The organism is Aeromicrobium sp. HA (assembly GCF_027171405.1).
GTDB lineage: Bacteria > Actinomycetota > Actinomycetes > Propionibacteriales > Nocardioidaceae > Aeromicrobium > Aeromicrobium tamlense.
The window spans coordinates 224,142-675,257 of record NZ_CP114372.1; the positions used below are offsets into that span (position 1 = coordinate 224,142).

Annotated in this window: 438 protein-coding genes, 2 tRNA genes, 1 pseudogene and 4 riboswitches (1 of these 445 cut by a window edge); of the genes and pseudogenes, 296 read left to right on the forward strand and 145 right to left on the reverse strand. The window is 71.2% G+C overall.

Annotation, left to right across the window (positions count from 1 at the left end):
• Positions 1-28: 28 nt before the first annotated feature.
• From O3S82_RS01100 to O3S82_RS01220, 25 genes are all read left to right on the forward strand, one after another.
• Positions 29-238 (forward strand): hypothetical protein, encoded by a 210-nt coding sequence (locus O3S82_RS01100; protein ID WP_269304881.1) that lies wholly within the window; start codon positions 29-31, stop codon positions 236-238.
• Complete coding sequence (locus O3S82_RS01105; RefSeq protein WP_269304886.1) at positions 235-819, forward strand: helix-turn-helix domain-containing protein; 585 nt, start codon at positions 235-237, stop codon at positions 817-819. Before O3S82_RS01100 ends, O3S82_RS01105 begins: the two co-directional genes overlap by 4 nt.
• A 2-nt stretch (positions 820-821) precedes the next feature.
• Positions 822-1,043 carry a hypothetical protein gene (locus O3S82_RS01110; RefSeq protein ID WP_269304888.1) on the forward strand — a complete coding sequence of 74 codons (222 nt, stop codon included), beginning with the start codon at positions 822-824 and terminating at the stop codon, positions 1,041-1,043.
• Between the two features lie 124 nt (positions 1,044-1,167).
• Positions 1,168-1,587, forward strand: coding sequence for an ead/Ea22-like family protein (locus O3S82_RS01115; RefSeq protein ID WP_269304889.1), 420 nt, complete (start codon positions 1,168-1,170; stop codon positions 1,585-1,587).
• A complete protein-coding gene (locus O3S82_RS01120; RefSeq protein WP_269304892.1) occupies positions 1,580-1,837 on the forward strand; it encodes a hypothetical protein in 258 nt (85 codons plus the stop codon). Before O3S82_RS01115 ends, O3S82_RS01120 begins: the two co-directional genes overlap by 8 nt.
• On the forward strand, positions 1,834-2,028 hold the full coding sequence (locus O3S82_RS01125) for a hypothetical protein (RefSeq protein ID WP_269304894.1): 195 nt from the start codon (positions 1,834-1,836) through the stop codon (positions 2,026-2,028). The genes O3S82_RS01120 and O3S82_RS01125 overlap by 4 nt, the downstream gene beginning before the upstream one ends.
• Positions 2,025-2,204, forward strand: a complete 180-nt coding sequence (locus O3S82_RS01130) for a hypothetical protein (protein ID WP_269304896.1) — start codon at positions 2,025-2,027, stop codon at positions 2,202-2,204. The genes O3S82_RS01125 and O3S82_RS01130 overlap by 4 nt, the downstream gene beginning before the upstream one ends.
• A 223-nt stretch (positions 2,205-2,427) precedes the next feature.
• Positions 2,428-3,354: a hypothetical protein gene (locus tag O3S82_RS01135; protein WP_269304897.1), complete on the forward strand. Its 927-nt coding sequence runs from the start codon at positions 2,428-2,430 to the stop codon at positions 3,352-3,354.
• A complete protein-coding gene (locus O3S82_RS01140; RefSeq protein WP_269304898.1) occupies positions 3,351-3,572 on the forward strand; it encodes a hypothetical protein in 222 nt (73 codons plus the stop codon). Before O3S82_RS01135 ends, O3S82_RS01140 begins: the two co-directional genes overlap by 4 nt.
• Before the next feature lie 524 nt (positions 3,573-4,096).
• Positions 4,097-4,237, forward strand: coding sequence for a hypothetical protein (locus O3S82_RS01145; protein ID WP_269304900.1), 141 nt, complete (start codon positions 4,097-4,099; stop codon positions 4,235-4,237).
• A gap of 93 nt (positions 4,238-4,330) precedes the next feature.
• On the forward strand, positions 4,331-4,636 hold the full coding sequence (locus O3S82_RS01150) for a hypothetical protein (RefSeq protein ID WP_269304902.1): 306 nt from the start codon (positions 4,331-4,333) through the stop codon (positions 4,634-4,636).
• 168 nt (positions 4,637-4,804) lie between these two features.
• Positions 4,805-5,116, forward strand: a complete 312-nt coding sequence (locus O3S82_RS01155) for a hypothetical protein (RefSeq protein WP_269304904.1) — start codon at positions 4,805-4,807, stop codon at positions 5,114-5,116.
• Positions 5,088-6,599, forward strand: coding sequence for a hypothetical protein (locus tag O3S82_RS01160; RefSeq protein ID WP_269304907.1), 1,512 nt, complete (start codon positions 5,088-5,090; stop codon positions 6,597-6,599). Before O3S82_RS01155 ends, O3S82_RS01160 begins: the two co-directional genes overlap by 29 nt.
• A complete protein-coding gene (locus tag O3S82_RS01165; protein WP_269304909.1) occupies positions 6,596-8,035 on the forward strand; it encodes a phage portal protein in 1,440 nt (479 codons plus the stop codon). Before O3S82_RS01160 ends, O3S82_RS01165 begins: the two co-directional genes overlap by 4 nt.
• Positions 8,019-8,702, forward strand: coding sequence for a VG15 protein (locus tag O3S82_RS01170; protein WP_269304910.1), 684 nt, complete (start codon positions 8,019-8,021; stop codon positions 8,700-8,702). Before O3S82_RS01165 ends, O3S82_RS01170 begins: the two co-directional genes overlap by 17 nt.
• A 75-nt stretch (positions 8,703-8,777) precedes the next feature.
• Positions 8,778-9,296, forward strand: a complete 519-nt coding sequence (locus O3S82_RS01175) for a capsid assembly scaffolding protein Gp46 family protein (RefSeq protein WP_269304912.1) — start codon at positions 8,778-8,780, stop codon at positions 9,294-9,296.
• Positions 9,297-9,319: 23 nt separating this feature from the next.
• A complete protein-coding gene (locus O3S82_RS01180; RefSeq protein ID WP_269304914.1) occupies positions 9,320-10,216 on the forward strand; it encodes a phage major capsid family protein in 897 nt (298 codons plus the stop codon).
• Positions 10,217-10,218: 2 nt separating this feature from the next.
• Complete coding sequence (locus tag O3S82_RS01185; protein WP_269304916.1) at positions 10,219-10,362, forward strand: hypothetical protein; 144 nt, start codon at positions 10,219-10,221, stop codon at positions 10,360-10,362.
• A gap of 16 nt (positions 10,363-10,378) precedes the next feature.
• Positions 10,379-10,843: a hypothetical protein gene (locus O3S82_RS01190; RefSeq protein WP_269304919.1), complete on the forward strand. Its 465-nt coding sequence runs from the start codon at positions 10,379-10,381 to the stop codon at positions 10,841-10,843.
• Positions 10,844-10,884: 41 nt separating this feature from the next.
• Positions 10,885-11,199 carry a hypothetical protein gene (locus tag O3S82_RS01195; RefSeq protein WP_269304921.1) on the forward strand — a complete coding sequence of 105 codons (315 nt, stop codon included), beginning with the start codon at positions 10,885-10,887 and terminating at the stop codon, positions 11,197-11,199.
• Between the two features lies 1 nt (position 11,200).
• A complete protein-coding gene (locus tag O3S82_RS01200; protein ID WP_269304923.1) occupies positions 11,201-11,482 on the forward strand; it encodes an HK97 gp10 family phage protein in 282 nt (93 codons plus the stop codon).
• Positions 11,482-11,886, forward strand: a complete 405-nt coding sequence (locus O3S82_RS01205) for a hypothetical protein (protein WP_269304924.1) — start codon at positions 11,482-11,484, stop codon at positions 11,884-11,886. The genes O3S82_RS01200 and O3S82_RS01205 overlap by 1 nt, the downstream gene beginning before the upstream one ends.
• 84 nt (positions 11,887-11,970) lie before the next feature.
• A complete protein-coding gene (locus O3S82_RS01210) occupies positions 11,971-12,540 on the forward strand; it encodes a phage tail tube protein (protein ID WP_269304926.1) in 570 nt (189 codons plus the stop codon).
• A 92-nt stretch (positions 12,541-12,632) separates the two neighbouring features.
• Complete coding sequence (locus O3S82_RS01215) at positions 12,633-12,938, forward strand: hypothetical protein (RefSeq protein WP_269304927.1); 306 nt, start codon at positions 12,633-12,635, stop codon at positions 12,936-12,938.
• A gap of 101 nt (positions 12,939-13,039) precedes the next feature.
• Positions 13,040-13,309 carry a hypothetical protein gene (locus O3S82_RS01220; protein ID WP_269304930.1) on the forward strand — a complete coding sequence of 90 codons (270 nt, stop codon included), beginning with the start codon at positions 13,040-13,042 and terminating at the stop codon, positions 13,307-13,309.
• On the opposite strand, the gene O3S82_RS01225 is transcribed toward O3S82_RS01220, so the two are convergent.
• A complete protein-coding gene (locus tag O3S82_RS01225) occupies positions 13,290-13,763 on the reverse strand; it encodes a hypothetical protein (protein WP_269304932.1) in 474 nt (157 codons plus the stop codon). The genes O3S82_RS01220 and O3S82_RS01225 overlap by 20 nt on opposite strands.
• A 196-nt stretch (positions 13,764-13,959) precedes the next feature.
• Between O3S82_RS01225 and O3S82_RS01230 the strand changes: the two genes are divergently transcribed.
• The 14 genes from O3S82_RS01230 (at position 13,960) to O3S82_RS01295 (ending at position 24,305) form a co-directional block, all read left to right on the forward strand.
• Positions 13,960-15,846, forward strand: a complete 1,887-nt coding sequence (locus O3S82_RS01230; protein WP_269304933.1) for a tape measure protein — start codon at positions 13,960-13,962, stop codon at positions 15,844-15,846.
• A 1-nt stretch (position 15,847) separates the two neighbouring features.
• Entirely contained in the window at positions 15,848-17,197 is a 1,350-nt protein-coding gene (locus O3S82_RS01235; protein ID WP_269304935.1) for a hypothetical protein, read from the forward strand.
• Entirely contained in the window at positions 17,197-18,849 is a 1,653-nt protein-coding gene (locus O3S82_RS01240) for a hypothetical protein (RefSeq protein WP_269304937.1), read from the forward strand. The genes O3S82_RS01235 and O3S82_RS01240 overlap by 1 nt, the downstream gene beginning before the upstream one ends.
• 25 nt (positions 18,850-18,874) lie before the next feature.
• Complete coding sequence (locus O3S82_RS01245) at positions 18,875-19,123, forward strand: hypothetical protein (RefSeq protein WP_269304939.1); 249 nt, start codon at positions 18,875-18,877, stop codon at positions 19,121-19,123.
• Positions 19,120-19,305 (forward strand): hypothetical protein, encoded by a 186-nt coding sequence (locus O3S82_RS01250; protein ID WP_269304941.1) that lies wholly within the window; start codon positions 19,120-19,122, stop codon positions 19,303-19,305. The genes O3S82_RS01245 and O3S82_RS01250 overlap by 4 nt, the downstream gene beginning before the upstream one ends.
• On the forward strand, positions 19,302-19,607 hold the full coding sequence (locus O3S82_RS01255; RefSeq protein ID WP_269304943.1) for a putative phage holin: 306 nt from the start codon (positions 19,302-19,304) through the stop codon (positions 19,605-19,607). The genes O3S82_RS01250 and O3S82_RS01255 overlap by 4 nt, the downstream gene beginning before the upstream one ends.
• 61 nt (positions 19,608-19,668) lie before the next feature.
• Positions 19,669-20,841, forward strand: coding sequence for an endonuclease/exonuclease/phosphatase family protein (locus O3S82_RS01260; RefSeq protein WP_269304945.1), 1,173 nt, complete (start codon positions 19,669-19,671; stop codon positions 20,839-20,841).
• A gap of 3 nt (positions 20,842-20,844) precedes the next feature.
• Positions 20,845-21,066, forward strand: a complete 222-nt coding sequence (locus tag O3S82_RS01265; RefSeq protein ID WP_269304947.1) for a hypothetical protein — start codon at positions 20,845-20,847, stop codon at positions 21,064-21,066.
• Between the two features lie 3 nt (positions 21,067-21,069).
• The gene (locus O3S82_RS01270) at positions 21,070-21,264 is read left to right on the forward strand and encodes a hypothetical protein (RefSeq protein WP_269304949.1); all 195 of its coding nucleotides are present in this window, start codon (positions 21,070-21,072) and stop codon (positions 21,262-21,264) included.
• Between the two features lie 13 nt (positions 21,265-21,277).
• On the forward strand, positions 21,278-21,649 hold the full coding sequence (locus tag O3S82_RS01275) for a phage tail fiber protein (RefSeq protein ID WP_269304950.1): 372 nt from the start codon (positions 21,278-21,280) through the stop codon (positions 21,647-21,649).
• Positions 21,650-21,662: 13 nt separating this feature from the next.
• Positions 21,663-23,462, forward strand: a complete 1,800-nt coding sequence (locus tag O3S82_RS01280; RefSeq protein WP_269304951.1) for an SGNH/GDSL hydrolase family protein — start codon at positions 21,663-21,665, stop codon at positions 23,460-23,462.
• Positions 23,459-23,758, forward strand: a complete 300-nt coding sequence (locus tag O3S82_RS01285) for a hypothetical protein (RefSeq protein WP_269304953.1) — start codon at positions 23,459-23,461, stop codon at positions 23,756-23,758. Before O3S82_RS01280 ends, O3S82_RS01285 begins: the two co-directional genes overlap by 4 nt.
• 9 nt (positions 23,759-23,767) lie before the next feature.
• The gene (locus tag O3S82_RS01290) at positions 23,768-23,938 is read left to right on the forward strand and encodes a hypothetical protein (protein WP_269304955.1); all 171 of its coding nucleotides are present in this window, start codon (positions 23,768-23,770) and stop codon (positions 23,936-23,938) included.
• Positions 23,939-24,017: 79 nt separating this feature from the next.
• Entirely contained in the window at positions 24,018-24,305 is a 288-nt protein-coding gene (locus O3S82_RS01295; protein ID WP_269304957.1) for a hypothetical protein, read from the forward strand.
• Between the two features lie 130 nt (positions 24,306-24,435).
• On the opposite strand, the gene O3S82_RS01300 is transcribed toward O3S82_RS01295, so the two are convergent.
• Positions 24,436-24,660 carry a DUF3263 domain-containing protein gene (locus O3S82_RS01300; RefSeq protein WP_269304959.1) on the reverse strand — a complete coding sequence of 75 codons (225 nt, stop codon included), beginning with the start codon at positions 24,658-24,660 and terminating at the stop codon, positions 24,436-24,438.
• A 193-nt stretch (positions 24,661-24,853) separates the two neighbouring features.
• Positions 24,854-25,273 (reverse strand): universal stress protein, encoded by a 420-nt coding sequence (locus O3S82_RS01305; RefSeq protein WP_179426903.1) that lies wholly within the window; start codon positions 25,271-25,273, stop codon positions 24,854-24,856.
• A 105-nt stretch (positions 25,274-25,378) separates the two neighbouring features.
• Here O3S82_RS01305 and dcd point away from each other — a divergent pair, with 105 nt between their 5' ends.
• The 4 genes from dcd to O3S82_RS01325 all read left to right on the forward strand — a co-directional run bounded on the left by dcd (position 25,379) and on the right by O3S82_RS01325 (position 29,507).
• On the forward strand, positions 25,379-25,957 hold the full coding sequence (dcd, locus tag O3S82_RS01310; protein WP_269304961.1) for a dCTP deaminase: 579 nt from the start codon (positions 25,379-25,381) through the stop codon (positions 25,955-25,957).
• Positions 25,958-25,961: 4 nt separating this feature from the next.
• The gene (locus tag O3S82_RS01315; protein WP_269304962.1) at positions 25,962-26,771 is read left to right on the forward strand and encodes an HAD family hydrolase; all 810 of its coding nucleotides are present in this window, start codon (positions 25,962-25,964) and stop codon (positions 26,769-26,771) included.
• A 137-nt stretch (positions 26,772-26,908) separates the two neighbouring features.
• Positions 26,909-29,005, forward strand: a complete 2,097-nt coding sequence (locus O3S82_RS01320; RefSeq protein WP_269304963.1) for an Ig-like domain repeat protein — start codon at positions 26,909-26,911, stop codon at positions 29,003-29,005.
• A gap of 13 nt (positions 29,006-29,018) precedes the next feature.
• Positions 29,019-29,507: a hypothetical protein gene (locus tag O3S82_RS01325; protein WP_179426895.1), complete on the forward strand. Its 489-nt coding sequence runs from the start codon at positions 29,019-29,021 to the stop codon at positions 29,505-29,507.
• A gap of 91 nt (positions 29,508-29,598) precedes the next feature.
• Here O3S82_RS01325 and O3S82_RS01330 read toward each other — a convergent pair whose 3' ends face one another.
• Positions 29,599-30,786, reverse strand: coding sequence for a GAF domain-containing protein (locus O3S82_RS01330; protein WP_269304965.1), 1,188 nt, complete (start codon positions 30,784-30,786; stop codon positions 29,599-29,601).
• Positions 30,787-30,931: 145 nt separating this feature from the next.
• Between O3S82_RS01330 and O3S82_RS01335 the strand changes: the two genes are divergently transcribed.
• From O3S82_RS01335 to O3S82_RS01415, 17 genes are all read left to right on the forward strand, one after another.
• Entirely contained in the window at positions 30,932-32,770 is a 1,839-nt protein-coding gene (locus O3S82_RS01335) for a flavin-containing monooxygenase (protein WP_269304966.1), read from the forward strand.
• Positions 32,771-32,864: 94 nt separating this feature from the next.
• Positions 32,865-34,064 (forward strand): dipeptidase, encoded by a 1,200-nt coding sequence (locus tag O3S82_RS01340; RefSeq protein WP_269304967.1) that lies wholly within the window; start codon positions 32,865-32,867, stop codon positions 34,062-34,064.
• A gap of 9 nt (positions 34,065-34,073) precedes the next feature.
• A complete protein-coding gene (locus O3S82_RS01345) occupies positions 34,074-34,979 on the forward strand; it encodes a pseudouridine-5'-phosphate glycosidase (protein ID WP_269304969.1) in 906 nt (301 codons plus the stop codon).
• The gene (locus O3S82_RS01350) at positions 34,976-35,251 is read left to right on the forward strand and encodes a PfkB family carbohydrate kinase (RefSeq protein WP_269304971.1); all 276 of its coding nucleotides are present in this window, start codon (positions 34,976-34,978) and stop codon (positions 35,249-35,251) included. The genes O3S82_RS01345 and O3S82_RS01350 overlap by 4 nt, the downstream gene beginning before the upstream one ends.
• Positions 35,227-35,844 (forward strand): carbohydrate kinase family protein, encoded by a 618-nt coding sequence (locus O3S82_RS01355; protein ID WP_269307084.1) that lies wholly within the window; start codon positions 35,227-35,229, stop codon positions 35,842-35,844. The genes O3S82_RS01350 and O3S82_RS01355 overlap by 25 nt, the downstream gene beginning before the upstream one ends.
• Positions 35,845-35,975: 131 nt before the next feature.
• Positions 35,976-37,346, forward strand: coding sequence for an FAD-dependent oxidoreductase (locus tag O3S82_RS01360; protein WP_269304972.1), 1,371 nt, complete (start codon positions 35,976-35,978; stop codon positions 37,344-37,346).
• 50 nt (positions 37,347-37,396) lie between these two features.
• Positions 37,397-37,780 (forward strand): hypothetical protein, encoded by a 384-nt coding sequence (locus O3S82_RS01365; RefSeq protein WP_269304974.1) that lies wholly within the window; start codon positions 37,397-37,399, stop codon positions 37,778-37,780.
• A 100-nt stretch (positions 37,781-37,880) separates the two neighbouring features.
• Positions 37,881-38,741: a branched-chain amino acid ABC transporter permease gene (locus O3S82_RS01370; RefSeq protein WP_269304976.1), complete on the forward strand. Its 861-nt coding sequence runs from the start codon at positions 37,881-37,883 to the stop codon at positions 38,739-38,741.
• 76 nt (positions 38,742-38,817) lie between these two features.
• The gene (locus O3S82_RS01375) at positions 38,818-40,527 is read left to right on the forward strand and encodes a branched-chain amino acid ABC transporter ATP-binding protein/permease (protein WP_269304978.1); all 1,710 of its coding nucleotides are present in this window, start codon (positions 38,818-38,820) and stop codon (positions 40,525-40,527) included.
• Entirely contained in the window at positions 40,524-41,285 is a 762-nt protein-coding gene (locus O3S82_RS01380) for an ABC transporter ATP-binding protein (RefSeq protein WP_269304980.1), read from the forward strand. Before O3S82_RS01375 ends, O3S82_RS01380 begins: the two co-directional genes overlap by 4 nt.
• A 4-nt stretch (positions 41,286-41,289) precedes the next feature.
• A complete protein-coding gene (locus O3S82_RS01385; RefSeq protein WP_269304982.1) occupies positions 41,290-42,459 on the forward strand; it encodes an ABC transporter substrate-binding protein in 1,170 nt (389 codons plus the stop codon).
• A 171-nt stretch (positions 42,460-42,630) separates the two neighbouring features.
• Complete coding sequence (locus tag O3S82_RS01390) at positions 42,631-43,722, forward strand: thiolase C-terminal domain-containing protein (RefSeq protein WP_269304984.1); 1,092 nt, start codon at positions 42,631-42,633, stop codon at positions 43,720-43,722.
• The gene (locus tag O3S82_RS01395) at positions 43,719-44,138 is read left to right on the forward strand and encodes a Zn-ribbon domain-containing OB-fold protein (protein ID WP_269304986.1); all 420 of its coding nucleotides are present in this window, start codon (positions 43,719-43,721) and stop codon (positions 44,136-44,138) included. The genes O3S82_RS01390 and O3S82_RS01395 overlap by 4 nt, the downstream gene beginning before the upstream one ends.
• Positions 44,131-45,750 (forward strand): AMP-binding protein, encoded by a 1,620-nt coding sequence (locus O3S82_RS01400; protein ID WP_269304988.1) that lies wholly within the window; start codon positions 44,131-44,133, stop codon positions 45,748-45,750. Before O3S82_RS01395 ends, O3S82_RS01400 begins: the two co-directional genes overlap by 8 nt.
• Positions 45,747-47,213 carry an enoyl-CoA hydratase-related protein gene (locus tag O3S82_RS01405; RefSeq protein WP_269304990.1) on the forward strand — a complete coding sequence of 489 codons (1,467 nt, stop codon included), beginning with the start codon at positions 45,747-45,749 and terminating at the stop codon, positions 47,211-47,213. The genes O3S82_RS01400 and O3S82_RS01405 overlap by 4 nt, the downstream gene beginning before the upstream one ends.
• Entirely contained in the window at positions 47,206-47,928 is a 723-nt protein-coding gene (locus tag O3S82_RS01410; RefSeq protein WP_269304992.1) for an SDR family NAD(P)-dependent oxidoreductase, read from the forward strand. Before O3S82_RS01405 ends, O3S82_RS01410 begins: the two co-directional genes overlap by 8 nt.
• A 31-nt stretch (positions 47,929-47,959) precedes the next feature.
• The gene (locus O3S82_RS01415; protein WP_269304993.1) at positions 47,960-48,697 is read left to right on the forward strand and encodes an SDR family NAD(P)-dependent oxidoreductase; all 738 of its coding nucleotides are present in this window, start codon (positions 47,960-47,962) and stop codon (positions 48,695-48,697) included.
• A 133-nt stretch (positions 48,698-48,830) separates the two neighbouring features.
• Here the strand turns inward: O3S82_RS01415 and O3S82_RS01420 are convergent, their stop codons facing one another.
• The 3 genes from O3S82_RS01420 to O3S82_RS01430 all read right to left on the reverse strand — a co-directional run bounded on the left by O3S82_RS01420 (position 48,831) and on the right by O3S82_RS01430 (position 53,896).
• Entirely contained in the window at positions 48,831-52,076 is a 3,246-nt protein-coding gene (locus tag O3S82_RS01420; protein ID WP_269304995.1) for a heterodisulfide reductase-related iron-sulfur binding cluster, read from the reverse strand.
• A gap of 94 nt (positions 52,077-52,170) precedes the next feature.
• Positions 52,171-53,337, reverse strand: coding sequence for an MFS transporter (locus O3S82_RS01425; RefSeq protein ID WP_269304997.1), 1,167 nt, complete (start codon positions 53,335-53,337; stop codon positions 52,171-52,173).
• A 13-nt stretch (positions 53,338-53,350) separates the two neighbouring features.
• Positions 53,351-53,896, reverse strand: a complete 546-nt coding sequence (locus tag O3S82_RS01430; protein ID WP_269304999.1) for a DUF4916 domain-containing protein — start codon at positions 53,894-53,896, stop codon at positions 53,351-53,353.
• Between the two features lie 145 nt (positions 53,897-54,041).
• Here O3S82_RS01430 and O3S82_RS01435 point away from each other — a divergent pair, with 145 nt between their 5' ends.
• The 16 genes from O3S82_RS01435 (at position 54,042) to O3S82_RS01510 (ending at position 70,439) form a co-directional block, all read left to right on the forward strand.
• A complete protein-coding gene (locus O3S82_RS01435) occupies positions 54,042-55,904 on the forward strand; it encodes a DUF6801 domain-containing protein (protein ID WP_269305001.1) in 1,863 nt (620 codons plus the stop codon).
• Positions 55,905-55,978: 74 nt separating this feature from the next.
• Positions 55,979-56,088: riboswitch (TPP riboswitch) on the forward strand.
• On the forward strand, positions 56,078-56,677 hold the full coding sequence (locus O3S82_RS01440; RefSeq protein WP_179426870.1) for an ECF transporter S component: 600 nt from the start codon (positions 56,078-56,080) through the stop codon (positions 56,675-56,677). Its footprint overlaps the riboswitch before it by 11 nt.
• A gap of 3 nt (positions 56,678-56,680) precedes the next feature.
• Positions 56,681-58,030, forward strand: coding sequence for an ABC transporter ATP-binding protein (locus O3S82_RS01445; RefSeq protein ID WP_269305003.1), 1,350 nt, complete (start codon positions 56,681-56,683; stop codon positions 58,028-58,030).
• The gene (locus tag O3S82_RS01450) at positions 58,027-58,701 is read left to right on the forward strand and encodes an energy-coupling factor transporter transmembrane component T family protein (RefSeq protein ID WP_269305006.1); all 675 of its coding nucleotides are present in this window, start codon (positions 58,027-58,029) and stop codon (positions 58,699-58,701) included. The genes O3S82_RS01445 and O3S82_RS01450 overlap by 4 nt, the downstream gene beginning before the upstream one ends.
• Positions 58,702-58,818: 117 nt before the next feature.
• A complete protein-coding gene (locus O3S82_RS01455) occupies positions 58,819-59,808 on the forward strand; it encodes a DUF6801 domain-containing protein (RefSeq protein ID WP_269305008.1) in 990 nt (329 codons plus the stop codon).
• Between the two features lie 58 nt (positions 59,809-59,866).
• Positions 59,867-60,847, forward strand: coding sequence for an ABC transporter ATP-binding protein (locus O3S82_RS01460; protein ID WP_179426856.1), 981 nt, complete (start codon positions 59,867-59,869; stop codon positions 60,845-60,847).
• Complete coding sequence (locus tag O3S82_RS01465; protein WP_179426854.1) at positions 60,844-61,623, forward strand: MlaE family ABC transporter permease; 780 nt, start codon at positions 60,844-60,846, stop codon at positions 61,621-61,623. Before O3S82_RS01460 ends, O3S82_RS01465 begins: the two co-directional genes overlap by 4 nt.
• A 1-nt stretch (position 61,624) precedes the next feature.
• Positions 61,625-62,452, forward strand: coding sequence for an MlaE family ABC transporter permease (locus tag O3S82_RS01470; protein ID WP_179426852.1), 828 nt, complete (start codon positions 61,625-61,627; stop codon positions 62,450-62,452).
• The gene (locus O3S82_RS01475; RefSeq protein ID WP_269305011.1) at positions 62,452-63,762 is read left to right on the forward strand and encodes an MCE family protein; all 1,311 of its coding nucleotides are present in this window, start codon (positions 62,452-62,454) and stop codon (positions 63,760-63,762) included. The genes O3S82_RS01470 and O3S82_RS01475 overlap by 1 nt, the downstream gene beginning before the upstream one ends.
• On the forward strand, positions 63,762-64,847 hold the full coding sequence (locus O3S82_RS01480) for an MCE family protein (RefSeq protein ID WP_179426848.1): 1,086 nt from the start codon (positions 63,762-63,764) through the stop codon (positions 64,845-64,847). The genes O3S82_RS01475 and O3S82_RS01480 overlap by 1 nt, the downstream gene beginning before the upstream one ends.
• The gene (locus O3S82_RS01485) at positions 64,838-65,827 is read left to right on the forward strand and encodes an MCE family protein (protein WP_269305014.1); all 990 of its coding nucleotides are present in this window, start codon (positions 64,838-64,840) and stop codon (positions 65,825-65,827) included. The genes O3S82_RS01480 and O3S82_RS01485 overlap by 10 nt, the downstream gene beginning before the upstream one ends.
• Before the next feature lie 2 nt (positions 65,828-65,829).
• Positions 65,830-67,038, forward strand: coding sequence for an MCE family protein (locus tag O3S82_RS01490; protein ID WP_269305016.1), 1,209 nt, complete (start codon positions 65,830-65,832; stop codon positions 67,036-67,038).
• A complete protein-coding gene (locus O3S82_RS01495) occupies positions 67,038-68,144 on the forward strand; it encodes an MCE family protein (protein WP_179426842.1) in 1,107 nt (368 codons plus the stop codon). The genes O3S82_RS01490 and O3S82_RS01495 overlap by 1 nt, the downstream gene beginning before the upstream one ends.
• Positions 68,141-69,415: an MCE family protein gene (locus O3S82_RS01500; RefSeq protein ID WP_179426840.1), complete on the forward strand. Its 1,275-nt coding sequence runs from the start codon at positions 68,141-68,143 to the stop codon at positions 69,413-69,415. Before O3S82_RS01495 ends, O3S82_RS01500 begins: the two co-directional genes overlap by 4 nt.
• Positions 69,412-69,945 (forward strand): hypothetical protein, encoded by a 534-nt coding sequence (locus O3S82_RS01505; RefSeq protein ID WP_179426838.1) that lies wholly within the window; start codon positions 69,412-69,414, stop codon positions 69,943-69,945. Before O3S82_RS01500 ends, O3S82_RS01505 begins: the two co-directional genes overlap by 4 nt.
• The gene (locus tag O3S82_RS01510; protein WP_269305020.1) at positions 69,942-70,439 is read left to right on the forward strand and encodes a hypothetical protein; all 498 of its coding nucleotides are present in this window, start codon (positions 69,942-69,944) and stop codon (positions 70,437-70,439) included. The genes O3S82_RS01505 and O3S82_RS01510 overlap by 4 nt, the downstream gene beginning before the upstream one ends.
• 86 nt (positions 70,440-70,525) lie before the next feature.
• Here the strand turns inward: O3S82_RS01510 and O3S82_RS01515 are convergent, their stop codons facing one another.
• Positions 70,526-71,239 carry a class E sortase gene (locus tag O3S82_RS01515; protein ID WP_269305022.1) on the reverse strand — a complete coding sequence of 238 codons (714 nt, stop codon included), beginning with the start codon at positions 71,237-71,239 and terminating at the stop codon, positions 70,526-70,528.
• A gap of 145 nt (positions 71,240-71,384) precedes the next feature.
• On the opposite strand from O3S82_RS01515, the gene O3S82_RS01520 reads away from it, so the two are divergent.
• The 5 genes from O3S82_RS01520 (at position 71,385) to map (ending at position 76,578) form a co-directional block, all read left to right on the forward strand.
• A complete protein-coding gene (locus O3S82_RS01520; protein ID WP_269305024.1) occupies positions 71,385-71,843 on the forward strand; it encodes a MaoC family dehydratase in 459 nt (152 codons plus the stop codon).
• 3 nt (positions 71,844-71,846) lie between these two features.
• Positions 71,847-73,067 carry an acyl-CoA dehydrogenase family protein gene (locus O3S82_RS01525; RefSeq protein WP_269305027.1) on the forward strand — a complete coding sequence of 407 codons (1,221 nt, stop codon included), beginning with the start codon at positions 71,847-71,849 and terminating at the stop codon, positions 73,065-73,067.
• Positions 73,064-73,852: an SDR family oxidoreductase gene (locus tag O3S82_RS01530; protein ID WP_269305029.1), complete on the forward strand. Its 789-nt coding sequence runs from the start codon at positions 73,064-73,066 to the stop codon at positions 73,850-73,852. Before O3S82_RS01525 ends, O3S82_RS01530 begins: the two co-directional genes overlap by 4 nt.
• A 76-nt stretch (positions 73,853-73,928) precedes the next feature.
• Entirely contained in the window at positions 73,929-75,785 is a 1,857-nt protein-coding gene (locus O3S82_RS01535) for a hypothetical protein (protein ID WP_269305030.1), read from the forward strand.
• A 22-nt stretch (positions 75,786-75,807) separates the two neighbouring features.
• Positions 75,808-76,578 (forward strand): type I methionyl aminopeptidase, encoded by a 771-nt coding sequence (gene map, locus O3S82_RS01540; protein ID WP_269305031.1) that lies wholly within the window; start codon positions 75,808-75,810, stop codon positions 76,576-76,578.
• A gap of 28 nt (positions 76,579-76,606) precedes the next feature.
• On the opposite strand, the gene O3S82_RS01545 is transcribed toward map, so the two are convergent.
• Entirely contained in the window at positions 76,607-77,989 is a 1,383-nt protein-coding gene (locus O3S82_RS01545) for an amidase (protein ID WP_269305032.1), read from the reverse strand.
• Positions 77,990-78,099: 110 nt separating this feature from the next.
• Between O3S82_RS01545 and O3S82_RS01550 the strand changes: the two genes are divergently transcribed.
• Together O3S82_RS01550 and O3S82_RS01555 are read left to right on the forward strand one after the other, a co-directional pair.
• Entirely contained in the window at positions 78,100-78,669 is a 570-nt protein-coding gene (locus O3S82_RS01550; RefSeq protein WP_179426820.1) for a TIGR03086 family metal-binding protein, read from the forward strand.
• The gene (locus O3S82_RS01555; RefSeq protein ID WP_179426818.1) at positions 78,666-79,271 is read left to right on the forward strand and encodes a DinB family protein; all 606 of its coding nucleotides are present in this window, start codon (positions 78,666-78,668) and stop codon (positions 79,269-79,271) included. The genes O3S82_RS01550 and O3S82_RS01555 overlap by 4 nt, the downstream gene beginning before the upstream one ends.
• Positions 79,272-79,274: 3 nt before the next feature.
• Here O3S82_RS01555 and O3S82_RS01560 read toward each other — a convergent pair whose 3' ends face one another.
• Positions 79,275-80,222 carry an FKBP-type peptidyl-prolyl cis-trans isomerase gene (locus O3S82_RS01560; protein ID WP_179426816.1) on the reverse strand — a complete coding sequence of 316 codons (948 nt, stop codon included), beginning with the start codon at positions 80,220-80,222 and terminating at the stop codon, positions 79,275-79,277.
• A 122-nt stretch (positions 80,223-80,344) separates the two neighbouring features.
• Here O3S82_RS01560 and O3S82_RS01565 point away from each other — a divergent pair, with 122 nt between their 5' ends.
• Entirely contained in the window at positions 80,345-81,784 is a 1,440-nt protein-coding gene (locus O3S82_RS01565) for an NCS2 family permease (protein ID WP_179426814.1), read from the forward strand.
• Between the two features lie 77 nt (positions 81,785-81,861).
• On the opposite strand, the gene O3S82_RS01570 is transcribed toward O3S82_RS01565, so the two are convergent.
• The 7 genes from O3S82_RS01570 to O3S82_RS01600 form a co-directional block, all read right to left on the reverse strand.
• A complete protein-coding gene (locus O3S82_RS01570; protein ID WP_179426812.1) occupies positions 81,862-82,308 on the reverse strand; it encodes a DUF3817 domain-containing protein in 447 nt (148 codons plus the stop codon).
• Between the two features lie 51 nt (positions 82,309-82,359).
• Complete coding sequence (locus O3S82_RS01575) at positions 82,360-83,775, reverse strand: flavin-containing monooxygenase (protein ID WP_179426810.1); 1,416 nt, start codon at positions 83,773-83,775, stop codon at positions 82,360-82,362.
• Positions 83,772-84,350, reverse strand: coding sequence for a TetR/AcrR family transcriptional regulator (locus tag O3S82_RS01580; RefSeq protein WP_179426808.1), 579 nt, complete (start codon positions 84,348-84,350; stop codon positions 83,772-83,774). The genes O3S82_RS01575 and O3S82_RS01580 overlap by 4 nt, the downstream gene beginning before the upstream one ends.
• Positions 84,351-84,484: 134 nt before the next feature.
• Positions 84,485-86,908 carry an ABC transporter permease gene (locus O3S82_RS01585; protein ID WP_269305037.1) on the reverse strand — a complete coding sequence of 808 codons (2,424 nt, stop codon included), beginning with the start codon at positions 86,906-86,908 and terminating at the stop codon, positions 84,485-84,487.
• A complete protein-coding gene (locus O3S82_RS01590) occupies positions 86,905-87,681 on the reverse strand; it encodes an ABC transporter ATP-binding protein (RefSeq protein WP_269305039.1) in 777 nt (258 codons plus the stop codon). The genes O3S82_RS01585 and O3S82_RS01590 overlap by 4 nt, the downstream gene beginning before the upstream one ends.
• Positions 87,682-87,774: 93 nt before the next feature.
• Positions 87,775-88,443 (reverse strand): response regulator, encoded by a 669-nt coding sequence (locus tag O3S82_RS01595; protein ID WP_269305041.1) that lies wholly within the window; start codon positions 88,441-88,443, stop codon positions 87,775-87,777.
• Positions 88,440-89,636 carry a sensor histidine kinase gene (locus O3S82_RS01600; protein WP_269305044.1) on the reverse strand — a complete coding sequence of 399 codons (1,197 nt, stop codon included), beginning with the start codon at positions 89,634-89,636 and terminating at the stop codon, positions 88,440-88,442. The genes O3S82_RS01595 and O3S82_RS01600 overlap by 4 nt, the downstream gene beginning before the upstream one ends.
• A 178-nt stretch (positions 89,637-89,814) precedes the next feature.
• Here O3S82_RS01600 and dnaK point away from each other — a divergent pair, with 178 nt between their 5' ends.
• From dnaK to O3S82_RS01625, 5 genes are all read left to right on the forward strand, one after another.
• Positions 89,815-91,653, forward strand: a complete 1,839-nt coding sequence (gene dnaK, locus O3S82_RS01605; protein ID WP_269305046.1) for a molecular chaperone DnaK — start codon at positions 89,815-89,817, stop codon at positions 91,651-91,653.
• On the forward strand, positions 91,650-92,222 hold the full coding sequence (locus O3S82_RS01610; RefSeq protein WP_269305048.1) for a nucleotide exchange factor GrpE: 573 nt from the start codon (positions 91,650-91,652) through the stop codon (positions 92,220-92,222). Before dnaK ends, O3S82_RS01610 begins: the two co-directional genes overlap by 4 nt.
• A 29-nt stretch (positions 92,223-92,251) precedes the next feature.
• Positions 92,252-93,361: a molecular chaperone DnaJ gene (gene dnaJ, locus O3S82_RS01615; protein ID WP_269305051.1), complete on the forward strand. Its 1,110-nt coding sequence runs from the start codon at positions 92,252-92,254 to the stop codon at positions 93,359-93,361.
• Positions 93,358-93,732, forward strand: coding sequence for a heat shock protein transcriptional repressor HspR (locus O3S82_RS01620; RefSeq protein WP_179426785.1), 375 nt, complete (start codon positions 93,358-93,360; stop codon positions 93,730-93,732). The genes dnaJ and O3S82_RS01620 overlap by 4 nt, the downstream gene beginning before the upstream one ends.
• 93 nt (positions 93,733-93,825) lie before the next feature.
• Positions 93,826-94,656, forward strand: a complete 831-nt coding sequence (locus O3S82_RS01625; protein WP_269305052.1) for a hypothetical protein — start codon at positions 93,826-93,828, stop codon at positions 94,654-94,656.
• A gap of 6 nt (positions 94,657-94,662) precedes the next feature.
• Here the strand turns inward: O3S82_RS01625 and O3S82_RS01630 are convergent, their stop codons facing one another.
• Positions 94,663-95,319 (reverse strand): hypothetical protein, encoded by a 657-nt coding sequence (locus O3S82_RS01630; protein ID WP_269305054.1) that lies wholly within the window; start codon positions 95,317-95,319, stop codon positions 94,663-94,665.
• A 134-nt stretch (positions 95,320-95,453) separates the two neighbouring features.
• Here O3S82_RS01630 and O3S82_RS01635 point away from each other — a divergent pair, with 134 nt between their 5' ends.
• The 3 genes from O3S82_RS01635 (at position 95,454) to ppc (ending at position 99,610) form a co-directional block, all read left to right on the forward strand.
• On the forward strand, positions 95,454-96,497 hold the full coding sequence (locus O3S82_RS01635) for a M4 family metallopeptidase (protein WP_269305056.1): 1,044 nt from the start codon (positions 95,454-95,456) through the stop codon (positions 96,495-96,497).
• Positions 96,458-96,742, forward strand: a complete 285-nt coding sequence (locus O3S82_RS01640) for a protealysin inhibitor emfourin (RefSeq protein WP_269305058.1) — start codon at positions 96,458-96,460, stop codon at positions 96,740-96,742. Before O3S82_RS01635 ends, O3S82_RS01640 begins: the two co-directional genes overlap by 40 nt.
• Positions 96,743-96,823: 81 nt before the next feature.
• Positions 96,824-99,610 (forward strand): phosphoenolpyruvate carboxylase, encoded by a 2,787-nt coding sequence (ppc, locus tag O3S82_RS01645; protein WP_269305060.1) that lies wholly within the window; start codon positions 96,824-96,826, stop codon positions 99,608-99,610.
• Between the two features lie 19 nt (positions 99,611-99,629).
• Here the strand turns inward: ppc and O3S82_RS01650 are convergent, their stop codons facing one another.
• A complete protein-coding gene (locus tag O3S82_RS01650; protein ID WP_269305062.1) occupies positions 99,630-101,153 on the reverse strand; it encodes an AMP-binding protein in 1,524 nt (507 codons plus the stop codon).
• A gap of 138 nt (positions 101,154-101,291) precedes the next feature.
• On the opposite strand from O3S82_RS01650, the gene mmuM reads away from it, so the two are divergent.
• Positions 101,292-102,113, forward strand: a complete 822-nt coding sequence (gene mmuM / locus O3S82_RS01655; protein WP_269305063.1) for a homocysteine S-methyltransferase — start codon at positions 101,292-101,294, stop codon at positions 102,111-102,113.
• A gap of 30 nt (positions 102,114-102,143) precedes the next feature.
• Positions 102,144-102,764: a PaaI family thioesterase gene (locus tag O3S82_RS01660; RefSeq protein WP_269305065.1), complete on the forward strand. Its 621-nt coding sequence runs from the start codon at positions 102,144-102,146 to the stop codon at positions 102,762-102,764.
• A 7-nt stretch (positions 102,765-102,771) separates the two neighbouring features.
• Here O3S82_RS01660 and O3S82_RS01665 read toward each other — a convergent pair whose 3' ends face one another.
• Entirely contained in the window at positions 102,772-103,623 is an 852-nt protein-coding gene (locus tag O3S82_RS01665) for a 3-hydroxybutyryl-CoA dehydrogenase (protein WP_269307016.1), read from the reverse strand.
• Positions 103,624-103,728: 105 nt separating this feature from the next.
• Here O3S82_RS01665 and O3S82_RS01670 point away from each other — a divergent pair, with 105 nt between their 5' ends.
• The 3 genes from O3S82_RS01670 (at position 103,729) to O3S82_RS01680 (ending at position 110,476) form a co-directional block, all read left to right on the forward strand.
• Entirely contained in the window at positions 103,729-104,118 is a 390-nt protein-coding gene (locus O3S82_RS01670; RefSeq protein ID WP_179426769.1) for a hypothetical protein, read from the forward strand.
• Between the two features lie 123 nt (positions 104,119-104,241).
• Positions 104,242-107,082, forward strand: a complete 2,841-nt coding sequence (locus O3S82_RS01675) for a bifunctional metallophosphatase/5'-nucleotidase (protein WP_269305067.1) — start codon at positions 104,242-104,244, stop codon at positions 107,080-107,082.
• Positions 107,083-107,158: 76 nt separating this feature from the next.
• Positions 107,159-110,476, forward strand: a complete 3,318-nt coding sequence (locus O3S82_RS01680) for an ExeM/NucH family extracellular endonuclease (RefSeq protein WP_269305069.1) — start codon at positions 107,159-107,161, stop codon at positions 110,474-110,476.
• A 75-nt stretch (positions 110,477-110,551) separates the two neighbouring features.
• Here O3S82_RS01680 and O3S82_RS01685 read toward each other — a convergent pair whose 3' ends face one another.
• Positions 110,552-111,394, reverse strand: coding sequence for a class I SAM-dependent methyltransferase (locus O3S82_RS01685; RefSeq protein WP_269305071.1), 843 nt, complete (start codon positions 111,392-111,394; stop codon positions 110,552-110,554).
• Positions 111,395-111,539: 145 nt separating this feature from the next.
• Between O3S82_RS01685 and O3S82_RS01690 the strand changes: the two genes are divergently transcribed.
• Positions 111,540-112,220 (forward strand): winged helix-turn-helix transcriptional regulator, encoded by a 681-nt coding sequence (locus O3S82_RS01690; RefSeq protein WP_179426749.1) that lies wholly within the window; start codon positions 111,540-111,542, stop codon positions 112,218-112,220.
• On the opposite strand, the gene O3S82_RS01695 is transcribed toward O3S82_RS01690, so the two are convergent.
• The 3 genes from O3S82_RS01695 to O3S82_RS01705 form a co-directional block, all read right to left on the reverse strand.
• Complete coding sequence (locus tag O3S82_RS01695) at positions 112,207-112,698, reverse strand: SixA phosphatase family protein (RefSeq protein WP_179426747.1); 492 nt, start codon at positions 112,696-112,698, stop codon at positions 112,207-112,209. The two genes, O3S82_RS01690 and O3S82_RS01695, sit on opposite strands and share 14 nt — an antisense overlap.
• Before the next feature lie 132 nt (positions 112,699-112,830).
• Positions 112,831-114,198: an FAD-dependent oxidoreductase gene (locus O3S82_RS01700; protein ID WP_179426745.1), complete on the reverse strand. Its 1,368-nt coding sequence runs from the start codon at positions 114,196-114,198 to the stop codon at positions 112,831-112,833.
• Between the two features lie 9 nt (positions 114,199-114,207).
• Positions 114,208-114,546, reverse strand: a complete 339-nt coding sequence (locus O3S82_RS01705) for a DUF952 domain-containing protein (protein WP_269305076.1) — start codon at positions 114,544-114,546, stop codon at positions 114,208-114,210.
• A gap of 67 nt (positions 114,547-114,613) precedes the next feature.
• Here O3S82_RS01705 and O3S82_RS01710 point away from each other — a divergent pair, with 67 nt between their 5' ends.
• The 9 genes from O3S82_RS01710 (at position 114,614) to O3S82_RS01750 (ending at position 121,960) form a co-directional block, all read left to right on the forward strand.
• Positions 114,614-115,075 carry a VOC family protein gene (locus O3S82_RS01710; RefSeq protein ID WP_269305078.1) on the forward strand — a complete coding sequence of 154 codons (462 nt, stop codon included), beginning with the start codon at positions 114,614-114,616 and terminating at the stop codon, positions 115,073-115,075.
• Positions 115,076-115,216: 141 nt separating this feature from the next.
• Positions 115,217-115,696, forward strand: a complete 480-nt coding sequence (locus O3S82_RS01715; protein WP_179426738.1) for an FMN-binding protein — start codon at positions 115,217-115,219, stop codon at positions 115,694-115,696.
• 3 nt (positions 115,697-115,699) lie between these two features.
• The gene (locus O3S82_RS01720; protein ID WP_269305081.1) at positions 115,700-116,533 is read left to right on the forward strand and encodes an FAD:protein FMN transferase; all 834 of its coding nucleotides are present in this window, start codon (positions 115,700-115,702) and stop codon (positions 116,531-116,533) included.
• Positions 116,530-118,011 (forward strand): FAD-dependent oxidoreductase, encoded by a 1,482-nt coding sequence (locus tag O3S82_RS01725; RefSeq protein ID WP_269305083.1) that lies wholly within the window; start codon positions 116,530-116,532, stop codon positions 118,009-118,011. Before O3S82_RS01720 ends, O3S82_RS01725 begins: the two co-directional genes overlap by 4 nt.
• A 44-nt stretch (positions 118,012-118,055) precedes the next feature.
• Positions 118,056-118,472, forward strand: a complete 417-nt coding sequence (locus O3S82_RS01730; protein WP_269305085.1) for an OsmC family protein — start codon at positions 118,056-118,058, stop codon at positions 118,470-118,472.
• Between the two features lie 57 nt (positions 118,473-118,529).
• Positions 118,530-119,777 carry a glycosyltransferase family 4 protein gene (locus O3S82_RS01735; protein WP_269305088.1) on the forward strand — a complete coding sequence of 416 codons (1,248 nt, stop codon included), beginning with the start codon at positions 118,530-118,532 and terminating at the stop codon, positions 119,775-119,777.
• Entirely contained in the window at positions 119,764-120,477 is a 714-nt protein-coding gene (locus O3S82_RS01740; RefSeq protein WP_179426727.1) for a class I SAM-dependent methyltransferase, read from the forward strand. The genes O3S82_RS01735 and O3S82_RS01740 overlap by 14 nt, the downstream gene beginning before the upstream one ends.
• Positions 120,478-120,580: 103 nt before the next feature.
• Positions 120,581-121,561, forward strand: coding sequence for a prenyltransferase (locus tag O3S82_RS01745; protein WP_269305091.1), 981 nt, complete (start codon positions 120,581-120,583; stop codon positions 121,559-121,561).
• A gap of 108 nt (positions 121,562-121,669) precedes the next feature.
• The gene (locus tag O3S82_RS01750; RefSeq protein WP_269305092.1) at positions 121,670-121,960 is read left to right on the forward strand and encodes a hypothetical protein; all 291 of its coding nucleotides are present in this window, start codon (positions 121,670-121,672) and stop codon (positions 121,958-121,960) included.
• Positions 121,961-121,988: 28 nt separating this feature from the next.
• Here O3S82_RS01750 and O3S82_RS01755 read toward each other — a convergent pair whose 3' ends face one another.
• From O3S82_RS01755 to O3S82_RS01765, 3 genes are all read right to left on the reverse strand, one after another.
• Positions 121,989-123,137 (reverse strand): zinc-binding dehydrogenase, encoded by a 1,149-nt coding sequence (locus tag O3S82_RS01755; RefSeq protein ID WP_269305094.1) that lies wholly within the window; start codon positions 123,135-123,137, stop codon positions 121,989-121,991.
• On the reverse strand, positions 123,134-124,606 hold the full coding sequence (locus tag O3S82_RS01760; RefSeq protein ID WP_269305096.1) for a flavin-containing monooxygenase: 1,473 nt from the start codon (positions 124,604-124,606) through the stop codon (positions 123,134-123,136). The genes O3S82_RS01755 and O3S82_RS01760 overlap by 4 nt, the downstream gene beginning before the upstream one ends.
• 171 nt (positions 124,607-124,777) lie before the next feature.
• Entirely contained in the window at positions 124,778-126,418 is a 1,641-nt protein-coding gene (locus O3S82_RS01765; RefSeq protein ID WP_269305098.1) for a GDSL-type esterase/lipase family protein, read from the reverse strand.
• A 79-nt stretch (positions 126,419-126,497) separates the two neighbouring features.
• On the opposite strand from O3S82_RS01765, the gene O3S82_RS01770 reads away from it, so the two are divergent.
• The 7 genes from O3S82_RS01770 (at position 126,498) to O3S82_RS01800 (ending at position 134,820) form a co-directional block, all read left to right on the forward strand.
• Positions 126,498-127,127, forward strand: a complete 630-nt coding sequence (locus O3S82_RS01770) for a class I SAM-dependent methyltransferase (RefSeq protein ID WP_269305100.1) — start codon at positions 126,498-126,500, stop codon at positions 127,125-127,127.
• Between the two features lie 120 nt (positions 127,128-127,247).
• The gene (locus O3S82_RS01775; RefSeq protein ID WP_179426713.1) at positions 127,248-127,700 is read left to right on the forward strand and encodes a PTS sugar transporter subunit IIA; all 453 of its coding nucleotides are present in this window, start codon (positions 127,248-127,250) and stop codon (positions 127,698-127,700) included.
• Between the two features lie 16 nt (positions 127,701-127,716).
• Entirely contained in the window at positions 127,717-127,992 is a 276-nt protein-coding gene (locus tag O3S82_RS01780) for a PTS sugar transporter subunit IIB (protein ID WP_179426711.1), read from the forward strand.
• A gap of 34 nt (positions 127,993-128,026) precedes the next feature.
• The gene (locus O3S82_RS01785) at positions 128,027-129,520 is read left to right on the forward strand and encodes a PTS ascorbate transporter subunit IIC (RefSeq protein ID WP_179426709.1); all 1,494 of its coding nucleotides are present in this window, start codon (positions 128,027-128,029) and stop codon (positions 129,518-129,520) included.
• Between the two features lie 125 nt (positions 129,521-129,645).
• Complete coding sequence (gene clpB / locus O3S82_RS01790; RefSeq protein WP_179426707.1) at positions 129,646-132,234, forward strand: ATP-dependent chaperone ClpB; 2,589 nt, start codon at positions 129,646-129,648, stop codon at positions 132,232-132,234.
• A gap of 98 nt (positions 132,235-132,332) precedes the next feature.
• A complete protein-coding gene (locus tag O3S82_RS01795; RefSeq protein WP_269305104.1) occupies positions 132,333-133,337 on the forward strand; it encodes a hypothetical protein in 1,005 nt (334 codons plus the stop codon).
• Between the two features lie 61 nt (positions 133,338-133,398).
• Complete coding sequence (locus O3S82_RS01800) at positions 133,399-134,820, forward strand: NAD(P)/FAD-dependent oxidoreductase (RefSeq protein ID WP_179426703.1); 1,422 nt, start codon at positions 133,399-133,401, stop codon at positions 134,818-134,820.
• Here the strand turns inward: O3S82_RS01800 and O3S82_RS01805 are convergent, their stop codons facing one another.
• Complete coding sequence (locus O3S82_RS01805; RefSeq protein ID WP_269305106.1) at positions 134,821-135,570, reverse strand: helical backbone metal receptor; 750 nt, start codon at positions 135,568-135,570, stop codon at positions 134,821-134,823.
• 25 nt (positions 135,571-135,595) lie between these two features.
• Between O3S82_RS01805 and menB the strand changes: the two genes are divergently transcribed.
• A complete protein-coding gene (gene menB / locus O3S82_RS01810; RefSeq protein ID WP_269305108.1) occupies positions 135,596-136,417 on the forward strand; it encodes a 1,4-dihydroxy-2-naphthoyl-CoA synthase in 822 nt (273 codons plus the stop codon).
• A 175-nt stretch (positions 136,418-136,592) separates the two neighbouring features.
• Positions 136,593-139,820: a M14 family metallopeptidase gene (locus tag O3S82_RS01815; RefSeq protein ID WP_269305110.1), complete on the forward strand. Its 3,228-nt coding sequence runs from the start codon at positions 136,593-136,595 to the stop codon at positions 139,818-139,820.
• 107 nt (positions 139,821-139,927) lie between these two features.
• On the opposite strand, the gene O3S82_RS01820 is transcribed toward O3S82_RS01815, so the two are convergent.
• From O3S82_RS01820 to O3S82_RS01835, 4 genes are read right to left on the reverse strand one after another with little or no spacing between them, the layout of a single operon-like run.
• The gene (locus tag O3S82_RS01820; RefSeq protein ID WP_269305112.1) at positions 139,928-140,725 is read right to left on the reverse strand and encodes an ABC transporter ATP-binding protein; all 798 of its coding nucleotides are present in this window, start codon (positions 140,723-140,725) and stop codon (positions 139,928-139,930) included.
• Positions 140,722-141,759 carry a FecCD family ABC transporter permease gene (locus O3S82_RS01825; RefSeq protein WP_269305115.1) on the reverse strand — a complete coding sequence of 346 codons (1,038 nt, stop codon included), beginning with the start codon at positions 141,757-141,759 and terminating at the stop codon, positions 140,722-140,724. The genes O3S82_RS01820 and O3S82_RS01825 overlap by 4 nt, the downstream gene beginning before the upstream one ends.
• Positions 141,756-142,790: a FecCD family ABC transporter permease gene (locus O3S82_RS01830; protein ID WP_269305117.1), complete on the reverse strand. Its 1,035-nt coding sequence runs from the start codon at positions 142,788-142,790 to the stop codon at positions 141,756-141,758. The genes O3S82_RS01825 and O3S82_RS01830 overlap by 4 nt, the downstream gene beginning before the upstream one ends.
• A complete protein-coding gene (locus O3S82_RS01835; protein WP_218845931.1) occupies positions 142,787-143,803 on the reverse strand; it encodes an iron-siderophore ABC transporter substrate-binding protein in 1,017 nt (338 codons plus the stop codon). Before O3S82_RS01835 ends, O3S82_RS01830 begins: the two co-directional genes overlap by 4 nt.
• A 113-nt stretch (positions 143,804-143,916) precedes the next feature.
• On the opposite strand from O3S82_RS01835, the gene O3S82_RS01840 reads away from it, so the two are divergent.
• Positions 143,917-144,405 carry a MarR family winged helix-turn-helix transcriptional regulator gene (locus O3S82_RS01840; RefSeq protein WP_179426687.1) on the forward strand — a complete coding sequence of 163 codons (489 nt, stop codon included), beginning with the start codon at positions 143,917-143,919 and terminating at the stop codon, positions 144,403-144,405.
• A 68-nt stretch (positions 144,406-144,473) separates the two neighbouring features.
• On the opposite strand, the gene O3S82_RS01845 is transcribed toward O3S82_RS01840, so the two are convergent.
• Together O3S82_RS01845 and O3S82_RS01850 are read right to left on the reverse strand one after the other, a co-directional pair.
• Complete coding sequence (locus O3S82_RS01845) at positions 144,474-145,235, reverse strand: hypothetical protein (protein WP_179426685.1); 762 nt, start codon at positions 145,233-145,235, stop codon at positions 144,474-144,476.
• 142 nt (positions 145,236-145,377) lie between these two features.
• The gene (locus O3S82_RS01850; protein WP_269305120.1) at positions 145,378-147,270 is read right to left on the reverse strand and encodes an acyl-CoA dehydrogenase family protein; all 1,893 of its coding nucleotides are present in this window, start codon (positions 147,268-147,270) and stop codon (positions 145,378-145,380) included.
• Between the two features lie 61 nt (positions 147,271-147,331).
• Here O3S82_RS01850 and O3S82_RS01855 point away from each other — a divergent pair, with 61 nt between their 5' ends.
• From O3S82_RS01855 to O3S82_RS01885, 7 genes are all read left to right on the forward strand, one after another.
• Positions 147,332-148,105: an endo alpha-1,4 polygalactosaminidase gene (locus O3S82_RS01855; protein WP_269305123.1), complete on the forward strand. Its 774-nt coding sequence runs from the start codon at positions 147,332-147,334 to the stop codon at positions 148,103-148,105.
• 166 nt (positions 148,106-148,271) lie between these two features.
• A riboswitch (cobalamin riboswitch) is annotated at positions 148,272-148,315 on the forward strand.
• Positions 148,316-148,453: 138 nt separating this feature from the next.
• The gene (locus O3S82_RS01860; protein ID WP_269305125.1) at positions 148,454-149,986 is read left to right on the forward strand and encodes a hypothetical protein; all 1,533 of its coding nucleotides are present in this window, start codon (positions 148,454-148,456) and stop codon (positions 149,984-149,986) included.
• A complete protein-coding gene (locus O3S82_RS01865; protein ID WP_269305126.1) occupies positions 149,983-150,840 on the forward strand; it encodes a hypothetical protein in 858 nt (285 codons plus the stop codon). The genes O3S82_RS01860 and O3S82_RS01865 overlap by 4 nt, the downstream gene beginning before the upstream one ends.
• Before the next feature lie 7 nt (positions 150,841-150,847).
• Positions 150,848-150,983, forward strand: a riboswitch (cobalamin riboswitch).
• 75 nt (positions 150,984-151,058) lie between these two features.
• Positions 151,059-152,204: an energy-coupling factor transporter transmembrane component T gene (locus O3S82_RS01870; protein ID WP_179426670.1), complete on the forward strand. Its 1,146-nt coding sequence runs from the start codon at positions 151,059-151,061 to the stop codon at positions 152,202-152,204.
• Positions 152,201-153,802 (forward strand): ABC transporter ATP-binding protein, encoded by a 1,602-nt coding sequence (locus tag O3S82_RS01875; protein WP_269305129.1) that lies wholly within the window; start codon positions 152,201-152,203, stop codon positions 153,800-153,802. The genes O3S82_RS01870 and O3S82_RS01875 overlap by 4 nt, the downstream gene beginning before the upstream one ends.
• On the forward strand, positions 153,799-154,611 hold the full coding sequence (locus O3S82_RS01880) for an ECF transporter S component (protein ID WP_269305130.1): 813 nt from the start codon (positions 153,799-153,801) through the stop codon (positions 154,609-154,611). The genes O3S82_RS01875 and O3S82_RS01880 overlap by 4 nt, the downstream gene beginning before the upstream one ends.
• Positions 154,608-155,258, forward strand: coding sequence for a hypothetical protein (locus tag O3S82_RS01885; protein WP_269305132.1), 651 nt, complete (start codon positions 154,608-154,610; stop codon positions 155,256-155,258). Before O3S82_RS01880 ends, O3S82_RS01885 begins: the two co-directional genes overlap by 4 nt.
• 90 nt (positions 155,259-155,348) lie before the next feature.
• Here O3S82_RS01885 and O3S82_RS01890 read toward each other — a convergent pair whose 3' ends face one another.
• Positions 155,349-156,515: an ROK family transcriptional regulator gene (locus tag O3S82_RS01890; RefSeq protein WP_269305134.1), complete on the reverse strand. Its 1,167-nt coding sequence runs from the start codon at positions 156,513-156,515 to the stop codon at positions 155,349-155,351.
• Between the two features lie 93 nt (positions 156,516-156,608).
• Between O3S82_RS01890 and O3S82_RS01895 the strand changes: the two genes are divergently transcribed.
• The 8 genes from O3S82_RS01895 (at position 156,609) to O3S82_RS01930 (ending at position 165,024) form a co-directional block, all read left to right on the forward strand.
• Positions 156,609-158,129 (forward strand): sugar ABC transporter ATP-binding protein, encoded by a 1,521-nt coding sequence (locus O3S82_RS01895; RefSeq protein WP_269305136.1) that lies wholly within the window; start codon positions 156,609-156,611, stop codon positions 158,127-158,129.
• The gene (locus O3S82_RS01900; protein WP_179426655.1) at positions 158,126-159,136 is read left to right on the forward strand and encodes an ABC transporter permease; all 1,011 of its coding nucleotides are present in this window, start codon (positions 158,126-158,128) and stop codon (positions 159,134-159,136) included. Before O3S82_RS01895 ends, O3S82_RS01900 begins: the two co-directional genes overlap by 4 nt.
• On the forward strand, positions 159,133-160,203 hold the full coding sequence (locus O3S82_RS01905) for an ABC transporter permease (protein ID WP_269305139.1): 1,071 nt from the start codon (positions 159,133-159,135) through the stop codon (positions 160,201-160,203). Before O3S82_RS01900 ends, O3S82_RS01905 begins: the two co-directional genes overlap by 4 nt.
• An 11-nt stretch (positions 160,204-160,214) precedes the next feature.
• On the forward strand, positions 160,215-161,387 hold the full coding sequence (locus O3S82_RS01910; protein WP_218845927.1) for a substrate-binding domain-containing protein: 1,173 nt from the start codon (positions 160,215-160,217) through the stop codon (positions 161,385-161,387).
• Positions 161,388-161,452: 65 nt separating this feature from the next.
• On the forward strand, positions 161,453-162,316 hold the full coding sequence (locus O3S82_RS01915; protein WP_269305140.1) for a sugar phosphate isomerase/epimerase family protein: 864 nt from the start codon (positions 161,453-161,455) through the stop codon (positions 162,314-162,316).
• Positions 162,316-163,440 (forward strand): Gfo/Idh/MocA family protein, encoded by a 1,125-nt coding sequence (locus O3S82_RS01920; protein WP_269305142.1) that lies wholly within the window; start codon positions 162,316-162,318, stop codon positions 163,438-163,440. Before O3S82_RS01915 ends, O3S82_RS01920 begins: the two co-directional genes overlap by 1 nt.
• Before the next feature lie 17 nt (positions 163,441-163,457).
• Entirely contained in the window at positions 163,458-164,459 is a 1,002-nt protein-coding gene (locus O3S82_RS01925) for a sugar phosphate isomerase/epimerase family protein (RefSeq protein WP_269305144.1), read from the forward strand.
• Positions 164,460-164,493: 34 nt separating this feature from the next.
• On the forward strand, positions 164,494-165,024 hold the full coding sequence (locus O3S82_RS01930) for a bifunctional adenosylcobinamide kinase/adenosylcobinamide-phosphate guanylyltransferase (protein ID WP_179426643.1): 531 nt from the start codon (positions 164,494-164,496) through the stop codon (positions 165,022-165,024).
• Between the two features lie 31 nt (positions 165,025-165,055).
• Here the strand turns inward: O3S82_RS01930 and O3S82_RS01935 are convergent, their stop codons facing one another.
• From O3S82_RS01935 to O3S82_RS01950, 4 genes are read right to left on the reverse strand one after another with little or no spacing between them, the layout of a single operon-like run.
• Complete coding sequence (locus O3S82_RS01935; protein WP_269305147.1) at positions 165,056-165,658, reverse strand: DNA-3-methyladenine glycosylase I; 603 nt, start codon at positions 165,656-165,658, stop codon at positions 165,056-165,058.
• Positions 165,655-166,434, reverse strand: coding sequence for an adenosylcobinamide-GDP ribazoletransferase (locus tag O3S82_RS01940; protein ID WP_269305149.1), 780 nt, complete (start codon positions 166,432-166,434; stop codon positions 165,655-165,657). The genes O3S82_RS01935 and O3S82_RS01940 overlap by 4 nt, the downstream gene beginning before the upstream one ends.
• Positions 166,431-167,450, reverse strand: a complete 1,020-nt coding sequence (gene cobT, locus O3S82_RS01945) for a nicotinate-nucleotide--dimethylbenzimidazole phosphoribosyltransferase (RefSeq protein ID WP_269305151.1) — start codon at positions 167,448-167,450, stop codon at positions 166,431-166,433. The genes O3S82_RS01940 and cobT overlap by 4 nt, the downstream gene beginning before the upstream one ends.
• Positions 167,407-168,231, reverse strand: a complete 825-nt coding sequence (locus O3S82_RS01950; protein ID WP_269305153.1) for an SCO6745 family protein — start codon at positions 168,229-168,231, stop codon at positions 167,407-167,409. The genes cobT and O3S82_RS01950 overlap by 44 nt, the downstream gene beginning before the upstream one ends.
• 95 nt (positions 168,232-168,326) lie before the next feature.
• Here O3S82_RS01950 and O3S82_RS01955 point away from each other — a divergent pair, with 95 nt between their 5' ends.
• Positions 168,327-168,941: a TetR/AcrR family transcriptional regulator gene (locus O3S82_RS01955; RefSeq protein WP_269305154.1), complete on the forward strand. Its 615-nt coding sequence runs from the start codon at positions 168,327-168,329 to the stop codon at positions 168,939-168,941.
• Here O3S82_RS01955 and O3S82_RS01960 read toward each other — a convergent pair.
• Complete coding sequence (locus O3S82_RS01960) at positions 168,935-169,429, reverse strand: inorganic diphosphatase (RefSeq protein ID WP_179426633.1); 495 nt, start codon at positions 169,427-169,429, stop codon at positions 168,935-168,937. The two genes, O3S82_RS01955 and O3S82_RS01960, sit on opposite strands and share 7 nt — an antisense overlap.
• Before the next feature lie 79 nt (positions 169,430-169,508).
• Between O3S82_RS01960 and dacB the strand changes: the two genes are divergently transcribed.
• The 12 genes from dacB to O3S82_RS02020 all read left to right on the forward strand — a co-directional run bounded on the left by dacB (position 169,509) and on the right by O3S82_RS02020 (position 181,525).
• Positions 169,509-170,867: a D-alanyl-D-alanine carboxypeptidase/D-alanyl-D-alanine endopeptidase gene (gene dacB, locus O3S82_RS01965; RefSeq protein ID WP_269305157.1), complete on the forward strand. Its 1,359-nt coding sequence runs from the start codon at positions 169,509-169,511 to the stop codon at positions 170,865-170,867.
• Positions 170,867-173,392, forward strand: coding sequence for a DEAD/DEAH box helicase (locus tag O3S82_RS01970; RefSeq protein WP_179426629.1), 2,526 nt, complete (start codon positions 170,867-170,869; stop codon positions 173,390-173,392). The genes dacB and O3S82_RS01970 overlap by 1 nt, the downstream gene beginning before the upstream one ends.
• Before the next feature lie 125 nt (positions 173,393-173,517).
• Positions 173,518-174,558: a zinc-dependent metalloprotease gene (locus O3S82_RS01975; RefSeq protein WP_179426627.1), complete on the forward strand. Its 1,041-nt coding sequence runs from the start codon at positions 173,518-173,520 to the stop codon at positions 174,556-174,558.
• A 12-nt stretch (positions 174,559-174,570) separates the two neighbouring features.
• Positions 174,571-175,542, forward strand: a complete 972-nt coding sequence (gene tilS / locus O3S82_RS01980) for a tRNA lysidine(34) synthetase TilS (RefSeq protein ID WP_269305159.1) — start codon at positions 174,571-174,573, stop codon at positions 175,540-175,542.
• 93 nt (positions 175,543-175,635) lie between these two features.
• The gene (hpt, locus tag O3S82_RS01985) at positions 175,636-176,190 is read left to right on the forward strand and encodes a hypoxanthine phosphoribosyltransferase (RefSeq protein ID WP_269305161.1); all 555 of its coding nucleotides are present in this window, start codon (positions 175,636-175,638) and stop codon (positions 176,188-176,190) included.
• Between the two features lie 54 nt (positions 176,191-176,244).
• Complete coding sequence (gene ftsH, locus O3S82_RS01990; RefSeq protein ID WP_179426623.1) at positions 176,245-178,266, forward strand: ATP-dependent zinc metalloprotease FtsH; 2,022 nt, start codon at positions 176,245-176,247, stop codon at positions 178,264-178,266.
• Positions 178,267-178,275: 9 nt separating this feature from the next.
• The gene (gene folE / locus O3S82_RS01995) at positions 178,276-178,839 is read left to right on the forward strand and encodes a GTP cyclohydrolase I FolE (RefSeq protein ID WP_269305164.1); all 564 of its coding nucleotides are present in this window, start codon (positions 178,276-178,278) and stop codon (positions 178,837-178,839) included.
• A 7-nt stretch (positions 178,840-178,846) separates the two neighbouring features.
• On the forward strand, positions 178,847-179,698 hold the full coding sequence (gene folP / locus O3S82_RS02000; RefSeq protein ID WP_269305166.1) for a dihydropteroate synthase: 852 nt from the start codon (positions 178,847-178,849) through the stop codon (positions 179,696-179,698).
• Positions 179,691-180,098 (forward strand): nuclear transport factor 2 family protein, encoded by a 408-nt coding sequence (locus O3S82_RS02005; protein WP_179426619.1) that lies wholly within the window; start codon positions 179,691-179,693, stop codon positions 180,096-180,098. The genes folP and O3S82_RS02005 overlap by 8 nt, the downstream gene beginning before the upstream one ends.
• On the forward strand, positions 180,095-180,469 hold the full coding sequence (folB, locus tag O3S82_RS02010; RefSeq protein WP_179426617.1) for a dihydroneopterin aldolase: 375 nt from the start codon (positions 180,095-180,097) through the stop codon (positions 180,467-180,469). The genes O3S82_RS02005 and folB overlap by 4 nt, the downstream gene beginning before the upstream one ends.
• Positions 180,466-181,029 carry a 2-amino-4-hydroxy-6-hydroxymethyldihydropteridine diphosphokinase gene (gene folK, locus O3S82_RS02015; protein ID WP_179426615.1) on the forward strand — a complete coding sequence of 188 codons (564 nt, stop codon included), beginning with the start codon at positions 180,466-180,468 and terminating at the stop codon, positions 181,027-181,029. The genes folB and folK overlap by 4 nt, the downstream gene beginning before the upstream one ends.
• 7 nt (positions 181,030-181,036) lie before the next feature.
• Positions 181,037-181,525 carry a DUF3180 domain-containing protein gene (locus O3S82_RS02020; protein ID WP_269305169.1) on the forward strand — a complete coding sequence of 163 codons (489 nt, stop codon included), beginning with the start codon at positions 181,037-181,039 and terminating at the stop codon, positions 181,523-181,525.
• 95 nt (positions 181,526-181,620) lie between these two features.
• Here the strand turns inward: O3S82_RS02020 and O3S82_RS02025 are convergent, their stop codons facing one another.
• Positions 181,621-183,327, reverse strand: coding sequence for a glycosyltransferase (locus tag O3S82_RS02025; RefSeq protein ID WP_269305171.1), 1,707 nt, complete (start codon positions 183,325-183,327; stop codon positions 181,621-181,623).
• Positions 183,328-183,383: 56 nt separating this feature from the next.
• Here O3S82_RS02025 and O3S82_RS02030 point away from each other — a divergent pair, with 56 nt between their 5' ends.
• The 4 genes from O3S82_RS02030 to O3S82_RS02045 all read left to right on the forward strand — a co-directional run bounded on the left by O3S82_RS02030 (position 183,384) and on the right by O3S82_RS02045 (position 190,910).
• Positions 183,384-185,615 carry a CDP-glycerol glycerophosphotransferase family protein gene (locus tag O3S82_RS02030; RefSeq protein ID WP_269305173.1) on the forward strand — a complete coding sequence of 744 codons (2,232 nt, stop codon included), beginning with the start codon at positions 183,384-183,386 and terminating at the stop codon, positions 185,613-185,615.
• On the forward strand, positions 185,612-187,384 hold the full coding sequence (locus O3S82_RS02035; RefSeq protein WP_269305174.1) for a glycosyltransferase family A protein: 1,773 nt from the start codon (positions 185,612-185,614) through the stop codon (positions 187,382-187,384). Before O3S82_RS02030 ends, O3S82_RS02035 begins: the two co-directional genes overlap by 4 nt.
• Positions 187,385-187,458: 74 nt before the next feature.
• Positions 187,459-188,715 (forward strand): HNH endonuclease signature motif containing protein, encoded by a 1,257-nt coding sequence (locus O3S82_RS02040; protein ID WP_269305176.1) that lies wholly within the window; start codon positions 187,459-187,461, stop codon positions 188,713-188,715.
• Between the two features lie 35 nt (positions 188,716-188,750).
• On the forward strand, positions 188,751-190,910 hold the full coding sequence (locus O3S82_RS02045; protein ID WP_269305178.1) for a CDP-glycerol glycerophosphotransferase family protein: 2,160 nt from the start codon (positions 188,751-188,753) through the stop codon (positions 190,908-190,910).
• Here O3S82_RS02045 and rfbA read toward each other — a convergent pair.
• Complete coding sequence (gene rfbA / locus O3S82_RS02050) at positions 190,883-191,746, reverse strand: glucose-1-phosphate thymidylyltransferase RfbA (RefSeq protein WP_179426599.1); 864 nt, start codon at positions 191,744-191,746, stop codon at positions 190,883-190,885. The two genes, O3S82_RS02045 and rfbA, sit on opposite strands and share 28 nt — an antisense overlap.
• A gap of 64 nt (positions 191,747-191,810) precedes the next feature.
• On the opposite strand from rfbA, the gene rfbB reads away from it, so the two are divergent.
• The 4 genes from rfbB (at position 191,811) to O3S82_RS02070 (ending at position 195,206) form a co-directional block, all read left to right on the forward strand.
• A complete protein-coding gene (gene rfbB, locus O3S82_RS02055) occupies positions 191,811-192,809 on the forward strand; it encodes a dTDP-glucose 4,6-dehydratase (RefSeq protein WP_269305179.1) in 999 nt (332 codons plus the stop codon).
• A gap of 9 nt (positions 192,810-192,818) precedes the next feature.
• Positions 192,819-194,120, forward strand: coding sequence for a bifunctional dTDP-4-dehydrorhamnose 3,5-epimerase family protein/NAD(P)-dependent oxidoreductase (locus O3S82_RS02060; RefSeq protein WP_269305180.1), 1,302 nt, complete (start codon positions 192,819-192,821; stop codon positions 194,118-194,120).
• A 100-nt stretch (positions 194,121-194,220) separates the two neighbouring features.
• Positions 194,221-194,571, forward strand: a complete 351-nt coding sequence (locus O3S82_RS02065; protein ID WP_269305181.1) for a sterol carrier family protein — start codon at positions 194,221-194,223, stop codon at positions 194,569-194,571.
• A 23-nt stretch (positions 194,572-194,594) separates the two neighbouring features.
• Positions 194,595-195,206: a peptidylprolyl isomerase gene (locus O3S82_RS02070; protein ID WP_269305182.1), complete on the forward strand. Its 612-nt coding sequence runs from the start codon at positions 194,595-194,597 to the stop codon at positions 195,204-195,206.
• 1 nt (position 195,207) lies between these two features.
• Here the strand turns inward: O3S82_RS02070 and O3S82_RS02075 are convergent, their stop codons facing one another.
• Positions 195,208-196,758, reverse strand: coding sequence for a long-chain-fatty-acid--CoA ligase (locus O3S82_RS02075; RefSeq protein ID WP_269305183.1), 1,551 nt, complete (start codon positions 196,756-196,758; stop codon positions 195,208-195,210).
• 152 nt (positions 196,759-196,910) lie between these two features.
• Here O3S82_RS02075 and purF point away from each other — a divergent pair, with 152 nt between their 5' ends.
• The 3 genes from purF (at position 196,911) to O3S82_RS02090 (ending at position 199,748) form a co-directional block, all read left to right on the forward strand.
• A complete protein-coding gene (gene purF, locus O3S82_RS02080) occupies positions 196,911-198,407 on the forward strand; it encodes an amidophosphoribosyltransferase (protein WP_269305184.1) in 1,497 nt (498 codons plus the stop codon).
• On the forward strand, positions 198,404-199,447 hold the full coding sequence (purM, locus tag O3S82_RS02085) for a phosphoribosylformylglycinamidine cyclo-ligase (protein ID WP_269305185.1): 1,044 nt from the start codon (positions 198,404-198,406) through the stop codon (positions 199,445-199,447). The genes purF and purM overlap by 4 nt, the downstream gene beginning before the upstream one ends.
• Positions 199,448-199,571: 124 nt before the next feature.
• The gene (locus O3S82_RS02090; protein WP_179426583.1) at positions 199,572-199,748 is read left to right on the forward strand and encodes a DUF3073 domain-containing protein; all 177 of its coding nucleotides are present in this window, start codon (positions 199,572-199,574) and stop codon (positions 199,746-199,748) included.
• A gap of 97 nt (positions 199,749-199,845) precedes the next feature.
• Here O3S82_RS02090 and O3S82_RS02095 read toward each other — a convergent pair whose 3' ends face one another.
• The 3 genes from O3S82_RS02095 to O3S82_RS02105 form a co-directional block, all read right to left on the reverse strand.
• Positions 199,846-201,897 carry an MMPL family transporter gene (locus O3S82_RS02095; RefSeq protein ID WP_269305186.1) on the reverse strand — a complete coding sequence of 684 codons (2,052 nt, stop codon included), beginning with the start codon at positions 201,895-201,897 and terminating at the stop codon, positions 199,846-199,848.
• A 63-nt stretch (positions 201,898-201,960) separates the two neighbouring features.
• Positions 201,961-203,037: a Glu/Leu/Phe/Val dehydrogenase dimerization domain-containing protein gene (locus O3S82_RS02100; protein WP_179426581.1), complete on the reverse strand. Its 1,077-nt coding sequence runs from the start codon at positions 203,035-203,037 to the stop codon at positions 201,961-201,963.
• A gap of 87 nt (positions 203,038-203,124) precedes the next feature.
• Entirely contained in the window at positions 203,125-203,946 is an 822-nt protein-coding gene (locus O3S82_RS02105; protein ID WP_269305187.1) for an SDR family NAD(P)-dependent oxidoreductase, read from the reverse strand.
• Between the two features lie 42 nt (positions 203,947-203,988).
• Here O3S82_RS02105 and O3S82_RS02110 point away from each other — a divergent pair, with 42 nt between their 5' ends.
• Together O3S82_RS02110 and O3S82_RS02115 are read left to right on the forward strand one after the other, a co-directional pair.
• Complete coding sequence (locus tag O3S82_RS02110) at positions 203,989-204,882, forward strand: sterol desaturase family protein (RefSeq protein WP_269305188.1); 894 nt, start codon at positions 203,989-203,991, stop codon at positions 204,880-204,882.
• 71 nt (positions 204,883-204,953) lie between these two features.
• On the forward strand, positions 204,954-205,748 hold the full coding sequence (locus tag O3S82_RS02115) for a hypothetical protein (RefSeq protein WP_269305189.1): 795 nt from the start codon (positions 204,954-204,956) through the stop codon (positions 205,746-205,748).
• Positions 205,749-205,767: 19 nt separating this feature from the next.
• Here O3S82_RS02115 and O3S82_RS02120 read toward each other — a convergent pair whose 3' ends face one another.
• On the reverse strand, positions 205,768-206,508 hold the full coding sequence (locus tag O3S82_RS02120; RefSeq protein ID WP_269305190.1) for an SDR family NAD(P)-dependent oxidoreductase: 741 nt from the start codon (positions 206,506-206,508) through the stop codon (positions 205,768-205,770).
• A gap of 26 nt (positions 206,509-206,534) precedes the next feature.
• Between O3S82_RS02120 and mshA the strand changes: the two genes are divergently transcribed.
• The 4 genes from mshA to O3S82_RS02140 are packed head-to-tail and all read left to right on the forward strand — an operon-like array spanning position 206,535 to position 209,626.
• Positions 206,535-207,761: a D-inositol-3-phosphate glycosyltransferase gene (gene mshA, locus O3S82_RS02125; protein WP_179426575.1), complete on the forward strand. Its 1,227-nt coding sequence runs from the start codon at positions 206,535-206,537 to the stop codon at positions 207,759-207,761.
• Positions 207,758-208,243, forward strand: a complete 486-nt coding sequence (locus O3S82_RS02130) for a YbjN domain-containing protein (protein ID WP_179426573.1) — start codon at positions 207,758-207,760, stop codon at positions 208,241-208,243. Before mshA ends, O3S82_RS02130 begins: the two co-directional genes overlap by 4 nt.
• A gap of 32 nt (positions 208,244-208,275) precedes the next feature.
• Complete coding sequence (locus tag O3S82_RS02135; protein ID WP_179426571.1) at positions 208,276-208,848, forward strand: DsbA family oxidoreductase; 573 nt, start codon at positions 208,276-208,278, stop codon at positions 208,846-208,848.
• A gap of 34 nt (positions 208,849-208,882) precedes the next feature.
• Entirely contained in the window at positions 208,883-209,626 is a 744-nt protein-coding gene (locus O3S82_RS02140; RefSeq protein WP_269305191.1) for a phosphoglyceromutase, read from the forward strand.
• A gap of 78 nt (positions 209,627-209,704) precedes the next feature.
• Here the strand turns inward: O3S82_RS02140 and O3S82_RS02145 are convergent, their stop codons facing one another.
• Both O3S82_RS02145 and O3S82_RS02150 read right to left on the reverse strand, forming a co-directional pair.
• Positions 209,705-210,382 (reverse strand): response regulator transcription factor, encoded by a 678-nt coding sequence (locus O3S82_RS02145; RefSeq protein ID WP_179426560.1) that lies wholly within the window; start codon positions 210,380-210,382, stop codon positions 209,705-209,707.
• A complete protein-coding gene (locus O3S82_RS02150; RefSeq protein WP_269305192.1) occupies positions 210,379-211,512 on the reverse strand; it encodes a sensor histidine kinase in 1,134 nt (377 codons plus the stop codon). Before O3S82_RS02150 ends, O3S82_RS02145 begins: the two co-directional genes overlap by 4 nt.
• A gap of 133 nt (positions 211,513-211,645) precedes the next feature.
• Between O3S82_RS02150 and phoU the strand changes: the two genes are divergently transcribed.
• Positions 211,646-212,293, forward strand: a complete 648-nt coding sequence (gene phoU, locus O3S82_RS02155; RefSeq protein ID WP_179426556.1) for a phosphate signaling complex protein PhoU — start codon at positions 211,646-211,648, stop codon at positions 212,291-212,293.
• Positions 212,294-212,356: 63 nt separating this feature from the next.
• Here the strand turns inward: phoU and O3S82_RS02160 are convergent, their stop codons facing one another.
• Positions 212,357-212,929: a hypothetical protein gene (locus tag O3S82_RS02160; protein ID WP_179426554.1), complete on the reverse strand. Its 573-nt coding sequence runs from the start codon at positions 212,927-212,929 to the stop codon at positions 212,357-212,359.
• Positions 212,930-213,022: 93 nt separating this feature from the next.
• Between O3S82_RS02160 and O3S82_RS02165 the strand changes: the two genes are divergently transcribed.
• Positions 213,023-213,508: a CarD family transcriptional regulator gene (locus O3S82_RS02165; RefSeq protein WP_179426552.1), complete on the forward strand. Its 486-nt coding sequence runs from the start codon at positions 213,023-213,025 to the stop codon at positions 213,506-213,508.
• A gap of 58 nt (positions 213,509-213,566) precedes the next feature.
• Here the strand turns inward: O3S82_RS02165 and O3S82_RS02170 are convergent, their stop codons facing one another.
• Positions 213,567-214,163, reverse strand: a complete 597-nt coding sequence (locus tag O3S82_RS02170; RefSeq protein WP_269305193.1) for a TetR/AcrR family transcriptional regulator — start codon at positions 214,161-214,163, stop codon at positions 213,567-213,569.
• Positions 214,164-214,207: 44 nt separating this feature from the next.
• On the opposite strand from O3S82_RS02170, the gene O3S82_RS02175 reads away from it, so the two are divergent.
• Positions 214,208-215,392 carry an oxygenase MpaB family protein gene (locus tag O3S82_RS02175; protein WP_179426550.1) on the forward strand — a complete coding sequence of 395 codons (1,185 nt, stop codon included), beginning with the start codon at positions 214,208-214,210 and terminating at the stop codon, positions 215,390-215,392.
• A 111-nt stretch (positions 215,393-215,503) separates the two neighbouring features.
• On the opposite strand, the gene ispF is transcribed toward O3S82_RS02175, so the two are convergent.
• Together ispF and O3S82_RS02185 are read right to left on the reverse strand one after the other, a co-directional pair.
• Positions 215,504-215,974: a 2-C-methyl-D-erythritol 2,4-cyclodiphosphate synthase gene (ispF, locus tag O3S82_RS02180; RefSeq protein WP_269305194.1), complete on the reverse strand. Its 471-nt coding sequence runs from the start codon at positions 215,972-215,974 to the stop codon at positions 215,504-215,506.
• 19 nt (positions 215,975-215,993) lie between these two features.
• Positions 215,994-217,142 carry a peptidase C39 family protein gene (locus tag O3S82_RS02185; RefSeq protein ID WP_269305195.1) on the reverse strand — a complete coding sequence of 383 codons (1,149 nt, stop codon included), beginning with the start codon at positions 217,140-217,142 and terminating at the stop codon, positions 215,994-215,996.
• 103 nt (positions 217,143-217,245) lie between these two features.
• Here O3S82_RS02185 and cysS point away from each other — a divergent pair, with 103 nt between their 5' ends.
• Together cysS and rlmB are read left to right on the forward strand one after the other, a co-directional pair.
• Positions 217,246-218,652 carry a cysteine--tRNA ligase gene (gene cysS, locus O3S82_RS02190; RefSeq protein WP_269305196.1) on the forward strand — a complete coding sequence of 469 codons (1,407 nt, stop codon included), beginning with the start codon at positions 217,246-217,248 and terminating at the stop codon, positions 218,650-218,652.
• Entirely contained in the window at positions 218,652-219,596 is a 945-nt protein-coding gene (gene rlmB / locus O3S82_RS02195) for a 23S rRNA (guanosine(2251)-2'-O)-methyltransferase RlmB (RefSeq protein WP_269305197.1), read from the forward strand. Before cysS ends, rlmB begins: the two co-directional genes overlap by 1 nt.
• A gap of 1 nt (position 219,597) precedes the next feature.
• Here the strand turns inward: rlmB and O3S82_RS02200 are convergent, their stop codons facing one another.
• Both O3S82_RS02200 and O3S82_RS02205 read right to left on the reverse strand, forming a co-directional pair.
• Positions 219,598-220,881, reverse strand: coding sequence for a D-arabinono-1,4-lactone oxidase (locus O3S82_RS02200; RefSeq protein WP_269305198.1), 1,284 nt, complete (start codon positions 220,879-220,881; stop codon positions 219,598-219,600).
• A complete protein-coding gene (locus O3S82_RS02205) occupies positions 220,878-222,056 on the reverse strand; it encodes an amino acid deaminase/aldolase (RefSeq protein ID WP_269305199.1) in 1,179 nt (392 codons plus the stop codon). Before O3S82_RS02205 ends, O3S82_RS02200 begins: the two co-directional genes overlap by 4 nt.
• Positions 222,057-222,080: 24 nt before the next feature.
• Here O3S82_RS02205 and O3S82_RS02210 point away from each other — a divergent pair, with 24 nt between their 5' ends.
• Both O3S82_RS02210 and O3S82_RS02215 read left to right on the forward strand, forming a co-directional pair.
• The gene (locus O3S82_RS02210) at positions 222,081-222,860 is read left to right on the forward strand and encodes a hypothetical protein (protein WP_179426536.1); all 780 of its coding nucleotides are present in this window, start codon (positions 222,081-222,083) and stop codon (positions 222,858-222,860) included.
• 34 nt (positions 222,861-222,894) lie between these two features.
• A tRNA-Thr gene (locus O3S82_RS02215) sits at positions 222,895-222,967 on the forward strand.
• Positions 222,968-222,975: 8 nt separating this feature from the next.
• Here the strand turns inward: O3S82_RS02215 and O3S82_RS02220 are convergent.
• Positions 222,976-223,908, reverse strand: a complete 933-nt coding sequence (locus tag O3S82_RS02220; protein ID WP_269305200.1) for an MBL fold metallo-hydrolase — start codon at positions 223,906-223,908, stop codon at positions 222,976-222,978.
• Between the two features lie 60 nt (positions 223,909-223,968).
• Between O3S82_RS02220 and O3S82_RS02225 the strand changes: the two genes are divergently transcribed.
• The 4 genes from O3S82_RS02225 to purU are packed head-to-tail and all read left to right on the forward strand — an operon-like array spanning position 223,969 to position 226,487.
• Complete coding sequence (locus tag O3S82_RS02225; protein ID WP_269305201.1) at positions 223,969-224,307, forward strand: cupin domain-containing protein; 339 nt, start codon at positions 223,969-223,971, stop codon at positions 224,305-224,307.
• Positions 224,304-224,663, forward strand: coding sequence for a DUF488 domain-containing protein (locus O3S82_RS02230; protein ID WP_179426530.1), 360 nt, complete (start codon positions 224,304-224,306; stop codon positions 224,661-224,663). Before O3S82_RS02225 ends, O3S82_RS02230 begins: the two co-directional genes overlap by 4 nt.
• Before the next feature lie 8 nt (positions 224,664-224,671).
• On the forward strand, positions 224,672-225,607 hold the full coding sequence (locus O3S82_RS02235; RefSeq protein ID WP_269305203.1) for a sodium:calcium antiporter: 936 nt from the start codon (positions 224,672-224,674) through the stop codon (positions 225,605-225,607).
• Between the two features lie 13 nt (positions 225,608-225,620).
• A complete protein-coding gene (purU, locus tag O3S82_RS02240; protein ID WP_179426528.1) occupies positions 225,621-226,487 on the forward strand; it encodes a formyltetrahydrofolate deformylase in 867 nt (288 codons plus the stop codon).
• Positions 226,488-226,514: 27 nt separating this feature from the next.
• Here the strand turns inward: purU and O3S82_RS02245 are convergent, their stop codons facing one another.
• From O3S82_RS02245 to O3S82_RS02255, 3 genes are read right to left on the reverse strand one after another with little or no spacing between them, the layout of a single operon-like run.
• Positions 226,515-227,690, reverse strand: coding sequence for an AI-2E family transporter (locus tag O3S82_RS02245; RefSeq protein ID WP_179426526.1), 1,176 nt, complete (start codon positions 227,688-227,690; stop codon positions 226,515-226,517).
• Positions 227,691-227,699: 9 nt separating this feature from the next.
• A complete protein-coding gene (locus O3S82_RS02250; RefSeq protein ID WP_269305206.1) occupies positions 227,700-228,371 on the reverse strand; it encodes a uracil-DNA glycosylase in 672 nt (223 codons plus the stop codon).
• A complete protein-coding gene (locus tag O3S82_RS02255) occupies positions 228,368-229,513 on the reverse strand; it encodes an MFS transporter (RefSeq protein ID WP_269305208.1) in 1,146 nt (381 codons plus the stop codon). Before O3S82_RS02255 ends, O3S82_RS02250 begins: the two co-directional genes overlap by 4 nt.
• Positions 229,514-229,567: 54 nt before the next feature.
• Here O3S82_RS02255 and O3S82_RS02260 point away from each other — a divergent pair, with 54 nt between their 5' ends.
• Positions 229,568-230,818, forward strand: coding sequence for an MFS transporter (locus tag O3S82_RS02260; RefSeq protein ID WP_179426522.1), 1,251 nt, complete (start codon positions 229,568-229,570; stop codon positions 230,816-230,818).
• 58 nt (positions 230,819-230,876) lie between these two features.
• Here the strand turns inward: O3S82_RS02260 and O3S82_RS02265 are convergent, their stop codons facing one another.
• The 4 genes from O3S82_RS02265 to O3S82_RS02280 are packed head-to-tail and all read right to left on the reverse strand — an operon-like array spanning position 230,877 to position 235,604.
• Positions 230,877-231,473 (reverse strand): GNAT family N-acetyltransferase, encoded by a 597-nt coding sequence (locus O3S82_RS02265; RefSeq protein WP_269305210.1) that lies wholly within the window; start codon positions 231,471-231,473, stop codon positions 230,877-230,879.
• A 4-nt stretch (positions 231,474-231,477) separates the two neighbouring features.
• Complete coding sequence (locus O3S82_RS02270; protein ID WP_269305212.1) at positions 231,478-232,887, reverse strand: pyridoxal phosphate-dependent decarboxylase family protein; 1,410 nt, start codon at positions 232,885-232,887, stop codon at positions 231,478-231,480.
• A complete protein-coding gene (locus O3S82_RS02275; protein ID WP_269305215.1) occupies positions 232,877-234,190 on the reverse strand; it encodes an MFS transporter in 1,314 nt (437 codons plus the stop codon). Before O3S82_RS02275 ends, O3S82_RS02270 begins: the two co-directional genes overlap by 11 nt.
• A complete protein-coding gene (locus O3S82_RS02280) occupies positions 234,180-235,604 on the reverse strand; it encodes an alpha,alpha-trehalose-phosphate synthase (UDP-forming) (RefSeq protein WP_179426514.1) in 1,425 nt (474 codons plus the stop codon). The genes O3S82_RS02275 and O3S82_RS02280 overlap by 11 nt, the downstream gene beginning before the upstream one ends.
• Before the next feature lie 112 nt (positions 235,605-235,716).
• Here O3S82_RS02280 and O3S82_RS02285 point away from each other — a divergent pair, with 112 nt between their 5' ends.
• The 9 genes from O3S82_RS02285 to O3S82_RS02325 all read left to right on the forward strand — a co-directional run bounded on the left by O3S82_RS02285 (position 235,717) and on the right by O3S82_RS02325 (position 243,875).
• Entirely contained in the window at positions 235,717-236,007 is a 291-nt protein-coding gene (locus tag O3S82_RS02285; protein WP_179426512.1) for a DUF3263 domain-containing protein, read from the forward strand.
• Position 236,008: 1 nt separating this feature from the next.
• On the forward strand, positions 236,009-236,569 hold the full coding sequence (locus O3S82_RS02290) for a LytR C-terminal domain-containing protein (protein ID WP_269305218.1): 561 nt from the start codon (positions 236,009-236,011) through the stop codon (positions 236,567-236,569).
• Between the two features lie 30 nt (positions 236,570-236,599).
• Positions 236,600-237,373 carry a trehalose-phosphatase gene (otsB, locus tag O3S82_RS02295; protein ID WP_179426508.1) on the forward strand — a complete coding sequence of 258 codons (774 nt, stop codon included), beginning with the start codon at positions 236,600-236,602 and terminating at the stop codon, positions 237,371-237,373.
• 73 nt (positions 237,374-237,446) lie between these two features.
• A riboswitch (SAM riboswitch) is annotated at positions 237,447-237,559 on the forward strand.
• 8 nt (positions 237,560-237,567) lie between these two features.
• The gene (gene thrC, locus O3S82_RS02300; protein WP_269305220.1) at positions 237,568-238,833 is read left to right on the forward strand and encodes a threonine synthase; all 1,266 of its coding nucleotides are present in this window, start codon (positions 237,568-237,570) and stop codon (positions 238,831-238,833) included.
• A 32-nt stretch (positions 238,834-238,865) separates the two neighbouring features.
• Entirely contained in the window at positions 238,866-239,144 is a 279-nt protein-coding gene (locus O3S82_RS02305) for a MoaD/ThiS family protein (RefSeq protein WP_179426497.1), read from the forward strand.
• A gap of 99 nt (positions 239,145-239,243) precedes the next feature.
• Complete coding sequence (locus tag O3S82_RS02310) at positions 239,244-239,447, forward strand: cold-shock protein (RefSeq protein WP_179426495.1); 204 nt, start codon at positions 239,244-239,246, stop codon at positions 239,445-239,447.
• A 117-nt stretch (positions 239,448-239,564) separates the two neighbouring features.
• On the forward strand, positions 239,565-241,202 hold the full coding sequence (gene groL / locus O3S82_RS02315) for a chaperonin GroEL (protein WP_179426493.1): 1,638 nt from the start codon (positions 239,565-239,567) through the stop codon (positions 241,200-241,202).
• A gap of 68 nt (positions 241,203-241,270) precedes the next feature.
• Positions 241,271-242,020, forward strand: a complete 750-nt coding sequence (locus tag O3S82_RS02320) for an acyltransferase (protein ID WP_269305223.1) — start codon at positions 241,271-241,273, stop codon at positions 242,018-242,020.
• 406 nt (positions 242,021-242,426) lie between these two features.
• The gene (locus O3S82_RS02325) at positions 242,427-243,875 is read left to right on the forward strand and encodes a sugar transferase (RefSeq protein ID WP_179426489.1); all 1,449 of its coding nucleotides are present in this window, start codon (positions 242,427-242,429) and stop codon (positions 243,873-243,875) included.
• A gap of 78 nt (positions 243,876-243,953) precedes the next feature.
• On the opposite strand, the gene O3S82_RS02330 is transcribed toward O3S82_RS02325, so the two are convergent.
• Together O3S82_RS02330 and cysD are read right to left on the reverse strand one after the other, a co-directional pair.
• Positions 243,954-245,198 carry a sulfate adenylyltransferase subunit 1 gene (locus O3S82_RS02330; RefSeq protein ID WP_179426487.1) on the reverse strand — a complete coding sequence of 415 codons (1,245 nt, stop codon included), beginning with the start codon at positions 245,196-245,198 and terminating at the stop codon, positions 243,954-243,956.
• The gene (cysD, locus tag O3S82_RS02335; RefSeq protein WP_179426485.1) at positions 245,198-246,118 is read right to left on the reverse strand and encodes a sulfate adenylyltransferase subunit CysD; all 921 of its coding nucleotides are present in this window, start codon (positions 246,116-246,118) and stop codon (positions 245,198-245,200) included. Before cysD ends, O3S82_RS02330 begins: the two co-directional genes overlap by 1 nt.
• Positions 246,119-246,294: 176 nt before the next feature.
• Here cysD and cysC point away from each other — a divergent pair, with 176 nt between their 5' ends.
• From cysC to O3S82_RS02385, 10 genes are all read left to right on the forward strand, one after another.
• Positions 246,295-247,485: an adenylyl-sulfate kinase gene (gene cysC / locus O3S82_RS02340; RefSeq protein ID WP_269305227.1), complete on the forward strand. Its 1,191-nt coding sequence runs from the start codon at positions 246,295-246,297 to the stop codon at positions 247,483-247,485.
• Between the two features lie 59 nt (positions 247,486-247,544).
• Positions 247,545-248,840, forward strand: coding sequence for a GAF domain-containing protein (locus O3S82_RS02345; RefSeq protein ID WP_269305229.1), 1,296 nt, complete (start codon positions 247,545-247,547; stop codon positions 248,838-248,840).
• 94 nt (positions 248,841-248,934) lie between these two features.
• Positions 248,935-250,458 carry an acetaldehyde dehydrogenase ExaC gene (gene exaC / locus O3S82_RS02350; protein ID WP_179426479.1) on the forward strand — a complete coding sequence of 508 codons (1,524 nt, stop codon included), beginning with the start codon at positions 248,935-248,937 and terminating at the stop codon, positions 250,456-250,458.
• A 17-nt stretch (positions 250,459-250,475) separates the two neighbouring features.
• Positions 250,476-250,904 carry a DUF779 domain-containing protein gene (locus O3S82_RS02355; RefSeq protein ID WP_179426477.1) on the forward strand — a complete coding sequence of 143 codons (429 nt, stop codon included), beginning with the start codon at positions 250,476-250,478 and terminating at the stop codon, positions 250,902-250,904.
• A 151-nt stretch (positions 250,905-251,055) separates the two neighbouring features.
• Positions 251,056-252,660 carry an AMP-binding protein gene (locus O3S82_RS02360; protein WP_269305233.1) on the forward strand — a complete coding sequence of 535 codons (1,605 nt, stop codon included), beginning with the start codon at positions 251,056-251,058 and terminating at the stop codon, positions 252,658-252,660.
• A 4-nt stretch (positions 252,661-252,664) separates the two neighbouring features.
• A complete protein-coding gene (locus O3S82_RS02365; protein WP_269305235.1) occupies positions 252,665-253,171 on the forward strand; it encodes a type II toxin-antitoxin system PemK/MazF family toxin in 507 nt (168 codons plus the stop codon).
• Positions 253,168-254,142 (forward strand): YihY/virulence factor BrkB family protein, encoded by a 975-nt coding sequence (locus O3S82_RS02370; protein ID WP_269305237.1) that lies wholly within the window; start codon positions 253,168-253,170, stop codon positions 254,140-254,142. The genes O3S82_RS02365 and O3S82_RS02370 overlap by 4 nt, the downstream gene beginning before the upstream one ends.
• 75 nt (positions 254,143-254,217) lie before the next feature.
• On the forward strand, positions 254,218-254,613 hold the full coding sequence (locus O3S82_RS02375) for a cold-shock protein (protein WP_179426469.1): 396 nt from the start codon (positions 254,218-254,220) through the stop codon (positions 254,611-254,613).
• Between the two features lie 3 nt (positions 254,614-254,616).
• Positions 254,617-255,534 (forward strand): AEC family transporter, encoded by a 918-nt coding sequence (locus O3S82_RS02380; protein WP_269305239.1) that lies wholly within the window; start codon positions 254,617-254,619, stop codon positions 255,532-255,534.
• A 65-nt stretch (positions 255,535-255,599) separates the two neighbouring features.
• Positions 255,600-256,322 carry a DUF3027 domain-containing protein gene (locus O3S82_RS02385; protein ID WP_269305240.1) on the forward strand — a complete coding sequence of 241 codons (723 nt, stop codon included), beginning with the start codon at positions 255,600-255,602 and terminating at the stop codon, positions 256,320-256,322.
• Between the two features lie 37 nt (positions 256,323-256,359).
• Here the strand turns inward: O3S82_RS02385 and O3S82_RS02390 are convergent, their stop codons facing one another.
• Positions 256,360-256,821, reverse strand: coding sequence for a hypothetical protein (locus O3S82_RS02390; RefSeq protein WP_269305242.1), 462 nt, complete (start codon positions 256,819-256,821; stop codon positions 256,360-256,362).
• A gap of 41 nt (positions 256,822-256,862) precedes the next feature.
• On the opposite strand from O3S82_RS02390, the gene O3S82_RS02395 reads away from it, so the two are divergent.
• Positions 256,863-257,894, forward strand: coding sequence for a hypothetical protein (locus O3S82_RS02395; protein WP_269305244.1), 1,032 nt, complete (start codon positions 256,863-256,865; stop codon positions 257,892-257,894).
• A 22-nt stretch (positions 257,895-257,916) separates the two neighbouring features.
• Positions 257,917-258,435: a gamma carbonic anhydrase family protein gene (locus O3S82_RS02400; protein ID WP_269305246.1), complete on the forward strand. Its 519-nt coding sequence runs from the start codon at positions 257,917-257,919 to the stop codon at positions 258,433-258,435.
• A 6-nt stretch (positions 258,436-258,441) separates the two neighbouring features.
• On the opposite strand, the gene serC is transcribed toward O3S82_RS02400, so the two are convergent.
• Positions 258,442-259,551 carry a phosphoserine transaminase gene (serC, locus tag O3S82_RS02405; protein ID WP_269305248.1) on the reverse strand — a complete coding sequence of 370 codons (1,110 nt, stop codon included), beginning with the start codon at positions 259,549-259,551 and terminating at the stop codon, positions 258,442-258,444.
• Between the two features lie 74 nt (positions 259,552-259,625).
• Here serC and O3S82_RS02410 point away from each other — a divergent pair, with 74 nt between their 5' ends.
• Genes O3S82_RS02410 through O3S82_RS02430 form a run of 5 tightly spaced genes read left to right on the forward strand, consistent with a single transcriptional unit; the run spans position 259,626 to position 266,747 of the window.
• Positions 259,626-261,410: a methylmalonyl-CoA mutase family protein gene (locus O3S82_RS02410; protein ID WP_269305250.1), complete on the forward strand. Its 1,785-nt coding sequence runs from the start codon at positions 259,626-259,628 to the stop codon at positions 261,408-261,410.
• Positions 261,407-263,518, forward strand: coding sequence for a methylmalonyl-CoA mutase (scpA, locus tag O3S82_RS02415; RefSeq protein ID WP_179426455.1), 2,112 nt, complete (start codon positions 261,407-261,409; stop codon positions 263,516-263,518). Before O3S82_RS02410 ends, scpA begins: the two co-directional genes overlap by 4 nt.
• Before the next feature lie 32 nt (positions 263,519-263,550).
• Positions 263,551-264,897 (forward strand): hypothetical protein, encoded by a 1,347-nt coding sequence (locus tag O3S82_RS02420; RefSeq protein WP_269305252.1) that lies wholly within the window; start codon positions 263,551-263,553, stop codon positions 264,895-264,897.
• Positions 264,898-264,925: 28 nt separating this feature from the next.
• Positions 264,926-265,909 (forward strand): methylmalonyl Co-A mutase-associated GTPase MeaB, encoded by a 984-nt coding sequence (meaB, locus tag O3S82_RS02425; protein ID WP_179426451.1) that lies wholly within the window; start codon positions 264,926-264,928, stop codon positions 265,907-265,909.
• A gap of 43 nt (positions 265,910-265,952) precedes the next feature.
• Positions 265,953-266,747, forward strand: a complete 795-nt coding sequence (locus O3S82_RS02430; RefSeq protein ID WP_179426449.1) for a transglutaminase-like domain-containing protein — start codon at positions 265,953-265,955, stop codon at positions 266,745-266,747.
• A gap of 170 nt (positions 266,748-266,917) precedes the next feature.
• On the opposite strand, the gene O3S82_RS02435 is transcribed toward O3S82_RS02430, so the two are convergent.
• A complete protein-coding gene (locus O3S82_RS02435) occupies positions 266,918-268,987 on the reverse strand; it encodes an acyltransferase family protein (RefSeq protein WP_269305255.1) in 2,070 nt (689 codons plus the stop codon).
• Positions 268,988-269,135: 148 nt separating this feature from the next.
• Between O3S82_RS02435 and O3S82_RS02440 the strand changes: the two genes are divergently transcribed.
• Entirely contained in the window at positions 269,136-272,465 is a 3,330-nt protein-coding gene (locus O3S82_RS02440) for a CDP-glycerol glycerophosphotransferase family protein (RefSeq protein WP_269305257.1), read from the forward strand.
• 2 nt (positions 272,466-272,467) lie between these two features.
• Here the strand turns inward: O3S82_RS02440 and O3S82_RS02445 are convergent, their stop codons facing one another.
• The 3 genes from O3S82_RS02445 to O3S82_RS02455 all read right to left on the reverse strand — a co-directional run bounded on the left by O3S82_RS02445 (position 272,468) and on the right by O3S82_RS02455 (position 276,119).
• Positions 272,468-273,724, reverse strand: a complete 1,257-nt coding sequence (locus tag O3S82_RS02445) for an HNH endonuclease signature motif containing protein (protein WP_269305259.1) — start codon at positions 273,722-273,724, stop codon at positions 272,468-272,470.
• A 174-nt stretch (positions 273,725-273,898) separates the two neighbouring features.
• Positions 273,899-274,885 carry a D-glucuronyl C5-epimerase family protein gene (locus O3S82_RS02450; protein WP_269307018.1) on the reverse strand — a complete coding sequence of 329 codons (987 nt, stop codon included), beginning with the start codon at positions 274,883-274,885 and terminating at the stop codon, positions 273,899-273,901.
• Between the two features lie 118 nt (positions 274,886-275,003).
• Positions 275,004-276,119, reverse strand: a complete 1,116-nt coding sequence (locus O3S82_RS02455; protein ID WP_179426439.1) for a citrate synthase 2 — start codon at positions 276,117-276,119, stop codon at positions 275,004-275,006.
• Between the two features lie 201 nt (positions 276,120-276,320).
• On the opposite strand from O3S82_RS02455, the gene pdxH reads away from it, so the two are divergent.
• Positions 276,321-276,956 carry a pyridoxamine 5'-phosphate oxidase gene (gene pdxH / locus O3S82_RS02460; RefSeq protein ID WP_179426437.1) on the forward strand — a complete coding sequence of 212 codons (636 nt, stop codon included), beginning with the start codon at positions 276,321-276,323 and terminating at the stop codon, positions 276,954-276,956.
• 1 nt (position 276,957) lies between these two features.
• On the opposite strand, the gene O3S82_RS02465 is transcribed toward pdxH, so the two are convergent.
• Together O3S82_RS02465 and O3S82_RS02470 are read right to left on the reverse strand one after the other, a co-directional pair.
• On the reverse strand, positions 276,958-279,603 hold the full coding sequence (locus O3S82_RS02465) for a glycosyltransferase (RefSeq protein ID WP_269305262.1): 2,646 nt from the start codon (positions 279,601-279,603) through the stop codon (positions 276,958-276,960).
• A gap of 116 nt (positions 279,604-279,719) precedes the next feature.
• Positions 279,720-280,802, reverse strand: coding sequence for an acyltransferase (locus O3S82_RS02470; protein ID WP_269305264.1), 1,083 nt, complete (start codon positions 280,800-280,802; stop codon positions 279,720-279,722).
• A 78-nt stretch (positions 280,803-280,880) separates the two neighbouring features.
• Here O3S82_RS02470 and O3S82_RS02475 point away from each other — a divergent pair, with 78 nt between their 5' ends.
• The 8 genes from O3S82_RS02475 to wecB are packed head-to-tail and all read left to right on the forward strand — an operon-like array spanning position 280,881 to position 290,543.
• On the forward strand, positions 280,881-282,131 hold the full coding sequence (locus O3S82_RS02475; protein WP_269305266.1) for a hypothetical protein: 1,251 nt from the start codon (positions 280,881-280,883) through the stop codon (positions 282,129-282,131).
• Positions 282,128-283,759 carry a hypothetical protein gene (locus O3S82_RS02480; protein ID WP_269305268.1) on the forward strand — a complete coding sequence of 544 codons (1,632 nt, stop codon included), beginning with the start codon at positions 282,128-282,130 and terminating at the stop codon, positions 283,757-283,759. The genes O3S82_RS02475 and O3S82_RS02480 overlap by 4 nt, the downstream gene beginning before the upstream one ends.
• Positions 283,760-283,769: 10 nt before the next feature.
• A complete protein-coding gene (locus O3S82_RS02485; RefSeq protein ID WP_269305270.1) occupies positions 283,770-284,873 on the forward strand; it encodes a DegT/DnrJ/EryC1/StrS family aminotransferase in 1,104 nt (367 codons plus the stop codon).
• The gene (locus tag O3S82_RS02490) at positions 284,870-285,859 is read left to right on the forward strand and encodes a Gfo/Idh/MocA family protein (protein WP_269305271.1); all 990 of its coding nucleotides are present in this window, start codon (positions 284,870-284,872) and stop codon (positions 285,857-285,859) included. The genes O3S82_RS02485 and O3S82_RS02490 overlap by 4 nt, the downstream gene beginning before the upstream one ends.
• A complete protein-coding gene (locus tag O3S82_RS02495) occupies positions 285,856-287,370 on the forward strand; it encodes a glycosyltransferase family 4 protein (protein ID WP_269305272.1) in 1,515 nt (504 codons plus the stop codon). The genes O3S82_RS02490 and O3S82_RS02495 overlap by 4 nt, the downstream gene beginning before the upstream one ends.
• On the forward strand, positions 287,367-288,206 hold the full coding sequence (locus tag O3S82_RS02500) for a hypothetical protein (protein WP_269305273.1): 840 nt from the start codon (positions 287,367-287,369) through the stop codon (positions 288,204-288,206). The genes O3S82_RS02495 and O3S82_RS02500 overlap by 4 nt, the downstream gene beginning before the upstream one ends.
• Positions 288,203-289,486, forward strand: coding sequence for a nucleotide sugar dehydrogenase (locus O3S82_RS02505; protein WP_269305275.1), 1,284 nt, complete (start codon positions 288,203-288,205; stop codon positions 289,484-289,486). The genes O3S82_RS02500 and O3S82_RS02505 overlap by 4 nt, the downstream gene beginning before the upstream one ends.
• Before the next feature lies 1 nt (position 289,487).
• A complete protein-coding gene (wecB, locus tag O3S82_RS02510; protein ID WP_179426413.1) occupies positions 289,488-290,543 on the forward strand; it encodes a non-hydrolyzing UDP-N-acetylglucosamine 2-epimerase in 1,056 nt (351 codons plus the stop codon).
• A 13-nt stretch (positions 290,544-290,556) separates the two neighbouring features.
• On the opposite strand, the gene O3S82_RS02515 is transcribed toward wecB, so the two are convergent.
• Positions 290,557-291,147, reverse strand: coding sequence for an acyltransferase (locus O3S82_RS02515; protein WP_179426411.1), 591 nt, complete (start codon positions 291,145-291,147; stop codon positions 290,557-290,559).
• 99 nt (positions 291,148-291,246) lie between these two features.
• Between O3S82_RS02515 and O3S82_RS02520 the strand changes: the two genes are divergently transcribed.
• Entirely contained in the window at positions 291,247-294,504 is a 3,258-nt protein-coding gene (locus O3S82_RS02520) for a CDP-glycerol glycerophosphotransferase family protein (protein ID WP_269305279.1), read from the forward strand.
• On the opposite strand, the gene O3S82_RS02525 is transcribed toward O3S82_RS02520, so the two are convergent.
• Complete coding sequence (locus O3S82_RS02525) at positions 294,501-296,402, reverse strand: acyltransferase family protein (protein ID WP_269305281.1); 1,902 nt, start codon at positions 296,400-296,402, stop codon at positions 294,501-294,503. The two genes, O3S82_RS02520 and O3S82_RS02525, sit on opposite strands and share 4 nt — an antisense overlap.
• Positions 296,403-296,559: 157 nt before the next feature.
• On the opposite strand from O3S82_RS02525, the gene O3S82_RS02530 reads away from it, so the two are divergent.
• On the forward strand, positions 296,560-297,825 hold the full coding sequence (locus O3S82_RS02530; RefSeq protein ID WP_218845896.1) for an MFS transporter: 1,266 nt from the start codon (positions 296,560-296,562) through the stop codon (positions 297,823-297,825).
• Positions 297,826-297,959: 134 nt separating this feature from the next.
• Here the strand turns inward: O3S82_RS02530 and O3S82_RS02535 are convergent, their stop codons facing one another.
• Positions 297,960-298,679, reverse strand: a complete 720-nt coding sequence (locus O3S82_RS02535; RefSeq protein WP_269305283.1) for a hypothetical protein — start codon at positions 298,677-298,679, stop codon at positions 297,960-297,962.
• A gap of 9 nt (positions 298,680-298,688) precedes the next feature.
• Entirely contained in the window at positions 298,689-300,032 is a 1,344-nt protein-coding gene (locus O3S82_RS02540) for a cryptochrome/photolyase family protein (RefSeq protein ID WP_269305285.1), read from the reverse strand.
• A 119-nt stretch (positions 300,033-300,151) separates the two neighbouring features.
• Here O3S82_RS02540 and O3S82_RS02545 point away from each other — a divergent pair, with 119 nt between their 5' ends.
• The 4 genes from O3S82_RS02545 to O3S82_RS02560 all read left to right on the forward strand — a co-directional run bounded on the left by O3S82_RS02545 (position 300,152) and on the right by O3S82_RS02560 (position 304,094).
• Positions 300,152-300,838: a metal-dependent transcriptional regulator gene (locus tag O3S82_RS02545; RefSeq protein WP_179426403.1), complete on the forward strand. Its 687-nt coding sequence runs from the start codon at positions 300,152-300,154 to the stop codon at positions 300,836-300,838.
• A gap of 69 nt (positions 300,839-300,907) precedes the next feature.
• The gene (locus tag O3S82_RS02550) at positions 300,908-301,351 is read left to right on the forward strand and encodes a PGPGW domain-containing protein (protein WP_179426402.1); all 444 of its coding nucleotides are present in this window, start codon (positions 300,908-300,910) and stop codon (positions 301,349-301,351) included.
• An 18-nt stretch (positions 301,352-301,369) separates the two neighbouring features.
• Positions 301,370-302,416: an LLM class flavin-dependent oxidoreductase gene (locus O3S82_RS02555; RefSeq protein WP_269305287.1), complete on the forward strand. Its 1,047-nt coding sequence runs from the start codon at positions 301,370-301,372 to the stop codon at positions 302,414-302,416.
• 28 nt (positions 302,417-302,444) lie between these two features.
• Positions 302,445-304,094: a cation:proton antiporter gene (locus O3S82_RS02560; RefSeq protein ID WP_269305290.1), complete on the forward strand. Its 1,650-nt coding sequence runs from the start codon at positions 302,445-302,447 to the stop codon at positions 304,092-304,094.
• 1 nt (position 304,095) lies between these two features.
• Here O3S82_RS02560 and O3S82_RS02565 read toward each other — a convergent pair whose 3' ends face one another.
• The 9 genes from O3S82_RS02565 to O3S82_RS02605 form a co-directional block, all read right to left on the reverse strand.
• The gene (locus O3S82_RS02565) at positions 304,096-304,473 is read right to left on the reverse strand and encodes an SHOCT domain-containing protein (RefSeq protein WP_179426396.1); all 378 of its coding nucleotides are present in this window, start codon (positions 304,471-304,473) and stop codon (positions 304,096-304,098) included.
• A gap of 359 nt (positions 304,474-304,832) precedes the next feature.
• Complete coding sequence (locus tag O3S82_RS02570; RefSeq protein ID WP_269305292.1) at positions 304,833-305,489, reverse strand: response regulator; 657 nt, start codon at positions 305,487-305,489, stop codon at positions 304,833-304,835.
• A complete protein-coding gene (locus tag O3S82_RS02575) occupies positions 305,486-307,531 on the reverse strand; it encodes a histidine kinase (protein WP_269305294.1) in 2,046 nt (681 codons plus the stop codon). The genes O3S82_RS02570 and O3S82_RS02575 overlap by 4 nt, the downstream gene beginning before the upstream one ends.
• A 68-nt stretch (positions 307,532-307,599) precedes the next feature.
• Complete coding sequence (locus O3S82_RS02580) at positions 307,600-308,301, reverse strand: hypothetical protein (RefSeq protein WP_269305296.1); 702 nt, start codon at positions 308,299-308,301, stop codon at positions 307,600-307,602.
• 91 nt (positions 308,302-308,392) lie between these two features.
• Positions 308,393-309,163 carry a 23S ribosomal RNA methyltransferase Erm gene (erm, locus tag O3S82_RS02585; RefSeq protein WP_269305298.1) on the reverse strand — a complete coding sequence of 257 codons (771 nt, stop codon included), beginning with the start codon at positions 309,161-309,163 and terminating at the stop codon, positions 308,393-308,395.
• Positions 309,164-309,754: 591 nt separating this feature from the next.
• Positions 309,755-310,111, reverse strand: a complete 357-nt coding sequence (locus tag O3S82_RS02590) for a hypothetical protein (protein ID WP_269305300.1) — start codon at positions 310,109-310,111, stop codon at positions 309,755-309,757.
• Between the two features lie 84 nt (positions 310,112-310,195).
• Positions 310,196-310,711 carry a hypothetical protein gene (locus O3S82_RS02595; protein WP_269305302.1) on the reverse strand — a complete coding sequence of 172 codons (516 nt, stop codon included), beginning with the start codon at positions 310,709-310,711 and terminating at the stop codon, positions 310,196-310,198.
• On the reverse strand, positions 310,711-310,881 hold the full coding sequence (locus O3S82_RS02600) for a hypothetical protein (protein WP_269305304.1): 171 nt from the start codon (positions 310,879-310,881) through the stop codon (positions 310,711-310,713). Before O3S82_RS02600 ends, O3S82_RS02595 begins: the two co-directional genes overlap by 1 nt.
• Positions 310,878-311,102, reverse strand: a complete 225-nt coding sequence (locus O3S82_RS02605; protein ID WP_269305306.1) for a hypothetical protein — start codon at positions 311,100-311,102, stop codon at positions 310,878-310,880. The genes O3S82_RS02600 and O3S82_RS02605 overlap by 4 nt, the downstream gene beginning before the upstream one ends.
• 574 nt (positions 311,103-311,676) lie before the next feature.
• On the opposite strand from O3S82_RS02605, the gene O3S82_RS02610 reads away from it, so the two are divergent.
• Positions 311,677-312,051, forward strand: a complete 375-nt coding sequence (locus O3S82_RS02610) for a hypothetical protein (protein WP_269305308.1) — start codon at positions 311,677-311,679, stop codon at positions 312,049-312,051.
• A 32-nt stretch (positions 312,052-312,083) separates the two neighbouring features.
• Here the strand turns inward: O3S82_RS02610 and O3S82_RS17320 are convergent, their stop codons facing one another.
• Both O3S82_RS17320 and O3S82_RS02615 read right to left on the reverse strand, forming a co-directional pair.
• Positions 312,084-312,467, reverse strand: coding sequence for a FlgT C-terminal domain-containing protein (locus O3S82_RS17320; RefSeq protein ID WP_442864682.1), 384 nt, complete (start codon positions 312,465-312,467; stop codon positions 312,084-312,086).
• Complete coding sequence (locus O3S82_RS02615; RefSeq protein WP_269305309.1) at positions 312,460-312,993, reverse strand: hypothetical protein; 534 nt, start codon at positions 312,991-312,993, stop codon at positions 312,460-312,462. The genes O3S82_RS17320 and O3S82_RS02615 overlap by 8 nt, the downstream gene beginning before the upstream one ends.
• Before the next feature lie 512 nt (positions 312,994-313,505).
• Between O3S82_RS02615 and O3S82_RS02620 the strand changes: the two genes are divergently transcribed.
• The gene (locus O3S82_RS02620; protein WP_269305311.1) at positions 313,506-313,736 is read left to right on the forward strand and encodes a hypothetical protein; all 231 of its coding nucleotides are present in this window, start codon (positions 313,506-313,508) and stop codon (positions 313,734-313,736) included.
• Positions 313,737-313,750: 14 nt separating this feature from the next.
• Here O3S82_RS02620 and O3S82_RS02625 read toward each other — a convergent pair whose 3' ends face one another.
• The 6 genes from O3S82_RS02625 to O3S82_RS02650 all read right to left on the reverse strand — a co-directional run bounded on the left by O3S82_RS02625 (position 313,751) and on the right by O3S82_RS02650 (position 319,463).
• Positions 313,751-314,302, reverse strand: coding sequence for a Panacea domain-containing protein (locus tag O3S82_RS02625; protein ID WP_269305313.1), 552 nt, complete (start codon positions 314,300-314,302; stop codon positions 313,751-313,753).
• Positions 314,303-314,492: 190 nt separating this feature from the next.
• A complete protein-coding gene (locus O3S82_RS02630) occupies positions 314,493-315,725 on the reverse strand; it encodes a tyrosine-type recombinase/integrase (RefSeq protein WP_269305315.1) in 1,233 nt (410 codons plus the stop codon).
• A gap of 261 nt (positions 315,726-315,986) precedes the next feature.
• Positions 315,987-316,502, reverse strand: coding sequence for a hypothetical protein (locus O3S82_RS02635; protein WP_269305317.1), 516 nt, complete (start codon positions 316,500-316,502; stop codon positions 315,987-315,989).
• Between the two features lie 240 nt (positions 316,503-316,742).
• On the reverse strand, positions 316,743-318,800 hold the full coding sequence (locus O3S82_RS02640) for an AAA family ATPase (protein WP_269305319.1): 2,058 nt from the start codon (positions 318,798-318,800) through the stop codon (positions 316,743-316,745).
• Positions 318,801-318,896: 96 nt separating this feature from the next.
• Complete coding sequence (locus O3S82_RS02645; protein WP_269305321.1) at positions 318,897-319,082, reverse strand: helix-turn-helix domain-containing protein; 186 nt, start codon at positions 319,080-319,082, stop codon at positions 318,897-318,899.
• A gap of 308 nt (positions 319,083-319,390) precedes the next feature.
• Positions 319,391-319,463 (reverse strand) — tRNA-Arg (locus tag O3S82_RS02650).
• 123 nt (positions 319,464-319,586) lie between these two features.
• On the opposite strand from O3S82_RS02650, the gene O3S82_RS02655 reads away from it, so the two are divergent.
• Entirely contained in the window at positions 319,587-320,480 is an 894-nt protein-coding gene (locus tag O3S82_RS02655; protein ID WP_269305323.1) for an NAD-dependent epimerase/dehydratase family protein, read from the forward strand.
• Positions 320,470-320,664, forward strand: a complete 195-nt coding sequence (locus tag O3S82_RS02660; RefSeq protein WP_269305325.1) for a hypothetical protein — start codon at positions 320,470-320,472, stop codon at positions 320,662-320,664. The genes O3S82_RS02655 and O3S82_RS02660 overlap by 11 nt, the downstream gene beginning before the upstream one ends.
• Before the next feature lie 3 nt (positions 320,665-320,667).
• Here O3S82_RS02660 and mscL read toward each other — a convergent pair whose 3' ends face one another.
• From mscL to O3S82_RS02675, 3 genes are all read right to left on the reverse strand, one after another.
• Positions 320,668-321,105, reverse strand: a complete 438-nt coding sequence (gene mscL / locus O3S82_RS02665; RefSeq protein WP_269305327.1) for a large conductance mechanosensitive channel protein MscL — start codon at positions 321,103-321,105, stop codon at positions 320,668-320,670.
• Between the two features lie 51 nt (positions 321,106-321,156).
• Complete coding sequence (locus O3S82_RS02670) at positions 321,157-321,744, reverse strand: SAF domain-containing protein (protein ID WP_269305329.1); 588 nt, start codon at positions 321,742-321,744, stop codon at positions 321,157-321,159.
• 67 nt (positions 321,745-321,811) lie between these two features.
• Positions 321,812-322,072 carry an FmdB family zinc ribbon protein gene (locus O3S82_RS02675; RefSeq protein ID WP_269305331.1) on the reverse strand — a complete coding sequence of 87 codons (261 nt, stop codon included), beginning with the start codon at positions 322,070-322,072 and terminating at the stop codon, positions 321,812-321,814.
• A gap of 74 nt (positions 322,073-322,146) precedes the next feature.
• Here O3S82_RS02675 and O3S82_RS02680 point away from each other — a divergent pair, with 74 nt between their 5' ends.
• The 8 genes from O3S82_RS02680 (at position 322,147) to O3S82_RS02715 (ending at position 330,190) form a co-directional block, all read left to right on the forward strand.
• Positions 322,147-323,508 (forward strand): hemolysin family protein, encoded by a 1,362-nt coding sequence (locus O3S82_RS02680; RefSeq protein WP_269305333.1) that lies wholly within the window; start codon positions 322,147-322,149, stop codon positions 323,506-323,508.
• A gap of 79 nt (positions 323,509-323,587) precedes the next feature.
• The gene (locus O3S82_RS02685) at positions 323,588-324,619 is read left to right on the forward strand and encodes a hemolysin family protein (protein ID WP_269305335.1); all 1,032 of its coding nucleotides are present in this window, start codon (positions 323,588-323,590) and stop codon (positions 324,617-324,619) included.
• A 51-nt stretch (positions 324,620-324,670) separates the two neighbouring features.
• On the forward strand, positions 324,671-326,257 hold the full coding sequence (gene guaA / locus O3S82_RS02690; protein ID WP_269305337.1) for a glutamine-hydrolyzing GMP synthase: 1,587 nt from the start codon (positions 324,671-324,673) through the stop codon (positions 326,255-326,257).
• Between the two features lie 123 nt (positions 326,258-326,380).
• Positions 326,381-326,788, forward strand: a complete 408-nt coding sequence (locus O3S82_RS02695; protein ID WP_269305339.1) for a DoxX family protein — start codon at positions 326,381-326,383, stop codon at positions 326,786-326,788.
• Positions 326,789-326,844: 56 nt separating this feature from the next.
• Positions 326,845-327,210: a YciI family protein gene (locus O3S82_RS02700; RefSeq protein ID WP_269305340.1), complete on the forward strand. Its 366-nt coding sequence runs from the start codon at positions 326,845-326,847 to the stop codon at positions 327,208-327,210.
• Between the two features lie 2 nt (positions 327,211-327,212).
• Positions 327,213-328,466 carry an RNA polymerase sigma factor gene (locus O3S82_RS02705; RefSeq protein WP_269305342.1) on the forward strand — a complete coding sequence of 418 codons (1,254 nt, stop codon included), beginning with the start codon at positions 327,213-327,215 and terminating at the stop codon, positions 328,464-328,466.
• A 9-nt stretch (positions 328,467-328,475) separates the two neighbouring features.
• On the forward strand, positions 328,476-329,123 hold the full coding sequence (locus O3S82_RS02710) for a hypothetical protein (RefSeq protein ID WP_179426364.1): 648 nt from the start codon (positions 328,476-328,478) through the stop codon (positions 329,121-329,123).
• Positions 329,124-329,200: 77 nt separating this feature from the next.
• Complete coding sequence (locus tag O3S82_RS02715) at positions 329,201-330,190, forward strand: malate dehydrogenase (RefSeq protein WP_269305345.1); 990 nt, start codon at positions 329,201-329,203, stop codon at positions 330,188-330,190.
• 66 nt (positions 330,191-330,256) lie between these two features.
• Here the strand turns inward: O3S82_RS02715 and O3S82_RS02720 are convergent, their stop codons facing one another.
• Positions 330,257-330,523, reverse strand: a complete 267-nt coding sequence (locus tag O3S82_RS02720) for a DUF3017 domain-containing protein (RefSeq protein ID WP_179426360.1) — start codon at positions 330,521-330,523, stop codon at positions 330,257-330,259.
• Positions 330,520-331,383 carry a bifunctional methylenetetrahydrofolate dehydrogenase/methenyltetrahydrofolate cyclohydrolase gene (locus O3S82_RS02725; RefSeq protein WP_269305348.1) on the reverse strand — a complete coding sequence of 288 codons (864 nt, stop codon included), beginning with the start codon at positions 331,381-331,383 and terminating at the stop codon, positions 330,520-330,522. Before O3S82_RS02725 ends, O3S82_RS02720 begins: the two co-directional genes overlap by 4 nt.
• 102 nt (positions 331,384-331,485) lie before the next feature.
• Here O3S82_RS02725 and O3S82_RS02730 point away from each other — a divergent pair, with 102 nt between their 5' ends.
• Both O3S82_RS02730 and O3S82_RS02735 read left to right on the forward strand, forming a co-directional pair.
• On the forward strand, positions 331,486-332,103 hold the full coding sequence (locus O3S82_RS02730) for a hypothetical protein (RefSeq protein WP_269305350.1): 618 nt from the start codon (positions 331,486-331,488) through the stop codon (positions 332,101-332,103).
• Between the two features lie 48 nt (positions 332,104-332,151).
• Complete coding sequence (locus O3S82_RS02735) at positions 332,152-332,832, forward strand: TetR/AcrR family transcriptional regulator (protein WP_269305351.1); 681 nt, start codon at positions 332,152-332,154, stop codon at positions 332,830-332,832.
• Here the strand turns inward: O3S82_RS02735 and purH are convergent.
• Genes purH through O3S82_RS02750 form a run of 3 tightly spaced genes read right to left on the reverse strand, consistent with a single transcriptional unit; the run spans position 332,804 to position 336,100 of the window.
• Positions 332,804-334,360: a bifunctional phosphoribosylaminoimidazolecarboxamide formyltransferase/IMP cyclohydrolase gene (gene purH, locus O3S82_RS02740; RefSeq protein WP_179426352.1), complete on the reverse strand. Its 1,557-nt coding sequence runs from the start codon at positions 334,358-334,360 to the stop codon at positions 332,804-332,806. The two genes, O3S82_RS02735 and purH, sit on opposite strands and share 29 nt — an antisense overlap.
• Positions 334,357-335,001: a phosphoribosylglycinamide formyltransferase gene (purN, locus tag O3S82_RS02745; protein WP_395487242.1), complete on the reverse strand. Its 645-nt coding sequence runs from the start codon at positions 334,999-335,001 to the stop codon at positions 334,357-334,359. The genes purH and purN overlap by 4 nt, the downstream gene beginning before the upstream one ends.
• Complete coding sequence (locus O3S82_RS02750; RefSeq protein WP_269305355.1) at positions 334,976-336,100, reverse strand: cell division protein PerM; 1,125 nt, start codon at positions 336,098-336,100, stop codon at positions 334,976-334,978. Before O3S82_RS02750 ends, purN begins: the two co-directional genes overlap by 26 nt.
• Before the next feature lie 73 nt (positions 336,101-336,173).
• Here O3S82_RS02750 and O3S82_RS02755 point away from each other — a divergent pair, with 73 nt between their 5' ends.
• Positions 336,174-337,988 carry a hypothetical protein gene (locus O3S82_RS02755; protein WP_269305357.1) on the forward strand — a complete coding sequence of 605 codons (1,815 nt, stop codon included), beginning with the start codon at positions 336,174-336,176 and terminating at the stop codon, positions 337,986-337,988.
• Between the two features lie 225 nt (positions 337,989-338,213).
• Here the strand turns inward: O3S82_RS02755 and sucD are convergent, their stop codons facing one another.
• Together sucD and sucC are read right to left on the reverse strand one after the other, a co-directional pair.
• Entirely contained in the window at positions 338,214-339,110 is an 897-nt protein-coding gene (gene sucD, locus O3S82_RS02760; protein ID WP_179426344.1) for a succinate--CoA ligase subunit alpha, read from the reverse strand.
• A 9-nt stretch (positions 339,111-339,119) separates the two neighbouring features.
• Entirely contained in the window at positions 339,120-340,283 is a 1,164-nt protein-coding gene (gene sucC, locus O3S82_RS02765; RefSeq protein WP_179426342.1) for an ADP-forming succinate--CoA ligase subunit beta, read from the reverse strand.
• 280 nt (positions 340,284-340,563) lie between these two features.
• Here sucC and O3S82_RS02770 point away from each other — a divergent pair, with 280 nt between their 5' ends.
• A complete protein-coding gene (locus tag O3S82_RS02770; protein WP_269305361.1) occupies positions 340,564-341,622 on the forward strand; it encodes a M23 family metallopeptidase in 1,059 nt (352 codons plus the stop codon).
• Positions 341,623-341,695: 73 nt separating this feature from the next.
• On the opposite strand, the gene pcrA is transcribed toward O3S82_RS02770, so the two are convergent.
• A complete protein-coding gene (gene pcrA / locus O3S82_RS02775; RefSeq protein WP_269305362.1) occupies positions 341,696-344,029 on the reverse strand; it encodes a DNA helicase PcrA in 2,334 nt (777 codons plus the stop codon).
• Between the two features lie 97 nt (positions 344,030-344,126).
• Between pcrA and O3S82_RS02780 the strand changes: the two genes are divergently transcribed.
• Positions 344,127-346,262 carry a DUF4185 domain-containing protein gene (locus O3S82_RS02780; protein ID WP_269305364.1) on the forward strand — a complete coding sequence of 712 codons (2,136 nt, stop codon included), beginning with the start codon at positions 344,127-344,129 and terminating at the stop codon, positions 346,260-346,262.
• Between the two features lie 6 nt (positions 346,263-346,268).
• Here O3S82_RS02780 and O3S82_RS02785 read toward each other — a convergent pair whose 3' ends face one another.
• The 3 genes from O3S82_RS02785 to O3S82_RS02795 form a co-directional block, all read right to left on the reverse strand.
• Positions 346,269-346,520 (reverse strand): excalibur calcium-binding domain-containing protein, encoded by a 252-nt coding sequence (locus O3S82_RS02785; protein WP_269305366.1) that lies wholly within the window; start codon positions 346,518-346,520, stop codon positions 346,269-346,271.
• Positions 346,521-346,697: 177 nt separating this feature from the next.
• On the reverse strand, positions 346,698-347,342 hold the full coding sequence (locus tag O3S82_RS02790; protein ID WP_179426336.1) for a LuxR C-terminal-related transcriptional regulator: 645 nt from the start codon (positions 347,340-347,342) through the stop codon (positions 346,698-346,700).
• Entirely contained in the window at positions 347,339-348,619 is a 1,281-nt protein-coding gene (locus O3S82_RS02795; protein WP_179426334.1) for an ATP-binding protein, read from the reverse strand. Before O3S82_RS02795 ends, O3S82_RS02790 begins: the two co-directional genes overlap by 4 nt.
• 132 nt (positions 348,620-348,751) lie before the next feature.
• Between O3S82_RS02795 and O3S82_RS02800 the strand changes: the two genes are divergently transcribed.
• Genes O3S82_RS02800 through O3S82_RS02810 form a run of 3 tightly spaced genes read left to right on the forward strand, consistent with a single transcriptional unit; the run spans position 348,752 to position 350,465 of the window.
• Positions 348,752-350,020 carry a PspC domain-containing protein gene (locus O3S82_RS02800; protein WP_179426332.1) on the forward strand — a complete coding sequence of 423 codons (1,269 nt, stop codon included), beginning with the start codon at positions 348,752-348,754 and terminating at the stop codon, positions 350,018-350,020.
• The gene (locus tag O3S82_RS02805; RefSeq protein WP_179426330.1) at positions 350,017-350,202 is read left to right on the forward strand and encodes a hypothetical protein; all 186 of its coding nucleotides are present in this window, start codon (positions 350,017-350,019) and stop codon (positions 350,200-350,202) included. Before O3S82_RS02800 ends, O3S82_RS02805 begins: the two co-directional genes overlap by 4 nt.
• Positions 350,199-350,465, forward strand: a complete 267-nt coding sequence (locus tag O3S82_RS02810; RefSeq protein ID WP_179426328.1) for a PspC domain-containing protein — start codon at positions 350,199-350,201, stop codon at positions 350,463-350,465. Before O3S82_RS02805 ends, O3S82_RS02810 begins: the two co-directional genes overlap by 4 nt.
• Here O3S82_RS02810 and O3S82_RS02815 read toward each other — a convergent pair.
• The 3 genes from O3S82_RS02815 to O3S82_RS02825 all read right to left on the reverse strand — a co-directional run bounded on the left by O3S82_RS02815 (position 350,383) and on the right by O3S82_RS02825 (position 353,635).
• Positions 350,383-351,450 (reverse strand): glycerophosphodiester phosphodiesterase, encoded by a 1,068-nt coding sequence (locus O3S82_RS02815; protein ID WP_179426326.1) that lies wholly within the window; start codon positions 351,448-351,450, stop codon positions 350,383-350,385. The two genes, O3S82_RS02810 and O3S82_RS02815, sit on opposite strands and share 83 nt — an antisense overlap.
• 26 nt (positions 351,451-351,476) lie before the next feature.
• The gene (locus O3S82_RS02820; protein ID WP_269305370.1) at positions 351,477-352,943 is read right to left on the reverse strand and encodes a gamma-glutamyltransferase; all 1,467 of its coding nucleotides are present in this window, start codon (positions 352,941-352,943) and stop codon (positions 351,477-351,479) included.
• 116 nt (positions 352,944-353,059) lie between these two features.
• A complete protein-coding gene (locus O3S82_RS02825) occupies positions 353,060-353,635 on the reverse strand; it encodes a dihydrofolate reductase family protein (RefSeq protein ID WP_269305372.1) in 576 nt (191 codons plus the stop codon).
• Positions 353,636-353,733: 98 nt separating this feature from the next.
• Between O3S82_RS02825 and O3S82_RS02830 the strand changes: the two genes are divergently transcribed.
• Positions 353,734-354,933 carry an MFS transporter gene (locus O3S82_RS02830; RefSeq protein ID WP_269305374.1) on the forward strand — a complete coding sequence of 400 codons (1,200 nt, stop codon included), beginning with the start codon at positions 353,734-353,736 and terminating at the stop codon, positions 354,931-354,933.
• Positions 354,934-355,008: 75 nt separating this feature from the next.
• Here the strand turns inward: O3S82_RS02830 and O3S82_RS02835 are convergent, their stop codons facing one another.
• Genes O3S82_RS02835 through O3S82_RS02850 form a run of 4 tightly spaced genes read right to left on the reverse strand, consistent with a single transcriptional unit; the run spans position 355,009 to position 358,799 of the window.
• Positions 355,009-356,043 (reverse strand): sulfate/molybdate ABC transporter ATP-binding protein, encoded by a 1,035-nt coding sequence (locus O3S82_RS02835; RefSeq protein WP_269305376.1) that lies wholly within the window; start codon positions 356,041-356,043, stop codon positions 355,009-355,011.
• Positions 356,044-356,057: 14 nt separating this feature from the next.
• Entirely contained in the window at positions 356,058-356,888 is an 831-nt protein-coding gene (locus O3S82_RS02840) for a sulfate ABC transporter permease (protein ID WP_269305378.1), read from the reverse strand.
• Positions 356,881-357,726, reverse strand: coding sequence for a sulfate ABC transporter permease subunit CysT (gene cysT / locus O3S82_RS02845; RefSeq protein WP_179426316.1), 846 nt, complete (start codon positions 357,724-357,726; stop codon positions 356,881-356,883). Before cysT ends, O3S82_RS02840 begins: the two co-directional genes overlap by 8 nt.
• Positions 357,723-358,799, reverse strand: a complete 1,077-nt coding sequence (locus O3S82_RS02850) for a sulfate ABC transporter substrate-binding protein (protein WP_179426314.1) — start codon at positions 358,797-358,799, stop codon at positions 357,723-357,725. Before O3S82_RS02850 ends, cysT begins: the two co-directional genes overlap by 4 nt.
• A 176-nt stretch (positions 358,800-358,975) precedes the next feature.
• Between O3S82_RS02850 and O3S82_RS02855 the strand changes: the two genes are divergently transcribed.
• Positions 358,976-361,192, forward strand: coding sequence for an NADP-dependent isocitrate dehydrogenase (locus O3S82_RS02855; RefSeq protein ID WP_269305381.1), 2,217 nt, complete (start codon positions 358,976-358,978; stop codon positions 361,190-361,192).
• A 54-nt stretch (positions 361,193-361,246) separates the two neighbouring features.
• Here O3S82_RS02855 and O3S82_RS02860 read toward each other — a convergent pair whose 3' ends face one another.
• From O3S82_RS02860 to galK, 6 genes are all read right to left on the reverse strand, one after another.
• Positions 361,247-362,719: a DHA2 family efflux MFS transporter permease subunit gene (locus O3S82_RS02860; protein ID WP_269305382.1), complete on the reverse strand. Its 1,473-nt coding sequence runs from the start codon at positions 362,717-362,719 to the stop codon at positions 361,247-361,249.
• Positions 362,720-362,745: 26 nt separating this feature from the next.
• Positions 362,746-363,855: a GNAT family N-acetyltransferase gene (locus O3S82_RS02865; protein ID WP_269305384.1), complete on the reverse strand. Its 1,110-nt coding sequence runs from the start codon at positions 363,853-363,855 to the stop codon at positions 362,746-362,748.
• Complete coding sequence (locus O3S82_RS02870; RefSeq protein ID WP_269307020.1) at positions 363,852-364,682, reverse strand: prephenate dehydratase; 831 nt, start codon at positions 364,680-364,682, stop codon at positions 363,852-363,854. Before O3S82_RS02870 ends, O3S82_RS02865 begins: the two co-directional genes overlap by 4 nt.
• 125 nt (positions 364,683-364,807) lie before the next feature.
• The gene (locus tag O3S82_RS02875; protein ID WP_269305386.1) at positions 364,808-365,194 is read right to left on the reverse strand and encodes a DUF559 domain-containing protein; all 387 of its coding nucleotides are present in this window, start codon (positions 365,192-365,194) and stop codon (positions 364,808-364,810) included.
• Positions 365,155-365,661, reverse strand: coding sequence for a hypothetical protein (locus O3S82_RS02880; protein WP_269305388.1), 507 nt, complete (start codon positions 365,659-365,661; stop codon positions 365,155-365,157). The genes O3S82_RS02875 and O3S82_RS02880 overlap by 40 nt, the downstream gene beginning before the upstream one ends.
• A gap of 132 nt (positions 365,662-365,793) precedes the next feature.
• On the reverse strand, positions 365,794-366,897 hold the full coding sequence (gene galK, locus O3S82_RS02885) for a galactokinase (protein WP_269305390.1): 1,104 nt from the start codon (positions 366,895-366,897) through the stop codon (positions 365,794-365,796).
• Between the two features lie 42 nt (positions 366,898-366,939).
• Here galK and trpS point away from each other — a divergent pair, with 42 nt between their 5' ends.
• Together trpS and O3S82_RS02895 are read left to right on the forward strand one after the other, a co-directional pair.
• Positions 366,940-367,959, forward strand: a complete 1,020-nt coding sequence (gene trpS / locus O3S82_RS02890; RefSeq protein WP_269305391.1) for a tryptophan--tRNA ligase — start codon at positions 366,940-366,942, stop codon at positions 367,957-367,959.
• On the forward strand, positions 367,956-368,468 hold the full coding sequence (locus tag O3S82_RS02895) for a 2'-5' RNA ligase family protein (protein ID WP_269305393.1): 513 nt from the start codon (positions 367,956-367,958) through the stop codon (positions 368,466-368,468). The genes trpS and O3S82_RS02895 overlap by 4 nt, the downstream gene beginning before the upstream one ends.
• 1 nt (position 368,469) lies before the next feature.
• Here the strand turns inward: O3S82_RS02895 and O3S82_RS02900 are convergent, their stop codons facing one another.
• The gene (locus tag O3S82_RS02900; protein WP_179426300.1) at positions 368,470-369,348 is read right to left on the reverse strand and encodes a LysR family transcriptional regulator; all 879 of its coding nucleotides are present in this window, start codon (positions 369,346-369,348) and stop codon (positions 368,470-368,472) included.
• Between the two features lie 81 nt (positions 369,349-369,429).
• Between O3S82_RS02900 and O3S82_RS02905 the strand changes: the two genes are divergently transcribed.
• The 13 genes from O3S82_RS02905 (at position 369,430) to O3S82_RS02965 (ending at position 384,956) form a co-directional block, all read left to right on the forward strand.
• A complete protein-coding gene (locus tag O3S82_RS02905) occupies positions 369,430-370,146 on the forward strand; it encodes a succinate dehydrogenase cytochrome b subunit (protein WP_269305396.1) in 717 nt (238 codons plus the stop codon).
• A gap of 13 nt (positions 370,147-370,159) precedes the next feature.
• Positions 370,160-372,112: a fumarate reductase/succinate dehydrogenase flavoprotein subunit gene (locus tag O3S82_RS02910; RefSeq protein ID WP_179426298.1), complete on the forward strand. Its 1,953-nt coding sequence runs from the start codon at positions 370,160-370,162 to the stop codon at positions 372,110-372,112.
• Positions 372,109-372,849: a succinate dehydrogenase/fumarate reductase iron-sulfur subunit gene (locus tag O3S82_RS02915; RefSeq protein ID WP_179426296.1), complete on the forward strand. Its 741-nt coding sequence runs from the start codon at positions 372,109-372,111 to the stop codon at positions 372,847-372,849. The genes O3S82_RS02910 and O3S82_RS02915 overlap by 4 nt, the downstream gene beginning before the upstream one ends.
• A 130-nt stretch (positions 372,850-372,979) precedes the next feature.
• Positions 372,980-374,071 (forward strand): hypothetical protein, encoded by a 1,092-nt coding sequence (locus O3S82_RS02920; protein WP_269305398.1) that lies wholly within the window; start codon positions 372,980-372,982, stop codon positions 374,069-374,071.
• A gap of 79 nt (positions 374,072-374,150) precedes the next feature.
• Complete coding sequence (locus tag O3S82_RS02925; protein ID WP_269305400.1) at positions 374,151-375,458, forward strand: hypothetical protein; 1,308 nt, start codon at positions 374,151-374,153, stop codon at positions 375,456-375,458.
• Between the two features lie 16 nt (positions 375,459-375,474).
• Positions 375,475-376,845: a hypothetical protein gene (locus tag O3S82_RS02930; protein WP_269305402.1), complete on the forward strand. Its 1,371-nt coding sequence runs from the start codon at positions 375,475-375,477 to the stop codon at positions 376,843-376,845.
• Between the two features lie 16 nt (positions 376,846-376,861).
• Complete coding sequence (locus O3S82_RS02935) at positions 376,862-378,205, forward strand: hypothetical protein (RefSeq protein ID WP_269305403.1); 1,344 nt, start codon at positions 376,862-376,864, stop codon at positions 378,203-378,205.
• A gap of 72 nt (positions 378,206-378,277) precedes the next feature.
• Positions 378,278-379,357 carry an Ig-like domain repeat protein gene (locus tag O3S82_RS02940; RefSeq protein WP_269305405.1) on the forward strand — a complete coding sequence of 360 codons (1,080 nt, stop codon included), beginning with the start codon at positions 378,278-378,280 and terminating at the stop codon, positions 379,355-379,357.
• A 13-nt stretch (positions 379,358-379,370) separates the two neighbouring features.
• Positions 379,371-380,708, forward strand: a complete 1,338-nt coding sequence (locus O3S82_RS02945; protein WP_269305407.1) for a hypothetical protein — start codon at positions 379,371-379,373, stop codon at positions 380,706-380,708.
• 15 nt (positions 380,709-380,723) lie between these two features.
• Positions 380,724-381,785 carry an Ig-like domain repeat protein gene (locus tag O3S82_RS02950; RefSeq protein WP_269305409.1) on the forward strand — a complete coding sequence of 354 codons (1,062 nt, stop codon included), beginning with the start codon at positions 380,724-380,726 and terminating at the stop codon, positions 381,783-381,785.
• Between the two features lie 18 nt (positions 381,786-381,803).
• On the forward strand, positions 381,804-383,141 hold the full coding sequence (locus O3S82_RS02955; protein WP_269305411.1) for a hypothetical protein: 1,338 nt from the start codon (positions 381,804-381,806) through the stop codon (positions 383,139-383,141).
• Between the two features lie 103 nt (positions 383,142-383,244).
• Positions 383,245-383,661, forward strand: coding sequence for a MarR family transcriptional regulator (locus tag O3S82_RS02960; protein ID WP_179426284.1), 417 nt, complete (start codon positions 383,245-383,247; stop codon positions 383,659-383,661).
• Positions 383,658-384,956, forward strand: coding sequence for an MFS transporter (locus O3S82_RS02965; protein ID WP_179426282.1), 1,299 nt, complete (start codon positions 383,658-383,660; stop codon positions 384,954-384,956). Before O3S82_RS02960 ends, O3S82_RS02965 begins: the two co-directional genes overlap by 4 nt.
• Here the strand turns inward: O3S82_RS02965 and O3S82_RS02970 are convergent.
• Positions 384,888-385,892, reverse strand: coding sequence for an EamA family transporter (locus O3S82_RS02970; protein ID WP_179426280.1), 1,005 nt, complete (start codon positions 385,890-385,892; stop codon positions 384,888-384,890). The genes O3S82_RS02965 and O3S82_RS02970 overlap by 69 nt on opposite strands.
• Positions 385,893-385,930: 38 nt before the next feature.
• Between O3S82_RS02970 and O3S82_RS02975 the strand changes: the two genes are divergently transcribed.
• Both O3S82_RS02975 and O3S82_RS02980 read left to right on the forward strand, forming a co-directional pair.
• Positions 385,931-386,461 carry a CGNR zinc finger domain-containing protein gene (locus O3S82_RS02975; RefSeq protein WP_269305412.1) on the forward strand — a complete coding sequence of 177 codons (531 nt, stop codon included), beginning with the start codon at positions 385,931-385,933 and terminating at the stop codon, positions 386,459-386,461.
• Between the two features lie 145 nt (positions 386,462-386,606).
• Positions 386,607-387,773 (forward strand): amidohydrolase, encoded by a 1,167-nt coding sequence (locus tag O3S82_RS02980; protein WP_179426276.1) that lies wholly within the window; start codon positions 386,607-386,609, stop codon positions 387,771-387,773.
• Between the two features lie 19 nt (positions 387,774-387,792).
• Here O3S82_RS02980 and O3S82_RS02985 read toward each other — a convergent pair whose 3' ends face one another.
• Positions 387,793-388,266 carry a universal stress protein gene (locus O3S82_RS02985; protein ID WP_179426274.1) on the reverse strand — a complete coding sequence of 158 codons (474 nt, stop codon included), beginning with the start codon at positions 388,264-388,266 and terminating at the stop codon, positions 387,793-387,795.
• Positions 388,267-388,427: 161 nt separating this feature from the next.
• Between O3S82_RS02985 and O3S82_RS02990 the strand changes: the two genes are divergently transcribed.
• The 9 genes from O3S82_RS02990 to O3S82_RS03030 all read left to right on the forward strand — a co-directional run bounded on the left by O3S82_RS02990 (position 388,428) and on the right by O3S82_RS03030 (position 397,978).
• The gene (locus tag O3S82_RS02990) at positions 388,428-389,474 is read left to right on the forward strand and encodes a BMP family lipoprotein (protein WP_269305414.1); all 1,047 of its coding nucleotides are present in this window, start codon (positions 388,428-388,430) and stop codon (positions 389,472-389,474) included.
• Positions 389,475-389,572: 98 nt separating this feature from the next.
• The gene (locus O3S82_RS02995) at positions 389,573-391,135 is read left to right on the forward strand and encodes an ABC transporter ATP-binding protein (RefSeq protein ID WP_269305416.1); all 1,563 of its coding nucleotides are present in this window, start codon (positions 389,573-389,575) and stop codon (positions 391,133-391,135) included.
• Positions 391,132-392,232, forward strand: a complete 1,101-nt coding sequence (locus tag O3S82_RS03000) for an ABC transporter permease (protein ID WP_269305418.1) — start codon at positions 391,132-391,134, stop codon at positions 392,230-392,232. The genes O3S82_RS02995 and O3S82_RS03000 overlap by 4 nt, the downstream gene beginning before the upstream one ends.
• On the forward strand, positions 392,229-393,491 hold the full coding sequence (locus tag O3S82_RS03005) for an ABC transporter permease (RefSeq protein WP_179426270.1): 1,263 nt from the start codon (positions 392,229-392,231) through the stop codon (positions 393,489-393,491). Before O3S82_RS03000 ends, O3S82_RS03005 begins: the two co-directional genes overlap by 4 nt.
• Entirely contained in the window at positions 393,488-393,910 is a 423-nt protein-coding gene (locus O3S82_RS03010) for a cytidine deaminase (protein ID WP_179426268.1), read from the forward strand. The genes O3S82_RS03005 and O3S82_RS03010 overlap by 4 nt, the downstream gene beginning before the upstream one ends.
• Positions 393,907-395,085, forward strand: coding sequence for a cytochrome P450 (locus O3S82_RS03015; RefSeq protein ID WP_179426266.1), 1,179 nt, complete (start codon positions 393,907-393,909; stop codon positions 395,083-395,085). The genes O3S82_RS03010 and O3S82_RS03015 overlap by 4 nt, the downstream gene beginning before the upstream one ends.
• Positions 395,082-396,371, forward strand: a complete 1,290-nt coding sequence (locus O3S82_RS03020; protein ID WP_269305422.1) for a thymidine phosphorylase — start codon at positions 395,082-395,084, stop codon at positions 396,369-396,371. Before O3S82_RS03015 ends, O3S82_RS03020 begins: the two co-directional genes overlap by 4 nt.
• Positions 396,372-396,435: 64 nt before the next feature.
• Positions 396,436-396,891, forward strand: coding sequence for a MaoC family dehydratase (locus O3S82_RS03025; RefSeq protein ID WP_179426262.1), 456 nt, complete (start codon positions 396,436-396,438; stop codon positions 396,889-396,891).
• 1 nt (position 396,892) lies between these two features.
• Positions 396,893-397,978, forward strand: coding sequence for an adenosine deaminase (locus O3S82_RS03030; protein ID WP_269305424.1), 1,086 nt, complete (start codon positions 396,893-396,895; stop codon positions 397,976-397,978).
• An 18-nt stretch (positions 397,979-397,996) separates the two neighbouring features.
• On the opposite strand, the gene O3S82_RS03035 is transcribed toward O3S82_RS03030, so the two are convergent.
• From O3S82_RS03035 to O3S82_RS03065, 7 genes are all read right to left on the reverse strand, one after another.
• A complete protein-coding gene (locus O3S82_RS03035; RefSeq protein ID WP_269305426.1) occupies positions 397,997-398,572 on the reverse strand; it encodes a uridine kinase family protein in 576 nt (191 codons plus the stop codon).
• Positions 398,573-398,741: 169 nt separating this feature from the next.
• Positions 398,742-399,596, reverse strand: a complete 855-nt coding sequence (locus tag O3S82_RS03040; protein WP_179426256.1) for an aldehyde dehydrogenase family protein — start codon at positions 399,594-399,596, stop codon at positions 398,742-398,744.
• Positions 399,593-401,032 carry an aldehyde dehydrogenase family protein gene (locus tag O3S82_RS03045; RefSeq protein WP_269305429.1) on the reverse strand — a complete coding sequence of 480 codons (1,440 nt, stop codon included), beginning with the start codon at positions 401,030-401,032 and terminating at the stop codon, positions 399,593-399,595. The genes O3S82_RS03040 and O3S82_RS03045 overlap by 4 nt, the downstream gene beginning before the upstream one ends.
• Positions 401,033-401,038: 6 nt before the next feature.
• On the reverse strand, positions 401,039-401,944 hold the full coding sequence (deoC, locus tag O3S82_RS03050) for a deoxyribose-phosphate aldolase (protein ID WP_179426252.1): 906 nt from the start codon (positions 401,942-401,944) through the stop codon (positions 401,039-401,041).
• Positions 401,941-404,049, reverse strand: a complete 2,109-nt coding sequence (gene tkt, locus O3S82_RS03055; protein ID WP_269305431.1) for a transketolase — start codon at positions 404,047-404,049, stop codon at positions 401,941-401,943. Before tkt ends, deoC begins: the two co-directional genes overlap by 4 nt.
• Positions 404,050-404,117: 68 nt before the next feature.
• Entirely contained in the window at positions 404,118-405,269 is a 1,152-nt protein-coding gene (locus tag O3S82_RS03060) for an ROK family transcriptional regulator (RefSeq protein ID WP_269305433.1), read from the reverse strand.
• 50 nt (positions 405,270-405,319) lie between these two features.
• On the reverse strand, positions 405,320-406,513 hold the full coding sequence (locus O3S82_RS03065; protein WP_179426246.1) for an ROK family transcriptional regulator: 1,194 nt from the start codon (positions 406,511-406,513) through the stop codon (positions 405,320-405,322).
• A 164-nt stretch (positions 406,514-406,677) separates the two neighbouring features.
• On the opposite strand from O3S82_RS03065, the gene O3S82_RS03070 reads away from it, so the two are divergent.
• From O3S82_RS03070 to O3S82_RS03095, 6 genes are read left to right on the forward strand one after another with little or no spacing between them, the layout of a single operon-like run.
• On the forward strand, positions 406,678-407,724 hold the full coding sequence (locus tag O3S82_RS03070) for a substrate-binding domain-containing protein (RefSeq protein ID WP_218845880.1): 1,047 nt from the start codon (positions 406,678-406,680) through the stop codon (positions 407,722-407,724).
• A gap of 60 nt (positions 407,725-407,784) precedes the next feature.
• Entirely contained in the window at positions 407,785-408,762 is a 978-nt protein-coding gene (locus tag O3S82_RS03075) for an ABC transporter permease (RefSeq protein WP_269305437.1), read from the forward strand.
• The gene (locus O3S82_RS03080; protein ID WP_179426242.1) at positions 408,759-409,541 is read left to right on the forward strand and encodes an ATP-binding cassette domain-containing protein; all 783 of its coding nucleotides are present in this window, start codon (positions 408,759-408,761) and stop codon (positions 409,539-409,541) included. The genes O3S82_RS03075 and O3S82_RS03080 overlap by 4 nt, the downstream gene beginning before the upstream one ends.
• Positions 409,538-410,449: a sugar phosphate isomerase/epimerase family protein gene (locus O3S82_RS03085; RefSeq protein ID WP_179426240.1), complete on the forward strand. Its 912-nt coding sequence runs from the start codon at positions 409,538-409,540 to the stop codon at positions 410,447-410,449. The genes O3S82_RS03080 and O3S82_RS03085 overlap by 4 nt, the downstream gene beginning before the upstream one ends.
• A 10-nt stretch (positions 410,450-410,459) precedes the next feature.
• Positions 410,460-411,866: a xylulokinase gene (locus O3S82_RS03090; protein ID WP_269305441.1), complete on the forward strand. Its 1,407-nt coding sequence runs from the start codon at positions 410,460-410,462 to the stop codon at positions 411,864-411,866.
• Positions 411,863-412,927 carry a Gfo/Idh/MocA family protein gene (locus tag O3S82_RS03095; protein WP_269305443.1) on the forward strand — a complete coding sequence of 355 codons (1,065 nt, stop codon included), beginning with the start codon at positions 411,863-411,865 and terminating at the stop codon, positions 412,925-412,927. The genes O3S82_RS03090 and O3S82_RS03095 overlap by 4 nt, the downstream gene beginning before the upstream one ends.
• Positions 412,928-413,102: 175 nt before the next feature.
• Here the strand turns inward: O3S82_RS03095 and O3S82_RS03100 are convergent, their stop codons facing one another.
• The 3 genes from O3S82_RS03100 to O3S82_RS03110 all read right to left on the reverse strand — a co-directional run bounded on the left by O3S82_RS03100 (position 413,103) and on the right by O3S82_RS03110 (position 416,917).
• A complete protein-coding gene (locus O3S82_RS03100; protein WP_396336578.1) occupies positions 413,103-414,758 on the reverse strand; it encodes a phospho-sugar mutase in 1,656 nt (551 codons plus the stop codon).
• Positions 414,755-416,011, reverse strand: a complete 1,257-nt coding sequence (locus O3S82_RS03105; protein WP_269305446.1) for an HNH endonuclease signature motif containing protein — start codon at positions 416,009-416,011, stop codon at positions 414,755-414,757. The genes O3S82_RS03100 and O3S82_RS03105 overlap by 4 nt, the downstream gene beginning before the upstream one ends.
• Positions 416,012-416,116: 105 nt before the next feature.
• Entirely contained in the window at positions 416,117-416,917 is an 801-nt protein-coding gene (locus tag O3S82_RS03110; protein ID WP_442864685.1) for a purine-nucleoside phosphorylase, read from the reverse strand.
• A gap of 121 nt (positions 416,918-417,038) precedes the next feature.
• Between O3S82_RS03110 and O3S82_RS03115 the strand changes: the two genes are divergently transcribed.
• Positions 417,039-417,602: a TetR/AcrR family transcriptional regulator gene (locus O3S82_RS03115; RefSeq protein ID WP_269305450.1), complete on the forward strand. Its 564-nt coding sequence runs from the start codon at positions 417,039-417,041 to the stop codon at positions 417,600-417,602.
• Positions 417,603-417,810: 208 nt separating this feature from the next.
• On the opposite strand, the gene O3S82_RS03120 is transcribed toward O3S82_RS03115, so the two are convergent.
• Positions 417,811-419,499, reverse strand: coding sequence for a hypothetical protein (locus O3S82_RS03120; RefSeq protein ID WP_269305452.1), 1,689 nt, complete (start codon positions 419,497-419,499; stop codon positions 417,811-417,813).
• A gap of 176 nt (positions 419,500-419,675) precedes the next feature.
• Between O3S82_RS03120 and O3S82_RS17325 the strand changes: the two are divergent.
• Positions 419,676-420,188, forward strand: a pseudogene (locus tag O3S82_RS17325) (HtaA domain-containing protein); the annotation flags it as partial.
• Here the strand turns inward: O3S82_RS17325 and O3S82_RS17330 are convergent.
• Complete coding sequence (locus O3S82_RS17330) at positions 420,176-420,388, reverse strand: glycine zipper domain-containing protein (RefSeq protein WP_442864723.1); 213 nt, start codon at positions 420,386-420,388, stop codon at positions 420,176-420,178. The pseudogene O3S82_RS17325 and the gene O3S82_RS17330 sit on opposite strands and share 13 nt — an antisense overlap.
• On the opposite strand from O3S82_RS17330, the gene O3S82_RS03125 reads away from it, so the two are divergent.
• The 8 genes from O3S82_RS03125 to O3S82_RS03160 all read left to right on the forward strand — a co-directional run bounded on the left by O3S82_RS03125 (position 420,351) and on the right by O3S82_RS03160 (position 431,162).
• Entirely contained in the window at positions 420,351-422,507 is a 2,157-nt protein-coding gene (locus tag O3S82_RS03125; RefSeq protein ID WP_442864725.1) for an HtaA domain-containing protein, read from the forward strand. The two genes, O3S82_RS17330 and O3S82_RS03125, sit on opposite strands and share 38 nt — an antisense overlap.
• The gene (locus O3S82_RS03130) at positions 422,504-423,610 is read left to right on the forward strand and encodes a heme/hemin ABC transporter substrate-binding protein (RefSeq protein WP_269305455.1); all 1,107 of its coding nucleotides are present in this window, start codon (positions 422,504-422,506) and stop codon (positions 423,608-423,610) included. Before O3S82_RS03125 ends, O3S82_RS03130 begins: the two co-directional genes overlap by 4 nt.
• Positions 423,611-423,617: 7 nt before the next feature.
• Positions 423,618-424,658 carry a FecCD family ABC transporter permease gene (locus O3S82_RS03135; protein WP_269305457.1) on the forward strand — a complete coding sequence of 347 codons (1,041 nt, stop codon included), beginning with the start codon at positions 423,618-423,620 and terminating at the stop codon, positions 424,656-424,658.
• Entirely contained in the window at positions 424,655-425,446 is a 792-nt protein-coding gene (locus O3S82_RS03140; RefSeq protein ID WP_269305459.1) for a heme ABC transporter ATP-binding protein, read from the forward strand. Before O3S82_RS03135 ends, O3S82_RS03140 begins: the two co-directional genes overlap by 4 nt.
• A gap of 49 nt (positions 425,447-425,495) precedes the next feature.
• On the forward strand, positions 425,496-426,155 hold the full coding sequence (locus O3S82_RS03145; RefSeq protein ID WP_179426217.1) for a biliverdin-producing heme oxygenase: 660 nt from the start codon (positions 425,496-425,498) through the stop codon (positions 426,153-426,155).
• A 46-nt stretch (positions 426,156-426,201) separates the two neighbouring features.
• Positions 426,202-427,572, forward strand: coding sequence for an NAD(P)H-quinone dehydrogenase (locus O3S82_RS03150; protein ID WP_269305460.1), 1,371 nt, complete (start codon positions 426,202-426,204; stop codon positions 427,570-427,572).
• Positions 427,573-427,734: 162 nt separating this feature from the next.
• The gene (locus tag O3S82_RS03155; RefSeq protein WP_269305461.1) at positions 427,735-430,698 is read left to right on the forward strand and encodes a SpoIID/LytB domain-containing protein; all 2,964 of its coding nucleotides are present in this window, start codon (positions 427,735-427,737) and stop codon (positions 430,696-430,698) included.
• Positions 430,699-430,724: 26 nt separating this feature from the next.
• Positions 430,725-431,162 (forward strand): phage holin family protein, encoded by a 438-nt coding sequence (locus O3S82_RS03160; RefSeq protein ID WP_179426211.1) that lies wholly within the window; start codon positions 430,725-430,727, stop codon positions 431,160-431,162.
• A gap of 7 nt (positions 431,163-431,169) precedes the next feature.
• Here O3S82_RS03160 and O3S82_RS03165 read toward each other — a convergent pair whose 3' ends face one another.
• Entirely contained in the window at positions 431,170-431,430 is a 261-nt protein-coding gene (locus O3S82_RS03165) for a metal-sensitive transcriptional regulator (protein WP_179426208.1), read from the reverse strand.
• Positions 431,414-431,836: a DUF302 domain-containing protein gene (locus O3S82_RS03170; protein ID WP_269305464.1), complete on the reverse strand. Its 423-nt coding sequence runs from the start codon at positions 431,834-431,836 to the stop codon at positions 431,414-431,416. The genes O3S82_RS03165 and O3S82_RS03170 overlap by 17 nt, the downstream gene beginning before the upstream one ends.
• Positions 431,837-431,930: 94 nt before the next feature.
• On the opposite strand from O3S82_RS03170, the gene O3S82_RS03175 reads away from it, so the two are divergent.
• On the forward strand, positions 431,931-432,320 hold the full coding sequence (locus O3S82_RS03175; RefSeq protein ID WP_179426204.1) for a carboxymuconolactone decarboxylase family protein: 390 nt from the start codon (positions 431,931-431,933) through the stop codon (positions 432,318-432,320).
• Complete coding sequence (locus O3S82_RS03180) at positions 432,320-432,481, forward strand: hypothetical protein (RefSeq protein ID WP_269305467.1); 162 nt, start codon at positions 432,320-432,322, stop codon at positions 432,479-432,481. The genes O3S82_RS03175 and O3S82_RS03180 overlap by 1 nt, the downstream gene beginning before the upstream one ends.
• 58 nt (positions 432,482-432,539) lie before the next feature.
• Here O3S82_RS03180 and O3S82_RS03185 read toward each other — a convergent pair whose 3' ends face one another.
• Positions 432,540-434,306, reverse strand: coding sequence for an acetyl/propionyl/methylcrotonyl-CoA carboxylase subunit alpha (locus tag O3S82_RS03185; RefSeq protein WP_269305469.1), 1,767 nt, complete (start codon positions 434,304-434,306; stop codon positions 432,540-432,542).
• Between the two features lie 99 nt (positions 434,307-434,405).
• Here O3S82_RS03185 and O3S82_RS03190 point away from each other — a divergent pair, with 99 nt between their 5' ends.
• On the forward strand, positions 434,406-435,572 hold the full coding sequence (locus O3S82_RS03190) for an acyl-CoA dehydrogenase family protein (RefSeq protein ID WP_179426202.1): 1,167 nt from the start codon (positions 434,406-434,408) through the stop codon (positions 435,570-435,572).
• A 6-nt stretch (positions 435,573-435,578) separates the two neighbouring features.
• On the opposite strand, the gene O3S82_RS03195 is transcribed toward O3S82_RS03190, so the two are convergent.
• Positions 435,579-435,800, reverse strand: a complete 222-nt coding sequence (locus O3S82_RS03195; RefSeq protein ID WP_179426200.1) for a hypothetical protein — start codon at positions 435,798-435,800, stop codon at positions 435,579-435,581.
• 129 nt (positions 435,801-435,929) lie between these two features.
• On the opposite strand from O3S82_RS03195, the gene O3S82_RS03200 reads away from it, so the two are divergent.
• Positions 435,930-436,871 (forward strand): SPFH domain-containing protein, encoded by a 942-nt coding sequence (locus tag O3S82_RS03200; RefSeq protein WP_269307022.1) that lies wholly within the window; start codon positions 435,930-435,932, stop codon positions 436,869-436,871.
• Here the strand turns inward: O3S82_RS03200 and O3S82_RS03205 are convergent, their stop codons facing one another.
• The 5 genes from O3S82_RS03205 to O3S82_RS03225 are packed head-to-tail and all read right to left on the reverse strand — an operon-like array spanning position 436,872 to position 441,927.
• Positions 436,872-438,743, reverse strand: a complete 1,872-nt coding sequence (locus O3S82_RS03205; protein WP_269305471.1) for a vWA domain-containing protein — start codon at positions 438,741-438,743, stop codon at positions 436,872-436,874.
• Positions 438,744-438,790: 47 nt separating this feature from the next.
• Entirely contained in the window at positions 438,791-439,369 is a 579-nt protein-coding gene (locus O3S82_RS03210; RefSeq protein WP_179426194.1) for a Maf family protein, read from the reverse strand.
• A complete protein-coding gene (locus O3S82_RS03215; RefSeq protein WP_269305472.1) occupies positions 439,366-440,025 on the reverse strand; it encodes a hypothetical protein in 660 nt (219 codons plus the stop codon). The genes O3S82_RS03210 and O3S82_RS03215 overlap by 4 nt, the downstream gene beginning before the upstream one ends.
• A gap of 52 nt (positions 440,026-440,077) precedes the next feature.
• Positions 440,078-440,326 carry an acyl-CoA carboxylase subunit epsilon gene (locus O3S82_RS03220; protein ID WP_218845867.1) on the reverse strand — a complete coding sequence of 83 codons (249 nt, stop codon included), beginning with the start codon at positions 440,324-440,326 and terminating at the stop codon, positions 440,078-440,080.
• A complete protein-coding gene (locus O3S82_RS03225) occupies positions 440,323-441,927 on the reverse strand; it encodes an acyl-CoA carboxylase subunit beta (protein WP_269305473.1) in 1,605 nt (534 codons plus the stop codon). The genes O3S82_RS03220 and O3S82_RS03225 overlap by 4 nt, the downstream gene beginning before the upstream one ends.
• Positions 441,928-442,004: 77 nt before the next feature.
• On the opposite strand from O3S82_RS03225, the gene O3S82_RS03230 reads away from it, so the two are divergent.
• From O3S82_RS03230 to O3S82_RS03285, 12 genes are all read left to right on the forward strand, one after another.
• Positions 442,005-442,787 (forward strand): biotin--[acetyl-CoA-carboxylase] ligase, encoded by a 783-nt coding sequence (locus O3S82_RS03230; RefSeq protein ID WP_269305476.1) that lies wholly within the window; start codon positions 442,005-442,007, stop codon positions 442,785-442,787.
• 35 nt (positions 442,788-442,822) lie between these two features.
• Positions 442,823-443,335: a PH domain-containing protein gene (locus O3S82_RS03235; protein ID WP_179426188.1), complete on the forward strand. Its 513-nt coding sequence runs from the start codon at positions 442,823-442,825 to the stop codon at positions 443,333-443,335.
• The gene (locus O3S82_RS03240) at positions 443,322-444,308 is read left to right on the forward strand and encodes an adenylate/guanylate cyclase domain-containing protein (protein ID WP_179426186.1); all 987 of its coding nucleotides are present in this window, start codon (positions 443,322-443,324) and stop codon (positions 444,306-444,308) included. The genes O3S82_RS03235 and O3S82_RS03240 overlap by 14 nt, the downstream gene beginning before the upstream one ends.
• A gap of 46 nt (positions 444,309-444,354) precedes the next feature.
• The gene (locus O3S82_RS03245) at positions 444,355-445,491 is read left to right on the forward strand and encodes a 5-(carboxyamino)imidazole ribonucleotide synthase (protein WP_269305478.1); all 1,137 of its coding nucleotides are present in this window, start codon (positions 444,355-444,357) and stop codon (positions 445,489-445,491) included.
• The gene (gene purE / locus O3S82_RS03250; protein WP_269305480.1) at positions 445,488-445,982 is read left to right on the forward strand and encodes a 5-(carboxyamino)imidazole ribonucleotide mutase; all 495 of its coding nucleotides are present in this window, start codon (positions 445,488-445,490) and stop codon (positions 445,980-445,982) included. The genes O3S82_RS03245 and purE overlap by 4 nt, the downstream gene beginning before the upstream one ends.
• A 101-nt stretch (positions 445,983-446,083) precedes the next feature.
• Positions 446,084-446,785, forward strand: coding sequence for an alpha/beta fold hydrolase (locus O3S82_RS03255; protein WP_269305482.1), 702 nt, complete (start codon positions 446,084-446,086; stop codon positions 446,783-446,785).
• 59 nt (positions 446,786-446,844) lie between these two features.
• Entirely contained in the window at positions 446,845-448,050 is a 1,206-nt protein-coding gene (locus O3S82_RS03260) for an acyl-CoA dehydrogenase family protein (RefSeq protein WP_269305484.1), read from the forward strand.
• Positions 448,051-448,127: 77 nt separating this feature from the next.
• Positions 448,128-448,877, forward strand: coding sequence for a phosphatase PAP2 family protein (locus O3S82_RS03265; RefSeq protein WP_269305486.1), 750 nt, complete (start codon positions 448,128-448,130; stop codon positions 448,875-448,877).
• Positions 448,878-448,985: 108 nt separating this feature from the next.
• Entirely contained in the window at positions 448,986-449,885 is a 900-nt protein-coding gene (locus tag O3S82_RS03270; protein ID WP_269305488.1) for a hypothetical protein, read from the forward strand.
• Positions 449,879-450,055: a hypothetical protein gene (locus O3S82_RS03275; protein ID WP_269305490.1), complete on the forward strand. Its 177-nt coding sequence runs from the start codon at positions 449,879-449,881 to the stop codon at positions 450,053-450,055. The genes O3S82_RS03270 and O3S82_RS03275 overlap by 7 nt, the downstream gene beginning before the upstream one ends.
• A gap of 225 nt (positions 450,056-450,280) precedes the next feature.
• On the forward strand, positions 450,281-450,529 hold the full coding sequence (locus tag O3S82_RS03280; protein WP_269305492.1) for a hypothetical protein: 249 nt from the start codon (positions 450,281-450,283) through the stop codon (positions 450,527-450,529).
• Between the two features lie 109 nt (positions 450,530-450,638).
• Positions 450,639-451,116: the 5' end (the start) of a lipase family protein gene (locus O3S82_RS03285; RefSeq protein WP_269305494.1), read on the forward strand. 713 nt of this gene lie beyond the right edge of the window; only the first 478 of its 1,191 coding nucleotides appear in the window; the start codon lies at positions 450,639-450,641; its stop codon lies beyond the right edge, outside the window.

Here is a 451,116-nt window from a genome sequence, read left to right on the forward strand (position 1 = left end):
ACGACACCACGGGGGCGGGTGACGACGAGTGAGTCACTACCACCGCAAGTGCCCGACGCCCGGCTGCCCCGGTGATCCCAATTTCACCCCGCCGTGGGGTCACCACGGGCGCGACTGCCACCGCACGCGCATTCCCGCACGCCTCGTCGACTGGTTGATCGCCGCTCTCCTCGTCGTCACATTCACCACATCGGTCGTACTCGGCCTCTGGAACATCCTGGAAGGAATCGCGTCATGAGCGTCGAAGAACCCGCCTGGAAGCCCGGAGATGAAGCACTCATCCGGGTCCGCGTCGAGTCGGTCCAATCCAGCCGAAGAGTCGGAGGAGGCGTCGTGGGCCCCGAGGAGTGGTCCGCGGCGGTGATTCCTGTCAATGGCCCCGGATACGAGACCTTCGTCCCAGTGGGAGAACTTCTCGTGCCCGGACGCAGCGAAGCCGAGACGCTGCGGGAGTGCATGGCGTCGGCGGTCCGCGAAGGACTCGCTCGCGCTGGCGTCTCGCAGGCCGATGCCGCCGCCTACCTGAACGTCTCGCAGAAGCACCTGAGCCAGATGCTCACGGGCAAGGTCGACGGCTCGCTGTCGATGTGGCAGAGACTCCTCGAGTTCGTCGACGTGGACGCTGGCCTGCTGGTTGACGGCCGGCCGGTCACGGAGGCCACGACCGAGTGGGGCTTGATGACTGAGGTCGGCGCCGTGTCCTGGTTCCGCAAGCGGGAACACGCCTTGGACTGGTTCGAACCCGGATACTCGCTCGTCTGTCGTCGCGTTGGGCCGGTGACCCCCGCCGACACCACCGACACCGAAGGGGGCGAGTGAGCATGGGCGACCTCATCGTGGCCTACCTCGCTGGCCTTGCCACCCTCCCCGTCTTGGTTGTGCTCTACCGGCTGTTCGACGTCGCTTTGGCCACAGGGACACGAGTTGAGTGCCTGCGCTGCGGCCACTCGACCGGAGCCATCGACACCACTCCGCGCATCGTCGTGGAACTCCGCTGGCGGTGGCACGAACTAACTGCTCACCGATCCGAAGGGACGGACTGACCATGGCCGAGCGATGCGAGACGTGCGGCGCGTTCAAGACCGAGGTGCGCGGCTACAGCGGCGAACCCGATCACTTCGAGTACGTCTGCCGCAACCCGAACCACTCCAAGAAGGGCGACTGAACATGGCCGAGCTGAACCTGACCGAACTGCGCGAGGTGGCCGAAGCTGCAACGCCGGGACCGTGGACGTGGCACGAGTACCGCCGCAGTGGAGACCCTCTCCCGTACCTGGTGGGCCGGGGTGGTGATCCCGAGTTCTACGTCTATGACGCCGAGGTCATCGAGCCGGACCATGACGGCGAGTGCGGGTGTCGTTCGGCCTGCCGACTCGAACTCCGTGTCCGCGACGTCGATCAGTCTCACATCGCCACCTTCGACCCGCCGACCGTGCTGGCCCTGCTGGATCGCGTGGCCGAACTCGAGGCCGTGGTGGGGCGAGTGGAGGCGGTCCATCGCATCTGGAACAACGGGTCATGGGGCGGCTACACCGACCAAGTGCTCGCAGACCTCCGTGCCGCGCTGGCTGGTGATGGCGATGAGTGAGCCGACCAGCCCCCGCGACGAACTCGTGACGCTGCTCATCGACTACCTCGACGCACGGGAATGGTACGACGGCACCGGGTCGACCGAGCGGTTCGTGGAGGCGATCCACCTCGCTGAAGTGCTCCTCGCCGCCGGCTGGACCAAGGTGACGTCGACAACCAATCCGGACGACGGCGGGTGCCCCTGCTACCTGTTCCGACGGGAAGGCGAGGACGACTGGCACGGCGAGTTCTGTGAGGCCAAGCCATGACCTCGGACCTGCTGAACGACACGTCCCGACCCGCCTGCGGATGCGACCACTGCACCAAGTACGCCACCGCCTGGGCAGACGGATCCATCCTCGCCCGCATCCGCCAGACCGTCGCCAACACCTACATCGACCGCGGCACCAGGGAACGCGCGCGGCTCTACCAGCAACTCAACCGGAAGGACGCGTCATGAGCGTCATCGGCTGGCCCGAGGACCGGTGGGAGCCGTGCGAGCCACGCGTCGAGCTCAGCGGCGGGCCCGAACGCATCTACGACGACGAGCCCAAGCCGAACACCACGCGACGAGTCGGCTTCGGCATCGAACCCGAACCTGTCGAACCACTTCTCTGGGACGGAGACAACGCATGATCTGGGCGACCTGCACCGACTGCGGCAAGCGGTCCTACCTCAGCAAGCACGCCGCACGACAAGCACGCAAGACGCTCCCCGACCGACGAGGGCTCAGCGTCTACGAATGCGGCAACTCAGGCTTCTGGCACGTCGGCCACCTCCCGTTCGCTGTACGGCGAGGAGACGTGACCAGGGGCGAGATCTACCGAAGCGGACAACGGCACGACGAGAGGGAGACGGCATGAGCGAGACCATCGAGCACGAGCTGAAGTGCTACTGGCGCGGGAGTGACGAGCCACGCGCTCTCAGGAAGCGCCACGACGACGACTGCGTCGACGACGAGTGCCGAGGCTGCCTGCGGTGCCCGAAGTACCACTGCATCGTCTGCGGCATCAAGCACGTGGACCAGCAGACGTGCCCCGAGTGCACCTCGACCGTCCGTGACGACCTGCGCGACATCGTGTCGCTCCACCTCGCGCTGCCCGACCATGCGCTCTCAGGTGGTCACGACGGCCGACTCGAAGCATCGCGCGACCTGCTCGGTGGTGAGGCGATGAACATGCTCGTGCCGGGTGGCCAGCGCGGCGAGATCGGCGACAGCGAGCACCGGCCCACCGAGAACCTGCTCGTCACATGGGAGGACGACTGGCGCAAGGTTCTCGGCAACTACACCAACGACCTCGCCAGCGTCGAAGGCGCTCGCGAGTTCCTGGACGAGCACCTGTCGTGGGCGGCCCAGCATCATCTCGCGTTCGACGACTTCGCCGAGGAACTGCGAGCGCACCGTGCCCACCTCGAGGACGTGCTGCACGCCGGAGAACGCGACACCACGGGCGCGCCGTGCCCCAAGTGCCACAAGCCACTTGTGCTCGACTCCGGCGACACGCATGATGACGACCGCTGGGTCTGCCAGACGCGCCGGTGCGAGCAGGTTCCGATGACGCCGGCCGACTACACCGCGCTCACGGCCCGGGCCAAGCTGCTCGCCGAGTGGCTGGATGCCGAGGACATGCTGCTCGTGTACCGAATCAACCGGGGCACGCTCCAGAGCTGGGCGTCACGGCGGAAGGTGCGCAAGCGGCGAGACTTCGACACGGGGCGGATGACGTACAACGTTGCCGAAGCGTTGGTGCAGCGAGACGGTCGAGACGAGAGGATGGGCGCATGATCCCGATGACCGAACGGGCGAGGCGGGATGCGGTCGAAGCCGAGGATCGAACGATGGCCGCCCTCGTGCGCCTCGACGGTTTCATTGACGAAGCCACCAACGAGGAGGTCCGGCGGCGTCAGGAGTTCTTCAGTGGCCGTGGCGCAAGAATGCCCCGAGTTCTGGCTCTCGAATCCGTGGCTGCCGATGCCGTCGCAGGCAGGCTGAACCTTCGCTAGACGCGCTGCGTCGAGATTCTTGACATCAAGACTCTCGACACTGCAAGATTGGGGCGTGGCCGTCGTCTCTTCGGAGGGGCGGCCTTCGTCATTCCCCCGATGACTGTCGCTGGTCGAGCCGGTGTGGACGTGGTGGTTCTACCGGCTCGACCGTGGCAACGAACTTGCTGGGTGGCTCCAGCGGCCCATCGTTGGCGGGTAAGCCCAACGACGCGCGACCGTGGCGCGGAACAGAACCGGACTTCATTGCCGGGTAACGGGAGGTTGCGAGGCCGACAGTCCTCTCGCCGTAAGCCGGACACGATACGTCCGGTCAGCCCCTGAGTCGGAATAGCCGCCGACGAAAGCGGGGCATCCAGCCGCCAGCCCTGAGTCTTAGGCTCAACAGGTCGGCGCGCGTACATCAACGGCGAGGTGCACCGAGCCGGGACAGAGCGCGAGAGCAGGGACCGGGACGCACGTGCACCCTTTCGGTGCCACCACTGCACCGGCCCTGCTCTCGGCATCTGCACACGGAGGTCAGCATGACCGTCGCAACGTGGAGCATCGAAGCCATCGACAACGCGCTCACCGAAGCGTGCGCCGACCCGTACGAGAACCCGCAGACCCAAGCCGACCGGATCGACTACCTGCTCGACCGGCGGCTCAAGGTGATGCATGGGTGACCCGTGGCGCTGTGCGGTGTGCGGCAAGGGCTGGGTAGTTCCGAGCTTGGCTCGAGAATGCTGCAATCCGAAGCCACCCCCCACCCCGTCGCGATGACCAGCTCCAACCCGAGGCGTGCCAACGGCCACCGTCGCAACCAAGTCCGAGCACAGGTGCTGCGCGAAGAGGACATCTGCTGGCTGTGCGGCGAGCCGGTCGACAAGACACTCCCACCACACCAGGACGGCAGCCCCGAGATCGACGAGGTCGTGCCCATCGCGCTCGGTGGTAGCCCGATCGACCGAGCGAACTGCCGCCTGAGCCACCGCCTCTGCAACGTCCGTCGAGGACAAGAGACGAAGCGACAGGTACGGGCCCGAGCCAAGCTCGAGCCCTTCACCACGTCGAGGTCGTGGTGACCCCAAGCAGGGGGACTCCCCTCGCCGCACACGCCCGCGGCCCTCTCTTGGCATAGGGCTCCGTGTGTGTCACCCACTTTTTGAGCGGACCTGCCGCAAGCGCCTGCGTCGCTCCCGACGCACCTACGCCTACGCCGAGCGGTCAATCGGCGGTTGGGAGGTGGCCTGATGGCCGAGAACACCACGGATCTCGTGTCGGCGATGGTCGCCGGTGACGTGCTCCTCGAGGCCGAGCGCCGCTACGAGATCATCGCGAAGATGCTCGACCCCGGTCGGTCCTTGGGTGAGAACGAGCGTCCGCTGACCGGCACCGAGGTGAAGTCGCTGTCGATCGAGGCTGACCGACTGATGCATAAGATCGTTGCCTTGCGCGCCGAGAAGGCAGCCGACGAGAAGAAGCAGGGCGGCAGCGACGAGGGCGACCCCGATCTTGGCAAGGTGGTTGCGTTCGATGCCGACCGCTTCCGCCGCTCGAGTTAACCCCACCCCGCTCGTCGAGATCGCTCGCCACTGCATCTTCCCGGACGACATCGCCTTCACTCGCTACTACGAGCTGATCGCACCGGAGCTGCCGGGAATGGGCGTCACTCTCGACCGGTGGCAGCAGGACATCTGGGAGCTCGCTCTCGGGCTGCGGGATGACGGGTCTCTCTGCTGTGACGTCATGGGCGTCACGCTGTCGATCGCCCGCCAGGCCGGCAAGACATGGGGCATCATGGCGGGCCTCATCGCGATCTGCCTCGCGCGGCCTGGGACGACGGTCGTCTGGTCTTCGCACCACGACCGCACCTCGAGCGAGACTCTCGGCAAGATCGCGAGCATCGTCGAGAAGCCGGCGATCCGCCCGAAGATGCGGGCGCAGTTCCCAGTGGTCTACACCGATGACAGCCGGGGCGTCCACTTCGCGAACGGCTCCCGGATCCTTTTCGGCGCCCGCGCTGCCGGCTTCGGCCGCGGCTTCTCCGAGGTCGACATTCAGGTCTACGACGAGTGCCAGAACCTCAAGGAGGCGGCGCTCACCGACATGCTCGCGGCGATGAACGTCTCGGACATCGGACTCGCGTTCTTCATGGGCACGCCACCGCGGCCGGTCGAGGCTCGCCAAGGCGTGGACGAGGCGTTCAAGCGACGCAGGAAGCGTGCGGTCGAACTGGACCGGCGCAGGCCATTCAAGGGCGTCTTCGTGGAGTTCTCCGCCGACCGCGACGCGCCGCTCGACCTGGACTCGGACGAGTTCTGGGAGCACCTCGCCAAGGCGAACCCGTCGTATGGGTACCGCGTCGGCAAGTCGGCGATCGAGCGTCTGGTCGAGAACATGTCACCCGAGGACGTCATGCGCGAGGTCATGGGCATCTGGGATGAGACCCAGAAGCTCGAGGCGGTCATCCCAGCCGCCCTGTGGAACGACTTGGTCGACGCGGGACCGGAGGACGGGACGGCGCCCACGGCGATGGCCGTAGATGCTTCGCATGACGGGGTCCTGGTCGCAGCTGGCTGCTGGCGAGTCGAAAGCGCGTCGCACCTCGAGGTGCTGGCGATCGACGACTGGTCTGATGACGACGCCGCAGCAGACTGGATCGCCGAACGAGCTGGCCGGCGCATCGTCGTCTTCATCGACTCTGCTTCTCCGGCTGCACGCCTGATCCCTTTGTTGAAGTCTCGGCGGGTCAAGGTGGCGTCCGGTTCTGCCGGCGACATGTCGCGCGCGTGTGGCGGCTTCTTCTCGGCGACCACGAACGGCTCTGTGACGCACGACGGCCACCCTGTGGTCGGTGACGCCCTCGAAGGCGCGACGAAGCGCAAGATCGGTGACGCAGGCGGCTGGGGATGGGATCGCCGGGACCCCGAGACCAACATCGCGCCCTTGGTGGCGATCACCCTGGCGCACTACGCGGCATCTCTGGACACCAAGCCGACCCGATCGGGTCGCACATCCGAAGGACGAAGGGCGGTGGTGTCGTGACCGTTCTGCCTGACGCCCAGAAGATCCGCATCCCTGGCGTCGACTCGGACGTGAACGCGCAGATCAACGGCCTGCTCGGCGAGATCCACAAGCGCCGTCTGACGAACGTGATCCGGCAGTCGTACTACGACAACAAGCGCGCGATCCACCAGATTGGCACGCTCATCCCGCCGCAGTACTTCCGCCTCGGCTTGGCGCTGGGGTGGTCCGCAAAGGCCGTGGACGCTCTCGCGCGTCGCTGCAACCTGCTCGGCTTCACGTGGGCTGACGGTGACCTCGAGGCGCTGGGCGGAACCGACCTGTGGGACTCGAACCATCTCGGCTCGGAGGTCGACGCCGCGATCGTCGCCGCGCTGATTCATGGGCCCGCCTTCCTGGTGAACACGGTCGGAGAGGAGGGCGAGCCGAGCTCGCTCGTGCACGTCCTGGATGCCACGGAGGCGACCGGCACGTGGAATCGACGCCGCCGCTCGCTCGACGATCTCCTGTCGATCACGGGGCGTGAGGGAGATGGCCGCGTTCAGTCCCTCGCGCTCTACCTCGACGGTCGCACGCTGATCGCCGATCGCACGGACGGCAAGTGGTCGCACGAGTGGCAGGACCATGAGTACGGCGTGCCGGCCGAGGTGCTGGCCTACAAGCCACGCCCGAAGCGACCGTTCGGCACATCGCGCATCACCAAGCCGATCATGGGCTTGCAGGACGCCGCGGTGCGTGGACTGATCCGTCGCGAGGGCCACATGGACGTCTACTCCTATCCCGAGCTGTGGATGCTGGGCGCTGATCAGTCGATCTTCAAGAACGCTGACGGCACCCAGATGGACGCCTGGAGCATTCGCCTTGGGCGGATCAAGGGCATCCCCGATGACAAGGATGCTCCGACCGACGCACTCGCTCGAGCGGACGTGAAGCAGATTCCCGGCTCTGATCCGGCGCCGCACCACAAGGACATCAACACCCTCGCCAAGCTGTTCGCTCGCGAGGCGTCTCTGCCTGACTCGGCGGTCGCTATCTCGGACATGGTCAACCCGACCTCGGCCGAGTCGTACGACGCGTCTCAGTACGAGCTCATCGCAGAGGCCGAGGGCGCCGTGGACGACTTCTCGCCCGCCCTGCGTCGCTCGTTCGTCCGCGGGCTCGCGATCAAGAACGAGATCCCGGTCGACGAGATCCCGGACACCTGGAAGTCCATCCACGACAACTGGCGCAACCCTCGGTATGAGTCCCGCGCGGCGCTCGCCGACGCCGGCACGAAGCAACTGTCCGCCGTGCCTTGGCTGGCCGAGACCGAGGTCGGCCTCGAACTGCTCGGACTCACTCCGGACCAGGTCAAGAATGCCCTCGCGCAGAAGCGGCGCATCGCGGGCACTGACGCGCTGAGGACCATCCTCGACCGCGCAGCGAGCCGAACGGTCGCCGATGGCGACGTGGCGTGACCTCGCACGACAGATCGGTGCGCTGACGAAGCTGGCCGAGCGCGACGTCCGTCTCTTGGTGCTGGAACTCGACGACTTTGCCGAGCGGCGAGTGGCACTGAAGGACGTCATGCCGATGCTGGTCGACACGTACGGCCAGGCCGCCGCGACGGTCGCCGCCGAGTGGTACGACGAGATGGCGCTGGAGCATGCACGCGGTGGGCGCTCGTTCTCCGCGATCGCCGCCGAGCTGCCAGCAAACACAGGTGCCGATGTGCTTGTCGACTGGGCTGCGACCGAGGCCAGGACGCCAGCCTCGATGCTCGAACTGGCTCTCGGCGGCATGCAGCGCCGCATCGCCAACATGTCCCGCGCGACGGTGATCGGGTCTGCTGCGAGCGACCCTCGTTCGGACGGCTGGATGCGAGTCGGCGACGGCGACAACTGCCCGTTCTGCGACATGCTCATCAGCCGCGGCGCCGTCTACGCGAAGGACACGGTCAGGTTCGGCGCTCACGATCACTGCAACTGCCAGGCCGCGCCGTCGTTCGGCTCGCCCGCCGACATCTTCGATGTCGACAAGTACAAGAGGTCGCAGCGCCGCAGGGACGACGAGACCCGCTCGAAGGACAACGAGCGGGCGCGGCAGTGGATCGAGGAGAACCTCTCCGCTGAGCCGACGGCATAGCAACAGACTTCCCGTCCGATGTGGGCGGGTTACGCCAACGCGAGCGGTCAATCGCGGTCAAGAAGGAGCAGTGGAATGCCCGAAGGAACCGAGGCCGGCAACACCAGCGGAGACACGGCCGCCGCTGACGAGTTCACCCCGATCACCTCGCAGGAGGACCTGAACCGCATCGTCGGTGAGCGCGTGAAGCGCGCGACGTCGAAGTTCGCGGACTACAAGGACCTCCAGGCGAAGGCCGAGAAGCTGGCCGAGATCGAGGCTGCCAACCAGACCGAGGCCGAGAAGGCCCAGGCGCGGGTGGCGGAGCTCGAAGCCGAACTGGCGCGCACCCAGGGCGAGTCCCTTCGCCTGCGAGTCGCGGCCGAGCACGGCATCACGGATCCCGACGACATCGACCTGTTCCTCACCGGCACGGACGAGGAGACGTTGACCAAGCAGGCCAAGCGTCTCGTCGACCGGGAAGCCGACCGCAAGAAGACCGGAAACCGCGTGCCCAAGGAGGGCACGTCGACCAACTCCAGCTCCAGCTCCACCGGTGACGACGAGGTTCGCGAGTTCACTCGCGACCTGTTCCAGCGCGCCACCGCGGACTGAACCTCCCTGAAAGGAACGCCATCATGGCATCGTTCGCCACCGGATCCCTCTCGATCCCCAAGCAGAAGCTCGAGCCCTGGCTCGGCAAGATCAAGAGCGGCTCGGCCGTCGCCGAGCTCTCGACCCCCACGCCGATGACCTACGGCGAGGGTGAGACGTGGACCTTCGACATCGGCGAGGCCGAGTACGTCGGAGAGGGCGCACAGAAGGGCGCCTCGACGATCACGCCGACCACGAAGACGATCAAGCCCTTCAAGTTCCACAAGACCCTCCGCTTCAACGAGGAGGTCCTGTGGGCTGACGAGGACCGTCAGCTCGAGGTCGTCGACGAGATCCTGGATCTCATCCAGCCGGCCCTCTCGCGCGCGCTCGACTTCGGCGTGTTCCACGAGATCAACCCGGCCTCGGGCGCCGTCGTGACCGCCATGAACGGCGGCCTCACGGACACGACCAACCTGGTCGAGTACGCCGCGGCCGACAAGCCCTACGTGAGCCTGGACGCGGCCGACGCGCTCGTGCTCGCCGACGGCTACGTCCCTCGCGACATCGCCCTCGATCCCGCGTACGCCGCGAAGTTCTCGGCGCTGCGCGGCACCAACTCCGAGCAGAAGCTCTACCCGAACTTCCGTCTCGGCGTGGAGACCTCCGAGCTGGAGGGTCACCGCGCGTCGGTGTCGAACACCGTTCGCGGCCTCGGCGTCCTCGCGACCGACACGAAGGTGCTCGGCTTCGTCGGCAACTTCGATGCGATCCGCTGGGGCGTCCAGAAGTCGCTCGGCCTCGAGGTCATCAAGTACGGCGACCCGGACGGCGGCGGCGACCTGAAGAGGAACAACCAGATCGCGTTCCGCGCCGAGGTCGTCTACGGCTGGGGCGTCGCGGACCTGAACGCGTTCGCCAAGATCCACGATCTGGTCTGAGCATGGCTCGCCTCCGGAACGTGAACAGCGACGCGATCGTCGAGGTCGCGGACGACAAGGTCGAGCGGATGGGCACCGAGTGGGAGCCCGCCGACGACAAGAAGGCGCCGGCCAAGAAGGCCGCCGCCAAGTCCGACAAGAAGTGAAGGGAGGGGGTGACTCGTGACGATCATCTCGGTGACCGATCTGCCGGCCTCGTTGCAGGCTGCGGAGTTGGTCGAGGCGATGGTGGCCGCGGCGAACGCCAAGGCAGCACGAGTCGCCCCCTGCCTCGCTTCCACGGACCCCACGCCGACAGCCGACCAGTCCGCCGAAGCCCGACTGGTCCTGATCGGGGCGGTGAAGCGTTGGTCCGAGGCGGGATCCGGCGCGTTCACGCAACAGTCGGCCGGCCCGTTCTCGGTGTCGACCGATACGCGCCAGCGCACCGGGTTCAACTTCTGGCCGTCGGAGATCGCCACCTTGCAGGACATCTGCAAGTCCGACGCCGACACGCCTCGGGCCTACTCTGTGGACACGATCGGCGTCGGCTCGACCCACTCCGAGACCTGCTCGCTGCGATTCGGGGCGACGTACTGCTCGTGTGGCGCCGACATCGCGGGCGTCCCGATCTTCGGCGCGAGCTGATGTTCGCGTACGGAGAGACGGCCACCCGGCTGCGTCGACAGATGTGGACTGATCCCTACTCGGGCGAGACCGCCCCCCGCCCATGGGATGACGGTGACCACGAGCCGGACGCGCTGCCCATCGAGGGCGTCGCGTTCAACCCCGGTGGCTCGACCGATCTAGCGACGGACGGGCGCACGATCGTCACCACGAAGCCGACGGCCTACTGCCCAATCGACGCGGACATCCTTGCGGGCGACCGCCTCCAGGTCCGCGGGGTCACGTACGACGTGGAGGGCAACCCCGCCGAGTGGCGCAACCCATTCACCGGCTGGGCTCCCGGCCTCGCCGTGACGCTCGAACTCGTGGAGGGCTGACATGGCGCGCGTGAAGGTCAAGCTCAACTCTCCTGGCATGTCCTCCCTGTTGAAGGACGCGGGGGTCGCTGCCGAGCTGGAGCGTCGCGGGCAGGCCGTCCTGAACACCGCTCGCGCCACCGCCCCGGTCGACACTGGCGAGTACCGCAACAGTCTCTTCATCCTGCCCGCGATGACGGACCGGGCCGTCTGCCGCATCGGAACCCGCGCCCCTCACGGGATGATCGTGGAGTTCAAGTCGGGCAACCTTGCCAAGGCTCTCGACGCGGCCGGCGGTGCGTGATGCAACCCGCGCGGATCTTGTTCCCCGACGTCCCCCTGTGGGCCACGACATACCTGCGCGCTGCCCTGGCTGCCCGCAGCGAGGCGTACACGTCGGGCGTTCACGTCGACACGTCCATGCCGGACAAGCGTCCGAAGCGAGCCGTCATCTGCCGACGCGACGGCGGCCCGCGGCTCGACTCCGCTCGCGAGTCCGCGCGCCTCGCAGTCCAGGTGTGGGCCGGAACCGAGCAGGACGTCAATGACCTCACGTGCCTCGTCCGCGCCCTGATCTGGGCAGCCCCGAACGGCGACCCAGTCGTGAGGGTGGACGACTCTGCTGGACCTTCGACGATCGTCGACGAGTCGAAGCAGCCTGGCCGCTACATGACGTTCGACGTCATCGTTCGCGGCACACCGCTCTAAGCGGCCAACGATCCTCGGTGCGCGCACGCCGGGTCTGCAATCGCGGCACCGCCGCATCAACAACCCCAGAAAGGTGCGCTCATCATGGCGTTTGACGACGGCATCAATGCCGCGAATGCTGCGGTCGCAGTCTCCGGTCAGATCTTCGTGGCCGAAGAGGACGCGGCGATCCCGACCAGCCTGACCTTCAACCCCGAGACCAACGACTACGTCGGCCTCGGCTACCTGTCCGAGGACGGCTTCACGATCACCCCGGAGTCGACCTCGACGGACCTGCGCGGCTGGCAGAACTCGGCCACCCTGCGCTCCCTGATCACAGAGTCGAAGCTGACCGCGACGTTCACGATGGTCGAGACGAAGCCCGAGGTCATCGAGATGTACTGGGGCACCACCGTCAACACGACGACCGGCGCCTACGACGTCGACCCTGGCGCGACCGGCGGCAAGCGCCGCTTCCTGTTCGCCGTGATGGACAACGGCGAGGTGGAACTCGGCTCGTACCTCGGCGAGGTGACGGAGCGGACCGAGATCACGAACCAGTCGGGCGAGATCAAGGGCTACGGCGTCACGGTGACGTTCTACCCGGACGCCGCCTACGGCGGCAAGACCGGGCGCGTGTTCGACTCGCGTCTCGTCGCACCCGTCGGGCCCTGACCCAAGTCGGCCCGTCGTCGCTCTGCGCGGGGCGGCGACGGGCTCTCTCTTCACCGCGCAACCCACCCGCGCAAACCTGAAAGGACACGCGCATGTCCACCACCCCGAAGCAGCCCACGGACCACAAGGGCACAGGCGTCAAGTTCAAGTCCGGCGCCAAGACCTACACCCTCCCGCCCGTCGAGGAGTCGGTCGTCGAGAAGGTGCCCGGCAAGTTCACCTACGACGTGACCATGAACCCCGACTCCGACGAGGCGCAGATCCGTCTCGCGTTCGCGTACCTCGACGTGATGGGGAAGCCGGCGATGCGAGATGCGCTCCTCGAGCTCCCGACCGGCGAGATGATGACCGTGCTCGGCCGCTGGTTCCTGGGGGAATCCGAAGGTTCCTCGGAGTAGTCTCCCGACACCGAGGAGCCATCGAGTTCGACTTCCGCGACCGCTTCGGAATCGCGCTGAGGTCGGTCGGGGTCGAGTTCACGATCACCGAGGCTGCACGCTTGACCGCGCTGCTTCTGGACGACCCGACGTCACAAGTTCATGCCGCGGCAGTCGGCTGGGAGTACCCGCTGTCACGAGAGGCCGCCGCCCTGGCTGACCTGTTCGACGCGTTCGCGAAGGCGAACTACAAGAAGGTCGTGCCGTACCCCCGGCCGTGGAGCACCGGCCCCCGGGGCCGGACGGTCGGCAAGGGCACCGCGATGACTCCGGAGGAGTTCCACGCCGCGTGGGCCAAGCGGGTCGCCGAAGTCAGCAGTCAGCCTCAGTGATGCCATCCTCGGCGCCACCGCCAGGAGCGAAGAACTCCTTGGTCGTCTTGGTCGCCTCTTGGGCCCACGCCCCGTCCTCGTAGACGAACTTCAGGGACTGCTCAAACCCTGCGATACCGACGCGCGCAATTCCGGCGTCGCCGCCTTCGAGGCGAACGCTCGTCACCTCCAGTGGTGCGCCCCCGTACTCGCACACCTCGCCCATCTCGACGTAGCCGTCCCGCGGGACGGCGTCTCGGCTCGCCTTGTCGAACATGGCCCACGTGCCGCCGAAGTCCTGGGACGCGAATCGGGCCGAGATCTCGGTCGCCGCCTCCTTGAGGCCGGCCTCGTCTGCGGCCTGAGTCGGGGTCGACGAAGCCGCAGGCGCCTTCGGCTCATCGGCTTTCTCGTCGCCGCCTCCCGAGCATGCGCTCAAGACGAGGCCGAGCGCGAGTGCCGCCAGAAGTCTCATGCCAGCAGAGTACCGATCCTCGTCGGTCTGATACCGCCCTTCCGGGCAGAAGGGCCGGTGACGCATGTCCGAAGTTGCAACCGCGTGGGTGTCGCTCGTCCCGTCCGCGAAGGGCTTCGGCAAGCGCACCGAGGCGGAGCTGAGCGGCGATCTCACGCGAGTCGGCCAGTCGCAGGGCAAGAAGATGGGCGGCGGCATGGCCGCGACGCTCGGCAAATCGCTCAAGATCGGTGCGGTCGGTGCCGCGGCCGGCGCTGGCGCGCTCGTGGGTGCTGCCTTGTGGAAGGGCATGGGTCGGCTCAAGGCAATCGACGAGGCCCGCGGCAAGCTGACCGGCCTCGGGCACTCGGCGCGCAGCGTCAACAAGATCATGGACAACGCGCTGGCGTCCGTGAAGGGCACGGCGTTCGGTCTCGACGAGGCGTCTTCCGTCGCCGCGTCCGCCGTGGCCGCCGGCATCAAGCCGGGCAAGGACCTGACCCGGAACCTGAAGCTCGTCGCTGATGCCGCGACCATCGCCGGCACCGACATGGGCTCGATGGGTGCGATCTTCAACAAGGTCGCCGCCTCGAACAAGGTCCAGATGGACGTCATCAACCAGCTGCACGACGCTGGCGTCCCGGCGCTGTCCCTGCTCGCGAAGCAGATGGGCGTCACCGCCGAAGAGGCGTCGGAGATGGCGTCCAAGGGCAAGGTCGACTTCGCCACCTTCCAGAAGGCGATGGACAAGGGCCTCGGTGGTGCGGCGCTCGAGTCCGGCAAGACGATGTCGGGCGCTTTCAAGAACATGCAGGCCGCCCTCGGGCGCCTGGGTGCCTCTGTGCTCGCTGGCGTGTTCCCGAAGATCGCGCCGCTGCTGACGAAGATCACCGGCTGGCTGGACCAGGCGGGCCCATACGCCGAGCGTTTCGGCAAGGTGCTCGGTGACGTCTTCTCCCGCGTCGGGAACGCTCTGGGTGGCCTGTTCAGCCTCATGGCTAAGGGAGACTTCACGAGCCAGTTCCGGGAGTCGTTCGGCGTCGCAGAGGACTCGAAGCTCGTCGAGTACCTGCTCAACATCCGTCGTGGTGCGCAGCTCGCCTTCACGTGGCTGTCGGCGAACCTCCCGAAGGCATGGGCCGCAGTCAAGGCTTTCTTCGCGTCGTTCGCCTCCTCGAGCGAGGGCGGCAAGGCTGCTGCGTTGTTCGCCGAGCTCAAGCTGACGATGCAAGCGTGGTGGACGTACGCGCAGGCGATGTTCAACGCAGCGCGGATCACCCTCGCTGCGTTCTGGAAGATGTTCGGCCCGACGGTCCTCGCCTACGTCCGTCCGGCGTTCTCGAACCTCATCACGATCGTCCGCGGCGCACTGCAGATCGTCCGCGGCATCTTCCAGACGGTCGCGGCACTACTGAAGGGCGACTGGAAGGGCGCGTGGAGCGGCATTAAGACGATCGCCTCCGGCGCAATGAAAGTGATCGTCGGCGTGGTCCGACAAGCCGGGAATGTCCTGCGTACGGTCATGTCCGTTCTGGGGATCGCGCTCAAGGCCGCCGCGACGGCGGCTTGGGCCGGCGTGAAGGCAGCGTTCGTGGCGGGCGTCCGCGCCTCTGTCGATGCCGTGCTGGGTATCCGCGGCAAGGTCGTCAGTGCGATGGCTGGCGCGGCGACGTGGCTGTTCGGCGCCGGCAAGGCGATCATCCAGGGTCTGATCAACGGCATCGCGTCGATGATCGGCTCGCTCGTTAGCAAGCTCGCCAGCGTCACCAAGCTGATCCCGAAGAACAAGGGTCCGATCTCGACCGACCGAATCCTGCTGGTGAAGAACGGCCAGGCGGTCATGGACGGCTTCATCCGAGGAGTTGTGTCGCGCGAGCCTGCTGTGCGCAGCACGCTGGGCGCGATCACGGCCGGGATCCCTTCCTCTTCCGCGGGGTCACCAGCTGGTCGCCTCGGTGACCCGCTGTCCGCGTCGCCGACAGGTCCGTCTGTACTGAACCGGCGCCAGCGGATCGCTGACATCCGCGAGGCGATCGACGGCATCGGCGTCATCCTGAAGGACGAGAACGGTCGTCCGCTTCGACGAGCGATCTTGGGGGCCTGACGTGGCTGAAATCTTGCGCGTGGTCTCGGGGCCGACTGCCAGCCGTACGACGGTCATCGACCTCCTGTCCTCCGTAAACGTTCTGTCGAACTTCTCGGCGCCGGCTCCTCGCCTGCGCCGTTCGTCGGTGTCGTCGTTCCAGGCCGACGGTTCGGTGGATGCGGCCACGGCCTGGGACGACCGCGAGCTCGCGATCACGTTCGCGGTGCAGGGTTCGTCGGAGGATCAGGCGGCGTTCGTGTCGCAGATCCTGGGGCGCACGTTTGCTCGCCCGTGCTGGCTCGAGTTTCAGGGTGGCACGAGCAAGCCCGTCTTCTTTCGGACGCGAGCTACGACGCTCGACGCGGTCGAGGACTACGGGCCGAGCAACCCCGGCGTGCGGCTGATCACTGTTGTCGTCCCCGCAGACCCGTTCGCGTACGGGCTGCCCGAGACGGGGACGACGACGGTCTCGAACGACCCCACCGCGACAGACGGAATGCGGTTCACCATCACGGGCGTGAAGGGCGACGTCCCTGCACCAGTGAATCTCTCACTCTCGTTCTCGGCGGGCGCGAACCGGATGCTTGTCGCCTCGTCGACCCATGGGGCACTAGACCACGTGTCGGTCCTCTCGGACAGTACTCAGACTGCCCTCTGGGCAGCGAACGGATACGTCGCGACAACGGTGGCGGGTGATTCGACAGCGATTGGCAGCTCCTTCCGGCGTTTCACCGGCTCGACCGTCAACACGCCCGCGGCGACGGTCAACTTCTCGCTCAGTCAGCAGACGATCCTCCCGGGCGACTACCGGATCTTCCTGCGTGCGAAGTCGGCCACAACCGGTGTGCGTATCGCGATTCGGAACACGGCGACGGGCGCGCTGCTCGATTCCGGACGCGAACTGCCTACGACCGGTTGGCAGTGGATCGACTTCGGGGTCATCCGTGTCCCGACGTCTTCGCGTCGAGCGACCCCGTGGTCCCCTGCGACGACGACCACCGACACCCTGGCCGCCACTGCGCTTATCACGGCGCCGTCGTCCTCCACGGTCATCGACCTCGACCACGTCGTGTTCGTCCCAGCTCCAGGCGGCGACGAGGAGGACGGACGCCTGTTGTTGGGCCGCTGGCAGCGCGATGGAACTCCCACCGTCCCTCAAGCGCAGGTGGACAGCGTCTCGGAGAGCCTGTGGAGTCCCGGCGCCTGGGATCTCAACTGGTCCGCAGCTGGTGGTTTCCCGCTGGTGACGCCGGCAGCGACGAACCTCGTCGTGATCATGCCGTGGATCACGTCATACGACTCCAAGACCGTGAGTACAACGGTCAACTGGTCGTACCATCCGCGCTATCTGACACTGAGGGGCGACTGATGGGCGACGGTCGTTTCACGGTGGCGATCGACACGGTCACGGGCCAGGAGTTCGTGACCTCGCAGGTGTCGAATCTGTCGTTCAAGAACGTCTCGCCCGGCGGCTTCGCGTCGGTGGAGTTCGATCTGCCTCGACGCCTCGATGCGACGCGCCTGCCGGCCAAGGCGCGCGCCTACGTCTACGACGCCATGACGGCCGAGCAGGTTGCAGGCGGGAGGATCGTCGAGCAGGGCATCAATGCGGACGGCACATGGAAGATCCTGTGCCTCGGCGAAGGTCTCGCCGCCCTCCAGGACATCGACGAGCCCTACATGGTCATCGACTCCGACCTCGAGCCGGTCACCCGAGCCGCCGTCATCGGCATGAAGCTCAAGACGGTGGGCGGCAAGCAGTACAAGGTCACCAAGCGCGGCGGGCGCGGCTCGAGGCGCAAAGAGAAGGTCATCACGGGCATCGTGTCTGCGTCGGCTCGGGTCGCCTCACCGCCTGACGGAACCGAGATGGAGGGTCTGCTCTTCCAGATTCCCGAGGGCACCACGACGTCGGCCTCCGCGGTCATCGCTGCCCAGTTTCGCGGACCTCAGTTGTGTGGCCAGCGCCTGGGCGCTTACGTCTACCGATACGTCTGTGGGATCACATCGGCGAGTTATACCCTCCGTGCAGACGCCCTGACCCTTGGTGGCTCCTCGGATACCGTCTCGACGCACACCTTCACCCAGTCGTCTCCGGCCGGCGTCTGGAAGGTTCACGGCACCGACTTCAACTCTGCGCGTGACTACTTCCAGTTGCGCGTGGTCACGGGCGCGGCCTCGACGACCGGCGCGAACGTCTGGGCGCACGTCCGCACACTCGTTCTCCGGGCGCAGCTCTACGCCGCGGACGGCACCGTCCGATCCGGGGCGTCGATCGCATCGCTGAACGCGGGCGTGCACGACGTGTTCACCGACCTCATCGTCCGTCGCTGCCCGACACTCAAGGTCGGCGCGGTCACCAACGGTACGCAACAGTTCACGCAGCTCGCTTGGTACGACGGCACCACCGCGAAGGATGCCCTAGACGAGCTCTGTGAGGCAGACGGCACCGTCACCTATCACGCATGGGATGCGGACGCCGACGGCAAGACTCAAGTCAACCTGGACCCGGTCTCGGCAGCGGTCCGGTACGAGATCAGCGCGAAGTACGAGTACGACGCGCCGTCGCCGACGAACGAGGTCTATGACCGCGTTGTCGTCACGGCCCCTGATGCCTCTGGCTTCCTGCAGCGGGTCACCGTGGATCGGAACACGGACGGGAACCCGCGCTCGCAGACGATCAACCTTGAGGCGACACCGCCAGCTGGCCTCACTAACGTCGCGAACCAGTTCCTCGACAAGTACGCGGCACCGCCGAACGCCGGAACGATCACGGTCGTCGACCGTGTGCTCGACCTGTGGACGGGCCGCTACATGTCACCGGCTGCGATCCGTTCAGGGCACCTCTGTCGAGTACGCGGCGTGCAGCCGACGCCGGACACGCTCAACCCCGAGGCCAAGCAGGACGGGGTGACGATCTTCCGGATCTCGTCGAACACGTACTCCGACGGCATCGCCACGCTCGAGCTCGACCAGCCCGTCCTCAACCAGGACCGCGCCCTCGCGGCGCTGCTCTCGTGACCACCGCTCTCGGAAGGTGCCGCGCATGGACGTGATCCCTTGGCAGGCACTCTCCGCCGCAGGTGGCGGCTGGGCGCTCGCCGGCTTCTGCGTGTTCAGCATGTTCCGCGGCTGGCTGGTCCCGAAGATCCTCGTGGACGACATCCGCGCCGATCGCGACACGTGGCGTTCGACCGCGCTCGAGACGAAGGAAGTCCTGACGAAGGTCGTCGATGGCCAAGAGGTCACGAACCATCTGCTCCGCTCCCTGCCTGGCATGGAGGACAAGCCGTGAAGCTCCGAGACCTGTTCCGACGACGCAAGCCGCGCCCGACCGACGAGGCGCTGAAGGTCCACAAGGAAGTCACCGACGACCTCAAGCCACGCGCGGAGGCAGCCGCTCGCGAGCGCCGCTGGCTGCTCATGGAGAACGGCTGGGGTCCCAAGATCGAAGCCCTGTACCGAGGAGAAGCATGAACGCCGACCAGATCTTCGCCGCGCTCGTGTACGTGGCACTGCCGGCCGCGGTTCTCTACCCCGTCCTGTACGCCACCCGCGTCAAGTGGTGGCGCACGTGGGTCGGTCAGGCGCTCCTCATCAAGGCGACCGGCGTGCTCCTGCTGCTGACCGTCTCGGCGCTCTACCAGTTCTTCGGCCCCGACTACTTCGGCCGCGACGAGGTCCGCATCACCGGCATGGCCCTGCTCGCGATCGGTCTCTGGTACGCGCTCGCCGCGATGCTGCGCGAGTTCAAGCGCCGCCCGCGCGAGACCCGCTGACTCCACTCCCCGCTTCAACCCGGACGACCTCCGGGGATCTTCGCCTGCCCAGGAGGCACCCATGCCCACTCACAACGGCCTGCCCTGCTGCGTGTGCAGCGACCTGTGGCTGCCCGAGTTCGAGCTCACGCTCTCGGAGTACGGGATCCGCGTCCGCTTCACGCAGCTCGACGGCACCGTCAAGGAATCCGCCGGCACCCACGCTGGCGGCGCTTTCGACCTCGTCGTCACCGAGGCCGGGCCGCGAACCCTGGCCGAGGCGTACAAGCTCGTCGTCAAGGTGGCCCGCCAGATGGGCGCCGACGCGACATGGGAGCGCCCGTTCAACTGGAACGGTCGCAACGGCATCCGCCACATCCACGGCCTGCTGTCCGGCTGTCCCCACCTCGCCGGACAGGCGCGGTCCCAGCAGGCTGACGTCCGCGCTGGCCGCAACGGTCTCGCGAACCGCGGCAGGGACACCGGCCCTCGCCCGCTCTCTGGGCGCACGTGGCAGCAGGGCATCGCCTGGGCGAAGAAGCGTCGCAAGCCGCTGCGGATCCTGACGTGGAACGTCGCCCTCATCACGAAGCGACCCAAGCTGGACTACCGGCGCAAGAAGATCCGCGCGTACATCCGCAAGTGGAAGGTCGACGTGCTTGCACTGCAGGAGGCGCCGTCGTCCGGTGATGCCAGGGGGCTGTGGCCGCTGCTCGCCGAGATCGACCTGACTAAGCGGGTCGGCTCACATGCCCGCTACTTCGTGTTCCGATCCGGCACGCAGGTGGATGCGTGGAAGTCGATTCTTGTGGACGGCAAGCGGGCCACGGTCGCTGTCGCCACGATCCCCGGACACCGCAAGCGCGGCTACGTGAACTGCCACCCGATCAGCGGCGCCGGAGAGGCCGACGAGCGCGAGGCGTGGGCCGACAAGGTCATTCCTCAGGCGCTCGCGTTCTGCGCCCGCAACGGCGTCGCCGCGGCCGACGTGATCTGGATGGGCGACTTCAACGGCGCCGAGTTCGCGAACCGCGCCAAGCGTCACGACATCGTCCGTGCTCGCACCTACGCCCGCAGCCGCTCGACGCTCTACCGCTCGTACAACGCCTGGGGCAAGAAGACCAACCAGGCGGGCGGCCACTTCGACTACGTGCTCGTGCACGGGTCGCTGAAGGGCGCGATCACCAAGGCCAAGACGTTCTTCACCCCGAAGGCGTCCGACCACAACCCCGCATTCGTCGAGATCAAGGAGTGACTCATGTCCGACATCGCCAAGGCTGACGCCGCCAACCGGTCCGTCCGCACCCTCATCCAGGGCCTCGCTGTCGACGCCCTGATCGCGGTCGCGGGCGTGCTGCTCGTGTGGCTGCCCGACGCCGACCTGACCAGCCGCGAGGCGTGGACGGTCGTCGCGATCACCGCCGCCAAGTCGGTGCTGACCGCGGTCGCCTCCTATGTCATGCGGATCCGCGAGGGCTGACCCGTGGATCCGGTGTCGCTGCTGGCTGGCATCTGCATCGGCGTCGCGCTCGGCGTCGTCTTCGTGTTCAGCGTCATCGCCTTCGCGGTAGGTGGCGCCGTGGCCTTCTTCCGTGGCGAGGAAGACCCCGACGTCGGCGACGAGATCGGCGACGCGTTCCCCCACCCGCTCACCCCGCCCGCACCGATCACCCCCTGAACAGGAGACACCCATGCCCGGACTGACCAACGCCGAATCTCAGGCGACCCTCGACGCGCGCTTCCCGACCACGGGCGCCACCGATCACATCGCCTACTCGACCAACGGCACCACCGAGTCCGCCTCGGTCATGGCCCGCACCGCGATCGGCGCGACCGGCTGGGCTGCCGCCACGAACGCGGACCCGTCCGTGAAGGCGAACGCGAACGCGCTCACCACTGCGGCGGCCGGCAGCGGCGGCACGATCACCCACTTCGCCGTCTACTCGGCCTCGAGTGCGGGCACCCAGCGCACGGAGTGGACGGCGCTGTCGTCCTCGCGGACCGTCGCGGCCGGCGATCAGCTGACGTGGGCCGTCGGTGCGCTCCAGATCACGCTGACCTGAGCGGGCGCCGGAGATGCTGACCACTGCGCGGAACTCGCTGAACGCAGCCGCCGCGGGCACGGGAGTCTCGCGCTGGCTGTGGGTGGGCGACTCGTTCGTCGAGGGCGAGGGCGCGTCCACGCTAGCGAACACCTTCCGCATGCGGACCGTCGCCAGCACGCGCACGCTCCGCAGCATCTCCGGCGCCGCCCTGGGCCTGATCCCCGGGCGCACCTACTACACGTACCTGTCCGCGTCGGCGTCATGGCGTGCCCCGTCGTCCGGCACTGCGACCGCGACCCCGAACTGGAACATCAGCCAGGGCACCAAGGGCATCCGGTTCACGGCGACCGGCCAGTACCGCGAGTGGTCCGTCACGGGCACCGCGATCGACGTCCTCTACTTGCAGGCCGGTGGCGCGGGTGGCGGCAACCTGACCGTGGCCCGCAACGGCACGACCGTCGCCACGATCAACGCGAACGACTCCGGGCAGCCGTACCAGCCGTCGAAGCCGTACCGCATCACGTTCCCGTCGCGTGGCACGTACACGATCCGTGTGACCTCGGGCTCCACGCAAGGCATCGTCGATGGTCTCGTCGTCTACGACGGCGACGACACGGGCGGCGGCATCATCGCCTATGACTGCTCGAGGACCGGCGCGCAGTCGAACCTCATCGCGGTCGACGACATCATCAACGGCTGGACCGCTATCCAGCCGCACCTCGTCATCGACGACCAGGTCGGCTCGAACGACTTCCTCGACGCCGCCCGCAGCCCCTCCGACGTCGTCGGCTTTCTGAACACGCGCCTCAACGCCTACGCCGCGCTCGCATCCTCCCCGTCGGTCGTGATCCTCGTCCCGTGGCGCCTCGCCGCGACGGCCGGAACGAACGCGCTCGGGTTCACGTACGAGCAGTACGTCACGGCCGTGAAGAACGCCTGTGCCGCCCACTCGTACTCGGGCAGCATCCGCGTCCTCGACTTGCAGGACGTCTACCCGACCGCGTCGTCGCAGGCGTGGCACGACGCTGATGGCCTGCACCCGAACAACACCGGGCACCAGCAGATCGCCAACGCGCTCGTCAGCTTCATCGACACGCTCGGAGTGAACCCTGCCGCTGGTGCCGTCGTCGGCACCACGACCACCTCGGGATCCGTCACCAGCCGCACCGCAGCCTCGGCCGTGGTTGCTGGAACGAGCGGCGCCTCCGGCGGCGTCGCTGCCCGTCGTGCTGCGTTCGCTCTCGCCGCCGCCGTGACCACCGTCGCGGGCACCGCAACGACGCTCCTGCCCTCGACAGGACAGGCGGACGCGACCAGCGGCGTCAGTGGCGAGGTCACTGTCACGCGCGCCACCTCTGGGGCTGTTGCCGCGACCACCAACGTCAGCGGCTCTGCCAGCCCGACCGGTGGATTTGCTGGATCCGTCGCAGGCGCGTCTTCGGCCGTTGGCGCGGTCACCAGCCGATCGGCAGTCACCGGCACCACCGCAGGTTCCACGGCGGTCATCGGCACGGCCGAGCTTGTCGCCGGACCCGAAGACCTCGGCGGGATGGTCGCGGCACAGAGCGCCGCGGTGGGCGCCGTCACGGTCCGACGTGCAGCGTCCGGGACCGTCACCGGATCCTCGGCGATCTCGGGCTCGGCCACCCTTGTCGACGTCCCCGACATCTGGCCGGCTGCTGGCACGGTCATCGGGTCCACGGCCGTGACTGGCTCCGCGACGATCCGCGGCGCCACCTCCATCCGCGTCCTGTCCGTCACCCGCCACGCACGCACGGTCAGCATCGAGCGCCGAGCACGCACCGTCACCATCACCCAGGAGGCCCAGTGAGCACCGTCCCGTTCGAACTCCTGCGACCCGGCGTCGAGAAGTACCTACTGACGATTGTCACCGATCCCGCCGTGCCTGCTGACCGGTGGACGCTCTCGTTCGACAAGGGCACCACGAAGCATCCGTGCACGAGCCCCGACGGCGTCCAGTCGCTCTGGCTCATCGCCAACAGCGGCGCCGTGGACCCCGACCCGACCGCGATCATCCTCGCGCCCGGCACCTACACGCCCCAGATCGAGTGCATCGACGACCCCGAGGTCATCGTCCGCAACGCACCCACCATCGTCATCCGCTGAGGAGTCACCATGGCCAGCCAGACCATCAACGTCGTCCACCGCATCACGGTCGAGGACGTCCTCGACGCCGAGGGAAACCGCAAGACGGTCGTCCGCCCACCCGAGGGAATGCACCTCCACGAGGCGCAGGGCCTGCTCACCCAGGCCATCCTCGAGCTCGACCGGGAGTACCGCGGCTAGACCTGTACCCCGCTGATCGCCCCCGTCGCCTTTCGAGGCGGCGGGGGCTTTCGTCGTTTCAGCGACCTACGCTGGCGAAGTGATCGAGCGCCACTCAGCACCGAACCCAGGCCACAAGCCGCACCAGCGCGTCCTCAACACCTCGTGGCCGCTCCACGACGAGAACGGACCCCACGCTCGAGGCATCGAGGACATGCGCCCCCACGTCCCCGCACGGGCCCGCATCGTGTTCGAGCACGACGGCCAGGCCATCGTCGACTGCACAGCCGTCCGCCAGCACGGCGACCACGTCTGCATCTACCTCCACGACGACCGGCTGCAGGTGCCGTACGTGTGGCTCGCCGCGGCCGACGTCAGGCGTCGTTGACGTTTATCATTGCCCGTCCCATACGCCCTACTCGAAAGCCGCTGGAAACCTACCCGTTGGCAGTAGAATCGAGACCAGCAAGAGACTCGCAGCGAGGCCCCCGATTTGGCGCGGGGGCCTCGTTCTCTTGTCAGGCCACGCGGCGCCGGCGACTGACGATCGACCGCAGCCGGCGCACCGTGAACGCGTCGTACGCCTCAGCCTCAGGATCGCGGACCAACTGCGCGAGCCGCTGGTAGTAGCGCGTCGAGCTCAGACCGAACCGCGCACGGATCTCCGCTTCCTTCGCCCCGGGGTACTTCCACCACGAGTTCTCACGCTCGAAGTCGAGGATGGCTCGGTCGGTGTCGGTCATGGGTCGAGTGTCGCTCCCGCCTCAGACACTTCCCAGCCATGTGTACGCGTACACAAAACTGCGACCTGATGCGCTCCCGCCGGTTCGCGTGGGTGCTTATGGGTCACTGAAACTCGGGGGAGTGCCTGCAATTCCAGCACGATCACACGGCTTCGATTCCCGTCACCGGCTCCACTGAACCGGCGCCCGACTCTCAGACCGTCTTGACGATGTAGACGTCGCAGGGCGCGTGGTGGGCGACGTCGGTGGCGACGCTGCCGAGCAGTCGGCTGATGCCCTGCACGCGGCGGTTGCCCACGACGATGAGGTCGGCGCCGATCTCCTTGGCCACGTGCACGAGCGCGTCGGCGGGCTTGCCGGGAGCCGGACTGGACTCGACCGTTCCCTGGTAGGAGAGACCGTCGGCGACCTGGCGGGCGATCGCCTCGGCGCGCTCGCCGGGGCTCAGCGGGTGCATGCCCGGCGGGAGGTCGGTGGCCGCGGTGGCCTTCTCGTCGACCGCGGTGACGATGTGGAGGGCGGCGCCGGTGGCCGAGGCGAGCTCCGCCGCGACCTCGGCCGCGCGGGATGCCGTGTCGCTGCCGTCGACGCCGACGAGGATGGTCTTGTACACGTGGTGCTCCTCACAGTTGCCTTCTCTGCACCTTGGCACACGAAGGGGCCAAGCGCTCGAGGTCGGGAACCGCAGGGCGAAGAGACGATGCGTTAGGTTCTCCTTGTGCTGCTTTCGGACCGCGACATCCTCGCCGAGATCGACGCCGGGCGGGTCGCGCTCGACCCCTATGACGCCTCGATGATCCAGCCGTCGAGCATCGACGTGCGCCTCGACAAGTTCTTCCGCGTCTTCGACAACCACAAGTACCCCCACATCGACCCCGCACAGGACCAGTCGGACCTGACGCGCGAGGTCGAGGTCGCCGGCGAGGACGCGTTCATCCTGCACCCGGGTGAGTTCGTGCTGGGCTCCACGTACGAGTACGTGACGCTGCCCGACGACGTCGCCGCGCGCCTCGAGGGCAAGTCGTCCCTCGGCCGTCTCGGCCTCATGACGCACTCCACCGCCGGCTTCATCGATCCCGGGTTCCAGGGCCACATCACCCTCGAGCTGGCGAACGTGGCCACGCTGCCGATCAAGCTCTACCCGGGCATGAAGATCGGCCAGCTGTGCTTCTTCCGCCTCACCTCGGCCGCGGAGAACCCGTACGGCTCGGCGAAGTACGGGTCCCGTTATCAGGGCCAGCGCGGTCCCACGGCATCGCGGTCCCACGCGAACTTCCACCGGAGTGTGATCGACTGAGGGCATGACCGCGCCCGACATCAAGCTCGTCGTGGCCGACCTCGACGGCACCCTCCTCGACGAGCGCAAGCAGATGCCCGCCGAGACCTTCGCCCTCATCCGCGACCTGCAGGCCGCCGGCGTCGCCTTCGCCCCCGCCAGTGGCCGCCAGTGGGCGACCATCGAGTCGATGTTCCACGAGGTCGCCGACGAGCTCGTCATCATCGCCGAGAACGGCGCCTACGTGACCCACGCCGGCGTCGAGGTCGCCGCCCACCCGCTGGATCCCGCGTGGGTGTCCGGCGCCGTGCGGATGACGCAGGGCCTGGCCGACCGTGGTGTCGACGTCGGCATCGTCGTGTGCGGCATCGAGTCCGCGTGGATCGACCGCACCGACCAGCCGTTCCTCGACCAGGTCGAGCCGTACTACCGCCGCCTGAAGGTCACCGAGGACCTGACCTCGGTCGACGACACGATCATCAAGCTCGCCGTGCACGACTTCGGCGACCTCGAGGCGGTCACCGCGCCGTTCCTCAAGGAGCACGCCGAGCAGAACCCCGTCGCGATCTCGGGGGCGCATTGGGTCGACGTCATGGCCGAGGGCGTCAACAAGGGGCTCGCCGTCCGCGAGCTGCAGGCCGAGATGGGCATCGACGCCACGCAGACGATGGCGTTCGGCGACTACCTCAACGACTACGAGATGCTCCAGGCCGCCGACTGGTCGTTCGCGATGAGCAACGCCCACCCCGACATCCTCGACGTCGCGAACTACACGGCCCCGCCGAACCACGAGAACGGCGTCATCACCACAGTACGGTCGGTCCTCGGCCTCTGAGGAAAGCCCCAGGGGCACCATGCGACGCATGACGTCACCGGTGTCACGAATTTCCTGGTAAGCGAACGTTTTCGCCGCGCCGCTCTCGCTGTCGATGTGACCCTGAGGATCTTGGGGGTCGTTCGCGGAGGTGTGCGATGGCTCGGTCGGCGTGGTGGGTCCGTGGAGTGGTGATCGGCGCGGTGACGGCGGTGGGGGCCGCCCTCCTCGTGGCACCGGCCGGGGCCGTACCGCCCGAGCCGTACCGCGTCGCGACCGGCCTCGAGGGCGCGGTCAGCGCCGCTCACGTGGCGCTCGGCGACCGCATCTTCTGGGTGTCATACGGCAACAGCGGCACGAGCTCGACCGATAGCGAGCTGTGGACCTCCGACGGCACTGAGGCCGGAACACGCGAGCTGGTCGATCCGAACCCGGGCGGCTTTGCTCGGGTGGACCACCTGCACGCGTTCGGGAACGGTCTCGTCTTCACGGCCGACGACGGCACGCACGGCTCCGAGCTCTGGTTCTCCGACGGGACGACGGGCGGCACCGCGATGGTCGCCGACCTCACCCCGGAGCCCGGCGCGTCCACGTGGCTGCTCGACGCAGGACCGGGCGCGGTGTACCTGGCCGCCGACGACGGCGTCCACGGGCGCGAGCCGTACCGGTGGACGGGCCCGGGGGCGGCCCCGCAGCTGCTGGACGTCAACACGACCTCGCGGACGACCGATGACGAGGAGCTCCAGCCCCAGTGGAGGACTGACTGGACCGACTCGAACCCGGGGGCGCTGGGGATGGTCGGGGACGCGTTGGTGTTCGCGGCGGACCGGACCATCAGGACGGAGGGCGTGGACGAGTGGGGAGATCACTACGTCGCCACGTCCGGGCCGGGGGAAGAGCTGTGGAGGGTCGGCCCCACCGGCCCTCCGCAGCTCGTCAAGGACATCACGCAGACCGACCCGTGGGGTGACCCCGATCCGACCCAGGGCACGGCGTTCTCGCCGCGGACCGGCACCGCGGTGGTGGGCGACACCCTGTACTTCCTCACCGACCACACGGACGACGACGACTCGCGACCGGAGCTCTGGCGCACGAGCGGCACCGAGGCCACGACCGTGCGGGTCGGCGCCCCGCCGCTCGCGTACGTCGAGGACCACTGGGACTTCCAACCGGTGGCGTCGGGCGGGCGTGTCTTCTACCGCGCGTGGGATGGCGCGTGGGACGGAGTCTGGGCGACGAGCGGGTCGGGCGTGGGCCAACGGGTGAGCCCGCCCGGCGATGCCACCGATCCCGTCGCACTGAACGGCGGCGTGGTCTTCGCGATCGCGGGCGATGCCGCCGGACGCGAGCCGTGGTTCTCCGACGGGAGCTCCGCGACCCGACTGGCTGACCTACGTGCCGGCGCACCGGGCTCGAGCGCCTTCCCATTCGCGACCTGGGGAGGTCACGCGTACTTCGGCGCGACCGCGGGCAGCGGACGCGACCTCTATCGGACGGACGGCACGGCCGCAGGGACCGAACGTGTCATGGACCTGCCGAACGAGTCGGGTGCGATCGTGGACGGCCCGATGGTCCTCTACGGGGCGGCGGGCCTGCTGTACTTCCTCAACAGCCCCGATGACGACCGCAACGTCGGCAACGAGCTGTGGGTGTTCGACCCGAACCGCGTCATCGACGCGAAGGCGACCACGACGGTGCTTCGGGGGCCGGCAGCCGTGGCGTACGGAGTCGGCGGAAGCCTCACGATCACGGTCTCCGGCACGGGCGGGCCGCCCGCGGGCACGGTGACGATCCGCGACGGTGCGACGGTGCTGGGCACCGCGACGCTCTCCGGTGGACGCGCCACGTTCGCCCTGCCGAGGAGTCTGGCGCTCGGACGTCACACGCTGACCGCGACCTACGACGGCAGCGCCGCGTTCTCGTCGTCCGTCTCGGCGCCGCTCGTCGTGACGGTCAAGGCCGCGACGAGACTCACCGGCCGCGTCAACGACCTGACGTTCACGGCACGGGACAGCATCCGCGTGACCGCCACGCTCAGGACGACTCCCGCGATCAACGCGACCGGGCGGATGCAGCTGCACGTCGACGGCGGTGTCCGCGTGACGGCGACGCTCGCCGCGCGTCATCGCAACACGCTCACGCTGGTCAGCCGACCCCTTCGGCCGGGCCGCCACCGTCTCCAGGTGGTCTTCTCCGGGTCCCCGAACGCCATGGACGCCCGGACGGGCGTCGTCACGATCACGGTCTACCGATGAGGAAGGGACGAACATGAGGACGACACGGATGACAGTGGTCGCGGCGCTGCTCGCGGCCCTCGTGCTGGCGTTCGCGCCGGCGGCCCAGGCCGGCAGCTGGAAGACCACCACGAAGTGGCGCAATTGCGACAACTTCAAGGCGGCGATAGGTGTCCGGGTGACGTTCACCGACCCCGCCCGGTACTACGGCACCGGCAAGTACATGGTGAAGCGCTGGATCGAGTGGGAGTACTACAAGGGCGGCAAGTGGCGCGAGGCCGACCGCTACTACCGCGAGTCGGACTGGGTGAAGGTGACGAACCTGAACTACGACTGGGTCACCACGCCGGCCGACCGCGTGGCCTGGCAGGGGCTCTACTACAGCCACTGGCGTGCGAAGGTGACCGTGAAGCTCATCAAGAACCGCCCGGGACCGCGGGACAAGAAGGTCGACGAGGTCCAGATCTTCCCGATGAAGGGGTCGTTCCGCGAGATCGGCAGCAACTGCGGCTACGAGTTCTGAGGGGCGTCGCCTCACGCGGCCCCCCGGTATGACCCGCGGCGTCATCACCACCGTCCGGTCGGTCCTCGGCCTCTGACCGGTCGGACCCTCCTCACCGCACGACGACGAGGTCGACCTCGGCGGCGATGCGGTAGGGCGAGGTCGTCAGCAGCGCCCCGACCTGCCGTCGCAGCCGCGAGATCTCGGCGCGCACGGTCACCTCGTGCCCACTGTCGCCGAACAGCGCCCGGCTGAGGGCGGCGGCGGACGTCCCGGCGGGTCCGGCGTCCGCGAGCCGGACCAGGAGCTCGGCATGGCGGGCGCTCAGGGGTCGGCGCAGGGTCGAGTCGGCGGACGTCACCTCGAGCACCGGCTCGCCGCCCGTGAGGTCGAGTCGACCCCGCACGCGCCGGTCGGCGGTCGCAGGACGCACGAGCCAGCCGCCGTCGATGGGCTCGGGCAGGCACAGACCCATCCCCGGGACGGCCAGTGACGTGTCCGGCCGTGGAGCGGCGATCCGGTCACGCACCGCGATGCCGGAGCGCACGGCGACCCAGCCGTCGGGATCGACCACCAGGAGCGGTCCGTTCGAGGACGCGACCACGTGCTCGACCGAGCGACGGAGCCGTTCCAGCTGATGGGTGTGCACCTGCGACAGCCGCGCCTCAGCCAGTCGCACGGCAGTCTCCACGAGGGCGGTGATGGCCGGGTGCAGCGTCAGGGCAGGTCCGCTGACGTCGACCACGCCGAGCAGCTCGCCCGTGCGCGGGTCGTGCAGCGGCGCGGCGGTGCAGTACCACGGGTGCTGCTGCTCCTCGAAGTGCTCGGCGGAGAACAGCTGGACCGGCGCCTGTTCCGCGATGGCGGTGCCGATCGCGTTCGTCCCCACCTGGCCCTCGGTCCACAGAGCGCCCTCGCCGAAGCCGAGGCGGTCGGCCTGCAGTCGCACGGTGCTCGCCCCCTCGCGCCACAGGATGATCCCGTCGGCGTCGGTCACCACGAGCAGGAAGCGGGACGCGTCGGCGACGCTCGTGAGGGCGAGCCGGAGGTCGTCGATCACCCAGCGCAGCGGCGTGGCGCGGCGGCGCCGCTCGACCTCGTCGCGGCCGAGTGGGTCGCGCGCGCCCGCGCCCGTGGGATTGAGGCCGAGCGCCAGCATCCGCTGCCACGATCGCGCGACCACGGGCCGTGGCAGGGCGGGTGCGCGCCCGCCGGAGAGCAGCAGGTCGTGCATCCGGCGCAGGTCCCGGGCGTGACGCGGCAGGTCCGTGCCCGGCGCGACGGCGCTGAAGCTGTTCACCTCGCCACCTCCTGGGTCGTCGCCAGCATAGGCATCCAGTGTGACGTCCGTCACGTGCAACGTCGTGCAACGCTACCCGGCCGACCTGCCCCGGCGGTGTCCTGAGGTCCGTCCCCCACCGGCCTCAGCGATTCGAGGAGCGATCATGACCCAGATTCTGGAACCACCCGTCGACACGGCGGCGAACCCCGATCCCACCGTCGCAGCCGAAGGATGGTTCGCCGACTTCGAGGCCGCCCTGCGCGACCGCGACGTCCACCGCGCCGCCGCGCAGTTCGCCACCCAGAGCTTCTGGCGCGACCTGGTCGCCTTCAGCTGGAACATCACGACGGTCGAGGATCGATCCGGCGTCGAGGGCCTGCTGACCGACACGCTCGAGCGCACCGACCCGAGCCGGTTCGTCCTCGAGGAGCAGGCCACCGAGGAGGGCGGCGTCATCACCGCCTGGTTCGTGTTCGAGACGGCGGTCGGCCGCGGTCGTGGTCTCGTTCGCCTGCGTGAGGAGGAAGGCCGTTGGAGGGCCTGGACGTTCCTCACGACGCTCTACGAGCTGAAGGGGCACGAGGAGCCGCGCGGCTCCCGGCGGCCGATGGGCGCCGAGCACGGTGCGACGAAGGATCGAACGACCTGGACGGAGCGCCGGGAGGCGGAGGACGCGTCACTCGGACGCACCGAGCAGCCCTACGTCCTCGTGGTCGGCGGCGGCCAGGGCGGCATCGCGCTCGGTGCTCGGCTCCGCCAGCTCGGCGTCCCGAGCCTGGTCATCGACAAGTACCCCCGGCCGGGGGACCAGTGGCGCAGCCGCTACAAGTCGCTGTGCCTCCACGACCCGGTCTGGTACGACCACCTGCCCTACCTGAAGTTCCCCGACAACTGGCCCGTGTTCGCGCCGAAGGACAAGGTCGGTGACTGGCTGGAGTCCTACACGAAGGTCATGGAGGTGCCGTACTGGTCCTCGACCGTCGCGACCTCGGCGTCCTTCTCCGAGGAGACCGGACGATGGACCGTCGAGATCGAGCGCGAGGGCGAGGCGCTGACGCTGACCCCGACGCACCTCGTGCTGGCGACCGGCATGTCCGGGAAGCCGAACGTTCCCGTGCTTCCCGGACAGGACGTGTTCCGCGGCGAGCAGCAGCACTCGAGCCAGCACCCCGGCCCCGACGCATATCGCGGCAAGAGGGTCGTGGTGATCGGCTCGAACAACTCGGCGTTCGACATCTGCGGCGCCTTGTGGGAGCACGATGCCGACGTCACGATGGTCCAGCGGTCGTCGACCCACATCGTGAAGTCCGAATCGCTCATGGACATCGGCCTGGGCGACCTCTACTCCGAGCGGGCGCTCGCGGCCGGCATGACCACCGAGAAGGCCGACCTCGTCTTCGCGTCGCTGCCCTACCGGATCATGCACGAGTTCCAGATCCCGCTGTACGAGCAGATGAAGGAGCGGGACGCCGACTTCTACGCACGCATGGAGGCTGCCGGCTTCGACCTCGACTGGGGCGACGACGGCTCGGGCCTGTTCATGAAGTACCTGCGCCGGGGGTCGGGCTACTACATCGACGTCGGGGCGGCCGAGCTGGTCGCGGACGGGGAGGTCAAGCTGGCGAAGGGCCAGGTCTCCCACCTCACCGAGGACTCCGTGGTGCTGGCGGACGGCACCGAGCTGCCGGCCGACCTCGTGGTCTACGCGACCGGGTACGGCTCGATGAACGGCTGGGCCGCGGACCTGATCAGCCAGGACGTCGCCGACCGGGTGGGCAAGGTCTGGGGACTCGGCTCGGACACGACCAAGGACCCGGGACCGTGGGAGGGCGAGCAGCGCAACATGTGGAAGCCGACGCAGCAGCCGCATCTGTGGTTCCACGGGGGCAACCTGCACCAGTCGAGGCACTACTCGCTCTACCTGGCGCTCCAGCTCAAGGCGCGCCACGTCGGGATCCCCACGCCCGTCCGCGGGCTGCAGGAGGTGCACCACCTCTCCTGAGCGTGCGCCCGAGGGCTCCGGCGACGGCCGGAGTCCTCGGCGTGCCGGGGGCCCAGGGCATGACCCACGTCACGCCGGCCGATAGCGTGCGCGCGTGGCGAAGAAGACTCGGACCTGGCTGCGGCGCACCCTGCTCGCCGTTCTCGTGCTCCTGCTGCTCGGCGTGGTCGGGTTCTTCGCGCTCGGCCCGGGCATCGTCGAGAACAGCATGAACCGGATGGCCGACACCGACCTGGCCGAGCCGGACCGCGAGACGGTCGCGCTCCACGACTCCCTGTTCATCGCCGACCTGCACTCCGACACGCTGATGTGGAACCGGGACCTGCTCGACCGCTCCGACCGCGGTCACATGGACCTGCCGCGGCTGCAGGACGGCAACGTCGGCCTGCAGGTGTTCTCGTCGGTGTCGAAGACGCCCAAGAACCAGAACTACGACTCGAACCCGGCGAACACCGACAACATCACCCTGCTGGCGATCCTGCAGCTGCAGCCGCCGCGCACGTGGACCTCGCTGGTGGAGCGGTCGCTCTACCACGCCGAGAAGCTGCAGGACGCGGTCGCCGACTCCGAGGGCGAGCTGCGCTTCATCCGGTCGCGCGACGACCTCGACCGCCTCGTGGCCGACCGCGAGGCCGGCAAGAACGTGACCGGGGCGCTGTTCTCGCTCGAGGGCCTGCAGAGCCTCGAGGGCGACATCGACAACCTCGGTCGACTGTTCGGTGCCGGCGCGCGCATGGCCGGCTTCACCCACTTCTTCGACAACGAGGTCTCCGGGTCGATGCACGGCGAGGGCAAGGGCGGCCTGACCGACCTCGGCCGCGAGGCGTTCGCCGAGATGGAGCGCCGTGGGATGGTCGTCGACATCGCCCATGCCAGTCATCCGGCGATCGCCGAGATGCTCGAGCTCGCCACGAAGCCCGTGGTGGCCAGCCACGGCGGTGTCCAGGCGACGTGCGACGTCAACCGCAACCTCACCGACGACGAGATCCGCGGCGTCGCCGCCACGGGCGGTGTCGTCGGCATCGGCTACTGGGACGCCGCGGTCTGCGAGCTGACGCCCGCCGCCGTCGTCGACGCGATCGAGCACGTCATCGAGGTCGGCGGCCTCGAGACGGCGGCGCTGGGCAGCGACTACGACGGAGCCACGAAGGTCGCCTGGGACACCAGCGACATCGCCGTCGTCACCCAGGAGCTGCGCGACCGTGGGCACTCCGACGAGGACATCGCCGCGATCATGGGCGGCAACACGCTGCGCGTCCTGCGTGCCGTCCTGCCCGTCGGAAGCGACGGTTAGAGTCGCGGGGTGAGAGTCCAGCCGTCCCCCGAAGTCGCCGCAGCACTGGAGCAGGGGCGCCCCGTCGTCGCCCTCGAGTCCACGATCATCAGCCACGGCCTGCCCCGTCCCGACAACCTCGCGGCCGCGCAGGAGTTCGAGGAGATCCTGCGGTCGCAGGGCGTCACGCCCGCGACGGTCGCGGTCCTCGACGGTGAGCTGAAGGCGGGCCTCACCGCCGACGAGCTGTCGCGGATCGCCAACGAGGACGTCCCGAAGCTCACGGTCCGCGACCTCCCCGTCGTGCTCGGCATGGCCGGCAGCGGCGCCACCACGGTGGCCGCCACGTCGTGGATCGCCGACCGCGCGGGCATCCGCGTGTTCGCCACCGGAGGCCTCGGCGGCGTGCACCGCGGCGCGTCCGAGACGTTCGACGAGTCCGCCGACCTCACCGTCCTCGGCCAGGTGCCGATCACGGTGGTCTCGGCCGGCGTGAAGTCGATCCTCGACATCCCTGCGACCTTGGAGCGCCTCGAGACCCTCGGCGTCATCGTGCTGGGCTTCCGCACGAAGGACTTCCCGAGCTTCTGGCTCACCTCGTCGGGCCACCAGCTCGACTGGCGCGCGGAGGACGCGTTCGCCGTCGCCGCGGTGATGCACAGCCGCGACCAGCTCGGACTGAGGTCGGGCATCGTCGTGGCGAACCCGCTGCCGGAGGAGAAACAGCTCGACCCGCAGGTCCACGACGAGGCGCTCGAGCGCGCGCTCGCCGAGGCCGAGGCGAAGGGCCTCTCGGGCAAGGAGGTCACGCCGTTCCTGCTGCAGCGCATCGTCGAGCTCACCGGCGGCGACAGCCTCGCCGTCAACCTCGACATCGCCCGCAACAACATCGAGGTCGCCGCCCGCATCGCGACCGCCGCGGCGGAGTACCCGTGATCCTCGTCGTGGGCGACGTCGTCGACGACATCGGCGTCCTGCCTCTCGAGCCCGTCGCCCCGCGCAGCGACACCCGCGCGCAGATCCGGATGACGCCGGGCGGGTCGGCAGCGAACACGGCTGCGTGGCTGGGCTTCCTCGGCGCGCAGACGCGCTTCCTCGGCAAGGTCGGCAACGACGGCGTCGAGCGCCAGGTGACGCCCTGCGCGAGCACCAGGTCGAGCCGAGGCTGGTCGCCGACCCGCTGCTGCCCACGGCCACGATCGTGCTGACCCTCGACGACGACGCCGACCGCACGATGTACGTCGACCGCGCCGCCAACGGCACGCTCACGCAGGCCGACCTCCCCGACGACCTCTGGGACGGCGTCGACTGGCTGCACCTCACCGGCTACACCTTCTTCGACCCGCAGACCCGCGACGTCGCCATCGACCTCATCGCCGAGGCGAAGCGGCGCGGTACGGGCGTCAGCGTCGACCCCAGCACCACCGCGTTCCTGCGCGAGGTCACGCCCGAGGCGTTCGCCGAGTGGACCCGCGGCGTCGACCTGCTCGTGCCGAACCTCGACGAGGCGCGCCTCATGGTCGGCGCGACCGGCCCGTTCGTCGACTTCGACGCGCTGACGCGGATGTACCCGCAGGTCGTCGTCACGCTCGGCTCGATGGGCGCCGCCTACGTCGCCGGCGGCGACCGCGAGCAGGTGGCCGCTCCGCGCATCCAGGTCGTCGACACCACCGGCGCGGGCGACGCCTTCACCGCCGGCTTCCTGGCCTCGTGGCTGGAGCAGAAGGACCCGCGCGCCGCGCTCACCGGCGGCATCGGCGCCGCCAGCCGCTGCGTCCAGCAGCGCGGCGCCCGCCCCTAGCGAGACGCGCTGCGCCTCCGCTGCTCAGTGGAGGTGCCGAGCTGTGCGCAACCGCCGACGTGCTGCCACTGCTCGGTGAAAAGTGACGACAGTCTTGACGGTGACGACGCATTCATGTTTCCCTCGCGAATGTGAACAGAGTCACAAAGGCTGCGGGTCCACCCGTCGACGTCGCGGTCCTCGGCGGGGGCATGTCTGGCCTCGTGGCGGGCTTGGCCGCGGCCGAATCCGGCGCTGAAGTCCTGGTGCTCGAAGCCAGTTCTGTCGTCGGTGGATCAATGGCGCTGAGCGGAGGTCTCATCTGGGCGCCGCGGGACCTCCACACTGCGCGTCGTTACATTCCGCGAGGGCGTGCCGACCTGCAGCGCCTGTTATGCGACGGCATTGACGAGGCGTGGGCCTGGCTGGAGTCCTTGGGACTTCCATTGGAGCCGGCGATCGACTGTCTCAAGGACGACATGGGGATCGGGCGACTCATGGGACTTGGTGTCGGCGGGGACCGTCATGAGTTCGCCGAAGCGATGGTGCATCAACTGGAACGGCTGGGGGGTCGTGTCATTTGCGAGTCCCCGCCCAGTGCGGTGGACAGGTCGGAGGGGCAGTGGTCGTTGTCGTCCGGCGGATTCAGTGTGACCGCACGCAGCGTCGTCTCGGCGACAGGCGGCTTCCAGAACAACTCTGCGATGCTGCGCGAGTTCGTCACGCCTGAGGCCGAACACGTGCTGGTGAGGTCGAACCGGACGAGCGACGGATTCGGCGTCGATCGATTCCGGCGGCTCGGTGCAGCTCTGTCGAATGCCATGTCGTCGTTCTACGGGCATTCACTCCCTGTCACTCCTCAGCCACTCGATCCATCGATGTTCATCCCGGCGTCTCAGTACTACTCCGACTACACGATCGCCCTCAATCGCCTAGGTCTGCGTTTCACCGATGAGTCGATCGGTGTCCTGGACGAGCACAACGCGCAGATTGGTTCGCGTCAGCCCGACGCAAGTTACTTCCTCGTGTTCGACCAGGCGATCCGCGATGAGTACGTCACGGGGAGAGCTGGTCTGCCCGGCGTCCTGGGCGCGCAGGTCGAGGATCGATTGGACCTGGTCCGAAGCCTGGGTGGCTCGGTCCTGCGGTCGGACACGATCGAAGGAATCGCGGAACTGCTGCAAGAACGAGGTGTTCCGGCCGACAACGTGCTGGACACGATCAACTCGTTCAATCGGGCCGGTGACCCAGTTCTTGATCTCATTCCGCCCCGGACGCGGGGCTATCAGCGATTGGAGAGTCCGCCGTTCTACGCCGTTGAGTGTCGCGCCGCGATCACGTACACGATGGGCGGCCTCCTGGTCGACGACCGATGTCGTGTGCTCGATCGAGAGGGCACGCCCATGAAAGGGCTGTACGCGGCAGGGGCGGACGCAGGCGGAGTATTCCAGGACGTGTACGGCGGAGGTCTCGGATGGGCCGCGGTGAGCGGTCTCCGAGCAGGGCGAAACGCCGCGCTATGACGCGGGGCATCACCACCGATCTTGGGCCCAATCCAACGAAAGAAGCTGACATGACAATCCCTCCTGCGCTGACTAGCTACTTCGAGCATCTGGCAGCAGGTGATTTCGTCCGCGCCGCCGGGTGCTTCACTCCGAAGTGCTTCTACTCGCATCCCCCCTACGAACCGGGGGCGGAGGGCCCCTTGGGTCGGCGGGTGGAGGCCACGTCGCGTGCCGAGCTGCGACGGCTGTTCGAACTGCGCGGGAAGCGTGACTGGCACCACGAGACTCGGGTCTCGGTGGCGGGGCAGAGATTTTTCGTCGAAGGCGCCGTGCGCGACGGGGATGGAACTCTCGTCCTCTCGTACCTGTCGAGCGGATCGGTGGGTGAATCCGGACTCATCGAGCGATATGTCGCCTACGACTCCCGCCCGCCCGTCGGCCAACCACTCTGATCCGCCGGGCTTCTCGCATTCGCTTGACTTTTGTGATCGCAATAATAAAGATGACGTCATTCTCACTTAGTGACTCAGAGCACAGAAGGCAGGTGTTGGCGTGACGCAGTTCCTTGTCACGACGTTCTGCAACGCAGCGGTGTACGCGCTCATCGCGGTGTCCCTCAACGTCATCTATCGCTCGAGCGGCGTTCTGAACTTCGGTGCGGGCCACATCGCCGCCATCGCAGGCATCTTCTACGTCAACCAAATGAGTCCGGGCGTGGTCGGCATTCTGGTCACGCTGGCTGTCGCGGCATGCGCGTCGCTCGTGGGCTATGCGGTGGCGGTCGCCTGGGGACAACGCAGGGGAATCGATCATGTCTCGCTCTCCCTGGCGCTCCTCGGGTATGGGTTGGTGCTGGACTATCTCGCTGGCGAGATCTGGGCGAAGGAGGGCTTCTCCGCCGGACCACTGATCGATGGCAGTGTGACCGTGGGCGGCACGACCTTCTCCTCTGAGCGAATCCTTGTCGTGGTGCTCGCAGCGGCCTTCATCGTGGGAACCCTGCTGTTCATCGATCGGACCATGGCGGGCAACGCGATCGAGGCGACTGCGGCGGATCCCGAACTCGCGACTCTCTACGGAGTCCCGACTGGCGTCGTGGCCCTCGTGACATGGATGTTGGCGGGCGCCGCCCTCGGCCTGGCTGGGGTCTTGCAGGCGTCCATCGCTGCGGTTTCGCTGACGACCGCGCTTCCGCTGGTGATCCTCGGAATCGCAGCCGCGGTCGTCGGTGGGTTGGGCAGCATCTCGAAGGCCGCCGCCGGCGCGTTGGCCGTGGCTGCGGTGCAGACGGCGTTCATTCAGTTCGTCAGTCCGCGGTACTCGGTGAGCATGGTCTTCGTACTGCTCTTCGTGGTGCTGGCACTGCGGCCAGCAGGCTTGTTCGCCAACGCCCGAGTCGCGGAGAGGGTGTGATCTCGGGGTGAGTCGAGCGTTCGAATCGCCGCGCCCGTGGTGGCACTCGTTGGCCGCTCCTGTGGTGGTGATGGTCGTGGGCGCCGTGGTCAGCCAGGACGACTTCTGGGTGTACTTGGCAATCACAGCCGCCGCGGCGTTCATCCTGACCGTCAGCTTCAATCTCATCTACGGCTATGCCGGCATCTTCTCGTTGGCGCACGTCGCCGTGTACGGAATCGGTGCGTACACCACGTGTCTGCTGGAGATGAACTACGGAGTGCCGTTCCTGTGGGCGACCCTTGGGGGGATGGCGTTCTGCGCCGTGGCAAGTCTCGTGCTGTGGTGGCCGACTCGGCACCTCAAGGACTTGTTCCTGGCAATCGCTACTCTCGGCTTTGCCGTGGCGGTCCAGGAGGTTCTCCTGAAGTGGTCGGTGACCGGTGGCGCGGAGGGACTCCTTGGAATTCCGCTGGCCGAGATCGGCGGGCGCGAGATCGTCGCGAACACGATGAGCTACTACTGGCTTGCCGCGGTAGGCGCAGTGCTGGCTTTCGAGATCTCGGCGCGCGTCACCTCCTCCGCGACGGGTCGCAAGTTCGTGGCTCTCAGGGATGCTCCGATCGCCCTGTCCGCCGTGGGGGTCTCCCCGGGACGAGTCCGACTCGTGGCGTTCATCCTCGCTGGCGGTCTCGCGGGACTTGCGGGGAGTCTGTTCGCACACCAGACCCTGTTCATCGCATCCGAGTCGTTCGGTCTCGATCGGCTTATCGTGCTGATCCTCGCTGTCATGATCGGCGGGCCTGGGACTCAGCTTGGTCCGATCATCGGGGTGGTCGCGCTCGTCTTCATCGACGAGGCGGGAGTGGCCAGCGCCGGCTACCACACCCTCATCCTCGGCTTGGCGATCATCGTGCTGCTGGGGTATGCGCCAGGAGGCCTCATGGGTTGGGTGCGACGAATGCGCGGGCGGTTCCGGAGCCGGCCCGAGTCCCGGCAACTCCCTGTCGAGCCCCTGCCGGCACAGTTCGAAGCGCGAGGTCACTTGTCCTCCTTGGTCGTCGAGTCCGCATCGGTGGACTTCGGGGGAGTCCGTGCTCTGGACGATGTGTCGCTCGATGTTCGGTCTGGGGAGGTCTTGGGCCTCATTGGTCCCAACGGCGCCGGAAAGACCACGCTCGTCAACGTGGTGACGGGTCACGTTCGCCCGACCACGGGCGGCGTCCGCCTCGATGGCAAGCGCATCGACGGCGATCGACCGCACGTTGTCGCGCGTCGCGGGGTCGTGCGGACGTTTCAGACCCCCCAGTTGCTGTCCGACGTCAGTGTTGTCGGGAACGTTGCACTGGGATTCGCGGGGGTCTCGAGCGCCACTGATCTTGGTGAGATCGTCGACTCTCGATCGGCCAGGCGCGACACCACCGCTGCCCTCGGCGAAGCGGCCGGCCTGCTCGAGGCGCTCGACGTCCACGCCGGCCTGACGGAACCCGCCGGATCTCAGCCGTACGCCACCCAACGTCTGACGGAGATCGCCAGGGCTCTCGCCACCCGACCGGCGTTCGTGCTTCTCGACGAGCCCGGCGCCGGGCTCAGCGACCACGAGCGCGACACCTTGGCGGTGATCATTCGGCGCGTGGCCGACGCAGGAATCGGCGTGCTGCTGATCGATCACAATGTCTCGTTCGTCGCTGCCGTCTCAGACCGCATTCACGTGCTCGACCGCGGAAGAACTTTGGCATCGGGGCCTGCAGACGAGGTGCTGGAACAACGTGAGGTCGTTGTCGCCTACTTCGGAGGTGAAGCATGAGCGCACTTCTGACCGCCAAGGATCTCCGGTCGGGTTACGGCAGTGCGACTGACGTGCTGATGGGCCTCGACCTGGAGGTTGGGGAAGGTGCCGCAGTCGGCGTCGTGGGCGCGAACGGTTCCGGCAAGAGCACGCTCCTGAAAACCGTCGCAGGACTGGTTCCGCTGCGGTCGGGTGAACTGACGTTCGGTGGTGTGCCACTGACGAGAGAGCGTGCGGACGCGCGTCTGCGCCGCGGCATTGTGCTCCTCCCCGAAGGCCACCGAGTCATGCGAACACTGTCGGTGGAGGAGAACCTCAGGCTCGCGGCGATCTCTCGCTGGCCATCGGGCGTCAAGTCGCGTCTCGACGAGGTGCTGCCGACGGTCTTCGATCTCTTCCCCGTGCTCCACGAGCGCCGCAAGCAGATGGCGGGGCTGCTTTCAGGCGGTGAGCAGCAGATGGTCAGCATCGGTCGAGCGCTGGTGTCGAAGCCACGACTGTTGCTTCTCGATGAGCCGTCCTTGGGGCTTGCGCCGGTGGTCATTGACCGCATCTACGGATCGCTCGACACGCTTCGTCAGACAGGGCTGTCACTGCTGGTGGTGGAACAGAGCCTTAACAGACTGAACGCGCTTTGCGATCAGCTGCACATTCTTCGGCTGGGCGAGGTCACCTTGTCAGCCAAAGGCGGGGAACTCAGCGAGGACGCGATCAAGAACGCGTACTTCGGACAGAGCGGGACGTCACCGACGGTCCCAGCGAAGGAAGAGGAGTAGTGCCATGAAGTTCACCAGGACGTTGGCGGTCGCTGCGGCGGCGGCTCTCACCCTTGGCGCCTGCGGAGGCGGCGATGGCGGGGACGAGAACGACCCGCTCACCGTTGCTGTCGTCATCCCGCTCACCGGTGCTTCGGCGCGGACTGCCGAGCAGATGGAGAACGCAGCGAAGCTGGCAGTGTCGGAGATCAACGCCGACGGTGGTGTCAACGGCCGCGATCTTGAGATCAAGGTGTACGACGACGAGCTGACGCCGGAGCTGGCGACGAAGGAGGCGCAGCGCGCGATCACCCGAGACAAGGCGGTGGCCATCATTGGTGCCCAGTCCAGCGGTGAGGCGTTGGCGATCCGAGAGGTCGCCGAGCGATCCAAGGTTCCCTTCATCACCTCGTCGGCGACGTCCGAGGCAGTCACGGAGGATGCGAAGTTCACCTACCGGATCGCACCACTGCTGACGGACTACGCCAACGGCGTGGTCGACACAGCCACCGCACTGGGTCTGAAGGACCCGGTGTTGATGAACGATTCGGGGCCGGCGGGTCTGCAGCTGAAGGACCTGTTCCTCGCACATGCCCAGGAGGTCGGCCTCGAGTTCGCAGGCTCCCCGGTGGAGTATCCGATCAACGGAACCGACGTGTCCGCGCAGGTCGCCACCGCGAGCAAGCAGAATCCCGACGGCGTCCTTGTCGGCGGTTCTGCCGGCAGCGATCACGGCTTGATCGCGAAGACCATGCTCGAGCAGGGCCTCGACGTCCCGTTGATCGGCTTCAGCCCGATCCTGGTCAACGACGCCATCAAGATCGCAGGGGACGCGTACTCGGAGCTCCCTGGCGTCTATTCGCTGCAGAATCTCGATCAGACCAAGGACGGCACCAAAGAGTTCTTCGCGGCATACGCCGAGGAGTTCGGCGAGGACAAGCTGACCGAGCACCCTGCCCAGACGTACGACGCGTTCCACGTGCTGGCAGACGCACTGAAGGCGAGCGACGGTGAAGGCGGTCAGAAGCTGGCGGATGCGCTGGATTCGATGGAGCCCTTCGAGGGCGTCTCGGGCAAGGCGGGCGCCCAGATCGAGTTCACCGCCGACCGACACGACGGCTATCAGGGCGACTACCTGGTGACCTACAAGATGAACGGCCCTGAGGCCGAACAGGTCGACCTCGCCAAGGAGTGACACCCGGGTGGGGCCGGGAGATTCCCTGCCGGCCCCACCGATCTACGACGAACCACGAGGAGAGACGTGACAAGCACAGGACGGCCCCCGAAGCGCCTAGGGTTCTTGGGGAACACTGCACTGGCCGGCGTTGGGATGACAGCGCTGACAAAGAACTCGGGCCGATCAGTCATGTCGCAAGCCGTCGAGGCATGCCGAGGTGCCGCCGCCGACGCCGGGATCGAGCTGTCCGATGTCGACGGCATCATCAGCTTCAGCTTCAACAACGACTCCGTGTCCTCGCAGGCGGTGGCGACGGCTCTAGGGCTTCCGGCGCCGAGGTACCTGAGCGACGTGAGCCTCGGTGGTCAAGCACCGTCGTTCCTGGTGATGCAGGCAGCTGCGGCCGTCTCGAGTGGGATGGCACGTAACGTGCTGGTGTTCCGAGCTCTCAATGGGCGAAGCGGTCAGCGCGTGGGTAGCACGAGGGCCCCCGGTCTGGCTCCGACCTTCCGCTACCCGTTCGGATTCACGGCATACCCGCAGTTCATCGCGATGTGGGCGCGCCGGTTCCTGATCGAGACTGGGGGATCGGAGCTCGACCTTGGTGCCGTCGCGGTCGCTCAACGGAAGTGGGCCGTCGACAATGAGCGTGCGATCCGACGGGCGCCCTTGACCCTGGAGCAGTACGTCGAGTCCCCAATGATCGCTGATCCGTTCCGCGTGGCCGACTGCACGACCGAGGCTGATGGTGCTTGCGCGGTACTGGTGACGTCGTTCGAGCATGCGCGCGATCTGCGGCACGACCCTGTCGTGATCGAGGGAGCTGCGTATGGCACCGGGAAGCGGTCGGGCCTCGACGCCGGCGACGCCATGCTGTGGCCGGACATGACTCGCAACTACACGCACCACATCGCCACGGACCTGTGGGGCGGCGCGGGCATCGGCCCGGACGAGGTCGACATGGCTCAGCTGTACGACTGCTTCTCCAGCAGTGTGCTGCTTGCGATGGAGGGCCTCGGCCTGGCCGATCGTGGCCAAGCCGCTGAGATGATCCGGTCGGGGGCCACTTCGCCGGGCGGTCGTCTGCCGGTCAACACGAACGGGGGACTCCTCGCGGAGGGCTACCTGCACGGGATGAACACGGTCGCAGAGGCGATCCATCAGCTGCAAGGTCGAGCGGGGACTCGCACTGTCGAAGGCGCGCAGACCTGCGTCGTCACGTCCGGTGCGCTCACCGACGGCTCTGCATTGGTTCTGCGTCGCGAGAGGAGGGCGGCATGAACGCCACGGCCGCATCGTTGGTGACAGGCCTGGACCCGGACAATGACGAATTCTGGCGGGGCGTGGGGGAGGGCCGTATCCCGCTCCGGCGGTGTGAGTCCTGCGGGACCCATTTCGCACTTCCGTTGCCGTCCTGTCCGGACTGTGGTTCGGCCGACCTCGTCGAGGTCAGCGCCGGCGGCGAGGGGAGTCTCTACTCGTGGGTGATCGTCCACTATGCCTGGGATGAGGAGTTGTCTCCGCAAGTTCCCTACGTGATCGGCGCCGTTCAACTGGACGAGGGTGCAAGGATCTTCGGGCGTGTCGAGTTTGTTGACCACGGCGCCCTGGAGCCGGGTCTACGACTTCGAGCGACGTTTCCCATCGAACCGGGACGTCCACCGATCGTCTTCGTCCCGGAGGTGGAGCATGCCTGATGACGTCAGCGTTCACACTCCCGAGCAGCAGGCCCGTTACAGAGCGTCCGGGGCATGGTCTGGCATCACGCTTGGTGCGGCGGTCCGTCGGTGGTCGCAGGAGCGTCCCGACGTGTTGGCCGTCGTCGACGGCGCCGATGGCCGCGAGGCGACTTACCGCGAGCTGTTCGAGGATGCGAGTCGTGTCGCGGGTTGGATGATTGAACAGGGCGTTCGGCCGGGTTCCGGTGTGTCCGTTCAGCTTCCGAGCCGCTACGAGACCGTCGTCGTCGATCTGGCCGCCCTCCTCGTAGGGGCGCGTCTCAATCCGTTGCTGCCGAACTATCGGCACAAGGAGCTTCGGCACTTCCTGGATGTCTCTCGCGCCAAGGTCTACGTCACCCCCGACACGTACCGCGGGTTCGACCACCTTGATCTGGCGCGACGGCTTCGAGACGAGGATGGGTTGTCGTTCACGCATCTCGTGGTGGGCGCGGGTGGCGACGCCGACCTCACGTCCGTCCTGCGTCGCGAGCCGGTCACGGATCTGCGCGATGTTGACGCGGAGGCGATCAGCGAGTTGATCTTCACGTCCGGGACAGAATCCCTCCCGAAGGCCGTCATGCACACGGAGGAGACGGTCAATCACTCCGTCGCAGCCACCGTGGAGCACCTGGGTCTGGGCGATGACGATGTCGTGTGGATGCCGTCCCCCGTCGGGCACTCGACCGGGTTCAACTTCGGGGTCCGTCTTGCACTGATGAACGGCGTGACGGTCGTGCTGCAAGACCGCTGGGACCCGAGCCGGGCCGCGCAACTGATCGAGCAGTACGGCTGCACCTACACGCTCGCGGCGTCGACGTTCCTGTCCGACCTGCTGCGCGTTGCCAAGAAGGAGGGCCGGGACCTCTCGTCCATGCGCTCCTTCGGCTGTGGTGGTGCGCCGGTCCCCGCTGAGCTCGTGCGTGAGGCGGCGGCGCTCGGGGTCACCGTCCTCCGAATCTACGGGTCGACGGAGGGGCTCATCATCGCGTGGAATCAGCAGTCGGCGGCGCAGCAGAAGCGCGAAGAGACCGATGGTCTCCCGCCGCGTGGCACCGAGGTGCAGGTCTGGGACGGTGAAGGCCGCCAGCTCCCTGCCGGTGAGGTTGGAGAGCTGGTGGTGCGCGGTCCGAACGTGTGCGTCGGGTTCTTCGATGACCCGGAGCGGACGAGTGCTACGTTCACCGAGGATGGTTGGCTCCGCAGCGGTGACTTGGGAATCGTGGACGAAGACGGCTACGTGGCAGTGGTGGGTCGAAAGAAGGAAACCATCATCCGCGGAGGCTTGAACATCGCTCCGCGCGAGATCGAGGACCTCTTGGTGGAGATGCCGGGTGTCAAGGAAGTCGCGGTGATCGGATTGGCCGACGACCGATTGGGCGAGATCGTGGCGGCCTGCATAGTCCCCGATGACGGTGCGACGCCTGAGCTCGTTGATGTCGTCGAGTACCTGCGAAGCCGTGAGATGGCGACGTACAAGCTGCCACAGCACGTCGCGCTGGTCCGGGAGTTACCGAAGACGCCGACGGGCAAGGTGCGCAAGACCGAGCTCGTGAGCGAGGTCCACAAGAGACGAGGAGGATCCGCGTGACGACCGATGCGACCCATTTGACCATTCGCGAGGACTGGGAGGTCGACGGAACTCGTGGAGTGCTCATCCGGATCAACCGCCCCGACCTCCGCAACCCGATTGATCACGACACGGTCAAGGCACTGTTGCGACACCTCGATGACGCGGAGGCGGACCCGCAAGTCCGCGGCTTCCTCATCACCGGTGAAGGTTCGGCATTCTCGGCCGGTGGAGACCTTCGCAAGTATCTCGACCTCTACAGAAGTCCTGTGAGGTTCGGTGCGTTCCTGGAGGACTTTCGCAAGCTGTGCGAGCGGTTGGAGCGTGGACCACTCGTGACGTGCGCCGTCGTGAACGGTGCTTGCGTCGCTGGTGGCATCGAGCTTGCACTCGCTTGCGACTTCCTGACGATGGCCGAGTCGGCTCGCATCGGTGACGGCCATCTCGGCTCAGGCCAGCTGCCTGGTGCCGGCGGAAGCCAGCGGCTCGGTCGCGCCATCGGCTGGCAGAAGGCCAAGGAGTGGATGCTCTCGGGGCGCCTCTACTCGGCTCAGGAGGCCTCTCAGGTCGGGTTGACGACCCTGATCGCTCCTCTCGACGAGTTGGAGGCGGAGTCGGTCAATCTCGTGGCGGCTACGGGTCAGCACAGCCCACACGCGTACCGCACGATGAAGCAGCTGATCGACGTCGGCCGCCAGACGCAGTTGGACGAGGGCCTGCGGACGGAGATCACCATCGTCCACGAGTACGCCACGACCTCGCACGACGCGACCGAGGGTATCCACGCCTTCCTTGAACGTCGCCGACCGGCCTATCTCGGCCTCGCTCCAGTTTCAGCGAATGAGGCGGGTCCCGACCTCACGCCGCGGACGACGAAGGGAACACGGACCCGTGCCGTCCTCAAGGGATCTGCACGGACGGTTTTCGGTCGCACGGGTTACAGCAGCGCGCGGATCTCCGACATCACCTCCGAGGCGAAGCTCTCCCAAGGTAGCTTCTACCGGTACTTCCCGGACAAGGAGAAGGTGCGCAACGAGCTGCTTGAGGATCTCCTGCGCGATGTCGCAGCCGTTGCCCGGGCGAGTTGGTCGCCCGAGGAGCCGACCCGGTCCATCTGGGCAACGACCGTCCGTTACCTCGAGTACTACCGCGAGAACGCCGATCTTTACGCCCTGCTCGTGGAGAGCTCGCAGAGCGATCTCGACGTGCGCCAGATGTGGCTGGATACCCGGCAGGTCTTCTACGACCGGATCGCTCACATGATCCGGCGGGCGCAGAAGGAGGGCGTTGCGGACCCCGGGATCGACGCAGCCTTCACGGCGGCGCTACTCGGCGGCATGACTGAGCAGTACGCCTACTCGAACTTCGTCGAAGGCCGCCAAGGCGGTCTCGATTCCGACGCGGCCGCGGACGAGATCACGCGCGTGTGGTCACGCGCGATCTTTCGCAGTGATGTCGCAGCCACGGAGCCTCAACATGACTGACGTCGCCCTTGTGACGGGTGCTTCGCGGGGAATCGGTGCCGCGGTGGTCGCAAGGTTGCGATCGGACGGTTGGATCGTTGTCGGACTCGATCTCGACTCGGCTGGGTCATCGACGATCGCCGATCGTTGGTTGGTCGGCGACGCCACCGATGAAGCAACGTGGGACCAAGCCGTCCGCGAGGCGGCCACCCTGGGCAACCTTCGGGCCGTAGTGAACAACGCTGGTGCCCAAGGGCGGAGCTCATTGCTTACCGAAACGAGTCTGGAGAGCTTCCGTTCAGTGGTCGACGTCAACGTCACCAGCGCCTTTCTCGGGACACGAGCTGGGCTGCGAGCGATGACGGACGGCGGCGCAGTCGTCAACGTGGCCTCGAATGCGGGTTCGCGCGGCGTGCCACGCTACGGCGCTTACGTGGCTGGTAAGCACGCGGTGATCGGATTGACCCGCACCGCCGCTGTCGAAGGGGCACGTCAAGGAATCCGAGTGAACGCGGTGGCGCCCGGACCGACGCAGACCCGCATCATGGATGCGGTCGCGGAGTCGTTCAGCTCAGGGCGCGAGGAGACGATGCGCAAGCTGGTGGCCGCCAACCCCAGCCGTCGTTTCGGCGAACCCGCGGAGATCGCGGACGCTATCGCTTGGCTCGCCGGAACCGACTCCTCCTACGTGACGGGCACGGTGCTGGCCGTCGATGGTGGCCTGACGGCCGTTTAGCGAGAGGACCTCAATGACTCAACTTTTCGACATGACCGGTCGCGTCGTGATCGTGACAGGAGCCTCGTCCGGTTTCGGCGAGCGATTTACACGCGTGCTTCACGAGGCGGGAGCTTCTGTCGTCATGGCAGCAAGGCGTGTCGACCGGCTTCGTGCCCTGGAGGAGGAGCTGAATGGCTCACTCGCGGTCGCATGCGACGTCACGTCTGATGAGCAGTGCCGTGACCTGGTGGAAGCAACGGTCGCGCGGCATGGGCGAGTGGACGTACTCGTCAACAACGCCGGCACGAGCAACATCGCCCCAGTTGCGGAGGAGACGGCTGAGCAATTCCGTCATGTGGTCGACGTGAACCTGATGGGGACGTACTCGACGAGCCGCTACGCCGGATTGCAGATGCTGGAGCAGGGCCACGGAGTCATCGTCAACATCGCGTCGATCGTCGGCATGGTCGGCCTGGGCCGAATGCCGCAGGGCAGTTACGCCGCGAGCAAAGCGGCCGTCGTCAATCTCACCCGCGAGATGGCGGCGCAGTGGGCTCGGAAAGGTGTCCGTGTGAACGCGATAGCGCCTGCTTTCTTTCCAACGGAGCTCACGTCCGAGCTGTTCGACGGTGGTTCTGGTGAGGCTTGGGTCGCCAAGATGACCCCCATGGGTCGAGGCGGCGCAGCCCACGAGCTGGACGGTGCCCTGCTCTACCTCGCGTCTGACGCGAGCAGTTACGTCACCGGGACCGTGCTGCCGGTAGACGGTGGATGGACGGCAGTCTGAACATCCGCGGTCGCTCTTGACACGTAACACGGCCGCACTGAACGTGCCGGGGGCCCGCCACCGGCGAACGCCGGGCTGACGAAACGGCCCGCTCCACCAGGGAGGTGGAGCGGGCCGTCCAGTGGGTCAGGCCTCAGGCCTTCTTGTCGTCCTCGCCCGTGGACTCGTCGGCCGCCGCCTCGGTGGCGGAGCCGGTGAGGTCCTCGCCCGAGGGGTTCGCGTCGCTGAGCGGCGCGGCGTCCTCGGAGACCGGGTCGGGGGCGGGAGCGTCCTCGACCGGCGTGATCGCCGCCAGCTCCTCCTGCTCGGAGGTGGGCTCGGCGTGCTTCTCGGCCGGCAGCTCGGGCTCGGAGTCGTCGTACACGACCGACTCGGCGTCGGGGTTGGTCGTGTCGCCGCTCTCCGGGTGCGGCTCGGGCTTGGGCTCGTCCTCCGAGGCCGTGTGGCCCTTCGGTTCGTCCTCGAGAGCATCGAGCAGCGACGGCTGCTCGTGACCGCCCGCGGACGCCTCGGTGGCACCGCCCTCGGCGGGAGCCTCCTCGGCAGCGGGAGTCTCATCAGCGACCTCGTCCGTGGCCTCGGTCTCGGGCTCGGGCGGCGCCTCCTCGGCGGTCTCGACCTCGGCGGCCTCCGGCTCGGCCGGCGCCTCCTCGGCAGCCTCGACCTCGGCGGTCTCCGGCTCGGCCGGGGCCTCGTCAGCGTCGGCCTTCTCGGCGTCGGGCTGGCCGAGTCCGGGCTGCTGCTCGTGCAGCGCCGGGCTGTCGTCGGACTCCGAGTCGAACTCGGGCTTGGAGACCGCGTCGTCCAGCGCCTCGGGCTCCGGATCGGACTGGGCGGGCTCGTCCTCGGGCTCGGTGGCCACGGAGACGGGCTTGGTGCCCTCCGCGTCCAGCGCGCCCTCGGGGGTCGCGTCGCCCGACTCGAAGATGCCTCCGGCGGTGCCCTTCTCGTCGACCGCGATGTTGTGCTTCGCCGCCATCTCGGCGTCCGCGGCGCGGCTCTCGCCCTCCGGGTCGTCGAGGTCGTCGCCGGCATCGGTCGGCGCGTCGGCCGACGCGTGGGCGTCGGCGGCGGCACCGACGGACTCGGTGTCGGTCAGCGTGCCGGGATCGGCCTGGGCCTCCGGACCGGGCTCGGCGTCCTCGGGCTCGTCACCCGCGGCGTGCGACTCGTCGGCGGCCGCGGCGACCAGGGCCTCGGCCTCGGTCACGACGTCCTCCTCCGAGCGCTTCACGGCCTGCAGCAGCAGCTGCGCGACGTCGAGGACCTCGACGTTGAGCAGCGACTCGTCCTCGGCCTGCTTCGCGGTGAGGCCGTCGGCCAGCATGACGCGGCAGAAGGGGCAGCCCACGGCGATCTGCTCCGCCCCGGTGCCGATGGCCTCCTCGGTGCGGTTGATGTTGATGCGCGAGCCGATCTTCTCCTCCATCCACATGCGGGCGCCGCCGGCGCCGCAGCAGAAGGAGCGCTCCTTGGAGCGGTCCATCTCGACGTAGTCCGCACCCGTGGCGCCGATCAGCTCGCGCGGGGGCGAGTAGACCTGGTTGTGGCGGCCCAGGAAGCAGGGGTCGTGGTAGGTGACCTTGGCGGCCGGCGCGGCGGGCGCGACCGGCTTGAGCTTCTTCTCGCGGACGAGGCGGTTCAGCAGCTGGGTGTGGTGCACGACCTCCAGCTCGATGCCGAACTCCTTGTACTCGTTCTTGAGCGTGTTGAAGCAGTGGGCGCAGGTCGAGACGACCTTCTTGACCTTGGTCTCCTCGAAGACCGCGACGTTCTCCATCGCGAGCTGCTTGAAGACGATCTCGTTGCCGGCGCGACGGGCGGAGTCGCCCGAGCAGGTCTCGCCGTCACCGAGGACGGCGAAGGTGACGCCCGCGATGTCGAGGAGCTCGGCCACGGCCTGCGTGGTCTTCTTGGCGCGGTCCTCGAAGGCGCCGGCGCAGCCGACCCAGAACAGCCACTCGACCTCGTCGAGCGACTCGACGTCGACGCCGACCTGCTTGACCTCGAAGTCGAGGTCCTCGGCCCACTTCATGCGGTCGCGCGGGTTCATGCCCCACGGGTTCCCCTTGCGCTCGAGGCCCTTGAAGATGTTGTTGAGCTCGGCGGGGAAGTTGGACTCGACGAGCACCTGGTAGCGGCGCATGTTGTCGATGTGGTCGACGTGCTCGATGTCGACGGGGCACTGCTGCACGCAGGCGCCGCAGTTCGTGCACGACCACAGGACGTCGGGGTCGATGACGCCGAACAGGTCCTCGGTGCCGATGAGCGGACGCTCGAGCTCGCGCTGCTGGTCCTCGGTGAGGGTCTCGGGGTCGGCGCCGAGCAGCGGCACCTTGGCGTAGGCGTGCTCGCGCAGGCCCATCATGAGGAGCTTGGGGGAGAGGGGCTTCTCGGTGTTCCAGGCGGGGCACTGGCTCTGGCAGCGACCGCACTCGGTGCAGGTCGAGAAGTCGAGGATGGACTTCCAGCTGAAGTCCTCGACCTTGCCGACGCCGAGCTTCTCGAACTCCTCCTCCTCCATGTCCTCCATGGTCTCGAGGTCGAGCGGCTTGCCCGCGACGTAGAGCGGGACGAGCGCGCCCAGCGCGGTGCCGCCGTCGGCCTCGCGCTTGAAGTAGATGTTGAACCAGGCCAGGAAGCGGTGCCAGGCGACGCCCATCGTGAGGTTCTTGCCGATGACCATCAGCCAGACGGTGGCCGAGACGACCTTGACGACCGCGAGCAGTGTGATCGTGACCTCGAGGCCGGTGACCGACAGGCCCGACCAGAGGGTGTCGCCGATCCAGCCGGTCAGCGGGAAGTGGAAGTACGTGCCGTGGCTGTCGCCCTCGAGGCTCATCAGGCGGTACTCGGCGCCGCGGATGAGGATGCCGGCGGCGCACTCGAGCGCGACCATCGCCTCGACGAAGTAGGCCTGGCCGAAGCGCGAGCCGAAGAAGCGGCTCTGGCGGCCCTGGGTGCGCGGGTGGTTGCGCTGGCGGATGACGACGAGCGCCGCGATGCCGATGAGGCCCAGCCAGGCGATGGCCTCGCTGACCCACTCGAAGAGGAAGAAGTGGCCGATGATCGGCAGCACCAGGTGCGGGTTCCAGACCTGCAGGTAGGCGGTGGCGACCGCGGTGCTGAGGATGAGGAAGCTGAAGAAGACGGCCCAGTGCAGGAGGCCGACCCAGTGCCACTGGAGCATGCGCGTGTGGCCGAGGGTCTCGACCAGCATGTTCTTCGTGCGGCTCGCCGGGTTGTCGGTGCGACCGTAGGCCGGCGTTCCGGCGCGGATGACCCCGAGCATCCGCTTGATCCCGGGCGCCAGGTAGTACACCGCCAACGCCGTCGAGACCAGCGTGATCACTCCGGCGATGATGTTGATCGGTTCCATGCCGATTCCTCTCGCGGTTCAAGCAGTTGGTGCTGACCCTAATCTGCGGCGGAAAGCGCTGCTCAGTTAGGCCAGCCAAAGGCGTACGATGATGTTACCTGCGAGTAGCAACGGGTACGCAGGCGATGGCCGCCAGCGGGAAGACCGCGACCGCCGCGAAGGCCCAGCCGTAGCCCGCGAGCTCGACGATCGCGCCGACGACGGGCGGCACCGCCGCCGCGGTCAGGTACTGGCCCGTGTTCTGGATGCCGAACGCGCGCCCCGACCACCGCGGTCCGGCGATCTCGGCCACGGCGGTGAACGCCAGGCCGTTGTCGACGACCGTGATCACCATGGCGGCGACCATCAGGGTGATCGCGACGGGCGATCCCTCGAGCACGGCCAGCGCCAGCATGGAGACGGTGGCCGCCACCGCCACCTGCCGCATGGGGCCGAGGCGATCGCCGACGCGGTCGGACCACCAGCCCGCGGCGATGCGACCGCCCGCGCCGAGCACCTGCGAGACCGCGTAGAGCGCCCCGGCCGCGGCCGGGCTCCAGCCGTGCTGGTCGATGAGCCACAGCAGCATGAAGGTCCACACCGCGTACTGCGGGATGACGAGCAGCGCCGAGGCTCCGTGGATCCGCACGAGGCGCCGGTCACCGCGGTAGGGGTTGGCGCGGGGGTCCGTGCCCTCCGTCGCGAGCCGCGGCGGGTCCACGACGGTGAGCGCGATGAACACGGTGGCGACCGCCGAGACGACGAGGCAGCCCAGCACGATCGGCGCGACGCCCCACGACTGCACGCCCGCGGGGACGACGAGGGCGGCCACGCCGACGCCGAGGGGAAGACCCGTCTGGCGGATGCCCATCGCGAGACCGCGGCGATGCGCGGGGAACCAGCCGACGACGAGCCGGCCGCTGGCGGAGTTGGAGCTGCCCGCGGCCACGCCGCACAGGCCGAAGCCAAGCGCGAGCACGACCACGTCGTCGGCGCGGGCGCCGGACCAGGCCACCGCGCTGCCCACGACGAGCAGGGCGAGGCCGGACGTCAGCGCGATCCGCTCGCCCACGCGATCGACGATCGCGCCCCACGCCACGAGGGTGAGCAGGGTGCCGACGGTCGGGGCGGCGGCGAGCGCGCCGGTGGCGACGAGGGGGACGCCCTCGTCGAGGTGCAGGTGCGGGATCAGCAGCAGCGGCGTGCTGACCACGGCGGTCGCGGTGACCTGCGCGATCATCGCCGCGACCAGCATGAGCCAGGGGCTCGGGCGGCGCGTCACCTCCGCGCGCGGGTCATCCGAGAGCGCCCACGTGCGCCAGCGCCTGCTGCAGCAGCACGCCGCGGCCACCCTCGAGCTCGTCGAGGATCGCGGGGCTGAGCGCTTCCTGCGGAGTCAGCCACGAGAGCTCGAGCGCGTCCTGGCGCGGGTCGCACTCGCCGGTGACCGCCACGACGTAGGCCAGCGCGACGGCGTGCTGGCGCGCGTCGTACAGCGGCGTGACGCCGGGGATCGGGAAGTACTCGGCGACCGTGAAGGGCACGATGTCGGCCGGCAGCTGCGGGAACGCCGTGGGGCCGAGGTCCTTCTCGAGGTTGCGCATCAGGGCGGAGCGGATGGGCTCGCCGTGCAGCACGCGACCGGAGACGAACGAGCGCGCCATCGTGCCGGTGGTGGGGGAGCCGCGCAGCAGCAGGCCGACCTGCTCGACCTGGCCGAGGCTGTCCAGTCGGACCGGGATCGCCTCGACGTAGAGGATCGGGACGCGGGACCGGGTCTCCTCGAGCTGGAAGTCGGAGAGCCAGCCGGGGTTCGGGTCGGGGGTGCGCACGGAGGGCATGCGCCCATTGTGGTGGATCCCTGGCTGTCGGCAGCGGACGCGGACGTGAACACGGGTTGTCACTGGGAGTTACAGCACTTAGGGTGAGCCACATCACAAGGCCCGTCCGGCTCAGGGGACGGGTCTGCCGGAGGAAGGCTCGCCCGTGATCCGCACGTCCCGAACATCCCAGCGCCTCGTCGCCGCAGGCTCGTCGGCGGCCGCCCTGGCCGCCGCGGCCGTGGTCGGAGTCGGGCTCGTCTCGCCCGCCTCGGCCGCCGACGTGGAGCTGGAGAAGTCCTTCGACTACACGTGCCAGGTGACGGCCGGCGGGCTGAATCTCGGCGAGCACGTGATCGGCGTCCTCGCGTCGACCACGGCGCCCGAGTCGGTCTCCCCGGGCGAGGTGATCGCGCCGCGCACGGTGAACATCACGCTCACGATGCCCGAGCTGCTGCGTCAGTCCACGGCCATGCTGCTGCAGGGCCGCGAGGCCGACGGCGAGTCCACCGACTCGGCCGTCACCCTGACGACGGGCGGCGAGACCACGAGCGTCCCGATCCCGAACCTCGGGTCGCCGCGCACGCCCATCCCGCAGACGGCGAACGAGCCGTGGACGATCCCGGCGTCGGGCACGGTCCCCGAGATCACGACCCCGGCCACGGCGACCGGCTCGGTCGTCCTGGGCATGCCGAGCACCTTCTCGATCGCCGCCACCATCTACAAGGCCGACGACTCGACCGTCCCGTCGACCCTGACCTGCGCGGGCCCCGGCGACCTGTCGCTCGGCACGATCGCGGTCACCGCGGGCAGCGAGCCGACCACCGGCCCGACCTCCGAGCCGACGACGGAGCCGACGAGCGAGCCGACGACGGAGCCGACGAGCGAGCCGACGACGGAGCCGACGAGCGAGCCGACGACTACTCCCACCACGACCCCGACCGATCCGCCGGCGGACGACGTCGACCTGTCGAAGCGCTTCGACTACACGTGCCGCGTCACGGCCGGCGGACTCGACCTCGGCTCGCACGTGATCGGCGTCCTGGCCGAGACCACGATCCCGTCGCGGGTCCAGGTCGGCGACGTCATCTCCTCGCGCGGCGTCGACATCACCCTGACCCTGCCCGAGCTGCTGCGGCAGTCCACCGCGATGCTGCTCCAGGGCCGTGAGGCCGAGGGCGGCTCGACGGACTCGTCGATCACCCTGACCACGGGCGGCCAGACCCAGGCCGTCGCGATCCAGGACCTGAAGTCGGCACGCACGCCGATCCCGCAGGTCGCCGACGAGCCCTGGCTGATCCCTGCCACCGGCACGGTCCCCGAGATCACGGTCCCGGAGTACGCCGAGACCTCGGTCCGCCTGGGCATGCCCGAGGCGTTCACGATCCAGGCCACGATCCACAAGGCCGACGGCTCGACCGTCCCGTCGAACCTGACCTGCGCGGGCCCGGACGAGCTCGGCCTGGGCTCGATCCCGGTCGGCGACGCCGAGCCGGAGCCCACCACGGGTCCCACCAGCCAGCCGACGACCGCGCCGACCACGCAGCCGACGACCGAGCCCACGGGTGAGCCGACCACGGCTCCGACGACCGGCCCGGGCGACGACGAGGACCCCGACGCGGTGGAGCTGCTGAGCGACGACGTGCTGTCGCCCGGCGACACCATCACCTTCGCCTTCGGGTCGAACTGGATCGGCAAGGAGCTCGAGTTCGAGCTGCGCTCCGACCCGATCCCGATGGGCACGAAGGTGGTGCCCACCTCGGGCGAGGTGTCGGTGCGCATCCCGACCAACGCGCCCGCCGGCTCGCACGACGTCGTGGTGCTCAGCCGCGGCGAGGTGATCGCCTCGGTCCCGGTCGAGATCCTGCCCGCCGACGCCGCGGCCGACACGACCGACGACGACTGGGTCAGTGACGGCTACCTCGCCGCGACCGGCGGTCCGGCCGTGAGCGCCGCGCTGCTCGGCGGCGTCCTGGTGCTCGCCGGAGGAGCGGCCCTGGTGCTGCGCCGCCGCACGCGTCGCAGCTGACGCAGGAGTGAGCGGGGGCGGATCCTCGGGTCCGCCCCCGCTGCCGTGCCCGGCCCGTGCGGGCTAGGCTGGCAGCACCACGACAGGGGAGCGCCATGCAGAGGGCGCTGAGAGTGCGGAACAGCCGCAGACCCTTGAACCTGCTCCGGTTAGCACCGGCGAAGGGAGTCATCATGAATTCTGCCGTCACCTCCACGACTCGTCCCACCCGCTACCGCACGATCGACCTCGTCACGATCGCGATGCTCGGCGTCGCCTTCGGCGTCGTCTTCTGGGGCTGGGGGAAGTTCTACGACGTCATCGACCTCGGTGCCGCGGTCGGCTTCAAGCCCGCGGCCGCCCTCCTGGGCGGCATGTGGCTCATCGCCGGCGTCGTCGGCGGCCTCATCGTCCGCAAGCCCGGCGCCGCGTTCGCCACCGAGTTCATCGCCGCGCTCGTGTCGATGTTGGTCCTGGGCGGCACGTCCTGGGGCAGCACCGTCCTGATCTCGGGCGTCGTGCAGGGGCTCGGCGCCGAGCTGATCTTCGCGCTGTTCCTCTACCGCCGCTTCGACCTGCTGACCGCGGTCCTGGGCGGCGCCCTGTCGGGCGTGCTCGAGGCGTTCTACGAGTGGAAGTACTACTTCCCCGACTGGGACCTGCAGTGGCGCCTGCTGCACCTGGGCTTCCTCGCCACCTCCGGCGTCGTCATCGCCGGCTTCGGCGGCTGGCTGCTCGTGCGGTCGCTGGCGAAGGCGGGCGCCCTGGACTCCTTTCCCTCCGGGCGGCCGTAGCGCGTGACGATCGCGTTCCGCGACTTCACCTGGACGCCCCTCCACGGGCGGCGGCCCGCCCTCGACCGGCTCGACCTGAGGATCGAGCGGGGCGAGCGGGTGCTGCTCGTCGGCCCCAGCGGCAGCGGCAAGTCCACGGCGCTCCACGCCGTCGCCGGTGCGCTGGGATCGACGCTCGTGGGGGACGCGTCCGGGTCGGTCGAGGTCGACGGGCGGATCGGCATGGTCACGCAGAACCCGTCGGCCTCGATCGTCGCCGAACGCGTCGGGCGCGACGTCGCGTTCGGTCCCGAGAACCTCGGCCTGCCGCGCGACGAGATCTGGCGGCGGGTCGACGCGGCGCTCGACGCCGTGGGGCTGCCGTACGACCGCGACCGCTTCACCAGTGCGCTGTCCGGCGGTGAGCGGCACCGGCTCGCGCTTGCCGGCGCACTGGCCACCGAGCCCGACCTGCTGCTCCTCGACGAGCCGACCTCGATGCTCGACCCCGCGCTGGTCGAGGTCGTCCGCGACGCCGTCCTGGCGGTCGTCGGCGACCGCTCGCTCGTGGTGGTCGAGCACCGCTTCGAGCCGTGGCTCGACCACGTCGACCGCGTGGTCGTGCTGGACGCCGGTCGCCTGGTCTTCGACGGCTCGGTCGCGCAGTTCCGCACCGCGGCCGTGCCGGACGCGCTGTGGATGCCCGGGCGCCCCGCCCCCGTTCCCCTGGAGGTCCCGGGCGAGCTGCTGGCTCCGGTGGAGCCTGCGCACGTGCGCGTCACCGACCTCGTCGTCGACCAGGTGACCCGGGGCCTGCGTGGCTCGGAGCGTACGCGCGCGGTCTCGGGGCTGACGCTCGCGCTCGAGCCGGCCACCCTCACCGCGCTCGTCGGGCCGAGCGGCGCCGGGAAGTCCACGGCCCTGCTGGCCCTGGGCGGTCTCATCGAGCCGGTCTCGGGGGTCGTCGACGCGCCGCGCGGGCTGGGCTGGTGTCCCCAGGACCCCGAGCTCGGCTTCGTCGCCACCACGGTCCGCGACGAGCTGGAGGCCACGCCGCGCGCGCTCGGCCGCGCGGTCGACGTCGAGGCGCTGCTGGAGGCCGTCGGCCTCGCCGGGCGCGGCGACGACCACCCCTACCGGCTCTCAGGCGGCGAGCAGCGCAGGCTGGCACTGGCCGCCTCCGCGGCGCACCGTCCCGGACTGCTGCTCGCCGACGAGCCCACGGTGGGCCAGGACCGCGACGCCTGGGCGCTCGTGGCCGGCTGGCTCGGCTCGGCCGCGCGCCACGGCGTGACGGTCGCGGTCGCCACCCACGACCCCGACCTGCCGCGCGACCGCGAGGTCCTGCTGCGCGCCGGGGAGGTGGTGGCGTGACCGGCCTGCTCACGCGCCTCAACCCGCTGGTCCTGATCGGGATCGGCGTCGCGGCTGCCCTCGGCTCGCCCGCGATCCGCACGCTGCCGATCGCGGTCGTCGCGGTGTCGCTCTGGGTGCTCGCCGCGGTCCTCACGGTGCCGTCGTGGAAGTACCCGGCAGTCTGCCTGCTGCTCGTGCTGATCCCGATGGCGAGCGTCGCGTGGTCCACGTGGCTGCTGGGCGGTCGCGACGCCGAGGTCGCCCTCGTCGCCGGCCTGCGCGCGTTCGTGCTGGCGTGGCCCGGAGCGGTGGCGGTGGGCTACGTCGACGTCGCGCGGCTGGGGGACTACCTGGCCCAGAGCCTCAAGGTGCCGGGGCGCTTCGCCGCCGCCCTGTCGGCGGCGCTCCAGCGGGTCAGCGGCTCGTGGCGCACGTGGCACGACCTGGAGCGGACGCGCCGGGCCCGGGGGCTCAAGGTGCGGCCGTGGTCGATGGCGTTCGCGCTGCTCGTGCACACGATCCGCGAGGCGACGCGCACGTCGATCGCGATGGACGCGCGCGGCTTCGCGACCGCGCACCGTCGCACGTGGGCCGAGGCCGCCACGTGGTCCCGTGCCGATGTCGGCGTCCTCGTCGGAGCCGTGATCCTGGCTCTCGTGCCAGCGGGGATGCGTCTCATGGGCCTCTGACGCACCACCGTTGAAAGGTGTCTTGCGTCACAGTGCAACTTCAGGTTACAGTCGTCGGCACTGCCCGCATAACGGGCGTTTACACCCACGACCGTGGACCTGAAGCGAGGAGAGCCCATGCGCCAGAGCGCCGCAGCTGCACGTCGAGGACTTCGGTTCGCGATCGCGACGGCGCTCGTGGGCGCAGGCGTCACCCAGCTCGCCCCGGCGGCCAGCGCGGCTCCCGCCGGCGTCGAGCGCGTGGGCTACGAGTGCCAGGCCACCAACCCGATCATCAACTCCACGCTCGAGGGTCACTACCAGTTCTACGTGACCGCCGAGACCGACCTTCCGGACAGCGTCCAGGCGGGGGCCACGGTGCCCGCCACCGACACCACGCTGAGCCTGATCCTCTCGCGTGACCTGGTCGACCACCTCTACACGAAGATGGAGGTCCGCCGGGTGCGCGGCACCTCGCGCTCCGACGTCGTCCTGCAGGCCGTGGCCCCGGGCGGCGAGGTCCTCGAGACCCGCAACGAGCCCGTCAGCGGACTCCAGGCCGACTGGGTGCAGATCCGGACGGGCGCCGAGCTCACGATCCCGGCCGCGGGCACGGTCGCCGCGATCGACGTGCCGTCGACGGCCGAGAACGGCCTCATCTACGTCCAGATGCCCAAGACCTTCTTCCTCGACTCGGTCATGGACCCGCCGGTGCTCGGCTCGGTCTCGGAGGCCGAGCTCAAGTGCGTCCGCCAGAGCGACAACGCCGCGGCCCGGGTGATCGGCACGATCCCGATCGGCGCCGGCTGCACCGCGGTCGAGTGCCCGCTCCCGCCCGCCGAGGATGACGGCGGTGGCGGTGGCGGCGGCGGTGGTGGAACCGGCGACGGCGAGGACCCCGAGGTCATCGAGCCCGTCACCCCCGACGAGGAGACCGCCGTCGACGACGACTACGCATTCGACGAGAACGGGTCCGGCGACGATGCCGCGGTCGCCTCCGCCTCGGCCGAGACCACGGCGCTGCCGGCCACCGGCTCCTCGTTCGGTCCGCTCCTGGGCGCCGCGCTCGCCGTACTGGTGGCGCTGCGGATCGGCCTCGCCGTGAGGCTGCGGCGCACCGGCCGCTGACCACCAGTTCCTCCAGGTACCCGCCCCGCGGGTTCCGTCCCCCTGTGAAGGAGCCCAGATGGGTGTCGAAGTTCGCGTCGAAGGGCTGACCAAGGCCTTCGGCAGCCAGACGATCTGGCGCGACGTCTCGCTGACGCTGCCCGCCGGGCAGATCAGCGTGATGCTGGGCCCCTCGGGCACGGGCAAGTCCGTCTTCCTCAAGGCCCTGATCGGCCTCATCAAGCCCGACGAGGGCCATATCCTCATCGAGGGCACCGACCTCGCCACGTGCAGCGAGCGCGACCTCTACGAGATCCGCAAGCTGTTCGGCGTGCTGTTCCAGGACGGCGCGATGTTCGGCTCGATGACCCTGTTCGACAACGTGGCCTTCCCGCTGCGCGAGCACACCCGCAAGAACGAGACCGAGATCCGCGACATCGTCATGGAGAAGATGTCGATGGTCGGCCTGGTCGGCGCCGAGACGAAGCTGCCCGGCGAGATCTCCGGCGGCATGCGCAAGCGCGCCGGTCTCGCCCGCGCGCTCGTGCTCGAGCCCGAGATCATCCTGTTCGACGAGCCCGACTCGGGCCTCGACCCGGTCCGCACCGCCTTCATCAACCAGCTGATGGTCGACCTGAACGCCCAGACCGAGGCCACCTTCCTCATCGTCACGCACGACATCAACACCGCGCGCACCGTGCCCGACAACATCGGCCTGCTCTACCACCGGCACCTGTCGATGTTCGGCCCGCGCGAGATGCTGCTCTCCAGCGAGGAGCCGGCCGTGCGCCAGTTCCTCAACGCCCAGACGGTCGGCCCGATCGGCATGAGCGAGGAGAAGGACGCCGACGAGCTCGCGGCCGAGGACCACAGCACCCTGCCGCCGCTGCCGCCGATCCCGCTGCAGCTGTTCCCGTCCGACGGCCGCCCCCGCGCCACCCAGGCCGAGCCGGGCGCATGGTGCGCGGCCCACGGCGTCGTGCCCCCGCCGGGCTCCTTCCTGAACGACGGCTCGGGCTTCTCAGCGCCGTCGCCCCAGTCGATCGGCGGTGCCCGATGAGCCTCGGCGAGCGCGTCACCGCGCCGTTGGCCACCGCGGGCCGGCTCTTCGCGTTCGGCGCCGACGTGCTGCTCGCCGTCTTCCAGCGTCCGTTCCAGCTGCGCGAGTTCATCCAGCAGGCGTGGTTCATCGCGTCGGTCACGATCATCCCGATCGCGCTCGTGGCGATCCCGTTCGGCGCCGTCGTGGCGCTGCAGACCGGCAGCCTCGTCCAGCAGTTCGGCGCGCAGTCGTTCGTCGGCTCGGCCGCGGTGCTCGCGGTGCTGCGCGAGGCCGCGCCGATCGCGACCGCGCTGCTCGTGGCCGGCGCCGGCGGCTCGGCCATCGCGGCCGACCTCGGCGCGCGCAAGATCCGCGAGGAGCTCGACGCGATGATGGTGCTGGGCATCGACCCGATCCAGCGTCTCGTCGTGCCGCGCGTGCTGGCCTGCATGCTCGTCGCGGTCTTCCTCAACGGGCTGGTCAGCGTGGTCGGCGTGCTGGGCGGCTACATCTTCAACGTGATGATGCAGGGCGGCACCCCCGGCGCCTACCTCGCGTCGTTCACCGCGCTCGCGCAGACGCCCGACCTCTACCAGGGCATGGCGAAGGCGCTCGTCTTCGGCCTCATCGCCGCGATCGTCTCCACCTACATGGGCATGCACGCCGACGGCGGCCCGCAGGGTGTCGGCCAAGCGGTCATGGAGTCGGTCGTCATCACCTTCCTGCTGCTCTTCCTGGCGAACTTCGTGATGAGCGCCCTGTACTTCCAGCTCGTCCCGGCGAAGGCGTTGTGACGTGGCCAGCCTGACGACCGCCGTGCGCCGCCCCCTGGGGATCCTCGACGACCTCGGCCTGCAGCTCGCGTTCTACCTGCGCACGATCGCGTGGATGCCGCGCGTCATCACGCGGTACCCGCGCGAGATCCTGCGGCTGCTGTCCGAGGTCACGTTCGGGCGCGGCTCGCTGGCCGTCATCGGCGGCACCGTCGGCGTCATCTTCACGATGTCGTTCTTCACCGGCGTCGAGGTCGGCATGCAGGGCCACAGCGCTCTCGAGCAGCTGGGCACCAGCGCGTTCGCGGGCTTCTTCTCGGCCTACTTCAACACCCGCGAGATCGCGCCGCTCGTGGCCGGCATCGCGCTGGCCGCCACGGTCGGCTGCGGGTTCACGGCCCAGCTCGGCGCGATGCGGATCTCCGAGGAGGTCGACGCGCTCGAGGTCATGGCGATCCCGTCATTGCCGTACCTGGTCACCACGCGCGTGCTGGCCGGCATGATCGCGATCATCCCGCTCTACATGGTGGGCCTGATGTCGTCCTACCTCGCCACGCGGCTCACGATCACCGCGATCTACGGGCAGAGCAGTGGCACGTACGACCACTACTTCGACCTGTTCCTGCCACCCGAGGACGTCCTCTGGTCGTTCTTCAAGGTGCTCGTGTTCGCCGTGCTGGTGATCCTCATCCACTGCTACTACGGCTACTACGCCAGCGGCGGCCCGGTGGGCGTCGGCGTGGCCGTGGGTCGCGCGGTGCGCACGTCGATCGTCGTCATCAACGTCGCCGACCTCATGATGTCGATGGCCATCTGGGGCACCACGACGACCGTCAGGCTGGCCGGCTGATGGCGCGCGTGTCCACCCTCGACCGCCCCGCCGTCGTCCGCAGCCTGGGCGTCGCCATGGTCGCGCTCATCGTCGGTTCGGTGCTGCTGACGTACGCGGTGTTCACGAAGGCGTTCTCCTCCGACATCCCCGTCCTGATCCGCAGCAACGGCGTCGGCCTGCAGCTCAACCCGAACGCCGACGTGAAGCTGCGCGGCGTGATCGTCGGCCGCGTCGACGAGATCACCTCCGAGGAGGGACAGGCCGTCATCCACCTGCGCCTCGACGCCGACCAGCAGCAGGTCATCCCGTCCGACGTCCAGGCGTTCGTCGTGCCCAAGACCCTGTTCGGCGAGAAGTTCATCGACCTCCAGCCCGTGGCGCAGTCGGCCGGCACCCCGATCCAGGCCGGCGACGAGATCACCCAGGCCGCGCTGCCGTCCGAGGTCGAGACCCTGCTGGCCGACCTCGATCCGCTGCTGACGGCGCTCAACCCCGAGGACCTCTCCTACGTCCTCACGGCGCTGTCCGACGCGCTGTCGGGCCAGGGCGAGAAGGTCGGCCAGACCCTCGAGACGCTGTCGGGCTACCTGCAGAAGATCACGCCGCTGGCGCCGAAGTTCGTCGAGGACGTCACGCTGCTCGGCGACACCGCGAAGACCTACGCCGACGTCATGCCCGAGATCGGCACCACGCTGCGCAACGCGGTGGTCACCGGCAACACGCTCACCGCACGTCGGGCCCAGCTCCAGACCCTCTTCGTCGAGACCGCCGCGTTCGCGACCTCGGCCGAGAAGCTGGCCCAGCGCTCGGGCGACGACTTCATCACGCTCTCGCGCGACTCCCGGCCCACGCTCGAGCTGCTGGCGCAGTACTCGCCCACGCTCGAGTGCGTCCTCAAGGGCATCGACCGTCTCAAGCCCGCGATCGACGGGGCGTTCCGCAACCACCGGGCGCACGCGTCGATCGAGTTCGCCCCGCGCTCCTCGCGTGACTACGACGCCGACGACGCCTACGAGCTGCCCACGGCCGGGAAGTCCGGAGCGCTCGCGCCCAGCTGCGCCACGCTGCCGCGCACCGCCTACACGGCGAAGCGCCCCGCGCCCGGCATGAGCGACACCCTGCTGCAGCAGTTCGGCATCGGCGGCGACCTCGGCAAGCGCTCGCCGCTCGTCGCGCCCTCGGTGGCCAGCCCGGCCGGCACCGACGCCGAGGCCGAGCAGATCGACGCGATCGTCGCCACGGCCCTCGGCGTCGACCCCGCTGACGTTCCCGACGTGGCCCGGCCGCTGTTCGGTCCCGTCCTGCGTGGAGCGGAGGTGACGCTCTGATGGCCCGCACCGGCATGGACCGCCAGACGGCCTCCGCGTTCGCGAAGCTCATGGCCTTCCTGGTCATCACCGGCCTGATGACCGCGCTGCTCGTCGCCGTCATCGGCAACACGTCGTTCGAGCGCACGGTCACCTACAAGGCGGTGTTCAGCGACGTGACGAGCCTCGTGAAGGGCGACGACGTGCGCATCGCCGGCGTGCGCGTCGGCAACGTCTCGGAGGTGAAGGTGCACTCCGGCACCAGCGCCGAGGTCACCTTCAGCGTCGACTCCGACATCGACCTGACGCAGTCCACCCAGGCCACGCTGCGCTACCGCAACATGATCGGTCAGCGCTACATCTCCCTCAGCGAGGGCGCCGACGGGGCGCCCGGGCGACTGAAGGAGGGCGAGACGATCGGGCTCGACCGCACCACGCCGGCGCTCGACCTGACCGACCTGTTCGGCGGCTTCAAGCCCCTGTTCGAGGCGCTGTCGCCGGAGGACACCAACCAGCTCGCCTACGAGCTGATCCAGGTGTTCCAGGGCGAGAGCGGCACCGTCGAGTCGCTGCTGTCGCACACCGCCTCGCTGACCCAGACCCTCGCCGACCGCGACGAGCTCATCGGCTCGGTCATCGAGAACCTCACGGTCGTGCTGACCTCGTTCAACGAGCGCGACACCGAGCTGTCCTCGGCGATCTCCACCCTCCAGCAGCTCATCACCGGCCTGAAGGACGACCGCGACGTGCTCACCGGCTCGCTCGACGACATCTCGGTGCTCACCGGCGAGACGGCCGGCCTGCTCGAGGACACGGGCCCCGCGATCACCGCCGACATCAAGGAGCTGCGCCAGCTCACCTCGAAGATCGGCACGAAGCAGGCGCGGCGCGATCTCGACCGCACGCTGCAGATCCTGCCGATCAAGATCGACCGGATTGGCCGCACGGGCCAGTACGGCTCGTTCTTCAACTTCTTCGTCTGCGACATCGGGGTCAACGGGAAGGTGCCGTCGTTGAACGGTGTCCCGGGATGGGAGCAGGCGCGTCCGTTCAAGACCACGAAGCGCGTCACCGTGACCGGAGCAGGGGTGAGTCGATGCCGCTGAAGGACATGAAGCCGATCCGCGAGCGCAACCCCGTGGTCGTGGGCGCGATCTCGCTGGCCATCATCGCCGCGATGCTGTTCGGCGCCAGCCAGGCCGCGAGCCTGCCCATCGTCGGCGGCGGCGCGAAGTACGCCGCGGAGTTCACCGAGGTCGGCGGCCTCAAGAAGGGCGACGACGTCCGCCTCGCCGGCGTGCGCGTCGGCGAGGTCTCCGACCTGCAGCTGCACGGCGACAAGGTGCGCGTCGTCTTCCGGGTGAAGTCCGACCGCGACCGGCTCGGCACGCAGACCGGCGCCTCGATCCGCATCAAGTCGCTGCTCGGCACGATGTACGTCAGCCTCGAGCCCGACGGCTCCGGCACCCTCGCGAAGGGCGCCGTCATCCCCGCCTCGCGCACGAAGGCTCCCTACGACATCGTCCAGGCGTTCTCGGGCCTCACCGAGACCACGCAGGAGGTCGACCAGGAGCAGCTGGCGCAGGCGCTCGAGACCATCAACGACGTCGCGTCGAAGACGCCCGAGGAGTTCCGCAGCGCCGTCACCGGCGTCACGGCCCTGTCGAACACGCTGGCCAAGCGCGACGAGGAGCTCGAGACGCTGCTGAAGAACGTCGACGGCATCTCGGCGGTGCTGGCCGACCGGAACACGGAGTTCGTCAAGCTCTTCGAGGACGGCTCGGTGCTGTTCGACGCCCTGAGCAGCCGCCGCGACGCGATCCACGCCGTGCTGGTCAACGTGACGCGCATGTCCAACGAGATCGAGACGCTCGTCACCGACACCCGCGGGGATCTCAAGCCCGCGCTCACGCGCCTGGCCGGGGTGGTCGACGTCCTGAGGAAGAACGAGAAGAACATCGACGCCGCGATCGACCAGCTGCCGGCCTACTACGCGATGGTCGCCAACAACGGCTCGAGCGGCCCGTGGCTGGACTCGTACATCTACAACCTGCTGAGCATCCTCGGCGTGCCGGGAGGGCTGTGAGCATGAGCGAGCGTCTCCGGATTCTCTCCCGCCCCGCCGTCGCCATCGGCGCGGCCCTGCTGTGCCTGGTCCTGGTCGGCGCGGCCGCCGTCGCCGCGGTGACGCGATCGGGCACGAACACGGTCACGGTCGACTTCGACCGCACGGTGTCGCTCTACGAAGGCTCGAAGGTGCGCATCCTGGGCGTCGACGTGGGCACGGTCGAGAAGATCACGCCGCGCGGCCAGACCGTGCGGGCGCGGATCTCGTGGGACGCCGCGTACGACGTCCCCGCCGACGCGAAGGCGCTCATCGTGTCGCCGTCGGTGGTCGGCGACCGCTTCGTCCAGCTGGCGCCCGCCTACACCGGCGGCCCCACGCTGCGCGACGGCTCGCACCTCGACCAGTCGCGCACGGGCACGCCCACCGAGCTCGACGAGACGTTCGCCGCGCTGGACGACGTCGCCACCACGCTCGGCCCCGACGGGCTGAACGAGGACGGTGCCGTCAGCGAGCTCGTCTCCAGCACGGCCGACAGTCTCGACGGCAAGGGTGCCGAGATCCGCGAGAGCATCGAGGCGCTGGCGAAGCTGGGCACCACGGTCGACGGCACGAAGGACGAGTTCTTCACCTCGATCGAGCAGATCGAGCGGTTCGTCTCCGCGCTCGAGGCCAACGACTCCAGCGTGCGCCGCTTCAACTCCAGCCTCGAGGACGTCTCGGGCATCCTGGCCGCCGAGGGCGACGACCTCCAGCTCGCCGTGCGCGAGCTGGCCGGGGCCCTTCAGCAGGTCCAGGGCTACGTGGAGGAGAACCGCAGCGTCCTGCGCCGCAACGTCTCCGGGCTCAGCGACGTCACGAAGAACCTCGCCGAGCAGCGCAAGGACCTGGCGAAGATCCTCGACCAGGGCCCGAAGGCGCTGTCGAACCTCGCGATGGCCTACAACCCCACCACGGGCACCCTCGACGCCCGCGGCTCGATCAAGGGCTCCACCTCGCGCGGGATGACCGTCCTCACCGAGAGCTTCTACGTGTCGGCCTACTGCTCCCTGAGCACGCAGGAGGACGCCAAGTACAAGGAGGCCTGCGACGCCGTGGGCCAGCTCGTCGGCTTCCTCGCCGACCAGGCGAAGGCGACCGGCAGCGATGCCGACGCCGCCCCCGCGGCCCAGGCCCCGCCGGCCGGCTCCTCCACCGAGGAGTCCCTCTCCTACCTGATGGGGGTGGCGTGATGCGCACGATCCGGACCCGGGTCGCCCTCGTGGGCGTCGTGGGGTCGCTGGCCCTCGTCTCGGGCTGCGTCTCCAGCGTCGGCGACCTGCCGCTCCCGGGTGGAGCCGACCTCGGCGACGATCCCTACTCGGTCACGATCGAGTTCGCCGACGTGCTCGACCTCGTCCCGCAGAGCGCCGTCAAGGTCAACGACGTGTCCGTCGGCCGCGTCACGAAGGTCGAGCTCGACGGCTGGAAGGCGAAGGTCACGGTCAAGGTCAACGGCGACGTCGTGCTGCCCGACCAGGCCGTCGCGTCGATCCGCCAGACCTCGATCCTCGGCGAGAAGTTCGTGTCCCTCGCGCCCCCGGAGGAGGGTGGCGGCGAGGTCGGACGCCTCGGCGACGGCGACCTGATCCCGCTGGCGCGCACCGGCAACGCGCCCGAGATCGAGGCCGTGCTGGCGTCGGTCTCGCTCGTGCTCAACGGCGGTGCGCTCGGCAAGGCCCAGGTCATCAGCCGCGAGCTGGGCACCGCGTTCAAGGGCCGCGAGTCGGACATGCGCACCTTGGTGCGTCGACTCGACGAGTTCCTCGAGGTCGCCGACGACTCGCGCGAGGACATCGTGGCCGCGATCGAGCAGATCGACCGGCTCGCGAAGAGCACGAACGAGCAGAAGCAGGCGATCGACGCCGCACTCGACGACCTGCCGGCCGCGCTCACCACGGTCAACCAGCAGCGGGCCAACCTCGTCAAGATGCTCGACGCGCTGTCCGAGCTCGGCGCCGTGGGAACGGACGTGATCGTCAAGAGCAAGACCGCGGTCACGGCCGACCTGCGCGCGCTCGCGCCGATCCTGGACAACCTCGGCTCGGCCGGCGACGCGCTCATCACCTCGCTCGAGGTGCTGCCCACCTTCCCGTTCCCGGACTCGCTGCTCGGTGAGACGCCGCAGGAGGCGAAGAAGTACCAGATGGGCGACTTCCTCAACGTGTCGCTGGACTTCAACACCGACTTCTCGACCACGGTCGGGCTGATGACCGACGCCGAGCGGCAGGCGCTGAAGGAAGCCCTGCGCGAGGACGACGTGTCGGGCGTGCTGGCGAAGTCGGTGGTGGCGCCGTGATCACCCGCAAGGTCCGCGTGCAGCTCGCGCTCTTCCTCGCCGGCACCCTCGTGCTGATGACCTACATCGGCGCGAACTACGCGCACGTCGACCGCCTGTTCGGCAGCGGCTACAAGGTCACGGTGCAGATGGCCGAGTCCGGCGGCATCTTCACGACCGCCGACGTCACCTATCGGGGCGTGAGCGTCGGTCGGGTCACCGACATGTGGCTCGACGGCGACGGCGTGAAGGTCGAGGTCCGGATCGACGGCGACGCGCCCGAGATCCCCGCTGACTCCGACGTCGTCGTGGCCAACCGCTCGGCCGTCGGCGAGCAGTTCCTCGACTTCCAGCCGCGCACCGACCGAGGCCCCTTCCTCGAGGCCGACGACGTGATCGCGCGCGAGCGCACGCAGGTGCCGATCGACACCCGCACCCTGCTCACGAACGTCAGCGCGCTGCTGTCCTCGGTGGACGCCGACGACCTCAGCACGGTCATCACCGAGCTCGGCACGGCGTTCGAGGGCTCCTCGCAGGACCTCAGCACGATCATCGACACGTCCAGCTCGTTCATCACCGAGGCCGACCAGAAGTACGAGGTCACCGCGGCGCTGATCCGCAGCTCCAACACCGTGCTGCGCACGCAGGTGGACTCCCAGAGCGACATCCGGGCGTTCGCGCGGAACCTGAGCCGGCTCACCACGGCCGTGCGCAGCTCCGACGCCGACCTGCGCACCGTGATCGACTCCGGCGCACCGGCGGCGAAGTCCCTGCGCGCCCTGATCGACGAGAACGCCGACGACATCGCCGCGCTGCTCGACGACGCCATCACCGTGAACAAGGTCGTGGCCACCCGGCTCGACGGAGTCCGCGGCGTGCTGGTGATCGCGCCGTACGGCATCGAGAGCGCGTACTCGATCATCACGAAGGACTCGCGCACGGGCCAGTACGCGGCCCGGCTGAGCCTGTCGCTGCAGCCCGCGAACGAGCCCTGCCTGCCGGGCTACAAGCCCGACGCCCGCCAGCGCACGCCCTACGACCGCACGGTCGAGAAGTGGAACCGCTCGTGGACGTGCTCGAAGGCCACGCCGCGCGGCGGCAAGTCCGGGGGAGGGGGCGCCACGTCGTCCTCGTCCTCCTCGGAATCCGGCGCCGGCACGGTGCTCGGCACGTACGATGTGGCGACGCGGACGCTCGCGTCGAACGATGAGGCCGCGACGATCCCGCAGGCCCTCGATCTCGGTGAGGAGTCCTGGAAGTGGATGATGCTCGGTCCGGCGGTCGCCCGGTGAGTCGCGGTCGCCTCGTGACGGCGGCCCTCGTGGTGGTGGCTCTCGTCGCCGTGGCGGCGGGTGCCTGGCTGCTGGCGCGGGGTCCGCAGGTCCCGGCGTCGGCCGACACGGCCGCGCGCCAGGACGTCCGCGCCGCCACCGAGCGGTTCGCGACCTCGATCAACACCTACGACGTGGCCGACCTCGACCCCTACGTCGAGAAGGTCACGCCGCTGCTCACCGACGACCTCGCCGAGCAGTTCGAGCTCTCCACGCAGGACCTGCTGTCGCGGTTCGCCGACACGAAGATCGTCTCGAAGGGCAAGGTCGAGCAGGTCGCGATCGACAGCATCGACGGGGACAGCGCCGAGGCGCTGGCCGCCATCACGGTCACCACCGCGCCCGAGAGCGTGCAGTACGGCCAGCCCCGTCTGCGCTGGCGCGTCTCGCTCGTCCGCGAGGGCGACACGTGGCTCGTCGACAACTTCGCCAACGTCGCGGTCGAGACCGCGCCCACTGAGGCGCCCGAGTCGCAGGAGGAGGGCCGATGACCCGCCCGTCCCGTCGCACCGTGCTGGTCGCCCTCGCCGTCGTGGCGGTGGTGTTCGCCCTCGTGTCCGTCCTCGTCGTGCAGCGCGCCGAGGCCTCGGCCCAGGACCAGCAGGACGCCCGCGACGACGCCGCGGCCGCGGCCACCGACGCCATCCCGCGGATGCTCGGCTACCGCCACGCGTCGATCGCCGACGACCTCGACGAGGCCACCGAGGTGATGACCGAGTCGTTCGCCGACCAGTACTCCGAGCTGACGCCGCAACTGGTCTCCACCGCCCAGCAGCGCCAGATCGACGTCACCGCGACGGTCCGCACGATCGCGGCGCTCGAGTGCGGGCAGGAGTGCTCGACCTCGAAGGTGCGCCTGCTCGCGTTCGTCGACCAGAACCGCACGATCGCCGGCAAGCCCGGCTCGCCCGCGGCCCTCTCGGTCGTGATCTCCATGAAGAAGGTCGACGGCGACTGGCTCGTCGACGACCTCACCACCAGCTGACCGCCTGCCCCGAGATTTGCTCCTTCTTCTACGTGTCAGCCCACCTGAGACGTGGAAAATGGAGCACATCTCGGGACGCGCGCGGGTCAGACGTGCTCGGTCCTGACCAGCTCGCCGAAGACCACCGAGCGGTCGTCGGTGTGGAAGATCTCCGAGCACGTCGTGAGGGTCAGCAGTGACTCGGTGGGGCGGGCCCGGGACTTCTGGGTCCTCGACTCCCTGGCCTCCTCGGGCACGGGCTGGACGACCCAGATGTCGGTGAAGTCGACGATCGTGTCCGTGCCGGAGTTGCGCAGCTCGTAGGTGTAGACGTGCGTGCGGGTCTCGACCTCGACCAGGTCGCCGGCGCGCAGGTCGGGGAAGTCCTTGAACGGCTGGCCGTTCGTCACGCGGTGGCCGGCCACGGCGAAGTTGCCCGGCTGGCCGGGCCGCTGCGTGTCGGTGAACCAGCCCACGCCCGAGGTCAGCGCGGTGTCGTCGATGCCGGCGACCACGGGGACCTCGAAGTCCTCGCCCAGGCGCGGCACGCGCAGCACCGCGAACACCTGCCCCATGCGGATCTCGTCGCGGGTGGCGTCGCCCTTGCGGTTGCCCTTCCAGTCGTCGGCCAGTGCCACGGCCATGTCGCCCTGGCGCTGCTTCGCGACGACGTTGGTGCCGATGTAGGTCCAGGCGGCCCAGCCCAGGCCCACGACGAGGACGACCGTCAGCACGCTCGCCACGAGTCGCAGCGGCCGCAGCTGCGGGGTCGGCCGCAGTTCGGGGCGCTCGCGGCGCGGCGGGCCGGCGGGGGCATTCATGCAACTGAGTGTCACACCTGGGCGGCCACCGGACAATCGAGTCGCCGGAACCCGGACGCGCGAGGTCGCCGGTCCCATTGCCCGTGACCGAGGACGCACGATACGGTGCTGACTAAGCAAGCGCTTAGTGATCCAGGAGACCCCGATGACCCGTGAGTTCGAGACCCTCGCCGACTTCAAGGCCGCCGCCGGCCAGGAGCTGGGCACCAGCGAGTGGGTCACCGTGACCCAGGACAAGATCAACCTCTTCGCCGACGCCACCGGCGACCACCAGTGGATCCACGTCGATCCCGACGCCGCCGCGAAGGGCCCGTTCGGCAAGCCGATCGCCCACGGCTACCTCACCCTGAGCCTGCTGCCGGTGTTCACCGAGCAGATCTACTCGGTCAAGAGCGTCGTCATGGGCGTCAACTACGGCGCGAACAAGGTGCGCTTCCCGCACCCCGTGCCGGTCGACTCCAAGGTGCGCGCCACGGCCACGCTCAAGGAGACGCAGGACATCGCGATCGGCACTCAGGCCATCGTCAGCGTCGTCGTCGAGATCGAGGGCGTCGAGAAGCCGGCGTGCATCGCCGAGGTCGTCTACGTGATGGCCGAGGCCTGAGCCATGCACTTCGCCTTCGACGAGAGGACCCAGGACCTCATCGCGCAGATGCAGTCCTTCATGGACGAGGTCGTCCACCCGGCCGAGCCGCTCGCGCACGAGCAGATCGAGGCCAACTACCGGAACGACGACTGGTCGATCCCGCCGGTCGTCGAGGACCTCAAGACGGAGGCGAAGAAGCGGGGCTTGTGGAACCTGTTCCTGCCCGGTGAGGGCGGCGCAGGCCTGACCAACCTGCAGTACGCCCCGCTGGCAGAGATCCAGGGCCGCAGCATCCAGCTGGCCCCGCCGGCGACGAACTGCGCCGCGCCGGACACCGGCAACATGGAGGTGCTGAACGAGTTCGGCACCGCGGAGCAGAAGAAGCAGTGGCTCGAGCCGCTGCTGGCCGGCGAGATCCGCTCGGCGTTCGCGATGACCGAGCCCGACGTGGCCTCGAGTGACGCGACGAACATCGAGACCTCGATCGTGCGCGACGGTGACGAGTACGTCATCAACGGCCGCAAGTGGTGGATCACCGGGGCGATGAACCCGAACGCCAAGGTCTTCATCGTCATGGGCAAGACCGATCCCACGGCGGCACGGCACCGCCAGCAGTCGCAGATCCTCGTGCCGCGGGACACCCCCGGCCTCGAGATCGTCCGCGGCATGCACGTCTTCGGCTACCACGACCGCGACCACGGCGGCCACGCCGAGCTGCGGTTCACCGACGTGCGCGTCCCGGTCTCGAACCTCATCGCGGGCGAGGGCGACGGCTTCGCGATCGCCCAGGCGCGCCTCGGGCCCGGCCGCATCCACCACTGCATGCGGTCGATCGGCATCGCCGAGCGCGCGATCGAGCTCATGTGCCAGCGCGCGCAGGACCGCACCGCGTTCGGCAAGCCGCTGGCCGACCAGGGCGTCATCCGCGACTGGATCGCCGAGTCGCGCGTGCGCCTCGAGCAGCTGCGCCTGCTGGTGCTCAAGACTGCCTGGCTGATGGACACGGTGGGCAACAAGGGCGCCCACACCGAGATCCAGGCGATCAAGATCGCCACGCCCCGCACGGTGCAGTGGATCCTCGACAAGGCGATCCAGACGCACGGTGGCGGCGGTCTGAGCCAGGACTTCCCGCTGGCCGAGATGTACGCCGGCATCCGCACGCTGCGGTTCGCCGACGGTCCGGACGAGGTCCACAAGAACTCGCTCGCCAAGGCCGAGCTCAAGCGTCAGGGTGTCCGATGAGCGCGCGCAGGTGTGTCGTCACCGGTGCTGCGGGCGGCATCGGCCTGGCGATCGCGGAGGCGCTCGTCGAGCGCGGCGACCGCGTGCTCCTGGCCGACCTCGACGAGCAGCGCGTCTCCGAGGCCGGAGAGCGCCTCGGGCAGCCGTGGTTCGCCGGTGACGTCGCCTCCGAGGCGGGCGTCGCGGCCCTCATCGAGCAGGCCGACGCCGAGCTCGGCGGGGTCGACGTCTTCGTCGCCAACGCGGGCATCTTCCGAGGCTTCGGCCTCGACGCCGACGAGTTCGACTGGTCGCTGTCGCTCGACGTCAACGTCATGGCACACGTGCGCGCCGCTCGGGCTCTCGTGCCGCGGTGGAGCGTGGAGTCGCCCGGCGTCTTCGCGGTCACCGCGTCCGCCGCGGGCCTGCTGACCCAGCTGGGCTCGCCGACCTACTCGGTGTCCAAGCGCGCCGCGGTCGGCTTCGCCGAGTGGCTCGCCGCGACCTACGGCGACCGAGGCGTCCAGGTGGCCGCGCTGTGCCCCATGGGGGTCGCGACGCCGATGGCCGAGGCGGGCGAGACCGCCACCGAGCCCGACGCGCGACTGGCCCACGGGTCGGTCGCGGCCGCCGGCGAGACGCTCGCGCCGCAGGAGGCCGCGCGGGTGCTGCTCGAGGCGATCGACGAGGGCCGCTTCCTCGCGCTGCCGCACGAGTCGGTCGGCACGATGTACGCCCGCAAGGCGCAGGACACCGATCACTGGCTGTCGGGCATGCAGCGATTCCGGACGTCGCTCGGAGGCTGATTCTCGTATCACCCCCGGGAGTCGGCTCTCACCCGATACGATCCGGTGACTCATGTCCGACTCTCGGGGGTACTCGATGAACCGTCCCATCCTGCGCTGGCTGTCCGCCGCCGCACTCAGCGGCGTGGCCGCGACCGCGCTGGTCGCCCCCGCCACGCCCGCCGTCGCGGCGCCCGCGGCCTTCTGCTCCGACGGCAGCCAGCCGATGGTCACGCAGGACGAGGCCACCGCGTTCGCCGAGGGCGAGCCGGTGACCGGCCTCACGGTCGTCAAGGGCACGCAGCCCGTCGAGTTCACCGGCGAGTACGTCGGTCACCTCGAGGACGCGCTCGGCCAGGGCGTCGACATGCTGCTGTTCGAGCTCTCGGGCGCCGGCATCGACACCGGCAATCCCGCGGCGGGCATCTGGTCGGGCATGTCGGGCTCGCCCGTCTACGCGCAGGACGGGCGCCTGATCGGCGCCGTCGCGTACGGCCTCAACGCCGACAACCTCCCGATCGCGGGCGTCACCCCCGCCGACTTCATGAAGAAGTCGGGCGTCGACCGCCTCGCCCCGTCGCGCGTGTCCATCACGCGGTCCTCGCTCGCGGGCGCCTCGCGGGCCACCGAGAAGCGCCTCGCCGGAGAGACCCTCCCGCTGCTGAAGACCCGCAAGGTCGTCGCGGGCGGCACCAAGACCAACGCCCTGGCCAACCGCACCCTGGCGCGCGTTCCGGGCTCGTCGGCCGCCGCTCGCTCGGCCCGAGCCGGCGGATTCGCCTCGGTCGCGTCGCCCTCGCGCATCGCCGAGCCGCTCGTGCCCGGCGGCAACATCGCCGTGGGCTACTCCACCGGCGACCTGTTCTCCGGCGGCGTCGGCACCGTGACCGCGATCTGCGGCAACACCGTGTGGGCGTTCGGTCACCCGATGGACTTCGCCGGCGAGACCTCGCTGTCGATCCACAACGCCGACACGGCGCTCATCGTCCCCTCCTCGACCGGCCTGGTCGGCTCGTACAAGCAGGTCTCGCGGGTCGGCCAGCAGATCGGCACGATCACGCACGACGGCTACGCGGCCATCCGCGGCGAGCTCGGCGTCATCAAGGGCTTCCCAGTCACGACCCACGTCTACAACCCCTCCGGCCAGCGCATCGGCACGTACGGCGGCACGGTCGTCAACCCCGACCTCGCGGCCTTCGCCGCCGGCTACGCGCCCGCGTACGCCGCCGTCGACACGCTCGACAACCTCGGGATCGGCACCGCGCGTCACGTGTGGCGCATCGACTACCGCCTGCGCGGCGGCCGCACGGGCAGCGTCGCCAACGTGCAGGTCTACGCCGACCGCGGCGAGCTCGGCGACCAGCTGGCCGGCAGCGTCGGCAGCGACGTCGCGACCCTGCTGGGCACCGACCTCGCCGACGTCACGATCACCCGCATCACCTCGCACCTCACGCTGCGCAGCGCGAAGGCCGTGGACTACCGCTTCGCCGGCGCGCAGCGCTGGGTCGGCGGGAAGTGGGTCAAGGCGCACGGCAGCAGCGTCAAGGCCGGCCGCGGCGTCACCGTGCGCCCCGTCTACCGCGAGTACGTGAACGGCCGCCCCCAGGGCACGCGCACCGGCCCCGCGAAGAAGTTCGTGATCGGCAAGAACGCCAAGGGTCGCGCCAAGATCGCCTACTCCGCGCTCGCGCAGCCGTCGATGGACGACTGCGAGATCGACGAGGACGGCGAGATCTGGTGCCCCGGCTTCGACGACGAGGAGGACGGCCCCTCGAGCTTCTCCGAGCTCGTGGCGCAGCTCGACGCGCTGATCCCGGCCGACCGCGGTGTGGTCACCGCCGGCTGGGCCTGGAAGGTCGGCAAGTCCAAGGGCGCGTCCGAGCGTCGCGGCGGCCTCGTCGGCCCGGGCGTCCTCTCGGGCACGTACACGGCCACCTTGAAGGTCCGCCGCTGACGCGACTCCGTAGGCTGGCCGCATGGCGATCGAGCTCCTGAGCCCCACTCAACTCGACGACATGCGGCCCGCCGGCCGCTTCGTCGCCGAGGTCCTGACGACCCTGGCCGAGACGGCCGACGTCGGCGTCGACCTGATCGAGCTCGACGCCCTCGCGCACCGGATGATCAAGGACCGCGGCGCCGAGTCCTGCTACATCGACTACGCGCCCTCGTTCGGGCGCGGCCCGTTCGGCAAGGTGCTGTGCACGAGCGTCAACGACGCGGTGCTGCACGGCCTGCCGCACAAGTACAGGCTGCGCGACGGCGACCTGGTCAGCTTCGACTTCGCGGTGAGCGTCGACGGCTGGGTGTGCGACTCGGCGCTCAGCGTCGTGGTGGGCACGCCGCGCGACGAGGACCTGCGCCTGATCGAGGCCACCGAGGTCGCCCTCGCCCGCGCCATCGAGGTCGCCCGTCCCGGCAACAAGATCGGTGACATCAGCGCGACCATCGGCGAGACCGCGCGCGAGTACGGCTACTCGGTCAATACCCAGTTCGGCGGGCACGGCGTCGGCCGCACGATGCACGGCGACCCCCACATCTCGAACGACGGCACCGCCGGTCGAGGCTTCCCGCTCAAGCCGGGCCTCGTCATCGCGATCGAGCCGTGGCTGCTGGCGGCCACCGACGAGATCCGCATGGACGACGACGGCTGGACCATCCGCAGCGCCGACGGCTCCCGCGGCGCCCACAGCGAGCACACCATCGCGATCACCGACGGCGACCCGATCGTCATGACCGCCCGCGGCTGACCGCCCTTCGCGAGATCTGCTCCAATTCCTACCTTTCAAGCGGGTTGAAACGTCGATTCTGGAGCAAATCTCGGGACGCGCGGAGGACGAGCGCGTCGGCGCCGACGTGCCCGGCGAGCATCACGCCTACCGGGAGGCCCTCGTGCTCGAAGCCGGGCACGCTCGCGGCGGGCTGGCCGCTCATGTTCATCAGCGCCGTGTAGGGCGTGAAGAGCAGCTCGCGCCGGTGGTCCTCGGCCGGGTCGCCCGACTCGGTGAACCACGCGTGCGGCTGCGGCGGCAGGGCCAGCGTGGGCGTGAGGAACAGGTCGAACGAGGCCAGTGCGGCGTTGACCCGCGCGGTCGTCAGCTCGAGGAAGCCCATCGCGGCGGCCAGCGCGGGCGCTGAGGCCTGGCCGCCCCGCTCGTACCAGTACCGCGTCGTCGGACGCAGGCTGCCGATCGCCTCGGGCGGCAGCGGCACGGACGCCATCCCGGCGGACCAGACCACGTTGAACTGCGGCTCCAGCTCGGCGGGCCAGGGGTTCGCGGTCTCCACGACCTCGTGCCCGAGCGAGGCGAGTGCCTCGCGCGCCGCGGCGACGGCGGCGACCGAGCCGGGGGAGGGCTCGGCGAAGTCGAGGTAGGGGTCGGTCCAGGTCGCGATGCGCAGCCGGCCGGTCTCGCGTCGGACCTCTTCCGCGAACGGCACGGCCGGTGCGGGCCACACCCGGGACGAGCCGGGCATCGGCCGGGCGAGGAGGTCGAGCACGGCGGCCACGTCGCGCACCGAGCGGGCCAGGACGCCGTCGGTGGCCAGCCCGTTCCACGTGGGGGAGTCGGGGCCGGCGCCCACACGGCCGCGCGACGGCTTGAAGCCGAGGATCCCGCAGCACGACGCGGGGATCCGGATCGAGCCGCCGCCGTCGCTGCCGGGCGCGAGCGGGAGCAGCCGCGCACCAACCGCCGCGGCCGCGCCACCGCTCGAGCCGCCCGCGTTCCGCGACGGGTCCGCGGGCGTGCCGGTCGGACCGACGACGTCGTTGTCGGTGTACGAGCTCAGGCCGAACTCCGGGGTGTTCGTCTTGCCCAGGCTGACGAAGCCGGCGTCCTCGACGAGGCCGACGAGGTCGGCGGAGTGGTCGGGCACTTGGTCGGCCATGAGCCGCGACCCCATCGTCGTGCGGACGCCCTCGGTCGCCGTGAGGTCCTTGAAGGCCGTCGGCACGCCCGCGAACGGCGGGCGCTCCTCGAGGGCGTCGAGCGCGGCCGCGCGGGCCAGCGCGCGCTCGGGGGTGAGGGTCACGAAGGCGCCGAGGTGGTCGTCCTGGGCCCGTTCGAGGAAGTGGCGGGTGACCTCGACGCACGAGACCTCGCCCGAGGCGATGGTCGCGGCGAGGTCGTGGGCGTCGAGGTCGTGCAGTGCGGTCACCGTGCCACCGTCTCGTGTTCGCCGGCGATCGACAAGCGGCGCCCACCCTTGACGCCGCCGGGGTCCGGCCGGTCGACTGGAGCCCCGTGCCGCCCACCGCAGGAGGACCCGTGTCCGCACCCTCGCAGCCCCTCGCCGAGCGTCATGCGCGCATCGTCGAGGGCTTCACCGCCGTCGTCGAGCAGGTGGACGACTGGGACGCGCCGACGCCCGTGCCCGAGTGGCGCGCACGCGACGTCGTCGAGCACCTCGTGACGTGGTCGCAGGGCTTCCTCGCCTCCGGCGGCGTCGACCTGAGCCGTCCGGTCGACGGGGACGACCCCGCCGGCACCTGGCGGGCGCACGCGGCCGAGATCCAGCAGCTGCTCGCGTCGGACGCCGCGGAGGCGGACTTCACGCACCCGCACCTGGGCACCGAGCCGCTCGGCGGCGTCGTCGACCGGCTCTACACGACCGACGTGCTCATGCACACGTGGGACCTGGCCGAGTCGGCCGGCGTCCCGTCGGGTCTCGACGCGCAGGAGTGCGAGCACCTGCTGCAGGGGATGAGCCTGCACGAGCAGATCCTGCGCGACTCGGGCCAGTACGGACCGGCGGTTCCCGTGCCGCCCGACAGCGACGGGGTGACGCGACTGATGGGCTTCCTCGGCCGCGATCCCCAGTGGCGGTCGGCCCGGTGACCGCCAACGCGATCAGCCTCGAGTACCTGCGGCGCGGCCACCGTGCGGTGCTGCGGGCCGTGCACGGGGTGGACGAGTACGACGCCCGCCGGCCGCTGACGCCCACGGGCACGAACCTGCTGGGCCTGGTCAAGCACCTGGCGATCGTCGAGCTGGAGTACGTCGCGTCGTGCGCCGGCTTCCCCAGCGACCTCGGCACGCCGTGGGAGACCACGACGGGGGAGGAGGACAACTCCGACCTCTGGCTGACCGCGGACGAGTCGGCGCAGGACGTCATCGACCTCTACGTGGCCGTGGGCGAGCACACCGAGCGGGCCGCGGCCGCGCTCGCGCCCGACGCTCCGGTCACCGTGCCGTGGTGGTCCGAGCCGTCGACGACCTTCGAGCGGCTGCTCGTGCACCTCGTCTCGGAGACCGCACAGCACGCCGGCCACCTCGAGATCCTGCGCGAGGGGATCGACGGGCAGGGCGACACGTGGGACGAGGCCCGCACCGAGCGGGACGAGGCGTGGTGGTCGGCCCTGCTGGAGCGGATCGGCGCCGCGGCGGAGGTCCACCGCGACGCCGGTCGCACGGTCACCGCGCCCGAGGGCACGTTCTGACGGTCAGGAGTCGATCGAGACGATCTCGACGACGAACAGCAGCGTCTTGCCGCCGAGCTCGTTGCCCTCGGAGGCCTCGGTGCCGTAGCCGTACTCGGCCGGGATGGTGATCAGCACGGTGTCGCCGACCTTGCGGCCCACGACGCCGGCCTTGAAGCCCTGGACGACCTGGTCGGTGGACAGCTGCGCGGGCTGGCCGTCCTTGCCGAACGTCTGCTGGAAGATCTTGCCGTCGTCCTCCCAGGTGCGGCCCTGGTAGTTGACGGTGATGGAGTCGCCCGCCTTGACGGTGTCGCCGTCGCCCTTCTCGAGGACCTTGTAGAGCACGTCCTTCGGCGGATCGGTCTTCGGCAGCGTGACGGTGGGCTCGTCGCCCTTCAGGGAGACCTCGGGGACGTCCTTCTCCCACGCCTTGGCCTTGACCTCCTCGCGGACGTCGACGACGTCGGTGACGATGATCAGCGAGTCGGTGGCCTTGATGTCGAGGTCGGCGTAGCCCTCGGCGCCGTAGACGTCGGACGCCAGCACCGACGTGACGACGCGCGAGCCGGTGGGGACGCACTCGATGCCGGCACGGAACGCCTCGAAGGTGTTCTCGTCGCCGACCGTCAGCGTGGCGGCCTCGCTGAGGGCCTGCTTGCCGGTGCGGCCGTTGAAGACGCTGATGATCGCCTCGACCTGGTCGCCCTCGGCGGTGTCGTCGCCCTTGCCGTCGTCGACCACGGTGCGCTGCAGCTCGTCGGCCTTCGCGGTGAGCGGGGCGGTGAACGTCGCCTTCGGGCCCGTCTCGCCGAACTCGCCCGAGACCTTCACGGCGTCGCTCGTGGCGCCGGAGGAGTAGTCGGTGCAGTTCTCCTGGCTCGACTTCTCGTCGTCGTCGCCGGAGCCGCAGGCCGCGAGGGTCACCGCGGACAGCAGCAGGACGGCGGGCAGGGTCTTCAGGTTCCGCATGGTTCTCATTTCGTCGGAGAGGCTCGCCGGGCCAGTCTGCCGAGCGTACCTGTCCGTTTCCTGAGAGCCCGCGAAGAGCCCGCCGTGCCCAGCCCTACGGACGCTTGGCAGAATGGCGGTCCGTGGTGACTTCCATCGACCGCTTCTTCAAGGTCTCTCAGCGTGGCTCATCGATCGGCCAGGAGGTTCGCGGCGGTGTCGTGACCTTCTTGACGATGGCCTACATCATCGTCCTCAACCCCATCATCCTCAGCGGCGTCGCCGACGTGGACGGGAACTTCCTCGGCGGCGGGTCCGAGCCGGGCTCGGGCTTCGCGACCATCGCGGCCTGCACCGCGCTCGTCGCCGGCGTCCTCACGATCCTCATGGGCGTCGTGGCCAACTTCCCGATCGCGCTGGCGACCGGACTGGGCCTCAACGCGTTCGTCGCGTTCTCGGTGGCGTCGCAGATGACGTGGGCCGATGCCATGGGCCTGGTCGTGCTCGAGGGCATCGTGATCCTGGTCCTCGTGCTCACCGGCTTCCGCAAGGCCGTGTTCGACGCCGTCCCGGGCCAGCTCAAGACCGCCATCGCGGTGGGCATCGGCCTGTTCCTGACGCTGATCGGCCTCATCGACGCGGGCTTCGTGCGCGCCACCGGCAACGCCGCGCCGCCCATCGGCATGGGCATCGGCGGCGAGCTCTCGGGCTGGCCCGTGCTGGTGTTCTGCATCGGCCTGCTGCTGATGATCAGCCTGCACACGCGCCGCGTGCCCGGCGCGATCCTCATCGGCATCGCCGCCACCACGGTGCTCGCGATCATCGTGCAGGCCATCACCGACACCCCGGGCTCGAACGGCGACCCGACGTCGAAGGGCTGGAACCTCAACGTCCCGGCCTTCCCGAAGGACATCGTCGAGAAGCCCGACCTGTCGCTGCTCGGCTCGTTCAACCTGCTCGGCTCGTTCGAGCGCGTGGGCGTCGTCGCGGCCGTGCTGCTGGTGTTCACGCTTATGCTCGCCGACTTCTTCGACACGATGGGCACCATGACGGCCGTCGGCGCCGAGGCCGGCCTGAACGACGAGGACGGCGCGCCCGAGGGCTCGCAGCGCATCCTCATCGTCGACTCGGTCGCAGCCGCGGTCGGCGGCGCCGCGGGCATCTCGAGCAACACGTCCTACGTGGAGTCCACGGCCGGCGTGGCCGACGGCGCCCGCACGGGCCTGGCCAGCGTGATCACCGGTCTGTGCTTCCTGCTCGCGACGATCTTCACGCCGATCGTGCAGGTCATCCCGAACGAGGCCGCCGTGGCCGCGCTCGTGCTGGTGGGCTTCCTGATGATGACCCAGGTGACCGAGATCGACTGGAAGGATCCCGAGATCGCGATCCCGGCCTTCCTGACGATCGCGTTCATGCCGTTCACGTACTCGATCACCGCCGGCATCGGCGCGGGCTTCCTGGCCTACGTCGTGCTGAAGGTCGTGATGGGCAAGATCCGCGAGGTCCACGTCCTGCTGTGGATCATCGCCGTGCTGTTCGTCATCTACTTCGCGATCGACCCGATCACGCGCGCGCTCACCTGAGCCGGAACGACGAAGGATCATGCATTCGGGCCCCTCAGCGGGGCCGAATGCATGATCCTTCGTCGTTTCCGGGGACGTCAGCTGGTGGGCGGGCCGACCAGGAGGGCGGCGCCGGTGAGGGCGGCCACGGCGACGACGCCGACGGCCAGACCCTGGAGGGGCTTGCGCACGAGCCACGCGACGAGGCGGTCGAGCGCGCCCGTGGGCTCGGAGGTGGCGAGGCGCCAGCGCTCGGGCAGCGCGCCCTGACGCTCGCTGGCGAGGTCGAACCAGATCGTGAAGAACGGCGGGATCGCGGCCAGCAGGCCCAGCGCCGTGCGCTTCAGGCTCCACTGCGCGTCGATCGCGACGACGACGGCGGTGACCACGTACGCCACGAACACGACGCCGTGCACCATGCCGCCGATCCGCACCCCCAGCTCGGTCGTCTCGGTGACGTACTTGAGGAACATGCCCGTCAGCAGCAGGGCCCAGGTGACGGCCTCGGCGACGGCGACGGTGCGGAACAGGCGACGGGGGGACATGGCCCCATTGTCCCGGGCCGGATCAAGGAGATCTCCGCCGGGTGAGGGCCCTCACGCCCAGGCGAAGTCGTCGTCGCGGACGTGCTCCACGACCCGCTCGTAGGCGTGCGTGCCGCCGGGCCAGTTCGAGGTGATCCGGCCGGTCTCGGGGTGCCGGTACCAGCTCGTGCAGGACGCCCACGCCGAGTGGGCGAGCTCGTGCTGCACGCGGTCGTCCCAGCGCTGCTCGGCCTCGGGCCGCGCCTCCACCCGGCTCGCGCCGCGGTCACGCGCCCGGTCGAGGACCGCGCGGACGTGACGGGCCTGCGCCTCGAGCATCGTGATGATCGAGCCGCCGCCGAGGTTCGTGTTCGGTCCGTAGGCCAGGAAGAGGTTCGGGAAGCCCGGCACGTGGATGCCGAGGTGGGCGCGGGCGCCGCCCGACCAGACCTCGTGCAGGTCGCCGCCCGGGCCGGTGACCTCGATGCCGCGCAGGAACTCCTGCGTGTCGAAGCCGGTGGCGAAGCAGATCGCGTCGACCGCGTGCCACGTGCCGTCGGCGGTGCGGACGGCGTCGGGGCGGACCTCGGTCATCTCGTGCGGGACGAGGCGGACGTGCTCGCGCGTGAGCGCCGGGTAGTAGTCGTTGGAGAACAGGATCCGCTTGCAGCCGACCTGGTGCCGCGGCGTGAGGTCGCGGCGCAGCCCGGGGTCGCGCACCTGCACGCGCCGGTGGGTGGAGGCGATCCGGTCGATCAGCCGCGCCACCGCCGAGGACGGGTCGAGCCCGCGCGAGAACTGCTGGGTGATCCAGTCGATCGGACGACGCTCCCGCGCGGCGAGGTCGCGGTACCAGGCCGGGTACGCGCCGTCGAGCTTCGGCAGCACGTGCTGGGCGGACCTCTGCAGCACGACGAGCTCGCTCGCGACCTCGGCCAGTCGGGGCACCAGCTGGATCGCCGAGGCGCCGGTGCCGACGACGGCGACGCGGCGGCCTGCGAGGTCGACGGAGGCATCCCACGAGCCCGCGTGCAGCACGGGGCCGGCGAACGACTCCCAGCCCGCGACGTCGGGCGCGCTCGGCTCGGACAGCTGACCGACGGCGCTGACGAGGACGTCGACCGACTCGGTCGTGCCGTCGCCGAACGTGACCTCCCATCGGTCGTCGTGCCACCGCGCGGCCACGACGCGGACGCCGAACCGGCACCGCGGCGTGATGCCGTAGCGGCCGGCGACCCGGTGCAGGTACGCCAGGATCTCCGTCTGCGTGGGATAGCGGCGGGTCCAGCGGTCGCTCGGTGCGAAGGAGAAGGAGTAGAGCGGGGCGGGCACGTCGCAGCCCGAGCCGGGGTAGGTGTTGTCGCGCCACACGCCGCCCAGGTCGTCGGCTCGCTCCCACAGCCGCACGTCGTCGTAGCCGTGGGTGAGCAGCTCGACGGCGGTCGCGATGCCGCCGAAGCCGGTGCCGATGATCCCGATCGACGTCATGGAGCGACGACCTTCAGCACCGCGGCGCACACGTCGGCGTGGACGTCCTCGCGGGAGAGGGTGCCGTGCTCGAGCCACTCCCGGCACAGCGCCTTGACGTAGGCGGCGACGGGACGCAGTCGCGCGCGCAGGACCGGGTCGTCGGCCAGTGCGAGGGCGTCGAGGACGAGCCGGGCGGCCCGGTCGTCGGCCTCGTCGACGATCGCCTGGACGTCGGAGGGGCCGTGCAGGTTCGCCGCCCCCGATGCCGCGACCCACGCCTGTCCGTAGGTGCCCGCGGCGTCGAGGATCCAGTCGATCGTGCGGCTCACCCGCTCGGCCAGTGGCAGGTCGGAGAGGTCGGGCAGCGCGGCCTCCGGCATCATCACCGACTCGCGCATGACGGCCAGGAACACGGCGCGCCTGCTGCCGAAGTAGTGGTGCACGAGGCCGCGGGTCACGCCGGCCGAGCGCGCCAGCTCGGTGGTCGAGACCTGGTCGTAGGGACGCTCGGCGTAGAGGATCGCGGCGGCGTCGAGGATCGATCGGCGCCGGGAGTCGGGGGCGAGCCGGGTGCGGGCCGTGGGGGTCGGCATGGGATCAGTGTCCACGCTATTGACGGTCCGTCAATACCCTCCGCCTGACCGCGAGTGGCGCAGGAACGCCCGCCACTCGGCGAGTGGCGGGCCGTTCCGCGCCACTCGCCGAAGGGCGGGAGTGGCGGGCGCGGTCAGTCGAGGGTGAGGCCCTCGGCCGGGGTGACCCGGGCGCCGCGGCGGGCCGGCAGCGTGGAGGCCGCCAGACCGGCCAGCGCCGCCACGACCAGCACGACACCGAGCTGGATCCACGGGATGACGAGGCCGCCCGACCCCAGCACCGGCACCACGATGGTCTCGACCCCGAACCACGCGTAGGTCACGCCCAGCACGGTGCCCAGCAGCGCCGCCACGACCGACAGCAGCATGCCCTCGGCGGCCAGCATCCGGCGCAGGCCGCGGCGGGTGAGGCCGAGCGCGCGCATCAGGGCGTGCTCGCGCGAGCGCTCGAGGATCGACAGGCCCACGGTGTTCGCGATGCCGACGAGCGCGATGAGGATGCCCACGCCGAGCAGGCCCAGCACCGCCCACACCAGCACGTCGAGCTGCTGCGCGACCCATTGCTGGTCCTCCAGGTTGTTGTCGACCTGCACGTCGCCGCCGCGGGTGAGGGCGCCGAGGGTGCCACCGAGCTCCTCGGCGTCGGCGCCGTCGTCCGCCAGGACCCACAGCACGCGAGGCTCCGCGTCCGTCGTCAGCTGCGCCAGGACCGCGGGGGGCACGATCGCGGCGCGACCCCACTTCGACCCGACGAGCCGCGTCGCCAGGGTGACCTCGCCCTCGCGGGTGCGCAGGGCGAGCTCGTCGGGGATGCCCTCGGCGAAGTCCTGCGCCACCACGGTCGGCAGGAGGATCTCGTCGTCGGCCACGCGGGTGGCCTCGCGGTCGCGGGTGACCTCTCGGTCGTCGGCCGAGGGGGCGATGATCGTGAGCCGGCCGGCGCTCGAGGCGACCTCGGCCCCGTCCACGGCACGGACCTCGTCGACGCCGTCGACCTGGCCCACCGAGCGCACCGCGTCGACCGGGAGGGTCCCGCTCAGCGCGATGTCCACCGGGTACTCGCCGTCCATCTCGGCCGTGACCGCCTGGCGGGCGCTCGCCATGCCCGAGAGGATCGCCGTCGCGAGGGTGACGCCGACGAGCAGCGACGCCGTGGTGGCGGCGCTGCGTCGTGGGTTCCGCACGGCGTTCGCCGACGCGACGCGCAGCGGGCCGCCCGTGCGGCCGACCCGGCCGAGCAGGCGCAGCAGCGCGGGCACGATCAGCGGTCCGAGCAGCAGCACGCCGACGAAGGAGGTCATGCCGCCGAGGATGAGCGGCACCATGTTGCCCGACGCGATCGCCAGGGCCAGGGCGGCGCAGCCGGCCGCCACGGCGACGAGGCCCAGCGCGATCCGGACGCGCCCCGCAGCGGTGCGCGCGGTGACCTCATCCGAGGGCCGCAGGGCCGCGAGCGGGCTGACGCGCACGACCGAGCGGGTGGGCCACCACGCGGCGACGACCGTGGCCAGCACGCCGCCGATGAAGGCGGCGCCCAGCCAGACGGGGGAGTGCGAGACCGGACCGAACGCCGCCTCACCGGCCCACGCGCGGATCACCCAGCCCAGCCCGCGGCCCAGGACGACACCGGTCACCACGCCGGCGACACCGCCGGCGAGGGCCAGGACGAAGGCCTCCACCCGCACCGACCGCAGCACCTGCCGGCCGGTCGCGCCGACGCAGCGCAGCAGGGCGAAGTCGCGACTGCGCTGGGCGAACAGGATCGTGAAGGTGTTCGCGATGACGAGCACGGCGACGAAGCCGGCGACCGCCGCGAAGAGCAGCAGCAGGTACGACAGCACGTCGACGCCCTGGTTGAGCATGACGATGCGGGCGGCCACGTACTCGTCGCGGGTCTGCACGGTCGAGTCGACCGCGGCGGTCAGCGCCTCGGTCGCGCCCGCCACGTCGCCGTCGCGCACGTCGTACGCGACCGCATCCGGGATGGCCATGCCGAGACCCGCCATCGCGGGCCACGTGATGTCGACGTCCGCGTCGAGGTAGGAGGAGGCCCGCGTGAGGCCGACGATGGCGACGTCGGTCGCGTCGTTCCCGACACCGACCGTGAGGAGGTCGCCGATCTTCAGGTCGTGCGTCTTCGCGGTGTCCTCGGCGACGAGCGCCTCGCCGTCGCCGGTCGGGGCGCGACCCCGGGCGACGTCCTGCGAGCGCAGGTCGGGCTCGGTGGACACGGTGCCGACCTGGACGTCGTCGCCCAGCGAGCCGTCCGGCCCGGCGACGGTGGTCCAGAGGGAGGCGATCACGGTCGCGCGGTCGCCGCGCCGCTCCGCGACCTCGAGCGCCTTCGCGGGGTCGGCCTCGGCGACGCCGTACTCCTCGCCGACGACGAGGTCGGCCGCCGGGTAGGCGGCCTCGACGCTGGCGGCGACGCCGCTGCGCGCGCCCGAGCCGATCGCGTCGATGACCACGACGAACGCCACCGCGATCGACACGGCCACGAGCGCCGAGACGTAGCGGCGCGTGTGGGTGCGCAGCGAGGCGAGCAGGACGGTCCTCATCGGGCACCGCCCTCGAGGGCGCGCGCGATGGCGTCGCGGGTCGGCGTGACCAGGTGGGCGCGGACGCGTCCGTCGGCCAGCACGACCACGTCGTCGGCGTACGCCGCGGCGTCGAGCTCGTGCGTGACCATGACGACCGTGTGGCCGAGCTCGATCACGCTGCGGCGCAGGTAGGCCAGCACCTCGGACGACGCCGTGCTGTCGAGGTTGCCGGTGGGCTCGTCGGCGAACACGACGTCGGCGTCCGCGGCGAGGGCTCGGGCGATCGCGACGCGCTGCTGCTGGCCTCCGGAGAGCTCTCCGGGACGGTGGTCCAGCCGGTCGCGCAGCCCGAGCACGTCGATGACCTGATCGATGCGCTCGGCCGTGCCGGGCTCGAGGCGGCGGCCGGCCAGCTCGAACGGCAGCATGATGTTCTGCCGCGCGGTCAGCATCGGCAGCAGGTTGAACGCCTGGAACACGAAGCCGAGGTGGTCGCGGCGGAAGTGGGTGAGCCGGTCGTCGTCGAGGGTCGTCAGCTCGGTGCCCGCGATCGAGACGGTGCCCTCGGTGGGGCGGTCGAGGCCGGCGAGGCAGTGCATCAGCGTCGACTTCCCCGAGCCGGACGGGCCCATGATCGCGGTGAAGCGGCCGGGCGGGAGGTCGAGGTCGACCGAGCGCAGCGCGTGCACGGTGGTGTCGCCGTGGCCGTAGGTCTTGGTGAGGCCGCGAATGGAGGCGGCGGGCAGGACGCCGCGCTGCGACGCGGTGCCGGAGAAGGAGGTCGAAGTCATGCCCCGACGCTATTTTTCGCAGGCCCTCCCGGTCGTCGCCTCAGGGGCGGATCTTCGGCGTCCGCCCACGGTATGACGGGAGACCCCGCACGGTCAGTCGACGAGGCCGGCCTCGAAGGCCAGCAGCACGAGGTGCACGCGGTCGCGCGAGCCCGTCTTGGCCAGCAGCCGGCTCACGTGCGTCTTCACGGTGGCCTCCGAGACGACGAGGTCGGCCGCGATCTCGGGGTTGCTGAGGCCGCGCGCGATGAGGCCGAGGACCTCACGCTCGCGCTCGGTGACCGACTCCAGGCGCCGGTCGGCGGCGGCGCCGGACGCACGAGGCGCGGTGGGTGCGGTGAGGAAGTGGTCGAGCAGGCGGCGGGTGGTGGAGGGTGCCACCACGGCGTCGCCGGCGTGCACGGCGCGGATCGCGGCCAGCAGGTCGGGTGGCGCGGCGTCCTTCAGCAGGAACGCCGAGGCGCCCGCCCGGAGCGCCGCGAACGCGTACTCGTCGAGGTCGAACGTGGTGAGCACGATGACGCGCGGACCCTCGTCGCCGGGCGCGAGCCGCCGCGTGGCCTCGACGCCGTCGAGCCGCGGCATGCGCACGTCCATGAGCACGACGTCGGCCTCGACCTCGGCCAGCAGCCGCAGCGCCTCCTCGCCGTCGCCGGCCTCGCCCACGACCATGAGGTCGTCCTGGCTGTCGACCAGCATCCGGAAGCCCGCGCGCACCATCTGCTGGTCGTCCACGAGGGCGACGCGGATCGGGGCGGTCACGTGGGGATCCTCGCACGCACGGCCCATCCGCCACCGGGCGCGGGCCCGACCTCGAGGGTGCCGTCGTGGACCTCCACGCGCTCGCGCATGCCGAGCAGGCCGAGACCGCCGGTGCCGTCGTTCGCCCCGCCGCGGCCGTCGTCGACCACCTCGACGTCGAGGCCGTCCGCGCCGGCCGCGAGCCGCACCGTGGCGCGCGCCTGTGGGCCCGCGTGCTTGCGGACGTTGGTGAGCGACTCCTGCACGAGCCGGTAGGCCGTGAGGGCGACGCCGTCGGGCACCTGCGGCATCGGATCGGGCAGGTGGAGGTCGACCCGGTCGTCGGCGGTGACGAGCGACGGGATGTCCTCCAGGCGCGGCTGCGGGGCGAGCGCGGGGTCCTCGGTGCCGCGCAGCAGGCCGAGCAGGCGACGCATCTCGGTGAGGGCGTCGCGACCCACCGACGCCACCGTGCCCAGCGTCTCCACCGCCACCTGCGGGTCCTTCTGCGCCGCGTACCGCGCACCGTCGGCCTGCACGATCACCACGGAGAGTCCGTGCGCGACGACGTCGTGCATCTCGCGGGCGATCCGCGTGCGCTCCTCGGCGGCGGCCAGCACGGCGCGCTGCTCGGCCTCCGCGGCGAGCTGGCGGCCCTGCGCCACGAGGTTGGCCTCGTACGCCCGGCGGATGCGCGCCTGGCTGCCGAGCGCCCACGCGGCCAGCACGATCGCGGTGATGAGGAAGAAGTACGGCGACAGGTCGCGCAGACCCATGTCGTAGTCGATGTAGTCCAGGCCCGGGGGATAGGCGGCGAACTGGGCGGAGGTCCACACCCACGAGGCCACCGCGGCGCCGCAGAGCCCCACGAGCAGGCCGATGCGTCCCGCCGTCGCCGACCCGAACCGGGCGAGCGAGTACAGCGCGACCGGGAAGGCCACCTGACCCCAGACGGGCAGGTCGTAGGTCCCCGCCTGCAGCACGCTCGCACCGGCGACCGCGACGAACACGGTCACGGGACGGCTGCGCCGCCAGTACAGCGGGACCGTCTGGAGCAGGGACAGACCGAGCGCCCATGCGTTCTGGCCGGTCGCGAGCACGCTCATCGGGAAGGACGCCAGGACGAGCGCCGAGGCCAGCGCGACGTCGAACAGGCGGGTCGCGCGCGGACCCAGGCGCCACGGTCGCCCGGGCGCGGGCGCGATCTCGTCCATGAGGCAGAGCCTAGGCGCGCGGTGTGATCCATTCGTCAGACCAGGGTCTGGTCTTGCGGGCCCCGGGGGGAATGCCGGGGCCTTGAACGAAGTTGATAACGTATGACTCAAGTCTTTTGACCCACAGTCTTCAAGGCAGAGCTCACCAGACAGATCATCTGCGAATCCAGGAGGAACCATGGCCCGTGCAGTCGGCATCGACCTCGGCACGACGAACTCCGTCGTGGCCGTGCTCGAAGGTGGAGAGCCCACCGTCATCGCGAACGCCGAAGGCGCTCGCACCACCCCGTCCGTCGTCGCGTTCGCGAAGGACGGTGAGGTCCTGACCGGCGAGGTCGCCAAGCGTCAGGGCGTCACGAACGTCGACCGCACCATCCGCTCGGTCAAGCGCCACATGGGCACGGACTGGTCGGTGGAGATCGACGGCAAGACGTTCAACCCCCAGCAGATCAGCGCGTTCGTGCTGCAGAAGCTCAAGCGCGACGCCGAGGCCTACCTGGGCGAGCCGGTCACCGACGCGGTCATCACCGTGCCGGCGTACTTCAACGACCACCAGCGCCAGGCCACGAAGGAGGCCGGCGAGATCGCGGGCCTCAACGTCAGCCGCATCATCAACGAGCCCACCGCGGCCGCGCTCGCGTACGGCCTCGACAAGGGCGACGACCAGACGATCCTCGTCTTCGACCTCGGCGGCGGCACGTTCGACGTGTCCCTGCTGGAGATCGGCGACGGCGTCATCGAGGTGAAGGCCACCAGCGGTGACAACCACCTCGGCGGCGACGACTGGGACAACGCGGTCGTCGACTGGCTCGTCAACAAGTTCAAGGCGTCCACCGGCGTCGACCTGACCAAGGACAAGATGGCGATGCCGCGCATCCGCGAGGCCGCCGAGCGCGCGAAGATCGAGCTCTCCAGCTCATCCTCGACGTCGATCAACCTGCCCTACATCACGGTCGTCGACGGCAACCCCGTCTTCCTCGACGAGACGCTGACCCGCGCCGAGTTCGAGAAGATCACCGCCGACCTGCTCGAGCGCACCAAGAAGCCGTTCCAGAACGTGATCAAGGACGCCGGCGTCACGGTGAACGACATCGACCACGTCGTGCTCGTGGGTGGCTCCACCCGCATGCCGGCCGTGTCCGAGCTCGTGAAGACCCTCACCGGTGGCAAGGAGCCCAACAAGGGCGTCAACCCCGACGAGGTCGTCGCGATCGGCGCCAGCCTCCAGGCCGGCGTGCTCAAGGGCGAGGTCAAGGACGTCCTGCTGCTCGACGTGACCCCGCTCTCGCTGGGCATCGAGACCAAGGGCGGCGTGATGACCAAGCTCATCGAGCGCAACACCACGATCCCGACCAAGCGGTCCGAGGTCTTCACCACGGCCGACGACAACCAGCCGTCCGTGGCGATCCAGGTCTACCAGGGCGAGCGCGAGATGGCCGCCGGCAACCAGCTGCTGGCCACGTTCGAGCTCACCGGCCTGCCGCCGGCGCCGCGTGGCGTGCCGCAGATCGAGGTCACCTTCGACATCGACGCCAACGGCATCGTGAACGTCTCGGCGAAGGACCGCGGCACCGGCAAGGAGCAGTCGATGACGATCACCGGCGGCTCCGCGCTGTCGAAGGACGACATCGACAAGATGGTCAAGGACGCCGAGCAGTACGCCGAGGAGGACCGCAAGCGCCGCGAGTCGGTCGAGGTCCGCAACCAGGCCGAGACGCTGGTCCACTCGACCGAGAAGTTCCTGGCAGAGAACGGCGACAAGGTCGGCGACGACGTGAAGACCGAGGTCCAGGCCGACGTCGACGCGCTGAAGTCCGCCCTCGAGGGCGACGACACCGACGCCATCCAGGCCGCCGTCGCGAAGCTGGGCACCTCCAGCTCGAAGATGGGCGAGGCCATGTACGCCGCCGCGGCGGCCGAGGCGGGCGCCGAGGGTGCCCCCGCGGGCGATGCGCCGGCCGACGACGAGGACGTCGTCGAGGCCGAGATCGTCGACGACGAGGGTGAGCAGAAGTGACCGAGCAGCCGTTCGACGAGGCGACCTCCCCTGAAGGGGAGGCGCCCGTCGGCGGCGCCGAGACGGAGCCGGCCGCCGAGACGCAGCCCGCGCCCGACGCCGTCGCCGACCTCGAGGCGAAGGTCGCCGAGCTCACGAACGACCTCCAGCGCAAGCAGGCGGAGTTCATCAACTACAAGCGCCGCGTCGAGGACGACCGCGTCCGCGCGGTCGAGACCGGCAAGCAGAAGGTCCTGGCCGAGCTGCTGACCGTGCTCGACGACCTCGGTCGCGCCGAGGAGCACGGCGAGCTGACGGGCGGCTTCAAGGCCGTCGCCGACCAGCTGCGTGGTGCCCTGGGCAAGTTCGACCTCGAGTCGTTCGGGGCGGTCGGCGAGCCGTTCGACCCGAACCTGCACGAGGCCGTCTTCCACGCGGGCGAGGACCCCGAGGTCGAGGTGCAGAGCATCGCGCAGGTCATGCGCACCGGCTACCGCGTCGGCGACCGCGTCCTGCGGCCCGCCGTGGTGGGGGTCGTCGACCCGGGTGCCGCCGCGGCGGCCACCGAGCAGCCGACCACCGAGGACTGAACGAGAGCACGACGAGGGAGGAGGGGTGAATGAGCGCACCGACTGACTGGGCGTCGAAGGACTTCTACGCGGTCCTGGGCGTCAAGAAGGATGCCTCGGCCGACGAGATCAAGAAGGCGTACCGCAAGCTGGCGCGGGACCACCACCCCGACTCCAACCCCGGCAACGCCCAGGCCGAGGAGCGCTTCAAGGCGATCTCGGAGGCGTACGGGGTCGTCGGGAACGCCGAGAAGCGCAAGCAGTACGACGAGCAGCGCTCGCTGTTCGGGCAGTTCAAGGGTGGCTTCCCGCCGCCCGGGGGCGGCTCGTACGGCGGGGGCGGCGTCGACTTCGACCTCGGCGACATCCTGGGCGGCATCTTCGGGGGCGGCGGGGCTCGCGGCGGACGGCGCCGTCAGGCGCAGCCGCGCCGGGGCGACGACCTCGAGACCGAGGCCACGATCACCTTCCGCCAGGCGGTGGAGGGCGCCACGATCCCGCTGCGGCTCACCAGCGACGAGCCCTGCTCGATGTGCCACGGCACCGGGGCCAAGCCCGGAACCGTGCCGAAGGTGTGCGGCAACTGCCAGGGCAGCGGCATGCAGACCAGCGCCTCGGGTGGCGTGTTCGCGATGACCGAGCCGTGCCGCCAGTGCCGCGGTCGCGGGCTCATCGTGGAGCACCCGTGCGAGGTGTGCGCGGGCTCGGGCCGCGCGCCGTCGAGCCGCACGATCAACGTCAAGGTGCCCGCGGGCGTCAAGGACGGCCAGCGGATCAAGATCCGCGGCAAGGGCGCGAAGGGCGACACCGGCGCACCCGCCGGCGACCTCTTCCTCGTGGTCCACGTCGAGGGTGACGAGCGCTTCGGGCGCAAGGGCGACGACCTCACGGTCACGGTGCCGCTGTCGTTCGACGACGCGGTGCTCGGCGGCGAGGTCAGCGCTCCCACGATCGACGGTCCACCGGTCAAGCTCAAGGTGCCCGCCGGCACCCCCAACGGCCGCACGTTCCGGGTGCGCGGCAAGGGCGGCACCCGCCGCGACGGCACCCGCGGCGACCTGCTCGTCACCGTCGAGGTGCAGGTGCCGCACGAGCCGTCGGCCGACGAGCTGGCCGCGATCGAGGCCTACCGTGCCGCAAGGATCGGGAGTACCTCATGAATGAATTCGTCCCGCCGGGACCGGAGGCCAAGGTCTTCGTCATCAGCATCGCCGCGGAGCTGTCGGGCCTGCACCCGCAGACCCTGCGCACGTACGACCGGATCGGCCTCGTCGAGGCCGGTCGCACGTCCGGCGGCGGCCGTCGCTACTCGCTGCGCGACATCGAGCTGCTGCGGATGGTGGCCCAGCTGACCGCCGAGGGCCTCGGGCTCGAGGGCGTGAAGCGCGTCATCGCGCTGGAGAACCAGGTGACCGCGCTGCAGGCGAAGGTCGCTGAGCTGCAGGCCGAGCTGGCCCAGGCGCGCGCCCCACAGAACCTCCCCGCGCTCTACGGCGACCGCCAGGTCACCGTCTGGCGCCGCCAGCGCTGACCCCGCCACCTCCGCCCTGCCCCGCCGACCCGCGACCCCGATGTGCGCCACTCGCCGAGGCGGGGCCGCCGCGCCGCCCCTAGGCTCGAGCGCATGCGCGCGAAGAGCCCGTGGCGGCGGATCCTGTTCACCCCGGTCCCGTGGCTGCTCGTGGTCGCCGTGGCCGTCGTGCAGTGGATCGTCATCGATGACGTGGCCGCCGACGTCGACGGCGACAGTCCGCTGGGCTACCTGCTGATGTTCGGCTCGGTCATCCCCGTGTCGTGGGCCGTGCTGGAGACGATGTGGGTGCGGTTCGACGGGCCGCGTCCCCTCGTCGCGCTCGGCCGGACGCTCGTCCTGCCGCTCATCATGGGCCCGGTGGTGGGTCTGACCGCCGTCCTCGTCCGGTACCGGTCCGGCGTCGAGGACACGATCGAGGCGGTTCGCCGCCCCGACGGCTGGCACTACTGGTTCGATGCATCGCGCGGTGGTGGCGGCATCTGGTCGGACGCCGCGCTGGTCGTCCTGGCCAACACCTTCATGCCGATGCTGGCGGGCCTCGGACTCGTCGTGTTCGTGGTCCTGCCGTGGTTCGCGTTCTTCCGCCCGGCGGAGTTCGTCGAGGCGAACATGATGGACACGAGCCCCGCGCACGCGGCCGCGAACGCCGCCGGCGCCCGGGTGCTGTCGGTGATCCTCATGCTGACGTTCGCCGTGCCCACCGCGATCGTGTGGCTGTCGAACGAGGGGCGCACCGGCCTGGGCTGGGTGCTCGGCATCACGATGGTCGTGGTGGGCATCGCGCTCACGCGGTTCGTGCTCAGCCGCCAGGTGCCCGACCACGTGCGCCGCGCCGACCTGCCGCAGTGGGCCAAGGGGATCCAGACCGTCCGGCACGAGGCCGAGCAGGAGCGACGGGCCGAGGGCCGCGACCCGTCCTGAGACGCCTCAGTCGTCGGTGCGCTCCTCGCGCTCCTTGCGGTCCTGCTGCTTGCGGTACTCGCCCCACGCGAGGCTGCACGCCACGAGCAGGGAGATGATCACGCCCCACGGCAGGTCGGCCAGCCAGTCGGGCGTGATGCGGCCGAGCCAGAAGAACGGGTTGAGGTACCGCAGCCAGCTCGGGAACGAGAACTCGAAGCCGACCTCGGGCAGGTTCACGTCCGGCGCGTCGGGCAGCCACGACCAATCGATCGCCGGAACGAGGCGGCCGAGCAGGGCCGACACGAGGGCGCCGATGCCGAGCAGTCCGACGACGCTGAACACGACGTGCCGGGCCGCCCAGGCCTTCGGGTGGGCCTCGCGCAGGTCGTGCAGGCGGCGGGCGCGGGTGCCCTCCGGTGGCACGAACGGCACGGTGACGGGCAGGTCCCCGTGGCCGGACTCCACCAGCACGACCTTCGACAGCGTCGCGCCGACCCCTCGCTCGGCCTTGACCTTCTGGTGGCGGCCGGCGATCCGGTCGAGCTCGAACTCGTGGTCGCCGAGCCGTCCGACCGTGGCCTCGTCGACCTCGACGCCGTCGAGCGACAGCACGAGGCCACCGGTCCCGTCGTCGCGCACGGCGAGGTCGCGGCCGCGGTCGCGCAGGGTCCAGGTGGCCATGACGGCACGCTAACCGGGCGACGAAGACGGCCGCCTCGGCCGATCGGCCAGTCCGGGCAGCCGGTCGGCCACGCCGGTCTCACGTGGCAGTCGTCGGCGCGCGCGATGTCGGTGCCGACGTCTACGGTCGGGACATGGACACGATTCGGGGGATCGTCCCGCCCTACCTTCTTCGCCACATCGCCGGCCTCGAGGACGACCGCTACGCCACGGCGGCCCAGGCGGCCCAGGCGGCACTCGCCGAGCGTCCCGAGCACGGCGGGCACGCGCACCCGTCGGCCCGGCCGCCGGCCACGACCGTGCCGCTGCGCCGCACGGTGCACGACGCGCGGAACGGCACCGAGCTGCCGGGCGAGGTCGTGCGCGACGAGGGCGACCCGCCGACGGGCGACGTCGCGGCCGATGAGGCCTACGACGGCTTCGGCGCCACCGACGACCTGCTCCGCGCGGTCTACGCACGGCAGTCGATCGACGACGCCGGACTGCCGCTGCTGGGCACCGTGCACTACGGCAACGCGTACGACAACGCCTTCTGGGACGGCTCGCAGATGGTGTTCGGCGACGGCGACGGCGAGATCTTCGGCCGCTTCACCGCGTCGCTCTCGGTGATCGGCCACGAGCTCGCGCACGGTCTCGTCGAGTACACCGTCGGTCTGGTCTACCGCGACCAGTCCGGCGCTCTCAACGAGTCCGTCGCCGACGTCTTTGGCGCGCTCGTCGAGCAGCGCGCCGCGGGCCAGACCGCCGACGAGGCCTCGTGGCTCATCGGCGAGGGCCTGTTCACCGACGCCGTCGAGGGTCGCGCGCTGCGGTCGATGAGCGCGCCGGGCACGGCCTACGACGACGACGTCCTCGGCAAGGACCCGCAGCCCGCCCACATGGACGACTTCGTCGAGACCCGGCAGGACAACGGCGGCGTCCACCTGAACTCGGGCATCCCCAACAAGGCGTTCCACCTCGTGGCCACCGGGCTCGGCGGCCACGCCTGGGAGGTGGCCGGCCGGATCTGGTACGAGACGCTGCTGGGTGACCTCTCGCCGCGCGCCACGTTCGAGGAGTTCGCGCGTGCCACGGTCGCGGTCGCCGAGAACCACGACGCGGCTGACGTGGTGCGCGGCGCGTGGCAGTCTGTGGGGGTATGGACGGAATCGACCAGCCCCTCCTCGTCGTCCGGGTGACCCGCACCGGCGGCCTCGCCGGCCTGCGCCGGCAGTGGGAGGTCGAGGCCACCAGCGAGGACGAGGCCCAGGTCTGGTGGCCGCTGGTCGAGGCGTGCCCGTGGGACGCCACTCCGGACGACGGCCACCCCGACGGATTCGTCTACGAGGTCCGGGCCAACGATCGCGAGGCGACCCTGCCCGAGCGGCAGGTCGACGGCCCGTGGCGCGACCTCGTCGACGCGGTCGTCCACCACACGCGCTGAGCGCCGCGCACCACCACCGGACTGGCTAGGCTGGACGCGGGCAACGGCGCCCCACGACATCCGTCAGCCGAGGGGAGCCCCGTGACCGACTCCGAGTTCGACGCCATCGCCCGTTCCAAGGACGACTCACTGCGCCACGACGTGCGCCGCGTGGGCGACCTGCTGGGCCAGACCCTGCGCCGCCTCGAGGGCGAGCACCTCTTCGAGCAGGTCGAGCTGGTCCGCGCGCAGGGCAAGATCATCGAGGACTCCGACGACGCCGACGAGCGGCACGAGGCCGCCACCCGGATCCGCGCCCTGCTGTCCGACCTCGACGCCGCCACGGTGGGCAAGCTCGTGCGGGCGTTCAGCGTCTACTTCAATCTCGCCAACGTGGCCGAGCAGGTCGCGCGCGTGCGCGGGATCGAGTCGCGGCCCGACGACGGCGGCTGGCTCGCCCGCGCGATCGAGGACATCGTCGCCGAGCAGGGCGTCGACGCGCTGCGCGAGGGCATCGAGCGGATCGACGTGCGCGCGATCTTCACCGCGCACCCCACCGAGGTCAGCCGCCGCACGGTGCTGACCAAGCTGCGTCGCATCGCCGACATCCTGCTCGACTCCGCCGAGCCGGGCACGCGTCGACGCACCGCGCAGGACCGCGACCTGGCGCAGCTGATCGACCTCATCTGGCAGACCGACGCCGTCCGCCGCACGCGGCCCACGCCCGTGGACGAGGCGCGGCACCTCGTGTTCTTCCTCCAGCAGATCCTCGAGGAGGCGCTGCCCGACATCGGCACCGACCTCGCCGACCGGCTGGCTGAGCACGACATCGTCCTCGATCCCGCGCACCGTCCTCTGTCGTTCGGCACGTGGATCGGTGGCGACCGCGACGGCAACCCCAACGTGACCCCGCAGGTCACGCTCGACATCCTGCGGCTGCAGAACCGCATCGCCACGCGCATCGTCGACACCAACCTCGACCTGCTGATCCGCGAGCTGTCGTCGTCCGACGAGCTCGTCGAGGTCAGCGCCGAGCTGACGAAGTCGCTGCAGGCCGACCTCACGGCCCTGCCCGACCTCGACCCGCGACTGCTGCTCGTGAACGCCCACGAGCCCTACCGGCTCAAGCTGTCGTGCGTGAAGCTCAAGGTCGCGAACTCGGCGGCGCGCGTCGCCGACGGCACGCCCCACGTGCCCGGACGCGACTATGCCAACCGCGACGAGCTGCTGGCCGACCTGCGCGTCGTCGACGCGTCGCTGCGCGCGAACGGCGGCGAGCTCATCGCCGACCGCATGCTGGCGCGCGCGATCCGCGCGATCTCCTCGGTGGGGCTGCACCTGGCCACGATGGACATCCGTGAGCACGCCGAGGCCCACCACCACGCGCTCGGCATCCTGTACGACCGCCTCGACGAGTCGGAGACGCCCTACGCCGAGCTCGACCGCGACGAGCGTTTCGCGCTGCTGTCGCGCGAGCTGGGCCGACTGCGGCCGCTGTCGGCCGATCCGCCCGCCCTCGACGAGTGGGGCGCGCGCACGTACGGGGTCTTCACCGCGGTGCGCGAGCTGAAGGAGACCTTCGGCGAGGACGTCATCGAGTCCTACATCGTGTCGATGACGCTCGGCGGGGATGACCTCCTCGCGCCGGTCGTGCTGGCCCGCCAGGCCGGCCTGGTCGACCTCGTCGGCAGCGACGAGACGCCGCCCTTCGCGCGGCTCGGCTTCGTCCCGCTGCTGGAGACGGTCGACGAGATCCGTCGCGCCGGCGACGTCCTCGACGAGCTGCTGTCCGACGACCACTACCGCTCGCTCGTGCGGTTGCGCGACGACACGCAGGAGGTCATGCTCGGCTACTCGGACTCGAACAAGGCCGGTGGCATCACCACCTCGCAGTGGGAGCTGCACCGCGCCCAGCGCGCGCTGCGCGACGTGGCGCAGAAGCACGGTGTCACGCTGCGGCTGTTCCACGGCCGTGGCGGCACCGTCGGCCGTGGCGGCGGACCCACCTACGACGCGATCCTCGCCCAGCCGTACGGCGTGCTCACCGGCGACATCAAGTTCACCGAGCAGGGCGAGGTCATCAGCGACAAGTACTCGCTGCCGCGCCTCGGCCACGAGAACCTCGAGCTGTCGTTCGCGGCCGTGCTCGAGGCGTCCACCCTGCACCTGCAGGCCCGCACGCCCGCCGAGTCGATGCAGCAGTGGGACGACACGATGACCCAGGTCAGCGACGCGGCCTACGAGTCCTACCGCAAGCTGATCGACGCGCCGGGGCTGTTCGAGTACTTCCTGGCCTCGACCCCGGTCGACCAGCTCGGCGACCTCAACATCGGCTCGCGCCCGTCGCGCCGGCCCGAGACGGGCGGCGGCATCGATGGCCTCCGGGCGATCCCGTGGGTGTTCGGCTGGACCCAGAGCCGCCAGGTCGTGCCGGGCTGGTTCGGCGTCGGCAGCGGCCTGCGCGCCGCGCGGCTCGCCGGCCAGGCCGACGTGCTCGGCGAGATGCTCGAGAAGTGGCACTTCTTCCGCACGTTCATCTCGAACGTGGAGATGACGCTGGCCAAGACCGACCTCGACGTCGCGGGGCACTACGTGGACACCCTCGTCCCGGCGGACCTGCGACCGATCTTCGACCGCATCCGCGCCGAGCACGCGGTCACCGTGGAGGAGGTGCTGCGCGTCACCGGCGAGCGGCACGTGCTCGACGACCAGCCCGCGCTGCGCCGCACGCTGGAGGTGCGCGACGCGTACCTCCAGCCGATCTCGTTCGCCCAGGTCGACCTGCTGGCCCGCTACCGCGAGGACCCCGACGCCGTCGACGAGGACATGCGCGCCGCGCTGCTGCAGACCGTCAACGGCATCGCCAACGGCCTGCGCAACACCGGCTGACCCGGGTGTCGAGATCCGGTCAGTTGACGAGGCGGTCGCGGCCCTCCCAGTACTGGGCGCGAAGCTTGAACTTCTGCAGCTTGCCGGTGGCGGTGCGGGCGAGCTCCTCGCGGAACTCGACGCGCTTGGGCACCTTGTAGCCGGCGAGGCGCTCGCGGGCGTGGGCGCGCAGGTCCTCCTCCGTGACGTCGCCCTCGACCACGACGAGGGCCAGCACGAGCTCGCCCCACTTGTCGTCGGGAACGCCGATGACGGCGACCTCGCGCACGGCCGGGTGCGACGCGAGCACGTCCTCGACCTCGATCGAGGAGACGTTCTCGCCGCCGGACACGATGACGTCCTTCTTGCGGTCGGCGATCGTGACGTAGCCGTCCTCGTAGACGCCGCCGTCGCCGGTGTGGAACCAGCCGTCGGCCAGCGCGTCCTGGGTGGCGTCCGGGTTCTCCCAGTACGACTCGAGCACCGTGTTGCTGCGGGCGAGGATCTCGCCCTTGTCGTCGACCATGATCCGGGTGCCGAGCGTGGGCGCCCCGGCACGGGCGAGCAGGCGCGCCTGCTCCTCGCCCTCGAGGTCGTCCCACTCCTCGCGCATGCGGCTCATCGTCAGCAGCGGCGAGGTCTCGGTGAGCCCGTAGATCTGGATGAACTCCCAGCCCAGCTCCTCGCGGACGCGCTGGATCGTGCGGGTCGGCGGGGGAGCGCCGGCCACGATGCAGCGCACCCGGTCGCGGCCGGTCTCGCCGGTCCAGTCGGGCAGCGCGTCGAGGACCGCGTTCAGCACCGCCGGCGCGCAGGCCAGCACGGTGACGCCGTGCTCCTCGATCCGTCGGAGGATCTCGGTGCCGTCGATCTGGCGGATCACGACCTGCTTCGCGCCCACGCCGGTGGCGGAGTAGAGCAGGCCCCAGCCGTCGCAGTGGAACATCGGCAGCGTGTGCAGGTAGACGTCGCGGTCGGTCAGCGTGGCGTGCCAGCCGAACGTGGTGGCGTTGACCCAGCGCGCGCGGTGCGTCTGCTGCACGCCCTTCGGCCGGGCCGTCGTGCCCGAGGTGTAGTTGATCGTGGCGGTCGCGTTCTCGTCCGGCTCCCACTCGGCCGGCTCGGCCTTCGACGCCCAGATCCGGTCGTCGTCGCGGCCCAGCACGAACACGTGCTTGGCCGACGCGCACGCGTCGGCGAGGTGCTCCAGCTCGGGATCGAGCATGACGACCTCGGCGCCGGAGTGCTCGACGATGTACTGCACCTCGGCCGGTGCGAGCCGGAAGTTCACGGGCACGAAGATGCGACCCCAGTTGGCCACGCCGTAGAAGGAGGCGAGCAGGCGCGCCGCGTTGTGCGACACCATCGCCACGCGCGCGCCCTGCGCGATCCCGAGCTCGTCGAGCGTGGCCGCCTGGCTGCGCGCCTTCGCGTAGAGCTGCGCGTAGGTCAGCTCGCCCCACGAGTCCGCCACCTGGCTCGGCTCGTCGACCACGGCGACGCGGTCGGGGTAGACGGTGTGGGCGCGGTCGAGGAAGTCGCGCAGGGTCAGCGGGACGATCATGAGGCCTCCGGCGGGTCGAACGGTGCGTGTGGGTCACGTCACGCTGCCATTGTGGCGACTCCCGCTCGCCTCGTGCACCTCGGGCCCGGACCGATCGACCAGCGGTCGGGCCCTCCCGGCGAACGGCATACTGGCCGGATGCACGTGCTCGACGGTGGACTGTCCAACGCCCTGGAGGCCCGGGGGAACGACCTGTCCGGGGGCGAGTGGACCGCGCGGGTGCTGCGCACGTCGCCCGACGAGATCGTCGCGGTGCACCGCGCCTACTTCGAGGCCGGGGCCGACGTGGCGACCTCCGCCAGCTACCAGGCGAGCGACCCCGGCCTCATCCGGCTGAGCGTCGAGCTGGCCCGTGAGGCCGCCGGCGACGTCGAGGGCCGCCTGGTCGCCGGTTCGCTGGGTCCGTTCGGGGCGCTGCGCGCCGACGGGTCGGAGTACCGCGGTCGCTACGGACTCACCGCGCGGGAGTTGGAGGAGGTGCACCGGCCGCGCCTCGAGGCCCTCCTGGCCGCCGGACCAGATGTGATCGCCGTCGAGACGATCCCCGACACCGACGAGGCCGAAGTGCTGGCACGGCTGCTCGCGGAGTACGACCACGCGGCGTGGTTCTCCTACTCGATCGTCGGTGATCGCACGTGCGCCGGCCAGCGGCTCGATGCCGCGTTCGCGATCCCGGCAGCCGTGGACAGCGTGGTGGCCGTCGGCGTGAACTGCTGTGCACCCGCCGACGTCGGCCCTGCGCTGCGGGCCGCCGCGGCCACGGGCAAGCCGGGCGTCGTCTACCCCAACGCGGGCGAGGTCTGGGACGCCGAGGCGCAGCAGTGGGTCGGCACCAGCACGTACGACGTCGGTCTGGTGCCCGCGTGGGTCGAGGCCGGAGCCGCGTGGGTCGGCGGCTGCTGCCGGGTGGGTCCCGAGGCGGTCTCGCGCGTCGCCGGGATCATGGGTGCCCTCGGCTGACGCGACGAGCGCTTGGATAGCCTCGCTCGGGTGAGCTGGGAAGAGATGTTCAAGGGCGACTTCGCCGCCGACGACGTGCGGGCCTACGGCGAGCTGGTCGAGCACCTGCACGCCGTCCAGAACGCGCTCGCCGCCATGCCGATGGACCGCGAGGCGATCGACGGTCTCGCCGCCGACCTCGCCGGCTGGCGCGAGCGGCTCGAACCGCTCGCCACCGACGAGCAGCACCAGGTCAACGGGCGCGTCGCCGAGCTGCCCGTGCGCGGGCACGCGATGCTGCCCGAGCTTCTCGTCACCTCGCGCACGCGCGACCGCGTGGAGGGCACGGTGCGGTTCGGCCGCTGGTTCATGGGCGGCGGCATGGCCGTGCACGGCGGTGCCGTGACGCTGCTGTTCGACGAGGTGCTCGGCATCCTCGCGTCGCTGGCCGCCGGTGGCATCACCCGCACGGCCTACCTCAACACCAGCTACCGCGCCCTGACGCCGATCGACACCGAGCTCGAGGCGATCGCGTGGATCGACCGCGTCGAGGGCCGCAAGTGGTTCGTGCGCGGCGAGCTGCGCCACGGCGACGTCGTGTGCGCCGAGGCCGAGGGCCTCTTCCTGCGCCTGCTTCCCGAGCAGGGGCTCGGGAAGCGCACGACGGACTGACCGCGGCTCAGGGGTAGGGGTAGAAGCCCTGGCCCGACTTCTTGCCCAGCAGGCCAGCGTCGACCATGCGGTCGAGCAGCGGCGGCGGCGAGTAGAGGGGCTCCTTGAACTCCTCGTACATCGACTCGCCGATCGCCTTGATGGTGTCCAGTCCGATGAGGTCGCTCAGCGCGAGCGGCCCCATCGGGTGGCCGCAGCCCAGCACCATGCCGTTGTCGATGTCCTTCGCCGAGGCGTACCCGGCCTCGTACATCCGGATCGCCGACAGCAGGTACGGCACGAGCAGCGAGTTCACGATGAAGCCCGCGCGGTCGGTCGCGTCGATCGGCTGCTTGCCGAGCGTCTCGGAGACGTAGCCGCGCATGCGGTCGAGCGTCTTGTCCGAGGTGGTCAGCGACGGGATCAGCTCGACGAGCTTCATGACGGGCGCGGGGTTGAAGAAGTGCACGCCCATGACCCGGTCGGCGCGACCCGAGGCGGCGCCGAGCTTCACGATCGGGATCGACGACGTGTTGGACGCCAGGATCGCGTCCGGGTCCTGCAGGATCTGCCCGATCCGCGTGAACAGGTCGAGCTTGACCGACTCCTTCTCGCTCGCCGCCTCGACCACGAGCTGGCGGTCGGCCAGCGCGTTCAGGTCGGTGGTGACGTTGATGGCGTCGAGCGCGGCGTCACGGGCGGTCTCCGAGAGCTTGCCGCGGTCGACGGCGCGCTGCAGGGACGACTCGATGCGACCGTGCGCGGCGGTGGCCGCGTCCTCGGTCACCTCGACGACGACGACCGACAGGCCGGCGCGGGCGTTGACCTCCGCGATGCCGGACCCCATGAGGCCGCCTCCGACGACTCCGATGCGTTCGATGGACACTCGACCTCCTGAAAGATGATGGATTCCTCAGCTTCGATCGTACCGGCCGCCGGGGTGCGCCTCCGCGGGCGCATGGGGCCCGCGTGATGGGATGGACCCATGCGTGCGTGGGTCTCGGTGGTGCTCGTCCTGGCGGTGGCCGGCTGCGGTGCGAGCGACGGCTCGGCCGCCCCGAAGACCGACGCCACGTCGACCGCTCCGGGTCAGGTGGGGACCGAGGCCCAGGGCACGGTCGACCCGCTCGCGATCACCACGTTCACGTGCCGCCAGAACGCCAAGGGGCGCTGGAAGGTGCAGGGCACGCTCAAGAACACGGGCAAGCAGGTGCGCGACTACCGGGTCACCGCCTTCATCGGTCAGCAGACCGGACCGGCGCGCGTGGTCGAGCTCGACCGGGTCAAGGCCGGCGCCACGGTGCCGTTCGCGATCGACCCGATCGTGGCCGCGCCCGACGGCCCGTGCCGCCTCCAGGCGACGATCGCGCTCTAGCCCGCGCGGCCCCCGACCTTTTGCCGGGTCTTAACCAAAAAGACATGCTTCGGCAGGTCTCTTGGGTGATTCTCAGGGTTACGGTGTGGCGACCCGTGTTCCCTGCGACAAAGGACCAAGATCTTGAAGTCCCGACGTTCCCTCTCGGTCGTCGCGATCGGAGCGCTGCTCAGTGCGCCGATCGTGGTGGCCCCGTCGGCGAGTGCCGCCGACCCGGTCGACATCACCTTCATCGACATCAACGACTTCCACGGCCGCATCGACGCGAACACCGCCAAGTTCGCCACGACCGTGGAGAGCATCCGAGACACGGAGGGCGCCGCCAACACGCTCTTCCTGTCCGTCGGTGACAACATCGGTGCCTCACCGTTCGCCTCGGCCACGCAGCAGGACGCGCCGACGATCGACGTGCTGAACGCGCTCGACCTCGACGTGTCCGCCGTGGGCAACCACGAGTTCGACCGCGGCTTCGCCGATCTCACGGGTCGCGTCACCGACCGGGCCGACTTCCCGTACCTGGGCGCCAACGTCCGGCTCAAGTCCGACGGCTCGGCCGCGCTGCCCGCCTCGGAGACGTTCGAGCGCGCCGGCCTGAAGGTCGCCGTCATCGGCGCTGTCACGCAGGAGACCCCCACGCTGGTGACCCCCTCGGGCATCTCGGACCTCGAGTTCACCGACCCCGTCGCAGCGGTCAACACCGAGGTCGACCGTCTCGAGGCGCTGCCCGAGGCCGATCGTCCCGACGTCATCGTCGCGGCGTACCACGAGGGAGCCGGCGCGGGCACGCCCGACGGCTCGTCGCTGGCCGAGGAGGTCGCCCACGGCGGCGCCTTCGCCGACATCGTGAACGGCACCGACGCCTCGGTGGACGCGATCTTCACCGGCCACACGCACAAGGTCTACGCCTGGGACGCCCCGGTGCCCGGCGCGGCCGGCAAGACGCGCCCGGTCCTGCAGACCGGCAGCTACGGCGACAACGTCGGCAAGGTCACCCTGTCGGTCGATCCCGACACCGGCGACGTCGCCGCGCACACCGTGGAGAACGTCGCGCGGGCCGCGACCGCCAACCTGGCGTCGCCGCGCGTCGCCCAGGTCCAGCAGATCGTCGACAGCGCGCTCGCGTACGCCGCCACGATCGGCAACGAGAAGGTCGCCGACATCTCGGCCGACATCACCACGGCCTACACCGGCGGCAGCTACGTCAACGGCGTCTACACGCCGTCGAACCCGGCCGCCCCGAAGACGGGCCGCGACGACCGCGCCAGCGAGTCGACGATCGGCAACCTGGTCCCCGACGCGATGCTCGAGCAGTCCAAGAGCACGCCGGCGCCCGCCGACCTGGCCCTCAACAACCCCGGTGGCCTGCGCGACGAGCTGTTCTACGCCGGCAACACCACCACCGGCGGCCCGAACAACACCGACGGCTCGGTGACGTTCGCCGAGGCCAACGCGGTCCTGCCGTTCACCAACAACCTCTACACGGTCACCCTCACGGGCGCCTCGCTGAAGAAGGTCTTCGAGCAGCAGTGGCAGCGTGACGCGAACGGCAACGTGCCGAGCCGTCCGTACCAGCAGCTGGGCGTGTCGGACAACGTCCGCTACACGTACGACGCCACCCGCGACGAGGGCGATCGCGTCACCAGCATCTGGATCGACGACCAGCTGATCGACCCGGCGAAGTCCTACAGGGTCATCGTCCCGTCCTTCCTGGGCACCGGTGGCGACAACTTCCGCGCCTTCAAGGAGGGCACGTGGGTCGACACCGGCGTCGTCGACTACGAGGGCTGGATCGACTACCTCGGCGACAACTCCCCGGTCGCGCCCGACTTCGGTCGCCGCTCGGTCGCCGTCACGGGTCTCGCGGACTCCTACGAGGTCGGCGACAGCGCCTCGTTCTCGCTGCCGAAGCTGAACCTCACGTCGCTGGGCAGCCCGGCGAACACCTCGGTCAGCGCGGTCCTCGAGTACGGCGACGACCAGTCGCTCGACCTCGGCACCCAAGCGGTCACGAACGGCGCCTCCGGCACGTTCACGTTCACGGTCCCGGCCGGCGCGATCGAGGGCGGCACGATCCGCGCGACGGCGGCGCCCAGCGGCACCGTCGCCACGATCCCGCTGTCGGTCGAGAAGGCCGCGTCCACGACGACCGCCACGGCCCCGGCCCAGGTCACCAAGGGCGACGTCTTCGACGTCTCGGTCGAGGTCGCCGCGGCGGCCGGTGTCGACGTCGACGGTCCGGTCCGGATCCTCGAGGGCGACCACATCGTCGGTGCCGGCACCGTCACCGACGGCGAGGGCACCGTGGACGTCCACGCCGCCGACCTGCGACTCGGCCAGCGCACGCTGACCGTTTCGTTCGACGGCTCCTCCACCGTGGCCCCGTCCGAGGGCACCGTCTCGGTCGAGGTCATCAAGGGCGAGACGCCGTTCACCGCGAAGGGCTCGACCACGCCGTACGGCACCGGCGCGACCATCACGATGTCGGCCGCCCCCGGCACCACCGGCATCGTCTACGTCGCCAACCAGCTGGGCATGCAGGTCGGCACCGCCTTCCTCTCCGACGGCAAGGGCACGTTCCGCTTCGGCGGCACCGCGCTCAAGCCGGGCTCGCACACCTACGGCCTGTTCTTCAACGGCAGCGCCTCGTACGAGCCGGCCGACGCCACGGTGACGGTCAAGGTGACGAAGGCGAACACCTCGGTGCGCGCCGTCGTCGCGAAGAAGGTCTCGGCCAAGAACGCGGTCCTGAAGGCGCGCGTCTCGGGCCGGGGCTTCACCCCGGCCGGCACGGTCGTGGTCAAGCGCGGCACGAAGGTCGTGGGCAAGGCGCAGGTGAAGAACGGCGTGGCCCGCGTGAAGCTGTCGAAGCTCCCGCGCGGCAAGGCCACGCTGCGGGTCTTCTACAAGGGCAGCTCCGTCGCGAACGCGTCCAAGACCTCCGTGAAGACCATGGTCGTCAAGTAGTGAACCGAGCCGGGGCGGCCTGCGTGCAGGCCGCCCCGGCCCACTCCCACCTGCACCCATCTCGAGGGGAATCCTGATGTCTCGTCCTGTCCTGCGCGGACTCACCGCGCTCGCCGTCGCGGCCGGTGCGGCCGTGGCGGTGCCGTCCGCGGCCACCGCCGCGCCCGACGGCTCCGGCCTCGTGATCAACGAGGTCTACGTCGACGGAGGCTCGGCCGGCGCGCCCTACAAGCTCAAGTTCATCGAGCTGCGCAACCCGACCGCGGCCGCGATCGACGTCTCCGGCTGGTCGGTCCAGTACCGGTCCTCCGGCGGAACGACCGCGTTCACCGGAGTGACGCCGCTGGGCTCTCACGAGGTGCAGCCCGGTGGCTCGTTCCTGGTGGCAGGACAGGGCAACAGTACGGCCGCCGGCGCCGACCTCCCGGCCCCCGACGTCACCGGGTCGATCAACCCCGCGGGCGCGTCGGGCACCATCGCGCTGGTCAGGTCGGAGACCGCCCTGACGGGCCAGCCGAGCGCCGTCCTCGCCGACGCGACCCTGGTGGACCTGGTGGGCTACGGCAGCACCAACACCTTCGAGGGCACGGCCCCGGCACCGCTCGACCCCGCCGTCGGCGAGTCCCTGGCGCGCACGGGCGGGGTCGACACCGATCAGAACGGTGCCGACTTCACGAAGCAGACGCCTCCGAGCCCCGTGGCATGCGGCACGGCGTGCGACGTGGCGCCTCCGCCGGTGCTGGACGCGACCATCGCCGAGATCCAGGGCACCGGCGCGGCCAGCCCTCTGGTCGGCAGGACGGTCCGCACGACCGGAGTCGTCACCGGCCACTACGCCTCGGGCGGCTTCAACGGCGCCTACATCCAGACACCCGGCACCGGCGGCACGGCGGGCCCGGCCTCGCACGGCCTCTTCGTCTTCGGCGCGTCCACCACGTTCGCGCAGTCGGTCGAGCTCGGCGCCACGATCGACGTCACCGGCACCGTCTCGGAGTTCAACGGCCTGACCCAGGTCACCGCGGTGTCGTGGCAGGACGCGACGACGCCCGGCACGGTCACCCCGACCCCGGTCACGTTCCCGATGAGCCCGGCCCAGCGGGAGGCGCTCGAGGGCATGCTCGTCGACGCCACCTCGGGCACCTACACGCTGACGAACAACTACGGCACGAACACGTTCGGCGAGATCGGCCTGGCGGCCGGTGACACCGTGCTGCCGCAGCCGACCAACGAGGTCCGCCCGCGCACCTCGGCGTACGACGCGCTCGTCGCGCAGAACGCCGCGCGCGCGATCAGCATCGACGACGGCAAGAGCATCAACTTCACGTCGGGCGCCAACCGCGCGATCCCGGGTCCGTGGCTCACGCCCGGCAACGAGGTCCGCACGGGCGCGAAGGTGACGATCGACGATCCGATGATCATGGACTGGCGCAACAGCACCTGGAAGCTCCAGCCCACGCAGCCGTTCGCCGCCGGTGACGAGCCGGCCACGATCTCGTCGGAGAGCACGCGCGAGCCGGCGCCGAAGGACGTCGGCGGCGCGGTCAAGCTCGCCTCGTTCAACGTACTGAACTACTTCACCACCACGGGCGAGGACTGGGTGGCCTCGGGCCGCGGCACGTGCACCTGGTACACCGACCGCGACGGCAACCGCATCACGGTCAACGAGTGCACGAACAACGGCCCCCGCGGTGCGGCCAACGACGCCAGCCTGGCGCGTCAGCAGGCCAAGATCGTGAAGGCGATCAACACGCTCGACGCCGACGTGCTGTCGCTCGAGGAGATCGAGGACACCGGCTCGCTCGGTGGCGCCGACCGTGACGAGGCCCTCAAGACCCTCGTCGCCGCGCTCAACGCCGACGCCGGCACCGAGCGCTGGGCACCCGTGCTGTCGCCGGCCGCGATCCCGACCTCGGGCCGCGACGTCATCCGCACCGCGTTCATCTACCAGCGCGACGTGGTCGAGCCGGTCGGTCCGTCGGTCATCCTCGACTCGCCCGCGTTCTCCAACGCCCGCGCCCCGCTGGCGCAGGAGTTCCGTCCGGTCGACGGCGACGCCGGCCAGGACTTCCTGGCGATCGTCAACCACTTCAAGTCCAAGGGCTCGGGCGAGGGCGTGAACGCCGACCAGGGCGACGGCCAGGGCGCGTCCAACCGCGCTCGCGTCGGCCAGGCCGAGGCGCTCGTCGACTTCGTGGCCTCGCTGGAGGCGCAGACCGACACCGACCGCGTCTTCCTGCTCGGCGACTTCAACTCCTACGCCAAGGAGGACCCACTCGCGATCATCGAGGACGCCGGCTTCGTCAACGTCGACCAGCGCCTGACGAACGAGGAGACCTACCAGTTCGAGGGCATGCACGGCTCGCTCGACCACGTGTTCGCGTCCTCGGCCGCGTTCGCGCGGGTCACCGGCGCCGACGTGTGGACGATCAACGCGCCCGAGTCGATCGGCCGTGAGTACAGCCGCTTCAACAACAACGTGACGAGCCTGTTCGACGCTTCGACCCCGTACCGCGCCAGCGACCACGACCCCGTGATCGTCGGCTTCGACCCGGGTGCGGCGGCCGAGGTCGCCACCACGACCTCGGCGGACGTGCCCAAGGTCGTGTGGGCCGACGAGCCGTTCGACGTCGCCGTCACGGTCGGCTCGGCCGTGGGCTCGCCGCGCGGCACGGTCACGGTCTCGCTCGGCGACGAGGTGCTGGGCACGGCCGAGGTCTCCGGTGGTGCCGCCACGGTGACGGTCCCGGCCGACACGCTGCGCGCCGGCCGTCACGTGCTCGACGTCGACTTCGCCGGCGAGGGCCGCTACGCCGACTCGACCGCGAAGGTCGCCGTCGACGTGCGCGCCGTGTCCACGCTGACCGCCAAGGCGGCGCGCGGCACCTACGGCAAGCCGACGGCGATCGCCGTCACGGGCGCCCCGGGTGCCAGCGGCCTGACGTACGCGACGGTCGACGGCCGCATCATCGCCTCGGCGATCATGCGCGACGGCACGGCCACGATCCGCGTGCCCGGCACCGCGCTGCGTCCGGGCACCACGACGGTGCGGGTCTTCTACGGCGGCAGCCGCGACGTCGACCCGAGCGAGACCAGCGTCCGGGTCACGATCGCGAAGGCCAAGGCCACGGTTGCCGCGAAGGTGCTGAACGGCAAGGTCACCGACCGCACGCGCGCGAAGGTGCGCGTCACGGTCAGGACCCCGGGCTTCACCGAGAAGTCGGGCACGGTGCGGATCTACCGCGGCTCGAAGGTGATCGGCTCCGCGAAGGTCAAGGGCGGCAAGGCCACGGTCACGCTGCCGCGTCAGAAGTCCTCGGTGCGCCTGGTGGCGAAGTACGGCGGCTCGTCGCTGACGTCGCCCGCCAGCCGCGCATTCGTGCTGCGGGTGCGCTGAGGCAGGGGGACAGGCCGGACGGCCCCAGGATCGAGGGAGATCCTGGGGCCGTCCTCTGTCCCGGCGCGTCCGGGGTCAGCGCACCCGCCCGGTCACCAGCAGGTACTCCCACTGCATCGTGAAGCCGTCCTCGTCGCGCGTCCCCTCGCGCTCGCCGAGGGCCGCGAGGTCGCGGTCGAGCTCGGCGGTGCGGTCGGGGTCGCCGGCGTGGGCCGCGTAGGCCGCGATCGTCGGACCGTAGTGCTTCGCGAAGTAGTCGCGGAACTGCTCGCCGCCCTCGAAGAGGGTGACGGGGAGCGTCATCCGCCGCAGCTCGAGGTCCTCGACGCGGTCGCCGAGCAGGTCGCGGACGTGATCCTCCTGGCCCCACAGCGGGGGTGGGGAGACGCCCGGGGGCGGCGGCGGGACGTACTGCTTCATCGTCGCGAACAGCTGGCCGATCGTGCCCTCGGGCGTCCAGCAGACGAGGCCGATCCGGCCGCCGGGGCGGGCCGTGCGGACCAGCTCGTCGGCCGCTCGCTGGTGGTGCGGCGCGAACATCACGCCGATGCACGACATGACGACGTCGAACGCGTCGTCCTCGTACGGCAGCGCCTCGGCGTCCGCGACGTCCCACGCGAGGGTGTCGTCGGGGTGGGACTCGCGGCCCACGTCGAGGAGCTCGGGCGTGAGGTCGGACGCGACGGCGTCGGCCCCGCGGCGGGCGGCGCGGACGGCCGCGCTGCCGGTGCCGGCCGCGACGTCGAGGACGCGCTCGCCGCTCTGGACGTCGAGGGCGTCGACGAGGACACCGCCCAGCGGGGAGACGATCTCGCGGCAGACACGGTCGTAGTCGCCGAGTGCCCACATCCTGCGGTGACGAGCCTTCAGCTCGAGGTCCTGCTGTGCTGCGGTGTCGGTGGTCTCAGTGGTGCTCATGGAACTTCCTTCGGTGCTTCGTTGCCTTCCGACAGAGTCCGTCCAGCGGCCGTGGTGATACCAGTTCTGTTTCTGTACCGCCCGATCGGACGGTGGCGCGGCGGCGTGGCGCAGGCGCACGATGGGCGGGACGAAGGGGTGACCCATGGCGACGTCCTACGGCCAGTTCTGTCCACTCGCGAAGGCGATGGAGATCCTCGACGAGCGGTGGACGGTCCTGATCGTCCGCGAGCTCCTGCTCGGCAGCACGCGGTTCAACGAGCTCCGGCGCGGCGTGCCGCGGATGTCGCCGGCGCTGCTGTCCAAGCGGCTCCAGGCCCTCGAGCGGCACGGGATCGTCGACCACGAGGACGGCCACTACCGGCTGACCGAGTGCGGTCGCGACCTGCACACCGCCGTGATGAGCCTGGGCGTCTGGGGACTGCGCTGGATCGAGGACTTCGGCGACGAGGACCTCGACCCGCACCTGCTGATGTGGGACGTGCGGCGCACCGTGCCGACCGCGTCGTGGCCGCCGGGACGCACGTGCGTGGCGGTGGAGTTCACCGACCTGCAGCGGGCGCGCCGGTGGTGGCTCGTGGTCGCGGGCGGCCAAGTCGACGCGTGCGACTACGACCCGGGCTTCGAGGTGACGGCCACGGTGCGCGCCACCTTGCGCACGCTCACGCACGTGTGGCGCGGCGACGTCTCGTGGGAGCGGGCGATGCGCGCACGGCAGGTCGAGATCGAGGCGCCGCGCGACGTGCGCCGGGACGTGCCCGACTGGTTCGGCCGGTCGATGCTGGCCGACGCGCTGGCGGCGCAGGCCGCGGTCAGCGCGGGATGACGACCTCGAGCAGCGTGGCGGTGCCGACGTCCAGCTGGGCCCACGGGCGGGCGACGTCGAGGACGGCGATGGCCGAGGTCGGGAAGCCCGCGCGGACCTCGTTCACGACGGCGGGGTCGGACTCCTCGCTCGCGAGCCGGGCGGCCAGGCCGGGGGTGCCCGGGGCGTGGCCGACGAGCAGCACGGTGTCGGCCGACGCCTCGACCGACTGGACCGCCTCCAGCAGGCTCCCGGTCCAGCCCTCGTAGATCGAGTCGAGGAAGGTCGTCGGCGCCTCGAGGCCCGTGGCGGCGAGGGTCTCGCGCGTGCGGATGGCGGTCGAGCAGATCACGGCGTCGACCGAGCCCACGTGCTCGCGGATCCAGTCACCGGCGAGCGCGGCCTCGCGCCGTCCGCGATCGGCGAGCGGCCGCTCGAAGTCCTCGACCCCGTCCGGGAACGCGGCCTTGCCGTGGCGCATCAGCAGCAGTCGGCTCATGGCTCGAGTCTAGGCAGCCTCGGGCCGTCCGGTCCCGGACGCGAGATGTGTAGCGGTGTCCACCGTTTTTCGGCCGATTCGACCGAGAAAGGGTGGATACCGCTACACATCTGGCGCGCCGGAGGCGCGGAGTCAGGCGCGGGCGATGCCGACCATCTCGTCGCGCGGGACGACCTTCTTGCGCTCGCGCGGGTGGGTGTCGGAGGCGCCGAGGCTCTCCTCGTGGGCGTCCAGCTTCTCCCAGCCCTCCCACGTCGTGTACTCGATGCCGCGGCTGTCGAGGTGACGGTCGAAGGCCTCGCGCTCGGCGAACTCCGGGGCCGGCAGGCTCGGCAGGTCCTCGACGAGCATCTTGATCGTCTGGGCCGCGTCGGACTTGGTGTGGCCGATCAGGCCGACCGGGCCGCGCTTGATCCAGCCGGTGGCGTAGACGCCCTCGATCGGCGAGCCGTCGATGTCGAGCACGTGGCCGCCGTCGTTGGGCAGGACGCCCGCGTTGGCGTCGAACGGCAGGCCCGGCAGGTTGTCGGAGTAGTAGCCGATCGCGCGGTAGACGGCCTGGACGGGCCAGTCCTTGAACTCGCCGGTGCCGCGGACGTTGCCGGTGCCGTCGAGCTCGGTGATCTCGGTGCGCAGGCCCACCACGCGCCCGTCCTCGCCGAGGATCTCGACGGGGTTCTGGCAGAAGTGGATGTGGATCCGGTGGGGCGCGCCCGACGGCTCCTTGGCCAGGTAGTCGCCGAGCACCTTGACGACGAGCTTCTGGCTCTTGGCGGCGGCGAGCGCCTCCATGGAGCCGTGGTCGAACTCGTAGCCCTCGGGGTGCACGATGACGTCGATCGTGGGGGAGTGCGACAGCTCGCGCAGCTCCATCGGGGTGAACTTCACCTGGGCCGGGCCGCGGCGCGCGAACACGTGCACGTCGGTGGTGGCGTTGTTCTTGAGGCCCTCGTAGACGTTGTCGGGGATCTCGGTGACGAGCAGCTCGTCGGCGGTCTTGGCCAGGATGCGGGCGACGTCGAGGCCCACGTTGCCGACGCCGAGGACGGCGACCTCCTTGGCGTGGGGCTGGAAGTCCCACTCGCGGGGCGCGTCGGGGTGGCCGTCGTACCAGTAGACGAAGTCGGCCGCGCCGTACGAGCCGTCGAGGTCGATGCCCGGCAGGTTCAGCTCGCGGTCGCGGCGCGCGCCGGTGGCGAACACGACGGCGTCGTAGAAGCCCTTGAGGTCCTCGAGCTTGATGTCGGTGCCGAAGTTGACGTTGCCGAAGAAGCGGATGTCCTCGTTGGCCATCACGCGCTTGAGCGCCTTGATGATCTCCTTGATCCGCGGGTGATCGGGGGCGACGCCGTAACGGATCAGGCCGAACGGGGTGGGGTCGCGGTCGAGGATGTCGACGGTGACGTCGAGGTCCTCGGTCTTGGTGAGGATGTCGGCCGCGTACACGCCAGCGGGGCCGGCGCCGACGACGGCGACGCGCACCTTCCTGTCCACAGTCATGAGGCAAGCCTAAGACTCGCGCCCCAACGCCTCGGCACCCGACCGCCATCTGGACCGGCGCACGACCCAGGACCTCGGGATCGGCCCGTGATAGTGGGGGAAGTCCTCGGTGCCGCGCGGTCCCTCGGCGGCCTCCCAGCGCAGCAGCGGGTCGCCGGCCGGTACCTCGATCCGCAGCACCAGGAGGTCCTCGACCCCGGCGAAGAACAGCGCCGCGGTCCCGGCGACCTGCTCGGCGGTGGAGAGGTGCACGAAGCCCTCGGTCTTCAGCGAGGCCGGGGCGTACGCGTCACCGACCTCGCGCCACACGGACTCGGACACGAGGTGGAACAGGGGATCGCTCGTCACCCGTCGATTCTCGTCGGTCGGCGGGTGCATGATGGCGGTGCGGTCCCCACGAGAACGGAGCGATCCCATGAGCCTCGACGTCCAGGTCACGTTCGACGCGCACGATCCACCGGCCCTGGCCGACTTCTGGGCGGCCGTCCTCGGCTACGAGGTGCCGGGCCCGCCCGACGCCCAGCTCGGCCCCGGCGACGACCCGTGGGCGGCGTGGGACGACTTCCTCGAGCGGGTCGGCGTGCCGCCCGCGCTGCGCCGCTCCAAGGCCGCGATCGAGGACCCGCAGGGCAGGGGCCCGCGCGTCTTCTTCCAGCAGGTGCCCGAGGACAAGGTGGCCAAGAACCGCGTCCACCTCGACGTCCGCGCCGCACCGGGTCTCGAGGGCGACGAGCGGATGGCCGCGCTCGAGCGGGCCTGCGAGCGGCTCGTCGCGCTCGGGGCCGAGCGCGTGCGGCGGTTCGAGCCGGCGCCGCCGATGGAGTCGGGCTTCATCGTGATGCGCGATCCCGAGGGCAACGAGTTCTGCCTCGACTGAGCTCCGCCTCGCCCACCTGAGAACCTCCTGTGCGTCTGTCCGGGAGGCGGTCCTGAGGTCGATTCTCACGCGGCGTTCGCCTAGGTTGTTGGCACGACGGTTGAACGAGAAACCACATCGTGCCCCGACCCCAGGAGCCTCATGACCCCGACGAAGCGCCGCGCCTACGCCGCCCTCGCCGCCTCGACCGCCCTCCTCACGCTCGCCGCGTGCGGTGACAGCGACGCCGCCGAGAACGACGCGTCCTCCAGCAAGACCCCCTCCGCCACGTCCGCGGCGCCGTCCGAGCCCGCCGCCTCCGACTCCGGCGCCACCGGCGCCTTCACCGCCGGCGAGTACGAGGCCACCGGCAGCTACACCACCCCCGACGGCCAGACCCAGAAGATCGAGGTCGAGGTCGAGCTCGCCGCCGACGGCACGATCACCTCGCTCGACGCCGACGGCCAGGCCGAGGGCGGCAACTCCGAGCAGTTCCAGAAGAAGTTCGAGAGCGGCATCGACGCCCAGGTCGAGGGCCGCAAGATCACCGAGCTCGACGTCGACAAGGTGTCCGGCTCCTCCCTGACCAGCGGCGGCTTCAACGACGCCATCGACCAGATCATCAGCCAGGCCCAGGCCTGACCCATGAGCTCCGACTGGCGTCTCGACGCCATCGGAACCGCGTGGTCGATCGGGACCCCCGACCCGATCGCCCCCGGGCTGCGAACCGCGATCACGGACCGCATCGACTCGTTCGATCGGACGTGGTCGCGGTTCCGCGCCGACTCCGCCGTGAGTGCGCTGCGCACTGAGCGTGAGGTCGACCTCGGGCCCGACGCCCCCGCGATCCTGGCCCTCTACGACCGCCTCTTCGCGCTGACCGACGGTGCCGTGAGCCCGCTCGTCGGCGGCGCCCTCGAGCAGCTGGGCTACGGCCCCGGCTACACCCTGACCCCCTCCGGCGACCCCGTGCGCGTGCCGTCGTGGGCGGACTGCGAGCTGAGCGGCAGCGTGCTGCGCGTGCCCGGCCCGGTGGTCCTCGACATCGGCGCGGTCGGCAAGGGCTGGCTCGCCGGCGAGGTCGCCGCGATGATCGACCAGCCCTGCGTCGTCGACGCCAGCGGCGACCTCGTGAACCGCTCGGGTGACGTCCTGCGCGTCGCGCTCGAGGATCCCGACGACCCCACGCTGGCCGTCGCCGTCGTCGAGGTCCCCGACGGCGAGGCGATCTGCGGCTCGGCCAGCAACCGGCGCCGCTGGTCGACCGACCTGCACCACGTCCTCGACGCGCGCTCGGGGCGCCCGACGCGCGACGTCGTGGCCGCGTGGGCCGGCGGACCCGACGCCGGTTGGGCCGACGGTCTCGCGACCGCGGCGTTCTTCAGCTCGACCCTTCCCGAGACGGGCCATTGGTGGGCATCCTTGGACCGGAATCGGCGGCTGGTGGCCCGTGAGCTGCCCGGAGAGGTGTTCACATGACGTTCCTGGATCGCCAGCTCGGCCGGTTCACGATGTACCGACTCGTCACCCTGGTGCTGCTGGCGCTGGTCGTCGTGGCGGTGGTCCAGTCCGCCCTCGGCGTGCTCGACTCCGACATCTTCCCGGTGGACGCGCTGCTGCTGACGCTCGCCGTGATGGTCGCGACGTCGGTGGTGGTCAACTACGTGGTGGGTCGTGCCATCGGCGCGCGCCCGCACCTCGAGTCCTCGATCGTCACCGCGCTGATCCTGTGGTTCCTCTACTGGCCCACCACGCACGGCGAGCAGCTGGCCTGGCTGGCACTCGTCGCGGCGCTCGCGCAGATCTCCAAGTACCTCATCGCGTGGCGAGGCAGGCACCTCGTCAACCCGGCCGCGGCCGGCGTGGTGCTCTCGGTGCTGATCGGCTGGGTCACCGACTGGCCGATCCCGTTCACGGGCTGGTGGGTCGCGAGCGAGTCGCTGTTCGGGTTCGTCCTCGTCGGCGCGCTGCTGGTGCTGTACCGCACCCGCCGGCTGGCCCTCGGAGCCGTGTTCGCGCTGGTCGCGATCGCCGTCACGGTCTGGTGGCAGCTGGGCGTCGGCGCCGAGCTCACCGAGGCCCTGCGCTTCACCCTCTACTCCACGCCCATCGTGTTCTTCGGCGGCTTCATGCTGAGCGAGCCACTGACCCTGCCCCCGCGGCGGACCCAGATGCTCGGCGTCGCGGCGCTCGCGGGCATCGCCTTCACGTGGCCGCTGCTGACGTCGCGCCTGTTCGGCGATCCGTGGACCACCGAGCCGTTCACCAGCACCTACGAGCTCGCCCTCGTCGTCACCGGACTCGTGGCGTTCGCGCTGCGCCAGGGCTCGCGCACCCTCGTCCTGCGCGAGCAGCGCCGGCTGGGCGACGACGTCGTCGAGTACGTCTTCGACGCCGATCGCCCGCTGACGTTCGTGCCCGGCCAGTACGTCGAGCTCGACGTGCCGCACGCGCGCATCGACACCCGCGGCCGCCGGCGCATGTTCAGCGTCGTCTCGGCGCCCGGCCGCGAGGTCGTTCTCGCGACGCGGCATCCCGAGCCCGGTTCCTCCTACAAGCGCGCCCTCGCCGCGTCCGAGCCCGGCGACCACTTCCGCGTCACGGCCGTCCACGGCGACTTCGTCTGGCCGGCGAAGGGGCCCGTGCTGCTGGTCGGCGCGGGGATCGGCGTCACTCCGTTCCTCAGCCAGCTAGCCGCGCACCGCGGACGCGACGTCGTGGTCGTGGTGGGCGAGCGCGCCGCGCAGCCCTACGCCACCGAGCTCGAGGCGTCGGACGCGAAGGTCCTCCGCCTCCCCGTGGAGGAGGTCGACGGCGACACGATCGCGCGACTCGTCCCCGACCTCGACCAGCGCACGGCGCTCGTCTCGGGCCGCCCGGACTTCGTCGACGAGGTCTCGCGCGGCCTGCGCCGCCGCGTCCGCCGGCTGCGCCGCGACCACTTCCTGGGGTACTGAGTCGGGGGTTGCGATCGCGCCGGAGCCGGGCGCACGATCGAGGGATGAGGATCTCCGCCACCGTGCACCACGAGCCGGGGCGCCACGAGGTGACGGTCCGGACCGACGACCGCACCACGACGCTCGACCTGCCCGCCCGCGAGGACGGGCCCGGCTCGGCCGTCAACGGCGGTGAGCTGCTGGCCGCCGCGCTCGCGACCTGCTTCCTCAACGACCTCCACCGCGAGGCCGTCCGCCGCGGCGTCGACATCGGCGCGGTCCAGGTGGTCGTCGAGTCCGAGTTCGGCGATCGCGGGGAGCCCGCCTCCGACCTCACCTACCGCGTGCACGTGCAGTCCGCCGCCGACGCGGGCCTCGTGGCCGACCTCGTGCGCGAGACCGACCTGCTCGCCGAGGTGCACGGCACGCTCCGCGCCGGTCGCGACGTCGAGCTGAGCAGCGTGCAGATCAGCGCCCCCTGAGCCGACTCGCGTGTGACCCGGCACAATGGGTTACCGACGAGTACCCGAGGAGGCCGCGTGCGGATTGCACTGTTGTCGTACCGCAGCAAGCAGCACAGCGGTGGGCAGGGCGTCTACGTCCGCAACCTCAGCGCCGGACTGGCCGAGCTCGGGCACGAGGTCACGATCTTCTCGGGCCAGCCGTACCCCGAGGACCTGCACCCGGACGTCCGCCTCGAGAAGGTGCCGAGTCTCGACCTCTACCGCGACGACGACCCGTTCCGCACGCCGCGGCTGCGCGAGTTCCGCGACTGGATCGACGTGCTGGAGTACCTGCAGATGGTCACCGCCGCGTTCCCCGAGCCGCTGACGTTCAGCCTCCGCGCGCGCCGCCTCGACCTCTCGGGCTTCGACGTCGTGCACGACAACCAGTCGCTCGGCTACGGGCTGCTCTCGATCAACAAGCGCCAGCCGTTCCTGGCCACGATCCACCACCCGATCAGCCGCGACCGCGCGCTCGACATCGCGGCCGCGCCGCTGCGCAAGCAGGTGACGACGCGGCGCTGGTACGCCTTCGTGCGCATGCAGGCCTTCGTGGCGCGGCGGATCCGCACGATCCTCGGCGTCTCCACGGCCTCGGCGGGCGACACCGTCACCGACTTCCGCCTCGACCCCGACCAGATGACCGTGGTCCCGCTCGGCGTCGACACCGACCTCTTCAGCCCGCCGGAGTCCCGCGTGCCCGGCCGCATCGTCGTGGTCGCCAGCGCCGACTCGCCGCTCAAGGGCCTCGCGCACTTCATGGACGCCGCCGCGAAGCTGGCCACCGATCGTGAGATCGACGTGCAGCTGGTCTCGAACCTCGACCCCGAGGGCGCCGCGCACCAGCGCATCCACCACGGCGACCTCGCCGGCATCGTCACGGTGCACAGCGGCATCTCCGACGAGGGGCTCGCCGCGCTGATCTCGTCCGCCGAGGTCATGGTCGTCCCGTCGCTGTACGAGGGCTTCAGCCTGCCCGCCGTCGAAGCGATGTCGTGCGGCACGCCGCTCGTGGCCAGTGCCGCGGGCGCGCTGCCCGAGGTCGTCGGCGACGCCGGCGTGCTCGTGCCGCCCGGCGACGTCGACGCGCTCGTCACCGAGGTGGGTCGCCTGCTCGACGACCCCGTCGAGCGCGCCCGGCTGTCCGGCGTCGCCCGCAGCCGCGCGATCGAGCGCTTCAGCTGGCTCGCCGTCGCCCGCGCCACCACGCAGGCCTATGAGAAGGTGATCGCCGATCACCGCGCTGCACCCCGGGACGGAAGGAATCCCCATGCTGACCGTTGACTTCGACCGCCTCCGGGTGGGCCGCGGCACGCGCTTCATCGACGTGGGCGCCGGCGCCGGCCGCCACTCCTACGAGGCCCTGCGCCGGGGTGCGCACGTCACCGCGTTCGACCTCGACGAGGTCGAGCTCAAGGGCGTCGAGGACATGTTCGGCGCGATGGCGCTCGAGGGCGAGGTCCCGCCGGGCGGCAGCGGCGAGGTGCAGGTCGGCACGATCCTCGACATGCCCTACGAGGACGGCACGTTCGACGTCGTGCTCGCCTCGGAGATCCTCGAGCACGTGCCCGAGGACGTGCAGGCGATCAGCGAGCTCGAGCGCATCCTCGCGCCCGGCGGCGTCCTGGCCGTCACGGTGCCGCGATGGATGCCCGAGGCGGTCTGCTGGAGGCTCTCGGACGAGTACCACGCGAACGAGGGCGGCCACATCCGTATCTACAAGGCCGACGAGCTGCGCGCGAAGCTGGAGGCCACGGGCCTGCGGTTCACGCACCAGCACCACGCCCACGCGTTGCACTCGCCGTACTGGTGGATCAAGTGCGCCGTCGGCGTCGAGCGCGACCAGCACCCCCTCGTGCGCGGCTACCACCAGCTGCTGGTGTGGGACATGATGAAGGCCCCCCGCACCACCCGCTGGGCCGAGAAGGCCCTCAACCCCGTGCTCGGCAAGAGCGTGGCCCTGTACTTCCAGAAGCCCTTCTGATGCAGCCCGCGTCCTCGCCCCCTCCCCACTTGTGGAACGGGTTGAACGCCTTCGCGCCTCAGAACGGTGCACCCCGTTCCAGAAGTGGAGCGAGGCGCGCGCGGTGACGCCCACCGAGGCCCACCAGACGGGCAAATGGATCGCGTCGGTCCAGCTGAGCACCGGGGCGATCCCGTGGTTCGACGGCGGTCACCTCGACCCGTGGGACCACGTGCAGGCCGCGATGGGCCTGGCCACCGCCGGGTTCGTCGACGAGGCCGTCGCGGCCTACGACTGGCTCCGCCATGCGCAGCGGCCCGACGGCTCGTGGGGCCGCAAGTACTGGCCGGGCGCCGACGACGACGGCGTCGAGGAGCCCGAGACCGACGCCAACTACTGCGCCTACGTCGCCACCGGCCTGTTCCACCTCGAACTGCTGGGCGTCGACGCGAGCCGCTTCCTGCCGATGCTGGAGCGCGCGGTCGACGTCGTGCTCGAGCTCCAGGTGGGGAGCGGTCCCGTCGCGTGGGCCCGCGGCGTCGACGGCAAGGTCGCCGGCGAGTGCCTCGTCACCGGCAACTCGAGCATCGTGTTCAGCCTGCGGTGCGCCGCCCGTCTCGCCGAGACGTGGGGCCACCCGCGCCCGCACTGGCGGCACGCGGCCGACGGGATCGCGGCGGCTCTCGTCGATCGTCCCGAGCTGTTCACGCCCAAGCCTCGGTTCTCGATGGACTGGTACTACCCGGTGATGACGGGCGTGCTCGACGGCGAGGCCGCGGCCGCTCGCCTCGACGAGCGGTGGGACGAGTTCGTCGTCCCCGGCTTCGGCACGCGCTGCGTCACCGTGAACCCGTGGGTCACCGGCGGCGAGACCCTCGAGCTCGTGCTCGCCCTCGTGCGCGCCGGCCGCACCGCCGCGGCCGAGAGTCTCTACGCCGACATCGGCCACCTGCGCGATCCCGACGGCGCCTGGTGGACGGGCCTGGTCTACAACGACGGCAAGCGCTGGCCCGTCGAGCAGTCCACGTGGACCGCCGGCACCGCCCTGCTCGCCCACGACGCCCTGACCGGCGCCACGCCCGCCGCCGGGTTCATGGGCCGCTGACGCCAGTCCGTCGAACGGCCTGACAGCGGACGATCGCGCTGCGATCCTTCGTGGATGGTGGAGATCAGCGCGAGCGTCCGAACGGCCGCGCTTCCGTGGGCTTCCACCGTGGCGCAAGTCGTCCTCTGTGTCGTGGCCATGGTCCTGGCGGCGCGCGGCCATCCCGTGTGGGCCATCGCGGTGATGGCCGTGGTCCTCGGGTCTTGCCTGCTGCCCGGCCCCGACGACGACGCGCTCACTCGGTGGTTCCACGTCGTGAGAGCCGCGGTGGCTCTGGGCGTCGTCAGCGCGGGCTTCCTCGACGCTTCCCGCCTCCTCGAGATCCTGCTGGTCTGCCTGCTCGCGGTGTGCTTCCTCGAGGGGTCGGTGCTGGAGTGGCTACGGCGTCGGCGAGCGTGACAGTTTCCCCAGGCAACCGGGGGAACCGTCAGCGCCGCGGGTCGATGAGGATCTTCGCGTGGTGCTCGGCGCCGGCGAGGTCGTCGAAGGCCTGGGCCACGCCGTCGAGGCCGACGGTGCCGGTGTGCAGGGGACTGGGGTCGACGCGGCCGTCGGCGATCATCTCGAGCGTCTCGTGGAACTCGTGCGGCTGGTAGCAGAACACGAATCGCAGGTCGAGCTCCTTGTTGACCGCCATCGTCGGGCGGAACGTGTCGGGCTCCATGCACACGCCCACGACGATGATCCGCGACCGGATCGGCGCGTGCGTGACGAGGTCCTCGATGATCCCCGGGACGCCGACGCACTCGAACACCACCGGCCCTCGCGGCGTCTGGCCCGCCCGCTCGGCGAGTCGCATGACGCGCTTCCACGGCACCCAGCGCACGCGCCGCAGCATCCGCATCGCGTCGATGCCCTGCCCGAAGTAGTCGGGCGCGGAGGTCAGGTGCGTGGCCGGGCGCTTGTACGCGTCCCACGGCGACCGGACCGCCGGGTCGACCACGACGTCGGCGCCGCACCGCTCGGCGAGCACGCGCCGGCCCGCCGAGTAGTCGCTCGCGACCACCGTGCGCACGCCGGCCGCCTTCAGCATGAGGATCACGGCGAGCCCGATCGGACCGCAGCCCACGACCAGCGCGACCTCCTTGCGACCGATCTCGCTGCGGTTCACCGCGTGGTGCGCCACCGCGAGCGGCTCGGTCATCGCGACGTGGTCGGGGTCGGCGTGCGACGGCACCTCGAACGTCATCGCCTCCTGGGTCAGCACGTACTCGGCGTAGCCGCCGGGCGCGCGCTCGGACAGGCCCGTCATGTCGACCTGCCCCTCGCTCTGCAGGACCGGCAGGGCCACGACAGGCGTCCCCACGGGCCATCGCCTGCGGCACTTCGGCCCGTACGCGGCGACCGTGCCGGTGAACTCGTGCCCCATCACCACGTGGTCGGCGCGTCGCATGAAGCGGTCGTAGTCGACCTCGGCCGCGACGTCGGCGCTCGCGTCGGCGTGCATGCGGGCGTGCAGGTCCGAGCCGCAGATGCCCGAGCGCGTGACCGCGACGAGGACCTGGCCAGGTCCGGGCTCGGGGGTCGGCAGGTCGACGACGGACAGCTCGCCCTCGTGGACGCTGACCGCCTTCACGCCCCGACCTCCGCCCGGTCGGCCGCGGTCGTCCACACGAGGCCGTCGTCGAGGTCGGCCCGGTTCGTCGACCACGAGTCGACGAGGAAGTTCTGCTTGAACGACCACGGGTACGAGGCGGCCGCGCGCGGCATGAGGTGGGCGCCACGCTGCAGGTAGCCGGACTGCATGTCCATGAGCGGCGTGGACGCGCCCGTGCCCGAGAACTCCGGCACGACCGACGTGGACCCGGAGTCGACCAGCCGGCGCAGCACCTTCGCCACGAGTCGCGACGTCATGTCAGAGCGCATCGTCCACGACAGGTTGATGTAGCCGACGCAGAAGGCCAGGTTGGGTAGTCCCGTCAGCATCGCGCCGTAGTAGGCGAAGGAGTCCGAGGGGTCGCGGAGCTCGCCGTCGACCGTGATCCGCGCGCCGCCGAGGATCTTGATCGACAGGCCCGTCGCGGTGACGACGATGTCGGCCGGCAGCACGGTGCCGTCCTCGAGCCGGACGCCCTCGGGCACGAAGCGGTCGATGCGTGCCGTGGCGACCGAGGCCTTGCCGGCCTTGATCGCCGCGAAGATGTCGCCCTGCGGCGTGACGCACAGGCGCTGGTCCCACGGATCGTACGGCGGGTTGAAGTGCTGCTGCGCGATCTCCTCCGAGCCGGTGCCGTGCGCGACGCCCTTGAGCAGCAGCGACCGCATCGCCTTCGGCGCGCGCTGGCAGGCCTGGAAGAGCGCCCACTGGAGCAGCATGTTCTTCGTGCGGACCACGTGGTGGGCCACGGTCGGCGGCGCCACCTTCCGGACGACGTCGGCGATCGGGTCGCCCTTCGGCTGGGCCAGCAGGTAGCTCGGCGTGCGCTGGAGCATCGTCACGTGCTCGGCGGTCTCGGCCATGGCGGGCACGATCGTCACGGCGGTGGCGCCGCTGCCGATCACGACGACCCGCCGGCCGGTGTGGTCGAGGTCCTCGGGCCAGAACTGCGGGTGCACGAGGGTGCCCTCGAAGTCGTCGACGCCGGCGAACCCGGGGTCGTACGGCTGGTCGTAGTCGTAGTAGCCGGTGCACGCGACGAGGAACCGCGCCGACCACTCCTCGGCGCCGTCGGGGCCCTCGGCCTGCACGGTCCAGCGCGCGTCGGCGGACGACCAGTCGGCCGCCTCGACGCGCCGCCCGAACGAGATGTGGCGGTCGATCCCGGCCTCGCGGGCCGTGTCCTCGAGGTACTCCAGGATCTGGTCGCCGTCGACGATCGCGTCCTTGCCGCGCCACGGCCGGAACGGGAACGCGAGGGTGAAGAAGTCCGAGTCGGAGCGCACGCCCGGGTAGCGGAACAGGTCCCACGTGCCGCCGATCCGCTCGCGTCGCTCGACGATCGCGTAGGTCAGGTCGGGACACGCCTGCTGGATCCGGTAGGCCATGTTGATGCCGGAGAGGCCGGCTCCGACGATGAGGACGTCGACGTCGCGTTGCGTGGTCATGGACCGATTGTGGCCTGCGTCACGCCGTTGCGGGAGCACCTCCGGCAGACCCGTCCCCGCGCCCCCTCCGCGAGGGGCGCAGAAACGCCGCCACTCGCCGAGTGGCGGGCGCCATCGCGCCACTCGCGACCCTGGTTGGCGCCGCTCGGCGCGCCAGCCTCGGCGGCGGCGTCAGCGCACGGTGAGGCGGGCGGTGCGCAGCGTGCGGTCGGAGCCGCGGGTGCCGGGGGCGTCGAGCGCCCGCACCTTGACCGTCGCGGTGCCGCGCTTGAGGCCCGGCAGCGAGAAGCGGTGGTAGAAGCCGAGCCTCGTGCGGGTGGCGGTGCGGGTCCAGGAGCGGCTGCCCTGGGTGACGTGCACCCGGATCCGCACGCCCTTGGTCTCCGCGTCGGTGTCCACCGCGCGACCGCGCACGGCCAGCAGGCCCTTCTTCGCGCTCAGGCCGGTGACGAGGCCGCGCGGGCCGCCGTCGGTGCGCGTGAACCGCAGGAACGCGCGCGGGTAGGAGGTGCCGGCGTACCGGACCGAGCGGAACGTGCCCCGGCTCGTCAGCTCGGTGACGACGACCCAGGAGTTGTTGTGCGCGACGCTCTCGACGACGGCGAGGTGCCCCCGCGAGGTGGCTCCGACGCCGGCAGGTGCGCTGAGCCACCACGCGATGTCGCCCCGCTGCGGCTGCGCGACCTGGGCGGCGGCGCGCTCCTTCAGGGCGGCGGTGCGCCACGTGCGCGGCGTGGTCGAGGTCAGCACGGGCGCCGAGCGGACGCCCTGGCTCAGCCGGAACGCGGCGTAGTGCGTGGAGGTGCGGGGGGCCGCGCCCCAGATCCGGCGCGTCACCCTCTCGTGGCCGCGGGTGGACGTCTTCGCGGCGCGGCAGGCGCTGACGCCCGTGCACAGTACCTTCGCGTGCGAGGGGACCGGGGCGTGCTGCGCGGCGCGTGAGCCGATCATCGTGGCGAGGTCGGACGAGCGCACCACCCACGCACCGAGCGTGGTGGCGCCGGCGGCGTTCGGGTGGATCGCGTCGATGGTCTCGCGACGGACGAGCGAGGGCAGCGTGATCCAGGTGAAGCCGCGCGCCTTCGCGAGTGCCTCGTAGAGCGTGGAGGTGGCCACCTTGCCGGCACCGTCGGACGAGCCCCACGGGGTCATAACGTAGACGCGCGAGCGGGCGATGCCCTGCCGGTCGACTGCACGGGCCAGCGCGACGAAGTAGCTCTGGGCCGCGGCGCGGCGCTCCGCGGCGGTGGCCACGACCCGCGCACCCCCGCGGCAGCGGCGGACGTCGTTGCGCCCGACCTCGACGATGACGACGTCGGGTTCGGTGGCGGCCACGTCGCCCAGCCGGTCGCCGAACGTGGTGCCCGAGCACGGCACGAGCGTGGAGCCGAAGCCGCGGGCCAGCAGACCGCTGCCGCCCTCGGCGCTGACCATGACCACGCTCGCGGGGATGCCGGCGGCCTCGGCGACGTGTGCCCACCAGGCCTTCGGCCGACTCTGCGTGCCCTTGACGCTGTAGCGCCGCGTGCTGGAGAAGGAGTCGCCGAACACGAGGACGCGGGCGTGGCGTGCGGAGGGGGCGCCGGGGTTCGGCAGCGTGACCTCGCCGCCGTCGTCGACCGCGCCGCCGTCGCCCTGCGGCACGGTCGGGGTGGTCGTGGGAGCCGTGGTCGGCAGCGTCGGCTCGGGCGCGGGAGCCGTGGTGGCGACGGGGTCGGGGACGGGGGCGTCATCGGCCGTGGCGGGGGACGCTGCGAGCATCGACACCGCGACGGCGACGGCAGCCGTCAGGCTCCAGGGGCGTCGAGTCACCGGATGATGGTACGCGAGATCTGGAGCCCCTCCTGCCACTGTGGCCACACTCCCGCGCGAGGGTCGTAGAGTGCGGCGGGTGAACGCGCTCCCCGAGGAACTGTCCCGCATCGCCGACGAGGTCCGCGGCTTCCTCCCCGAGGTCGAGGCGCAGGCGCTGCGGGACGCGGCGGCACGCTTCGCGACGCCGGGCGGCGTGATCGTCGAGATCGGCACGTACTGCGGCAAGTCCACGGTCCACCTGGGCCACGTCGCGCGCGAGGCCGGCGCCACGCTCGTCACGATCGACCACCACCGCGGCTCCGAGGAGCACCAGGTCGGCTGGGAGTACCACGACGCCTCGCTCGTCGACCCCGAGACGGGCGCCTTCGACACCCTCCCCGTGCTGCGCCGCACGCTCTGGGCGGCGCAGCTCGAGGACGTCGTCGTCCCGATGGTGGGTCGCTCGGCCACGATCTCGGCCTGGTGGCGCACGCCCGCCGACCTCGTCTTCATCGACGGCGGCCATACCGAGGAGGCCGCGCAGGCCGACTACGCGGGCTGGGCGCCGTGGGTCCGTCCCGGCGGCGCGCTGGCCATCCACGACGTCTTCCCGGACCCGGCCGACGGCGGTCAGGCCCCCTTCCACATCTACGAGCGGGCGCTGGCCGACGGCTTCGTCGAGGTGGGCCACACCGACAGCCTGCGCGTGCTGCAACGCCCGGCCTGATCCGCCGTCCGGGGTCGGCCGCGGCGACACTCCGACATATGCCTAGGGTTAGGCAAAACAGACCCGGGGCGCGCTACGCTCCACTCAGCCGTCCCGCCGTGGGACGAAAGGGGCCGCCCCGTGACACTCAACGACGAGCTCACCGAAGACGCGATCGCCGTGCGCGCCGAGGCGTCCGACTGGCGTGACGCCGTCCGCCAGGCCGGCGCACTGCTCACCGCCGTCGGCGTGACCACCGACGAGTACACCGACGAGATGGTCCAGACGGTCGAGAAGCTCGGCCCCTACATCGTGCTCGCGCCCGGCATCGCCCTGGCGCACTCGCGCCCCTCTCCGGCCGTCAACCGCGCGGGCATCGCGTGGCTGCAGCTGGCCGAGCCCGTCGAGTTCGGCCACCAGACGAACGACCCCGTGTGGCTCGTCGTCGCCCTGGCCGCGCTCGACCACGACGGACACCTCGGGTTGATGTCCGCCCTCGCCGCCGTCCTGGGCGACACCGACCTGCTCGCCAGGCTCCGCGAGGCCGATTCGCCGGCCCGCGTCCTGGAGCTGCTCACCCCCACCACCCCCTGAACGAAGGACCATCGTCATGAAGATCGTCGCCGTGTGCGGTATGGGCATCGGAACCTCGGTGCTGCTCAAGATGAACGCCGAGAAGGTCCTGCGGACCCTCGGCAAGGACCAGGACGTCGACGTCGAGGCCGCCGACATCGGCACGGCCAAGGGTGCCGCACGCACCGCCGACATCGTCCTGACGTCGGCCGACCTGGCCGACGAGATCGGTGACGTGCCGGCCAAGGTCGTCATCGTCAACAACTTCACCGACGTCGGCGAGATCGCCGAGAAGCTGACTCCGCTCGTCTGACGAGCCTGAAAGAACGGAACCAAGGGAGAACGACATGGACTGGTTCGTCGACGTACTCGACTTCATCGGACAACAGATCCTCAACGTGCCGGCGTACCTCATCGGCATCATCACGGCGATCGGCCTCATCGCGCTCAAGCGCTCCAGCGGACAGGTGATCGGCGGTGGCCTCAAGGCCGCGCTCGGCTTCCTGATCCTCGGTGCCGGCGCGAACGTGGTCATCGCCTCGCTCGGCCCGCTGGGCGAGATCATCCTCGACGTCACCGGCGCCCAGGGCGTCATCCCGACGAACGAGGTCATCACCGCGATGGCGGCCGAGCAGTACGGCGCGCAGAGCGCGTACGTGCTGACGCTGGGCTTCCTGGTGATGCTGGCGCTCGCGCGGTTCACGCCGCTGAGCTACATCTTCCTCACCGGCCACCACATGGTCTTCATGTCGCTCATGCTGACCGTCGTGCTGTCGGTGGGCCTCGACGACAAGAACGACTGGCTCGTCGTCCTCGTGGGCGCGTTCCTGCTCGGCGTCATCATGGTCGTCATGCCGGCGCTCGCGCAGCCGTGGACCCGCAAGATCACCGGCGACGACTCGCTGGCGATCGGCCACTTCGGCACGCTGGGCTACATCGCGGCCGGCGCCACCGGCCAGGCCGTGGGCAAGCGCAGCCGCTCCACCGAGGAGATCAACTTCCCGCAGGGCCTGAAGTTCCTGCGCGACTCGATGGTCGCCACCGCGCTGTCGATGGTCCTGATCTACGAGGTCTTCGTGGTCTGGGGCCTCATCGCGAGCCCGGACAACACCAAGGAGCTCCTCGGCGCCGCCGATGCGGGCGCCGCCGTGATGGCCGGCTTCGGCCAGGCGCTGCAGTTCGGCGTCGGCGTCGCGATCATCCTCTACGGTGTCCGCACCGTGCTGGGCGAGCTCGTCCCCGCCTTCCAGGGCATCGCCGAGAAGGTCGTCCCCGGTGCCAAGCCGGCGCTCGACATCCCGATCGTGTTCCCGTTCGGCGCCAACGCCGTGCTGATCGGCTTCCTGGCCTCGTTCGCCGGTGGCCTCGCGACGCTGGCGCTGCTGGCCGTGTGGCTGGAGCCGGCGTTCGGCCTGGCGCTGATCCTGCCGGGCATGGTGCCGCACTTCTTCACCGGTGGTGGTGCCGGCGTCTACGGCAACGCCACGGGTGGCCGCAAGGGCGCGGTCGTCGGCGGCTTCGTCAACGGCGTGCTCATCACGATCCTGCCGGCGCTGCTGCTGGAGGTCTTCGGCGAGCTCGGCTTCGCGAACTCCACCTTCGGCGACGCGGACTTCGGCTGGTTCGGCACGCTGCTCGGCTCGAGCCTGCTGGCCGGCCCGGGCATCGGCATCGTCCTGTGCATCCTGATCGGCATCGCGCTGGTCGTCGCGGCCTCGGTCTACCAGGTCAAGGTCGTCGACGCGGGCTGGACGCCGGGCGCGAAGCGCGACGAGATCCTCGCGGAGGAGGACGCCGCGGCGCGTGCCGCCGCGGAGAAGCAGACTCCCGCGAAGGAGTAGCTGCACGCGGTTCCACGACGGCCCGTCCCGGCTCCGGGGCGGGCCGTCGTGCGTCGTGGGACGGGATGTGACGCAGATCCAAGGTTGAGTGGAATGGACTCAACTTTGTTATGGTTGACCTTGACATGGACCTGAACCACCTCACCACGCGTAGTCAGCAGGCCCTCGCTGCCTCGATGCAGCAGGCCGCTGCCGCCGGCAACCCCACCGTGGAGCCGGCGCACCTGCTCCGAGCCCTGCTCACCCAGCAGGGCGGTACCGCGGCACCGCTGCTCACCGCAGCGGGCGCCGACGTCGATGCCGTGCTGACCGAGACCGATGCGGTGATCAGCCGGCTCCCCAGTGCCAGCGGCTCCACCGTGGGCAACCCCCAGCTCGCGCGCGCCACCCACGAGGCGCTGCAGCGCGCGATCGACCTCGCCGGCGAGCTGGGCGACGAGTTCGTCTCCAGCGAGCACCTCGTCGTCGGCATCGCCACGGTCGGCGGTCCGGCGCAGCAGCTGCTGGCCGCCCGCGGCGCCACCCCCGAGACGCTCACCGCGGCGTTCGAGTCGGTGCGCGGCGGCGCCCGCGTCACCAGCCAGGACGCCGAGGACCAGTACCAGTCGCTGGAGAAGTACGGCATCGACCTGACCGCGCTCGCCCGCGAGGGCAAGCTCGACCCCGTGATCGGCCGCGACGCCGAGATCCGGCGCGTCGTCCAGGTGCTCAGCCGCCGCACGAAGAACAACCCCGTGCTGATCGGCGAGCCCGGCGTCGGCAAGACCGCCGTCGTCGAGGGCCTCGCCCAGCGCATCATCGACGGCGACGTGCCCGAGTCGTTGCGCGGCCGCCGCTTGGTCAGCCTCGACCTCGGCGCGATGGTCGCGGGCGCGAAGTACCGCGGCGAGTTCGAGGAGCGCCTCAAGGCCGTGCTCGCCGAGATCAAGGAGAGCAACGGCCAGGTCGTCACCTTCATCGACGAGCTGCACACCGTCGTCGGCGCCGGTGCCACCGGCGACTCGGCGATGGACGCCGGCAACATGCTCAAGCCGATGCTGGCACGCGGCGAGCTGCGGATGATCGGCGCGACCACCCTCGACGAGTACCGCGAGTCGATCGAGAAGGACCCCGCGCTGGAGCGCCGCTTCCAGCAGGTCTACGTCGGCGAGCCCAGCGTCGAGGACACGATCGCGATCCTGCGCGGCCTCAAGGAGAAGTACGAGGCCCACCACAAGGTCGAGATCGCCGACGCCGCCCTCGTGGCCGCGGCCACGCTGTCGCACCGGTACATCCCGGGCCGTCAGCTGCCCGACAAGGCGATCGACCTCATCGACGAGGCGTCCAGCCGGCTGCGCATGGAGATCGACTCCAGCCCCGTCGAGATCGACGAGCTCCGCCGCGGCGTGGACCGCCTCAAGATGGAGGAGCTGCACCTGCAGAACGAGAAGGACGAGGCCAGTCAGGAGCGCCTGGCGAAGCTGCGTCAGGAGCTCGCGGACAAGCAGGAGACGCTGCGCTCGCTCGAGCAGCGGTGGGAGGCCGAGAAGCAGGGCCTCAATGCCGTCGGCGAGATCAAGGAGCGCATCGACGAGGCGCGCATCGCCGCCGAGCGGGCCCAGCGCGAGGGCGACATGGCCACCGCGAGCCGCCTGCTCTACGGCGAGATTCCGCAGATGGAGCAGCAGCTCGCCGACGCACAGGCCGCGGAGGCCTCGGCCGCCGACGACCGCATGGTGCACGAGGAGGTCGGCTCCGACGACATCGCCGAGGTGGTGGCGTCGTGGACCGGCATTCCCACCGGGCGCCTGCTCGAGGGTGAGACCGAGAAGCTGCTGCACATGGAGGACGAGCTCGGCAAGCGGCTCGTCGGCCAGCGCGACGCGGTGCGTGCCGTGTCCGACGCGGTGCGCCGGGCGCGCGCCGGGGTCTCCGATCCCGACCGTCCCACCGGGTCGTTCCTGTTCCTGGGCCCCACGGGCGTGGGCAAGACCGAGCTGGCGAAGTCGCTCGCGGACTTCCTGTTCGACGACGAGCGCGCGATCGTGCGCATCGACATGAGCGAGTACGGCGAGAAGCACTCCGTCGCGCGGCTCGTCGGTGCCCCTCCGGGCTACGTCGGCTACGACGAGGGCGGCCAGCTGACCGAGGCCGTGCGGCGCCGTCCGTACTCGGTGGTGCTGCTCGACGAGGTCGAGAAGGCCCACCCCGAGGTCTTCGACATCCTGCTGCAGGTGCTCGACGATGGTCGGCTCACCGACGGCCAGGGCCGCACGGTGGACTTCCGCAACGTCATCTTGATCCTGACGTCGAACCTCGGCTCCTCGTTCCTCGTCGATCCGGCGCTGGACGACCAGCAGAAGCGCGACCAGGTCATGGACGTCGTCAAGATGGCCTTCAAGCCCGAGTTCCTCAACCGGCTCGACGAGGTCGTCATGTTCGACGCCCTCGGCGTGGAGGACCTGACGCACATCGTCGACCTGCAGCTGGCCTCGCTCGAGCAGCGGCTCGCCGCCCGGCGGATCTCGCTCGACGTGACCGACGCGGCCAAGGAGTGGCTGGCGCTCACCGGCTGGGACCCGGCCTACGGCGCCCGTCCGCTGCGCCGCCTCGTGCAGCAGGCGATCGGCGACCGGCTCGCCCGCGAGCTGCTGGCGGGCGAGGTCCGCGACGGCGACACGGTCCTGGTCGACCGCGTCCCCGACGCCGACGAGCTCGTCGTGCGGCGGGCCTGACACCCGCCGCCACCCACCGGCGCCTCCTCGGAATCTCCCCGGGGAGGCGCCGGACTCGGTGGTGGGGGTGTCAGGCGGGATCTGAAAGGATCGGAGGCATGTCAACCCCCAGGCCCCGGTCGGTGACGCTCGCCTGCGTGTACGGCGGGCTCGGTGGCGTGCTGGCGACCGTCGCGCTCTACGAGACGCTCGCGAACTGGGGATCGATCGAGGTCCAGGAGGCGCTCCGCTCCGGCCTCGAGCCGCTGGGGGCCGACCCGTCGGCGGTCCTGCCGACGCTGCGCTGGATCGTGATGGGCCTGCTCGTGTGCTCGATCGCGGCCACCGTCTTCTCGTTCTACGCCGCGCGCGGCCACCAGCAGTCGCGCATCGGCCTGAGCGTCATCGCGGGCCTCGGCGCGGTCACGTTCCTGGCCACGGGTGCCGCCGGCATCCTGCCCGCCGTCCTGGGCTCCCTCATCGTCTACCTGTTGTGGTCGGCACCGGCTCGCCAGTGGTTCGCCGTCGTGAACGGCCGCACGCCGCTGTCGCTGGGAACCGAGCCGTCCGTCTCGGGCGCCCCGGCCGAGTTCCGTCCCACGCCTCAGTCGTCCGCCGGCCAGCTCGCGGTGCAGCCGCCGCCCTACGACCCGGCGCAGCACGCGGGCCTCCCGCAGCAGCCGGTCGCGCCCGCCGGGCGCCCCCGTCCCGTGGGACTCGCCCTGATCATCGCGGGCCTCGGCTCGCTGTTCGGCGCGCTGGGCTCCGGCCTCGTCCTGCTGGCCCTCGTCGCCATGCGCGACCAGGTGATCGCGCAGTACGACGACAACGACCTGCTCCGCGGCCAGCTCGACACCGCCGGCATCTCGGCCGAGCAGATGGTCACGATCGGCACGTGGCTGTTCGGCAGCTGGCTGGTCGTCTCGGTGCTCGGTCTCGTCGCCACCGCGTGGGCCGCCAGCGGCGGTCCGATGGGCTGGTGGGCGCTCATCGTCGTCAGCGTCCTGACCGCCGGGATCGCCGCGCTGGGGCTGCCGGTGGGCCTGCTCTGGATCCTCGGCGCGATCGTCGTGATCGTGCAGCTCTCGCGTCCTGAGGCGAAGGAATGGTTCCGGAGGGCATGATCGTCCTCACACCGCGCTCCCGGACGTGAACTGATCAAAAAGCCTCGTTAGGCTGGAGGTCATGTCCATGGTCCGCGCGTCCTATCGTCCACACGTCGTCGTCGTGGGAGGTGGGTTCGGAGGACTGGCCCTGGTGCGCAAGCTCGCCCGTGCCGACGTCGACATCACCCTCATCGACCGCCACACCTACAACACGTTCCAGCCGCTGCTCTACCAGGTCGCGACGGCCAGCCTGAATCCCGGCGACATCACGTGGTTCCTGCGCGCCGTCCGCGCGAAGCAGGACAACGTCCGCTTCCTCAAGGGCACCGTCGTGGAGATGGACCACCAGGCGAAGTCCGTCCTGCTCGACGGCAACATCACGGTCACCTACGACTACCTCGTGCTGGCGAACGGCGTCACCGCCAACTACTTCGGCATCCCCGGTGCCGAGGAGTTCGCGATGCCGCTCTACCGCCGCTCGCAGGCCCTCGCGCTGCGCGACCTGCTCTTCGCCAACCTCGAGGACGCGGCCGTCAACGGCCAGGACCGCGACCTGCGCGTCGTCGTGGTCGGCGGTGGCGCCACCGGCGTCGAGACCGCCGGTGCGCTGGCCGAGATGCGCAACCTCGACATGCCCACCACGTACCCCGAGCTGGACTCCAAGCGGATCCACATCTCGCTCGTGGAGATGGGCGAGCACGTCCTCGCGCCCTTCAACCCGAAGCTGCGCGAGTACGCCAAGAAGGAGCTCGTCAAGCGCGGGATCGACCTGCGCCTGCAGACCGCCGTGAAGGAGGTCCGCCGCGACGGCGTGCTCATCGAGCACGACGGCCAGCAGGAGTTCCTCCCCGCCGGCATCGTCGTGTGGGCCTCGGGCGTCGCCGCGCACGGCGTCGTCAAGGACTGGGGCGTCCCGCAAGGCCGCGGCGGCCGCATCGAGGTCGACGAGCACCAGCAGGTGCGCGGCATGCCCGGCGTCTTCGCGATCGGCGACATCTCGGTCAACCCCGACTCCCCGCTGCCGCAGCTGGGCCAGCCCGCGATTCAGGGCGGCAAGCACGTCGCCAAGGTCATCAAGGCCAAGCTCGGCGACGGCAAGATGCCCAAGCCCTTCAAGTACTTCGACAAGGGCACGATGGCCACCATCGGTCGCAACGCCGCCATCGCCGAGGTCCGCGGACTGCCGCGCCTCAAGGGCTTCCCGGCCTGGTTCATCTGGGTCACCGTCCACGTCGCGCTGCTGCTGGGCAACCGCAACCGCTTCGCCACGATGACGAACCTGTCGATCAAGTACCTGCTGTGGCGCAGCCACAACGCGATCGTCGGCGAGACGCCCTACGTCATCGCGCACGAGCCGAAGGTGGTCTCGGGCAGCGAGATCGAGGTCGTGCCGACGAAGAAGGCCGCCCGCTCGGCCCGCAAGGCGATCTCGAAGAAGGCGCAGGTCCGCAAGGCCGCCGCGCAGCAGACGATCGACGAGATCGGCGCCGACCGCTCCTGATCAGGCCAGCGCGCCGGCCAGGTCCCGGTGCGCGGTCAGCAGCGACGGCCCGTACCAGGTGAGCGCCCGGCCGCTGCACAGCGCCGTCGGCACCCGGGCGAACGCCTCGGGGCCGTCGTCCGCGGTGAAGACGTAGGGCTCGTCGGGCAGCAGCACGAGGTCGAGGTCGGCCGCGTCGAGGTCCTCGACCGCGACGTGCGGGTAGCGCTCCGGCGCGTCCGCGAACGCGTGCACGAGCCCCAGCCGCTGCAGCAGGTCGCCCGTGAAGGTGTCGCGGCCGACCACCATCCACGGGTCGCGCCAGATCGCCACGGCCACCCGGCGGCCGTCGGGGACGACGGGCTCGGCCCAGCGGCGCTCGGCCTCGTCGAGCCACGACGGCACGCCCCACGCCAGTGCGGTGTCGAACAGCCGCCGCATCGACGTGAACGCCTCGGCCACCGTGCGGATGTCGGTGACCCACACGCGCACGCCCGCCTCGCGCAGGCGGGTGACGTCGAGCTCGCGGTTCTCCTCGCGGTTGGCGATCACCAGGTCGGGGCAGAGGTCGAGGATCGCGGCGCGGTCGGGGTTCTTCGTGCCGCGCACGCGGGCGACCTCGAGCCCGGCGGGCTGGGTGCACCAGTCGGTGGCGCCGACGAGTGCGTCGGGCCGGGTGTGGGCGACCGCCTCGGTCAGCGACGGGACGAGGCTGACCACGCGGCGCGCGGGGCCCGCGGGCGCGAGGTCGAAGCCGAGGTCGTCGTGCATCGGAGTCCACCCTAGGGTGGATTCCATGACTGAGTGGAGCGCCGCGGGCGAGTGGACGGACATCCGGTACGAGACGACGCAGGACGGGATCGCGAAGATCACGATCTGTCGCCCCGAGGTCCACAACGCGTTCCGCCCGCAGACGATCCAGGAGATCTCTCGCGCTCTCTCCATGGCGCGCGACGACGAGTCCGTCGGCGTCATCGTCCTGACCGGCGAGGGCGAGAAGGCCTTCTGCTCCGGTGGCGACCAGCGCGTGCGCGGCGACTCGGGCTACAAGTCCGACGAGGGCGCCACCGGCCGCTTCGACGTCACCGACCTGCACGTGCAGATGCGTCGCTGCCCCAAGCCGATCGTCGCGTCCGTGGCCGGCTGGGCCATCGGCGGCGGCCACGTCCTGCACCTCGTGTGCGACCTGACCATCGCGGCCGACAACGCCCGCTTCGGTCAGGTGGGCCCGCGCGTCGGCTCGTTCGACGGCGGCTACGGCGCGAGCATCCTGTCCGACCTCGTCGGCCCCAAGAAGGCCAAGGAGATCTGGTTCCTGTGCCGTCAGTACGACGCGCAGGAGGCCCTCTCGATGGGCCTGGTCAACACCGTCGTGCCGCTGGCCGACCTCGAGGCCGAGACCCTGAAGTGGTGCCGCGAGATGCTGGCGCTGTCGCCGTGGGCCCTGCGCCTGTCGAAGCTCAGCTTCCACGCCCACGAGGACGGCTACGCGGGCATCCAGCAGCTGGCCCACGACGCCAACCTGCTGTTCTACGGGCAGGCCGAGGCGCAGGAGGGCCGCGACGCCTACAAGGAGAAGCGGACGCCGGACTTCACCCAGTTCCCGCGTCGTTCCTGAGCTTTCGAAAGTGAGTGTGACGGGACGGTTTCACGCGTCAATTTCGCGTGACAATCGGCCCTGAAGCACAACTTACGCTTCCCCCATCAGGGTGACTGACGCAACAATGCGGTCACCCCCCTGTGCCGGCGAGTACGCCCGAGGCCCGCCGGACTGTCCGAAGGGAAGTCTGTCCGTGCGCACCACACGAATGCTCGCCACGGCCGCGAGCGTCACGCTCCTGGCCACGCTGCTGGGCTCACCCCCGGCGTCAGCCGCCGATCCGGCACCGCCCGGCATCACCGTCCGCTCCGCCCCCGAGTCCCCGAACGCCGGGTCGCTCACGGCGAAGGCCGCGCGTGCCGCGGCCGAGGACGACGACCCCGAGGGCGCGCTGCCGATGCCCTCGTCCTACCCGTTCCAGCCCAAGCTGAAGGTCTACCCCGACTCCACCCCGGACGCGGCCGACACCGGCAACCTCATCGGGTACGACGACATCGCGCCGCGGCTGCAGTCGCTGATGCGCGCGTCCGACCGCATCTCCACCCAGATCGTCGGCGAGTCCACGCAGGGCCGTCAGCTCTACTTGGTCACCGTGACGGCTCCGGAGGACGAGGACCAGACGGCGCAGCAGACCGCGTGGCGCAAGAAGATCCGCACGAACCCCGAGGCCGCGGCCACGGACACGGCCCTCAAGTCGGGCTACAAGACCCCCATCTGGATCAGCTCGAACATCCACGGCAACGAGTGGGAGGGCACCGACGCGTCGCTGGACTACATCGAGGAGCTCGCCACCGCCCCGTGGAACGACGTCAAGGCGCTGCTGCGCGGACACCGTCTCTACTTCAGCGTGGTGCTGAACCCCGACGGCCGCACGATCGGCCAGCGGCCCACGGCGCTCAACCTCGACGCCAACCGCGACATGATCACCAACACGACGCCCGAGTCGGCGTCGTTCGTCCGCACGGCCCACGCCGTGCAGGCGCTCTACGCCGCCGACTTCCACGGCTACACGAGCGTCCTGCAGATCGAGCCCTGCGGCCCGCCGCACGGTGACGACTACGAGTACGACCTGTTCATCCCGCACGCGTACGCCGCGGCGCTGAAGGTCGAGCGCGACGTCGTCGACGCGGAGATCCCCGGCAACACGTACTACAACGTGGTGACCGGCCAGGTCGTCCCGGAGAACACCAGCGACGACACCGATCACATCAAGATCCCGTACCGCGACACCCCGACCGGCTGGGACGACTTCCCGCCGATCTTCACGGCGCAGTACGCCGCCTTCACCGGCTCGGTCAGCAACACGGTCGAGCTGCCGAAGACGCGCCCCAACGGCAGCTCGCAGACCCCGGCGAGCGCCACGATCAACGTGGCCGTCGCGGAGCAGACGATGAAGAGCATCGTCGACTACGTGAAGTCCAACGACGACGCGATGCTGGCCGACCAGATGGAGTTCTTCCGTCGCGCCAACGTCGGCGCCGAGCGCGTCGCGCTCACGCAGGCGAACATCGCCGACGTGCCCGGTCCGGACCAGTGGAAGCCCCTCTGGAACGACTCGGACGATCAGACGACCGTGCAGTACCCGCGGGCGTTCGTCATCCCGGTGGGTGAGGGTCAGCGCTCGCTGTCCGACGCCCGCACGCTGGTCGCGAGCCTGATCAAGCACAACATCGCCGTCCGTCGTCTCGACGCCGCCGCGACGCTGGACGGGACCTCGTACCCGGCCGGCTCGTACGTCGTCGACATGTCGCAGCCGAACCGCAACCTGGCGCACGCGCTGCTGGCGCCCGGGTCGGACATCTCGAACAAGCCCGGGATCCTGAGCATGTACGACGTGTCCGCGTGGAGCTGGGGCCACCTGTGGGGCGTGGACGTCGACTCCGTCGGCACCACCGGCCAGGGCACGCTGCCCGCCAGCAGCAAGGTCATCACCGGCAACGCCGACGGCAAGGTCGCCTCCGGGAAGTACCTCACGTTCGAGCTCGCGGGCGTCAACGACTTCCGCACGCTCAACGCGCTGCTCGAGGACGAGATCCCCGTCTCGGTCCTGGCGGACGGCTCGGCGATCGTCGCCGCGGCCGACGCCCAGGAGGCCCTGGAGGACGCCGCGCAGGAGTTCGACGTCGACGTCGACAAGGCGACGTCGGCCGAGATCGCGCAGCTGTCCGACGAGGCCACGCGCGGGCTGAAGGACCTGAAGATCGGCTACACCGGCAACCAGGACGACCTGCTCTCGCTCACGCAGCTCGGCTTCGACGACCTCCAGGTCCTCACGGCCGCGACGATCACCGCCAACCCGGCGCTGCTCGACGGCGTGGACGTCCTGTGGCTCGGCTCGGCGCTGACGTTCAACGACTCGCAGACCGCGGGTCGCGACGCCGTGCAGGCGTTCGTGAACGCCGGCGGCAGCATCGTCGGCCGCGCGGCCGGTGCCTTCAACACGGCGCGGACGTTCGGCATCTTCGAGAGCGGCACCGCCGTGGCCGGCAACAACTCCGGCAACGGCATCGTCACGATCGACACGGCCGGCGACGGCGTGCTCGCGCCGTACGCGCAGAAGTACGCGTTCGTGTACCCGGCCACGTGGTTCACGGGCCTGCCGGAGTCGGTGAAGGTCGAGCAGCGCTACGCCGAGGGCAACCCGCTGCTGGCGGGCCACTGGCGTGCGACGAACGCGAACAACGGTCCGCTGAACGCCGGCGGCCAGCCGGCGGCGGTGTCGGCCGCGCTGCCGTCGGGTGCGAAGGCGTTCGTCTTCGGCACCTCGCCGGTCTACCGCACGCACACCAAGGGCGGTCAGAGCCAGGCGGCTCGCGCGCTGTTCTGGGCCGCGCCCGAGGGTGAGGGCGTCCCGGCGCCGGCGCCCGACGTGGCGACGACCACGACCCTGAAGGTCCCGGCGACGGCGACCTACGGCAAGGCGATCAACGCCTCGGTGTCGGTCACGGCGCCCGGCGCGACCAAGCCGAGCGGCACGGTCGAGGTGCGCGAGGGCTCCAAGGTCCTCGCGACCCGCGCCCTGTCCGGTGGCACCGCGACGCTGCGGATCTCGGGTCTCAAGCCCGGCACCCGTCGCCTGACGGCCCGCTTCGTCCCCGCGGCGGACTCGGGCTTCGCGGCCTCCACCTCGGCGGTGGCCACGGTCAAGGTCGCCAAGGCGGCGACCCGGGCCGGGATCAAGGCCAAGGCGCTCGGCAAGGGTCGCGTCCAGGTCACGGTCACGGTGAAGTCCTCGGCGGGCACGCCCACGGGCACCGTCCGGGTCAAGGTCGGCTCGTCGACCAAGACGGTCACGCTGAAAAACGGCAAGGCCACGGTCACGCTGAAGTCCGCCCAGGGCAAGCGCGCCGTGGCGGTCCGCTACAACGGCTCGTCCCTGTTCGCCCCGGTCTACCGGGCGACCACGGTGCGCGTCCGCTGACCGGCTGACAGTTTCCCCGGTTAAGTGGGTTTCCTGTCACTTCGCGAGGTTTGCAAACCTCGCGAAGTGACGGTTTCCCCGCTTAACCGGGGAAACTGCGCTTCCGCTCAGGCGCGCACGTGGTGGCGGCCCAGCGGCAGGATCATCGGCCGGCCGCTGGTGGGGTCCTCGACGACGCGGGCGTCGAGACCGAAGACGATCTTCACCGTCTCCTGCGTGAGGACCTCCTCGGCGGTGCCCTGGGCGTGGATCAGCCCGCGGTCCACGGCGACGAGGTGGTCGGCGTAGCGCGCCGCGAGGTTGAGGTCGTGCAGCACCATCGCGATCGTCGTGCCGCGCGAGCGGTTGAGGTCGGTGAGCAGGTCGAGGACCTCCACCTGGTGGCACACGTCGAGGAACGTCGTGGGCTCGTCGAGCAGCAGCACCTCGGTCTGCTGGGCGAGCGCCAGGGCGATCCACACGCGCTGGCGCTGGCCGCCCGAGAGCTCGTCGACGACGCGGTCGGCCAGCTCGAGCACGCCGGTGGCCTCGAGCGCGTCGGCGACGATCGCGTCCTCGGCCGGCGTCCAGCGCGCGAACGAGCGCCGGTGCGGGTGGCGGCCCTGTGCCACGAGGTCGGCCACGGTGATGCCCTCGGGCGCGATGGGCGACTGAGGCAGCAGGCCGAGGCGGCGGGCCACCTGCTTGGTCGGCATCGAGTGGATGTCGCTGCCGTGGAGCAGGACGCGACCGGACTGCGCCGGCAGCAGACGCGCCATGCCGCGCAGCAGGGTGGACTTGCCGCACGCGTTCGCGCCGACGATCGTCGTGATCCTCCCGGCGGGCAGCGACAGGCTCAGGTCGGAGACGATCGGCCGGTCGCCGTACGCGAGGGTCAGGGACTCGGTGGTCAGGCTGGTGGTCACAGGGAGCCTCCCGTGCGCTGGGTGCGGATGAGCAGGTAGATCAGGAACGGGGCGCCGAGCGCGCCGGTGATGACGCCAACGGGGTAGCGCGTGTCGAACGCGTACTGCCCGATGAGGTCGGCCGCCAGCACGAGGGTGGCGCCGACGAGCGCCGACGGCACCATGAGCGAGCCGCGGTGGCCGACCAGGCGCGTGACGATCGGCCCGGACATGAACGCCACGAACAGGATCGGTCCGGTGGCGGCGGTGGCGAACGAGGCCAGCGCCACGGCCACCAGCACGAGCATCCGCCGGGTGGCCTCGACCGGCACGCCGAGCCCGGCCGCGAGGTCCTCGCCGAGGCGCAGCAGCGACAGGCGCGGACCCAGCAGCAGCAGGATCGGCGTGAGCAGCACGAACGGGACGGCCGCGATCAGGACGGTGTCCCACGAGGCCAGGTTCAGGCTGCCGTTGAGCCAGCGCATGGCGCGCTGCAGGTCGAGCTCGTTGGCGTAGACCAGCAGGTACGACGTGACGCTGTGCAGCATCGCCGCGATGCCGATGCCCACGAGGATCAGCCGGGTGCCCACGGCCTTGCCGCTGGCGGCGAGGCCGTAGATCAGGGCGGCGGTGGCGATGCCGGCGACCACGGCGCCCATCGAGACGGCGAGGGTGCCGGCGCCCAGCACCACGATGCCGAACAGCGCGGCCGCGTTCGCGCCGTTGGTGATGCCGATGATGTCGGGGCTGGCCAGCGGGTTGCGCAGCATCGTCTGGAAGGTGATGCCCGCGAGCCCGAACGAGGCGCCGGCGGTGATCGCCAGCACCGCGCGCGGCAGTCGCAGCTCGCCGACGATGAAGGACGCGCCCGGGACCTGCTCGCCGATCAGCACGCGCCACACGTCGCCGAGCGAGTACACGGGGTCGCCGGCGGCGAGGGACACGACGAACAGCACGACGAGGATGACGGCCAGCGCGACCATGGCGGCGGTGGCGCGGCGGGCGCCGCGCGTGCGTGCGGCGTGGACCCGCTCGGGTGCGGTCAGGACGGTCATGACGCACCTCCGGTGCGACGCAGGACGACCCACAGGAACACGGGGCCGCCGATGAGGGCGGTGATGACGCCGACGTCGATCTCGCCGGGGCGGCCGAGCACGCGGCCGACGACGTCGGCGACGGTCAGCAGCGTGGCGCCCACGGTGGCGCAGATGGGCAGCAGCCAACGGTGGTCGGCGCCCACGACGAGGCGGCACAGGTGCGGCACGATGAGGCCCACGAAGCCGATCGGCCCGGCGAGCGCCGTGGCGGCGCCGCACAGGACGATCGCGCCGGCCGCGGCCAGCAGGCGGGTGCGCACCACCGAGACGCCGAGGCCGGCGGCGGCCTCGTCGCCGAGGGCGAGGATGTTCAGGGAGCGGGCCGACAGGAAGCAGATCGCGGCGCCGACCACGAGGATCGGCAGCACGAGCAGCGTGTCGGAGTTCTCGGCGCGGCCGACGCTTCCGACCTGCCAGTACCGGAACACGCGCATGACGTCGATCCGCGGCAGCAGGATGGCGCTCGACAGCGAGGTGAAGGCCGCGGTGCTGATGGCGCCCGCCAAGGCGAGCTTCAGCGGGGTCGGACCGCCGGGTCCGAGCGAGCCCACGACGTAGACGAACACGGCCGCCAGGGCGGCGCCCGCCAGCGCGAACGCGATGTACTCGGGCATCGTGGCGGCGCCGGCGAAGGCGATGCCGATGACCACGAGCAGCGAGGCACCGGAGTTGATGCCCAGGATGAACGGGTCGGCCAGCGGGTTGCGGGTGACCGCCTGCAGCACCGCGCCGGCCATCGCGAGGGCGGCGCCGACGAGCACGGCCAGGATCGTGCGCGGCACGCGCGACCGGATCGCGGCCGAGGTGACGTCGTCCCCGCCGCCCGTGGTGAGGGCGTCCCAGACCTCGCCGAGGCTGACGACGCGGGCGCCGAACGCGACGGAGAGGAGCACCGCGGCCACGAGGGCCACGAGGCTGACCAGGAACCACCACGGGGGGCGCCGCGTCTGCGCGGCACCCCCCACGGCGGAGTCGGTCGTCGTCGTCACTTCACCTTCGCAGCCGCGTCGGCGAGCAGGGTGACGTAGTCGTCCAGCATCCACGGGATCGACAGGGCCGAGGGCGACACGGCCGCGGCGAGCGGCGTGTTGTCCTCGAGCAGCGCGGCGCTGCCGCGCTCGAAGGCGGGGACCTTGCCGAGCAGCGGGTCGGCCTGGACCTTCTTGAGTGCGGCGTCGTCGCCGTAGCCCACGAAGATGTCGGCGCCCGCGAGCTCGTCGGCCTTCTCGGCGCTGATCTCGAGGAAGAACTGGTCGGTGTCGGCCGAGGCCTTCTCGACGAACTCGGGCGTCTCGAGGCCGAGGTCGTTCAGGAACGTGGCGCGGGTGTCGAACGCCGTGTAGTAGCCGATCTTGCTCAGGTCGCTCGGGTCGATCCAGCTCATGACGGCGCTCTTGCCCTGGATCTCGGGGCGCTTCGCGACGGCGTCGGAGATCTGCTGCTCGAGGTCGCCGATCAGCTGGTCGGCCTCGTCGGTCTTGCCCAGGGCCTGGCCCGTGAGCTCGATGGCGTCGCGCCACGGCGTGCCCCACGCCTTGTCGGGGTAGGCGACGGTGGGCGCGATCTTGCTGAGGGTCTCGTACTCCTCCTTCGTCAGGCCCGAGTGGACCGCGAGGATGAGGTCGGGCTCGGCCTTCGCGACGGCGGCGGCGTCGATGCCGTCGGTCTCGTCGAAGAGGGCGGGCGTCTCGCCGCCGAGCTCGTCGATCTTGTCCTTGACCCACGGGTGCAGGCCGTCGGTGTCGTCGTCGCCGTAGGTGACCTTGGGCATCGCGACCGGCACGACGCCCAGCGCGAGCGCGGTGTCCTGGTTCGACCAGGCGACGGCGACGACGCGCTGCGGCTCGGACTCGATCTCGGTCGTGCCGAACGTGTGCTTGACGCTGACGGGGAAGCCCTCGCCCGACGCACCCGAGGCGTCGTTCGAATCGTCGTCGGAGGAGCCGCAGGCGGCGAGGCTCAGAGCGAGTGCCGCAGCAGCGAGCAGGGGTGCGAGACGCAAGGGAGTGCCTTTCGTGACGTGTAGGTAAGCCAAGCCTAACCGTACGCCCACCTGGGACGCCACCGGCATCCGCCCTGCGAACACGGGGTGCTCCGGGTGGCTACGGTGGGTCCATGCCAGGACTGGACTTCGACCCGCTCGAGCGCGCCGGGGAGCTGTGGGAGGAGCGCATCGGGGACGCCACCTCGATGCGCCTCGCGACCTCGATCATGCGGGTCCACCAGATCGTGCTGGCCCGGCTCGACGGCGCCCTCAAGCCGTTCGGCATCACGTTCGCGCGCTACGAGGTGCTGCGGCTGCTGTCGTTCAGCTCCTCGGGCTCACTGCCGCTGTCGAAGATCGGCGAACGGCTCATGGTGCACCCGACCTCGGTCACCAACGTCATCGACCGGCTCGTCGCGGACGGCCTCGTCGACCGCAACATCGACCCCGCCGACCGGCGCCGCGTGTTGGCCTCGCTGACCCCCGCGGGCCTCAAGGTGCTCGACGCGGCCACCGAGGCGCTCACCGCGCTCGACTTCGGCGTCGGCGGCGTCAGTGCGCAGGACCAGCGCACGATCCACGAGCTGCTCACGCCGCTGCGCCGCGACGACTGGAGCTGACCGGCCCCGGGAACGGCGAACGCCGGCCCACCCGAGGGTGGACCGGCGTCCGGTGCGAGGCGACTGCCTCAGATCTTGCGGGGCCAGTACAGGAACGTGCCCTGGACCGTGGAGGTCGTCTTCAGGTAGACGCGGTACTTGTACTTCTTCTTCGACTTCCAGCTGACCTTGCCGTGGCCGTTGCGGTTCAGCTTGATGTGCTTCACGTTGCGCCACTTGCCCTTGTAGTAGCGCTTGACCGTGATCTTGGGAACGCGGACCGTGCTGCCGTTGGGCTGGTAGACGCGCCAGTTCTTGGCCTTCATCGTCAGCTTCGAGCCGCGCTTCACGATGGTCGCGGAGGGCAGGTAGCCCGTGCTGCGACGGATCGCGATGACGTTGCTGTCGGGCAGGCGCGTGACCGTGGAGTTGTAGTTCGCGTCGTACGACGTGACGCGGACGTTGCGCATCTGGGCCTTGCCGTAGCCGGAGGCGCGGGGCCACCAGGCGCTCAGGTTCGGCGAGCTGTTCGTGCCGACGAGCTCGTCGCGCACGCGGACGACGCCGTTGACGTAGATGTCGGCGCGGACGGACCAGCTGACGGAGCCGGGGACCGCGACACCGGCGCGGGTCTTGGCGTAGGTCTGCTTGCTGCTGGTCAGGACCGCCGAGGTCGTGAAGCGCACGGAGCCGGTGGCGGCGGAGGCCGCGCGGGGGGCGTCGACGGCGGTGGAGACGCTGCCGCGCTTGGCGGTGGCCGACTCGTCGGCGTGGGCCGAGATCGGCGCTGCCAGCGACAGCGTCATGGCGGTCGCAGCGGCCAGCGCGACCTTCGTGAAGGTTCGGTTCATTTTTCTCCCCGAGACGAAAATGTGTGAATTGGCAGGCTCAGTCTGCCACGGCCCCGCCGGATGGTCCTGCTCAACCGGCAAGTCGATGCCGAGTGTTCATCCGCGCACGGACGAAGAAGTCACATCAGTCCCACTGGTCACATCAGTCGAGCATGGCGGCGCCGAGGGTCTCCTCGGGCACGCCGAGTCCCTCGACCAGCGCGAGCGCGTGCGGCCGCAGCTTCTCTAGCAGGGCGTTGATCTCGGTGGTGACGGCCTTCGCGCGGGTGTCGCTGATGCGGTTGTGCTCCATGAACCACGCCTTGTCCCGCTCGATCACGGTGAGGGCGTAGAGGGAGCACAGGTCGCGCAGCACGTCGGCGGCCTCCTCGTCCTCGCACCGCGCGATGCCGGCGGTGAACGCCTCGAGCACGACGCGGTCGATGTGGACCTGGCCGATCTTGACCACGTGGTCCTGTGCGGCGTTGAACGTCTCGAACGCGGCGCCCCGGTCGTCGCCGGCGCGGCGCAGGCGACGCGCCGCGGTCTCGATGACGTGCTGCTCGCGGTCCTCGAACAGGTCGAGCTGGGTGCCGCGGTCGAGCAGGTTGTGGTCGTCGTCGCGCGAGCGCGCGTCGATGAGGCGCTGGATCAGCTGGGCCGCGGCGGTGCGCTCCTTGACCGTCTCGGCGACGGTGCCGGCGGCGAACCTCACCATGCCGACGGGGTCGAGTCCGGTGACCTCCTTGGCGTACGAGGTCAGCAGCTCCTTGGCCACCAGCTGGAGCAGCACCACGTTGTCGCCCTCGAACGTGGTGAACACGTCGCTGTCGGCCTTGAGGGTGGTGAGGCGGTTCTCCGACAGGTAGCCCGCGCCGCCGCAGGCCTCGCGGCACTCCTGGATCGCGCGGGTGGCGAACGAGGTCAGCGCAGCCTTCAGGCCGGCCGCGCGACCCTCGAGCTCGCGCTGGGCGTGCGCGTCGGGATCGGCCTCGGTCTGGAGGCGATGCATGCGCGCGACGAGCTGGTTGTGGGCGAACCGGAAGGCGTAGGCCTCGGCGAGCAGCGGCAGCAGGCGCCTCTGGTGCATCCGGTAGTCGAGCAGCACCGTCTCCTCGCCCGGCACGCCCTCGAACTGACGGCGCTGGAGCGCGTACCGGGTGGCGATGCTCAGCGCGACCTCCGCCGCGGCGCGGGCCGAGCCGCCCACGCTGACACGGCCGCGGATGAGCGTGCCGATCATCGTGAAGAAGCGCGCGTTGAGGCTGTCGATCGGGGAGGAGTAGGTGCCCCCCTCGTCCACGTTGCCGTAGCGGTTGAGCAGGTTCTCGCGCGGGATCCGCACCTGGTCGAACATGATGCGGCCGTTGTCGACGCCGCCCAGGCCGCCCTTGTGGCCGCAGTCGCTCGTGGTGACGCCGGGCAGGTCGTCGCCGGCCTCGTCGCGGATCGGCACGACGAAGCAGTGCACGCCGTGGTCCTCGCCGAGCGTGACGAGTCGGGCGAAGACGGCGGCCACGCGCGCGTGCTTCGCGGCCCCGCCGATGTAGTCCTTGCGCGCCGACGCCGTGGGGGAGTGCACGACGAACTCCTGCGTCGCGGGGTCGTACGTCGCCGTGGTCTCGAGGCTCTGCACGTCGCTGCCGTGACCCGTCTCGGTCATCGCGAAGCAGCCGAGCAGGTCGAGGTTGATCAGCGCGGGGATGTACTTCTCGTGGTGGCGCTCGGTGCCGAGGTTCTCGATCGCGCCGCCGAACAGGCCCCACTGCACGCCGGCCTTCACCATGAGCGAGAGGTCGAACTGCGCGAGCATCTCGATGCCGGTGACGGCCATGCCCGGATCCCCCGTGCCGCCGTTCTCGGTGCGGAAGCCCGCGGCGGGGATCCCGGTGGGCACGAGCTGCTTCATCTGGTCGAGCACGCGCTCGCGGGCCTCGTCGAGGGTGAGCGAGTGGTCGTAGGCCAGGTCGAGCCTCGCGAGCTCGATGCGGCTCTGCTCGCGCACGTGACGCCACTTGCCGTCGATGGACCGTCGAAGTTCCTCACCGAGACTCATGCGCACAGGCTAGTGGCGCCCGCCCACGACGACACGGTGAAGGACTGGTACTCCTGAGGGCATGGGGTTCCTGTCCTCGGTGCTGCTGGCGCTGGTCGCCGCGATCACGCCCGTCACGCCCCCGCCGGCGGGCGGCGTGGCCGACTACCAGCTCGGCGGCGCCTACCGTCCGGCCGCCAAGGTCGAGATCGTGGTGCGCGACCGCACCGAGCAGCCCGCCCCCGGCGTCTACTCGGTCTGCTACGTCAACGCGTTCCAGACCCAGCCGGGCTCGCTGCGGTGGTGGAAGAAGCACCACCCGGGACTGCTGCTGCGCGACCGGAAGGGCCGCGTCGTGCGAGACCCGGGCTGGCCCGACGAGGTGCTGCTGGACCTGCGCTCGGCGCGCAAGCGCACGGTCGCGGCGGGGGTGGTGCGGCGCTGGTTCGCCGACTGCGCCGACCGGGGCTTTCGCGCGGTCGAGCCCGACAACCTCGACTCGTGGACCCGCTCGAAGGGGCTGCTGAAAGGCTCGCAGGCGAAGGCGTTCGCCAAGCGGCTGGTCCTCGCGGCGCACGCCGAGGGGCTCGCGATCGCGCAGAAGAACACGCCCCAGCTGAACGGCCGGCGGCTCGGCTTCGACTTCGCGATCGCCGAGGAGTGCGAGGTCTACCGCGAGTGTGGCCGCTACACGCGCCTGTACGGCCGCCGCGTGATCGAGGTCGAGTACACCGACAACGGCCGGCGTGCGTTCCTGCGCGCCTGCAAGGCCCGCGGCTCGCGGATCTCGGTACTCCTGCGCGACCGCGACGTCGTCCCCCGCGGCGCCCCCGGCCACCGCTACCGCACCTGCTGACCACGGCTCCGCCGCGCGAGATCTGTAGCGGTCTCCACCCTTTCGCGGGCCGATCGGCCGGAAAGCGGTGGACACTGCCACACATCTCGTCCGCGGGACGCGGAGAGGAGGAGGGCCGGAGCCTGTTAGCCTGCTCCCCACAACCACACACCTTCCGCAGTGCCAGGGGAAGCCGGTGCGAATCCGGCGCTGACCCGCAACCGTGAGACCGCCCGTGACGGGTCGGCGAGCCGGAGCACCTGCCTGTCGGAACCGACCACACGCTGTCGAGGAACGCAGCGGGCGGAGCCGAGGTCGCACGACGATCAGGCCCCTTCCCGTCCGATGCAGCGGGAAGGACCCCCCCCGATGAGAACCCCCCTGCGTCGACGCGCCCTCGCGGTGCTCGCAGGCGGCGCGGTCGCGCTGTCCACCGCCGTCGCCGTCGCCCCCACCGCCTCGGCGGCCCCCACGCCCTCCACCTCCGCAGCCGGGACGTGGCTCGCCGCCCAGCTGACCGGCGGCGTCGTCCACAACGACCAGTGGGACTACGACGACTTCGGGCTGACGCTCGACGTGCTGGCCGCGCTGCGTGCCCTCGACGTCCAGCCGGCGGCCCAGCAGCAGATCCTGACCGCGGTGACGTCGCGGGTGGACGACTACGTCACGTACACCGAGGGTGACGTCACGACGTTCTACCCCGGCTCGGCCGGCAAGCTCGCCCTCGCGGTCGACGCCGCGGGCGGCGACGTGACCTCGGTCGGCGGCCGTGACCTGGTGGCCGACATCGAGGCCGCCACGGACGACGAGACCGGCCAGTCCGCCGACACCTACGGCCTCTTCGGCCAGACCTTCGCCACCCGCGGGCTGATCGCGGGCGACAGCGACGAGGCCGCCACGTCGGTCGGCTACGTGACCGCGCAGCAGTGCGAGAACGGCACCTTCCGCCAGGTGCTCACCGCGCCGTGCCCCGAGGTGCCGGAGATCGACACCACGACCGCCGCGCTGCACACGCTCCTCGAGGCGCGCGCCGCGGGCATCACCGTCGACGCGGCCGTCGTCGACCGCACGGTCGCCGCGATCGTCGCGGCGCAGGCCGCCGACGGCTCGTTCGTCGGCAACGGCGTGGCGAACACGAACTCCACGGGCCTCGCCGCGTCGGCGCTCGCCCGTGCGGGCCGCACGACCGAGGCCGCGAAGGCCGCGGCGTACGTCGCGCGCCACCAGGTCACCGAGGCCACGGGCGGCAAGCTCGCGTCCGAGCTCGGTGCGGTCGCCTACGACGGCGCCGCGCTGACCGCCGGCCGTGAGGACGGCATCGACGAGTTCGCGATCGACCAGTGGATCCGCGCCTCGGCGCAGGCCGCCCCGGCGCTCGCGCTGCTCTCCGTGCCGAAGGCCACGGTGTCGGTGCCCAAGTACGTGCGCTCGGGCAGCACCCTGAAGGTCACCGCCAGCGGTCTGGCTGCCGGCTGGAGCAGCACGGCTCGCGTCTCGGGTGGCACCTCCGCCCGCGCCGTCGTCCCGGCCGCGGGTCGCGCCACGTTCACGGTGCGCGCGCCGAAGGGCACCGCGAAGCGTGCGGTCGTCGTCGGCGACGCCACCGGCCGCGCCGTCGCGACCTCCTCGGTGCAGGTGCTGGCCGCCAAGAAGCTGCGCGTCTCGTCGAAGTCGACGGTGCGCCGCGCCAAGGTGCAGAAGGTCGTCGTCCGCGGCCTCGTCGCCGGCGAGCCGGTGCGCGTCTACTACCGCGGCAAGCTCGTCAAGCGCGGCGTCGCGTCGAAGGCCGGCAGCTACACGTATCGCCTCAAGGTCGGCAAGAAGGTCGGCCGGACGAAGGTCATCGTCCGCGGCGCCTATGCCGAGCGCAACGGCGTGCGGGTCTTCCGGGTCGTGAAGTGAGCCGACTCGTCCATCGCCTCCTGGCGGCGACCCTCCTCGGGGTCGCCGTCGGGCCGGCGGCGCTCAGCGCCCCCGCGCACGCGGCCGCGTGCACCGGCGGGACGGGCGTCACGGTCGTCGTCGGGTCGAGCGTCGGCTGCGACGCCGACGGCGGTGGACGCGCCGCGAACAACTTCGTCGACGCGGGGCACCAGCTGAGGTACGCGTCGCGCGCGCCCGGCTTCGTCTGCCAGGTGAACGGCGCGCCCGCGTCGGACCCGTGCGTCGAGGCCTCGCCCGTGGACGCCTACTGGGGCCTGTTCTGGTCGGACGGCAAGACCGGAAGCTGGACCTACTCGAGTCTGGGCGTCACCGCGCTGAAGGTGCCGCAGGGCGGCTCCGTCGCGTTCGTGTTCCAGGACTCCTCGTCGCGGACGTGGCCCTCGGTCAAGCCCCCGGTGGCGGCCCCCGCCCCCACGCCTCCGCCCTCGCGTCCCACCTCCGCCAGCCCGAAGCCCGGTTCGAAGGAGCAGGGGTCGAAGGCGTCGACTCCGAAGCGGTCGACGCCTTCGACGCGGGCCGCGAGCCCGGCCTCCTCGGCTCCCTCGGCCACGGCGAGCGCGTCGGCGGGGGCGACCCCGTCCCCCTCGACGGCGACGCCGTCCGCGAGCGCCTCGACCGCCACCCCGAGTGCGTCGGCTCCCGCGGCCTCGGCCGGGACGGACGACGACGTTGCTGGCGCGCCCGCCGTGCAGCCGACCGCGGCCGAGGGGTCGGATGCGACCTCGGGCGCCGCGCTCGCGACCGCGGCCGCCGTGGTGGTCGTGCTGGCCGCCGCGGGGGGAGTGGTCTGGTACCGCCGCCGGGCGGGCTGAGGGCGCGGTGCGAGTAGACTCCTGACGTTGGACCAACGTCCGGCGCAGGGGAAACCGGTGCGATTCCGGTGCTGTGCCGCAACCGTCAGCCCCGCCCGCCCGGGCGGTGCGAGCCGGGAACCCGCGCCGGGACGCCGCCACCAGATGTTGTCGAGCAGCGACGGGTGGGCGAACCGCCCTCGTGGACCTCGCCCCCGTCCCGTGGGGAAGGGGACCGGATGACCGCCGTCGTCGACCCCACCCCCACCCGGCCGCCAGCGGCCACCGGACGGCCGCGGCGCGAGCTGCATCCCGGCGCCTGGTGGCTGTGGGCGCTGGGGCTCGCGGCCGGTGCCTCGTTCACGCTCAACCCGTTCCTGCTGCTGGTCACGGTCGCGATCGCGGCGCTCGTCGTGGCCGCCTGCCGCGGCGATGCGCCGTGGGCGCTGTCGTTCCGGTACTACCTGTACTTCGGCCTCGTCATCGTGGTCATGCGGGTCGTGTTCCGGATCCTGCTCGGTGGCGGCTCCGCCCCCGGCGACCCCGTGCTGTTCTCGCTGCCCGAGATCCCGCTGCCGGAGGTGGCCCGCGGGATCCAGCTGCTCGGCGACGTCACGGTCAACGAGGTCCTCGTGGGCCTGTACGACGGCATGCGGCTGGCCACGCTGGTGATCTGCGTCGGCGCGGCGAACTCCCTGGCCAACCCGAAGCGGCTGCTCGCCTCGGCCCCGCCGGCGCTCTACGAGGTCGGGGCGGCGCTCGTCGTCGCGGTCTCGGTCTTCCCCCAGCTGGCCGAGAGCGTGCGCCGGGTCAACCGCGCCCGCAAGCTGCGCGGTGACGCCAGCCGCGGCACCGGCGCCATGCACCGCATCGTCATCCCCGTGCTGGAGGACGCGCTCGACCGGTCGATGACGCTGGCCGCGGGGATGGACGCGCGCGGCTACGGCCGCAGCGGCACCGCCACGCAGCGCGACCGGTTCGCCACCGGCGTGCTCATGCTGGTCGGCCTGTTCGGGCTGAGCGTCGGCACCTACGGCTACCTCGACGGCACCGCGCCACGGATCCTGTCCTACCCGATGCTGGCGCTGGGCCTCGTGTTCGCCGTGCTGGCGCTGCGGTCGGCGGGCCGACGCGTGCAGCGCACCCGCTACCGCCCGCAGCGCTGGCACCTGGCCGAGTACCTCACCGCGGGCTCGGGCCTCGCCGTCGCCGTGGGGCTCAAGCTGCTGTCCTCCGAGCAGATCGCCGTGATCTACCCGAGCGTGCCGGGCTGGCCACCCGTGAGCGTCCTGTCGCTGGCCGTCGTGGCGATCGGGATCCTGCCGGTGTTCGTCGCGCCGCAGGCCCCCTCCGCCCACGACCACGTCGGAGGTGACGACGCATGATCCGCTTCGACGACGTCTCGTTCTGGTACGAGGGCGCCAGGCGTCCCACCTTGCGCGACGTCGGCCTCGAGGTCGAGGAGGGCGAGCTCGTCCTGGTCTCGGGCCGCACCGGCTCGGGCAAGTCCACGCTGCTCGGCATGCTCAACGGACTCGTGCCGCACTTCACCGGCGGCACGCTCGCCGGCGACATCCACGTCGACGGCGCCTCGATCCTGGGCCGACCGCCGCGCGAGCTGGCGCACCTGGTCGGCTACGTCGCCCAGGACCCGGTCTCGGGCTTCGTCGCCGACGTGGTCGAGGAGGAGCTCGCCTACGGGATGGAGCACCTCGGCCTCGACCCGCAGACGATGCGCCGCCGCGTGGAGGAGACGCTCGACCTGCTCGGCATCGCCGACCTGCGCCGCCGCTCGGTGCGGTCGCTGTCCGGAGGCCAGCAGCAGCGGGTCGCGATCGGCTCGGTGCTGACGATGCACCCGCGGGTCCTCGTGCTCGACGAGCCGACCTCGGCCCTCGACCCCACCGCGGCCGAGGACGTGCTCGCCACGATCGCGCGCCTCGTCGACGACCTGGCGCTCACCGTCGTCGTGGCCGAGCACCGCATGGAGCGGGTCGTGCCGTTCGCCGACCGCCTGGCCGTGGTCGAGGACGGTCGGGTCCGCATCGGCGAGACCGCCGATTTGCTGGTCGACGCGCCCGTCGCGCCGCCGCTGGTCCACCTCGGCCGGCTCGCCGACTGGAGCCCGCTGCCGCTGTCGGTGCGCGAGGCCCGCCGCCGGGTCAAGCCGCTCGCCGCGCGCCTCGGGCCGCCGCCGGTGCACGTGCCGTTCGAGCGCCCGCCGGCGCTGCGGGCGCGCGGCGTCACCGTGCAGTACGGCCGCTTCACCGCGGTCGACGACGTCGACCTGCAGGTCGGCCACGGCGAGGTCGTCGCGCTGATGGGCCGCAACGGCTCGGGCAAGAGCTCGCTGCTGTGGGCCGTGCAGGGCACGGGCGACCGGGTGGACGGCGCGGTCGACGTCGACGGCGTCGACCCGGGTGACGTCCGCCCGTCCGAGGCGCGCATGCTCGTCGGCCTCGTCCCGCAGACCGCCGCCGACCTGCTCTACCTGGAGACCGTCGACCGCGAGTGCGCCGCTGCCGACGACCAGTCCGGCGTGGCGCCGGGCTCGTGCCGTGCGCTGCTCGACCGCCTCGCCCCGGGCATCCCCGGCGACCGCCACCCGCGCGACCTGTCCGAGGGGCAGAAGCTCGCGCTGGTGCTGGCGATCGTCCTGACGGCGCAGCCCGCGGTGGTCGCGCTCGACGAGCCCACGCGCGGTCTCGACTACCCCGGCAAGGCCGCGCTGGCGGCGATCCTGCACGACCTCGCCGCCGAGGGACGCGGCGTGGTCGTGTCGAGCCACGACGTCGAGTTCGTCGCCTCGGTCGCGGACACCGTGGTCGTGATGGCCGAGGGCGAGGTCGTCTCCACCGGACCGGTCCGCACCGTGCTGGCCGAGTCGCCCGCGTTCGCCCCGCAGGTCTCCAAGGTGCTCGGCCGCGACTGGCTCACCGTGGACGAGGTCGCCGCCGCGCTGCCGTCGGAGGTGGTCCGATGACCTCGCCGCGGCACACCGCCGTCCCCGTCACGCCGCGTTCCGCGCTCGTGCTGGCGGCCGCCAGCGTCGCCGGCCTGCTCATGCTGCTGTGGCCGCTGATCTTCACGCCGGCCGAGGGCCAGACGCGCGTCGACCAGCCCTTCATCTTCATGGCGCTGATGCCCGTGGTCGTCCTGGTGGTCGTCGCCGAGCTGTCGGAGGGCGGCCTGGACTCCAAGGCGCTCGCGATGCTGGGCGTCCTCAGCGCGATCAACGCGGCCGTCCGTCCGCTGGGCGCGGGCGTCGCCGGGGTCGAGCCGATCTTCTTCCTGCTGATCCTCGGCGGGCGCGTGTTCGGTCCGGGCTTCGGCTTCGTGCTGGGCTGCACGAGCCTGTTCGCGTCCGCGCTCCTGACGTCCGGAGTGGGCCCGTGGCTGCCGTTCCAGATGCTCTGCGCCGCGTGGGTGGGGATGGGCGCGGGCCTGCTGCCGCGCCGCGCCACGGGCCGGGCCGAGATCGCGGTGCTGGCCGCCTACACGGTGGTCGCGGCGTTCGCGTACGGGCTGCTGATGAACCTGTCGTCGTGGCCGTTCACGCTGGGCATCGCGATCCCCGGCGCCGAGGACTCCCTCGCGATGGTGCCCGGCGACCCCGTGCTGGAGAACCTTCAGCGCTTCCTCGTCTTCACCCTGCTCACCTCGTTCTGGGGCTGGGACCTCGGCCGCGCGATCACCAACGCGCTGCTGGTCGTGTTCCTGGGCCCCGCCGTCCTGGCCACGCTGCGGCGCGCCGCCCGGCGTGCCCGCTACCTCTCCAAGGAGTCCACATGAAGAGCCTGCTCGCCCGCCTCGCCGCGGCCACCCTGCTGTCGACCGGCGCGATCGCGCTGCCGACGGCGGCGTCGGCCGAGGACCACGGGTCCTGCGACGCGGCCTCGGACGTGCCGGTGGTGCTGGAGTTCGGCACGCTCGGCGGCGAGGACCGCGTGCTGTGCGCGAAGGGCGCCGCGGGCGACACCGGGCTCGAGGTCTTGGACGCCGTGGGCCTGGAGACCGAGGAGACCACCGCCGCGATGCCGATGGTGTGCCGCATCGAGGGTCAGCCGACGCCGGAGCAGGAGAAGTGCGGCAACGCCCTCAACGGCCCCGGCTACTGGGCGTTCCTCGTGGCGAAGGAGGACCAGGACTGGGGCTACGCGTCGGTGGGCCTGCAGGAGTACGAGGTCGCCGAGGGCGACTTCATCGCGCTGAAGTACCACCTGATGGCCGACGGCGAGACCGTCGAGGTCGCCGCCCCGGCGAGCGCCGAGACCCGCGCCGCGGCCGAGGTCACCCATGACTCCGCGTACCAGAGCGATCTCACGGTCATCGAGGACGACGACACCCCGCTGGCCGCCATCGCGCTGCCGATCGCCATCGCCGCCGCGCTGCTCGTCGCCGTCGCCGCCTTCGTCGTCGGCCGCCGGCGCCGCGGCTGACCCCGCCCCGTCCCGAGATGTGCTCCGATCTCGACCTTTCAGACCGGTTGAAACGTCGAGATCGGAGCAAATCTCGGGGATGCGGAGGACTCAGTCGGCGGCGGCCAGCAGCTCGGCGCTGGCCTGCTCGATCGCCTCGGGGGAGAGGGCGTGGCCGATGGCCATCGCCGCGGCGCCCAGGACGCCGGACTGCTCGCCGCTGACCGACGGCACGATCCGCAGGTGCTCGGTGGCCAGCGGCAGCGACCGGCGGTAGACCTCCTCGCGGATGCCGGCGATGAGGTGCTCACCCGCCTCGGCGAGCGCGCCGCCGATCACCACGACCGACGGGTTGATGAAGTTCACGATCATCGCCAGGACGTCACCGATGTCGCGGCCCGCCTGGCGCACCGCCTGGATCGCCTCGAGGTCGCCCGCGCGGACGAGCTCGACCACGTCGGTGGCCTCGGCGACCCCGGTCCGCCCCAGCTCACGTGCGATCGCCGGGCCGGCCGCGAGCGCCTCGAGGCAGCCGACGTTGCCGCAGCGGCAGACCACGTCGCTGCTGCGCGACACCCGGATGTGGCCGATGTCGCCCGCGGTGCCCTGCCCGCCGCGCTGGAGCTCGCCGCCGGCGATGATGCCCGCGCCGATGCCGGTGGCCACCTTGATGAGGATGAGGTCGTCGATCTCGGGGAACTGGGTGTCCTGCTCCCCCAGCGCCATGATGTTCACGTCGTTGTCGATCAGCACGGGCACGTCGAACGAGCCGCGCACGAACTGCGGCACGTCGAACCGGTCCCAGCCGGGCATGATCGGCGGGTTGATGGCGCGCCCCGTGGAGTGCTCGACGGGCCCCGGCAGGCCGATCCCGATCCCGGCGAGGTCGCCCAGCGGGCGCTCGGTCTGCAGCAGCAGCCGCTCGATCGTCGCGGTGACCCAGTTCAGGACGGGCACGGGGCCGTCGGCGATGTCGAGGTCCTGGCGCTCCTGGGCCAGCACGGCGCCCGACAGGTCGACGATCGCCGCGCGGGCATGACGCGCGCCGAGGTCGATCGCGGCCACCACGCGGGCGGCGGTGTTGACCGCGAGCAGTGACGGGGGACGCCCGCCGGTGGAGCTCCGCCCGCCGTAGGGGGTGATGAGGCCGAGGCGCAGCAGCAGGTCCACGCGGGACGCGACGGTGGAGCGGGCCAGGCCCGTCGACTCCGCCAGCTCCGCGCGGGTCATGGGCCGACCCTCGCGCTGGAGCAGGGCGAACACGTCGCTGGTCTTCACGGGGGTGATTCAACCACTCGGGCTTTTGAACGTCTAGCGCACAACTTCTGCCGACTTCTCGACAGAAGTGGAGATCTGTGTCACAGTGCAACCGTGAACGACGCTGTCCTGAACGAGCGGTGGACCCCGCCGGTGCTGCGCGTGCGCGGCGTGACGAAGTCCTTCGTCGGCAACCCGGTCCTGCACGGCGTGGACCTCGACCTGGTCCCCGGCGAGGTCCACGGACTCGTGGGCGAGAACGGCGCCGGCAAGTCGACCCTCATGAAGATCCTCGCAGGCGTGCATCCCGCGGACTCGGGGTCGGTCGAGCTCGGTGGCGAGCCCGTCGCGTTCACCCACCCCGTCCAGGCGCAGCGCGCCGGGCTCGCCACCGTCTTCCAGGAGTTCAACCTGCTTCCCGAGCGGACGATCGCCGAGAACATCTATCTCGGTCGCGAGCCGCGCCGCCGCGGACTCGTGGACACCCGCGGGATGGAGCGTCAGGCCGGTGAGCTGCTGCGCGGCCTCGGCATCGAGGGCCTGCGCCCGTCGCGTCGCGTACGGTCCCTCTCGGTGGCCGAGCAGCAGATCGTCGAGATCGCGAAGGCCGTCAGCTTCGACGCCCGCGTCATCCAGATGGACGAGCCCACGGCCGCGCTGGCCGACCACGAGGTCGAGCTGCTCTACCGCATCGTGCGCGAGCTGACCTCGCGCGGCGTCGCCATCGTCTACGTCTCGCACCGCCTGCGCGAGGTCCTCGACCTGTGCGACAACGTCACGGTCCTCAAGGACGGCCGTCAGGTCGACACGCGCCCCGCGTCCGAGCTCGACGAGGCCACGCTCGTGCGCCTCATGGTCGGCCGCCCCATGGACTCGTTCTTCCCCGATCCGGTCCCCGGCACCACCGTCGGCGAGCCGCGGCTGGAGCTGCGCGGCGCCGGCAACGGCTACGTCGACGGCATCGACCTGACCCTGCGCGGCGGCGAGATCGTCGGCATCGCGGGCCTCCAGGGCTCGGGCCGCACCGAGCTGCTCGAGGCGATCTTCGGCATCGAGCCGCTCGCCCGCGGCGAGATCGCGATCGACGGCGTCGTCACCCCGATCGGCACGCCGCGTCGCGCGATCCGCTCGGGCCTCGCGCTGGTGACCGAGGACCGCAAGGCCACCGGCCTGGCGCTGCACCAGTCACTGCTCGACAACGCGCTCGGTGTCGTCCGCGCCGTCTTCCCCCGCCGCACCGACGCGGTCCGCCGCGACGTCCCCGAGCTGTTCGGCTCGCTCTCGGTCTCGGCGCGCGCGCTCAGCCAGGAGGCCCAGCTGCTCTCCGGCGGCAACCAGCAGAAGGTCGTGCTGGCGCGGTGGCTCGCCACCGACCCGCGCGTCGTCCTGCTCGACGAGCCCACCCGCGGCATCGACGTCGGCGCGAAGCACGCGATCTACGAGGTCATGCGCAGCCTCGCCGCCCGCGGCGTCGCGGTTCTGATGGTCTCCAGCGAGCTGCCCGAGGTGATCGGCATGTCCGACCGCGTGCTGGTGATGCGCGACGGCCGGCTGGCGGGGGAGCGGCCCGGCGGCTCCGACGAGGAGTCGATCCTGTCGCTCGCCGCCGGCCTCGACGAGGAGGTGGCCTCATGAGGGCCCGGCTCGCTGCACTCGACTCCACGATGATCGTCTGGATCGTGCTGCTGATCTCGGTGGTCGTCGGCTCGATCATCACGGCGATCGAGGGACGCAACTTCTTCAGCGTCGGCAACATCGACAACGTCCTGACGACGATGACGATCCTGGGCCTGATCGCGATCGGCCAGACCCTGGTGATCCTCGCCGGCTCGCTCGACCTGTCGGTGCCGTTCGTGGTCAGCCTCTCCAGCGTGCTGGCGGGCGGGATCATGGCCGGCCAGACCTCCAACATCGTGCTGGGCGTCGTCGCGGCGCTGGCCGTCGCGGTGGTCTTCGGCCTCGTGAACGGCCTCATCGTCAGCCTGCTGCACGTGCACGGCTTCATCGCGACGCTCGGCACGGGCCTCGTCGTCTCGGGCTACCTCGGCTCGAACTACCAGGGCAGCCACGGCTCGGCGCCGTACGCGTTCCGGCTGCTCGACGCGACCCGGATCGGACCGGTACCGGTCGCCACGCTCATCATGCTGGCGTGCGCGGGCCTGGCCGTCCTGATGCTGCGCCGCACTCGCCTGGGCCACCACCTCTACGCCGTCGGCGGCAACGCCGACGTGGCACGCATGTCGGGCCTGCGGACCCAGGTGCCGATCATCGCGGCGCACGTCATCTGCTCGGTGACCGCGGCGCTCGCCGGTCTGCTGCTGCTCGCGCGCCTCGGCGTCGGCCAGCCGACGGTCGGCTCGCAGGGCGGCTACGACCTCATGTCGATCGCGGCCGTCGTGCTCGGCGGCACGCTGCTCGCCGGAGGCAAGGGCAGCATCGTCGGCACGATCGCCGGCGTCGGCATCTTCGCCGTCCTCGACAACGTCATGGGCGTCATGGAGCTCAACCCGTTCCTCAAGGACGTCGTGCGCGGCATCGTCATCGTCGTCGCGGTGGCCGTCTACGCGCGCCGGGAGATCGACCGGCGGCCCGAGCGCTTCGGGTCCGCCGCCCCCGCCGAGACCACGGAGGTGGCCCGATGACCACGCGCGTGCTGCCCGTCCACGAGACCACGTTCGGTCGCCGGTCCCTGGCGGCCCTGGCCACCCCCGGCGGCGGTGTCTTCCTGCTCGTGATCGCCCTGCTGCTCGCGATCATGGTCTCGAACCCGAGCTTCGCCGACGGCAACACGCTGATCCGCTTCGCCGGCCGCACGGCGCCGATCGCGATCGCGGCGATGGGTCAGTACTTCGTCATCGTCAGCGGCGAGTTCGACCTGTCGATGGGCGCGGTCATCGCCGCGCAGGTGGTGCTCGCCGGCAACGTCATCGGCCAGGACGAGGCCAACATCCTCCCGGGCCTGCTGCTGATGTTCGTCGTCGGCGCGCTGATCGGTCTGGTCAACGGCCTGGCCACCACGCTGCTGCGGGTGCCGAGCTTCATCGTGACGCTCGGCATGATGCTGTCGCTGACCGGCCTCGTCCGCTACGTCACGGGCGGCGCCGCCACGGGCAACCCGTCCGACCGCTTCCGCGAGATCGGCCGCGGCGGCATCCAGGACGTGCCGCTCGTCGGGACGATCCCGTACCCGCTGATCGTGCTGATCGTCGCGGGCGCGTTAGCCGTGTGGCTCATGCGGCGCCCGTACGGCCGCACCCTCATCGCCGCCGGCGACAACCCCGAGGCCGCCCGCTTCTCGGGCACGCCGCTGTGGTGGACGAAGACGCGCGCGTTCATGATCTCGTCGCTGTCCGCCACCGTCGCGGGCATCCTGCTGGTCGGCTACGCCGGCGTCCACCCGTCGGTCGGGTCGGGCTACGAGTTCGCCGCGATCACCGCGGTCGTGCTCGGCGGCGTGGTCCTCGGCGGCGGGCGCGGCTGGGTCCTCTCGGCGGCCGCCGGCGCGTTCGCCCTGGAGCTGCTCTTCGTGCTGCTGAACAGCCTGGGCATCGAGTCGACGTGGCGCGACACCGTGCAGGGACTCATCATCATCGTCGCGGTCGCCCTGGCCGGCCGCGCGTGGCAGGGCGCCGTCCGCCGGCGGCCCTCCGTGACTTCTCCACCCACCCCACCCCAGCCCGCGACGGGCGATACGACAGGAGAGAACTGATGCGAGCATCGATGAGAGGGGTACTCGTGTCGGCCGCGGCCGTGCTGGTACTCGCTGCCTGCAGCACGGACGACGTGTCCGACGCGGGCGACGACGACTCGGGTTCGAAGGACACCGAGTGGTTCGTGCAGGCGGACTTCGACCGCCAGAACGAGCAGCGCAGCGCGACGTTCGAGGGAGACGCCGCGACCCCGTGGCTGCAGTACATCGACGGTGACATGACGGACACCTCGAAGTTCAAGTCCGAGGGCGCCAAGAAGGTCTGCTTCGCCAACGCCTCGATCAGCAACCCGTGGCGCCAGACCGGCTGGATCACGATGCAGCAGCAGCTGAAGGTGCTCCAGGACGAGGGCGTCGTCTCGCAGATGGAGACCCGCGACGCGCAGGACTCCGACGACACGCAGATCGCGGACATCGACTACTTCATCAAGGAGGGCAACTGCGACGCCTTCATCATCTCGCCGAACTCGACCGCGGCGATGACCCCGGCCGTCGAGCGCGCCTGTGAGACGGGCAAGCCGGTCGTCGTGTTCGACCGTGGCGTCGACACCGACTGCGCCACGTCGTTCATCCACCCGATCGGTGGCTACGCGTGGGGCATCGACACGGCCGAGTTCCTGGTCGACAACCTCGAGAAGGGCGACAAGGTCGTCGCGCTGCGCATCCTGCCCGGCGTCGACGTCCTGGAGACCCGCTGGGCCGCCGCCGAGAAGATCTTCGAGGAGAACGACATCGAGGCCGACGACCAGTTCACGGACGCCGACCCGACGAAGATCAAGCAGATCATCACCGACGCGATCAACTCCGACGACATCAAGGGCGTCTGGATGGACGCCGGTGACGGTGCCGTCGCCGCGATCGAGGCCTTCGAGGACGCCGGCAAGGACTACCCGGTCATGACCGGTGAGGACGAGATGAGCTTCCTGCGCAAGTGGGAGGAGACCGGTCTGACCGGACTCGCGCCGGTCTACTCGAACTTCCAGTGGCGCACCCCGCTGCTGGCGGTGCAGAAGATCTTCGCGGGCGAGGAGGTGCCGACCGAGTGGGTGCTGCCCCAGTCGCCGATCACCGAGGACGACCGTGCGGACTACCTGAAGGCGAACGACGGCATGCCCGACGGGCACTACGCCAAGTTCGGCGGCGAGGACCTCCCGGGCTTCCCGAAGGCCTGGCAGGACCGCTGACCGTGACCGGGTGGCGGCGACCCGCCGCCACCCGGCCCACCCCGTCCCTCTCGACAGGAGCTCTTGTGCGCAGCATCGGCATCAACACGTGGGTCTGGCAGTCCCCGCTCACCGACGCCACGGTGGAGGCCCGCCTGGAGCACGTCGCCGCGCTCGGCTTCGACGCGGTCGAGCTCCCGCTCGAGGGACTCGGCGACCTGACGCCCGACGTCGTCGGGCCGGTGCTGGAGCGCACCGGGCTGGTGCCGCTCGTCGTGGGCGCCATGGCTCCCGGACGCGACCTCGTGGAGGCCGACGGCGCGGCGGTCGCGGCGACGCAGGACTACCTGCGTGGCTGCGTCGACCTCGCCTCCGGCATCGGCGCGGCCGCGGTCTGCGGACCGTTCTACGCGGCCACCGGCCGCACGTGGCGGATGACCCCGGACGAGCGGCGGTCCGCCTACGCGCAGTGGCGCGAGCACCTCGCACCGGTCGTCGAGCACGCGGCCGAGAGCGGCGTGCGGATCGGCATCGAGCCGCTCAACCGCTACGAGACCTCGCTCGTCAACACCGTGGCCCAGGCGCTCGAGGGACTCGACGGCCTGCTCGGCCCGTCGCTGGGCCTCGCCCTGGACACCTACCACCTGAACATCGAGGAGCGGTCCAGCGCGGACGCGGTCCGGGCGGCCGGCGAGCACCTCGTGCACGTGCAGGTCTGCGGCAGCGACCGCGGCGCACCCGGAGGCGACCAGACCGACTGGCCGGCCCTGATCGCCGCCCTCGACGAGGTCGGGCACACCGGCCCACTCGTCATCGAGAGCTTCACCGCCGAGAACGCCTCCATCGCGACGGCGGCCTCGATCTGGCGCCCGCTCGCGCCCACGCAGGACGACCTCGCCCGCGACGGTCTCGCGTTCCTGCGTGACCTGACCCGGACGGAGGCGGCGTGATGAGCGCGCGCGAGCTGCGGGTGGCCGTCATCGGCTACTCCTTCATGGGCCGGGCCCACTCCAACGCTTGGCGCAACGTCGGCGCGTTCCACCCCGACCTTCCCGCCGTGACCCAGCAGGTCCTCGTCGGTCGCGACGAGTCCGCCGTGCGCGGCGCCGCGCACCAGCTGGGCTGGCGCGAGTGGGCCACCGACTGGCGCGACGTGGTGACCCGCGACGACGTGGACGTCGTCGACGTCTGCACGCCCGGCCACCTCCACCACGAGATCGCGCTGGCCGCCCTGCGCGCCGGCAAGCACGTGGTGGTCGAGAAGCCGCTCACCAACACGATCGACCAGTCCGTCGAGCTCGTCGCCGCGGCGCAGGAGGCGCGCTCGCGCGGGGTGCGCTCGATGGTGGGGTTCAACTACCGCTGCGTGCCCGCGCTGGCGCTCGCCCGCGAGATCGTCGCCGAGGGCCGGATCGGCGAGGTCCGCCAGGTCCGGGCGTCCTACCTCCAGGACTGGCTCGTCGACCCCGACGCGCCGATGACGTGGCGGCTGCGCAAGGAGCAGGCCGGGTCCGGTGTGCTCGGCGACCTCGGCTCGCACGTCGTGGACCAGGTCCGCTTCCTGCTCGCCGACGAGATCGCGAGCGTCTCGGGCCGCCTCGAGACCTTCGTCGGGTCGCGTCCCGGACCCGCCGGCCCGGAGGACGTGACCGTCGACGACGCCGCGTGGGCGCTGCTCGGCACGAGCCGTGGCGCCGTCGTCAGCCTCGAGGTCAGCCGGATGGCCGCGGGCCGCAAGAACGCGCTGCAGATCGAGGTCTACGGCTCCCGTGGCTCGGTCGCCTTCGACCTCGAGCGCCTCAACGAGCTGTGGGTCGACACGGGCCAGGGCCGCACGCGCGTCCTCGTGACCGAGCCCGACCACCCGCACCTCGCCGCCTGGTGGCCGCCGGGCCACGTGCTGGGATGGGACCACACGTTCACGACGCAGGCCGCCGGGTTCCTGTCCGCGATCGCCGCGGGCGTCGACCCGACACCGTCGTTCGAGGACGGGCTCGCGGTGCAGCGGGTGCTCGACGCGATCGAGCGCAGCGCCGTGGCGGGCCGCGGCACGGTCGAGCTCGCGCGATCCTGATCATCGAAGGAGACACCATGGGCAAGCGCTTCACCCTCTTCACGGGCCAGTGGGCCGACCTCACCCTCGAGGAGGTCGCGGAGCTCGCGGCGCGCTGGGGGTACGACGGTCTCGAGATCGCCGTGTCGGGCGAGCACCTCGACGCGTGGCGCTGGGACGACGACGAGTACGTCGAGGGGCGCCTGGAGATCCTGCGCCGCCACGGGCTCGGCTGCTGGGCGATCTCGAACCACCTGAAGGGCCAGGCGGTCTGCGACGACCCGATCGACGACCGGCACCGCTCGATCGTGGGCCCGCGCGTGTGGGGCGACGGTGACCCCGAGGGCGTCCGCCGGCGCGCGGCCGAGGAGATGCAGCACACCGCGCGCCTTGCGCAGCGGATGGGCGTCGACGTCGTGGTGGGCTTCACGGGCTCGTCGATCTGGCAGTACGTGGCGATGTTCCCGCCGGTCCCCGCCGAGCGCATCGCGGCCGGCTACCAGGACTTCGCCGACCGCTGGAACCCGATCCTCGACGTCTTCGACGAGTGCGGCGTGCGATTCGCGCACGAGGTCCACCCGTCCGAGATCGCCTACGACCACTGGTCGACGGTGCGGGCGATGGAGGCGATCGGCCACCGCGAGGCGTTCGGCCTCAACTGGGACCCCAGCCACATGGTGTGGCAGGGGATCGACACCGTCGCGTTCATCAGCGACTTCGCCGACCGGATCTATCACGTGGACTGCAAGGACATCCGGATGCGGATGGGCGGCGGCAGGAACGGCATCCTCTCGTCGCACCTGCCGTGGGGCGACCAGCGCCGCGGCTGGGACTTCGTCTCCACGGGTCGCGGCGACGTGCCGTGGGAGGACGCGTTCCGCGCACTCGCCCGCATCGGCTACGACGGCCCGATCTCGGTGGAGTGGGAGGACGCGGGCATGGACCGCCTCCGCGGCGCCCCGGAGGCGCTGGGGTTCCTCAAGCGCTTCGACTTCGAGCCGCCGACCGCCTCGTTCGACTCCGTGTTCGATCAGGGCTGACCGTCGCGGCACCGGACGGGACTAGGCTGCGAGGGTGAGGACCCTCATCACCGGAGGCGTGCGCTCGGGCAAGTCGTTCCATGCCGAGTCGCTCGTCGTCGCGGCCCCCGACGTCACGTACATCGCCCCCGGTCCGGCCCCCGATCCGGAGTTCGACCCCGACTGGGCGGCCCGGGTCGAGGCGCACCGCAGCCGGCGTCCCGCCCACTGGAAGACGGTCGAGACCGCCGACCTCGAGCGCGCGATCGCGATGACCGACGACACGGTGATCATCGACTGCCTCGGCACGTGGGTGACCGCCCTGGTCAGCGAGCTCGACGGCTGGGACCAGACCCTCGACGACTGGGAGCCCGAGTTCTGGCTGCGCGTCGAGCGCGCCGCGCAGGCCATGACCGCGCACGGGGAGGACGTCGTCGTGGTGACGAACGAGGTCGGCTGGGGCGTCGTGCCCGAGCACCGCTCCGGGCGCCTCTTCCGCGACCTCCTCGGCAAGGTCAACCAGCGCTTCGCGATGGACTGCGACGAGGTCCTCCTCGTCGTCTCGGGCCGCGTCCTGCGCCTCTGACCCGCGCCGGGCTCGGCGCGCGAGGCCGCGCTCAGGCCGGAGGCGTGAAGGAGTCGCGCGCGGCGGCGACGCTGGCCCGTACGACGCAGTCGTGCGCGTGGTCGTTCACCAGGCCCATCGCCTGCATGAACGAGAAGACCGTGGTCGGGCCGACGAACTTCCAGCCGCGCTTCTTGAGGTCCTTCGACAGGGCGATCGCGGTGGGCGAGGTGGTGAGCGTCTGCGGCGCGGGGATCTCGGCGGGGTCGGGCTCGTGACGCCAGACGAACGCCGCGAGCGAGCCCTCGGACTCGACCAGCTCGAGCGCGCGGCCGGCGTTGTTGATCGCCGCCTCGATCTTGCCGCGGTGCCGCACGATGCCGGCGTCGGCCAGCATCCGCAGGACGTCGGACTCGTCGAACCCGGCCACGGTGTCGAGGTCGAAGCCCGCGAACGCCGCCCGGAAGCTCTCGCGCTTGTCCAGGATCGTGCGCCACGACAGCCCCGACTGGAACCCCTCGAGGCAGAACTTCTCGAACAGCCGCACGTCGTCGGCGACGGGGAAGCCCCACTCGGTGTCGTGGTACTCCACGAAGCCGGGCGCGCTGCCCGCCCAGTCGCAGCGTGGCTGGCCGTCGGGGCCGAGGAAGGTCATGCGATCACCGCCGAGAAGCCGATCAGGAGGACAGCGAGGGCGACCTCGACCGAGGCGCCCACCGCATCGCCGATGATGCCACCCAGGCGACGCGCGACGTGGGCGACCAGCAGGAGGACCACGAGCAGCGTGGCCGCGACGGCGATGAGCCCCTGCGCCACGGTGGCGTCGGTGAGCCCCGTGACGGCCGCGCCGGCGACAGCGACGAGGAGCCAGACGGTCGCGAGTGCGAGGGGGCGCACGCTGCCGGCGAAGGTGGCGCCCATGCCGTCCTGGCGGGCGGCCGGCACTCCGTGCCGCAGGCCCACGGTGGCACCCGCGCGGGCGAGGCACCACAGCACGCCGACGGCCACGAAGCCTCGCTCCCAGCACACGATCAGCGTGCCCGCGGCGGCGGCCTGCGCGAGCAGGACCAGGACGAGGGCGGCGGCTCCCGCGGGGCCGACGTCGCCGGTGCGCGCGACGGTCAGCGCCCGCTCGCGGTCGTAGGACGAGGCCAGCGCGTCGGTCGTGTCGGCGAGCCCATCGAGGTGGAAGCCGCGGGTCGCCCAGGCCCCGGAGCCGATCGCGAGGGCGCCGACGACGAGCTGGTTCAGGCCGAGCTCGCGCCCGCCCCACGCCACGAGCGCCACGAGCAGGCCGACGGGAACGACCGCGAGCGGCGCGATCGCCACCGCGATGCCTGCGGTGCGGCGGTCGACCTGCCGCGGCGGCGGCACGGGGAGGGCACTGAAGGTGCCGACCGACAGCCGGACGGCGTCCCCGAACCGGCTCACAGGATCTCGGAGAGGAGCGCCATGTCCGAGAGCAGCAGGGCGGCCGAGCGCACGAGCGGCACCGCGGTGACGGCGCCCGAGCCCTCGCCCAGGCGCATGCCGAGGTCGAGCAGTGGCTCGAGGCCGAGGTCCTTCAGGGCGTGCCACTGGGCGCCCTCGGTGGAGCGGTGACCAGCGGCGAGCCACGGGGCGACGCCCGGCGTCAGCCGCTCGGCCACGAGCGCGGCGGCCGTGGCGATCGCGCCGTCGAGCAGCACGGGGACACCGGCCTGCGCAGCCGCGCTGATGAAGCCGGCCTGGGCGGCGATGTCGGGGCTGCCGATCGCGCTCAGCAGGTCGATGGGATCGGCCGTGCGGTCCTGCGCGCGGCGCAGCGCCGTGTCGATGACCTCGGTCTTGACCCGCAGGCCCTCGTCGTCGATACCGGTGCCGCGGCCGACGACCTCGACGGCCGGCAGACCCAGGACCGCGGCGGTGAGGACCGCGGCGGTGGTGGTGTCGCCGATGCCCATGTCGCCGCCGATCAGCAGGTCGGCGCCGGCCGCGATCTCCTCGGCGGCGATCGCCGCGCCGGCCTCGACCGCGCGGCGCGCCTCGCCGAGGGTCATCGCGTCGGCGAGGTGGAACGGCTCGGTGCCGCGGCGGATCTTGTACGCGCCGATCGCGGGGTCGAGGTCGGGGAAGTCGCCGTCGACGCCGAGGTCGAGCACGCGCAGGTGCACGTCGTGCTGGCGGGCGAGGACCGAGGTGCCGGCCACGCCGGACGCGAACGCGCGCACCATCGCGCCGGTGACGGCCGACGGGTAGGCCGAGACGCCGTGCGCCGCGACGCCGTGGTCGCCGGCGAAGACGACCGCCCTCACGTGCGACGGGGGAGCGGGCGTCGCCTCGCCGCGCACCGAGGACCACCAGACCGCCAGCTCGCCGAGCCTGCCGAGCGCCCCCGTGGGGATCGCCAGGGCGGCGAGGCGGTCACGAGCTGCGGTGCGTGCGTCCTGCGAGGGCGGGGTGATCATCTGCCCATTGTCCCGCCATCGCGACCAGGTCGTCCTCGAGGGTCAGCAGCCGGGACGTGGCCTCGCGATCGAGGCCGGCGGCCACGACGCGGTCGGTGGCGTCCTCGATCTGGGCGCGCGCGGCGGTGCCGGTCTCGGTGGCGGTGCCGTCGGGCGCGAGCCAGCCGCGGGTCACGAGTCCGGCGATCGCCTCGGCCCACTCCTGCTCGGTCCAGCCGCGCATCGTGCGCTGGTCGGCGAACCACGACCACCCGGTGGCGACGGCGAGCGCGTTCGAGGCCGCGCCACCCAGCCCCGCGGAGGTCAGGACCGCGAGGTGGCAGTCGCCGCGGTACTCGCGCAGCGCCGTGACGGACTGCCAGAAGTCGACGACGGGGTCGTCCGAGGCGGGCAGGCCGGCGTGAGCGGCGGCCAGGGGCTTGCCGGCCCAGTCGACGCCGTCCAGCACGCTGCGGGTCTTCGCGGCCAGGGCCGAGGCCTGGTCCGCGACGTTCGCGAGCAGGTCGCGCGCCAAGGAGTACCGGGCCTCGAGCACGCGGTCGCGGTCGGCGAGGCGCCACGCGTCGGGCAGCGCGCGTTCGACGAGGCGCGGCGCGAAGCCGTGGAAGGTCGCGATCACCAGCTCGGGGGCCGGCGTGCCGAGGGCGGCGGAGCGGCTGGCGAAGTAGCCCATCCAATAGCCCTTGAGGCCGATCGCCTCGTAGCGCGCCTTCGACTCGGGCGCGAAGTAGACGCCTCCGTGCAGGTTCTCGATCGCCGACCAGAGGGCTCGTGAGGTCATGGGCCCGACCCTAGCGGCGCGTCGATTCGGGATCCGGGGGCGACAGACGCCGAGTTTCAGATACCATCGGTATGCGAATACCGAAGGAGCCAGCCGTGTCCCAGACGAGAGTGAGCCGGGCCGAGCGTCAGCAGCAGACGCGCGAACGCCTCATCGAGGTGGCCACCGAGATGTTCCTCGACGTCGGGTACTCCGGCACGTCGCTGGACAAGGTGGCCGTCGAGGCCGGCTTCTCCAAGGGTGCGGTCTACTCCAACTTCGCCGGCAAAGAAGAGCTCTGCATGGCGGCGCTCGACACGATCCACGCCGAGAAGATCCGCCTCGTGCACCAGATGTTCACCGAGGACACGTCGATCGAGACGCGCCTCAAGAGCTTCGTCGAGTGGTCGCGATCGGGTCTGGGCGAGCCGCGCTGGACGGCGCTCGAGGTGGAGTTCGCCGCCGTCGCGCGGCACAACCCCTGGGTCGCGTCCGAGCTGGTGAAGCGTCACCGCGAGGTGCGTCGGCTCATCGCCCAGCTGATCTCGGCGACCGTGGAGGACGCCGGCCTGGAGACGACGGTGCCGGTCGAGCACGTGGCCACGGCCCTGTTGGCGCTCGGCGCGGGTCTGGGCGGCCTGCGCGCGCTCGACCCGAAGGTCGACATGGACGTGTTCGGTGACGTGCTCGCCGGACTGGTCAGGCCCCGGAGGGACCCGGCGGCTCAGTAGCCGCCGTTGGCCGTGAACCGCTCGAGGCTGGCCTTGATCTCGGCCTCGGCCTGTTCGCGGCCGACCCACTCGGACCCCTCCTCGACGGACTTGCCGGGCTCGAGGTCCTTGTAGCTGGTGAAGAAGTGCTCGATCTCCTGCAGGTCGAAGTCCGACACGTCGGTGACGTCCTGCAGGTGGTCGTGGCGCGGGTCGCCTGCGGGGACGCACAGGATCTTGTCGTCGCCGCCGGCCTCGTCGGTCATCTTGAACATGCCGATCGCGCGGCACTCGATGACGCAGCCGGGGAAGGTCGGGAAGGGCAGGATGACCAGCGCGTCCAGCGGGTCGCCGTCGTTGCCGAGGGTGTTGTCGATGAAGCCGTAGTCGGCCGGGTACTGCATCGACGTGAAGAGCGTGCGGTCCAGCCGGATGCGGTGGGTCTTGTGGTCGAGCTCGTACTTGTTCCGCTCGCCCTTGGGGATCTCCACGGTGACGTCAAAGAACACGGTTCCTCCGGCTTGGTCTTGATGGGTGTCACATAGTCTGACGCACGTGACGGCCCGTGGTCCCCGCAGGGGGGAGAGAGTGCATGCGGCCTGGGTGCTGCCGCTGCTCGTGCTCGTGACGCTGGCGTCGATCACCTGGCTGTACGTCCGCGGCGACCTGAACCCCATCTTGTGCGACGGGCCGTGCGGACCGCAATTCGTGACCGCGCCCGTGGGCCTGGAGCCCGCCTCGCCGGACCCCGCGCGGGCGGCCTCGGTCGGCTCGGGTCCGATCACGGCGGGCGAGCTGGAGGCCGCGGTGGCGGGTCCGCTCCGCTCCGACGCGCTCGGCGGCCGCACCAGCCTGGTCGCCCTCGACGCGCGCGACGGCACGGTGCTGGCCGACGAGTCCGACGGAGCCCACGTCCCGGCCTCCACGACCAAGGTCCTCACGGCGGTCGGCGCCCTGGCCGAGCTGGGCCCCGACGCCACCTTCACCACCTCGGTCGTGCGCGACGGCAGCCGGCTCGTCCTGGTCGGCGGCGGCGACCCCTACCTGAGCGACGTCCGGACGAAGGGCTCACCGGTCGAGCGCGCCGACCTCGCCACCCTGGCCGCGGCCACGGCGAAGCAGGTCGGCGACCAGCAGGTCAGCCTCGGCTACGACGTCTCCTTGTTCTCCGGCCCGTCCGTGAGCCCGGCGTGGGAGGACGGCTACGTCGGTGCGGTCGTCGCGCCGGTCAGCTCGCTGTGGATCGACCGCGGCCGCGTCGGCGCCGCCCGCTCCACCGATCCGGCAGGCGACGCCGCGCGCCGCTTCGCCGAGCTGCTGCGGGCGCGCGGGGTCGACGTGACGGGCGAGCCGCAGCAGGCCGAGGCGCCCGCGGACGCGACGCGCGTGGCCGCCGTCCGCAGCGCCCGGCTCTCGCGCATCGTCGAGCAGTTTCTCGCCGACTCCGACAACGAGGTCGCCGAGGTGCTGCTGCGTCAGGCCGCGATCGCGGCGGGGGAGCCCGGCTCGTTCGCCGGGGGTGCGAAGGTGGTGAGCCAGGTCCTGCGGCAGGCGGGCGTGACGACGGAGGGACTCGTGCTGTACGACGGCAGCGGCCTGTCGCGCAAGAACCGCATCGCGGCGCGCACCCTGGCCGAGACGATGGTCGAGGTGGCGGCGACCCCTCGCCTGGGGTCGGTGCTGAGCGGCCTGCCCGTCGGCGGCTTCAGCGGCACCCTCGAGAACCGCTACGACCGCGCCGGCGACGCACGGGGTCGCATCCGGGCGAAGACCGGCACGCTCACGGGCGTCCACTCCCTCGCCGGGGTGGTCACCCTCTCGGGCGGGCGGCCCGTGGCGTTCGCGCTGATGGCCGACGACACCGAGCAGGTCAACCCGTTCGAGACCCAGGCCGCGCTCGACCGCGTGACGGTCGCGATGGCCGACTGCGCCTGCGGGGCCCGCTGATGGCGCGCCTCGTCGACCGCCTCCCGTCGGGCACCACCGACGACGTCGACGCCGTCCACGAGGCGATCCTGCAGTGGGTCGAGGACCGCGGACTGACCCTCTACCCGGCGCAGGACGAGGCGATCCTCGAGATGGTCGCCGGCTCGAACGTCGTCCTCGCCACCCCCACCGGCTCGGGCAAGAGCCTCGTCGCCACCGCCGCGATGGGCGCCGCCCTCGCCCGTGGCGAGTGCAGCGTCTACACCGCGCCGATCAAGGCGCTCGTGAGCGAGAAGTTCTTCGACCTGTGCGAGATCTTCGGCGCCGAGAACGTCGGCATGGTCACGGGCGACGCCGCGGTGAACGCCGACGCCCCGATCATCGCCGCCACGGCCGAGATCCTCGCGAACATGGCGCTGCGCGAGGGCGCGGACGCCGACATCGGCCTCGTCGTGATGGACGAGTTCCACTTCTACGCCGACCCCGAGCGCGGCTGGGCCTGGCAGGTGCCGCTCATCGAGCTGCCGCGCGCGCAGTTCCTCCTGATGTCCGCCACGCTCGGCGACACCACGCGCCTCGAGGCCGACCTCGCCCGCCGCACCGGCCGCGAGACCGTCGCGGTCACGTCGGTCGAGCGACCCGTCCCGCTCGTCAGCGAGTACGTCACGACGCCGGTGCACGAGACGCTCGAGCAGCTCGTCGAGACGCACCAGACCCCGGTCTACGTCGTGCACTTCTCACAGGCCGCCGCGCTCGAGCGGGCGCAGGCGCTCACCAGCGCCAAGGTCGCCACGCGCGCCGAGCGCGACGCGATCGCCGAGGCGCTCGGCGACTTCCGCTTCACCTCGGCGTTCGGCAAGACGCTCTCGCGGCTGATCCGCATGGGGATCGGCGTGCACCACGCGGGCATGCTGCCGCGCTACCGCCGCCTCGTCGAGACCCTCACGCAGCAGGGACTGCTCAAGGTCGTGTGCGGCACCGACACGCTCGGCGTCGGCATCAACGTGCCGATCCGCACGGTGCTGTTCAGCGGGCTGAGCAAGTACGACGGCACCCGTCAGCGACACCTCCAGGTGCGCGAGTTCCAGCAGATCGCCGGCCGTGCCGGGCGGGCCGGGTTCGACACCGTCGGCCACGTGGTCGTCGAGGCGCCCGAGCACGAGATCGAGAACGCCAAGCTCGTGCGCAAGGCCGGCGACGACCCGAAGAAGCTCAAGCGCATCCAGCGCAAGAAGCCCCCCGAGGGGTTCGTCTCGTGGGGCCACGGCACGTTCGAGCGCCTCGTCAACGGCACGCCCGAGGCGCTGCACTCGCGGATGAAGGTCAGCCACGCGATGGTCCTCGACGTCATCACCCGGCCCGGTGACGCGCGGGCCGCCCTGGAGCACCTCGTGCGCGAGAGCGGCGAGACCGAGGAGTCGCAGGAGCGACTGCTCGCGCAGGTCGACCACATCATCGAGGCGCTGCTGGCCGGGGAGGTCGTCGAGCGGATCGACCCGCCCGACGCCGAGGGTCGCACGCTGCGCCTCACCGTCGACCTGCAGGCCAACTTCGCGCTCAACCAGCCGCTCTCGCCGTTCGCGGTGGCCGCCTTCGACCTGCTCGACCGCGAGTCGCCCACCTACGCGCTCGACGTCGTCTCGGTGGTCGAGTCCACGCTCGACGACCCGCGCCCCATCATCAGCGCCCAGCGCTTCCGCGCCCGCGGCGAGGCCGTCGCCGAGATGAAGATGGACGGCATCGAGTACGACGAGCGGATGGAGCTCCTCGAGGACGTCGAGCACCCGCAGCCGCTGCGCGACCTGCTCGAGGCCGCCTACGAGATGTACCGCCAGGGGCACCCGTGGGTCGCCGACCACGAGCTGCGGCCGAAGTCGGTCGTGCGCGAGATGTGGGAGCGGGCGATGACGTTCTCCGAGCTCATCGCCGACTACCGTCTCGCGCGGTCCGAGGGCCTCGTCCTGCGGTACCTCTCCGACGTCTACAAGACCCTGGTCCGCACCGTGCCCACGGCGGTCCGCGACGACGAGCTGACCGACCTCACCGAGTGGCTCGGCGAGCTCGTGCGCCAGACCGACTCGAGCCTGCTCGACGAGTGGGAGCAGCTCATCGCGCCCGGGGAGGACCCGGCCGACGTGCGTCCGCAGGCCACCGGCGCCGAGACGCCGCGCCCCCTCACCGCCAACGCCCGCGCGTTCCGCGTCCTCGTCCGCAACGCGATGTTCCGCAGGGTCGAGCTGGCCGCCTTCGGCCGCTGGGAGGCCCTCGGCGAGCTCGACGCCGAGGACGGTTGGGACGCGCTCGCCTGGCGCGAGGCGATGCTCGGCTACCGGGAGGAGTACGAGGAGCTCGGCACCGGCCCGTCGGCCCGCGGGCCCGAGCTGTTCATGGTCGAGGACGACAGCACCCGCACGTGGAAGGTGCGCCAGGTCTTCGAGGACCCCGAGGGCGACCGCGACTGGGGCATCGCCGCCGAGGTCGACCTCGACGCCTCCGACGAGCAGGGCGAGCCCGTCGTGCGCGTCCTCGACGTCGGCCCCCGCTGACCCTCCGCGCCCTACCCCCTCCCCACTCTTGGAGCGGGATGCACCGTCTGTCGCCGGATTCACGTGGATCCCGTTCCGAAAGTGAGGGCGGGCCGGGCGAGGGCGCAGGCCGTAGGTTGGACGCCATGATCGACTGGAACGTCGCGCGCTCCACGGCCCGGCGCCTCATGCGGCCCGGACCCGACCTGAGCCCGGCCGAGGTCGAGGACGTCGTCGCCGAGCTCCGCGAGGCCTCGCGCATCGCCGAGGGGCCCGTGCGCGAGTTCACCGGGCTCGTCCCGGCGTACCCCACGCCCGTGCTCGTGGTCGACCGTCCGCGCTGGGCCGACGCGAACCTCGCCGCGTTCGAGGTCCTCATGGGTCCCTTCGACGAGAAGCTGGCGGCGGCGGGCAAGATGCCCACCGGGATCCCGCGTGCGGTCGGCGGACGCGTCACCGGCGCCGAGCTCGGCGCGATCGTGGCGTTCCTCGGCGGCAAGGTGCTCGGCCAGTTCGATCCGTTCGCCGAGGGCGAGCACGGCCCCGGCCGACTCCTGCTGGTGGCTCCCAACGTCGTGCACGTCGAGCGCGAGCTCGGCGTCGACCCCACCGACTTCCGCCGCTGGGTGTGCCTCCACGAGGAGACGCACCGCGCGCAGTTCACGGCCGTGCCCTGGATGCGCGACCACATGCTGGCCCAGGTGGCCCGGCTCATGGACGCCACCGACGTGGGCGGGGGAGCCGTCACCGACATGCTCTCCGAGGCGCTGCCCGAGCTCGTGCGCATCGTCCGCGGCGAGTCCGACAAGTCGCTCTCCGACCTGTTCCAGAACGAGCAGCAGCGCGAGGTCATCGACGGTCTCACGGGCCTCATGTCCCTGCTCGAGGGCCACGCGGACGTGGTGATGGACGACATCGGTCCCGAGGTCGTGCCGAGCGTCGCCGAGATCCGCCGCAAGTTCACGAAGCGCCGCGGCTCGGGCTCGGCCCTGTCGAAGGTGCTGCGCCGCCTGCTCGGCTACGAGGCCAAGATGCGCCAGTACAGCGACGGCGCCAAGTTCGTGCGCGCCGTCACCGACCAGGTCGGCAAGGACGGCTTCGACGCGGTGTGGGCCGACGCCGCCCACCTGCCCACCCGGGCCGAGATCGTCGACCCGAAATCGTGGGTCTCCCGCGTCCACGGCTGAGACGCTGGGTCGGTGAGACCACCCGAAGGTGAGGACCGACCGACGAGCCGCCTCGACGCGCTCGTGGCGCGGGCGCGCCGGCTCGTCGAGCCGCACCTCGCGCCCGGTGCGGTCGTCGCGGTCTCGGGCGGTGCCGACTCGCTCGCGCTGGCCGCGGTCGCCGGGTTCTTCGTGCGCCGCCGCGGGTTGGACGCGCGCGCGGTGGTCGTCGACCACGGCCTCCAGGACGGGTCGGCGGAGGTCGCGTCCCGCGCCGCCGCGCAGTGCGAGGCCCTCGGCCTGCCCGCCACGGTGTGCCGCGTCGAGGTCCGCGACCTCGGCAGCGGACCCGAGGACGCCGCCCGCGTGGCTCGCCATCGGGCCCTGCACGCGGAGGCTGACGGGGCTCCGATCCTGCTCGCCCACACGCTCGACGACCAGGCCGAGTCGGTCCTGCTGGGACTCGCCCGCGGCTCGGGGCCGCGATCGATCGACGGGATGCGGCCCGCCAGCGGAGCCCTGCGCCGTCCGTTCCTCGCGCTGCGTCGCGCCGAGACCGAGCGGATCTGCGCGCTGCACGACGTCGAGCCGTGGCACGACCCGCACAACGACGACCCCGCCTACCGCCGCGTGCGGGTGCGCCACGAGCTGCTGCCGCTCATGGAGGAGGTGCTCGGCGGGGGAGTGGCCGAGGCGCTCGCCCGCACGGCCGACCTCGTGCGCGCCGACGCCGACCTGCTCGACGCGATGGCCTGCGACGAGGCGCCGCCGTCGGGCGCGATCGACGACGTGACGGCGTTCGCCGACCTCGACCCGGCGGTGCGGATGCGCGTCTGGCGACGCCTCGCTGTGGCCGCGGGCGCCGCGGCGGGCGAGCTCTCGCACGCGCACACCCGGGCCCTCGACGGCCTGCTCGACGCCCGCGGCGGCACGCGCATCGAGCTCCCCGGTCACGTCACCGCCGTGCGCGACGGCCGCGGGGTCCGGTTCCTCGACGCACGATGAGGCCTTTCGCCCCGCTGGGGTGCCCGAATGCCTCATCGTTCGTCCCGGCCACCAGGCGACGCCCGATGTCGTCCCTTGTGGCACGCTGACACCGTGGACACCTCGCACGTCGAAGCCGACCTCGACCTGACCCAGACGCTCTTCACCGAGGAGCAGATCAAGGAGAGGCTGGCCGAGCTGGCCCGGCGGATCGAGACCGACTACGAGGGCCGCGAGATCCTGCTCGTCGGCGTGCTGAAGGGCGCGGTCATGGTGATGGCCGACCTCGCGCGCGAGCTGAACCGCCACGTCGAGATCGACTGGATGGCGGTGTCGTCCTACGCCGGCACCAAGTCGTCGGGCGTCGTGCGGATCCTCAAGGACCTCGACACCGACCTCGAGGGACGCCACGTCCTCATCGTCGAGGACATCATCGACACCGGCCTCACCCTGTCGTGGCTCGTGGCCAACCTGAAGTCCCGCGGCCCCGCGTCGGTCGAGATCGCCACGCTGCTGCGCAAGCCCGAGGCCCTCGAGATGCCGGTCGACGTCAAGTACGTCGGCTTCGACATCCCGAACGCGTTCGTCATCGGCTACGGACTGGACTACGACGAGAAGTACCGGAATTTGCGCAGCATCGGCACACTGGCTGAGCACATGTACTCCTGAGCACGTGGCTGAGAGCACCGGACGGAACCAGACCTGCATGAACGACGAGGCGGCATGAACATCAAGAGCGTGTTCAAGGGACCGTGGCTGTGGATCATCCTGATCGCCGGCGTGGTCATCGGCGTCCTGACGTTCTCCGGCTCGGCCGACGGCTACCGCGAGGTCAAGACGGCAACGATGGTGGGCTACTTCGACGACGCGAAGGTCAAGGAGGTCACCTTCGTCGACGGCGACCAGGAGATCCGCGCCACCCTGAAGGGTGACAAGGAGGACAAGGTCAAGGCCACCTGGCTCGGCCAGGACCAGGGCTCGCAGCTCGTCACGCAGGCCCAGGAGCTCGTCAACGACGACAAGATGACCTCCTACAACGTCAAGGTCCCGCCGAAGAACACGCTCCTCTCGGTGCTGCTGAGCTTCCTGCCGTTCGTCATCTTCATCCTCATCTTCCTGTGGCTGATGAACTCGATGCAGGGCGGCGGAGGCCGCGTCATGCAGTTCGCCAAGTCCAAGGCGAAGTTGATGACCAAGGACACCCCGCAGACCACATTCGCCGACGTCGCCGGCTGCGACGAGGCCATCGAGGAGCTCGGCGAGATCAAGGAGTTCCTCCAGGAGCCCGCCAAGTTCCAGGCCGTCGGCGCGAAGATCCCCAAGGGCGTGCTGCTCTACGGTCCTCCCGGCACCGGCAAGACCCTGCTGGCGCGCGCCGTCGCGGGCGAGGCCGGCGTGCCGTTCTACTCGATCTCCGGCTCGGACTTCGTCGAGATGTTCGTCGGCGTCGGCGCCAGCCGCGTGCGCGACCTGTTCGAGCAGGCGAAGGACAACGCCCCGGCGATCGTCTTCATCGACGAGATCGACGCCGTCGGCCGTCACCGCGGCACCGGCATGGGCGGCGGTCACGACGAGCGCGAGCAGACCCTCAACCAGTTGCTCGTCGAGATGGACGGCTTCGACGTGCGCGGCGGCGTCATCCTCATCGCCGCGACCAACCGTCCCGACGTGCTCGACCCGGCGCTGCTGCGCCCCGGTCGCTTCGACCGCCAGATCGCCGTCGAGGCGCCCGACCTGGCCGGACGCACCCAGATCCTGAAGGTCCACGCCCGGGGCAAGCCGATCGCGCCCGGCGTCGACCTCGAGGCCGTCGCCCGCCGCACCCCCGGCTTCAGCGGCGCCGACCTGGCCAACGTGCTCAACGAGGCCGCGCTGCTCACGGCGCGCAGCTCGGCCACCACGATCGACGACGCCTCCCTCGACGAGGCGATCGACCGCGTGATCTCGGGCCCGCAGAAGCGCACGCGCCTCATGAACGAGCACGAGCGGCTCGTCACCGCCTACCACGAGGGCGGGCACGCCCTGGTGGCCGCGGCGCTGCCGCAGAGCGACCCCGTGCACAAGATCACGATCCTGCCGCGTGGTCGCGCCCTGGGCTACACGATGGTGCTGCCCGACGAGGACAAGTACAGCCAGACCCGCGCCGAGCTGCTCGACAAGCTGGCCTACATGCTCGGTGGCCGTGCCGCCGAGGAGCTCGTGTTCCACAACCCCACCACGGGTGCGGGCAACGACATCGAGAAGGCCACCAGCCTGGCCCGCGCGATGGTCACGCAGTACGGCATGAGCGAGCGCATCGGCGCCGTCCGCTTCGGCGAGGACAACGGCCAGCCGTTCCTCGGCCGCGACATCGGCCACTCGCGCAACTACTCCGAGGAGATCGCCGCGACGATCGACGACGAGATCTCCGCCCTCATCGCGCACGCCCACCAGGAGGCGTTCGACATCCTCGTGGAGAACCGCGAGGTCCTCGACACGCTGGTGCGCGAGCTGATGGAGAAGGAGACACTCGACAAGGCCCAGGTCGCCCGCATCTTCGAGGCCCTCACCATGCGCGAGATCCGTCCCGCGTGGACCGGCTCCGAGAACCGCCTGCCGTCGACGCAGCCGCCCATCGTCGTGCCGGCACGCAACGGCTCACACGCCGATGCCGGGCCCGAGGACGGTATCGTCGTCGGACCGGACTCCGGCTCGGACGCGCCTCCCGCCGACCAGCCGCAGCCGGGCGAGTCACCCACGAACTGAGGAGCGGCCGTGTCCGTCGACCAGCCCCGAGCCGAGGCAGCCGTCCGCGAGCTGCTCGCGGCCATCGGAGAGGACCCCGACCGCGACGGCCTCGAGGACACCCCCGCGCGCGTCGCGCGGTCGTACGCCGAGCTGCTGCGCGGGTACGACCAGGACGCCAAGGAGGTGCTCTCGGCCGTCTTCGAGGTCGGTCACCGCGAGCTCGTCCTCGTCCGCGACATCGAGCTGTGGAGCATGTGCGAGCACCACATGGTGCCCTTCTTCGGCGTCGCGCACATCGGCTACATCCCCGGCGAGACCGGCCACGTCACGGGCCTGTCGAAGCTGGCGCGGCTCGTCGACGTCTACGCCCGCCGCCTGCAGGTGCAGGAGCGCCTCACCACGCAGGTCGCCGAGGCGATGGTCGACGTCCTCGACCCCGAGGGCGTCATCGTGGTCGTCGAGGCCGAGCACCTGTGCATGACGATGCGGGGCGTCGCCAAGGCCGGCGCCCGCACCATCACCAGCGCCGTGCGGGGCCAGCTGCTCGACCCCGCCACGCGCGCCGAGGCGATGAACCTCATCACCCGGTGAGCTCCCCATGGTGACGCCCCCGATCCCCGGCCTGCCGCAGGACCGGTGCGTCGTGATGGGCGTCGTCAACGTCACGCCGGACTCGTTCTCCGACGGCGGCCGGTGGTTCGACCCCGGCGCCGCCGTCGAGCACGGGCTCGACCTCGTCCGCCGCGGGGCGGATCTCGTCGACGTGGGCGGCGAGTCCACGCGCCCGGGCGCCCTGCCGGTCGACCGCGACGAGGAGCTGCGCCGGGTCGTGCCCGTCGTGCGCCGCCTGGCCGACGCGGGGGTCGTCGTCTCGGTCGACACCATGTGGGCCGAGACCGCGCGCCAGTCGATCGAGGCGGGCGCCGCGATCGTCAATGACGTCTCGGGCGGCCGCGCCGACCCGCAGATGGTGCCCCTCGTGGCCGATGCCGAGGTGCCGTTCGTCGTGATGCACTGGCGCGCCCACTCCGACCGCATGCAGCAGCACACCGACTACACCGACGTGGTCGAGGACGTCGTGGGCGAGCTGCGCGAGCAGTACGCCGCCGTCTGCGAGGCCGGTGTCGACCCCGAGCGCGTGATCCTCGACCCGGGCCTGGGCTTCAGCAAGACCGGTGACCAGAACTGGACGCTGCTCGCGCACCTCGACCGCTTCACCGACCTCGGCCGGCCCCTGCTCGTCGCGGCCAGCCGCAAGGGCTTCCTCGGCGCGCTGCTGGCGGACTCCGTCGGTCCGCGCCCGGTCGACGGTCGCGAGGACGCCACGGCCGCCCTGAGCACCCTCGCGGCGCTGTCCGGCGCGTGGGGCGTGCGCGTCCACGACCCCCGCCCGAGCGCCGACGCCGTCCGCGTGGCCGCCCGGCTGCGCAGCGAGGCCGGCCGTGGCTGACGTCCTCGCGGCCCACCGCGCCTTCTACGACGCGATCGAGACGGGCGACGTCGACCTCATGGCCTCGCTGTGGGTCGACGACGTCGCCACCACCTGCGTGCACCCCGGCGCGCAGCCGCTGAGCGGCACCGGCCCGATCCTGCGGTCGTGGACCGTCCTGATGGCGGGCGTCGGGTACATCCAGTTCTTCCTGACCGACGTCGAGGTCACGCTGCTGCCGGCCACCGACCCCACCACCGCGGTCGTGGTGTGCACCGAGAACATCCTGTCCGACGCGGGCTCGGTCGAGTCGTTCAACGGCGGCAAGGCCGTCGCCACGAGCGTGCTCGTCCGCGATGCGGGACGCTGGCGGTTCTTCGCGCGGCACGCCTCGCCGCTGATCGAACCGGAGGACGCATGACCGAGCACCAGGGCGACCGCATCGAGCTGCGCGGCCTGTCCGCCGTCGGCCACCACGGCGTGTTCGACCACGAACGACGGGACGGACAGACCTTCGTGGTCGACCTCGTGCTGTCGGTCGACCTGCAGCCCGCCGCCGAGTCCGGCGACCTGACGCGCACCGTGCACTACGGCGAACTCGCCGAGCAGGTGCACGCGATCATCACGGGCGACCCCGTGGATCTCATCGAGACGTTGGCCCTCCGTATAGTGAGGGCGTGTCTGGGCCACGAGCCCGTCCGCTGGGTCAGCGTGACGGTGCACAAGCCCGAGGCGCCGATCGAGGTGGCGTTCACTGACGTCACCGTGACGATGGAGCGGAGCAAGCTGTGACCGAAGCACCCACGCCGTACGAACTCGACGCCGACACGATGACCGGGGGCATGCGACCCATCCGTCAGGCCGTCCTGTCGATCGGCTCGAACCTCGGCGATCGTGCCGGCCGCCTGCAGGGCGCCGTCTCCGCGCTGGAGGACACCCCCGAGGTGACCGTCGTCGCGATCTCGTCGGTCTACGAGACCGAGCCCGTCGGCGCGCCCGAGGGCTCCGGAGCGTTCCTCAACGCCGTGGTGCTGATCGACACGACCCTCACGGTCCACACGCTGCTCGACCGCGCGCTGGCGATCGAGGACGCGTTCGAGCGCGAGCGCAGCGAGCCGGGCGCCCCGCGCACCCTCGACGTCGACATCATCGTCGTGGGCGACCGCATCGCCAACGACGACTCCCTCGTGCTGCCGCACCCGCGGGCCCACGAGCGCGGCTTCGTGCTCGTGCCGTGGCTCGAGATCGACCCCGAGGGCGAGATCCCCGGGCACGGCTTCGTCGCCGACCTCCTGTCCGGCATCGACACCTCGGGCGTCACCAAGCGCGAGGACGTCGAGATCATCCTGTGACGTCCCGATGAGGAAGGCCCGGCGCAGCTCGCCGCTCTACGTCGCGTTGCTCGTCGCGTCGGGTCTCGTGGTCGGCCGGCTGCTGCCGCCGCTGGCCGTCCGCCTCGACGGCACGTCGCCGCCCGTCCCCGGCTGGGGCGCCGCGATCGTCCTGCTCTGCGGGGCCATCGCCGTCGGCGCCCTCGCGTGGGGCACGTGGCAGCGCCTGCACCGCGACAAGCGCCGCTTCACCGCCCACCACGCCATCCGACTCGTCGCGCTGGCCAAGGCCGCGGTCCTCGTCGGCGGCGTCTTCACGGGCGGCTACGCGGGCTACGCACTGGCCTACCTGGGCTCGTCCACCGAGCTCGGCGAGCTGCGCTTCTGGCGTGCCGCTGCCGCCGCCGGTGCAGCGTTGCTGCTGCTCGTCGCCGCCTTGTGCCTGGAGTGGGCCTGCCGGCTCCCGTCGGGCGACGACGAGGAGACCACCACCGAGGTCGGTCCCTCACCCGCCTGAGCCTTCGTCCGTCTGGAGGAGCGGTGACCGGTCAACCGAACGGTGCCCTCATTCGGTTGAGTGCTCACCGCCGAAGCGAGCGAGGGGTTGAGGACTCACCGCCGACGCCAGAACCTGCGCGGCGGCGGCACGTCGTGCTGCCACGTGGCGTTGCGCCAAGTCAGCAGGAGCCGCTCGTGGGCGCCCTTGGGCGCTCGTGCGGCGCTGATCGTGAAGGTGGCGCCGTCGCGCTGCACCGAGGTGGTGAGGTCGGCCGGGGCGTCGTCGCCCTGCTGCCAGGCCTGCCAGCGCAGCGTGACCTCACCGAGATCGCCGTCGCCGTCGACCTCGAGCCGGGCCGTGCGGCCGTCGAACGTGGCCGTCACACCCCGTAGGCGCACGCGCGAGTCCTTGCGGGCGAGCGCGTCGCGCGCGACCTCGGCCCAGTCGGCCAGGAACGACTCGTGTCCGTGCGCGATGGCCCCGGCGCGGGCGCGGGGGCGCATCGACTCGAGCCGCTCGCGGTCGGCCAGCAGGTCGAGGGTGGCGTGGGCCAGGCGGGCGGCGTCGCCCGGCGGCACCAGCACGCCGTCGACGCCCGACTCGATCTGCTCGGCCGGGCCGTACGGCACGTCGAACGCCAGCACGGGGCACTCGCGCATGCGCGCCTCGAGGATGAACAGCCCGTAGCCCTCGAAGCGGCTCGTGAGCCACGCGAGGTCGGCCTCCCAGAGCCGCTCGGCCGCGTCCGCGACGTGCCCGTGGAAGACCACGCGGTCGGCCACGTCGCGCTTCGCGGCACGGGCGCGCAGCGCCTCCTCCTCGTCGCCGTCGCCGTAGATCTCCAGCGTGGCCGTGGGGTGGCGCGGCGCCACGAGCGCGAAGGCGTCGATCGCGCGGTCGAGCTGCTTCTGCGGGTGCAGCCGCGCGATGACGACGATCCGCCCGGGCACGCGGGCGGGCGCGGGCGACGGCGGCTCCACGGCCTCCACCGGGTTGGCCACCACGTGGAACTGCGGGAGGTCGCCGAAGCGCAGCCGCAGGTCGTGGCGCTGGCGCTCGGTGAGGGTGTTGATCGCGTCGAACCGGTCGACGTGCTCCAGCGACGAGGCGTACGAGGGCTCCAGCGGGGAGTCCCAGCGCCGGTCGCCGCGCAGGTGTGGGTTGTGCATCTGGTGCATGAGCACGAAGCGCGGGTCGTCCAGCAGGCCGAGCTCCTCGGCGACGAACCGGCTGTCGCTCACCAGGAACACGGCACCGCCGGCGGGGGCCAGCTGACGCGTCCACCACCGCCACAGCGCGCCGAGCCCGTCGCCCGCCAGGACGACGCGGCCGTCGCGGTCGAGCACGCGGGTGTCGCCGTCCATGACGTCAGGCGGGGTGAAGGCGTAGGTCGTGCCGTCGGGGCGCAGGTACTCCCACGTGGTCTCGGTGCCGTCGGCGTCGAGGTGACGGCGGCGCCACACGTAGCCGTCCTCGGCGTCGTCCTCGGTCCGGGCGGGCGCGGGCACGGGGGCAGCCTCGACCGCGGGCAGCGCGCCCAGGTCGCGCTCACGGAGGTCCTCGTGGAGGTTGAGCAGCCGGCTCTCGGGCAGCAGCAGTCCGTCGGCGCGCAGGCCCGCCCGGATCGGCTCGTACGACGGCACGGGGTTGTAGGTCAGGATCGGGAAGTCGAGCCCGGCGGCGAGGAAGAGCCGGTGGCGCAGCAGCACCATGCGGGTCTGGCCGCCGGCGCCGAGCCGCACGTTGCCCACGACCGAGAACCAGGCTCCGTCGGGGAAGGCCGCGGCGGGCGCGCCCGGTGCTGCAGGGGAAGGCGACACGCGGCGAGCGTATAGCATCGACGCCGTCCGGGATGTTCGTCGAAGGCGTAGGTGACATGGGCAGGCTGCGGTCGCTCTCGCGGCGGGTGCTGGACCTCGCGACGGGTCCGGCGAAGCCCCTCGACGTGCTCGCGAAGGAGCTGCCGCCGCTCGTGCGCCGGCTGCCGAAGGACGTCGACGGCAGCGTGGAGGCCGACCTCCTCGCCCGGCTCCCCGAGCTCCTCCACGGCGTCGACCGCACGCAGCTCGTGCGCCGGCTGCCGTCCTGGGCGAAGGTCGCGTTGCACCACCTCGAGCACGACGACCTCGACGCCCTGCACGCGGCGCTGAACCTCGGACTGACCGACGTGCGCCAGTTCGCCGCGGGCGTGCACGAGGGCGAGCCCGTCGCCCACCTGCCCGGCTGGGACGACCCGAGCATCCCGCGCGAGGCGTTCGTGCTGGCCGACTCCGAGACCCGGTTCGCCGGCGAGGTCGTCCGGTCGCGCGTCGTCGGCGACCGCTTCGAGGCCGTGTTCCGGGCCGGCTTCGCGCACATCGACGTCCCGGGCGCCGTTCCCGAGCTGACCGTCCTCACGCCGGGCGTCCGCGCCGAGTGGACGGGGGAGACCTCCGGACACCGCGGCGGCGCCGCGACCTGGCGCGAGACCTACGACCGCAGCACCTGGGCCGTCGACGTGGCGCTCTCGCGGCTCGGTCCCGAGCAGGCGCTCGAGGTCGAGGTGGAGGTCCGGCTCGCCGGCCGCACCGCCACCGGTCGAGTGGGCCTCGTCGCCGCGCCCGACCCGATCGGACCGGCCGTCGACACGATCTCGCTGGAGCGCGGCACGATCGTCGTCAACGGCCGCGGCCTCGATGCCGCGCCGACGCTGGAGTCCGCGTCGGTGACGCTGGAGGCCACCGAGTTCGCTCGCCTCGGCTCGAGCTTCCGGGCCGTCTTCCCGGCCACCGCCGAGCGCTGGGGCCGTGGCGCCCTGCCGCTGCCCGTCGGCGACTACGCCGTCGTGTCCCAGGGCGACGCGCTGCCGCTCTCGGCCGACCTCGCCGGCTGGCCCACCGACCTCGAGGACGGACCTCTCGTCGGCCACACCACCGACGTGGGTCTGCGCCTCATCAAGCCGCGGCAGCGCGACGAGAACGCGATGTACGGGCAGCGCGACCTGCGCGAGGCCTACGCGGCGCTCGAGGTCGACGTGGACGCCCGCGCCGCGATGTTCCAGTGCTACTGGGCCGAGGTCGCCACCGACAGCCAGGCCGCGATCCACCGCGAGCTGCACCGCCGCGACCCGCGGATGCGGCTCTACTGGGGCGCGGTCGACCACTCCGTGCCGCTGCCCGAGGGCGCCAAGCGCGTGGTGGCCGGCACCCGCGAGTGGTACTCGGCGCTCGCCGCCTCGAAGTACCTCGTGAAGAACACCGAGGTCGGCACGTACACGCGCCTGCGGCCGGGCCAGGTCTACCTGCAGACCTTCCACGGCCAGCCCTTCAAGCGCATGGGACGGCCCGACTTCGCGCGCCGGATGGCGCCGTGGAAGGCGCAGTACGAGGCCACCGAGCGCCGCTCCGCCTACTGGCACGTGATCGCACTGCCCTATCCCGAGGCGGCGGAGTTCTACCGCGAGGCCTACAACTGGGAGGGGCCGGCGTTCGACCACGGTCTGCCGCGCACCGACTCGCTGCTGGCCGACGACGCCGACGAGGCGCGCCGCGCGACGCGCCGCCTGCTCGGCATCCGCGACGACCAAGTGGCGGTCCTGCACGCCACCACGTGGCGCGAGGACCTGTCGCGCGGCGACAACACGTCGGCCGATCCCGGCCTGCTCGACGTGAAGGCGCTCGCCGAGGAGCTCGGCGACGACGTCGTCGTGCTGCAGCGCAGCCACCATTCCGTCGCCCGGTCCGACCAGCGCCACGGCAGCGGGGGAGGCGTCGTCGACGTCACGGACCACCCCGAGATCAACGACCTCGTGTTGGCCTCCGACCTCGCGATCCTCGACTACTCGTCGGTGCGGTTCGACTACGCGATCACCGGCAAGCCGATGATCTTCTTCGTCCCCGACCTGGAGAAGTACGAGCAGGAGCTGCGCGGCTTCCTGTTCCCGTTCGAGGAGTCCGCACCCGGTCCGGTCGTGCGTGACTCCGGCGAGCTGGCGGCACTCGTGCGCGACACCGCGTGGAGCTCCGAGTACGCCGAGGCGTATGCCGCGTTCAACCAGCGGTTCAACCGGTTCCACGACGGGCACGCCGCCGAGCGCGCCGTCGACGGGCTGCTCGGGTGGGACGGGTGAGGCTGTTCCGCAAGGCGGCTCCCGAGCCGCTGCTGAGCGTGATCGTGCCGGTGTACGACGTCGAGGAGTACCTGGCGGAGTGCCTGGAGTCGATCCTCGAACAGCCGGAGGCGCCGTTCCAGGTCATCGTGGTCGACGACGGGTCGCCGGACGGCAGTGCGAAGATCGCGCGGAAGCACGCCCGCCGCGATGCTCGGGTGACGGTCGTGACCCGCCCGAACGGTGGTCTGAGCGCAGCGCGCATGACCGGCATCGAGCACGCCACGGCGCCGTACCTGACGTTCGTCGATTCCGACGACCGGGTGAACGCGATCGGTCTGTGGGAAGCGCTGGACTCCTTGCAGAGGACGAGTGCGGACTATGCGCTGCTGCCGTACCAGCAGTTCCGCGACCTGGGATCCATCAGTCCCACGCCGCCCTGGGTCGCCGAGTTCTACGACGAGCGCACGAGCACGGTCGTCGCGCACGAGCACCCCGAGATCCTGGCGCAGGCGACGGCGTGGTCGAAGGTGTATCGCCGTTCCTTCTGGGACCGTGCCGGTCTGGCGTTCCGCGAGGGCGTCCTCTACGAGGACCAGGAGGTCACGGCGCGGGCGTTCGCGGCGGCCGATCGCATCGACCTCGTGCCGTACCCGACGTACCTCTGGCGGGTGCGGCCCGGCTCCATCACGCGTGAGGCCACCGAGCGGTCCATCGGCGCGTTCTTCGACGCGATCGCGTTGAGTCTCGATGCGCTCGACACTGTGCCCGGTGCCCGCGCCGCGCGCGCCTCGCAGGTGCTGTCGAACGACGTGCCGCGGTACCTCCGCACGCTCGCGAAGGTCGAGGACGAGGGGTACCGCGAGCGGCTGCTCCGCGGGGCGCTCGACCTGCTGGCGGAGCCGGACCTCGATCTCGCCGAGGCACCGGCCGAGGCGCGGGTCGTCTACGCACTGCTGCGGGCCGGACGCGCGTCCGACGTCGCGACGTTCGTCGAGCAAGGCGGGTTCGAGCTCGCCTCGCTCCGATCGGACGAGGTGGGTGGGGAGCCCGCGCTGGTCTTTCCCTTCACGGGCGACCCGGACGTGCCCGACGAGGCGCGTGTCCTGTCGCAGCGGCAGACGCCGCTCGACGCGACGATCCTGCGGGCGCACCTCGACGAGTCCGGCCTGCGCCTGACGGTCGCCGCGTGGCTGCGCCATGTCGACGGCGATGCACCGACGTGTCGTGCCTGGCTGCGCGACATCACGGGCTGGGAGCGCGAGTTCACCGTGGCGCCCTCCGCGGAGTTCATCGGCCATCGGGTCCGCACCACCCGCCGCAGCAACGAGGACAGCGTCTGGGATCTCGAGCTGGAGCTGCCCGACCTCGACGACGTCGACTCGTCGGAGCTCGTGCTGGAGGTGACACATCGCGGACGAACGCGTCGAGAGGTCGTCACCCGGATCGATCCGACGGGCTCGGCCGCGATCCGCCAGCGGGCTGGCGACGTCGCTCTGACGGGCGAGGAGCCGTGGGCGCTGACGATCGACGAGGTCGTGCCGTGGGAGGGCGACCTGAAGGACCCCGCAGCGATCGAGATCCCGACCGAGATCGGCGAGCACGAGGTGCACGGCCTCGTCGACCAGTCGCTCGCGCTGCAGCTGCCGTGGGACGTCGAGCTGGGGGACCGGCAGGGGTACCTCGCGCTCGGCGGGCCGCGCCGGCTGAAGGTGGTCGTGCAGCCGCAGGTGCCGCGCGAGCAGCTGACCTTCTGGTGGCAGCGCGACCACGCATCGAGCCCGGATTGATGCTTGTTGTGTTGGGCCCAATGCGGTAGACTCCGAACATCAGTTCGAGGGTCGTCGGGGGACGCATGCATCGGGTGTTCAGTCAGATCGAGTCGGGGCCGCGGGCTCTCGACGCGGCGCTGGCGTGCGACCTGACCGAGCTCACCGCCGACGAGCTGGTGCGACTGAACCGGCTGGCGCAGGACCTCGTCCGCAAGGCCACGGCGCTGGGGCTCGCGGCCATGGCCGAGGCCTCCCGCGCCGAGGCGCACCGTGCGGCCGGGGAGATCTCGATGGCCGCGCTCGTCGCCCGGGAGGCCGGGGTCTCGCGTCGCGAGGCGGCCCAGCAGGTCCGCCTGGCCCAGCAGCTCGAGACCGCGCCCGTGCTGCGCGAGGCGCTCGGTCGCGACGGAATGTCGGCCGACAAGGCCCGCATCGTCACCGACGCCCTCCAAGGCCTTCCGGCCGACCTCACCACCGACGAGCGGCGCGCCGTCGAGTCCGACCTCACCGCGGCCGCGCCCGACCTCCCGCTCGAGCAGCTGCGCCGCAAGGCCCGCCGCGCGGTCGAGGTCGTCGACGTGCGCCGCGCCGACGCGATCGAGAACCAGCTCCTCGACCGCGAGGAGCGCCAGCAGGCCGCCGAGGCCTCGTTCTGGATGACCCGACCCGATCCCGCCACCGGCCTGGTCAAGGGCGGCTTCGAGGTCGACGCCGTCACGGGCGACCTCCTGCGCTCCCTCATGGACTCCGCCACGGCGCCCCGCAAGCAGGACGGCGTCATCGATCGTCGGCGCGCCCAGGGCGAGGCGTTCGTCCGGCTCGTGCGCCACCTGCCGAAGGACGGCTTCGGCAACCACGGCGGCGTGCCGGCCACGCTCGTCGTCACGGTCGACGAGGCCAGCCTGCGAGGCGCCACCGACCGCGCCGGGGTCACCGAGCACGGCACGGCCGTCTCCGCCGGCCAGCTCCGGCGTCTCGCCTGCGACGCGGGCATCCTGCCCCTGGTGCTGAGCGGCGAGTCCCAGGTCCTCGACCTCGGGCGCGAGGAGCGGCTCCACTCCGTCGCCCAGCGACGGGCACTGGCGCAGCGCGACCTCGGCTGTGCCTTCCCCGGCTGCGACCGGTCACCCGGCTGGTGCGAGAGCCACCACCTCGTGCCGTGGTCACGCGGCGGTCCCACCACCGTCGACGACGGGGTGCTGCTCTGCTCACGCCACCACCACGAGGTGCACGACCGCGACTGGGATCTCCGACTCCATCCCACCGACCAGATCGTCGAGTTTCGCCGGCGTCCCGGCGAGCCCTGGCGACGCAACCACCACTACCGACCCCTGAGCCTCACCGGGTGACCCGACCCGCGCCCACCGATCGGTAGGTTGACCGGATGGATCTCGTGCGCAGGATCGTGCAGCGGCTGCGCCGGCACGGCGACGCCCCGTCGCCGCCGGCCCTCGCCAAGCGCGTGCGCACCGCCTTCCGGCTCGACGCCCAGCAATGGCGGGCCCTCGTCGCCGAGGTCGAGTCCGGAGCCGCCACCTGGAACCGCGCCGACTGGCTCGACCTGCCCGTCCGCGACCGCGCGGCCCTCTACGCGGCCGCGCACGGCGACCGCGAGACCGTGGACCGGCTGGCAGAGTCGCGCACCGTCCACGGGCCCTCGTTCCTCGTCCATCGCGGCACGCATCGCATCGACCTCGGCGAGGGCATCGAGGTTCCCGGCTGGCTGCTCGCCGCGCAGGAGCACGACCTCGCCCTCCGCGTCACCGTCGAGGCCGCCGGCTCGTCGCCCGTGTACGTCGCCGGCACCAGCTTCATCTCCGGCCTCGCCTTCGACCCCGACGCCGACACCGTCACGGTGACCGCGACGACGAGCGACGGCACCGTCGAGGCGGACGTCACGATGCGGCCCGACCCGGTCGCCGACGCCGAGAGCGGGGAGCGGTGGGCCGACCAGACCGGCGCGTCCTGGTGGACCGCGATCGGCCTCGACCGTAGCCAGCCGATCACCCTCACCGTCACGGTCACGTCCGACCAGGTCGTCCGCACGGCCGAGGTCGTCGTGCCCGCGCTCGACGGAGCCGTGCCCCTCGCCGTCGTCCCCACCGCGTCCGGCGTCCGCCTCGCCGCCGGCGACCACGAGCTGACCGTGGCGGCCGTCTCCGAGGCCTGGGGAGGCGGGCCGTCCCCACTGCACCTCGACGCCCGCGTCGACCGGTTCGGTGCGGCCGCCACCATCCCCGCCGGTCGCTTCGCCGTCACCGCCGACGTGCCCCTCGACCTCGCCGACCCGGCAGCGCTGGCGCTGCCCCTGACCGAGCGGGCGATCGACCTCGTCGACCTGCTCGTCACGGCACGCGGCTGGACCTCCGGCGAGCCCGGCGTCGCCCTCGTCGTCAGGAACCCGATCCCCGTGGAGGACCGGGGCCGCCGTCGTCAGCGACTCCTCCTCGACGAGGTCCGCGAGAACGCCGGTCCGCTGCGCGACCGTGCCGTCGCCATGTGCTTCGGCGGCAGCGGTGCCGGCGACAGCGTGGCACCCGTCGCGCGTGAGCTGGTCCGTCGCGGCATCCCCGTCGACTTCGTCGTCACCGACCATTCCGTCGCCGTGCCCGAGGGCTCCCGTCCGATCCTGTTGCACTCCCGCGAGTGGCACGACGCGTTCACCCACGCGAGGTACCTCGTCAACAATGCGGAGTTCCCGCACTACGTCCGCTTCCGCGAGGGTCAGCGCTACCTCCAGACCTGGCACGGCACCCCGCTCAAGCGGATCGGCCGCGACATCGCCTCGCCGCGGCTCTCGGCCGGCTACACCGCGGCGATGGCGCGCGAGGCCGGCGCGTGGGAGGCGCTGCTCGCGCAGAACTCCTTCGCCGCAGGCGTGCTGCCGCAGGCGCTCGGCTTCGACGGCCGGGTCATCCTCGAGGGCTACCCGCGCAACGACGCGCTCGCCGGAGAGGGGGCCGATCTCCTGCGGCAGTCCACGCGCGAGGCGCTCGGGCTCGGCGACGAGCGCGTCGTCCTGTACGCCCCCACGTGGCGCGACACCGCCCGCACCGAGCAGGGCCGCCGCGCCTTCGTGTCGCACCTCGACGCGGCGCGGGTGCACGAGCGCACCGGCGCCACCGTCCTGCTCCGCAGCCACAGCAACGCCGCGGCGGGGCGAGGCCGGATCAGCTCACCCGGCGTCCTCGACGTCACCGCGCACCCCGACATCACGGCGCTGCTCGCCGCCGCCGACGTGCTCGTCACCGACTACTCCTCGGTGATGTTCGACTTCGCCGTCACCGAGCGGCCCCAGGTGCTGCTCGTGCCCGACGTGGAGGAGTACCGCGACGACCGCGGCTTCTACCTCGACCTCCAGGAGACGCCGCCGGGACCGATCGCGACCTCCACCGACCAGGTGATCGAGGCGCTCGCGGGACCCTCGTCGGACCAGGCGCGCGCGTTCCGCCAGCGGTACGCCCCGCTCGACGACGGCCACGCCGCCGCGCGCGTGGTCGACGCGTGGCTGGGACCTCAGGAGCCGAGCAGCCCCAGCAGGTAGCCGCCGTAGCCGCTCTTCACAAGGGGGCGGGCCAGCTCGGCCAGCTGCTCGTCGGAGAGCCAGCCCAGCCGCCACGCGATCTCCTCGGGGCACGAGACCTTCAGCCCCTGCCGCTTCTCGATCGTGCGGACGAACGCGCCCGCGTCGGCGAGGTCGTCGAATGTGCCGGTGTCGAGCCAGGCGGTGCCGCGCGGCAGCACCTCCACCTGCAGCGTGCCCTCGTCGAGGTACGTGCGGTTGAGATCGGTGACCTCCAGCTCGCCTCGCGCGGACGGCCGCAGCGCGCGGGCGCGCTCGACCACCGTGTCGTCGTAGAAGTACAGGCCCGGCACGGCGTAGTTGCTGCGCGGGACGCTCGGCTTCTCCTCCAGGGAGATCGCCCGCCCCTCGGCGTCGAACTCCACGACGCCGTAGGCCCGCGGGTTGGCCACGTGGTAGCCGAACACCGCGGCGCCGACGGTCTGGTCGAAGCGCTGCAGGTTCGTGCCGAGGCCCGCACCGTAGAAGATGTTGTCGCCCAGGACCAGCGCTGAGCCCTGGTCGCCGATGTGGTCGGCACCGATGAGGAACGCTTGCGCGAGGCCGTCGGGCGACGGCTGCTGCGCGTACGTCAGGTTGATCCCGAACCGCGACCCGTCGCCGAGCAGGCGCTGGAACGCCTCGGCGTCGTGGGGCGTCGTGATCACCAGGATGTCGCGGATGCCCGTGGCCATGAGGGTCGACAGCGGGTAGTAGATCATCGGCTTGTCGTAGACGGGCACCAGCTGCTTGCTGACCCCGAGCGTGATCGGGTGCAGCCGCGATCCGGTTCCTCCGGCCAGGATGATGCCGCGCATGGGTGCACCCTACTGTGGCCAAGACCGCCCCGGAGGGGGTTCGATCAGCGTTACGCTCGGCCCCATGCGCCGACTGATGGTCACCGGGGGAGCCGGCTTCATCGGGTCCAACTTCGTCCGCCACGTGGTGGAGCACACCGACGACCACGTCACCGTCCTGGACAAGCTGACCTACGCAGGCAGCCGTGAGTCGCTCGCCGGGCTGCCCGAGGACCGGGTGCGCCTCGTGGTCGGCGACGTCGCCGACGCCGAGCTGGTCCACTCGCTCGTGACCGACGCCGATGCGGTGGTCCACTTCGCCGCCGAGTCGCACAACGACAACTCGCTCGTCGGGCCGCGGCCGTTCCTCGACACCAACATCGTCGGCACGTACACGCTGCTCGAGGCCGTCCGCGCCCACGACGTGCGCTACCACCACATCTCCACCGATGAGGTCTACGGCGACCTCGAGCTCGACGACCCGCAGCGCTTCACCGAGTCGACCCCCTACAACCCGTCGAGCCCGTACTCGTCCACGAAGGCCGGCTCGGACCTGCTGGTGCGGGCATGGGTGCGGTCGTTCGGGGTGCGCGCGACGATCTCGAACTGCTCCAACAACTACGGGCCGTGGCAGCACCTCGAGAAGTTCATCCCGCGCCAGATCACGGGCCTCATCGACGGCGTGCGGCCGCGGCTCTACGGCGAGGGCCTCAACGTGCGCGACTGGATCCACGTCGACGACCACAACGCCGCCGTCCTGACGATCCTCGAGCGCGGCCGCCTGGGCGAGACCTACCTGATCGGCGCCGACGGGGAGCGGTCGAACCGCGAGGTGGTCGAGGCGCTGCTGGCGCTGTTCGGTCGCGAGCCCGACGACTTCGACCACGTCACCGATCGGGCGGGTCACGACCTGCGGTACGCGATCGACTCGACGAAGCTGCGCACCGAGCTCGGTTGGACGCCGCGCTTCGCCGACTTCTCGGCGGGACTCGCCGACACCGTGCAGTGGTACCGCGACCACGAGGACTGGTGGCGGCCCGCGAAGGCGGCCACCGAGGCCAAGTACGCGGCGCTGGGCCAGTAGGGGAGCGCGATGAGGATCGAGACGACACCCGTCCCCGGCCTGCTGGTGGTGCACCTGGACGTGCACGAGGACAACCGCGGCTGGTTCAAGGAGAACTGGCAGCGCGAGCGGATGGTCGCGGCCGGCCTGCCCGACTTCGGGCCGGTGCAGCAGAACGTCTCCTTCAACGCCGCCGCGGGCACGATCCGCGGCATCCACGCCGAGCCGTGGGACAAGTACGTGTCGGTGGCGGCGGGCCGGGCGTTCGGGGCGTGGGTCGACCTGCGCGAGGGAGACTCCTTCGGCGCCACCTTCTGGACCGAGCTCGATTCGCGCACGGCCGTCTTCGTGCCGCGAGGGGTCGCCAACTCGTTCCAGGTGCTCGACGACGACACGGCCTACTCGTACCTCGTGAACGAGCACTGGAGCCCCGACGCGGTCTACGCCAACGTCAACCTGCTCGATCCCGAGGTCGCGATCCCGTGGCCGCTGCCGGTGGGCGAGATGTCCGAGAAGGACCGCGCCCACCCGCTGCTGGCCGAGGTCGCCCCGATGGGGCCGCGACGCACGGTCGTGATCGGCGCGGGCGGCCAGCTCGGCCGGGCGCTGCAGCAGGTGCTGCCCGACGCCGAGTTCCACGACCTCCCCGAGGTCGACCTCGCGCGCCCCGAGACCCTCGAATCGATCGACTGGAGCGGCGTCGGCACGCTGATCAACGCCGCCGCCTACACGAACGTGGACGGCGCCGAGACGCCCGAGGGCCGGCGGCTGTGCTGGGCGATCAACGTCACCGGGGTCGCCGCGATGGCGCGGATCGCGAACGACCGCGGCCTGACGTTCGTCAACGTCTCGAGCGACTACGTCTTCGACGGCACGGTCGAGGAGCACCGCGTGGACGAGCCCGTCTCCCCGCTGGGCGTCTACGGCCAGACGAAGGCGGCCACCGAGGCGGTGACGTCGGTCGTCCCGCGGCACTACCTCGTGCGCACCAGCTGGGTCGTGGGCGAGGGCGCGAACTTCGTCGACACGATGCGCCGGCTCGCGCGCGAGGGCGTCTCGCCGTCGGTGGTGAACGACCAGCACGGCCGGCTGACGCCCGCGTCGGTGCTGGCCGAGGGCATCGTCGACCTGCTGCGGTCCGAGGCGCCGTACGGCATCCACCACGTCACGGGCCGCGGCCCGGTGGAGTCGTGGGCCGACATCGCGCGCCGGGTCTTCGCCGAGGAGGGCCGCGACCCCGCCGACGTCCGCGGCGTCAGCACCGAGGAGTACCTCGCCGGCCGCCCCGCCGCCCCCCGCCCCCGCCACTCCGCGCTGCGGCTGCCGGAGTGACGGTTTCCCCGCTTAACCGGGGAAACCGTCACTTCACGAGGTTCGCAAACCCCGTGAAGTGACAGGAAACCTCGTTCAGTGGGCCGGATAGGGTGACCGGGTGGCGCGCACCCTGACCCCGATCGACCCCGCCGAGTTCGCGCAGATCTGCGCGCGCATCGACGCCGGCGAGGCCGACCGCGCCGACCTCAAGGCCGCCACGAAGCACCTGCTGGCCCTGCTCCAGCGCAAGGCGCCGGGGCACAGCGTCGAGGTCCGCATCCCGCCGTTCGCCGCGATCCAGTGCATCGCCGGGGCGAGCCACACGCGCGGCACCCCGCCGGCGGTCGTCGAGACCGACGCCGAGACCTGGATCGCCCTCGCGCGCGGCCGGCTCGCCTGGGCCGACGCGGCCGTGCGGGCCAGTGGCGAGCGATCCGACCTCTCGCCACTGCTGCCGCTCGTCCCCTGAAGCCGCTCGCTAGGGTCTTCCCCATGCGCGTGCGACTCCTGCTCCTGTCGGTCCTGGCCCTCCCGCTCCTCGCGGCCTGCGGAGGCGGCGCCGACTCCGACGCCGGCTCGAGCGAGTGCTCGTACGTCGAGGAGTCCGCGGCCGCGAAGGACGCGAAGCTCCCGCCGTCCGACCTGCTCGCCCCCGAGCAGCTCACGGTCAAGACCAACCGCGGCGACTTCGGCCTCACGCTCACGCCCGACACCGCGCCGTGCACCGTGAACTCGTTCGCGTCGCTGGCCGAGCAGGGCTACTTCGACGGCACGAAGTGCCACCGCCTCGTGCCCGGCTTCGTGCTGCAGTGCGGCGACCCGTCCGCCACGGGTACCGGCGGCCCCGGCTACAGCTTCGACGACGAGCTGACCGGCGACGAGACCTACCTCGCCGGCACGCTCGCCATGGCCAACAGCGGCCCCGACACGAACGGCTCGCAGTTCTTCATCGTCCTCGAGGACGCCGCGCTGCCCGCCGCCTACACGGTCTTCGGCACGGTCGACGAGGCCGGGATGGAGGCCGCCCGCGCCATCGCCGAGGAGGGCAACGGCGCGGACGGCGTCGCTCCGAAGAACGACGTCGTGATCGAGTCGGTCTCCTGACTCAGACCTGGCGGCCGCTCGACCAGTAGGGCTTGCGCAGGTCGCGCTTGAGGATCTTGCCCGAGGGGTTGCGCGGCAGGAGCTCGACGATGTCGATGCTCCGCGGCACCTTGTAGTGCGCCAGCTGCTCGCGCGCCCACGCGATGATCTCGGCCTCGGTCGCCTCGGCGCCGGGCCGCAGCGCGACGACCGCCTTGACCGACTCGCCCCACGTGTCGTCGGGGACGCCGATGATCGCGACCTCGAGGAGCGCCGGGTGCTCGGAGAGCACGCGCTCGACCTCGGGGGAGTACACGTTCTCGCCGCCGGTGATGATCATGTCCTTGATCCGGTCCTCGACGTAGACGTAGCCGTCGGCGTCGATCCGCCCGATGTCGCCGGTGCGGACCCAGCCGTCGCCGGCATAGAGCTCGGCGGTCGCCTCGGGCTTGCCGTGGTAGCCGGGCGTGGCCTGGTCGGTCCGGAACCACAGCTCGCCGGGCTCGCCGGGAGCGACGTCCTGCAGCGTCGCCGGGTCGACGACGCGCGCCTCGACGCCGGGGATCGGCTTGCCGGCCGACAGCAGGCGCTCGGGGTGCTCGAGGTCGCGGTGCTCGTCGTCGTGCAGCATCGTCACGACGCCGCAGAACTCGGTGAGGCCGTACACCTGGTAGAACGCCGTGTCGGGCCAGTGCTCCTGCGCCCCGCGCAGGATCGTGAGCGGCATCGGCGCCGCGCCGTAGGAGAAGCCGCGCAGGCCGCTGAAGAGCTTCATCGCGTCGGCCCCGGCCTGCAGCAGCATCGCCACCACGGCGGGCACGAGGAACGCGTGGGTGACGCCGGACATCATCGCGCCGGCCAGGGCGGTGGGCTCGACCTCGCGGATGATGTGCCCGGGTACCCGGTTCTTGAGGCCGAACATCGCGTAGGACGTGCCGCCGACGTGGAACATCGGCATCGCGATGAGCATCTTGGCGCCCTCGCCGTAGGCGATGCCGGTGTCGGCGGCCTCGGTGTGGGCGACGAGGTTGCGCTGGGTCAGCAGCACGCCCTTGGGGCGTCCGGTCGTGCCCGAGCTGTACATGATGACGACCGGGTCGTCGGCGGTGACGTCGTCGGCCTGCTCGAGAGGCTCACCCGCGGACTGCCAGGCCTCGAACTCGTCGGCGTCGCCGCCCATGACGACGATCCGCTCGACCGTGGTGAGCTTCTCGCGGATGACCTCCACCTGGTCGAGCAGCTCGTGCCCGACGAACAGCAGCTTCGCGCCGGCGTCGTTGATCGTGTAGTCGAGCTCGTCGCCGGCGAGGCGCCAGTTGACGATCGCCGTGGCCGCGCCGACCAGGCTCGCGCCCAGCACCAGCTGCAGGATCGCGGGGTTGTTCTTGTCGACGACGGCGATGTGGTCGCCGTGCCCGATGCCCTCGGCGCGCAGCGCGCCCGCGGTGCGCCGGACCGACTCCCAGACCTGCGCCCAGGTCCACTCGCGCCCTTCGTAGATCCAGCCGGTCTCGTCGGGCGAGGCCTGCGCGGCGGCGCGCGCGTGGTCGGCGATGAAGGCGGCATCGGTCATGAGGTCTCCTGGAGGCCGGTGGTGAGGTGCGTCACACGCTAGTGCTCCGAAGCGCCGTAGGGAAGACTTCCAGTCAAGGTTGACTGTTAATGAGGATTCCGGCTTTCCGGTGCCGGTCGGGGAACGCGCGGACGGCCGGTAGACTGGGACCCGTGCCCCGCGGAGATGGTCTCCTGACCCACGAGCTCGACCCCAGCGACGCCGGCCCCCAGGACGCCTGTGGCGTGTTCGGGGTCTGGGCCCCCGGTGAGGAGGTCGCCAAGCTCACCTACTTCGGTCTCTACGCCCTGCAGCACCGCGGGCAGGAGTCGGCCGGCATCGCCGTGAGCAACGGCCGGCAGATCCTCGTCTACAAGGACATGGGCCTGGTGTCCCAGGTCTTCGACGAGGCCACCCTGGAGTCCCTCGCCGGCCAGATCGCGATCGGCCACGCGCGCTACTCCACCACCGGCGCCAGCGTGTGGCAGAACGCCCAGCCCACGTTCCGGCCCACCGCCCAGGGCTCGGTCGCGCTGGGCCACAACGGCAACCTGACCAACACCCACGAGCTCGTCCAGCTGCTGCGCGAGCGCACCGAGGGCGACGCGAAGTCCGCCTCCGCCGAGACCGCCACCACCGACACGTCGGTCATGGCCTCGCTGCTGGCGTCCTACCGCGACCGCTCGGTCGAGGACGCGGCGCTCGAGGTGCTGCCGCAGCTGCGCGGCGCCTTCTCCCTGGTCTTCATGGACGAGACCACGCTCTACGGCGCGCGCGACCCGCAGGGCATCCGCCCGCTCGTGCTGGGCCGGCTCGAGCGCGGCTGGGTCATCGCCAGCGAGACCGCCGCCCTCGACATCGTCGGCGCCTCGTACATCCGCGAGATCGAGCCCGGCGAGTTCGTGGCGATCGACGAGAACGGCCTGCGCAGCAGCCGGTTCGCCGAGGCGGCGCCGAAGGGCTGCATCTTCGAGTACGTCTACCTCGCCCGCCCCGACACCACGATCAACGAGCAGCGCGTGTTCAGCGTGCGCGAGCGGATCGGACGCAAGCTCGCGAACACCGCGCCCGTCGAGGCCGACCTCGTGATCCCGGTGCCCGAGTCGGGCACGCCCGCCGCGATCGGCTACGCCGAGGAGAGCGGCATCCCGTTCGGCCATGGCCTGGTCAAGAACTCCTACGTGGGCCGCACGTTCATCCAGCCGTCGCAGACGATCCGCCAGCTCGGCATCCGGCTCAAGCTCAACCCGCTGCGCGACGTCATCGCCGGGAAGCGCCTCGTCGTCGTCGACGACTCGATCGTGCGCGGCAACACCCAGCGCGCGCTGGTGCGGATGCTGCGCGAGTTCGGCGCGGCCGAGGTGCACGTGCGCATCTCCAGCCCGCCGGTGAAGTGGCCGTGCTTCTACGGCATCGACTTCGCCTCGCGCGCCGAGTTGATCGCCAACGGCCTGAGCGTCGACGAGATCTGCCGCTCGATCGGCGCCGACAGCCTGTCCTACGTCTCGCTCGACGACCTGATCGAGGCGACGCACGTCCCCGCGGACAACCTGTGCCGCGCCTGCTTCGACGGCATCTATCCGGTGGAGCTGCCGGACGACGACCTCATCGGCAAGCACCTGCTGGAGCTGCCGCAGAACGGGACCGAGCCCCTGAAGGTGATCCAGTGACCTCGTACGCCTCCGCCGGAGTCTCCATCGAAGAGGGCGACCGCGCGGTCGAGCTCATGAAGCAGTGGGTCGCCAAGGCCACCCGCCCCGAGGTCGTCGGCGGCATCGGCGGCTTCGCCGGTCTCTTCGACGCCTCGGCCCTGAAGGACTACCGCCGCCCCCTGCTGGCCACCAGCGCCGACGGCGTGGGCACCAAGGTCGCGATCGCGCAGCGCATGGATCGCCACGACACGATCGGGTTCGACCTGGTCGGCATGCTCGTCGACGACCTCGTCGTCTGCGGCGCCGAGCCGCTGTTCCTGACCGACTACATCGCCTGCGGCAAGGTCGTCCCCGAGCGCATCGCCGACATCGTCAAGGGCATCGCCGCGGCGTGCGCCGAGACCGGCACCGCGCTGCTCGGCGGCGAGACCGCCGAGCACCCGGGCCTGCTGGGCGCCGACGAGTACGACGTCGCCGGCTCCACCACCGGCGTGGTCGAGGCCGACCGCCTGCTCGGCGCCGACCTCGTGCGCGACGGCGACGTCGTGATCGCGATGGCCTCGTCCGGCCTGCACTCCAACGGCTACTCGCTCGTGCGCCACGTCTTCTTCGAGAAGGCCGGCTGGGCGCTCGACCGCGAGGTGCCCGAGTTCGGCCGCACCCTCGGCGAGGAGCTGCTGACCCCCACTCGCCTCTACACCAAGCCGTGCCTGGCGCTGGCCGACGGCGTCGAGGTCCACGCGATGTCCCACATCACCGGTGGCGGCCTCGCGGCCAACCTCGAGCGCGTGCTGCCCGACACGGTGTCGGTGCTGCTCGACCGGTCCTCGTGGACGCCGGCGCCCGTCTTCACCCTCGTCGGCGAGCTCGGCGGCGTATCCCAGGCCGACCTCGACCAGGCGCTCAACATGGGCGTCGGCATGGTCGCGATCGTCGCGCAGGACGCGGCCGACGCGGCGGTCTCGCTGCTGTCCGATCAGGGCGTCGACGCGTGGATCGCGGGCGAGGTCGCGGCGGCCGATGTGCACGGCAAGGGCGGCTCCGTCACCCTCGGCTGAGAATATTCGCTGCAATCCCGGCTCCCGCACTCGCCGAGCCGGGGCCGCTTCATGCGTTCTGGGAGTGTTTGGGTACGCTGGTACCACGACATACTGGACCACTGAGTGCGAGGGGGTCGAGCCCATGGGCCGCGGCCGTGCCAAAGCGAAGCAGACCAAGGTCGCTCGCGATCTCAAGTATCGGACATTGGACACTGACTTCAATGATCTCGAACGAGAACTTCACGGAGAGTCCGGGGATCCCATCCCGGATCAGTACGCTGATCTCGCCAAGAAACTGGGAGGCCCTGCCGCCAGTTGAGCGGTAGGGCAGACGTCTCTCCCCGCCCTCGGGCGGAACCCACCGAATCGTCACCCGTGGGGCACCTGTGTGCCCCACGGGTCTCGGTGCTGCTCCCTCAGCGGGACAGCTGGCTGGGCCACCAGAACCGGCGGCCGCACAGGGCCACCAGCGCCGGCGTCGCGACACCGCGCACCAGCACGGTGTCCAGCAGCACGCCGAAGCCGACGACGACGCCGAGCTGTGCCAGCAGCACGAGCGGCAGCACGCCCAGCACGGTGAACACGGCGGCCAGCAGGACGCCGGCGCTCGTGATGACGCCGCCGGTGACGGCGAGCGCCTTGACGATCGACTCGGTGGCGTCGTGCGACACGGCCATCTCCTCGCGCGCCCGCGCGGTGAGGAAGATGTTGTAGTCCACGCCGAGGGCCACCAGGAAGATGAACGCGAGCAGCGGCGTGCTCACGTCCATCGCCGACCAGCCCAGGACGTGGTCGAACAGCAGCCAGCCGACACCGAGCGCCGACAGGTACGACAGCACGGTGGTCGCGCACAGCACCACCGCGGCCACGACCGAGCGCAGCAGGATCAGCAGCATCAGCAGGACGATCGCCAGCACGACCGGGATGACCTTGAGGCGGTCGTCGGCGGCGGTCTGAGCCTCGTCGAGCGCCTGGGCGTCCGGTCCACCGACGAGGGCGTTGGGATCGGCGTCCTTCACGGCGCTGCGGAGGTCCTCGATCGTGGTGAGGGCCTGCTCGCTCTCGGGCGCGACCGAGAGCACGACCTGCACCTCGGCGACGTCGTCGGAGGCGCCGGCGGGGCGGGCGCTCTCGACGCCCTCGACCTCGTTCGCGGCGGCCGTGACGTCCTCGACCTTGTCGGGCGTGGTCGCCACGGTGGTGGGCGCCGAGATGCCGGCGGGGAACGCGTCCTGCAGCGTCTCCTGGGCCTGGATCGACTCCGGCGTGTCGAGGAACTGCTCGCTCTGCCCGAGACCGGTCGAGAGGGTCAGCGCGCCGGCGGCCATGGCGCCGAGCACGGCGATCGAGGCGATCGCGACGGGCCACGGGCGCGACGTGACGGTCCTGCCCACGCGGTACCACCAGCCACGCTCGCTGGGGTCGTCGTCGCCGTTGCGGGGCACGAACGGCCAGAACAGCCAGCGGCCCGGCAGCACCATCGCCGACGGCAGGATCAGCAGCGCGAACGCGACCGCGATGACCAGGCCGATGGCACCGGCCAGGCCGATGCCGCTCACGAACGGGGAGTCGGCGATCAGCAGGGAGAGCAGCGCGAGGATCACGGTGCCCGAGCTCGACAGGATGGCCGGTGCGGCGCCGCCGACGGCGGTCCGCATCGCCTCGTGGCGGGACTCGTGGCGACGCAGCTCCTCGCGGTAGCGGGCGATGAGCAGCAGGGCGTAGTTCGTGCCGGCGCCGAACACCAGGACCGACGTGATGCCGGTGATCGAGCCGTCGATCTCGAAGCCGAAGAGGCCGGAGGCGCCCTCGAGCACCTTCGCGGCCACGCGGTCACCGATGCCGATGACGGTGAGCGGCACGAGCCACAGCCACGGGCTCCGGTAGGTGACGATCAGCAGCACCGCGACGACCGCGGCGGTGACGGCGAGCAGGCGCACGTCGGCGCCGTCGAACACGGCACCGAGGTCGGCCTGGACGGCAGGGGCGCCGGTCACCTCGGCCGTGACGCCGTCGGGCAGGTCCTGCTTGGCGACCTCGCGGATGCGGTCGACCAGCTCGGCGTTCTCGTCGTTGCTCAGGCCGGACTTCACCGGGATCGCGACGATCGCGGCGGCGCCGTCCTCCGACGGCACGGGCGGGCTGGCCTGGAGGTCGAGCTCGGAGCCCAGGGTCTGCGCGCGCTCGCCGAGCGCCTGCAGGTCCTGCGGCGACAGGCCCCCGTCACGCGAGTAGACGACGATCGCGGGGGACTCGTCGGCCTCGGGCAGCTGGTCGAGCAGCGCCGCGGCACGCGAGGCCTCGGCCGAGTCGGGGAGGTTCGAGCCGGCCTCGTTGCCCGAGGTCGGCTCGGGGGCGAAGGACATGACCAGACCGGAGACGATCAGTCCCAGCAGCACCACGACGATGGATCGGCGCGGGCCGACGAGGCGCGCGAGGGGGAAGGACCGATGGTCGACGGTTTTCACGCTAGAAGGCTAAGCGATCTAACTATCTCCCGCTGACGGCGGGCGGGCCCCGCCCGCCTCGACTCAGCCCAGGTGGATCTGGCTCAGTCGCCCGATCTCGCGGATCCGCTGCTCGGCCTGGCGGTCGGCCGCCTCGGCCGTGGTGATGCCCTCGGCGGCGGAGCGCTCGAGCACGGCCAGCGTGGTGTCGAAGATCCCCGTGGCACGCGCCTTGGCGCGGTCGAAGGAGAAGCCGCTGGGGTCGAGCTCGTCGGCCACCTGGATGACGCCGCCGGAGTTCACGCAGTAGTCGGGCGCGTAGACGATGCCCCGGTCGGCGACCAGCTTGCCGATGCCGTCGTGGGCCAGCTGGTTGTTGGCCGCACCGGCGACGACCTTCGCCGTCAACGCCTCGACGGAGACCTCGTTCAGCGCGCCGCCCAGTGCGCACGGGGCGTAGACGTCGAGGTCGGCGGCGATCAGCTCCTCGGTGGAGCCGGCGACCTCGAGGGACGGGAAGCGGTCGCGCAGGCGCGCCACGGCCTCGGCGTCGATGTCGGTGACCACCACCCGGGCGTCCTCCTCGACGAGGTGCTCGGCGAGGTGGCGGCCGACCTTGCCGACGCCGGCGATGCCGACCCGCTTGCCGGCCAGCGACGTGCCGCCCCACGTGAACTGGGCGGCCGCGCGCATGCCCTGGTAGACGCCGAAGGCCGTCAGGACGCTGGAGTCGCCGGCGCCGCCGTGGTCGACCGTGCGGCCCGTGACGTAGTCGCACTCGCGGGCGATGACGTCCATGTCGGCCGAGTAGGTGCCCACGTCGCACGCGGTGAAGTAGCGGCCGTTGAGCGTCTGCACGAAGCGGCCGTAGGCGCGCAGGAGGGCCTCGGACTTGTCGGTGTGCGGGTCGCCGATGATGACGGCCTTGCCGCCGCCGAGGTCGAGCCCGGCGAGCGCGTTCTTGTAGGCCATGCCCTGGCTGAGGTTGAGGACGTCGGCGAGCGCGTCGGTCTCGCTGGCGTACGGGAAGAAGCGGGTGCCGCCCAGGCCGGGCCCAAGGGCCGTGGAGTAGAGGGCGATGATCGCCCGGAGTCCGGAGGCCTCGTCGTGGCAGAAGACCACTTGCTCGTGGTGGGTGCCGAAGCTGCTGGGCGTGCTCATGTTCCCTCTTCCTGGGTCGGCGGGGGTGGTGCCGGCCTGTCGGTGTGGTTGGTGCGCGGCCGGGGGTGGTGGCCGCTGTGACCCACGTTACTCGTGCACGTCCCCGGCGGCGGCACGACGGGCGAGGTTGCGGTCCATGCGCCGGAAGAACGGCGCCGTCGCGCGCGTGACGACGCCGGGCAGCAGCGCCATCGAGGTCTCGCCGGCGACGCCGAACGCGCTCGTCACGCGCGAGGGCCGCGAGACGACGGCGCGCTCGATCCAGCGGCTCGCCTCGTCCGGACCCATCATCCTCATCGCGCGGTAGATCTCGGTGCCGCCCGACATCTCGGTGCGCACCATCGGGAAGTGCACGACCGTCGTGGTGATGCCGCGGTGGCCGAGCTCGGCCGACAGCGACCGCAGGTAGGACTCGAGCGCGCTCTTGCTGGCCAGGTAGGCCGAGAACAGGGGGATCGGCACCTGGGTCGAGAGCGTGGAGCTGATCGTGACGTGCCCGCGCCCCTGCTCGAGCATCGACGGCAGCACGAGCGAGATGAGCCGCACGGCCGCGAAGTAGTTGATGGCCATGACGCGCTCGTGGTCGTGGAGGCGGTCGAGCGATGCGGTGATCGGCCGCCGGATGGAGCGCGCCGCGTTGTTCACGAGCACGTCGATGCGGCCGTGCTCGGCCAGGACCCGCCCGACGACATCGCGCGCGGCGTCGTCGTCGGTGAGGTCGACGGGATAGGCGTGCGCGTCGCCTCCGGAACCCCGGATCGCCTCGGCGACGGCGGCCAGCTCGTCGGCGCGGCGGGCCAGCAGGCACACGGTGGCGCCCCGCGCGGCGAGCCGGTGCGCGGCCGCGGCGCCGATGCCGCTCGAGGACCCCGTGATGACGATGACCTGACCCGCCGGATCGATGCCCATGGGCTGTGATCGTAGTCACAGGCGACGGCGTATCGTGGTGGGGTGCTGGCCGAACTCCTGGACCCGATGAAGAACCCGCTGACGTACGCGGTGCCGTTCTTCCTGCTGAGCATCGCGATCGAGCTGGCGGCCCTGAAGTGGCTCGACCACGACGACAACGTCACCGGCTACGCGCTCAAGGACGCACGGACCTCCATCTCGATGGGCGTCGGCTCGATCCTGTTCCTCACGGTCTTCAAGATCATCACCTTCTTCGCCTTCGTCTTCGTGTTCGCGCACTTCGCGCTGTTCGAGCTCGACACCGGCGCGTGGTGGTACTGGCCGGCCCTGATCGTGGGCCTGGACTTCTGCTACTACTGGCACCACCGCTTCAGCCACCGCGTGCGGATCGGCTGGGCCGGCCACCAGGCGCACCACTCCAGCGAGTTCATGAACTTCGGCACCGCCCTGCGGCAGAAGTGGAATCCGTGGTTCGAGTTCTTCTTCTGGCTGCCGCTGCCGCTCCTGGGCTTCGCGCCGTGGACCCTGTTCGCCGCCTTCGCGATCAACCTCATCTACCAGTTCTTCGTGCACACCGAGGTCGTCGGGAAGCTGCCGCGGCCGATCGAGTGGGTGTTCAACACGCCCTCGCACCACCGCGTGCACCACGGCTCGGATCCGGAGTACCTGGACAAGAACTACGGCGGCATCCTCATCGTCTGGGACCGGCTGTTCGGCACGTTCCAGGCCGAGCTGCACCGGCCGCGTTACGGCCTCACCCACCCGGTCGAGACGTACAACCTGCTGACGCTGCAGTACGGCGACTACCGCAAGATGGCCGCCGACGTCCGTGCGGCGTCGTCGTGGCGCGAGCGCGTGGGCTACGTGCTCGGGCCGCCCGGGTGGAAGCCTGACGGCTCGATCGACCGCGGCCGCACCGAGGCCGGCACGCGCTGACGCGGCAGGCGGGTGAGCCCCGATCCTCCTAGGCTGGCAGCACCGACTCCGCACCACCGAGAGGATCCCCGATGGCCACGAGCAAGGTCGAGAAGAAGCTCCGCGAGACGATCTCCACGATCAACGACCTCCGCGGTGAGCTGAAGAAGGTCCGCAAGGCGGCCACCAAGTCCACCTCGTCGGAGATCAAGAAGGTCCGCGAGGAGCTGGCGCAGGTGCGCGAGACCACGGCGAAGCAGATCGCCGACCTCACCGCGATGGTGGCGCGCCTGGCGCCCGACGTGGTCAAGCCGGGCTCCACCGCGACGCCGCCGCCGGCCGAGCCCACCCCCGCGCCGGCCGAGCCCTCGCGACCCACGGACTCCCCGGTGGAGGCCGCGCACGGCGACCCCCTCGGCTCGGCCGCCCGCAGCGCCAGGAAGACGCCCGCGAAGAAGACGACGAAGAAGGCTCCTGCGAAGGCCGACGAGACCACCTCGTTCGCCGGCGAGGCGCTGGCCGCCTCCGACGCGAGTGGACCGGTCGACGCGGAGGTCCCCGGCACGGCCCCTGCCGCCGAGGTCACCCCCGTCGCGAAGAAGACCTCGGCGAGGAAGACCACCACGAAGAAGGCCACGACCGCGAAGAAGGCGACGACGGCGAAGACCACCACGGCCAAGAAGGCTCCGGCGAAGAAGACCGCCACCGCCACGAAGGCACCGGCGAAGAAGGCCGGCGCCACCTCCACCGCGAAGCGCACGAGCGCCCAGGGTCGCAAGACCGCCGCGCGCAAGGCCACGAAGGCCGCCACGCCGGCCGCATCGCCCGCGACGCCGCCGGCCACGCCGGACAACCCGGCGAGCGCGGACACGCCCGCCTCGGACTGAGGCGCGTCGCCGGCCCGGTCTACTGGGGCCGGCGGTGCACCTTGTGCTGCGCGGCCTGCGCGACGGGCTTGATGACCATGAGGTCGATGTCCACGTGCGGCGGCCGCGTGGCCACCCACGTGATGGCGTCGGCGATGTCCTGCGCGAGCAGCGGCTCGTCGACGCCGGCGTAGACGGCCTCGGCGCGGGCGACGTCGCCCTCGAACCGGGTGAGGCTGAACTCCTCGGTCTTGACCATGCCCGGGGCGATCTCGCTGATCCGCACCGGCTGGCCGTTCAGCTCGAGTCGCAGCGTCTCGGTGACGACCGCGAGCGCGTGCTTGGCCGCGGTGTAGCCGCCGCCGCCCTCGTAGGCGACGCGTCCGGCGGTGGAGCCCACGTTGATGATCGTGCCGGCGCCCGAGTTGATGAGTGCCGGCGCGAGCGCCTGGGTCACCGCGACGGTGCCGAGCACGTTGGTCTCGTACATCCAGCGCCAGTCGTCGAGGTCGGCGTCGGTGACGTCGACCATCCCCTTCGCGCCGCCGGCGTTGTTGACGAGCAGGTCGAGCCGGTCGCCGAACGCGTCGGCCAGACGAGCCACGTCGTCGGGGTTCGTGATGTCGCAGGGCAGGGCGATCGCGTCGATCTCCTCGGCGAGTCGCTCGATGCGATCACGGCGTCGGGCGGCGGCGAGGACGGTGAACCCGGCGGCCGACAGGGCGCGGGCCGTGGCCTCTCCGATCCCGCTGCTGGCTCCGGTGACGACGGCGGTGGGCATGGGGACAGCGTGCCAGAATGGAGCCCATGGCTGCCCGAGGGATCCGACGTGTCGCGATGCTGTCGGCGCACACCTCCCCGCTCGACCAGCCGGGCACCGGCGACGCGGGCGGCATGAACGTCTACGTCCTCGAGCTCTCGCGGCGCCTCGCCGCGCGCGGCATCGAGGTCGAGGTCTTCACCCGCGCCACCTCGCGCCACCTGCCCCCGGTCGTCGAGGCCGCCGACGGCATCCGCGTGCACCACGTGGCCGCCGGCCCGTTCGAGGGACTGACGAAGGGCGACCTGCCCAGCCAGCTCTGTGCGTTCGTGCGCGACGTGCTGCGCGTCGAGGCCCGGCACGAGCCCGGCTACTTCGACCTCGTCCACTCGCACTACTGGCTGTCGGGTCAGGTCGGCACCGTCCTGCGCGAGCGCTGGGGCGTGCCGCTCGTGCACTCGATGCACACGATGGCGAAGGTCAAGAACGCGGCGCTGGCCACGGGGGACACCCCCGAGCCCGTCGGACGCGTCGCCGGCGAGGAGGAGATCGTGCGCCTCGCCGACCGCCTCATCGCCAACACGGCCGAGGAGCGCCGCGAGCTGATCGACCTGTACGAGGCCGACCCGCTCGCCGTCGAGGTCGTGCACCCCGGCGTCGACCTCGACGTCTTCAGCGCGTCCCAGCCCGACGACGAGCCGCCGTTGATCGTCTTCGCCGGTCGCATCCAGCCGCTCAAGGCGCCCGACGTCGTGCTGCACGCGTCGGCGCTGATCGACGAGCCGCACCGGGTCGCCATCATCGGCGGTCCCTCGGGGAGCGGCCTGGAGCGTCCCACCGAGCTCACCGACCTCGCCCACCGCCTCGGCATCGCCGACCGCGTCGACTTCGTCCCGACGGTCAGCCAGGCCGAGCTCGCACAGTGGTACTCGCGGGCCGCCGTCGTGTGCGTCCCGTCGCACAACGAGTCGTTCGGGCTGGTCGCCATCGAGGCCCAGGCCTGCGGCACCCCCGTCGTGGCCGCCGCCGTGGGCGGCCTGACCACGGCCGTGGCCGACGGCGTCACGGGCACCCTCGTCGACGGCCACGACCCGGCGGCGTACGCCGCCGCGATCCGCCCCTACCTGGCGGACCCCGCGTTCCGGGCCGAGGCTGGTGCCAAGGCGGTGCGCCACGCCGAGTCGTTCGGCTGGGACGTCACTGCGGAGCGCACCCTCGACGTCTACGCCGCCGCCCTGCACGACCGCGTGGCGGCGCAGGAGGAGGCACGATGACCGACGTCCGCGACGTGATCGAGGCAGCGCTCGACGAGGCCGGGCTGGAGTACACGCGCCACGGCAACGACGTGTTCGAGGTCGAGCTGCCGGGCGAGCGCAAGCTCAAGACCACGTGCCGGCTCGAGGTCAACCAGCACGCGCTGGGCGTGCACGCCTTCGTCGCGCGTCACCCCGACGAGAACCACGAGGCCGTCTACCGCTGGATGCTCGAGCGCAACCTCAAACTCTACGGCGTCGCGTTCGCGGTGGACTCCGCGGGCGACATCTACCTCGACGGCCGGCTGCCGCTGGAGGCCGTCACGGCCGACGAGCTCGACCGGCTGCTGGGCTCGGTGCTGTCCTACGCCGACGAGTCGTTCAACACGATCCTCGAGCTGGGCTTCGCGTCGAGCATCCGCAAGGAGTGGCGCTGGCGCGAGTCGCGCGGCGAGTCCACGCGCAACCTCGACGCCTTCCGCCACCTGCGCCCGCAGGACTGAGCCCCCGGGCCCCGTCCCGTAGCGTGGTCGGCGTGAAAGCCATCGTCTTCGCCGACGTCGTCGACGCCTGGTCCTACGTGGGCGCGGTGCGCTTCGAGCGGGCCGCGGCGCTCTACACGATCCTGACCGGCGAGCCGATCGACGTCTCGTACCGCGCGGCGACCTTCGGTGCGGCCAGCACGGCCGACGACGTCGCCGCGGCCGCGCGCATCACCGGCATCGACCTCAACGTGGACGAGGTCGTCCCGGCCGACTCCACCGACGCATGGCGGCTGCTGACGTGGGCCGAGGAATCGGGCTCGGAGGTCCAGCGCGAGCTGCTGCACCAGCTGTGGCGGGCGCACTTCCTCGAGGGCGCCGACGTGTCGGACGGCTTCGTCCTGGCGAGCCGGGCCGCGCTGGTCGGCCTCGAGCTCGAGACGGCCGAGGCGCTGCTGGCCAGCGACGAGCTGGGTGCCGAGGTCGACGAGCAGCGCGAGACCGCCCGCGCGATCGGCGCCGAGGCGTCGCCGTTCGTGGTCGTCGACGCGCGCTACACGCTCGCGGGCGTGCATTCGCAGGACGACTACCTGCGCGCGTTGCAGTCCATCAGCGCGCAGCCCTGAGCCGGCGTCCCGCGCCCGGCACTAGGCTGTCGGCATGAGCACCTTGGTCCTGCTGCGTCATGGTCACAGCGAGTGGAACGCCCTCAACCTGTTCACCGGATGGGTCGACGTCGACCTCAATGAACAGGGCGTCCAGGAGGCGCTCCGCGCGCCCCAGCTGCTGAACGACGCGGGCATCGCGCCCGACGTCTCGCACACCTCGCTGCTGCGCCGCGCGATCCGCACCGCCGAGATCACGCTCAACGGCATCGACCGCCACTGGATCCCGGTCAAGCGCAGCTGGCGCCTCAACGAGCGCCACTACGGCGCCCTCCAGGGCAAGGACAAGAAGGCCACGCTCGAGGAGTTCGGCGAGGAGCAGTTCATGACGTGGCGCCGCTCGTACTCCACGCCCCCGCCGGCGCTCGACGACGACTCCGAGTTCAGCCAGGCCGGGGATCCCCGCTACGCCGACCTGCCCAGCGAGCTGCTGCCGCGCACGGAGTGCCTCGCCGACGTGCTCGTGCGGATGCTGCCGTACTGGTACGACCAGATCGTGCCCGACCTGCGCGACGACAAGACGGTGCTCGTCACGGCGCACGGCAACTCGCTGCGCGCGCTCGTGAAGCACCTCGACGGGCTGGGCGAGGACGAGGTCGTCGGCCTCAACATCCCCACCGGCATCCCGCTGGTCTACGAGCTCGACGAGGACCTCAAGCCCACGCAGCGCGGCGGCCAGTACCTCGACCCCGAGGCTGCCGCGGCCGCCATCGCCGCGGTCGCCAACCAGGGCCGCTGAGAACGCTGGCAGTGACGTTCGCGGGGTCGAAGCGCCGTATCCGGCCCCGAAACGTCACGCCCAGCGCTTCCCGCGGACTCAGGCGTACTTGTAGCCCAGACCGCGCACGGTCGTGAGGACCGTGGGGTGCGCGGGGTCGTCCTCGATCTTGGCGCGCAGGCGCTTCACGTGGACGTCGAGCGTCTTGGTGTCGCCCACGTAGTCGGCGCCCCACACGCGGTCGATCAGCTGGCCGCGGGTCAGCACGCGGCCGCTGTTGCGCAGGAAGTACTCGAGGAGCTCGAACTCCTTGAGCGGCAGCCGCACCTCGGCGCCGTCGACCGTGACGAGGTGGCGGTCGACGTCCATCCGCACGCCGCCGACCTCGATGACGCTGTCGTCGTCGACCTCCTCGGGCGCACCGCGACGCAGCACCGCGCGGATGCGCGCCACGAGCTCGCGCGGCGAGTACGGCTTGGTGACGTAGTCGTCGGCGCCCAGCTCGAGTCCCACCACCTTGTCGACCTCGGTGTCCTTCGCGCTGACCATGATGATCGGCACCGACGAGGTCTGGCGGATCGTGCGGCACACCTCGGTGCCGGACAGGCCCGGCAGCATGAGGTCGAGCAGCACGATGTCGGCACCGCCGCGCTCGAAGGCGGTCAGCGCGTCCGGGCCGGTCTCGGCGACGGCCACGTCGTACCCCTCCTTGCGCAGGACGTAGGACAGGGCCTCGCTGTAGCTGGCCTCGTCCTCGACGATCAGGACCTTGGTCACTCGCGCTCTCCTTCATCGACGTCCCGCGCCGGCAGCACCAGCGTGAAGGACGATCCGAGGCCCGGCTCACTCCAGACCTCGACGGAGCCGCCGTTGCCGGCGGCGACATGCTTGACGATCGACAGTCCCAGACCGGTGCCGCCGGTGGCGCGGGCGCGCGCCGGGTCGACCCGGTAGAACCGCTCGAAGATCCGGTCCTGCTCCTCCGGCGCGATGCCCACGCCGTGGTCGGACACGGTGATGCGGACGTCCTCGCCGTCGCCGGTCGCGCCCACGGCGACGACCGATCCCTCGGGACTGTAGGTGACGGCGTTCTCGACGAGGTTGCTGACGGCGGCGTGCAGCTGGGCCCGGTCGCCCTGGACGAACAGGTCGGGCTCGACGTCCTGCGAGATCGTGATCGACTTCGCCTCGGCGTCGGTGTGCGAGTGCTCGACCGCCTCGGCGACGAGCTCGCCCACCTTGATGACGGCCGCATCGTCGCTCCCGAGGTCGGCCTGCAGGCGCGAGAGGTCGATGATCTGCTGCACGAGGCGCGTCAGGCGCTCGCTCTCGGCCTGCATGCGCGACGCGAAGCGCACGACGGCCTCGGGATCGTCGCTGGCCTCGCCCACGGCCTCGGCCAGCAGGCTGATCGCGCCGATCGGGGTCTTCAGCTCGTGGCTGACGTTCGCGACGAAGTCGCGGCGGAGGGTCTCGACGCGCTGCTCGGTGGTGCGGTCCTCGACCAGCGCGAGCATGAGCCCGTGGGAGAGGGGTGCGACGCGGGCGCGCACGTAGACCGGGGGACGGCGGCGGATGCGGATCTCGAACTCGTCCTCGCGCACCTCGCCGTCGCGGCGGACCAGGCGGACGAGGTCGAGCAGCTCCTCGCTGCGCAGGCGGTCGTCGTCGGTCACCAGGCCGAGGCCGATCGCGGCGGCGGAGGCCCGCAGCACGCGCTCCTCCTGGTCGAGCACGAGCGCCGACGAGCGCAGCACCGACAGCACGGTGGCGATGTCCGGCGGCACGGCCGGGACGGGGGCGGGAGGGGCGGCCTCCCGGGACCGCTCGGAGAACCACCACACATAGGTGATGAGCGCGCCGAGCACGATGCCGGCGGCGCCGGCCAGGATCTCTGAGACCTCCACGAGACCGATCGTAGGCCGACCGTCCGCCCGGACCGCCATCGCGCCAGGCCCTGCGAGCACGCTTTCCGCTGGCGTTCACCGCCCGTTCACCGCAGGTCGCCGATCATTCACGCAGCACGCCTACGGTCGACCCATGCGCGACCAGTACTACGAGCAGCTCGACCTCATCGTCGACGAGCTCGTCATCATCACCGACCGGGTGCGAGCCGCCGTGGCCGACGCCACTCGGGCCCTGCTCGACACCGACATCGCCACCGCCGAGACCGTCATCGCCGGCGAGCGGGGGATCGACGAGGCCATCGACGAGGTCGAGGAGCGGGCACTCGTCCTGCTCGCGACCCAGCAGCCCGTCGCCACCGACCTGCGCCAGCTGGTCTCGACCCTCCGGATGGTCGCCGACCTGCAGCGCATGAGCGCGCTGGCCGTCCACGTCTCCAAGATCGCGCGCCGCCGCGCGCCGGAGATGGCGGTGCCGCTCCCGGTGCAGCCGCTCATCCGCGACATGGCCAGCGTGGCCCACTCGATGATCGGGTCGGCGGCGCGGATCGTGTCGGAGCGCGACCTCGACGCCGCGGCCGAGCTGGAGGTCGAGGACGACGAGATGGACCGTCTCCGCCAGGAGCTGTTCCGCGTCCTGCTCGACGGCACGTGGGAGTACGGCGTCGACACCGCGATCGACCTCGCGCTGCTGGGGCGCTACTACGAGCGCGTCGGCGACCACGCCGTCAGCATGGCCCGCCGCGTCGTCTACCTCGTCACGGGCGAGCTGCCCGTCGCCTGACGACCGCACGCGAAAGGGCCCCGGCGATCCGCCGGGGCCCTTTCGTCGTGTGTCGGGGGAGTCTCAGCTGCCGCCGGGGGAGGTGTCGCCCTGCTCGGTGTCGGACTGGCCCTCGTCGCCCTCGGCGGGAGCGGACTCCTGAGCCTGGGGCGCCTCGGCCTCGGCCGGGGAGGTGGGACGCTTCGCGACGTCGGAGTACATCTCGGTGCGGGTGACGACCGGGACCTCGATGCTCACGTCGCCGCCGGGCGTCGCGGCGAAGCTGATGGTGACGTAGTCGCCGGCCGCGACGTCGCTGCGGACCACGATCTCGCCCGCCGCGCCGAGCGTGAGGAGCGCGTTCGGCTCCAGCGAGATGGGGCGCGCGAGCTTCTTCGCGGCGCCGTCGACGGTGACCGACTCGATGGTCTGCGCCTCGTCGGACAGCAGGCCGCCGGAGAAGGTGGCCGTGCCGTCGCCATTGTCGACGAACAGGCCGTTGTAGACCCCGATCGGGCCGGTGCGCAGGTTGGCGCCGACTCCGGCCTGGTACTGCTGGTTCGTCTGGGCGCCGAAGCTCGTACCGCAGGCGGAGAGCGCGAACGGGGCGGAGACGGCCAGGGCGATGGCGGCGATGGTGCGACGACGTGTGCTCACGCTGGCATGGTACCGAGGCCCACCGCGGACGAAGGCAGGCAGGGTACTCCACTGCGCATGTTATTCTGGTCACCTAGGAAAGGTGCTTTCTCCATGGCTTTCTCTGTCGGCGAAACCGTTGTGTACCCCAACCACGGTGCTGCGGTGATCGAAGACATCGAGGTCCGGAACATCAAGGGTGAGGACCGCACGTACCTCGTCCTCCGGATCATCGCTCAGAACGATTTGGTCGTACGTGTGCCGGCCGACAACGTCGACCTGGTGGGGGTGCGAGACGTGGTCGACGAGGCCGGTCTCGAGCGGGTCTTCAGCGTGCTCCGTGCGGAGCACGTCGAGGAGCCCACCAACTGGTCCCGGCGTTACAAGGCGAACCTGGAGAAGCTGCACTCCGGAGACGTCCTGAAGGTGGCCGAGGTCGTGCGCGACCTCTGGCGCCGCGACCACGAGCGTGGCCTCTCGGCCGGTGAGAAGCGGATGCTGGCGAAGGCTCGCCAGATCCTCGTCTCCGAGCTCGCGCTCGCCGAGAACACGAACGAGGACAAGGCCGAGATCCGTCTCGACGAGGTCCTCGCCTCCTGATCACCAGCAGCACCACGAACGCCCGGCTCCGGCCGGGCGTTCGTGCGTTGCGGGCGCCTCACCACCAGGCCAGGCCGAGGGCCACGAGGTCGTCCACGAGCTCGTCGCGGGTCAGCGGCGGGTCCTCGTCCAGCACGAAGCGCACGGCCAGCGACTCCACGGCCAGCACGATCAGCCACGAGGAGCGCGCGGGGTCGCGCCGGCGTGCCGCCGGGGACTGCCGGCCGCCGAGGTAGGCGCGCAGCACGTCGCGCACGCGCCGCTCGAGCCCGAGCCGATCGTCGAGGTGCCGCGCGGCGGGGAGCTCCTCCCAGACCACCCGCAGCAGCGTGGGGTCGCGCTCGAGCGCCGACAGGAGCGCCTCGGCCGTGGCGCGGGCCATCGCCTCGGGGTCCTCGTGGACGTGGTCCACGAGCGAGGCCACGACGTCCTCGCCCAGCCGGCCGACGTAGCGGGCCGTGACCTCCTCGACGATCGACGCCTTGTCCGGGAAGTACTGGTAGAGCGAGCCGGGGCTGACCTCGGCACGGTCGGCGACGCGGTTGGTGGTGAGCCGGTCGTAGCCGTCCGCCACGAGCACGTCGCGAGCCGCTGCGACGATCCGGTCCACCATCTCACGCGAGCGCTGCTGCCGCGGCAGCTTCCTCAGGGCCATGACGCGAATTGTATGCGAGCAAATGCTCGTGTCACGGTGTTCCCATGACGACGGTCCAGGTCCCGCCCACGCGGTTTCGCGCCGGGGGACAGCGCAATGTGCGGTTGGGGCGGGTGCTGAGGACGCTCGCCGGGGTCCGCGAGGTCGACGAGGACCTCATGGAGCGGATCGGGCGGGGGTTCACCGAGCGCGACGAGCTGGGGGCGCGCCTGGCCGCGGCGATGCGGTTGCCGGCCGGCGACCCCGAGAAGGTCTCGATGGCGCAGTTCCGCGCGGCACTCGAGCACGGGGTGGACGACGCGACGCCTCCCTCGCTCGCCGCATTCGTGGGGACGCTGGAGCAGGACCCGCCGTGGCTCGACCGCGACCTCGTCGACGAGGGCGCGCGGGTGTTCCGCCGGTTCGGCCGCAACGCCGCCGACGTGCTCCTGCAGCTCTCGCTGATCGGCGGCTACCGGTTCGGTGGACCGCCGGACCTGCTCGTGGCGACGGGCGCGCTGGCCGGGTCGTCCACCCGCCGGCGGCTGGCCGAGACGCAGTCGTGGGCGGTGGCGGTGACCACGCCCGGCGGACTGGCGGTGCGCGGCGAGGGCTGGCGCACGACGGCACACGTCCGCGCGATGCACGCGCTGGTGAACCACACGTTCGCGTCGCGCTGGGACACCGCGCGGTGGGGACTGCCGATCAACCAGGCCGACCAGGCCGGCACGCTCGGCCTGTTCGACGGCACGGTGCTGATCGGCGTGAAGGCGCTCGGTGTCCCGGTGAGCCGGCGCGACTCCGACGCCGTGATGCACCTGTGGAAGTACGTGGGCTGGCTCATGGGCGTCGACGAGCAGTGGCTCGTCGACAGCGAGCGCGAGCGTCAGCGGATCAACTACCACGTGGTGCTGGCGCAGGACACCATCACCGAGGCGGGGCCGCGGCTCTCGCAGGACATCATCTCGGTGCTCGGGGAGCTGCCGCACGGCCGCTGGAAGACCGAGCGCACGCTGAGCATGCTCAGCCTGTTCCTCGGCCGCGAGAGCATGCGCGAGCTCGGGCTGCCCTGGCGGCCGCCGTGGGCGCACGCGATGCTCTGGGTCGCGAACAGCGCTCGGCACCGCGTGCTGGGGCACCTTCCCGGCGGCCGCGAGCGGCTCGAGGACGGCGGCGCGAGAGTCGCCCAGCGGATCCTCGCGGAGTACTACGCGTCCGACGACCGCGCCGTCGCCGACCTCCCGACCTGAGCCGAGCCACCGCCCGCCCCACGTGTGGAACGCGTGGCACGCTTTCACGCGAGAGGAACGTGCAACGCGTTCCACAAGGGGAGAGGGGGCGGGGCGCAGGGGGCGCGGCGGCTAGACGACCAAGGCGACGGCGATGGCGGCGATGCCCTCGCCGCGGCCGGTGAGGCCGAGGCCGTCGGTGGTGGTGCCCGAGAGCGAGACCGGGGCTCCGATGGCCTCCGAGAGGACCTGCGTGGCCTCGTCGCGGCGGCCCGAGAGGCGCGGCTCGTTGCCGATCAGCTGCACGCTCACGTTGCCGACGGACAGCCCGGCCTCGCGGACGAGGTCGGCCGTGGCGCGCAGGAACTCGGTGCCCGACGCTCCGGCGTAGCGCGGGTCGGCCGTGCCGAAGCGGCTGCCGATGTCGCCCAGCCCTGCGGCGGTCAGCACGGCGTCGACCATCGCGTGCGCGACGCAGTCGCCGTCGGAGTGGCCCTCCAGCCCGCGCGGGGCGTCGGGCCAGTGCAGACCGGCCACCCAGAGGGGACGGCCGTCGACGAGCTGGTGGACGTCGGTTCCGATGCCGACCCGGGGAGCGCTCACGCCTGAACCCTAGTCGGGCTCAGAACGTGAGGCGCTTGTTCCGCGGCGCGATGACGTAGACGACGCCGCCGCTGCCCTTCAGCCACGCGCGCTCGAACTGCGCCCGGTCGTAGGTGCGGCGGACCTGCGAGTTCGTGCGGCCGGCGGGGTCGTTCACCAGGACGTCGCCGCCCTTCGTGAAGCCGCGCACGACCATGAGGTGGCCCGGCGTGGCGCTGATCGGCGAGCCGCTCAGCTGGCCGCGGCCGAACGCCACGGACGTCACGACCGGCACGCCCTTCTTGACGTAGGCCTCGATCTCGCGCAGGTTCACCAGGCGGTGGACCACGGCGTCGGTGCTGTACATCGACGCGTAGGCCGTGTTGAACGGCCAGGTGCCCGTGCCCTTGTAGGACGAGTCGTAGGAGTAGCGCGCGGCGTGGTCGACCCAGCGGTCGGCGCCGGACGCCCACGCGTAGTCGGCGGCCTTCGGGCGGAGGCCGTAGTAGCGCAGCACCATCGAGGTCGAGGTGGGCGAGCACCAGGCCTCGCCGCCGCCGCCGTACTGCGGGTAGTGGCCGGAGTGGATCATCTGCGACGACGCCGGGACCTTGAGGTCCACCGTGCTCGTCATGGTGGTCTTCGACGTGCCCGCGGTCTTGCTCACGTACGTCGACGAGACGCCGGCGACGGTGCGCACGATCGGAGTCTTGGTCTTGACGGTCCTACGGCCGGCCGACACCTGCACCTGCCACTTCGTGAACGTCTTGCCGGTGACCGCGCGGACGACGTCGGTGTCGACGCGGGCCAAGCGATCGGCCTGCGCGCCGTACGTGCGGCGCTGGCCGCCCGCGAGGGCGTGGCGCCACTGGGCGACGGTCTTCCAGGACGACACGGTGGAGCCGCTGGACACGCGCACCTTGACCTTGATCCACGTGCCGCTGGGCATGCGGGTGACGTTCCACGAGGGGATCAGCGCGGTGCTGGCCTGCGGGGTCGCGACCCACGGCGAGCGCCAGGACTTGGCCTTCGCGCCGGCGGGGATCGTCAGCTTCGGCGTGAACTGGGTCAGCTTCGGGCGCGGGTAGGAGGCGGCCTCGGCGGGCGCGGTGGCCAGGCCGGGCGCGATCAGGACGGACGTCAGCAGGGCCGTGAGCGCTGCCGCGACGGGGAAGAGTCGGCGGATCACCGGATCAGGCTAAGTGAAAACTGTGGCGGTTGGTAGCGAAGTGACGGCGCTGGTGCGGTTCGTCGCGGTCCGTGGGCCTGTCCGCGGCCGATACGCTGGGGGCGTGACGATGCGCCTCTACGACTCCGCCAGCCGCGAGCTGCGACCGCTCGACCCCGTCGTGCCCGGCCAGGTCGGCATCTACCACTGCGGGCTGACCGTGCAGGGTCCGCCGCACATCGGCCACATCCGCAAGGAGCTGGTCTTCGACGTGCTGCGCCGCTGGCTCGAGCACGCGGGCCTCCAGGTCACGATCATCGCCAACGTCACCGACATCGAGGACAAGATCCTCGCCAAGGGCCGTGAGCAGGGCAAGCCGTGGTTCGAGGTCGCCTACGAGAACGAGCGCGCGCTGCACGCCGCCTACGAGGTGCTGGGCTGCCGCCCGCCCACGTACGAGCCGCGCGCCACGGGCCACGTGCCCGAGATGATCGAGATGATCACCGAGCTCATCGACCGCGGCCACGCCTACCCGGCCACCGACGGATCGGGCGACGTGTACTTCGACGTCCGCTCCTGGCCCGACTACGGCCAGCTGTCCAACCAGCGCCTCGACGACATGCAGGCCGCGCCCGACGCCCCGCCCGAGGGCAAGCGCGACCCGCGCGACTTCGCGCTGTGGAAGGGCCGCAAGGCCGACGAGCCCGAGTCCGCCTCGTGGCCCACGCCGTGGGGTCGCGGCCGACCCGGCTGGCACCTCGAGTGCTCGGCGATGGCCGCGAAGTACCTCGGTCACGAGTTCGACATCCACGGCGGCGGCCTCGACCTGCGCTTCCCGCACCACGAGAACGAGCTGGCCCAGTCGCGCGCGGCCGGCCAGCGGTTCGCGCGGGTGTGGATGCACAACGCGATGCTCAACCTGGGCAACTCCAAGATGAGCAAGAGCGTCGGCAACACGCTCACGGTCGGGGAGGTCGTCAAGCGCGTCCCGGCGATCGCGGTGCGGTACTACCTCGTCGCCGCGCACTACCGCTCGATCATCGAGTTCAGCGAGCAGTCGCTCGCCGAGGCGGCCACGGCGTTCGAGCGCATCGAGGGCTTCTGCGTGCGCGCCGCCGAGCTGGTCGGTGAGGGCGAGCCCGGCACGGTGCCGCAGGCGTTCGCCGACGCGATGGACGACGACCTCTCGGTCCCGGCGGCGCTCGCGGTGCTGCAGGCCGAGATCGGCGAGGGCAACCGCCAGCTCGCCGACGGCGACACCGCGGCGCTCGCCGCGACGCTGGCCTCGGTCCGCGCGATGCTCGACGTGCTGGGTCTGGACCCGCTCACGTGGGGCACGCAGGACGGCTCGGGCGTCGCCACCGACGCGCTCGGCCAGCTGGTCGACGCGCTCGTCGCGGCGCGCGCGGAGGCCAAGGCCGCGAAGGACTGGGGTCGCGCCGACGAGCTGCGCGACCAATTGACTGCTGCGGGGATCGAGCTCGAGGACACGCCCTCGGGGACCCGCTGGAACCTGAAGGGTGGCCGCTGATGGCCGGCAACAGCAAGCGCAAGGGCGCGATCAAGAAGACCGGCAAGGGCAACCCCACCGCCGGCTCGGGCGGACGACGCCGACAGGGTCTGGAGGGCAAGGGCCCCACGCCCCGCGCCGAGGACCGTCCGAACCACAAGAAGTACAAGATGGCCCAGGCGGCCGACCGGCGTCAGTCGGGCCGGCCGAAGCGACGGGGCGACGACGGTCCCGAGCTGGTGGTGGGCCGCAACTCCGTCGTGGAGCTGCTGCGCGCCAGCGTGCCGGTCGTGTCGCTCCAGGTCGCCGAGGGCATCGACCGCGACGACCGGGTCCGCGAGATCTTCCAGCTCGCGGCCGACCTGCACGTGCCGCTGCTCGAGGTGGCCCGCAACGAGCTCGACCGCATCACGTCGGGTGCCGTCCACCAGGGCATCGCGGCCAAGCTCGAGGCGTACGACTACGCCGACCCCGACGACCTGCTCGACCTCGCGGCCGAGCGCGGTGAGCCGCCGCTCATCGTCATGCTCGACAGCATCACCGACCCGCGGAATCTCGGCGCGATCGTGCGCTCGGCGGCCGGTTTCGGCGTGCACGGCGTCGTCATCCCCGAGCGTCGCGCGGCCCAGATGACCGCTGCCGCGTGGAAGACCTCGGCCGGGGCCGCGGCCCGCGTCCCGGTGGCACGCGCCACGAACCTCACCCGCCAGATCAAGGCGTACCAGGAGGCCGGCCTCATGGTCATCGGCCTGGCCGCCGACGGCGACGTCGCGCTGCCCGAGATGGACCTCGGCGACGGCCCGCTCGTGGTCGTCATCGGCAGCGAGGGCAAGGGCCTGTCGCGACTGGTCGGCGAGACGTGCGACCAGCTCGTGTCCATCCCGATGTCCTCGACGCTGGAGTCGCTCAACGCCGGCGTCGCGGCGGGCATCTCGCTCTACGCGATCAGCCAGGCGCGCGCCTGAGTCAGCTGCCCAGCACCTGGCGCAGGTAGGCGTTGCCGAACCGGCGCTCGGGGTCGAGCCGGTCGCGCACGGCGACGAAGTCGTCGAACCGCGGGTAGACCGCGCGGAAGTGGTCGGGCCCGAGGGTGTGCATCTTGCCCCAGTGGGGCCGGCCCTCGTGCGCGACGAAGATGTCCTGCATCGCCGCGAAGTACTCCGCCGGGTCGGTGCGGTGGTACTGGTGCACCGCGATGTAGACGTTGTCGCGCTCGTACCCGGTGGACATCCAGATGTCGTCGGCCGCCGTGAAGCGCACCTCGACGGGGAACGAGACGTACTGGTCGGTGCGTGCGTACCAGCGCTGCATCTCGGCGATCGCGTCGGCGGCGGCGGCCCGCGGCAGCGCGAACTCCGACTCGCGGAAGCGGACGCGACGCGGCGAGATGAAGACCTCGTGCGACACGTCGGTGTACTCGCGGGCGCCGAGCAGCGAGCCCGAGAGGGCGTTGATGCGCGGGATCAGCGAGGGCTTGCGCGTCGAGAGCCGCTGGACCTGTTCGTAGACGGTGTTCGACAGGAGCTCGTCGTCGAGCGCGTGGCGCCAGCGGGGCAGCGGCGCGCGCGTCGTGCCGTCGGGCACGCGGTTGTTGCGCTTCGTGAGGGCCTTGTCGGTGTGCGGGAAGAAGTAGAACTCGAAGTGGTCGTTGCCGTCGACGAGCTCGTCGAGGCCGGAGATCACGTCCGAGAGCGCCATCGGCTCCTCGCGTGCGTGCAGCAGGAACGACGGGACGCACTGGAGCGTGACCTCGGTGACGATGCCGAGCGCGCCCAGGCCCACGCGGGCGGCGTCGAAGAGCTCGTGGTCGGGGCCGATCTCGAGCACCTCGCCGTCGGCGGTGACGAGCTGGATCCCGGCGACCGCCTTGGCGATGCCGAAGAGCCGCGCGCCGGTGCCGTGGGTGCTTGTGGAGGTGGCGCCGGCGACCGACTGCGGATCGACGTCGCCGAGGTTCGGCAGCGCCAGCCCGAGCGACGTGAGGCGGCGGTTGAGGTCGTGCAGCGAGATGCCCGCCTGCACGCGCACGAGGCCCGTGCGGGTGTCGGCGCTCAGCACACGGTCCATGCGGTCGAGCCGCAGCTGCACGCCCTCGGGCTGCGCGATGGGCGTGAACGAGTGGCCCGCGCCGACCGCCTTGACCCGCGGGTGGGCGCGGACGAGCGCCACCACCTCGTCGGTGGAGCCGGGGTGCTCGATCGCGTCGGGCGAGGCCGTGACGTTGCCGGCCCAGTTGCTCCACGAGGTCATCCGAAGTTCTTCCCTTCACCGCGGTAGGTGGGGGTCAGCGAGGCCTGGCCGGCGGCGTCGACGATCGCGACCCGGTCGAACCGCTCGCACATCTCGCCGGCCTTGGCGTGACGGAACAGCACGCGGTCGCCGATCGCCAAGGTGCGGGCGACCTTGCCGCGCAGCGGCGACTGCACCTCGCCGGCGCCCTCGTTGGGGTAGTACTCGAGGCCCTCGGGCCACACGGGCGTGGGCACGCGCGACGTCGAGGCCGGCCCCGAGGCGATGTAGCCGCCGCCGAAGCACGTGGCCGCGTCGCGGCTGGGCTTGCGCACGACCGAGAGGGCGAAGAACGCCGCGGGTCGCGGGGTGAAGGACCGGTAGTCGTCGAACAGGGTGGGCACGAAGAGTCCCGAGCCGGCCGCGAGCTCGGTGACCGACGCGTCGTCGCGCCAGACGTCGAGGCTGCCGGTGCCGCCCGCGTTGACGATCTGCAGGTCGGTCATCGCGCCGACCGCCTTGACGATCTTGCGGCGGCGGCGCCGGAGCTCGGCCGTGGAGCGCCGCTTCACCATCGCGATGGCCGGGCCGCCGTCGGGCAGGCCCGCGATCTGTGCGTCGTAGAACATCAGGCCGACGAGGTCGAACCCGCGGCGGGCGGTGATCGTCGCAGCGATCCGCTTCGCGTCGCGGGCGGTGTGCACGGGGGAGCGGTGGGCGCCCAGGTGCGCGCCCAGCATCCGCAGCGACGAGTCGACGTCGAGGCACACCCGGATCGGCGGGTGGTCGGGTCCCAGGAACGAGTCGATGAGGTCGAGCGCCTCGATCGAGTCGATCATCACGGTGATGGACGCGAGCCGCCGCTCGTCGGCGACCAGGTCGGCGTAGGCCTCGCGGTCGACGCTGGGGTACGCCAGCAGGATGTCGTCGACGCCCTGGTCGGCCAGCCAGACGGACTCGGCCAGCGAGTAGGTCATCACCCCGCGGAAGCCGTCGAGCGTGAGCGCGTTCTTGATGATCGAGCGCACCCGGATCGACTTGGTGGCCAGCCGGATCGGCTTGCCGCCCGCGCGACGGACGAGGTCGGACGCGTTGGCCCACAGCGCCTCCTCGTCGATCACCGCGTACGGGGTGTCGAGCAGGCTCGTGGCGCGCAGCAGGCGGGGGTACGGGGGAGTCGGGTTCGCAGGAGCCACGGGGCCAGTATGCATACTGGACGGGTGCGTCGACCGGTCCTGCTGCTCGTGTTGGTGACCTTCGTGCTGGCGGGATGCACCGGAGGGTCGGACGAGCCCGAGGAGACCGCGGCGACGCCGGATCCGCAGCCCGCGCCCACGCAGCAGATCACGCTCGACGACCTCGGGATCGCCGGCTGGCCCGCGCCCGACGGCGCGATCCCCGAGCCGCCCGCCCGGCCCGACGGCGTGTCCGCGGCGGAGTACGAGGAGATGACCGACGCGGTCGCGACGTGGGGTCTGCAGGCCGCCACCGACCCCGGGGCGGTCGGCGAGGACCTGCCGAAGTCCCTCGTCGCCGCGATCGACGACGCCGCGGACGCGCAGACCGAGCCCGCACTGGCGCGGGCCACCGTCCTCGACCCCGATCTCGAGCTGCGGGACACGCGCATGACCGCGGTCTGGGAGACCTCGCAGGACGCCGGGTCGGTCGACCTCTCGCTGCAGACCCGCACCGCCTACGAGGTGGAGAACGACGAGGGGCTCGTCCGCGTCATCGGCGTGCTGCGCACCCAGGGGGTCATCGCCAGCGACGGCGCCGACGAGTGGGGCACCCTCACCGGCTGGCAGGAGTTCGGCGCCGCCGACTGCGCGATCGTGCTCGACGGGTTCCTCACGCCGGGCGGCGACTCCGACGACCAGGTCACCGACCTCACGCAGTTCGCCGAGATCGGCAACGGCGACGAGGCGGTCACGCCGGCCCTGCCGGAGGAGGACCAGGTCGACGAGGACTTCGCGCGAGCGTGCCGGGCCGGCCGCGTCTGAGCGTCGTTAGGATGAGGCGGTCGGCCACGGCCGCGCCCCTGTAGCTCAGTCGGTAGAGCGCCTCTCTTGTAAAGAGGATGTCGCGGGTTCGAATCCTGTCGGGGGCTCTGGGCCGTCAGGACCGCCACGGGTCCTCGCGCCGCCCCAGCGTCGGGAAGTGCAGCGAGACGCCGTCGCGGCCCGCCAGGTACCGCAGCTCGCGCATCGTCACGTCGAGGTCGTCGCCCGCGTACGGCAGCGCGCGCAGCGGCCGGTCCAGCGGGCGGAAGAAGTCGTCCCAGTGCGTGAGCACGACGCGACGCGCGCCCACGGCGAGGACGGTGTGGGTCCAGTACCCCTCGACGTACTCCGGGCCCAGCAGCCCGAGCTGGCCGATGCCCAGGAAGACGACCTCGGCGCGCAGCCCGTCGAGGGCGCCCGGTACGAAGCCGGCACTGCCCTGGACGAGCGTGGCGCCCACCGCGTCGTGCTCGACGAGCAGTGACCAGGCCTCCCCGCAGCGGTAGGCGCCGGCGCGCGCGGGCACCGCGAGCGGCTGGTCGATCGTGCCGGGGTAGCGGTCGGGCGGGCAGTGCTCCGACGGCACGGCGGTGACGCGCCAAGGGCCCAGCTCCATCGGCACGCCCGGCGTCGCGGGCCGCGGGCGGTCGTCGGGCAGCCCGGCGCCACGACCGACGTTCAGCGTCGAGGTGCCGCCGACGAGGGCGGCGCCTGTCCGCCGGGCGACCTCGGGCGCGTCCATGACGTGGTCGAAGTGGCTGTGCACGGGCAGCACCGCCTCGAGCCGCGAGGCCTCGGGCCCGGCGAGGCCCACCCGCCGCAGCCCGTCGGCGATCCGGGAGAGGTCGGGCGCGATCATGCCCAGCCCCACGCGCAGCAGGGACGGGCGCGAGAAGAACCCGTCCGTGAGCAGGGCCGAGCGGCCGTCGTCGAACGCGAGCGTCGAGACCCCGCCGAAGGTCACGGAGGGTGCGCCCGCGGCCGCCTCCGGGAGGTCGAACAGGGCGGCGTGGGTCGAGAGGTCGGGGCGGCCGGGCTTGATGCGCATGGGTCAGGACTCTCTCATGCGGCGGCGCGCGGGGCACCCCGCTCGGGCTACGGTCGGGTCATGGACTCCACCGACCTCCCGTCCCTCGTCCGCGACCAGCTCGCCGCGGCGGGCCAGGCCTCGAGCGGCCGCAGCGCCGTCGCGCTGCACCGGGGGCGCCACCACCACCTGCGCCAGACGATCATCGCGCTCGCGGCCGATCGCCGACTCGACGAGCACGAGGCGCCGCCCGAGGCGACGCTGCAGGTGCTGTCGGGACGCGTCCGCCTGACGGCGGGGGAGGAGTCCTGGGAGGGCGCCGCGGGCGAGCTGCTGGTGATCCCCGACCACCGCCACGACCTGCTGGCGCTCGAGGACGCCGCCGTCCTGCTGACCACCTTCGTTCCCGCGGGCTCATGATCCGCGTCCGCCGCGTGCAGGAGGACCCGTCGCCCGACGACGGGCTGCGCGTGCTGGTCGACCGGCTGTGGCCGCGCGGCATGACGAAGGAGCGCGCGGCGGTCGACGTCTGGCTCAAGGAGGTCGCGCCCAGCACCGAGCTGCGCCAGCTCTTCCACCACGAGCACATCGCCTTCTCGGCGTTCGCCGACGAGTACGCGAACGAGCTCGACGCCAACCCGGCCCTCGACGAGCTGCGCGGCCTGGTCGCCGAGCACGACGTCGTGACCCTCCTGTACGCCGCGCGCGACGAGCAGCACAACCACGCGCTGCTGCTGAAGGACCGCCTCCAGCGGTCCAGCGGCGAGCGCGACTAGGCCGCCGCGTGGCCGTCCTGCTGGTCGCGGCCGGCCTGGCGACCCTCGTGATCGGGGCGGAGCTGCTGGTGCGCGGCGGTGCCGCCGTCGCGACCCGGCTCGGCGTCCCGCCGATGGTCATCGGGCTCACGGTCGTCTCGATCGGCACGAGCCTGCCCGAGCTGGCGATCGGGATCGACGCGGCGCTGCGCGACGCGGGCCCGCTCGCCGTGGGCAACATCGCGGGCACCAACATCGTCAACCTGCTGCTGATCCTGGGGCTGAGCGCGGCGCTCGTGCCCCTGGCCGTCGAGTCGCGCACGATCGTCTTCGAGCTGCCGGTCGTCGCGGCCGTGTCCATCCTCGTGGTGGTGCTGGCGCTCGACGGACGGCTCTCGCGCGCCGACGGCACGCTGCTGGTCGTCATCGCCGCGGTCTACACGCTGGCGGTCGTGGTGCTCGCCGTGCGCGACCCCGCTCGGCCGCCGGCCGAGCCCGAGGCGTCCGGCGGAGGCCTGGTCCGGCACCTCGTCGTGCTGGTCGCCGGACTCGGGGTCGTCGTGCTGGGCGCCGACTGGCTCGTGCACGGCGCGGTCGACCTGGCGGCCTCCCTCGGGGTGAGCGAGGTCGTCATCGGCCTCACCGTCGTGGCGATCGGCTCCTCGGCGCCCGAGCTGGTGACGACCGTCGTGTCCACGCTGCGCGGCAACCGCGACATCGCGGTCGGCAACCTCATCGGCTCGAGCGTCTACAACCTCGCGCTGATCCTGGGCGTGACGTCGCTCGTCGCGCCACTGGAGGTCACGAGCGACCTGATCCGGGTCGACCTGCCCCTCATGGCGTTCGTCGCGGTGATGCTGCTGCCGGTGCTGGCCACCGGCCGCCGGATGTCGCGTGCCGAGGGCGTCGCGGCCGTGCTCGCCTACGTCCTGTACCTGGGCGTCGTCCTCGCGGTGCGCACCTGAGACGATGCACCTCATGGAGACCCCCCAGCCGCACAGCGACTTCATCCTCACCTTCGCCTGCCCCGACCGGGTGGGCATCGTCGCGGCCATCGCCTCCACGCTGGCGCAGGACGAATGGACGATCACCGAGAGCCAGCAGTACGCCGACCCCGACACGCGCCGCTTCTTCATGCGCGTGCGGTTCGCCGCCGACCGCCAGGTGGCGCTCGACGACATGCGCGCCGCGCTGGCGCCCGTGCTCGAGCCCTTCGAGATGGACTGGGACCTGCACGACGCCACCGCGCCGCTGCGTGTCGTCGTGATGGTCTCCAAGCAGGGCCACGTCCTCAACAACCTGCTCTTCCACACGCGCCAGGGCCAGCTGCCGATCGAGATCGTCGCCGTCGTGTCGAACCACCCCGACTGGCGCGAGACGGTGGAGTGGCACGGCATCGAGTTCCACCAGATCCGTGTCACGCCCGAGACCAAGCGCGAGACCGAGCAGCTCGTGCTCGACCTCATGGACGAGAAGGGCGCCGAGGCGCTCCTCCTGGCGCGCTACATGCAGATCCTCACCGACCAGATGTGCCGCGACGTGCACGGCCGCGCCATCAACATCCACCACTCGCTGCTGCCGAGCTTCAAGGGCGCGCGCCCGTACGAGCAGGCGCACCGCCACGGCGTGAAGGTGATCGGCGCGACCGCGCACTACGTGACGGCCGACCTCGACGAGGGTCCGATCATCGAGCAGGACTTCCGCCGGGTCGACCACCGCTCGTCGGCCTCCGAGCTGGCCGCGATGGGCCAGGACCTCGAGGCCCGCGCGCTCGTGCACGCCGTGCGGGCGCACGCCGAGCACCGGGTGCTGCTCAACGGGATGAAGACGGTCGTCTTCGACTGAGCCGGACGGCCGAGGCCGGCGCCTCGGTCAGCTCTCGCGCTCGCGCTCCTGCGCGGCGTCGGCCTCGTCGGCCTGGACGTCGGCCACCGTGGGCGCGGTCATCGCCGCCACCGGATCCCCACCGGCGGTGAGCGAGGAGTCGATCCGGTCGTTCGCGTAGCGCAGCACCTCGGCGATGGTGGCCGTGACGGGCACTGCGAGGAACGCGCCGGTGATGCCGAACAGCGAACCGCCCGCGGTGACGGCCATCAGCACGACGGCCGGATGCAGGTTCATGCTCTTGCCCTGCAGGATCGGCGAGAGGACGTTGCCCTCGAGCTGCTGCACCACGATGATCACGACGAGGATGATGAGCGCGTCCTGCGGCGAGTTCGTCACGAGGGTCACCAGCACGGCGATGGCGCCGCTGGCGAACGCACCGACGATCGGGATGAAGCCACCGATGAAGGTGATGACCGCGAGCGGCACCCACAGCGGCTGACCGACCACCGCGAGCGCGATGCCGATCAGCACCGCGTCGATGAACGACACGAGCGCCTGCGTGCGGATGAAGCCGCCGAGGGTGTTCCACGCGCGGTTCAGCATCTCGCGCAGGTGACCGCCGACGCGGTGGCCGCCGAGGCGCTCGACCCACGGCAGGAAGCGGTGGCCGTCCTTGATGAACAGGAAGGTCAGGATCAGCACGAGGACGGTGTTGAGGACGACGTTGGTGGCGACGCCGATCGTGGAGAGCACGCCGCTGCTGATGTCGCCGGCGCTGTCGCGCAGCCAGTCCTCCACCGAGTTCAGGGCGTTCGTGATCTGGCCGGCCTCGATCGGCAGCGGCCCGTTGACGAGCCAGTCCTGCACCTCGCTGACGCCCTTCGCGGCGCGGTCGGCGATCTCGGGGGCCTCGTCGACCAGCTGCGGGATGAGGATGGAGAACAGGAAGCCCAGCGCGGCCAGGAAGGCCAGCATCACGACGCCCGCGGCGGCGGCCGCGGGGACGCCGAGCTCGCGCAGGCGCTTCGTCGGGGGGCCGAGGACGGTGGCGAACAGGATCGCCAGCGACACGGGGAACCAGATCATCCAGGTGCGGCCGACGCCCCAGCCCAGCACGTACAGGGCGGCGGCGATCACGATGATGCGCAGGCCCCAGCGCTGGATGACCACGAAGCCCTGGTCGATGAGGACGGCGCGGTCCCGGATGCGTGTCTGGCTCACGCGGCCACCCTAGCGGGGCAGTTCCCACTCCACCGGCTGCGCGTCCTGGGCGCGCAGGGCGTCGTTCGCGCGGCTGAACGGGCGCGACCCGAAGAACCCCCGCGAGGCGGACAGCGGGCTCGGGTGCGCCGACTCGATCCGCGGCACGTCGCCGAGGCGCGGGGCGAGCGACTGGGCGTCGCGACCCCACAGGATCGCGACCAGCGGGCCGCCGCGCTCGACGAGCGCCGCGATGGCGCGGTCGGTGACCGCCTCCCAGCCGCGTCCGCGATGGCTCGCGGCCTCGCCGGGCCGCACGGTCAGGCAGCGGTTGAGCAGCATGACGCCGCGGTCGGCCCAGGCCGAGAGGTCTCCGTGCGACGCGGGCGCGATGCCGAGGTCGGCCTCCAGCTCGCGGTAGATGTTGGCCAGGCTGCGGGGCACCGGGCGCACGTCGGGCCGGACCGAGAACGAGAGCCCCATCGGGTGGCCGGGCGTGGGGTAGGGGTCCTGCCCCGTGATGAGCACGCGCACCTGCGCCAGCGGGGTGCGGAAGGCGCGGAAGATGGCGTCGGGCTCGGGCAGGTAGGTGTGGCCCGCGGCGACCTCGGCGCGCAGGAAGTCGCCCATCGCGGCGATCTGGGGCGCCACCGGCTCCATCGCCTCGGCCCAGTCGGGCGCCATGAGGTCGCGCAGGCTCACGGGTGCCTCCTGAGGGCCGAGGGTGCCAGCGCGCTCGCCACGAGGCACAGCGCCAGCGGCACCAGGAACGCAGTGGTGAGCGGCACCCAGTGCGTCAGCAGCCCGATCACGGACGGGCCGCTGAGCAGCGCGACGTAGCCCATCCCCGTGACGCGCGCGATGATCGCGGCCCCGTGCCGCGGGTCCACGTTGCCGGCGGCGCTGAAGAACTGGGGCACGCAGCCGGCCAGGCCGATGCCGACCACGGCCCAGCCGGCGATCGCGACGGCGGGGGTCGGCGCGACGATCGCGAGGGCGAGCCCGGCCGCGCCCACGAGGGAGGCCCACCGCACGAATCGGCCCGGGCCGGTGACCGCGACGACGCGGTCGACCAGCAGTCGCGTGACGAACATGGCGAGACTGAACGCGCCGTAAGCGACGGCCGCGAGCGCCTCGGTCGTGCCGAGCTCGTCGCGCAGGTGGACGGTGCTCCAGTCGTAGGCGACCCCCTCGGCCAGCATCAGGGCGAAGGCGAGCGCGCCGAGCAGCACGATCTGCGCGGTCCACGGCGGACGGCCGGGACGGTCGTCGGCGTCGCGGACGTCGTGGTCGAGCAGGTGGGGCCGGATGACAACCAGCAGGACGAGGCCGATCACCGCGAACAGGACGAAGTTCAGCGGGATGGGCCAGCCGAGGGCGAGCATGCCCGCACCGAGCGCCGACGCCGCGAACCCGCCGGCCGAGAACCAGGCGTGCACCGAGGACATGATCGGCCGGCCGTACGCGCGCTCCACCGTGACGGCCTGGGCGTTCTGCGCGACGTCGACGATGCCGTTGGCGAAGCCGAGCACGCCGAGGGCGGCCGCGAGGGTCCACAGGTCGGTGGCCAGTCCGGGCAGCGTCACGGTGAGCACCATCGCGAGCAGCGCGGCGGTGACCGCCTTGGCGCTGCCGGTGCGGTCGACGAAGAAGCCGGCGGCCTGCATGCCGATCCACGCGCACGCGCCCATCCACAGCAGCAGCGTGCCGAGCGTGGCGGCCGTGATGTCGGTGCGGTCCATGACCACGGGGATGTGCACGATCCATGCGCCGAGCAGGAATCCGTTGCTGAACAGCAGTCCGGATGTCGCCACCCGGGCGCGCCCGATCGTCGCCTCCACCATTGCACCGAGTCTAGGAGGCCCACCCGTGGCCCCGACGGGTAGCATGGGCGGGTTGTGTCCTCCGCCATCGCCGACTACCGCCGCCTCTGGGGCGCAGCTGGATTCTCGTTCGTCGCGGTGGCCTTCCTGGGGCGCATCCCGCTGGCCATGAGCCAGATGGGCGTCCTGATGCTCGTGGCCCAGGCCACCGGCAAGTACGGCATCGCCGGCGCCACCGCCGGAGCGCTCGCGGTCGCCAGCGCGATCGGCTCGCCCTTCTTCGGTGCCGCGGCCGACCGCATCGGGCAGCGCCCCGTCGTGCTCACCCAGTCGATCCTCGGCGCGATCGGTCTCGTGACGGTCGTCTACGCGGCCGACCACGGCGTGTCCTCGGGGACCCTGATCGTCATCGCCGCCGCCACCGGCCTGGTCATGCCGCAGGTCGGACCGCTGGCCCGCGTGCGCTGGCGCCCCGTCCTCGCGCTGCGCGTCAGCGAGGGCCGCATCCGCTCCGACGAGGTCGACCGCTTCGTCGACCTGGCCTTCTCCTACGAGGGCGCGGGCGACGAGGCGTCGTTCGTGCTCGGCCCGGCGCTCGTCGGCATCCTCGGCGTGCTGATCGGCGCCGACGGCGCGCTGCTCGCCGCGGCCGCGCTGCTGCTGGTCTTCGGCTCGTGGTTCGCGGTCCACCGCACCGCCGCGCTCGTGCCGCGCGGCAGCGAGCACGCGCCCACCCACGGCGTCAGGATGTGGACCTCGGCGTTCATCGTCCTGGCCGTGGCCGTGTTCCTCATGGGCACCTTCTTCGGCAGCATCCAGGCCGGCTCCACCGTGCTGGCCACGCAGCAGGGCCACCCCGACGTGGCGGGCCTCATCCACGCGGTGCTCGGCATCGGCAGCATGGTCGCGGCGCTGTCGCTGGCGGCCGTCCCGGCCAGCGTCCTCTACGCCACGCGCATGCTGTGGGCGTCGGGCGCGATGGTCGTCCTGGCGTTGCCGCTGCTGCTCGTCCAGACGATCCCGCAGGTCGTCGCGGTGATCGCGGTCCTGGGCTTCGCGGTCGCGCCCTACCTGATCAGCGCCTTCGCGCTGGCCGGCCTCATCGTGCCGCCCGCCCGGATCGGCACGGCCATGACGTTCATGGCCGGCGGCACGGGCCTGGGCTACGCGACGGGCGCGTCGCTCGCGGGTCGCGCGGCCGACGGCGCGTTCGGCCCCTCGGGCCCCACCCCCGCGTTCGCGGTCACGATCTCGGCCATGGCGATCGCCTTCGTGCTCTCGCTGGCCACGCAGCGCATCCTGCGGAACGCCAAGATCGTCTCCTGACGCGGCTCCGCCGGGACGAACGACGAGGCATCGCGCCCCGCTCCGGTACCCGAAGGCCTCATCCTGCGTCGGCCGCGAGGCGCGCCGTCAGCCGATCGCGCGCGGCGGGCCACTCGTCGTCGAGCATCGAGTAGGTCACGGTGTCGCGCCAGCTGCCGTCGTCGCGCAGCTTGTGCTTGCGCAGCACGCCCTCGCGCTGGGCGCCGAGCCGCGCGATCGCGGCCTGTGACCGGTCGTTGCGGATGTCGGTGTGCCACACGACGCGCACGCAGCCGAGCTCGTCGAACGCCCGCGTGAGCAGCAGCAGCTTGGCCTCGGTGTTGAGCCCGGTCCGCCAGAAGCGCCGGCCGATCCAGGTGTGCCCGATCGCCACGGTGCGGAGCTCGGCGTCGACGTCGTAGTAGGAGGTCGTCCCCGCGACCTCGCCCGTGCGGGCGTCGATCTGCACCCACGGCACCAGCGCCGGGTCGGCCACGGCACGCGCGATGTGGGCGGCCGCGACCTCGGGGGACATGACGTCCCAGCGGCGCAGGTGCTCGAAGACGGCGGGGTCGTCGCCGGCGGCGGCGAGGCCCTCGGCGTGCTCGGGTCCGAGGGGCTCGAGGCGCACGAGGCGCCCGGTGATCGGCACCGGCGTGGTCCAGGGATCGGTCACGGGATCAGCGTGTCAGACGGTCCAGGAAGGCGATCATCAGCGCCTCCCGCACCCGCGGCGGAGCGACGTCGACGAGTGCGTTGACCGGTCCGAGGCGCTCGGGCACCGCGACCTCTCCGCCCTCGCCGGCCAGCCCCGCGAGCGCCAGCAGGCCGTCGAACGCCTCGTCGTCGAGGGTGTCCGGGTCCAGCGTCGCGGCCGCCTCGGCGAGCAGCGGGTCGATGTGGATCGGTCCCTGCTCGGCCGCCTGCGCCACCGACGCGCGCAGTGCGTCGAGGAACTCGGGCACCGACGCGGCCGTGGCCGCCGAGATCGTCAGGTGCAGGTTCGCCGGCTCGTCGCCGAACCGCATCTGCGGCTGCACGAACCAGCCGCGGTCGAGCATGAGGTCGCTGATCGTGAACACGTCGACGGCGTCGTCGGTGCCCACGACGACGAGCGAGGTGTCGGGCCGCTCGACGAGGTGCAGGTGCTCGGTGGCCTCGATGCCGTCGGCCAGCTCGCGGGTGCCGTCGAGCGTGCGGCGGACGAGGTCGCGGTAGCCGTCGGCACCGATCAGCTGCACCACGGCCCACGCGGCGGCGAGCGGTCCGCCGGACTTCGTGGACTGCGTGGTGGAGTTCAGCATCGTGTAGCCGGGCCAGTCGGCGTGCGCGAAGAACTGCGGCCGGCGCAGCGACGCGTCGGCGTGCAGCAGTAGCGACACCCCCTTGGGCGTGTACGCGTACTTGTGGAGGTCGACCGAGAGGCTGGTGACGCCGGGCACCGCGAAGTCCCACGGGGGAGCGTCGGGGGTCCACGGCAGGATCCAGCCGCCGATGCACGCGTCGACGTGCAGGCGCAGCCCGCGCTCGCGGGTGACGGCGGCGAGCTCCTCGACGGGGTCGATGACGCCGTGGGCGTACGAGGGCGTGCTGGCCGCCACCAGCACCACGCGGTCGCCCAGACGGTCGATCGCCTCGGTCATCGCGGCGACGTCGGCGCGGTGTCCGGCTCCCACCGGGACCGCGACGAGCTCGACCCCGAAGTAGTGGGCGGCCTTGGCGAAGGCCGCGTGGATCGTGCTGGGCACGACCATCGCCGGGCGCTCCACGCCGGCGGCATCGCGCGCGGTCTGCACCGCCAGCAGGATCGACTCGGTGCCGCCGGACGTCACCGTGCCGACGACCTCGTCGCCACCGTGCAGGATCGAGCGTGCGAAGCCGACGAGGTCGGCCTCCATCGACAGCAGGCTGGGGAAGGCGGTGGGGTCGAGGCCGTTCGTGGCGGCGTACATCGCGACGGCCTGTCGGGCGACCTCGTCGGCCTCGGCCAGTCCCGAGTCGTAGACGTACGCCAGCGTGCGGCCGCCGTGGGTGGGGAGGTCGCCCTCGCGGCGGGCGGCGAGCTCGGCGAGGACCTGCTCAGGCGACATCGGCACTCCTCAGTCGGTCGTCGAGTCGGTAGCCGCGCAGCAGCACGAGGCTGATCGCGGACAGGAGGGCCGGGAGCACCGAGAAGCCCAGCGCGATCGCGAGGCGGGCGCCGTCGGGCTGGTCGACGGTGACGCCGGACGTCGACGACACGTAGCCACCGGCCGTCAGCACGAGCGCGAAGATGCCGGGCCCGAGGGCGAGGCCGAGCGTCTCGCCCGCGGTCCACACGCCGGTGAACACGCCGATGCGGTTGGCCCCGCTGCGCGAGGCGTCGTCGGCGGCCACGTCGGGCAGCATCGCCATCGGGAAGACCTGGGCCCCGGCGTACCCGATGCCCACGAGCGCGGCGGCGACATAGGTGAGCGCGAGCCAGCCCTCGTGCGCGGCCAGCAGTGCGGCCATCCCGATCGCGAGGAAGACGGTGGCGACGGCGTACCCCGACCGCTTGCCGCGGGTGGTGGCGTAGCGCTCCCACAGCGGCGTGACGAGCAGCGCGGGACCGACGAAGGCGACGAACAGGAACGTGTTGGCGGCCGTGCTGTCGAGCAGGTCGTCGGCCACGTAGGCCACGCCCGCCAGCACCGTGCCGATCGCGGCGGCCTGCACGACGAACGTCAGCAGCACCGCGCGGAAGTCGGGGTTCTGGGCCACGAGCCGCAGCTGGTCGGCGAACGTGCCGCCCGCGGTCTCGGTGGGGTGCTCGGGCGCGCCGCGCGTTCCCCACCACGCGCCCAGCACGCCGAGCGCGATGACGAGGCCGACGTACGCGCCCATCGCCGCGTGCCCCAGCTGGTCGGCCACGATCGGGGCGGTGGCGCCCGAGACCAGGATCGCCAGCGCGAGGACGACGACGCGCCACGTCATGAGGCGCGTCCGCTCGGCGTAGTCGAGCGTCAGCTCGGCCGGCATCGCGACGTAGGGCACCTGGAAGAACGCATAGGCGCTCGCGCAGCCCAGGAACGCCACGGCCACCCACGCGGCGGCCAGGGCCTGCGGCTCGGTGGGACCGGCGAACATCACCGCGAACAGCACGGCCAGGGTGAGCCCGGCCCGCACGAGGAACGGACGGCGCCGCCCGGCGGGATGCGTGGAGCGGTCGCTGATGCGCCCCGCGATCGGGTTGAGGACGACGTCCCACGCCTTCGGCGCGAACACCAGCACGCCGGCCAGCGCCGCGCCGATGCCGATCTCGTCGGTCAGGTAGGGCAGCAGCAGCAGTCCGGGGACGGTGCCGAAGGTCCCGGTGGCGACGCTGCCGAGCGCGTAGCCGCGCCGGACCCGGGCCGGAAGCTCAGTCGTCACCGTCGGCCGGACCGGTGTCACGGGCCTCGGCGAGCTCGGCCAGGAACGTGGTGGCCCAGCGCTCGATGTCGTTCTCCATCACCTGCTTGCGCAGCGCGCGCATCCGCTTGCGCAGGTCGACCGGAGGCGCCTGCATGGCCTCGAGCAGCGCCTGCTTCATGCCGTTGATGTCGTGAGGGTTGACCTGGAACGCCTGTCGGAGCTCGCCGGCGGCACCGGCGAACTCGCTGAGCACGAGCGCGCCGCGGTCGTCCCAGCGCGTGGCGATGTACTCCTTGGCGACGAGGTTCATGCCGTCGCGCAGCGGGGTGACCACCATGACGTCGGCGGCCCGGTACATCGCGGCCATCTCCTCGCGCGGGAACGAGGCGTGCAGGTACTGGATCGGCTGCTGGCCGATGCGGCCCATGTCGCCGTTGATCCGGCCCACGAGGCGGTTGATGTCGTCGCGCAGCAGGCGGTACTGGTGCACGCGCTCGCGCGACGGGGTGGCGACCTGGACGAACACGGCCTCGTCGACGTCGATCACGCCGTCGCGCACGAGCTCGCCGAAGGCGCGCAGCCGCTGGGGCAGGCCCTTGGTGTAGTCGAGGCGGTCGATGCCGATGAGCACGTGCCGCGGGTTGCCGAGGCTGTCGCGGATCTCCTGCGCCCGGGCGATGACCTCGGGGGTGCGCGAGAGCTGCTCGAAGCCGCGCGCGTCGATCGAGATCGGGTAGGCCCGCGCCAGGACCTTGCGGCCGTCGGGCAGGAAGACGGTGTCGCGCACGGTGCGGTGGCCCACGCGCTGACGCACGAGGCGGGCGAAGTTCTGCGCGCCACCGGGCATCTGGAAGCCGACGAGGTCGGCGCCCAGCAGGCCCTCGAGGATCTGGCGGCGCCACGGCAGCTGCTGGAACAGCTCGGTGGGCGGGAACGGAATGTGCAGGAAGAAGCCGATCAGCAGGTCGGGGCGCAGCTCGCGCAGCATCTGCGGGACGAGCTGCAGCTGGTAGTCCTGCACCCACACGACCGCGCCCTGCGCGGCGAGGGAGGCGGCCTTCTCGGCGAAGCGGCGGTTGACCGTGACGTAGGCGTCCCACCACTCGCGGTGGTACTCCGGGGTGACGACGACGTCGTGGTAGAGCGGCCAGAGGGTGCCGTTGGAGAAGCCCTCGTAGTACTCCTCGACCTCCAGCTCGGTCAGTGGCACCGGGACGAGTCGCAGGCCGTCGTGCTCGAACTCGGGGAGGTCCTCGTCGGCGGCACCGTGCCAGCCGATCCACGCCCCGCCCTGGAGCTTCATGACCGGTTCGAGTGCCGTGACCAGACCGCCGGGCGACGTGCGCCACGAGACCTCGCCGTCGTCGCCGATCCGGCGGTCGACGGGCAGGCGGTTGGCGATCACGAGGAAGTCGGTCTTCTCGGGCGCCATGCGGCCAGCCTAGAGGAGAACGGGCCCGCCCGCCGCGGACCTCACGCGGTGGGACGACGGTTTCGGCGAACGGGAATGACAAGCGTGTGATTTCGCCGGTACAGTCGGGCACATGGCAGCGGTGGAGAGTCACGACCAAGCGGTCCGCGACGGCGCATTGTCCGATCGCGACCGCGAGATGCTCGAGCTCGAGCGCCTGTGGTGGAAGTACGCCGGCGCCAAGGAGCAGGCGATCCGCGACAAGTTCGACATGACCGCCACCCGCTACTACCAGATCCTCAACGCGCTGATCGACTCCGAGGACGCGCTCGCGCACGACCCGCTGCTCGTCAAGCGCCTGCGCCGCCTCCGCTCGCAGCGCCAGCGTCAGCGCCAGGCCCGGCGTACCGGCTCCGACCGCTGAGGTGGAGGAGCAGCCGCCCCTCGAACCGCGCGACGACCGGCGTGAGCCCGAGCGTCGTCGCCCGTGGCACGTCGTCGTGCTGCCCGCCGTCTGGCTGATCCTCGGTGCCCTCGGCGGCTGGGCGATCATCGAGGTCGTCCGCGAGGACGAGGCGCCCGCGCAGTCCGCGCAGCGCACCAGTACGGGCCCGACGTCCAAGCCCACGAAGAAGGCCTCCGCGAAGCCGAAGCCGAAGAAGACGACCGAGCCCACCGCCGAGCCCACGACCGAGCCGACCACCGAGCCCACCGCGACCCGGTCGATCGGCGTCTCGGTCTACAACCAGATCGGCATCGGCGGCCTCGCCGCCCGCGTCGCCGGCCAGGCCCGTGCCGCCGGCTGGACCGTCGGCGCCGTGGCCGACTGGCGCGGTGGGGTCCCGCAGGACACCGTCTACTACCCGGCGGGACGCCAGGCCGAGGCCGCGCTGCTCGGCAGCGACCTCGGGATCGTGCGCCTCATGCCCGCCACGGGGAACATGTCCACCAGCAACCTGACGGTCGTGCTGGCCAGCCCCCGCTGACCCCTCGTGCGGCCGCGCCATACTCTTCCCATGACCGATCCGGGGCGCACCCTGCTCGCGCTGGACTTCGACGGCACGCTCGCGCCGATCGTCGAGGACCCCGCGTCGGCGTACATCCACCCCGAGTCCCTCGCGGCGCTGCGGCGTCTCGGGCCGATCCTGGGGACGATCGCGATCATCACCGGACGTCCCGTCGACCAGGTGCGCCGGCTCGGCCGCTTCGAGGAGGGCGACGGCCTGGAGCACCTGGTCGTCTGCGGCCAGTACGGCGCCGAGCGCTGGGACGCCGCCACGGGCGAGCTGACCCGGCCGTCGCGCCCCGAGGCCGTCTCGCAGCTGGCCGCGCGACTGCCGCAGTGGATGCGCGAGCACGACGCGTCGCGCATCCGGGTCGAGGACAAGGGCCTGGCGATCGCGCTGCACACGCGCGGCGTCGCGCCGGGCCTGCTCGACGAGCTGGCCCCGCAGATCGAGGCGCTCGCCACCGAGGTCGGCCTGCACCTCGAGCCCGGCCGCCAGGTGATCGAGCTGCGCGCCTCGGGCACCGACAAGGGCCAGACCCTGCGCGGCATCATCGGCCGCGTCTCGCCCGGTGCGGTCATCTACGCCGGCGACGACCTCGGCGACCTGCCGGCGTTCCGCGAGGCCATCGCCCTGCGCGAGCAGGGGATGGACGTCACCCTCGTGTGCTCGGCTTCGGAGGAGCAGGACGCGCTCGTCGCGCTCGCCGACGTGGTGCTCGACGGGCCCGACGACGTCGCGGCCTGGCTCGGCGACCTCGCCGACCGGTTCGCCCCGGTCTGACGCTCACCCCTCCCGCTCGTCTCGGCATCCGGACGAAGTGGACGTATCGTGAGACGCGCCCCTAGGCTGGCATCACTCATCCCGAGGGGCAGAGGGACACGGCCCGACGAAGCCCCAGCAACCAGCCGACCACCGGCCAGGTGCTAATTCCGTCCGCGGTCGAACGCCGGCCCGGAGAGATGAATGGAGTCGTCGTGAGCGTCACGATCCCTGACCGCACCACCCTTCGCGAGGGCGCCTTCGGCCCCGCCACCGCCCTGAAGTGCCGCGAGTGCGGCGCCACGCGCGAGCTCGGCCCCCACTACGCCTGCTACGAGTGCTTCGGCCCGCTCGAGATCGCCTACGACTTCGGCACGGTCACCCGCGAGCAGATCGAGGCCGGCCCCACGAACATCTGGCGCTACAAGGCGCTGCTGCCCGTCCCCGCCGACATCGAGGACAGCCCCAACCTCGAGCCGGGCTTCACTCGCCTGCTCGACGCGCGCAACCTCGCGGCCGAGCTGGGCCTGTCGAAGCTGTGGGTCAAGGACGACAGCACGAACCCCACCAACTCCTTCAAGGACCGCGTCGTCGCCTGCGCGCTCAGCGCCGCGCGCGAGTTCGGCAGCAAGGTCTTCGCCTGTCCGTCGACCGGCAACCTCGCCAACGCGGTCGCGGCCGCGGGCGCCCGCGCCGGCATCCGCACGGTCGTGTTCATCCCGAGCAACCTCGAGACGCCCAAGCAGGTGAACTCGGCGATCTTCACCGACAACCTGGTCGCCGTCGACGGGAACTACGACGACGTCAACAAGCTGGCCAGCGAGATCGCCGGCGAGGACGAGGGCTGGGCGTTCGTCAACGTCAACGTGCGGCCGTTCTACGCCGAGGGCTCCAAGACGCTCGGCTACGAGATCGCCGAGCAGCTCGGCTGGCGCCTGCCCGACCAGATCGTCATCCCCGTCGCCTCGGGCTCCCAGCTGACGAAGGTGCACAAGGCCTTCCAGGAGCTCATCGCGCTGGGCCTGGTCGAGGACAAGCCGTACCGCGTCTTCGGCGCGCAGGCGCAGGGCTGCAACCCCGTCGCCACCGCGTTCAAGGACGGCGTCGACGCGATCCGGCCCGTGCGGCCCGACACGATCGCCAAGTCGCTCGCGATCGGCAACCCCGCCGACGGCATCTACGTGCTCGACATCGCGCGCGGCACCGGCGGCGGCGTCGAGGAGGTCGACGACGACCAGATCCGCGACGCGATCGTCCTGCTCGCGCGCACCGAGGGCATCTTCACCGAGACCGCCGGCGGCACCACCGTGGCCGTGCTGAGGAAGCTCGTCGAGACGGGCCAGCTGGACCCCGAGCTCGAGACCGTCGTGATCAACACCGGTCACGGCCTCAAGACGCTCGACGCGGTCGCCGGTTCCGTCGGCCCGCGCGCCACGATCGCCCCCACCTACGACGCCTTCGCCGCGGCCGGCATCGCCTGAGCCGTCCGACCGAAACCACCCGAGGAGCCCCCATGGCCGTGTCCGTCCGCATCCCCACGATCCTGCGCAGCTACACGAACGACGAGTCGCAGGTCAGCGCCGAGGGCGACCGCCTCAGCGCCGTGCTCGACTCGCTCGAGACCGCCTACCCCGGCATCCGGGCCCGCATCGTCGACGAGGACGGCAAGCTGCGCCGCTTCGTCAACGTGTACGTGGCCGAGGAGGACGTGCGCTTCGCCGACGGCCTCGACACCAAGACCCCCGACGGCACCCAGATCTCGGTGATCCCCGCGGTCGCCGGCGGCTGCTGAGCAGGCTTTCGGCCAGTCCGCCGTAGGCGATTCACGCGCCTGCCGATACGCTGGTCCCGGGTCCGGCAGCGGGCCTTCCCCCGCAGAACAGGTGGTCTCATGGTGCATGGCACCGTCAAGTGGTTCAACTCCGACAAGGGGTACGGCTTCATCGCCGTCGACGGCCAGGACGACGTCTTCGTCCACTGGTCGAAGATCGCGATCAACGGGTTCAAGACCCTCGAGGACGGCCAGAACGTCGAGCTCGAGGTGGTCGACGGCCCCAAGGGGCGCGAGGCCGAGAACGTCCAGCCGCTGCACTAGGCATCGGGGCCGGGGCCTCGGCCGACCTCGGGTGCGGGGTCGCTTGAACGGGCGGGATTAGCACTCGTATAGTGAGAGTGCTAGTTCCACTTCTACTTATGTCGGAGACACGCACCCATGGCCAAGTCCATCGCATTCAACGAAGAAGCCCGGCGCGGGCTCGAGCGGGGCATGAACCAGCTCGCCGACGCCGTCAAGGTCACCCTCGGCCCGAAGGGCCGCAACGTCGTCCTGGAGAAGAAGTGGGGAGCCCCCACGATCACGAACGACGGCGTCTCCATCGCCAAGGAGATCGAGCTCGAGGATCCCTACGAGAAGATCGGCGCCGAGCTCGTCAAGGAAGTCGCCAAGAAGACCGATGACGTCGCCGGCGACGGCACCACGACGGCCACCGTCCTGGCCCAGGCGCTCGTGCGCGAGGGTCTGCGCAACGTGGCGGCCGGCGCCAACCCGATGGGCCTGAAGAAGGGCATCGAGATCGCCGTCGAGGCCATCAGCGAGCAGCTGCTCGCCATGGCGAAGGACGTCGAGACCAAGGAGCAGATCGCCTCCACCGCCTCCATCTCGGCCGCGGACACCACGGTCGGCGAGATCATCGCCGAGGCCATGGACAAGGTCGGCAAGGAGGGCGTCATCACGGTCGAGGAGTCCAACACCTTCGGCCTGGACCTCGAGCTCACCGAGGGCATGCGCTTCGACAAGGGCCACCTGTCGGGCTACTTCGTCACCGATCCCGAGCGCATGGAGACCGTGCTCGAGGATCCGTACATCCTCATCGTCAACAGCAAGATCAGCACCGTGAAGGACATGGTCCCGGTGCTGGAGAAGGTCATGCAGACCGGCAAGCCGCTGGCGATCATCGCCGAGGACGTCGAGGGCGAGGCCCTGGCCACCCTCATCGTCAACAAGCTGAAGGGCACCTTCAAGTCGGTCGCCATCAAGGCCCCCGGCTTCGGTGACCGTCGCAAGGCGATGCTGACCGACATCGCGATCCTCACCGGTGGCGAGGTCATCAGCGAGGAGGTCGGCCTCAAGCTCGAGAACGCCGATCTGACGCTGCTCGGCACCGCCCGCAAGGTCGTCACGTCCAAGGACGAGACCACCATCGTCGAGGGCGGCGGCGACGAGGCCCAGATCCAGGGCCGTGTCGCCCAGATCAAGGCCGAGATCGAGAACAGCGACTCGGACTACGACCGCGAGAAGCTCCAGGAGCGCCTCGCCAAGCTGGCCGGCGGCGTGGCCGTCATCAAGGTCGGCGCGGCCACCGAGGTCGAGCTCAAGGAGCGCAAGCACCGCATCGAGGACGCCGTCCGCAACGCGAAGGCGGCCGTCGAGGAGGGCATCGTCCCCGGCGGCGGTGTCGCGCTCGTCCAGGCCAGCAAGGCCGCGTTCGAGAAGCTCGAGCTCGAGGGCGACGAGGCCACCGGCGCGAACATCGTGCGCGTCGCCACCTCGGCCCCGCTGAAGCAGATCGCCGTCAACGCCGGCCTCGAGGGTGGCGTCGTCGCGGAGAAGGTCGCCAACCTGGAGCAGGGTCAGGGCCTCAACGCGGCCACCGGCGAGTACGTCGACATGATCGCGACCGGCATCATCGACCCGGCCAAGGTCACGCGCTCCGCGCTGGCGAACGCCGCGTCGATCGCCGCGCTGTTCCTCACCACCGAGGCCGTCGTGGCCGACAAGCCGGAGCCCGCGGCCCCGGCCGGTGCGCCCGACATGGGCGACATGGGTGGCATGGGCGGCATGGGCTTCTGAGCCACGCCTGATCACAGGACCCCGGTACCGCGCGGTGCCGGGGTCCTGTGCGTCCGGGGGATGGGAGGATGACCGGCGTGACCACGTGGCCCGACCTGTCCCGCACCGACGACGCGCTGACCCCCGAGCACCGGGACCGGCTCGTCGCGGCGGGCGTCGACCCCGAGCGGCTCGACGCCGTCGCCTGGCGCCGGATGGACGGTCCGCTGCCGTCGTGGTGGAACGACCTCGGCAACGCGCTGTACGCCGCTCCCGGGGCCCGGCTGCCCGACCACGTCCTGGCCGGCCTGACGACCTTCTACTACTCCGGCGCGCTCCTCGTGGTGGGGGCGCCGATGGACCACCTGACCTCGCTGCTGGTCGGCGGCGACGACGCCACGGTGTTCCTCGACGAGCGCGTCGTGCTGACCGCCGGCGAGCTGTACTGCGGGCCCGGCTCCTCGATCGCGCTGCACGGACCCCTCGTGGCCACCCGGTCGCCGGTCGTGGACGCGCGCAACGGGGGCCGCGTCGTGGCCGCCGGCGACCAGCTGTGGGCCGCGGGCGTCTACATCGCCACCGACGACATGCACCGCCTCGAGGACGCGGCCACGGGCGAGCGGCTCAACCCGTTCGGTGCCACGATCCGCATCGGTCACCACGTGTGGCTGTGCCGTGAGGCCGTGGTGTCCGGACACGTCGAGATCGGCGCGCACGTGTGCGTCGGCATGCGGTCCGTCGTGCGCGGTCAGAAGGTGCCTCCGAACGTGGTCGTGATGGGGTCTCCGGGGCGTGTGGTGCGTGAGGGGACCACGTGGTCATTCGACGACACGCCGTGAGGCGCGATTCCGGGACTCATTGCACGAAACTTCCAGTTACCCCAGGTGCCCGTGCCCGATTCGTCGACGTGCGACCGCACGGGAACCCGTAAACCGCAGGACGAGATGGTGTGACATGGACGACATCCGCGAATTTCTGAAATGACCAGACAGCCGTTCGACGATGGCCTACTTTCGAGGGGAAAGCAGGGGCGTCGTGCCAGTCGATGGCCGCCGGCGGGGGAAGCCGGCGAGGGAGAGCATCGAGTGGCCTGGAGCCGGGCCGGGGGGCTTGTCCACGGACATGTATCGGTACCACTCCACGTCGCTCTTGGCTGAGTACGCAGACACACAGACATCACGTGGGTCAGCGGTGAGGCGGAGGGGTCCGCAGCTCGACACCGATGGCTTGCATTGGGGAGTGGCAATGACTTCAGCGATCGACGGACGAGATGAGACCGTCCTTCCGCTGCGTCTGGTGGAGCCCATCACCAGCGACCCCGGACTCGGATCTCCTTCCGTGCACCGGGAACTCACGGCGATCCCCACGGGGCGATCGTCTCTGGAGAACCTGATCCGTCAGGGCCTCTTCGGGCACCTGCTCGTGCTGACGGGCACCGTCATCGCCGGCGTGGCCGTCGGGATGGCCCCCGGAGCGCTCGCGGTCCTGGCCGCCGGCGTCGTCGGCTGGCTGGGTCTGAGCCTGGCCGCGCTGCCGGCCTACGAGCGTGCGGGCTCGCTGCGCCCCGCCAAGCGGCTGATCGCCGTCCTGGCCCTCGGTGCGCTGGCGACCCTCGTGGTGTCCGACGTCGTGTCCGCCGAGCTGCGCTCGGCCGTCGTGGTCCTGAGCGTCACCGCGGTCCTGATCGTGGGCTCCGCCCTGGCCCACCGCGCCGCGATGCGCCGGGTGCCCACCCTGCTGGTGGGTCCGGCCGACGCGGTCAACCGGCTGGCCGCCCGCTGGGAGGACCGCCACGACCTCGTGGTGGTCGGGCGCTGCACGTGGGACTCCACGCAGCCGCTCGGCAGCGCCACCGTGAACTCGGTGGTCCGCGACGTCCCGAAGCTGCTGCGCACGGTCCACGGGGCCCGCGTCGTCATCACGGCCGACCAGGCCCTCGGCGACCCGTCGCTGCGCCACCTCGCGTGGGGCCTGCAGCGGGCCGAGATCGAGTGCCTCGTGCTGACCGACATGAACGACTACGTCGAGTTCGTGCGACCCACGCGTGTCGGCGACCAGCTCGCGCTGGCCCTCGACCCGCCGAACAGCCACCTCGTCGGCCAGGCCGTCAAGGCGTTCTTCGACCGCAGCTTCGCGCTGCTGGCGATCCTGTTCGGCGCCCCGCTGATGGGCCTGCTCGCGCTGGCGATCCGCATCGACTCGCGCGGCCCGGTGATCTACAGGCAGGAGCGCACGGGCAAGGACGGCGTCCCGTTCGTCATCTACAAGTTCCGCACGATGGTCGTCGACGCCGACCAGCGCGTCGAGGAGCTGCGCGAGATGAACGAGGGCGCGGGCCCGCTGTTCAAGATGACGCAGGACCCGCGGGTCACGCGCGTCGGGCGGCTGCTGCGACAGACCTCGCTCGACGAGCTGCCCCAGCTGTTCAACGTGCTGCTCGGCGACATGGCGCTCGTCGGACCGCGGCCGGCCATCGAGAGCGAGACCTCGCAGTACAGCCAGTGGGTCTGGCGCCGGCTGCACGTCAAGCCCGGCATGACCGGCCTGTGGCAGGTCAGCGGCCGCTCGAACCTCTCGTGGGACGAGTCGATCCGCCTCGACCTGATGTACGTGAACAACTGGAACCTGCGCATGGACCTGTCGATCCTGTTCAAGACCGTCGGCGTGGTCCTGGGGCGCAAGGGCGCCTGGTAGGCCCCACCGGTCCACGACGAACGGCCGCCGCTCCTTGGGGGAGCGACGGCCGTTCGTCGTCGGTGGGCGCGGCGCGGATCAGTGCTCGGTGATCGTGCCGGCGCCCACGGTGCGGTTCGTGGCCTCGTCGATGAGGATGAACGAGCCCGACTGGCGGTTGCGCTGGTAGGGATCGACCATGAGCGGCTGGGTCGTGCGCAGCACCACGCGACCGATCGCGTTGAGGCCCAGGCTGCCCGGTGCCTGGTTCCGGTGCAGCGTGTTCACGTCGAGCTCGTACTTGATCTCCTTGACCAGGGCGCGCGCCGAGCGGGTGGTGTGCTTGATGGCGTACTTGCCACCCACGGTCATCGCGCTGGCGTCCATCCAGCAGACCATCGCGTCGAGGTCCTGCGTGACGACGGGCTGGTTGTTCGGCCGCACGATCATGTCGCCGCGCGACACGTCGACCTCGTCCTCGAGGCGCACCGTGACCGACATCGGCGCGAACGCCTCGGCCAGCTCGCCCTTCGCGGTGTCGATCGCCTTGATCCGGCTGGGCAGGCCGCTGGGCAGGACGAGCACCTCGTCACCGGGACGCATGACGCCGCTGACGACCTGGCCGGCGAAGGCGCGGTAGTCGCCCTGGCCGTTCTGCGGACGGATCACGTACTGCACCGGGAAGCGGACGTCGACGAGGTTGCGATCGCTCGCGATGTAGACGTTCTCCAGGTGGTGCATGAGCGACGGGCCCTCGAACCAGCCCATGTTCGCCGAGCGCGACACGACGTTGTCGCCGGTGAGCGCCGACAGCGGGATCGTGGTGACGTCGGTGAACTCCAGCCGCGCGGCGAAGTCGACGAACTCGTCGCTGATCTGGCGGTAGACGTCCTCGGACCAGTCGACCAGGTCCATCTTGTTGATGGCCAGCACCACGTGCGGGACCCGCAGCAGCGACACGAGCGTGGCGTGGCGGCGGCTCTGCTCCTGCAGGCCCTTGCGAGCGTCCACGAGGATGATCGCCAGATCGGCCGTGGAGGCGCCCGTGACCATGTTGCGCGTGTACTGGATGTGCCCGGGGGTGTCGGCGATGATGAACTTGCGCTTCGGCGTCGAGAAGTAGCGGTACGCGACGTCGATCGTGATGCCCTGCTCGCGCTCGGCGCGCAGGCCGTCGGTCAGCAGGGCCAGGTCGGTGTACTCGTCGCCGCGCTGGGCGCTGGTGGCCTCGACGGCCTCGAGCTGGTCGGTGAAGATCGACTTCGAGTCGAACAGCAGCCGGCCGATCAGGGTGCTCTTGCCGTCGTCGACCGAGCCGGCCGTGGCGAATCGCAGGATGTCCATCAGAAGTAGCCCTCCTTCTTGCGGTCCTCCATCGCGGCCTCGCTGACCTTGTCGTCGCCGCGGGTGGCGCCGCGCTCGGTGATGCGGGTGGCCGCGACCTCGGCCACGACCTCCTCGGGCGTGGCGGCGGTGGAGGGGACGGCCGCGGTCAGGGTGGCGTCGCCGACCGTGCGGTAGCGGACCGACTCGACGAACACCTCCTCGTCCTCGCGCGGCGCGCAGTGCTGGTTGATCGTGAAGTACATGCCGCCGCGCAGGAAGACCTCGCGCTTCTGGGCGTAGTAGATGTCGGGCAGCTCGATGCCCTCGCGGGCGATGTACTGCCAGATGTCGAGCTCGGTCCAGTTCGACAGTGGGAAGCAGCGGATGCTCTCGCCCGGGTGGATGCGGCCGTTGTAGAGCGACCACAGCTCGGGGCGCTGGTTCTTGGGGTCCCACTGGCCGAAGTCGTCGCGGAAGGAGAAGACGCGCTCCTTGGCGCGGGCCTTCTCCTCGTCGCGGCGGGCGCCGCCGAACAGGGCGGTGAGGCCGTGCTGCTCGGCGGTGCGGATCAGGACGGGGGTCTGGATGCGGTTGCGTGAGCCGTTCGGCTCCTCGCGGACGAAGCCCTCGTCGATCGCGTCCTGGACCGAGCCCACGATGAGGCGCACGCCCAGCTCGTCGACGACGCGGTCGCGGAACGCGAGGACCTCGTCGAAGTTGTGGCCGGTGTCGATGTGCACGACCGGGAAGGGGATGGGCCCGGGCGCGAAGGCTCGGACGGCGAGGTTCAGCATCACGACCGAGTCCTTGCCGCCGGAGAACAGCAGCGCCGGGCGCTCGTTCTCGGCGACGAGCTCGCGGATGATGTAGATCGCCTCGGCCTCGAGATGGTCGAGCTGGCTCATGCCGTAGCGACGCGACTCACGCGTGTCGGTCATCGACGGGTTCCTCCCCATGGGGTCGAGCGGTGCCGTGGGTGCGATCGGTGGGCGCTCGGACGCGGCCGACCGCGGGCATCGGCTGTGCCACAATCGTCGCCCATGGACCCGTGGCTCCCCGGACGCGCCCACAACGTGGACACCCTGTCCGCGGACTGGTCCGCCGGGACGTGCCGATGAGCGCGACGGCGGTGCTCCGGGGCGCGCAGCTGGACGGGCTGGAGCTGATCCTCGGTGGCTTCCTCGACCCGGTGGACGGGTACTGCCTGCCCGGGCGGACGCCCGCCGACTGGCCCGTCGCGCCGCAGCTCGCGGTGTCCGCCGAGGCCGCCCGCGACGCGGTCGACCAGGGCTCGCTGACCCTCACCGACCCCGACAACACGCCGCTCGCCGTGCTCGTGCTGTCGGACACGCGTGCCGGGCAGGACGGCCTGACGTGGGTCGCCGGCCGGGTCCGCGCCGTGCGCGCGGCCGAGCACCCGCCGGCCCGGCGGGCGCGGCTCGTGGTCCCGGTCGACCTGCGCGACCACGTCGTCGCGCTGTTCGGCGGCCGGGTCAGCGCCGCCGACGTGATGCGGGCGGCGAGCGCCGCGGACGGCCGGCCGCTCGCTCTCGTCGGGGTGGCGCAGGACGGCTGGGCCGGCGACATGACGCTCATGGAGGAGCTGCGGCGGTGCGCGGAGCAGGTCCCGCACGCGCAGGCCTGGTACCTCCCCGCCCCCGCGGTGAACGACGCGACGACGCCCGAGGAGGTGCTCGGGATCGCGCTGCGGTCGCTCGGCGTGAGCGACCCGCTCGACTTCCGCCGCCCGGACGTGCGCGACGCCCGCGGGGCGGTGCTGCTGCTCACCGGGCTCTCCGGCGCGGGCAAGTCCACCGTCGGCCGCGCCGTGGTCGAGGCGGTGACGGCGCGCGGCCTCACGCACGCCGTCCTGCTCGACGGCGACGACGTGCGCCGCGAGCTCTCCGACGGTCTCGGCTGGAGTCGCGAGGACCGGGCCCGGAACCTCACCCGCATCGCCTGGGTGGCGGCGCGGGTCGCCGAGGGCGGGGGGCTGGCCGTCTGCGCCCCGATCGCCCCGTTCGCCGCGGTCCGCGACGCGATGCGCGAGCGGGTGGAGCCGCGCTCGCCGTTCCTCGTGGTCCACGTGGCCACGCCGCTGGCGGTGGCCGAGGCCCGTGACCGCAAGGGTCTCTACGCCAAGGCGCGGGCGGGCCTGATCCGCGACTTCACGGGGATCGACTCGCCCTACGAGCGACCCGAGGACGCCGACCTGACGATCGACACGTCCCTCATGGGAGTCGGCGAGTGCGTCGAGGCGGTCGTGGGGCTGCTGCGCGAGCGGGGTGTCGTCGCGGGGTCCTGAGGGCCGCGGTCCCGGGCCGATCGTGTGATCCGCTTCACACGACGCGTTAGGATCCCCTCATGCCGGGGTCCACCGAATCGCCCTTCGCCGTGCCGCCGGGAGTCGATCCCGACGCGCTGGCGCGGGCGCTGCAGGACGCCCACGACTCCTTCCTCTCCACCGGCGCCGTCGACGGGCCGGTCCGCTCGGTGGTCAGCGAGTCGTGGCGGCGCAGCCTGCTCGGCGGGCTAGACCCCGAGCGCGACCTCGCCGCGATCACGCTCGACTCCGCGCGGCTCGAGGAGATCCGCCGCCACCACCCGCTCGCCGCCGGCATGCCCGTGGTGCGGCGGCTCCTCGTCGAGAGCGCGGCCGACGCCGGGCTGCTGGTCGCGGTGAGCGACGCGGCCGGCCAGCTGCTGTGGGTCGAGGGCGCCGCCCAGCTGCGCCGCATGGCCGAGGAGATGAACTTCGTGGAGGGCGCCGACTGGAGCGAGGCCAGTGCCGGCACCAACGCGCCCGGCACGGCCCTCGCGCTCGACCGCGCCGTCTCGCTGCTGGGACCGGAGCACCTGGCCCGACCCGTCACGCCGTGGAGCTGCTCGGCCGCGCCCGTCCACGACCCCGACACCGGTGCCGTCCTCGGCGTCATCGACCTCACCGGCGGGGCCGAGGTCGCCAGCGCGACCAGTCTCGGGCTCGTGCGCGCCACGGCGGCGGCGGTGGAGGCCGAGCTGCGCCTGGAGCGCGTCCGCGGCGCCGCGGCCTCGCGCACGGTCGGCACGCCCGGGGTGCGACGCCCGCGACTCGACGTGCTGGGCGTGCGCGGCGCGGTGCTGCACCACGGCACGACCACCACCCGGCTGAGTGCCCGGCACAGCGAGATCGCCCTGCTCGTGGCGGCCGCCGACCGTGGCCTCACCACGGCCGAGCTGGCGGTCGCCCTGAGCGACGACGAGCTGCCCGAGGTGACGATCCGCGCCGAGCTGTCGCGCCTGCGCCAGGTCCTCGGCGGGCTGCGCCTGGAGTCGCGCCCCTACCGGTTCGCCGCGGCCGTCGACACCGACGTGCAGCGCGTGCGCGACGACCTCGCCGCCGACCGGCTGCGACAGGCCGTGGCGCGCTACCGCGGGCCGATCCTGCCCGACTCGCAGTCGCCCGCGATCGCCGCGGCGCGCGACGACCTCCACCAGCTGGTGCGCTCGCACCTGCTCGTGGGCGACGACCCCGACGCGCTGCTCTCGTTCGCCGACACCGGCCACGGCCGCGACGACTACGAGATCTGGGAGCGCATCGCCCGGGTCCTGCCGGCCTCCTCCCCGCGGTTCGCGCAGGTGGCCGACCACCTCGAGCGGCTCGACGCCGAGCTGGGCTGACCGCGCGTACCTTTCTGCAACGTTGCGCTGCCTACCGTCGGGTCATCGGGTGTGAGCCCCCTCACACCTGCCCCCCCCGACGAAGGAGTCACCGATGGCCGTCTACGCAGCACCCGGCACCGAGGGAAGCGTCGTTTCCTACAAGCCGCGCTACGACCACTGGATCGGAGGCGAGTACGTCGCCCCCGCCAAGGGTCAGTACTTCGAGAACGTCTCCCCGGTCAACGGCAAGGTGTTCTGCGAGGTCGCCCGCGGCACCGCCGAGGACATCGAGAAGGCGCTGGACGCCGCCCACGCCGCCGCACCGGCCTGGGGCCGGACCTCGACCACCGAGCGGGCGAACATCCTCAACAAGATCGCCGACCGCATCGAGGAGAACCTCGAGATGCTGGCCGTCGGCGAGACGTGGGACAACGGCAAGCCCGTCCGCGAGACGCTGGCCGCCGACCTCCCCCTCGCGGTCGACCACTTCCGCTACTTCGCCGGCTGCATCCGCGCCCAGGAGGGATCGATCAGCCAGATCGACGACGACACCGTCGCCTACCACTTCCACGAGCCGCTGGGCGTCGTCGGCCAGATCATCCCGTGGAACTTCCCGCTGCTGATGGCCACGTGGAAGCTCGCCCCCGCGCTCGCGGCCGGCAACGCCGTGGTCCTCAAGCCCGCCGAGCAGACGCCCGCGTCGATCATGCTGCTGATGGAGCTGATCGCCGACCTGCTGCCCGCCGGCGTGCTCAACGTGGTGAACGGCTTCGGCGCCGAGGCCGGCGCCCCGCTCGCGTCCAGCAGCCGCATCCGCAAGATCGCCTTCACCGGTGAGACCACCACGGGCCGCCTCATCATGCAGAACGCGGCGCAGAACCTCATCCCCGTCACCCTGGAGCTGGGCGGCAAGAGCCCGAACATCTTCTTCGAGGACGTCGCGAGCGCGGACGACGCGTTCTACGACAAGGCGCTCGAGGGCTTCACGATGTTCGCGCTCAACCAGGGCGAGGTCTGCACGTGCCCGAGCCGCGCGCTCATCCAGAACTCGATCCTCGAGCAGTTCCTGCCCGCGGCGACCGAGCGCACCAAGCTGGTGAAGCAGGGCAACCCGCTCGACACCGACACGATGATCGGCGCGCAGGCCAGCAACGATCAGCTCGAGAAGATCCTGTCCTACATCCAGATCGGCGTGGACGAGGGCGCCCGCATCATCACCGGCGGCGAGCGCGTCGACCTCGGCGGCGACCTGTCGGGCGGCTACTACGTGGCGCCGACGATCTTCCAGGGCCACAACAAGATGCGCATCTTCCAGGAGGAGATCTTCGGTCCGGTGGTCTCGGTGACCGGCTTCGACGACTTCGACGACGCGATGGGCATCGCCAACGACACCCTGTACGGCCTGGGCGCCGGGGTGTGGAGCCGCGACACCAACACCGCCTACCGAGCGGGCCGGACGATCGAGGCGGGCCGGGTCTGGACCAACTGCTACCACCAGTACCCCGCGCACGCGGCGTTCGGCGGCTACAAGAACTCCGGCATCGGCCGCGAGAACCACTCGCAGATGCTCGACCACTACCAGCAGACGAAGAACCTCCTCGTCAGCTACTCGCCCAACGCCGTCGGCTTCTTCTGATCCCCGTGGAGGCCGAGATGTCACCCGAGTCCGTCGGCTCCTCCCTTCCGACGGCCCGGGTGGCCGTGACCCCGGAGGCGGCGGACCTGCTCCGCCGCCTCCGGGCCGATCACGACCAGCCGCTGATGTTCCACCAGTCCGGTGGATGCTGCGACGGGTCCGCGCCGATGTGCTACACCCGGGGCACCCTGCTGATCGGCGCCGCCGACGTGCTGCTGGGCGAGCTCGAGCCGGGCACGCCCGAGCCGGTCCCGGTGTGGATCTCGGCGGCGCAGTTCGCGTACTGGTCGCACACCCACATCACGATCGACGTCGTGCCGGGACGCGGTGCCGGCTTCTCGATCGAGGGTCCGACGGGGCACCGGTTCATCATCCGGTCGCGGGTCTTCACCGAGGAGGAGACGGCACGGATGGGACCCGTGGTGCGGGGCGGGGTGAGCGGCTGATCCGAGCCGGTCGACCGCGGACCCGTCGGGACCATGAACGACCACCCGTTCGAGGCATTTTTCCCATCAGTCACACGGGGCGCACACGTCCCACGTCGGAAGCCTGAGGAAAGCCTCAGACCCACGGATTTCGACTGTTACGCTCTGCGCCATGGGTGATTTGGGTTACAAGCTGAAGGTCCTGCGGCGCATCGGCATCATCAAGGCGCTCCCGCCGCACAAGCTCATCGGCGCGGCGCGCGTCCTGAAGAAGTGGGGACCGGGCCTGCCGTCCGGCATCAACGCCGCGGCGAAGCGCTACCCCAAGCAGATCGCCATCATCGACGACGCCGGCGAGATCACCTACGAGGACCTCGTCAAGCAGGTGAACCAGTTCACCGAGGTGCTGCGCGAGCGCGGCATCGAGGCGGGCGACTCGGTCGCCGTCCTGGCGCGCAATCACCGCTACCTCGTCATCGCCCTGGTCGCCGTGGTGCAGATGGGCGGTCGCATCCTGCTGCTCAACACCATGTCCAGCCGCGCCCAGCTGACCGACCTGGCCGAGCGCGAGGGCGCCGAGCTGCTCATCCTCGACCAGGAGTTCCTGCCCCTCGTCGAGGACGTCCGCCGCAGCCGCCTGCTGCTCGCCTGGGCCGACGCCGACGCACCCGCCGAGATCCCCTCCATCGAGTCCGTCACGGCCGGCAAGCCCGGCGCCGACCAGCCCGTGCCGCCCAAGCACGGCGAGATGATCATCTTCACCTCCGGCACGACCGGCCTGCCCAAGGGCGCGAAGCGCAAGGAGCCCGAGGACCTCAAGCCGCTGCTGGCCTACTTCGGCGCGATCCCGTACCAGAGCAACTCGGTCGTCGCGATCGGCGCGCCGCTGTTCCACTCGTGGGGCCTGATCAACCTGGGCTTCGGCCTCTCGACGTGCCCCACGTTCGTGCTGCGCCGCAAGTTCATCCCCGAGCAGACTCTGCGCGACATCGAGAAGTACAAGGTGCGCGTGCTGGTGGTCGTGCCGCTCATGCTCCAGCGCATGGTCAAGGCCGACCCGAAGGTGGTCAAGGAGACCGACGTGTCCAGCCTGGCGATCACCGCCTCCAGCGGCTCGGCCCTGGCCGGCGACCTGGCGCTGCACTTCATGGACATGTACACCGACTCCATCTACAACTTCTACGGCGCGACCGAGACCAGCTGGATCACGATCGCCGACCCGAAGGACCTGCGCGCCGCGCCCGGCACCGCCGGCCGCGTCCCGTGGCGCACCACGGTCAAGATCCTCGACCACGACGGCAACGAGGTGCCTCAGGGCGACATCGGCGTGATCCACGTGGTCAACGACATGCCGTTCGGCGGCTACACCGACGGCCGCAACAAGGCGTTCCACTCGGGCCTCATGGACTCGGGCGACCTGGGCTACTTCGACGAGGACGGTCGACTCTTCGTCGCCGGCCGCGACGATGACATGATCATCTCCGGCGGCGAGAACGTCTTCCCGCGCGAGCTCGAGGACTGCCTCGTCGAGCACCCCGAGGTGGCCGACGTGGTCGTCACCGGCATCGCCGACCCCGAGTGGGGTCAGCGCCTGGCCGCCTACGTCGTGCGCAAGGAGGGCAGCGACGTCACCGCCGACGAGCTCGTGCAGTTCTCCAAGGACAACGTCGCCCGCTCGGCCGTGCCGCGCGGCGTGATGTTCCTCGACGAGCTGCCGCGCAACCCCACCGGCAAGGTCATGAAGCGCCAGCTGCCCGCCTTCGAGACCACCGCCTGAGCGCGTGGCGCGACCCGACCTGCCCGCCGTCCTGCGACGGCTGGTCGCGATCGGCCGCTCCGTCTCGTCGTCGGCGCCCTCCGGCGCGTCCGGGCGGGCGCCGTCGGCGCGTCCGGGACGGTCGTCCGGGATCGACCACACGTGGGCCGGCGACCACGACGGCCGCCCCGACCCGGGCGAGATCGTCTGGACGTGGGTGCCGTACGAGGACGACCCCCGCCAGGGCAAGGACCGTCCAGTCCTCATCATCGGTCGCCGCGGCGACGGCTCCCTCGTGGCGCTCCAGCTGACCTCGAAGGACCACGACCGCGACCGGGCCCAGGAGGCGCGAGCCGGCCGCTTCTGGATGGACATCGGCTCGGGCGCGTGGGACGCGAAGGGCCGGCCCAGCGAGGTGCGGCTGAACTGGCTGATCGAGGTCCGCGAGGCCGACGTCCGCCGAGAAGGAGCCATCCTTCCCCGCGGGGTGTACGAACGCGTGCTGGAGGCTGCGCGACAATACCTGCCATGAGCATCGTCGCCCGGGTCGACCGCTTCCAGCGGAAGCACCCGGTCCTCGGATTCCCGATCGCGGTGCTCTACAAGTTCTTCGACGACCAGGGCCCGTACCTGGCGGCGATCATGACGTACTACTCGTTCATCGCGATCTTCCCGCTGCTGCTGATCGCCTCGTCGGTCCTCGGCTTCGTGCTGCAGGACGACCCCGAGCTGCAGGAGCGTCTGCTCGACACGGCGCTCGGCCAGTTCCCGATCGTCGGCGACCAGCTCGGTCGGCCAGAGGGCCTGACCGGCAGCACGACGGCGATCGTCGTCGGCTCGCTCGCCGCGCTCTACGGTGCGCTCGGCGTGGGCCAGTCCACCCAGAACGCGGCGAACGTGGCCTGGGGCGTCCCGCGCAACAGCCGGCCGAACCCGATCGTCATGCGGCTGCGCAGCTTCGTCGTCCTCGGCATCGGCGGCCTGGGCATCGCGTTCATCGCGATCCTGCAGTCCATCGTCGACAACCCCCAGGTCGTCGGCATCGACCACCTGCCCGACCTCGGCTGGGTCATGCGCGTGGTCGGCTTCCTCGTCTCGTGGGGCATCTTCGTCACGGTCTTCAAGCTCGTCAGCCTCAAGCGGGCGTCGTGGCGGTCGGTCCTGCCCGGCTCGCTGTTCTGCGCCCTGGGCTGGCAGCTCCTGCAGTTCGGCGGGGACGCCTACGTGCAGGGCGTCGTCGTGCGCGCCTCGTCGATGAACCAGACCTTCGCGGTCGTCCTCGGCCTCATCGCGCTGCTCTTCCTGCTCACCTCGACCATCGTGATCGGGCTGCAGATCAACGTGGTGCGCCGCCGCCACCTCTACCCGCGCGCGCTGCTGACGCCGTTCACCGACAACGTCGTGCTGACCGCGGGCGACCGCCGCGCCTACGCCCAGTACGCGCGCATGCAGCGGCACAAGGGATTCCAGACGATCTCGGTCGACTTCGACGACGAGGCCTGAGCGTCGCGGGCGCGCCGCGGGTGCCCGCCCGACTAGACTGCAGGGGTCGCATCGAGAGAACGCAAAGGAACGGTCATGCCCACCGGCAAGGTCAAGTGGTACGACCCCGAGAAGGGGTTCGGCTTCCTCAGTCGTGAGGACGGCGAGGACGTGTACGTGCGCTCCGACGCGCTGCCGAACGGCGTGACCACCCTCAAGGCGGGCACGCGCGTCGAGTTCGGCATCGCGGCCGGCCGTCGCGGCGACCAGGCCCTGCAGGTCCGCGTGCTCGACCCGACCCCGTCGGTCTCCCAGGCCCAGGCGCACGCCCGCCGCAAGTCGCCCGAGGAGATGGTCGTCATCGTCGAGGACCTCGTCAACCTCCTCGACGGCCTCGGCGAGGGCTACCGCCACGGCCGCCACCCCGAGGGCAAGCGCGCCCGCCAGGTCGCGCAGCTGCTGCGTCGCCTGGCGACGGATCTCGACGCCTGACGCGTGACGGGCGCGCTCGAGGGCTTCGCCGTCATCGGTGCCCTGATCGCGGTGGGGTACCTCCTCGCGGCGACGGGCGTGCTGGAGGAGTCCAGCCAGGTCGTGCTCGCGCGGCTGGTGTACTTCGTCGCCACCCCGGCCCTGCTGATCGAGATCCTCGGCTCGACGGACCTGGCCACGGTGTTCGGCCCCTGGTTCCTGGTCGCCGCGATCGGCGTCGTGGCGGTGCTGCTCGTCTACGTGCCGTGGGCCCGGTGGCGGGGCCATCCCGGCAAGGACGTGGTCGTGGGCGGACTCGCGTCCTCCTTCGCCAACTCCGGCTACCTGGGCCTGCCGATCGCCGCCTACGTGGCCGGCGACGTCGCCTTCGCGCTGCCCACGATCATGCTGCAGCTGATGGTCATGACGCCGATCGCCGTCACCCTGCTGAGCATGGAGGACGGCCGGCGGGTGACGGTGCGCGGCTTCCTCAAGGCAGGACTGAGCAACCCGATCTCCATCGCCGCGATCATCGGCGTCGCCCTCTCGCTGGGCGAGGTCGACCTGCCGCGGTTCGTCGACGAGCCCATCTCCCTGCTGGGCGCGATGGCGATCCCGTCGGCCGTCCTGGCGTTCGGCGTCGCCCTGCGGTTCGGACCCAGGATCGGGCACGGCAACCGGACGGAGGTGGCCTTCGTGACCGTGCTCAAGCTGGTCTGGCAGCCGCTCGTCACCTACCTCGTGGCGCGGCACGGTCTGGGGCTGGACGCCTACGAGGTCGCCGGCGTCACCGTCATGGCCGCCCTGCCGACCGCGCAGAGCGTCTTCGTCTACGCCGCCCAGTTCGGCCGCGGCGAGGTGCTGGCACGCGACAGCGTCGTCATCACGACGCTCGTGTCCCTTCCGGTGATGGTCCTGCTGGCGGGTCTGCTGGTGCCCTGACGACTGCCGCGCGCCACGGGTCGGCCCTGTTGGTCCGCTCTGGGGCGGTGGGGGACAATCGAGCCATGAGCACGTCGACCTCTCCTGCACGCGCGGCCCTCGACGCCAGCGCCGACGACGGCACGGTCGGCGACCACCTCGGCAGCACCGAGGAGGCGCCCGGCCTCGTCACCGAGCGCTTCGCCTGCCTGCTGCCGGGCTACCGCGGCTGGTACTGGGCCGTCAGCACCTCGGTGCTCGGCGACGAGGTCACGATCAACGACATCGTGCTGCTGCCCGGCGACGACGCGATCGTCGCGCCCGCGTGGACGCCCTACCGCGAGCGCATCCGCCCCGGCGACCTCGGTCCCGGAGACGTCCTGCCGCCCGAGGAGGACGACATCCGTCTCGTGCCCGCGTGGTCCGCGGGCGACGGCGACGGCACCGGCGTGGTCGACCGCCACTACGCGCGCGAGATCGGTCTCGGCCGCGAGTGGGTCCTGTCGCTCGAGGGGCGCGAGGACGCCGCCGAGCGTTGGTACGAGGGCGAGTCCGGCCCCGACGCCCCGATCGCCAAGCAGGCGCCGGGCGTGTGCGGCACGTGCGGCTTCCTGGTCTCGCTCGCGGGCGATCTGTCCGACCGGTTCGGCGTGTGCGCGAACAAGATGGCCAACGCCGACGGCCGGGTCGTCGCGCTCACCCACGGGTGCGGCGCGCACTCGGGCACGCGGCCCCAGCGCTCCGCGTCGGCCTCGAAGCTGCCCGATCCGGTCTTCGACACGACGCGTGCCGAGCTCGAGGACTTCTGAGTCGGTCGTGCGCGGTGCGATGCGGGGCCGGGTGGCCTCAGCTGCGGCGACGCCGACCGACGGGCCGGTCGGTGGACTGGCTGGTCGGGGCGGGTGCCGCGGCCTGAGGCTCCTCCGGCGTGGTCTCCACGAGGGGCGAGGCGATCGGCGACGGGACGTCGTCGGCCGGGATCACGGTCTGCACCGGCGCGGTGGCGGCGCGCTCGGCCAGCATGTCGCGACGGCGCTTGCAGAACTCGATGCCCATGAGGCCCAGTCCCAGTCCGGCGAACGCGGTCCACAGCCACCACGTGCGGCCCTGGTCCTGCAGGTTGCCCCAGAACGGCAGCAGCGCGAGCGCCACGACACCCCAGCCGATCGTGCCGACGGTCATCGTGCGGACGCCGTCGACGTCCATCGGCTCGACCGCGGCGACCCGGTGGGTCGTCTTGCCGAACTCGAGCTCGGTGACCTCGGGACGGCCCAGGTCGGGGATGCGGGAGCGCTTGTCGCGGGCCATGCCTCCACGATAACCCGCCCCCGAGGGACGAAGGTGACCCTGTGAACCCCCGCCACCGCAGGCTGCTGATCCCCGGCCTGCTCATCGCTCTGATCGTCGTGGTCGTGGTGGCCTCGCTCGCCGACCGCGCGGGCGCCGCCAGCGCCGAGCCCGAGGTCGTGCTGAGCGACCCGCGCATCACCGAGTCCAGCGGACTCGCGGTCAGCGCCGAGCACGACGACCTCGCCTACACGGTCAACGACTCCGGCAACGCCGCCGAGGTCTTCGCGGTCGACCTCTCGACCGGCGAGGTCGCCGGCGTCACCACGGTGCGCGCGGACTTCCGCGACGTCGAGGCGCTCGCGCTGCGCGACGGCACGCTGTGGATCGGCGACGTGGGCGACAACCGGCGCGAGCGCGACGACCTCGCGCTCTTCGCGATCGACGAGCCCGGTCGCGCGACCGCCACGGTCGAGCCGCGTCGCTTCGCGGTCTCGCTGGAGGGCGGGCCGGCCGACGTCGAGACGCTGCTCGCACCGCCGGGGTCCGACCTGCTGCAGGTCGTCACGAAGACCGTCGCCGACGCCACGCTCCTGACCCTCGCCGAGGGCGACCTCGATCCCGCCGGGTCCACCGAGTTCGAGGTGACGACCTCGGGCATGCCGCCGCTCGTCACCGACGGCGCCTACTCGCCCGACGGCACGCGCGTGGCGCTGGTGTCCTACGGTGCCCTGTGGTCGATGGACCCCGCGGACTGGAGCCCCGTCGGCAGCGGGTCGCTGCCGCCGCTCGAGCAGTCCGAGACCGTGGCGTTCGTGTCGGACGACGCGGTCCTCGTGGGCAGCGAGGGCGAGGCCTCGCCGCTGTACCGACTCGACCTTCCGGTGTCCGAGGTCGCGGCCGACCGCGTCGCGACGGTGGCCACCTCGACGCCCGAGCCGACTCCGTCGGCCGAGCCGGCCGCCACGTCCTCGGAGCAGTCCGAGGGGTTCGCGATCGACCTTCGCACGCTCGTGGTGGGCGGGATCGGCCTCGCCGCGGTGCTGGCGCTGGCGGTCCTGTTCGTGGCCCGGCGGGGGCGGTCGAGGGCCTGACGCCGAGCGCTACGGTGAGGCCATGAAGATCGCGCTGGGAGACAGGTCACCGCAGGTCCACGAGTCGGCGTTCGTCGCCCCCAACGCCACGTTGGTGGGCTCGGTCGTCCTCGAGGAGGGGTCGAGCGTCTGGTACGGCGCGGTCCTGCGGGCCGACAACGAGCCGATCACGATCGGTCGCGGCAGCAACGTGCAGGACAACTGCGTCTTCCACGTCGACCAGGGCAAGCCGCTGACCCTCGGCGAGGGCGTCTCGGTGGGCCACGGCGCGATCATCCACGGCGCCACCGTCGGCGACCACGTCCTGGTGGGCATGGGTGCCACGATCCTCAACGGCGCCGAGATCGGCGACGAGTGCCTCATCGCCGCGAACGCCCTCGTGCCCCAGGGCGCCGTCATCCCGCCGCGCTCGCTCGTGGCCGGTGTCCCCGGCAAGGTGCGCCGCGAGCTCACCGACGACGAGGTCGCCACCTTGCACCTCAACGCCGCGATCTACGAGGAGCACCGCGAGCTCCACCGCGACGCGACGGTCGTCGACTGAACCCAGTCAGCCGAGGCGCTCGACCACGTGGTCGAGGCAGCGCGTGAGCGCGGAGACGTCGTCGGGGTCGATGGCGGGGAACATCGCGATGCGCAGCTGGTTGCGGCCCAGGCCCCGGTAGCCGGCGACGTCGACGATGCCGTTCTCGCGCAGGGCGGCGACGACGTCGGCCGCGGCCACGCCCTCGAGGTCGATCGTGCCGACGACGAGCGAGCGGTCGGCCGGGTCGGGCACGAACGGCGTCGCGTACGAGCTGGCGTCGGCCCACGCGTAGAGCCGCTGCGACGACTCGGTGGTGCGCGAGACGGCCCAGTCGAGACCGCCGCTCTCGTTCAGCCAGCGCACCTGCTGGTCCATGAGGAACAGCGTGGCCACGGCGGGCGTGTTGTAGGTCTGGTCCTTCAGCGAGTTGTCGATCGCCGTGGGCAGGTCGAGGAAGCCCGGGATGTGCCGGCCGGACTCCTTGATCCGCCGCGCCCGCTCCATCGCGGCGGGCGACATGAGCGCCACCCACAGGCCTCCGTCGGAGGCGAAGCCCTTCTGCGGCGCGAAGTAGTAGACGTCGGTCTCGGCCACGTCCACGGGCAGACCGGCCGCGCCCGAGGTGGCGTCGACCAGCACCAGCGCGCCGTCGTCGATCCCCTCGGGCCGTCGCACCGAGGTCATGACGCCGGTCGAGGTCTCGTTGTGCGCCCACGCGTACGCGTCGACGCCCGCCGTCGCGTGCGGCTCGGGGTGCGTGGAGGGGTCGGACTCGACGAGCTCGGGGTCCTCCAGGAACGGCGCCGCAGCGACCGCCCGCGCGAACTTGGCGGTGAACTCGCCGTGCACGAGGTGCTGACTGCGCCGCTCGACCAGACCGAACATCGCGGCGTCGAAGAACGCGTGCGAGCCGCCGACGCCGAGCACGACCTCGTACCCGTCGGGCAGCGAGAACAGGTCGGACAGGCCGGACCGGACGCTGCCGACGAGCGACTTCACCGGCGCCCCGCGGTGCGAGGTGCCCAGGAGGGAGGTGCCGGTGGCGGCCAGGGCGTCGAGCGCCTCGGTGCGCACCTTCGAGGGACCGGAGCCGAAGCGGCCGTCGCGGGGGAGGAGCTCGTCGGGGATCTGCACGGCGTCATTCTCGCAGGAGGCCCGGGAACGATGCGTTGAACGGTCGGCCGAGGGGGACGGATACCATGCCACGCATGGCAGCAGACCAGCCCGTGGTGCCCCTGGCCGAGGGCATCGAGCACGACCTGTCGGAGTGGGAGAAGGCCACGGCGGCCGTCCTGCGCAAGACGCGCCGGCTCGCCGAGGACGCCCCCGACACCGACGTGTGGTCCGCGCTGACCACCACGACGCTCGACGGGCTCAGCATCACGCCGCTGGGCACCGCCCACCTCGTCGCCGACGTCCCCGAGACCGGCCTGCCGGGCGAGGCGCCGTACACGCGCGGCTCCGGCACCGCCGATCCCGAGCTCGAGGGCTGGGACGTGCGCGGCTGGTTCACCGACCCGGCCACGCGCGCCGAGGACCTCACCACCGAGCTGGAGAACGGCGGCAACTCGCTGTGGCTCACGGTGGGGGAGCGCGGCATCGCCGCCGACCGCCTCGCCGAGCTGCTCGAGCCGGTCTTCCTCGACCTCGCGCCCGTCGTGCTCGACGCGCCCGAGGACCCCGTCGCCGCCGCCGAGGCGTTCCTCGCGGTCTGCCGCGACAAGGGCGTCGGCCCGCATCCCCTGACCAACCTCGGCGCCACCGGCACCGACCTCGACGTGATCGTCCGCGTCGCCACGCTGGCGAAGGAGGCCGGCGTCCGCGGCGTCGTCGTCGACGCCAGCGCGCTGCACGACCAGGGCGCGTCCGACGTGCAGGAGCTGGCCTGGTCGATGATGGTCGCGGTCACGTACCTGCGCGCCCTCGAGGCCGCCGGGCTCACCACCGACGAGGCCGCCGCGCAGCTGGAGTTCCGCTACGCCGCCACCGACGAGCAGTTCCCCACGATCGCCAAGCTCCGCGCCGCCCGCGCCCTGTGGAACCGGGTCGGCGAGATGAGCGGCATCGGCGAGGAGGCCCGCGCCCAGCGCCAGCACGCCGTCACGTCGCGGCCGATGATGGCGCGCTACGACTCCTACACGAACATGCTGCGCACGACCGTCGCCGGCTTCGCCGCGGGCGTCGGTGGTGCCGACGCGATCACCGTGCTGCCGTTCGACGAGCCGCTCGGCCTGCCCACGCCGTTCAGCCGACGCATCGCGCGCAACACGTCGAGCCTGCTGATCCACGAGTCGCACGTGGCCAAGGTGGCCGACCCCGCCGGTGGTGCCTACGCGGTCGAGAAGTTCACCGACGACCTCGCGATGGCCGCGTGGGAGCTCTTCGCCGAGCTCGACGGCCTCGACGAGCTGGAGGGCGTCGCCGACCTCGACGCTGCCGCCCAGCGCCTCGTGCCCCTCGTGGAGGCCGTCCGCAACGACCGCGCCCTCCAGATCGCCCAGCGTCGCCGCCCGATCACGGGCATCAGCGAGTTCCCGAACGCCGCCGAGACCCTGCCCGAGCGCGCGCCGTACCCCGTCGCGCCGCAGGTCCACCGGTACGCCGGCGAGTTCGAGCAGATGCGCGACGAGCCGATGGCCCAGCCGGTCTTCCTGGCCACGCTCGGTCCGATCGCCGCGCACACGGCCCGCGCCACGTTCGCGATCAACCTGCTGGCCGCCGGCGGCATCGGGATCGGCTCGGCCGGCCCCACCGCCGACGTCGCCGAGGTCCTCGACAAGTACCTCGAGGCCGGGTCGCCCCCGGTGGTCTGCCTCGCCGGCACCGACGCCGCCTACGGCGAGTGGGGTGCCGACCTGGTCGCCGCCCTGCGCGAGAACGGCGCCTCCTACGTCGTCGTCGCGGGCAAGACCGACCTCGGCCAGGACGCGTCCGCAGCCATGGGCCTCGACGCGCTGGCCTTCCTCCGACAGATGCGTGAGGTGCTCGCATGACCACACCGAAGTCCTTCGCCGGTGAGCCGTGGCAGAGCCCCGAGGGGATCGGCATCAAGCGGCTCTACACGCCGGCCGACCTCGAGGGCCTCGACGCCCTCGACACCTACCCGGGCATGACCCCGTTCCTGCGCGGTCCCTACCCGGCGATGTACACGACCCAGCCGTGGACGATCCGCCAGTACGCCGGCTTCTCCACCGCCGAGGAGTCCAACGCGTTCTACCGCCGCAACCTGGCCGCCGGCCAGAAGGGCCTGTCGGTCGCGTTCGACCTGGCCACCCACCGCGGCTACGACTCCGACAACCCGCGCGTCGTCGGCGACGTGGGCATGGCCGGCGTCGCGATCGACTCCATCTACGACACGCGCACCCTGTTCGACGGCATCCCGCTCGACCAGATGAGCGTCTCGATGACCATGAACGGTGCCGTGCTGCCGGTGCTGGCGCTCTACATCGTGGCGGCCGAGGAGCAGGGCGTGAAGCCCGAGCAGCTGGCCGGGACCATCCAGAACGACATCCTCAAGGAGTTCATGGTCCGGAACACGTACATCTACCCGCCCGCGCCGTCGATGCGGATCATCTCCGACATCTTCGCGTACACGGCGGCCAGGATGCCGCGGTTCAACTCCATCTCGATCTCCGGCTACCACATCCAGGAGGCCGGGGCGACGAACGACCTCGAGCTGGCGTACACGCTCGCCGACGGCGTCGAGTACATCCGCTCGGGCCTCGACGTGGGCCTGGACATCGACGCGTTCGCGCCGCGCCTGAGCTTCTTCTGGGCCATCGGCATGAACTTCTTCATGGAGGTCGCCAAGCTGCGCGCCGCCCGCGCGCTGTGGGCCCGGCTGGTCAGCGACTTCGACCCGAAGAACCCCAAGTCGCTGAGCCTGCGCACGCACTCGCAGACCTCGGGCTGGAGCCTCACGGCGCAGGACGTCTACAACAACGTCCAGCGCACGGCGATCGAGGCGATGGCGGCCACGCAGGGCCACACCCAGAGCCTGCACACGAACGCGCTCGACGAGGCCATCGCGCTGCCGACGGACTTCAGCGCCCGCATCGCCCGCAACACCCAGCTGCTGCTGCAGCAGGAGTCGGGCACCACGCAGACGATCGACCCGTGGGCCGGCTCGTACTACGTCGAGAAGCTGACGCACGACCTCGCGAACCGCGCCTGGGCGCACATCCAGGAGGTCGAGGCTGCCGGGGGCATGGCCAAGGCGATCGACGAGGGCATCCCCAAGATGCGCATCGAGGAGGCCGCCGCGCGTACGCAGGCCCGCATCGACTCCGGCCAGCAGGTCGTCGTCGGCGTCAACACCTACCGGGTGCCCGACGAGGAGCCCTTCGAGGTCCTCAAGGTCGACAACAAGGCCGTGCTCGCGTCGCAGATCTCCAAGCTCGAGCGCCTCCGCGCCGAGCGGAACGACGACGACGTGCGGTCGGCCCTCGAGGCGCTCACGAACTCGGCCGAGCGCGGCTCGCGCCGCGACGGCTCGCTCGACGGCAACCTGCTCGACCTCGCGGTCAACGCGGCGCGGGCCAAGGCCACCGTCGGCGAGATCAGCGACGCGCTGGAGAAGGTCTACGGGCGTCACCAAGCGGTCATCCGTACGATCTCGGGTGTGTACCGCAGCGAGGCCGGCCAGTCGGGCAACATCGCCCGGGTCATCGAGGCCACCGACGAGTTCGAGCGCGAGGAGGGTCGCCGCCCGCGCATCCTCGTGGCGAAGATGGGCCAGGACGGCCACGACCGCGGCCAGAAGGTCATCGTCACGGCATTCGCCGACATGGGCTTCGACGTCGACGTGGGCCCGCTGTTCTCGACGCCGGAGGAGGTCGCCCAGCAGGCCGTGGACGCCGACGTCCACGTCGTGGGCGTCTCCTCCCTCGCAGCGGGGCACCTCACCCTGCTGCCGGCGCTCAAGGCCGCACTGGAGGAGCAGGGCCGTCCGGACATCATGGTCGTCATCGGCGGCGTGATCCCCCCGGACGACGTGCCCACGCTCAAGGAGATGGGCGCGGCCGAGGTGTTCCTGCCCGGCACGGTCATCGCCGACTCGGCGCTCGACCTGCTGGAGAAGCTGCGGTCCTCCGACGCGTGACGTGTAACTGTCGGTTGCACTAGCCTGCGGGCGTGGACACGCGTCTGGACTACATGGATCACGCCTCGTACTTGGCGTTCCGTGCGATGGGGCACCACCCGACGCTGCACTACACGTGGGTCTACGACCGCGCGGTCGACCTCGCGGCGCTGCGGCGGCTGTCCGAGCGGCTCCAGCACGGGCGGTTCGCCCGCGTGGTCGAGCCCGCCTCGGTGTGGGGCGGCCGGGCGCGCTGGGTCCGTCCCGACCGGCCCGTGCCGATCGAGGTGGAGCCCGCCCCGCGGCCGCGGTCGCAGGTCGAGCAGTGGTCGGTCGAGGTCTCACGCCGGCCCATCGACCCGGTGTCGGGTCCGCCGTGGCGCTTCGGCGTGGTGCGGCTCGACGACGGCGGCAGTGCGGTCGCGATCGTCGTCTCCCACACGGTCACCGACGGGGTCGGCGTCCTGCTCGGCCTGCGCGAGGCGGTCGAGGGCCGCGACCTCGGTCTCACCTACCCGCGACGTGGGGCCGCGCAAGGCAGCCGCCTGTCCCAGTGGAGCGAGGTGCTGGCATCGCTGCCCGAGAAGGCGCGGGCCCTGGGCGACGTCGTCCGCCAGATGCGCGCCGAGCGGAGACTGCCGCACCGCGAGTCGACGGCCGCGCTCCCGGCCACGCCCACTCACACCCGCACGACCCGGCTGCCCGACCGCGACGGCGCCGCACGGATCGTGACCTTCGTGTCCGAGGCGGCCTGGGACGCGTGCGCGGAGCGTCTCGGCGGCACGTCCAACGTCCTCGCGGCGGCGGTGGCCGCCCGCCTCGGTCACCACCTGGGGCGCGTCCAGCGCAACGGCACGGTCAACCTCACGATCCCGGTCAGCGTCCGCGAGGGCGACGACGACCTGCGCGGGAACGCCCTGTCGTCGGTCGTCGTCACGCTCGATCCCGCCGAGGTGACCCGCGACCTCCGTCCCGCGCGCGCGGCGATGAAGGCCGCCCTGAGCGCGCAGGACGCGCAGCAGCTGCCGCTGCTGGCGGCGCTCCCGCTCGTCCCCTTCGTGCCCGTCCGGCTGTTGCGCCGCCTCGAGCGGTTCGCGCTGGGCGCCGACGTCAACGCGGTGGGCTGCTCGAACCTCGGCCGCGTGCCCGATCCGGTGGAGCGGATCGACGGCCAGCCGTGCCAGTACGCCTTCGGCCAGTTCAACGAGCCGGGGCGGCCGACCGCGGAGCTGGTGCGGATGGGTGGCCAGGGATTCCTGGGCGTCACGTTCTCCGGCGGCCGCGTGGTGATCAACGCCGTCGCGTTCCGGCCCGGCGGGGACAACTCCGACGAGGCGCTCCTCGCGATCGTGCACGACGTGATCGACGAGCTCGACCTGGGACCGCCTCTGCCGTGGTGACTCCGGCCCACGCCCTAGACTCACTGGCGTGATCGACGTGGAGCAGGTGGCCGAGGGGGTCCGCGCCGGCCGGCGGGCAGCGGTCTCGCGAGCGATCACCCTCGTCGAGTCACGCCGCACCGACCACCGCGCTGCCGCCCGCGAGCTGCTCGCCGGCCTGTCCTCGGCGCCCGACTCGAAGGTCGGGGGAGCGGTCCGCGTCGGCATCTCCGGCGTCCCCGGCGTCGGCAAGTCCACGTTCATCGAGGCCCTCGGCGTGCACCTCACCGAGCGCGGCCACCGGGTCGGCGTCCTCGCCGTCGACCCCTCCAGCGTGCGCACGCGCGGCTCGGTGCTGGGCGACAAGACCCGCATGGTCCGCTTGTCCACCGACCCGAACGCCTACATCCGGCCTTCGCCCAGCGCGGGCAGCCTCGGCGGCGTCGCGCGCGCCACCAGCCAGGCCCTGACGATCCTCGAGGCCGCCGGGTACGACGTGGTGCTGGTCGAGACCGTCGGCGTCGGCCAGTCCGAGATCACCGTCGCCGGCATGGTCGACACGTTCCTGTTCCTCACGCTGGCCCGCACCGGCGACCAGCTGCAGGGCATCAAGAAGGGCATCCTCGAGATCGCCGACGTCATCACGGTCAACAAGGCCGACGGCGAGCGCGCCCGCGAGGCCGAGTCCACCGCCCGCGAGCTGGCCGGCGCCCTGCGCCTGGTCTACGCCGGCACGCAGGACTGGGTGCCGCCCGTGCTGACCTGCTCGGCGCTCGAGGGCACCGGCATCGACACCGTGTGGAGCCGGGTCCTGCGTCACCGCGAGTTCATGGGCCACCGCGGCGTCGAGGAGAAGCGCGCGCAGCAGCAACTCGACTTCACGTGGACGCTCGTCCGCGACGAGATCGAGCAGCGGCTCGCCACCGACGAGTCCGTCGCGCAGGTCCGCCAGCAGGTGCGCGACGAGGTCCTCGCGGGGCGCCTCTCGCCGGCGGCCGCCGCCGACGAGATCCTCGCCGCCTTCGACTCCTGACCGCCGGATCGCGGTACGCGGACGTGCGTGCCAGCATGGTGCGGTGAAGCGCACCGTCACCGCCCACCTCGAACTGCACGCCTTCGACCGCGCCGACCTCGTCCTCTCGATCGCCGTCGCCGCCAACATCGCCACCGAGCGCGAGACGCTGCGGGTGGTCCAGGACGGGACCGCGCTCGAGGCCCGCGAGATCGCGGGGCGCCACGAGACCCGGCTGCACCGCGTCGACGCTCCCGCCGGGCCCATCACGATCGACTACGAGGCCGTCGTCACGGGTCACGCGGGCCCGATCGCCACGGAGGAGCTCGACATCATCGAGTACCGCCGGCCCAGCCGCTACGCGCCCTCGGACTCGCTCTTCGCGATCGCCAAGGCCGAGTTCACGGGTCTCGCCGGCAAGGACCTGCTCGACGCGGTCACGTCGTGGGTCGGCACCCATCTGTCCTACGTGCCGGGCAGCAGCCGGCCGACCGACGGCGCCGTCCAGACCATGCTCAAGCGCCAGGGCGTGTGCCGCGACTACGCGCACCTCGTGATCGCCCTCCTGCGCGCCCACGACGTGCCCGCCCGGCTGGTCTCGGTCTACGCCCCGGGCCTGCAGCCGATGGACTTCCACGCGGTCGCCGAGGCGTACATCGACGGGGAGTGGCACGTCGTCGACGCGACAGCGCTGGCTCCCCGCGAGACGATGGTCCGGATCGCCACGGGGATGGACGCCTCGGAGACGGCGTTCCTGTCGCAGCACCACGCCGCGGTGAACCTGAACCGGCTGACGGTGACGGCCGTCGTGGACGAGCTGCCGCAGGACGACGTGACCGAGCTCGTCGCCCTCGGCTGAGTCCCTCAGGGTTCAACTCTCAGTGACAACACGCCGGAAAGAACCACGGAACTAGTTCCAAAGGACTAGCGCATGGGTTAATGTCTCCTCATGCGACCGCCGCGTCGCCGCATCACCTCGGGGGGGTGATACGGCGCCGCGGCATCGTTCTTTCTCCGCCCGTTCGACCCTCAGGAGGGTCGCGGCAGGGCGTTCATGTCCACCAGGCGCCGGTACACGTAGGGCGTCATCGTGCGCACGTACGTGACGCTCAGGTGGGTGATGTCGCGGTAGACGTTCACGCCGCCGATGATCGCCGGGCAGGTCTCGTCGTCGCAGTAGAGGTCGCTCAGGTCGAGCGTCTGCGCGCCGTCCACCCGGCGTCCCGTGGCGGCGAACGCGTCGAACTTCGACAGCGCCTCCTCGCGGGTGAACGCGCAGGCGTCGGGCGTGATCTCGTCGAGCTGCGACAGGCACTTCTGCGGCGCGCGCGGCAGGCGCGGGTTGTCGCGGATCGCGACGACGCGCACGCCGCGGTCGACGACCGGCTGCCAGGCGGCCTCCATGCTCTCGACCCGCTCGTCGTCCGAGCCGGTGAGCATCTGGGCGTAGCCGGTGGTCAGGATCAGGTCGGTGGAGTCGGTGCGGTCGAGCAGCCACTCCTGGAGGTTCTGCTTCCACTCCTGGCAGCTGCTGACGCGCAGCGGGTCGTCGTGGCGGATCTCGTCGCGCGTCCACGAGCAGCTGGACTTGAGCTGCGCCGACAGCGTGATGAGCTTCTGGTCGGCCATCCGGACCAGCGCCGGCAGGAACGAGCGCGCGTGCGAGTCGCCCAGCAGCGTCACGTGCGGCAGCGAGCGGTCGGAGAGGTCGCCGAACGTGCAGTCGTTCAGCTCGGTGTCGTGGACGCCGGCGAAGCAGCCGGGGTAGTCCTTCGCGTAGTCGGTGACCACGGCCTCGGGCGTCGGGATCAGCTGGTCGTCGAGGTCGGGGTTGTGGCACGGGTTCTCGGGATCGCGAGAAGCGGCACCGAAGCACGGCGGCGCGTCCTCCTCGAGCTGCGCGGCGACCTTGGCTGCGCGCTCCTGGGCGGAGGCGGCCGACTGGACGCCCACCATCGAGCCGCCGACCAGCAGCGCCGCGCCGACCAGGGTGGCGAGGCCGGTGGTGGCCGGGCGGCGCAGGCCGAACCGGTGCGTGAACCGCACCGGGTCCTCGACCCAGCGCTTCGTCGCCCACGAGACCACGATCGTGAACACGAGGATCCCGACGCGCTCCCAGAAGCCCAGCTCGGCGCCGAGGACGAACGGCAGGATGACGATCGGCGGCCAGTGCCACAGGTACATCGAGTACGAGATCTCGCCCAGCGTGTGCGTGGGACGCCAGCGCATCAGCGGCGCGGGGGAGAGGAGGCCGCGCGGCTCGCCGGCCCAGATGACCACCAGCGTCGCGACGACGGGCACGATCGCCGCGGTGCCGGGGAACGGCGTGGACTCGTCGTACACGAAACCGCACCAGGCGAGGGTCAGGAAGCCCGCCCACGACAGCAGCGCCGTGGGGGTGCCGCGGCGCACCGTGGCGCTGCCCATCCAGAGTGCCAGGAGCGCGCCGGCGCCGAACTGCCAGGCGCGGGCCGGGGTGACGAAGTACGCCGCCGGCGGGTTCGCCTGGGTGATCCAGAGCGAGTAGGCCAGGCTCGCGGCGGTGGCGGCGCCCAGCACGATCGCCACCATGAGCCTGCGCGAGCGGCCCATCCGCACGGCGAGCACGGTGGCGAGCAGCACCAGCAGCGGCCACACGAGGTAGAACTGCTCCTCGATCGAGAGCGTCCAGTAGTGCTGCACCGCGGTGGGGTCGTTCTCGGCGGCGAGGTAGTCCACCGAGTCGGCCGCGAGCGCCCAGTTCTGCACGTACAGCGCCGACGCGACGATCTCCTTGAAGTTCTGGCCCCACGAGACCAGCGGCATCCACAGCCACACGGCGATCGCGGACACGGCCAGCACCAGGTACGCGGCGGGCAGCAGGCGGCGGGCCCGACGGGCCCAGAACCTCGCCAGATCGACGCGGCCGGTGTCGGCCGTCTCGCGCAGCAGGTGTCCCGTGATGAGGAATCCGGAGATCACGAAGAAGACGTCGACGCCGATGTAGCCGCCGGGCAGACGCCCCGGCCACAGGTGGAAGAGGACGACGAGCATCACGGCGACGGCGCGCAGGGCCGTGATCTCGGCCCGGAAACGGTCGCGAGGAGGGCTGGCGGGCACCGCACCACGATACGAGGCCGGACCTCGTCGCGCCCAATCCGCCGTCCGGCGGGTGACGGGCAGCCGTCGGGTCCGCACCACTAGAATCGACACCTGCGTACCCGGTGGGCGTCGACCCGCCGTGATGTCGACGGGAACCGAGGAGAGCATGCCTGACGTGGGTCGAGTGCGTCGCCGCGTCGTGGCGATGGTCCCCGAGCGCGCGAAGGACCGCCTGCGCCGAGCCCTCGGTCGCGGTCCGGCTCCCCGCCCCCACGCGCGTCTCGCGATCCGGCACGATGCCGGCCTGATCCACTACTCCGGCGAGTTCCGCGACCCGGTGCGCGTCGTCGCCCTCGTGGTGCGGCCCGCCAGCCGCCTCGACCAGGTGGCGGTGCGGCTCGAGCAGCCGGCCTCCGCCCGCTTCGCGTTCACGCTCGACCCCGTGCAGCTGTGGGAGCTCGGCGGTCGCGCCGCCGGCCGCTTCGACCTCTTCGTCGAGGTAGAGGGCAGCGGCACGAAGCGCTCCGAGCTCCGCCTGGGCCGCTTCGACCACACCGACACGGCCGCCGCGCTCGACCGCATCGAGCTCGAGGGCGCCGCCTCGCCGTTCGGCGAGCAGGTGCACGCCTGGACGCACGTCACCGACCAGGGCAACGTCTCGGTGCGCTACGCCGCCGAGCCGATCCGCCGCTTCGAGGTGGAGGGCACGCGCCTCGACGTCGGCCCGAGGGGCATCGCCACCGAGCTGCTGCTCAAGACCTTCTCGCGGCCCGCCAGCGACATCCGGCTGTCGCTGCAGTGGCGCTTCTCCGGCAGCACGCAGGAGATCCCCGTGCAGATCGTGGAGCGCGACGCCACCGCGACGCACGGCCTGTACGAGTACGCGATCAGCTTCGACCTCATGCCCGACGCCGTCTCCGACGACGAGCGCGAGGGCATCATCGACCCGCACCTGATCATGGACCTGAGCGGCTTCGACCTGCCGGTGCGCGTGCCGTTCGCGGAGAAGAGCTTCCGCCACTTCCGGCTGCGCGACCTGCCGGTGCCCACCACCGGCGGCGGCCACGTCGACCAGTGGGTGCCCTACCTGACCTTCCGCGCCAAGCGCCTCGCCTTCTGGTCGGAGCGGTTCACCGTCGACAACCACCGCTACCTGCGCCGGATCTCGCGGTGGGCGTGGCTGATGACGCCGCTGCGACCGTTCTCGGGCATCTGGCTCGTCGGTGAGGTGCCCTACAAGGCGCAGGACAACGGCTTCGCGCTCTTCCGCTGGATCCGCCGGAACCACCCCGAGCGCCGCGCGTACTACGTGATCGACGCGGACTCGCCCGACCGCGACAAGGTGGAGCCGTTCGGCCAGGTCGTCACCGCCCGCTCGCGCGAGCACATCCGGTACACCGCGCTGGCCTCGCGCTTCGTGGGCAGCCACCACGCCGAGTACCTGCACGCCTCGCGCTCGCCGCGGCTGGCCCGCCACGCACGCGGCCTGCGCGTGTTCCTCCAGCACGGCGTCACCGGCATGAAGAACGTGCGCCTCAACTACGGCCGCCTGCACATGCAGGAGATGCCGCCGGACCGCGTCGTGGTGAACTCCGCGGCCGAGCGCCAGATCTTCATCGAGGACCTCGACTTCTTCCCGTCGCAGGTCGCCGTCACCGGCTTCGCCCGCTACGACTCGCTCTTCGAGGGCGAGCCGCAGGTGCAGCGCCGCCTGCTGGTGATGCCCACGTGGCGCGACTGGCTGACCAGCCGCGAGAGCGTGCTGACCAGCACCTACCTGGCCAACTGGCTGGAGTTCCTGAACGATCCGCGGATCCAGGGTCTGCAGCAGCAGGGCGTCGAGATCCTCATGGTGATGCACCCGAACCTGCGGGCGCTGGTGGACGACCTGCCGCTCGAGGGCATCTCGATCGCGCCGCGCGACGCCGACGTGCAGGAGCTCATCCGCACGAGCGCCGCGCTCGTCACCGACTACTCGAGCGTGGCGTGGGACGCCGCGTTCCTGCGCCGTCCGGTGTTCTTCTTCCGCTTCGACGACGCCGTGCTGACCGGCGCCCGCACGCCCTTCGTGGACGCCGCCACCGAGCTGCCCGGCCCGATCGCGCACCGTGCCGCCGACCTCGCGGCCGAGGTGGCGACGTCCGCCGAGTCCGGGTTCGCGATGGACGACCTGTACGCCCGCCGGGCGGCGAAGTACCTCGAGCTGCCGACCTCGGGCTACGGCGAGCGCAACTACGAGATGGTCCGCACGGCCGACGGCCTGTCCACGCGGCTGCTGCGGCTGCGCAACCAGCGCTGGGTGCGCGACGCCTTCAAGCGCTTCCGCGCCGGGCCTCACTACTACCGCGCGATGTCGCTGATGTTCCGGTTCGGCAGCCTGCTGCCGCGGCGCGACATCGCGGTGTTCGAGAGCGACCGCGGCAACGCCTACGGCGGCAGCCCGCGCGCCCTGTTCGAGCGGTTGCACGAGCGCGGCACGTCGCTCGACCTCTGGTACGTCAACAACTCCACGCTGCGGGTGCCGCCGGGCACGCACAAGGTGTTCCGGCCGACGCCGCGCTACTTCTGGACCCTCTCGCGGGCGAAGTACTGGGTGTTCAACCAGAACGTGCACGACCTCTGCCAGCGGCCGCGTGGCACCCACTACCTGCAGACGTGGCACGGCACCCCGCTCAAGCGGATGCAGAACGACGTGCCGGTCATGTACGGCCGGGCCGACGACTATCACGCGAAGGCGCAGGAGCTGGTGGATCGCTGGTCCAGCCTCGTCTCGCCGAGCCCCTACGCGACCGAGGCGTTCCGCAGCGCCTTCGGCTTCACCGGGCCGATCATCGAGTCGGGCTACCCGGGCAACGACGTGTTCCACACCGTGAAGGGCGCGCAACGGGCGCGGGAGACGCGACTGCGGCTGGGTCTGGCCGAGGACCGCACGGTGGTGCTCTACGCGCCGACGTTCCGCGACGACGGTCGCGCCGCGGGTGCGAAGGGCGCGTGGGCGCACGACATGGCGCTCGACCTGGGTCGCTTCGCGGAGCGGCTGGGCAAGAACGTCACGCTGCTGGTGCGCCTGCACCCGCTGGTGAAGTTCGCCTGGCCGAAGGACCTCGACGCGAGCATCGTCAACGTCTCGAAGTACCCGGACACGCAGGACCTGCTGCTGGTGGCCGACGCCCTGATCACGGACTACTCGTCGATCATGTTCGACTACGCCCAGCGCGGCCGGCCGATCATCTCCTACGTGTACGACCTCGAGCACTACCGCGACGACCTGCGCGGCTTCTACGTCGATCTCGAGGAGATCGCGCCCGGCCCGGTGCTGCGCACGAGCGACGAGGTCATCGACGCCGTGGCGAGCCTGCCCGAGCTGGAGACGCGCTACGCCGACCGCCTGGCGGCGTTCCGCGAGCGCTTCGGCGGCCTGGAGGACGGGCACGCCGCGGACCGCGTCATCGACGAGGTCTTCAGCGAGTCCGAGCGCGGCGCGATCCCCGACTGAGGTCAGGCCGCCAGCGGTCGGTAGCGGTGGTTGCGGCGCCAGTGGTCGCGGAGGCGGAACTCGGGCGTGCCGTCGTGACCGAACCGGATGGCGATGTGGGCGTCGTGGACGCGGTGGTGGTGATGCGCGCAGAGCAGTACCCCTGATGTGAGGTTCGTGGGTCCGCCGTGGCTCCACGGGATGACGTGGTGGGCTTCGGTCCAGCCGGGTGGTCGGTCGCAGTCGGGGAACGCGCACCCTTGGTCGCGTTGGGCTAGGGCGATGCGTTGGGCGGCGGTGTGGTGGCGCTTGGCGCGGCCCTCGTCGAGGACCTGGCTGTTGCCGTTCATCACGACGGGGAGGATGCCGGCGTTGCAGGCCAGCTTCCTCAACTGTCCCGCCGAGACCGGCGTGCCGTGCTCGGTGACGCCGGCGCGGTCGGTCTGGCCTCGGAGGGTCTGCTCGTCGACGGTGACGACCAGGGTGGCGGCGACGCCGCCGTGGTTGCCGTAGCCGTCACGCGGAAGGTGGCGGACGATCTCGGCGAACGCCTCGCCCGCCTTCTCCTGCGGCCGCAAGCCTGCGTTCTCATCCGTGGTGGCGCGCGGGGAGGTCTTGGACTCCACGACCGCGCGCAGCATGTCCGCGGTCACGGCGTCGGTCCTGCCGCCGAACGGGACCAGGCCGGTGGTCTCGTCGGGACGGCCGATCCAGAACTCGCGCTGCTGCCGCTGGGCCGCCTCGTCGCGGGTGAGCTGGTCGTTCTCGATCCGATCGGCACGCACCACGTTGATCACCTCGATCGCGCGGCGGGCCTTGCGGCGCAGCTGATCGGCTGTCATCACCCGCGCCGCCGCGACCATGTCCGCCTCGACGAGGTCACGCTGCTCGACCGTCAGGCCCGTCGGGAGGGTGTCGAGCGCGTCGGTCACGATCGCGGCCTTGGTGGTGGACATGCCCGGCTCGGCCAGCGCCTCCCTCACCCGCGGGGCAGCCTCGATCCGATGCGCCAGACGGATCTCCCGCGCTGCTTCACGACGCGTCACCCCGGACCCGGTCGCCACCAGCGCGGTCAGGCTCGCGGCATCGGTCGCGCGGTGGGCGTCAGTCCGATCGGCGGCAGCCACCAGCGCGAGATGGAGTGCGTCAGCCTCGCGACGCATGGCCTGCACCGCCGCCACCTCAGCAGCGAGCTGCTCGCGCGACAAGACGGACAGGTCGCGCGAGCGCGCGTCGGCCAGGAACCGCTGCCCCGACCTGAGCCCACCGACGACGTCCACCAGATCCCCCCCGAACCCCTCCGAACCCCTCCGAACCCCTCCGAACCCCTCCGAACCCCTCCGAACCCCTCCGAACCCCTCCGAACCCCTCCGAACCCCTCCGAACCCCTCCGAACCAATGTTCGAAGTCTACTGTGTTGGGCCCAATATGGCAACGATCTGCGCGAGCGAATCTCAGGCGAGCGGTGTCGCAAAGCCCTCGGGATCGATGCCCATGTCGGTGGCGAACTGGTCGCGCAGCTCGAGGAACCGGGGATCGCCCGTCATCGCGTACATGACCTGCTGCTGCCTCACCGTCCGAGCGGGTCCGTAGTCCGGGTGCCCGGGCTCGCGCAGCTGGTAGCGGTTCGCCGCCCCGGGCACCCGGAACCGGGGCCCGTAGTGCGCGGCGGCGGTCAGTCCGGCCGACAGCAGCTCCAGTACCTCGGGGTCGCGGCCGCCACGGTCCCACAGGTAGTACAGCCCGGTCAGCGCGGTGACGTGCCCGTTGAGGATCATCGGCTGGACCGGATCGTCGAGCGGCTGCTCCTCGAACCAGAGGTAGCCCTGGTCGGCCACGAGACTGAACCACAGGTGCTCGGTCGACGGTCCGGGGATCCGGTACGCGGCGGCCAGCTCACGTGCCGTGGCTAGGTAGCGAGGGTCGCCGAAGGCGTGGTCGAGCGCGACGAGGCCGGAGATCGCGGCACCGTTGCCGAGGCCGGACGTCCACGGCGCCCTGACCCGCACGCCCTCGTACCGACGGCCGAACCGGTAGACGACGAAGCGTGCCTCACCGACCGGCTCGGTGTGCTCCAGCAGGCGGTCGTACAGGGCGTCCGCGATCGGCCGCACGAGGTCGCGGCTCTCGGGGTGCCGGCGGACGTGAGAGGCGAGCAGGGAGGCGTTGACCTGGAACGGCCACGGGGCGAAGTGCTGGTGGTACGTCGTCAGGTAGGACTCGGGCCACGGGACGGGCAGCTGCGCGTCGAGCTCGAGGCCCGGCCGGGGCTCCCAGCCCGGGTGCGGACCCACCGTGAGGACCCGGTCGGGGTCGAGACCGGGCGCGATCGTGAAGAGGTCGTCGCGGACGCCGGCGACCCCGCGGCGTGTCGTGCGCTCGACGGTGGGCGCGTAGCCCGCGGTCAGGAATGCGCCGAGGGCGAGCGTCACCGCGCGCATCCTGGTCACGGACAGGAGTGAAGCACACCTGCCGCCAGAAACGGCTGCAAGGGGAGGGGAAACGGCGACGGGGTGTCGCCACGACCGTGGCGACACCCCGTGCGGGATCGTGCGAGGCTCAGGCCTTGGACTCGCCCCAGGCCGGGTTCCAGCCGTCGACCTCGTCGGCGCGGCGCTCGGCCGGACCGGTGTAGATCGCCGAGGGGCGGATCAGGCGGCCGGTCTTGTACTGCTCGAGGATGTGGGCGCTCCAGCCGGCGGTGCGGGCGGAGGTGAACATCGCGGTGAACATGTTCGCCGGGATCTCGGCGAAGTCCAGCACGATCGCGGCCCAGAACTCGACGTTCGTCTCCAGGACGCGGTCGGGACGACGCTCGCGCAGCTCCTTGAGGGCGGCCTGCTCGAGGGCCTCGGCGACCTCGGCGCGGGGCGCGGCGAGCTCCTTGGCGGTGCGGCGCAGCGTGCGGGCGCGGGGGTCCTCGGCGCGGTAGACGCGGTGGCCGAAGCCCATGAGGCGCTCGCCGGAGTCGAGGAGGTTCTTGACGTACGCCTCGGCGTCGCCGGTCTTCTCGACCTGCTCGATCATGCCCAGCACGCGCGACGGGGCGCCGCCGTGCAGCGGACCGGACATCGCGCCGACCGCGCCGGACAGCGCGGCGGCCACGTCGGCGCCGGTGGAGGAGATGACGCGCGCCGTGAAGGTGGACGCGTTCATGCCGTGCTCGGCGGCGGAGACGAGGTAGGCGTCGATGGCCTTGGCGTGGTCGGGGTTGACCTCACCGCGCCAGCGGGTCAGCATCCGCTCGACGATCGTGTCGCACTTGTCGATCTCGCTCTGGGGGACCATCGGCTTGCCGAGGCCGCGGGCGGCCTGGGCGACGTAGGAGAGCACCATGACGGCAGTGCGGGCGAGGTCGTCGCGGACCTCTTCGGGGGTCTCGATGTCGTAGAGCTGGCGCAGGCCCCACACGGGAGCCATCTGCGCGATCGCGCTCTGGACGTCGGCGCGGATGTCGCCCGAGTGCACGGGGATGGGGTACGGCTCGGCCGGGGGCAGGCCCGGGTCGTAGGTGCCGTCGACCAACAGGCCCCAGATCTTCTCGAACGGCACGCGGCCGACGAGGTCATCGATGTCGACCCCGCGGTACCGGAGCGCAGAGCCTTCCTTGTCGGGTTCGGCGATCTCGCTCTCGAACGCTACGACGCCTTCCAGTCCGTGGTGCACTTGAGTCATGACTCAATAGTGCCCTGCGCGCGTCTCACGCCGTGCGGCACGGTCCGTTTCCCGCCCCGCCGGTTGGTCGGCGGAGCGCTGACAGTTTCCCCGGTTAACCGGGGAAACTGTCACTTCACGAGGTTCGCAACCCTCGTGAAGTGACAGGAAACCTCGTGAAGTGGCGCTGAGGAGGACGCGGTCGCTGGCTACGGTGGGCGCATGAGCGACGAGCTGGCGCGGATGCGAACCGAGTACGCGCGGGTTGGGCTGGACGAGGGCACGGCCGGCGACGACCCGGTCGCGCTGGCGCAGACGTGGATCTCCGAGGCCGTGGCCGCGGGCGTGCACGAGCCGAACGCGATGGCCCTGGCCACCGCCACGGCGGCGGGCGAGCCTTCGGTGCGGATCGTGCTGCTCAAGGGCTTCGACGCGTCGGGCGCGGTGTTCTTCACGAACTACGACTCGCGCAAGGGCCGCGAGCTGGCCGAGAACCCGCGGGCCGCGGCCGTGCTGCTGTGGCACGCGCTGCACCGCCAGCTGCGGATCGAGGGCGCCGTGACCCGGCTCGAGGCGCACGAGTCCGACGCGTACTTCGCCGCCCGACCCGAGGGCGCGCGGATCAGCGCCGCGGCGTCGCCGCAGTCGCAGGTCGTCGAGGGGCGCGACGAGCTGGACCGCCGCTGGCACGAGGCCGAGCGCGGGGGAGCCGCCGACCACCGGCCCGAGGGCTGGGGCGGCTACCGGATCGCGCCGGAGGTCCTCGAGTTCTGGCACGGCCGCGAGAACCGCCTCCACGACCGCATCCGCTTCACGCGCGACGGCGACGCCTGGGCGCGCGACCGCCTGGCGCCCTGAGTCACTCCACGTCGAGCACGAGGTGCCCGGCGTCGTCCGCGCGGGCGACGCCGATCGAACGCCTGCGCAGCAGGCCGGTGCGGAGCGGGTGCTCGCCCTCGAACCGCAGGGGGACGTCGTACCAGAGGTCGCCGACCTGCAGTGCGATGCTCGGGCGGTAGACGCGCTCGGCCAGGGTGCCGGCGTCGATCGTGAGCCGGTATGTCCCTGCCTCGGTGTCGAGGTGCGCGTCGATCTCGCGCCCGCGCTGGGGAGGTCGCTTCGCGTGCGTCGCCTCGCTGGGCGCGCTGGAGTCTCGCACCAGGCGACCCGCGTACGTCGGCGCGCCCCGCACGCGCGACCGGCCGGTGATGACGACGGAGCCGCCGTCGAGCAGGGCCTTCGCGCGACCGAAGAGCGAGGCGATCCGTTTCACGGGCTTCTCGTACGTGATCTCGTACGCCGGGCGCGACTCCGCGTCGGCAGGGTCGAAGCCGGGGTAGGCGAAGTGCGCACGCCCGTCGACGACGTGGAGGTCGACGCCGCGGCCCTTGTCCTCGTCCGCCTGCAGCAGCGCGAGCGTCGTCTCGACGTCGCGCCGCAGCGCCGCCGCGATGATCGCGCGGTGGATCACGTGCATCCGCCGGAACAGGTTGTCGGTCAGGTAGCGCTGCGCGAGGTCCTCGATCCGGTCGAACACGAACGCCCGCTCGACGTCGTCGCGCAGGGCGAGCGAGTCGCGCAGGTCGCCGCGGATCGTGTTGTCGAACTGGCGCTTCATCACGTGGTCGCGCTGCGGGCCGGGCGGGATGCAGTCGGCGATCGTCTCCATGACGATCTCGGTCGAGGCGTACTTCTCGACCGCGTCGGCGGTGTACGTGACGTTGGACCGGTCGTGCCGCTCGCGCGCGTGGTAGGTCGCCCCGTCGCCGATCATCGAGATCCGGCGCGCGTTCACCATGGCGGTGAGCGTGAAGGGCTGGTCGCAGCGCTGACGCATGTCCTCGCGGTACCGCAGGCCCAGCCGCTCGACGAGCTCGCGCCGGAACAGCTTCGTGTTCGAGAGGTTGTAGGGCAGCCGCGACGCGTAGAGGTCCATGTCGCGCACGCGCCCGGCGCGGTAGATGAGGATCGGCACGGCGCGCTCGCCGATCGGCTCCATCCGGCCGAAGACGACGTCGGACTCCCACCCGTCGGCGTGGCCCACGAGGAGCTCGAGGGCGTCGTCGTCGAGCACGTCGTCGGAGCCCAGGAAGAACACGTAGCGCCCGGTGGCCCGCTCGAGGCCGCGGTTGAACGGCACGGCCGGGGTCCCGGACGGCGGCTGGTGGATCACGACGACGTTGTCGCCGTGGCGCGCGGCGAACTCGTCGAGGATCCGGCCACTGTCGTCCGTGGAGCCGTCGTCGACCAGCACGAGCTGGAGCGCGTCGAGGCCGATCGTCTGTCGCTCGAGGCTGGCCAGCGCCTCGGGCAGGTAGGTGGCGGTGTTGTGGACCGCCACGATCACGGTGCAGTCCGGCTCGGGCGGGGTCTCGGCGGGACGCACGTCGCTGAGGGGCTCGCCCTCCGGGTCGATCCAGGTGCGCAGGACGTCGGCGGCGTACCGCCCGTCGTGGATGGCGTTGACGTACTCCACGCCCTCGGCGCCCAGCCGGCGCGAGCGCTCGGGGTCGGCGACGAGCTCGCGCACGACTTCGGCGATCGTCTCGCGGGTGGCGCGCACGATGGGCACGTCGTGGCCGGTCACCGCCTTGATGTGACGCCGGATCGTGGGGTCGACGGTGCCCACCACGACCCGCCCGGCCGCCATCGCCTCGCACGCGGCCACGCCGTAGCCGCCGGCGCCGAGCTGCTCGACGACGATGTCGGCGTCGCGGATCACGTCGGGCATCTCGTCGTGAGGGATGCCCTGGAGGCGCCGGTACTCGAGGACGCCCTCGTCGTGCAGCTCCTGCAGGACGGGGTCGATCCACACGCTGTTCTTCTGCGCCGAGCTCGGGCTGTGGACGACGACGGGCCGCTCGCGCCCGAGCACGGGACGGTCGCACGTCCACCGCTCCACGTCGAGCGTGAGCGGCAGCCAGCGCGAGCCGGGGACGAACGGGATGAGCACGGGGCTGGTGACGAACGTGGGACCGTCGAACGCGGCGAAGTCCTCGACGTTGCGGCGCGCGATCGTCTCGAGGGTGTCGACGAGGTCGGGGTCGAGCTGCTCGTACTGGGTGTCGGGGTGCAGGTGCCGGTAGACGCTCGGGATCTTCACGTCGGACCCGTGCGCCACCATCGCCACGGACACGCCCGCCGCCTTCAGCTCCTCGAGGACCGCGCGGTTGTCGAAGTCGAGGTCGGGCCCGCTCCACAGCGCGTGGTTCGACTCGATCAGCACGTGCGTGAAGCTCTCGACGACGAAGTCGCGCAGGCGCGGGTTCCAGTCGATCGAGTAGCGGGCGAGGTTCGAGTCCACCCGCAGGTGCGCCGGCGCGAGGTGGGGCGTGACGCAGTAGCGGTAGCTGATCGCCCACGTGTCGTCAGCCAGCCGGCCGAGCGCCTTGGCCCACTGACCCGCCTGACCGGCGGAGTTCGCCGGGCCGAGGAAGACGCGCGTGGACGCGGCATGGACGTCGGGGAAGGGGTCGACGAGGTCGCGGATCGTGCTCACGTCCATCGGTCTCGCTCCACCCTCTCCCGGTCGTCGCGTGCGTCGAGGTCCCGCCTCACGTTATCGGCACCATGCTGCGTCACGGTGAACCCACGGCGACGAGCGGCGGACGGACGCCGCGATCACAGGACGGAGCGGACCACGGGAACCCGCCGCAGCACCAGCACGATGGCGAAGCTGGCGACGAGGGTGATCGCGAGGCGACCGAGCAGGGGACCCACGGCCTCGGCGGCGGGGAGGTCGCCGCCGATGCCCAGCTCGGGCAGCAGCCACACGAACGTCAGGTGGAGGCCGAAGACGCCGAGCGTGGCCGCCCCGAGCGTGGTGCCGAGACGGGCGCCGATGCCGCGGGCCAGCACGCGCAGCAGCCCGTCGGGCTGGATGAGCGCCTGCGCCACCAGGAACACGCCGATCGTGTAGAGGATCGTGCCCGCGCCGTAGTAGCTGACCGGGCTGATCGTCTGGAGCCACTGAGGCGCCTCGGGGTTGCGCCACTGCCAGCACCCGAGGGCGCCGAGCGCGAGGGTCACGGCCGAGACCGCCGCGAGCGCGAGCCCGCGGAGCCGCAGCCCGCGCAGGCCCCAGCCCAGGAGGTAGACCCCGAGGTAGCCGAACCACCAGGTCCAGGCCGTCTCGACGAGGACCACCGATGCCTCGCGCGGCTGGATCGTGGCGAGCGAGAGCGCGGGGATCGTGGCGAGCGCGGCACCGGCGACGAGCACGGCGCGGCGGCTCGAGGTGGAGACGAAGCCGATCACGAGCGGCGTGATCAGGGCGAGCCCGATGATGATCCAGAAGAAGTACAGCGCCGTGTAGAGCTCGCCGGTGACCGTCTGGAGCAGGGCGTCGCGCCACGGCAGCACCGTGCCGTCCTGGCGACTGACCAGCGCCCAGTACCAGAGGTGCCAGAAGACCAGGGCCGGGACGAGCCGGGCCGCGCGCTTGCGCAGGAAGACCGAGTGGCTGCCGTACCGGCGGGGGTCGAGCAGCACCGAGCCGCTGAGCATCACGAACAGCGGCACCGCGCACACGGCGCCGATGTCGAGCCAGATGGCCAGGGTCCCCACGGTCGTGGAGCGGGCGTCCTCGGCGGCGGCGTTGGGCGCCACCGAGTGGATCGTGACGACGCCGACGATGGCGATCGCGCGCAGCCAGGAGATCCACACCGTGGACTCGGTGGCCGTCGGTGTAGTCGCAGTCGTCACCCGAAGAACGTAACAACGCGACGCGGTGGCTGCGCGGCCGTCGCGGGCGGTGTGCACCCGGCCGTTAGGGTGGGCGTCGTGCGATCTGTAGGGGGAGGCGCGGCCGTCTCGCGCGCCGTCGTCCTCGGGTGGAGTGTCCCTCCGATCGACTCCTCCCTCTCCCGTCGCACCGCCGATCTGGTCGCGGCGCTCTCCGACGCCGGCTGCCTCGTCACCGTGATCACGGTCGACAGCCCCGCCGCCGTGCGCGACGACGGCCTCGACCCCGCACTCGCGCGCCGGATCCCCGACGACGTCCGCATCATCCGCATCGCGGACGACCACCCCGACGAGCTCCAGCGGATCGACCGCTGGTCGTACGAGCGAGCCCTCGACCCGGCCGGCTGGCGCGACGAGTGGCTGGCCCGCGCCGCCGCCCAGTTCGACGAGCCGGGCTTCGGCCACGTGCACGACCGCCTGCGCGAGGAGGCGCTGCGAGTCGCGGACACCGAGGGCGTCGACCTCGTCGTGGCCGTCGCGGCCCCGATGGTCACCGTCGCCGTCGCCGCCGACGTCAGCGCGCGTCACGGCGCGGACCTCGTGGTCGACCTCGCCCGCACGACCGGCGGCGACTTCGAGATCGGTGGCCAGCGTGTTCGCGACGCCCTTTCCCGCGCCACCGTGTGGTGCCCCGACGAGGGCACCCGGGCACGCCTGCGCGACGTCGACCCCACGGCCGCCGAGCGCGCGCTCGTCGTGCCCGACGGCTTCGGCACCGAGCCCGAGCCCGGCGCGGCGCTCCCGGCCCGCCGCGAGCACTGGCCGCTGCGTGTGGGCTGCTTCGTCGAGCCCGACGCCTGGAGCGCGTTCGTCGAGGTCGTCGAGGGCTGGATCGCCGCCCGCGCCGTCCACCCCGTCCTGACCGAGGCCATCCTCGCGGTGTTCGGCCGCCCTCCAGCCGCCGGCGTCGCCCCCTCGGTGCTCGCGCAGGCCGCCCCGGCCGGCGTCGTCGCGGAGGCCTCGCCGTCCGTGGACGACCTGCCCGAGGTGCACCGCGGACTCGACCTCGTGGTCGTCGTCTCACGCGGCGACCTGCCAGCGGGCCGCACCGCCGACCACCTCGCCGCGGGCGTCCCTGTGGTCTGGTGCACGGCGCAGCAGCCGGGCCCGGGCCACCCGTTCGAGGAGGCCAGCCAGGTGGTCCGCGCCGCCGACCTGACCCCGCAGGCCATCACCGACGCGATCCGCACGGCGCTGGCGCTCGACCCCGCCACGGTCGTGCCCACGTGGCGCGTCTCGGCCTGGCCGGCGGCCCTCGAGGACCTCGACGCGAAGGAGGACCGTCGATGACCCGCGTCCTCGCCGTCACGGCCCGCGCCCGCTACCCCGAGACGTGGCTGGACAACCTGCTGGAGAAGCTCGACCTCGGCGGCGATGTCGAGGTGCGCGTCCTCGCGGCCAAGCGCCCCAAGCCCGCCTTCGAGGCCGAGTTCGCGGTGATGCCGCCGCTGCCGAAGCCGCCGAAGGTCGAGCCCGCCCCGCGCAGCCTCGGCGCCCGCGTGTGGAGCCTCGTCACCGGCTCGCGTCCCACGCCCCCGTCGCCCCCCGAGCCCGCGCCCGCCCCGAAGCTGCGCGAGCGCCTCGCCACGTGGTGCCGCGAGGACGACCGTCCCGCCGAGCTGGCGCAGTGGGCCGACGTCGTCGTCGCGATGGACGACGCCGCCTGCCGCAGTGTGTGGGAGCTCGGCCGCCGCGTCGAGGGCACCGTGTTCGTCAACCGTGCCGCGCGCGTCCGCGAGGCGCTCGAGGCCGAGCGCGTCGACGTGCCCGCACCCACGCCACCCGCCGGACCCGACGCCGCCGACGCCACGATGCCACCGATCGCCGACGAGCCCGCCCGGCTCCTGATCGCCCCCGCGAACTACGCCGGACAGGCGCACGCCTGGGCCCGCGCCGTCGACGCGCACGTCCCGGGCGCCGCCGCGCAGAACTTCAAGGACCGCCGCCTCCTGCACCCGTACCCGGCCGACCTCACGGTCGACCGTCGCCGCTTCCAGGGCGACCTCGGCTGGCGCCGCGCCTGGCGCGAGCACGTCCTCGCCACCTACACGCACGTGATCGTCGAGGCCGGCCTGCCGGTGCTGGGCGAGTCCGTCATGCCGCTCGAGCACGTCGTCGCCGAGCTGCGCGACGCCGGCCTGCGCGTCGCGCTGCTCTCGCACGGCAGCGACGCCCGCATCCCGTCGGTGCACGCGGCGAACGAGCGCTGGGCCCAGTACGACGGCATGGACGCGGCCTGGGTGCGACAGCTGGAGCACTCCTCGCGGCGCAACGTCGAGGTCTACACGAGCGACCCCGGGCCGGTCTTCCTCTCCACGCCCGGCCTGCTGGAGTTCGTCCCGAACGGCACGTGGCTGCCGCTCGTGGTCGACGTCGACCGCTGGCACAGCGACGAGCCCGTCCTCGAGCGCGACCGGCCCGTCGTGGCGCACGCGCCCAGCAGCAAGCAGAAGGGGTCGCACCACATCGACCCCGTCCTGGCCGACCTCGACGCCCAGGGCCTCATCGAGTACCGCCGCGTCCAGGGCGTCCCGATCGAGGAGATGCCGCAGGTGTTCGGCACCGCCGACATCGTCATCGACCAGTTCGGCGCCGCCGACTACGGCGTCGCGGCGTGCGAGGCGCTCGCCGCGGGCCGCACCGTGGTCAGTCACGTGTCGCCCGGCGTGCGCGAGCACGTCCGCGCCGAGACGGGCCTCGAGGTGCCGATCCTGCAGGCCGACCCCGAGACCTTGCGCGACGTCGTCCTCGGGCTGCTCGCCGACCGCGAGGCGGGCCGCGCCGCCGCCCGCGACGGACGGGCCTTCGTCGAGGCCGTCCACGACGGCCGCCGCTCGGCCGAGGTGCTGGCGCGCTGGTTCGAGAACTCTGCCCCCACGGCGGTGCCGGAACATGGCCCGTCCCCACATACGAAGTAGGGTGTTACCCGTGTCTGAACAGCCTTTCATCCCGCCCGCCAAGCCCATCATCGACGAGGTCGACATCGAGGCCGCGGTGCGCGTGCTCCGCAGCGGCATGGTCGTGCAGGGTCCCGAGGTCAAGGCCTTCGAGGAGGAGTTCAGCGAGGTCGCCGGCTCCGAGCACGCCGTCGCCGTCAACTCCGGCACCTCGGCGCTCCAGCTGGCCCTGATGGCGCTGGGCATCGGCCCGGGCGACGAGGTCATCGTCCCGTCGTTCACGTTCGCCGCCTCCGGCAACGCGATCAGGCTCGTCGGCGCCGAGCCGGTGTTCGTCGACATCGACCTCGACTCCTTCTGCGTCGACCCCGAGGCCGTCCGCGCCGCGATCGGCCCGAAGACCGCCGGCATCATGCCGGTGCACCTGTACGGACACCCCGCCGCGATGACCACGATCATGGAGCTGGCCTCCACCCACGGCCTCGCGGTCGTCGAGGACGCGGCCCAGGCCCACGGCGCCGCGATCGACGGCAAGCCGGTCGGCGGCTTCGGCTCCGCCGCGGCGTTCAGCTTCTACCCGACCAAGAACATGCACTCGCTCGAGGGCGGCATGGTCACTACGAACGACGCCGAGGTCGCGCGCACGATCCGCCTGCTGCGCAACCAGGGCATGGAGCAGCGCTACGCCAACGAGATCGTCGGCGTGAACATGCGCCTCACCGACGTCGCCGCCGCGATCGGCCGCACGCAGCTCACCCGCCTGCACGAGTGGACCGAGCGACGCCGCGCGATCGCCGCCCGCTTCGACGCCGAGATCACCTCGGTCGTCGTGCCGCCGGTCGCCGAGGGCGCACGCCACGTCTACCACCAGTACACGGTGCGCGTGGAGAACGACCGCGACGGCTTCCAGAAGCGCCTCACCGACGCCGGCATCGGCAACGCCGTCTACTACCCGACGCCGGTGCACCGCCTGCGCCCGTACCTCGTCGGCGGCGCGCCCGACCCGCGCTGGGACCTGCCCGCCACCGAGAAGGCGGCCGCCGAGGTCGTCTCGATCCCGGTGCACCCGAGCCTGAGCGACGCCGACGTCGACCGCATCGTCGCGGCCGTCAACGAGGCCGGAGCCACCGCGTGAGCGCCCCGCTGCGCGCCGGCCTCATCGGTGCCGGCGCGATGGGTCGCAACCACGCGCGGATCCTCGGACAGCTCGACGGCGTCGACTTCGTCGCGATCAGCGACCCCGCCCTCGAGGCCGGCCTGTTCGGCGCCGACGTCGTGCCCGACGTCGAGTCGCTCATCGCGCTCGGCATCGACTACGCGGTCGTCGCCTGCCCCACGAGCCTGCACGAGGAGGTCGGCCTGGCGCTCGCGTCCGCCGGCATCCACGCGCTGATCGAGAAGCCGCTCGCCTCCACGGTCGAGGGCGCCGCCCGCCTCGAGAAGGCCTTCGGCGACGCCGGCCTGATCGGCGGTGTCGGCCACATCGAGCGCTACAACCCCTCGCTGCAGGCGCTGCGCGCCAAGCTGGAGGAGGGCGAGCTCGGCCAGATCTACCAGGTCGTCACCCGCCGCCAGGGCCCGTTCCCGCACCGCATCGCCGACGTGGGCGTCGTCAAGGACCTCGCCACGCACGACATCGACATCGCGTCGTTCGTCACCGGTGAGTCCTACCTCGACATCAGCGCGCGCACCGTCACCAAGAGCGGCCGCCCGCACGAGGACATGGTCGCCGCCGTCGGCACGCTGTCGGGTGACATCATCGTCAGCCACCTGGTGAACTGGCTCAGCCCGATGAAGGAGCGCTGCACCGTCATCACCGGCGAGCGCGGCGCCTACGTCGCCGACACGCTCACCGCCGACCTGACCTTCCACCGCAACGCCACCGTCGCGCTCGACTGGGACGCGCTGAGTGCGTTCCGCGGCGTCGCCGAGGGCGACGTCACGCGCTTCGCGATCCCCAAGCGCGAGCCGCTGCTGGTGGAGCACGAGACCTTCCGCGATGCCGTCCTCGGCCAGGACACCGACATCGTCACCCTCGCGCAGGGCCGCCGCACCGTCGAGGTGGCGCAGGCGATGATCGACTCCGCCGACGGAGGCGGTCAGCGGGTCGATCTGGCGTGAGCGACCAGCCGAACAAGGTCGTGATGCTCGTCGACAACGACGTGCGTCGCGACTCGCGGGTGCAGAAGCAGGCGCGTTCCATGGCCGATCGCGGCTGGGAGGTCACGCTCCTGGGCATCAACCGCACCGAGGACGTCATCCCGGCGTGGAAGGTGGGCGACGCCACGGTCGAGCTCGTCGACTACCGCCCCGAGCGGATCGAGCGCGCGCACCTCGCGCGGTCGCCGCGCTGGCGCGACCCGCTGGCCTACCGGACGGGCGCGCGGGCCAACCAGCTGTTCGGCTGGTGCGAGGCGCAGGCGCGCGTCCTGGAGGACCGCCGCCGCAGCGCGTCGGGCCCCGGGCGCGTCGTGCTGTCGGCGCGCATCGCCGCCAACCGGGCCCTCGCGTCCTGGCGTGGCTTCCGGCGTGAGCGCACGATCGAGGTGCGCCGCAAGCGCCACCGCATGCACGGCCTCGTCGACCGCCTGAGCACCGCCGCGTGGATGAAGGTCCTCGGCACGAAGTCCTGGAACCACCTCGACCCCAACATCGAGTCGTGGGACGAGGCCTTCGCGCCGGCGATCGACCGCCTGCAGCCCGACCTCATCCACGCCAACGACTTCCGCATGCTGTTCGTCGCCGCGCGCGCCACGTTCCGCGCCCGCGCCGCCGGCCGCGACGTGAAGCTCGTGTGGGACGCGCACGAGTTCATGCCGGGCGTCGAGCACGCCACGGCGCACCCGCGCTGGATCCCGTCGCTGCAGCAGCTCGAGGCCGAGCACGCGCAGTACGCCGACGCCGTGCTCACCGTCAGCGACCCGATCGCCGACCTGCTGCAGGAGCACCACGGCCTGCCCGAGCGCCCCACGATCGTGCTCAACACGCCGATCGTCCAGGACCCGCCGCCCGAGGCGCCCAGCGTCCGCGCCCGCTGCGGCCTGGCCGACGAGGTCCCGCTGATCGTCTACAGCGGCTACGTCGACCCCAACCGCGGCGTCAGCGTGGTCATCGAGTCCCTCGGCCACCTGCCCGACCTGCACGTCGCGCTCGTCGTCGGCCAGCCCGACTCGCCGGTCGTGCTCGGGCTCCAGGAGCGTGCCGCCGAGCTGGGCGCCGCCGAGCGGCTGCACATCCTGCCCTACGTGCCGGTCGAGCAGATCGTGCCGTACCTGTCGTCGGCCACGCTGGGCGTGCACTCGCTGATCCACATGATGAACCACGAGATCTCGCTCGCCACGAAGTTCTACGAGTACTCGCAGGCCCGCCTGCCGATCGTGGGCAGCGACGTGAGGTTCATGGCCGAGACGATCCGCCGCACGGGCCAGGGCGAGGTCTTCCGCGTCGGCGACGTCGACGACTTCGTCCGCGCCGTCCGTGCCGTGCTGGCCGACCGCGAGCGCTACGTTGCGGCCTACGACCAGCCCGGCCTGCTCGACGCGTGGACCTGGGAGCACCAGGCCGACGCGATGCACGAGGTCTACCGCGACCTGGTCGGCTTCGACCCCGCCGTGATCGGAGCCACCGCATGAGCGCCCTGCGCGTCGTCGTCCTGCGCGACACCGCCGCCGAGCCCCTCGGCGCCCATGTCACCGCCCTGCGCGACCTCGGGTTCGAGGTGCACGTGCTGGCCAAGGGCGACGCCCTCGAGGACGGGCCGCTGCTCGTCGAGGACGTCGCCGTCTCCACGGTGCCCGTGCCGAAGTGGCTCGGTGCCGGCCGTCACGGTGCGCGCTCGCCGCGCTGGACCAAGCCGCTGGGCTACCGCACCCTGCTGAAGGCCGGCGTCCGCCAGGCCGCGGCGCAGGCGCGCGTCAGCGAGTCCATGTTCCAGCGCGACGTCGCCTACGTGAAGAGTGGCAACACCAAGGTGCCCCTCGTCCCGCGCGCTCGCCTCTTCCTGGCGCGCGCCGAGCGCCGCTGGGTCGCCGAGCGCACCGAGGCCACCCGCGAGGCCTACAAGGTCCGCAAGGGCCGTCGCCGTCCCGTCGACCGCGCGGCCCGCCGCCTGTGGCGCACCACGTCGCGTCAGCACGCGTGGGCACGCCTCGACCCCGCGCTGCTCGATCCCGAGCTGCACCTCGGTCCCGCCCTCGACGAGCTCGCGCCCGACGTGATCCACGCCGAGGGCCCCGTGATGATGTCCGTCGCCGTGCGGGCCGCCGCCCGGATCGACCACCCGGTCCGCGTCGTGTGGGACCGCACCGGCGAGAAGAAGCCGAAGCGTCCGTGGGCCGCCCAGGCGCGCCCGCTGCTGGTCGCCGAGTACGGCCACCGCGCCGACGCCACGGTCAAGGCCCGCGACCCGCAGACCCTCGCCGCCGCCTACGGCGCGGCCCCGACCCCCACCCTCGAAGGAACCCCATGAACATCACCGTCGTCGGACTGGGCAAGATCGGCCTCCCGCTGGCCGTCCAGTTCGCCTCGAAGGGCCAGAAGGTGTTCGGCGCCGACGTCAGCCCCACCGTCGTCGAGACGGTGAACGCCGGCACCGAGCCCTTCCCCGGCGAGGCCCACCTCGCCGAGAAGCTGGCCGAGGTCGTCGGCTCCGGCCACCTCGTCGCCACCACCGACACCGCCGACGCCGTCTCGCAGTCGGAGTTCGTCGTCATCGTCGTGCCGCTGTTCGTCGGCGCCGACGGCACGCCCGACTTCGGCTGGATGGACTCGGCCACGCAGGACATCGCGCGCGGCCTCAAACCCGGCACCACCGTCATCTACGAGACGACCCTCCCGGTCGGCACCACCCGCACCCGCTGGGCGCCGATGCTGCAGGAGGGCTCGGGCCTGACCGCCGGCCAGGACTTCCACCTCGTCTTCAGCCCCGAGCGCGTGCTCACCGGTCGCGTCTTCGCCGACCTGCGCAAGTACCCCAAGCTGGTCGGCGGACTCGACGAGGCCGCCACCGCCAAGGCCGTCGAGTTCTACGAGACCGTGCTGGACTTCGACGAGCGCCAGGACCTGCCCCGCCCGAACGGCGTCTGGGACATGGGCACCGCCGAGGCCGCCGAGCTGGCGAAGCTCGCCGAGACCACGTACCGCGACGTCAACATCGGCCTGGCCAACCAGTTCGCCCGCTTCTCCGACCAGCACGGCATCGACGTGCTCAAGGTCATCGAGGCCTGCAACAGTCAGCCGTTCAGCCACATCCACCTGCCGGGCATCGCCGTCGGCGGCCACTGCATCCCGGTCTATCCGCGGCTGTACCTGTGGAACGACCCCGACGCCACCGTCGTGCGCTCGGCCCGCGAGGCCAACGCCGCGATGCCCGCCTACGCGGTCGACCTGCTGGCGGCCGCCGCGGGCGACCTCACCGGCAAGCGCGTCCTGGTGCTCGGCGCCTCCTACCGCGGCGGTGTGAAGGAGACGGCGTTCTCCGGCGTCTTCGGCACGGTCGACGAGCTGCGCGCCCGCGGCGCCGAGGTCCACGTCAGCGACCCGATGTACAAGCCCGAGGAGCTCGAGGCGCTCAAGCTGCCCGCGTACGACGGCGAGCCCGTCGCCGCGATCGTCGTCCAGGCCGACCACGCGGAGTACCGCGAGCTCGCGGCCTCGGACTTCCCGGGGGTCGAGGTCATCGTCGACGGCCGCCGCGTCACCGATCCCGAGCGCTGGACCGGTGTCCGCCGCGTCGTCATCGGCGGCTGACGTGAAGGTCCTCAGCATCGTCGGGGCCCGCCCGCAGTTCGTGAAGCTGGCGCCCATCGACCACGCGTTCCGCGCGGCCGGCGTCGAGCACGTCATCGTGCACACCGGCCAGCACTACGACGAGCGGATGTCGGGCGAGTTCTTCCGCGAGCTCGACATCGCCGAGCCCGACGTGAACCTCGAGATCGGCTCGGCCGGCCACGGCGCCCAGACCGGCGCGATGCTCGCGCGGATGGACGACGTCATCCTCGAGCACCGTCCCGACTGGGTCCTGGTCTACGGCGACACGAACTCCACGCTGGCCGGAGCGGTCAGCGCCGCGAAGCTGCAGGTCCCGCTCGCGCACCTCGAGGCCGGGCTGCGGTCGTTCAACCGCGCGATGCCCGAGGAGCACAACCGCGTTCTGACCGATCACGCCGCCGACCTGCTGCTGGCGCCCACCGAGCAGGCCATGGCGCACCTCGCCACCGAGGGTCTCGCCGAGCGCTCCGTGCTCGTCGGCGACGTCATGACCGACGTGCTGACGGGCATCAAGCGCCGGATCGACTCCGGCGAGCTCGAGATCCCCGACCTCGGCGTCACGCCGGGGGAGTACCACGTCTCCACGATCCACCGGGCCGAGAACACCGACGACCCCGAGCGCCTGCGCGCGATCGTCGAGGGCCTGCAGGGCCTGGAGCGTCCGGTCGTGCTGTTGGCGCACCCGCGCCTCGTGCAGCGCTGCGCCGACTTCGGCATCGTGCTCGAGCAGGGCTCGGTGCGCGTGCACGAGCCGCTGCCGTACGGACGCCTCGTGGCCGCTGCGGCGGGCGCGCACTCGGTGATCACCGACTCGGGAGGCCTGCAGAAGGAGGCCTTCCTGCTGCGGGTCCCGTGCGTCACCGTGCGCACCGAGACCGAGTGGGTCGAGACGGTGGAGCTGGGCTGGAACGTGCTGGCGTCCGACCCGCGCACGATCGCGTGGGCCCTGGCCAGCCTCGACCCGCAGCCCACGGACGCCACGCCCTACGGCGACGGCCGCGCCGCCCAGCGCGTCGTGGAGGCCCTCAGCCGCTGAGCGGGGTGGGCCTTCAGGCCAGCGCGAGCCGCCCGTCGGTCTCGCGGTAGGTCTCGCCGGTCTCGGGGCACGTGAAGGTGCCGTCGCCCTGGTCGTCGAGCGGGCGCCCGGCGCGGCCGACCCACGCGATGCGTCGCGCCGGCACGCCGACCACGAGCGCGTGCGGGGGCACGTCCTTCGTCACGACGGCACCCGCGGCCACGAGCGCCCAGGCGCCGATCCGCACCGGGGCGACGCAGACGGCACGCGCGCCGATCGAGGCGCCCTCGTCGATCGTGACGCCCACGGGCGTCCAGTCGGCGCCGGACTTGAGCGAGCCGTCGGGGGCGACCGCGCGCGGGAACTCGTCGTTGGTCAGCACGGCGGCGGGGCCGATGAAGACGCCGTCGGCGACCTGCGCGGGCTCGTAGACGAGCGCGTGGTTCTGGATCTTGACCCGGTCGCCGATCTGCACGCCCGAGCCGATGTAGGCACCGCGGCCGACGATGCACTGCTCGCCGAGCGTGGCGTTCTCGCGCACCTGGGCGAGCTCCCACACGGTGGTGCCGGACCCCAGCGTGGCGCGGTCGTCGACTTGGGCGGTGGGCTTCACGGTGGCGCTCATGGCGCCACGCTATCGCTCCGGGCAGACGCCGTCGTGCTTGACTTGGCTCCGGCCGTTCGGCCCCGGGAGACACGACCGAGAAGAGGCGGAGGCGACCAGGTGGCACCACGGATTCCCGCAGCCCTGAGGGCGCGACTGGCCCGCGTCAAGCGTGCCGTCACCCGCGGCGACGACGCGGCCCCGCCGATCGTCGACGCGGTCCGGGTCGCGGTGGACGCCGACGGTCGGGTCACTCTCGCAGGCACCGCCCGGGACGGGATGGTCGTCGACGCCGTGACGCTGCAGGTCCGCGGCGGGGGCGCGAAGGTCAAGGTCCCCGCGAGCGGCCGCGCCGAGTTCGCGGTCACGGCCGACGTGCCCGACCGCGCGCCCACCAGCTCCCACTCGATCGACGTCCAGCTGCACCTGAAGAGCGCCGCGGGCAAGAAGGTCACCCGCCGGCTCACGGCGGGCCCGGGCGACCGGTCCGCGATCGTCTCCGAGATCGGTGAGACCCGCGAGCGCCCGGTCTGGTGGTACGCCACCCGCGACGGCTACCTGTCGATCCGCGTGGGCGTGCAGCGCATCCCGAAGATCCTCACGAAGGTCACCGCGGTGCGCGGCTCGGCCCATGGCTTCGCGTTCGAGGCCGACCTGATCACGATGCACGCGGACGGTCGGAACGCCGAGCTCGAGGTCACGGTCCGTGCCACCGAGTTCGCCCACCGGCTGCCGCTGCAGGTCGGCGCGGGCACCCGCGATCCGCTGAGCCGTGAGATCACGCACCCGATCGCGGGCGCCATCGACGTCACTGCCCTCGTGGCCGCCGGGATGCCCGCGAACGAGCAGTCGGTCGACATCGCCGTGGTCGTGGACGGCAACGACGGCACGCCCCTGCGTCGAGGCCTCGCGGTCCCGGGCGACCTGCGGGGCTTCCGCCGGCTCAAGCCCCTCACCGGCTCGGACGAGGGTTTCACTCAGGTCCTCGTGCCGTTCCTGACCTTCAAGTCCAAGAACCTGTCGTTCGCCCGCGAGCTCTTCACGCGCGACGCCCACCGCTACCTCACGCGCCTGCGCCGGCTCGGCCCGCTGTGGACCGTGATCCGCGCGTTCTCCTCGGTGTGGGTCGTGGGGGAGACCCCGTACAAGGCGCAGGACGCCGGGTTCCACCTCTTCCGCTGGATCCGCGAGCACCACCCCGGCCGCCGTACGTACTACGTCATCACCGAGGACAGCCCCGAGCGCGCGAACGTCGACCCGCTCGGGAACGTCGTGACGGTGCGCTCGCGCGAGCACATCCGCGCGTGCTTCCTGGCGCGACGCTTCGTCACGACGCACAACGCGAGCTTCGTGCTGGCCACGTCCGACCGCCGCGCGGTCCGGTGGATGCGCGGCAACCGGGTGTTCCTCCAGCACGGCGTCCTCGGCACGAAGAACATGGCCGAGACGTACGGCCGCCTCAGCCCGGCGTTCCACACCGACTTCGTCCACGTCAGCTCCCCGCGCGAGCGCGAGCTGATGATCAACGACCTGCGGTACCGGCCGCAGCAGGTGCGCGTCACGGGCCTGAGCCGCTTCGACCGCCTCCTCGAGCCCACGGAGCAGCCGCCGCGCGGCATCCTCGTGATCCCCACGTGGCGCGACTGGCTGAGTCGCCCGGCCGCGTTCGAGGAGAGCGAGTTCCTGGAGCGCTGGCGCGCCTTCCTGACCTCCGAGCCGATCCGGCAGGCGATCGCCGAGGGCCTGCCGGTCACGGTGATCCTGCATCCGAACATGCGCTTCTTCGGCGATGCGCTCGCCGTCGAGGGCGCCACCGTCCTGCGCCAGGGCGACGTGGACGTGCAGACCCTGCTGCGCAGCCACGCGGCGATGGTCACCGACTACTCCTCGGTGGGCTTCGACTTCAGCTTCCAGGGCCGCCCGGTCTTCTACCACCAGTTCGACCGGCAGCGCTTCCTCGGCAAGAGGCCGTCCCACCTCGACCTCGACCTCGACCTGCCGGGCGACGTCTTCCGCGAGGTCGAGCCGCTCGCCGAGGCCGTGGTCGCCTCGTGGCGCGTCGGCTTCCCGCAGGACGCCGAGCACGCCCGCCGCAGCGCGCTGTTCCTCGAGCCCGCCACGGGTTCCTACAGCGAGCAGGTCTTCGAGTCCGTCCGCACCGCGCGCTCCGCGTGGGTGCCGCTGTGGCGTCTGCGCGACTCGTCGTACGGCCGCCGCACGTACCGCGCGTTCCGCAAGGGCCGACTCTTCCAGCCGTCGATGAAGGCGATCGCGGCCGTGGGCCGGATGCTGCCACGCCGCGACCTCGTGGTCCTCGAGAGCGACACCGGCCGGGCCGTCGCCGACAGCCCGCGCGCCATCTACGAGGAGCTGGTCCGTCGCGGTGCCCCGTTCCGCTACGTGTGGAGCACCCGCAGCACCTTCCGTCCGCTCGACGTCACGACGCGCAAGGTCGAGCCGGGCTCGCCCGCGTTCCACTGGCACCTGTCCCGCGCCCGGTACTGGGTCAACAACCAGAACTTCGGCCCGGTCGTGAAGCCGGCGAAGGGCACCACCTACCTCCAGACGTGGCACGGCACCCCGCTCAAGCGGATGCAGTACGACGCGGTCTCCACCACGGGCCGCGCCCCGGGCTACCTCGAGCGCGTCTCGGCCAAGACCGCCACGTGGTCGATGCTGCTGTCGCCGAGCCCGTACGCGACGGAGGCGTTCCGCTCGGCGTTCCGTTACGAGGGCCGCGTCCTCGAGGCCGGGTACCCGCGCAACGACGTGCTGGCCCGCGACGCGAAGGAGGTCGGCGAGGTCACCCGCCGCCGTCTCGGCCTGCGTCCCGAGGACCGTGTCGTGCTCTACGCGCCCACGTTCCGCGACGACGTCAAGCAGGGCAAGCAGTTCGTGTGGGACGGCGCGCTCGAGTGGGAGCCGCTCGTCGAGGGCCTCGACGAGGACACCGTGATCCTGGTGCGTCGCCACAGCGTCGTGCGAGGCTCGCTGAAGATCCCGCCGGAGCTCGCGCACCGGGTGCTCAACGTCTCGAGCTACCCCGACATGCAGGACCTGCTGTGCGTCGCCGACGTGCTCGTCACGGACTACTCGTCGGTGATGTTCGACTACGCGATCCTCGACCGGCCGATCGTGTTGTTCTGCTACGACCTCGCGCACTACCGCGACGACCTGCGCGGCTTCTACCTCGACTTCGAGGCCGAGGCGCCGGGACCGATCGTGGCCACGCAGGAGGAGCTGCGCGCGGCGCTGCTCGAGGCCGAGGGCCACGGCGACGCCTACGCGACCCGTCGCCACGAGTTCCGTCAGCGGTTCGCCCCGCTCGACGACGGTCACGCCGCCGAGCGCGTCGTGGACGAGGTCTTCGGCTCCTAGGCGGCCGAGCGGATCGCCTTCCGGGCCGCCTCGTCGACCTCGGGCGCCAGCTCGCGCGAGAACGTCGCCGTCAGGTGGCCGTGGTCGAAGTACGCGATCTGGTCGCCCACGACGAACCGGCAGGTCTCGTCGTCGCACAGGCGGTCGGTGACGTCGAGGACCGAGACCAGGCCCGAGTCGTCGGCGCGCCCGGCGGCGGCCAGCGGATCGGGCTCCACGGCCTCGTCGCGCGGGCGCTCGCACACGGCGGGGTCGTCGGCGTTGAGCGCCACGCAGTCGGGCACGCTGCCCGCCGCGGCCGGGGTGTCGCGGATGACCAGCACCGGGATGCCCTCGTCGGTCAGCGTGTCGAGGGTGTCGGCGTACGCGGCCTGGGCGACACGGTCGGCCTCGGGCTGCTCGAGGCCCGCCAGCGGCAGTGTGCGGGTGCGGTTGGAGATCACGACGAGGCTCGGGTCGGAGTCGATGATCCGCTGCAGGCTCTCGGCGTTCCAGGCGCGGCAGTTGCGTGTGGACTTCGGGTTCGGGAACGCGATGTCGAGGTCGACGGTGTAGCACTGCGACGCGAGGTAGGTGTCGAGCGCCCACCCGCGCTCGGTGGCTACCTCGTCCAGCGCGGGCTGCCAGTGCCCGGCGTGCGAGTTGCCGATCAGCGCGACCCGCTGGTCGGAGTCCTCGTCGCCGTAGTGGCAGACCGGGTGCGTCGTGAACGGGGCGCTGGCCCAGCAGTCGTCGGGGTAGACGGCGGGCTGGTCGGCCTTCGCCTCGACCGGCGTCATCGCCAGGCCGCTGTCCTCGGTGCCGTCCGGCGCCGCCGTCAGTGCCCACGCGGCGCCGCACGTGAGCGCCGTGGAGGCCGCGAGCATCGCGAACGTGGCGCGCTTGCGGGCGACGAGATACGGGTGGAACCGCAGCGGACGCTCGATGAAGTGGACGGTGAGGCCCGACAGGACGATCGTCAGGACCAGGACGACCGCATCGGTGCGCAGCGTCTTGTCGACGCCGAGCGCGAGGGGCGTGATCACCACGAGCGGCCAGTGCCACAGGTAGATCGGGTACGACCAGTCGCCCACGAGCTGGATCGAGCGGGCCTCCCACGGGCCTCGCGTGTCCACTGCCGCGAGCAGGACGAGCGCGGCGCCGACGGTGGGGACGAGGGCGGCCGAGCCCGGGAACGCGGTGGCGCGGTCGAACCAGAAGACGGCGTACGTGATCATCGCGAGGCCGACGAGCGCCACGGGTCCGCGCCAGCGGGGGAGGGTGACACCGCGGTGCACCGCGATCGCCACGAGCGCGCCCAGCAGCAGCTCCCAGACGCGGGCCGGGGTGACGAAGTAGGCGGCGCCGGGATCGATGTCGGTCAGCCGGATGCTCCACGCCAGCGAGGCCGCGAACACGGCGACCGTGACGAGCGGCAGCCACGCGCGACGGAACGCCAGGACGGCGGCGATCAGGATCGGCCAGAAGAGGTAGAACTGCTCCTCGATGCTCAGCGACCAGTAGTGCTGGACGGGCGTCGGCGCGTTCTCGGCGGCGAGGTAGTCGGTGGCCGAGTCGGCCAGCACCCAGTTCTGCACGTAGAGCGCCGAGCCGACGACCTGACGGCCGATGTCGGCGAACTGTGTGGCGGGCAGCCACAGCCGCGACGCGACGACGGTGGCCACGAGGACGACCGCGGCGGCCGGGATGAGGCGGCGCACACGGCGGGCCCAGAAGTCGGCGAGTCCGGCGATCGACGTGGGCGGCCGCTGCGCGAGGTGCAGCGTGATCAGGTAGCCCGAGATGACGAAGAAGACGTCGACGCCGACGTAGCCGCCCGAGACCCGGCCGGGCCACAGGTGGAACGCGACCACCACGGTGACGGCCAGCGCGCGCAGGGCCTGGATGTCGGTGCGCACCGCGGGCGCCTTTCTCCGGTGACCGCGTGACCGCGGGGCGACGCCGGCGGTGGCGGTTCGGAGATTCTCGGGCACGATGACCGATTCTAGGCGCCTCCGCCACGACACCGTGCACCGCGAACGCGAGGGCCGTCAGGGCCCGGCCTAGGCTGCTGCGGTGCCCAGGCTGCTCACCGACATCCGACCGCTGCGCGCATCGGCGGCGTACCGGCGGCTCTGGATCGGGCAGGCCGTGTCGGGCTTCGGCCAGCAGATGTCGGTCGTCGCGATCGCGTGGGAGGTCTGGACCCTCACCGAGTCGTCCTTCTCCGTCGGACTGGTGGGCCTCGCGGGCCTGCTGCCGCTGATCGCTGGTGGCCTCTACGGCGGCGCGCTGGTCGACGCGTTCGATCGACGCACGGTCGCGCTGGCCTCGGCGATGGGGCTGTGGCTGTCGGCCATCGCGCTGGTCGTCCACAGCGTCGCCGACGTCGAGTCCGTCGCCTTCCTCTACGGCGTCGTCGCCGTGCAGGCGCTGTTCTTCGCGGTGAACAACCCGGCCCGCGCGGCGATGCTGCCGCAGCTGCTGCCGGGGCACCTGCTGCCCGCCGCCAACGCCCTGGGCATGGCGGCCACCAACCTGTCCTTCACGGTCGGCCCGCTGCTCGGCGGCGCCCTGATCGCGTGGCGCGGGGTCGAGGCGGCGTACGTCGTCGACGTGCTGCTCTACGTCGCGGCGCTCTACTCGGTGCTGCGCCTGCCCCCGCTGCCGCCGGCCACGCCGATGCCGGTGCCCGGCCTGAAGTCGGTGGTCGACGGCCTGCGCTTCCTGCGCACCGCCCCGAACATCGCGATGTCGTTCGTGGTCGACCTGTGCGCGATGGTCTTCGCCCAGCCGCGCGCGCTGTTCCCGGCCCTCGCGGCCACGGTCTACGCGACCTCGAGCGGCAGCGACGCGGGCGCCTCGTCACTGGGTCTGCTGCAAGCGTCGCCCGCGATCGGCTCGCTGATCGCGTTCGTGGTCTCGGGCTGGGTCAGCCGGGTCCACCGCCACGGCATCGCGATCGTGGTGGCGATCGTGGTCTACGGGGCGAGCGTGGCCGCGGCGGGCTTCTCGGCGATCGGCGTGCCGGGCCTGCTGTGGCTCGCGGTGTCGTTCCTCGCGCTGTCGGGCGCAGCCGACATGATCAGCGCCGCGTACCGCTCCACGATCCTGCAGACCGCGGCTCCTGACGAGATGCGCGGACGGATGCAGGGCCTGTTCATCGTGGTGGTCGCGGGCGGGCCGCGCCTGGGCGACTTCGTCATCGGGTCGGTCGCCGAGGTCGTCGGCGAGCCGTGGGCGATGGTCCTCGGCGGCGCCCTGTGCATCACCGGCGTCCTGGTCTCGGTCGCCCTGCGCCGCCGCTTCCTCGCCTACGACGGCCGCCATCCCACGCCCTGACCCTTGCGAGGGCGGTGAGCTGTCAACCCTTCCCCGCGGGGCCCGGTGAGTGGTCAACCGCATGAGGTCCCCATGAGGTTGATGACGCACCGCCCGCACGGGGGAAGGGTTGAGGACTCACCGCTCCCCGAGGGTCAGCGGCCGAAGGTGGCGACGTCGATCTCGATCCAGACCTGCTCGGAGCGGCCGACGAGCTCGCCGTCCGGCGTGTACAGCGCCGTGCTGGTGAAGAACTTGCGGCCGTCGCGCTGCGCCAGCTGGCCGATCGCGTGGTAGGTCTCGCCGACGACGGGAGCCGAGTAGACCTCGGCGGTCATCGTGCCCAGCACCATCGGCTGCACCGAGAAGTCGGCCGCCCACCCGCCGGGGCAGTCGAGCGCGGCCCACGCGACCGGCACGCCCACCGTGCCGTCGTCCTCGCCGAACGCCTCGTGCACGTGCCACGGCGCGGCGGTGAGGTCGTCGCCGACCGGCCCGGTGAAGATGCGCAGGCCGTCGCCCTCGCCGCGGCCCGTGCCGCACGTGAAGCACTGGTCGAACGGGTGCGTGGTGAAGCCGGGGTAGCCGTCGTAGCCGGCCTGCACCGTCTTCGCGTCGAGGAACGGCGGGGGCTCGCGGGTGAACGAGCCGGGTGCCGACGTGCCCACGAGCGCGCCGCCGTGGGTCATCAGGCGGGTCTCGTCGGCGTCGTGCTCCCACGCCAGCGGGGTGTCGAGCGGCGGCGGCATCCGCAGCCTCGACGTGACCGGGCCGGTGTGGCCCTGCTCGAGACGGGCCTGCGCGACCAGGCCGGACACCCAGCCACCGTTGCCGGAGTCGGGCGGACCGTTGAACTGGCGGGGGATGGTGACCATGACCCGACGCTATCCTCCGAGCGCGTCGTGGCGGCGGAGGGCCTCCAGCCGCTCCTGCGCGTGGTCCACGAGCGGGGGCGGGTAGTCGGCCGGCGGCTCCTCGAGGGTCCACGGCTCGTGCACGCCGCGTCCCTCGACCCCGCGCAGCTCGGGGACCCAGCGCCGGATGTAGGCGCCGTCGGGGTCGAAGCGCTTGCCCTGACCCACGGGGTTGAAGACGCGGAAGTAGGGGGCGGCGTCGGTGCCGCAGCCGGCCACCCATTGCCAGCCGTGCTGGTTGTTGGCGAGGTCGGCGTCGACGAGCCGCTCGCGGAACCAGCGCGCGCCGTGGGTCCACTCGAGGTGCAGGTCCTTGACCAGGAAGCTGGCCACGGCCATCCGCACCCGGTTGTGCATCCACCCCTGCGCGAGCATCTGCCGCATCCCGGCGTCGATGAACGGGAAGCCGGTCCGGCCCTCCTTCCACGCCTCGAAGTCGCCGGCAGGCTCGTCGTACTGCATGCGCTCGTAGTCGCGGTGGTAGTAGCCGAACGCCGAGTGCGGCCACTCGTGCAGCACGTCGGCGTAGAACTCGCGGAACGCCAGCTGCCGCTCGTAGGCGCGCGCCCCGGCGGAGGAGCGCTCGGCGAGGTCGGCCAGCAGGGTGCGCGGGTGGATCGTGCCCCACTTGAGGTGCACCGACATGCGCGACGTGGAGTCGAGGTCGGGACGGTCGCGCTCGCCGTCGTAGTCGTCCACGTGGTCGTCGAGCCAGCGCCGCCAGTGCGCGCGGGCCGCCTGCTCGCCGACGGGCGGCAGGTCCACATCGGTCTCGGTGACCTCGGGCAGCGCCGCCGACCTCCCGGGCCGCAGCCACGGCACCGCGTGGGAGCGGACCGCCGTGACGGGCGGGTGCGAGCCCTGTGCCTGCCACGACCGGAAGAACGGCGTGAAGACCTTGTAGGAGGTCCCGTCGCCCTTGCGCACCGTGCCGGGCGCGACGGCGTAGGACGAGTCGGCGTCCACCAGCGGGACGTCGCCCAGTGCGTCGGCCACCCGTCGGTCCCGGCGCATCGCGTAGGGCGTGTGCCCGCCCGTGACGTGCACGCTGCTCGCGCTCGCCTGCTCGACCACGCGCGGCACCTCCACCTCGGGCCGCCCGCGCACCACGTGCAGGCCGCCGATGCGCTCATCGAAGTCGGCCAGCAGTCGCGCCAGGTAGGCGGATCGGACGGGCATGTTCGACGGGTCGAAGTGGTCGTCGAGGACGAACAGCGGGACGACGCCGTCGGGTCCGGAATCGATCGCCGAGCGGAGGGCGCCGTGGTCGGCCAGGCGCAGGTCGGCACGGAACCACATCACGGAGACGGTCACGACCGCATCGTCCCCCGCGCGCGGCGGCTCCGCACCCGGGCCGACAGGCCGATCACGCCGGGGGCCCGGGTTCGACGCACCGGCCCGAGCATGGGACCCCCCATGGAACAATGGCCAGCGTGAGCGAGCTCATCGACACCACCGAGATGTACCTGAGGACCATCTTCGAGCTGGAGGAGGAGGGGATCATCCCGCTGCGCGCGCGCATCGCCGAGCGCCTCCACCAGAGTGGCCCGACTGTCAGCCAGACGGTGGCGCGCATGGAGCGCGACGGACTGCTGACGGTCGAGGGCGACCGCCACCTCGAGCTGTCCGAGCGTGGACGCTCGCTGGCCACCCGCGTGATGCGCAAGCACCGCCTGGCCGAGCGCCTGCTCACCGACGTCATCGGACTGGAGATCGAGTACGTCCACGAGGAGGCGTGCCGCTGGGAGCACGTCATGTCCGAGCAGGTCGAGCGTCGTCTCGTCGCGCTGCTGGGCCACCCCACCGAGTCGCCCTACGGCAACCCGATCCCGGGTCTGGGCGAGCTGGGCGAGGTCGTGCGTCCCCCCGAGTTCCTCGACGGCGTCGAGTCGCTGCTCACCGCGGCGGTCGGCAGCGAGCCGGTGCGCGTCGTCGTGCGACGCATCGCCGAGGAGCTGCAGAAGGACACCGAGGTCATGTCGGTGCTGCGTCGCGTGGGCGCCCTGCCCGGCAACGACGTGCTCGCCTCGCGTGGTCACGACGGCCTCGTCGTGGCGCGGCAGTCCGAGACGGCCGAGATCGACGCCGACGCCGCCGCCCACATCTTCGTCTCGCGCTGAGGCCCCGCCGATGCCTCAGCCTGCGTCGACCCGCCCGGGGGGTTGGTCCGGGGCTGGCAGGATGACTCCATGAGCTTCGGTGCCCGCGTGCGTGGCTGGTTCAACCGCACGGGATCCGAGGCGCTGGGCTGGACGCTGGTCGTGCTCGGCGTGTTCATGCTGGTGCTGCCCGGCCCGGGCCTGCTGGGCATGTTCGCCGGCATCGCGCTGCTGGCGCGCCACTACACGTGGGCCGACCGGCTCGTGGACCCGCTCGAGGAGAAGGCCGTCGAGGCCGCCAAGTACGGCGTCGCCACGATCCCGCGCATCATCGTCAGCGTCCTGGGCATCATCTGGGTCGCCGCCGTCGGCGTGGTCTGGTTCATCTCGCCGACCATCCCCGAGTTCGAGATCCTCGGCGTGGGCTTCGGTCCCCAACTGCCGGCCGCGGGCTGGGTCGGCGCCACCGGCATCTGGTTCTCCGACCTCATCGCGATCGTGCTGCTGGTCTACAGCATCCGTCGCTGGCGCTGACCCGACTACGGTGGGCTCATGAGCGCCATCGATCCCGCCTCCGTCGAGCTCGGCCTCGACACCTTCGGCGACGTCAGCCTCGACGCGAGCGGCCGGCTCGAGCACCACGCCGTCGTGCTGCGCCACGTCGTCGACCAGGCCGTGCTGGCCGACCAGGTGGGGCTGGCCTTCATCGGCCTGGGCGAGCACCACCGCGACGACTTCGCCATCACCGCGCCCGACGTCGTGCTGGCGGCGATCGCGTCGCGCACCGAGCGGATCCGGCTCGGCTCGGCCGTCACGGTGCTCAGCTCGGACGACCCGATCCGCGTCTTCGAGCGCTTCTCCACCCTCGACGCCCTGTCGAGCGGCCGCGCCGAGGTCATCCTCGGGCGGGGCTCCTTCACCGAGTCGTTCCCGCTGTTCGGCTTCGCGCTCGAGGACTACGAGCGGCTCTTCGCCGAGAAGCTCGACCTGTTCGCGCAGATCCTCACCGAGGAGCCGGTCACGTGGTCGGGCTCGATCCGCCCGCCGCTGACCGACCAGCGCATCTACCCGCCCACCGAGTCGGGCCGGCTCAAGGTCTGGATCGGCGTCGGCGGCACGCCCCAGTCGGTCGTCCGCGCGGCGCACTACCGCCTGCCGCTCATGCTCGCGATCATCGGGGGGCCGCCCGCGCAGTTCGTGCCGTTCGCGAACTACTACCGCGAGCTGCTCGCGGCCGACGGCGTCGAGCCGCTTCCCGTCGGCATGCACTCGCCGGGCTACGTCGCCGAGACCGACGAGCAGGCGCGCGACGAGCTCTTCGGGCACTTCCAGGCCCAGCGCGACCGCATCGGCCGCGAGCGCGGCTGGCCGCCCACCACCCGCATCCAGTTCGAGCGCGACGCCAGTCCCGAGGGCGCGCTCTACGTCGGCTCGCCGCAGACGGTGGCCCGCAAGATCGCCACCAACCTCCAGGCGCTCGGCGTCAGCCGCTTCGACCTCAAGTACGCCAACGGCGCCATGCCGCACGACCAGCTGATGCGCTGCATCGAGCTCTACGGCACGCAGGTCGCGCCGCTCGTGCGCGACATGCTCGCCTGACCCGGCGCCGCCCGCCTACGCTGACCTGATGGACTCGATCCTCGTCGCCGTCCTGGTGGTGACCGCCATCGTCTCGGCGTCGGTGCTCGCGCCACGCATCGGCACGGCCGCGCCGCTGGTGCTGCTGGCCATCGGGCTCGTCGTCAGCCTGCTGCCGTTCACGCCCGAGTTCGAGGTCGATCCCGAGCTCATCCTCGCGGGCCTGCTGCCGCCGCTGCTGTACTCCGCGGCGGTCAACATGCCGACGATGGACTTCCGGCGGGACTTCCGCACGATCAGTGGGCTGTCGGTGCTGCTCGTGATCGTCAGCTCGCTGGTCCTCGGCGGCGTGTTCATGCTGGTGATCCCCGGCCTGGACTTCGCGCTGGCCGTGGCGCTCGGCGCGATCGTCAGCCCCACCGACGCCGTGGCCACGTCGATCGCGAAGCGGCTCGGGGTGCCGTCGCGCGTCGTCACCGTGCTCGAGGGCGAGAGTCTGCTCAACGACGCCACCGCGCTCGTGCTGCTGCGCTCCGCCGTGGCGGCGACGGCCGCGAGCGTGAGCCTCGCGGGCATCCTCGTCGACTTCGTGTGGGCGGTCGTCGGCGCCGTCTCGATCGGCTGGATCGTGGGCGCCGTCGTGCTGCGCATCCGCGCCCGCATCGAGGACGCCGCGCTCACCACGGCGATCTCGTTCACGGTGCCGTTCGTGGCCTTCCTGCCCGCCGAGCACCTGGGCGCCTCGGGGCTGGTCGCCGCCGTCACGGCGGGCCTCGTCATGGGCCACGGCCAGGCGCGGCACCTCGGCCCGAAGCAGCGCCTCTCCGACCGTCAGAACTGGCGCACGATCGAGCTCCTCCTCGAGGGCCTGGTGTTCCTCGTGATGGGCCTCGAGGTCTCGGCGCTCGTGCAGGACGTCGAGGAGACCACCGAGGGCGGTGTCCTCAAGGCGATGGTGCTGGCCGCGGTCGCGCTCGCCGTGGCGCTGGCGATCCGTGCCGTCTACACGCTCGCGATCGTCGTGATGGAGCGGCGACGCTACCGACGCTCGCCCCAGCTGCGCGAGGCGCTCGACGAGTGGTCGACGAAGGTCGAGGGCAGCGAGCACCCGCGGGCGGAGCGCATCCGACGCAGGCTGCGACGGTTCTCCGCGGACATCGACTTCTACGACGCGTCGCGGTTCGGCCGCCGCGAGGGATTCATCCTGGTCTGGGCGGGCATGCGCGGCGCGGTCACGCTCGCCGCGGCGCAGACCCTGCCCACCGACACCGAGAACCGCTCGCTGCTCGTGCTCGTCGCGTTCTTCGTCGCACTGACGTCGCTGGTCGTGCAGGGCGGCACGCTCGCCTGGTTCGTCCGCCGGCTCGGCCTCGCCGGGCAGGAGGAGGGCGTCGACGACGAGTGGCAGCGAGTCAACGCTCGCATGATGGCGGCGGCGGGCGACGTGCTCGACGACGTCGAGCTCCCGGCCGGGCTCGGCGACGTCCGTGGCCGGGTCACGCAGGCGATGCAGGACGAGTCGTTCGATCCCGCCGTGATGTACGACGTGCGCCTCGAGATCATCGAGCGCCAGCGTCAGGTGCTGCTCCAGGAGCGCGCCGAGGGCACCTACAGCAGCGAGGTCCTCACCCGGATGCTGGCGCAGCTCGATGCCGACCAGATCGGCATCGAGCTGCGACGCTCGGGCGATTCGGCCTGAGTCAGGCCAGCGCCTTCGCCTTCAGCTGCTCGTACTCCTGCTGGCTGATGGCGCCGGAGTCCAGCAGCGACTTGGCCGAGCTGATCTGGTCGGCCGGCGACGAGGACGCGACCTCGCGGATGTAGGCGTCGCTCTGCGCTCGAGCGGCGTCGTACCTCGCACGCTGGCGGCGGGCCATGCCGCCACCGCGGGCGATGAGGTAGATCAGCGCGGTGAGCGCCGGCACGAAGATGAGGAAGAAGACCCACACGGCCTTCACCCATCCCGACGCCTCGTGGTCGCTGAACAGGTCCGCGATGATGTTGAACAGGACCATGAGGTACGCCATGAAGAAGAAGACGGAGATCGTCAACCACAAGAAGTCCCAGAAGCTGTCCATGAGGGTCCCTTCGATGCCCTGGGCCGCAGCCCGGTGACGGCAGTCGTCACGCGCTCAGCATGGCCGAGGCGCGGACCCGCGGGCCTCATCCGCACGGGATGAGCCGTCGCCGCGCGACACGTGGGCGACATTACTCGCGGGGAACTTGTGCCGGGCATGTGACTCATGTGACGGTTGGGGCATCGTGACGTCCGGTCGGCTCTCCTCCCAGGAGCCGGTGGGTCGGACTCACGGGGGGTGTCTGCACCCACGCACGCCGTTCTTCCCCCAAGACGGCGTGAAGGTGCCGCGCCGGAGGTCCCGTTCCCCATGGGCGCTCCGGCGCGGCATCGCCACCCGCCGCGCCTGAGCCACTCGCCTCAGCGGTCGCGGCCCAGGCCCGCCTCGCGGGCCCGAATGATCGCCTCGGCCCGGTCGGCCGCGTGCAGCTTGGCGTAGATCGACGAGACGGCGTTGCGGACGGTCTTGTTCGAGACGAACAGCTCGGCCGCGATCGCGTCGTTGCTGCGGCCGGCGGCCAGCAGGTCGAGCACGGCCCGCTCGCGCTCGGAGAGGTCGGGGAACGGGTGCTCCGGCCGGTGCCGGGTGCGCCCGGCGAACAGGCCGGCCACGCGTCCCGCGATCGACGCGCCGAACACCATGCCGCCGCCCGCCGTGGCGAGGATCGCGCGGTGGACCTCGGCCGCGTCGGCGCCCTTCAGCAGGTAGCCCGAGGCGCCCGCGCGCAGCGCGCTGAGGATCGTGTCGTCGTCCTCGTTCATCGTCAGCATCAGCACGCGCACGTCGTCGTGACGCCCGGTGATGTGCCGCGTGGCCTCGATCCCGTCCAGCACGGGCATCTGGATGTCCATCACCACGACGTCCGGCGGATCGGCGTCGACCACGTGGATCGCGTCGCGCCCGTCGCCGGCGGTGCCGGTCACGGCGATCCCGTCGATCGCGCCGAGCAGCGCGACCAGGCCGTCGCGCAGGATCTGGTGGTCGTCCACGACGACGACGTGCACGGGCTCGCTCATGGCTCCATCCTCGCGTGCAGGGGCAGTCGCGCGGTGACGATCGTGCCGCCGTGGTCGGGGCAGCGCAGGTCCACCGAGCCGCCGAGCTCGGCGGCGCGCTCACGCAGCGACAGCAGCCCCACGCCGGGCTTGGCGTCGGCCGCGATGCCGACGCCGTCGTCGGCGACCTCGACGACCAGCTCGTCCGGGTCGGCCGTCAGCGAGACCGAGCAGGTGCGCGCGTGCGCGTGCCGCAGCGTGTTGTTCATGGCCTCCGAGGCGATGCGGAACGCGGCCACCTCCACCGCGGCCGGCAGGGCGCCGTCGAGGTCGGCCACGACCCGCACGTCGACCGCGGCGTCGGCGTGCTCGGCCAGCTGGGACAGCGCGCCGACGAGGCCGCGGTCGTCGAGCGCGGGCGGGCGCAGGTCGTGCACGAGCCGGCGGACGTCCTTGATGATGTCCTGCACGACGTCGCGCGTCTCGGCGAGCTGCTCGTCGGCGGACGCGGGGTCGGAGGTCACGGTGAGCCGCGCCGACTCCAGTCGGAACACCACGGCCGAGAGCGAGGGCCCGAGGCCGTCGTGGAGGTCGCGCCGGATCCGCCGCCGCTCCTCCTCACGCGCCAGCACGAGGCCCTCGCGGCTGCGCTGCAGCTCGTCGCTCAGCTGGCTCGCGCGGATCGCGCCCGCGGCCTGGCGCACCACGTCGGCGAGGAGGGTCTCGTCGCGTGAGGTCAGGTGGTTGCGCACGCCGTGGGCCGGCAGGGTGAGCCGGCCGATCGTGCGCGAGCGGTAGGCGATGGGGAAGGACCGCACGTCGTCCGGACGGACGCCGCGCGACGCCACGAGGCGCTCACCGGCCGAGCGGTCGACCTCGACCTGCACGTAGGAGAGCCCGAACGCCGTCGAGACGGCCTCCACGACCGCCGCCAGCTGGGACCCGTCGTCGTCGGTGCGCTCGAGGGTCGACGCCAGGCTCGCCACGACCGAGTACGGGTCGCGGCGCTCGCCGAGGACCAGCCGCCGCACCCACGCCTCGATGCGCAGCCGCATCGGGCCGTAGAGGATCGCGGCGAGCAGCAGGACGAGCAGCACGACCTCGCGCTGGCCGAACGCGTCGCCGAGCGTGGCCGAGATGATCGCGAGGGCCAGCAGGTCGACCAGCACGATGACCACGCTGATGCCGCCGTAGACGAGCGTGCGGACCAGCAGGTTCTCGACGGAGATGACGTCCGGTCGCACGATCGCGATGACCATGGCAACGGGGCCCACCAGGAGGGCGGCGCCGAGGAGCATCGCGTTCAGGGCCGGGACGTCGACGACCAGGCTCGTGGCGATCAGCAGCACCATGACCAGCACGGCCCAGGCGAGCCACCGCATCCGCTCGCGCTCGCGGTCGCGCGACGCGCGGTACCGCGCGACCACCGTGACCAGCGCGAGCACGAACCCGACACTCCCGAGCACCCACGAGAGGGTCACGACCTGCTCGGCCGCGGGGCGCAGCGCCTCGATCGAGGTGGGGTCGGTGTCCACCCCGGGCACGAGCGCCGCGAGCGACGCGTCGATCTCGGTCTGCGTGCTGGGCACGACGAGGAACAGGGCCAGACCGGCTCCCATGAGGGCCAGACTCGTCCATCCCGCGGCACGCCAGCGACCTCGGGGCAGTCCGTCGGGGAACAGCAGCAGGACCGCGGCGGCGTTCATGGGCAGCACGGCGGTGAAGCGGAAGAGGAACCACAGCACCCAGGTCAGTCCCGGCAGGGCCTCCTGCTCGTGGACGGCGAGCCGGACGTACGACTGGGCCAGGCCGTCGAGGACCCAGAGCATCCCCAGGCCGATCAGCGCCCAGCCGAACGGATGGCGGTGGCGGTGCCACAGCACGACGACGCCGAGCCCGGCCTGGACCAGGCCGATCGCGGCGAAGGTCCAGCCGGGCTCCTCGGTCCACTCCGGGACCACGGCGTCGCCGACGCGCAGGTCCAGCGCCGCCGCCACGGCGAACAGCGCGAGGCCGACGCCGAACGCGGCGAGACCGCCGACCGGTGTCTGCGAGGACCTCATGCGTAGATCATGGCGGCGGTTCGCGTCCGAGGGGAGCGAACCGCCGCCTTGGCGATCGAGGAGCGAGGTCACTGGGCGCCGCGGTCCCCGAAGGCGAGCCCGAGGCCGACCAGGACGACCATGACCGAGCCGGTCCAGCCGGCCATGTACTGCAGCGGCACGACGGTCAGCAGCAGCGACAGGGTGCCCAGGACGCCGGCGGCGATCCCCAGCCAGGCGCGGACGGCGCCCTGGCGCCAGGCCCGGAACAGCGCCCAGCCCGTGAGGCCCGTGAGTCCCCAGACCCACGGCACGGTCGCGATCCAGTGGTTGAACACGGTGGCGGCCTCGGGAACGGCCAGGGGCGTGTCCCCGGCGACCCCGAAGATGAACTCCGTGTTGAGGGCGGTGCCCATCAGCACGACGATCGCCGTGCCGAGGATGCCGAACGCGGCGACGCCGGGCACCAGGCTGTCAGCGCCCAGCGCGGCCCGCAGGCGTCGGTGCAGTCCGACGCCGAACGGCACCAGCGCGAGCACGGTGAGCGTGGCGACGACGTGGAACGCGATCAGCTGCGGGACGTGCCCGTTCAGCGAGGCGATGACGCCGTCGGCCTCCTGCACCTTCCCGTCGACGTAGGCCGCACCGGCCTCCGCGCTGAGGATCGTCGTGGCGAAGCCGAGGAGTCCGGCGGCGACGCCCGCGAGGGCCCAGCCGCGTCCGGGGCGGGCGGCGCTGTCCTGCGGGAGGTCGTCCCGGACGCGCTGCTCGGTGGTGATGTGGGTGGTCATCGTGTGTCCTTCCGAAGTGGTGATGCACTCACACTGGAAGGCGGGCCGTCCCGCCCGACAGGGACACCGCGGCACACTCCGTGGGACAACGTCACCCGCCTTGCCGTTGGAGTCGGAGCCACAGCCGTGACCACTGCTCGGCGGAGAGGTCCCGGGGGAGCGTCCCCGCTCGAACGCCCGCCTCGCGCAGCGCGACGTGGATCAGCGCGTGGGGAGCTCGCGTCGCCTGCTCGACGATGCGGTCGAACGTCCCGCCCCTCCCGGTGAAGATCGCGCGGACGAAGCGCTCGTAGCGGGAACGGTGGCCGTTCGGGACGAGAGGAGCCGAGCGGCGGCGGATGCCGATGACGCCCCCGTCGACGCTGGGCCGGGGCCGGAACCCGGTTGAGGGGACCCGGCCGTGGAGAGCGAAGGTGAACCACGGCGCCGTCTGCGCGGTGAGCAGGGTGGAGCCGCCGACGCCGCAGCGCTTGCGGGCGACTTCCCACTGGGTGAGCAGCACCGCGTCGTTCCAGGTGTCGGCGGCGAGCAGGCGACGAAGGATCGGGGACGTGAGGTGGAACGGGATGTTCCCCACGATCACCGGATGGACCAAGGGGACAGTCAGTGCGTCGACGTGCTCTACCGTCACGGCGGGCAGCGACGCCCGCAGGCTGGCGACCCGATGCTCGTCGAGGTCGACGGCCGTGAGCGGCCTGCCCAGTCGGGCCAAGGGTCTGGTCAGGGCTCCGTCGCCGGCGCCGAGCTCGAGGATGGACCCTCGAGTGGCGGCGACGAGCTCGACGATCGTACGGATGGTGGATGGGTGGACGAGGAAGTTCTGGCCGAGCTCATGTCGGCCGCCGTGGGTTGAACGAGGCACGTTCGCGCTCCAGGGAGAGTGGGGTGGAGCGTCTCGGGAGCACGTGGGCGAACAGGCCGGATGGGTCGCAGGATCGCCGTCCCGAGACGCGAAAGGTCTCTCGGACGGACGGCGCGTGAGGCGTTGAGCGAGACGCGCCGTCAGGCGCGGCGGTCGCGAACGGCAAGCGTGTGCGTCGCCGCGAACACGCTGATCAGCTGACCCATGGAAGCGACCCTAACGGACGGTGACGCGGATGCGGGTGCCCCCGAGAGGATTCGAACCTCCGACCTGCGGTTTAGGAACGCGAACACGGCTGTCGGCGCAATGGCTGGAATGACAGTGAATTAAGCCATACGCCTGCGTATCCGCATGTCTAAGTGCGACCACGTGACACTCGCTGATCCGATGTGATCCGTGGTCGAAATGTGGTCGGGCGCTCGCGTCGGGCGGTCTTGGCCGTTGAACGGCGCGTTCGTAGGGTTCATGGGTGGTTCCGCACTCCTTGCAGTTCTGGTGCCACGGCTGGGCCGTGGGGCTTGGTCTAGGGCCGAGCGGGCCGGGGCGCTGACGCAGTCGGGGCTGCTGGAAGACCCGACCCGCTCGACCGGTCTAGGAGGCGCGGAGCGTTTCGATGTGGTGGCGCTGGGGGACGACCGTGAGTCCGCTGTCGGGGTCGTTGAGCGCGTTCACGAGGCCCTTCTGCTGCGCCAGGATGGCGCGCTGGGAGACGCGCTCGGTGCCGTTGTAGGCCATCAGCGTCAGGAGTCCTGAGAGCGGAACGGCGTAGATGCTGGGCTCTGGGGGCAGGACTTGGCAGTTCAGCCAGCGGAGCATGAGGGTCCGGACGGCTTCGGCGTCGTCGGTGCCCGCGCGGTCGTCGATGAACTTGACGGCGTGGGTGCCTTGGAGGTGGTTGATGTCGTTCCAGGTGAACGGGGTGGCTGGGTCTTTACGCTGGGCGCGCATGGGTGTTCCTTTCTGGGTGGTGCGCCGGGACGCTAGCCTCCGTCGGCCCAGCCGACGACGTGGTCGTCCCGGCGCGCTGGTTTCTCAGGTGGGTGGGTTCTCGCTGGTGCGGAAGGCGGGGAGTCCGCCGATCCTGCCGGGGGTGACCGGCGCTTGGGCGTCGAGGTAGTCCGACAGGGTCGGTCGGTTTCTGGCCAGTGACGGGTACTTGGCGTACATGCGGTCGAAGTAGCCCACGGGGTCGTCGGCGACGGTGTCGGCGCGGTCGAGGCTGGAGCAGACCATGTCGAAGCGGCGTTCCTCGCTGCCGACCGTCATGCGCAGGTTGTTCATCTCGTTGACCGCATCGAGCGCGGACATGCTGCCATCCTCCACAGCGTCGCTGATGGCCCGGTAGCGGTCGCGCACCTCATCGAGCCGCCCGCTGATCTCCGCGGCGGTGGAGACGGCTTCCTCGCGCTGCTGGACGGCGTGCTGGGTGGCCTTGGCCTGCTCCTGACGCCGCGCCCACTCGGGGAACTTCTTGACCTTCTCTGCGAGCGCGTAGGTCATGCGCGGGTCCGCCAGAGCGTCTTCGGCGATCTGATCGAAGGTGTCCATCACAGGTTCTTCCTCGTGTGGGTCTTGCGGTGCTCGGCGGCCTCGGCGTCGAGCGCTGCCAGTTCGGTCTCGCGCTTGCGGGCGGCGAGCACGGTGGCGCGCAGGTCCTTGTCCAACTGGTGCAGCGCCGCGATCTGCTCTCCGGCCTTGGTGACCTTTGGCGGCCTCATCGGGCATCGGCCCCACGGGCGTCGAGGACGTCTTGCATGGCGTGTTCGATGACGGCTCGCAGCGCGTCGGAGATGGTGATCCCGCCGATGTTCGCGAGCTCGATGAGGAACGCCTTCTGCATGAAGTCCAGACGCAGGTGAATCACCTCGTCGAACTGCTTCGGGCGACCGTTCGGCTTGGGCCGGTCCTTGGTCTTGGAGTGCTTCTTCGGCTTACCCATCGGGGTGCCTCCTTTGGCTGTGTGTCAGTGGCTTGCCTAACCAGTACACAGAACCCAGCCGCCCATCTGGGCAGTCTTGTTTCCATTGCAATCACAGGACGTATCGAGACCGACGATCACGAGACCGGGGACTCGCCGGCGATGCACCGGATCACCGCCGCGCTCTGTGTAATGGCTCCACCACCCACGTACGGAAGGAACCCCATGGCGGCCAGGAAGAAGCGATCCAAGACACCTCGGGCAAGCGGTAGCAATCGGCGCGGCGTCCCGCTCGGAGGGCGACGTTCGACTCAGTGGTCAACGGTCTTCGGACCCGCGACGAACACGCGCCGCCCTCGCTGAACACCGCTCGACCTCGCACCCGAGGTGTGGATGCGAGGTCGATCTGCGCGCCCCAACTCCCTGCTCCGCGCGAGGCTCGGAACCACGCTGCTCACGCGCGCGTAGGGCTGGCAACTAGCGCAATGCCTCTCCGGCGAGCGCTGAGAATTTCTCTGAACATTCCGAGACTTCCTCTGCAGGCTGGCTCACGGCATCGAGCAACCGGGCTCGACCAGCACCGCCGGGAGGCATCATGACCGCGAAGAAGACCGCCGCCAAGGCCCAGGACGATAAGACCGTTCCGGCCACGCTCAAGGACGCCGCTGCGGCTGGGGCCGTGCGCCTGTTCCGTCAGCGCAAGAACGGCACCCTGCGCTCTATGCCCTACCTCGCGCCGGGGTCGGACACCCGCAAGGAAGCCGAGGCCGTGGCCAAGCGGCGCGAGACTGGCGAGACCGTGGGCACGATCGCTGAGGACCTGAACCTATCCGTCGCCACCGTGCGCCGGATGATCACGAATCTCCTGCTGGCCAAGCAGATCGAGGATGGGTTCTACGCGGACAAGTACACACCCGGTGAATTGAAGGTCGTCGTATCCGTCGTGGGGCAGGACGGCGGTTCTGCTTGAGTCCTACGCGCGAACTCGACTCAAGCCAAGGTTTAGTTGGTTGACCGCGACTTCGGCCTTGGCACGCTGACTACGGGGTCCCCCGGTTCGACGCCCTCCGGCCACGTCCCGGACGTCAGACGGCTACTGATGGAACCACCGGTCAAGATTCGAGTTGCACCGGAAATCCCCGTACTTCGACCCATGACCTCCGCGAGAGCCATGTGCTCGCTGACCTGCACGACCTGAAGCCGGGACTTCACACGCTCAAGTGAACCAAGGTCCCGATTCGTCCCAGGCTCTCGGACATTCATCGTGCGGGAGTCGAGCACTTTGAACGTGTCGCCAACTGCGACTCCTGCGGCCGACCCGAGGTTGATGAGCAGTTCGTCATCGGTAATGAGTCGAACGACCTTTCCGGTCAAACGGTCAGTCATCCGTCAACTCCTCCTGCCTTCCGGCTTCTTCAATCTTCGCAATTTCATCCGGAACGAGATCGCGCCAGTCCTCAAGAGCATCGTCCACAGTTCCGATCTGTTCGATCACCATGTACTCCAACGCCAAGAGCGCATTGCGCGCGTGTTCGAGCTGAACTGTCCCTGCGCTGAGATCAGCGAGTGCGTCGAGCCGTTGCTCCTGAGCGCGTATAGCCTCCTGCTGCCTCCCCAGCGCTCGCCACAGGGTACGAACCCGTCTGAAAGCGGAACGCGCGGGCAGGCTCAACCGCTCGGCTTCCATTTCGCGGATCGCTTCGGCGTTCTCTCGGCTGGCGTCCCGTCCGAAGACGTACGATCCGGCCGTACCAAGCACCAAGGCGATCCCCTGCAGAAGTCCGACCGCGAGACGGCTCGGATCCTTCTGGACCGCAACTCCGACAGTCAGGACGCACACGATCACTGATGCCCCAAGGAGGCCTCCTGACCAGCCGAGAAGGAGGCTCCACCTCGACTTCTCGCTGCCCATGGCGGATGAGCCTACACGCGAAACGGACAGAAACGACCCACTTTGGGCGCTGAAGAAAACAACATCAGCCCCATGCCCGAGTGCGGCCCTGTTCAGCGGTTCCATGCCTGATTGCGTCGGTTCTGCTCGGTGACAGGGCCGTGGGACAAGCGCCACGGCGGGTGCAAGTGGTCGCAGAGTGGTCGCGTGGTCGGATTCGCGCACGTCCGCGCAGGCCAGCGGCACGTCGACCTTCGGTTTGGTAGTGCGAGCCCTTATCTCGGCGACGGAGCCTGCCCATTATTTCCCAACTCGCGAGAATCCCAATCGTGTAATTGGTGGGTGTATTCTGGATCACGTGAAGTTCAAATGACCGTCAGGGTCGAGGACTTGGCGGTTGAGATGCTTCTCGCGTAGGCGCGGCCATCTTCCCCAGCCGGTCTCCGATCAGGGAGTAAGTAGGCAGGCTGATGCGGACGATTCGAGAGAGCCCCCAGTTCACGGCGACATGCGCTGGTCTCGGGGTAGTACGCATGGATGAGGTGCTGATGGGCGTGCATTGGGGTCTATCGAAGAACCCGAGGCACGCATCGCTTTTTCCCGAGATCCCGGAGACGGGCCTTCGGTTTGCCGCGGTGGACGCGGCGCCTGGCGTTCCTGAGATGCGCATCTTCTTTACGATCAGCGAGGACGACCAGTACGTCGATCTCCTCGTGATCGAGCGCGCCGAAGGTGACGATCCGGACGAGCCGGTCGTCTCGTAACCTCTCCGAAGCCCTTAGGCAGGGGCAAGTTGGAGTTCGGCCCAGATCTGCTGCCCGCGCGCGATGTCCGCACCGGTCAACTCTCGGTCCCCGATGAACACTGACTCGTACGGGATAGTGTCCTTTTCGTCTGCGAGTCGCCATCCCGGCTCGCCGTGTGAGATGTCGCTGACGCTCGATCCGGTGTGGTCCCAGAGGCCCACAATCACGCTATCGATGACCTGAAGCTCAGCCTCGGAGAACACAGACAAGTCAGCCTCGCGCGCGGCGATGAGGCGTTCCTGCTTGTAGCCCATGAAGTCACGCGTTTCGTTCGTCGCAGCGCCCTCGGCAATGAGTGCCGCCTTCGCCTGCACGATCTGCATAGGCACCGGACCCATTGGACGACGCTGATACGTCGCCCCAGTCACGGAATTTCCCTTGGTCTTGTAGGCGAGGAAGTCGATGTAGAACAAGATCTTGTTGAGCTTGGTCTTTCCGAACCGGGGATCGCCCGAGGACCTCTCCGCAACGTGCAGGAGAAGCTCGGTGAACTTTGTTTGGTTATATGCGGTTGTGGCGGTCATTGGCTCGTCCTTTCGCCCCCAAAACAAGACGACTCATTCGTCGTGTTTCGGTCCCCTACACCGACGCATCGACATTTGTCAAGCACACGGTGCAACTGTGTCAAAGGTACAGGAAGAGCCTGACCTTTTTCGAGATATGAGCTCGGGTGTCTACATGAAGACGCCTCGACTTCGCCTCTAAATCGTCTCATCAGGGAACACCCGCCGTGCCAGAACTCAGGTAGGCGGCGTCGAGCTTTTCGCTGCGGGCAACGTCCTGCTCGTGGTCCTCGAACAGGTGTGTGTAGGTCTGGAGCGTGAACGAGATGTTGGAGTGCCCCATCCACGTTGAGACCTCCAATGGCCGGTGGCCGAGATGCGCCATAAGGCTCGCGTAGGTGTGCCGCAGATCGTGAATCCGCATCGGGTTTAGGCCAGCGGCCTTGGTCGCCGGGGTGAAGCGGCGGCGGTGGAAACTCGCCATGTCGCGCGGCTGATCCCCTCGGCCCCAGATGTAGTCCTCTGGACCGGTGCCCTTCCGCTGGCACCACTCGATGATCGACTTCATGAGCGTGGGCGGAACCGGGACGCTCCGGCGGCTGCGCTTCGTCTTAGGCGTGCCGACGATCCAGCCAACGTCCTTCTGACGGACGACCGTCTCCTGGACCCGGACCACGTTTCGAAGCGGGTCCAGATGAACGAGTCGGAGGCCACCCGCTTCCCCGCGCCGCAGACCCGTCCACGCAAGGAACTGAATCATGAGCGCGTCGCCTTCGGCCTTGAGCTCATCGGGTCGGATGCCCTTGCGGCGGTCGGCGGCGAGGCCTGCGGAGCGCACGGCTTCGGCGAGACGATTCACCTCAGGCGGGGTGAGGAACCGGACGCGCTCCTTGGCGTCCTCCATCGCGGGTGCGCGCTTGGGCAAGTCCTCGCGGACGACTCTCGCGGGGTTGCTCGCGATGATGCGATGCCTGAGCGCGAAGTCGAAGACGGCGCTCGCGACATTGAAGATGTTGTGCTTGGTCAGATCGCCCAACTCTTGACCGTTGGCCTTCCGCGCGCGGCTGATCAGCGTCGTGACGTCGGCAGGCGTGAGCGAGCCCATCTTGCGGTTGTCCCACGTCGAGTAGTGCTGATGGAGGATGCGCCGGTATCCGTCAATCGTGCGCGACTTGGTTCCGCTTGAGGTCTTGACCGAGAGCCATTGCTCGCTGACTTCCTTCCACGTGCGCCGCTGAGCGGCCAAGTCTCCAGACCAGCCCTTACGCATCTCGCTCATCATGTCCTCGCGGAATTCGGACGCCGCCTTGGCGGTGTTGAAGCCGCTCTTGGACTGGAGCTTCCCTAAGGAGTCGTGCCAGCGCGCCTCGTAGGTCTTGGCGCCGTTTCCCGTGAGCCGCCACCGCACACCGGGGCGATTGGGGACTCTGCCTGACTTGCTCATCTGGTCTCCTGGGTTCGATTGGGCTGGGCGACCACCGTGCAGAGCGGCAGTTAGGGAACGCCACGAATCGAGGCGCTCCATCTCGACACGCGGTTGAGGCAACTGATGCCAGCACCTGCGTTGGCCTGCTCGGATACACGCTTGGCCCGGTTCTCGACCACGAATCGGACCAGCGAACGGGCGCCGTCAGCCACGGAGGCGGCCCCTAGCGCTGAAGAATGCGGCTTGGCGCTGGGCAGCCTGTCGGGCCTGCTCCGCGTTCTAATCCGTGCCGTAGCGCGGTGGGTGCGGGTCGTGGGCTGGCAGGGAAGGGGCGGCGGCATCCGGTGTCGCGGGGCGATCCTCAGTCGGAGGTTTCGGTACGTCAACTTCTTCGTCGTTGAAGTCCACAAAGATCTCGTCGAGCGTGCCGATCCACCGAGCGTGGTTGATCGTGACGTCGACTGCCGGTTCCTTCTTGCCGATGCCCGCGCGGTCCAAGATGTCCTGATTCGCCTGGAGCTTCACGTGCTCGCTCTTTGCGTTCTTGGACAGGAATTCGACCCGGCTGGCCGCACCGGGTGAGGCAGCCGCGATCCGCTCAGCCGCCTTGCGCAGGTTCTGGGGAGCCTTGCCGCCGTGCTTGTGGCACACGGTCTGACCCTTCATGGGTGCGTTCTTACAACGCTCCCCGTTCCGTTTAATGCGCTTGCACTTCTGGAGACCCATGCCTCCGAACAGGCCGACCTCGGCGGCCAGTTCTCGTCGCAGCCTCTTGGAACGCCTCTTGTTGCCCATCTCAAATCACCTTTCTCGTGTACACGGGGGCGCTGGCCGCCGAACAACCGCCCGAACATCTGTGCTCGGGCCCTGGGACGTGGGGATGGTGGGGGAGTGTGGCCGGAAGTTCGGGCACGGGTGATCTGGGGGAGTGTGGCTTGGACTTCACTGAGCAACCCGCCAGGGTCCCCAACAATCCCTGTACCAGCGGGCTAGGGCCGGGAACTTCAGTCGGGATGCTCACCCAAATATGGGGCTTCATCCGACCTCCCCCTTGGCGATAGTGACTCTCGGCCCGATCGACCACACCCAAGCCTCGGTGGTGCCGTCGTCGTTGCGCTGCGGATGCTTGTCGACCCCGATATCGTGCGACGCCCGATCGATCGTCTTCCACGAAAGCCCTGCCGCATCAGCGCTCGATTTGATGTCTTTCACGAGGCGGGGACCATCGCCGAGTTCGAGGTTCAGGAAGTCACGTGCAGCAGCGCGCTCCGGGGAAGGGCTCTTCGTTCCGCCGAGTACTCCGTCAGCGGTGAGGTTCTCCGAATCGCCCCATTCGATGTAGGTGTCCGCCTTGCCGGGGTCGTCTGACGCCTTCTCGATCGTGTAGGTGATGGCGGCGGTCGGCGCGCTGAGATTCGTCTTGACCTGACATAGGACCTTGACGTCTGGGTCATCCGGATGTTCGGCCACGACCAAACCGCTTCGTGCTGCACCCACGACGGCGATGGAGCCGCCGCCTCGATACATGGCTTTCATATCGCCGGCCTTGTTGAGATGGCGCACGAGCAGGACCGCGCAGCCCGTCGTCTGCGCGATCTCAGCGAGCGGCGTGAGCGCCCTTCTCACGCTTGCGTCGCTGTGTGAGTTGATGTCCTCGCTCAGGAAGGCCATGAGTGGATCGATCACCAGCAGTGTGATTCCGCTGCGCGTGATGTGCCGCTCTATGCGGTCGAGATCTTCCGGTAGCGACAGCGGTATGAGCATTCCGTTCTCGTCTCGACGAAGCGGGATCTGACCGCAACGACGGAGATCGGCTCCGGCCGCTCGCAGTCTTGGAACGATGGTGTCGCTTAAGTCGTCTTCTGCCGCGATGATGAGCGCCCGGCCGAGCGCTGTATCGCGGTTGCTGTCCGGGAACGGCTTCCCAGTTGTGACACGTGAGACGAGGTCGCACCAGATGGTGGACTTACCGAGCCCTGGGTCGCCTTCAAGCACGTTGATCTTTCCGAAGAGCAGCCGCCCGTCCCAGAGCCACTCCAAGCGAGATTCCTCGACGTCACTGAGCCACAGGATCTCGTCGTTGGGGTCGTCCCCATTGAACTGATCAGCGCGTTTCATGAGCTTGCGGAGCTTCTTGGCGGATCGCCCGTGGGTTACGAACCAGTCGGTAATGTCCTCGCCTTCACCAAGGCCGAGGTCAAGGATTCGAACGTCAGCGGCAGAATCGAGATCGCGAAGCGCTCTTGCGAGTTTGACTGCCCCCTTCCTGCCAGCCTCGTCGCAGTCGTAGGCGATCGTCACTGACCGGCCTTTCAATAGACCCACGTCGTTCGGAATGCTGCCAGCGCCACCCGTGCCGGTGACGGCAGTGAACCCATTCTCGATTGCTACGAGGGCGTCCAACTCGGACTCGCACATCAGCACTTCGGCTGGGTCGCCGTCCAGGACCTCAACCGGGAAGAGGCGCGGCTCGTTGTGCCCCTTCCAGCCAATGACCTTGGCGTTGCCCTGATGATGTGGCTCGTACCGGCGTATGTTGAGCAATCTGCCCTGACCGTCCCTGATCGGGATTGCGACGCGGTTGTAGTAGACGCCGAGTTTGAACCGTCGAACTGTCTCGATCGAAAGGCCACGTTCGCTCTGGAGAAAATCGCGGGTCTTGTCGAGCACAGATGAGGATCCATCGGCCAACGCCGCGCACCACTTCTCGAGCTGCGCCTCCGAAGGAAGCGGGGTTCGATCAACGGTCTCAGTGGTGGGCGACGATGCTCCCTTGCCTCTGGACATATCCCCGTACGGAAGTGCCCACGCGACTTCTGGATGCGCCTTGGCAATCGCCTTGCACGCCTTCTTGAACCACTTCCTCCGGCGGGCGTCGGAAGCCTCGGGTTGCGAGTCCTTGCACTTTGTCCAGCAGGTGATGAGCAGGGAGCCGTCCTTCGTTCGCCCCACGCTGAAGGCGGTCTTACGGTTCCCTCCGTGTACGGGGCATGGTCCGTAGGCCTGATCACCACCGCTCAGCGTCAGGCCTAGTGCGGTAACGACGGCGGTCCATGAATCGTTGCCATGCGAGGTGCCAGAGTTCTTCTGCATGCTGGGGTTACTCCTTGGATTTCTTGTTCGTCCGGTGGGGCGCTCGGTCCGCGTATCCGCAGCCGGAACTCGTCGTCCGTCGGGAGGTGCTGGCGCTCATTCGCCGCGCAGGATCGACTCGATGGCGGACAACGGGACTCGTCGCGTCCCGCGGACCTCGATGGTCGGCAGTTCGCCCGCGTATCTCATCCGTTTGACGGTGGACAGGCTGACGTTGAGACGTTCCGCGACTTCGCGGTTCGTAAGTAGAGCTTCGTTCTTGACGCTGCGCTTTGCAGGCATGCTGTTCCTCCTTGTTCGACTCGGCATCCGGTCGAAAAGGGAACAAAAAAGCCGGTGGCAACAGATCGTCCCCTGACGATCGGATGCCTCCCGGCGTTGACGCATTTCACCCTGCGATGGGGGTTCTTCAGTTGTCTTGGGACAAGCATACCGCCGATACGGGCGGCTCTGCGCAGGTACGGAGCGATCCGGGCTGAGCCGAAATGGTCGAGTGCCGCTCGACGCAAATGGTCTCGCCGTGGTCTTGGCGCGCCCGAGCAAGTGAGGTGCCGCGACTGCCGCCGCTAGCGTTTCAGCGATATGTGGGGTGCCCCCGAGAGGATTCGAACCTCCGACCTGCGGTTTAGGAAACCGTTGCTCTATCCCCTGAGCTACGGGGGCGCACCGGTCCATCCTTCCACGAGCCCCGCGGTGACGGTGCCGAGTGGTCCCGGCGTGACGCCTGTGGCGCACGTGGCACCGGGACCTGTCTCACGATGCGGATGGCGGTCGTAGACTCGATGAGTGCGGATCCTGCTCACGGGCGCCAACGGCGTCATGGGACGAGCGACGATCCCGGCGTTGCAGAACGCGGGACACCAGGTCGTCGGACTCGTCCGTTCCCCCTCGGCCGCCCGGCTCGTCCAGTCGGCGGGGGCCACGGCGATCCACGGCGACGTGCTCGATCGCGGCTCGCTCATGAAGGCGATGATCGGCTGCGACGCGGTGGTCAACTTCGCCACCAACGTCCCGGTCGGCGCGCGGGCGATGCTGCCCGGCTCCCTCAACCGCATCAACCGCATCCGCACGGTCGGCGCCGGCCTGGTCGCCGATGCCGCGATCGAGTCGGACATCGGCCTCATGGTGCAGCAGAGCCTGAGCCACATCTACGTCGCACGCGGCGACGAGTGGATCGACGAGTCCACCCCCATCGACGTCACGATGGTCACCGAGCCGCTCACCGTCGCCGAACAGCACGCGCAGCGCGTGGAGGAGGCCGGGGGAGTGACCGTGCGCCTGCGCTACGGCCTCATCTGCGGCGACGACCCGAACTCGCAGTTCCTCGTCCGGAGGGCCCGCAAGCGCCGCCCGATCGGCCTGGGCGACCCCGACTCGTGGATGCACGTCGTGCACCCGCTCGACGTGGGCACCTCGGCCGTCGCGGCGCTCGGTGCGCCCAGCGGCGCCTACAACGTGGGCGCCGAGCCGCTCAAGCGCCTCGACTACGTCAACGCGATCGCCCGCGCCGCCGGCCACAGCGAGGGACGGTTCTTCCGCCGCTGGCTGTTCAGCGTCACCGCCGACAAGCTCGAGCTGCTCGCGCGGTCGCAACGGGTCACCTCGCAGCGCTTCATGGACACCACCGGCTGGAAGCCGATGCGCCCGGTCCTCACGGCGGAGTGGTTCCGTGCCGGGTGACCGCGAGGCCGAGACGCCCGCCGAGCGCCGCGCTCGCCTCGAGCGGGCCGCGCGGCTGCTGGGCGACCTCATGCCGTCGACGACGCGCGACGAGACCTCCGAGGGATGGGGTGACCAGGCGAAGGGCACGTCGCGCGACGACGAGCTGCGACGCGATGTGCCCCCTCACCACGGGAAGGACTGAGTCCTAGAGGGTGGGATCCACCCGCGGATCGCCACCGGCCTGGCGCTGGAACGTGCCGCCGCCGAGCGCGTCGCGGATCTCGCGGAGCAGGAGGATGTCCTCGCTGGGACCCGCGGGCTCCTCCTCCTCGCCCTTCGCGAGACGCTCCATGAGCTTCTTCGACGGGACGACGAAGACGAAGTAGACGACGGCGGCAGTGATGGCGAACGTGATGATCGCGTTGATGACGGCGGCCAGATCGACGACCGTCTTGGGGTTGCCGTCGACGATCTGGAACGACAGGCCCTTCACGCTGGTGCCGCCGAGCGAGTTGATCACCGGCTCGATCACCGACGCGGTGACGGTGCCGACCAGTGCGGTGAAGGCGGTGCCGATGACGACGGCGACGGCGAGGTCGACGATGTTGCCGCGGAACAGGAAGTCCTTGAAACCCTGAAGCATGGGCGCTCCTCGTAGGTGGGCGATGGGAAGGCTACGTCCCGACCCTAGGACCTAGGGCGCGCGGTGACGAGTCACCACGACTGCGGCGAGACGCGCGGTCACGGAGGCCCGCGCCACCAGGGTGGCGACCTCGGGATCGGCCGCGACGCCGAGGACGGCGGTCTCGCGCTCGGGGTCGGACCGCACGGTGACCACCTCGACGGCCTCGGCCACGGGCTCCGCAGCGCCCTCCTCGGCGACGGCCAGCAGGTCGACGGCGTCGCCGGGTCGCAGCAGCTCGGCCGTCGCGGACGAGACCTCGACGGTGCTGAGCACGCGCCCGCGGCCGAGGTCGCGCGGGTCGACGACACGACGGTCGGTGAACACCTCGCCGGCCCGCATCGGTCCGGCCAGCGCCCGGCCGACGATCTCGGGTGAGGCGGCGAGACCGGCCGGCACGGCGGAGTCGGGCAGCCGGCGGGTCTCGAGGTCGGAGCGCAGCACGGTGGCGCCACTGCCGAGGTCGCGCGCGGCGACGAGCACCTCACGGGTGTCGGGGGAGCGGGTGACGGCCGTGACCGCCGCCCACACGGCCAGCCCCGTGAGGGTCGCGGCGAGGACGCGCCGGTGGGTCAGGACGAAGCGGACGGCCGATTCCATGGCGCGAGGCTAGGCAGGATCGGACGATCCCGGCCCGCGTCGTCCACAGGCCTGCGCGGCAGGAGACTCAGGCGGCGCCGGAGCCGGAGGTGCTCGACGAGGAGCTGCTGGAGCTGGAGCTCGAGGACGAGCTGCCGGAGCTGGAGGAGGCGGAGCGGCTGTCGGTGCGATAGAAGCCCGAGCCCTTGAACACCACGCCCGCGGCCCCGAACACCTTGCGGAGGTCACCACCGCAGGAGGGGCACGTCGTCAGCGCGGCGTCGGAGAAGCTCTGCTTGACCTCGAGCTCTTCGGCACAGTCGACGCAGCGGTACTGGTAGGTGGGCACGACGAGAAGGATACCTTTCATCGCCCAGCGCTATCGTTGAGCCACCACGACGCCTACCTGAGGACCCACCCACTGTGACCGAATGGCTTCTGCTGTTCTCGTCGTTCCTGCTGATGCTCGCCTGTGGTGTCTTCGTCGCCGCCGAGTTCTCCTTCGTCACCGTCGACCGCGCCACCGTCGAGCGCGAGGCACAGGCGGGCGACCGCGGCGCACAAGGAACCCTCAAGGCCCTGCGCAGCCTCTCCACGCAGCTCAGCGGTGCCCAGCTGGGCATCACGATCACGAACCTGGCGATCGGCTTCCTCGCCGAGCCGGCCATCGGCCGCCTGCTGCGCGGCCCGCTCGAGAGCCTGGGCCTGTCCGGCAGCGGGCTGAGCGTCGCGTCCTACGCGATCGCGCTGTTCCTCAGCACGATCGTCACGATGCTCGTGGGCGAGCTGATCCCCAAGAACCTGGCCCTGTCGCTGCCCCGCAAGACCGCTGCCACCACGCAGTGGATGCAGCGCGCGTTCACGCACGCGATGGCATGGCCGATCCGCGGCCTCAACTCGATGGCCAACCGCACGCTGGAGTGGCTCGGCGTCGAGCCCCAGGAGGAGCTGCGCTCGGCGCGCTCGCCGCTGGAGCTCCGCTCGCTCGTGCTGCGGTCGGCGCAGGAGGGCGCGATCGACGACGAGACCGCCGAGCTGGTCGCGCGCAGCATCGCGTTCGGCGACCGCACGGCCGCCGACGTGCGCACCCCGCGCGTGCGCGTGCACTTCCTCGAGGAGCGCGACACCGCGATGGACCTCATCGAGGCCGCCCGTCAGACCGGGCACTCGAAGTTCCCCGTGATCGGCCGCTCGGCCGACGACGTCATCGGCGTCGTGCACGTGAAGCAGGCCGTCGCGGTCGACCCCGACCGTCGTCGCTCGGTGCGCGTCTCGGAGATCGCCGAGGCCGCCGCCACGGTGCCCGACACCCTCGAGCTCGACCCGCTGCTGGTGCAGCTGCGCGAGCAGAACAACCAGATGGCCATCGTCGTCGACGAGTACGGCGGCACCGACGGGATCGTCACGCTGGAGGACCTGGTCGAGGAGATCGTGGGCGACATCGCCGACGAGCACGACCGCCTCTCCGAGCGCAGTCGCCACCGCCGCGACGGCACGTGGTCGCTGTCCGGCCTGCTGCGTCCCGACGAGGTCTTCGAGCAGACGGGCGTGAAGCTGCCCGAGAGCGAGGACTACGAGACGATCGCCGGCCTCGTGCTGGAGCGGCTCGGCCGCCTCGCCGTCCGCGGCGACGTCGTCACGCTCGAGGTCGACTCGACCCCCGAGAACGACGAGGACGACGTCGAGCCGCTCACCGTCCACCTCGCCGTCGAGCGGTTGGAGGGCCGGCGCATCGACCGCCTCGCCCTCACGATCGACGCCCCGGCCGAGGAGGCACAGCGATGAGCGAGCGCCAGCGAGCGAACGATTCGATGCCACGAATCGGACCATCGTCCTACCGTGGCTTCTCCAAGGCGGTGGCCCGATGAGCGGATGGCCGGCACTCGCCCTCACTCTCCTCCTCCTGGTCCTGAACGCGCTGTTCGTGGCCGCCGAGTTCGCGCTGATCTCGGCTCGCCGCACGCAGCTCGAGCCGGAGGCCCAGGCCGGCAAGCGCACCGCCAAGCTCGCGCTCAAGGCGATGGAGAACGTCACGCTCGCGATGGCCGCGGCGCAGCTGGGCATCACGATCTGCTCGCTCGGCCTGGGCGCCATCAGCGAGCCCGCGATCGCGCACCTGCTCGAGCCCGTCTTCGAGTACCTCGGCGTGCCGCACGGCTTCGTCCACCCGATCTCGTTCGCGATCGCGCTGTCGCTCGTGGTGTTCCTGCACGTGGTCTACGGCGAGATGGTGCCGAAGAACATCGCGCTCGCCGCGCCCGACCGCGCCGCGCTCATCCTCGGCCCGTTCATGCTCGTCGTCATCGCCGTGCTCAAGCCGCTCGTGGTCTCGCTCAACGCGATCGCGAACGGCGCGGTCCGGCTCGCGGGCGTCGAGCCGAAGGACGAGGTGGCCTCCACGTTCACCCACGACGAGGTCGCCGGCCTGGTCGAGGAGTCGCGCCGCGAGGGCCTGCTGGACGAGGACGAGTACGGCCTCGTCAGCGGCGCCCTGGACTTCCACGAGGGCACGGTCGCGCAGGTGCTGCTGCCGCGCGACGGGCTCGTCACGATCCCGCCGGGTGCCACCCCGGTCGACGTCGAGGACGCCTGCGCCCGCACCGGCTACTCGCGCTTCCCGGTGGCCGGCGAGGACGGCGAGCTGACCGGCTACCTGCACATCAAGGACGTGCTGGAGACCGAGGACGCCACGCGCGTGCGCCCCATCGCCGACAAGTGGCTGCGTCCGCTGTCCACGGTGGGGGTCGGCAGCGGCCTGTACGACGCGCTGCGCACGATGCAGGCGAAGGGCTCGCACATGGCGCGCGTCGCCGACCCCAGCGGCACGGTCATCGGCGTGGTCATGCTCGAGGACGTCCTCGAGGAGCTCGTCGGCGAGATCCGCGAGCAGGTCTGAGCCCTCCGCACCGCGCGAAGGACGGACGGCGGGCGGCTCTAGGATTGGGCCGTGGCCCTTGATACTCCCGAGTCCGTCGCCGAAGCCCACCACGACACCGTCATCGTCGTCGACTTCGGTGCCCAGTACGCCCAGCTGATCGCACGGCGCGTGCGCGAGGCCCGGGTCTTCTCCGAGATCATGCCCCACACGGCGACGTCCGAGGAGATCCTGGCGAAGAACCCGAAGGCCGTGATCCTGTCCGGCGGGCCGTCGTCGGTCTACGAGACGGGCGCGCCCCAGCTCCCGGTCGGCCTGGTCGACTCCGGCACCGCCGTCTTCGGCATCTGCTACGGCTTCATGGCCATGGCGCAGGCGCTCGGCGGCGAGGTCGCCCGCACCGGTCAGCGCGAGTACGGCCGCACCAGCGTCTCGGTGCTCGAGCCCGGAACCCTGCTCCAGGGCCTGCCCGAGAAGCTCGTCAGCTGGATGTCCCACGGCGACGAGGTCGTCCGCCAGCCCGAGGGCTTCACCCTGAGCGCCAAGAGCGACCGTGCCACCGTCGCCGCGTTCGAGAACATCGACCGTCGCCTCGCCGGCGTGCAGTGGCACCCCGAGGTCATGCACTCCGAGTTCGGCCAGAAGATCCTCGAGCACTTCCTGTTCGGCATCGCCGGCTGCTCGCCCACGTGGACCAGCGCGAACATCGTCGACGACCAGGTCGAGCTCATCCGCCAGCAGGTCGGCGACGCCCGCGTCATCTCGGCGCTCTCCGGCGGTGTCGACTCGGCCGTCTCCACCGCCTTGGTGCAGAAGGCGATCGGCGACCAGCTGACCGCCGTCTTCGTCGATCACGGGCTGCTGCGCGAGGGCGAGGCCGAGCAGGTCCGCCAGGACTACGTGGCCGCCACCGGCGTTGACCTCAAGGTCGTCGACGCGAAGGACCAGTTCCTCGGCTTCCTCGACGGCGTCACCGACCCCGAGCAGAAGCGCAAGATCATCGGGCGCGAGTTCATCCGCACGTTCGAGGCCGCCGAGCGCGAGGTGCTCGCGACACCCGGCCCGCCCGTGAGGTTCCTCGTCCAGGGCACGCTCTACCCCGACGTCGTGGAGTCCGGCGGCGGTGAGGGCGCGGCCAACATCAAGAGCCACCACAACGTCGGCGGCCTGCCCGAGGACCTCGAGTTCAGCCTGATCGAGCCGTTGCGCACCCTGTTCAAGGACGAGGTGCGCGAGGTCGGTCGCCAGCTGGGCATCCCCGAGGCGATCGTGTCGCGTCACCCGTTCCCGGGCCCCGGCCTGGCGATCCGCATCGTCGGCGCCGTCAGCGAGGAGCGCCTGGCGATCCTGCGCCGTGCCGACGCGATCGTCCGCGAGGAGACCACCGCTGCCGGCCTCGACGGCGACATCTGGCAGTTCCCGGTGGTGCTGCTGGCCGACGTCCGCTCGGTGGGCGTGCAGGGCGACGGTCGCACCTACGGTCACCCGATCGTGCTGCGTCCGGTCTCCAGCGAGGACGCGATGACCGCCGACTGGAGCCGCCTGCCGTACGAGCTGCTCGAGCGGATCTCCACCCGCATCACGAACGAGGTCGACGAGGTCAACCGCGTCGTCCTCGACGTCACGAGCAAGCCGCCGGGCACCATCGAGTGGGAGTGACGACACCGCTGCTGACGCAGTGAGGAGGCGTCCGGAGAAAAAGCTCCGGACGCATGTCAAGAAGGTCCCCGTTCGCGCGACGTACGGATGAGAACGCCCTCATCCCGCCGAACGGAGACCGTCATGACCACCACCACCGCACCGAACGCACCCGCGACCCTCGGCCCCGCCGCCCAGCGCGCCGGCCGCATCGTCACCGGCCTCGTCACGCTCTTCCTGGGCTTCGACGCCGTGACCCACCTCCTGCGCGTGCAGCAGGTCCGCGACGCCAGCGCCGACCTGGGCACTCCCGACGACATGATCGTGCTCTGCGGAGCGGTGCTGGGCGCGCTCGTCGTCGCCCACCTCGTCCCGGCCACCCGGGCGATGGCCGTCGTGCTCATCACCGCGTACCTCGGCGGTGCCGTCGCCGTGAACCTCGTCGCGGGACAGCCCTGGGCCAACTCGGGCTTCGCGATCCTGACCGCCGTCCTCGTCTGGGCCGGCGCCTGGCCGCGGGACGCCCGCCTGCGCGCGCTCGTGCGCGGCTGACCCTTGCCCCACCCCATCCCATCCGGAACGATCACACCCGAAACAAGGAGAGACCCATGAAGTTCATGACCCTGGTTCACGAGACCCACCGCCCGACCGACGAGCCGCCGATGGAGCTGTTCGCCGCGATCGGCGCCCTGCAGGCCAAGAGCACGGCCGACGGCACGTTCGTCCAGGCCGGCGGCCTGGCGCCCATGGCGGCCGCCGGCGCGATCGTCAGCCTGACCGGAGGGTCCATCGGCACGACCGACGGCCCGTTCGTCGAGGTCAAGGAGCTGGTCGGCGGCTACGCCGTCTACGACGTGGCCGACACCGAGACCGCCGTGGAGAAGGCCCGCTCGTTCCTGCAGGCCCACCTCGACTCCTGGCCGGGCTGGGAGGGCTGGGTCGAGGTCCGCGCGATCTTCGAGCCGCCGGCCTGAGCATGGCCGACGAGGCCCGCGTGGTCGAGCAGGTGTGGCGACAGGAGTCGTCGCGCCTGCTCGGCGCGCTGCTGCGCATCACCCGCAGCGTCGACCGGGCCGAGGATCTCGCCCAGGAGGCGCTGACCCAGGCCCTCGAGTCGTGGCCCCGCACCGGGATCCCCGACAACCCCGCCGCCTGGCTGATGAGCACGGCGAAGCGGCGGGCGATCGACCAGTTCCGCGCGGGCGAGCGGCAGCTGCGCGCCTATGCGGAGGTCGGTCAGTCCACCCGCGAGGCGTACGAGGCCGAGTTCGACCAGGCGCTGACCGACGAGCACGTGCGCGACGACGTGCTGCGCCTCATGTTCACGTGCTGCCACCCGTCGCTGACCCCCGAGAGCCGCACGGTGCTGACGCTCCGGCTGGTGGCCGGTCTGAGCACCCGTGAGATCGCGCGGGCGTTTCTGTCCTCGGAGTCCACCGTGGCCTCGCGCATCTCCCGCGCGAAGCGCACGCTCGCCGATGCCCGCGCGCCGATGGACGAGCCCGTCGGACCAGAGAGGGTCGAGCGGCTCGACTCGGTGATGGCCGCGATCTACCTCGTGTTCAACGAGGGACACACGGCGACCGAGGGCGCTGACTGGACCCGCCCCGACCTGTGCCGCGAGGCGGTCCGGCTCGCCGCGATCCTGGCGTCGGTCGTGCCGTCCGAGCCGGAGGTCCACGGTCTGCTCGCGCTGCTGGAGCTGCAGTCGTCGCGCCTGGCCGCGCGCGTGGACGAGGCCGGCGAGCCGGTCCTGCTCGCCGACCAGGACCGGTCCCGGTGGGACGCCGACGCGATCGCACGCGGAGCGGCCGCACTCGACGTCGCCGTGCGGCTGGGCGGTGACGGCCCCTACGTCCTGCAGGCCGCGATCGCCTGGGAGCACGCGCGCGCGGCGTCGGTCGAGTCGACCGACTGGGAGCGGGTGGCCGCCCTGTACGAGCGCCTCGCCCGGGCGACGAACTCGCTCGTGGTCGAGCTGAACCGGGCCGTCGCCCTGGGACGCGCCCGTGGTCCGGAGGCGGGCCTGGCCGTCGTCGAGGACCTCGCCACCGCCCCGGCGCTCGCGAGGTACCACCTGCTGCCGAGCGTGCGCGGCGACCTGCTCGAGCAGCTCGGCCGGCTCGAGGAGGCGGCGGCCCAGTTCGACCGCGCCGCCGACCTCGCCACGAACGACCGGGAGCGGACACTCCTGCGGGCGCGGGCCGGACGTCATGACGACGGCGGTTAGGCTGGACCGATGAGCTGGAGCGGTGCACGTCCTGTCCTGCTGGTGCTGGCCGTCGTGGCCACCCTCGGCGCGTTCGGCTGGTCGCTGCTGTCCGGGGGCGGGTCCGACGACGAGGCCGCGGCTCCGGCGACCACCTCCACCCCTAGTGCGCCGGTCCTTTCGGTCGACCCCACGCGGGACGCTCCCGCCCCGTCGCCCACGACCGAGCCGACCACCGAGCCCACCGTCACGGCCTGCGAGGACGAGAACACGCGCTTCAACGCGGACGGGACCCAGGGCGACAGCCTGCTGCCCGACTGCGGCCAGCAGCCAGTCACGAAGGCCCAGCAGCAGACCGACGGCCTCTCGCTGGCCTGCGGCGGCGACTACCCCGTGATCCTCTACAAGTCCACGACGAACGGCTCGAAGGCCTCGATCTGCGGCAAGGACGCGGTGGGCGACCGGTTCCGCGTCGTGATCAAGCCCGACGGGTCCGACACGCTGGATCTTTCGGGCACCTACGACTGGCGCCGCGACGCCTACGTCGCCACGCACGACGGGGACCGTTACGTGCTGCACGCCGTGGACGGCTCGCTGCACGTCACGCGCGACGGTACGACGCGGGTCGAGCCCTCGAAGGAATGGATCTCGCTCGACAACGAGACCGACGACCTCTGAGGCCGGGCGGTGGCGGGCCCGAATCCGTCCTGCGCTAGTTTCGAGGGCAGACACCCCACCCCAAGGAGCACATCGACGTGAGCACCTCTCCTGTCAAGGTGGCCGTCACCGGCGCCGCCGGCCAGATCGGCTACAGCCTTCTCTTCCGTCTCGCGAGCGGCTCGCTGCTCGGCCCGGACACCCCGATCCAGCTCCGACTCCTCGAGATCACCCCGGCGCTGAAGGCGCTCGAGGGTGTCGTGATGGAGCTCGACGACTGCGCGTTCCCCACGCTGGACTCGGTCGAGATCGGTGACGACCCGAACCACATCTTCGACGGCGCCAACCTGGCCCTGCTGGTGGGCGCGCGCCCCCGCACCAAGGGCATGGAGCGCGGCGACCTGCTCGAGGCCAACGGCGCCATCTTCACGGCGCAGGGCAAGGCCCTCAACGAGGTCGCGGCCGACGACATCCGCATCGGCGTCACCGGCAACCCGGCCAACACCAACGCCCTCATCGCGATGAAGAACGCGCCGAACATCCCGGCCGACCGCTTCACCGCCCTGACGCGCCTCGACCACAACCGCGCGATCAGCCAGCTGGCCGCCAAGACGGGCGCCAAGGTCTCCGACATCAGCAAGATGACGATCTGGGGCAACCACTCGGCCACCCAGTACCCCGACATCTTCCACGCCGAGATCGCCGGCCGGAACGCCGCCGAGGTCGTGGGCGACCAGGCCTGGATCGAGAACGACTTCATCCCCACGGTCGCCAAGCGCGGCGCCGCCATCATCGAGGCGCGTGGCGCGTCCAGCGCGGCCTCGGCCGCCTCGGCCACGATCGACGCCGCCCGCGACTGGCTGCAGGGCTCGGCCGAGGGCGACTGGGTCTCCATGGCCGTGGCCTCCGACGGCTCCTACGGTGTGCCCGAGGGCCTCATCAGCTCGTTCCCCGTCACCACGAAGAACGGTGACTGGGAGATCGTCCAGGGCCTCGAGATCGACGAGTTCAGCCGGGCGCGCATCGACGCCAGCGTGGCCGAGCTCGCCGAGGAGCGCGACGCCGTCACGCAGCTGGGCCTCATCTGATCCACGCAGCACCTACGCAAGCAGGGCCGCCCGATCCGGGCGGCCCTGCTTCGTGCTTCGGGGTGCTCAGCTCGGGACGATGATCGCCAGCAGCACCAGCGACGCGCCCAGGAACGACATCCAGACGACGTCGAAGAGCTTGCCGCGCACGCGCAGCATCCCGGTGTGGTCCAGCGGGATCACCAGGCGGAACGCCGCGGCGACCAGGAACGACGCGCCGATGACGACGACGCCGGCGCGCCACGGTCCCGTGGCGACCAGGACCAGGCCCACGGCCACCGCGACGAGGTGCAGCAGGTAGATCCGCGAGCCGTGGCTGCGGGGGAGCTTCACCCCGCGTCCTCGGCGGCGGCCTCGCTGAAGTCGACGACGTTGCTCAGCAGCATCGCTCGGGTCATCGGGCCGACGCCGCCAGGGTTGGGCGTGACCCAGCCGGCGGTCTCCCACACGTCGGGGGCGAGGTCGCCCACGATCTTGCCGTCCTCGTCGCGGCTGACGCCCACGTCGAGCAGGGCCGCGCCGGGCTTGACCATGTCGCCGGTGATGATCCCCGGCACGCCTGCGGCGGCGATGACGATGTCGGCGCGGCGCACCTCGGCGGCGAGGTCCTGCGTTCCGGTGTGGCACAGCGTCACGGTGGCGTTCTCGCTGCGGCGGGTCAGCAGCAGGCCCATGGGGCGGCCCACGGTGATGCCGCGGCCGATGACCACGGCGTGCTTTCCGGCGATCTCCACCTCGTGGCGGCGCAGCAGCTCGATGATGCCGCGTGGCGTGCACGGCAGGGGAGCGGGCTTGCCCAGGACGAGCCAGCCGAGGTTGGTCGGGTGCAGGCCGTCGGCGTCCTTCATCGGGTCGATGCGGCCGATCACGGCGTTCTCGTCGAGGCCCTTCGGCAGCGGCAGCTGCACGATGTAGAGGGTGCAGGCGGGGTCCGCGTTCAGCTGGTCGACGGCGGCCTCGACCTGCTCCTGGGTGGCGGTGGCCGGCAGGTCGATCCGGATCGACTCGATGCCGATCTCGGCGCAGTCCTTGTGCTTGGCGCCGACGTACCAGCGGCTGGCCGGGTCGTCGCCGACGAGGATGGTCCCGAGTCCGGGGGTGATGCCGCGGGCGCGGAGGGCGTCGACGCGCTCGCGCAGCTCGGTCTTGATCGTGGCGGCGACGGCCTTGCCGTCGAGGGTCTGGGCGGTCACGGGTCCGAGTCTTTCACGTGCGCCGGCCGGCACGGTCGCCACCTTGGCCCGGGAGGGCGAAGGGGATACTGGGACCGTGCCGACGCGAGGGGGAACGCCGACATGAGCCGCAAGGGTGCGATCGAGCCCGGGGACGACGAGCCGCTGAAGCCGTACTCGCGGCTGCAGGTGGTGAACCGGAGCCTGTTGGGCATCACGCACGCCGGCCACGTCTGGGCCGTCGACTACGACTTCTTCGACTGGGACGACCGGGTGTCGCTCTACCGCGACGGCCGTCGCGCGGCCTCGGCCAAGGCGCCGGCCTCGTTCCCGGTACCGGGCGGCCGGATCGAGTTCGCCACCACCTTCTACGGCGTGAAGCGCGCGCACCTCGTGCTGGGCACGGGCACCGAGCTCCCGCTGGGCCCGCATCCGAAGACGCTCGAAGCCTGGCGCCAGCGGCTCGCCGAGCGCCGGCCGGCGCTGAGCGCGCTCATGGCCGCGGCCGCGGTGGTCGTGCTCGTGGTGGGTCTCGTGGTGGCTGGGATGAGCCTGCTCGACACCGTCACGGACGTGCCGCAGGTCGCCGACACCCTCGGCTGGACCTTCTCCACGCCGCTCGCCCTGAGCGGCTCCGCGGCCACGGCGCTGACCGTCGCGGGCGTCCTCGCGATCATCGAGCGAGCGCTGTCGATGCGCCACCACTGGCTGCTCGACGCCGACACCTGGTGGACCGGTTGAGGCCGAACCGCCCCGGTCGGAGGCCGCGGCACCCCTAGACTGCTCGGCATGGCACCGAGGGCTCAACTGTCGCAGGAGCGGAGCCGACAGCGCCGTGAGGCGCTGCTGGAGGCCGCGGTCGACCTCTTCGTCGAGGGTGGCTCACGCGCGGTCACGCACCGCGCGGTGGCCGCCGCGGCCGGCCTGCCGGCCGCCACGACGACCTACTACTTCTCCACGATCGAGGAGCTCCTGCGCGAGGCGCTCAACCACCACATCGAGGCCTGGATCGCGACGATGGAGAGCCTCGCCGACGTCGACGTCCAAGGCATGATGAGCTTGGTCACCGCCGACTCCTCGGTGCACTTCGCCACGAGCATCCTGGCCCTGCGGCCACCCGAGACGGCCACGCGCGAGCTCTCCGTGATCCTGGGCGCCGCCCGCGATCCCGAGCTGCGCGAGACCGCCGTCACCGCCCTGACCACGGGTCAGGACGTGCTGGTGAAGGTGCTGCGACGGGCGGGCATCCCCGACCCCGAGGGCCTGGCCGAGGACATGGCCGCGTTCATCGCCGGCATCGCGCTGCGGCGGACGGCCGGCGTGAACGAGGAGGACGAGGAGGCCGCGAAGGTCGTCCGCGCGATGCGGAGCATGATCATCGGCCACCTCGTCGACGACGAGACGGGCACGCAGATGCTGATGGACCTGCGCGACAGCGCGATCAGTGGAAGAAGTGACGCGTCCCCGTGACGTACATCGTGACGCCGGCGGCCTCGGCCGCAGCCACGGTCTCGGCGTCGCGCACCGATCCGCCGGGCTGCACGATCGCCTTGACGCCCGCGTCGATGAGGATCTGAGGTCCGTCGGAGAACGGGAAGAACGCGTCCGACGCGGCCACGGCGCCACGGGCGCGCTCCTCGCCCGCCCGCTCCACCGCGAGTCGGCACGAGTCGACGCGGTTGACCTGGCCCATGCCGACGCCCACCGAGGCACCGCCCTTGGCCAGCAGGATCGCGTTCGACTTCACGGCCTTGCACGCGCGCCAGGCGAAGACGAGGTCGGCGAAGGTGTCGGAGTCGACCGGCTCGCCGGCGGCGAGGGTCCAGGTGGTGGGGTCGTCGCCCTCGGCGTCCACGCGGTCGCGCTCCTGCAGCAGCAGGCCGCCGCTGACGGGCCGGAACTCGACCGGCGTCTCGTGCGTGGGGGCGGGGCAGCGCAGGATGCGGATGTTCTTCTTGGCCTGCAGCACCTCGACGGCGCCGTCCTCGTAGTCGGGGGCGACGATGACCTCGGTGAAGACCTCGGCCACCTGCTCGGCCATCGCCACGCTCACGGGGCGGTTGGCCGCGATGACGCCGCCGAAGGCCGAGACCGGGTCGCAGGCGTGGGCGCGGGCGTGGGCCTGCGCGACGTCGGTGCCCACGGCGATGCCGCACGGATTGGCGTGCTTGATGATCGCGACGGCGGGCTTCTCGTGCGCGAACGCGGCGCGGCGGGCGGCGTCGGTGTCGAGGTAGTTGTTGAACGACATCTCCTTGCCGTGCAGCTGCTCGGCACCGGCCAGGCCGGGGTGATCACCGGTGTAGAGCGCGGCGGGCTGGTGCGGGTTCTCGCCGTAGCGCAGCACGGCCGAGCGCTCCCACGTGGCGCCCAGGAAGGCGGGGAACTGCTCGTCGTCGGCGGGTGCGTAGGCCGAGGCGAACCACGAGGCGACGGCGACGTCGTAGGCGGCGGTGTGCGCGAAGGCCCGACCCGCGAGGCGCTTGCGCTGCTCGAGCGTGAAGCCGCCCTGCGCCAGCGCGTCGGTGAGCTCGCCGTAGGCGTCGGGGGAGACCACGACGGCCACGCTCGGGTGGTTCTTCGCGGCGGCGCGCACCATGGAGGGGCCGCCGATGTCGATCTGCTCGACGACCTCGTCCGGGGTCGCGCCGGAGGCGACGGTCTCGCGGAACGGGTAGAGGTTCACCACGACGAGGTCGAACGGCTCGACCTCGAGCTGCTCCAGCTGGCGCTGGTGCTCCGGCAGGCGCAGGTCGGCGAGGATGCCGGCGTGCACGCGCGGGTGCAGCGTCTTGACGCGCCCGTCGAGGCACTCGGGGAAGCCGGTGACCTGCTCGACGGGGGTCACGGGGACGCCCGCGGCCTCGATGGTCTTGGCCGTGGAGCCGGTGGAGACGATCGAGACGCCTGCGGCGTGCAGCGCCTGCGCGAGCTCGGCCAGCCCGGTCTTGTCGTAGACCGAGACGAGGGCGCGCTTGATGGGACGGGTGTCGGTCATGACTGTTCCTTCGGGTGGAAGCGGATTCGTCGGCCGTCGATCGAGTGGGGCTCGCGCGCGAGGCGGCCCACCCACTCGACCAGCATGGCTCGCTCGTGGGTCTTGATGCGCTCGTGGAGGGTCTCGACGTCGTCGTCGTCCTCGACCGGCACGGCGACCTGCGCGACGATCGGGCCGGTGTCGACGCCGGCGTCGACGACGAACAGGGTGGCGCCGGTGATCTTCACGCCGTACTCCAGCGCGTCCTGCGGGCCGCGCATGCCGGGGAACGACGGCGAGAGCGCCGGGTGGGTGTTGACCGTGCGGCCGCCGAAGCGCTCGAGGAACGCCGGGCCGGCGAGCTTCATGAAGCCGGCCAGGACCACGAGGTCGGGGCGGTACGACGCCACGGTCTCGGCGACGGAGGCGTCCCAGGCGGCGCGGTCGGGATGGTCGGAGACCCGCTCGACGAACGTGGGGATGCCGTGCCGCTCGGCGCGGGCGAGGCCCTCGATGCCGTCGCGGTCGGCGCCGACGGCGACGACCTGGGCGCCGTAGCCGGGGTCGGCGGCGGCGTCGATCAGTGCCTGCAGGTTGGTGCCGGATCCCGACACCAGCACCACGAGCCGGGCGGGCTCAGGACGAGGCTCGGTCACGTGCAGAACGATAGTGGGCGCCGATCGCGCCCAGGGCGCCGCCCGCCGCCAGCAGCGGGACGGCGACCAGCAGTCCTTGCCAGGCGGGGGAGCCCGCGGTCTGCAGCAGTCCCGGGCCCAGGCCGCCGCGCGCGGTCTCGAGCAGGAGGCCGACGATCGCTCCGGCCACGGCTCCGGCGAGCGCGCCGTCGCCGGCCGCGCGGCCCCAGCCACGCTGCTCGGCGGTCGTGCGCGTGTACGTGACGAGGCCGGCTGCGACGCCCGCCGCGAGCGGGACCAGCGTCAGCACGACGACCCAGCCGCCGAAGGGACCGGGGTCGGGCAGCGCGGCCAGCGGCGGGAACCCGGGCACCTGGCCCAGTGCCGAGCCGGCGAGGTCGACGGTGGTGTCCGAGCCGAGCGTGAAGCCGGGTCCGAGGATCACCGCGGCGGTCCACAGCACCAGCGTGGGCAGCGCCAGCAGGCACATGAGGCCGAGCAGGAGGGGGCCGTCCGGGTCGAGCGTGGCCCAGAGGTCGGCGGCGCGGTCGAGGTGCAGCGTGAGCATCACGAAGGTCACGACGGCGGCCCCGCCGAGCAGCCCGATCACGCCGCTGGACGCTCCGTCGGCCACCGGGATCCAGCGGGAGGGCAGGCCCATCCACGCGATGCCGGAACGCCGGGAGGCACCCCACGCCGCGGGCAGTCCGACGACCAGGAACGCGCCGAACGCGGCCCGGACGAACGAGGTGGAGGTGGTCTCGGTGCTGGTGGCGGCCGAGCAGATCCCGGCCAGCACGCCGGCGACTCCGCCCGTCATGGCGCCGAACGCCACGGGGTCGACGATCGGCGTCCGCAGCGCCAGCCGGGTGAGCGCGAGGACGAGGACGACCACCACGATCGTCGCTCCCAGGGGCACCACGTCGATGCGCTCGTCGCCGGTGGTGAGGGTCGCGCCGACGGCCACGAGCCACGCGCGGATCGAGGCCCGGAGCAGGTCGGGAGTGGACGCCGCGAGTGTCGTCGCCGAGGCCGCGGCACCGGCGATCAGGAGGCTGAGGACCGTCGATCCGACGGCCGTGAGGATCGCCGGGCGCCACTGATCGGCAGCACGGGACTCGGTCACCTCACCATCCAACCGGTATCGTGGCGGGGATCGTGACAGCACACGCCGGGGTGGAGAGAAGGAGGAAGGCAGCATGACTCGGGTCGACGAGTTCGACGCCTTCTACGCCTCGACGCAGCGGGTGACGCTCGTCACGACGTATGCGAAGTGCGGTGATCGCGAGGTCGCGCGCGAGGCGACGATCGAGGCGTACCGCCACGCGTGGCGCCAGTGGTCGCGCGTCTCCGCGGCCGATCCGGCGTCGTTCGTACGCGCCGAGGCGTGGAAGGGCACGGCACTCAGCCGCGGCACGCACCCATGGCGCCGCACCCGCACCCACGACACCGATCACGCCCTGCTGGCGCAGCTGGCCGACCTCGACCAGCCCTCGCGCCGGCTGATCAGCCTCATGACGATCGCCGACGTCGACCTCGACGAGGCGGCGCGCGAGGTGGGCGTCGACGACGAGTCCGCGCTCGAGCTCGCGTCGCGCGGGTTCAGCCGCATCGAGGAGGGCCTCGGCGCCACGATCGACGAGGTCGTCGAGCGCATGCGCGCCCTCGCGGTGGTCACCGCCGGGCTCGACCTGCCGTCGGCCGGCGAGGTGCGCCGCTCGGCCACCCGCGGCGCTCGCCGCAACGCGGTCGTGCTCGTCGCCGCCGCGCTCGCCGTGGCGCTGTTCGGCGGCGCGTTCGTGGCGCAGGGAGACGCGATGGCCCGTCAGTCCGCGCTGCCCGATCGCGAGAAGATCGGCGCCGAGTCGCGCGACGTCGTGCTCGACTCGCACAACATCGGCACCGACGATCTGCTCTCCAGCGGCGAGGTCGCGAACCTCAACCCCGATGCCGCCTGGTCGGTCGAGGCCACGGACACCGACCTGGCCAACCAGACCCCGTACGCCACGTGTCCCACCACCCGCTTCGCCGACCCCGACCCGCTCAAGGTCTTCGTGCGCGCCTTCACCGACGACGCGGACGACCGTGTCGCGCAGGCGATCGAGGTCTCGCGCTCGGAGGAGGCGTCCGAGGCCGCGTTCTCGCGCCTCGTCTCCTTCTACGCCGGGTGCGAGCACCCGCGCACGCGCCTCGTCGACGCCTACCGCGTCGAGCGGCCCTTCGGTGACTTCCAGATCCTGCGCCTGCAGTCCTACCGCTCCCCGGCCCGCTTCATCACCGTGGGCCTGGCGCAGTCGGGCACCCTCACCAGCACGCTCGTGCACGAGTCGCCGGGCACCGAGCGCACCGACGTGCGTCAGTTCGCGCGCGTGCTGAACGAGTCGATCAGTCGCGTCTGCGCCGACTCGGGCGGCGATTGCACCGAGCGCTTCACCGTGACCTCGGCGCTGCCGCCGGCCGTGGGCAAGTACCCGTCGTTCCTCGGCGTCGTCGACCTGCCGCCGGTCAAGACGATCGACAGCGTCTGGAGCGCCAGCGCGCCCGCCGCGGTCACGAACCAGAACCCGACCGCCACGGTCTGCGACGACACCACCTTCACCGGCAAGTCCGTCAGCTCGGCCCAGTCGCGCGTCTTCGCGATCCCGGAGGCCGAGGTGCTGCCCGACCAGTTCGCGCTCACGCAGACGGTCGCGCGGATGTCGAGCCCCAAGGCGGCGAAGAAGTTCGTCGACGGGATCGCCAAGCGGATCGACGAGTGCGAGGACGGCGACCTGCCCGCCACCGTCGACGACCAGAAGCGCGTCCGCGGCAGCGGCTTCGCCGGCACCTCGTGGCGCGTCGGCCTCGAGATCGGCAAGGACCGCACCGTCTACTACCGGATGGGCGTCGTTCGCCGCGGGGCCGACGTCACCCAGGTGCTCTTCCCGCCCGCCGGCAAGTACGCCATCTCCGGCGGCGAGTTCCGCGCCGTCCTCAAGCGCGCCGGCGAGCGCCTCGCGTACGTCCCGGAGTGACGGTTACCTGGGTTTCCTGTCACTGACCGGGGTTCGCGATCCCCGGGGAGTGACCGAGAACCCCGGGCGGTCGTCCCGGCCTCGACTGAACGAGGTTTCCTGTCACTTCGCGAGGTTCGCAAACCCCGTGAAGTGACAGTTTCCCCGCTTAACCGGGGAAACTGTCACCACGAACGACGACGCCCCCGCGAGCCGAGGCTCGCGGGGGCGTCGTGCTGACGGGTGTCAGAGACCCTGCAGGATCTCCCGCATCAGGGCGGCGGTCTCGGACGGCGTCTTGCCGACCTTGACCCCGGCGGCCTCGAGGGCCTCCTTCTTCGCCTGGGCGGTGCCCGAGGAGCCCGAGACGATGGCGCCGGCGTGGCCCATGGTCTTGCCCTCGGGAGCGGTGAAGCCCGCGACGTAGCCGACGACCGGCTTGGTCACGTGCGCCTTGATGTACTCGGCCGCGCGCTCCTCGGCGTCGCCGCCGATCTCGCCGATCATCACGATCGCCTTGGTGTCGGGGTCGTTCTCGAACGCCTCGAGCGCGTCGATGTGCGTCGTGCCGATGACCGGGTCGCCGCCGATGCCGATGGCGGTGGTGAAGCCGAAGTCACGCAGCTCGAACATCATCTGGTAGGTCAGCGTGCCCGACTTGGACACGAGGCCGACCGGGCCGGCGCCCGCGATGGTCGCCGGCGTGATGCCGGCGAGCGCCTGCCCGGGGCTGATGATGCCGGGGCAGTTCGGGCCGATGATGCGGGTCTTCTTGCCCTGGGCGTAGGCCCAGAACTCCGCGGTGTCCTGGACCGGGACGCCCTCGGTGATGACCACGAGCAGGCCGATCTCGGCGTCGATGGCCTCGACGACGGCGTCCTTGGTGAACGCCGGCGGGACGAACGCGACCGACACGTCGGCGCCGGTCTTCTCGATCGCCTCGGCGACCGAGCCGAACACGGGCAGCTCGACGTCGTTGCCGTCGGCGTCGACGTGCGTGACCGTGGTGCCGGCCTTGCGCGCGTTGACGCCACCGACGACGTTCGTGCCGGACTTGAGCATCAGGGCGGTGTGCTTGGTGCCCTCGCCGCCGGTGATGCCCTGGACGATGACCTTGGATTCAGAGGTGAGATAGATCGCCATGTTTCGTCCTTATGCGTTCGCGAGCTCGGCGGCCTTGTCGGCGGCACCGTCCATGGTGTCGACGAGCGTGACCAGCGGGTGGTTCAGTTCGTTCAGGATCGCCCGGCCTTCCTCGACCTTGTTACCGTCGAGGCGCACGACGAGCGGCTTGGTGGCCTCGTCGCCGAGGATCTCCAGCGCGCCCTTGATGCCGTTCGCGACCGCGTCACACGAGGTGATGCCGCCGAAGACGTTGACGAACACGCTCTTGACCTGCTCGTCGTTCAAGATGACGTCCAGGCCGTCGGCCATGACCTGCGCCGAGGCGCCGCCGCCGATGTCCAGGAAGTTGGCGGGCTTGACGCCGCCGTGGGCCTCACCGGCGTACGCGACCACGTCGAGCGTGCTCATGACGAGCCCGGCGCCGTTGCCGATGATGCCGACCTGGCCGTCGAGCTTGACGTAGTTCAGGCCCTTCGACTTGGCCTTGACCTCGAGCGGGTCGGTGGCGTCGTTGTCCACGAACGCCTCGTGCTCGGGGTGACGGAAGTCGGCGTTCTCGTCGAGCGAGACCTTGCCGTCCAGGGCCTCCAGCTTGTCGCCCTCCAGGCGCGCCAGCGGGTTGACCTCGACGAGCGTGGCGTCCTCCTCGACGAAGACCTTCCAGAGGGCCTGGATCATCTCGACGGCCTGGTCGGCCAGCTCGGCCGGGAACTTCGCGTCGGCGACGATCTCGCGGGCCTTCGCCTCGTCCACGCCGGTGCCGGCGTCGACGGGGATCTGGCGGACGGCCTCGGGGTTGGTCTTGGCGACCTCCTCGATCTCGACGCCCCCCTCGACGCTCGCGATGCACAGGTAGCTGCGGTTCGCGCGGTCGAGCAGGAAGGAGAAGTAGTACTCCTCGACGGGCGGGGTCGCCGGCGTGACGAGCACGCGGTTGACCGTGAGGCCCTTGATCTCCATGCCGAGGATGTTCGAGGCGTGCTCGAAGGCCTCGTCGGCGGTCTTGGCGAGCTTCACGCCGCCCGCCTTGCCGCGGCCTCCGGCCTTGACCTGCGCCTTGATGACGGTCACGCCGCCCATCTGCTCGGCGGCGGCCTTGGCCTCCTCGGCCGTGGTGACCACGGTGCCGAGGGTCGTCGCAACGTTGTGCTTGGCGAAGAGCTCCTTCGCCTGATACTCCATCAGATCCACGGTGACGTCCTTAATGGTGGGATTCGCTGTGGTTCGGCGGGCGCCGTGGACGCGACGTCGCCGAAGCCCTCGCGACTCTACCTGCCGGGAGAGGGGTGCTTCGGCGTGGGTTGCGTAAACGTGAGTTGAAACACGGGGGCCTCCGACGGAGGTGCGGGCATGAGTTTCCTCTGCTATCCGTGTCCGAACCGTGAGTCACTTCGCCAAAGGGTTGGAATCGGACACCGCGGTTCCCCTAGACTCGGCGAGTCCGTTTGCCTGACCCCCGGAGGCTTCACGTATGGCCGAAGTCGATCGCTCCCGAGCGAGCGGTCGGTCGACCCCGGATGCACCCGAGGCACCCCGGACCGTCGGCTCCCGGCGCGCCAAGGCGCCGGTGGAGCACGACTCCGACTCGACCGTCGTCATGCAGGCCCTGAGCCCGCAGTCGACCTCGCAGACCTACAGCGTGGGCCGCCGTGCGAAGCAGCCCACCCCGGTGCCCGGCTCGCGTCGCGCGGCCGCTCCCGTCGACCGTAACCCGATTCCCGCCGCCGCGCTCCCCGAGCCGGTGGCCGCCGTCCCGGCCGAGGACACCATCGTGTTCCCCGCGATCGGCGCGATCCCCGAGGGCCGCATCCCCGGCGCGCGTCGTGCACGCCGTGCGGCCGCGGCCACGGGCCGCACCCGGCTGCTCGCCGGCGTCGCCGCCATGGTGATCGCCGCGGTCGGCTCGATCAGCGTCACCTCGCCCGGCCTGCTCGCCGGCGCCGACGCCGCGCTGGCCAAGAACTATGTCGGCGCGAACGCCACGAACGCGGTGGACGTCTCGCGCAGCTACGACCGCGAGCTCGCGATCCAGAAGCCGATGCAGGCCCAGCAGGTCCAGAAGGCGCTCGCGCAGTACAACGCGGCGGCCGCCAAGTCGGCCGAGAAGCGCCAGGACGAGATCACCCGCAACCAGTGGGTCATCCCGGTCGTCGGCTACCGCCTCACCGCCCGCTTCGGCCAGGGCGGCGGCTACTGGAGCAGCGGCCGTCACACCGGCCTGGACTTCGCCGGTCCGTCGGGCTCGACCCTCGTCGCGATCGCGGCTGGCACGGTCACCTCGACCGGCTACGAGGGCGCCTACGGCAACCGCACGATCATCACTCTCGCCGACGGCACCGAGATCTGGTACTGCCACCAGAGCTCGGTCTCGGTCAGCGTGGGCCAGCAGGTCGCCCCCGGTGACGTCATCGGCGCCACCGGCTCCACCGGCAACGTCACCGGCCCGCACCTGCACCTCGAGGTGCACCCGGCCGGTGGCGGCCCCACGGACCCGTACGCGGCGCTCGTCGCGCACGGCGTCACCCCCTGACACCAGTCAGCACCGATCGACACCCGAGAGCCCCCGGCCAGGCCGGGGGCTCTCGTCGTTCACGTCTGGGTGGTCAGAGCTTCTCGAGGGGCGCGTAGCGCAGCAGCAGGCGCTTGACGCCCGCTGATCCGAAGTCGACGCTGGCGACCGAGTTCTGGCCCGTGCCCTCGACCGTGACCACCGTGCCGAGCCCGAAGCTGTCGTGGGTGACCCGATCGCCCGGCGAGAGCGAGACGACCTCACCCGCGGACTTCTTCTTCGAGCGCGCGGCGACCGTGGAGGTGCGGAACGAGGCCGCCGGGGTGCGCGGCGCCCACTGGGTGGGAGCGCTGGCCTCGCGCTTCCAGTCGATCAGCGTGGGCGGGATCTCCTCGAGGAACCGCGACGCCGGGTTGTACGAGGGGGCGCCCCACGCCGAGCGCACGGTGGCGCGGGTGAGGTAGAGCCGCTCGCGGGCGCGGGTGATGCCCACGTAGGCCAGCCGGCGCTCCTCCTGGAGCTCGGCCGGATCGCCCAGGGACCGCAGGTGCGGGAACACCCCGTCCTCGAGGCCGGTGAGGAACACGACCGGGAACTCCAGACCCTTGGCCGTGTGCAGGGTCATCAGCGTGACGACGCCGTCGTCGGAGTCCGGCACCGAGTCGGCGTCGGCGACGAGCGCGACCTGCTCGAGGAAGGCGTCGAGCGAGCCCGCCGCGAGCACGACGCCGTCGTCGGGCTCCTCGTCCTCGTCGAGGGTGGCGGCCGAGGCGACGAACTCGCGCGCGACGGCGACGAGCTCGGCGAGGTTCTCCACGCGGGTCTCGTCCTGCGGGTCGGTGCTGTTCTCCAGCACGGTGAGGTAGCCGGACTTCGTCAGGGCGGCCTCGAGCACGGCGTCGGCGGGGGCGCCGGACGCGGCGAGCTCCATCAGCTCGGACAGGACCTGCGCGAACGAGGAGATCGCGGTGCGCGAGCGGGTGGCCAGCTCGTCGATCTCGTCGACGCGGGTCATCGCCTCCCAGAAGCTGACGTCGTGGCGCGAGGCGAAGCGCTCGAGGGCACCCTCGGCCCGGTCGCCGATGCCGCGCTTGGGCTCGTTGAGCACGCGTCGCAGCGACACGGCGTCGCGCGGGTTCACGAGCACGCGCAGGTAGGCCAGCGCGTCCTTGACCTCCTTGCGCTCGTAGAAGCGCACGCCGCCGACGACCCGGTAGGGCAGGCCGACGCGGATGAAGACCTCCTCGAACACACGGCTCTGTGCGTTGGTGCGGTAGAACACCGCCACGTCGCGGGCCGCGGCGATGCCCTGGTCGGAGAGCCGGTCGATCTCGTCGGCGATGAACTGGGCCTCGTCGCGCTCGTCGTCGCCGACGTAGCCCACCAGCAGCTCGCCGTCGCCCTCGGCCGACCAAAGCTTCTTGTCCTGGCGCGCCGGGTTGCGGCTGATGACCCCGTTGGCGGCGGCGAGGATGTTCTGCGTGGAGCGGTAGTTCTGCTCGAGCAGGACGGTGTCGGCGTCGGGGAAGTCGTCCTCGAACTCGAGGATGTTGCGGATCGTGGCGCCACGGAAGGCGTAGATCGACTGGTCGGAGTCGCCCACCACCATGAGGTCGGACTCCTCGTCGCACAGCTCCTTGATGAGGCTGTACTGGGCGTGGTTGGTGTCCTGGTACTCGTCGACCAGCACGTGCCGGAAGCGGCGGCGGTACGTCTCGCGGACCTCGGGCCAGGCCTGGAACAGGTGGACCGTGTTCATGATGAGGTCGTCGAAGTCCATCGCGTTGGCCGCACGCAGCCGGCGCTGGTATTCGGCGTAGCACTGCGCGTAGGTCTCGTCGGTGCCGTTGGAGGCACGCTTGGCGGCCTCCTCGTGGTCGACGAGCTCGTTCTTGTGGTTCGAGACCCAGTTGAGGACCGCGCGCGGGTTGACCTTCTTGGGGTCGAGGTCGAGGTCCTTGACCACGAGCGTCATGAGCCGGCGCGAGTCGGCGGCGTCGTAGATGCTGAACGACGAGGTGTAGCTGAACTTCTCGGCCTCGCGGCGCAGGATCCGCACGCACGCGGAGTGGAACGTGGAGACCCACATCATCCGGGCGCGGCCGCCCACGAGGTCGGCGACGCGCTCGCGCATCTCGGCGGCGGCCTTGTTGGTGAACGTGATGGCCAGGATGGAGCCGGGGTGGGCGCCGCGAGCCGCGATGAGCCACGCGATGCGGCGGGTGAGCACGCGGGTCTTGCCCGATCCGGCGCCCGCGACCACCAGGAGCGGTCCGCCGGTGTGCGAGACGGCGGTGCGCTGGGCGTCGTTGAGTCCCTCGAGGAGCTCGTCGGAGCGGGCGGTGCGCCGCTTCGGCGAGGGGGCGTCGGGACCGCCCGGGCCGGGACGTGGCGGATGGGCGGAGGGCACGGGGAATGGCAGGGTCATCGCAGGATCCAGCCTAGTCGCGCGCTCCGACAGCGTGGGCGGGAGAGGGCGCGACGCGGGGACGTCCCCGGTGCCGCGCCGCGCTACCGTGTCGGACATGCGCCAGCGCGGAGTCGGGCTCACCGCGGCCGGCTTCGTCATCGCCATGGTCCTGACCGCCGTGCTGGTCCGGGTCGACCCGGCGTCCGAGCTGCCGGGCCTCAGCCAGGCCGCCCCGCGCGAGATCCCGGTCGCGGTCGTCGGACCCGACCCCGACGCCGCCACGATGCGCGACGCCCTCAACGGCCCGAGCGAGCACGAGGTCGCCGCGCGGGTCAGCCCCTCGGAGAAGGCCGCGGAGGCGAGCCTGCGGGACCGCGCCGTCAGCGCGGTCGTCGTGATGGGCGACGGCGCCGACCACGAGCTCTGGGTCGCCAGCGGCGGTGGCACGGCCGAGGCGGAGAAGGTCGAGGAGGTCGTGTCCCGCACGCTGGCGGTCAGCGGGCAGACCGTGCGCGTGGTCGACCGGATCCCGGTGGCCGAGCGCGACCCCCACGGCGTCGGACCGTTCCGCCTCGGCACGGCGTGGGCGATCCTCGGTGTCGCCTTCGCGGCGCTGCTCGGCCTGGTGTTCGGGGCCAGGTCGGCGTCGGCCTCGCTCGTCGTGGTGCGGTTCGCGGGACTCGCGGCCGGCGCCGTCGTCGCCGGTCTGGGCGGTGCGTTCCTGAGCGAGGTCGTCGTGCGCCGGATCGACGCGCCGTTCCTCGCGCTCGCCGGCCTGGGCGCCCTCGTCGTCCTCGGAGTCGGCTCGATGACCTTGGCGCTCATCGCGTGGTTCGGCAGGCTGGGGCTCGCGCTGGCGATCGTCGGGCTGGTGATCGGCATCCCCGGCGCGATCGGCGCCTGGCCGCTCACGCCGATGCCGGTGGTGTGGCCCACCCTGCTGGCCTGGCTCCCGCCCGGGGCGGCGACCTGGGCCGTCCGCGGCCTGGCCTACTTCGACGGTGTCGACGTCGAGCGGGTCCTGCTGATGATGATGCTCTGGACGATGATCGGCCTCACCGCGACCTCGGTGGCGGCCACGGCGGTCGAGCCGCGGCGGGCCCTGCGCGACCTGCACCCGTCGCTGCGCGCCCATCCCGTCGGGGCCACGATCGGCGCGTTCGTCCTCACTGGCATCCTCGTCGTGACGCCCGCGCTGCCCGCGTTCACCGCGACCGACCTCGACGCTCCGGTCACCGTCACGTGCCAGACGACCCGGACGCCGACGAACGTCAAGGAGCTCAACGAGCGCATCGAGACCGTGAGCGACGTCGACGGCTTCGTCGGCGGCGACGTGGGGGCGAGCACGTTCCTGGCCGACGGACGCGGGCTGTTCGTCTTCGGCGACACGATCCGGCGGACGGACTACTCGAGCCGCACGATGGTGCGGAACTCGATGCTGATCTTCGACAAGACGTGCGCGGGCCTGGTGCAGCGCCGCGACCGCGACGCCGTGATCCCGGACCGCGCCGACGGGGTCGGCTACTGGCCGATGTCCGTGGCGGCGGTCGACCTCGGGCGCGACCTCGTCGGGGTCATGGCGCAGCGGGTCGAGCAGACCGGCGACGACCTCTTCGGGTTCCGGAACCTGGGGCCCGCCGTGGCGATCTTCCAGGTCGAGCCGGGCCGGGCGCCGGTGCTCCAGCGAGTCGTCGACCTGGGCGAGGACGACCCCGACACGAGCCGGCCCGTGTGGGGCGCGGCCGCCACGGTCGTCGGCGACTCCGTCTACCTCTACGGCACCAGCCGCACGAGCGACGGCGGCTTCGGGTGGGCGGTGTCGGTCGCGAAGACCAGGCTGGTGGACGTGACCGACCAGTCGAAGTGGCGCTACTGGGACGGCGAGCGGTGGCAGCGCGACGCGAAGCAGGCCGCGCAGCTGATCGGCCAGGACGGCGGGGTGTCGCAGACCTTCTCGGTGTTCCGCGAGGGCAAGCGCTGGTACGCCCTGAGCAAGCGCGCGGACTTCGTCGGCACCGACCTGGTGGTCTGGACCGCGCCCGGTCCCACCGGACCGTTCACTCCCGCGCCTCCGGTGGCGAAGATCCCCTCGACGGCATCGGCGCTGCGCTACATGCCGCTCGCGCACCCGCAGCTGTTCCCCGAGAAGGGCACGATGGTCGTCTCGGTCAGCCGCAACACCAAGGACGGCGACGTCCAGGCCGACCCGAGCCTCTACCGCCCCGAGTTCCTGCGGATCACGCTGCCCTGAGGCGTTTCAGCGCTTCTCGCAGGCGATCCTGTCCTTGTCGCGGTCCTTGCCCTTGTTGGCCTGGTAGAGCGCCTTGCTGCGCTTGAAGTTGGTGACCGGCTTGCCCGAGGTCTTGTCCTTCGCGCCGGGCATGCCCACGCCGTGCGGGTACTTCTTGTTGAGGGCCTTGCAGTTCTTGAACTTCGGGGCCGCCTCGGCCGGCGCGGATGCCAGCACGAGGGAGCTCGTCATCATGACGGCGATCAGGATCTTGCGCACGTTCGCTCCTTCTCCAGGGGAGAACGTCCACCGTACGAAGGCTCAGCGATCCTGTCCGGCGAATCGGTCACGTCAGTCCCACGCGCCGGACCCCCCTCCACTTCTGGAACGGGATGAACCTTCCTCGTGCCCGAAAGCGTGCATCCCGCTCCAAAAGTGGGGGAGGGGCGCGCGAGGTCAGATGAGGCGGCGGTCGTTGGCCCAGCGGGTCAGCTCGTGGCGGCTGGAGAGCTGGAGCTTGCGCAGCACGCTCGAGACGTGGGTCTCGACGGTCTTGACGGAGATGAACAGCTCCTTCGCGACCTCCTTGTACGCGTAGCCGCGCGCGATGAGCCGCATGACCTCGCGCTCGCGCTCGGTGAGGCGGTCGAGGTCCTCGTCGACCTGCGCGACGGCGATCGTGCCGGCGAACGCGTCGAGGACGAACCCGGCCAGGCGCGGGCTGAACACGGCGTCGCCGCCGGCGACGCGGTCGATCGCGTCGAGCAGCTCGGGCGCCGAGATGTTCTTGGTGACGTATCCCCGCGCACCGGCGCGGATCACGCCGATGACGTCCTCGGCGGCGTCGCTGACCGACAGCGCCAGGAACGTGGTGGACGCGCCCGCGCGCCGGATGACCTCGGGGCCGCCGCCGCCCGGCAGGTGCACGTCGAGCAGCACGACGTCGGGACGCAGGTCCGAGATCGCGGCGACGGCGGTGTCGACGTCCTCGGCCTCGCCGACGACCTCGACGCGCCCGCTGCCGAGCCGTTCGAGCTCGGCACGGACGCCGGTGCGGAACATCGCGTGGTCATCGACGACCAGCACGGACAGGACGGTCATGCGCTCTCCTTGTCGCCGGGCGAGACCGGCATGGTGAGGGCGACCTCGGTGCCGTCCTCGGGGGTGCTGCGGACGCGCGCCGTGCCGCCGTGGCGCTCGGCGCGGCCGATGATCGAGTTCTTCACGCCGAGCCGGTCGGCGGGGACCGCGTCGGGGTCGAAGCCGGTGCCGCGGTCGCGGACGAAGACCTCCATGCGGTCGCCCGAGCCGTTCGCGACGCGCTCGGCGTAGACGTCGACCCGGCTCGCGCCGGAGTGCTTCGCGGCGTTCACCACGGCCTCGCCGGTGGCGGCGAGCAGCGCGCGGAGGCCGTCGTCGGGCGCGGCGTCGCCGACCGTGACGACCTCCACCGGGACGCGGTGGTTGGCCTCGACCTCGGCGGCGAGGTCGCGCAGGGCGGTGGCGAAGGTGGCGGTGTCGTCCTGGCGGCCGTAGAGCCAGTCGCGCAGCTCGCGCTCCTGGCGGCGGGCCAGGGTGGCCACGGTGGCGGGGTCGTCGGCGTTCTTCTGCAGCAGGGCCAGCGTCTGGAGCACGGAGTCGTGCAGGTGGGCGGCCACGTCGGCGCGCTCCTGCGAGCGGATGCGCTCGCGCCGCTCGGTGCCGAGGTCGGTCCAGAGGCCCAGGATCCACGGCCCGAGGATCAGGCTCAGGCCAACCACGGCGATGGCGAGCGCGGCGAAGAAGTCCACGGCGGCCGACCAGCCGCGGTTGACGGTGAGGATGTAGATCGCGCCGAGGCCGATGAACGCCAGGCCCACGAGCAGCCGCATCGCGAACGCGGGCCCCTCGGTCTGCCGCAGCCACGAGTTCCACGCGGCGTCGTCGAACATCCGCCACACGACCGCGATGCCCGTGACCACCAGCAGCAGCGGCAGCATCCAGCCCTCGAGCCAGCCGCCGCCGAGCGCGATGAGGCCCAGGACGCCCAGCCCCACGGCGCCGATCGCGGCACTCTGCACGACGTCGCGGCGGGACGGTCCGCGCGAGCCCGTGCGCAGGCCGCGACGGCGCGCGGACTCGAGGCCGGGTGAGCCGTCCACGGGTGCCTGCAGCGGTAGGAACCACCACAGCAGCAGGTAGGCCAGCAGTCCGGTGCCGTGCACGAACGTGGCCAGGACGAAGCCCACCCGCACCCACACCACGGGCAGCCGCAGGTGCTCGGCCAGACCGGCGCTGACGCCGGCGACGACGCGCGCGTCCACCGGCCGGTAGGCCCGGCGGAACCCGTCGGCCGAGCGGCGGGTGCCGCCGGCGGCGTCGGGGGCAGCGGTCGTCATGGGACCACCCTCACACGCGGGCGCGCGCAGGCGCCATCAGGTGCGACCCCGGTCCGTGCCGACGCCGCCTCGGGGGAGGACCAGGGGTTCACCCGATGGTGGCGGACCCCGACCCCCGGGCAGGCTGGAGCCATGACCACACCGACCTCCGGCTCGCAGCTCGATGCGATGCGGCGCACCACGGGAGACAAGCTGCTCGGCGGCGTCTCCGGCGGCATCGCCCGCGCACTCGACATCGACCCCGTCATCGTGCGGATCGGCTTCGTCGTCCTGACCGTCGCCGGGTTCGCCGGTCCGATCCTCTACGTCGCCTGCTGGCTGCTCATCCCCGCCGAGGGGTCCGAGCGCAGCGTCCTGGCCGAGGCCTTCGACCTCAAGTCCGACTCCCAGTTGCGCACCGTCGGCCTGATCGTCGCCGGCGTCCTCGCGCTGGCCGCCGTCCTCGGCGACACCGCCTGGGGCGTCGGCGGCTGGTTCTGGTGGCCGATGTGGGCGCTGTTCTGGATCGCGCTGCCGTTCGGGTTCCTCTACTGGCTGTTCGTGGTCAGGAACCGCACCCGCACCACCCCGCCGCCGGCCTACGCGCCACCCCCGCCCTACCGGCCCGACGCGTTCACCGCCCAGGCCCCCACCGATCCCACCCCCGCCTTCTCGACAGGAGACGACGTCATGACCACCCCCGTGTCCACGGGCGACCCGGCGCTCGCGCAGGGCGCTGACGAGCCGACGACGGTGCTCCACGAGCCCGGTCCGCCCGCCCCGCCGCCCGGTGCGCCGCCGGCCTCCGTCCTGCCCCCGCGTCCGCCGCGCGAGCGCTGGTCGCCCGCCCTGCTGCTGCTGACCCTCTCGGCGATCCTCGTCGCCCTGGGCGGCCTGGGCCTCTGGTCCATCGCGCAGGAGCCGGTCGACGCCGCGATCTACCCGGCCGTCGCCCTCGGCATCGTCACGATCGGCCTGCTGGTCGGCTCGAGGATCGGCCACCCCGGCGCCCTGGTGCCGCTGGGCGTCCTGATCCTGCCCGTGCTGGCGGTCGCCTCGGTGACCCCGAACCTCTCGGCCGGCGACATCGACCTGCGGCCCGTCACGGCCGCCGCGGTCGCCGAGCCCATCGAGCAGGGCTTCGGCCGGGTGCGGGTCGACCTCACCGCGATCCAGGACCTCGAGAGCCTCTCCGGCCGTACGCTGGAGATCGACAACGGCATGGGAGAGACGACCGTGATCGTGCCCGAGGGACTCGACGTCGACGTCGAGACGTCCCTGTCCGCCGGCGGTCGGATCGAGGTCTTCGGCCGCGTGTCCGACGGCCAGCGCCCCTCGATCGACTGGCCCTCCGACGCCCCCGGGGCCTATCGCATCGTCATCACCGGCACGGCGGGCGAGATCGAGGTGACTCGACGATGAACACCCATCCGCTGCGCTGGGACGCGCTCGTCTTCGGCGTCCTGTTCGCCCTCGTCCTCGTGGGCTGGGCCCTGCTGACCTACGACCTCGCGAGCGTCGACGGCCTGGCCGTCGCCGGACTCGTCACCCTCATCGTCGCCGGACTCGCCGGCATCGCCCTCACCCTCAGGAGGACCTCATGAACCCGAACCAGGGCCCCAAGAAGCTCGCCCGCAGCACCACCGACAAGTGGCTCGGCGGCGTGTGCGGAGGACTCGCCGAGTACACCGGCGTGGACGCCACGCTCATCCGCATCATCACGATCGTGCTGGTCGTGGTGGGCGTGGGCACGACGCTGCTGGTCTACCTCGCCGCGTGGCTGCTCATGCCCCAGGCGCAGGCGCCCGACGTGTGGGGCCCGCCGACGACAGATGGGCCGAGCGCGCCGCCACCGCCGTCCGTGTGAAGTCCGAGAACACCCCGTCGACCCCGGCGGCGTAGAAGGCCAGCAGCTCGGCCGTCGCGTCGCCGGGGTCGGCCTCGTCCTGGCTCGTGCGCCACTGCACGGGGAGGAAGTTGTTCTCGTTGCGCATCGTCCAGATGTGGACGAACAGGCCGACCTCGTGGGCGTCGCGGACGAGGCCGGTCTCGCCGAGCAGGTTCTGGTGGCGGTCGCGGGCGATGACGAGGCTCTTGTTCGGGCCGATGCCCTGGGCGTACTCGGCGATCTTCGCCAGCTCCTCAGGGCGCGTCAGCGCCGCGTAGTCGCGGGGGTCGTACGTGGCGACGAGGTCGTAGGGACCGCCCTTGCGCTCCATCAGCTGCACGAGGGGCAGCGGGGTGCGGTCACGCAGCGCCTTGAGGTTGGCGGTCTCCATCGACTGGATGACCACCTTCGCGCCCTTGCGGTTGAGGCCACGGCGGTCGAGGACCTCGAGCAGCCGGTCGTTGAGGTCGAGTCCGAGCCCGCGGAAGTAGGTGGGGTGCTTCGTCTCGACGTAGACGCCGATCGGGTCGGCGCCCGCGCCGCGTCGGGTGTTCTCGGCCTCCGCGATGTCGATGACCTCGTCGAGGGTGAGGATCGGCTCGGTCCCCTCGAGGGCGAGATTCTGCGGTCGCAGCTGCGGCAGGCGCTCGCGGGTGCGCAGCGTCCTGATCTCCTCGAGCGTGAAGTCCTCGGTGAACCAGCCGGTCAGCGGAACGCCGTCGATGAACTTCGTGGTGCGCAGGTGGGCGAACTCGGGTCGCGAGGCGACGTCGGTGGTGCCGCCGATCTCGTTCTCGTGCCGCACGACGAGGGCACCGTCCTTCGTGGCCACGACGTCGGGCTCGATGTAGTCGGCGCCCTCCTCGATCCCCAGCAGGTACGAGGGCCGGGTGTGCTCCAGGCGTGATCCGGGAACGCCGCGGTGGGCGATGACGACGGGCGCGTCGACGAGCGAGGCGGTCATCCGGTCAGCGTAGTGGCGGGCATCCCTCAGGACACGATGCGCACGGCGCCGTCGCGCCGGGGATCGGCCGCGGCCACCAGGGTGCCCTCGGCCGTGACGAGGGTGCCCGAGACGCCACCGAAGTACATCGTGAGGTCGTCGGGGTGCTCGACCTTGACCTGCTCGTCCGGCGTCGCCGCGCGGTGCACGTGGATCCGCGGGTGGTCGATCGCCTCCTGCAGGCTGAGGCCGTCCTCGACGAGGCCGGTGAGCGCCTGCACGATCGCCGTGGTGATGCGGTCGGCTCCGGGCGAGCCGATCGCCAGCACGCCGCCGTCGGCGTGACGACCCACCGTGGGGGCCATGTTCGAGAGCAGGCGCGAGCCGAACGGCAGGCCGTGGAGACCGCGCGGGTTGAGCTCCTGCTCGCCGAGGCAGTTGTTGAGCCAGATGCCGGTGTCGCGAGCGATCATGCCCGAGCTGTAGCCGGACGAGATCGTCACCGCGCAGGCCGTGCCCTGCGCGTCTGCGGTGGAGACGTGCGCCGTCGACCCCGACTCCAGGGCCGCCAGACCGTCGCGGTCGACGAGGTCGAGGAACGCCGCGGCGTCGCGCTCGAGGTCGTCGGTGTGGTCGAAGACCCGCAGCCGCTCGCCGAGCACCCGCCGCTGCACGCGGATCAGGTGCTCGGTGTCGTCCAGGCCGTGGCCGGCCATGAGCCGCAGCATCGCGGCGACGCTCACGCCACCGATCGCCGGCGGCGGGTTCGTGCCGAGCGTCCAGCCCTCCATGCGCGCGGTGAGGGCGGGTCGGACCGCCGGCTCGTAGGCGGCGAGGTCGGTCGGGCCGAGGATGCCGCCGCGCGCCAGGACGTCGTCGGCGACCGCGTGACCGAGCTCGCCCGTGTAGAGCTCGTCCGGGCCGTGCCGGGCGATCCGCTCGAGGGAGTCCGCGAGGTGCGGCACGACGATGTCGTGGCCGGCGACGGCGCCCTGCTCGTCGTGCACGGCCGCGTGACTCGCCTCGTCCCAGCCGAAGATCGACTCGTGCACGTAGTCGAGGTAGTACCGGGACGCGGCGCTGAGCCGGAAGCCGCCCCGGGCCACGTCGATCGCGGGGGCGAGCAGCTCGGCCCACGGGAGCCGCCCCCAGCGGCGGTGCGCCTCCCCGAACGCCGCGATGGCGCCGTGGGTGGCGACCGAGCCGGGTCCGACCGTCACCGTGACGCCGCCGCCGTACTCGGTGTGGACGTCCCACGTGCCCTGCCCGAGCCGGTCGGGGACGTCGCGGCCGGGCATGTCCATCCAACCGTCGATGGTCACCGGCGCCGACCCGTCGGGCGGCTGGATCGTCAGGAACCCGCCCGCGCTCGGCGACACCAGGCCGACCTCGTTCACCATGGTCACGAACGCGGCAGCGAGGGCCGCGTCGATCGCGTTGCCGCCGGCCCGGACGATCTGCTCCGCCGCGTCCGCCGCGGCGGTGTTCGGGGCGGCGATCGCAACGCTGGTCACGGCCTCAGGCTAGGGCGGCGCGGCTCACCTGTCGCGACTGAACGAGGTTTCCTGTCACTTCGCGAGGTTCGCAAACCTCGCGAAGTGACAGTTTCCCCGGTTAACCGGGGAAACCGTCACCCGCGCGAGACGGCATAGGTGAGGTGGGCGAACTGGCCGCGGCGCTCGACGTCGGTGAGGTGGAGGCGGTCGGGACCGAGGCGGCGGGGCAGGAGCGGGAAGCCGGCGCCGAGGGTGGCGGGGGCGACGCTGACCTGCAGCTCATCGAGAGCGCCCGCGTCGTCGAACTGACCCACGAGGTCCCCCCCGCCCATGACCCAGACATCGCGGCCGCCGGCGCGCTCGCGGATCGCGTCGAGGTGGTCGCGGACGTCGCCCGACACGACCGTCAGGTCGGCGCCCGCCGGCACGGGCAGGTCGCGCGAGGTGAACAGGAACGCCGGCTTGCCGGACATCGCGTCCGGCCAGGCCTCGGGCCTCTCGAGGGCCTGCGTTTCGCGCAGCAGCCACTCGTACGTGGACGAGCCCAGCACCGTGACGCCGATCGAGTCGAGGAACGCGGTGAACGCGTCGGCGTGCTCGGGGGCGTCGGGCGTCCCGCCGTCGACGGCGAAGAGCCAGGCGAGGCTGTGGTCGGGATCGGCGAGGTAGCCGTCGAGGGTGGCGGCGGTGTTGAAGACGAAGCGGGTCACACCCGATGGTGACCCGCGGGGCCCGGGCGCGGCAAGCAGTGACTCGGGTCGCACGGACGACGCGGAATCGTTCGCGCCGTACGGGCCTTGTACCTGAGGTGACCTCGCGTACCGAACCGACCGCCCGCCACGTCGGCCTCGCCCTGCTGGCCCTCGCGCTGGGCGGCTTCGCGATCGGCACCACCGAGTTCGTCACGATGGGCCTGCTGCCGGACGTCGCCGAGAGCATCGACCGTGACATCCCGACGACCGGCCACATCATCTCCGCGTACGCGCTCGGCGTCGTCGTCGGCGCGCCGCTCGGCGTCTCGCTGGCCGCGCGGATGCCGAAGCGCGCCCTGCTGCTGTGGCTGCTCGGCGGACTCGCGGTCGGCAACGCACTCACGGCCGTCGCCGACGGCTACGTCCCGGTGATGCTCGCGCGCTTCGTCGCGGGTCTGCCGCACGGCGCCTACTTCGGCGTCGCGTCGCTCGTGGCCGCCTCGCTCGTGCCGTCGGGTCGCCGCGGTCGCGCCGTGAGCATGGTGATGATGGGCCTTTCGGCCGCCACCGTGGCCGGCGTCCCCGTGAGTGCCTGGCTGGGTCAGGCCCTCTCGTGGCGTGCCGCGTACGCGCTCGTCGTGGTGATCGCCGTGGTCGCGGCCGCGCTGGTCATCGTGTTCGTGCCGCACCTGCCGGGCGACCCCAGCGCCACGATCCGCGGCGAGCTCGGCGCCCTGCGCGAGCCAGCGGTGATCGCGGCGTTCCTGACCGGCGTCGTCGGCTTCGGCGGCGTGTTCGCGATGTACAGCTACATCGCGCCCATCGTCACCGACGTCGTCGACCTGCCCTCGGCGGTCATCCCCGTCTTCCTGCTGGTGTTCGGCCTCGGCTCGGTGTCGGGCACGTGGGTCGGCGGGCACCTCGCCGACTGGGACAACGTGCGCCAGGTGGTGGGTGGCCTGCTGTTCACGGTCGTGGTGCTGCTCGCGTTCTACGAGCTCGCCACCTTCGCCCCGGCCGCGCTCGTGAGCGTCTTCCTCATGGGCGCGCTCGGCAGCGTCGTGGCCATCGGCCTGCAGATCCGGCTCATGACGGCCGCGGGCGACGCCGAGATGCTCGGCGCCGCGCTCAACCACGCGAGCCTCAACATCGCGAACGGCCTCGGCGCCTGGCTCGGCGGTCTCGTGATCGCCGCGGGCGCGGGCTACGTGGCCCCCGCGCTGGTGGGCGTCGCACTCGCCGCCGCCGGTCTCGTGGTCTTCCTCGTGGGCCTGCGGTTCGCGCCGGTGCGCGAGCGCATCGGCGTCCACGCCTGAGGACGCATGAAGGGCGACCGGGCGCGAAGCCCGGCCGCCCTCGTACTCCACCGTCCCGTGGAGTTCATGGACGTCTCAACCTGAGACGTGGGTCACACTGTAACCATGAGTTGCGGCCCCGTCGAGGGTCGATGCGGGGGCGTTCGCCGGGCGGATCGCCTGGGCGCCCGCGGTGGGCGTCAGCCAGACCTCGTCGCCGTGCTGGAGGCCCAGCCCGCGCGCCTCGGCGCGGGTGACCGTGACCTGCACCGGCGGCTGCTGACCCTCGGTGGGCGTGACCTCGAGGCGCACCTCGAAGCCGATGCGCGTCGAGCGCGAGATCCGGCCGGGGACCGCGCCCGGGCGCGGCTCGAGCGCGACGTCGATGTCGTGCGGTCGCAGCTGCAGACCGCCGAGCTGCGTGACCGGGCCGAGGAAGCTCAGCACGAAGTCGGTGGCGGGGGAGTCGTAGAGCTCGTCGGGGGAGCCGACCTGCTCGATGCGCCCGTCGTTGATCACGACGATCGAGTCGGCGACCTCGAGCGCCTCCTCCTGGTCGTGCGTCACGAACACCGTGGTCACGTGGACCTCGTCGTGCAGCCGCCGCAGCCAGTCGCGCAGCTCCTTGCGCACCTTCGCGTCGAGGGCGCCGAACGGCTCGTCGAGCAGCAGCACGGTGGGCTCGATCGCGAGGGCGCGAGCCAGGGCCATGCGCTGGCGCTGGCCGCCCGAGAGCTGCGAGGGCAGCCGGTCGCGGAACTGCCCCAAGTGCACCAGCTCGAGCATCTCGTCGACCTTCGCGGCGATCTCGGCCTTCGGGCGCTTGCGGATCTCCAGGCCGAAGGCGATGTTCCTGGCCACGGTCATGTGCTTGAACGCGGCGTAGTGCTGGAAGACGAAGCCCACGTTGCGCTTCTGCGCCGGCAGGCGGGTGGCGTCGACGCCCTCGATCTCGACGCGACCGGAGTCGGCGTCCTCGAGTCCGGCGATGATCCGCAGCAGGGTGGACTTGCCGCCGCCGCTGGGTCCCAGGAGGGCCGTCAGCTGGCCCGTGGGGATCGACAGGTCGATGCCCTCGAGCGCGACGAAGTCGCCGAAGTTCTTGTTCACCCCAGAGATCTCGATGCTCATGGTGGCCTTTCGCTTCAGTGCCGCTCGGTGCGCGTGCGCAGGAGGGACACGACGATGATGCACAGGACGGAGACGCTGGCCAGCAGGAACGCGATCGCGTACGCGGACTCCTGCTCCCAGTTGAGGTACTTCTCCTCGACGGCGAGCGTGGCGGTGCGGGTCTCGCCGAGGATGTTGCCCGAGACGACCTTCACGGCGCCGAACTCGCCGAGCGAGCGGGCCAGGGTGAGCACGACGCCGTAGACCACGGCCCACTTGATGCCGGGCAGCGTGATGCGCCAGAGGGTCTGCCAGCCGCTGGCGCCCAGGGAGCGCGCGGCCTGCTCCTGCTCGGTGCCGATCTCCTCGAGCACCGGCACGACCTCGCGCACGACGAGCGGCAGCGCCACGAACGCCGTGGCCATGACGATGCCCGGCGTGGCGAAGATGATCTGGACGCCGGCGCTCTCCAGTGCCGGGCCGAACCAGCCGCCGCGCCCGCCGTAGACCAGCACGAGCGACAGGCCCACGACGATCGGCGAGATCGCCAGCGGCAGGTCGATCAGCGAGCCGAGCAGTCGCTGGCCCGGGAACGTGGTGCGCACGAGCAGCAGCGAGATCGTGATGCCGAAGACCGTGTTGATCGCCGTGGCGATGACGGCCGCGGTGGCGGTGAGGCGCAGGGCTGCCACCGTGTCGGCGTCGGCGAAGACGGCGTTGAGCGCGTCGAAGCCGTTCTCGAACGTGTTGGTCACGACGAGCGAGACCGGCCAGGCGACCAGCAGGAACAGGTAGGCGATGACGAGGAGCCGCAGCGCGTAGGTGAACGGGCTCTTGCGGCGGCTGATGCGCCGGATGTCAGCCACGGCGAGCCACCCGGCGCTGGATGAAGTCGAGCAGCAGGATCACCGCGAGCGAGACGATCAGCAGCAGCGTCGCCACGGAAGCGGCGGCCGCCGGGTTGTCGTTCTCGATCGCGCTGAGGATGCGCACCGAGGCGACCTCGGACTCGAACGGGAGGTTGCCCGACAGCAGCACGAGCGAGCCGTACTCCCCGACGCCGCGGGCGAACGACAGGGTCGCGCCGGCGGCGATGGCGGGCGTGAGCGTCGGCAGGATGATGCGGGTGAACGTGGTGAGGCGGCTGGCACCGAGCGAGGCCGCAGCCTCCTCGATCTCGACGTCGATCTCCTCCAGCACCGGCTGCACCGTGCGGACGACGAACGGCAGCGTCACGAAGAGGAACGCCAGGAACACGGAGGTCTCGGTGTTCGCGATGTTGATGCCCAGCGGGCTCTCGTCGTTGCCGTAGAGCGACAGCAGCACGAGGCCGGCGACGATCGTGGGCAGCGCGAACGGGATGTCGATGAGGATCTCGAGGATCCACTTGCCGGGGAAGCTGTCGCGCACGAGCACCCACGCGATCGCCGTGCCCACGACGATGTTCGTGAGCGTGACGAGCAGCGCCGACGAGATCGTCAGCCGAATGGCGTGCGCGGTCTGGGCGTTCGTGACCGCGTCCCAGAACGCGCCGACGCCGCCCTCGGTCGCGGTGGCGACGACGGCGGCGAGCGGGATCAGCACGAGCAGGCTGAACCAGGTCATGGTCACGCCCAGGCCGACGGCCGAGGCGCGGTTCAGCGAGCCGGCCGGCCGGGAGTCGCCCGGCCGGCCCGCTCGCGTCGCCAGATCGGCAGAGGTCACGAGGACGCCTTGCCGGACTTCGCGATCGCCTCGGTGACGATGCCGACGGGCTTGCCGTCCTTGCCATCGCCGAACAGCTTGTCCTTGACCTCGCCCCAGCCGGGTCCGCCGAAGTTCTTCTCCAGCGTCAGCAGGTTGTTGACGGCGGGGTACGGGTCCGACGCGTCGGGCGCGCCCTTGATGTCGCCGGGCTCGAGGCCGATCGCGTCGAGGTCGGCGGTGCCGGGGCTCTCGAGGTTCAGCGGACGGAAGCCGGTCAGCGCGAACTGGCGCTGGCCCTCCTCGCCGAGGACGAAGTCGAGCCAGTCCTGCGAGACGCTGCTGGACTCCTTGAGGATGGCGCCCGGGTTCTCGATCAGCAGGGTGGTGTCGGGGATGACGTACTCGAAGCCGTTGCCGTTCTGCGCGGCCAGGATGGCCTCGTTCTCGTAGGCCAGCAGGACGTCGCCGGCGCCGCCGAGGAAGCTCTGCGTGGCGTCGCGACCGCTGTTGGTCAGCGAGACGACGTTGGCGAACAGGTCGTTGACGAACTCGGTGGCCTCGGCCTCGGTGCCGCCGTTCTCGGTGACGTGACCCCACGCGGCGAGCGCGTTCCAGCGGGCCGCGCCGGACGACGCCGGGTTCGCGGTGACGATCTCGACGCCCGGCTTCACCAGGTCGTCCCAGCCCTTGATGTTCTTGGGGTTCCCGTCGCGGACGCCCAGCACGACGATCGAGTTGGACACGATGCCCTTGTTCTCGCCGTCGTCCCACGTCTCGTCGACGAGGCCCGCGTCGACCAGACGGTCGACGTCGGTGCCCACCGACAGGTGCACGTAGTCGGCCTTGAGGCCGTCCACCACGGCGCGGCTCTGGTCGCCCGAGGCGCCGTAGGAGGTCTTGAACGTCGTGCCCTCGCCGGCGTCGGTCTTGACGAACTCCTCCTGGATGTTCTTGTTGGCGGCCTCCGGCACGGCGAAGCCGACGATCGAGATCTGCTCCCCCTCGGCGGCCTCCGACCCACAGGCGGTGAGAGCGGTGGCAGCGGTCAGCAGCAGGGCCGCGGCCGCGATGGGGCGCAAGCGATGTGCCATGGGAGGTCCTCTCGGTCGGTCCGTCGCACGGTGCGGCGGGCTCGAGCAGCCAACGTAGGCGAGCGGAACGGCGTCGTGGACGTTGTTCACATTCTGGACTGACCAACTAGACAATGGGCGGTCCGATACGGGGTGCGGCGAGCAGCGGCGACCTGCACACCGGGTAGTTTGGGGGCGTGACGGACTCGACGATCATCTACACGCACACCGACGAGGCTCCCGCCCTCGCGACCTACTCCCTCCTCCCGATCATCGAGGCGTACGCCTCGAAGGCCGGCGTGGAGGTCGAGACCCGGGACATCTCCCTGGCCGGCCGCATCATCGCGGCGGTCAGCGACCTGCTCCCCGAGGACCAGCGGGCGGCCGACGCGCTGGCCGAGCTCGGCGAGCTCGCGAAGCGCCCGGAGGCCAACATCATCAAGCTGCCGAACGTCTCGGCGTCGGTCCCGCAGCTCAAGGCGGCCATCGCCGAGCTGCGCGAGCAGGGCTACGACCTGCCCGACTACCCCGAGGACCCGCAGACCGACGAGGAGCGCGACGTCCGCGCCCGCTACGACAAGGTCAAGGGCTCGGCCGTGAACCCGGTCCTGCGCGAGGGCAACTCCGACCGCCGCGCGCCGGCCTCGGTCAAGAACTACGCCAAGGGCCACCCGCACTCGATGGGCGCCTGGAGCAGCGACTCCAAGACCGACGTCGCCACGATGGGCGTCGACGACTTCCGCTCCAACGAGAAGTCGGTGACCCTCGCGTCCGACGACACGCTGCGCATCGAGCTCGTCGGCGACGACGGCTCCACCACCGTGCTGAAGGAGTCGATCCCGGTCCTGGCCGGCGAGATCGTCGACGCCACCAGCATGAACGTCGCCGCGCTGCGCGAGTTCCTCGCGGCGCAGGTCGCGCAGGCCAAGGCCGACGACGTCCTGTTCTCGGTGCACCTCAAGGCCACGATGATGAAGGTCTCCGACCCGATCATCTTCGGTCACGTCGTGCGCGCCTTCTTCCCGAAGACCTTCGCCGAGCACGGTGCCGCGCTCGCCGAGGCGGGCCTGAGCCCCAACGACGGCCTCGGCGGCATCCTCGCCGGCCTCGACCAGGTCGCCAACGGCGCCGACATCAAGGCCTCGTTCGAGGCCGAGCTGGCCGACGGTCCGCGCCTGGCCATGGTGGACTCCGACAAGGGCATCACCAACCTGCACGTGCCGAGCGACGTCATCGTCGACGCCTCGATGCCGGCCATGATCCGCACCTCGGGCCACATGTGGGGCCCGGACGGCCAGGAGGCCGACACCCTCGCGGTGATCCCCGACAGCTCGTACGCCGGCGTCTACCAGGTCGTGATCGACGACTGCAAGGCCCACGGCGCGTACGACCCGTCCACGATGGGCTCGGTGCCCAACGTCGGCCTCATGGCCCAGAAGGCCGAGGAGTACGGCTCGCACGACAAGACGTTCGAGATCCCCACGACCGGCACCGTCCGCGTGGTGAACGCCGCCGGCGACGTGCTCCTCGAGCACACCGTCGCGCAGGGTGACATCTGGCGCGCGTGCCAGACCAAGGACGTCCCGGTCCGCGACTGGGTCAAGCTGGCCGTCAACCGCGCCCGCGCCACCGGCGACCCGGCGGTGTTCTGGCTCGACGAGACCCGCGCCCACGACGCGCAGCTGATCGCCAAGGTGAACGAGTACCTCGGCGAGCACGACATCGACGGCCTCGACATCCGCATCATGTCGCCGGTCGAGGCGACGAAGCTGTCGGTCGAGCGCATCCGTCAGGGCCTGGACACCATCAGCGTCACCGGCAACGTGCTGCGCGACTACAACACCGACCTGTTCCCGATCCTCGAGCTCGGCACCAGCGCCAAGATGCTGTCGGTCGTCCCGCTGATCAACGGCGGTGGCCTGTTCGAGACGGGTGCCGGCGGCTCGGCCCCCAAGCACGTGCAGCAGCTCGTCAAGGAGAACTACCTGCGCTGGGACTCGCTCGGCGAGTTCTTCGCCCTGGTGCCCAGCCTCGAGCAGTACGCCACGGCCACCGACAACCCCAAGGCCCAGGTCCTCGCCGACGCCCTCGACCGGGCCACGGCCAGCTTCCTGGAGCACGACCGCTCGCCCGGCCGCCGGCTCGGCACGATCGACAACCGCGGCAGCCACTTCTACCTGGCTCTCTACTGGGCCCAGGAGCTGGCGCAGCAGACCGACGACGCCGAGCTCGCCGAGGTCTTCGGCCCGCTGGCACAGAAGCTGTCCGACGCGGAGCAGACCATCGTCGACGAGCTGGCCGCGGTGCAGGGCCAGCCGGCCGATCTGGGCGGCTACTACCAGCCCGACCCGGAGAAGGCCGCGAAGATCATGCGTCCCAGCACGACCTTCAACGAGGCGCTCGCGTCGTTCTGACGTCCACGCCACGACGGCCGCGCTCCCCACTCGGGGGCGCGGCCGTCGTGCGTGTCAGCCCCGGTCGTGCGTGGGCTTGACGAGGAACTGCGCCACGACGAGACCCACGAGGAACGCCAGCGCGGGCACGAGCAGTGCCTCGGCCATGGCGTCGGTGAACGGGCCCGCGAGCGCGTCGGGCAGGCTGCTCGTGCCGGCGCCCTCGGCCGCCGAGCCCGTGGCCTGCGGCAGGTGGTGGGCCAGTCGTGCGGAGATCGCCGCGGCGATCGCGGCCGAGCCGAGCACGGCGCCGACCTGGCGCGTGGTGTTGTAGACGCCCGCGCCGGCACCCGCCGAGGACATCGGCAGGTTGCGGGTGGCGGTGGAGGCCAGCGGCGCCCACAGGAACGCGTTGCCGAAGCCGAGCAGCGCGTTGAGCACGAGCAGCTGCCAGACCGGGGTGTCCGGTGCCATCACCAGGGTCGTGCCGACGATCGCGACCGAGGATGAGGCGAAGCCCACCGAGGCCAGCCAGCGCGGGTGCATCCGGTCGCTCATGCGGCCCACCACCGGCGCCATCGCGGCGGTGACCACGGCCATCGGCACGAACAGCAGACCGGCCTGTGTGGCGTCGAAGCCCAGCACGGTCTGGGTCCAGAGCATGAACGGGAACGCCATCGCGGTGACCGAGAACGAGACGGCCGAGATGCCCAGGGTGGACACCGAGAAGTTCCGGTCGCGGAAGAGGCTCAGCGGGACGAGCGGCTCGCGCCGGTTGCGGGCCTGCCAGGCCACGAACACCGCGAGGACCACCAGCCCGGCGGCGATGAGCAGCGGCACCGAGAGCAAGCCCTCGATCTGGCCCCAGTCGTACTTCTCGCCCTCCTGGATGCCGAAGACGATGAGGAACATCGCGATGGCGCTGAGCACGACGCCGACCCAGTCGAACTGGTGGCTGTGGGTCTCCAGCGCCGGAACCAGCCGCCACGCGAGCGCGAAGCCGACGATGCCCACCGGCACGTTGATGATGAAGATCCACTCCCAGCCGGCGTTGTCGACCAGCACGCCGCCGAGGACGGGCCCGACCAGGGTGGCGACGCCGGCCGTGGCGCCCCACAGCGCCATCGCGCGGCCGCGGTTGGCCGGCGGGAAGGTGCGGGTGATGACCGCCATCGTCTGTGGCGTCATCATCGAGGCGCCGAGGCCCTGCACGACGCGCGCGATGATCAGCCACTCGACCGAGTCGGTCAGGCCGCACCACAGCGAGGACAGGGTGAAGACGGCCAGGCCTGTCAGGTAGACGTTCTTCGGGCCGAACCGGTCGCCCAGGCGGCCGGTGATCAGCAGCGGCACGGCATAGGCCAGCAGGTACGCGCTGGTGACCCAGATGACCGAGTTGTAGTCGGTGGCCAGGTCGTCGCGGATGGCCGGTGTCGCCACCGACACGATCGTGGAGTCGACCAGGATCATGAAGAAGCCGATGACCATGGCCCACAGGGCCGGCCACGGGTTGGCCGGCAGGACGCGCTCGGCGGTCGTTTCGCTCACCCGGGGAATGTACGCCCGGGCACCGACTACTGCGCGCGCATCCGCTCGAAGAGGTGGTGGTCGGTGACTCCACCGTCGCCGAGGCGCGCGGTTCCGTGCTCGGTGCCGTAGCGCGCGAAGCCGAGCGACTCCGCGATCCGCAGGCTGGCCGTGTTGCCCTCGGCGGCCACGATCGCCAGCCGCGCGAGGTCGAGCCCGTCCGCGTCCAGCGCGTGGTCGACGACGGCCCGGACGGCCTCGGTCATGAGGCCGCTCCCTCGGGCGTCGGGGTGCATCCAGTAGCCGATCTCGCCGGTGCCGTGGGTCGGTCCGGTGAGTCCCATGACCGAGACGGTGCCGAGCAGCCGGTCGTCGTCCCGTGCGGCGATCGCCCAGGTCTCGCGGTCGCCCGTGGCGGCGTGCCACCACGAGTCGTGGACGTAGGAGCGTCCCTCGGCCGGGCCGTACGGATCGGGGAGGTTCGACAGGAAGTGCCGCGTGGAGGGGTCGCTGCACGCCTCGACGATGCGCGGGACGTCGGTCTCGCGGAGGGGACGCAGCCGCAGCCGCTCGGTCTCGAGCGTGGACTCGAGCCAGCGCGTGCGCGGCATCGGCGCGTCGCCGAAGCGGATCGATCCGGTCCAGGCGTCGAGGATGCGGCCGCGCTCGATCAGCCGGTCGGGCTCGGTGCCGTGGAGCCGGAACCCGCAGGCGTGCGCGACCCGCAGGCTGCCGACGTTGCCGACGTGGGCCGACCACTGGACGACCTCCTTGCCGGCCTCGACGAACGCGTGGTCGACGGCGAGCCGGACCGCGGCGGTCATGACGCCCCGGCCCCGGCAGTCGGGGTGCAGCGCGTAGCCGACGTCGGCGAGCGCCTCCTTGCCGCGGACGTCGACGTTGCCCGCGTAGCGGCCCTCGAACTCGACCGCCCAGCCCATGGCCGTGCCCTCGTTCCAGCCCTTCGGGATGACCTCGAGCGCGAACTGCTCGCTCATCGCGCGCGAGTGCGGGGTGGGGATCGCGGTCCAGCGGATCATGTCGGGGTCGTGCGCCATCTCCAGCGCGCGGTCGATGTCGGCCGGGGTGTGGGCGCGCAGCGTGACCATCCCGTCGCTGAGGACGGGGACGTTGAGCGGCCAGCCCGGCCCGGTCATCGGTGCTCGGCGCGGAAGGGGTCGGCCGGGTAGACGCCCAGCACCTTGATCTCGGTGGTGAAGAAGCGCAGCTCCTCCAGGGCGCGGGCCAGGCCCGGGTCGTCGGGGTGACCGTCGACCTCGGCGAGGAACATCGTGGCGGTGAACTCGCCGCCGACCATGTAGCTCTCCAGCTTGGTCATGTTGATGCCGTTGGTCGCGAAGCCGCCGAGCGCCTTGTAGAGCGCCGCGGGCAGGTTGCGGACGTTGAAGATGAAGCTCGTGACGACAGGGCCGTTGCCGGCAGGCGCGCGACGGTCCTCGCGCGACAGCAGCACGAAGCGCGTGGTGTTGTGCTGCTCGTCCTCGATGTCGGACGCGAGCACGTCGAGGCCGTAGATCCCGGCGGCGAGCGGCGGCGCGATGGCCGCGGCGGTGACGTCGTTCGCCTCGGCGATCTCGCGCGCGGCGCCGGCGGTGTCGCCGGAGATCAGCGGGGTCCAGCCGTGCTCGCGGATGATGCGGCGGCACTGACCGAGGGCGTGCACGTGCGAGTGGACCGTCTTGATCGTCTCGAGCGTCGTGCCCGGCGTGCCCATGAGCGAGAACCGGATCGGCAGGAAGTGCTCGCCCACGATGTGCAGGTCGCTCGTGGGCAGGAAGTGGTGGATGTCAGCGACACGCCCCGCGAGGGAGTTGTCGATCGGGATCATCGCCAGGTCGCAGCTGCCCGAGCTGACCGCGGCGAACGCGTCCTCGAACGAGGCGCACGGCACCGGCTCGGCATCGGGATGGTGGAGGTCGATGACCAGGTGCGAGTTCGAGCCCGGCTCTCCCTGGTAGGCAATCCGCGTCACCGGCTCAGCGTATCGGGGGGCCCGGGGGACGAAGGATGAGGCATTCGGCCCACGGCTGGGACGAACGATGAGGCATTTAGGTACCGGAGCGGGGCGCAATGCCTCATCGTTCGTCCTCAGGCGGTGGCGCGGGTGGCCCGGAGCAGCTGGTCGATGACGCGGTCGGGCTCGTGGCGGATCGAGAACGACGAGAACGCGAGCACGCGGCGGCCGTCGATGACGAGCTCGTTCGACCGGTGCAGGTCGTCGCTCCACTGCTCGACGGCGAGGTGCGGGATCCCGTGGATCTCGACGGCGAGGTTGAACTGCGCCCACCAGACGTCGAGGTAGTACCGCCCGTCCTTGCCCTTCGCGCGTTCCTGGCGCGTGGGCTTCGGCAACCGCGCGGCCTTCCGAAGCCCGTCGAAGTCGCGCTCGGGGAGGGACTGGATCCCGCCGCGTGCGTCGAGCACCGACTGGATGATCAGCGCCTTGCGCTTGCAGTTGCCGCGCCGCTCCAGCACCTCGCGCAGCGACGGACGCTCGTCAGTCGCTGCTGGAACGCGGCGATCACCAGCGCTCTCGCCCGCCGCGGCGTGGCCGCCCAGCTGGCCGCGTCGATGATGCTGCGCTCGAGGCTGGTGCGCCGCGGCTCGTTCGGCGGGACGTCGTCGGGGCCGAGCTGCGTGCTCCAGTGCAGCTCGAGGTCTCCCGGTGGTCGCCGGCCTCCCTCCGGCAGGACGATCGACACGCGCTCGGGGTCGAAGCCGCGCAGTCCCCCGCGGCGAGCCGCCGTGAGCCCGGCGAGCGCACTGCCCGCGGGACTGGCGGCGAGCCACGCGCGCTCCAGCTGATCGGGGGTCAGCGGACCGTTGTGCGTAACCACCACCCCGCGCATCGGCTGCTGCCACGTGCCGGTGCGGAGGCGCTGTCGGACGACGGATCGGCCGTGGAAGGCGATGGCGCGGGCGGTGCTGAGGACGTCGAGCATGGGCCGACCGTCGCGCCCGCGGGAACGCCCGACCAGAGGTCAGCGGTTGGCTGTGGACGCCCGCGCGGTCGGTCTCGCGCCTGTGGAAGACGAACGATGATGCATTGCGCCCCGCTCAGGTACCCCAATGCCTCATCGTTCGTCCCCGCGGTCCACCCGGGCGGCGGCGGGGGAGGGGCGGACGGTGAAGACGTGCGGGGGAGCCCAGGAGCGGGCGGCGAAGGCGGCCTCGGTGCGGGCACGGAGGGGGTCGACCTGGTCGGGGCGGAGGAGGGCGATCGCGCTGCCGCCGAAGCCGCCGCCGGTCATGCGGGCGCCGAGGGCGTCCGAGGCGAGCGCGCAGTCGACCGCGACGTCGAGCTCCTCGCACGAGACGGCGAAGTCGTCGCGCAGGGACTCGTGCGACGAGGTCAGCATCGCGCCGAACTGGGCCCAGTCGCGCCGGCGCAGGGCCGTGACGGCGCCGCGGACGCGCGTGGTCTCGGTGAGCACGTGCCGGGCGCGGGCCTTCAGCGTGTCGTCCGTCAGCGAGAGCAGGCCGTCGAGCTTGATCGCGGCGAGCGAGTCGACGCCCGCCGAGGACGCGGCCTCGGCACACTCGCGCCGCCGCTCGGCGTACTCGCCGCCCGCCAGCTCGTGGTGCGCGCCGGTGTCGATCACGGCCAGCACGAGCCCGTCGTCGGACCAGTCGGCGGGCACGGCCTCGGCGGCGGGAGGCGAGGCCGAGAAGTCGAGGTGCACCGCGTGCCCGTCCTGCGCGAACAGCACCGCGTACTGGTCCATCAGACCGGTGGGCGCGCCGACGAAGTCGTTCTCGGCCCGCTGGGCGACGAGCGCGAGCTCCTCGCGGGAGCGCCCGGCCCCGGCCAGGTCGTCGAGCGCGAGCGCCACTCCGCACGTCAGCGCCGCGGACGACGAGAGCCCCGCGCCGACCGGCAGCGTGGACTCGAGCACGAGGTCGGCGCCGGACACCCGAACGCCCGCGGAGCGCAGCGCCCAGACGACGCCCGCGACGTACGCGGACCAGCCCGTGACGTCGCCGGGGGAGACGTCGACGTTCAGGGACGCGCGCTCGCCGCGGCTCCACACGTTGACGACCCCGTCGTCGCGCCGGCGGGCCTTCACCAGCAGTGAGCGGTCGATCGCGATGGGCAGCGCGGCGCCGCCGTTGTGGTCGAGGTGCTCACCGATCAGGTTCACCCGTCCGGGAACCTGCCAACGGCGCACGTCGTCCACGCCGTTCACCCTACTCATCGGACGGCTGGCAGAATCGACCCCATGTCACGCCTCCCCCGTGCGTTGTCCGGCGCCCAGCCGACGGCCGATTCGTACCACCTCGGCAACTACATCGGCGCGTTCATGAACTGGGTCGCGCTGCAGGACGACTTCGAGGCGTTCTACTTCATCCCCGACATGCACGCGATCACGGTCGACTACGACCCGCAGCTGCTCGCCGAGCGCACCTACGTGGCCGCGGCGCAGATGCTCGCGTCGGGCGTCGACCCCGAGCGCAGCGCCCTGTTCGTGCAGAGCCACGTGCCCGAGCACGCCCAGCTGGCGTGGATCCTCAACGGCGTCACGGGCTTCGGCGAGGCCAGCCGGATGACGCAGTTCAAGGACAAGAGCGCCAAGGCCGGCACCGAGTTCGCCAGCGTGGGCCTGTTCACCTACCCGATCCTCATGGCCGCCGACATCCTGATCTACCAGGCCGACAAGGTCCCGGTGGGCGAGGACCAGCGCCAGCACGTCGAGCTCACGCGCAACCTGGCGCAGCGGTTCAACCACCGCTTCGGCGAGACCTTCACCGTCCCCGAGGCGTACATCGTCAAGGAGACCGCGAAGATCTACGACCTGCAGGAGCCGACGAGCAAGATGAGCGGGTCGAACCCCGTCCACACGGGCGTCGTCGACCTCACCGACACCCCGAAGCAGGCCGCGAAGAAGATCAAGTCCGCCGTCACCGACAGCGAGACCGAGATCCGCTACGACGTCCAGGCCAAGCCCGGCGTCTCGAACCTGCTCACCATCTACTCCGTGCTCACCGGCCGCACGATCGACGACATCGTCAAGGCGTACGAGGGCAAGCAGTACGGCCACCTGAAGGTCGACCTCGCCGAGATCGTGGGCGAGCTGGTCGGCACCTTCGGCGCCCGCACCCGCGAGCTGCTCGACGACCGCGGCGAGCTCGACCGCATCCTCGCCGCCGGCGCCGCCCGGGCCCGCGAGGTCGCCGCGCCCACGCTCGACCTGGTCTACGAGCGCTCCGGCTTCACGAAGCCGCTGGGCGGCCGGGCGTGACCATCACCGTCGGCGTCTCGATCGCCATCCCGGAGCCCCACGGGGAGCTGCTGCGCGACAAGCGCCGCTCCTTCGGCGACGAGATGGCCGACCGGATCCCCAGTCACATCACGCTGGCCCCGCCGCTCGTGGTGGACGAGGGCGGCGTCGAGTCGCTGACGCACGACCTGGCCGAGCTGGCCGACGTCTTCCAGCCGTTCACGGTGAGCCTGCTCGGCACCGGCACCTTCCGCCCGATCTCGCCCGTCGTCTTCATCGCCGTGAGCGAGGGCATCGCCCAGATCGAGACCCTCGCCGAGGGCGTCCGCAAGGCGATCGGCGCGCCCGAGCCCGAGTTCCCGTTCCACCCGCACGTGACGATCGCACACAACGTGCCCGACGCCGCGCTCGACGAGGCCCTGCACGACCTCATCGACTTCCGGTGCTCGTTCGACGTCGACGCGTTCCACCTCTACGTCGATGACGCCGAGCAGGGCTGGCTGCCCACCTCCACCTTCCCGCTGGGCTGAGTCAGCTCTCGAGCGCCTCCACCAAGGTGGCGCGGAACGCTCGGGCCGCGAGCGGCAGGGTCTCCAGCGGCCGGTGTGCCACCGCGATGCTGCGCGAGAGCGGTGGGTTCTCCAGCCGCGTGCGCCGCAGCCCGGTGCGCGTGCCCATGACGATGTCGGGCACGACGGCGTGGCCGAGCCCGGACTCGACGAACCGCAGCACCGAGCCCATCTCGCCGCCCTCCACCGACAGCCGCGGCTCGAACCCGGCGGCCTGGCACGCGCGCAGCGTGACGTCGCGCAGGTCGTAGCCCTCGCGGAACATCACGAGCGGCAGCCCGGCGAGATCGGCCACGTCCATCTCCTCGGGCATGTCCGAGTCGGCGGGACTGGCCAGCACGAGGCGCTCGGTGTAGACGATCGACGTCTCGAGGTCGGGGATCTGGGACGCGAGCGGCACGATCAGCAGTGCCAGGTCGATGCGGCCCGAGGACAGCTCGGCGGTGAGGTCGCGCGAGCCGGCCTCGTGGACCTCGAGGTCGATCGCGGGGTGCTCGGCGCGGAACCGTCCGAGTACCGGGGCCAGCAGGCCCTCGACCATCGACGGCGTCGCGCCCATCCGCACGCGCCCGCGCTGGAGCGAGGCGACCTCGTGCACCGAGCGCGTGGCGTTGTCGGCCTCGATGAGGATGCGCTGCGCGTGGGGGAGCAGGGCCTCGCCGGCGCTGGTGAGCTCGATCCCGGCGCGGTCGCGGACGAGCAGCCGGGTGCCGAGCGAGTTCTCCAGGGCCTGGATCTGCTTCGACAGGGTGGGCTGCGAGATGCCGAGGGTGTCGGCGGCGCGGGTGAAGCTGCGCTCGTCGGCGACGGCCACGAAGTAGGCGAGGTGGCGCAATTGCACGGGGCAACCATAGCCGAAGTCTATGAAAGTTCGCCTTACTTCGACTTCGCGTGAATCGAGGAACGCGCCTAACCTGTGGCCGTGGCCACTTCCCAGATGACGCGCCTGCCCGCTCAGCGGTCAACGGTGGCGCTGAAATTCCTGATGGCGGTGACCGGCCTGATCATGGTCGGCTACCTGCTCCTGCACATGTACGGCAACCTCAAGGTCTTCGCCGGCCAGAGCGCGTTCGACGACTACTCGCACCACCTGCGCACCCTGGGCGAGCCCTACCTGCCCTACAGCGGCGCCCTGTGGATCATCCGCGTCGTGCTGCTCGGCTCGATCATCGGGCACGCGTACGCCGCCGTCACCCTGTGGCGCCGCAACCGCAAGGCCGCGGGCTTCGTCGGTGGCAAGCGCTACCACTCGCCGCGCGGCAGCCGGGGCATCCAGCGCAGCTACGCCTCCTTCACCCTGCGGTGGGGCGGCGTCGTGATCCTGCTGTTCGTGATCTACCACCTCCTGCACCTGACCGGGAACCAGATCCACCCGGGCGGCGCCAGCGACAGCCCGTACGACCGCGTGGTCAACGGCTTCGAGATCTGGTGGGTCGTGCTGTCCTACACGATCGCGCTGCTGGCCGTCGGCCTGCACCTGTGGCACGGCGTGTGGAGTGCTCTGACCACCCTCGGCGCCAACCACAGCGGCACCCGCACCGGCTCCCGCCTGACTCCGCTCTCGTGGATCATCGCGGGCGTCATCACCATCGGCTTCCTGATCCCGCCCTGGGCGATCCTGCTCGGGCTCGTCGACTGAGAGAGACACGAACATGGCTTTGGACTTTCACGTCGTCGGCGACGAGATCCGCGACACCGCCGCTCCGGCGGGCCCCATCGAGAAGCGCTGGGACGAGCACCGGGCGCACATGAACCTGGTCAACCCGGCCAACCGCCGCAAGCTCAACGTGATCATCGTGGGAACCGGCCTGGCCGGCGCCTCCGCGGCGGCCACGCTGGGCGAGGCCGGCTACCACGTCAAGTCGTTCTGCTACCAGGACAGCCCCCGTCGAGCGCACTCCATCGCGGCCCAGGGCGGCATCAACGCGGCGAAGAACTACCGCAACGACGGCGACTCGATCTACCGACTCTTCTACGACACGGTCAAGGGCGGCGACTTCCGCGCCCGCGAGTCGAACGTCTACCGCCTCGCGCAGGTGTCGGTGAACATCATCGACCAGTGCGTCGCGCAGGGCGTCCCGTTCGCCCGTGAGTACGGCGGTCTGCTGGACAACCGCTCGTTCGGCGGCGTCCAGGTGTCGCGTACGTTCTACGCGCGCGGCCAGACCGGCCAGCAGCTGCTGATCGGCGCCTACCAGGCCCTCGAGCGCCAGATCGGCCTCGGCACGGTGGAGATGTTCACCCGCCACGAGATGCTCGAGCTGATCATGGTCCCCGACGCCGACGGCACCGAGCGCGCCCGCGGCATCATCGTCCGCGACATGCTCACCGGCGAGGTCGAGACGCACCTGGCCGACGCGGTCGTGCTGGCCACCGGCGGCTACGGCAACGTCTTCTTCCTCTCGACGAACGCCATGGGCTCGAACGTCACGGCCACGTGGCGCGCGCACCGCAAGGGCGCCTACTTCGCGAACCCCTGCTACACGCAGATTCACCCCACCTGCATCCCCGTCTCGGGCGACTACCAGAGCAAGCTCACGCTGATGAGCGAGTCGCTGCGCAACGACGGCCGCATCTGGGTGCCGAAGAAGGCCGGCGACGACCGCCACCCCGCGGAGATCCCCGAGGACGAGCGCGACTACTACCTCGAGCGGATCTACCCCGCGTTCGGCAACCTGGTGCCGCGTGACATCGCGTCGCGCGCCGCGAAGTACCAGTGCGACGCCGGCAAGGGCGTCGGCCCCGGCGGCCTGGGCGTCTACCTGGACTTCGCCGAGGCGATCGAGCGACTCGGTCGCCCGGCCGTCGAGGCCAAGTACGGCAACCTCTTCGACATGTACGCCCGGATCACCGGCGAGGACCCGTACACGCGTCCGATGCGCATCTACCCGGCCGTGCACTACACGATGGGCGGCCTCTGGGTCGACTACGACCTGCAGAGCAACCTCACGGGTCTGTTCGTGGCGGGCGAGGCGAACTTCTCCGATCACGGCGCCAACCGCCTCGGCGCCTCGGCGCTGATGCAGGGCCTGGCCGACGGCTACTTCGTGCTGCCGTACACGCTGGCGAACTACCTGTCGCACGCGCCGTACGAGCCGGTGCCCGAGGACCACCCGCGCGTCGTCGAGGCGCGCCAGGCGGTCGAGGAGCGCGTCGAGAAGCTGCTCTCCATCAACGGCACCCGCACGGTGGACTCCTTCCACAAGGAGCTCGGCCAGATCATGTGGGACTACTGCGGCATGGAGCGCACGGAGGAGGGCCTGATCAAGGCCATCCAGATGATCCGCGACCTCAAGGCCGAGTTCTGGAGCAACGTCAAGGTCACCGGCGAGGCCGAGGAGCTCAACCAGACGCTCGAGCGCGCCAACCGCGTGGCCGACTTCTTCGAGCTCGGCGAGCTGATGTGCATCGACGCGCTGAACCGCAACGAGTCCTGCGGTGGTCACTTCCGCGCCGAGAGCCAGACCGAGGACGGCGAGGCCCTGCGCCACGACGACCAGTTCGCCTACGTGGCGGCCTGGGAGTTCGCCGACAACCAGCCCGTCCTGCACAAGGAGCCGCTGGAGTACGAGTACGTCGAGATGAAGGCCAGGAGCTACAAGTGAAGATCACCGTTCGTATCTGGCGTCAGAAGAACGCCGAGTCCAAGGGTGAGATGGTCACCTACGGCCTGGACGACGTCAGCGAGGACATGTCGTTCCTCGAGATGCTCGACGTCCTCAACGAGCAGCTCACGCTCGAGGGCCAGGAGCCGGTGGCGTTCGACTCCGACTGCCGCGAGGGCATCTGCGGCTCGTGCGGCGTCGTGATCAACGGCATCCCGCACGGCCCCGAGGTCACCACGACGTGCCAGCTGCACATGCGCACGTTCCACGACGGTGACGTCATCGACATCGAGCCGTGGCGCTCCGGGGCGTTCCCGGTCGTCAAGGACCTCGTCGTCGACCGTGGCGCGTTCGACCGCATCATCCAGGCCGGCGGCTACATCACCGCGCCCACCGGCTCGGCGCCCGAGGCCAACAACATCCCCGTGCCGAAGGAGGATGCGGACCACGCGTTCGAGGCCGCCACCTGCATCGGCTGCGGCGCCTGTGTCGCGGCGTGCCCCAACGGCTCGGCGATGCTGTTCACGGCCGCGAAGATCACGCACCTGGGCCTGCTGCCGCAGGGCCAGCCCGAGCGTGACTCGCGCGTCCTCGGCATGGTCGAGCAGATGGACTACGAGGGCTTCGGCGGCTGCACCAACATCGGCGAGTGCGCCGCGGCGTGCCCCAAGGGCATCCCGCTGGACGTCATCAGCCACCTCTACCGCGACATGCGCAACGCCCTCACCAAGGCCTGAGCAGCGGCTGAGTCGCATGAAGGGGTCCACCGCGAGGTGGGCCCCTTCGTCATTCCCCTCGTGAGGAGACCGGCGTGACGTAGGGTGCGAGGGCGGCACGCTGCCGCCGACTTTCCTCAGGGGGAAACTGATGACGCACCACGCACGACTCGTCCTTCTCGCGGTCCTCGGGCTGCTCGCCGGCCTGATGATGGCGCCGGCGGCGACCGCCTCCGCGGCCCCTGCCGCGGAGCCCACGATCTCGGGCACCGTCAGCATGGAGGGCTACGCAGGCCCCGACTCGTTCCCGGGCGTCAGCATGGAGCAGCCCCTGGTCGTGCAGGCGTACGCGCGGGTGGGCGGCCGCTGGACGAAGGTCAGCGAGACGAGCACCGTCGGCGGCGGCGCCGACGGGCTGGGTATTCGCTCGGACGGCTCGTACACGCTCGCCTTCAAGGTCGCGTACGAGGACGTCCGGCTGAAGGTCCGGCAGCTCCGCTACCTGGAGGACTACGGGATCCCCTATCCCCCTGCCGCACCGGACACCCCGGCCGCGGAGCTCCAGACGGTCTTCTGGGACGGCACCCCGGGCGGCGCCCTCACGATCGACGAGGCCCAACCCATCGACCTGCGGACCGGGTCCGCGGTCGACCGGAACATCACGATGCGGCTCTCCGAGAAGATCCGCGTCACGAGCCGTCCCCGGATCACGGGCGTGGCCTCGCCCGGACAGGTGCTCACCGCACAGCCCGGCACCTACGCTCCCGCAGCGTCCTCCGTGACGTACCGATGGGCCCTCCGCGAGTACGACAACGGGGAGTACACGTACTCGTACCCGACCGTCGCAACGGGACGGACGTTCCGGGTCACGTCCGCGCACCTCGGCAGAAGACTCGCCCTTGAAGTCGAGCCGTCGCGGATCGGGTTCGAAGCTCCGCTCGTGCAGACGGCGGATCTGCTCGTGAAGAGCCGCAGCCGATTCGCGGTGAAGGCGAAGCCCGGCAAGCGCAAGGCGACGGTGACGATCGCGATCAAGGCGCCCGGCGTGGCGACCTCGCGGATCCACGGCAAGGCCTCGATCTACGCCAAGGGCAAGCGCATCAAGACGGTGAACGTCCGCAACGGGAAGGCGACCTTCAAGATCGCGAAGCAGAAGAAGGGCAAGCGGACCTACACGGTGCGTTACTCCGGCAACCGGATCATCACGTCGTCGTCCAAGTCGCTCAAGATCGCCATTCGCTGAGCGAATCGGTCCGCGGAAGCGCTGGGCTGGCGTAGCCTTCGGGGAGCAGTACATGTGGACGCATTCCGGGGGGGAATCGATGAACACCATGGTCCGACGTGCGGCCCTCGCACTCCTGGCGCTGATCGCCAGCCTGCTGATCGCTCCGGTCGGCGCGGCCCAGGCCGCGACCGCGGGAACCGTCTCAGGGACGATCACGGCCTCGCCGGGCGTCCCGACCGGCGACACCGTGTGGGTGCAGGCGCAGCGCCGCCTCCCGTCGGGCCACTGGGTCCGGGTCAATCGCGCGACCTCGACCACGGTGGGCCGCACGTACTCGCTGCCGATCGCCGAGGCGGGCACCTACCGCGTGCAGGCCCAGGTCTTCGGCGAGAGCAGCTCGGACTTCCGCACCGTCTCGGTCTCCGGGGGCGTCAAGCGGACCGGTGTCCATCTCCGGCTGATGCCCGATCGCACGATCTCCGGGGACGTCACGACCGACGGCTTCAGGATCGAGGACCTGGACCTCGAGCTGCCGCTCATGGTCGCCGCCGACACCACCGACGAGCCGTCGTGGTCGACCGAGGTCGCGGCCCAGGCGCAGGTGGCCAACGACGGCTCGTTCACGCTCTCGGTCCCGCACCCGTACGACGAGGTGCGGATCCGGTACTACCAGCGCCCCTGCCCGGACGACCCGGCCGCGCCCTGCGCGCTGGGCTCCGCGGCCGACGTGCGGACGGCGTTCTGGGACGGCAGCCCGGACGGCGCCCCCACGTTCGCGCAGGCCACGCCGATCGACCTGACGTCGCCGAGCACGGACTCGCGGGACGCGACCCTGAGGCTGGCAGCGAAGTTCACGTCGGCCACCGCGCCGCGGATCTCGGGCACGCCGCGGCTGGGTGCGACGCTCACCGCGCAGCCGGGCTCCTACGCTCCCGCGGCCAACTCGGTGGTCTACGAGTGGTACGCCGGGAGCGCCGCCGTGCTCGGCGAGTACGACTCGCTCGTGGGCACCGGACGTACGTTCAAGGTCACCTCGGACGTCATCGGCGACTCGCTCATGGTCCGGGCGCGCCCGATCCGGGAGGGATACGAAGGACCGAATCCCCGTTCCGCGTACGTCCTCGCGAAGAGCCGCAGCACGCTGGCGGTGAAGGCCAAGCCCGGCCACCGCAAGGCCACCTTCACGGTACGCGTCAAGGCACCGGGACTGAGCTCCGCACGCATTTACGGCAAGGCGTCGGTGTACGCGAAGGGCAAGCGCATCAAGACCGTGACCGTCCGGAACGGCAAGGCCACGATCAAGATCGCGAGGCAGAAGAAGGGCAAGCGCACGTACACGGTGCGCTGGTCGGGCAACGAGTCGATCACTCCGGCGGCGAAGTCGCTCAAGGTCACGATCCGCTGACGTGGGGGAGACGAACATGCGGACCCTGACCCGAGCCGCTCTCGTCGCGGTGCTGGCCGTCGTCGCGAGCCTGCTCATCGCGCCCTCCGGCACGGCCCAGGCGTCGAGCCGGGCGGCAGTGGGCACGATCTCCGGCACGGTGACCGGGCCTGCCCCTGCCACCGTGACGCTGCACCGCCGTTCGGCGACCGGCGGCTGGAGCGAGGTGGGAGCGGTCGAGGCCGACCTCCGAGGTGCCTACACGGTGCGCGTTCCGTCCGCCGGGACCTACCACGTACGAGCGAGGCTGAACATCGATCTGACGCATGCCGCCGCACCCTCGCGGTCGATCGCGATCGCGAACGGGACGAAGGTGACCGGCGTCGATCTGGCGATGGCGCCCAACCCCACCGTCGACGGCGTCGTCACCGCGTCCGGCTTCGACCGGGCCGAGCTCCGGCCCGACCTCAGCGAGGGCCGGGCCGGCCTGCGCGCGGCGGTGTGGGGCCTGCTCGACGGGCACTGGGAGCGGTTCGGCGGCACGTACGGGACGTACGGCTCCAGTACGGTACGCGGTCTCTACTTGGGTCCCTGGGTGGACCTCGACACCCAGAGCGGCGCGTACACCGTGCCGGTGCCGGGGTACTTCGACGCGATCCGGCTGCAGTTCTACCAGCCGCACTGCGTCGAGCCGGTCGACTGCGGGGATTACTTCGGTGCGACGCCCGTCGCGCTTCGCGCGTTCTGGAACGGCACGCCCTCCGGAGCGGCAAACCTGGCCGCCGCGGCAGACATCGACGTGTCGGCGGGCTCGGTCGTGGACAAGAACATCACCTTGCAGGCGGCGCCGCGGCTTCGTGCCACCGCGCGACCGACCATCACCGGGGTCGCCGCCCCGGGGAAGGTGCTGACCGCACGCGTCGGCTCCCACGTGCCGACCGCGACCGGAGCGACCTACACCTGGCGGTCGTCCGCCGTGGGTCAGGAGGGCGAGCAGGACGAGGTCGTCGGACACGGCCGTACCTTCACGGTGCCGCCCAGCCTCGTGCACCAGAAGCTCCTCGTGCACGTGACGGCGAGTCGCGCGGGCCACGAGGCCCCGCTGCTGGCGTCGACCTACGTGATGGTCAAGACGTCGAGCAAGCTCGCGGTGAAGGCCAAGCCCGGCAAGCGCAAGGCGACGGTGACGATCGCGATCAAGGCGCCCGGCGTGGCGACGTCGCGGATCCACGGCAAGGCGTCGATCTACGCCAAGGGCAAGCGGATCAAGACGGTGAACGTCCGGAACGGGAAGGCGACCTTCAAGATCGCGAAGCAGAAGAAGGGCAAGCGCACGTACACGGTGCGCTACTCGGGCAACCGGATCATCACGTCGTCGGCGAAGTCGCTCAAGATCGCCATCCGCTGACACGAGGAGAGCCGAGATGAAGAACGCCACCCGAGCCGCAGTGGTCGCCGTGCTCGCCGTCGTCGCGAGCCTGCTCATCGCTCCGTCCGGCACGGCCCAGCCGTCGAGCCCGGCGGCGGTGGGCACGATCTCCGGACGGGTCACGGCTCCCGCGGGCTACCCGGGCGGGAAGGTCATCGACGTCTCGCTGCGACGGCTGAGCGCCGAGGGGGCGTGGGTCGAGGTCGCCAGCTCGCTCGTGGGCGCGGGCTCGACCTACACGCTGGGCGCCCCGACCGCGGGCACCTACCAGGTCCGCGCCGGGATGACGTTCTCCGACTCCGCGACGCCGAGCCGCCCGATCACCGTCGCGAAGGGCACCCGCGTGACGGGAGTCGACCTCGCGATCCGCCCCGATCCGACCGTCTCGGGCACGATCACGGCCGACGGCTTCGACCTCGCGCTGCTCCTGCCCGGCGGGGACGCCGACGATCGTGGTCTGAACGCCCATGTGTGGGGGCGCATCGACGGCCACTGGGAGCGCGTCGGGGACCGTACGCGACTCGGCACCTTCGAGGGCGCGCCCGTGCTCGTGGCAGACGACGGTCGGTACTCATTCTCGGTGCCGGGCTTCTACGAGGCCGTCCGCGTCCAGTTCTACCAATCGGTGTGCGACGCGTGGGCACCGTGCCGCCGCTTCGGTCTGGCGCCCGAGGTCGCGCGGACGTACTGGGACGGCACCCCGGACGGAGGGCCGACCTTCGCCGGCGCGGCCGACCTCGACGTCCGCTCCGGACCCGTCGTCGACAAGAACATCACGCTGAAGGCCGCCACGAAGCTGCGTGCCGTCGCGGAGCCTCGGATCGCCGGGACGGTCGGGGTGGGCGAGGTCGTCAGGGCCCGCGTCGGCAGCTACGCCCCGGGACCCACGACCCGCGACTACAAGTGGATCGGCCAGGTTCGCGGGTCCGACCGCCTCCTCGCCCGCGGACGCACCTACCGCGTGCCGGCGAGCCTGCTGGGTCACCGGCTCGCCCTCCAGGAGTGGCCGGCCCGCTCCGGCTTCGAGGCGCCCGTCCAGCAGAGCCGCTACTACCTGGTGAAGAGCGCGGCCCGGCTCGCGGTCACGACCAAGCCCGGCAAGGGACGAGCGACGGTGAGGCTCCGGATCACGGCGCCGGCCGTCTCGAAGACCCAGCTGCACGGCAAGGCCTCGATCTACGCCAAGGGCAAGCGGATCAAGACGGTGAAGGTGAGGAACGGCAAGGCCACGATCAGGATCACACGTCAGGCACGGGGCAAGCGCACGTACACGATCCGGTACTCCGGAAACCGCCTGGTGACGTCGCCGACCACCTCACTGCGGATCGCCATTCGCTGAGGGTCGTCCGATGTCACTCTCGTGACCTAGGGTGTGCAAAGCGGTACAAGTCTGCGAATTTCGGGGAGATCCATGAACACCGCCACTCGGCGCATCGTCGTCGCACTGCTCGCGCTCACCGCGAGTCTCTTGATCGCGCCCGCGAACGCCGCGCCGCGGGCGGCCGCGGCGGCGCCCGTGAGCATCTCGGGGAACGTCACGGGCGGTGACTTCGACCTCGCCACGTTCGCGTCCGTGGAGCCTCTTCGAGTAGACGCGCTCGCGCTCGTGGGCGGCACGTGGGAGCGGGTCGGGCACGGCACCGTCCGATTCGCCGAGCACCCGGCGCCCGCCGAGCCCGAGGGCACGTTCAACCTCACGGTCGACCAGGAGCTCGGGTCGGTGCGTCTCAAGTTTCACCAGGCCCGCTGCATCGACGAGTTCGGGCACGCCTGCCCCGAGGTCGGCGGGGGTGTCGACATCCCGGCGTCGATGGTCCAGACGACGTACTGGGACGGCAGCCCGCTCGGCACGCCGCGGGTGGAGGACGCCACCGCGATCGACGTCACCGATGGGAACGTCACCAACAGGGACATCACGCTCACGCGGTCGAAGAAGGTCAGGGCCACCGTGCGGCCGACCATCACCGGCAGTGCCGTGCCCGGACAGGTGCTCACCGCGCAGCCGGGCACCTGGTCGCCGGCCGCCACGTCCGTCGGCCTGACGTGGCTCGTCGGATCGGGCTCCACGCTGGGCGAGTACGACATGCCCGCGGGGACGGGACGCACGTTCCGGCTCACCACGGACCACGTGGGCGCCTCGATCGCCTTGCAGGCCGAGCCGAACGTCTTCGGCTTCGAGTCGCCCATCCTGCAGACGCCCTACCTGATCGTGCGAGCCCGGAGCGCGCTCGCGGTGAAGGCCAAGGCGGGCAAGCGCACGGCGACGGTGACGCTCGCGGTCAAGGCCCCGGGCGCCTCGAAGGCGCAGATGCAGGGCAAGGCCTCCATCTACGCCAAGGGCAAGCGGATCAAGACCGTGAACGTCAGGAACGGCAAGGCCACGATCAAGATCGCCAAGCAGAAGAAGGGCAAGCGCACGTACACGGTGCGCTACTCCGGCACCTGGCGGATCCTGCCGTCGACGAAGTCCCTGAAGATCGCCATCCGCTGACCGGGAGGACCTGATGAAGCATCTGATGCGTGCCGCCCTGGTCGCGGTTCTCGGCCTGGTCGCCAGCGTGCTGGTCGCGCCTGCCGGCGCCGTCCAGCTCGCGACCGCCGCGCCCGCCGGACGGATCTCGGGCAGCGTCACGAACACGGCCGGCATCCCCGAGACGGTGGACGTGCGATTCACCGTCAGCAAGCGCGCTTCCAGCGGGACCTTCGTGAAGGAGGCGTCATTCGAGGAGCCGATGGGGCGTCCCTACGTCCTGCCGGTGTCGTCGGCCGGGACGTACCGTGTCCACGCCGAGGTCGAGGGGTGGGGCGTCTCCGTGCGCGCCGCCGATCCGGTGGTCACGGTCGCCCAGGGGCAGACGGTCACCGGTGTGGACCTCCTGTTCGAGGCCGACCCGACGATCTCCGGCACGATCGCCACCGACGGCTTCAACCTCGACTCGCCGAACGAGCAGCAGCCCTTCCGGGTCGAGGCGCTGGCGAACGTCGGCGGCAGCTGGACCGTGGTGGCCACGGTCGCCCGCCGCACCTGGGGCAGCCCTCGTCTGAAGATCCGTCCCAACGGCACGTTCACCCTCGCGGTCCCGCACCCGCACACGTCCGTGCGACTGCGCTTCTCGCAGCCGCACTGCCCGCAGTTCGGGCACGCCTGTGTCGAGGGCGCCGCACCGCAGGTGCTGACGACGTACTGGGACGGCACGCCGGCCGGCTCGCTGACGGTCGAGGACGCTGCCGACGTCAACGTGTCCGGCGGCCCCGCGACCGGCAGGGACATCACCATCCGTCCGGCGCCGCAGCTCAGCGTGACGTCCAAGGCGCGGGTGACGGGCAATCCGTGGCCCGGCCAGGTCCTCACGGCGCAGCCGGGAACGTACTCCGTCGCGCCGACCAGCGTGACCTATGAGTGGGTGGCAGCGCCGATCGACGGCAGCGCTCCGAGGCGGGTGGTCGGGACGGGACGAACCTTCCGCGTACCCAGCTCGTACTCCGAGTGGGGTGTGACCGTCACCGTCGTGCCGACGCGCCTCGGGTACGAGGCGCCGATCTCCCGGCCCGGAGTGCGCATCAAGAGCACGAGCCGGATCGGGCTGAGGGCGAAGGCCGGCAAGGGCACGGCGACCGTGGCGGTCACGGTGAAGGCGCTGGCGATCTCGCAGTCCCGCGTCCATGGCAAGGCCTCGATCTACGCCAAGGGCAAGCGGATCAAGACCGTCAACGTCCGAGGCGGCAAGGCCACGATCAAGATCGCGAAGCAGAAGAAGGGCAAGCGCACGTACACGGTGCGCTTCTCGGGCAGCTGGATCACGACCCCGTCGGAGCGCTCGATGAAGATCGCCATCCGCTGACGCGGGAAGGACCCCATGAAGAGCATGACCCGTGCCGCGCTCGTCGCGGTCATCGCACTCGTCGCGAGCCTGCTGATGGCGCCCGCCGGCGCGACGCCGCGCGCGGCGGCAGACCCCGTGACCATCTCGGGCCGGATCACCCCCCAGGCCTTCGACCTCGAGTCGTTCGCGATGCGGTCGCCGATCGAGGTGCGCGCCCTGGCGAAGGTCGGCAGCGCGTGGGAGACGGTCGGCTACGCCGCCACGCGATCGGCCTACGGCCCTGCCGACGGGATCGAGCTCGACGGCTCCTTCGTGCTGCGTGTGGCAGCCGGCCACCCGGTGGTCCGGCTGAAGTTCGCGCAGCGGCGCTGCGAGGACCAGTACGACGATTGCTACCACGACGCCCCGGACGTGCTCACGTCCTACTGGAACGGCACGGCGTCCGGAGCGCTCACGCTGGCCGACGCCCGCGACATCGCCCTGGACTCGGGGCCGGTCGCCGACGCGGACATCACGCTGCGTCGCGCGCCGAAGCTCCGCCTCGAGGTGAGCCCGTCCATCGCGGGCGTCGCCTCGCCCGGGCGGGTCCTGACCGCCCGCCCCGGGACCTACGCGCCCGGCGCCACTTCGGCCACGAACGTGTGGTGGTACGGGAGCCACGACGGGAGCGGGGACAGCGAGTACGACCGGCAGGTCGGCACCGGTCCCACGTTCCGTCCGACCTCGGCGATGCTCGGCGGCTCCCTCAGGCTGGAGGTCCTGCCCGCGCGGCTCGGTCACGAGGCCCCGACCGTCATCTCCGACTACGTCAGGGTCACGAGTCGCAGCTCGATCGCGGCGAAGGCCAAGCCCGCCAAGCGCAAGGCGACCGTCACGATCACCATCAAGGCGCCCGGGGTGGCGACGTCGCGCGTCCACGGAAAGGCCTCGGTCTACGCGAAGGGCAAGCGCATCACGACGGTCACCGTGAAGAACGGGAAGGCCACGCTCACGATCGGCAAGCAGCAGAAGGGCAAGCGGACCTACACGGTGCGCTACTCCGGGAACCGGATCATCAGCTCCTCGACCACGTCCCTGAAGATCGCCATCCGCTGACGCGGGAAGGACACCACCATGAAGAAGATGTCCCGCGCCGCGCTCGTCGCGGTGCTCGCCCTCGTCGCGAGCCTGCTGATGGCTCCTGCCGCGCCTCTCGCAGCGGCCGCGCCGGCCGGATCCATCTCGGGCACCATCACCTCGTCCGCGGACCTCCCGTCCGACGTGCTCGAGGCGTCGGTCCGCGTGTACCGGAGGGACGCGGAGGGCGTGTTCCGACTTGAGAACGCCTACACGCGGGTCGTCGGACAGCGCTACACGGTGCCTGCGCAGTCGGCAGGCACGTACCGCGTCGAGGTCCACCTCGACGAGTGGGGCGTCGCGATGCGCGCCCCCGCCACCGTGACGGTCGGTCAGGGAGCGGCCGTGACCGGCGCCGACGTCGTGCTGGACCCCCAGCCCCGGGTGTCGGGACGGATCACGATGGAGGACTTCGAACTCGACACGCTCCAGGAGGGCCGACCCCTGTACGTCGTGGCGCTGGCCAGGGTCGCGGGGGAGTGGAAGCCGGTCGGCTCGGTCGACCGGCTGACCTACGGCGATCCTGCGCTGCGCATCCACCGTGACGGCACCTTCGCGCTCGCGGTCGAGGGACCGCACCCGGTCGTGCGCCTCAAGTTCGTGCAGCCGCACTGCGGTGAGCTCTCCGAGCAGCTGTCGTGCGGCCTCGGACTCGCGCCCGAGGTGGTGACGACCTTCTGGGACGGCACCACCCGTGGCGCGTCGACCGTGGACGCCGCCGTGGACATCGACGTGTCGGCCGGCTCGGTCGTCGGCCGGGACGTCTCGATGCGGCGCTCGCAGCAGATGCGCTTCACGAAGGAGCCCACGATCACCGGCAGCCTCGTGCCGGGGCAGGTCCTGACCGCGCAGCCCGGCACCTACTCCCCGGCTCCGACGGCCGTGGCCTACACGTGGATGGCGGCTCACCTGCGCGGCAACGCCAGCTTCAAGGTCGTCGGGACAGGGCGCACCTTCCGCGTCCCCGCCGGCTTCGCGAACCACGCGGTCCGCGTCATCGTCCGTCCGAGCCGTGCAGGCTACGAGGCTCCTGCGCTGTCCACGCAGGAGCGGATCAAGAGCCCGAGCCGGGTCGGGCTGAAGGCGAAGGCCGGCAAGCGCAAGGCCACCGTCGCCGTGACGATCACGTCGCCTGAGCACCGATCGACCAGCCTCAACGGCCGGGTCTCGATCTACGCCAAGGGCAAGCGCATCAAGACGGTCACGGTCCGCCGCGGTCAGGCCACGATCGCGATCGCGAAGCAGAAGAAGGGCAAGCGCACCTACACGGTCCGCTACTCCGGCAGCTGGATCACGACACCGTCGCAGCGGTCGATCAGGATCGCCATCCGCTGAGCTCGAGACGAAGGGGCCCGCCACTGCGGCGGGCCCCTTCGTCGTGCCCGGGGGGTGACCGCGCTCTCTTTCCTTAGCATGGTTAATGAACTATGCTAAGGACATGCCCACCGACTCCCAGCGACTCGCCCAGGCGGTGGCCCGACTCAACCGAAGGCTGCGCCAGGAGCGCCAGTCCGACCTGACCGCCACCCAGCTCTCCGTGCTGGGGTCCGTGCGCGTCCTCGGGTCCGCGACGCCCAGCCAGATCGCCGCGCGCGAGCGCGTGTCCCAGCCCTCGGTCGCCCGGACCCTGAAGTGCCTGCTCGAGGACGCCTACGTCCTGAAGAACCCCCACCCCGACGACGGCCGTCAGGTCCTGATCTCGATGTCCGACCTCGGCGAGAAGGTCCTCGCCGAGGAGCGCCAGCGCCGCGACCTGTGGCTCGACAGCCGCCTGACCTCCCTCACCTCCGACGAGCGCGCACGTCTCCGGGATGCCACCGACCTTCTGGTCAGGCTCGCGGAGGACGACGCGTGAGCCCCACCTTCCGCAGCCTCTCGATCCGCAACTACCGCGTCTATGCGATGGGCGCCCTGGTGTCGAACGTCGGCACCTGGATGCAGCGCGTCGCGCAGGACTGGCTGATCCTCGTCCTCACCGGCAGCGGCACCGCCCTGGGCATCACGACGGGTCTGCAGCTGCTGCCCGCCCTGCTGTTCAGCCCGGTCGCCGGCGTCGTCGCCGACCGGTTCCCCAAGCAGCAGGTGCTCAAGTGCACCCAGCTCGCGATGGCGATCCCTGCGGCGGTGCTCGGCATGCTCGCCGTCACCGGGACGGTGGAGGCCTGGCACGTCTACGTCATCGCCTTCGTGTTCGGCGTCGGCACGGCCTTCGACGCGCCCGCGCGCCAGTCGTTCGTGGCCGAGATGGTCGGGCAGGAGGACCTGCCCAACGCCGTCGGCCTGAACTCGGCGTCCTTCAACACCGCCCGCATGATCGGTCCCGCGCTGGCCGGCCTGCTGATCGCGTGGCTCGGCAGCGGCGCCGAGGCGACCGGCTGGGTCATCCTCGTGAACGCCGCCAGCTACCTCGCGGTGATCGCGTCGCTGAGCTCGCTCGACACGCGACGGCTGCGACCCTCGCCCGTGTCCGGCAGCCGCAAGGGTGCCGTGCGCGAGGGCGTGCGGTACGTCCGCTCCCGACCCGACCTCGTGCTGCTGCTGACCTGCGTGTTCTTCGTCGGCACGTTCGGGATGAACTTCCAGATGACGTCCGCACTGATGGCCACCGAGGTCTACGGCAAGGGCGCCAGCGAGTACGGCATCCTCGGCTCGGTCCTGGCGATCGGCTCGCTGGCGGGTGCGCTGCTGGCGGCTCGCCGCACGCGGCCGCGACTGCTGTTCGTCGTGGTCGCCGGCATGACCTTCGGCATCGGCGAGATCCTCGCCGGCCTCATGCCGAGCTACCTCACGTTCGCGCTCGTCCTGCCCCTGCTCGGACTGTCGTCGCTGACGATGGTCACGTCGGCCAACGGCCTCATCCAGCTGACGTCCACCCCGCAGATGCGCGGCCGCGTGGCGGCGCTCTACCTCATGGTGTTCATGGGCGGCACGCCGCTCGGGGCGCCGCTGATCGGCTGGATCGGCGAGGCGTTCGGCGCGCGCTGGACGATGATCGTGGGCGGTGCGCTGTCCGCGCTCGGCGTGGGCGTCGCCGCGGCGCTCTACGCCCGCACGCACCACCTGTCGGCCCGCGGCCGGGTCTCACCCGCGGTGCGGAGGCTCCTGCGCCGGCAGCGGCTCGACGAGGAGGTCCTGGTCGCCGCCGACTGAGACCACCTCACGCTCGCCGAGCTTGACCACCACGATGCCGCCGAGGATCAGCAGCGCGCCGACCAGCTGGAGGGGCTTGGGCACCTGGTCGAGCAGGACCCAGGCGAACCCCAGGCCGGCCGCGACCTCGGTGAGGGCCACGAAGGACGCGAGCCGCCCGCCGAGGTGGCGGGCCGCGGCGATGCCGGTGCCGTAGGCGAGGGCGGCGGCGACGAAGCCCAGCACGAGCACCGGCACCCACCACGGAACCGAGCCGGTGGCGAACGTGACCTGCTCCTTGGTCATCGTGAGGGGCAGCAGGCCCGTGGCCGCGACGATCCAGAACGTCACCGACGCGACGACGAGGCCGCCCGCGGCGAGCGTCAGCGGCGGCAGGCCGCTGGAGTCGTCGGCGGACATCACGAAGTATGCGGCGGCGCCCGCCATGGCGACGAGCGCGAGCATCACGCCGATCAGGTCGAGCTCGGCGCCACCGAAGACGTCGAGCAGCAGCGCCAGGCCGACGGCGGCCACGACGGCGCCGATCAGGGTGAACCGCCCCGGGCGCTGGCCGTGCGCGAGCCACATCCACAGGACCACCGCGACGGGCGCGGTGTACTCGATCAGCAGGGCGATGCCGACGTCGAGCCGCTGCACGGCCATGAAGTAGAAGAGCTGCGCGCAGACCACCGCCGACAGGCCGTAGAGCACGATCGTGCGGGCGTGCGTGAGCAGCAGGCCGTAGCGGCCGCGAACCGCGAGCAGGCCCGGGATCGCGAGGACGAGTGCGGCGAGGCTCACGCGCACCGCGAAGGCGGCGCCGGGCGACCAGCCGGCGTCCATCAGGCCGCGGGCCATCGTGCCGGAGGTGCCGAACGACAGGGCCGAGGTGACCGCGAGGAGCAGTCCGGTGGGGGTGTGGCGGACGACGGCCGCGTCAGGAGTGTCCACGCTCATGGGTCATGACGCTAGACCGCATGTCGTAAGGTGTCAACATGGTCTTCACTCCTGACGTGAGCGACGCCCTCGGCGCAGCCTCCGAGCTGGCCAACTCGGCCCTGGAGCCCGACACGCTCGAGACCCCGTCCGACCTCACCGAGTTCTTCGACCGTTGGGGCTACACCGGCGCCCGGCCGCGCACGCGGGCCGACCTCGAGGCGGTGCGCGACATCCGTCCCCGGCTGCGCGAGCTGCTGCGCGCCGACCGTGCCGCTGCCGTCGACCTCGTCAACGCGATCCTGGCCGAGCAGCACGCCGTCCCGCGGCTGGTCCGTCACGACCGGCTCGACTGGCACGTCCACGCCATCGCCGACGACCGACCGCTGCACGAGCGCGTGCTCGTCGAGACGGCGATGGCGATGATCGACGTCATCCGCGCCGACGAGATGGAGCGCCTGAGCGTCTGCGCCGCCTCCGACTGCGACGGCGTCGTCGTCGACTTCTCCCGCAACCGCTCCCGCAAGTTCTGCAGCACCACCTGCGGCAACCGCGAGGCGCAGGCCGCCTACCGGGCTCGGCAGGGGTGACAGTTTCCCCGGTTAACCGGGGAAACTGTCACTTCGCGAGGTTTGCAACCCTCGTGAAGTGACAGGAAACCTCGCGAAGTCGCGCGGTGTCCTCGATCTGAGATGCCCGGCCCCGGTGGGTCGAGCGGCGTAGAGTGGACAGGTCATGACGCTCCAGGAACACATCGCACGCGCCGTGGAGACGGCGACCCCCGACCTCATCGAGCTGAGGCGTGACCTCCATGCGTTTCCCGAGCTGTCCTGGCAGGAGGAGCGCACCACCGACCTCGTGTACGCGTGGATGGACAAGCTCGGCCTGAGCCCCCAGCGCTTCGACGGCACCGGCCTGTCGGTCGACATCGGCCCGAGCGGCGGCCCCATCGTGGCCCTGCGCGCCGACCTCGACGCGCTGCCGATCCTCGACACCACGCAGGACCCCTGGCGGTCCAAGAACCCGGGCGTCGCGCACGCCTGCGGCCACGACGTCCACGTCTCGGCGCTCATCGGCGCGGCCACCGCGCTCGCCGCCGCGGACCGCGCGATCGGCCTGCCCTACCGCGTCCGCCTGATCTTCCAGCCCGCCGAGGAGGTCATGCCCGGCGGCGCACTGCGACTGCTGTCCGACGGCGTCCTGGCCGGCGTGAGCCGCATCTTCGCCCTGCACTGCGACCCGTCGCTCGACGTGGGCCGCGTGGGCATCCGCGAGGGCGCGATCACCGGCGCGTCCGACCAGATCCACGTCGTCCTCAACGGCCGCGGCGGCCACACGTCGCGCCCGCACCTCACCGAGGACCTCACGTTCGCGCTCGGCAGCCTCATCACCCAGCTGCCCGCCGTGCTCTCGCGCCGCTTCGACCCGCGTGCGGGCGCGAGCCTCGTCTGGGGTCAGGTCAGCGCCGGCAACGCGGCCAACGTCATCCCCGCCGTCGGCGAGCTCAAGGGCACCCTGCGGATGCTCGACGCCGCCGCCTGGCACGACGCCGAGCACCTCGTGCGCGGCATCATCGCCGACATCGTCGAGCCGTTCGGCGTGGGCGTCGACCTCACCTACACGCGCGGCGTGCCGCCGGTGGTCAACGACTTCGCCGTCACCGAGCGCCTGCGCCACGCCGTGACCGCCGCGCTCGGTCCCGAGGGCGTGGCCACCACGGCGCAGAGCCTCGGCGGCGAGGACTTCGCCTGGTACGTCGAGACGCTGCCCGGCACGATGGCGCGCCTGGGCACCCGCACGCCGGGTGGTCCCACGTACGACCTGCACCAGGGCAACCTGCGCGTCGACGAGCGCGCGATCGCGGTCGGCGCCCTCGTGCTCGCCAACGCCGCGATCGCCTGACCCGTCGGCGGGGGAGCGGTCAGGCCTCGGGCTCGGACTGTGCCGGGTCCTCGTCGGCGCCGCGCACGACCACCACGGGGCACGGGGCCGAGCCCACGGCGTGCTCGCTGACCGAGCCGAGCATGAGGCCCTTGAAGCCGCCGAGGCCTCGCGGACCCACGACGAGCAGCGACGCGCCCTCGCTGGCCTCGACCACCACGGTGGCGGGCTGGCCGCGCTCGACCTTCAGCGTCACCTCGACGTCCGGGTGCTCCGCCAGCAGCTCGCGGGTCTGCTCCTCGAGGCGCTCGCGCACCGCGTCGGCGTAGTCCGACGCCGGCGGCACGTAGCCGAACTCGTGCGTCTTGGGCTTGGGTGCGGTGCGCATCGTCCACGCGCGCACGATCGTGACCGGCATGTGGGCGCGCTCGGCCAGCACGAGCGCCCAGCGCAGGGCCTGGTCGGCGAAGGAGGAGCCGTCGTGGCCGACGACGATGGGTCCGGAGAAGGGCATGTCCTGATCCTAGGACCCTCGGGGGCCGGGCTTTTGATTACGGTTCGGTGACAGTTGCCCTCGTCGGACCCGACTCGGTCCGAGGTCGCCCTCCGAGCACTTAGGGTCGTCCTGACATCGCGTGCGCCCCTCGTGTCGGGCGCAGCCCTTGAGGAGGAAAAGTGCGTCGATTGAACAAGCTGACCGCAGCGGCCGCCGTGACCGCCCTGGTCTTCGCCGGAGCCGGCTGCTCGAAGAAGAGCACCGACGACGAGAGTGCCGCTGGCGAGGACTGCGTCGAGAAGGGCGACATCAAGGTCGGCATGGCCTTCGACGTCGGTGGTCGTGGTGACCAGTCCTTCAACGACTCGGCCGCCAAGGGCCTCGACAAGGCCGCGTGCGAGCTGGGCTTCGAGGTCAAGGACGCCGAGGCGCAGGACGGCGAGCCCGAGTCGGCTCGCGAGGAGCGTCTCCAGCAGCTGGTCGATGCCGGCTACAACCCGGTCGTCGCCGTGGGCTTCGCCTACTCCGCCGCCGTGGGCAAGATCTCCAAGGCCAACCCCGACGTGAACTTCGCGATCGTCGACGACGCCGTCGCCGCGGACAACGTCACCAACCTGCTGTTCGCCGAGGAGCAGGGCTCGTTCCTGGTCGGCGCGGCTGCCGCGCTCAAGTCCGAGACCGGCACGGTCGGCTTCGTCGGCGGTGTCGACACCGAGCTGATCCACAAGTTCGAGGCGGGCTACAAGGCCGGCGCCAAGGCCGTCAACCCCGACATCAAGGTCCAGTCGGTCTACCTGACCACGCCGCCGGACTTCAGCGGCTTCGGTGACCCGGCCAAGGGCAACACGGCCGCCACCGGCATGTTCGAGAAGGAGGCCGACGTGGTCTACCACGCCGCCGGCGGCTCGGGCGGCGGCGTCTTCCAGGCGGCCACCGACGCGGGCAAGTGGGCCATCGGCGTCGACTCCGACCAGGCCAAGACCGCCGACGAGTCGGTGCGCGACAGCATCCTGACCTCGATGACGAAGAACATCGACGTCGCGGTCTTCGACTTCCTCAAGGGCGTCGAGGCGGGCGACATCAAGACCGGCCCGCAGGTCTACGACCTCAAGGTCGACGGCGTCGGCTACTCCACCACCGGTGGTCACGTCGACGACATCAAGGAGAAGCTGGACGAGTACAAGCAGCAGATCATCGACGGCACCATCACGGTGCCCTCGAAGTGAGCGTGTCCTCGAAGCACTGAGGCCCGCGGCCCGGCCCTGCGCGATAGCGTGGGGCCGGGCCGCCCCTTTGGGTCCGCCGACCACCAGAAGGTGACATCGTGAGCATCACATCGGCCGAAACCGGCACCAACGCGAGCAGCGGCTCGGACGTCGTGGTCCGGCTCCGGGGCATCGGCAAGACGTTCCCCGGCGTCATCGCCAACCACGACATCGACATCGACGTCCGCCGCGGCACCATCCACGCGATCGTGGGGGAGAACGGCGCCGGCAAGTCCACGCTGATGAAGATCCTGTACGGCGTGCAGAAGCCCGACTCGGGCACGATCCAGATCGACGGCAGCGACGTCTCGTTCTCTTCGCCGTCCGACGCGATCGGGCACGGCGTCGGCATGGTCTTCCAGCACTTCATGCTCGCCGACAACCTCACCGTCCTGGAGAACGTCGTGCTGGGCGCCGAGAAGCTGCACGGCATCGGCGACCGCGCCCGCGAGCAGATCCGCAGCCTGTCGGAGACCTACGGCCTCGACATCCGCCCCGACGACCTCGTCGCCGACCTCGGCGTCGGCGCCCGCCAGCGCATCGAGATCCTCAAGGTCCTCTACCGCGGCGCGCGCATCATCATCCTCGACGAGCCCACCGCGGTCCTGGTGCCCCAGGAGGTCGACGAGCTGTTCGACAACCTGCGCGAGCTCAAGTCCGAGGGCCTCGCCGTCATCTTCATCTCCCACAAGCTCGACGAGGTGCTGTCGGTCGCCGACAGCGTCACCGTCGTCCGCCGCGGCACCACGGTCGAGACCGTGGCCGCCGACAGCGTCACCTCGCGCCAGCTGGCCGAGCTGATGGTCGGCTCCGAGCTGCCGAGCCCCAGCACCGAGCTGTCCACCGTCACCGACGTCGAGGTGCTCGAGGTCGTCGACCTCGGCCTGCCCGACCCGCGCGGTGGCCGCCCCCTGCTGGACGGCATCTCCTTCAGGATCCACCGCGGCGAGATCCTGGGCATCGCCGGCGTCGAGGGCAACGGCCAGGCCGAGCTCGTCGAGGCCATCATGGGCATGCGGCCCGAGGCCACCGGCCGGGTCGAGCTCGACGACGCCGACATCGCCGACTGGTCCACGCGCCGTCGCCGGGAGGCCGGCATCGGCTACATCCCCGAGGACCGCCACCGCCAGGGCCTGCTGCTGGACGCCCCGCTGTGGGAGAACCGCGTCCTGGGCCACCAGACCCGCGAGCCCAACGTCGCCGGGCCCTTCATCGACCGCAACGGGGCCCGCAAGGACACGGACCGCATCGTCGCGGAGTACGACGTCCGCACCCCGAGCATCGACACGCTCGCCCGCGCCCTCTCCGGCGGCAACCAGCAGAAGCTGATCGTCGGCCGCGAGATGAGCAGCGACCCGAGCCTGCTGATCGCCGCGCACCCCACGCGCGGCGTCGACGTCGGCGCCCAGGCCGCCATCTGGGACCACATCAAGCGCGCCCGCCGCAACGGCCTGGCGGTGCTGCTGATCTCGGCCGATCTCGACGAGCTCATCGGCCTGTCCGACACGATCGCCGTGCTGCTGCGCGGCCAGCTGGTCGGCACCTTCGACCCGGGCGAGGTCACGCCCCAGCAACTCGGCTCGGCCATGACCGGCGCCACCGACGAGGAGGAGTCCGCATGAGGACAGAGTCGCGGCTGACCCGGATCGGGCTGGCGCTGGCCGCTCCGGCGCTCGCCCTGGTCGTGGCCTTCGTGGTCACCAGCCTCGTGCTGATCCTGGCCGGCGACGACTGGATCGGCGTGTGGAGCCAGATCCTCAGCTGGCCCAGCAACCGCACGATGGTCAACATCCTCAACGCCGCCACGGTGTACTACCTGTCGGCGGTCGCGGTGGCCATCGGCTTCCGGATGAACCTGTTCAACATCGGCGTCGACGGGCAGTACCGGATCGCGTCCTTCGCGGCCGCGTGGGTGGCCGGCGAGGCCTGGCTGCCGGGCTTCCTGAACATCGCCCTCGCCCTCGTGGCCGGCATGCTCGTCGGCGCCATGTGGGCCGGCATCGCGGGCCTGCTGCGCGTCACCCGCGGCGTCTCCGAGGTCATCTCGACGATCATGCTCAACGCGATCGCGACCGCCGTGGTGGCCTACCTGCTGCGCAAGGTGGCCGTCCGCGAGGAGGGCAGCAACATCATCTCGACCAAGCCGGTGCCCGAGGGGAGCCGGATCCCCGGCATCCCGTTCCTCGGCGGCGAGGTCTACGGCTTCATCGTCGTGGCGATCATCGTGGGCATCGCCTACTGGCTGCTCATCAACCGCACGCGCTTCGGCTTCGACCTGCGCGCCGCGGGCCAGTCCGAGAGCGCGGCCGTCGCGTCGGGCATCAACGTCAAGAAGATGATCCTGGTGACGATGCTGCTCTCGGGTGCGGTGGCCGGCCTCGTGGGCATGCCGCTGCTGTTCGGCCAGGACTACGCCTACGGCTCCACGTTCCAGTCCGGACTGGGCTTCGCGGGCATCGCCATCGCGCTGCTGGGCCGCAACCACCCGGTCGGCATCGCGATCGGCGCGCTCCTGTTCGCGTTCCTCGACCAGCAGTCCAACCCGCTGCAGATCCTGCTCGACGTCTCGCCCGACATCGTCAAGGTCACCCAGGGCGTCATCGTGCTCGCCGTCGTCATCGCCTACGAGGTCGTCCGCCGCTACGGCGTCCGGCTCGAGCAGCGTCAGGTGGCGGCCGCCCTGGACTCCCAGCCCCAGGAGAAGGAGGTGGCCCGATGAGCGTGGCGACCGACCCCGTGACCAACGTCCACGGCACTCCGCAGGGCCGCTTCCGCCTGAGCTGGCCATGGATCCTCATCGGCATCGCCGGCGTCCTCGTGATCATGTCGCTGCTGCGCATCATCACCGGCGTCGACGACCTCAGCTCGTCGGGCACGATCCGCGCCACCCTGATCGCCGCCGTCCCGATCGGCCTGGCCGGCCTCGGCGGCCTGTGGTCCGAGCGTGCGGGCGTGGTCAACATCGGCCTCGAGGGCATGATGATCCTCGGCACGTTCGGCGCCGGCTACTTCGGCTACTTCTACGGCCCGTGGCAGGGCGTGGTGGGCGCGATCCTGTTGGGCGCCGCCGGCGGCCTGCTGCACGCCGTCGCCACGGTCTACTTCGGCGTCGACCACATCGTCTCCGGCGTCGCGATCAACATCATCGCCGCGGGTGCCGTCCAGTACCTCGCGGGCATGGCTTTCTCGGGCGTCCCCGGTGGCGGCCAGACGCAGTCGCCGCCGATCGAGCGACTGCCCAGCATCACGATCTCGGGCCTGTCCGAGCCGTTGGGCGAGATCGAGCAGGAGAACTGGTTCTTCGTCTCCGAGGTCGCCGCGGTGCTGCGCGCGTTCGTCACCAACGTGTCGTCGCTGACGCTCATCGCGATCGCGCTGTTCGTGCTGACCTGGTGGGTGCTGTGGCGCACCGGCTTCGGCCTGCGTCTGCGCTCGGTCGGCGAGTCGCCGGCGGCCGCGGAGTCGCTCGGCGTCAACGTCTACCGCTACAAGTTCATCGCCGTGATCGCCTCGGGCGGCCTCGCGGGCCTCGCCGGCGGCTTCCTGGCGCTGGTGGCCGCGAACGCCTTCCGCGACGGACAGACCGGAGGCCGCGGCTACATCGGCCTCGCCGCCATGATCTTCGGCAACTGGCGTCCCGGCGGCCTGTTCGCCGGCGCCACGCTGTTCGGCTACACCGACACGCTGCGCCTGCGCGGCGGCGGCGAGACCGTGCACGCGCTGCTGCTGCTCGTGGCCGTCTTCCTGGTGATGCTGGCCGTCTGGCAGTGGCGTCAGCACGGCCAGCGCTCGGCGCTCATCGCCGCGGTGCTGGGCGTCATCGTCGCGGGCATCTACCTCACCACCGACCAGATCCCCAACGAGCTGGCCACCATGACGCCGTACGTCACCACGCTGCTCGTCCTCGCGGTGTTCAGCCAGAACCTGAGGATGCCCGCGGCGGACGGCAAGGTCTACCGGAAGGGCAGTGTCGGATGAGCGGATTCGGTTTCACCCCGGCCGAGGCGCCCGTCGACTGGGACGCCCTCACGAAGTACGCCGTCGAGGTCATGCAGCGCGCCTACGCGCCCTACTCGAAGTACAAGGTCGGCGCCGCCGGCCTCGTCGAGGACGGGCGGGTCGTGCTGGGCTGCAACGTCGAGAACGCGGCCTACGGCGTGGCCCTGTGCGCCGAGTGCGGCATGGTCTCGGCCCTGCACTCCACCGGTGGCGGCAAGCTCCGTGCGGTCGTGTGCGTCGAGGGACAGGGGCGCCCGGTCATGCCGTGCGGCCGTTGCCGACAATTGCTGTGGGAGAACGGCGGCCCCGAGTGCCAGCTGTTGACCGCCTCGGGCGTCAAGACGATGGCCGAGGTGCTCCCCGACGCCTTCGACGTGACGGACCTGGACGACTCATGAGCACGCTGACCACCTTCGACCCCACCGACGCCGACTTCCTGCGCGATCCCTACCCGGCCCTGGCCGATCTGCGCAGGCAGGGATCCCTGGTCTGGCACGAGCCGTGGTCGACGTGGTTGGCCACCGATCACGCCACCGTCGGCGCGGTGCTGAAGAACCGCGCCTTCGGGCGGCTGTGGCACGACTGGGAGCCGGTGGAGGAGATGGAGCCGTTCAACACGCTCCACCGCAACCAGCTCATGGAGAACGAGCCGCCCGCGCACACCCGCATGCGGCGCCTGCTGGCCGGCGCGTTCGGCCGCGGCCACGTCGAGCGCATGCGTCCGCGCATCGAGTCGCTCGCCGCCGACATGGTCGCCGCGCTGCCCGAGCAGTTCGACGTGCTGGCCGACTACGCCGAGCCGATGCCCGTCTACGTCATCTGCGACCTGCTGGGCGTCCCGCGCGAGGACCACGAGGACCTGCGCCGCTGGAGCCAGGCGATCGTGCACATGTACGAGAAGGACATCGACGAGGCCACGAAGGCCGAGGCCATCGAGGCCAGCACGGCGTTCGCCGACTACGTGCGCGAGGTCATCGCGATGCGTCGTGCGCAGCCCGGCGAGGACCTGGTCAGCGACCTCATCGCCGAGACCGACGCGGGCAAGGGCTTCACCGACGACGAGCTCGTCGCCACGGTGGTGCTGCTGCTCAACGCCGGCCACGAGGCCAGCGTCAACACGTTCGGCAACGGCTTCCACGCCCTGCTGACGCACCGCGATCAGCTCGCCCGCGTCACGAGCGGCGAGGTGCCGATCGATCTCGCGCTGGAGGAGCTCATCCGCTTCGACGCGCCGCTGCAGCTCTTCGAGCGCACCGCCACGAAGGACGTCGAGGTCGCCGGCCAGCTCGTCACCGCCGGGCAGAAGGTGGCGTGCCTGATGGGCTCGGCCAACCGCGACGCCGCGGTGTTCGAGGACGCCGACACGTTCGACGTGGGTCGCGACCCGAACCCTCACGTCGGCTTCGGGTTGGGCATCCACTTCTGCCTCGGCGCGCCGCTGGCGCGCCTCGAGCTGGGCATCACCCTGCGTGCCCTGCTCGACCGTTTCCCCGATCTCGTCCTCGCGGGCGAGTCCCCGCGTCGGCCCACGTGGGTCCTGCGCGGCTACGAGAGCATCCAGGTGTCTGCATGACGACAGAGAAGTTCGCCCCCACCGACGTCATCGTCGCCAAGCGCGACGGCCACGAGCTGACCGACGACCAGATCGACTGGGTCGTCGACGCGTACACGCGCGGCGTCGTGGCCGACGAGCAGATGTCGGCGCTCGCGATGGCGATCCTGCTGAACGGCATGAACCGTCGCGAGATCGCCCGCTGGACCGCGGCGATGATCGCCACGGGCGAGCGGATGGACTTCTCCTCGCTGTCGCGGCCGACGGCCGACAAGCACAGCACCGGCGGCGTGGGCGACAAGATCACGCTGCCCCTCGCGCCCCTCGTGGCCGCGTGCGGCGTCGCCGTGCCGCAGCTGTCGGGCCGCGGTCTCGGCCACACGGGCGGCACGCTCGACAAGCTCGAGTCGATCCCCGGCTGGCGCGCGGCGCTGTCGAACGACGAGATGATGACCCAGCTCGAGGACCTCGGCGCGGTCATCTGCGCCGCGGGCTCGGGCCTGGCGCCGGCGGACAAGAAGCTCTACGCCCTGCGCGACATCACCGGCACGGTGGAGGCGATCCCGCTCATCGCCAGCTCGATCATGAGCAAGAAGATCGCCGAGGGCACGGGCGCGCTCGTGCTGGACGTGAAGGTCGGCTCGGGCGCGTTCATGAAGCACGAGGCGGACGCCCGCGAGCTCGCCGAGACGATGGTCGCGCTCGGCACCGACGCGGGCGTGCGCACCGTGGCCCTGCTGACGGACATGTCGATCCCGCTCGGCCTCACGGCGGGCAATGCCCTCGAGGTGCGCGAGTCGGTGGAGGTGCTGGCCGGAGGCGGCCCGTCCGACGTCGTCGAGCTCACCGTCGCGCTGGCCCGGGAGATGCTCCAGGCGGCCGGCGTCACCGACGTCGACCCGGCCGACGCACTCGCCGACGGCCGCGCGATGGACGCCTGGAAGGCCATGATCCGCGCGCAGGACGGCGATCCCGATGCGGAGCTGCCCGTCGCGCGCGAGACCGAGACCGTCACGGCCGACGCCGACGGCGTGCTCACCTCGCTCGACGCCTACGCCGTGGGCGTGGCCGCGTGGCGACTCGGCGCGGGCCGCTCGCGTCCGGGCGAGGCCGTCCAGGCCGGTGCCGGCGTCGAGCTGCACGCCAAGCCCGGCGACACCGTCCGGGCCGGGCAGCCGCTGCTGACCCTGCACACCGACACGCCCGAGCGGTTCGAGCGGGCACGCGAGGCGCTCGAGGGCGGCTGGTCGATCGGTGCCTCGGCGCCCCGGGCGACGCCGATCGTCATCGACCGCATCGGCGGCTGACGGCAGCGTCCCGTGGGACATCCGGGGCCCATGGTGTGGCGCGGGACACGGTAGGTTCGGACCCATGCGCATCCTGAACGACAGAGCCGAGATCGCCGCGTCCTCCGGGACCGAGCTGGGCGTCAGCTCATGGATCGAGATCCACCAGGACCGCATCGACATGTTCGCCGATGCGACCGGTGACCGGCAGTGGATCCACGTCGATCCCGAGCGCGCGGCCGACGGCCCGTTCGGCGCCACGATCGCCCACGGCTACCTCACGCTCTCGCTGCTGCCGTTCCTCGGCGCCCAGGTCTACGCGTTCGCCGGCGACCGCGCCCGCGTCAACTACGGCCTCAACCGCGTGCGCTTCATGGCGCCCGTGAAGGTCGGCTCGAAGGTCCGCAACCGTGTGGAGGTCCTCGACGTCCGCGACATCGAGAAGGGACAGCAGGTGACGCTGCAGCACACCGTCGAGATCGAGGGCAGCGAGAAGCCGGCGTGCATCGCCGAGACCGTCACCCTGCTGATGGACGCCTGACATGAGGGCCACGCCGGAGCAGATCGCCGCCGCCCCCAAGGTCGCCCTGCACGAGCACCTCGACGGGGGAGTGCGCCCCGAGACGGTCGCCGAGATCGCCCTCGAGATCGGTCACGACCTGCCGGCCGCGCCCGAGGACCTCGGCGCCTGGTTCGAGGAGGCGTCCTCGTCGGGCTCGCTCGTGCGCTACCTCGAGACCTTCCAGCACACCGTGGGCGTCATGCAGCGCCCCGAGGACCTGGCCCGCGTCGCGCGCGAGGCCGTGCTCGACCTCGCCGCCGACGGCGTGGTCTACGCCGAGCTGCGCTGGGCCCCCGAGCAGCACCAGAACGCCGGACTGTCGATCGAGGAGGCCGTCGAGGCCGTCCAGGCCGGCATCGACGAGGGCGTCGCGCTCGTGCGCGAGCAGGGCCGGGCGATGGTCGTCGGCCAGCTGCTCACCGCCATGCGGCACGCGTCGCGCGGGCTCGAGATCGCGAAGGTCGCGGTGGAGTACCGAGACCGGGGCGTGCTCGGCTTCGACATCGCGGGCGCCGAGGACGGCTTCCCGCCGATCCTGCACCTCGAGGCGTTCGAGTACCTGCGCCGCGAGAACGCCCACTTCACGATCCACGCCGGCGAGGCGTTCGGCCTGCCCTCGATCTGGCAGGCGGTGCAGCGCTGCGGCGCCGACCGCCTCGGCCACGGCGTGCGGATCGTCGACGACATCGACTTCTCGGCCTCGCCGACTGCGCACCTCGGCCGTCTCGCGGCGTACATCCGCGACCGGCGCATCCCCTTGGAGATGTGCCCGTCGTCGAATCTGCAGACCGGGGCCGTCGCCGGGATGACGTCGATCGTCGACCACCCGATCGGCCCGCTGGCCGAGCTGGGCTTCCGCGTCACGATCAACAGCGACAACCGGCTCATGAGCGGCACCTCGATCGGCCGCGAGATGAACCTGCTGACCGACGCCTTCGGCTACAGCCTGGGCGACCTGCGCTGGTTCACCGTCAACGCCATGAAGAGCGCCTTCGCCCCGTTCGACGAGCGCCTCACGCTCATCAACGAGGTCATCAAGCCCGGCTACGCGGCCCTCGGCCACTGACCGCCCGCCCGTCTCTCGCTAGCGGCGTGAGGTCAGGAAGCGGTAGGCGCGGCGCGGGTGCATCGTGACGCAGCCCGCGGCGACGGCCTCGGCGATGACGCGCGGCTGGTCCCTCATGAGGCGCCACCCGCGGCGCACCAAGGTCATCGGCGGCTTGCGTGACTCGCGCAGGTCGCGCACGAGCCGCAGCCAGAAGACGACGGGCCGCGGACGGGTGAGGCAGATCGCCGCGTCGAGCACACCGGCCTCGCGGCACGGCGCGACCATGTCGGTGGCGAAGAGGCCCTCGGCGATGAAGCGGTCGCCGTTCAGCACGACCTCGTGCGTGCCGACGGCCTGGCTGACCGAGATGTCGTAGACCGGCACCTGGGTGCGGCCGTGGCGGCAGAGCTCCTCGATGGCCGTCATGGCTGCCTCGAGGTTCCATGAGCGGACGTCGTCCCAGTCGACGATCCCGAGCGTGCTCAGCGGGAGCCCGGGGTGGTCGTGGTCGTGGTAGAAGTCGTCGAGCCGCAGCACGGTCCAGCCGAGCCGCTCGGCCAGGTGGGACTTCCCCGACCCGGACGGGCCGGCCAGGATCACGACGTGCGGCATGGGTGCGAGCGTATCGAGACGCGTCGGCGTCCGTTCGCCCCGGGAGCGGTGAGCTGTCAACCTCTCGACTCGGGTATCGGTCAGCGATCAACCGCATCAGGTGCGAAGAGGTTGACGGCTCACCGCCACGCCGAGGGAAGGGTTGACAGCTCACCGCTCCAGCGGGACGTCAGACGCCGATCGGGTGCCAGACGGTCTTGTGCTCGAGGAACGGCGTGATGCGGGTGAGCGCCTGGGCCGTGGAGGTGCCGGGGCGCACGACGCGCTTGAGGTTCACCGCGGCCTCGGCCTCCAGGTCGCGCGCGACGTCGGCGTCGTCGACGCCGGTCAGGTCGAGCGCGTTGACGTCGAGGTGCGTGGCCAGCCACGGGCCGATCTCCGCGATGTCGCCGGTCAGCACGTTGACCACGCCGCCGGGCACGTCGGAGGTCGAGAGGATCTCCGAGAGCGTGATGGCGGGCAGCGGACGCTCGTAGGACGACACGACGACCGCCGTGTTGCCCGACAGCAGCACCGGGGCGAGCACCTCGACCAGGCCCAGCAGCGACGACTGCTGCGGCGCGGCGATCGCCACGACGCCCGTGGGCTCGGGCGAGGTGAGGTTGAAGAACGGCCCGTTCACCTGGTTGGCGTTGCCGGTGACCTGCGAGAGCTTGTCGGCCCAGCCGGCGTACCAGACCCACGTGTCGACGGCGGCGTCGACGATCGCGTTGGCACGACGCTCGTTGACGCCCTCGGCGGCGCGGACCTCGGCGACCAGCTGGTCGCGGCGGCCCTCCAGGACCTCGGCCACGCGGTAGAGGATCTGGCCCCGGTTGTAGGGCGTGCGCTTCGACCAGCCACCGAAGGCCTTGCGGGCGGCGCCGACCGCGTCGCGGGCGTCCTTGCGCGACGCCTTCGCGGCGTTGGCCAGGAACTTCCCGCGCGAGGACGCGACCTCGTACGTGCGGCCGGACTCCGAGCGGGGGAACGCCCCGCCGATGAACAGCTTGTAGGTCTTGCGGACGTCGACGCGCTCGCTCATCGGGTGGCCTCCAGGTAGCTGGAGAGTCCGTGGCGGCCGCCCTCGCGGCCGTAGCCGGACTCCTTGTACCCGCCGAACGGAGAGGCGGGATCGAACTGGTTGAACGTGTTGGCCCACACCACGCCGGCGCGCAACTGGTCGGCCATCGCGAGGATGCGCGAGCCCTTCTCGGTCCACACGCCGGCCGACAGGCCGTAGGGCGTGTTGTTGGCCTTCTCGATCGCCTCGGCGGGCGTGCGGAAGGTCAGCACCGACAGGACCGGGCCGAAGATCTCCTCGCGCGCGATCCGGTGCGCCTGCGTGACGCCGGTGAAGATCGTCGGGGCGTACCAGTAGCCGCGCTCGGGCAGCTCGCACGGAGCGCTCCAGCGGTCGGCGCCCTCGTCGTCGCCGGTGGCGGCGAGGTCGCGGATGCGGCCCAGCTGCTCGGCCGAGTTGATCGCGCCGACGTCGGTGTTCTTGTCGAGCGGGTCGCCCAGGCGCAGCGTGGCCATGCGGGTCTTGAGGCGGTCGAGGACCTCCTCGGCGACGCTCTCCTGCACGAGCAGGCGCGAGCCGGCGCAGCACACGTGGCCCTGGTTGAAGAAGATGCCGCGGACGATGCCCTCGACGGCCTGGTCCATCGGCGCGTCGTCGAACACGATGTTCGCGGCCTTGCCGCCGAGCTCGAGGGTGAGGCGCTTGTCCGTGCCGGCGACGGCGCGGGCGATCTCGCGGCCCACCGGGGTGGAGCCGGTGAACGCGACCTTGTTCACGTCCGGGTGCGACACGAGGTGGCGACCGGTCTCGCCGGCGCCCGTGACGATGTTGACGACACCCGCGGGCAGCTCGGCCTGGCGGCACACGTCGGCGAACAGCAGGGCCGTCAGCGGCGTGGTCTCGGCCGGCTTGAGGACGACCGTGTTGCCGGCCGCGAGGGCGGGCGCGACCTTCCACGCCAGCATCAGCAGCGGGAAGTTCCACGGGATGACCTGCGCGGCGACGCCGAGCGGCTGCGGGTTCGCGCCGAGGCCCGCGTGATCGAGCTTGTCCGCCCAGCCCGCGTGGTAGAAGAACCACTGCGAGACCAGGGGCACGTCGACGTCGCGCGACTCCTTGATCGGCTTGCCGTTGTCGAGCGTCTCCAGGACGGCGAACTCGCGGCTGCGCTCGGCCAGGATGCGGGCGATCCGGAACAGGTACTTGGCGCGCTCGCGGCCGGGCATGGGGCCCCACACGCGGTCGTAGGCGCGACGGGCGGCGCGGACGGCGCGGTCGACGTCGTCCTCATTGGCCTCGGCGACCTCGGCGAGGACCTCCTCGGTGGCGGGGTTGACGGTCTTGAACGCCGTGCCGCCGCCGTCGGTGAACTCACCGTCGACGAAGAAGCCGTAGCTGGCCTGGAGGTCGACGATGGAGCGCGACTCCGGCGCGGGGGCGTATTCGAACTTGGGCATGTCTGATCAGTCCAGGGTCACGTAGTCGGGGCCGGAGTAGCGGCCGGTGAGCATCTTCTGGCGCTGCATGAGCAGGTCGTTGAGCAGCGAGGAGGCGCCGAACCGGAACCAGTCGGGGTCCAGCCAGTCCTCGCCCGCGACCTCGTTGACGACGACCAGGTACTTGATCGCGTCCTTCGAGGTGCGGATGCCGCCCGCGGGCTTGACGCCCACCTGGCGGCCGGTGGCGATGCGGTAGTCGCGCACGGCCTCGAGCATGAGCAGCGTGGTCGGCAGCGTCGCGGCGGGCTGCACCTTGCCGGTGCTGGTCTTGATGAAGTCCGCGCCGGCGTCCATCGCCAGCCAGGAGGCGCGGCGGATGTTGTCGTAGGTCTGCAGCTCGCCGGTCTCGAGGATCACCTTGAGGTGGGCGCTGCCGGAGGCCTCCTTGACGGCCACGATCTGCTCGTGGACCTTCTCGAGGTCGCCCGACAGGAACGCGCCACGGTCGATGACCATGTCGATCTCGTCGGCGCCCGCGGCCACGGCGGCGGCGGTGTCGGCCAGCTTGACCTCGATGGGCGCGCGGCCCGACGGGAACGCGGTGGCGACGGCCGCGACGTGCAGGCGGTCGCCGACGACCTCGCGCACGAACGGGACCATGTCGGGGTAGACGCAGACGGCCGCGGCAGCGGGGCACGAGGGATCGGTGGGGTCGGGGCGCAGCGCCTTGGTGGCCAGCGCCCGCACCTTGCCGGGGGTGTCCGCACCCTCGAGCGTGGTGAGGTCGACCATCGAGATGGCGAGGTCGATCGCCCACTGCTTGGATGTCGTCTTGATCGAGCGCGTGCCCAGCTGGGCGGCCCGTGCCTCGAGGCCGACCTGGTCGACGCCCGGGAGGCGGTCGAGTCCCGCCTTCAGGCTGGTGCTCATCGGTTGGTCCCTTCGGAGAGCGGGTTCTGTTCGGTTCGCGTGGCGTCGAGGCTGCGGCGGGCCGCTGCGACGACGGCGTCGACGGTGATGCCGCGCTCGGCGAGCACGAGATCGCCGGCTCCGCTGGCACCGAACTCCTCGACACTCACTATCTCACCGTGGGTGCCCACGTAGCGATGCCAACCGGTGCCGGTTCCGGCCTCCACGCTGACACGTGCGGCGATGGCGCGGGGGAGGACCGACTCGCGGTAGGCGAGGTCCTGCTCCTCGAACCACTCGAGGCACGGGGCCGAGACGACGCGGACGCCGATGCCCTCCGCGGTGAGGAGGTCGCGCGCCTGCATCGCCAGGCCCACCTCGGAGCCGGTGGCGACGATGATGAGGTCGGGCGTGGCGTCGGCGTCGGCCAGCACGTAGGCACCGCGGTGGGCGCCCTCGCCGGCCGGCACGTCCGCGCTCACGACCGGCACGCCCTGGCGGCTCAGTACGAGGGCGGTCGGGCGGTCGGCGGTGAGGATCCGCGTCCACGCGTCCACGGTCTCGGTCCAGTCGGCCGGGCGGACGACGTCGAGGCCGGGGATGGCGCGGTGCGACCAGAGATGCTCGACCGGCTGGTGCGTCGGCCCGTCCTCGCCCACGCCGACCGAGTCGTGCGTCCAGACGTAGGTGACGGGCAGGCCCATGAGCGCGGCCAGGCGCACCGACGGGCGCATGTAGTCGGAGAAGACGAAGAACGTGGCGCCGAACGGGTGCGAGTACCCGGCGAGCGCGATGCCGTTGAGGACCGCGCCCATGGCGTGCTCGCGGATGCCGAAGTGGACGAGGCTGCCGTCGGGGCCGCCGGGCCACTCGTCGCCCGCGTAGTCGGTGGGCGTGAAGCTGCGGGCGCCGGAGATCACCACGTTGTTGGTCTCGGCGAGGTCGGCGGAGCCGCCCCACAGCCACGGCAGCTCGGCCGCCACCGTGTTGAGGACCGCGCCGCTGGCGATGCGGGTGGCCACCTTCTGCGGCTCGGCGCGCAGGGCGGAGAGCTTCTCGCGGGCGGCGGGGGTGACGTCGCGCTCGCGCATGCGGTCGTGCAGGGCCGCGCGCTCGGGGTCGGCGCTGCGCCACGCGTCGTACCGCGTCTGCCAGTCCTCCCGGGCGGCGGCGCCGCGCTCACGCACGCGGCGGGCGTGGGCGAGGGCCTCGGCGGGCATCGCGAAGAACTGCTCGGGATCCAGGCCCAGCGCCTCCTTGGTGGCGGCCACCTCGGCGTCGCCGGGCGCGCCGGAGTGGGCGCCGGCGGTGCCGCCGACGGTGGGCATCGGGTGGCCGATGCGGGTGCGCAGGCGGACGAAGACGGGCTGGCCGGTCACGGCGACCGCCGCGTCGAAGCCGGCGCGGATCGCGTCCGGGTCCTCGGCGTCCTCGATCTCCACGATCGCCCAGCCGTAGGCGCGGTAGCGAGCGACGACGTCCTCGGTGAACGCGATGGCGGTGTCGCCCTCGATGGAGATGCGGTTGTCGTCCCAGACGAGGATCAGCCCGTCCAGGCCGAGCGTGCCGGCGAGGGAGGAGGCCTCCTGCGAGACGCCCTCGGACAGGCATCCGTCGCCCGCGACGCACCACGTGCGGTAGCGGAACAGGCCCTCGTCGGGGGTGGTCTCGGGCTCGAGCAGCGCGTGCACGCGGCGGGCCGACATCGCCAGGCCGACCGCGTTGCCGACGCCCTGGCCCAGCGGACCGGTGGTGGTCTCGACGCCGGGCGTGTGACCCCACTCGGGGTGCCCGGGGGTGAGGCTGCCGAGCGCGCGGGCCTTCTTCAGGTCGTCGAGCTCGAGGCCGTAGCCGCTGAGGTAGTGCTGCAGGTACAGCGAGAGGCTGGTGTGCCCGGCCGACAGGACGAACCGGTCACGGCCCTCCCAGTCGGGGTGGGCGGGATCGTGACGCAGGTACTCCTGGAACAGGACGTACAGGGCGGGGGTCAGGCTGACGGCGGTGCCGGCGTGCCCGTTGCCCTTCGCCTGGACCACGTCGAGGGGCAGGACACGTGCGTGCCGCACCGCCTCGAGGTCGAGGGGGTCGCGCCAGCCGGTCGGGGAGGTGTTCTCGGTAGGGGCCACGGGGTCAACCGTAGAGGTCCGGCGGGCTTTTGTCTAACGTTGCGCAAAAGTCCCGAGGGCGCCGGGCTTCAGGCGTCGACGAGCGCGTCCACGCGCTCGGGCGCCAGTGCCGCGTCGGCCGCCATCTGGGCCGCGCCGAGCAGGCCCGCGTCCGCGCCGAGGGGCGACGCGATCACGCTGAGGTCGGTCGTCGCGAGCGGGTGCGAGCGCTCGAAGACGCGCTCGCGAACACCGTCGACCAGCAGGTCACCGGACTCCGCGAGGTCGCCGCCGACCACGACCATCGCCGGGTTGAGCACCCCGACGGCCTCGACGACGACGTCGCCGATCCGCCGTCCCGCGGCGCGCAGGGCCGAGGTGGCATCCCGGTCGCCGTTCGTGGCCAGGGCCACGACGTCGGCCGACGTGCGGACCGGGTGCCCGAGCTCGCGCAGGCGGGCCGCGATGGCCCAGGCCCCCGCCGAGGCCTCGGCGCAGCCGCGCTGTCCGCAGCGGCAGCGGGGCCCGTCGTCGTGGGGGATGTGCCCGAGGTCGCCGGCGCCGCCGCGCGCGCCGTGCAGCACGCTGCCGCGCGAGATGATGCCGGCGCCGATGCCCATGCCCACCTTCACGACGAGCAGGTCGTCCGCGCCGGGCACGGCGTCGGTCCGGAGGGCGCGGTGGACGCCGAGCGCGACCAGGTTGGCGTCCTTGTCGACCACGATCGGCGCGTTGACGAGCGGACCGAGGCGCGCGGCCACGTCGGCGCCGTCCCAGCCGCGCATCGTCGGCGGGCTCACGAGCCGCCCGGTGCGCTGGTCGACGGGCCCGGGCACGCCGATCGCGACGCCCAGCACGGGGGAGGTGGCCTCGGCCTCGAGCTGCTCGAAGGCGCGCGCGACACCGGCCAGGACCACGTCGGGGCCGTCGTCGATCGCGATGTCCTCGTCGAGTGCGGTGAGGACGCGGCCCGTCAGGTCGGCGATGCCGTAGCGCGCGTGGCTGCTGCCGATGTCGGCGACGAGCAGCGCGCCGCGGGTCTCGGCGAGGTCGAAGACGCCGGCGGGGCGGCCGCCCGTGGTGCGGTCGTCCTCCCGCGCGTGGATCAGTCCGGAGCGCACGAGGCCCTCCAGTCGGTGCGTGGCCGTGGCGCGCGAGAGGCCGGACAGCTCGACGACCTGCGCGCGGGTCAGGGGCCCGTGGGCGCGGAACAGTGCCAGGACCCCACCATGACCGGACACCCCGTCGCCTCTCGTCGTTCCTCGTGATCTCTGGCCGACACCGTAGTACGTCAGGCGGAGCCGCCGCGGTCGACCAGCCGTCCGATCTCGGCCGGCTCGAGGATTCCGTCGCTCACCAGGTGCGCCAGCCCCACCAGCCCCTCCCGCGGGTGCAGGCTGCTGGCGACGATGGAGAGCTCGGAGGTGGCCAGCGGCAGGGACCGGCTGTACACGCGCTCGCGGATCGCCGGCAGCAGGTGGTCGCCCCCGGCCGCGACGAGGTGTCCGGCCAACACGACCACGCGGGGGTTGAGCAGGTTGACGGCGGTGGCGACGGCGGTGCCGATCACCTGGCCGGCCCGGCGCGCCAGCTGGACCGCGGTGGGGTCGCCGGACGCGAGTGCCGCGATGAGGTCGTCCTGGGACGTCGCCGTGGAGCCGGTCTCCTGCAGGTCGCGCAGGATCGCCCAGCCGCCGGCGCGGGCCTCGAGGCAGCCGTGGTTGCCGCACTTGCACAGCGGGCCCTCGTCGTCGCCCGGCAGGGTCATCGGGATGTGTCCGAGGTCGCCGGCGGCCCCGTCGGCGCCGCGGTAGAGGCTGCCCTCGCGGATGAGGCCGCTGCCGATGCCGGTGCCGATCTTCACGAGCAGCAGGTCGTCGGCCTCGGGGTGGGAGAAGCGCGCCTCCCCGTACGCCATCGCGTTCGCGTCCTTCTCGAGGAAGACGGGGGAGGAGGCGAAGCGCTCGTGGAACCAGGCCGGGACGTCGAAGCGGTTCCACAGCGGCATGATCGGCGGGTTCACCGACATGCCGGAGCCGCGCTTGACCGGCGCGGGCAGGCTCAGGCCGATGCCGAGGATCTCGTCGGCGTCGGTGCCGGTGTCGCGCAGGAAGGACTCGAAGCACTCGAGGATCGAGGCGAGCAGCACCTCGGGCCCCGCCGTGACGTCGGACGGCCGCTCGATCTCGGACTCGACGTCGCCGCCGAGGTTGCACAGGCCGGCGCGGAACTTCGTGGCGCCGACGTCGGCGGCGAGCAGCTTCCCGCGCTCGCTGTTGAAGGAGAAGACCTCGGCGGGCCGGCCCTTCGTGGCCACCTCACGCGCCGAGCCGGTGACCAGGCGCCCCTCCAGGAGCGCGTCGATCCGCAGGTTGACCCCGCTGCGGGACAGGCCGGTCTCGGCCACGATCTCCGCGCGGGTCATGCCGCCCTTGCGTCGCAGCAGGGACAGCGTCTCGCTGATCCCCTCATCGAAGGTGGCCATGGCCCCCCATTCTGGCGTTCTCGGCAGCGGGCCGAGGCTGATTTCGGATGCTGCTTGCGCGTGTTCTACGGTGTGTCGTACATTACACGACAGAAAGTGTCGTATTAACAACACTCAAGATCAAAAGCCGCGTCGCCCGGCGCGCGATGGTGAGAGGAACCAACATGAGCACCTTCCAGTCCAGGAAGAGGATGCGGCTCTCGCTCGGCGTCGTCGCCGTCAGCGCGGGTCTGCTGCTGGCCGCGTGCGGATCGTCGGACGACGGCGACAACGGCGGCTCCGGCGGCGGCAAGGACGCCGCCGACACGAACATCGGCATCGTCATCAAGGGCCTCGACAACCCGTTCTTCCAGCACATGGAGGACGGCATCAACGCCGAGCAGAAGGAGTCCGGCGCGGACATCGAGATCCAGGCCGCGGCCTCGATCACGGACACCTCCGGCCAGGCCGACAAGCTGACGAACCTCGCGAACCAGGAGTTCGACTGCTACCTGGTGAACCCGATCAGCGGCACGAACCTGATCCAGGGCATCGCGCAGATCGCGGCCAAGGGCACGCCGATCGTCAACATCGACAACCCGGTCGAGGCCAAGGCCGCTGACGCCGCGGGCGCCGAGATCGCGACGTACATCGGCACCGACAACGTCGCCGCCGGCAAGATGGTCGCCGACCAGCTCGCGAAGCTCGACTCCGACGGCGGCGACGTCGCCACCGTGGGCGGCATCGCCGGCGACGTCACCAGCGCGCAGCGCATCGACGGCTTCAAGGAGGGCCTCGCGGACAACTTCGAGGTCGTCCAGGAGGTCGCCGCGAACTGGGACCGCCAGGAGGCCCAGACGCAGGCCGAGACGATCCTGCAGGCCAACCCCGACCTGGCCGCGTTCTTCGTCGCGAACGACGACATGGCGATGGGCGTCGCGCGCGCCGTGGCCGCCGCGGACAAGAAGGGCAAGACCCTCGTGGTCTCGGTCGACGGCATCGACGGCGTCGCCTCGGGCGACATCGACGCCGCCGTGGCCCAGTACCCGTTCGTCGTGGGCAAGATGGGCCTGCAGGCGTGCGAGGCGGCCGCGCTCGGCGAGAAGCTGCCGGAGAAGGTGGACACCCCGATCGCGCTGATCACCCCCGACAACGCCAAGGACGCGCAGGACGCGTTCCCCGAGCCCCCGAACGAGTACGACAACCCGTTCGCGGAGATGCTCGGCCGCTGACGTGACGGTGCGGGCGGCCCCGGTCGCCCGCACCCCACCGCCTCAACCCGGAGACAACACATGACCACCACCACGGCACCCCCGGCGACCCGCGGATCGGCACTCGCCGACCACCTGCGCCAGCCGTCGTTCTGGGTCGAGTGGGCGTCCGTGATCGGACTCGTCGTCCTCGTGGCGATCTTCACGGCCCTCGACCCGCGGTTCCTCAGCTCGGGCAACATCAAGGCGATGCTGCTGGCCTCGGCGATCCTCACGATCCTGGCCGTCGGCCAGTCCTTCGTCATCCTGACCGCCGGCATCGACCTCTCGATCGCCTCCACGATGACGTTCGCCGCCGTCACCTTCGGCATGGCCATGACGAGCGGCAAGGGCCTCGCCCTGTCGTGCCTCATCGCCGTGGCCGCCGGCGCGGCCGTCGGCTTGGTGAACGGCTTCCTCATCGCCAAGGGCGGCATCACCGACTTCATCGTCACGCTCGGCGCGCTCTCGGCGGCCTCCGGACTCGCGCTGATCCTCTCGGACGGGCGCCCGATCACCGTGATCAGCGCGCCGCTGTTCAAGCTGTCGGCCGGCGGCTTCGGGATGATCCCGTACACGTTCCTCATCGCTGTCGCGGTGGCCGTGCTGGCCCACCTCGTGCTGTTCTCGACGCCGTTCGGCACGCACGTCCTGGCGACCGGCGGATCGGTCGACGCGGCGCAGGCGACCGGCGTGCGCACGGCCCGGATCAAGATGGCCGTCTACCTGATCGCCGGCGTCCTGGCTGGACTCGCGGCGATCCTGCTGGTGGCCCGCGTCGGCTCGGCCGAGCCCGCCGCGAACACCACGTTCCTGCTGAACTCGGTGGCCGCGGTCGTCCTCGGCGGCGTCAGCCTGTTCGGCGGCAAGGGCTCCATCAAGGGCCCGGTCTTCGGTGCGCTGCTGCTGACCGCCCTGGCCAACGGCCTCACGCTGCTCGGCGTCTCCCAGTTCTACCAACCGCTCGCCGTCGGCATCGTCGTCGTCGGCGCGGCCTTCCTCACGAGGTTCGAGAAATGACGACCCACAGCACCGAACAGCAGGCGCGCCCGATGGGCGACGTGCTGCTCGAGGTCGACGGACTCTCGCTGTCCTTCGGCTCCGTCCGCGCGCTGGCCGACGTCTCGGTCCAGGTGCGTGCCGGCGAGATCACCGCGCTCGTGGGGGACAACGGCGCCGGGAAGTCGACCCTCGTCCGGGTCGTCGCCGGCGTCCACACCGCCGACGAGGGCACGATCCGGTTCGACGGCCAGACCGTCGCGTTCCACGCGCCTGACCAGGCGCGCGACGCCGGGATCGAGACCGTGCACCAGAACCTCGCGCTCGTCGAGGACCTCACGGTGTGGCAGAACCTCTACCTCAACCGCGAGATCACCGGCGGCGTCGGCCCGTTCAGCTACCTGAAGAAGCGCACGATGCGCGCGGGCGCCCAGGAGATGGTGTCCAAGCTCGCCGTCAACGTGCCCGCCGTGACGTCCACCGTTCGCCGCCTGTCGGGTGGCCAGCGCCAGGCCGTCGCGATCTGCCGCGCCGCCGGCTTCAGCTCCAAGCTCGTGATCATGGACGAGCCCACCGCGGCGCTCGGCGTCCAGGAGACCGCACGCGTCGAGGAGCTCATCCTGCGCCTGCGCGACGAGGGCCACGCGGTCCTGCTCATCAGCCACAACTTCGACCAGGTCATGCGCCTGTCCGACCAGGTCTGGGTCATGCGCGCCGGACGGTGCGTCGCAGGACGCCGGACCGCCGAGACCAGCGGCGAGGAGATCGTCGGCCTCATCACGGGCGCGATCGCCGGATGACCACCACCCACCCCAAGGAGACCCCCACCGTGGACCAGCGCAACCCCATCGGCGTGCACGCCCTCGTCTGGGTCGGCGGCACCCGCCCCGACGAGATCGCCCAGGCCGTGCAGCGCACCAAGGACGCCGGCTTCGACCTGCTCGAGCTGTCGCTGCACGAGATGGAGACCCTCGACCTCGAGGGCACCCGCGCGGCCGCCGAGGAGGCGGGGCTCGCGCTCGCCTGCTCGCGTGGCCTGGCGTTCGACGCCGACGTCTCGAGCGACGACCCCGAGGTCGTCGCGCGCGGCGAGAAGATCCTGCACCAGTCCCTCGACGTCGTGTCGGGCCTGGGCAGCACGATCCTGACCGGCGCCCTCTACAGCGCCCTCGGCAAGTACGGCCGTCCCCTGAGCGACGCGGGCCGCGCCAACGTCGTGTCGGTCCTGCGCAGCCTCGCGCAGGAGGCCGCGGGTCGCGGCGTGAGCCTCGGTCTGGAGATCTGCAACCGCTACGAGACGAACGTCGTCAACACGGCGCGGGACGCGCTGCGCCTCGCCGACGACATCGGCGAGGACAACGTCTTCATCCACCTCGACACGTACCACATGAACATCGAGGAGTCGGACTTCGTGACGCCCGTCCTCGACGTCGCCGACCGCCTCGGCTACGTGCACATCGGCGAGAACCACCGCGGCTACCTCGGCTCGGGCTCGATCGACTTCCCGGCGTTCTTCCACGCGCTGTCGCGGGTGGGCTTCACGGGCCCGATCACGTTCGAGAGCTTCTCCTCGGCCGTCGTCAGCCCGACGCTGTCGAACGACCTCGCGGTGTGGCGCTCGCTGTGGACCGACGGCGACGACCTCGCCCGCCGGGCCCGCGGCTTCATCGACACGCACCTCGCCGCGTCCGCCTCGATCGACGCGTGACGGCACGGGCATGAGCCGTCGGTGCGTCCTGGGCCTCGACCTCGGGACGAGCGGCGTCAAGGCCGTCCTCGTGGCGACCGACGGCTCGGTCCTGGCCCGCGCGGACCGCGGCTACGCCGTCGCGTCGCCGCACCCGCGCTGGGCCGAGACCGACCCGGCGCAGTGGGAGGCGGCGGCGCGTGACGCCGTGGCCTCCGTCCTGGCCGACGTCGACGCCGACGTCGTCGCGATCGGCCTCGACGGGCAGATGCACGGCACCGTCCTCGTCGACGCCTCCGGCGAGTCGGTGCGACCCGCGGTCCTGTGGCCCGACGGCCGCGCGGGCGACGAGCTGGCGCGCTGGCAGGCCCTGGCGCCCGAGCGGCTGCGCGCCCTGGCGAACCCGCTGGCGCCGGGCATGACCGGCCCGGTGCTGGCCTGGCTCACCCGTCACGAACCCGACGTCGTCGCGCGCGCCCACCGGGTGCTGCTGCCGAAGGACTGGCTGCGCACGCGGCTCGTCCCGGGCGCGCTCGTCACCGACCACTCCGACGCCTCGGCGACGCTGCTGTGGGACCTCGAGCGCGACGAGTGGAGCCGGGACGTCCTCGCGGCCACCGGCATCCGGGCGGACCTGCTGCCCGAGGTCGTGCCGTCGGACGAGGTCGTCGGCACGCTCGACGCGACCGAGGCGGCTGCCTGGGGCCTGCCCGCGGGCATCCCCGTGGTCGCGGGGTGCGCCGACGCCGCCGCGACGCTCGTGGGCTCCTCCTCCGCGCCGGGGCGCCTCGTCGTGACCGTCGGCTCGGGCGCCCAGGTCGTGCTGCCGGGGATCACGCCGACGTTCGACGGGCCGATCACGCACCACACCTATCGGGCCGCGACCGGCGGCGCCTACGCGATGGTCGCCGTCATGAACGCGGGCATCGCGCTGACGCGGGTCGTCAACCTGCTCGGTGGCTCGTGGGACGACCTCTACCGCGACTACGACCGGCAGCGGCCGGTCCCGGGATTCGTGCCCTTCCTCTCGGGAGAGCGGCTGCCGACGGCCGCTGCGCCGAACTCCGGGCGCTGGTTCGGCCTGGGCCTCGAGACCGAGCGCGCCGACCTGTTCGCGGCCGCGCTGGAGGGTCTGTGCTTCACGATCCGCCGCGGCGTCGAGTCGATGCCCGAGCTCGCCGACACGGCGATCGACGTGGCGGGCGGCGGCACCCGGTCGCCCGTGTTCGCCCAGCTGCTCGCCGACGTGCTCGGCCGCGAGCTGTGCCGCGTGGACCTCGAGGACGCGACCGCGGTGGGCGCGGCCCTGCTGGCGTTCCGCGGTGCGGGACTCGACCTGCCCGAGCCACCGCCGCGGCGTGGCGTGGGCGTGCGTCCAGGGGACTCCGGACCCCTGGAACAGCGCTACGCCCGCTTCCTCGACGAGGTCGACCGATGACGGCGCCGTTCGAGCCCGTGCGGTGGGCCGTCGCGGGATGGGGCGCCGGTGGACGCGTCTTCCACGCGCCGATGATCGCCGCCGCCGACGGACTCGACCTGGTGGCGGTCGTCTCGACCAACCCCGACCGGGCCCGCGACGCCAGGTCGGCCGGACTCGAGGCGCTGCCGGACCTCGAGAGCCTGCACGACGCCGGCGTCGAGGGCGTCACCCTCACGACCCCGGCCGGCACCCATGCCGACCTCGCCGTCGAGGCGCTCGGGCTCGGCCTGCACGTCGTGGTCGACAAGCCCTTCGCGACCACCGCGGAGGACGCCCGCCGCATCGTGGCCGCGGCCTCGCCCGGCACCGTGCTGACCGTCTACCAGAACCGCCGCTGGGACGGCGACTTCCTGACGATCCAAGAGCTCGTGGAGTCCGGCGAGCTGGGCCGCGTCGACCGCCTCGAGTCGCGGATCGAGCGCTTCCGCCCCGAGCTGCCGCGCTGGACGCGGGACCGCGACTCGGTCCACGGCGGAGGCGTCCTGGTCGACCTCGGCCCCCACCTCATCGACCAGGCCGTGCACCTGCTCGGACCCGTGCAGCAGGTCTTCGCCGACCTCGCGGTCCTGGGCGACGACCGGCGCAGCGAGGACGACGCGGTCGTCATGCTGCGGCACGCGAGCGGCAGCCGCTCCACGATCGTCGCGTCGGTGCACGCGGCCGCTGAGGGACCGCGGTTCCGGGTGTCCGGAACCCGGGGCGGGCTGCGCATCGAGGGCTTCGACCCCCAGGAGTCGGACCTCTTCGCCGGGGCGACCCCGACGAGCCTCGGCGAGCGATGGGGGAGCGACGATCCCGCCCGCGCGGCGCACTGGGAGGGCGACGGCCCTGCACGCCGCCCCCTGGCTCGTGGGCGATGGGACACGTTCTACCCATCCGTGGCCGCCGCGGTCCGCACGGGGACACCACCGCCCGTCCCGCCGGCGGACGCCGTGCACGTCGCGGAGATCTTCGACGCGGCCCGACGCAGCGCCGAGGAGGGTCGCTGGATCGACGTGGCGACGGCGATTTCGAATTGACAGGTCGATGGTTGGCGCTGACGCTGGATGGGAAGGCGACGACGTTTCGCCCAGCGGGCCGCACGGCTCGCCCATGGACGCCGCCGCCGGGGACTCCCTCGTCGTGAGCGCGGCAAAGTCGCACTCCCTCGGCTCCTCTGCCGCCGGCTCCGACGCCTCGGCGGCGGTTCCGTGCTCACTCCACGCCGAGGTAGCTCCTGAGGTCGCCGATGATCGCTCGCACGGTGTCGGCCGCACGGGTGCGCGCGTCCTCGAGTGACGAGCCCACCGGGACGACGGCCTCGACGTAGCACTTGAGCTTGGGCTCGGTGCCCGACGGACGGCAGATGACCCGGCTGCCGCCCTCCAGCCCGAGGCGGATGCCGTCCGTGGGCGGCAGGCCCTGATAGCCCTTCGCGAGGTCGTCCACCGTGGTGACCTCGGTCTCCGCGAGCCACGTGGGCGGCTCGGACCGCAGCCGCTCCATCGCCTCGGCGATGATCGCGAGGTCCTCGACCCGCACGGCGAGCTGGCCGGTGGCGTGCCAGCCGTGCTGGCGGTAGATGTCGTCGAGCAGGTCCAGCAGCGTGCGGCCCTCGGCCTGGAGGGTGGACGCCAGCGACATGATCAGCAGCGCCGCCGAGATGCCGTCCTTGTCACGCGCGATGTGCGGTGCCACGCAGTAGCCGAGCGCCTCCTCGTAGCCGTAGACCAGCCCGTCGACCTTGCCGATCCACTTGAAGCCGGTGAGCGTCTGCTGCCACGGCTGGCCGTGCGCGGCGGCCTGGCGCCCCAGCAGGTCGGACGACACGATCGAGGAGGCGTACGTACCCTCGACGCCCTGGCGCAGCAGCGCCTCGGCCAGCAGCGCGCCGACCTGGTCCCCGGTGAGCATCCGGTGGCCGCCGACGGTGCGGACTCCCACTGCGCACCGGTCGGCGTCGGGGTCGTTCGCGATGACGATGTCGGCGTCCAGGTCCTTCGCCAGTGCGAGGGCCAGGTCCATCGCGCCGGGCTCCTCGGGGTTCGGGAAGGCGACGGTGGGGAAGGCAGGGTCGGGGTCGGCCTGGGCCTCGACCACGTGGGGCGCGGGGAAGCCGGCGCGCTCGGCGGCATGGGTCAGCAGCTGGCCGCCCACCCCGTGCATCGGCGTGTACGCCACCGTCAGCTCGCGCGGGCCCGGCGGCACGAGGTCGGCGACGGCGTCGAGGTACGCCTCGGCCACGTCGGTGCCCAGGACCGTGTAGTCGGTGTCGCGCGCCAGTTCGTCGACCCGGCCGACGGCGTCGATCTGCGCCGCGATGTCGGCGTCCGCGGGCGGCACGATCTGGCTCGTGTCCGCGAGGTACACCTTGTAGCCGTTGTCGCGGGGCGGGTTGTGCGACGCGGTGACCATGACGCCGGCGGAGGCGCTCAGGTGACCGATCGCGAACGCCAGCACGGGCGTGGGCAGGTGCTCGGGCAGCAGCATGGCCCGCACGCCGGCGGCCTGCATGATCTCGGCGGTGTCGCGGGCGAAGACGTCGGAGTTCGTGCGGGCGTCGTAGCCGATCACCACGCTGGGATGGGGGTCCTCGGAGAGCAGGTGGCGGGCGAGTCCGGCGGCGGCACGCGCCACGGTCACGCGGTTCATGCGCATGGGGCCGGCGCCCAGCTCGCCGCGCAGTCCGGCCGTGCCGAACTGCAGGCGGCCGGCGAAGCGGGCCGCGATCTCGGCCTCGTCTCCGGCGTCGATCAGGGCGGTCAGCTCGTTCCGGGTCTGTGCATCAGGATCCTGCGAGATCCAGTCCCGGGCAGCAAGGATCGGGTCCATCCGCCCACCGTAGCGGGGGGATGGATCGACGCCCGTCAGGCGGCCTCGGGTCGGTAGCGGTGGTTGCGGCGCCATTGGTCGCGGAGGCGGAACTCGGGCGTGCCGTCGTGACCGAACCGGATGGCGATGTGGGCGTCGTGGACGCGGTGGTGGTGATGCGCGCAGAGCAGTACCCCTGATGTGAGGTTCGTGGGTCCGCCGCGGCTCCACGGGATGACGTGGTGGGCTTCGGTCCAGCCGGGTGGTCGGTCGCAGTCGGGGAACGCGCAGCCCTGGTCGCGTTGGGCTAGGGCGATGCGTTGGGCGGCGGTGTGGTGGCGCTTGGCGCGGCCCTCGTCGAGGACCTGGGACTGGCCGTTCATCACGACGGGGAGGATGCCGGCGTTGCAGGCGAGCTGACGGAGTTGTCCGGCGGAGACGGGGGTGCCGTGCTCGGTGATGCCGGCGCGGTCGGTCTGGTCGCGCAGGGTCTGCTCGTCGACGGTGACGACCAGGGTGGCGGCGACGCCGCCGTGGTTGCCGTAGCCGTCGCGGGGCAGGTGGCGGACGATCTCGGCGAACGCGTCGCCGGCCTTCTCCTGCGGCTTGAGCCGGGCATCCTCGGGCGCACTCGCACGGGGGCTGGTCTTGGACTCGACCACGGCGCGCAGCATGTCGGCGGTGAGGGCGTCGGTCTTGCCGCCGAACGGGACGAGCCCGGTGGCCTCGTCCGGACGTCCGATCCAGAACTCACGCTGCTGCCGCTGGGCGGCTTCCTCGCGGGTGAGCTGGTCGTTCTCGATCCGATCCGCCCGGGCGACGTCGACGACCTCGATCGCGCGGCGGGCCTTGCGACGCAGCTGATCGGCCGTCATCACCCGCGCCGCCGCGACCATGTCGGCCTCCACGAGGTCACGCTGCTCGGTCGTCAGGTTGGTCGGGAGCGTGTCGAGCGCGTCGGTGACGATCGCGGCCTTGGTGGTGGACATGCCCGGCTCGGCCAGCGCCTCCCTCACCCGCGGGGCAGCCTCGATCCGATGCGCCAGACGGATCTCCTTCGCAGCCTCGCGCCGCGTCACCCCGGACTCCGTGGCGACCAGCGCGGTCAGGCTCGCGGCATCGGTCGCGCGGTGGGCGTCGTTGCGGTCGGCAGCGGCCACCAGCGCGAGGTGCAATGCGTCCACCTCGCGACGCAGCGCCTGCACCGCCGCCACCTCAGCAGCGAGCTGCTCGGGAGACAGAGCGGACAGGTCGCGCGAGCGCGCGTCAGCCAGGAACCGCTGCCCCGACCTGAGCCCACCGACGACGTCCACCAGATCCCCCCGAACCCCTCCGAACCGATGTTCGAAGTCTACTGTATTAGGCCATGCGCAGTGGGCCCTGAGGAGCGCCGTTTCGGGATGTGGGACGGATCCGGATCAGACGCGGGGGAGCAGGTCGGCGAGCAGTGCGCCCATGCGCGTGGCGGCGGACTTGCCGGCCTCGAGGACCTCCTCGTGGTTGAGTGGCTCGTCCGAGATGCCGGCGGCGAGGTTCGTGACCAGCGAGATGCCGAGCACCTCCATGCCGGCCTCGCGCGCGGCGATCGCCTCGAGCGTGGTGGACATGCCCACGAGGTCGCCGCCCATGACACCGGCCATCCTCACCTCGGCCGGCGTCTCGTAGTGAGGGCCGGGGAACTGCACGTACACGCCCTCGTCGATCGACGGGTCGACCTCGCGCACGAGGTCGCGCAGGCGCTGCGCGTACAGGTCGGTGAGGTCGACGAAGTTCGCGCCGACGATCGGCGACGTGGCCGTGAGGTTGATGTGGTCGCGGATGAGCACGGGGGTGCCGGGGGTCCACGCCGGGTTGAGGCCGCCGCAGCCGTTCGTCAGCACCATCGTGCGCACGCCGGCGGCCGCCGCGGTGCGAACGCCGTGCACGACGGCCTCGACGCCCTTGCCCTCGTAGTAGTGGGTGCGGCCGAGGAAGACCAGGGCGCGCAGGTCGCCCACGCGGACCGAGCGGATCGTGCCGCCGTGACCGGCGACGGCCGGCTTGCTGAAGCCGGGCAGCTCCTCGGTGGGGACCTCGTACTCGGGCTCGCCGAGCGCGTCGGCGGCAGGCAGCCAGCCCGACCCCATCACGAGAGCGACGTCGTGGTCGCCGCCTCCGGTGCGGTCACGCAGGGCGTCGGCGGCTTCGCGGGCGAGGTCGTAGGCGTTCACCCGAGTCACCCTACCGACGGCGTTCGGGCGCAGGAGACGCCCGACGATGACGAAATGGTTGCGATTCGGCGGCCGCTCGCGCGCTGCGCCGCGGAGGGCGCCCGCGGGGGAGGGCGCGTACTCTACGGACGTGCCGAAGATCATCGGGGACTCCCTGGAGGAGCACCGCGCGACGATGCGTCGCCGGGTCTTCGACGCGCTCGTCGAGCTGCTGCGCGAGCGCCCGTTCGACCTCATCACGATGGCCGACCTGGCCACGCACGCCGGGGTGGGCCGGTCCTCGCTGTACAACCACTTCAAGGACAAGGAGGCCGTCGTCGTCGCCTTCGCGACGGACGAGACCTCGCGCTACCTCGAACAGCTGAACGCCTCTCTCGCCGACCGGACCACGCCGACCGAGCGCCTCGAGACCTACGTGCGGCACCACGTGGACACGTCGAAGGACTTCCACATCGGCCTGGGCCCCGAGCTGCGCGCGATGCTGTCGCCGGAGTCCGTCACCGCGATGCGCGAGCACGTCGTCGCGGTCGAGCAGGTGCTGCGGCAGATCCTGGTCGACGGGGCCGCCTCCGGCGAGTTCACGGTGGACGACGTCGACGCCACCGTCTCCCTGCTGCACGCGACCCTCTCGGCCCGCCACGCCTCGGCCGACACGACGACCCGCTTCGTCCTCGCCGCCGTCTCCCCCTCCTGACCCGCAACTGCACCGCCGCCTCCCTGTTCGCGAGTGGCGCAAAGCGGCCCGCCACTCGAGGAGTGGCGGGCGTTTTCGCGCCACTCGCGACCCGGGCTTGCGCCAGTCGGCGTCCCGAGGAGTGGTGCGGAGGCGGCGACGAGGCGCGCCCCGGAACGCCACGGCCCCCGTCACCGAGGTGACGGGGCCGTGGCCGGAGGAGCTCAGGTCACTTGGCGACCTTGAAGGATCCCGTCTTCACCCAGCCGCGCTTCGTGTAGTTGGCGTTGCCGTAGTAGGCCACGCGGACGACCCACGTGCCCTTGGCCAGCTTCGGCAGCTTCACCGTGCGCTTGCCCGCGGACAGGTTGGCGGTGACGTACTTGCTCCTCTTGCCCTGGGTGAGCTTGATCTTCACCTTGCCGGTGGGCGGGGCGGCGCCCGAGGCGCCCTTGACGGAGACGACCGCGAGACCCTTCTTCTTCGAGGTCGGCTTGCGGGTGACCTTCACGCGGCCCTTCGAGGCGGCGGTCTTGGCGACCTTCACCGTCACGGCGGTGGCGGCCGGGGCCGTGACCGTCGTGTCCGAGGGGGCGAACGTCACGCGGTACGACTTCGTGCCGACGGCGTGGCGCTTCGAGATCGCGAACGAGGCGGTGCCGCGCGCGGCGACCGTCTTGGTGCCGAGGCCGGCGACCGTGACCGAGCCGGCGGTCGGCGAGGTCACGCCGACCGTGCCGCCCTTGCCGTACTTCGTCGACAGGCTCTTGACGGTGACGGCCGGGGCGACCGCCTTCTCCTTCAGCACGCCCAGCGGGGTCTCGGTGTCCTGGCTGGTGGTGGAGTGCGTGTGCGCACGCCACGTGTAGACCGAGTAGCTGGTGCCCGGCGTGACCTGGTCGAGGTCGAGGTTCAGCGTGGCGTCCCACGTGCCGGCCGGGCCGGAGATGGACGGGGTCGGCGGGAAGCAGAACTTGGCCGCGACGCCCACGAAGTTCGCGGTGCCGGTCGGCGACGAGACGTCGGGCAGCTCGCCGGACGGCGCGACGCCCACGTAGATGCCGGCGTCACCGGTGTTGGTGAGGCACGTGAAGCCGGTGCCCGAGACCTTGACGGTGGCGCCCGCACGGGAGTCGACCGTCACGCGGGGACGCGGGGCGGTGGCGGTGAACGGCGAGGCGGGCTTGCGGGGATCGCCGCTGGCCGAGCCCGACAGGAAGAAGTGCGCGCGCAGGCCCGAGTCCAGCGCCCGCAGGAAGTCGGGGTGGAACGAGCCGCCGTCGGTGGGACGGCCGGCGGGCAGGCCCAGGTCGAGCGCCTCGGCCGAGCCCGGCTGGAGGACGCCGAGGAAGTCGGGCGTCTCGGTCAGGGAGGCGACGGAGCCGTCGGTGCTCCAGTCCGACGCGGTCGCGTCGAACTCCACCACGGTGACGTCGTCGGTGCTGCCGGTGGTGGTGGTCGCGGTCGGCACGTTCCACGCGACGTCGGCGGTGATCTTGCCCTCGCCGGCCGCGTTCACCGTGACGGTGGGATCGGCGATGGTCAGCGAGTACTGCAGCGTGCCCGGAGCCGTGGTGCCGGTGATGAAGGAGCCGGTGATGGAGCCCTCGTAGGCCACCGACGTGGCGCCGTTGCCGGAGTCGAACGTGCCGACGCCGCCGCCGAAGGTCGTGACCTTCGTGGTGGGGTCGATCGTCGCGCCGTCGGCGGCCTCGAGCGTGGTGAAGGGCGAGAACGCGGGGTTCGGCGTGAAGTGCGCCGCGAACTGGTCGGAGATCTTCCACTGCAGAGTGGGGGCGACGACGTCGTCGGCCGCCTGTGCGGTGGTGGGGGTCAGGGCGAGGACGCCCGCGGACAGGGCCGCGGCGGTCGTCCCGGCGAGCAGGCGACGCCCGCGAACCAGGGTCTGGGGAGACATGCAGATCCTTTCGGAAAAGAAGTCGCCGACCCGGCGACCTCGGTAGGTAAGGCACACCTTATACTCGGCGAGTAAGGGTGCCCTGACCGGGTCCGCATCCTGACCGAATCCCGACGGGAGTCTCCGTGATCGACCACGCCCACCGCTCGATGCCCGTGCGTGTCCTCGTCCTGCTGATGGTGGCCGCGCTGGCTGCTCTCGCGGTGCCGAACGTCCGTGCGGATGCTGCACCGGCTGGAACAAAAGTCACCGGCGGCACCATCTCGTGGGGCCTCAAGGCCTCGTTCCGGTCGTACCTCACCGGTCCGATCGCCGGCGGCAAGGTCACGCCGGCCGCGCCGGCCACCGACGACGGCACCCGGACCACGTTCCCGCAGGCGTCGGGGGAGTGGAGCGAGTCGTCCACCGTCGCGGCCCGCGGCTCGGTGAACTTCACGGGTCACCACGGCGCTCTCGACCTGACGCTGGCGGACCCGCGGCTCGAGGTCAGCGGGACCAGCGGTCGCCTCGTCCTCGACGTCACCGACGCGTCGGGCACCACGAGCGGCGTGCACTTCGCCGACGTCGCGCTGGACGGTCGCGTCGACTGGAGCGGCACCACGGTCGCGATCGACAAGGCGCCGGTCACGCTGACGGCCGCGGGAGCCGGGTTCATGGGCGGCTCCTACAGCGCGGGTCAGGAGGTCGACCCGCTCGACGCGAGCCTGCAGGTCGAGACGCCCGCCACGGAGCCGACCACCGAGCCCACGACGGAGCCGACGACCGAGCCCACGACGGAGCCGACGACCGAGCCCACGACGGAGCCGACCACGGAGCCGACGACCGACCCGTCGCAGATCACGGGCGGCTCGATCTCCTGGGGCCTGAAGACCTCGTTCCGCACGTACATCCGCGGCCCGATCGCGGGCGGCAGGATCACGACGACCGCTCCGGCCACCGACAACGGCACCCGCACCACCTTCGCCCGCGCGAAGGGCACGTGGTCGGACAAGGCCGCCGACGTGCGCGCCTCCGGCGGCGTGAACTTCACCGGGCACCACGGTGAGCTCAACCTGACGATCTCGTCGCCGCGGGTCGTCCTCAACGCCTCGGGCGCGCGCCTGCTCGTCGACGCGAGGACCAGCGACGGCCGCACCCACTCGGGCCTGGCCGTCGCCACCCTCGACCTGTCCGGCCGCATCAGCGCGGGCAGCGGCAAGGTGACGATCGCGAACGCTCCGGCCACGCTCACCTCGGCGGGCACCGCGCTGTTCTCCTACAGCGGCAGCGCCATGTACCCCGCGGGCACCGAGCTCGACCCCGTCAGCGCGACCCTCTCCGTCGAGGGTGCGGTCGTGCCCACGACGCCCCCGGCCACGAAGCCCACGCCGAAGCCGACGACGAAGCCCACGAAGACGCCGAAGGACCCGAAGCCGGCGAAGTCCTCGACCACCACCGGGCGCGCCGGTGACCTGACGTGGGGCGTCAAGGCCAGCTTCCGGTCGTACATCACCGGCCCGATCGCGCAGGGATCCGTCAGCGTCTCCGGCGGCGCCACCGCCGTGTCGGGCGGCTACCGCTTCGGCCAGAGCACCACGTCGGCCACGCCGCCCAGCGCGCAGGGGACCACCGGCTACCGCGGCACCGTCCGCTTCCACGGGCATCACGGCCAGCTCGACATGTCCCTCACCGCGCCCTCGGTGCGCGTGACCTCGGCGACGACAGCCACGCTCTCGGCCCAGGTCACGGGCCGCGGGCGCATCGACGTCGCCGTCATCGACCTCGGCCGCGCCTCGCGGTCGACCGACACGGGCTGGGCGCAGTACGCGAACGCGCCCGCCGCGCTGACGTCGGCCGGCGCCGGGATGTTCTCCTACAACGGCAACGCCTTCTACCCGGCCGGCACGGTCGTCGACCCCGTCACGTTCTCGGTCGGCTCCACGGCCGCCGCCGGCTCGGGCTCGGGCGCCACGTCCGTCGCCGGCTCGACGACGCCGACGACGGCGTGGACCCCGCCGACCGCCCCGCCCGCGACGACTGGCCTCGTGCTCGAGCAGGACGAGGTCAAGGCGGGCGACGAGGTCACCGCCTCGGGCACGGGCTTCCTGCCGAACGAGTCCGGCATCCGCGTCGTGCTCTACTCGACCCCGCTGGTCCTGGCCGAGAACGTCACGGCCGACGCGACCGGCCGTGCCACGTGGAAGGGCGCCATCCCGCCCACGATCGCACCCGGCGAGCACACGCTCACGTTCCAGGGATCGGTCGACCGGGGTGTCGTCATCGACGTCGCCGCCGCCGACGCGATCGTCGGCTGCGAGCTGAGCGACGCCCGCCTCGACTGGGGCTTCAAGGAGTCGTTCCGCGCCTACGTCTCCGGCTCGATCGCCAACGGCGACTGGACCACCACGGGCAACGCGGGCTACGAGACCCCGCAGTTCTCCTGGTCGCAGGGCACGGGCGTGCTCGACGAGGAGTCGGGTGCCGGCGAGCTCTCCTTCGAGGGCGGCGTCGAGTTCACGGGCCACGACGGCGCCCTCGACACGACGATCGCGAACCCCGTCGTGACGATCGTCGACGAGAGCAAGGCCACGCTCGCGGTGGACTACACCGGCGGCACGATGGACGCCGCGATGGCCGGCAAGGACGACCGCCGCACAATCGCGGCCGTGCCGTTCGCGGATCTCGACCTGAGCGCGGGCACGGTCTCGAAGGAGGGTCAGACGGTCACCATCTCCGACGTCCCGACCACCCTGACCAGCGCCGGCAGCGCCGCGTTCCCCAACTACGAGACCGGTGCCGCGCTCGACCCCGTGACGCTCACCTACGCAGTGGCCAGCGACTGCGCGGCGCCCGCCGCCGCGCCCGCGGCGAGTGCCGACGATGCCGCCGCCGTGGTGCTCGACCCGATCACGCCCACCGAGGCCACCACGTGGCTACCGTGGCTCGCGGGCACGGTGCTGGCGGTGCTCGTCTCCATCGGCGGCACGGTGCTCGTCATGCGCCGCCGGACGTCCGGAGTCGACGCATGAGGCGGCCCGCCCGCGGCGCCGCCGCGCTGCTGACCGCCCTGTGCCTGACCCTCCTGGCCGCGTGCGGCTCCGGCAGCGAGGGCAGCGACCCCGGCTCCGGCGCCGACCTGCCGCCCCTGTCCGAGCTCGAGGCCTCGCAGGCCCCGAAGGAGATCACCGGACCCAGCACGGCGAAGCTCACCGACCGCCACATCGAGCCGGTCGACGTCGACGAGCAGGCCAGCCTGCCCGCCACGGTCGTCTCGCACGTGCGCTCGGGCGACACGAAGGTCACCGTCACCGACACCTCGCGCATCGTCGCGTTCGACATGTCCGGCTCGATCGCGGCGTCGCTGTGGGGCCTGGGCCTGGGCGACCGCCTCGTCGCGCGTGACGTGTCCACCGACTTCCCGGGCGCCGAGGACCTGCCGCTCATCACGTCGGAGGGCCACGCCGTGAACGCCGAGGCCGTCATGGCGCAGAAGCCCACGGTGATCATCACCGACGGCTCGATGGGCCCGCGCGACGTGGTCGAGCAGCTCGCCGACACCGGCGTGCCCGTCGTCTTCCTGGACAACGACTCGAGCTTCGAGGGAGCCGCCCAGCTCGCCCGCGACGTGGGCGCCGCGGTCGGCCTGCCGAAGTCCGGCGAGGCGCTGGCCGAGCGCATCACCTCCGATGTCGCGGCCGCGCAGGCCGAGGTGAAGCGGTTCGTCCCGGAGCGGGAGTCCGACCGGCTCCGGATGGTCTTCCTCTACCTGCGCGGCAACTCCGGCGTGTACTACCTGTTCGCCGACGACTCGGGCGTGGGCGACCTCGTCGAGTCGCTCGGCGGCGTCAACGTGGCGCGCGAGATGGGCTGGAAGGGCATGCAGCCGCTCACCGACGAGGCGCTCGTGAAGGCCAAGCCCGACCTCATCATGGTGATGACGCACGGCCTGGAGTCCACCGGTGGCGTCGACGGCCTGCTCGCCGAGAAGCCCGCGATCGCGCTGACGCCCGCGGGCCAGTCGAAGCGCTTCGTCGACATGTCCGACGGCGACGTCCTGTCGTTCGGCCCGCGCTCCGCCGGTGTCGTCGAGGCGCTCGCCCGGGCGATCTACGTGCCGGAGGCGGACCAGTGATCCGGGCGTGGTGAGCACCGGCCGGCGGACCCTGGTCCTGGCCGGGTTCGCCGTCCTCCTCGTGGTCGGCACGTTCGTCTCGGCCTCGGTCGGCCAGCTGCCCGTCGGGCCGCGCGACGTGGCCGGGGCGATGCTGCACGGCATCGGGATCGACACCTCGTGGCGTCCCGACGACACGATCATCGAGCAGACGCTCCTGCAGATCCGCTTCCCGCGCGTGGCGATGAGCATCCTCGTGGGTGCCACGCTGGCCGTCGCGGGCGCCGTCATGCAGGCGATCTTCGGCAACCCGCTGGCGGAGCCCGGCGTGGTCGGCGTCTCGGCCGGTGCCGCCCTCGGCGCGTCCATCGCGATCGCGTTCGGCATCACCGCCTTCGCGGGCTGGGGCGTCGCGGTCCTCGCGTTCGTCGGCGGCTTCGCGGCCACGGTCCTCGTCTACGCCACCGCGCGCGTGGGCGGGCGCACCGAGGTCGTCACCCTGCTGCTCACCGGCATCGCCGTCAACGCGTTCGCGGGGGCGGGCCTGGCGCTCGTGATGTTCGCGTCCGACACCGGCTCGCGCGAGCAAATCGTCTTCTGGCAGCTCGGCTCGATGAACGGCTCGCGCTGGAGCGAGGTCCTCATCGTCGCCGCCGTGGGCCTTCCGGCCTGCGTCGTCGCCTGCCTGCTCGCGCGTCGCTACGACCTGCTGTCGCTGGGGGAGCGCACCGCGGCCCACCTCGGCCTGCGGGTGGAGCGGCTGCGCATCGGCTCGATCCTGCTGGTGGCGCTGCTCACCGGCGTGGCCGTGGCGTTCGCCGGCATCATCTCGTTCGTCGGCCTCGTGGTGCCGCACCTCGTGCGCATGCTGCTGGGACCGTCGCACCGCACCCTGCTGCTCGCCAGCGTGATCGGCGGCGCCGCCCTGCTGGTGTGGGCCGACCTGCTCGCCCGCACCCTCGTGTCCGGGTCCGACCTCCCGATCGGTCTGCTGACGTCGCTCATCGGTGGTCCGTTCTTCTTCTACCTGGTGCGCGCCACGCGCTCGAAGGCTGGAGGCTGGGCATGACGGCGGCGTACGAGGTCCGGGGCCTGGTCTGCCGGCTCGGCGGGCGTGCCATCGTCCGCGGGGTCGACCTCGACGTCCGGCACGGCGAGGTGCTGGCGCTCGTCGGGCCGAACGGCGCCGGCAAGTCCACGTTGCTCGGCGCGCTGACGGGCGACGTGCCCATCGCCGAGGGGGAGGTGCGCCTCGACGGCCGTCCGCTGGGCGACTGGTCCGCCGGCGACCTCGCCCGCACCCGTGCGGTGCTGCTGCAGGCCAACCAGGTCAGCTTCCCGTTCACGGTCCGCGAGGTCGTCGAGATGGGCCGCAACCCGTGGACCGGACACGCCTCGGCCGCGGACGACGACGCGGCCATCGCCGAGGCCATCGACCGCAGCGACGTCGCCCACCTCCTCGACCGGCCGTTCACGGCGCTCTCGGGTGGCGAGAAGGCGCGGGCGTCGCTCGCGCGCGTGCTGGCCCAGCGCACCGACGTGGTGCTGCTCGACGAGCCCACCGCCGCGCTCGACCTGCGCCACCAGGAGGAGGTCATGGTCGTCGCCCGTGACCTGGCCGCCACCGGCCGTGCCGTCGTCGTCGTGCTGCACGACCTCTCGCTGGCCGCGGCCCGCGCCGACCGCATCGCGATGGTGCACGACGGCCGCATCGTCAGCGTCGGCACACCGGCCGAGGTGCTGACCCCCGAGCGGGTCGAGGAGGTCTACGGGATCGGCGTGCACGTGCTGCCGGCGCCCGACGGCCACCTGATCGTCGTCCCACATCGTGGTCTTTCAGACACTGTGTCACCTTGATCTGACAACGTGTCATATCATTGTCCCACCCCCACAGAGAGGCGCGACCATGACCGTGCTGCCGACCGAGACCGGACTGTCCGTCCAGATGCGCGACGGCTCCCAGGCCGAGCACAAGGACGCCGAGGGCTCGAGCTTCATGTCCTGCCTGCTCGACGGCCAGGTGAACGAGACCGGCTACACCGAGTACCTGGCGATGCTGCGACCGATCTACGCCGCGCTCGAGTCCGTGGGCGCGCGCCTGGCCGACGACCCGATCGCCGGCGCGGTCATCGACCCGGCGATCAACCGTCTCGACGCGATCGACCGGGACCTCGCGTACTGGTCCGGCGGCGCGGGCGTGCCGCCGGTGCAGAGTGCCGCCGTCGACCGCTACGTCGCGCGCATCGAGGCCTCGGCCGCCGATCCCGCACTGTTCGTCGCGCACCACTACACGCGCTACCTCGGCGACCTGTCGGGTGGCCAGGCCATCGGCCGGATCCTGGCGCGCACCTTCGAGCTGCCCGAGGGCCAGGGCATCGCGTTCTACCAGTTCGACGCCGTGCCGAAGCCCAAGCCGTACAAGGACGCGTACCGTGCCCGTCTCGACTCCCTCCCGCTGACCCCGCGCGACCAGCAGCGCGTCGTCGACGAGGTCAAGGTGGTCTTCGGCCTCAACGGCGCCCTGTTCGAGGAGCTGTCCACGCAGCTCCCGCGCTTCGCCCGCTGAGACCCTCGCCGCGGGCGGTGACGCCCACATGCGGGACAATCGGGTCATGACCCATGTCGTGATCATCGGTGGCGGACCCGGCGGCTACGAGGCGGCGCTGGTCGCCCGGCGACTGGGCGCCGAGGTCACGCTCGTCGAGCGCGACGGGCTGGGCGGCTCCACGGTCCTCACCGACTGCGTGCCCAGCAAGACGCTCATCGCCACGTCCGACCTGCTGCACGAGGTCAGCCGCTCGGCCGAGCTGGGCGTCGAGGTCCCGAAGGCGCCGCGCGCCGACCTGGCCGCGGTCAACGACCGTGTCCTGCGGCTCGCGTCGGCGCAGTCCGACGACATCGCCGAGCGCGTCGTCTCGGCCGGCGTCACCGTGCTCTCGGGCATCGCTCGCATCGCCGACGCGCGCACGGTCATCGCGCAGACGCCCGACGGCGAGGTGCGGCTGGCGGCCGACGGCATCCTCATCGCCACCGGTGCGCACCCGCGGGTCAGCGCCGACGCCCAGCCCGACGGCGAGCGCATCCTCACGTGGGAGCAGGTCTACGCGCTGCGCGAGCTGCCCGAGCACATGATCGTCGTCGGCTCCGGCGTCACCGGCGCGGAGTTCGCCAGCGCCTACAACGGCCTCGGCGCCGAGGTCACGCTCGTGTCCAGCCGCGACCGCGTGCTGCCGGGGGAGGACCCCGACGCGGCGAACCTCATCGAGGACGTCTTCACCCGCCGCGGCATGAACGTGCTCGGGAAGTCCCGCATGGCGTCCACTCGCCGCGAGGGCGACCAGGTCGTGGTGACGCTCACCGACGGGCGCACGGTCACCGGCTCGCACTGCCTGCTGGCCCTCGGCTCGATCCCCAACACGGCCGACCTCGGCCTGGAGGAGGTCGGCATCGACACCGACGACGGCGGCTTCATCGCGGTCGACAAGGTCTCCCGGACGAACATCCCCGGCGTCTACGCGGCGGGCGACTGCACGGGCGTCTTCATGCTGGCCTCGGTCGCCGCCCAGCAGGGCCGCATCGCGATGGCGCACCTGCTCGGCGACGCCGTGCACCCGCTCGACCTGCGCAAGGTCTCGAGCAACATCTTCACCTCGCCCGAGATCGCCACCGTCGGCGTGGGTCAGCGCGAGATCGACGAGCAGGGCCTGCTGGTCGACACGGCGATCCTGCCGATCGCGGCGAACCCGCGCGCGAAGATGCAGGGCGTGCACGACGGCTTCGTGAAGCTGTACGCCCGTCAGGGCATCGGCGCGCTCATCGGCGGCGTCGTCGTGGGCCCGCGAGCGAGCGAGCTGATCCACACCGTGTCGGTCGCCGTCTCGGCGTCGCTCACCGTCGACCACGTGGCCGACGCGTTCAGCGTCTACCCGTCGATGTCGGGCACGGTCGGCGAGGTCGCGCGGCGGCTGCACCGCCAAGTCTGAAGCAGTACTTGAATTTCGGGTCGTCACGGCTGTAATCACACGCGTGTTGTTTCGCAGGTCAGACCGGAACTGCTGGAACGGCCTCGCGATATGTGTTCTGATGCCTGTGCTCCCCAGCAACATGAGCAACAGATGTACAACGCCACAGAATGGACTTCCCCCATGCATTCCTGGCTGACCCGCTGCAGCATCGGTCTGACCACACTCGCCGTCGCCGGCGCTCTCCTGCTGCCTGCCCCCGCGCAGGCCGCGGGCACCGACATCGTCGAGTCGCGCCCGCATGCCTCCGCCGCCACCGAGGAGGCCGCGACGACGGCTCCGGTGTCCGAGGAGGTCGAGGTCGAGCAGACCGCGGTCGAGCCCGACCCCGAGGCCGGCGGAGACGCGGTCGAGCGCACGTCGGTCGACCCCTTCCGGATGGTCGGGGTCACCTGGAGCGCCGACTCCGACGCCAGCGACGTCACCGTGCGCGTGCAGGTGCGCACGGACGGGAAGTGGAGCGACTGGGAGACGCTCGACGTCGAGGACAGCGTCGAGGGCGGCCGCCCCGGCACCTCGCCCCTGTGGACCTCTGCGCCCTCCGACGGCGTCGCCGTCGAGGTGAAGGCCGCCTCGGGCGCCGCGCAGGACGTCAAGGTCACCACGATCGACCCGGGCAAGCCCGAGGTCGTCACGCCCGTCAGCCCGGCGCTGTTCGAGGGCGAGGAGGACGACGCCACCACCGAGAGCGTCGCCGCCGACGGCACGCCCAAGGTCGTGCCGATGCCGTCGATCATCACGCGCGCGCAGTGGAAGGCCGGCGCCGGCACCAGCTGCAGCGCCCCGGTCACGCGCCCCAAGGCGCTCGGCGTGGTCATCCACCACACGGCGGGCTCCAACACCTACAGCAAGTCCGAGTCGGCGGGCCTCGTGCGCAGCTACCAGACGTACCACGTCAAGGGCCACGGCTGGTGCGACATCGGCTACAACTTCCTCGTCGACCGCTTCGGCCAGATCTTCGAGGGTCGCAAGGGCGGCATGACCAAGCAGGTCCGCGCCGCGCACTCCGGCGTCGACGCCGTGAACCAGTACGCCACGGGCGTCTCGATGATGGGCCACTTCGACTACGTGAAGCCCAGCGACGCCATGAAGAGCGCCGTCGTGCGGCTGGTCGGCTGGCGCGTGAAGTACTTCGGCGCGAACCCGAAGGGCACCTACTCCGCCGGCGGCAAGAAGTACTCGGTCATCAACGGCCACCGCGACGTGAAGTCCACCGCGTGCCCGGGCAAGTACGGCTACGCCTGGATCGGCGCCGTGGGAGGCCTGCGCGACCGCGTGGCCACCTACATCTCGAAGGCGACCTCGGCGGCGGGCGCACCCACGCCGACCGCCCCGCAGCAGTTCGCGACCCCGAAGAACGTTCGCGTCGCCCCCGCGACGACGGCGGCCACGATCAGCTGGAGCGCCGTCTCTGGTGCCCCCGGCTACCGCGTCATGGTCTCGCCCACGGGCAGCTCGGCCGGTGCGAAGTACTACAACGTCTCGGGCACCAAGGCCGTCGTCTACGGCCTGAACTCGCGCCGGACCTACGTCTTCCGCGTGTCCGTGTGGAACCCGACCGTGAAGCAGCGCGTCAGCCCCTACACGGGCAAGCCCATGCCCACGGCCCGCACCCGCGCGTTCACGGCCCCCACGGGCGTCAAGCTGACCACGCGCACGGCCACCGGCCTGCGGTTCGCCTGGAAGGCCCAGGCGGGCGCTCCGGCCTACCGCGTCATGTACTGGGAGGCCGGCAGCAGCAAGAAGCGCTACGCAATGGCCTACAAGAACGCGATCGCGATCAAGGGCCTCAAGCGCGGCACGATGTACTCGGTGCGCGTGTCGGTGTGGTCGACCCCGACCCGCGAGCGGGTGAGCGCCTACTCGGGCAAGCCCTACGCCACCGGCCCCACGGTCGGCTACAAGGGCGCCTCCGCGCCCGCCCCGGCGCCGAAGCCGTCCGCGCCCAAGCCCGCCCCCAAGCCGGCGCCCGCGCCGAGCGCGAAGAACGCCGTGACGCCCTCCGCTGGCAAGGTGACCTTCAAGGGTCACGGCTACGGCCACGGCATCGGCATGAGCCAGTACGGCGCCGAGGGCGGCGCCCGCGCCGGCGCGAAGTACGACGCGATCCTGAAGAAGTACTACCCGGGCACGAAGCTGAGCTTCAAGTCCGCGACCATCCGCGTGCAGATCTCGGCGGACACGACGAACTCGGTCCAGGTGAAGCACCAGAGCGGCCTCAAGCTGCGCACCCTGGCCAACAACGCCGTCCAGACGCTGCCGAACAGCGTCAGCGGCCGCACGGTCTCGGACTGGACCATCGACACCTCGCCGAGCAACCGCGGCCTCAACCAGGTCTCGTACAAGTCGGGGTCGAAGTGGTACGCGTTCCGCACCTTCAAGACCGACGCCCAGTTCGAGGGCCCGGCCACGATCCGCCTCGTCATGCCGAACGGCAGCACGCGGGCCTATCGAGGTGCCCTGCGCTCGACGAAGCCGTCGACGACCACGCGTGACACCGTGAACGTCCTGAGCCTCGAGGCCTACACGCGCGGCGTCGTCGCACGCGAGATGCCGTCCAGCTGGAGCATGGAGGCGCTCAAGGCGCAGTCCGTCGCGGCCCGCACGTTCGGCTCGCGCTACCTCGGCTCGTCGCGTCACTACGACATCTGCGACACCGTCTCGTGCCAGGTCTACGGCGGCTACGCCGACGAGACCAAGCGGACGAACGACGCGATCCTGGGCACGAAGGGCAAGATCCTGACCTACCAGGGCGCGCCCGCGCTGACGCAGTTCTCGAGCTCGTCGGGCGGCTTCACCAACCAGGGCTCCACGGCCTACCTCAAGGCCGTCAGCGATCCGTGGGACAACTGGTCGGGCAACAAGAACCACGCCTGGAGCCAGACCGTCACCGCCTCGGCGATCCAGAAGAAGTACCCGAGCATCGGCACGCTGAAGTCGATCTCGATCACGAAGCGCAACGGTCACGGCACGCAGGGCGGTCGCGTCGTCTCGCTCACCCTCAAGGGCTCGAAGGCGAACAGGACCATCACCGGCGTCGACGCGCGCTGGGCGTTCGGACTCAAGTCGGACTGGTTCGGCTTCTGAGGGTCGCGGATGGGATGATCGGTCCCATGCGCAGCCCCCGTCTCTGGCTCACGATCGTCTCGGCCGCCCTGGCCAACGCCGTCTCCCTCGGGGTCGCGGCGTGGCTGTTCGACGGCTTCGACCTCACGGTCGGCTGGTGGGTCGCGGCGGTCGCGCTCTTCACGGTGCTGAGCGTCGTGCTGCGCACCCTGGCGCTGCGGATGATGGGCGCGAAGTGGCTGCGCGTCTACACGATCACCGGGGGACTGGCGCTCACCGCGATCGCCCTCGTGCTGACCGACCTGATCGTGCCGGACTCCGGCTTCGAGATCGACGGCTGGGGAACGTGGGTCGTGGTCACGCTCATCGTGTGGGCCACCGGCGTCGCGTTCGGCGAGGTCGACCACCACGCACCGGCGGCCACGCCGGGCCTGTCGCCCGACATCCGCGCCGCGGCGCGCGAGGGCGACCGCCGCGCCTCCTGATCCCGGGTCAGGCCATCGCGAGGAAGAGCTTCTCCAGCTTCTTGGCGTCCACGCTGTCGGGACCCTCCTCGGCGAGGCACTTCTGCAGCCCGGTCGCCACGAGGGCGTAGCCGCCGCGCGCGATCGCCTTGTTGACCGCGGCGAGCTGGGTGAGTGCGTCCTCGCACTCGGCGCCCTCCTCGAGCATCCGGATCACCGACGCGAGGTGACCGTTCGCGCGCTTCAGCCGCGTGGCGATCGCCTTGACCTCGTCAGGCTCGAGCTGCATCGTCGACCTCCTCGTGGTGGACCAGTGCGTCCATCATGCCGGTCAGGCGGCGGCGCGCCTCGGCGGCCACCTCGGCCAGCTCGGGTGACGATCCCAGCTCGGTCATGACGGCCGGGTCGAAGACGTCGACCCGACTGCCGTCGCCGTCCTGCGCCACGACGACGTTGCACGGCAGCAGCGTCGCGATCCGCGGGTCCGTCGCGAGGGCGCGGTGGGCGAGCTCGGGCCTGCACGCACCGAGGATCACGCGGGGCGGGGTCTCGACGCCCAGCCTGGCGATCAGCGTCGCGCGGAGATCGATCTCGGTGAGCACCCCGAAGCCGGCGTCGGCGAGCAGGGTGCGGACGCGCTCGACCGTCTGCTCGTAGGGCGTCGGCACGCGTGTGCCGATCGTGAAGTCCGTCATGTCGCGGCCTCTCGCTTGAACCCCCTAGGGGGATGTGGTTACGCTTCATCGTAACCCCCTGGGGGGATCGAGCCAAACCCATGAGAGGACCGACATGACCCACCCCGCCCCCGAGCCCGGCCAGCACGGCCCGGCCGTCCTGAAGGAGCTGTCGCCACTGCACCGTCAGCTGCGCCGGGCGATCCCCGACGTCTACCGAGGCTTCGGCGAGCTGTCGGGCGCCGCCTTCGCCGACGGCGCCATGGATCGCAGGACGAAGGAGCTGATCGCGCTGGCGATCGGCGTCGTCGAAGGGTGCGACGGCTGCATCGCCTCGCACGCGCAGGCGGCCGTCCGGGCCGGTGCGACGCGCCAGGAGGCGGCTGAGGCCATCGGCGTCACCTTCCTCATGCACGGTGGTCCGGCGACGATCCATGGCGCGCGCGCCTACAGCGCGGTGTGCGACTTCGCCGACGCGCTCGAGGCGGGGGAGGCGGCGTCCTGATGTGCCGACCGACGCGATGCCGGACCTGCGGCAAGACCACCTGGGCCGGATGCGGCCAGCACGTCGCCGCGGTCAAGGCGGCGACGCCCCCGGGCCAGTGGTGCGGAGGCCACGACGACCCGAACAACGACGGTTGGCTGCGTCGCATCCTCGGCCGCTGACCCCGGAACGCCACGACGCCCCGGCCGAGGCCGGGGCGTCGCGATGCGGTGGTGGGACTCAGGCGTCCTTGAGGTCGCAGATGACCGCACCGGCGCCGATGGTCTCGCCGATCGCGGCCGACAGGCCGGTGACGGTGCCCGCCTTGTGCGCGTTGATGGGCTGCTCCATCTTCATCGCCTCGATGACGACGACCAGGTCGCCCTCGGCGATCTCCTGGCCCTCCTCGACGGCGAGCTTGACGACGGTGCCCTGCATCGGCGAGGTCAGCGAGTCGCCGCTGGCGGCCGCGCCGGCGGACTTGCCGCCCTTGCGCTTGGCCTTCTTCGCGCCGCCCGCAGCCGCCGCGCTGGCGCCCAGGCCGCCCGGCAGGACGACCTCGACGCGCTTGCCGCCGACCTCGACGGTGACGCGCTCGCGCTCGGCGGGCTCGTCGGTGTCGGCCAGCGGGCCGGAGTACGGCTCGAGCTGGTTGTCGTAGTCGGTCTCGATCCACGTCGTGTAGACGTCGAACGAGCCCTCGGAGGCGTTGTACGCCACGTTGTCGAGCACGTCGCGGTGGAACGGGATGACCGTGGGCATGCCCTCGACCACGAACTCGTCCAGCGCGCGGCGCGAGCGCTCGATGGCCTGCTCACGCGTGCGGCCGGTGACGATCAGCTTGGCGACGAGGGAGTCGAACGCGCCGGGGACGGTCTCGCCCTCCTCGTAGCCGCCGTCGAGGCGGACGCCGGGGCCGGACGGGGGAGCCCACTTGGTGAGGGTGCCGGGCGCGGGCAGGAAGCCGCGGCCGCCGTCCTCGGCGTTGATGCGGAACTCGATCGAGTGGCCGATGATCTCGGGGTCGTCGTAGCCCAGCTCCTCGCCGGCGGCGATGCGGAACATCTCGCGGACGAGGTCGATGCCGGTGACCTCCTCGGAGACCGGGTGCTCGACCTGGAGGCGGGTGTTCACCTCGAGGAAGCTGATGGTGCCGTCGCGGGCGACGAGGAACTCGCAGGTTCCGGCGCCGACGTAGCCGGCCTCCTTGAGGATCGCCTTGGAGGACGAGTAGAGGCGCGCCAGCTGGTCCTCGCTCAGGAACGGCGCGGGGGCCTCCTCGACGAGCTTCTGGTGGCGACGCTGCAGCGAGCAGTCGCGGGTCGACACGACCACGACGTTGCCGTGGCTGTCGGCGAGGCACTGGGTCTCGACGTGGCGCGGCTTGTCGAGGAACTTCTCGACGAGGCACTCGCCGCGGCCGAAGGCGCTGACGGCCTCACGGACGGCGGAGTCGTAGAGCTCGGGGATCTCCTCGAGCGTGCGGGCGACCTTGAGGCCGCGACCGCCGCCGCCGAAGACCGCCTTGATGGCGACCGGCAGGCCGTTCTCCTTGGCGAACTCGACGATCTCGTCGGCGTCCTTGACCGGGTCCTTGGTGCCGGGCGCGAGCGGCGCGTCGGCGATCTGCGCGATGTGCTTGGCCTTCGCCTTGTCGCCGAGGCTCTCGATGGCGGCCGGCGGCGGGCCGATCCAGATCAGCCCGGCGTCGATGACGGCCTGGGCGAAGTCGGCGTTCTCGGCCAGGAAGCCGTAGCCGGGGTGCACGCTGTCGGCGCCGCTGCGCTGCGCGATGGCGATGATCTTCTCGATCGACAGGTACGAGTCGCCCGGGGTGGAACCCTCGAGCGAGTAGGCCTCGTCGGCGAGACGCACGAAGAGCGCGTCGCGGTCGGGCTCGGCGTAGACCGCCACGCTCCCGATGCCGGAATCCTTCGCGGCTCGAATCACACGGACCGCGATCTCACCACGGTTGGCGACCAGGACCTTCTGCAGGGGCTTGCTCACGAATACTCCTCGCGTCTGAACGGCAGTCGCGAGTCTAAGGGAGTGTGGTGCAGGCCATTTCGTCGCCCCAGCGAGGTTAACGCCTGTTAACCTTCGGTCATGGACTTCGAACTGTCACGCGAGCACGAGGACTTCCGTCGCGTCGTCCGGGACTTCGCCGCCGAGCGGATCGCTCCCCACGTCGCGCAGTGGGACAAGGACCACCACTTCCCGGTCGACGTCGTGCGCGCGATGGGCGACCTCGGCCTGTTCGGCCTGACAGCGCCCGAGGAGTACGGCGGCTCCGACGCCGACTTCACCAGCCTGTGCCTGGCGATCGAGGAGCTCGGCCGGGTGGACCAGTCGATCGGCATCACCCTCGAGGCCGGCGTCGGCCTGGGCATCAACCCGATCCAGACCTTCGGCACGACCGAGCAGAAGGAGCGGTGGCTGCCCGACCTCGTCGCCGGCCGCGCGCTCGCCGGCTTCGGCCTCACCGAGCCCGGGGCCGGGTCGGACGCCGGCGCCACCGCGACGAAGGCCGTGCTCGACGGCGACACGTGGGTCGTCGACGGCGCGAAGCAGTTCATCACGAACTCCGGCAGCGAGATCACCTCGCTCGTCACGGTCACGGCCCGCACGGGCACCCGCGAGGACGGCCGTCCGGAGATCTCGGCGATCGTCGTGCCGGCGGGCACGCCCGGGTTCGTGGCCGAGGCCGGCTACGACAAGCTCGGCTGGCACATCAGCGACACCCACGCGCTCAGCTTCAGCGGCGTGCGCGTGCCGGCCGACCACCTCCTCGGCGACCGAGGCCGCGGCTACGCGCAGTTCCTCGCGACGCTCGACGACGGTCGCGTCGCGATCGCGGCCCTCGCGGTGGGCCTCATCGAGGCGTGCCTCGAGCAGTGCGTGCGGTACGCGGGGGAGAGGCAGACGTTCGGCGGGCCCATCGGCCGCAAGCAGGGCGTGGCGTTCCAGATCGCCGACCTCAAGGTGATGGCGGACGCGTCGCGCGCGCTGACCTACCAGGCCGCGGCGATGAAGGACGCGGGCATCACCGGCCAGCGCTTCAAGCAGGCGGCGTCGGTGGCGAAGCTCTACAGCTCGGAGGCCGCCGTCACGGCGACCCGCGTGGCCACTCAGGTGTTCGGCGGCTACGGCTTCATGGAGGAGTACCCCGTGGCCCGGTTCTACCGGGACGCGAAGATCCTCGAGATCGGCGAGGGCACGAGCGAGGTGCAGCGCATGCTCATCGCACGCTCGCTCGGCCTGCCGGTGGAGTAGGGACCGTCAGAGGGCGGTCATCGAGCGGCACGGCAGCGGCACGTGCTTGGCGCCGGAGCCGAAGTCGACCTGGACCGACGAGGACCCCTGGACGCTGACTACGCGGCCGAGTCCGAACGAGTCGTGGGAGACGCGGGCGCCCGCCTCGTAGACCTCGTCGACGACGACCGGCTTGGGCGCGAACGGGCTGCTTGCGAGGTGGCGTCGAGGACGCTGTGACGTAGCCATGATGTCTCCATGGTCCCACGTCGACCATGACCTGTGGGCCACTTGACCGTCCCACGCCCGGTCGGCGGCCCGTCGTGGATAGGGTGGGGCGCTCTGTCTCGTGCCGTCTCGGGAGGTCTCGCGGTGTTCATGGTGTTCGTGCTGGTGGTCCTGGTCGTGGGATTCGTGGTGTCGTTGCTGGTGCGTCGCCAGTTGCGGTCGTCCGGGAGGTCCGCGGCTCCCGCCACGTTGACCGCGCTCGGCCTCGGGCTGCTGGCGCTCGTCGTGGCGTTCGTGTCGATGACCGCGATCGTCCCGACTCGTGAGATCGGCGTCGTCACCTCGTTCGGCCGCCCGGTCGACGTCCTGTCGAACGGCCTGCACCTCAAGGCGCCGTGGGAGAAGGTCAACAAGCTCGACGGGACGATCCAGACCGACAACTTCACCGGTCAGGACCACGCGATCGACGTGCGCATCGGCAACGGGTCCACGGCCGGGGTCGACGCGACGATCCGGTGGCGCATCAAGCTCGACGCAGGCAAGGAGCTCTACCAGGACTACCGACAGATGGAGAACATCCGCGACTCGCTCGTCACGCGTGAGCTCAAGGCCGCGCTGAACGAGGTGCTCGGCGACTACGACCCGCTGGCCTCGGTCAAGCAGGGGACGTCGGCCGACGGCACCACGACCTCGGCCGGCGTGGACCTCAACGCGTTCTCCCAGCTCGTGCAGGAGGCGCTCGCGAAGCGCGTCGGCGACGACGTCGAGGTCAAGTCCGTGATCCTGCCGATCGTGCGCTTCGACCAGCAGACGCAGGAGAAGATCAACGCCTACCAGGCCGAGGTCGCCAACACGCGCATCGCCGAGCAGCGCGAGGCGACCGCGAAGGCGCAGGCCCAGGCCAACAAGAACCTGGCCGGCTCGGTCTCGCGCGATCCCAACGTGCTCGTCTCGAAGTGCCTCGACACGCTCGAGGAGATGGTCAAGGCCGGCCAGGAGGTGCCGATCGGCTTCTCCTGCTGGCCGGGATCCACCGGCACCTCGGTGGTCCTGCCGCAGGCCGGGAGGGCCGCCGCGAGCGACGACCGCTGATCAGCGGCGGCGACGCGCGACCAGCACGACCGCCGCGGCGAGCACGCCGAGGGCGACCGCTCCGCCGACGACCCACCCGATGATCGAGCCCGACTCGTCGGACGCCGTGTCCGGTGCGTCGTCCGCTCCGTCCGCGGGCTCGTCGTCGGCTGCCGTCACGGGCGAGTCGACGAGTCGCGAGCCGGCCTCCGGCGCGGTGAGGCCGTCGACCTCGGCGTAGGTGGGCGCCACGTCGCCGAGCACGTTCTCGCGGCCGAGGGTCAGCGTGTACGGAAGATTCGTCTCGTCGCCGCGGAGCTTGAGGCTCACCAGGACGTAGTGCATCCCGGCGAGCGACGCCCCCTGGCGGCGAGGGTCGTTCTGCGCGCGGTTGGCCGGGTGCAGCGGCCACGACATCGCGCCGGTGCGGAACGCGACGTTCTCCCGCAGGTTCGCCCACGGGTCGCGCGTCCAGTCGCCGGGCCACTTGGCGTACTGGCTGATCGTGACGTCGCGGCGCAGCGGATTGATGACCGTGACCTCCAGGCCGCTGCCGATGCTGGCTGCCTCGCGGACCTCGTCGGTGAGCTGGGCGTCGACCTGCGCACGGACCTGCTCGCCCCAGTCGACGGGGACGGCCAGGACCTGGGTCTCACCCGCACTGATGTCGAGCTGGTACGTGCCGGGTCCGACCTCGGGGGCGTTGGCGATGCTCGTGCCGGGGACGGCCTCGGTGGGGGTGCCGGGGGTCGGTGCCTTCCAGCCGGGCTCGTCGCCGGCGGTCCCCGCGGCCAGGTCGGACGTGATGGGCGGCTCCTCGTAGACCGACAGCTCGATCGGGCGGCCCTCGAGGTTGCCGACGGTGCGGTCGACCTGGAGGCCGAGCTCCTCGTCCGTGCGGCACTGCGACTCCGGGTCCTTGACCCAGCTCGCGACGCCGCCGTAGTAGACCGGAGCCCGGCTGGCCATGTCGAGGCCGTAGGTGGTGGACGCTGCGCACATGAGTCCGGCGATGCGCTGGACGCGCAGCGTGGCGGCGGCGCCGAGGTCGCCGCTGATGCCGCGGATCACCGCGCCGACGTGGAGGGTCGAGTCCGGGGCCGTGCGCGCGAGGCGGTAGTGCGCCGCGCCGTCGGCCGCGATCGTGTCGGTGTACTGGCCGCGCTCGAGCAGCGGCGCGCCGTCCTCGCCGGGCGTCCCCTGTACGGGCGTGCCGGTGAGGTCGAAGGGGCGTGCCGCCCGCACGGAGGAGACGCGCAGGCTGTCGGTCAGGCTCTCGGCATCGTCGGCGTCGTAGTACGTGCCGTTGCCCTCGTCCGCGACGCACTGAAGCGTCTTCTTGGCCCTGCCGGAGACGTCGAAGCCCACGACGTCGATGCGGATGTCGATCCCGTTCGCGGCGATCTCGCGAGCGACCACGCACGGGTCGGGGTCGCACGTGGGCTCCCCGTCCGAGACCAGCACGATCGTGCGCTGGCCGGTGTCGCCGAGGTCCTTCGCCGCCTCGCGGAGCGCATGGCTCGTGGGCGTCCAGCCGACGGGCTCGTAGTCGGCCACGGCCCGGCGCAGGTCGTCGCGGTTGTCGGTGCCGAGGTCGACGATGCGCTCGGAGTCGGTGCACGCCGCCGGGTCGTCCTCGGCGACGTCGCTGGCACCGTACACGCGAAAGCCCACCCGCTGCTCGTCCGGCAGGCCGTCGATCACTGCCTCGAGGCCATCCTTCGCGGCCTGGATCCGTGTGGTCCCGCCGCCGGTGCGCTCGGCCATCGAGCCCGAGGCGTCCATGACGAGCATCATCGCGGTGTCGGCCGCGGGCTCCTCGGCAGTGGAGGGCCAGCTGAGGGCCGTGATGGCGAGCAGGACGGAGCCGGCGCAGGCGACGATCTTGATCAACGTTCTCTCCCCGAGACGAGCGGCGTGACGCCGCCATCGTGCCATGCTCAGCGCCAGAGGTCGGTCCACTCCACTCCGAGGTCCCGGGCCATCTCGCGGACCGCGGGAACGCTGACGCCGACCACGTTGTGGTGGTCGCCCTCGATCCGGGTCACGAACGCCGCGCCGAGGCCGTCGATCGTGAAGGCGCCGGCGACGTGCAGCGGCTCGCCGGTGGCGACGTAGGCCTCGATCTCCTCGTCGGTGACGTGCGCGAAGTGCACGCGCGTGGCGGCGTGACGCACGACCTCGTCGTCGCCCAGGCGCAGGCAGTGCCCGGTGTGCAGGACACCCACGTTGCCGCGCATCTCGTACCAGCGGCGCCGGGCGACCTCGGGGTCGTGGGGCTTGCCGAGGACTCGCCCGTCGAACTCCAGCACCGAGTCGCAGCCGAGCACGAGGGCGTCGGGGTGGTCGGGCGCGACGGCCCGGCACTTCAGGCGCGCGAGCTCGGTGGACAGCTCGGCCGGGGTGGTGGCGGCGATGCCGTCCTCGTCCACGCCCGACACGACGACCTCGGGGTCGATGCCGGCCCGCTGCAGCGTGCTGAGTCGGGCGGGGGACTGCGAGGCCAGGACGAATCTCATCGGTCCTCCGGGTCGAGGGCGGGCACGGCGCCGTGGGTGGCGACCTCGGCGCTCAGGTCGGGGTGGGCCAGCACCTCGTCGATCAGTCGCTGCGACCCGCCGACGCACAGCCACGTGGGGTCGACGTCGGCGGCGACGAACCAGGCGCGATCGGCGGGCCACGTCAGCGAGGCGGGCGGCAGGGTGCGCTCGACGTCGGTGCCGTACGGGCGCGCGCCCCAGTCGCCCACGTCCGAGGCGGGGCCGCGGAACAGCAGGTAGGAGCGCTCGCCCTCGAGGTCGATCTTCGGGGCGTCGAGGACGTCGTCGTCGAACGCGGGCCTGATGCGCGGCGGGGTGGGGCGGAACCACAGGTCGCGCAGCCAGTTGCCGCGCAGGGTCGTGTAGGCGCGGCCGGCGTCGGTCAGCTCGCCCCAGCCGTCCCAGAGGCCGAAGAAGACGTCGTCCGGGGTGCGCGTGTGCCGTGCGGCGATCTCGACGACGATCGCCATGATCGCGTCGTCGCTGCGGTAGGTCTCGGACTCGCCGTCGTCGTACGGGACGGTCGCGTAGGCCTCGAACCCCGGAGGGCCCTGCATGGCGAGGATCGGCCAGCCCTCGGCCGCACCGGTGAACCAGTCGGCGTGCGACACGTCGGGCTCGGGGCGCAGGGTCATGCCTCGATCGTTCCACACGTGCCCGGAGAACACGTTTCCCGTCAGTCGTGCGTCAGAAGGCGGAGGCGCGCCACTGGCCGGGGCCGAAGCGGTGCGGCGTGCGGTGCTGGCGCGTGGGGTGGCCCCACTGGCTGCGCGGCCTCGGCTTCGAGTCGGCAGCCGCGGCGGCCGCGGCGGCGTTGCGCGCGGCGACGACCGCGACGAGCGCCGCCAGCTCCTCGGCGGTCGGGTCGCCCTTGACCACCCGGAGCACGGGCTTGCTCTCCGGGGTCTCGGTGGTCTCGTCCACGGCGTCGCTCACAGCGGGATGTTCCCGTGCTTCTTGGGCGGCAGCGTCTCGCGCTTGGTCGCCAGCAGGCGCAGCGCCTTGACGATCTCGGCGCGGGTCTGGCTGGGCTTGATGACGCCGTCGATGTAGCCACGCTCGGCCGCCACGTACGGGTTGCAGAGCGTGTCCTCGTACTCGGTCATCAGGTCCGCGCGCAGCGCCTCGGGATCGTCGGCCGCGGCGATCTCGCGGCGGTACAGGATGTTGACCGCACCCGACGCGCCGACGACGGCGATCTGGCCGGTGGGCCACGACAGGTTGATGTCGGCGCCGAGGTGCTTGGAGCCCATGACGTCGTAGGCGCCGCCGTAGGCCTTGCGCGTGATGATCGTGACGAGCGGGACGGTGGCCTCGGCGTACGCGTAGATCAGCTTCGCGCCGCGGCGGATGATGCCGTTCCACTCCTGGTCGGTGCCGGGCAGGAAGCCGGGCACGTCGACGAAGGTCAGGACCGGGATGTTGAACGCGTCGCACGTGCGCACGAAGCGCGCGGCCTTCTCGGACGCGTCGATGTCCAGGCAGCCGGCGAACTGCATCGGCTGGTTGGCCACGACGCCGACGCTCTTGCCCTCCACGCGGCCGAAGCCGATGACCAGGTTCGGCGCGAAGAGCGCCTGGACCTCGAGGAACTCCTGGTCGTCCAGCACGGTCTCGATGACGGTGCGGATGTCGTAGGGCTGGTTCGCCGAGTCGGGGATGAGCGTGTCGAGCGCGACGTCGAGGTCGGTCGGCTCGAGGTCGACGACCTCGGGGAACGCCTCGGGCTCCTCCATGTTGTTCTGCGGCATGTAGGAGATGAGCGCCTTGACGTACTCGAGCGCGTCGTCCTCGTCGGAGGCCAGGTAGTGCGAGTTGCCGCTCTTGGTGTTGTGCGTGCGACCGCCGCCCAGCTCCTCCATCGTGACGTCCTCGCCGGTGACCGTCTTGATGATGTCGGGTCCGGTGATGAACATGCCCGAGGTGCCGTCGACCATGACCGTGAAGTCGGTGACCGCGGGGGAGTAGACGTGACCGCCGGCGCAGTTGCCCATGATGAGCGAGATCTGCGGGATGACGCCCGAGGCGTGCACGTTGCGGCGGAAGATCTCGCCGTACAGGCCGAGCGAGACGACGCCCTCCTGAATGCGCGCGCCGGCGCCCTCGTTGATGCCGATGATGGGGCAGCCGGACTTGATCGCCAGGTCCATGACCTTGGTGATCTTCTCGCCGTAGACCTCGCCGAGGCTGCCGCCGAAGATGCTGAAGTCCTGGCTGAAGACGCACACCTGGCGGCCGTCGATCGTGCCGTAGCCGGTGATGACGCCGTCGCCGAGCGGACGGTTCTTGTCCAGGCCGAACGACGTGGCGCGGTGGCGGGCCAGCGCGTCGAGCTCGACGAACGAACCCTCGTCGAGCAGCTGCTCGATCCGCTCACGGGCGCTCTTGCGGTCGCGGGCATGCTGCTTCTCGGCGGCACGCTCGGCCACCTCCACGGTCGCCTCGTGGTGACGGCGTTCGTAGTCGGCCAGCTTGCCGGCGGTGGTGTGGAGCTCGGGGTGCTCCTCCAGCGGGGTGTCGGGCAGGGCGTCGGTCATGGCGAACACCCTAACCGGCAGTGATCCGAGCCTCATCAAGGGACTGGGCGCACCGTCGACTGTGCGAGGGTGGGCCCGTGCAGCAGCCCCACCTGGCCCCCCTCGACCGCGACCGCCTGCGAGCCGACGCCGTCGGGTTCGAGGTCCACGTCACCGACGAGACCGCCAGCACGAACGCCGACCTCGCGCAGGCCGCTCACGACGGCGCGCCCGAGTGGACCGTGCACACCACCGACCACCAGGCCGCGGGCCGGGGTCGTCTCGACCGCACCTTCACGATGCCGCGGTCCACGGGCATCGCCGTCTCGGTGCTGGTCCGTCCCACCGAGGTGCCGCCGACGCGCTGGCCGTGGCTGCCGCTCGTCACGGGCCTGGCCGTCGTCGACACCGTGCGCGAGCTGGGCGTCGACGCCGCGCTCAAGTGGCCCAACGACGTCCTCGTCGAGGACCGTCTCAAGCTCTGCGGGATCCTCGTCGAGCGCGTCGAGACCTCGATCGGCGCGGCGGCGGTGGTGGGAGTCGGCCTCAACGTCGGCCTCTCCGCCGAGGACCTGCCGGTGGAGCGGGCGACCTCGCTGCTGCTGGAGGGCGCGAGCACCACCGACCGCACCGAGATCCTTCCGGTGCTGCTGCGCCGCCTGCGCGAGCGGCTCGAGCTCTGGCGCGACCCCGCGAGCGCCGCCGAGCTGGCCGACGCCTACGCGGCCACCTGCTCCACGATCGGGCGGCAGGTGCGGATCGAGCGCGCCGACGGCTCCGACGTGGTGGGCGAGGCGACCGGGATCGACGCGTCGGGCTGCCTCGTCGTCGACGGCGTGCCGTGGTCGGCCGGTGACGTGACGCACCTGCGCCCGGCGTGATCCCCGCCGTCGGTCCGTCGTGGGATCATGGCGGCATGCTGTCCGAGAAGCTGCTGCTCGACGACGAGGTGGTCGAGGCCGAGACCCGCACCCACCTCAAGGTGCTGATCGTGCCCTTCCTCGTCGGCCTGGCGATCATGCTGGTCGGCGGGTACTTCGCCGGTGCGGTCGGCGACTCGGGCGGAGGCACTCCGCGACTGGCCGGGATCGTCGTCCTGGCGGTGCTGTTCGTCTGGGGCACGCTGCTGCCGTTCCTGCGCTGGCTCACCTGGACCTACACCCTCACGAACCGGCGCCTGATCGAGCAGAAGGGCATCCTGACGCGCAGCGGCCGGATCATCCCGCTCGCCCGCATCAACGACGTCGCCTACGAGAAGGGCCTGATCGACCGGGTCCTGCGCTGCGGCACGCTGATCATCCACGACGCCAGCCAGCAGGCCGGCCTGCAGCTGCACGACATCCCCCACATCGAGGACTTCCACCGCCGCATCTCGCGGCTCGTGCTGGCCTCCCACGCACCCGAGGCGCGCCGCGATGAGCAGTCCTGACGACCAGCAGCTGGTCGACGTCATCCTCGCCGAGCAGCTGCACTACACGAACGCCGAGACGGCCGAGCGGGGCGGACTCACCCCCGAGCAGGCCGCCCGTCTGTGGCGCAACCTCGGCTTCCCGGATCCGGGCGAGGAGATGGCGTTCGGCGACGCCGACGTCTCCGCGGTCGCGATCGTGGCGACCGCGATGGAGCACGAGATCCTCGACGAGGAGACCGTCTTCCGTCTCACCCGCGCGCTGGGCCAGACGATGTCGCGCCTGGCCGACTGGCAGGTGACGATCCTCGTCGACCAGCTGGAGGCCGACATCGTGCGGGGCAAGTCGCAGAGCCGCGCCGAGGCCGCCCTCGAGCTCGCGCAGAGCTCGGTGCCCGGCTTCGAGCGCCTCATGGTGCACGTCTGGCGCCGCCACCTGGCCGCCGCCGCGGCGCGCCTCACGGCTCTCGGCGAGAACGACCAGGCGCTGCTGACCACCGACATGACCGTCGGGTTCGCCGACATGACGCGCTTCACCGCGCTGTCGAACCGCCTCGACGAGACCGCCCTGGCGTCGGTGGTCGAGGAGTTCGAGACGCGCTGCGGCGATCTCATCACGGCGGCCGGCGCGCGCGTCATCAAGACGCTCGGCGACGCGATGCTCTTCGTGCACCACGACCCGGTGCACACCACGCGGATCTCGCTCGACATCATCACGACGATCGGCGCCCGGCCGAAGCTGCCCGACGTCCGGGTCGGTCTGGCCACGGGGTCGGTGCTGAGCCGGCTCGGCGACGTGTTCGGCCCTCCGGTGAACCTCGCCGCGCGGCTCTCGCAGGTGGCGCGCGCCAACCGCGTGCTCGTCGACCAGTCCACCGCCGACGCGCTCGGCGACAGGTTCGAGACCCGGGCGCTGCCGCCGCGCCCGATCAAGGGCTTCGGCACCCTCTCGCCGATCACCGTCACCGAGCGTCGCTCCTTCCGCGCCCGCTGAGCGACCTCCGCCGCGGTCCCGGGCCGGTTCGCTCTAGGCTGGCGCCGTGACGCACGAAGCTCCCGCCCCTGACGTCGCCGTGATCGGCGGAGGCCAGCTGGCGCGGATGATGCAGCCCCCGGCGATCGCGCTCGGCCTGCGGCTGGCGCTGCTGGCCGAGGGTCCCGACGTCTCCGCCGCCCAGGTGATCGGTGCCCACCGCGTGGGCTCGCACACCGACCTCGACGACCTCCGTGCCGCGGTCGGCGACGCCCCCGTGGTGACGTTCGACCACGAGCACGTGCCGCCGGAGCACCTGCGCACCCTCGCCGCCGAGGGCCACGAGTGCCGTCCCGGACCCGACGCGCTGATCCACGCGCAGGACAAGCTGGTCATGCGTCGCCGTCTCACCGAGCTGGGCGTCCCGTGCCCGCGCTGGGCCGAGGTGGGCGAGCCTTCCGACGTCGTCACGTTCGGGTTCCCGGCGATCGTCAAGACCGCGCGCGGCGGCTACGACGGCAAGGGGGTCTGGAAGGCCGAGTCCGAGGCCGACCTCGAGGAGCCGTTCCGCGCCGAGGGCGAGCTGCTGGTGGAGGAGCTCGTGCCGTTCCGCCGCGAGCTGTCGGCGCAGGTCGCCCGCAGCGCGACCGGCGAGATGGTCGACTACCCGGTCGTGGAGTCGCGCCAGGTCAACGGTGTCTGCTCCGAGGTGATCGCGCCGGCCCCGAATCTCGACCCCGCCCTCGAGGCGCGGGCCCGCGGCATCGCCCGCACGGTCGCCGAGGAGCTCGGCGTGGTCGGCATGCTGGCCGTCGAGCTGTTCGAGACCGACGACGACCGCGTGCTCGTCAACGAGCTCGCGATGCGCCCGCACAACACGGGTCACTGGTCGATCGACGGCGCCGTGACGAGTCAGTTCGAGAACCACCTGCGCGCCGTCACCGGCCTGCCGCTCGGCTCGACGACCCCGCGCCAGCCGTGGGCGGTCATGGTCAACATCCTCGGCGGCGCCGTGGAGGACCTCGAGGCCAAGCGCGCGGTCGCCCTCGCGGCCGAGCCCGACGTGAAGGTCCACCTCTACGGCAAGGCGGTGAAGCCCGGCCGCAAGGTCGGCCACGTCACCGCCGTGGGCGACGACCTCGAAGACGTGCTCCGCCGGGCCCGGCGCAGCGCGAGCCTGCTGACGGACGGAGTCGAAGGATGAGCGAGAGCGCACGCGTCGGGATCGTGATGGGGTCCGACTCGGACTGGCCCACGATGGAGGCCGCCGCGCAGGCCGTGGCCGAGTTCGGCATCGCGTACGAGGCCGACGTCGTCTCGGCGCACCGGATGCCCGACGAGATGCTCGAGTACGGACGCCGCGCCCACGAGCGCGGCATCGAGGTCATCATCGCCGGCGCCGGCGGTGCCGCCCACCTGCCCGGCATGCTCGCCGCGGTCACGCCGCTGCCGGTCATCGGCGTGCCCGTGCCGCTGAAGTACCTCGACGGGATGGACTCGCTGCTCTCGATCGTGCAGATGCCGGCCGGCGTGCCGGTGGCCACGGTCGCGATCGGCAACGCCCGCAACGCCGGTCTGCTGGCCGTGCGGATCCTCGCCGCCGGCGACCCCGCCCTCACGCGGACCATGGTCGACTTCCAGGCCACCCTCGCCGACGCCGCCCGCGCCAAGGGCGCCGTGGTCCGCGGTGAGTGACGGTTTCCCCGCTTAACCGGGGAAACCGTCACTTCGCGAGGTTCGCAAACCTCGTGAAGTGACGGGAAACCTCGTCCAGTCGCAGGAGTAGCGTCCGAGACATGGACATCATCCTGGTTCCCGGATTCTGGCTGGACGCCTCGTCGTGGGACGAGGTCACGCCGCTGATCGTCGAGGCCGGACACCGCGTGCACCCGCTGACGCTGCCCGGCCTCGAGTCGCGCGACGCGCCCCGCGCGGACATCGGGCTGCGCGACCACGTCGAGTTCGTGGCGGCGCGGGTCGACGCGCTCGATGGTGACGTCGTGCTGGTCGGGCACTCCGGTGGTGGTGCGGTCATCCACGGCGTCGCCGACCTGCGCCCCGACCGGATCGCGCGCGCGATCTACGTCGACTCGGGTCCGCAGCCCGAGGGCGAGCCGATCAACGACGAGCTGCCGCCCGACGGCGACGAGATTCCGCTGCCGCCGTGGGACACGTTCACCGAGATGGACCTCGTCGACATGGACGAGACGATCCGGGCCGACTTCGAGGCGCGGGCCGTGCCGCAGCCGATCCGCGTCGCGACCGACGGAATCTCCTACGCCGATGATCGCCGCCTCGACGTGCCGGCGACGATCATCTGCTGCGAGTTCCCGTCCCAGGTGCTGCGCGACGCGATCGAGGCCGGCGATGCGTGGGCCGCCGAGGTCGGCCGGCTGCGCGAGGTCGAGTACGTCGACCTGCCCACCGGGCACTGGCCGCAGTACACGAAGCCGCGTGAGCTGGCCCGGCTGATCGTCGAGGCGCTCGAGCGTCACTGACGCCGCCGGGTGTCTGCGGCGGGTCACCCCGGGAGGGGCGCGGCAGCCCGCGGCGTAGAATGCGCGGAGTTCCTACCTTTTCAACCCCCGGGAGTTCGAGCGTGTCCGATTTCTTCGCGTTGTCCGAGGAGCATCAGGCGATCCGCGAGGCGGTGCGCGCCGTGGCCGAGGCGAAGATCGCCCCGCACGCCGCCGCCGTGGACGAGGAGGCGCGCTTCCCGAGCGAGGCGAACCAGGCGCTCATCGCGGCCGACTTCCACGCGCCGCACGTGCCCGAGCAGTACGGGGGAGCCGGCGCCGACGCGCTCGCCACCGTGCTGGTGATCGAGGAGGTCGCCCGCGTGTGCGTCTCCAGCTCGCTCATCCCCGCGGTCAACAAGCTCGGCTCGCTGCCGGTGCAGATCGGCGGCGGCGAGGAGATCAAGGCGAAGTACCTGGGCAAGCTCGCGCGCGGCGAGGGCGGCTTCAGCTACTGCCTCTCCGAGCCCGAGGCCGGCTCCGACGCCGCCAACCAGCGGACCACTGCCAAGCGCGACGGTGACGACTGGGTCATCAACGGCACGAAGCGCTGGATCACCAACGCGGGCGAGTCGGAGTACTACACCGTCCTGACGCAGACCGACTTCGAGAAGCGCACGAAGGGCATCACCGCGTTCGTCGTGGAGAAGTCCGACGAGGGCGTCTCGTTCGGCGCGCCGGAGAAGAAGCTCGGCATCAAGGGCTCGCCGACGCGCGAGGTCTACTTCGACAACGTGCGCATCCCGGGCGACCGCATCATCGGCGACGTCGGCGAGGGCTTCGCGATCGCGATGAAGACCCTCGACCACACCCGCGTCACCATCGCCGCGCAGGCGGTCGGCGTGGCGCAGGGCGCCCTCGACTACGCGCTGGGCTACGTCCAGGAGCGCAAGCAGTTCGGCAAGCCCGTCTCGGACTTCCAGGGCCTGCAGTTCATGATCGCCGACATGGGCATGAAGATCGAGGCCGCGCGCCAGCTCACCTACGCGGCCGCCGGTCGCTCCGAGCGCGGCGACAAGGACCTCACGTTCTTCGGCGCCGCCGCGAAGGCCTTCGCGTCCGACGTCGCGATGCAGGTGACCACCGACGCCGTGCAGCTGCTCGGCGGCTACGGCTTCACCCGCGACTACCCGGTCGAGCGGATGATGCGCGACGCCAAGATCACCCAGATCTACGAGGGCACGAACCAGGTCCAGCGGATCGTCATGGCGCGCCAGCTGCTCGCCGGCATCCAGTCCACCCTCTGATCCACTCGCGGCCCTCAGGGTGATCTCGGGGTCGTCCAAGGGTGTTGCTACCGGGAGTGGTTTGAGAGTCTGGTGCAATGGCCCTCCCGCGGCGGTCCGAGGTCGTCGTTCGCTTGCGCGACGGGATCCTGCCTGCGGTGTTCGAGCTGACGCTGCTGGCGCTCGTCTACGTGCTGTACCGCGTCGGTCGTCTGGTGACGATCGACGCGGAGCAGACCGCGTACGCGAACGCCGCCGCGGTGCGCGGGCTCGAGCGCGCCCTGCGGCTGTCGCACGAGGCCTTCATCCAGGACCTCGTCCCGTCGGTCGACCTGCTGCAGGCAGCCAACGTCTACTACGTCGGGGTGCACTTCCCGGCCACGGTGGCGTTCCTCGTGTGGGGATTCGTCCGGCGCCCCCGGGCCGAGTACCGCTGGGCGCGGAACCTCATCATCATCCAGACGACCTGCGCGGTGATGCTGCACATGGCGTTCCCGCTGGCCCCGCCGCGCATGTTCCCGCAGTGGGGGTTCGTCGACTCGATGACCGAGTACGGCCCTTCGGCGTATGACGGCGCGAGCGGTGCGGTGGCCAACCAGTACGCCGCCATGCCGAGCCTGCACGTGGGCTGGGCGGTGCTGATCGCCGTCGTGGTGGTGCGGACCGCGAACGGCCTGGTGCGCCGGCTGGCGGTCTGGCACGCGGCGATCACGATCGTGGTCGTCACCGTCACGGCGAACCACTGGTTCATGGACGGGATCGTCGCCTGCGCGATCCTGCTCGTCGCGATGCGCCTCTTCCCGGCGCCGGGAGTCTCACGGATCCCGCAGCTGCAGCGACTCACCTGACGTCTCCACACCCGGGGGAATGGGTGCTTGACGCGTCCCCTGAAGCACAATAAGTTGTGCGTCAGTTCGTTCGTCACGGGCCTCGCCCATCACCGAATCGGGGGATTCATGCACATCGTCACACGGGCCTTCGCGGTCCTGGCCACCTCGGCCGCGCTCACACTCTCGGCCCTGCCACCGACACAGGCCGGCACGCCGCGCGCCACCTTCGGCGACCGCCTCGGCGAGCTCGCCCAGGTCGAGTCGGCCGTCCCGCTGAGCGCCTCGCCGACGGGCGCCGTCAGGAAGGGAGCCGTGCCGATCGAGACGGTCGGAGGCGCCTCGCTCGCACTCGACCTGCCGGCGAGGGGTGTCACCGCGAAGAAGGCCGACGGGCGGTACCACCTGCCGGGGCGCAAGGGAGCGTCGCTCGCCGTCACGCCGACCAGCACCGGCACGCAGGTGCTGGTCGGGATCGACTCGGCGGAGGCCCCGGCCACCTACGACTTCGGGCTCCGTGGCGACGTCTCCCCGCGGCCGGCGCCCGACGGAGGAGTCGACCTCGTCGGACCGGACGGGGCCGTCGTCGCCCAGGTCGAGGCGCCGTGGGCCGTCGACGCGGCCGGGCGCCAGGTGCCCACCCGCTACGAGCTGAGGGGGAGCACGATCCGCCAGGTCGTCGACCACCGCGCCCGCGGCGTCGCCTATCCCGTCGTCGCCGACCCGAAGGTGAAGTTCTGCGACCTGGGCACGGCCGTGTGCGTGAAGCTGAGCAAGAAGGAGACCAAGAAGGTGCACGACGCGATGTTCGTCTCGCTCGGGGCGGGGGTGAGCACGCTGTGCGGACTGATCCCTGCGAAGAACCCGGCAGGGGTCGCGGTGAAAGCGGTCTGCGCCGCCGCCGTGAGCGCCTACTTCTACAAGCTGCGAGGGGTGTTCAAGGAGGCCAAGAAGGCGGGAAGGTGCGTCGAGCTGAAGTTCAGGATCGTCGCGGTGGCGGTCGTGGGTGGGAAGGTCGTCAAGTGTTGAGCCGGATCGATCTCGTGGCATATCTCGTCCTCGCGGTGGCGCTCGTCGCGATGGTCCTTCTCCTCAGCGATCGCGGTGTGTTCGCCTGGGCTCTGGCCGGTGCCTGCTTCGTCGGGGTGCTCGCGGGCGATCTGACTCTGCGCGCGATCCGCCGCCGGTCCCGCCGTTGACGGAGGAGCCGATGTGGAAAACGCTGCTGCTGGTGGTGGCTGCCGGGCCTACGGTGCGAGTCCGAGTAGACGTGGGAAGGGAGAAGTGCTGATGAGGACACCTGTCGCGCTGGTCGCCGCGCTTGGCCTCTACTGGATGGGTCTCAACCAAGGCGCGGAGGCGCCTGGCGGGATCGTCCGCGACTTCTGGACCCTGGCCGTCGTCCTGACGGTGGCAGCCGTGGCATGGGAGCTCGTCGCACGCCGATGGCGCGCCCGAAGCGCGACCCCGCCCGCGACATGAGCAGCCGATCCGTCGGCGGGGCGATCGCTTGGGAGGCGCTGTCGATCGGTACGTGCGGGGCAGCGGTCGTCATCGCCTCCTGGGCGGTGAGCGGAGAGCCCGACTGGGTCGCGGGCGGCATCGTCGCGGTGGGATTCCTGGCCATCGACCTGGTCCGATCGCTCAGGTCGCGCCAGCGGTCGCGGGGTTGATCCACGCAGGAGGGTGCTCGCGGCGGGTGGGCGCCGGGGAGGCGGCACCCACCCGCCGTGGTCGTCGGTTTCGGCTCGGCGGGCGGGTCCGCGGCCGTACGATGACGCGGTGATCCGTCGACTGGTCCCGGTGCTCGCGAGCGCCGCGCTCGTGCTGTCCGTCGCGGCCTGCACGGCCGAGGAGGACGAGCCCCGTTCCGCCCCGCAGGGCACCGCGTTCTACACGCCGCCCGCGGACCTCTCGGAGTACGCGCACGGCGACCTCATCTGGTCGCGCGAGCTCGAGGGCGCGATGGGGCTGGAGCAGGCCGACGTCAGCCTCGTCCTCTACGCGCAGCAGGGCGTGGGCGGCGACACGGTCGCCACCTCCGGCTTCGTCGCCGTCCCCGACGGAACCGCTCCCGACGGCGGCTGGCCGGTCGTCACCTGGGCGCACGGCACCACCGGCATCGCCGACCAGTGCGCCCCCACCCGCGCCGACGCGACGATCGCCGACCCGGCCGCGATCGGCACCACCAGCACCCGCCTCCAGCGTTGGATCGACAGCGGCCACGCGGTGGTGGCCACCGACTACGAGGGCCTCGGCA

Excerpts from the sequence above, each read along its gene's own strand:
- O3S82_RS01105 (WP_269304886.1), top strand. The coding sequence starts at position 235 with ATGAGCGTCGAAGAACCCGCCTGGAAGCCCGGAGATGAAGCACTCATC.
- O3S82_RS01110 (WP_269304888.1), top strand. The coding sequence starts at position 822 with ATGGGCGACCTCATCGTGGCCTACCTCGCTGGCCTTGCCACCCTCCCC.
- O3S82_RS01115 (WP_269304889.1), top strand. The coding sequence starts at position 1,168 with ATGGCCGAGCTGAACCTGACCGAACTGCGCGAGGTGGCCGAAGCTGCA.
- O3S82_RS01120 (WP_269304892.1), top strand. The coding sequence starts at position 1,580 with ATGAGTGAGCCGACCAGCCCCCGCGACGAACTCGTGACGCTGCTCATC.
- O3S82_RS01125 (WP_269304894.1), top strand. The coding sequence starts at position 1,834 with ATGACCTCGGACCTGCTGAACGACACGTCCCGACCCGCCTGCGGATGC.
- O3S82_RS01130 (WP_269304896.1), top strand. The coding sequence starts at position 2,025 with ATGAGCGTCATCGGCTGGCCCGAGGACCGGTGGGAGCCGTGCGAGCCA.
- O3S82_RS01135 (WP_269304897.1), top strand. The coding sequence starts at position 2,428 with ATGAGCGAGACCATCGAGCACGAGCTGAAGTGCTACTGGCGCGGGAGT.
- O3S82_RS01140 (WP_269304898.1), top strand. The coding sequence starts at position 3,351 with ATGATCCCGATGACCGAACGGGCGAGGCGGGATGCGGTCGAAGCCGAG.
- O3S82_RS01145 (WP_269304900.1), top strand. The coding sequence starts at position 4,097 with ATGACCGTCGCAACGTGGAGCATCGAAGCCATCGACAACGCGCTCACC.
- O3S82_RS01150 (WP_269304902.1), top strand. The coding sequence starts at position 4,331 with ATGACCAGCTCCAACCCGAGGCGTGCCAACGGCCACCGTCGCAACCAA.
- O3S82_RS01155 (WP_269304904.1), top strand. The coding sequence starts at position 4,805 with ATGGCCGAGAACACCACGGATCTCGTGTCGGCGATGGTCGCCGGTGAC.
- O3S82_RS01160 (WP_269304907.1), top strand. The coding sequence starts at position 5,088 with ATGCCGACCGCTTCCGCCGCTCGAGTTAACCCCACCCCGCTCGTCGAG.
- O3S82_RS01170 (WP_269304910.1), top strand. The coding sequence starts at position 8,019 with ATGGCGACGTGGCGTGACCTCGCACGACAGATCGGTGCGCTGACGAAG.
- O3S82_RS01175 (WP_269304912.1), top strand. The coding sequence starts at position 8,778 with ATGCCCGAAGGAACCGAGGCCGGCAACACCAGCGGAGACACGGCCGCC.
- O3S82_RS01180 (WP_269304914.1), top strand. The coding sequence starts at position 9,320 with ATGGCATCGTTCGCCACCGGATCCCTCTCGATCCCCAAGCAGAAGCTC.
- O3S82_RS01185 (WP_269304916.1), top strand. The coding sequence starts at position 10,219 with ATGGCTCGCCTCCGGAACGTGAACAGCGACGCGATCGTCGAGGTCGCG.
- O3S82_RS01195 (WP_269304921.1), top strand. The coding sequence starts at position 10,885 with ATGTGGACTGATCCCTACTCGGGCGAGACCGCCCCCCGCCCATGGGAT.
- O3S82_RS01200 (WP_269304923.1), top strand. The coding sequence starts at position 11,201 with ATGGCGCGCGTGAAGGTCAAGCTCAACTCTCCTGGCATGTCCTCCCTG.
- O3S82_RS01205 (WP_269304924.1), top strand. The coding sequence starts at position 11,482 with ATGCAACCCGCGCGGATCTTGTTCCCCGACGTCCCCCTGTGGGCCACG.
- O3S82_RS01210 (WP_269304926.1), top strand. The coding sequence starts at position 11,971 with ATGGCGTTTGACGACGGCATCAATGCCGCGAATGCTGCGGTCGCAGTC.
- O3S82_RS01215 (WP_269304927.1), top strand. The coding sequence starts at position 12,633 with ATGTCCACCACCCCGAAGCAGCCCACGGACCACAAGGGCACAGGCGTC.
- O3S82_RS01225 (WP_269304932.1), bottom strand. The coding sequence starts at position 13,763 with ATGAGACTTCTGGCGGCACTCGCGCTCGGCCTCGTCTTGAGCGCATGC.
- O3S82_RS01230 (WP_269304933.1), top strand. The coding sequence starts at position 13,960 with ATGGCCGCGACGCTCGGCAAATCGCTCAAGATCGGTGCGGTCGGTGCC.
- O3S82_RS01240 (WP_269304937.1), top strand. The coding sequence starts at position 17,197 with ATGGGCGACGGTCGTTTCACGGTGGCGATCGACACGGTCACGGGCCAG.
- O3S82_RS01245 (WP_269304939.1), top strand. The coding sequence starts at position 18,875 with ATGGACGTGATCCCTTGGCAGGCACTCTCCGCCGCAGGTGGCGGCTGG.
- O3S82_RS01255 (WP_269304943.1), top strand. The coding sequence starts at position 19,302 with ATGAACGCCGACCAGATCTTCGCCGCGCTCGTGTACGTGGCACTGCCG.
- O3S82_RS01260 (WP_269304945.1), top strand. The coding sequence starts at position 19,669 with ATGCCCACTCACAACGGCCTGCCCTGCTGCGTGTGCAGCGACCTGTGG.
- O3S82_RS01265 (WP_269304947.1), top strand. The coding sequence starts at position 20,845 with ATGTCCGACATCGCCAAGGCTGACGCCGCCAACCGGTCCGTCCGCACC.
- O3S82_RS01275 (WP_269304950.1), top strand. The coding sequence starts at position 21,278 with ATGCCCGGACTGACCAACGCCGAATCTCAGGCGACCCTCGACGCGCGC.
- O3S82_RS01280 (WP_269304951.1), top strand. The coding sequence starts at position 21,663 with ATGCTGACCACTGCGCGGAACTCGCTGAACGCAGCCGCCGCGGGCACG.
- O3S82_RS01290 (WP_269304955.1), top strand. The coding sequence starts at position 23,768 with ATGGCCAGCCAGACCATCAACGTCGTCCACCGCATCACGGTCGAGGAC.
- O3S82_RS01300 (WP_269304959.1), bottom strand. The coding sequence starts at position 24,660 with ATGACCGACACCGACCGAGCCATCCTCGACTTCGAGCGTGAGAACTCG.
- O3S82_RS01315 (WP_269304962.1), top strand. The coding sequence starts at position 25,962 with ATGACCGCGCCCGACATCAAGCTCGTCGTGGCCGACCTCGACGGCACC.
- O3S82_RS01320 (WP_269304963.1), top strand. The coding sequence starts at position 26,909 with ATGGCTCGGTCGGCGTGGTGGGTCCGTGGAGTGGTGATCGGCGCGGTG.
- O3S82_RS01325 (WP_179426895.1), top strand. The coding sequence starts at position 29,019 with ATGAGGACGACACGGATGACAGTGGTCGCGGCGCTGCTCGCGGCCCTC.
- O3S82_RS01335 (WP_269304966.1), top strand. The coding sequence starts at position 30,932 with ATGACCCAGATTCTGGAACCACCCGTCGACACGGCGGCGAACCCCGAT.
- O3S82_RS01365 (WP_269304974.1), top strand. The coding sequence starts at position 37,397 with ATGACAATCCCTCCTGCGCTGACTAGCTACTTCGAGCATCTGGCAGCA.
- O3S82_RS01380 (WP_269304980.1), top strand. The coding sequence starts at position 40,524 with ATGAGCGCACTTCTGACCGCCAAGGATCTCCGGTCGGGTTACGGCAGT.
- O3S82_RS01385 (WP_269304982.1), top strand. The coding sequence starts at position 41,290 with ATGAAGTTCACCAGGACGTTGGCGGTCGCTGCGGCGGCGGCTCTCACC.
- O3S82_RS01390 (WP_269304984.1), top strand. The coding sequence starts at position 42,631 with ATGTCGCAAGCCGTCGAGGCATGCCGAGGTGCCGCCGCCGACGCCGGG.
- O3S82_RS01395 (WP_269304986.1), top strand. The coding sequence starts at position 43,719 with ATGAACGCCACGGCCGCATCGTTGGTGACAGGCCTGGACCCGGACAAT.
- O3S82_RS01400 (WP_269304988.1), top strand. The coding sequence starts at position 44,131 with ATGCCTGATGACGTCAGCGTTCACACTCCCGAGCAGCAGGCCCGTTAC.
- O3S82_RS01410 (WP_269304992.1), top strand. The coding sequence starts at position 47,206 with ATGACTGACGTCGCCCTTGTGACGGGTGCTTCGCGGGGAATCGGTGCC.
- O3S82_RS01415 (WP_269304993.1), top strand. The coding sequence starts at position 47,960 with ATGACCGGTCGCGTCGTGATCGTGACAGGAGCCTCGTCCGGTTTCGGC.
- O3S82_RS01420 (WP_269304995.1), bottom strand. The coding sequence starts at position 52,076 with ATGGAACCGATCAACATCATCGCCGGAGTGATCACGCTGGTCTCGACG.
- O3S82_RS01430 (WP_269304999.1), bottom strand. The coding sequence starts at position 53,896 with ATGCCCTCCGTGCGCACCCCCGACCCGAACCCCGGCTGGCTCTCCGAC.
- O3S82_RS01440 (WP_179426870.1), top strand. The coding sequence starts at position 56,078 with ATGAATTCTGCCGTCACCTCCACGACTCGTCCCACCCGCTACCGCACG.
- O3S82_RS01455 (WP_269305008.1), top strand. The coding sequence starts at position 58,819 with ATGCGCCAGAGCGCCGCAGCTGCACGTCGAGGACTTCGGTTCGCGATC.
- O3S82_RS01460 (WP_179426856.1), top strand. The coding sequence starts at position 59,867 with ATGGGTGTCGAAGTTCGCGTCGAAGGGCTGACCAAGGCCTTCGGCAGC.
- O3S82_RS01465 (WP_179426854.1), top strand. The coding sequence starts at position 60,844 with ATGAGCCTCGGCGAGCGCGTCACCGCGCCGTTGGCCACCGCGGGCCGG.
- O3S82_RS01475 (WP_269305011.1), top strand. The coding sequence starts at position 62,452 with ATGGCGCGCGTGTCCACCCTCGACCGCCCCGCCGTCGTCCGCAGCCTG.
- O3S82_RS01480 (WP_179426848.1), top strand. The coding sequence starts at position 63,762 with ATGGCCCGCACCGGCATGGACCGCCAGACGGCCTCCGCGTTCGCGAAG.
- O3S82_RS01485 (WP_269305014.1), top strand. The coding sequence starts at position 64,838 with ATGCCGCTGAAGGACATGAAGCCGATCCGCGAGCGCAACCCCGTGGTC.
- O3S82_RS01490 (WP_269305016.1), top strand. The coding sequence starts at position 65,830 with ATGAGCGAGCGTCTCCGGATTCTCTCCCGCCCCGCCGTCGCCATCGGC.
- O3S82_RS01495 (WP_179426842.1), top strand. The coding sequence starts at position 67,038 with ATGCGCACGATCCGGACCCGGGTCGCCCTCGTGGGCGTCGTGGGGTCG.
- O3S82_RS01510 (WP_269305020.1), top strand. The coding sequence starts at position 69,942 with ATGACCCGCCCGTCCCGTCGCACCGTGCTGGTCGCCCTCGCCGTCGTG.
- O3S82_RS01515 (WP_269305022.1), bottom strand. The coding sequence starts at position 71,239 with ATGAATGCCCCCGCCGGCCCGCCGCGCCGCGAGCGCCCCGAACTGCGG.
- O3S82_RS01520 (WP_269305024.1), top strand. The coding sequence starts at position 71,385 with ATGACCCGTGAGTTCGAGACCCTCGCCGACTTCAAGGCCGCCGCCGGC.
- O3S82_RS01525 (WP_269305027.1), top strand. The coding sequence starts at position 71,847 with ATGCACTTCGCCTTCGACGAGAGGACCCAGGACCTCATCGCGCAGATG.
- O3S82_RS01530 (WP_269305029.1), top strand. The coding sequence starts at position 73,064 with ATGAGCGCGCGCAGGTGTGTCGTCACCGGTGCTGCGGGCGGCATCGGC.
- O3S82_RS01535 (WP_269305030.1), top strand. The coding sequence starts at position 73,929 with ATGAACCGTCCCATCCTGCGCTGGCTGTCCGCCGCCGCACTCAGCGGC.
- map (WP_269305031.1), top strand. The coding sequence starts at position 75,808 with ATGGCGATCGAGCTCCTGAGCCCCACTCAACTCGACGACATGCGGCCC.
- O3S82_RS01560 (WP_179426816.1), bottom strand. The coding sequence starts at position 80,222 with ATGCGGAACCTGAAGACCCTGCCCGCCGTCCTGCTGCTGTCCGCGGTG.
- O3S82_RS01570 (WP_179426812.1), bottom strand. The coding sequence starts at position 82,308 with ATGTCCCCCCGTCGCCTGTTCCGCACCGTCGCCGTCGCCGAGGCCGTC.
- O3S82_RS01575 (WP_179426810.1), bottom strand. The coding sequence starts at position 83,775 with ATGACGTCGATCGGGATCATCGGCACCGGCTTCGGCGGCATCGCGACC.
- O3S82_RS01580 (WP_179426808.1), bottom strand. The coding sequence starts at position 84,350 with ATGCCGACCCCCACGGCCCGCACCCGGCTCGCCCCCGACTCCCGGCGC.
- O3S82_RS01585 (WP_269305037.1), bottom strand. The coding sequence starts at position 86,908 with ATGAGGACCGTCCTGCTCGCCTCGCTGCGCACCCACACGCGCCGCTAC.
- O3S82_RS01590 (WP_269305039.1), bottom strand. The coding sequence starts at position 87,681 with ATGACTTCGACCTCCTTCTCCGGCACCGCGTCGCAGCGCGGCGTCCTG.
- O3S82_RS01600 (WP_269305044.1), bottom strand. The coding sequence starts at position 89,636 with ATGGACGAGATCGCGCCCGCGCCCGGGCGACCGTGGCGCCTGGGTCCG.
- dnaK (WP_269305046.1), top strand. The coding sequence starts at position 89,815 with ATGGCCCGTGCAGTCGGCATCGACCTCGGCACGACGAACTCCGTCGTG.
- dnaJ (WP_269305051.1), top strand. The coding sequence starts at position 92,252 with ATGAGCGCACCGACTGACTGGGCGTCGAAGGACTTCTACGCGGTCCTG.
- O3S82_RS01620 (WP_179426785.1), top strand. The coding sequence starts at position 93,358 with ATGAATGAATTCGTCCCGCCGGGACCGGAGGCCAAGGTCTTCGTCATC.
- O3S82_RS01625 (WP_269305052.1), top strand. The coding sequence starts at position 93,826 with ATGCGCGCGAAGAGCCCGTGGCGGCGGATCCTGTTCACCCCGGTCCCG.
- O3S82_RS01630 (WP_269305054.1), bottom strand. The coding sequence starts at position 95,319 with ATGGCCACCTGGACCCTGCGCGACCGCGGCCGCGACCTCGCCGTGCGC.
- O3S82_RS01635 (WP_269305056.1), top strand. The coding sequence starts at position 95,454 with ATGGACACGATTCGGGGGATCGTCCCGCCCTACCTTCTTCGCCACATC.
- O3S82_RS01640 (WP_269305058.1), top strand. The coding sequence starts at position 96,458 with ATGGACGGAATCGACCAGCCCCTCCTCGTCGTCCGGGTGACCCGCACC.
- O3S82_RS01650 (WP_269305062.1), bottom strand. The coding sequence starts at position 101,153 with ATGATCGTCCCGCTGACCCTGCGCGACTTCCTCGACCGCGCCCACACC.
- mmuM (WP_269305063.1), top strand. The coding sequence starts at position 101,292 with ATGCACGTGCTCGACGGTGGACTGTCCAACGCCCTGGAGGCCCGGGGG.
- O3S82_RS01670 (WP_179426769.1), top strand. The coding sequence starts at position 103,729 with ATGCGTGCGTGGGTCTCGGTGGTGCTCGTCCTGGCGGTGGCCGGCTGC.
- O3S82_RS01680 (WP_269305069.1), top strand. The coding sequence starts at position 107,159 with ATGTCTCGTCCTGTCCTGCGCGGACTCACCGCGCTCGCCGTCGCGGCC.
- O3S82_RS01685 (WP_269305071.1), bottom strand. The coding sequence starts at position 111,394 with ATGAGCACCACTGAGACCACCGACACCGCAGCACAGCAGGACCTCGAG.
- O3S82_RS01690 (WP_179426749.1), top strand. The coding sequence starts at position 111,540 with ATGGCGACGTCCTACGGCCAGTTCTGTCCACTCGCGAAGGCGATGGAG.
- O3S82_RS01695 (WP_179426747.1), bottom strand. The coding sequence starts at position 112,698 with ATGAGCCGACTGCTGCTGATGCGCCACGGCAAGGCCGCGTTCCCGGAC.
- O3S82_RS01700 (WP_179426745.1), bottom strand. The coding sequence starts at position 114,198 with ATGACTGTGGACAGGAAGGTGCGCGTCGCCGTCGTCGGCGCCGGCCCC.
- O3S82_RS01710 (WP_269305078.1), top strand. The coding sequence starts at position 114,614 with ATGAGCCTCGACGTCCAGGTCACGTTCGACGCGCACGATCCACCGGCC.
- O3S82_RS01715 (WP_179426738.1), top strand. The coding sequence starts at position 115,217 with ATGACCCCGACGAAGCGCCGCGCCTACGCCGCCCTCGCCGCCTCGACC.
- O3S82_RS01720 (WP_269305081.1), top strand. The coding sequence starts at position 115,700 with ATGAGCTCCGACTGGCGTCTCGACGCCATCGGAACCGCGTGGTCGATC.
- O3S82_RS01725 (WP_269305083.1), top strand. The coding sequence starts at position 116,530 with ATGACGTTCCTGGATCGCCAGCTCGGCCGGTTCACGATGTACCGACTC.
- O3S82_RS01730 (WP_269305085.1), top strand. The coding sequence starts at position 118,056 with ATGAGGATCTCCGCCACCGTGCACCACGAGCCGGGGCGCCACGAGGTG.
- O3S82_RS01740 (WP_179426727.1), top strand. The coding sequence starts at position 119,764 with ATGCTGACCGTTGACTTCGACCGCCTCCGGGTGGGCCGCGGCACGCGC.
- O3S82_RS01760 (WP_269305096.1), bottom strand. The coding sequence starts at position 124,606 with ATGACCACGCAACGCGACGTCGACGTCCTCATCGTCGGAGCCGGCCTC.
- O3S82_RS01780 (WP_179426711.1), top strand. The coding sequence starts at position 127,717 with ATGAAGATCGTCGCCGTGTGCGGTATGGGCATCGGAACCTCGGTGCTG.
- O3S82_RS01785 (WP_179426709.1), top strand. The coding sequence starts at position 128,027 with ATGGACTGGTTCGTCGACGTACTCGACTTCATCGGACAACAGATCCTC.
- clpB (WP_179426707.1), top strand. The coding sequence starts at position 129,646 with ATGGACCTGAACCACCTCACCACGCGTAGTCAGCAGGCCCTCGCTGCC.
- O3S82_RS01795 (WP_269305104.1), top strand. The coding sequence starts at position 132,333 with ATGTCAACCCCCAGGCCCCGGTCGGTGACGCTCGCCTGCGTGTACGGC.
- O3S82_RS01800 (WP_179426703.1), top strand. The coding sequence starts at position 133,399 with ATGTCCATGGTCCGCGCGTCCTATCGTCCACACGTCGTCGTCGTGGGA.
- O3S82_RS01805 (WP_269305106.1), bottom strand. The coding sequence starts at position 135,570 with ATGCACGACGACCTCGGCTTCGACCTCGCGCCCGCGGGCCCCGCGCGC.
- menB (WP_269305108.1), top strand. The coding sequence starts at position 135,596 with ATGACTGAGTGGAGCGCCGCGGGCGAGTGGACGGACATCCGGTACGAG.
- O3S82_RS01825 (WP_269305115.1), bottom strand. The coding sequence starts at position 141,759 with ATGACCGTCCTGACCGCACCCGAGCGGGTCCACGCCGCACGCACGCGC.
- O3S82_RS01840 (WP_179426687.1), top strand. The coding sequence starts at position 143,917 with ATGCCAGGACTGGACTTCGACCCGCTCGAGCGCGCCGGGGAGCTGTGG.
- O3S82_RS01845 (WP_179426685.1), bottom strand. The coding sequence starts at position 145,235 with ATGAACCGAACCTTCACGAAGGTCGCGCTGGCCGCTGCGACCGCCATG.
- O3S82_RS01850 (WP_269305120.1), bottom strand. The coding sequence starts at position 147,270 with ATGAGTCTCGGTGAGGAACTTCGACGGTCCATCGACGGCAAGTGGCGT.
- O3S82_RS01855 (WP_269305123.1), top strand. The coding sequence starts at position 147,332 with ATGGGGTTCCTGTCCTCGGTGCTGCTGGCGCTGGTCGCCGCGATCACG.
- O3S82_RS01860 (WP_269305125.1), top strand. The coding sequence starts at position 148,454 with ATGAGAACCCCCCTGCGTCGACGCGCCCTCGCGGTGCTCGCAGGCGGC.
- O3S82_RS01870 (WP_179426670.1), top strand. The coding sequence starts at position 151,059 with ATGACCGCCGTCGTCGACCCCACCCCCACCCGGCCGCCAGCGGCCACC.
- O3S82_RS01875 (WP_269305129.1), top strand. The coding sequence starts at position 152,201 with ATGATCCGCTTCGACGACGTCTCGTTCTGGTACGAGGGCGCCAGGCGT.
- O3S82_RS01880 (WP_269305130.1), top strand. The coding sequence starts at position 153,799 with ATGACCTCGCCGCGGCACACCGCCGTCCCCGTCACGCCGCGTTCCGCG.
- O3S82_RS01885 (WP_269305132.1), top strand. The coding sequence starts at position 154,608 with ATGAAGAGCCTGCTCGCCCGCCTCGCCGCGGCCACCCTGCTGTCGACC.
- O3S82_RS01900 (WP_179426655.1), top strand. The coding sequence starts at position 158,126 with ATGAGGGCCCGGCTCGCTGCACTCGACTCCACGATGATCGTCTGGATC.
- O3S82_RS01905 (WP_269305139.1), top strand. The coding sequence starts at position 159,133 with ATGACCACGCGCGTGCTGCCCGTCCACGAGACCACGTTCGGTCGCCGG.
- O3S82_RS01910 (WP_218845927.1), top strand. The coding sequence starts at position 160,215 with ATGAGAGGGGTACTCGTGTCGGCCGCGGCCGTGCTGGTACTCGCTGCC.
- O3S82_RS01920 (WP_269305142.1), top strand. The coding sequence starts at position 162,316 with ATGAGCGCGCGCGAGCTGCGGGTGGCCGTCATCGGCTACTCCTTCATG.
- O3S82_RS01925 (WP_269305144.1), top strand. The coding sequence starts at position 163,458 with ATGGGCAAGCGCTTCACCCTCTTCACGGGCCAGTGGGCCGACCTCACC.
- O3S82_RS01935 (WP_269305147.1), bottom strand. The coding sequence starts at position 165,658 with ATGACCTTCCTCGGCCCCGACGGCCAGCCACGCTGCGACTGGGCGGGC.
- cobT (WP_269305151.1), bottom strand. The coding sequence starts at position 167,450 with ATGATCACCCCGCCCTCGCAGGACGCACGCACCGCAGCTCGTGACCGC.
- O3S82_RS01950 (WP_269305153.1), bottom strand. The coding sequence starts at position 168,231 with ATGACCTCACGAGCCCTCTGGTCGGCGATCGAGAACCTGCACGGAGGC.
- O3S82_RS01970 (WP_179426629.1), top strand. The coding sequence starts at position 170,867 with ATGGCGCGCCTCGTCGACCGCCTCCCGTCGGGCACCACCGACGACGTC.
- O3S82_RS01975 (WP_179426627.1), top strand. The coding sequence starts at position 173,518 with ATGATCGACTGGAACGTCGCGCGCTCCACGGCCCGGCGCCTCATGCGG.
- ftsH (WP_179426623.1), top strand. The coding sequence starts at position 176,245 with ATGAACATCAAGAGCGTGTTCAAGGGACCGTGGCTGTGGATCATCCTG.
- folP (WP_269305166.1), top strand. The coding sequence starts at position 178,847 with ATGGTGACGCCCCCGATCCCCGGCCTGCCGCAGGACCGGTGCGTCGTG.
- folB (WP_179426617.1), top strand. The coding sequence starts at position 180,095 with ATGACCGAGCACCAGGGCGACCGCATCGAGCTGCGCGGCCTGTCCGCC.
- O3S82_RS02020 (WP_269305169.1), top strand. The coding sequence starts at position 181,037 with ATGAGGAAGGCCCGGCGCAGCTCGCCGCTCTACGTCGCGTTGCTCGTC.
- O3S82_RS02030 (WP_269305173.1), top strand. The coding sequence starts at position 183,384 with ATGGGCAGGCTGCGGTCGCTCTCGCGGCGGGTGCTGGACCTCGCGACG.
- O3S82_RS02045 (WP_269305178.1), top strand. The coding sequence starts at position 188,751 with ATGGATCTCGTGCGCAGGATCGTGCAGCGGCTGCGCCGGCACGGCGAC.
- rfbA (WP_179426599.1), bottom strand. The coding sequence starts at position 191,746 with ATGCGCGGCATCATCCTGGCCGGAGGAACCGGATCGCGGCTGCACCCG.
- rfbB (WP_269305179.1), top strand. The coding sequence starts at position 191,811 with ATGCGCCGACTGATGGTCACCGGGGGAGCCGGCTTCATCGGGTCCAAC.
- O3S82_RS02060 (WP_269305180.1), top strand. The coding sequence starts at position 192,819 with ATGAGGATCGAGACGACACCCGTCCCCGGCCTGCTGGTGGTGCACCTG.
- O3S82_RS02070 (WP_269305182.1), top strand. The coding sequence starts at position 194,595 with ATGCGCGTGCGACTCCTGCTCCTGTCGGTCCTGGCCCTCCCGCTCCTC.
- O3S82_RS02075 (WP_269305183.1), bottom strand. The coding sequence starts at position 196,758 with ATGACCGATGCCGCCTTCATCGCCGACCACGCGCGCGCCGCCGCGCAG.
- O3S82_RS02090 (WP_179426583.1), top strand. The coding sequence starts at position 199,572 with ATGGGCCGCGGCCGTGCCAAAGCGAAGCAGACCAAGGTCGCTCGCGAT.
- O3S82_RS02100 (WP_179426581.1), bottom strand. The coding sequence starts at position 203,037 with ATGAGCACGCCCAGCAGCTTCGGCACCCACCACGAGCAAGTGGTCTTC.
- O3S82_RS02105 (WP_269305187.1), bottom strand. The coding sequence starts at position 203,946 with ATGGGCATCGATCCGGCGGGTCAGGTCATCGTCATCACGGGGTCCTCG.
- O3S82_RS02115 (WP_269305189.1), top strand. The coding sequence starts at position 204,954 with ATGGCCACGAGCAAGGTCGAGAAGAAGCTCCGCGAGACGATCTCCACG.
- O3S82_RS02120 (WP_269305190.1), bottom strand. The coding sequence starts at position 206,508 with ATGCCCACCGCCGTCGTCACCGGAGCCAGCAGCGGGATCGGAGAGGCC.
- mshA (WP_179426575.1), top strand. The coding sequence starts at position 206,535 with ATGGCTGCCCGAGGGATCCGACGTGTCGCGATGCTGTCGGCGCACACC.
- O3S82_RS02130 (WP_179426573.1), top strand. The coding sequence starts at position 207,758 with ATGACCGACGTCCGCGACGTGATCGAGGCAGCGCTCGACGAGGCCGGG.
- O3S82_RS02140 (WP_269305191.1), top strand. The coding sequence starts at position 208,883 with ATGAGCACCTTGGTCCTGCTGCGTCATGGTCACAGCGAGTGGAACGCC.
- phoU (WP_179426556.1), top strand. The coding sequence starts at position 211,646 with ATGCGCGACCAGTACTACGAGCAGCTCGACCTCATCGTCGACGAGCTC.
- O3S82_RS02165 (WP_179426552.1), top strand. The coding sequence starts at position 213,023 with ATGGCTTTCTCTGTCGGCGAAACCGTTGTGTACCCCAACCACGGTGCT.
- O3S82_RS02170 (WP_269305193.1), bottom strand. The coding sequence starts at position 214,163 with ATGGCCCTGAGGAAGCTGCCGCGGCAGCAGCGCTCGCGTGAGATGGTG.
- O3S82_RS02175 (WP_179426550.1), top strand. The coding sequence starts at position 214,208 with ATGACGACGGTCCAGGTCCCGCCCACGCGGTTTCGCGCCGGGGGACAG.
- rlmB (WP_269305197.1), top strand. The coding sequence starts at position 218,652 with ATGGCCGGCAACAGCAAGCGCAAGGGCGCGATCAAGAAGACCGGCAAG.
- O3S82_RS02200 (WP_269305198.1), bottom strand. The coding sequence starts at position 220,881 with ATGACCTCGTGGAGCAACTGGGCCGGCAACGTCACGGCCTCGCCCGAC.
- O3S82_RS02220 (WP_269305200.1), bottom strand. The coding sequence starts at position 223,908 with ATGCGCATCAAGCCCGGCCGCCCCGACCTCTCGACCCACGCCGCCCTG.
- O3S82_RS02225 (WP_269305201.1), top strand. The coding sequence starts at position 223,969 with ATGGACTCCACCGACCTCCCGTCCCTCGTCCGCGACCAGCTCGCCGCG.
- O3S82_RS02230 (WP_179426530.1), top strand. The coding sequence starts at position 224,304 with ATGATCCGCGTCCGCCGCGTGCAGGAGGACCCGTCGCCCGACGACGGG.
- purU (WP_179426528.1), top strand. The coding sequence starts at position 225,621 with ATGGAGACCCCCCAGCCGCACAGCGACTTCATCCTCACCTTCGCCTGC.
- O3S82_RS02255 (WP_269305208.1), bottom strand. The coding sequence starts at position 229,513 with ATGGTGGAGGCGACGATCGGGCGCGCCCGGGTGGCGACATCCGGACTG.
- O3S82_RS02270 (WP_269305212.1), bottom strand. The coding sequence starts at position 232,887 with ATGTCGCCTGAGCAGGTCCTCGCCGAGCTCGCCGCCCGCCGCGAGGGC.
- O3S82_RS02280 (WP_179426514.1), bottom strand. The coding sequence starts at position 235,604 with ATGGCGCCCGAGAAGACCGACTTCCTCGTGATCGCCAACCGCCTGCCC.
- O3S82_RS02285 (WP_179426512.1), top strand. The coding sequence starts at position 235,717 with ATGGCAGCGGTGGAGAGTCACGACCAAGCGGTCCGCGACGGCGCATTG.
- otsB (WP_179426508.1), top strand. The coding sequence starts at position 236,600 with ATGACCGATCCGGGGCGCACCCTGCTCGCGCTGGACTTCGACGGCACG.
- O3S82_RS02305 (WP_179426497.1), top strand. The coding sequence starts at position 238,866 with ATGGCCGTGTCCGTCCGCATCCCCACGATCCTGCGCAGCTACACGAAC.
- O3S82_RS02310 (WP_179426495.1), top strand. The coding sequence starts at position 239,244 with ATGGTGCATGGCACCGTCAAGTGGTTCAACTCCGACAAGGGGTACGGC.
- groL (WP_179426493.1), top strand. The coding sequence starts at position 239,565 with ATGGCCAAGTCCATCGCATTCAACGAAGAAGCCCGGCGCGGGCTCGAG.
- O3S82_RS02320 (WP_269305223.1), top strand. The coding sequence starts at position 241,271 with ATGACCGGCGTGACCACGTGGCCCGACCTGTCCCGCACCGACGACGCG.
- O3S82_RS02325 (WP_179426489.1), top strand. The coding sequence starts at position 242,427 with ATGACTTCAGCGATCGACGGACGAGATGAGACCGTCCTTCCGCTGCGT.
- O3S82_RS02330 (WP_179426487.1), bottom strand. The coding sequence starts at position 245,198 with ATGGACATCCTGCGATTCGCCACGGCCGGCTCGGTCGACGACGGCAAG.
- cysD (WP_179426485.1), bottom strand. The coding sequence starts at position 246,118 with ATGACCGACACGCGTGAGTCGCGTCGCTACGGCATGAGCCAGCTCGAC.
- cysC (WP_269305227.1), top strand. The coding sequence starts at position 246,295 with ATGAGCGCGACGGCGGTGCTCCGGGGCGCGCAGCTGGACGGGCTGGAG.
- O3S82_RS02345 (WP_269305229.1), top strand. The coding sequence starts at position 247,545 with ATGCCGGGGTCCACCGAATCGCCCTTCGCCGTGCCGCCGGGAGTCGAT.
- exaC (WP_179426479.1), top strand. The coding sequence starts at position 248,935 with ATGGCCGTCTACGCAGCACCCGGCACCGAGGGAAGCGTCGTTTCCTAC.
- O3S82_RS02355 (WP_179426477.1), top strand. The coding sequence starts at position 250,476 with ATGTCACCCGAGTCCGTCGGCTCCTCCCTTCCGACGGCCCGGGTGGCC.
- O3S82_RS02360 (WP_269305233.1), top strand. The coding sequence starts at position 251,056 with ATGGGTGATTTGGGTTACAAGCTGAAGGTCCTGCGGCGCATCGGCATC.
- O3S82_RS02370 (WP_269305237.1), top strand. The coding sequence starts at position 253,168 with ATGAGCATCGTCGCCCGGGTCGACCGCTTCCAGCGGAAGCACCCGGTC.
- O3S82_RS02375 (WP_179426469.1), top strand. The coding sequence starts at position 254,218 with ATGCCCACCGGCAAGGTCAAGTGGTACGACCCCGAGAAGGGGTTCGGC.
- O3S82_RS02385 (WP_269305240.1), top strand. The coding sequence starts at position 255,600 with ATGAGCACGTCGACCTCTCCTGCACGCGCGGCCCTCGACGCCAGCGCC.
- O3S82_RS02390 (WP_269305242.1), bottom strand. The coding sequence starts at position 256,821 with ATGGCCCGCGACAAGCGCTCCCGCATCCCCGACCTGGGCCGTCCCGAG.
- O3S82_RS02400 (WP_269305246.1), top strand. The coding sequence starts at position 257,917 with ATGAAGATCGCGCTGGGAGACAGGTCACCGCAGGTCCACGAGTCGGCG.
- O3S82_RS02410 (WP_269305250.1), top strand. The coding sequence starts at position 259,626 with ATGGCAGCAGACCAGCCCGTGGTGCCCCTGGCCGAGGGCATCGAGCAC.
- scpA (WP_179426455.1), top strand. The coding sequence starts at position 261,407 with ATGACCACACCGAAGTCCTTCGCCGGTGAGCCGTGGCAGAGCCCCGAG.
- O3S82_RS02440 (WP_269305257.1), top strand. The coding sequence starts at position 269,136 with ATGCCTGACGTGGGTCGAGTGCGTCGCCGCGTCGTGGCGATGGTCCCC.
- O3S82_RS02450 (WP_269307018.1), bottom strand. The coding sequence starts at position 274,885 with ATGCGCGCGGTGACGCTCGCCCTCGGCGCATTCCTGACCGCGGGCTAC.
- O3S82_RS02455 (WP_179426439.1), bottom strand. The coding sequence starts at position 276,119 with ATGACTCAAGTGCACCACGGACTGGAAGGCGTCGTAGCGTTCGAGAGC.
- pdxH (WP_179426437.1), top strand. The coding sequence starts at position 276,321 with ATGAGCGACGAGCTGGCGCGGATGCGAACCGAGTACGCGCGGGTTGGG.
- O3S82_RS02465 (WP_269305262.1), bottom strand. The coding sequence starts at position 279,603 with ATGGACGTGAGCACGATCCGCGACCTCGTCGACCCCTTCCCCGACGTC.
- O3S82_RS02480 (WP_269305268.1), top strand. The coding sequence starts at position 282,128 with ATGACCCGCGTCCTCGCCGTCACGGCCCGCGCCCGCTACCCCGAGACG.
- O3S82_RS02500 (WP_269305273.1), top strand. The coding sequence starts at position 287,367 with ATGAGCGCCCTGCGCGTCGTCGTCCTGCGCGACACCGCCGCCGAGCCC.
- O3S82_RS02505 (WP_269305275.1), top strand. The coding sequence starts at position 288,203 with ATGAACATCACCGTCGTCGGACTGGGCAAGATCGGCCTCCCGCTGGCC.
- O3S82_RS02515 (WP_179426411.1), bottom strand. The coding sequence starts at position 291,147 with ATGAGCGCCACCGTGAAGCCCACCGCCCAAGTCGACGACCGCGCCACG.
- O3S82_RS02535 (WP_269305283.1), bottom strand. The coding sequence starts at position 298,679 with ATGGTCACCATCCCCCGCCAGTTCAACGGTCCGCCCGACTCCGGCAAC.
- O3S82_RS02550 (WP_179426402.1), top strand. The coding sequence starts at position 300,908 with ATGAGCTTCGGTGCCCGCGTGCGTGGCTGGTTCAACCGCACGGGATCC.
- O3S82_RS02555 (WP_269305287.1), top strand. The coding sequence starts at position 301,370 with ATGAGCGCCATCGATCCCGCCTCCGTCGAGCTCGGCCTCGACACCTTC.
- O3S82_RS02560 (WP_269305290.1), top strand. The coding sequence starts at position 302,445 with ATGGACTCGATCCTCGTCGCCGTCCTGGTGGTGACCGCCATCGTCTCG.
- O3S82_RS02565 (WP_179426396.1), bottom strand. The coding sequence starts at position 304,473 with ATGGACAGCTTCTGGGACTTCTTGTGGTTGACGATCTCCGTCTTCTTC.
- O3S82_RS02570 (WP_269305292.1), bottom strand. The coding sequence starts at position 305,489 with ATGAGCGAGCCCGTGCACGTCGTCGTCGTGGACGACCACCAGATCCTG.
- O3S82_RS02575 (WP_269305294.1), bottom strand. The coding sequence starts at position 307,531 with ATGAGGTCCTCGCAGACACCGGTCGGCGGTCTCGCCGCGTTCGGCGTC.
- O3S82_RS02580 (WP_269305296.1), bottom strand. The coding sequence starts at position 308,301 with ATGACCACCCACATCACCACCGAGCAGCGCGTCCGGGACGACCTCCCG.
- O3S82_RS02590 (WP_269305300.1), bottom strand. The coding sequence starts at position 310,111 with ATGCGCGCCCAGCGTAAAGACCCAGCCACCCCGTTCACCTGGAACGAC.
- O3S82_RS02595 (WP_269305302.1), bottom strand. The coding sequence starts at position 310,711 with ATGGACACCTTCGATCAGATCGCCGAAGACGCTCTGGCGGACCCGCGC.
- O3S82_RS02600 (WP_269305304.1), bottom strand. The coding sequence starts at position 310,881 with ATGAGGCCGCCAAAGGTCACCAAGGCCGGAGAGCAGATCGCGGCGCTG.
- O3S82_RS02605 (WP_269305306.1), bottom strand. The coding sequence starts at position 311,102 with ATGGGTAAGCCGAAGAAGCACTCCAAGACCAAGGACCGGCCCAAGCCG.
- O3S82_RS02610 (WP_269305308.1), top strand. The coding sequence starts at position 311,677 with ATGACCGCGAAGAAGACCGCCGCCAAGGCCCAGGACGATAAGACCGTT.
- O3S82_RS17320 (WP_442864682.1), bottom strand. The coding sequence starts at position 312,467 with ATGACTGACCGTTTGACCGGAAAGGTCGTTCGACTCATTACCGATGAC.
- O3S82_RS02615 (WP_269305309.1), bottom strand. The coding sequence starts at position 312,993 with ATGGGCAGCGAGAAGTCGAGGTGGAGCCTCCTTCTCGGCTGGTCAGGA.
- O3S82_RS02620 (WP_269305311.1), top strand. The coding sequence starts at position 313,506 with ATGGATGAGGTGCTGATGGGCGTGCATTGGGGTCTATCGAAGAACCCG.
- O3S82_RS02625 (WP_269305313.1), bottom strand. The coding sequence starts at position 314,302 with ATGACCGCCACAACCGCATATAACCAAACAAAGTTCACCGAGCTTCTC.
- O3S82_RS02630 (WP_269305315.1), bottom strand. The coding sequence starts at position 315,725 with ATGAGCAAGTCAGGCAGAGTCCCCAATCGCCCCGGTGTGCGGTGGCGG.
- O3S82_RS02635 (WP_269305317.1), bottom strand. The coding sequence starts at position 316,502 with ATGGGCAACAAGAGGCGTTCCAAGAGGCTGCGACGAGAACTGGCCGCC.
- O3S82_RS02640 (WP_269305319.1), bottom strand. The coding sequence starts at position 318,800 with ATGCAGAAGAACTCTGGCACCTCGCATGGCAACGATTCATGGACCGCC.
- O3S82_RS02645 (WP_269305321.1), bottom strand. The coding sequence starts at position 319,082 with ATGCCTGCAAAGCGCAGCGTCAAGAACGAAGCTCTACTTACGAACCGC.
- mscL (WP_269305327.1), bottom strand. The coding sequence starts at position 321,105 with ATGCTTCAGGGTTTCAAGGACTTCCTGTTCCGCGGCAACATCGTCGAC.
- O3S82_RS02670 (WP_269305329.1), bottom strand. The coding sequence starts at position 321,744 with ATGGAATCGGCCGTCCGCTTCGTCCTGACCCACCGGCGCGTCCTCGCC.
- O3S82_RS02685 (WP_269305335.1), top strand. The coding sequence starts at position 323,588 with ATGAGCGGATGGCCGGCACTCGCCCTCACTCTCCTCCTCCTGGTCCTG.
- O3S82_RS02695 (WP_269305339.1), top strand. The coding sequence starts at position 326,381 with ATGACCACCACCACCGCACCGAACGCACCCGCGACCCTCGGCCCCGCC.
- O3S82_RS02700 (WP_269305340.1), top strand. The coding sequence starts at position 326,845 with ATGAAGTTCATGACCCTGGTTCACGAGACCCACCGCCCGACCGACGAG.
- O3S82_RS02705 (WP_269305342.1), top strand. The coding sequence starts at position 327,213 with ATGGCCGACGAGGCCCGCGTGGTCGAGCAGGTGTGGCGACAGGAGTCG.
- O3S82_RS02710 (WP_179426364.1), top strand. The coding sequence starts at position 328,476 with ATGAGCTGGAGCGGTGCACGTCCTGTCCTGCTGGTGCTGGCCGTCGTG.
- O3S82_RS02730 (WP_269305350.1), top strand. The coding sequence starts at position 331,486 with ATGAGCCGCAAGGGTGCGATCGAGCCCGGGGACGACGAGCCGCTGAAG.
- O3S82_RS02735 (WP_269305351.1), top strand. The coding sequence starts at position 332,152 with ATGGCACCGAGGGCTCAACTGTCGCAGGAGCGGAGCCGACAGCGCCGT.
- purH (WP_179426352.1), bottom strand. The coding sequence starts at position 334,360 with ATGACCGACACCCGTCCCATCAAGCGCGCCCTCGTCTCGGTCTACGAC.
- O3S82_RS02755 (WP_269305357.1), top strand. The coding sequence starts at position 336,174 with ATGACTCGGGTCGACGAGTTCGACGCCTTCTACGCCTCGACGCAGCGG.
- sucD (WP_179426344.1), bottom strand. The coding sequence starts at position 339,110 with ATGGCGATCTATCTCACCTCTGAATCCAAGGTCATCGTCCAGGGCATC.
- O3S82_RS02770 (WP_269305361.1), top strand. The coding sequence starts at position 340,564 with ATGGCCGAAGTCGATCGCTCCCGAGCGAGCGGTCGGTCGACCCCGGAT.
- pcrA (WP_269305362.1), bottom strand. The coding sequence starts at position 344,029 with ATGACCCTGCCATTCCCCGTGCCCTCCGCCCATCCGCCACGTCCCGGC.
- O3S82_RS02780 (WP_269305364.1), top strand. The coding sequence starts at position 344,127 with ATGCGCCAGCGCGGAGTCGGGCTCACCGCGGCCGGCTTCGTCATCGCC.
- O3S82_RS02790 (WP_179426336.1), bottom strand. The coding sequence starts at position 347,342 with ATGACCGTCCTGTCCGTGCTGGTCGTCGATGACCACGCGATGTTCCGC.
- O3S82_RS02795 (WP_179426334.1), bottom strand. The coding sequence starts at position 348,619 with ATGACGACCGCTGCCCCCGACGCCGCCGGCGGCACCCGCCGCTCGGCC.
- O3S82_RS02800 (WP_179426332.1), top strand. The coding sequence starts at position 348,752 with ATGACCACACCGACCTCCGGCTCGCAGCTCGATGCGATGCGGCGCACC.
- O3S82_RS02805 (WP_179426330.1), top strand. The coding sequence starts at position 350,017 with ATGAACACCCATCCGCTGCGCTGGGACGCGCTCGTCTTCGGCGTCCTG.
- O3S82_RS02810 (WP_179426328.1), top strand. The coding sequence starts at position 350,199 with ATGAACCCGAACCAGGGCCCCAAGAAGCTCGCCCGCAGCACCACCGAC.
- O3S82_RS02815 (WP_179426326.1), bottom strand. The coding sequence starts at position 351,450 with ATGACCGCCTCGCTCGTCGACGCGCCCGTCGTCATCGCCCACCGCGGC.
- O3S82_RS02835 (WP_269305376.1), bottom strand. The coding sequence starts at position 356,043 with ATGAGCATCGAGATCTCTGGGGTGAACAAGAACTTCGGCGACTTCGTC.
- O3S82_RS02850 (WP_179426314.1), bottom strand. The coding sequence starts at position 358,799 with ATGGCACATCGCTTGCGCCCCATCGCGGCCGCGGCCCTGCTGCTGACC.
- O3S82_RS02865 (WP_269305384.1), bottom strand. The coding sequence starts at position 363,855 with ATGACCGGGCCGGGCTGGCCGCTCAACGTCCCCGTCCTCAGCGACGGG.
- O3S82_RS02880 (WP_269305388.1), bottom strand. The coding sequence starts at position 365,661 with ATGCTCGACGTCCTCAGCACCGCCCGCGCCATCGCCTTCCACGGCCGA.
- trpS (WP_269305391.1), top strand. The coding sequence starts at position 366,940 with ATGTCACGCCTCCCCCGTGCGTTGTCCGGCGCCCAGCCGACGGCCGAT.
- O3S82_RS02910 (WP_179426298.1), top strand. The coding sequence starts at position 370,160 with ATGGCTTTGGACTTTCACGTCGTCGGCGACGAGATCCGCGACACCGCC.
- O3S82_RS02920 (WP_269305398.1), top strand. The coding sequence starts at position 372,980 with ATGACGCACCACGCACGACTCGTCCTTCTCGCGGTCCTCGGGCTGCTC.
- O3S82_RS02925 (WP_269305400.1), top strand. The coding sequence starts at position 374,151 with ATGAACACCATGGTCCGACGTGCGGCCCTCGCACTCCTGGCGCTGATC.
- O3S82_RS02930 (WP_269305402.1), top strand. The coding sequence starts at position 375,475 with ATGCGGACCCTGACCCGAGCCGCTCTCGTCGCGGTGCTGGCCGTCGTC.
- O3S82_RS02935 (WP_269305403.1), top strand. The coding sequence starts at position 376,862 with ATGAAGAACGCCACCCGAGCCGCAGTGGTCGCCGTGCTCGCCGTCGTC.
- O3S82_RS02940 (WP_269305405.1), top strand. The coding sequence starts at position 378,278 with ATGAACACCGCCACTCGGCGCATCGTCGTCGCACTGCTCGCGCTCACC.
- O3S82_RS02945 (WP_269305407.1), top strand. The coding sequence starts at position 379,371 with ATGAAGCATCTGATGCGTGCCGCCCTGGTCGCGGTTCTCGGCCTGGTC.
- O3S82_RS02950 (WP_269305409.1), top strand. The coding sequence starts at position 380,724 with ATGAAGAGCATGACCCGTGCCGCGCTCGTCGCGGTCATCGCACTCGTC.
- O3S82_RS02955 (WP_269305411.1), top strand. The coding sequence starts at position 381,804 with ATGAAGAAGATGTCCCGCGCCGCGCTCGTCGCGGTGCTCGCCCTCGTC.
- O3S82_RS02960 (WP_179426284.1), top strand. The coding sequence starts at position 383,245 with ATGCCCACCGACTCCCAGCGACTCGCCCAGGCGGTGGCCCGACTCAAC.
- O3S82_RS02970 (WP_179426280.1), bottom strand. The coding sequence starts at position 385,892 with ATGAGCGTGGACACTCCTGACGCGGCCGTCGTCCGCCACACCCCCACC.
- O3S82_RS02975 (WP_269305412.1), top strand. The coding sequence starts at position 385,931 with ATGGTCTTCACTCCTGACGTGAGCGACGCCCTCGGCGCAGCCTCCGAG.
- O3S82_RS02980 (WP_179426276.1), top strand. The coding sequence starts at position 386,607 with ATGACGCTCCAGGAACACATCGCACGCGCCGTGGAGACGGCGACCCCC.
- O3S82_RS02985 (WP_179426274.1), bottom strand. The coding sequence starts at position 388,266 with ATGCCCTTCTCCGGACCCATCGTCGTCGGCCACGACGGCTCCTCCTTC.
- O3S82_RS03000 (WP_269305418.1), top strand. The coding sequence starts at position 391,132 with ATGAGGACAGAGTCGCGGCTGACCCGGATCGGGCTGGCGCTGGCCGCT.
- O3S82_RS03005 (WP_179426270.1), top strand. The coding sequence starts at position 392,229 with ATGAGCGTGGCGACCGACCCCGTGACCAACGTCCACGGCACTCCGCAG.
- O3S82_RS03010 (WP_179426268.1), top strand. The coding sequence starts at position 393,488 with ATGAGCGGATTCGGTTTCACCCCGGCCGAGGCGCCCGTCGACTGGGAC.
- O3S82_RS03015 (WP_179426266.1), top strand. The coding sequence starts at position 393,907 with ATGAGCACGCTGACCACCTTCGACCCCACCGACGCCGACTTCCTGCGC.
- O3S82_RS03020 (WP_269305422.1), top strand. The coding sequence starts at position 395,082 with ATGACGACAGAGAAGTTCGCCCCCACCGACGTCATCGTCGCCAAGCGC.
- O3S82_RS03025 (WP_179426262.1), top strand. The coding sequence starts at position 396,436 with ATGCGCATCCTGAACGACAGAGCCGAGATCGCCGCGTCCTCCGGGACC.
- O3S82_RS03030 (WP_269305424.1), top strand. The coding sequence starts at position 396,893 with ATGAGGGCCACGCCGGAGCAGATCGCCGCCGCCCCCAAGGTCGCCCTG.
- O3S82_RS03035 (WP_269305426.1), bottom strand. The coding sequence starts at position 398,572 with ATGCCGCACGTCGTGATCCTGGCCGGCCCGTCCGGGTCGGGGAAGTCC.
- O3S82_RS03040 (WP_179426256.1), bottom strand. The coding sequence starts at position 399,596 with ATGAGCGAGCGCGTCGACGTCCGCAAGACCTACAAGCTGTTCATCGGC.
- O3S82_RS03045 (WP_269305429.1), bottom strand. The coding sequence starts at position 401,032 with ATGCCCAAGTTCGAATACGCCCCCGCGCCGGAGTCGCGCTCCATCGTC.
- deoC (WP_179426252.1), bottom strand. The coding sequence starts at position 401,944 with ATGAGCACCAGCCTGAAGGCGGGACTCGACCGCCTCCCGGGCGTCGAC.
- O3S82_RS03065 (WP_179426246.1), bottom strand. The coding sequence starts at position 406,513 with ATGGCCACCTTCGATGAGGGGATCAGCGAGACGCTGTCCCTGCTGCGA.
- O3S82_RS03070 (WP_218845880.1), top strand. The coding sequence starts at position 406,678 with ATGAGCACCTTCCAGTCCAGGAAGAGGATGCGGCTCTCGCTCGGCGTC.
- O3S82_RS03075 (WP_269305437.1), top strand. The coding sequence starts at position 407,785 with ATGACCACCACCACGGCACCCCCGGCGACCCGCGGATCGGCACTCGCC.
- O3S82_RS03080 (WP_179426242.1), top strand. The coding sequence starts at position 408,759 with ATGACGACCCACAGCACCGAACAGCAGGCGCGCCCGATGGGCGACGTG.
- O3S82_RS03085 (WP_179426240.1), top strand. The coding sequence starts at position 409,538 with ATGACCACCACCCACCCCAAGGAGACCCCCACCGTGGACCAGCGCAAC.
- O3S82_RS03090 (WP_269305441.1), top strand. The coding sequence starts at position 410,460 with ATGAGCCGTCGGTGCGTCCTGGGCCTCGACCTCGGGACGAGCGGCGTC.
- O3S82_RS03095 (WP_269305443.1), top strand. The coding sequence starts at position 411,863 with ATGACGGCGCCGTTCGAGCCCGTGCGGTGGGCCGTCGCGGGATGGGGC.
- O3S82_RS03120 (WP_269305452.1), bottom strand. The coding sequence starts at position 419,499 with ATGTCTCCCCAGACCCTGGTTCGCGGGCGTCGCCTGCTCGCCGGGACG.
- O3S82_RS17330 (WP_442864723.1), bottom strand. The coding sequence starts at position 420,388 with ATGTACGTGCGGAACGAGGTCTTCAGGCCCCAGGAGATCGAGCCGCCC.
- O3S82_RS03130 (WP_269305455.1), top strand. The coding sequence starts at position 422,504 with ATGAGGCGGCCCGCCCGCGGCGCCGCCGCGCTGCTGACCGCCCTGTGC.
- O3S82_RS03140 (WP_269305459.1), top strand. The coding sequence starts at position 424,655 with ATGACGGCGGCGTACGAGGTCCGGGGCCTGGTCTGCCGGCTCGGCGGG.
- O3S82_RS03145 (WP_179426217.1), top strand. The coding sequence starts at position 425,496 with ATGACCGTGCTGCCGACCGAGACCGGACTGTCCGTCCAGATGCGCGAC.
- O3S82_RS03150 (WP_269305460.1), top strand. The coding sequence starts at position 426,202 with ATGACCCATGTCGTGATCATCGGTGGCGGACCCGGCGGCTACGAGGCG.
- O3S82_RS03155 (WP_269305461.1), top strand. The coding sequence starts at position 427,735 with ATGCATTCCTGGCTGACCCGCTGCAGCATCGGTCTGACCACACTCGCC.
- O3S82_RS03160 (WP_179426211.1), top strand. The coding sequence starts at position 430,725 with ATGCGCAGCCCCCGTCTCTGGCTCACGATCGTCTCGGCCGCCCTGGCC.
- O3S82_RS03165 (WP_179426208.1), bottom strand. The coding sequence starts at position 431,430 with ATGCAGCTCGAGCCTGACGAGGTCAAGGCGATCGCCACGCGGCTGAAG.
- O3S82_RS03170 (WP_269305464.1), bottom strand. The coding sequence starts at position 431,836 with ATGACGGACTTCACGATCGGCACACGCGTGCCGACGCCCTACGAGCAG.
- O3S82_RS03175 (WP_179426204.1), top strand. The coding sequence starts at position 431,931 with ATGACCCACCCCGCCCCCGAGCCCGGCCAGCACGGCCCGGCCGTCCTG.
- O3S82_RS03180 (WP_269305467.1), top strand. The coding sequence starts at position 432,320 with ATGTGCCGACCGACGCGATGCCGGACCTGCGGCAAGACCACCTGGGCC.
- O3S82_RS03190 (WP_179426202.1), top strand. The coding sequence starts at position 434,406 with ATGGACTTCGAACTGTCACGCGAGCACGAGGACTTCCGTCGCGTCGTC.
- O3S82_RS03195 (WP_179426200.1), bottom strand. The coding sequence starts at position 435,800 with ATGGCTACGTCACAGCGTCCTCGACGCCACCTCGCAAGCAGCCCGTTC.
- O3S82_RS03200 (WP_269307022.1), top strand. The coding sequence starts at position 435,930 with ATGGTGTTCGTGCTGGTGGTCCTGGTCGTGGGATTCGTGGTGTCGTTG.
- O3S82_RS03210 (WP_179426194.1), bottom strand. The coding sequence starts at position 439,369 with ATGAGATTCGTCCTGGCCTCGCAGTCCCCCGCCCGACTCAGCACGCTG.
- O3S82_RS03215 (WP_269305472.1), bottom strand. The coding sequence starts at position 440,025 with ATGACCCTGCGCCCCGAGCCCGACGTGTCGCACGCCGACTGGTTCACC.
- O3S82_RS03225 (WP_269305473.1), bottom strand. The coding sequence starts at position 441,927 with ATGACCGACGCCCTGCCCGACACCCCGCTGGAGGAGCACCCCGAGCTC.
- O3S82_RS03235 (WP_179426188.1), top strand. The coding sequence starts at position 442,823 with ATGCTGTCCGAGAAGCTGCTGCTCGACGACGAGGTGGTCGAGGCCGAG.
- O3S82_RS03240 (WP_179426186.1), top strand. The coding sequence starts at position 443,322 with ATGAGCAGTCCTGACGACCAGCAGCTGGTCGACGTCATCCTCGCCGAG.
- purE (WP_269305480.1), top strand. The coding sequence starts at position 445,488 with ATGAGCGAGAGCGCACGCGTCGGGATCGTGATGGGGTCCGACTCGGAC.
- O3S82_RS03255 (WP_269305482.1), top strand. The coding sequence starts at position 446,084 with ATGGACATCATCCTGGTTCCCGGATTCTGGCTGGACGCCTCGTCGTGG.
- O3S82_RS03260 (WP_269305484.1), top strand. The coding sequence starts at position 446,845 with ATGCGCGGAGTTCCTACCTTTTCAACCCCCGGGAGTTCGAGCGTGTCC.
- O3S82_RS03265 (WP_269305486.1), top strand. The coding sequence starts at position 448,128 with ATGGCCCTCCCGCGGCGGTCCGAGGTCGTCGTTCGCTTGCGCGACGGG.
- O3S82_RS03270 (WP_269305488.1), top strand. The coding sequence starts at position 448,986 with ATGCACATCGTCACACGGGCCTTCGCGGTCCTGGCCACCTCGGCCGCG.
- O3S82_RS03280 (WP_269305492.1), top strand. The coding sequence starts at position 450,281 with ATGGGAGCTCGTCGCACGCCGATGGCGCGCCCGAAGCGCGACCCCGCC.